The organism is Flavobacterium ginsengisoli (genome assembly GCF_029625315.1).
GTDB classification, from domain to species: domain Bacteria; phylum Bacteroidota; class Bacteroidia; order Flavobacteriales; family Flavobacteriaceae; genus Flavobacterium; species Flavobacterium ginsengisoli.
Genome location: NZ_CP121110.1, coordinates 1,143,528 through 1,604,900 on the forward strand (window position 1 = coordinate 1,143,528; position 461,373 = coordinate 1,604,900).

Below are 461,373 nucleotides of genomic sequence, written 5' to 3' on the forward strand. Positions count from 1 at the left end.
ATTTGTTCTTTGGTTTGAGATTCAGGATAAATTTCTGAAAAATAAGCTTGCTTATTTATTGAGTCAATTTGAATATTAAACGATAAACTGTCACCGTCAAGAAAACCGATAGAATGACAATCTAAATCTTCATTGCATTTTTTTAAAGTTTCAATTCCTGCGTTTTTTAAATCAAGCATTAGTTTTTTAACTAGTACATTATCAAAACTGGTTTTGTTTATAATTTCTTTCCTTTTTCTCAATACTTTTCTCGTAAGTTTAGTTTCTAAAAAGCCTTCTACAAATCCATTTTGGTATTCAATTAATTTTATAGTTTGTGGCTTACCACAAAACGAAATTTCATATGATCGCCTTATATCTAAATTTTGAGAAAAAGTCTGCTGAAATATTAAAAATAGTAATATCGATATTTTTTTCATAGTTTCTAATTTTTAATCCTCAAGTACAAAAAATACTTGAGGATTTTTATGTAAACTACTGCTTAGTAAGCATCAAACCGTCTTTAGGAAAAGTTAGTTCTGCGGTTTTAAACCCAGGGCAATCATCGTTTGAAATCATGATTTTATCAGGCTCATAACCAAATGACATTGATGTATTAACTGTGTTTTTTATACGAATGAACACTGTTCCCGCATTTCCACATATTGCATTTTTACCAGCAAAATCTAATGCGTATGTTGTTAAATCTTTACTGAAATAAGAGCCTTCAGTAATAAAGGGACTATTGTCTGGTATGCTTCTAGTATCATCTAATACAATGCCATTGCTAGAAGTGATCAAATACCGAATCAATAGCATGTCACGAGTAACTTGGTAAAATTTGGAAGTAGTTTTACTAATATATAAAGTGTAATTTTTCCCTCCATACGATCCTTTCCAAGTGCCCGTGTATTTTGCTAGCAGGTTATTCACATCTTTTAAATAAGTATTGTCTGGAATACCTCCAGCTCTTCTATAGTCAATTGCTTTTTCTACTGGTACAATAGTTTGTGCTTTGCAGGATATTATAGAAAATAGTATTAGTCCTAGTAAAAATATATTTTTCATCTTTATTTTAATTACAGTTAGTTGTTGTTACTTTTCCATTATTATTTAGTGATCTTTTTGAATTTCCAGAGGAATCTATTTTATACAGTTCAATTCCACTGATTCCTATCTGTTCATTTAAAAACTTTAAGAATCCCTCTTCTAAACTATTACTGTTTTTCATTATTTTTTTATAAGGAATATCTAAAATAGTCCAATTTATGTTGTTAGCCTTCATGCTCACATTATTTATGTTTCCTGTAAATCTTAGCTGATAAATTGCTGAACTTGAAACCATTGTTCCGTAAGTATCACTTATTGGAATGCCATATCTATTGGCATTTAGAATTAAAATTACAAACATTTTCACATCGTAAGGAGAAAATATTTTTATAGGTTCTACTGGCTCTATGTCTCCATTTGCTTTTACCTTATCGTAAGTGTCTAAATGATTGTGCAAGTAGCCTACTGTATTGGCATCAGGCTTAAAATCTATTTTGTCCGCACCATCTGTACTAGAAGCTCCAGTTAGTGCTGTAAAAGGGCCATTCTTACTTTGCATATACCCTGTTTCTACTTTTAAGTTTGTTTTTTTCTTAGTTCTTCTATTTTGGCCGTAATATTGGCTATTGCCATTTGTGCTTTTATTTTGGCACAAGGGTCTGTTACATTTGCACTTTGATCTTCTCCACCCTCCCCGCGCTGGCGCGAGCGTCTCGCTCGTGACACTAAAGCAATGCACGAGCGAGACGCTCGCACCAGCAAGGGGACTCTTACTGTCTATTTTGAGCTTTGTTTTAAATTACAATCAAGAATTACTTTTCGGCTTAAATCTCTAATCCAATATTTTTTCCCAAAAATATTTCTATTAGATAATTCTTCATTAACTATTTTTATTTCGGCTAAGTAAAATTTCTGTTCAGATATTTTTAAATCCCAAATATAATTTGAGTTAAATACACCATCACCAGGGTAATTTGCACAAACATCCATTGCATATATTTTATTACCAAATTTTTTAATATCAACTTCATTAAGAACTTCAAATTCTGTAATTACACCTACGTGTTTATTGGCTGTATCACACACTGCTTTATTAAAATTTGATTTTATTGGCTTTACTTTAATTATATAATCTTCAAGAACAAATGTTTTGTTCTGAGCGTAATTTATACTCGAAAACAAAATAGTAAATATTAAGAAACTGTTTTTCATGATCTATGTAGTTTTTTCAATTGATTGCATTCCCAAAAAGGCTCAAATTTTGATAAAAAACTACCTAAAAAAGACAACGCTGTTAGGTAGTTCTTTATTGAAAGTTTTATTTTTATTGCTTAATCATTGTATATGTGCCAGCCTTGATTACTGCAGGTTTCGGCATTGGGTCTCCCGCTTTGACAGCAATAGGACCTGTCCACCAAAAAACTACCAAAATAGCGGCTTTGCCATTTACTGTTGTTTTTCTAACGTCCATTTCTCCAAAATTAGGAGAAGATGTAATACCAAGACGCAGTCTTTTTTCATCTGGTTTGCAATCCTTACAGCCAAATTCTGTTCCTGTTAAAATTAGAGATCCACTTATGCTGTTATTATTGCTTGTTGAAGTTAGCTTACTTAATGTATTAACTTTTTCAACTCCATTTTCTATATATTGATATTCGCCCACTATAAGATCTTCGTAGTAAAAATTGTTCATGGAGGTCTTGATATTTTTCTGCGACTTTATCTTCAATGATGTATTACCACTGGTATAAAGATACGTACCGTCGTATCCGTTTAACACATTTTTTGTGTCTTTATAGTATGCTCCTTTTACACCAATAAAATTATCTTTTGGTGTATCAATGTCTAGGATAGGGTTTTGTGCTTTACAACTATTGTTTAGCAGGATAAAAAATAGTGCGCTATAAATATAATTTCTCATAATTTTATTGTTTTTAAATGCAAGGTGTTTGTATTGTTTTATTGGTTGTCGTGTTTAGTGTAAGTTTATTCCATTTTGACATGCTACTATCTGCCTTATACAACGAGATTCCGAAAGAACCAAATTGCTGTAAAAAACTTTCTTCTAAGGCTCCTTTACTATCACGATATTTGTAACCTTGATCTTTATGAATTATTTTAATTTTTTCATCATCTGTCTTACCTATAAATTTAGGATTATTCCATACTTGATTTACTTTATCATTTAATACACCAATATTGTCTACTTTTATAGCATAAGTATTAGTAATTCCTGCTTTATCTTTGGCAACCACCATAAAAATAACATCGTTTTTCCTGAGAGGACTAGCTTCGTTATACGCATTGCTTAAAAAACGGACATCAGCAAAAGAGAACATTGCATATCCATTTTCTGGATGCGAATGAGCACCACCAATATGATAATAATCTGTTGTTAATGCTACTGAAAATTCATTAGGAGATGAAACTTGGTTGTACTGATATGTAAAAGTTTGGTCTGCATTCATTGTCATTCTAATTTCTATTCCAAATTCTTTATTATTTACTGTTCCATTTACTATTGATTTTAACCAATTAATGCCAGCTATCATATTATTTGGGTCTGCAGAGTTGATTAGAACTTTCATTTGTTCGCAAGGAGTGGATGTATTTGAACTTTGATCTTCTCCACCCTCGCTACCACTGCCAGTACCCGTGCCATGATTGGTGTAAGAACCAGTATCTGTGTAGTTAGAATAACCGCTACCTGTGCCATTGTAAATAATATATCCGCCTGAACTGGGATTCTGGTAATTATTGTATACCACAACTTCTTTTAACTGAATTCCTGTATCTGTGGTTCCTCCACCATCAACATCGCATTCAATTCGGCAGGACACGCAACACCTGACGGTGCCTTACCGGTTGTGTTTGCATTTTTTAGAACCAGCTTAACGGTACCATTTTCTATAAGTCTACCATTTTCAAAGCTAGCAGTTTTTACAAATCCTTTCTTTAAATCCCAAGCTGCTATGTAGCCACTAAAAGTAGCACTATCTATTGATAAATCTTCTGGAGATCTACTCGTACCATTAGGAAATATTTCAAAGAGCAAAGCTTCATAATTGTTTTCGGATAGTTTATAAATATACAATTTTTGCTCCCAAAGTTCCGTAGCGTCTTTTTTCGCTTCATTAACAGGGACTATAATTGTTTTGGTTCCATCTTTTGAATTCCTAATTTCGGCATCATTCCAATTGTAGTTTAAATTTTGTAGTAATGCAAAATTATCGCCTTTTAATTCATAGGCTTTGAACCATTCTTTGGCAGACGAAAGAATTCTAGCATCTGTCTGCCCTACATCATTGTCATCTTTCTGGCACTTTGTAAAAGTGAAAGAAACTAATAAAATGACCATAAATCTTGTTGCATTGTTAATTTTTCTTCTCATATTTTGGCGTTTAAGTTAGTAATACCTAAAAACTTGTAAGAATTAGGCTATACAATTGTAATAATAAAAAATAAGAAAAAAACTATATTTTAAATATATTTTAAAATTTTAACATAATAATTTACTTACAAAAAAGCAAATGCTTAGATTTTACTGGGAGTTATATGTTTTTTTAAGTTTGCATAAAAAACAGATAATGAGGTATAAAATTTGGAATTGTACAATTTTTTTAAATATCCTCCGCTTGCACAAGTGAGGAGCAACTTACCCAAACAATTAATTAGAACTATTTTATCCCAATATGTTTTCCTTTTCAAAGTTTTGGTGTAAATTTACACCAACTTCAAAACTTATATTATTATGCCACGACAAAGTATATCATTAACAGCTCCTAATGACGAATGGTTAAAAAATCAGGTTAATACAGATGAATTTAGTAGTAAAAGTGAGGCTATTAACTATTTGATAAAGCAAGCACGTTCGAGAGAAGAATACTACGAGTTTGTAAGGGCAAAAATAGAAAAGGGAGAAAAAAGCGGTTTTGCAAAAAAACAAACCAGAGAAGAAATGTTAGCCGAATTTAAAAAAGATTTACCTCGTAATGTATAGCTATTATTTAAGTAGCGAAGCCAAAGAAGATTTAAAAAGAATTTATTATTATGGTGTTAGTAAGTTTGGCGTTAATCAAGCTGACAGCTATTTTAATATGTTTTATGATTGTTTTGAAAAAATAGAAGCAAATCCTTTTTTATTTCCATCTGCTGAACACATTAAAAAAGGATATCGTTATTGTGTTTGTGGTGTTGACACTATTTACTACCAAATTAACGGAGATAAACGGGTAGAGATTATTACCATTATCGGAAGGCAAGATTTTTAAAGCCGTTTCCCTTGCTGGCACGAACATCTCGCCCCGTGCACAGATAAAAGAGAAATGAGAATGAGCCCGATACAATATCGAGCTCATTATGATGAAATTTAATTATAAATTCAACTGCAGTTCATTTTCTAAATTTTAATCTATCATTTAATAATCAATTTTTTAGAAACATTAAATGTATTAGAGTTAATTGTCACAATATATATTCCAGCGGTTAAATGATGACTGATTTTTGAAGATGAACTGATTCTGTTTACCAAAACTTTTCTTCCGCTACTATCGGTAACTGTTACACTTGCTGTATCACCTGCTTCCAGTGGTGGCAAAACAATATTAAATTCATTATCAATTGCAGGATTTGGATAAATGCTAACTACAGTATTCTCAACCACAACTTCAACAGGATTCACTTTTTTCGATGTCGAAGTGTTTTGAAACTGCCATTGTGCACTTTCCCAACTATTTTGACCACCAAGATATTGTGCAGAACCATTTAGATTTTCAATATGAATCATCGCTGTTGTCTGCCATCTGTTTTTGATTCTTACCCAGGTTGCGTCTACATTTTCAGAAGACCATTGTGCACTCCACCAGCTAGACTGACCTGCTGTACATTGTACTGCACCAGTTAAATTCTCAATATGCATTACATCTCCTGTACCTACATTTTTAATCATATAGTAAGTACCATCAATGGCCACTTTTTCCCATTTATAAGTATTGTCTGCAACTGTTGGACCGTATCCTACATTATTTCCGGCATCATATAAGTAATTACCTGTCCATTTGTTTTTAATTGTAAAATAGCTTCCTGTTGCGGCATTTACAGTAATTGCCGCAGTACTCGTTTTATTTCCATCAACTGTTGTTACAGTAATTGTAGCGGTACCTGCTGAAACTGCAGTGACTAATCCTGATGAATTAACCGTTGCCACAGCTGTATTGCTTGAAGTATAATTAACCGATTTATTAGTTGCGTTTGAAGGCAAAACTGTTGGTGTTAGTTGCTGTGTTCCGCCTACCGCTAATGTAGCTGATGAAGGGCTCAAGCTCACACTTGTTACTGCTACATTTGATGAATTTACTGTTATTACAGAAGTAGCCGTTTTATTACCATCCTGAGTCGTTACGGTAATGGTAGCTGATCCCGAAGCAACTGCAGTTACTAAACCTGAACCACTTACTGTCGCAACACCTGTATTATTTGAACTATAACTTACTGTTTTATTGGTAGCATTTGCTGGAGAAACAGTAGGAGTTAATTGCTGTGTAGCACCAACACCTAGAGTTACTGCTCCTGGCGAAAGTGTTACACCTGAAACCGGAACATTTGTAGTTGAGCAGTTTGCACCCTGCGTCCATGAAAATGTACCAATTGCACTAATTTCTTCATTAGTTGTGGCATTTCCGCCTCTATTAGAATAATTCATATTACAATAGGTACCGTTTCCGCTTGGAGAACCTGCAATAAGCACAAAATAGCCTCTGCCCCAGTTTCTGTTCAATACATTGTTATTTGGATATTCTTTACCAGTTCCGTTAACGGTTATGTCTTTAAAAGAAAGATTATAAATCCCATCTCCTGATCTTTTACTAATAGAAATCGCATCGTTTCTTGAATCTATAATATCAATGCTGTAAAGCTGAACATTCTTAACCTGACTTCCGGCATTCGTAGCACTAAAAATATCAATTGCCGCCACGGGATTATTGTAGGTATCATTAAAAGTTCCGCAGGCTGTTACGGTAATATCATGAATTTCGTGCATACCATCGTTGTTAAATGGTGCTCCCGGAAAATTATTACTTACTCTGATTCCTGCTTCCAAATTGTCTTTGATAATTAAATTGTAGCCTTTGTTGTTTTTTCCTCCATAAATAGCAAGTCCACAAGCGCGCCAACAGTTTTCTGAAGTATTGTATCTAAATGTATTATTGATACATTCGAGTCCGTCAGCAGACCAAATCGCCTGATCGTCGTCTCCATTGTTTCTAAAATTACAATGTTCTACAATTGAATTCGCTGTTCCTTTACAAAGATTGATTCCATCGGCATAATTATTTCTAAAACGACAGTGCGATAATGTAAAGCCGTCAGCAATTGCCGGCCCACCAGAATTGTATTGCGCAATCCAGGCACCACATTCAAAATGTTCTGCCCAGATATTTTTTACTATAGAACCACTTGTAAAAACCCCATTTATTGCTTTATAAGAATTACTTCTCGAAGCTGAATTTGTTGTAAGATATAAATCTGTGAACGAAATGTTACTTGCATTGGCACGTAATCCGCCATTTAAACTACTAGTATTGGTAAAATTAATCTGTGTGTACCACATTCCAGCGCCAATTAGCGAAGTGTTTGCTGAACCAAAATATAATTCTCGGTTAACATTATAAACCCCACTCGGAAGAAATATTTTTTTTCCGCCATTTGCATCAATAAAAGTCTGAAGATCACTTCCGTTTCCTGAATAAGTTACGGCACCTGCAGGAGCTGTAACAGCTGTTGGCACTGGTTCCATTTCTGCAAAGTCAATATGAACATTACCAGATTCTCTCACCAATTTTAATGTTCCGTTTACAGCAATTTTAGCAGGAAGTTTATAACGAACTTCATCAAAACGCATTCTTGGGTTTTGATTCGTAATTCCGTTATTGTTCGGATTTCCGTTGCTCCACAAATATTCCCAAGACCAAGTTGAAGTCAAAGTAAGCGTTGTAAGCTTTGTGTTGCCATTATAAACCCCGATAGTTCCAGATTGCCCGTCAGGAACACTATAACGAATTACTAATCCATCGGCAGCTTCACTTAGCGTCCATTGAACGGTCGCGTTTGTGGCAGACATATTCACACACTGCTGATCTGAAGCTTCTGACTGAAGATCGGCCTGATTGTATGATTTTGCAGTAACTAAAGCACCATTAGACAGTTGGCCTAAATTTGCTTCGTACCTTTTATAAGGTGCATCATAATAACCGCGCTGGGCATAGGAACCTGAAGCAAAAAGAAGAAAAAAAGCCATAATGTAACATGGTAATATTGGACTCTTCTCAAAAAAATAAAATGTAATTTGTTTCTCATAAGTTTTGGTTTATTAAATAGTTAGTGCCTTACAAAAAGGCCATAACGAAACTATACTTAAAAAAGAAATTAAGGTAAAAATGGATAAAAAATCAAGATCTACAAAACGATTTTTTAATTATAAAAACTTAACAATCAACAAAATACATTTTTTACCAAAATAAAAAATCAAGAATCAATATAGATGCAAATTTGATAATTTAAGGTTCTGAAAATGAGAATATAAAAAAACAATGTTATTTTTTAATCGTATTTTCTCCTAAGAATTTACTTATATATATTTCTCGAGAATCGTCTAATTAAAAAACTTTATTTTTCTCAGTTTGCAAATTCAGCCAAATCTATTTATTACAAAAACAATACATTTTATCCATAAAAAAACCAGTGAATCAACTTCACTGGTTTTCTATTCTTTCGTAAATCATCATCTATTTTAAGATGACTTATAAAACTGAATTTATTTTGTAACGCCAAACATCATGACCAATCTATCATTAAGATAAAAATTAAGCGTTTGATCTGCTACATCAAAACGCAAGTCTTTATTGTTTAAATACGACAACATTTTTTGCTCTGTTTTATTTGCTTCTTCATCAATACATGCCATTCTTGTAGACGCTACTTTATCAAAAGAAATATGATCACCATTAGTTTCATAATTTCCAGAGAAGTTGTTGCAACCTGAATTTCCGCTTACTTTTTTTTCTGCTGGGTTAAACTTAATAGAAGCTTTTCCGTAATCTTGTCCAACATTTTCTAGTGCAATTAGTTTCCAATTGTTTTTTGCAATAAAACTCCAAAGTTGGTCTTGAGTTGGTATAGAAAATTCCATAACGACTTTGTTCTTAGTGTTTTTGAACTGTACTTTATTGTTTTTCTTTGCGATCTTGAACTTTTTGTTGGTGATCGCTGTGCTAAATTCTTTTTCTAATTTCATGCTTTCGTCATCACAAGCCATTAAAGTTCCCATAGGGGAATTGGTCTTAATTTGATTTTTTGAAGAAAGCTTCGTGTATTTTACGTTGAAATTATTGCATCCGTTTTTACCGCTTATTGTTCCCGTTTCATCATTAATGATAATAAATGCTTTTCCGCTGTTTACCTTTTTTCCATTTAACTGAGTTAAAATCATTTTGGTATTATAAATTCCGTTTTCCTTAGTTACAGGCGTTTTAGAAATTATGCTTTTCAGTTTATATTGGTATGCAGAAGCATCAGCCGGAATAGGTTCTGGTCTTTTGGTTTTCGTAACCAGTATTTCATATCGGTTTCCTTTTTCAAAATTAAAACCTTCAATATGATCATAAAATAATTGCCATTCTTTGTCATTATCATACTTTACCTGCAGACATTCCATTGGGCCAATGCCTGTACATGGCACTTTACTTTCTTTTACAAACATTTTTAAACTTTCCTGACCATATGTAAATGTTGATAATAACACTACTACAAAAACATACATACATTTAAATCTTTTCATTTATTTTAATTTTTTAGAACACCGATTAAGCGCTCTGATTATTCAATGATTTTTTTGCAGGCACGAATTGTGCCACTTTAGAATAAAGGATGTTTTTAACTTTTTTTATTATCCCTAAATTACGCTTTTTCTTTAACAATCTAACTACTACATACTAATAATCAGTTCATTGTTTTGTATAAGCAAAAAATCATCCTTCTGTTTTAGTTAAGGATGATTTAGTAGGATTTTTTAGTGTATTTAAATTTAATCTGTCAGATATTAATTCTATAATAGATTTAAGATCGAATTAATACAGCTGCTCTTCGAATGTTCAACTGAAAAACTTCTAGCTTTTAAAATAGCGACGAAAAACCTTTGGTATATTTTATAAACAAATCGATTGCAACCAGAATAATGATAATTAATATAAGAGCTATAAAATAGGTTTTTCTTTGAGCTCTTTTATCAAATTCAAAAGTTTTGGGATTAATAAAATTCTCTGCGTAAACTGCTGGAGAAATTTTTATATGAGGACAAAATAAAGCGGCACCTTGCAAAAAATGAGCAATTAACTGATTTCTATTTTTCGGAATATAAGATAGTCCATTTTCAGCTGTAGAAAAATGAAGAGGAACTTTTACACCATTTTTAAAACCGAAAATATATCCTGGTGAATATTTTGTTCCAATTTTTCGATCAATATCGCTTACATAAGCTTCTTTGCTACGTTCTAAGTCTTTATACAAAATACTTTGAACCGTGCCATTAAATTGGTGATGGTGCAAACCATCTTGATCTACAGCAATCAAAATGACTTTTTTATGCTTCTGACGTTCGTAATTTTTATAAAGTCCCCAAATACCCCAAAGCAGTAAAGGGAAATAGATAAGATCGAATATCATTTCTCTATTAGACAAACTGCTATTGTGCTCCAACTGAATACTTAAAGGAACTCCAACAAATAGAGAAAGCATGGCAAGGCATAAAAGTCCAAACAGTAAATATATTACTACTGTAGCGGTGTTATTGCGCTCTGAAGATATTCTCGGAAAGTTTTCTTTATTATGAATCATTAATTTTATAAACTCTTGAGGAAACAAGCTGGTATTTGTGGTTATTTCTTAGATTGCCAAAATCTGTCTTTCCCTTCTGCAATCCACTCTAGCGATTGTGTAATTCTTTTATTTCTAGTTTCATCTGTCTTGGCATCTGCAATCCAAATAATATAATTTTTACGGAATGACGGCGATTTGCTTTCAAAAATCTCGATCGCTTTGCTGTCCTTTTTTAATGCATCCATAAATTCTTTAGGAGCCACAACTTCTGCAGCAGATTTTTCTTTTACAGGTTTAGGTTTAGCGGTTCCGTTTTCATTTAAAATCATTGCCTCTTTGATATATGCGGTTAATATCTCTTTACTTGGCAACTCCGATAAGTTTTTGATCTTGTCTAAATAGCCAAATTTTTTGCCCGCTTTTACACTTGCTTGAATTTCCTTGTCTTTCATCAATTCAGCTTTATATAAGCTAAAAGAACAATGTTGTTTAAAACCTCCCATCATAACTAAATGATCACCTTTATAAGAATAATGTGGTGTTCCCCATTTAATATTTTCTTCTACATCGGGGCAGGTACTAAAAATTACATCTCGTAAATGGTTTAAAATAGGTTTTGCAAAGTCTGCCATTTTTGCAATGTAAGCTGTAACATCTTTGTTATAATTTCCCATTGATTGAACTATTTAATTTTGTGATAAATTTTCAAAATGTTTTATTATGCTCTAATACAAAATGTTTTACATTATTTTTTCGAGCTCATAACAAATCTACTTAATTGATTATTTAAAATATATCCTATTAAAAATATTTTATAAACATTATTTCATACAATCCTTTAAAATTTGGGATGCAAACTTTATAAAAAATTAAAATCCCATTTCTAATGAAATGGGATTTTAAAAAACTACTTATTTTTTTACTTTAAATATTTTATAAAATAGGAAAAGAATACCTAGCCAAATAGGAATCAATTCTACGGATATCTTCATATTTGTCATCCACATGATGGCTAAAATACCTAGTAAAAATGCAAAACAGATGTAATTGCTTACTGGGTAAAATATTGAAGCAAATTTTGTTTTTGTATTTTCCTCGTCTTTTGCTCGTCTAAATTGCAGATGCGTATACGAAATCATAACCCAGTTAATAACCAAGCAAGAAACTACTAAAGACATTAAAATGCTAAAAGCTTCTTCTGGCATTATTTTATTGATTAAAATACAGATTGCGACAAAACAGGAAGATATTAAAATAGCATTAACTGGCACTGAGTGTTTGTTTAACTTCTTTAAAAACTTTGGAGCACTGCCTTGATCTGCTAAACCAAATAGCATACGTGAGTTGCTGTATACACTACTGTTATATACAGATAAAGCCGCAGTTAATACAATTAGATTAAGAACATTAGCGATAAGCTTTGTAAAAAAGATTTTCTGGCCAAATAACGTAAATTCCATTCCGTTTAAATTTTGAAAAACCATTACAAACGGACTACTATCTGTGGTAATTTGTCTCCAAGGTGACAAAGCAAATAAAATTACTAATGCACCAACATAAAATATAAGAATTCTATAAATAACCTGATTGGTTGCTTTTGGAATGTTTTTTTCTGGATTTTCTGCTTCAGCAGCGGTTATTCCAATTAGTTCTAGTCCGCCAAAAGAAAACATAATCAGCGCCATTGCAGACAATAAACCTTGGAAATTTCCATTGGCCGTTTTTTCAAAGAAACCTTTTGGAAAAAAACCTCCATCGTTATACAAATTATGAATTGTAGCGTGTTCTCCTCCTGTTCCACTTATTAGCAAATAAGTTCCAAAAAGAATCATAGCAATAATGGCAACTACTTTTATAATTGAAAACCAAAATTCTGTTTCTCCGTACACTTTTACAGAGGCAAAATTTAAAGCGTTAATAACCAAGAAGAAAAATAAACTGGATGCCCAAAGCGGAATTTCGGGCCACCAAAACTGTACATAAACACCAATTGCTGTAAGTTCGGCCATACTAACCAGAATATATAAAATCCAATAATTCCAACCTGATGCAAAACCAGCAAATGAACCGCAATATTTATAGGCAAAATAGCTAAAACTTCCCGAAACAGGTTCTTCAACAACCATTTCTCCAAGTTGTCTCATTATAAAAAAAGCGATAATTCCGGCAATAGCATATCCTAAAATAACAGACGGTCCCGCTAAAACGGCTGCTGGCCCAATGCCAAGGAAAAGGCCTGTTCCTATAGATCCGCCTAAGGCGATTAACTGAATATGTCGATTAGTGAGTCCACGTTTAAGCTGAGTCTCTTCTGCAGCATCATGATTATTTTTCACAGATTAGATTTTAAAAGGATTTAAATGTTTTTGGAAATGTACAAAAAGCGAAGATAACTTAAAAAAGGAATCGTACAAAGAGTTTGTTAGAATACAAAAACACAAATAAAGAATAATAAAATACTAAAAATAATGTACCTCAAAATATATTTACCGTTATGAGCCTCGTATTTTTCTAATAGCTTCTCGTATCTATTATTAAAAAACAAAATAAAATAATTGGCTAAAAATGCTGGAATAACAAAATACATTAATGCTTCTCTTTTTATCGTTAAGCTTTTTTTTCATAAAAATCGCCCAATTCTAAAGGTAATATGCTTTTCAAAATTATAGCAATTGTCATAAAATTGATGCATAAAAAAGCGCTCATATACATTATGGTATTAAATTTCCAAAAACCATTATTTGCAATCTTAGATTGTACAACTGCATCTACACAAATCTTATCGTAAATTTTTATCATTCTTAAAAACTCATTTTAAATACATTTTAAGGTTGCTTCTCTATTGCAACAATTTATATATCAACAATAAACGATAAGTAGTTTTAGGATTTGAGTGGGCCTGATGGAAAATTAGAAACGCTAGAAATCAATGCCAAAGGCTCAACATAATTTGGATTTTTACTGATCTTTCCATCTTTGATAACGTAAGGATGCGTAAGCAATATATCTGTAAGTGTGCTTTGGCTAAAGCTATTGATATCATACATGCAGATTAAAGATACAGAGTGTTTTGGAGTAAGTAAATTTAGACTGGCCTCATATTCTAAGAGTTCGTCAGTTCCAGGCAAATTCTTGAGCGCCCATACCATATCACCGCAAGCTCTTGTACTTTCGTAACCAGCTCTTGAAGCCGATAATAAAGTTTGTTCTAGCATTTTATACATTTTTTCAGTCGCAAAAGTGCCATCCTTAATGTATGTATTTTCAGAAGCCAGAACTTCAAATTGACCACTCGAAAGTTTTTCGGTAATAGATACTCCATTATTGGTAAGGCAACGGCAATGTTCACTATGACGATTTCCTTCAAGAATGTTAATTACTTTTTCATTCTTTTCTAATCCTTCCAAAATGTACGGAATGATTACCTCATATTGCTGTTCTTTGGAATCGAAAAAACCGCAAATGTGCATTGGAGCCGACAAAGATTCTCCACAGACTGAAAAAGATGTTTGTTTATTCATACATCAAATATATATAATTAATTTTCGTCAGTGCAATTTTTCTCTTTTAACAAATCAACAAAAGTCTATATTCGCCATCATTTTCCTTTGGCGCTCTATGAATACAAGGCTGTACTTGCTGTTTTGGATGATCAACAGCCAAACGCCAAAGATGCATTTGCCCTAAATTAATGGGTTCTGCATCTTTCTGAAGCTGATAATGCAAATCAAAGTAGTTCTCTTTTAAAAAGTCTTCGAACTCTGCTTCTGCTCCATCATGCAATTCTTTTAGTTTTGTTCTAATTTCTGGAATTAGAATTTTCTGCTTTGCTTGATCATTAGCTACAATATCGCTTGCTGCTCCGTGATAGGTACACAAAAAAGTATCTGTTGCAATTGGAGAACGATCGACGTGAAATGAATATACATCAGTAGATATGAAATCAAACTCGTCGTCGCGTTCGTAGCACTTTAATAAATTGAGAGAAGGCGAAGCTCCAAAATCAGTTAACAATTGCAAATCGTTTAAGATAATTTCCCTTGCTATATTTCCTTTTTCTGATAATTGAAGCGCGATTAAGTCTTCTGGAAATACTTCTGTTATATTTTCTTTTAAAATCAATTGGTTTACAATCTCTTGAAAATCGCCATCCAAATTTCTGTACCAGCATAACGCATTCATTTCTCCTTTGAAATCGGTATTTATAAGCTCAGAGAAAGTAGAGACTACACCTATTTGGCTGTTGGAAGAAAATGCATTATTCATAATTTGGATATTAAGATCAATTACAAAAATATGCAATAGCAATTACTTTTAAAATCTTTACACTTCTAATTTCATGTATTCGATTGCCATAGCTTTTCAATCGTAAATAACCATGAAATCAGGTATTGCTTTCTGCTTTTGAGGTTGGTAAATTTGCTATGAACTCAAAAAAATATATGATGAAATGTAGTAATATCGATGATTTTAAAGCAATGAAATCATTTTCTTTTAAAAATAAAACAGTACATTTTGCAAAACAGCTTTTTTATGTTTCCATTCTTTCGATACTTTTCTCAGCTTGTTCGAGCAATGACAATGAATCGAATAACAATCAATCTGAATATTATTTTAAAGCCACTTTAGACGGCCGCAAAATAAATTATTATGATGCCAATTTTCAGTTCAGCGGTAATAATGGACGTTTTGAACACATTATAATTGGAGGATTTGAAACACCGCATCCTAAAACTCCTGGCCAGCTCGCGCCCAACTCATTAGATTTTGAAATATGGAGAACAGGAGGAAATATTGCTGAAGGAACTTATTCTACTCCTCTCGAACCAGAAATGATTGCTCGATATGCTGTTCAAACAAAAGAGGGAACTATTGTTTATAACACTTCAATTGCTGATGACGTTTTTACAGTAAAAATTGAATCTATTAGCGAAAAAGGCATTAAAGGTACATTTTCTGGAAAGCTAAGAAATATGGATTCAGGAGTAGTCGTAGAAGTTACGGAAGGATCTTTTTATCTTCCTGATTCAGTTTTAGTTAATCCATCATAAAATCTTCAAAAAAGAAAAGGTGTTTGAACTTCAAACACCTTTCTTTCGCTTTTACTATTTTATCTCTTTAAAGCTTAATATTTATTAATGTAAACTGTTTTCTTGTTTACAAATTCTTGAATGCCATCTTGCGAAAGTTCACGTCCGTAACCTGAATTTTTAGTTCCGCCAAAAGGCAATCTCTGATCACTTTTTACCAGTTCATTTACAAATACCGCCCCTTCGTCAAATTTTGGAATTAATCGGAATGCTTTTTCAAAATTTTCTGTAAAAATTGTGACGCCAAGTCCAAAAGCACTGCTGTTTGAAAGTGCAACAGCTTCTTTTTCTTCTTTGAAAGTCGTAATTCCAATCAACGGACCAAAAACTTCCTCTTTAAAAATCAACATATCTGTAGTAACCTTTCCAACAACAGTAGGCTCGAAATAAGCTTGATTTCTTTTACCGCCAAGCAAAACTTCTCCTCCTTTATTTAATGCATCTTGAAGTTGTTTTTCTAATTCTTCAGCAAGGTCAACACGCGCCATAGTGCCTATTGTTGTTTCTTCACTCAAAGGATCTCCCGAACGAAGTTTACTGACTTCTTCTATAAAAGCTTTTGTAAACTCTGTTGCAATAGAAGATTCTACAAGCAAACGTTTTCCAGCAATACAGCTTTGCCCTGCATTCTGAAAACGTGCTTGAACGCAAGTTTTAACAGTTTTCTGCAAGTTGCAATCTGCAAAAACGACCAAAGCATTACTTCCTCCTAGTTCTAAAACTGTTTTTTTAATTTCATTTCCAGCATTAGCTGCCACCGCTCTTCCTGCTGCTTCACTTCCTGTAAGTGTAACTGCTTTAACTTTAGGATTTTTAATGATTTCTTCTACCATTTTACTTCCAATCGGTAGATTCGTAAAACATCCCGCAGGAAAGCCGGCTCTTTCGAATATTTTTTCAATACTGATGGCGCTTTTCATGACATTGCTAGCATGTTTTAAAATCGCAACATTACCTGCCATTAACGCTGGAACTGCAAAACGCATAACTTGCCAGAACGGATAATTCCAGGGCATAATAGCCAAAACAATGCCTATTGGTTCGTAGCTTACATAACTCTTATATGCTTCGGTTTCTATTATTTTATCAGCAAGCATTTTGGGAGCGTTCTCTGCATAATAATCGCATAAGGCGGCACATTTTTCTACTTCTGCTATTGACTGAGTGATTGGTTTTCCCATTTCTTGAGTGATAACCTCGCCATACGCTCGGGAATTTTTTTAAGTTCCTGACCAACAGCTTTCATTAAAACTGCACGTTCAGAAAAGGGAATTTCTTTCCAAATCTTATATTGAGCGTCTGCTTTATCAATTGCATTTTCAACGTCTTTTTTATCAAATTCGGTAACCTCATGTACAATCTCTTGGTTATAAGGGTTTATAGACTTAATCATAATTGTATCTTTTTAAAAACGATATAAAAGGTACAATTTATTTTAATTTTTAGATTGCGTAAAGTCTATTATTTTATGAATAAATCTTTTTCCTAAAACACAAATAGCTTTACAATGATCCTGCTTTTACAAAAGTCTGCCAGCCGCGCATGGTTTCAATAAAACGTTCGCTCAACCCTCCTTGCCTCAAATAATCTGCCATTACAGGCAATTGCGGACTGTCGTACATTGGATTTGCTTGTACCTGAAGCGGAAAATCTCTCTGAAGAATCGCTGCACGGGCAATAAGTACAAAATCACAGCCTTCATCTAAAAGTTCTCCTGCACGCTGTGCACTCATAATTTTTCCGGCTGCACCTAGACGAACTCCTTTGCGGGGAATTTCAGTAAAAACACTCAACATGGTTTTTCCTTTAAAAGTTCCTTCACGAACTATTTGAGCTGAATCCCACAAAGCGAGATCTAAATAATCAATTAATTCACGATCAAAAATATCGGCCGTTACTTCTCGCAATTCTTCCAAAAGCAGTCCGTAACGTTCAATCGACAATCGCCAGCCAATCTGAAAGTCAGGTCCACAAGCTTTGCGAATTCCTTCGATTACTTCTATGGTAAAGCGGGCTCGGTTTTCTAAGCTTCCACCATACTTATCTGTACGATCGTTTAAATTTGGAGACATAAACTCAGAGAGAATCCATCCAAAAGCTCCATGAACTGAGATTCCGTCAAAACCTGCTATTTGCGCTCTTTTTGCCGCAGCGATAAAACTGTCACGAATCCGTTCTACTTCTTCGGTCGTTATTGCCTTAATTCCTTCTATCGTTTTGCTCGACGCTGGAGCTGGTATTCCGCCAATTGAAGGTTTTGCGCGATGTCCGGCATGATGCAATTGCACCGCCGACAATGCGCCACCATCACGAATCGCCGACGCCATTTTGGTCAATCCAGACAAATGATTATCGCTATGAATTCCTAATTGTCGCTCAAAAGCGATACCACCTGCCTCTACCGTAGAAGCACTGGTTTGAATTAATCCGTAACCACTTTGCGCAAGCTGTTCCATCCAATATTGATCGAACTCAGATGCAGTGCCATCATATTCACTTTGCTGGCTGGTTAAAGGGGCTAACATAAAACGGTTTCTCATTGCTGGGCCGTGCAGCAATGTAAGCGGTTTAAATAAATCAGAAACAGACATATTGTTTTTTTTTTAAGTTCTACTTATTATTATCGAATGCAAAGTTGTCGAGATAATCATTTGAGATAAATGGATGATTTTTACTTTATAATGGACATTTTGAATTGAGATATAACAAGATGAAAATTCTCCATCATAAAGTAAATTTCCTCCATTCTCTAGCGGATAATGCTGTCAGATCTTTGCCTTGTTCATAAAAACAATTCAAAATGAAAAAAACAGCTATTATTATTCTTTCTGATCCAAAAGCGGGTTCAGAAGAAGCTTTAGGACGTGTATTCAATGCTTTAGCATCGGCTTATGAATTCAAACACGAAGGTCAAGATGTAAAAATTATTTTTCAAGGTACTGGTATAAGATGGCCAGAACAACTTGAAAAACCTGAGCATCCCGTTAATGCTCTTTATAAAGAAGTAAAAAATCATGTTCACGGACTTTCTAAAGGATGCGTTGCAGTATTTGGCACTGAAGTGTCTGGCTATGAATTGCTAAACGACAATGAAGTTCCTGGAACTCCTGGTCTTCCTAGTTTTGTAAATCTTAAAAAAGAAGGTTACGAAATTTTGATTTTCTAAACTAAAAACTGCCCTCGAAAATAAAAAAGAGGGCAGTTTTTACATCATCTAAAAATTAGATGGAATACAAAAGAACGCTTAAAATTGTTCCTTTTTTTGAGTAATTTAGCGTAGTATGAATACTCCATAAAATCAACATTTAAGTCATAAAGTTATGCAAGAAGATTTTCAATATTACATGAATCAATGTTTGGATTTAGCCAAGAGTGCTTTAAAAGCTGGAAATCCGCCTGTTGGCGCGTTGATTGTATTGGATGGAAAAATAATTGGAACGGGCATAGAATCTGGAAAATCAACTGGAGATATAACCAATCATGCGGAAATATTAGCTGTTAGAGATGCTTTAAAAAACGGATATTCAGATAATCTCCATTTGGCTCGTATGTATACTACTCATGAACCCTGCATTATGTGTTCGTACATGATTCGCCATCATAAAATTGCTTGCAATAATTTATGGCACATCTGTTCCTTATGTCGGAGGATTTACTTCTCAGTTTAATATTCTTTCTACAGAAGATGTTCCAAAATGGGGAAATAAACCGCAAATAATTGGTGACGTGTGCATTGAAGAATGCAACAAACTCAATGCGCAATTTTTAGAGCTAATAAACAAACACTAAAAACATGCTATCTCAATCTGTATATACTCTAGTTAATCAGCAAAACGGAAACTTATCCTTCAAAGTGTTTGAGTTTGACAATAGCAGTTATTTTGATCATATTCAGCGAAATAATTATTTTACTATAATCATAATTACATCTGGAGAAGGATTAGCCAAAGTTGATCTTAGCGAATATTCGTTTCAAGAAAACACTTTATTTGCGTTTTATCCCTATCAGCCTTTTATGCTTGCTTCAGAAAAACCGCTGACTGGCATTTCTATTCAGTTTCATCATGATTTTTTCTGCATTTACAAACATCATAAAGAAATTGCATCAAACGGAATTTTATTTAATAATGTGTATCAGCGACCTTTTATCTTTTTGGATCAAAATAATAAACAAACGCTTCTTAATATTGTCAAAGAAATTGTTAACGAACTAAAAATGGAAGCTTTAAGAAAAGATGAAGTTTTGGTTTCTTATTTAAAAATATTTCTGGTTTTTGCTACTCGAATAAAACTAGAACAACAATCTATAAAAGAAGTAAACGTTACTGATAAACAGCTTTTTATTGTTCAGAATTTACGAAATGCGATTGAAGATGATTTTAGAACAAAACATTCTGCAAGCGAATATGCAGATATGTTGCATGTAACGCCAGTTGTATTAGCGCGTGCTTGCAAAAAATCATTTCAATATGACTCTTTCAGATTTAATAACCGAAAGGATTATTGTTGAAGCAAAAAGAGAACTGTATCTAACCAACAAAACTGTCAAAGAGATTGCCTACGAATTGGGCTATGATGATGAATATTATTTCAGCAGAGTATTTAAAGGCAAAACCGATATATCTCCACAATTATACAGAGATACTATTGGTTTTAACAGAGGGACATTATCATAAAATGTATAAAAAAACAAAGTTATTATTTCGACAAAATATACTATCACTAAATTTTGAATCAAAAATTCCCCAAAAAATAACAAGATTCTAAATTAGCAGTACTGTTTAATATCAATACCATATTTCCGCCAATTTATAGAATCCCGTCGTTGTTTTTATGGCATCGTTTGTTTAAATTTGTGACTCTTATGAAAAATTGGTGCACTAAATTTTTACTTTCAATTGTCATTCTCTTAAATGGATATGGCAATGTTTATGCACACAATAACATTGTTTTATATAAAAAGTTTTCGTTCTGTACACTTATAGATCATACTCAAAGTGAATCTAAATTAAATCGAGGACGTTCATTTGAATCTTTTAAAAGAAAAATATGTCTTTTCGATAATGAAGAAAACGAAGATAATTTTTCGGCTACTCAAAAACAGGTTGTAAAAAACAACTACTTTTTAATTTTTCACAGCAGTAATCATTTTGTCGTTTCTGCGACTGCTTTTACTCAAAAAGTAAATGACTGCAAAATTTTCAGTTTACTTGACAATAAAGTATATCTGTTATTTCAGGTTTTTAGAATTTGATTTTTAACGCTATTGCTTGTCAATAGCCAATTACTTTATAGTTTTATCCTCTGTATTCTTTAACTAGATAATAGACGGATATGAACTTCTATGGTCTATTCCCAAAGGCCTTTTTATCTAAAAATCAAAAATAAATTACGTTTTAATGCTGAAATAATTATGAAGAGAATTTTCATGATCATGACTTTATGCGCCTTAGTTTTTGCGGGCTGCAATTCTAAAAAAGAAGAAGAAAAAGAAGAAAAGACCAAATTTCTGGTTACAAATCCAATTGAAAAAGATACTACCATTACGAAAGATTATGTATCGCAAATACATTCTATTCAACATATTGAGATAAGAGCTCAAGAGCGCGGTTATCTTGAAAAAATATATGTAGACGAAGGACAAATGGTAAAAAAAGGTCAGCTCCTATTTAAAATCATGCCTGCTCTTTATGAAGCCGAATTAAAAAAATCAAAAGCTGAAGTAAGTTTCAGTTCAATTGAATATCAAAACGCTAAAAAATTAGCTGATGAAAAGGTAGTTTCTCCAAATGAACTGGCAATGGCAAAAGCTAAATTAGAAAAAGCAAATGCTGAAATGGCTTTAAGCAAAGTTCATCTTCAGTTTACAGAAATCAGAGCGCCTTTTGACGGAATCATTGACAAGTTTCACGTACGTCAGGGAAGTTTAGTTGATGAAGGAGAATTGCTTACAGAATTGGCAGATAACAGCTCAATGTGGGTATATTATAACGTTCCAGAATCTGAATATTTAGATTATCAGGAAAAGACAGGAAAAAGCGGTAAAATGAAAGTCAATCTTTTAATGGCTAACAACAAAAAATTCCAATATCCTGGAGTTGTAGAAACCATTGAAGCCGATTTTGACAATGAAACCGGAAACATTCCATTTAGAGCCACTTTTCCTAATCCAAAAAGATTATTAAGACATGGAGAAACAGGAAGCATTCAAATGCCTATCGAACTTAAAAATGCTATGCTAATACCTCAAAAAGCAACTTTTGAAGTTTTAGACAAAAAATATGTATATGTAATTGATAAAAACAATGCTGTAAAATCTAGAGAGATTGTTATTGTCGCCGAAATGCCTCACCTATTTGTAATAAAGGAAGGCTTGTCACTTCATGATAAAATACTTTTAGAAGGGCTTCGTCTTGTAAAAGAAAATCAAAAAATAGACTACGAAGTGGTAAAACCGCAATCGGTTATGTCCAATTTAGAGCTGTATGCAGAATAACCGAATCTAAAAAAGAAGAAATGTTTAATAAATTTATACATAGACCCGTTTTTGCAATTATAATTTCGATTATAATTGTCTTTATAGGTACGCTGTCCATCAAACAGCTTCCTATATCGCAATTTCCACAAATTGCGCCTACAACCGTAAATATCTTTATCGCTTATCCAGGTGCAAGTGCCGATGTATTGGTAAAATCTACCTTAATTACCTTAGAGAATTCGCTTAATGGTACACAAGGTGTTCGTTACATGGCTACAGATGCAACGAGTGCCGGAGAAGCAACACTTAGAATAATTTTTGAACCAGGAACCGATCCTAATGAAGCTGTAATTAGAGTTAAAACAAGGGTAGATCAGGTAATGCCATTATTACCTGAACTGGTTCAGCGTGAAGGAGTCGTTATTACTCCTATTCAACCGAGTATGTTGATGTATGTCAACCTTTACTCGAAGAGCAAAAGCATGGATGAGAAGTTTCTCTACAACTATGCCGATGTAAAAATGATTCCAGAAATTAGCCGTGTTAAAGGTGTTGCGAGAACTCAGATTCTTGGAAGCCGTAAATACGCCATGCGCGTTTGGTTGAATCCTGATAGAATGAGAGCTTATAAAATTTCTGTTGAAGAAGTTATGCAAGCACTTCAAGAACAAAGTATTATTGGTCGTCCTGGGCGATTAGGACAAAGTTCTGGTATTGTCGCACAATCTTTAGAATATGTATTGACGTATAAAGGAAGATACGATGAGCCTAAACAATATGAAAATGTAATTGTGCGTGCCAATTCTGAAGGTGAAAGCATTCGCTTAAAAGACATTGCAAAAGTTGAATTAGGAAGCGAATTCTTTGATATTTACTCGAATCTAGACGGTCATCCTTCTGCTGCAATTGTATTAAAACAAAACTACGGCAGTAACGCGAGTGACGTAATTAATGACGTTAAAGCAAAGCTGGAAGAAATGAAAGCAAGTTTTCCTCCAGGAATGGATTATAAAATTAGTTATGACGTTTCTCAATTCTTAGATGCTTCTATCGATCAAGTTGTTCATACTTTGAGAGATGCCTTCATTTTGGTTGCTTTGGTTGTATTTATATTTTTAGGAGATTGGCGTTCTACTTTAATTCCAATTATTGCCGTTCCAGTATCTTTAATTGGCGCTTTCTTTGTGATTCAGCTGTTTGGAATGTCAATCAACTTGGTTACTCTCTTTTCATTGGTATTAGCAATCGGAATTGTAGTCGATAACGCTATTGTCGTCGTCGAGGCCGTCCATGCCAAATTTGAAGAATTTCCGCATATTACACCTTATCATGCCGTTAAATTAGTATTGGGCGAAATTGGAGGTGCCATTATTGCTATTACAGCCGTTATGGTTTCTGTATTTATTCCTGTTTCGTTTATGTCTGGTCCCGTGGGAACTTTCTACAGACAATTTTCGGTTACGATGTCGAGCTCAATTATCATTTCTGCCATTGTAGCTTTGACCCTTACTCCTGTTCTCTGTGCCATTCTTTTGAAAAATAATCATGGAAAGCAGAAAAAAGGAAATGTCCTGACAAAATCTCTAGACGCTTTTAACAGATGGTTTGAAAGACTTACAGGCCGTTATGTTGTGGTTTTAAAAACAATTGTAAGCAGAAGAGTTTTAACTTTTGGAATTCTAATTGCTTTCTGTGCTTTTATTTTTATAGAAAATAAAGTACTTCCTTCTGGATTTATTCCGAGTGAAGATCAGGGAACCATTTACGGGATCATTCAAACGCCTCCTGGCGCTACTTTAGAAAGAACCAATCAGGTTGCTCAGAAATTGCAAAAAATCTGTGAAAAAGTCGAAGGCGTTGAATCTGTTTCTTCTTTGGCAGGTTATGAAATCATGACGGAAGGTCGTGGTTCTAATGCTGGAACCTGTTTAATTAACTTAAAATCATGGTCTGACAGAAAGCATTCTGTAACAGAAATCATGGAAGAATTAGAAAAGAAATCTAAAGATCTAGGTGCTGTCGTAGAGTTTTTTGAACCGCCCGCAATTCCAGGATTTGGTTCTTCTGGTGGTTTTTCTATGCGTTTACTAGACAAAACTACCAGCACCAATTATCAGGAATTTGATAAGATCAACAAGCAGTTTATGGCCGAACTAGGAAAACGTAAAGAGCTTTCTGGTTTGTTTACTTTCTTTGTCGCCAATTATCCGCAATACGAACTGGAGATCAATAATGATTTAGCAATGCAAAAAGGCGTCTCTATTGGTAAAGCAATGGAAAACTTAAATATTTTAATTGGAAGTACCTACGAACAAGGTTTTATCAAATTTGGACGTTTCTTTAAATTATATGTACAATCTGACCCAAAATTTAGAAGACTCCCATCAGATGTATTGAATCTCTTTGTAAAAAATGATCATGGAGAAATGGTGCCTTATTCTGCTTTTATGACTCTTAAAAAAACACAGGGACCTAATGAGATCACGCGTTACAACATGTATAATTCTGTCGCTATTCAGGGTCAGCCTGCAAAAGGATACACCACTGCAGATGCCATTAAAGCGGTACAGGAAACCGCTCTTAAAACACTTCCTAAAGGATATGATATTGCATGGGAAGGTCTTTCTTATGATGAAGCTGGAAGAGGCAACGAATCGCTTTATATCTTTTTAGTGGTATTGGCTTTCGTTTACTTCGTATTGGCCGCACAATATGAGAGTTTTATTATTCCGTTGTCTGTAATTTTATCTATTCCTGTTGGAATTTTAGGTTCGTTTGTCATTCTTCAAATGATGGGCTTGCAAAACGATATTTACGCTCAAATCGGATTGATTATGCTGGTCGGATTGCTTGGTAAAAATGCCGTACTGATCGTCGAATTTGCTGTATTAAAACATTCGCAAGGCGCGACAATTCTCGAAGCCGCAATTGAAGGTGCCAAAGTTCGTTTTAGACCTATCTTAATGACATCATTTGCCTTTATTGCTGGTTTGATACCGTTAATTTTTGCTTCTGGAGCGGGCGCAATTGGAAACAGAACTATTGGAGGATCTGCGCTTGGAGGAATGCTTTTCGGAACCATTTTCGGAGTAATCATAGTTCCTGGACTATATTACATTTTTGGTTCATTGGCACAAGGCCGAAAACTAATTAAAGGAGAAGAAGAAAGCTCTTTATCTGATGATTTCATGCATCATGTAGATGATTTTTCAACAAACAATCAAACGGAGGAAAATGAAGAATAACAGAAATATAAAATACGCAGGTCTTGCCTGCGTATTACTCTCTATAGCAGGATGTAAAACAACTTCTATTGTAGAAAAAACAGAAAATAAAACGGTACCCGAAAACTATACTGATAATGGTTTAGACACTCTAAATACTGGAAAAGTTAAATGGAGAAGCTATTTTACAGATCAAAATTTGGAGAATCTGATTGATATTGCATTGAAAAACAATCAGGAATTGAATATTACGCTTCAAGAAATTGAAATTGCTAAAAGCGAAGTAAAAGCACGAAAAGGAGAATACCTGCCATTTGTTGGTTTTAGCGCTGGTGCCGACTTAACCAAATCTGGAAGATACACCAGCACAGGTTCTGGCGAAGCAACAACAGATATTATGCCTGGCAAAGAAACACCTGATCCGCTTCCTAATTATCGTTTTGCACTGACTTCAAGTTGGGAAATAGATATTTGGAACAAACTTCATAATGCAAAGAAAGCCGCTTTAAACCGTTATTTAGGTTCTATTGAAGGAAAGAATTTTGTGATTACCAATTTGATTGCAGAAATAGCCGATTCGTATTATGAACTTTTAGCATTAGATAATCAACTAGAAATCACCAAACAAAACATTGACATTCAAACCAATGCTTTAAAAGTGGTTAAAATACAGAAAGAAGCCGCAAGAGTTAACGAACTGGCTGTACGTAGATTTGAAGCGCAGATTTTGAGTACGCAAAGTCTTCAGTTTGATATTCAGCAAGAAATTACCGAAACGGAGAATAAAATCAATTTCTTATTAGGGCGTTTTCCTCAAAAAATTGCTAGAAGCGACAATACTTTCAGCACTATTACTCCGGCAGATATTCACGCAGGAGTACCTTCACAGCTTTTAGAGAATCGTCCAGATATTAAAAAAGCAGAAATGGAACTAATTGTCGCAAAACTGGATATTAAAGTCGCTAAAGCGAAATTTTACCCTTCGCTAGGCATTTCAGCAGGGATTGGATATGAAGCTTTTAATACCAAATATTTACTGACTTCTCCAGAATCTCTGTTGTATTCTATAGCAGGCGATTTGGTTGCTCCTCTAATTAATAGAAATGCAATAAAAGCAGAATATCTTACCGCTGGAGCTAAGCAAATTCAGGCTGTATACAATTATGAAAGAACATTGGTAAATGCTTATATCGAAGTTGCCAACCAATTGTCTAAAATTCAAAATACGACAAAAAGCTACGGCTTGAAGTCACAGCAAGTTGATGCTTTAAACGAATCTGTTCAGATATCTAACAATTTGTTTAGTTCTGCCAGAGCAGATTATATGGAAGTTTTATTGACTCAAAAAGATGCTTTAGAATCAAAATTTGAACTTATCGAAACCAAAAAACAGCAGATGAACGCCTTTGTTAATGTTTACAGAGCATTAGGAGGTGGCTGGAATTAGTAGTTTTCATTTTTATTTTTTGAAAAGGAGATTGGCTGAAAAGCTAATCTCCTTTTTGTATTTAAAATGCTAAGCTCTTACTTAACTAAACTCAAACAGAGTTAATGTTTGTATTATTTACAAATCATCTACCTCTGATTGTATTTCAAGATAAGACAAATAAAAAAAGCTCATTTATTTGCTAAATGAGCTTTTTCTTTATCTTGTTATTTTGGCGTAAAACCATCTTTCACGAGCGTAACTTATTCCTTTATACAATACTAATCCGAAAATTACATAAAAAGAAACTTTAAAATAAATAGCAAGATACCAAGATCTAGTTTGAGAATTATAGTATTCTATTGGAGCATCTCTTAAGAAAAAATTTCCTGTCAATTTGCTTTTGTAAAGCGGTTGCTTATCAAAATTTTCCTTTAGATATTCGAGCTTCGTTATTCTTAATTCTATTTCTGATTGATTACCTAAAGTTATTCCTTTAACCAGATAGGATAATCCCGTTCCCTCACCTGTTCCAGCATCTTCAGAAATTTGTTTGATTAATAAAACATCATTTACAGTGTATTTATTTTTATTCCTAAAGCTTTTTAGATTTTCATATTCGTTCAAATAACTATCTGTAATGAGACTTCCTATTGTTATTACAGTAGATATAATCACATTACAAACAATAAGAAAAGCTAAAAATGCTATTCCTGCTCTTTTTATCACTTTAAATTATTTTATATAACATTCAGCTTACATTTCTTTTAAATTGGTTTCTATTTTCTCTCCATCTTTACTTATGGTTACACTTTTCTCAATATTCGCTTTGTCTATGTATGACGATCTTGCTGTTCCATAATTAGTTGTAGAACCTGCGTAGCCCCAATAGTTATAATAATTGGTATATCCTGAGACATAAGAATAGTTGTAAGAGTTAGAAAAATCAAAACTAGCCATAACGACATAAGTGCCTGGCATAAGATCTAAAAACTCAAAATGTCCTTCGTCATCATATACTTTGGCTTTTTTTACTGAATAACCAAAATCAGAATGTAGAGGAACTTCTGGCATTTTTTTCTGTTTTCGTATTTTTTTGTTGACTTCTACCCATTCTTCATAATAATCAGAACTTGGAAAAAGTGTAATCTCAGTTCCTTTTGGAGCATATTGCTTTTTAGCCGTATTTACTAAACCTCCTAATTTTTTACCAGAGTTTGCTCTTGCATAAGCTGTTCCAATAATAACACTATTGCCTTTTGAAATCTGCTGAACAACTTGCTCTTTGTTAAATTTACTTTTAATGGGCTGATAATCTAACTCTTCGTTAACTGTAATTTCCCACATACCTTTACCCATCGACATTTCGCGTTGCCAAAGTCGGTGGTCCTTTTTTATCAATTATATAATTATACACAGCACCTGTACTTTCTTCTGAAACAGTAACAAGCCATGTATCATGCTTACCTGTTCTTGGAGAGTAATAACTAAAACTTTTCACCTCCTTGACACTATAAGGCTCTGTAAGCACTTTTGATTCATCATTATAATAAAACTGAAAAAAACGGGCTTTATAACCTACATCTAATGGCAATGTACCAATCATGTGGTCAGTCCAATTGAAATCTATAAATGGTTCTGTCGGATTCAGTTTTAATTTTTTATCCTTTTTGGTTTTCTTAGAATAATAATTTCCTGTAATGGGATCAGTAAAATCTAAGTTTAATTTGGTTTCCTTTCTATCGCTAGTATAGCTAATGGGTTTTAACGTTTGAGCATCTGCTACAGAAATATGTGTGGTCGTTTTTCCATTGTCCTTTGGAGTATAGACATTGGACAACGTTAGCTGATTGTTGGCTAAAGTAATATCATATGCTAATGATCCCATCTTTGTCCAGCTTGTATCTTTAACATAATATACTGTGTAAAGAGACTTTTCCTGTTTAATGTATTTGGTATTGATATCCTTGCCTCCGGAGTTATTGTCTTCTGACAAAATACAGTAAATGGAAGCAGACTTACTGTTAAAAAAAGTGCATACAATTTCATAGTGGCTAATAATGATTAATGGGGCAAATGTTTTTGTTTGTAATTCAAATGTAGTAAAAATCTTTTTATTTCTTTTTTGCCAGAATTTATCCAAATTCAACTAATTATTAAAACATTAAAAATCAAAAAGTTACAATAAATCGTAATTTACAATCAATATTTAGCAGGTTTTTTACTTCCAAAAACATACTATTTGTATACTAAATACGTACACTGGATTTATGTGTACGTAAAAACGTACTTTATTACCCCTTACCTAAACTATTAATAATCAACTTTACACTTTCGGTTTCAAATACTACTATCTATTTTACTAACTATTAATTGTTTACTAACCTTAAAATTTAAAAAATGAAGAAAATCATAAAATTAACTTGTATGCTAGCCACTGCAGCATTGCTATTTTATTCTTGCGAAAAGGAACAAGATTTAGATGTGGCTAAAACTGCTAAGAAAGATGCCCCCGTATTGGCCAATAAAGACACTCTTTCTGTAAGTTCTGAACTTCAAGGTAGCGCAACTGCAAAAGGAACGGCTACTGCAAGAACCATAACTTTACAAACCAACACCTTATCTTGCCCTGGTGGATTGTGTACATCGTATGGTGTTTGGTCTACTGGCGTTTATACGGTTTGGTTTCAAATGAAATTTAACAACGGATTTTTCTGGAGCCGAGGTGGCAAATGCGGATATGGTATCTTAATTGGCGACCAAAATACAGGCGGTGATCCAGGTTGGGACGGAAATGGCGGTAGCGCAAGATTTATGTGGTATTGCCCAAACGGATCTAATTCTGCTAAAGGAAGTGGCGCTTATCTTCAGCCTTATGTGTATTATAGAGATCAGCCTGGACAATATGGCAATGATTTTGGAAAGAAATATTATATACAGGAAGGTGTTACTTATAATTGCCAGATATCTGTGAAACTAAATACAGGATCAAATACTGACGGATATGTTAAATATTACGTAAATGGCACAGAGATCTTAAACGAAAAAATTCGTTGGGTAACAAACGATTCTAAACGAAATGTGAATGCAGTAAGCTTACATACTTTCCGTGGCGGAAGTCAAGAATACTGGAAAGCTCCTGTAACTAGCTCTATTTACTATCCTAGTGCTTCTTGGGACGCTTTATAATATATAATACACTTTAAAGAAAATTTGAACCGAAAAAATAAACCCTACAACTTCGATGTTTTATCAATTAAAAAACATCGAAGTTGTTTTAGTTAAAAACCTTCTACAATTCTTTCTTAAAACAAATACTGGTTTCTATTCCAGCATATTGTCCATAATTTTCGATAACTGTATAAGTTCTAGTATATAATGCTACCGCTTCTACTTGCACATTACTTGTTTCCAAAACAGAAAATGTATAACCCAATTCTTTTGCCCAACTTTCAAGTTGGTTTAAAATATTATATGCTATTCCTCTTCCTCTATATTCTTCAGAAACAAACATACGTTTTACCTCAACAGATTCATTATCAAATTGTTTTATAGCTCCACAACCAACTGCAACGCCGTTGATGTAAGCAATAATAACATGCTTAATAGCATCTACCTTATTAAACTGATTGAAGTATTCCTGCATGTCTCCATTTCTGCTTGCTAAGTTCTCATCTAGTTTTACAATTAAATTTGCAAAATCGGTGTTTTGAGAAGTCGTTCTAACGAATTCTAGATCTTCAGTATATCCGTATATTTTCATATCTGTTAAGTCTTGTTCTCTTTTTCTATAATCTTTCTTTAAAAGCCCTTCATATACAAATCCAGAACGCTCCGCAACTTTAATGCTTGCTGTATTATCTACAGCAATTTTCATAAATAATCTATTAAACTTTTTCTTTGCAAAACACCAATTTTTAAATGCTGTTAATGCCTCAGCACCGTAATTATTGCCACTATATTTTTCGAAAATAAAATAAGCAAGTTCGCCTTTTGGTACTTTCCAGTCAATTTCTCTAACCGATATATGACCTATAAATTCATTATTTTCTTTTAAAAATATAGCGCAAGCAAAACCTTTATTTTCTTGCCAATCTATGGTTTTCTGCTCCATATATTTTTTTGTTGCTTCCAAACTGTCGTTAACCTTTAGCATATTAGTAAAGTAATCGTACAAGTATTCGCGATTATCGGTTATGCTTTTAAAAAAACATTCAGAATGTTCGGGACTGTAAGGTTTTATAAGAAGGTTTTTGGTTGTTATCATTTTATGGTAAATTGTAGTTGTGCTTTCTAAAGGTAAAACTATACAAAAACCTGATGCGTAAAAATGCTATTTTTCTATTAGTTAATGCGTTTTTTGCATTAGGTCGCTTTTTTGATAAGTAGTAATCGAAAAGAAGAAATGCTACAAATCAAAAAGCATTCTAAAACTAAATCAGCTTATTTTTAATCTCTTTATACTTAGAACGACCGATTGGCAACAAGTCGCCGTTTTTGAGTTGCATACTATACTTTCCTCCTGCTTCTACCGCAATTTTATCTGCTTGTTCCCAAGAGAGAATATACGATTTGTGTATTCTTTCGAAGGTGTCGGGAAGCAGTTTTTCTAAAGCTTCAAGCGATTTATCGTGTAATTCTATTTTATTATTTGCCAAATGCAACTCGGTATAAATTCCTGCGCCTTTTATGTATAAAATTTCATTAACAGGAACGAGTTTAAAGGTCTTTGATTTTCTTACTGCCAAAAAACGAACATCGGCGCCAGATTGTTTTCCTTGAGCGGTAAAGCGCGTAAAGGCTTGCGATAATCTGTTTTGATCGAAAGGCTTTGGTACAAAATCTAAAACACCATAATTAAAAGCTGTAATGGCTTTATCGGTGTAAGCTGATACAATAATGGTCTGAAACGGACCAGCAACAAAAGTCTGCAGGATTTCAAAGCCATCTTCTCCATTAAGATTCAAATCTAAAAGCGACAAATCAATTTCATTATTTTCAATAATCAAAAGTCCGTTTTCGAGAGAATCAGAAATCAGAATCTGAGCGTCTTTATCAAAGAAATCACGTGTCATTCTTTCTACTCTCTTGGCAATACGAGCTTCATCTTCAATTATGAGTATTTTCATTTTAATCAAAAATTTTAATGATAGTCTCCCAACCTTTTTCTACAGAATGAGAATCAAAAGACCAATTGGTGCCATAACTTTCTGTTAATCTAGCTTCAATGTATTTAAATCCAGTTCCTATTCGCTTCTCTTTTTTAGCTTTTCGATTTTTGGCAAAAGTCAGCAAAGTGTATTGTTTAAATTGCTTTTCTCTAGTAAATTTTAAACAGAAAACGATACAGCCTTGTTCTGGAGGAAGACTGTGCGTTATTCCGTTTTCTATTATGGTATGAAAAATAGCTGGCGGAATGGTTTCCTTTTCATCAATTTCTTCTTCTTGCCATTCATAACAAATTTCTTTCCGAAAAGACATTACTTCCAAATGTCTTCGGCACAAATCGATTTCTTGTCTGATCGTAATAAGTGTATCTTCAGCAATATCATTCATTATATCAAATTCTTCTGCAAGAGCGCGAATAAAAACAACTCCTTCTTTTGGCGATTCTTCTATCCAATCAATCAATGAAGTTAAAGTATTACGGAGAAAATGCGGCTGAATATTTTTCTTAATCAATTCTAATTGCAATCTAGAAGAAAGCGACAATGATGCATTATGTGCTTCTTCCATCGCTTTTGCTCGTATCGTATGCAAATAAAGCATACAGAGCACTAAAATGGTAAAAGCAATAAACAACCCAAAATCATAAAACATAAAATAATTGACAACAACGCCCGCCAATAAACCAGTCGCAACAATAAGTCCTCCTTTCGTTTTTCTAATTGCGGCATCAATTGCTATTATAATTGAAAAAAATCGAGCTGTAATGGTAAAATAAGTCGCAGAAATATCATAATGCCCATAATAACCAATATAAACTGCTAAAAGAGAAATAAATAAAAGAATCAAAAATAGTTTCTTTCTTTTAAATTCAAATTGAAGCATAAAATACCACGGCACCAGCATTGAAATAGCAAAGGTAAGCCAGCCTATAATCTTTAAACGAGTATAAAATTGATCGTAAGGAATCTCTAAATAATACTTTACATATTCTATGATTAACAGACAGAAGAAAAGCAGACAAATAATTCCGAAAAGCAAAACTGCTAATTCTTTTCGTGTGCTGTTTATATACAAAAAGAAATAATAAATACCTGCAATAAGAAAAGCGCCCGCCATAAGATTCATAAAAGATACTACAACAAGCGGTGAACGATGAAGCTGGAGATAGTTTTTAAGTTTCACATCTATACCGCGTTCTGCTTCTCTGTTATAAACTTGTGAACCGATTAAAATAACGGTATGTTTTCCAAGATTAGATAATTTTTTCGGAATTTGATAATACGACGTTTCTGTTCCAGGAACCTCAGCACGACTCGATTTTGCCATCTGACCGTTTCTTCCCACCAAAACGCCATCCCAATACACATCAAAAGCACCAAAAGCATTTATCTGAAGTCCGAGAGATTCAGAAGTATTGTTCCGTTTTTGGATTTCAACATCTGTTTGAAATTTAAAACTTGAACTATCTGGTTTTCCCCAGTCCATTTGCTGATGATCATAATCAACCTCATAGGTTACGTCGGTTGTAACGTACTCTTTGTAATAATTACACGAGGTAAATAGCGACAGAAGTAAAACGTTGAAAAAGTAAGATTTATACATAAGATAAAGATAAAACAAATATCCAATTGCCAAATGCATTTGGAAAGTTCGTAGAGCCGTTTGAATGTTTTCAGAAATACCAATTCATTTTATGAATTAATCTTGTACAACAAAATCAATCCAAATGAAAACCTTAATAATCAATACCTTAATTCTATTTATTCCTTTTTTAGGAATAGGACAACAAACCGTTATTTCTGGTAAAGTTCAAGACAATGCGACAAAAGAAGCATTGCCTTATGTAACAGTAACAGTACAAGATGATGCCTCAAAAACATTAGCTACGACTATAACTGACGATCAAGGCTTATTTAGTCTTGAAACAGCTTTAAGTGATAAAACAACTATTACGTTTAGTTATACAGGTTATCAAGATCATACACAATCTATAGTCGTTTCTGAAAAACAAAAAATTGAATTGGGAACAATTGATTTAATTACTGATGCCGTACAATTAAAAGCAGTAGAAATTAATGGCCAAAAATCGAATATCAGTTTAAAATTAGACAAAAAAGTTTTTGAAGTTGGTAAAGATGTGCTTTCGCAAAATGGTTCTGCTCATGATGTTTTAAATGGAGTTCCGTCAGTCGCGGTTGATCAAACGGGAACAATAAGTTTGAGAGGCAACAACAATGTCTTGGTATTAATTAACGGAAGACAATCTGGACTTACTCAAAATAATGCTCTTGACCAAATTGCAGCCGATCAAATTGAAAGAATTGAAGTTATTACTAATCCTTCTTCAAGATATGATGCTGCGGGTTCTGCGGGAATTATTAATATTATTTTGAAAAAGAACAAGAAGAGCGGTTTTAGCGGTCAGGTTCGATTAGTTGCTGGATCTCCAAATGACAGTCGACTTAATCCGAGCATCAATTATAAATCGAACAAAATCAATGTTTTTTCTAATTTCAGTATTCGTTCTAGCGATTACGTAGGTTTGTATACGACCAATCAAGTAACCAATAGTACTACTTCGCCAAATTATATGCATCGCGTACAAAATGAAGATCGTCACGATGATGGCAAATTGCTTTATATGGGCGCCGATTATTTTATTAATGAACATCAGACCATAACAGCTGCTTTCTTAAAGAATGCCACGCATGATAATGATAAAACCGATTTACGATATCTATACGATAGTGATCTTGAAAACACAACGCCTGACAGTCTTTTAACCAGACACGGAAAGTCTTTGGAAAAACGTGATTATAGTCAGCTTGAGTTTAATTATACCCGAACATTTAAACAAAAAACAAAAAAATGGACGATTGATGTGCAATACGATTGGTGGAATAGCGATAAAAAATGGGATCTTTCTACACAACGTTTAATTCCTGATACGATGATTTATCCTGGCATTAGAACCAGCTCGGTAGGAAACAGCAAAGATTTTTTGGCGAAAACAGATTTTATTCAGCCAATTGACAGCCTTTCTACTTTAGAATTTGGAATAAAAACTGAAATTAGAACGGTTTCGAGTAATTATTTGGCAGAAGAACAACAGGATAATAATTGGGTAATCTATCAGAATATTGATAATGATTTAAATTATGATGAAACCATTACTGGCGCCTATACACAATTTAGCGACAAAATCAATAAGTTTAGCTATATGCTGGGCTTGAGAGCTGAGTTTACAGATATTTCTATAAAAGATGTAGAAAATGCTTATAGCGATAAAAAAGACTACAACAAACTCTTTCCTACTGTCAATCTGAGCTATAAGTTTGATGATTCGGCTTTACAACTCAATTACAGCAAACGCATTAAACGTCCGTCATTATACGCTTTGTACCCATTTAATGAAGTTACCGATTTGAATGCGCAATACATTGGAAATCCTGATTTGAATCCTTCCTATACTGATGCGTTTGAAATGGCGTTTCTAAAAAACTGGAAAACATTTACTTTGAATCCTTCTGTTTACTATCAATACGAAAAAGGTTTTATTCAAGATTATACGTATCGTCAAGATGATATTTTCCTTACAACACCCATAAATATTGATTACGAAATAAGAAGCGGAATTGAATTATCTGCCTTATACAATCCTTTAAAATGGTTTCAGCTTAATGCCGAAATGAATTATTATCACTTCAAACAAAAAGGAAACTATATGGAACAAAATCTTGATTACAGCAGTCAGAACTTTACTGCAAGATTAAGTACTCAGATCAAACTTCCAGCTAAATTTAGTTTTCAAGGGCGTTATAACTTTCGTGGAGAAAAACGCAATGCACAAACTATCAATCAGGCCTTACAATCAATTGATTTCGGATTAAGTAAACTTCTGCTTAAAGATAAAGCGACTATTGTTTTTGATGTTACGAATGCTTTTAATCTTCGCCAATACAAAAGCGTTACAACTGGAACCGATTATGTTATTAAAGACAATAGCATTCCCAATGCAGCAAGATATCGTCTGAGTTTTGTCTATCGTTTTAACTTGACAGATTCAAAAGCAATTAGACAAGCAAATGACGCTAATAGAGATTAATTTTCACTAAAAAAAGCCCTCCATAAACAGAGGGCTTTTTTATTCTTTTTTTATCAAAACTATCGCCAACCCAATGCAGGTGCAACGTGTTCTAAAATAGACGATAAAATATGAATATTGTAATCGACTCCAATGGTATTCGGAATAGTTAACAACAAAGTATCAGCTTCTTGAATCGCTTCGTCTTGAGCCAATTCTTCAATCAGTTTATCAGGTTCTGCTGCATAGCTTTTACCAAAGATCGCTCTTTTATCTTGCTCAATATAACCAAAACTATCATTGCCTTTAGCTTGCCCGCCAAAGTAATATCTATCTTGCTCATTGACCAATGCAAAAATCGAACGGCTTACAGAAACTCTAGCTTCACGCTGATGTCCTGCTTTTTTCCAAGCTTCTTTGTATATTCTTATCTGCTCGGCTTGCTGAACGTGAAAAGGTTTTCCGTTTTCATCATATTTAAGCGTAGAACTCTGAAGATGCATTCCGTTTTCGGCAGCCCAAATAGCGGTAGCATTAGACGCTGCTCCCCACCAGATTCTTTCTCTTAAACCTTCAGAATGAGGTTCAATACGCAACAATCCAGGCGGATTTGGAAACATTGGATACGGATTTGGTTCTGCAAATCCTTCTCCTTTAAGCTTATCCAAAAATTCTAGCGCCTTTTTACGTCCCATATCGGCATCGGTTTCACCTTTATCAGGTTCGTAGCCAAAATAACTCCAACCGTCAATAACTTGTTCTGGAGATCCTCTGCTTATTCCCAATTGTAAGCGTCCTTCTGATATCAAGTCGGCAGATCCAGCATCTTCAACCATATATAATGGATTCTCATAGCGCATATCAATTACGCCCGTTCCGATCTCAATTTTACTAGTCTTAGCACCAATAGCTGAAAGCAAAGGAAAAGGCGATGCTAACTGCTGCGCAAAATGATGCACGCGAAAGTAAGCACCATCAATGCCAATTTCTTCAGCAGCTACAGCCAAATCAATAGACTGCAATAATGTATCTGCCGCTGTACGAGTTTTATATGATGGATGATTAGCCCAATGCCCAAATGATAAAAATCCTATTTTCTTCATAATGGCTTTATTTTTTTATTCTCTCAAATATACGCATCACAATTGAGTAATACTAGATTTTACTGCATAATTGCCTCGTAAATTAATTTAATTTTTTAAGAACTTTTCGTGCGATAAAAGAAAGTCGGACAACTGTCCGACTTTCTTTTTATTGTTTAGAATCAACACTCAAAGGAGGGAGACTAACTTTCTTTTCATTCATCATTTTTTTCACCTGTTCAATAGTTCTATAGCGTTCTATCTGCATCTCGCCTGTAAATGTTTCACTCTGCGGAGCTCTTGGCGGTATTTGCGCATACGTTTTCATCAAGTCGGCAATAGCCTGATTAAAAATTATGGCTGTCCAAGTTTTTTCTGTCCAGCTGTTCATAAACAAATCATAACGTTCCTGCGGATCCTGCCACAAATTGTAAATGGCTGGTACAGTAGCTACGTAAGTTTCGTCGCCTCTCCATCCTAACTGTTGTCCTGGTGCATCACTACCTGCAATAGCGCCATTATCTCCTCGAGTATTAAATACCGCTTTAAATTTACCAATACGAACCGCACCTGGAGAAAGTTCTGCTTCTGTAAAATAGAACCATCTGTCGCGAAGCGGCGTTCCTTTTTTAAACAATACATTAGACATATCGTAACTGTCAAATACCATATCAGCACCTGCTCTATCTTTTTTAGGAAGTTCAACTCCTGCAAGGCTGGCAAATGTTGCCATAAGGTCTAGTCCTCCTACAATATCGTGGCTTTGACTTCCTGCTTCAATTTGTCCTGGCCACCAAGCAATTGCAGGCACACGGCTACCGCCTTCTCTATCAGTTCCTTTGGTACCTCTAAACGGAGTATATCCAGAATCAGGATGTACATCTTGCCAAGCACCATTATCTACTGTATAAATAACGATAGTATTCTCGGCAATACCTAAAGAACGAATCTTATCCATAATACGGCCTACATTGTAATCCATCTCTACTACAGCATCAGAGTATTTACTTTTTCCTGGTGATTTTCCAACAAATTGTTTTGAAGGAAGGTTTGGCTGATGATTTTTAGCAAAATTAATACACATAAAGAACGGGTCTTTGCTTTTTCCATATTCATCAAGCTGTTTCAGATTGTTCTCGACCATCATCATATCTAGCTCAGCAATATTCTCTTCTGTAACTTTACTAACTTCACGAGCTTTGCCGCCTGCTTCACCTTCGAGTATTCCAGTCGTTACTTTTTTGAAAAGATCTAGCATCTCTGGAGACATCTCTGGATTCCAAGACTGAAAAGCATAAGTATAAGCATTCAAATGATACAGCACCACATTCTGCATTTTATCAAAACCGTGTGCTATGGGCATAGAATAATCTGCTTCTCCTAGATGCCATTTTCCAGAAAAATAGGTTTTATAATTGGCTTTTTTTAGCACAGAAGCCAATGTCCATTCTTCTTTCGGTAATCCGCCTCCTTGCCCCTGAAAAGCAACAGTAGTCATACCGCTACGATTCGGGATACGCCCTGTAAGCATAGCGACTCTTCCTGGAGTACAGCTTGGCTGTCCATAAAATGACCAAAATTGCATGCCTTCTTTTGCCATTCTATCAAGATTTGGTGTTGGCATACCGCGACCAACTCCTCCTCCATAAACTCCTAAATCTCCCCAACCCGTGTCGTCTGAGATTACCATTATGATATTGGGTTTCTTTTTAGTTTGAGCTTCTATATCAGAAAGTACCAATAAAGTTAAGCCTGTTAAAAGTACTGCTAGAGCATTTTTCTTCATAATTTCTAATTTTTAGTATGAGTATTGATACTAAAATTAATTTTTTGCCCTCTAACTCTACGGTATATTTATTTGTTTGATGTTCCATTTTATAACATGAAACCAAGTTGTTCAAATGAAACAGTAGTAATCAATTGAAACCAATCTAATCATAAGTAATTTAAATACAATCTTCCGTAATTAGCAAACCTATATGTCTTCAGTCTTTCTCGAAATTTGTATGCAACTAAAATTATAAAAGATGAAACAGATTAAATTAGGAAATCAAGGATTAGTTATTCCGCCAATTGGTTTGGGGTGTATGGGAATGACAGGTTTTGAAGAAGGAAATATGTACGGTCTTGCAGACGAAAAAGAAGCGATTCAAACGATTCATCGTTCGCTTGAATTGGGTGGTAATTTTTTGGATACAGCAGATTTGTATGGTCCTTTAAAAAACGAACAGCTTATAGCTAAAGCGATCGGAAAAGAACGTGATAAATATATAATAGCTACAAAATTTGGCTGGGAAATAGATGATAGCGGAAAAGTAACTTGGGCCATAAACGGAAGCAAAAAGTATATCAAAAAGGCAGTAGAACGTTCACTTAAAAATCTAAATACAGATTATATCGATTTGTATTACATGCATCGTTTAGACAAAAACACTCCTATAGAAGAAACTGTCGACACGATGAGTGATCTTGTTAAAGAAGGTAAGGTAAAATATATTGGACTATCTGAAGTATCTTCTGAAACCATTAAAAAAGCACATCAAGTTCATCCCATAACAGCTGTGCAAAGTGAGTATTCTTTATTTGAAAGAACCGTAGAAGAAAGAGGAATCTTAAAAACATTAGAAGAATTAGAAATAGGTTTTGTAGCTTATTCGCCTTTGGGGCGCGGGTTTTTATCTGGGCAGATTCGTTCTATTGATGATCTTCCTGAAAATGATTTCCGCAGAGCTATTCCTCGTTTTCAGGAAAACTATTTCCATAAAAATATTGAATTGGTAAAAGCGGTTGAAAAAATGGCTGAAGAAAAAAATGTCAATTCATCTCAACTGGCTTTAGCATGGATTATCAGTAAAGGAATTGTACCTATTCCTGGAACTAAACGCAGAAAGTATCTTGAACAAAATATTGGCTCTACTGCTATAGAATTGAGCCGAAACGATCTTTTAAAATTAGAAAGTATTGTACCTTTGGGAACAGATACTGGGGCTCCGTATGATGAGTTCAGTATGGGACTTCTTGACTAAACTAAAAAACCTTTGTTATGAATACTATAGTATCTGTATCTGCTTTTCACCGTTTACTTTCTCTTCCAGAACCTAAACATCCAATGGTTAGTGTTATCAATTTATCTCAAAGTGTTTTTCTTGATGATGAAATCTGGAAAGGATTTACGAATAAATTCTATTGTGTTGCTTTAAAAAGAAATGCAAAAGGAAAAATCAGATACGGGCAAGGACATTATGACTATGATAAAGGCGTATTAAGTTTTACGGCACCTAACCAAGTTCAGTATTTGGATTTTCATACAATGGAATGTGGAGAAGGCTCTCTTCTTATATTTCATGAAGATTTTATTTTAAAACATCCTTTAGCACAGAAAATATTTGATTTTGGATTTTTCTCGTATGCCGTCAATGAAGCACTGCATTTATCTGAACAAGAAGAAAATTATCTGATTGATATTTTAGATAGAATTGACAAAGAATGCCAACATATTGATCATCATACACAAGATATTATTCTGTCACAAATTGATTTGCTTTTAAACTATTCGAGCCGTTTTTACGAAAGACAGTTTATAACCCGAAAAAACAGCAGTCATGCTCTGCTTACAAAATTCGAAAGGTTTATTAATGAGTATTATAATGATGACTCAACGGAAAAAGGTCTTTTAAGCGTTGGTCTAATCGCCGAAGCACTCAGTCTTTCTCCAAACTATCTTAGCGATTTCTTGAAAATACATACAGGAAGAAATACAAAAGAGCATATTTATGAAAAGCTCGTTAATAAAGCTAAAGAGAAACTGTCTGTTAGTGAATTATCTGTCAGTGAAATTGCCTACAATCTCGGTTTCGAACATCCGCAGTCATTCAGTACGTTTTTTAAAAAACGAACACAAATGGCTCCTTTAGAATTTCGGGAAAAGATTCGAAACAATTAAAATTCTATAATAAAAAGAAAGAGCTGTCCAATAATTGACAGCTCTTTCTTAATCAAAATAAATTCTATAAAAGAAGTGTTTTTTTTGCTAAGTAGAAACAACACCTTCATAATAAACGTTGTAAATTTCTTTTAATTCGAGGTTTTTATTTCTTTTACTCTTGAACAACATTATGCAATATCTCATGTATTGTTTTTAAAGCTTCTGTTGAGGTTGCACGAATAGTAATTTTATTTTTCTTGTCTTTAAGCAATTTTGTAAACAAATTATCTTCTGTATTAATATCAACTATTGTTCCTCCGTATTTTAATGTTGTTTCTGCAATCGCCATTGGCAAATTAGTTGCTCCAGATGTACCAACAATAAAAAGAATTCCTGAGTTTTTTGCTACCTTTAAGGAACTAAATTTCTTATTTGTCTTTTCATCATAATATTCATCAAACCATAAAATATTGGGTCTCATCCAACTCCCACATTCTTTGCATTTCAGTAATTCAATATCTTTTTGGTTTAAATCTTCATCTATGTCTTTGCCCTCAATTTCTATTGGCAAATGGTGTATTTCTTTGCATCCATTCGAGCATTTAATTTCTCTGTTATTGCCATGTATTTCGAATATCCTTTCTACACCAGAACGTCTATGAAGATTATCTATATTTTGAGTAATCAAGTGAAACCTATCTTGTAAAAGTTTTTCAATTGCGGCTATTTTGTGATGGCTATTATTTGTCTGAGCACTTTCAAACATTTTCTTTCTAAACAATGAATATTGCCAAACCTCTTCTGGATTTTCTTTAAAATAGGCAAACGTTCCAAACTCTTCTGGTTTATGAAACTTTGTACCTTTTACCCAAATTCCATCTATACCTCTATAAGTCGGAATACCGCTTTCAGCAGAAATTCCTGCGCCAGTCAAAAATGTGAAAAGATTTCTATTCTTTTTGTTATAAACCTGTTTTATGATTTCGGTAAGCTGTTCTTTCATAATTTCTTCATACGTCAAACAAATGTAATTTTATTTAGACAATTGCTCTTTTTTTATTTCTTCAATTCCGTTTCTATAGCTTGTTACAACGAAATCTGGGAAACGTTTTCTAAATTTTGAATCATCAAAAACATTGGCGTGTTCGTATCTTGGAAGCAATTCCTGCAATTCTTTTGCTCTTTTACTAAAAAGCGCTCCTATTGAAAATACAAACTTCGGAATAACTTTATACTTTAATTCTTTGCCATAAATTTTAGAAGCCAACGCAATGAATTCTTTATAGTTAAGATGGCTTTCGTCTACAGGCAAATGCCAAGTCTCATTAAAAGCATCTGGAGTATTCCCTATTAAAGCTGTGGCACGACTTGCGTCTGGTGTCCAAATTAAACTTCGTTTTTTTGTATCGCTTAAAGGCACTTTTAGCTTTTTATTTTCCTTAATCGCATTAAAAATTAAAGTATTTGTAATGCTTTGTGTTTTTGCAGGACCATAAAATTCGGGAGCACGACAGATTACTGCTTCTAATTTACCCGATTTTATTTCGTTTAAAACCATTTCAGCCATTTCTTTTCTAATTTCACCTTTTCTTCCAATGGGTTCAAAAGCAGTTTCTTCTGTAAGTACCCTACTATCTTGCGGATACATATAAGTATTATCAAAAAATACCAATTTGGCTTTATTGATTTTACAGGCTTCAATAACATTTCTCATTATCAATAGAAATTGCTTTTCCCACAAATCAGTATCCATCGGAAGTCCTAAAGTAAAATAGGCTATTTCACTTCCTTTTACAGCTTCTATTGCTTTTTCTTTAATAGTCAAATCTGCCGAAAAAACCATATCTGTATCATTTACTTTTTTCGCTTTACGGCTTACAATTCGTATATCTGAAGTATAATTTCTTTTCAGTTCTCTTGCCAATTCTTCTCCAATCTGTCCATTGGCTCCTAATATTGTCTGCATATTGATTCGCTTTTTTAATTGCTTGAATTCCCTCTGATACTTATTTCTAAATTATAGAAATTTATAACAACATCTCTACAGCTTTAACTCATTTATATTGAATTTTATTGCTAATTTAGAACTTGCTAAGAATCAGTTAATTTACTTCCTAAATTACAACAAAAAACGATATGCAGATTTTACCGTCCGCCAGTTTAGCGCCGTTTATAAAGAACTATACTGTTGTTACAATTGAAAAAGATCTCGACAATGAAGTATTTTATCCAAGCGGATATGTCGATTTGATTATAAATATTTCTGGAGGATTTGCCGCAACCATTATCAACGGCAAACAGAAAGATACTCCTGCCATAGAATTATTGGGGCATCTAACGCTTCCAACGCGTCTTTCTGTAGCAAAAGGCACTTCGGTACTCATTGCAAGAATATATCCGCATGCCAGTGCATTATTTTTTTCTGATCCGCTATCAGAATTTACGAATTATGCCACCGATATGTACGATGTGGCTTTGGGAGAGAATAGAGATTTGTATGATAAGATTATGGAAACTGATGATCTTTTGTCTAAAATCAATGTTTTAGAAACGTATTTTCTTCAAAAATTAAAGAAAAATGAAACCCGATTAAAAAAGGTTTCCATAGTACAGCATTTGAGTCAAGGGTTATTTCGAAATCACCAGCAATTGGATTTACCTTTCCTTGCCCGAAATTCAGGATTATCAGAAAGGTATATCCAAAAACTTTATCTCGCTAATATTGGTATTAGTCCAGCTGCTTTTACATCAGTAATCCGATTTAATAAAAGCTTGGATTTGGTGCTCAATACGACAGAATCATTAACTACTATAGCCTACGATAATGGCTATTATGACCAAGCTCATTTTATAAAAGAATTTAGGAAGTTTACTGGCATTACGCCATCTGCATCCAGAAACTCGTCGCTTAAAAACGATACTGATTTACAGCAGGCTGTCAACATTGGTTTTTAACCTTGTTTTGCAGGATGATTGTCGCTAAACATATCGCGATGCATTTTCCAGCCTTCTTTGGTTTTCTTCCAGATTACAATTACTTTTCCGTCGTCTAGTTTTTTGCCATTCATATCGGTCATTTCATAAAAACTTTCTTCTGTAACAGCTGTTTTTGGATCTCCATAAAGATTCTGAATTGTGAATATAACATGCACTTGAGGTCCGCCTCTAAAAAAGGAGTCAATTTGCTTTGCTCCACATTTTGGTTCTCCATTTGGCGGAAACAAACAAGCATCATCTGTATATCTAGCAACAATAGAACCGTCATTCTTATTGGTAAAATCGGAGAACGTTTTGTTACTCGCTTCAATAATTTTTTGTACTTCTTTTAAAGCTGAATCTGTCGTTTGGGCATTACACCAAAAAGTAAGCATCAAGAGTGTGCTTAAAATAATTTTTGTTTTCATGGTTTATATATTTTTTTACAAAGGAAATTATTCAGATAAGGCAAAAATTGTAAAATAACGAACAACTTTTTCTAATTCGTTTTACCTTTGAATACAATTCAATCTAAATAATGAACCGAATCATATTGAAATACATCGAGATGAAATGAAAACTATTGGAATAGATGTTATTCCAATTGGTGCTTTTTCAGAGAAAGCACATGCGCCTCATCGTGATGATCATTATATGTTTATTGTACTGAGTCAAGGCATTTTTGAATTGGAACTAGATTTCAAACAAATTACAATGTCAAACTGTTCCGCTTATTACATAGCGCCAGGACAAGTTCATTCTTACCTCAATCAGGACAATTGTCAAGGATGGTATATTTTTATGGATTCGCTTTTAATTTCTGAGAAATATACTCAGATCTTAAATACGCATTTAAACAGCAAACAGGGAATTCATTTAACATCAGATAGTTTGATTTTTTCTATTATTCCGATACTTAAAAATCTTCTAAAACAAAAAAGCGAATTCTTTCAAGATCAAACCGAATATTCATTGACTGATGCTTTTTTAGGCTTTTTTATCGGAGCACTTATACAAGAAGATACAGCCAAAGAACTTATTGGCGGACAAAAGTACCAGACAGTTAATACATTTAAACAGCTTTTGCAAGAACGATATAAAGAACACAAACAGGTTAAAGATTATGCTAGTTTGTTAAACATTACACCTTTGTATCTAAACGAAATTGTTAAGCAAGTTACTGGTTTCACTTCAAGTTATTGGATACAGCAAACAATTGCTCTGGAAGCCAAGCGCTTATTATATTATACAGAATTGGATATAAAACAAATTGCTTTTGAATTAGGTTATGACGATCATGCCTATTTTTCGCGTTTTATGAAAAAGAATATCGGAATGACTGCATCTGAATTCAGATTAAAAAACCATGATTTGTCCAACAATGCCCCTGCTATAGACAACCATTAAAACTTAGCGCAGGCATAATTTTGCCTTTGTAAAATTATTAATATACAAAGTAAAATTATGACAGAAAGTACAACTACAAACAGTACTCCCAAATTAAACCCTGAATCGAATAGCAAACTTTTAATTCCTATTGTTATAACGGTTTTGGCGATTTATACCACAATTGGCATTTCTCTGGGTATACTTCCAAAATTCATAAAACAAGAATTAGGTTTTGACAATCTTGCCGTTGGTTTAGTTATTGGTATTCAAGCATTAGCAACACTCTTAACGCGTGCTTATGCAGGAAAAACAACTGATGTTTTGGGTTCAAAAAGCAGTACAACACGAGGCATTTTACTGGTTTTATTAGCTGGTGTTTTATATATGTTCGCGTGCTCTGCGGTTTCAGTTCCTTTATTATCGCTTTCTCTATTGCTATTGTCCAGAATCGTTCACGGAATAGCAGAAAGTTTTCTGGTTACAGGAATGCTCACTTGGGGAATTGGTCTTTTAGGGCAACAAAATTCTGGTAAAGTAATGACATGGAACGGAATTGCTATGTATGCCGGAATTGCAATTGGCGCGCCTTTTAGCCTATGGATTGTCCAATTTGGAACTTTATGGGCTTTCTCTTCAATTCTAGTTCTGGCTTTTATAAGTTGGACATTTTCCAAAACATTACCAATAGTTCCTGTACACAATGGACATTTAAGAACTCCTTTTTATAAAGTAATCGGAAAAGTATTTCCGCAAGGAATTGCATTAGCCTTCTCTTCTATTGCTTTTGCCTGTATTGCATCGTTTATCGCTTTATTATTCAGCCAAAAAAACTGGAATGGAGCTTCTCTTGGATTTCTGTTTTTTGGAGGTTCTTATATTTTAACCCGTGTCTTTTTCTCTTCTTATCCCGATCGTTTTGGCGGGTTTAAAGTTGCTATGATTTCTATTTTGATTGAGATGTCAGGTCAGTTATGCATAGGTTTATCTACTAACAGCTGGACGGCTATTTTAGGATGCACTCTCACCGGTATTGGGTTTTCGCTTGTTTTTCCTTCTTTAGGTGTATTGGCTATACAAAAAATAACACCGCAAATGAGAGGAACAGCTTTAGGAGCTTATGCCGCTTTTTTTGATCTTTCATTAGGAATTGCAGGACCAACCGCTGGTTTAATTGCAGGATGGCTCAGCTATCAGTCCATCTACTTTTTTGGAGCATTCAGCTGTGTTATTGCCATAGCAAGCCTTCTTCAATCGCAACGAAAAGAAATTCAAGCAATTGTTAACTAAAACATTAAATACTAATGGATAAACCTTTACGAAATATTGCGCGATCTATTTTTGTGGTAAAAGAAAAGGCGTTTCTTACTCCACATTACATCAGAGTAACTTTTAAAATGTCTGACAAACAAGTAGACCTATTTCAGAATATGCGTTCTGGAAGCAATAATAAAATTTACATTCCTTCTGAAAATCAGACGTACAACACTAATTATGATGAATCAATTTGGGACTCAGATTTTTTTGCAACTAGACGAACCTACACCACACGAAATATTGATTTGATTAATAAAACTCTAAAAATTGATTTTGTAGCGCATGGCGATAACGGTCCAGCTTCTAAATGGGCAGAAAATGCTAAATCGGGAGATTTTCTTGGAATTGCAATGAAAGAAAGCCAAAAACCGCTTGTTCCTTATGCTGAAAATTATTTTATGGTTGGAGATAGTACTGCAATTCCAGTTATTTCAGCTATTTTAGAAACTTTGCCTTCAACTTCAAATGTTGTGCTTTTGCTCGAAGTGAATTCTTATAGAGATACGTTTGTTCTGAATACCAAAGCCCATCTCAATGTAAAATGGATCTATAATTCTTCACCATTAAACGGAAGTGCACTTGCTGAAGAATTCATTGTTTTATTAGCTGAAGAAAAACCACATTATGTGTTTGCAGGCAGAATTTGAAACAATCAAGAAAATACGAAAACACATGAAAGAAGAGCTCCAGTTGGAACGTGATCGGTATAATGCAGTTTCATATTGGAAACGCGGAAGTTCTGAAGAAGAATCAAACCACGAAAGACAAAAACAGCGAATGGAATAATACAAAAAGCCCCGAATCAAATTTTGATACAGGGCTTTTTCATTTCGTAGGAATGTTTCTTCGGTAAAATTAAATCCGAATTATGAATTTACGTTTGATTAGACGTTAAGCCTATTGTTTCCTCAAAGCAGGCGTCTCTACGGGACATAATGCATAACGATTCTTTTTTTTCTACCAACCAGATATTCCTACGGAATATTATTTGCAAAATTTATTTCGCATCAAACCATAATTTGGTTGTCAATAAATCTTTTCCTTGATCTGCAACAGCTGCTTGATAACTTACTCCGTTAAGAGATTGTTCTGTTCCGGGATAAAAAAGACGCGAAGGTAATTTTCCGTCCAAAACAGTTGCAGGACCAGCTGTTAATACAGGGTAGTCTAGTCTTCTCCACTCTGTAAAAGCATCAAGACCTTGTCCGAAGAAAGCAATCCATTTTTGCGTCCCAATCGATTTTGCATAATTTGATGCATCGTATTTCACACTTGCCTGATCAAGATAAGTTGAAATAGTTGCCGCATTTGTAATTCCAAACTGATTCAAAGATGCTGTAATAGCATTTTTATAATACTGTTCTGCATCTCCAGAAATATACCCGCGGGCTGCAGCTTCTGCAAGATTAAATAATGTTTCTGAGTAAGAAGCAATTACAGCAGGAGAAGCCGATGTTAAGAAATAAGTTCCTGGTTTTGATGTTTTAGCAAAACCTTGACTATTAGCATCACTATTTGACAATCCGTTAGCACCGCCAACATATTTTCCAACGCTTGCATCAGAAGGCAATTGAGCAAAAACAGGCAAACGAGGATCTGATAATGCGTATAATTGATCTACCATAGTTTTTGAAATACGGAAATCATCTCTAGTTTCAAACCAAGCCGAAGCTGGATTTTGTCTGCGGTGAGCTTGTATAAACAAATTGAAATGTTTCAGAATTGTCGCTAATTAATCCGCCTGCATCGCTTGTCGCATCAATTGTCGCTTGTTTAGCTAAAACAGGTTCTTTGTCCGAAATTCTCAAAGCAATACGCAAACGAAGCGAGTTTACCAGTTTTTTCCATTTCAAAATATCACCTTTATAAGCCAAATCACCAGTAACCGAACCATTTGCTGGATTTAACAAAGATTGCGCTTGTTTTAAATCTTCAAGCAAACCAGTATATACTTCTTTTTGTGTATTGTATGCAGGTGTTACTTTCTGACCAGCTTCTTTGTACGGAATATTTCCGTAAGCATCTGTCAGCAATAAAAAGGTCCAAGAACGTAATGTTAATGCAATTCCTTTATAATTTGAATTTGCCTGAGCATCTGGAAATTTTAAAATCGTATTCAAATCTGTAATTAGAGTCGAATATCCCTTATCCCATAATGCTGTGAAAGAAGTATTTGAAACATCGTAACGATCTGGTTCTGTATATTGAATTTTAGCCCAATGCTTGCACAAACAGCAAAGTAGAGTTAAAATTGTTTGCATCTCCCCAATACAAATCGGCACCTTGTTTTAGTGTACCTGTCAAAAGATATGGAGCAAGCGGCGTTTCAGTTGCATTTGGATTTTTATTAATATCGTCCAAAGTATCACTGCAAGAGCTCAGTGTCAATGCAAACAGTATTGTATATGATAGTTTTTTTAGCATGATTCCGAGTTTTTAAAATTTAACGTTAAGATTTAAACTGAAATTTCTAGTTGTTGGCAAAGCTAAACTTTCCAATCCTTGTGCATTTCCAGTGTTGAAAGCTGTTTCAGGATCAATATTTGGCGCATCTTTGTAAATAAAGAATAAGTTACGTCCAGCAGCAGTAAGGCTTGCTCCTTCTAATCCAAGTTTTTTAACTAGCTTTTTATTAAAATTATAAGAAAGCTTTATCTCTCTCATTTTTACGAAAGTCGAACTGTAGATGTACGCCTCGCTAATGTTGTATGATGCCTTATAATATTCCTGAGCGCTAATCACTTTATTATTAGGTGTTCCGTCAGCAAATACACCTCCGAAAATCATTCCATCATCATAAACTGTTACACCACTTGGAGCGGCACCGCCCGTTACTAAAGTTTTCGGATTAGCAGTATTGTCTCCTGGATAATAATAGCTTAAACCACCGTTTTCAGCACCACGTCCTGGAAGAGTCTGCGCTAAAACTCCTGTATAGTTTCCTGTTCTATTAGTTCCAGAGAAAAGCTCACCACCAACACTTGCATCAATAAGGAATGAAAGTTCAAGATTTTTGTAAGTCAAAGTATTCGTAAGACCTGCTAAGTAATCTGGAGTATAATGTCCTAAAACTCTTTTTGTCGGATCTGCTTTTGGAAGACCATTTGCTCCTACTACAATATTTCCGCTTGCATCACGCTCGTAAGCTGTACCATAAAGTGCTCCGTAAGCTTGCCCTACAGATGCCAATACATCTACACCTCCAGAAGAACCAATTGTATAGTTTTTAATGTCTCCTGCATAATCTAAAATTTCAACTTTACTTTTGTTTTTAGAATAATTTAAAGCCACATTCCACTTAAAGTTTTCAGTTTGAATAGGATTTCCATCCAACTGTATTTCAATACCTTGGTTATTAATTTTTCCTGCATTGATTAACTGCGAAGTATAACCGCTAGCAGCTGTAGTTTTTATTTCTAAAATCTGATCAAAACTATTTGTGTTGTAATAAGCTACATCAAAATGAAGTCTGTTTTTCCAGAAAGAAGCTTCAAGACCTACTTCAGTAGAACGAGTTGTTTCAGGTTTCAAATTTTCATTTAGTTTTCTTTGAGACGACGTTTGAATCGGATTTCCGTCAAATGCGGTTTGGAAATTGTAAACCGTAGCCAATTGATACGGATCTGCATCGTTACCTACTTCAGACCATCCTCCGCGAAGCTTTAAGAAATCGAGTGTATTGCTTTTAATATTTAATGCATCTGTTAAAACCACACTTCCGTTAATAGACGGATAGAAATAAGAACGGTTGCTGCTTGGTAATGTAGATGACCAATCGTTACGTGCTGTAACGTTTAAGAAAGCATAGTTTCTAAAACCAAACTGAGCCGAAGCGTAAGCACTGTAAACTCTCAATTTAGATAATGAATTTGATGATGTTAACGGATCTCTAGAGTTTGTTAAAGTATACAAATCTGGAACTGCTAAACGTGGTGCTTTCTGATAGTTATTGGCATCGCTATGGTTACGAATGTTAAATCCAGCAAGTGCATCTACAGTAAAATCGTCGTTAAGCTGTTTTGTATATTGAAATATACCTTCAGTATTTTGCTCATTTACTGTGTAAGCATCTTCTGCATACGATCCGAAAGGAGTACCATTTGTACCGTATTTGATCGTGTATTTTCTGCGGTCGTTATAATAATCAACTCCCGTACGGAATCTGAAATTTAATCCTTCTGCCAATTTCGCGTCTAAATGGATATCTCCAATTAAACGATTACGTTGTTGGCTTGTTGTATTGTAATACGCATTCCAATACGGATTACTATAATAGCTATTATTCCAGTTTTGTGTCCAATCTTTATTCAATTCATTAATATCAACCTGACGCCCGAACCATAAAAATTGCAACATTACACCCGCAGCACGTCCTCCTGTAGGACCACCTGGCAATTGTGGGGCATCTGTTACGATATAATTTGCATTAACACCCACTTTTACGTTTTCAGAAATCTGATAATTGGTATTAACAGAAAAGTTTGTTTTGTTTATTTCAGTGTTCGGTACAGTTCCAAGTTGTTTTTGGTTATTTACACCTAAACGGAAATCTGATTTCTCGTTAGCTTTTGCAATAGAAACACTATTGTCATAAGTAAGTCCTGTATTAAAGAAATCTTTCACGTTATTTGGATGTGCAACAAAAGGAACAGCTTCTCCTTTAGAATAAAATTGCGGAATAAGACGTCCATCCAATCTTGGTCCCCAACTTTCGTCAACACCATCATTAACTCCTCCTCCTTTACCGTCAACGTAACTAAATTTTCCATTAGAACCCTGTCCGAAACTATTCTGAAAAGAAGGTAAAGTAGCTACTTGAGAAACTGTTATACCGGTATTAAAAGTAACTCCATAACCTCCTTTTTGTCCTTTACCAGATTTTGTTGTAATAAGCACAACACCATGTGCAGCACGTGATCCGTAAAGAGCAGCAGCGTTTGGCCCTTTCAAAACAGTCAACGTTTCAATATCCTGCGGATTCAAATCGGCAATTGCATTTCTGAAATCACGAGTAGCTCCACCAAAATTCAATTGCGAGTTATCTACAGGAACTCCATCTACCACAAAAAGCGGTTGGTTATTTCCTGCAATAGAAGTTTCTCCACGAATAATAATACGAGAAGATCCCATATCTCCTTGCGAGTTTGTAATACGTACACCAGCAACTTTACCAGAAAGTGCGTTCAAGAAGTTGGTTTCTTTTGTTGTTGCCAGTTCTTTTCCTTTTACTGCTTGAGTAGTATATCCTAATGATTTCTTTTCTTTCGAAATTCCAAGAGCAGTAACCACTACTTCAGATAAAGCATTTTGCTCTTCGGCTAAATCAATTGTAATATCGTTTTTGTTTACTACAACTTCTTGCTTTTTATATCCTAAATAACTAATTAAAAGCACATAAGGAAATTTTTGTCCAGTTTGAAAATAGAACTTTCCATCTGTATCTGTAATAACACCATGCGTAGTGCCTTGAATCGTTACCGAAGCTCCAATAATTGGCTCTTTTGTAACAGCATCTACTACTGTCCCTTCCAGTTTAGACTGGATTAGCGGCTTTGTCTCTTGAGCTGTAACCCCGATGGAAATCAACAAAATACATAGCCAAGTATATCTTTCTAATTTTTTTTTCATTACTTTGTTTTAGTTTAATAAATAAGGCGAGCAAAGACAGCTTTATGCTATTCTAGCTTTCCTTTTAGAGATGACAAATTTCTTTTAAGCTTCTACCATTTCTCTTTGCAACAGAAATGGTTTTTTCTTTTATCTGCAGACACATTCGTTTTTTCATTTTTACTTTTTTTGGATTACTATTATTTTAAATTGGCCTATAAAATTTTTAACCCCTATTTGGGATCATGTTTCTTAAAATTTATAATGAATTAAAAAAAGAGGAATTTTAACCTTAGAATGCATCAAGATAAAAACGGCCTAATGCGTTTGCTTTTTTCAGAATGAAATATTGTGGTTCTAATCTCTGGCTTTTAACTTATTTTTTAAACTCTACTAATTTGATAGAACAAAAGTATGTTAAAAATATTAGTTCCCAAATTTTAATTAAACTTTTTGCAAAAAAAATGTTAACTACTTTTAAAAACACAACATAAACACTTAATAACAAAATAGTTATTAAAAATAGCTATTTTTAAGATTTTATAAGAATTGTACTAAAAGCATAAAAATTTAAAAGCAGTTTTTACCTTTTTTAAGTCTAGCTTAGTAAAGTTTAAACCAAAAAAAACTCCAAGATCATAAGACCTTGGAGTTTCTATTTTTTATTTCTAATTTATTATAGCTCGTTGAACTCGTGTAGAGATTTCAATGTAGTTTCGTAGAATAAAATTGCGGCAATAAGATTTCCTTTATCAGAGTAAGGCATCATTTTTCTTTGAAACTCTACTGTAGTATCTAAGAAACTTGTTGTTCCTAACGCCTGTCCATCTAATATTTTTTTATTATCAGCTGTATCAGGAATACCTAAATCTGCCATTGTAACACCTGGTTTTGTAACCAAAGCAATGTAAGGAAGCGTTTTTACTAAAACTTTAATACGTTCAATGTACAATTCTAAAAGCTCTCCTTTTTGCATACCACTTAATTCTTTTTGATCATGGTATTTGCGAATTAAAGCTGTTGTACTAATGATACTTCTTGGTGCATTTTTTGCCTGTGCAGAGACAGCAGCAGTTGTCAAGAAGAAAAGTGCACATAATAAAATAATTTTACTCTTCATTTTCTTATAGATTTGGTTCTTGAATAAAAACAAAAATATATAAATTAACTTAAAATCCAACTTTTGGAGGTTGTTTTTGCCAAAATTATAATAATCTTTTAATCTGAATAAGTAAAATAGTACACCAAAACTATAGAATTAAAGGATTTTTAGTGCCAAAAATTCTTTCTATTTACGTCTTAATAATTCTAAAACGTCCGGATATTTTATCCAAATACTTTTTTTATTTCCGTAGTAATCCATAAAATCTTCGCAGACAAAAACAGCATGCGCTTTTGACCATGCAACAACACCGCAGTACTCGCTTCCAGATTGTCTTTTTAATTTCTGAATTTGCTTGCCTAATTTGAATCCTAAATATTTATAGATGGTTGGAGTATATACAGTACCTTCTTCTAATTCTTCTAAAGCTTTCTCAAAAGTAGGTTCTTTATCAATAATTTGCATGTATTTTGCCATTACAGCATATGTCAGAACAGCATAATCACGTATTTTTTCGCTATCGCAATTATCTTTAATATAAACAAAACCTGCCGATTTTCTAGCTTTTGTGACTTCAGCTGCTATCTAAATTAAAAGTTGCATTATTTTTTAATGTAATACGATAAGAATCATTGTTCAATTTTTCACTTTCAAAAAGATTATCTAAGCCGTATACATTTAAAGAAGCTTTAATAAATGCTATAGACGAACAATTTGTGCGTTCTCCTTGCTTAAAACTTTCAAATATTTTATCAGAACTCAATTGCGAGTAGGAACTTGAACAAACAAACATTAAAAGTAAAAAAACTGAAGTAAACGATTTCATGCCTTGTATTATATATTATTCTTCAATTATTATTGAAGAAACTGTATTAGATTTATACAAATCTATAAAAAACCAATCAATTTGTTTGTATCTTCACTTTTATCTATTAAAAAAATTCGCTGTAAAACAATAAAAAGCAAATAAAAAACGCCTCAAAATTAACTTGAGACGTTTTACTTTATTTTTTTCTTCGTTATTCAACTTATCATCCAGTTCAGGTTCTTGACCTTTAAACTTTTTAGTGTCGACATCATAATTTTCATCATTTGTCAAAACTTCGTCATGTTCTTTATATTGATGTTTTCTCGTGTCATTTCGATGATCTCCTCCACCCTGTTGTTTAGGATTCGGGTTTTTCTGGGTTTGATTATTCTTTTCCATAATTTTTCGTTTTTAAATGATTTTTAAAATTACCTCAAATACAATAGTTTGACTTATATAATCATTTTTAAAAATTATAAAATAAACCTTTTATTGTGGAGACAAATCCTTGCTTCTGGATAAAATATTTATTTTTACTTCTAATAACTCAAAACAAACAGTCCATGAACTTTCTGAATTTCTTCAAAAAACATAATAGCGAGAAACAACAAAATAAAAATTCAGAATCGACTGCCTCAAAATACTCTAATCTATTTTATACAACTCAAATAGATAATTTAACTGCAAACGATAAAGAATATCAAAATATTAGCATAAATAAGAATATATCTGATTTTTTTTTCGAAAATGAAATAGGCTATAATTATTCATTTTACGAAAATTTTATAGGCTCGCAATCAATTAAAGAAGATGAAAAAATTGATTTTATTGAAAAAGAACTTCAAAACGATGAACATTTAATTCCGTTTTTAAAACAATTTGATTTTTTATTTTTAGAAGAAGAATCAAAATTAAAGCGTTACATCAATCATTTGCAAAACACTCCCGAAAAATTCTCTTTTGATTTTTTTGAATTTACTTTAAAAAACAAACTTGAGAATTGTTACGAAGAAATTCAGAAGTACTTAAAAAACAGAAACAATGGCAAAAAATATTTCTATGAAACTTCAATCCCGATCGTTCTTTTTGATTTAGGTTTTAAAGAAGATTCTTTTATTCTACTAAAATTATTTGTAAACGAATATTTTGAGGGCAAAATTGAATCTATAAATGATGAATCATTTTTTGAAGAAACTAATCCGTTTGCTTATTTAGCATTAAATAATATGGCATTTCAAGCTGAAATAACAGAATTAGCATTTTCATACTTCGCGTCAAGTCATTTAGACAATCATTATTGTCTCAAAAAGTTTTTGTTCTATACTGACAAGAATAAGTTCTTTACTATTATGCTAAATCAATACCAACTTACTCCTGAAGATATTAGTAATGATCCTGGATTTATAAAGAATGACATTAACTGGAACAAACATCTTTATAGCCCATTTTTAAAATCATTATCAATCAGCAATTTTGATCAATATTTGGCTGAAACCACTTATAATGGTGAAATTTTAGTCAAAACTAAACTAAACACTTCCTTATTTGATACCTCAATTGCATCTTATCCTTTAAATTACGAACTTTTCTTTAATACTTATATTGCAAAATTATTGTTCAAAAAAAATATAAAAGGAAGATTCTATCAAAATGCTGAATTGTTTGGAGATCCAAGATATAGTCAGGGTTCTTATGGCTATACTTTAAATTTTGTTGTCGAAGAACAAGTTTTTTCTATTTATTTTGAAACCGAAACAAACTGGTTGGAAGTAAAACCTTTCATAAAATTATTAAATACGGCACTAAAAACGATACATTCAGAGTTTCGATTTTTCTTTTTAGTCGAAGATGTAGATTGTAATTTAATTCTAGAAAAACCAGATGATGTTGTTGATTTTATTAAAGATTTAAATTTTGAAACTACTGTACTTAGAAAATCAATTTAATTAACTCTTCTACGCCTCCATATTATCTTAAAATAGCTTCTGAAAAATAATGCTAATTTTGCTTCATTATAATTACAATAAAAATTATGTGGACGATATGTCAGGAATGCCGGGACAAGGCAAAATAAATCGCGGACTTAGTAAAAAAGCTCAAAGACGTTATAAAACAGAATTGGCTGCATTTGAAAGTTCGCAAACTAAAGTTGCTCCAATACGCCCTAAAGCACATCTGCATTTGTGCACAAATTGCTCAGGATCAGGATTAATTCAGTCCGAAAAATATCTAGAACCTGATTTGACAAAACCTCACGTTGCTATAATTGGTGCTGGCATTGGCGGTGTCGCTTTGGCCGTGGCATGTTTACATCGCGGAATTCCTTTTTCAATTTACGAAAGAGATACTCATTTTGATGCACGATCTCAAGGCTACGGACTTACATTACAACAAGCCAGTAAAGCCATGAAGGGTTTAGGGATTACTTCTTTAAACGGTATAATTTCTACAAAACATATTGTTCATAATACAGAAGGAAAAATATTGGGCGAATGGGGAACCAGAAAATGGATTGAAACTGAAATTAAACCGTCTGCTACACGTACCAATATGCATATTGCACGGCAATCGTTGCGCCAAGCTCTTTTAGAACAGCTTGGAGGAAATAATGCGGTGCAATGGGGACATCAATTGTTAGATTTTAAAGCTAATATTGATGGTGTAGAACTTAAATTTCAAGTAAACCGAGATGAAAAAAACGTAAAAGCTGATCTTGTCGTTGGTGCAGATGGCATTAGAAGCATTGTGAGAAAACTAACAATTGGCGAAGACATAACCCCGCTTCGTTATTTGGATTGCATTGTAATATTAGGAATTTGTCCTTTAAGTTCTCTCAAAGATATTTCGAGCCAATTATTAGATTCTGCAACCGTTTTTCAGACTGCAAATGGAAATGAACGAATTTATGTTATGCCTTACACGGGAGATTCTGTAATGTGGCAATTGAGTTTCCCGATGTCTGAAGAAGAAGCTAAAGAACTAAGCGCAAAAGGTCCGAAAGCACTTAAAGAAGAAGCTTGTCGCAGAACACAATGGCACACTCCTATTCCGCAAATTTTAGAAGCTACACAAGAAAGTTTAATTTCTGGATATCCTGTTTATGATCGCGAATTGCTTCGATCGGAATTATTAGAAAAGAATCAAAATATAACTTTAATTGGCGATGCAGCGCACCCAATGAGTCCGTTTAAAGGTCAAGGTGCAAACCAAGCTTTGTTGGATGCTTTAAAATTGGCTAGAAAAATATATAGAGGCTGTAATGCAAAATCTAATTGGAGAGAAACTGGTCTAAGAAAAAATATCTTAAACGATTTTGAAGCAGAAATGCTAGAACGCAGTGCTGCCAAAGTAAAAGGTTCTGCTGATGCTTGCACAGTTCTTGCATTCTGAAATTATACTCCGAGAAGGTGATGAACCTCGAGGAAGATATCCTAAAAAAAGGAAATAAAGAAGAAAGATTTTAGAAGAAAGAGTAAATAAAAAATGCTAAACAGGTTTGTTTAGCATTTTTTTGTAAAAAGTTATTTTTCAGTCATATAGATGCAAATTAAACAATAATTTAATATTATTTTATAACTAAGTTTGACTTGATCTTTTTAATTTTATAATCTCATTTACAAACAATTAAATAATCACGCCATGAAAAATACACAAATAAATTTCAGTCCAAACAATGAGACCTGTACAGACCGAACTTTGGTTTGTGATGGTGATAATAACGAATTAATATTTCGTAAAACTTATGTAGGAGATTGGGGAGATTGGGACGAGAAACCAGATGATATTTTAAAAGATCAACATCTTTATCTGGATCAAAATACAAGTTTTACAAATGCAATTTAAACTTATTATTGCTTTATGGGCATTACAACCTAGTATTCTATCTTAATTATGCTAGAACACTAATTGTATTGCTTAAATTTTCTTTGTTTATAAAATCTAGAATAAATTCTCTTACTTCTTTATTTGCCTCTGTTTTAGTAGCAAATGAATTAATATAGAATTCGTCGTCCTTGTCGCTAATATGAATAATTTCGGTGTAACCTTTGGTTATTAAACTACCTTTTAGCTTAATTATATTTACTTCTTGTTTTCCGTCAAGTTCTTTGCGAACCTGTAGTTTTATAGCTCTTTCCATATTCAAAAATTTTTAAATAATTAACTATCATTCAGTTATAAATTTAAAACATTTAATCTATCGAAATAAGATTTTAACACAGTCCGCAACGCATTATTTATCAACATATTATAAACATTTTTTCCTTTTCTTAAAAAGAAACTCGAAACACCAGTAAAATCAAGTCTTTTCACATTAATTTCCTGTAAATTCTCTGTCGCTCAAGGTTTTCATAAACGCAATAAGGTTCTCTTTTTCTACTTCTGTAAGCGGAATTCTATTGCCATTATTTTTAAAAATAGGATCCAAATTGGCTGCATTCAAAACTCCGTTATCAAAATAATCCAAAACCGATTTTAAGGTTGCAAACTGACCAAAACTTCCATAAGGTGCAGTATATTCTACATTTCGTAGAGACGGAACTCTGAAACTCATAAAATCAGTTGCAATTCCAGTAACTCTTCCTCTTCCTGCTTCATTAGAATCGGTGTTTAACGGAAATCCAATATTTCTAAAACTTTGGTCTGTAAACAATTCGGTGCTATGGCAACTTGCGCATTTTTGCTGAAATGTTGCATATCCCGCCGCTTCGTTTTCTGTAAACTGACTTTCTTTTCGTTTTACTTTATCATATTTGCTATTGGCAGAAATCAAAGTATACTCAAACTGAGCAATACTTTTGTAAATTCTGTCTGCTGTAATTTCCTGATCTCCAAATGTTTTTTTAAACATCTCTTTATAAGAAGCATCATCTTTAATTTTTCCGATAACTTCCAAAATCGAAGAATCCATTTCTTCATGGGTAATAATCGGAACCAAAGGCTGTGTTTCTAATTGCAGTCGGCTTCCATCCCAATTAAAGAACTTTAGAAACATTAAATTCTGAAGCGGTGGCGCATTTCTAAGCCCTACTCTTCCCTCAATTCCAATAGCTTGCGCATTATGATCGGCAAAGGCATTTGCTTGAATATGACAACTTGAGCAAGAAATTGTATTGTCCTTACTAAATCTTTTGTCAGAGAAAAGTTTTTCGCCCAACTCAGCACCATATTTTGTAGGTTTATTTAAACTCACATAGCTATTTACTTCTGGAAAATCTGTGGGAATATGCAATGAAAGTTCAGGATTATCAAAATAAGTCTCATCAGAATCACTACTGCTACAAGAAGTGAAAAAGATTACGATTATGATGAAGCCGATTATTTTTTTCATTTTAATGATTTTTAAAATAAAGCCGTCTTTTTAATTTCAGACGGCTCTGAATTTTTTTTAATCAATAGATTCGATTTAATCTGCCTAGATCTCCCTCAATCCTCTTTAAATCTGCGTGAAAAAATCTATACTTAAAAAGTATTTCACGCAGATTTTAAAAGATTTAAGCAGATTAAATAAGATTTCTACCAAAGAGTTAACTTAGTTTTCTACACTAGTTACAGAAAACATTCCTGAAATATCGTTTGTACCGTTTCCCCCTAGATTATCCACAAATTTTACCATTTGCGCTGCAGTATGAACATTTGGAGTAGCATTATCGCCCATTCCTGTCCCTGTAGATAAAGTAATGGTATTGATTTTTCCGCTCAATAATTTGTCGAAATCAGCCTTAATTTTGATTTTTGGAGCATTTTTACCTACAACTGCATTTACATTAAGACTTAGCGTAATATCTCTATAAGCATTTACACCTTGTGTATAAGCGCCTTCAGTTCCAGCAACAGTGCTTCCTGTGTGAATTGACATCGCTTTATTATCAGTATCATAAAAACCTTCTACTTTTGTAAAACGATATCCTGTTCCCCATTCCCACATCATTGCTGTATCATTGGCTCCAGCCGCCGCGTAAAATTTAGGGAATCTTGTTTGGTCTAGAGTATTTTGCTCTGTTTTAATACCCAAACCAAATTTAATCTGTTTGTATGAAGCAGATGGCACATTGCTCAAAACATAGCTTAATGAAGCCGTTTTTGCCTGATCTATAACTGTTGCACCTTTATCTAAATCATTTACGTTGTAAGGCACTTCGCTTCCGTCATCTTTTATTAGACGAATATTGCTAATCACATATTTCACTTCAGAAAAATGATGAACTTGTCCTGCCGCCGAAGTATTTGTTGTTGCTGACGCAGAAGTTGCATCTCCTAAAACAATTGTTTTGTCTTTAAACGTATTGTTGAATTCGAATGTTAAATTGTTTGCTTGCTGGTGCATCGTCATCATTTGAACATGAAACAAAAGCCAAAGCGGCTGCTGATAATAAAAGGTATTTTTTAAAATTTTGCATTTTTATGATTTTAATTTTTGTACTGTCTTTAAACCATTGAGTTACACTATTCCAACACATAGAAACATAGTTTTCTAAACTAAAAAAAGACGTTTTGCTAATTTAAATTCACATAGCAAACTATGCGTTAAAGTTCAATTTAACCAAATGGCTATTTTATTAATCAAAAGGAAGATTATAAAATAGGCGGCGGTACAAAAATTTCAAGGCAAGGTTCTAGCAGATCCAATTCTTTATAAATTGGCACTTTCTTGGATGTTATAATTTTTATTAGCGAAACCTGAAACTGTATATTTGTGTTTAAAGCAATATCAATCTTTTTGCTAATGCTTCTCAATTCCAAATCAGAATTTTTTTCCGTTTCCTGAAGCTCTTTCTTCAAATGGCATTTACCATGGCATTGCAATTCTGGCTTGGCTTTGTTAACACAAAATTCTTTTTCAATCGCATTTTGATTCAGTTTGAAGTGCACAACGATAAGCGCCTGCTGGAAAGAAACCAGCAGGAACAGAATTGTCATTGTGATACTAAAAACTTTTTTCATTTTTTCTTAGAAATTCAATTTTAAAGACGTGAAAAAATTGCGTCCCATTCTTGGAATATTACCCCAATCGGCATACGTACTGTAATATGCATTTAATAAATTCTCAGCTCCAACTTGTATTGTGCTTTGCACTTTGTTGATTTTAAAAGAATAATTAGCAGAAATATTCCAAATTGCATAAGCAGACCGTTAAATCTTCTCCATATTCTGGACTGTAATTAATTTGCTCAAAATCGCCATTAACAGAAGTCTGAATTCCGAAATTTTTATACATATAATTAAGCGAAGTCAAATAGCTTAACGGACGTATAAATGGTAAATTTCCTCCTTTATTATCCATTCCGCGAGCGTAAGTCAACGTTCCTTTCCAATGCAAATGTTCCAAAATATCGTAGCTCACATTAGCAGACATATTCAAAAGCGTTGCATAATCTAATGATGTATATCCTTTTACACCAACAGATTGATAATTCATCGGACTTCCCATGCTTAAGATTTTACCAATAATGTAGTTCTGAATATAGAAATAGTTTATTTTTCCTTGAATGCTCAATTTTTCTGTTTTAAAACCTGCGCTTGCATTTCCTTCATACGAAATTTCATTTTTCAAATTCGGATCTCCAATGTAATCGTAACGGTCAAAACTATTATAGATATAATAGCCATAACCCTCAGAAACAGAAGGCGCTCTATGACCGTAACCAGTTCCGACAGAAAAATTAAATTGATCAATATTTAAGTTGTAAGCGGCATTAAGACTTGGCAGAAATCTCGTTTTTTCCTGAGGAGCTCCAGGATGAAAAATCCAATTGAATTCTATGTATTTAGAATAATTGTAATTCACTCCTAAAGAACCACCTAAATGCACTTGACTTTTTTCTGAAATATCCCAAGAATTATTCATAGAAAGTCCAGCATAACGAGTCGTAACCCAAGGCCAGCTGTAAGCAAACATCGTTCTTTCGCTTCGATCTTGCGGATACATTCTCATTTCTGCAATAGACAAATTATCATAAGCATTCAGCTGAATTTCAGAAGAGTAATCATTCTTTTTTAAATTAGCTTTAGAAACCAATCCGTAAGTTGTGCTCCAACCTGGCATGTCCATATGAACTAAATTTTCTGGTCGAGTTGTATCGTCCATATAATGCTCAATTGCATTAAAATATACTTTTGTATCTACTACTCTAACCAAACCTTCTTCAAACAATTGTTTATAAGAAGCAGAGGTAATAAGAGCGCGAGAAAGCCACAAATCCATTGGCAAAGCAGGATAACCAACATTTTTTGCCACATCAAAAATCGCGTCTAATCTAACCGATGACAAATCGCTGGTTTTGTAAGCCAAACCTAACGAAGTATTGAATTTATTGTATTGTGAATGCTTTACTTCGTCATTGTTCCCGTCATGATAATTATCTGCTGTACGGTACGAAATGCTTCCATCTGCAACAAACTTAGTTCCCGAATAAGCGATATTCCCTAAATTAAAAAACTGCTTATTATTAAACTCAAATCCAGTTTGATACGCTCCGTTCCATTTCTTTTGAAGTCCAAACGGCGTACTTTTTCTTTTTAAATCGATGCTTCCGGCAACAGTTGCTCCGTGCAAACTTCCTTCTTGACCCGATTTAATATCTACTGCGGCAAGATTATTACTTTCTACATAAGACGTAATTGGATCCATTTTATCAGTGCAAGCGCCAAAAACGTGCATTCCGTCAATTGTAACTGTCGAACGTTCTGTACTCATATTATTCAATAAAGGTTCCCAAGCATAAGCTCCACGTTTTATGAAACTGATATTGTCTGATGAAGACAAAAATTCATCAACAGAAACCGCCATTTTCATTTCTGTTTCAATCTTCTTTTTCGTCGCATTTTTTACGGTTACTTCTTCTAAGTTTTTTATGCTATCGTGATGTGCATGCTGATTTTGAGCTGTAACTGAAAATCCCAAGAAAAGCGACATTATAATATATTTCATGTTTTTAGAATAAAGTATCAATATAAAGTTCACTTTTTACGCCTTCTACTCCTGGCGTATGATCAGTTGGAACAATGGTCCCTTTTACAATTAATCCGTTTTGGTTCATCATAATTAAGTTCAATGTCCAATTTCCAGTCATCGTATAATTGACAACACCGTGATACAAACCGTCGTCTCCTTGCGTCAAGTCTTTATTATTTGGCGAAGAGTGATTTCCCATAGAAGGTTCTGGCATTCTCGGATCTAATTTTAAAGTATATCCCACAACTTCAGAATAGGAAAACTGAGATGGATCTGGAAAAGTTCCTGCAGGAGTCGTTGGTTTATCGTATTTGTAAACACCAGCAATCAAAGCATTTTCTGAAACAGTTGGTTTTTGAGGCGAAATCAATGCAATTATATATTGTTCTCCATCACTTCCTGCAAAAGCAGTCATATTTAAGTTTTTATTGCTTTGTTTTTCTACAGTAACATCTTTATTGATTTCATATTTTTGACCATCTGCCGTAAAACTGATGTACAATTTCCAACTCGCTGTAGTAGAGCTTTCTCCTGTAAAAACAGAATACCCGCTGTAATACTTTTTAGCAGAATCATATGCAACATTATACTGATGCGGACACGAACTTTTGCTTCCGTCAGCATTACTCATAATTGGCAGAAAAGTTACGGCAGCTGTCGTTAACTCTTGGCTGTTTTGAGTATTGACAATTTTCAGATGAAGCTCATTATATCCTTTATAGAATGTTCCGTTTAAAGCTTCAATGCTAACCTTATAGCTTCCGCTTGTAAGCGAAGTTGCTTCTTTAAATTCCAAGTTTTCAGGAACTTCAGAACCTGTTTCAGCTTCGTAATCTGTTTTGTCAATTGTACAGGAAGTAACCGCAAATAATACTGCGATTATCCAAAAATTAAAAGATTTCATTTGATGAATGTTATAAAAAAATGTTTGAAATTTAGCATTAAGCTATAAATTTTTGAATATCAAAAAATCCAAAATGCTAGTGAAAAGCCAAGAAAATGGCGAAAGTAAATGAAGTTAGAATACAGTTATTCTCTTCAATTACAAAAGAAGATCAATATCGTTTTAAAAGAATAAACTATGCGATTTGTTACTCAAATTTGGATTTAAAATCCGCATAAGCGAGCAATAAGACATTCAAAATTTCAATTATAAAAAATTGGAATTCGAGAATATTGGAATTAAAAAAAAGATTGATCCCTAAACTCTATAGAGAGGAGGGTGAAAAGTAAGATTAGAAGCTCCGATTGGTTTCTTATCAAATAAAATTGAAGCGTTATCTTTAGATTCGATAACTGGAATTGTGCTAAAATTGATTTCAGCAGTATTTTGAACGTAAACAAGCTCCAATTTATCTTTTAAGCTGTCTTGCATTTTTCGTTCATTATCAGAATATTTTTTAATGCTTTTTTGAAGTTCGCATCGCCCATTACAACTGTTAAATGCTTGTTTACGCTGAACGCAAATAGTTTTAGCAATTTCTTTCTGGTTGATTTTAAAAGAAGCATAAACGAACAAGTCTGCCAAAAGATGGCGAGAGAATTAAAATAGAAAGTGCTATGATGATTAACCTTTTCAAGTGCTTGTTCAATAGTTTGCAGGCAAAAGTACATACTATTTTGTATTTATTTTAACGAAATGCAATTTTTATTTCATTTAAAGAAGAGGTTGTTTTATTTCTGAATCATTTCTTGTTTTCGTAAAAAAATTCTTTAACATAAACAGTCTTGATATTTTGCATATTTTATCTAAATTTGAGTATTGTCGTTTTTTTATGACATTTTAATTCTAAAATAGCTACTAAATAACCCCAATTTACAGCGAATGAAAAAAAACTTAGCCATTACCTTTTGGGTACTCTACATGCTCTTTTTTGCAATCCCTTTTCCAATGATTTTGTATTATGCAATCAATAGCGATTTAGATATCAACGATTTAAAAACCAAAGATCCTTATTGGGCTTTAGGAATCGTTTTATTGTCTGTAATTCTCTGGCTGATCCTTTTGATTGGTTATTTCCAAAAATGGATCTTTCAGGTTTTTGTCAATAAAAATAATCTGGAGAAAATAAAATTAAACGGATTACGTCGCGAAGCTGAAATAATTAGTTCGAAGAAAGCTTCTAAATTCAATTCTAAATTTGACAATTACGAACTCGAACTGTGTTTTAAAAATCTTGCGAATACCGAAATCATTCATAAAACCAATATTACAGACACCAAACCCAATGAAAAACGGTTCGAAGCTGGAAAACAGATCAGTTTATTACTAGACAAGTACATGAAAAAACCTCCTTATTTTGTAATTTCATCTGCTACTCCAACTTTAAGCATCAGGAATTTAACAATTAGAATTTTAGGTTGGCTATTTTTTACGTTTATCGTTGTAGCCTATTATTTGTTTTCCTATCAAACCGAAAGTCATGGTATGGGGTGGCGTTTTATGTCTTTTGGACATCCGTTATTAATAATTCCGTTAGTGCTTTTGTTCTATCGCGTTTTGGTTCAATTTATATTTAAAAAACTAACTGGCTTAGATCAAAATTCGGTTGCACTCAAATTTAAAGGAATAAAAACTCAGGCCAAATTAATCAATGTAAGCCAAACAGGAACATATATTAACGAACAACCAATGATGCGTTTTGAGTTAGAATATAAAGACACAAAAAATCTAGTGCATCAAAATAGTTTGAAAAAAGTTATTGGAATTTTAGATTTAGAAATGACCAAAAAACAATTCCTTGATATTTTTTATAATCCCGAAAATCCAAACCAAATTGCTTTTGCAAATGATTTAAACAAAATATAGCAAATGAAAAAGATAGTTATTTTGATGCTGTTTTGCACTTTATTTTTAAGTCGCGAAAAGATCTCAAAAAGTATAGATGAAACTTTAAAACCTAATGATACAATTGTAAATAAAAAATCCGAAAACGTTGCTTCACCGCCTTTGCAAAGCGAAAAAAAGGAAATTAATCTATTGACTAATATCGAAATATTAAAAAAAGCAGAAAAACAACTGAAAAATCTTCCTCAATACAATGGAAAAGAAATATTTATTTACTCGATCTTATACTTTTATAATGATGGAAGAATAAATGCGATGCTTGCAACATCCTGAAAATCCAAAATATGTAGACATTTATGAATTTAACGATGAAAAATGGTCAGGACCAAAACCTGTTCAGCTTTCTGTTCGTGATGATGTTAAAGGACGTTTGGTTTCTTTAAATAAAATCAGTTTTATAAATGCGGCAAAAGTGGCTCAGGTTTATAACGAAAAAACAAAGGAAGTTGAAGGCGCACAACCTACGACAAGTGTTTATATTTCTATTTGGAATAATAAACTAAGATGGTATCCGTCATCTATAAACGGAAGCCGAGAACGCTATTCGATAGAGTTTAATGATGATGGAAGTCTAAAATCATTCCAACAAGATTAACTGCCACAAATGCTAAACAATTACGTTTAGCATTTTTTTTATACTAAAATGAAATTCTTTCCTAATAAAGAAACCAAAAAACTTAACCTTATAAAAACTTAAAAATCAATAAATTACACTAAAAAATCATTAATTTAACATTGCTTATCAACTTAAAATTTTCAGTTCTTAATCTAGATTAATAGATGCAGATTTTATTCTGTAATACATTTGTACCATAATCAAACAAAATAAAACAAAAAACAAGTTGTAAGTTTAAATTTTAAACCAATAACGAATTTAAACTTAAAATTATAAAACAAATTAATCTTAAAATCAAAAAATTATGAGCACATTTACAGTAAAAGACGGAACACAGATTTATTACAAAGATTGGGGAAAAGGTCAACCAATTGTTTTTCACCACGGATGGCCTTTGTCAAGTGACGATTGGGATGCACAAATGATGTTTTTTCTTCAAAAAGGCTACAGAGTAATAGCACACGATCGACGCGGACATGGACGTTCTAGTCAGGCTTCTGAGGGAAACAACATGGAAACTTATGCATCTGACATCGCTGAATTGACTGAAGCTTTAGATTTAAAAGATGCCATTCACGTTGGGCATTCAACCGGAGGAGGCGAAGTAATTCGTTACGCCGCAAAATACGGAAAAGGTAGAATTTCAAAAGCGGTAATTATTAGCGCCGTTACTCCGATAATGATTCAAAACGAATCTAATCCAGAAGGCGTTCCATTGTCAGTTTTTGACGAAATTAGAAAAGGAACCGGATTTAATAGAGCACAATATTTCTACGACTTTCCGATTCCGTTCTACGGTTGGAACCGTAAAGGACAAACTGTTCAAGAAGGCATTAAACAAAATTGGTGGCGTCAAGGAATGATGGGTTCTGTTTTGTCTCATTACGAAGGAATTAAAGCGTTTTCTGAATCTGATTTTACAGAAGACTTAAAAAGTTTAGATATTCCAGTTTTGGTTTTACATGGAGAAGATGACCAAATTGTTCCTTACAATCAAGCTCCTAGAGCGACAAAATTGTTGAAAAACGGAAAATTGATTTCTTATCCTGGTTTCCCTCACGGTATGCCAACTACAGAAGCAGAAACAATCAACAATGATATTCTTGACTTTATAAAATAAATACAGAAAGATTTAATTAAACTGTCTGTAGAACTATTTTTATAGACAGTTTAATTTTCTTAAATTCAACTAAATAATTTTCTCTCAAAAAATTGAATCAAAAAATATATGGAAACAATAAAATTAGAATTGGACGAAAAAAAACATGGCGCTTTTAATCTTTATGTTGATGGTAAAAAACTAGGCGAAATGACAGTAAGCATTAAACCTGATTTACTGACAGTTTACCACACGGGAGTTGAGCCAGAGGGCGAAGGAAAAGGTTATGCTAAGAAGCTTTTAGAAGAAATGGTTTCTTATGTTCGCGCCAATAATTTGAAAGTTTTACCACTTTGTCCGTATGTTCATGCGCAATTTAAAAGACATCCAGACGAAAACGAAGATATTTGGAAGAAGTAAAAAAGATGAAAAAATAAAGACGAAAGACTCCAATCTCTAGACTAAAAAGTAAAGATTTAAATACTATGAATACAGAAATATTAACAGACGGTGTTCCTTTAAATGAAGCGAAAAAAGCTTTAATTATGATTCATGGACGTGGTGCAAGCGCACATGATATTCTTTCTATCGCAAAACATCTTAAGGTTGATGATTTTGCATTGATTGCGCCTGAAGCAGAAAACAGAACTTGGTATCCGTATTCGTTTTTAGCGCCGCTAAACGAAAATGAACCTTCGTTTTCAAAATCGTTGGAAGCAATACATCAAGTTGTGGTTGCTATTCAGCAAAACGGAATCGAAAAAGAAAATATTTATTTCTTAGGATTTTCACAAGGAGCATGTCTAGCTTTGGAATTTACAACAAGAAATGCTGCAAAATACGGTGGAATCGTTGCTTTTACTGGCGGATTAATTGGCGATAAAGTCTATGAAAACCATTATGCAGGAAATTTTGAAAACACGCCTGTTTTTATCGGAACAAGCGATCCTGATTTTCATGTTCCTGTAGAAAGAGTAAATGATACTGAAACGCTTATGGAGAAAATGGGTGCAGATGTTACAAAAAAAATCTATCCAAATATGGGACATACCATTAGTCAAGATGAGATAAATTGTGCCAATGCATTAGTTTTCAATAAAAAGTAATGATTACGATAACTCGCATTTATAGCGATGCAAACGGAGAGAGTCATTTTAAAGACTTTGATGTTCCGTTAAAAAACAACGGCGATATCGGATTTCTATCTGATGATGAACCCGTTAAATCTATCGTTTTTAGAGAAGTTAATCCTTCTTACGATTACGATTTTCATAATGCTCCAGACCGCCAATATATTGTTTTGCTAGATGGCGGTGTAGAAATAGAAACTTCATTAGGAGAAAAAAGAACTTTCAACACGGGTTCAATTCTATTGGTTGAAGACACTACAGGGAAAGGACATAAAACAAAAAATATTGAATTTAAGCTTAGAAAATCAATATTTATCAAAATATAAAATTCATCAATATTTCATATAATTTGCTGTGATCGGTTATTGGTCACAGCAAAAAACAACGTCTGAAAACAGGATATACTGTTTTTCAGAATGTATTTCTATACACTGCATTTACTTTCGTGTTATGCAATTAACAAAACATTGTCGTCGAAGGAAGAACTTAAAAAAATGACAAAATATCGTCCTCGCTTCTTTCTTAATCTAGGTTAATCGATAAACAGCGATAACGGACGTAAATTTGTAAAAGAAAAATCAAACAACTATTTAATATAAAAATACCATGGAAAATAAAATTTTAGGATTACATCATATTACTGCAATTGCAGGAGACGCTAAACGTAATTTTGACTTTTACTCAAAAGTTTTAGGATTAAGATTCATCAAAAAAACAGTGAATTTTGATGATCCAGGAACTTACCATTTTTACTTTGGTGATGAAGTTGGAAGCGCAGGGACTATTTTAACTTTCTTCCCGTGGGGAGAAGGAATCCAGCAAGGCAGAAAAGGTTCTGGAATGGCTACAGAAATTGGTTATTCTGTTCCAAAAGGAAGTTTGGATTTCTGGCAGAAACGTTTCGAGCAATACAACGTAATTTACAATAAACCAGCTGAAAAATTCGGAGAAAAATATTTGACTTTCTTAGATCCAGATGGTTTAAAATTAGAATTAATTGAATCTAAAACGGAAGATAACAGAAAAGCTTGGGAAACTGACGAAGTAAAAGCTGATGTGGCTACAAGAGGTTTTCATAACATTACTTTGACTTTAAATAACATTAAACCAACTGCTGCAGTTTTAACTGAAATATTTGGTTACAAATTGATCGATCAAGATGTAAACCGTTACCGTTATGCAACAGATGCTGTAGAAAATGCTGCAATTGTTGACTTGGTAGAATTACCAGAAGAAAAACGCGGTTTAAATGCAAATGGAACGGTTCATCACGTTGCTTTTCGTGTAAAAAATGACGAAATTTTAATGAAATTCAGAGAAAAAATAGAAGAATACGGGTTGCAGATTACACCACAAATTGACAGACAATATTTTCACTCTCTTTATTTTAGAGAACCAGGCGGAGTTTTGTTCGAAATTGCAACTGACAATCCTGGATTTATTGTAGACGAAAGCTTAGAAGAATTAGGTCAGAACTTAAAACTTCCTGCTCAATACGAACCTCAAAGAGCTGCCATTGAAGCTCATTTGGTTAAAATTAATTAATTTAAAAACTAAACCAGTTTGTTTGAAAACCACAACACAACTATTTGAAAAAGAGGCTTCTCAAAAAGAAAGCCTCTTTTTTTTGTATATTTCGGAAGAAGGAAGTATTTATGGCAAAGAGAATCCTTTCAAAATATGTTAATCCGCTTGGATATTTTTAATCTTCTGCAGCCATTAATTCAATCTTTGCCATAATTAATGCAAGATTATTTTCTAAAGAAATTTTTCCTTCACGCCATTCTTTTTTGTTTGATCCTCTTGAAATTCTAAAAATGAAATCACCAGTAAAAACATAACCAAAAGTTTCTCTTAAACCCGTTTTGGTTATTCTTTTTTGCGCTTCTCTTAAATCTATTTTTATTTCACTTTCGTTCTTAAAAACAATTGTATCCAAACCATCAAGACCTTTTTTAAATTCATGTCCGCGATAGTGAATGAGTTTGATCAAAGCATTCATAAACCGTAAAGCGCGATTTGCACTTTCTTTAGAAACATTCAAATTCAAAATCTCTAATTTTTCCAGATTGATATTATCGTTTAAGCCTCTGCTTTCCCAATAATCCTTTGTTGCTGTAATAATCTCCAACGAATTTTCGAGCTTGTCGCTAATGCTCAGCGGAGCATGAACATCATCTTTTATGCTTTGAGCCAAATCGAGTAAAGGCGTCGATTTTGAAGGAACTCGAAGTTGCATTTCGTATGTCTTTTTTAAAATCGAAATCTCATTATTTCCTTTAAAATCAATTGGTAACTGAGGAACATTCTTTCTTTTATATTCAGGTCCAATCCAATGTCGGCTTTTAGGGAGCGGAATATTCATTTTTTCGCAAGCATTTTTGATTCCCATACTAGAAACCTCATAATGTTTTGCAATCTGCGGTATTGGAAATTTCCAAACCAAGCTGTAAAGTTCTGATCGGGTAAAAATAATTTTGTCCATAAATCAGTAAAATCAATTCAAAAGAAAATTCACCACCTCCATAATTGCTTACAGAAATGGTGAATTAAGAAAATTAAGCACTACTCTACTCCACCGCCTAAAGCACGGTACAGGTTAATTGCTTGCATTCAGTTTTTCGAGTTTTATTGTTACTAAATCTAGTTCGTTCTGTAGCGAACTGTTTTGCGCTGCAATTACTTCAAGATAATTAGCCATTCCGCTTTTATAAAGCAAACCAGCATCTGAAGTTGCTTTTTCTAACGATTCTGCTTTCTCTTTTGCCAAAACAATACGTTCGTCAGCATATTTTAATCTTGACATAGCATCGTTTACTTCGCCAACTGCTGTTATAAAAGACTGTTTAAATTGCACAACCGCTTTTTCTTGTTCTAAAACAGCCACTTCATAAGCCGTTCTTAAAGCTTTTTTTCTAAAAATGGGTTGCGCTAAATTGGCTGCAATGGTTTTGGTGATTGAACCTGGAAAATCAAACCAATTTTCAAATTCAAAAGAATTTACTCCAATAGACGGATTCAAACTTAAAGTTGGATACATGGTTGCTTTTGCCAATCCTGTTTTTGCAGTGGCAGACATAACCGCGTATTCGCTAGATTTTACATCTGGTCTTCTGCTCAAAAGCGAAGCCGAATTCCTGTTGGAAAAATTACAGAAACTTCAGCAAGCATCAATGTTTCCAGCTCTTTCAATCTTATCTGGATATTCTCCGCATAAAATCTGTAAAGCGTTTTCTTGCACTGCGATATTTGCTTTCGCTAAAGGCACTAATAATTCAGCCGTTTTCTTCTGAGCTTCTGTTTGATTTACTGCCAAAGAACTAATCGATCCCGATTTGTATTGCAATTCCATCATACTCAAAGTATTGGAACTCAACTCGATGTTTTTCTCTGCAATTTTAAGCTGTTCATCTAAACCTAAAAGATTGTAATAAGCTTGCGCCACTTGAACAATAATTCGAGTTTTTAATGCTGAAAGATTCTCTTTTTGAGCAAAATAAGCGACTTTGGCATCTCTTTTTTGCATCGCTGCTTTTCCCCAAATATCTACTTCCCACGAAAGACGCAGATTGGCACTGTAATCATCCATATAATCCTTACCAATAAATTGCTGGCTCAAAGATCCGTTTAGGGAATTTTTTAGAAGGATAAGAACGGCTCGCTCCAGCATCGAAATCTAGTGTAGGTAATAACGATAATTTGGCTTGTTTATAACTGAGGTCGAGCTGTTCCATGCTTTTCATTGCAATGATCACTTCGTTGTTTTTTACTAACGCTTTTTCAATCAAAGCAACCAATAAAGGATCTTTATAATAGTTTTTCCACGGAAGCAAAACTGTGTCTCCAGTAACCGCGATTTCATCGCGGTATTTTTCTGGAGCTTGTAAATCTGTACGAGAATATTTTTTTCCTACCACACACGATGTCATGATCGCTCCAGTAAGTAAAACCATTCCGATTTTATATAATGTTTTCATTCTTATTCTTTTATCGTTTGAACTTGAGTTGCGATCTTTTTCCTTGATACTTTTTCTTGTAAATATTGGAATACAATGAAAAGCAACGGAATCACAAAAATTCCCAAAACAACACCGCTAAACATCCCTACTGCTGCACTGACACTGATCGATCTGTTTCCAACTGCAGTTCCTCCAGAGGCAAACATTAACGGAATCATACCTACAATAAAAGCTAACGAAGTCATGATAATTGGTCGTAACCTTGATCTTGAACCTTCAATTGCGGCTTCAATTATTGTTAATCCGGCAAGACGTCTCTGCAAAGCAAATTCCACAATCAAAATGGCGTTTTTAGCAAGAAGTCCGACCAACATGATTAATCCAACCTGAACGTAAATATTGTTGTCTAAACCAACTGCTTTAACTCCTGCAAAAGCTCCTAAGATTCCCGTCGGGATAGAAAGCAATACCGCAAGTGGCAATAAATAACTTTCGTATTGTGCTCGCCAATAAGAAAAATACAAACAAGAGACACAATCCGAAGATGGCAACAGTTTGACTTCCTCCTGCTTTTTCTTCCAAACTTAAACCAGTCCATTCGTAACTGTAATCAGACGGAAGTTTATCTAAAACTTGCTCTAGATTAGCCATAATTTGTCCGTTACTGTAGCCAGGCAAAGCCATTGCTGTAATATTTACCGAATTATAAAGGTTATAACGATTCACTGATTCTGGACCGTAAACTTTATGGAATTTCACAATCGATTTTACTGGAACCATTTGCATTTGAGCATTTCTCACAAAAATTTCATTAAATGCATCTTCATCCATTCTAAAAATACCATCAGCTTTTACATTTACTCTGTAAAACTTACCAAATCTTGAAAAGTCAGCTGATTGATCTCCTGCAAAATACGTCTGAATATTTCCTAAAAGTTCCTTGATATTTACGCCCATTTGACGCGCTTTATCTTCGTCAACTTCCAATTCCAATTGCGGATAATCGGCTCTAAAAGTGGTATATGCGTATTGAACTCCTGGCTGTTTCATAATCTCTGCAATCACTTTATCAGACATTGCTTTTAAAGTTTCTGGACTTCTTGCCATTCTGTCTTGCAATACAATCTCAGCACCACTCGTTACCCCAAATCCTTCAACAGGTGGCATTCTGAAAACCATAATCTGACCTTCTTTAATTTTAGCCAGTTTTCCGTTTACGATATTCATGATTTCCTCAATATCTTTTACCGCTCCTCTATCTTTCTTAGGTTTTAATTTGATAAATCCTAAACCATAAGCAGGACTGGCACTATTGCTCAAAATATTGAATCCTGTAATGCTTGTATTAACATCAATCGCTTCTATTGGAGCCAATTCTTTCTCTAATTTTTCAATTACAGCAGTAGTTCGATCAAGAGCTGTTCCTGGTGGCATAGACAAACTATAAACCATGAAACCATCATCTTCTAAAGGCACAAAACTTTTTGGAGTAGACATCATCATGTAAACCGCAATTGCCGTGATTCCTGTTACTAATCCTGCAGCAATCCATTTTCTTCCAATTAAGAAACGAACGCCTTTAATATATCTTCCCGTTAAATTATCGAAACTTGTATTAAATCCAACGAAAAAACGATCTTTAAAACTCGTTTTATGTTCATGATCACCATGTTTACCACCATGATTTTTTAGCAAAAGCGCACATAATGCAGGCGTAAGCGTCAAGGCATTTACAGCAGAAATGATAATCGCAATGGCCAATGTATAAGCAAATTGTTTATAGAAAATCCCAGAAGATCCCGTCATAAATCCGATCGGAATAAATACTGCCGACATCACCAAAGTAATCGAAATTACGGCTCCTGTAATTTCTGCCATCGCACCATGAGTTGCTTCTTTGGCTGAAATTTCTTCATCTTCTTCCATTTTACTGTGAACGGCTTCGACAACAACAATGGCATCATCGACTACAATTCCGATCGCTAATACCAAGGCAAAAAGCGTCAAGATATTAATCGTAAATCCGAAAACCAGCAGGAAGAAAAACGTTCCTACAATCGCAACCGGAACTGCAATAGCTGGAATAATCGTCGAGCGAATGTCCTGAAGGAAAATAAACACCACAATAAATACCAGAATGAAAGCTTCAAATAAAGTCGATTTTACCTGACCTGTTGCTTCGTCTAGTCTTTCTTTGGTACTCATTACGTTTACGTATTTAATACCCGGAGGAAAAGATTTCGATAATCGTTCTACTTCTTTATTGATTCCGATTTCGATGTCATTGGCGTTTGAACCCGAAGTTTGTAAAATCGCCATCGTAACGGCATTTTTACTATTCGATTTATTATCACCACTGTACGAAATAGAACCAAATTCAACTCTCGCTACATCTTTCAATCTTAAAACATTGTCGCCAACATTTTTAACCACAATATTTTCATATTGTTCTGGTTTGTTCTTTTTTCCTTTGTAACGAATTACATATTCTAAAGCCGCTGTAGATTCTTCTCCCAATTTACCTGGAGCCGATTCTAAACTTTGTTCTGCAATGGCCTGTGTTACATCTGAAGGCACTAAACCTGCATTTGCCATTTTACGCGGATCCAACCAAACACGCATCGAATAATCTTTCTGTCCAAAAATCTGAACTTGTCCAACACCCGGAACACGTTTCATTTGAGGAACTAAGTTTATATTGGCGTAATTCTGCAAGAACAACTCGTCGTATTTGCTATTATCATCTGTATATAAGTTGAAAATAACAATCATACTATTTTGCTGTTTCGAAGTTGTTAATCCCATTCGGATAACTTCTTGAGGCAGTTTTGGCGTTGCTTGCTGTACTCTATTCTGAACGTTTACCGCAGCTTGATCTGGATCTACTCCTTGTTTAAAAATTACGCTGATAGAGAAAGATCCGTCATTACTTGCAGTCGATTTAATGTACTGCATGTTCTCTACTCCGTTAATCTGCTCTTCTAAAGGTGTTACTACCGAACGAATAACGGTTTCACTGTTTCCTCCTGGATAAGAACCGCTTACCATAACTGTTGGCGGCGAAATATCTGGGAATCGCGTTACAGATAATCGGGTAAGACCTATGATCCCCAGTATAACCAGTACAATAGAGATAACTGTGGCCAATACTGGCCTGTCTATTATTTTCTTTAACATGGAAATGTTATTTTATTAAATGAAAAATTATTTACTGCTTGTGTTTTTAGCGACGATTTTTGGAACGACTTCCATTCTATCATAAAGTACATCGATATTATTCAGCGCTACTTTATCTCCAGATTTTAATCCGGATTTTACGAAATAATCTACTCCTGCACTTCCTGCAATTTCGATTGGAACCATAGCTACTTTATTGCCTTCCTTTAGAATAAAAACAAAGAATTTATCTTGAATATCTTTTACGCTCGCCATTGGAACTGTAATTACAGATGACAAACTTTTGTTCAAGACAATTCTCGCAGAACCTCCCGCACGTAATTCTTTTTTTGGATTTGGAAAAATAGCTTTTAAAGCAATTGTACCCGTTGCACGATCGACGTTTCCACTCGCTACTTCCAATTTTCCTTTTTGATCGTACTCGCTGTCATCGGCCATAATTAAACTTACAGTCTGATTACTTTTTGAATCTTTAGAAAAAGCTAAATAATCTGCTTCTGTTAGCGAAAAATAAACGAAGACGTTGTTAATTTCAGATAAAACAGTCAGCGGAACAGCATCTGTCGGTGTAACTAAATTTCCAATTCGGTTTGGAATACGGCTAATATAGCCGCTTACAGGAGCTTTAATCAAAGAGAAATCGGCATTTAACTGAGATGATCCTAAAGCGGCTTTAGCCTGTGCTACTTGTGCTGTCGCAGCTTCGTAATTGGCCTGTGCCGTTTTTAACTGCATGTCTGAGAAAACTTTTCCTTCTACTAAAGGTTTAATTTTTTCTACTTCCAGTTTCGCATTTGCTTGATTTGCCAAAGCGCTTTTGTAAGCCGCACGACTATTGTTTACTTGTTCGGCATAAACGTCACCTTTAATTTTAAAAAGAGATTGTCCTTTGGTTACATAATCTCCTTCTTTTACATAAATTGCTTCCAAATAACCTGATACTTGTGCTTTTATATCAACGTTTACAGAACCTTCAACTGTTCCTGGATATTTCTTTTCAACTTCTCCTGTTGCCGAATTGGTCTGAAGAAAGTCTACTTCTGGCTTTGGAGGAGCCATCTGCGCATCTCCGCTTTTCCCACATGATGCAAGAGAAATGGTTATCAATAAAATTGCAATTCTGCCAATTGCTTTATTATTTTTAAAAAACTGTTTTGTCATTTTACTTTTCATTTTTAAATGAATTACCTCAAATTTGGCAGACAAAATAACAGCGTAAAACCGCTTTTTTAAGGAAGAAATTTACCCAAACGACATTTTTTGATACTGAAACGGATGGGTTTTGTTGTGCCACGAAGGCGCTAGGGCACAAAGTTTTTTTTAAGAATAAATGAAAGGAAATTTCACAAAGACGGAGAGTCACAAAGTTTTTTTGCTACGAATTCACGAATTTTCTCTAATTAAATTGTTTTATGAAATACTGTGAATACAATTTCTCGAATTTTTATCAGCAAGAATGGCAAAACATATAGTTTGTCTTTTCGACAAAGGAGAAATGACAAAAAACGAGAGTAAAACATCGCAACTTCAAGAAATAAAATTAGCGGAAATTAGTGTAATTCGTGGCAAAACAGAAAACCTTAGAATCTCAGCATCTTAGAAACTTAGAAACTTTCTTATCTATCCATCCACTGCTTAAAGAAAGGAGTTTTTTCACGACTGATGATTACCTCGCGTTCGGGATCTAGTCTAAGTTGGATTTTTAATTTTGCGTTGAAATAGTTTGCAATAGATTTAATGCTTTCGGCACGAATGAAAAACTGGCGGTTAGCGCGGAAAAAGATATTCGGATCTAATTCTTGCTCCAGTTCTTCCATAGTTTGCGGAATTGAGATAATGACACCAGATTTAAGAAACAAATTACTGGTTTTAAACTCAGAATATATAAAGTCGATATCTGAAACGTCTACACTTTTATAGCCGTCACGATACGTTACCAAAAAACGCATTCTAAAAACTGGTTTTTCGATCAGTTCTTTTAGGATTCCTGCGATATTGGTTACGCTAGATTCGTTTTTATTTAAAGATTTGAATTTAGCTAGGGCAAACTCCAACTCCGTCTTTTCAATGGGTTTCATCAAATAATCGATGCTGTTTACCTTAAAAGCACGAATTGCATATTCGTCATAAGCTGTAGTAAAAATTACAGGACAAGTGATGTTGATTTCATCAAATATAGCAAAACTAAGTCCGTCTGCTAAACGAATGTCCATTGTAATTAAATCGGGTTTTGGGTTAGATTTGAGCCATGAAACAGTATCGACAACCGTGTCAATTATGTCTAAAATTTCACAATTGGGTTCTAGTTCTTCCAACAGTCTCTTTAACCTGCTGGCGTTAATGCTTTCATCTTCTACAATTAAAATTTTCATAATTCTTAAATTAATGGCAGATGCACTTCATAATAGCCATTTGATTCGCTAAAAGTTGGCATTCTTTCAGATAAAATTTTATAACGAAATTCAATGTTTTTATTTCCAATTCCTGTTGAAACCAGACTTTTTCCAGCTGTTTGCCGCAAGTTATTTCGAACAATAATATCTCCAGAATTAGAGAAAACAGTAATCGTAAGCGGATTGGCCAAAGTTGCCATATTATGTTTTACGGCGTTTTCTACCAATAATTGCAACGTTAAAGGCGGTAAATGAAGTGCAAGCGAAGCAGCGTCAACCTCAATTTTTAAATCTATTTTTTCGCCCAATCTTTTCTTCAGCAAATAAAAATACGCATTCAAGAATTCGATTTCCTCTTTTACTGTAATGGTATCTTTATTTGAGTTCGAAATCATATAACGATATACTCTCGTTATATTTTCTAAGAACGAAGTCGCTTCTTTCTGATCTTCATAAATCAGCTCTGTCAAAGTGCTGAAATTATTGAATACAAAATGCGGATCTAACTGCATTTTAAGAGATTCTAATTTTGAACGCGTTACCGCTTCTTGAAGTTCAGAGGCTTTAACCTTTAATTCTGTTGTTTCTATAGCATTTAAACGCCATCTGTTTAATAGAAATATTCCAGTATGAATGGCACTTATAAAAAGCGAAATAATTGCGGCCATAATTTTAGACTGCCATATTACAACCAAATCATTTTCTTCTAAAGCAGTACATGGATATAAATAATCCCAAAGGCAAGAGAAAAAATAGTTTAAAAGTATATTTCCGGCAATAAGACAAATAAACTGTGCTATTGCTCTAAAAGCCGGATTTTGTTCCCAACTGATGTAGTAATTTAATTTGCGCCCAACAAACAAAGTTAGTTCTGTAAGGATGGCGCAATACAATAAAATAATGAAGATATCGAAGGTCTGATCTAAATCGAGCAAACCTTCTTCTTCAAAATTTCGGTACGGATTTAGAAAATAATACGAAGAAAGATAGACCAAAAAAACGGCTGGAATTACTATAACCCTGTAGTATTTATAGAAAAAATTCTTGCCCGATTTTTTATTTTGGTTCTTTCTACCCATTAATTCCCTCAACTGTAAAATTGAAAAATCCTATCTTATTAGTGTTCAACAAGAACACCCTCTTCTTTTTTGTTTGCTTTTATGGTAGCAACTGGATTTTTCTCACGCATAACGCCCCATTTCAGACACGTTGCACCCCAAGAAAAACCTGCACCAAAAGTAGTAATCAATACATTTTGACCTTCTTTGAAATCAGCCGCAAAATCCCATAAACATAAAGGAACTGTTGCCGATGTTGTATTTCCGTAACGGTCAATATTTACTTTTACTTTATCAGAATCAATATTTAAACTTTCGCCTACAGCATTAATAATTCTCAAATTGGCTTGATGTGGCACAACCCAATCAATTTGAGTTGCTTCCAAATCATTCTTTGCCAAAGCATCTTGAGAAACTTGGCTCATTGCTCGCAACGGCTCTCTTAAATACAAAAGCTCCGTCTTGTTTTAAATAATGCGTTCTGTGCAAAAGACTCTGCATAGAAGTTGGGTTTCTAGAACCTCCAGCCGGTACAGCCAAAGAAGAAACTCCGCTTCCGTCAGTTTTTAAAATCGTTTTCATTAAACCGTACTCAGATTCTGTTTTTTCTAACAAAACCGCACCTGCTCCATCTCCGAAAAGAATACAAGTATTACGATCTTCATAATCTACGATAGAGCTCATTTTATCAGCCCCAACGATGATTAATTTCTTATAACGTCCGCTTTCGATCATATTTGCTCCCATTTCTAGCGCATATAGAAATCCGCTACAAGCTGCGTTCATGTCAATCCCAAAAGCATTTGTAAGTCCGCTTTTATCGCAAACAATACTTGCAGTTGGTGCTAAAATGTGATCGGGAGTTGCTGTTGCGACAAGCAAAGCTTCAATCTCGTTCCGATCTACGTTATAATTTTCGAAAAGATTTTCAATCGCTGCCGCAGCAAGATCAGATGTTGCTGTGTCGTCGTCTGCGATTCTACGTTCTTTAATTCCAGTTCTTTTAATGATCCATTCCTCCGATGTATCAACTGTTTCTGAAATCTTTTTATTGGTCAGAATTGATGATGGTACGAAACCACCTATTGCTGTAATTACTGCGCTCATTGTTTTTTATTTTTTTAAGCTTTGTACTCTTAGAACCCAATGCTTAATACTTTTCTCTTCTTTTTACAGTTTCTTTAGAACTGATGCAGGAAAGACAATTGCATTCCTAAAAAGCCGATTAAATCTGCTGACAATAACTTTTCTGAGAAATATTGTTTTAAAAACCTGAACAAACCAAAAAGATTATACAAAATCCAATTAAAATAAATTAAAAATATACACCAAGTGTTCTCTCGGTATTACTTGGTATATAATCTTTAATTTATCTTATTTTTAAAATCATATAATGCTGTTTCAGTTTGTAGATAACTCTCAATTGTAGCTGTTGCCATACTGATAAAAAACCTATTTGCATTTAAATTTTTAGAGTGCCACAAAATTAATTTAAAAAAATCTGAAACTAGCAGACAATTAAGAATAATTAACAAAACTGCCTCAAATGTTAAAATATAATTTTGAAATTCGGCAACAAACGCTAAAAATTATAGAATCCCTAAAATCAAAAAAAATCTGTTAAAATTTATTCTGATAAAATTTCTTCAAAAAAACCTTGTAATTTTTATATCATTATTTTTAAATCAAATCAATCTTTAATAATTCGGAAACGACAATAATGGAATATCAAGCCCTGTCGCCAAAATCCTAGTTTTACTTCTATGAACCAAAGAATCCCAAAAACCGTATTTTTGAGGTACCATAATCAGTAAATCGGCCTCGTAATTCTTAATTTCTTTTCTGATTTCGTTAATAACAGCGTTCGATCTTACCGTTTTATAAAGATATTTTACATCTTCAAATTCTTTTTCGATATTCGAATTCATTAAAACCCTGTGTTGTTCTTCTTTTAAATCGTCTAATTTTTCGTCTACACTAAAAAACTCAATTTCTGCACCAAAATCTCCCAAAGCATTTTTAATCCAGCTAAATTTCTTAATAGCCGAAAAACTCAAACTATCGCATGCATATAATACTTTTTTGATATTTAAGAAATGTGCATTTTCAGGAACTGCCAAAACGGGAATTTGAAGATTCTTAATTGCCGTTGTAGTTGAATTTCCTAATAATTCCTGTTCAAAAGAACGTTCGGCCATTCCCATTACAACTACATCTGCGTTTGTTTCTGCAATAATTTTCGGAAGTTCATCTTCCAAAAAAGAATACGTACAGATTGCTCGCTGTTTCGATTTTAAACGAATCGGCCATTTCTTTAGCTAAGTTTTCTAGTTTAGAAATCGCTCTTTCAATCTGCTTTTGCATTGCATCTGCAGTTATATGAGAGTTAGCACTGTGCACACTCAATGAAAATGAATTAAATAAAACCAATTTTGCGCCTGTGGCTTTGGCAAGTCCAGCGGCATAATTAACTGCATTAGTGGCGATGGCAGAAAAATTTGTTGCGGCGATTATAGTAAGAGGTGAATTCATAGAATATAATTAAACTTTCTCGCAAAAGTGCTCAAATAAAGGCTTCAATCTTTTTTTATATAACCGAATAATCATTTTTAACGACTCAACCGTAAAATTTCATTCCTGAAAAAACAGCCTTTCCTTTTTTGTTTCTTACTTTAAAAAACAATAAAAATTATTGAAGCGAACCGTTTTAATATTTAGTAATTTTACTATTCGTTAAAAAATTAGGTTCAAGCATGAAAACCAAAATAACAGAATTACTAGGCATTGAGCATCCCATTTTACAAGGCCCTATGGGAGGCGGTTTTTCTACAGCTTCACTTTTGGCAGCTGTAAGCAACGCAGGCGGATTGGGCAGTTACGGCGCTTATACGCTCACACCAGAAGAAATTCGACAAGCCGGAAAAGAAATCAAACTTGCCACTTCTAAACCTTATAACATCAATTTATGGGTTAATGATGTTGACGAAAGTCTTATAAATTATCCAAAAGAGAAATTAGAAAAGTTAAAACATAATTTTAAACCTTACTTTGATGAATTAGGAATTTCGCTTCCTGATTTATCTTCTGATATTCCTTCTAAATTTGAAAAACAAGTAGAAGTTTTATTCGAACTCAAACCTGCTGTTTTTAGTTTCATTTTCGGAATTCCGTCAAAAGAAATTCTTCAAGAAAGCAGAAAACTTGGAATAAAAACCGTTGGTGCTGCCACAACATTAGAAGAAGCACTTGCACTAGAAGATGCCGAAGTAGACGCAATTGTCGCCGCAGGATTTGAAGCTGGCGGACACAGGCCAACGTTCTTAAAACCTGCTCAAGATTCTTTTACAGGATTATTTAGTCTCATTCAACAATTAAAAGCAAAAACCAAAACGCCAATTATTGCTCGCTGGCGGAATTATAGATGCTAAAGGAATCGCCGCCGCTATGACTTTAGGTGCTGATGCTGTCCAATTGGGAACTGCTTTTATGGTTACCGACGAATCTGCTGCTGTACCTTTACATAAAGAAACATTGTTTGCAAACCCCAATATTCCGACAACAATTTCAAAATCGCTTACAGGGAGAATGGGCCGAATGGTTTGCAATAAAATATCTGACACTGTTCCTTTTGAATCTGAAGTGCTTCCTTTTCCGCTTCAAACTAGATTAATGGCTTCTTTAAAAACTGCCGCTTTAGCTCAAGAAAGAACCGATTTAGTAAATTTCTGGTCGGGACAAAACACAAGCAATTTAAAATACCATAAAGCCGGCGAGTTGATGCAGGCTTTAATTGCTGAAATGTCTGCTTAGTTTTTTTAACGCAAAGTGCGCAAAGGTTCTTTTTTATGTAAATGCTGTAGATTTTAAGTTAGCAAAGTTCTCACTAGACTTAAAGCTTTGTGCTCAGACTTTTTCAAATCTAGCAGAGTCACAAAGGAATTTTTTTAAGCCACATATTATTGTGATTAAAGGAATTTGTCTCTCGCAGATTTAGCAGATTTAACAGATTTTTTTCATATTTAAAAATATAATCTGCTCAATCTGCCAAATCTGCGAGAAATAAAAAGACTTTGCGACTCTGCGACTTTGCGAGATTAAAAAATATAATATTTCCACACAAAGCTTTGCGAACTTAAAACACTATCAAAATCAAAAGAAAACCTTAGCGCACTTTGCGTTAAAAAACACCACCCCACTCCCTGTCCAGTTCGCCTCAAAGTTTGTCCGTTTCACCAAAATTCTGATTTCGATTTTAAAGCTTTCAACGCACATTTGTACCGTTAAATAACTTTAAATATCAAAATCATGAACTCAAAAACAACAAAAATTATCTATTGGACAGGCGCAGTATTAACTTCTTTATGGTTTGGCGCAAGCGGTTTCTTCGAATTAACAAACAATCCATTGGTTTGGGGAATTACACAACAATTGGGTTATCCAGCACATTTCATTTATATCCTTGGCGTTTTTAAAGTAGCTGGTGTTATTACACTTTTAATTCCGAACAAATTATTACGATTAAAAGAATGGGTTTTCGCAGGCGTATTTTTCGATATCATCTTTGCTTTCTTTTCAAAAATTGCCGTTTTAGGTTTTGGCGCTGCAACAGATGCCATTATTGCCTTTGTAATGGTAAGCGTAACGTATGCTATGTACAGAAAACTGTATACAGCAACTTATACTCCATCAGCAATCAATTAAAACAAAACTACATTAAAATAAAAATGCCTAATAATTGATATTAGGCATTTTTATTATTTCTTACTCTAATACAAACTAAGATGAAAAAGATCATTCTAATTCTCTGTTTTATACTTTCAGCTTTGTTTTTTATAAGCTGTTTTATGTTTCCCGGATTATAAAATCAAACCAATTAGTTTATCTCAGAAAATGGTAAATTAATTGGTTCTATCGGTTTTCTAACCAGCTTAAAAATGCGGTTGCTTTTTCTTTTCCAACCAATATTTTTTCTTCTGTCGGAACACTTAATTTCACGATTATTTTACGCGAAAAATAATGTTCTGCTTCACGAATGGCCGAAAAATTAACCAAATATTGTCTGTTGATTCTAAAGAACTGTATTGGCGATAAAAGCTTATGAATTTCATCTAACGACTGTGTTAACGGATATTCGTTTTTATCTAAAGTCATAATCGTTGGCGTTTCGTTTTTGATAAAGAAAAACGCAATATTCTCCGTTAAAACGGTTTGATATTTGTTGTTTTTGAAAACTAAAAAACTGCTTTTACCTTTATTTTCACCAGTTCTAGTCAACAAATAATCAAAATCGGGCATGGCTTTTTTGTTTCTCTGAAAGAAGTTTTTCAGTTCTCCCGCTTTCTTTAAAGCCTGCGAAATACTATCTCTCGAAAAAGGTTTCAAAACATAATCAATTCCGTTTGATTTGAAAGCTTCGATCGCATAATCATCAAAAGCAGTACAGAAAATTACAGGCGACAAAACCTCAACATTCTTAAAGATCTCAAAACACTGACCGTCTGCCAGCTGAATATCCATAAAAATAAGATCTGGCTGATCGTTTTCTAAAAGATAATCTACTGCGCCGTCAATGCTTTGTATATATGACAAAATCTGAACATCGGGTCTGATGCTCAGAATTAATTGGCCAAGCGCTTTGGCTGTTTTTACTTCATCTTCAATTATTATGATAGTCATAATTTAGGGGTATTTTTACTTTAAAGGTAGTTTCGTCTTTGTCAATTTCGATTTCTTTATGAATCAGGTGCATAAAACGCTGGTTGATATTATCTAAACCAACACCTGTAGAAACGGCGCCTCTTTTGAGCTGAATTTTATTTTCAACTACCAAAAACTCGTTTTCTGTATAAAGTCTTATTTTTAAAGGTTTGTCTAAAGAAACTACATTGTGTTTGATGCAGTTTTCAATCAATAACTGCAAAGTAAAAGGCGGAATTGCCGAATCGTACTGTTTTGGATCAATTTCGTTTTCTAAGACAAATCCGTCTTCAAAACGTGCTTTTAGCAGATATACATACGAATCTAAAATTTGAAGTTCTTCGCGAAGCGGAATCAAATCCATTTTTCGGCTTTCTAGTGTAAAACGATAAAAATCAGATAATTTCAAGATAAAATCAGAACTCTGCGGATCTTGGATATCGACCATAGATTTTAGCGTATTCAAACTATTAAACAAAAAATGCGGATTTACCTGCTGTTTCAATAATTCGTATTGAGCACCGAGATTTACTGCTTTTGTACGTTCTAGCTCAACTCCCATTTGCTGCGTTTGATAGTTCTGAAAAAGCAAATGCAAAAACATATAGACAATAAGGTTAATCAAAACACCGCGAAGTTCAAACATGATTGGAGCATCCATTTTTGAAACCTGAAATAGTTCCTGATGCGCAATTACAAGAATTACCATTAAAACTATCCCCAGAATAACACTCAGTAAAAGTTTCCAGTTAAAGAGACTTTTATTGGCATGATTGGCAGAAAACTTTGGCAAACTGTAAATGTTGTAATACCATATAAAAAGGGAAAACAACAGCGTAATCGAAGAATTTATAATAAGGTCTCCAGGTGTAGAATCGGCATCAAATAATTTAGGTATCGAAGCCATAACTGCCAAGGCAATCGAACTTCCCCAAATGACTTTGAGCGAAACCTGAAAACGTTTTGTTTTTTCCATATTGTAATTGGTTTGTTATGATCAAAGATAAGTTTATTTGAAAAAGATTTCACGCAGATTTTTAATGATTTTAGGAGATAAGTGCAGATAAACTTTAATCTCGTAAAACTTTATTTTCTCATTTTTTGTCATCCCGAGGAACGAGGAATCCCCGCAAGTAGCTCTACAAAGATTGTCGATTTTGTTTGCGGAGTTTCTTGTGGAGATCCCTCGTTCCTCGGGATGACAAACTGTGTGGAAAAACTAGGAGTAAAAAACTTGGTTCTTTGAATCGGTGAATTTCTCTCGCAGATTTAGCAGATCTAGCAGATTTATTTTTATCTGCATAATCTCCAAAATCTGCGAGAGAATTAATCTAAGCCTTCTTAACTCCAAAAATAGTACCTGAATTCATATCTTGAACAAAACCAATGATTTCGAAATCCTGCGCATTATAATTTTTAGGAAGATGAATCACCGCTGTACCTTTTTTGGCTTTATTTAAATCTACAGATTGCAGATTACGAACAATTTGATAATGCGATAAAACTCGATTAGCATTCTCGCCTCTTTTTACATTACTTTTAGCTTCTTTCTGAACAACTGCAAGCAATAAACGGCTGTTTTTTGAAGTGCCTTCGACATTATAATTTACAGAAATTAAATTTTCATTTTGACTTGGCTCTAAACTTAAACTTGCTAAAGCTGGTTTAGAAAGTGCCGATTTAATTCCGTTTCGCAGGCTCGTTTCCTGAGAACCGATATAATCAGTTTTTCCGTTAATGATTACTTGAGGCGTGTAGATTGGTTCTTTTCCTAAAAATTGAGCATAATCGTATTGTCTTTTGGTAAAATCGGCATTACTGAAAATATCTTTCCAACCTTGTTTGTCCCAATAATCGACATGATACGCCAATACATAAACGTTTTTATCACGGTATTCATTCTGAATTCTTCCCAACAATTCATCTGCTGGCGGACAACTCGAACAGCCTTCTGAAGTGTATAATTCTAATAGTGCAAAACCTTTTGAATTATTTTGACTAAAAACGCTGTTTCCAATTAAAAAAAACAGCATAACAAAGCCACTTAAAATTTTTATCTTTTTCATAATTAAATTTATTAAACCTGACAGGTTTTAAAAACCTGTCAGGTTTGTTAAGAGTAGAGTTTTCGAATCAACTCATAACTCATAATTCATAACTTAAAACTATTATAGAATATTAATCTCAACATTTATATTTCCTCTCGTTGCTTTAGAATATGGGCAAGTCTGATGTGCTTGTGCCGCCAAAGCTTCTGCAGTTTGAATATCAATTCCAGGAAGGCTGATATTTAATCTTGCCTGAAGCGAATATTCTCCTTCCGTTACGCATAAATCTACTTCGGCGTCTACAGCGGTTTCGGCTGGAAGTCGAACCCCAAGTTTAGAAGCCGCAATTCCTAAAGCTCCAATAAAACAAGCCGACCATCCTGCAGCAAACAACTGCTCCGGATTTGTTCCGGGCGTGAAGATCCCGGCGCGCTTAATTTAATATTCAATTGTTCGTCTGAACTTTGAGAAGCTCCTTCTCTACCGCCTGTTGTGTGTGTTTTTCCTGTGTATAAAACTTTTGTGTCCATGTTATTAATTGTTAATTGTGAATTATTAATTGTAAATTTTTATATGCTTAATGTTATTGCTTTGTGGAATGTTAAAGTGAGTGAGAATAATTAACCATTCACCATTTACAATTCACCATTATTTAGATACGTCAATTATCGCTTGTGCAAACGCTTTTGGATCTTCTTGCGGAACGTTGTGTCCGATTCCTTTTAGAATTCTGTGTTCGTATTTTCCAGTGAATTTGTTTGCGTACGCTTTTCCATCCGCGAAAGCGCCATCAAAATCACTTCCTATTGTAATGGTTGGAACTTTAATCTCTGGTTTTGCGACAAGGCGTTTTTCTAGATTATCGTATTTCGCTTCACCTGCTTCTAGAGATTGTCTCCATCTGTAATTGTGAATCACAATTGCTACGTGATCTGGATTGTCAAAAGATTGAGCGGTTTGATCATAAGTTGCTTTGTCGAAATTCCATAACGGAGAAGCGATTTTCCAGATTAGTTTATTAAAATCGTAAGTGTTTTGTGTGTAACCTTGTCTTCCTCTTTCGGTTGCGAAATAATATTGGTACCACCATCCTAATTCAGCTGTTGGAGGAAGCGGTTTTAAGTTTGCTTCTAAGTTCACAACCAAATAACCACTTACCGAAACCAAACCTTTTACGCGTTCTGGCCAAAGTGCCGATACTACAACCGCTGTTCTAGCACCCCAGTCGAAACCACCAATTACTGCTTTGTCAATTTTAAGGGCATCCATAAAAGCGATAATATCACTTGCTAAAGCTGCTTGCTGACCGTTTCTGAAAGTGTCTTTAGAAAGGAAAGTCGTTGTTCCGAATCCGCGTAAATAAGGTGTGAAAACGTGGTATCCTTTTGCAACCAAAATCGGAACGACTTCATTGTAACTGTGAATATCATAAGGCCAGCCGTGAAGTAATATTACTGGAGTTCCGTTTGATAGACCTGCTTCGGTATAACCTACGTTTAATAATCCAGCGTTGATTTGTTTTAATGTTCCAAGTGAACTGCTTACTTCAATTGTTTGTTGTTTTGAAGTTTGTGCTTGAGTGAAAGATGCATTCATAAAAAGAATTGCGATTAAAATATTTGATAGTGTTTTCATAATTTTTATTATTTGATTAGTTGATTATCAGTTAATTTCTTTGTCAAAGGTATTTTGACAATGCTTGTTTTAAAAGGTAAAAAAAGGTGAAGTGGACAAAGTTGAGGGTGAAATGGACAGGCTTTAATTTGGGATAATTTTAACGCAAAGAGCACAAAGGATTCGCAGAGAACACAAAGATTTTTTTGAGTTGAAACTAAGTTTTTTTTAAGTTCACAAAGCTGTATAAATAAAACCTTGCGACTTCGCTACTTTGCAAGATTAAAAAGCCCAAGATTCACACAAAGCTTTGCGAACTTAATGTCTATTGACATTCTCCTTAAACAGAACTTAGCTTCCTTTGCGAAAATCCTTTGCGCTCTTTGCGTTAAAAAACTACCCGCATTTCAACTTGAAACTATTTTTTCATAGTCAAAATGGGTTTTCCTTTTTCTACGATATAAGTCGCCAGTTCTGATGCTTTAGCATTTGTATTATTTTTAGCCGAATGCACAACGCCCGCTGGAATAAAAAGCACTTCTCCTGCTTTTAGTGTCACTGGCTCTTCACCTTCGATCTGATATTCCAGCGAACCTTCAACCACATAAATAACCTCTTCGCCTGGATGAGAATGTTTGCCGAAAGCCGCATGTCCTTCAAAATCGATTCGTGCCTGAACCATTTCTTTTCCTAGAGTACTTAGATCATGTTTTTGCAAATCGATGCGTTTTACTCCTTGTGCCGCAATCTGATTCGGAACTAAAAAGGCAATAATTCCTAAAACAATAATTGCGATTATAACCCATGTTTTTTGTTTTTTCGTTTCCATAACTTCTGATTTAAATTATTTGTTTTCGTTAATTTCTTTGTCAAAAGTATTTAGATAACCCTTCTTACGAAATCAGAAAATAGGTGAAACGGACAAACTCTAAGGTGAACTGGACAGTGTGTGAGTTGTGATTTGTAAGATGTGAAATGTTTGAGGTTTAACCGCAAAGCACGCAAGTTTTTTTGCTTATAGGAATTTTATAAAAACGCAAAGAACGCAAAGCTTTGTTTTTATTTTTTTTTGCCACAGATTATTAGGATTATAAGGATTATCTAATCTGTGGTAATCTGTGAAATCTGTGGCTATAATAAAAATTCGCACAGCTTTGCGTGCTTTGCGTATCCCGATAGCTATCGGGATTGCGAACTTTGCGGTTAAATAAGCAGTTAGCAAAAAAAAATCAGGTATAGTATGTTATTACTATCCTGATTTATATAATTCTTCTATGGTTAATTCTAATTCTCTAGTTTCAAATAATTACCATCAAAACTAATTACGACCTTTTCAAATTGGCCGAGTACATCTTGACCAATATTCCCATAGTTTACTTCGCCATAAACGCCGTAATCCTTTGGGGCAATTTCCATCTTTGGAAGCTGAATTGTTTTATTACCGAGTGATATTGGCTGATCTTTTAAAACCAAAACTTCAGTCGAAACAACTTCTGCACCAGCGCTAGATGATTTTGTCGTTTCTAAAGTGCCTATAGAATCAAGATCGGTTTTGAATGTTTCGTAAAATGCTTTATTAAACAAACTTACTTTTGCGCCACTGTCAAAATTAAATGGTAGGATTTTGCTTTTATACTTCAGCATTACAATCGCTCTGAGTTCGTCTACAAACAAGTTTTTTTCGTTTGTACCTGATTCTGATTCTTTAGAAAACGTCAATTTATCTTTTTCAAAAGTAATTGTTCCTAACTCTTTTATTATCGGAAAACCAATAATTCCGTTAATCACATACGCTCCATCTGCAAAAGTAAAAGCCTTATCAGGATATACTAAAAACACCGCATTATGAATTTTCAATTCTCCTAAATTAATCTCCGACGCGACACCAATACGCACTTTATTTTTCTGCCCTGTAAAACTCTCCACCGAAATATTATTGTCTGGAAGAATTTTAACTCCCATTTTTTTAGCTATGCTTTCTGTAATACAGCTAATTCCTGCTCCAGTATCAAAAACAAAATGAGACACCGTGTCTTTTACTTTAACCTCTGTTGTAATCAAACCCGCTTTGTCTTTTACGGTGGCAACAGTAATTTTAGTAAACTTATCTATAGATTGTGGCCTAATACCTCTAAGCGTCTTCCAAATTTGCTGTGTATTTATTTCATCCTGAAGTTCTTCTTTGGTAAAACAGTTGCTGAAATTTCATCGTCAAAATTTTAGAAGCCATATAAGCCGAATTATAACTAAAGAGTTTGATGTAATTATCATCTTTTAGCTTTGTAAATTCATAACTATTTATAAGTTCGTTATTTTTCAGACTGTCCAAATACTGATTTGACAGCTTTGGTTTATTGCACACATTGGCATATAATCCTTTATAGAAATAATAATCTTTACCCTTTTCCTTGCTGTTAAGACTATCCATTTTAGCAAACTGATGCTGTTTACTCAGCTGTTTTAAAATAGAATCTGATTTCGTCTGCCCTAATACTATTTGTACCGCAAATAAAAGCCCCAATAAAAGTTTGTTAGAATTCATCTATCTGATTTTTTGAATGTTAAATATAAGGAAAATCGGAAAAAAATTGAAGTTCAAAATTCCGATTATTTGTTTTGGAATTTGAGTTTTCAAAAATTAAAATTTCAAAAAAAAATCAGGATTAGCATTATACCGCCGTCCTGATTTTCTGAATTAAAATTAACCTTCACTTTTATCTTCTTCCTCTAAAGCCGCCTCCGCCGCCTCTGAAACCACCGCCGCCGAAGCCGCCTCCATTAAAACCGCCGCCGCCTCTTTGGATGTTTTGGAAATTTCTAGTTTGCATTTCACCGCGATCTCTTGACATAGCCGAACGATCAAGATCGTTTGTAATGTCAGGACGTCCAGGTTCTCCAAGCGGTTTATTTGGCTGTCCGAGTGTTTGATTTGCTTTAGGGAAATTATCTTTCTGAATACCGTCTCCCATTCGGGTTTCGCCTCCTAGATTTTGACCCGCTTTTGGCAAATTATCGCGCTGAATTCTTTCGCCTGCACCATTTGCCCCAAGTCCTTCATTAGGTCTATCACGTTGAATCCTTTCTCCCGCTCCATTTGCACCAAGTCCTTGATTAGCTCTATTCTGAATCCCTTCACCCGCTTTTTTAGATGAACCCAAAGTTCCCGCTTGCGTCCAGCCACCGTTTCCGTTATTATAATGGCTCCAGTTTCCGTTGGCATCTCTTTTATAAACATGTCCATCGTGACCAGCATAGAGATTATTATTGGTATGAATCGTAGTTCCTCCGCCTCTTCTGTGTGTAATTACACCTTTATTTCCTCCCGAAGTTTCATAACCAATCGCCGTTCCGCGTCGTGTAGTGATATGTCCTGTCTGCGCCCACTGATTGCCGTTTGTCGCAGCCGAATGTCCCCATTGCGCATACGCATTATGTCCTTGATTGGTTCTCGCATAATTTCCCGTCCACGGATTATATGTGCTTGCAGCTGTACGCCCGCCATACCAACCTTGCACACTTGCAGAACGACCGTATCTTCCTGTTGCAGGATTATACCAAGCCGAAGTTCCAGCTGCACCATAAGGTCCGTAAACGCGTCTTCCTGCGGCATAACCTCCTGTCCACGGATTGTAAACCGCTCCACCTCCATACGCATAAGGCCACGGACGATAAATAGGATACAGTCCGCCGTAATACATATAAGGCGGATAATACCATCCCGTACCATACGTCAATATAGCGCCAAATGTTGCACCAATAATAAAAGCACCCAAATAACCCGCTGTTGCGCTACTTTCTACCGTTGTATCGGTTGTGGTTTGCGTTACATACGTAACATTATACACTGGCGAACTTGGCGGAATTGTATAAATTTCTTGCGGAACAGAATCGCAGGTTTTCCAAGGTCCGTTTGGACTAGTCGACATAAACCAAACCGCCTGAAAACACAAATAATACAAATCGCCTACTTTTATAATCTTCTCCTGCGTATTGCTTGCATATTGCATTTTCGTTCCATCAATAGGTTTAAATTGAGGCGTTCCGCCATCATACGATACTTTTACTTTTGCCTCAGCATCCGATTTCTTTAAAATAGCCGTTGTCGGAACTTGCGATAACATCACGGCATCATTGGCTTCCTGAGTTCCAGGCACAGACGACAATACATTGGCACGCGGAGAATCTTTCGGAATTTTAGCAAAATCAGCTGGAAGGCTATTACTGGCATAACTCCACGGTCCAGTTAATTCTTTAGACTTAAACCATCTTCCAGACAATAATACATAATACTGTCCTTTGTTTTCGTCGGCAAAAACATCATTTTCGGTGTTATCAATGTATAACAATTTCGTTCCTGGAATTTTAACGAATTTCGGACTTCCGTTTATCGCAATCAATTCTGCAGGTTTATTGCTGTAGAAAACTTCAGGAGCTGCACCAGAAGACGGAGGCGGAATCATTTTCTTAACATCATCAAAATTCTGACCCGAAGGCAGATTACTTAAACCCGAAGGCAATTGGGTTGTTTTGGTCCATTTGCCCGCGACATTTTTCGAAGTCAGCCAGATGTTTTCCACCAGTAAATAATAATCTTTTGTGGTTTTATCAAAAAACAAATCCCAATTGGTATTTACCACATATTGAATATCCGTTTTTTCTACAGGCACCAAAACCGGTTCGCCTTGCACAATAAGCAAAATCGACGGATTTGTGCTGTAAAAAATCGCAGGAGGATCGTTTTTAGCCACAATTCCCTTTGGCGGACTTTTGGTATGACTTAAATCTGCCAAAATACGATCTACCGAAATAGGATCTCCGCTCTGAGGCAACGTTTCTTTAAACAGCTTTTCCATTTCAGGAACTTTCTTTTTGTCAAGAGCAGGAAAACGCACATCGGTTACCTGAAGATTTTTTATAAAAGCGCTTCGGTTGTCTTTGTCCACCAAAGTTTCCGCTTTCAAAGAAGCCACACCCAGAACCTGTTTTCCGTCTTTTGGAGTCAGCGAAAAAGCCACTCGAGCAGTAATTTCTTTAAAATCTTTCCAGTCGTCTACCTGAGGCTGATAATAAACCAGTTTTGTTCCGTTATTTTCGGCTTCGCGAGGCCAGCCACGATCTGCAATTAATGTCGAGTCGGCAGTTTCAGACTTTCCAGTTTCAGAACTTGACTGCTCCGTATTTTTATCTTTTTTGCAGGAGAACAAAATTGCACTCAAACAAACTCCAAATATTAGAAAAGCATTTCTCATAAATTTAAAAGTTAGATTATTCATTGAAAATTTATTTTCTCGATCGTCGTATAAAATTCTTTCCTATAAAATTAAATTCACCGCATAAATAAAACTAAAAATCAGCCGTTTACTTTGTTTCACATTATAATTTGAAACCAAATAAGTACCTAAATGATCTTTCTTTTCTAGAACCAAGATTTTAATCTGAACCCATAAATTGAGCTAAAATGAAGCATTGATGTTAATTAGGAGCTATTTCCTGCTATCCGCTATATCTTTTGTGGCGAACCCCGCCACAAAAGGATGCCGCTACTATCAGGGCTAGGGCACTCATTTTCAAAAGGAAGTTTTGGAGAAATTATTATTTAAGAATTGTATTACTTTTTACAGTATTAAACCAACTTCTTTTTTGATATATTTGCAGTCCTAAAAGTAAAGTTATGATCTCAGAAAAAAAGTTTGCCCATGTGGTATGGTGGCGGTATTGGAAACAACCGCAACGCTCACTTTACAGCGTAGGACACCTAAGCCACGTGGGTTTTATATTTCCTTAAAGTAAAGTTATGAGTACCAAAACCCTTTCAAAAGAAGCCGAAATCGGTCTAATGAATTTCTTCAACGACAGAATTGACCCACTCGATATGGCGAGAGCCATAAGACAGGTAAATTTAACCCTCGCATTGGGCGTTCTAAACGATCAAGAAAACATTCAGTTAAACAGCTGCCAAACTTGGAGACAGCTTCTATTGGCTCAATGAACTAGCCGAAATTTTAGATCCTTATCTGGATTTGGAGTAAAGGTTTATTCTTTTTTGAAAAATTAAAACCCTTGGTCTTGTAGAAAGATTGAGGGTTTTGTTTTTTCCTTGGTTTTAAAAAAACTTTTGTAAATACATATTGTTGGAGTTTATTTTTTTTAATATTTATCAAAGTAGATTAAAGAATTATTACAGTTTTTTATTAAAAAAATGATACTTTAGCAATTGAAGAACCTTCCAAAATATTAATCGTTTTCTAATTAGGACTCTTACTTTTATAATATTCTACTTTTATAAATATTTAAAATATAGAATTTTGTAAAGTGATGTTCCAGATACTTTGCAAAAAGAATTACACATAATAAAAATAGTTATGGATAAGTACAATAAAATCATTAAAGAATTAATTCAATTTAGAAATGACAGAGACTGGGAACAATTTCATGACTCAAAAAATTTAGCTTTAGCTATTTCACTTGAAGCGACTGAATTAAATGAACTTTTTTTATGGAAAAAAGATAACGAAGTAGAAAACATAAATAAAGATCGCTTAAAAGAAGAAATAGCCGATATACTTTCATATACTTTTTTGCTTGCTGAAAAACACAATTTGGATGTCTTTGATATTGTTTCAGAGAAGATAGAAAAGAATGCTCAAAAATATCCTGTTGATAAAGCTAAAGGAACAGCAAAGAAATATAATGAACTATGAATTTATCATTTGAACTGTCCATTGAAATTTCTGAGCAATATGATTTTAATAAAAATTCTTTATCAAAAATAAGCCAAAATCCATGGGTAAAAAACCAATGGCCGCTAGTCTATTTCATTCAAAATCAAACATTACGTATTGCTTATGTAGGTGAATCAACCAATGCATACAATAGAATTCAAAATCATCTTAGTAATTCAAAAAAATCTAATGTTCTAAATAAAATTTCGATCATTGGAAGTGATAAATTCAATAAATCTGCAACTTTAGATATTGAATCAAATTTGATACAATATATTACTTCTGAAGGTACTTATCAACTTCAAAATGGAAATTACGGATTAATTAATCACAATTACTACCAGAAAGATTTATACAAAGATCTTTTCAAAGAAATATGGAATAAACTTATTGAAAAGAAAATTGTTAGTAAATCTCTTAGTGAAATTGAAAATTCTGAACTTTTTAAATATTCACCATACAAATCATTAAATGAAGATCAATACAATTCTGTTTTAGAAATTTTAAATGGTCTATGTTTAAAAGAGACCAATAGAATTTTTATTAAAGGCAGCGCAGGAACTGGTAAAACTATTCTTGCCACGTATCTAATAAAACTTTTGCATTCTGATGTTTCAGAAGATTTCGAAGAATATAACGATGATGAATTAAGAGAAATAAGCTATATAAGATCTTTTCAATCAAAATACCCGAACGCCAAAATCGGTTTAGTAATTGCAATGACTTCTTTAAGAGAGTCATTAAAAAATGTTTTTAGAAAAGTCCCTGGCTTAAAACCGTCGATGATTATTAATCCTTCGGAGACATTTAATCTAAATGAAAAATATGATTTGTTAATTGTAGATGAGGCACATCGATTGAGGCAATACAAGAATATTGGTTGGATGGGGGCTTTTAAAAAAAATAATCTAAAATTAGGATTAGATGATTCAGGAAATGAATTAGACTGGATATTAAATAACAGTAAAAATCAAGTTTTCTTTTACGATTCTGCTCAATCTGTAAAACCTTCTGATATTGATGAAAATCATTTTACTAAGCTTTTGAACGATGAAAAAACTCTAAATCTTACATTGACTTCACAAATGAGAGTTAAGGGAGGAAATAATTATATTTCTTTCGTTGACGAATTACTTCATAACAAAAGGAAAGAAACAGAATTCTTTCAAATTGAAAATTATGAATTAATACATTTCGATTCATTAAATGATTTGTATAATGAACTCAAAATAAAAGAGGAAAGTCATGGTTTATGTAGATTGGTAGCCGGATACGCATGGCCATGGCAATCAAAAATTGATAAAAATGCTATAGATATTGAAATAGATGGCTTACAATTTCAATGGAATCAAACTGAAAAAGATTGGGTAAACTCACAAAATGCTTTTCAGGAAGTTGGCTCTATACATACTGTTCAAGGGTATGACTTGAATTATACAGGAATTATCTTTGGAAGAGAGATAGATTATGATACAGATACAAGAGAAATAGTTGTTGATGCCAAAATGTATTTCGATAAATATGGTAAAAATGGAATAAATAATTTAGAAGATTTAAAGGTTTACATTATCAATATTTATAAAACGATAATGTATAGAGGAATTAAAGGAACCTTTGTTTATGCTTGTAATGAAAATCTACGTAATTATTTAAAAAACAACATTGAAACTTTTAAATATAAAATTCCTTTTAGAATACTACCTTTTTCAGAAGTGAAACCATATGTTAATTCTGTTCCTTTAGTTGATGTTACCGCTGCCGCAGGTAGTTTCAGTGATTTACAAATACATTCAGATTTCGAATGGGTTGAATTGCCTTTTAAAATTGCTTGCAAAGGAAGGTTATTTTGTATGTAAAATTGAAGGCGAATCTATGAATAAAAAAATTCCAAACCATTCATATTGTTTATTTAAAAGGGATTATGGTGGTTCACGAAATGGGAAAATAGTATTAGTAGAAAGTGCAAACATTCAAGATGCTGATTTTGGTGCTGGCTATACTGTAAAAGAATATCACAGTAAAAAAAATATTGAAAATAATCAATGGAGTCATCAAGAAATTATTTTAAAACCTCTTTCTTATCATCCTAACTATAAAGACATCCACTTAAGTAATGATGAATTAGTAAACTTAAAAGTTATCGGAATCTTTGAATGTATTCTGTAAATGAAATGCAACTTTATAGACTAGTTTCAGTATCTAAGCAAAAGCAATTTGTGAAATAAAGCCATCATTTAACATTGGATGCAGATACTTTTCTACCAGCATCTATTAAAATAATATTTGGCGATTTATTTAGTTTCAATTCTTTCAATATTGCTACAACTTTATTGTACTCTATTATATCAAAATATAATATAACTTTTATTGATTTATTTGTATTGTTAGCTTTCTCGTAAACTTCCACTTGGTTTTCAAGATTCTGTTTTAACTTAGAATTAGAAGCTAATTTAAACTCAATAAGGGTTTTATCCTTTGATCCTTTTGAAACAGCGTAGTCAACAGGACCACGACCATTATTAGTTTCTCTATTAACATCAAAATCAGAAGCAAACCATGTGAGTCTATAAATAATTTGTAAATCTTCTTCTCTTTTAATTGGAACTCCACCGATATAAAAAAGTCTATAACCATCATTGTCTTCAATAACTTTTTTTAAATATACTATCCTATCTAAAGCTTCAGCATAAGAGCTTTTTGCTGGAATTTTATAAAACTTCGTATTTGATAATAATTCTACAAAATTTTGAACTTGACTTATAAATAAGGTTTCTACTTCTTCTACCTTTGATTCTGAAATACTTTTAGCTCCTTCTTTATTCTCTTCCTTAATTTTAATATAATATTTTATAATTTCAGGAAATTGCTTGATTGTTTTATGAATCGCTGTCGAAATTTCTTTTTGAGAATTTTTTTATTCTCTTCAACTTTAGGTAAAACTTGAAAATAATAATTAAAAACTTCGTGTCTCAATTGTTCATTTGGTATCCCTGTAAGTATTCCTGTAAAATTTCCTCGTAAGTCTTTACTATTTATCCAGTTATCATCTTTTGTTAGTAAATCTCGTGGCGTTAGCATAACATAATCTCCATAAATATATGGTAAAGTATATTCTTTAGGCATCCATCTTTCAAACTTATAATCAAAAAACACTTTTTCAACATAAACTTTACGTAAAAATTTAGTTTCAATATTTTCCAATGAAAATTTTTCAGTGTATTCTAACAAAAATTGTTTAATTAAATTTGTTGTAAAATCACTAATATTATCTTTTCCAACTCCTATTTCAAACAATCCCGCTTTTTCAAGGTGAGAAGTCTGATTTACCACTTCTTTACCTAAATCATCAAAAACAATATGTATAGATGAAGAAAAAGCATCACCAAATTTTTTACCTAATCCACTTCCTTTATTGCCAACTTTACTATACCCAAACCAATTTTGTTTAACCTCAGGAAATAAATACCATGATTGCACTTGATGCTTTCTATTTCTTCCCGTTTCTGCTTTTCCTTTTAAAAAAGTTAAATACTTAATTATATCATCATGCAAATTTTGATATTCCTTTTTCTTATTTCCAAATAACAAAAATGGATCAATAAAAAGAGGCAAATCATTTATTAAAGAAATATTAAATGCACCATAGTTTTCTAATGTTTCTACTTCAACATTAAAAAAATCTGTAAAGTATATTTTCATAACCTTAAATTTTTACTGTTACTATTTAAAACAAAGATTATTTTTCCCCGTAAATTTAATTTATGGAAATCCGTAATGCATTAAATTATAATGCAATAGCAATTTTATAAAATAAAAACAAATAAGTTAACAAGTAGTTATACGTGTTTTTATCTTTTTTCAGCATTAGTCTTTTTTAAGGTATTTTTAATTTCAAAATATTAAAATCAATTAAAATAGAAAATGAACCTACATTTTCTGCAAGCTCATTTTTCATTTTAAATCAAACAACAATAATTCACCCCAAACTCATCCCACCATCCATAATAACATCAGCACCAGTCATAAACACCGCAGCCTCACTACTCAAATGCGAAACCATTTTAGCCACATCTTCTGCCCTTCCCATTTGTTTTAGCGGGACTTTTTCTACTACGACATCCATAATGCCTTTTACGGTGGTTTCGTCTAGACCTATTTTGTTCATGACTTCGGTTTGAGTTGGTCCTGGGCTAACCGAATTGACACGAATCTTTCTTGGCGCTAATTCTAAAGCAGCCGATCTCATAAACGAATTCAAAGCCGTTTTGCTCGCCGAATAAACCGAAGATCCTGGACCTGGCATACTCGCAGTATTCGAAGAAAGAAATACCACCGAAGCGCCATCTTTCAAAATCGGAATAAATTTGCTTAAAGTGAAAAAAGCACCTTTTAGATTTACATTCATAATATTGTCGTACAATTCTTCTGTAGTTTGTTCAATTGTTCCTAAACCCGCGATTCCTGCATTGATGAACAAAATATCAACCGAACCGAAATCGGCTTTTACCTGAGTAGCTAGTTTTTCAATATCAGAAATATTCGATTGGTCTGCTGTAATGGCTGTAACGCCTAGTTCTAAAGCTGCCGTTTCTATCGCCTCTTTTCTTCTTCCTGTAATAATTACTTCTGCCCCCTGATCTTTTAATAATTGCGCTGTAGCATATCCTATCCCACTATTTCCACCTGTTATGACTGCTACTTTATTTTTTAAATTGTCCATTTTAGATGTGTTTAAAATTAATGAGACAAAGGTAAACTCAAAACGGTATCACTTTGTAACCAGTATCACAGAGTATACCAGAAGTACATTTTAACATTAAAATAGTATTGAAAAATAAGTTTTAGCAAAAAGTCTCATTTTTATGTTAAATATTGAATTCGTATTCTTTACTTTTTTGGTTAAAATACTTCGATTTCTTTAGTTTTTTCAATCAATTTTCTTAATTTATTTTTAAAACTTCATTAAACGGCTGTTAAATCTTAATTAGAATTCATTGAAAATTCTGCAGAAAAAGGTATATTTGAGTAATACAGAAATTTATTATCGTGCAAGAAAAAACAAAATCACATAGTTTTATATTTCCAAAAACTCCTACTGGAGTTGACGGATTAGACGAGATTACAGAAGGAGGATTTCCGCAAGGACGACCAAACTTTAATCTGCGGTGGTGCGGGATGCGGTAAGACTTTATTGTCTATGCAGTTCCTTATAAAAGGAATTACAGAGCATAACGAACCAGGAGTTTTCATGTCTTTTGAAGAACCTTCAGACGACTTGACTCTAAATGTTAAATCATTAGGCTTTGACCTTGAACAGCTTAAAAAAGATAAAAAGCTTGTTGTAGATCATGTTCGCGTTGAAAGATCAGAAATTGAGGAAGCGGGCGAATACGATCTTGACGGCCTATTTATTCGTTTAGGACATGCTATCGATTCTATAAAAGCCACTCGTGTTGTATTGGACACCATCGAATCGCTGTTTTCTGGTCTGGACAATCAGGCCATTTTACGGGCAGAATTACGAAGATTATTCCATTGGCTTAAAACCAAAGGCGTAACTGCCGTTATTACGGGAGAACGCGGCGAGGCTACGCTAACCCGTCAAGGTCTGGAAGAATACGTTTCAGACTGCGTAATTGTTCTCGATCACCGTGTAATTGAACAGGTTTCGACTAGAAGACTTCGAATTGTAAAATACAGAGGTTCAACACATGGAACCAATGAATATCCGTTTTTAATTGACGAAGACGGAATTTCAGTTCTTCCCATTACTTCTCTAAAATTAGATAACGAAGTTTCCTCAGACATTATTTCTACAGGTGTTCCTGGACTAAATGAAATGTTTCATGGCGGCGGTTTCTACAGAGGAAGCAATATTTTGGTTTCGGGAACTGCAGGAACGGCTAAAACGACAGTTGCCTGTTATTTTGCTAATGAACAATGTGAAAAGAACGAAAGAACCATTTATTTCGCTTTTGAGGAATCACCGCATCAATTGGTGCGCAACATGAAATCAATCGGAATTGATCTGGAAAAACACATCAAAAAAGGCATTTTGCAAATACATTCTTCTCGTCCGTCATTAAATGGTTTAGAGCTGCATTTGCTTACGCTTAGAAAACTAATCAAAGAGTTTCAGCCTACTACCATTATTATTGACCCGATCAGCAATCTTATTTCGGTAGGAAGCGAACACGAAGTGCGCTCCATGCTCGTTCGATTGATTGATATGCTGAAAGCCAATAATATTACGGCTATGTTTACGTCGTTAAACAAACAGACCGATAATTTTAGACCTGATCTGGCAGAAGAATCGGTTTCTTCATTGGTAGATACCTGGATTACGGTTCGTGATATGGAAGGAATTGGCGAAAGAAACCGCGGTATTTTTATTATTAAAGCGCGCGGAATGGGACATTCTAACCAAGTAAGAGAATTTGTCATAACGAGTAATGGAATCGAATTGCTAGATGTTGAATTAGGTCCACAGGGAATTTTGACGGGAGCGGCAAGACAATCCTATCAATTCAAAAAAACCATGTCGGATATTAAGCTTCAAAACGAAATTAGCCGAAAAGACAGGGAAATTGAGCGTAAACGTAAAGTCCTTGAGGCGAATATTGAAGCATTGAGAACAGAATTTGAATCGGCTGAAGAAGAACTAAGCATCCTTAAAGCAACAGAAGAATTGCAGGAAAAACTATCTTCTAAGAAAAAATAAATAAAATGAAAAAAGAAGTAGCCGAATGGCAATTATTGCTTTATATAGCAGGGCAAACTCCAAAATCGATCAAGGCGCTTGAGAACATAAAAAAGTACGCAGAAGAGCATTTGAAAGGAAAATACAGCATCGAGATTATCGATTTGCTGAAGAATCCGCAATTGGCAGAAGGCGACCAGATTTTGGCCGTACCTACTTTGGTGCGTAAATTTCCCGAGCCTATTCGTAAAATTATAGGTGACCTTTCTAATGAAGAAAGAGTGCTTGTAGGACTTAACATCAAACCTATAAACTCTTAATCATGGAAGATTCATCTGATGGCACTAGTACAACCAAACATAAGTTTACACTTTTTGTTTCAGGTATGTCTGTTAAATCAGGACATGCAATCGAAAATATACGCAAAATCTGCGACACACATCTCACCAACAATTATGAATTAGAAATTGTTGATATCAGCCGTGATAAAGAACAGGCTGTGATTCATCAAATTGTAGCCATTCCTACCTTGATCAAAACACAGCCAGAACCTAAAAGAATCATTTTAGGAGATTTATCAGATAAAGAAAAAGTATTATACATACTTAATATAAGCGAATAGTTTGAAGGAAGATAAAAAAAATATAGCCGATTTATTAGCAGAAATTGAATCATTGAAGGAAGAGCTTTATGAATCAAACAGTATTGTTAATGCGATAAAACAGGGAGATGTAGATGCGCTTGTGGTAAGCAGTAATGGAGTTCCGGAACTATATTCTCTAGAAACTGCCGATTATACGTATCGTCTTCTTATAGAGAAATTTGGTCAGGGCGCGCTGAGTATTTCAAGAAATGGATTGATACTCTACTGCAATGAGCAATTTTCAAAATTAGTCGGTCTTCCATCAGAAAAAATAACAGGAACGTACATTTATGAGTATTTTACAAACCAAACACAGTTTGTTTCTCTTATAGAAGCACTGAGATATGGAATTACTAAACATGAAATACTTTTAAAATCGGAGAATGAAAAGACTTTTCCAGCTTATATTGCTTTAACCGATCTGGAACCCGCTGTAGAAGCCATTGGCGTTGTAATTACCGATTTGACCGAAAAGAAAAAGCATGAAGAAGCTTTAATTCGCCATCAGAAAGAATTAGAAGAAAAAATAAACGAACTGAATAAAATCAATCGTAATCTAGAGGAATTTATTCATGTGATCTCGCACGATTTAAAAGAACCGCTACGGAAAATCGTAATGAATACCAGCAGAATTGACGGAAGCTATTTTAAAGAAGCCGATACAAAAGCTGTAAATGTCATGAAATTATCGGCTCTAAGATTAAATTCGCTTGTAGATGATTTAGTGCAGTATTCTTCGCATACCGCACAGGAAGAACGAACAGAAATAGATTTAAGAACCATAATTTCGGAAGTTATTGAGGATTTTGAAATTATAATTTCTGATAAAAAAGCCGTTATCAAAACGGGAAAAGTTCCCATTATTAAGGCTTCTCGAGTGCAGATGAGACAGCTTTTTCTAACCTTATTTCAAACGCCATTAAATATAGCAAAACAGATATCGCTCCTGTAATAGAAATTTCGCAGGAAGAAAATTTAGATACTGAAATACCAAATCAAAATGCTAAATTTGTAAAGGTTCAGATAAAAGACAACGGTATTGGAATGGAAGAAAGCCATTTGCTTAAAATATTTGTCATTTTTCAGCGCCTGCATGCCAGAAACGAATATTCAGGAAACGGTATTGGCCTCGCGATCTGTAAAAAGATTATGGAAAACCATTCTGGAAATATTACCGTTGAAAGCACATTGAACAAAGGCACAACATTTAACCTTTACTTCCCAATCTTATAAAATGCCAGAAAAATATAATTTACATATCGTAATTGCTGAAGATGACATGGATGATGCAGATGTTATTACAGAAACTTTTACCAATAATCCAAATTTTAGCAAAGTCAGTCTGGTTGCCAATGGCGAGGAACTACTTAATTACCTAAAAAACGATCAGAACGAAAATCCCGACGTTATTCTTACCGATATCAATATGCCTATTATTGACGGTATTGAAGCTTTGCAAGAAATTCTTAGCAACGATGAATTAAAAAATATTCCGTGTTTTGTTTATTCCACAAGCATTAATCCTTCTTACAAAGAAAAATGCGACGATATGGGTGTAAAAGCCTACTTAATTAAACCCTATTCTTTTGAAGCTTTCGCTGAAATTCCGAAAACTATTTTAAGTATTATTGAAGCTTAAATTTCTCGTTTAATCTTAAACTTTTTCTTCATTATTTTAGATTTATGGTATAACTTTGTAACCAGTAAATTTTCTAAACTAATGCTGTTTTGTTATGGAAAGAAATCAGAAAGAAGAAGTACAAGCGCTTCAGGACACGTTGCATGTTTTGGGCGGAAAATGGCGTTTGCCGATCATCAATTCGATCTGCAACGGAAATCATCGTTTCAGAGAAATCGAACGCAGTATTCCAGGAATTACGACACGCATGCTTTCTAGAGAGCTCAAAGAAATGGAGATCAATATGCTGATCAAAAGAACCGAAGATCGCGATGCCGAAATTCAAGTCAAATACGAATCGACGCCGTATTGCAAATCTTTTGGTCCTGTAATCGAAGAAATGATCAAATGGGGAAAATCGCATCGAAAGGAGATTATTCGAAATTCTTAAAATATTCTCTCGCAGATTTTGCAGATTTCGTAAATTATACAAATTAAAAAAATCTGCTTTATCAGCTGAATCTGCGAGAGAAAAAATAGAGAAACGCTAAAATTATTTAAACACGAAGTCAACTTTGACAAAGTTTAGACAATCGCAACGAAAGGGGATTATTCGAAATTCTTAAAATATTCTCCCGCAGATTTTGCAGATTTTGCAGATTATACAAATTAAAAAAATCTGCTTTATCAGCTGAATTTGCGAGAGAAAAAATAGAGAAACGCTAAAATTATTTGAAACACGAAGTCAACTTTGACAAAGTTTAGACAATCGCATCGAAAGGAGATTATTCGAAATTCTTAAAATATTCTCTCGCAGATTTTGCAGATTATACAAATTAAAAAAATCTGCTTTATCAGTTGAATCTGCGAGAGAAAAAATAGAGAATCGCTAAAATTGTTTGAAACACGAAGTCAACTTTGACAAAGTTTAGACAATCGCATTGAAAGGAGATTATCCGAAATTCTTAAAATATTCTCTCGCAGATTTTGCAGATTTCACAGATTATACAAATTAAAAAAATCTGCTTTATCAGCTGAATCTGCGAGAGAAAAAATAGAGAAACGCTAAAATTGTTTAAACACGAAGCCAACTTTGTCAAAGTTCGAAACTTTGACAAAGTTTAGACAATTTAGAAAATCGCAACGAAAGAAATCATTCAAAATTCTTAAATAAAGCTGTAATTTTATTTAGTCAAAAATCTGTTTTTTGAGTCGAAATATGTTCAAATAAACTTAAAAAGTGCTTAAAACTGCCTTTTTTTATCATTTTTAGTTATAAAAGTTCTATCTTACAAAAAAGCAAATGCCTGCTCTTTTGTCCTATTATTCTAAAAACTATAAAAAATGAAACAATTATTACAGTGGACCATTATAATTCCGATTCTGTCATGGGCGCTCCTATTTAGCGGACTTATAGAAAACAGCACTATTTTTCAAATCGTTGCAAGTATTCTGCTTATTCTAAGTGTGATGTCGGCTGTACATCATTCAGAAATTATTGCCGAACGTGTTGGAGAGCCTTACGGAACTATTATTTTGGCTATTTCAATCACTGTAATTGAAGTTTCTATTATTGTTTCTTTAATGCTTTCAGAAGGTTCAGAAGCCGCTTCTTTGGCCAGAGATACGGTTTATGCTCGCAACTATGCTTATCTTAAATGGAATTATAGGTTTGTGTCTTCTTATTGGAAGCATCAAACATTACGAACAGAATTTCTCTCCTTCTTCGGTAACCATTGGTTTGGTTTCGCTAATTTCGATTATTGTATTTACTTTAGTGTTTCCAACATTTACAGAAAGTGTCCACGGTTCTTATTATTCAACCCCTCAACTCATTTTTGCTTCGATTGCCTGTCTGATTATTTACGGTTCTTTTTTGTTTGCACAAACCAAAGGATATCGCCAATATTTTCTAACCAATACTACAAACGAAGACGAATCTAAAACACATCCAATTGAAATTAATAATAAAACATTTTACACTAGCCTATTTTTTTTATTGGTGAGTTTAGGAATTGTTGTCTTACTAGCCAAAACCCTCTCACCTACTATTGAAACTATTATTATAAGTCACAATCTTCCAAAATCTTTGGTTGGGGTTATAATCGCCATCATCATTTTATTGCCAGAAGCGATCGCAGCGATAATTGTCGCCAAAAAGAACAGATTGCAAACGAGTTTAAACCTAGCTTTAGGTTCTGCACTTGCCAGTATTGGTTTAACTATTCCAACTGTTGCGCTCGTTTGTATCTTATTGGGAATTCCTATTGTTTTAGGGCTTGATATTAAATCTATTGTTCTTTTGGCACTGTCTGTTTTTACGGTAATGCTTTCTCTTAGCAAAGGAAAATCGAATATCGTTTACGGTGTTGTGCTTTTAGTAAATTTGTTTGCTTATATGTTTTTGATGATTTATCCTTAAGCTTTCTAATTAATTTTAGATGCTTAAATGTATACTCGGATTCGATTCCTGGCGACTCTAAACTGTAAAATTAATATTTACAGGCTTTTTTTATCATTTTTTAAAACAGTGTCAATCCAAAACTCCATCCAATCCATCCGAGAATGTCTTTGTTATTATTGTTGATTATAGTATAGCGTTTGGTACGATCCTGAACAAATGTAGAAGTGTTTGCATTACCGTATTTATCTTGTTTCTCAGACCAATAAAAATTTAAAGAAGGTCCTGCAGATATTGCTACACCTTTACACAATTGAAAAGAAAAAGAGGAATCAAATTTAGATAAGGAATTATAAATGTCCCAATTTCCTAAATATAGATACTGCGTGCTAAATTCGGGATTAAAAGTGAAGCGTTTCCCTAACGGAATGTTCTTTCCTAGTCCAATTCCGAAAGAAAACAGTTTTTCTTCATCGGTTCTATCGCTTCTTCCCGCCATTAAAATGGTATACATTTTATGATCTCCTGTTTTTACGGCAAGATTTATATCTGAAATTTCGTTGCTCGTTATGCTGATTTTTTTATAACCGCCTTTTTTAAAGTTTAATAAACCAAAACTATAACCAGAGGGTGAATCTGTAATGTTGACCAATCCAAATTGGACTCCATGTAATTCTTTGGCATAATTAAAAAGACCTGTAATTTGAGCACCTCGCACGGTATCTTTTCCAATATTGTAAATTCCCGAAAGCTGTAATCCGTTTTGCGAACCCTTTACTGTATTACCAATTCCTGCAATTTGAAGTCCTTTAGAATCTTTATATACATTGTTATAGATACCGCCCATTTGCAAACCGACTTGTGAACCTTTCACACTATTATGAATACCACTTACTTGCAATCCTCTTAAATTGCCAAAAACATTATTATAGATTCCCGCTAACTGAACTCCGTTTACAGATCCTCCAACGGTATTAAATATTCCGGCTATTTGAAGCGCATCCACATTCATACGATTAATGTTGTAAAGCCCTGCCATTTCAAGTCCGCGAACTCCAGCATTATAACCTCCTAATATATTTAGCGAAAAATTATTGACAATCTGCGTATTCAGCATTCCTCGAGTGCTGATACTCGGAATTAAAGAAGCCTGCAAAGGAACCTTAGAAATAAATCCTCCTAGATTGAGCGCTTGTATTTTTTGTTTGGAAGAAATAAAGAAACGGCCAATTCCTGATCTTTCAATTTCAGAGAAATCTCCATCAATATAATCTGTTTTATTTTTTTTGTCCCCCATCTGAATTTTAATTTCAGAAAGAAATACCATCGTTACCGTTTTATAATTCTCCTTAACCGCTGTAAGTTCTATAGCTTGAGGTGCATTTTTTAATCGAAGTTCAAAAAAACCATCTTTATTGGTTAAGGTAGACACTAGTGCATTCTTCTCTAATACACTCACATTTTGAATACGATTATTGGTTTGTGTATCTACAATATAACCAATTACAATTTGCTGTCCGTCACTCATAACAGTGTTTTTTTCTAACACAAGAGCAAGTTCTAAAGGCGCATAACGAACAATAACAAATCCTGGCGATTCTTTAAATTCATATTTAGCACCTAGTAACTGATCCAGAACTCCTTTTATAGTAGTATTATCAGCATCAATGCTAACGATACTATCTTTTACCGCCAGTTTGCCATAATAAGCAAATCTAAAACTTCCTTTTTCTTCCATTAAGTCCAAAACATTGCTTAATGGCTTCTTGTCTGCATGAACAGATATTTCGTTTTCTAATATTGACTGAGCATTTACCTTAAAAAAGACACTTGAAATGATCAAGAAAATGACTCTAAAAACAAGCTTTGTGTTACTTGGCATATAAAACGGGAACTAATAATTTATTGGATTAAATTTTGGATTCAATGATTGGGTTTTCAAAAATACCTTAATTCCTATATTTTCAATAAACATTTTTATAATTTTTTATTCCTTTTTTCTTACTAACATGAAGCTGCTTCTAATATAAAGTGTCTGCAAATGACATTACCAGTATTATAACGATTTAGTTGGAAAACAGGAATAATAAGCGTAATTTTTACACATAAAAAGTATCACAATAAAGACCAAAAGTGAACTATTTTACACCTCCTTTTTCAGCATTTTTGCCTAACTTAGCGGTCTGCATTTTGAATGTAAAAAAATTAAAATAACCATTGTTTTTCTGCAAAACATTGAACTAAAAAACATTACTGTGCTTTTTCGTGCTTTTTTCTGCAAAAAACAGCTTTCTAATAATTTAGTTAATTGAAAACTATGAACAAATTTGATTTTGGAATTGTAGGACTTGGTGTAATGGGCCGTAACCTACTTTTAAATATCGCTAGCCACAACTTCGCGGCTGCAGGTTTAGACTTAGATACCGAAAAAGTCAACTCACTTCAACAAGAAGCTGCTCCTGATCATACTATCGAAGCGACTACAGATGTAAAGCATTTTGTAGAACTTATTCAACAGCCAAGAGCGATTATGCTATTGGTTCCTGCGGGAAAACCAGTTGACAGCGCAATTGCTAGTTTACTTCCTCATTTAGATAAAGGAGATATCATAATCGATGGTGGAAACACTTATTTTACTGATACTGACAGAAGATTTATTGAATTGTCTGAAAAAGGAATCCACTTCTTTGGGATGGGAATTTCGGGCGGTGAAAAAGGTGCTCGTTTCGGTCCTGCAATGATGCCAGGAGGAGATCAGAAAGCTTATGAAAGATTACGTCCTATTTTTGAAGCAATTGCAGCAAAAGTAGATGGCGAACCTTGCGTGGAATATTTAGGAAATGGTTCTGCTGGAAACTACGTAAAAATGGTGCACAACGGAATCGAATACGGAATCATGCAGTTGATTTCTGAGATTTATGACTTAATGAAAAGAGGTTATAACTTGGACGACGAAACGATTCAGAAAACTTTTGCTGAATGGAATCAAACTGATGATTTAAGATCGTATTTGATTGAAATTACTGGAAATATCTTAAAACAAAAAGATGAAGACGGAACGCAATTAATCAACAAAATCTCGGATTGGGCAAGATCTAAAGGAACAGGGAAATGGACATCGCAAAATGCAATGGATTTACAAGTTCCAGTTCCGACAATTGACGCGGCAGTGAACATGCGCGATATGTCTAAAACCAAACCAGAAAGAATTGAAGCGGCTAAGAAATTAGTTTGGAACGCTGATGAAACAAATGTTTCTCAAAACGAAGCAATTGCTTCTTTAAAATCGGCTTTATTCTTTTCTATCGTTGTGACTTATGCGCAAGGTTTAGCTCAGCTTCACACAGCTTCTAAAGAATATAACTACGGATTAAATTTAGAAACAGTTGCTAAAATCTGGCGTGGCGGATGTATCATTCGTGCGACAATTTTAGAAGATTTCAGAAAAGCATATGTTGCCAAAACAGATTTGCCAAATTTACTTTTAGATAGCGGAATCGCTTCAAAATTAGTAGAAAACCAATCAGGAATGAGAGCGGTTATTCAATTTGCAGTTCAAAAAGGATTACCAGTTTCAGGATTAATGAATTCATTGGCTTATTTTGATGCTTACCGTTCTGCTAATCTTCCGACCAATTTAATTCAGGCACAACGTGATTATTTTGGAGCGCATACTTACGAGCGTATCGATAAAGAAGGCGTTTTCCATACTCAATGGGCTGAGTAAATAATTAAAGCAACACAACTACACCACACAATGACTAAAAATAAACTAAAGAATCCGACAATTATAGTAATTTTTGGAGGAACTGGAGATCTAGCGAAGAGAAAGCTATTCCCCGCTTTTCAAAATCTGTACCTTGACGGACGCATGTCTGAAAAGTTTCAGATTATTGCTCTTGGAAGAGCTGAAAAAACCAATGAAGATTTTCGCGCTTATGTAGCAGAAAATCTAAATCTATTCTCAAGAAGAAAAGGAATTGATGACCCAGAAACAGAAAAATTTCTTTCTCACATCACTTACCACAGTCTTGATATTGACAAAGAAGAATCGTATATCGGATTGAACGAAAAAATAAACAATTTTGACTTGGCTTTTGGCGAACGAGCTAATCGTCTTTTCTATCTTTCGATTACGCCTTCTTTCATTTCGACAATTTCGAGCAATATCAAGAAAATTGGTCTGGCGGCAAATCCAAAACAAGATCGTATTATAATTGAAAAACCTTTTGGTTACGATAAAGCTTCTGCAATTGAGTTGAATGAAATGCTTTCACAGACTTTCAAAGAAGAGCAGATTTACAGAATCGATCATTATTTAGGAAAAGAAACGGTTCAGAATATTTTAGCTTTCCGTTTTGGAAACTCAATGTTTGAGCCTTTATGGAGCCGTAATTTTATTGATTTCGTGCAAATTACCGTTGCAGAAGAAGTGGGCGTTGAAGAACGCGGCGGATTCTACGAAGGTGTTGGCGCACTTAAAGATATGATTCAAAACCACTTGCTTCAGATTTTATGTATGACAGCTATGGAAGCTCCTGCTTCTTTAAATGCTGATGACATTCGTAATCGTAAAGCAGATGTCTTAAAATCGATTCGCCGAATCAAACCAGACGAAGTTGATCATTATATTGTAAGAGGCCAATACGATGCTGGAGAAATAAAAGGTGTTCCAGTTCCAGGTTACCGTCAAGACAAAGGCATTGCGCCAGATTCTAATACAGAGACTTATGTAGCAATGAAAATTTATTTGGACAACTGGAGATGGCAAGGAATTCCGTTCTATTTACGTTCAGGAAAAAGAATGGAAGAAAAACAATCTTCGATCATCATTCAGTTTAAACCCGTTCCGCATTCTTCATTTTCTTATGGAAAAGAAGGCATGACACCAAATAGACTGATTATCAATATTCAACCTTCAATGGACATTAAACTGCAATTTATGACAAAAAAACCAGGTTTATCAATGTCTTTAAGACCTGCTGAAATGGTTTTCGATTATTTTGCTTGCTCAACAATGTCGCCAGAAGCATACGAAACGTTGATTGCAGATGCATTACTAGGAGATCCTACTCTATTTATGCGTTGGGATCAAGTGGAAGAAGCTTGGGACGCAATTGATACGATTCAGCAAGTTTGGAAAACAACTGCTCCAAAGAATTTCCCAAATTACAAAGCGGGAAGCTGGGGACCTGAAGAAGCTGATGAATTGTTGGCGCGCCAAGGCCACAAATGGATTCCGAATACACAAACAAAAGAAGAAGTTTTAAATGATACAGATTTATAATAACACAGAAGAAATTAATACTACAGCAGCAGATCTTTTTGTAGAATCGGCTCAAAAAGCAATTGCGGCAAAAGGCAAGTTTACAGCTGTACTTACAGGAGGTTCTTCTCCTGCTGGGATTTACAAATTATTAGCTTCTGATGCTTACAAAAACAAAATAGACTGGAGTAAAGTTTATATTTTTTGGGGTGACGAAAGATGGGTTCCGCTTAACGATGATTTGAGCAATGCTAAAATGTCTTACTCCACTTTATTGAGCCACGTTCCTATTCCGCAAGAAAACATTTTTGAAATGTACAAAGATGGCGTTACACCAGAAGAATATGCAGCTGAATACGAAAAATCTATCAGAACAGTTTTAGGCGAAGAAGGTAAATTTGACTTGATTCTCTTAGGAATGGGAGACGACGGACATACGGCTTCTCTTTTCCCTGGTGAAGCGGTTCTAGAAGAGCAAACTAAATGGGTTGATGCTTATTATTTAGCTCCACAAAAAATGTATAGAATTACGCTTACTGCTCCACTAATCAATAAAGCAGAAAAAATTGTGGTTGTGGCTTTTGGAGAAAAGAAAGTTCACGCTTTGAAAGAAGTTACAACTGGCGAATACAATCCAACATTATATCCAATGCAATTGATTAAACCAGTTTCTGGTGAATTATTGTTTTTGGTGGATAAAGTTGTTGCTGGAACAAACTAATAAAGTATTTATTTCCATAATAATTTAAGGTCTATGCTGAAAAGTGTAGACCTTATTTTTTGATTTTTTTCTCTCGCAGATCTTGCAGATTTGGCAGATATTATAATTAAAAAAATCTGCTGAATCTGCTAAATCTGCGGGAGAACTATATGCTCAAAGCAATTCAAAATTAATCACAAAGCACTGAAAAACAAATATTTACAAAAAACCTATTTCTTTTTTATTTAATTTTGCTTAATACTCTCCGTATCAAAACTATTATAATATAAGCATCATTTTTATTCTTTTGAGCTTTAACACTGATTATATAATTTCAAATCCATTTTGCAATGAAATATAATTACTTTCTAATTGCTGTTTTTTTCTTTTTATTTCCTGTAAAGAAAAAAACACCGAACCCAAATCAGTTAAAGTCAGCGCTTCGCAAGGATGTTATATTCCGAAGACGAACGATAAAGATTGGTACACTCAAAACCAAAAAGCGCCTAAGTTTAGAGGTCTTGATGGTGTGAATTTTAAAATTACAACCAATAATCCCGAAGCCCAGGAATACTTTAATCAGGGAATGATGTTGGCGTACGGATTCAATCATGCCGAAGCGAGCAAGATCATTTTATGAAGCTTCGCGTTTAGATCCGAATTGCGCCATGGCATATTGGGGATTTGCGTATGTTTTAGGTCCGAATTACAATGCGGGAATGGAAGAAGATAATTTTCAAAGGGCATATGATGCGGCTCAAAAGGCTAAACAACTCTCTTCCAACTGTACACCTCAAGAAATTGCCTTAATCGATGCACTAACTGTTAGATACGCCGCCAAACCTCCAACAGACAGAAAACCGCTTGATATTGTTTATGCTGAAGCTATGAAAAAAGTATATGCTAAATTCTCTTCTTATCCCGATATTGGCGCGCTTTACGCCGAATCTCAAATGAATCTCCATCCGTGGGATCTATATGAAAAAGGTACTGGAATACCTAAAAAATGGACTCCAGAAATACTCGCTGTTTTAAACGAATTGATCAAAAAAAATCCGAAGCATCCTGGCGCTCATCATTTTTTGGTTCATGCGGTTGAAGCTTCTGCACATCCAGAAAACGGACTTAAAAGTGCTAAATTACTAGAAACTTTAGTTCCAGGATCGGGACATTTAGTTCACATGCCATCTCATATTTACATTCGCACAGGAGATTATCATCAAGGCACACTTTCAAACATTGAAGCGGTTAAAATTGATAGTTTGTATACAACTGCCTGCCATGCACAAGGCGCTTATCCTCTCTCCTATTATCCACACAATTATCATTTTTTGGTGGCTACAGCGGCTTTAGAAGGAAATTCAAAATTGACTTGGGAATCGGCACAAATATTACAGCAGACTTATGTCTCCCAAAATCATGCGTGAAGCTGGCTGGGGAACTTTACAGCATTATTATAGCATTCCGTATTATATCGCTGTAAAATTTTCGATGTGGGATAAAATTATGGAGATTCCACAACCTGAAAAAGACCTTGTATATCCAAATGCGATTTGGCATTACGCAAGAGGAATGGCGTATCTCGGGAAAAATGATATTGCCAATGCCGAAAAACAGCTTGCTTCTCTGAACCAATTAGCCAAAGACAAAACCTTAAAAGAGGTTACCATTTGGAATATCAATACCACTTATGATCTTGTTCAGATTGCAACCAATGTGCTTTCAGCAGGAGTTGAAGCCAAAAAGAATAATTTGGATAAAGCAATTGTTCTTTTAAACCAAGCAATAACAATTGAAGACCAATTAAATTACAACGAACCACCAGATTGGTTTTTCTCCGTTAGACATTCTTTAGGAACAGTTTTACTGAAAGCTGGAAAATACGCCGAAGCTGAAAAAGTCTACAAACAAGATTTACAAACGCTTCCAAAAAACGGCTTCGCCTTAATCGGACTTTATAATGCTTTATCGTCACAGAAGAAAGAAAAAGAGGCTTTAAAAATCAAAACCTCTTTTGATGATGCTTGGCAATATGCTGATTTTGAGATTAAGGATTCTTCTAGTATTTTGGAATGATTTTTAATTTTAATGTTTTTATCATGAAAAATCAGGTCACTAGGTTTATCATTTATAAGGCAAAAAAATTGCATAAAGTCAGAGATATTTGCGTAGCTCTTTAATTCAAGTTTGGAAGTCTTTGCAGAGCACGGAAATAATTAATTCTCAATTAACTCAATATCCATCGTTTTAATCAATCCGTCTTGAAAAGTATAAATATGCTTTACAAATCCGTCAAACATCAAATTACCTTGAAGATCCTTTACAGTTTGGCGAACTTTTACTTCTAAACTTCCATTTTCTCTTTCATCAAAACCAACTGGCAAAACTTTCGGATTAATTTCTGTCCATTGTCTTGTCCAATATTCTCGAATTTCATCATGACCACTAATATAACACCTTCCCAAGCTTTTGACCATTGTACATCATCTTGCATTGTAGATAAACAATTAGCTATATTTCTTTCGTTAAAAGCATTGTAAGCCTTTTCTATTATTGGTTCAAATTGATTTGACATATTTAATTGTTTTTTAATTAGTTCTATAAAAGTAGCACAGAAACAATAACTTTTTAATACAAATCTCAATAAATATCAAAACTCTAAAAACCAAGTTCAAATATTATCAAATTTTTAATTTTCTCAGTTTTTAGAAAAAAATTAAGAAACCTTACTTTTCAAATTACTATATTTGGCGCACTTTAAACAAATATATTCCCTCCTTTTAAGGAACAAAATTATATAATCTGCTGTACTGTAAATGAAACCTGCAAAGTTCATATATGTCGTTTTACTATCGTTGCTTTCTTTTTTTAGAGGCACCGAAACGTATCAGCCGATTTTAAGCACTAGCAGTTGCATTACCTTAGACAGTGTTGCGGCAGACGACACGCAGATTTTTTCTTCTGACTTTTCTTCTTCTAAAAATCTAGAAGTTCATTATAAGCTCAAAAAGAAAATGAAATGCAGAGCGACTACTTTAGAACAAAGTACGATCAAAGCTCCTTATTTCAGTAATTTAGTCAACTTCAAGCTTTATAAAGAAAGCTTAATCTATGGTATCGCTTCAATATACCATATTGAAAGACATCCCCACTTACATTTGTACCAGTTATTCTAGACTGATGTATTTCGTTGTTTTTATATTCTAGTATTCTAGAAAAATACCTCATTTACATATGTGATTGAGCAGACTATTGCTATAAAAACACCTCTAAAAGGTACTTTTCCAACAGAGAAGCATCCGAATCCATTTTTATTTTCTGTTTCGATTTTTATCGAATACAAAATCCAAATTCAGACTCCCGATATTTTAATATCAAGGGAGCACATCTATTTATTCAAAAATTTAAACCTAATGATGAGCATTTATAAAAATCCATTTCTTTTATGCACCTTGGCTTTATTCGTTTTAGTCTCGTGCGGAGATAAATCTAAAAAAGATTCTAACAACATAAAAACGTTTCCTGTTTATAAGGTTACTTTAAAAGACACTATAGTTTCGAGCAAATTTGTTGCCGATGTACATGCTAAAAACAATGTAGAAATTCACGTTCGTATTCCAGGTTTATTAGACAAAGTTTACGTTAGCGAAGGACAAAAAGTAAAAAAAGGGCAAATTCTTTTTAAAATAAGCGATGTTGAACTTCAGATTCAACTTCTAAAAGCCGAAGCCGTTTACAAAAGCGCAAAAGCCGATTTAAGAATTGCAACTGTAGAACTGGAACAGGCGCAAACCCTTTTCAATAAAAAAGTAATTGCAGATAAAGAATTAGAATTATCTAAAGCAAAAAATGATGCCGCTTCTGCAAAATTGGCTCATGCTGCTGCAGAAAGAAAAGCAATCAACCAACAGATTAGCTTTACCACAATCCGCGCACCATTTGACGGAACAGTTGACCGTATTCCGTTTAAGGAAGGAAGTTTAGTAGAAAATGGTTCATTACTTACAACTGTTTCTCAATTAGACGATGTTTATGCTTACTTCTCAATTCCTGAGAATACCTATTTCCAAATGATGGAAGACAAAGCTTTAAACACGCAAGGCGATATTAGATTGGTGTTGCCAAACGGACAAGTTTACGATCAAAAAGGAGAATTAAGAACTGCTGATGGAGATATCGACAGACAAACAGGTTCTATTCAATACAAAGCAAAATTTCACAATCCGCAAGGATTTATCAAGCACGGAACTTCTGGCAAACTGATTATTTCGGAGCCAAAAACCAATGCAATTTTAATTCCGCAGAAAGCTGTTTTTTCTATTCAGGACAAACAATACGTTTTCCGCGTGAACAAAGATGGAGTAGTTAAAATGACGAATGTTACTATTGAAACGACTCTAGATGATGTGTATATCTTAAATGATGGTCTAAAAAGCGATGACCTGATTGTACAGGAAGGTACACAATCATTGAGAGACGGCGATAAAATCAACATGAAACAAATGTAGATTATCGATCTGTAAAACAGTTATTTAATTATTTATCTAAAACATTTAAAATGATAGAGTTATTTATCAGGAGGAAAATATTGTCATTAATCATCTCGGTTATGATAGTCCTTCTGGGATTGCTGGCGTTGTTTCAGCTTCCTATTACCCAATTTCCAGACATTGTACCACCGTCTGTAACCGTTACAGCAAAATATACAGGAGCAAACGCAGAGGTTTCGGCCAATGCAGTCGCCCTTCCGTTAGAAAGAGCCATCAATGGTGTGCCCGGAATGACGTATATGTCAACCGTAACTTCTAATGATGGTTTGACTTTAATTCAGGTTTTCTTTGAAGTAGGAACCGATCCCGATCTGGCTGCGGTAAACGTGCAGAACAGGGTTACCACAATTTTGGATGAACTTCCAGAAGAGGTAATTCGTGCCGGAGTTACAACCGAAAAAGAGGTAAACAGTATGTTGATGTACTTGAACATTACAAGTACCGACAAAACTCAAGATGAGCAGTTTATCTTCAACTTCACCGATATTAACATTCTTCAGGAATTAAAACGTATTGATGGTGTTGGACGTGCCGAAATCATGGGGCAGAAAGAATATTCGATGCGTGTCTGGCTAGATCCAGAAAAGATGCTTTCGTATAATATTTCGGCAAATGAAGTTATCAATTCACTTCAAAAACAAAACATTTCTGCCGCGCCAGGTAAAGTGGGTGAAGGTTCAGGACAAATGAACAATCAATTACAATACGTAATTAAATACGGAGGAAAATTCTTCGAGCCAAAACAATATGAAGAAATTCCGTTAAGAGCCAATTCAGACGGAACTATTTTAAGATTAAAAGACATTTCGAAAATCGAATTTGGTGCCATGAGTTACGGAATGGTTTCTAAAACCGATGGAAAACCTTCTGCATCAATCATGCTAAAACAGCGTCCGGGTTCTAATGCGTCTGAAGTTATTGCCAGCGTAAAAGAAAAAATGACCGAATTAAAAGGTTCTTCTTTTCCTCCTGGAATGGAATTCAACATTGCTTATGACGTATCTCGCTTCCTTGATGCTTCTATCCATGAGGTATTGAGAACTTTGGTTGAAGCCTTTCTTTTAGTGGCTTTTGTGGTTTTCCTTTTCCTTCAAGATTGGAGATCGACTTTAATTCCAGTATTGGCAGTTCCTGTTGCCCTTATTGGTTCGTTTACCTTTATGTCGATGATGGGATTCTCAATTAACTTATTAACGCTTTTCGCATTAGTACTTTCTATCGGAATCGTGGTCGATAATGCCATTGTCGTCGTCGAAGCCGTTCACGTAAAAATTTCCGAAGAACATATGTCGCCAATGGAAGCTACCATTAGCGCCATGAAAGAAATTACAGGTGCCGTTATTGCAATTACGATTGTAATGGCCGCCGTATTTATTCCCGTTGCATTCTTGAGCGGTCCAGTCGGGGTTTTCTACAGGCAGTTCTCATTGACAATGGCAATAAGTATCGTAATTTCTGGTATTAACGCACTTACCCTTACTCCTGCCCTTTGTGCTATTATGCTAAAAGCGCATGATCCTAACAAAGAGAAAAAATCGCTTTTAGATCGTTTCTTCCACAGATTCAACCATTGGTTTGATAATATTACTTCAAAATACATCAAAGTATTAGTAAAATTTGCTGATCGCAGCACTGTAACCATTGGACTATTAGTATTGTTTTGCATATTAACATGGGGAACAACCAAGTTTTTAGCGTCAGGATTTATCCCGACAGAAGATCAGGGAATGGTTTACGTAAGTGTTACAACGCCACAAGGAGCAACAGTAGAACGTACTGAAAAAGCTTTAGACGAAGTAACTAAAATTGCTCAAGGAATTAAAGGTGTCGACAACGTAACGACTCTTGCGGGATACAGTATTGTAACTGAAATTGCAGGAGCTTCATACGGAATGGGAATGATCAATTTGAAAGACTGGAGCGAACGTGATATTTCGGTTACCCAATTTATGGCGGAACTTACAGAAAAAACCAAAAACATTACCGACGCACAAATCGAAATTTTTGCACCGCCAACCGTTCCTGGTTTTGGTAACACGAGTGGTTTTGAGCTTCGTTTGCTGGATAAATCTGGAGGAAGTATTACCAATACGGATAAAGTAACCAAAGAATTTATTAAAGAACTAAATGCTTCGCCAGAAATTCAGAACTCTTTCTCGAGTTTTGATGCCACTTTTCCGCAGTATTTAATTCATATTGATTATGATCTTGTCGCCAAAAAAGGAATTTCTGTAGACAATGCTATGTCGACTTTGCAAACCATGTTAGGTTCATTTTATGCAACCAACTTTATCCGTTTCTCTCAAATGTATAAAGTAATGGTTCAGGCGAGTCCGCAGTTCCGTCAAAATCCAGAAAGTATTTTGGATATGTATTTGAAGAATGAAGCAGGCGAAATGGTTCCGTTTTCAACTTTCATCAAATTAGAAAGAGTTTACGGCCCTGAGGTCTTAACACGTTATAATATGTACATGTCAGCCATGATTAACGGTGAACCAGCGGAAGGTTACAGCTCTGGAGATGCCATTGCCGCTGTTGAAAAAATTGCGGCAGAAAAATTGCCAAGCCGTTTCGAATTGGAATGGTCTGGTATGACACGTGAAGAGATTTTATCAGGAAATCAAACCATATACATTTTTGCGCTTTGTATACTTTTTGTATACTTATTATTGGCCGCGCAATACGAAAGTTTATTGCTTCCGTTCCCAGTATTATTAAGTCTTCCCGTAGGAGTTTTCGGTTCTTACATCGCACTTGTAATGGTTGGACTGGACAATAACATCTATGCCCAAGTAGCACTCGTCATGCTGATTGGTCTGCTCGCCAAGAACGCCATTCTGATTGTAGAGTTTGCGATGGCACAAAATAAGCTCGGACGAGATATTGTCGAAGCGGCAATTGAAGGAGCTAGACTTCGTTTCCGTCCAATTTTGATGACCTCATTTGCTTTTATTTCAGGATTGATTCCGCTGTGTATCGCTTCTGGTGCGGGTGCAATTGGTAACCGTTCGATTGGTACAGCAGCTGCGGGAGGAATGTTAATCGGAACTGTATTTGGTCTTTTAATTATTCCGGGACTTTATATCCTGTTTGCGAAATTGGAAAAACGAATGAGTAAGTCAAACAATTAATTCGTTGAGCAAAATAGATTAAATAAATCTAATTTGATCTGCAACAATCTTTTAAAATCTGCGTGAAATATTTTTTACCCATAGTTTTTTTCACGCAGATTAATACAGATTAATACAGATTAAAGCAGATTTAAACAGATTAATCTAAGCTAATGAATACGATTAAAAAATGCTTGGCAGATTGAACAAATAAAATTAAACAATGAAAGAGATATTAAATCAATATAAAAATGCTGATGTGCAGTTTCTAAGGACAACCAAAAGTGCCGTTGTAATAACCGGAATTTTACTTTTGACAGCTTGCTCTGCGCCAAAAGTCAGCACTAAACTAGACGCTGCAAAGCTTCCAGAAAATTTTGATGCACAAAGAAAAGAAGCATCAAACGAGACTTTTATTCCATTAAAAACAGAAACCTTTTTTAAAGACCCGAAATTAGAAGCTTTATTAAAGAAAGCCATTGCCAAGAATCCTGATTATTTAATCATGCAGGAAAGAATCCTGATTGCCAATTCGCATTTAAAAGTGGCAAAACTGGCACTTCTTCCCTCTTTAGATTTTGTTGCCGATGCTTCTGGAACACATTACGGAAAATATACAATGGATGGAGTTGGTAACTTTGATACTAACTTTTCTCAGAATATTAGCGAAAAACAAAGAATCAACGAAGATGTAACTCCGAACCTATTTTTAGGTGCGAAAGTTTCCTGGGAAGCTGATATCTGGGGAAAACTTAGCAATCGTAAAAAAGCGAGACAACAGCGATTTTTTGCTTCTCAGCAAGGAATGCGATTGTTGCAAACACGCCTTTTAAGCGATGTTGCTGACTTATATTTTAAGCTGATTGCATTAGACAAACAAAAGTCGATTTATGATAACAACTTGAAAACACAGGAAAGAGCTCTTGATATTGTATCGGCACAAAGATCTGTCGGAAAAGCTACAGAATTGGCTGTACAGCAATTTAATGCGCAAAACAATAACATTCATGCAGAAGCTTCAGAATTGCATTTAAGCATTGATCAGACAGAGAAAGCTTTATTGACTCTTTTGGGGGAATATGGCGGAAAAATTGACCGAAGCAGTGACTTTCTAGCTGGTCATTTAGAAGTTTTAAACCAAAAAATAAGCGTAGATTCTATCATTCATAAAAGACCTGACGTATCTGAGGCTTACTTTGAATTGCTTGCTAGCAATGCTGATGCTAAATCGGCTCGCGCTGCCTTTTTCCCAACGGTAAATCTGGGCGGTTATGCAGGTTTCAACTCGTTTTCATTCAACACTCTTTTTGACGCTGGTTCTTTTGCTTGGCAGTTATTGGGAGGTTTGACAGCTCCCGTTTTCAATAAAGGACAGATCAAACAGGAATTTTATGTTTCGAACAGAAGACAGGAAATCTCATTCCTTCAATATCAAAACGCAGTGACGACAGCGTTCAATGAATTAAGTGCTTTGCTGCATCGAAACGAAGCTTATGAAGATGTTTTAAAATATAAATTGAACGAAATTGATCATCTCGAAATTGCCGTAAATGTCTCAAACGATTTGTATTTGAGCGGTTATGCCAATTATCTGGAAATCATAAACGCACAAAAAAATAAATTGCAGGCCGAATTGGATTTTGTAGATATCCAACTTCGAAATGCAAACTCACAAGTATTGCTGTACAAAGCTTTAGGCGGAGGAATAAATTAGTTTATATGTTGGTCAAAAATGGCTTCTGTTTATAATAGCTCATCGCAGAGGTTGTTTTTAAGTCCCGTTTCTATTTTGAAACGGGATTTTTTTTATAAAACCAACACTCATTTTACCGTTTACTTTTTACCTTTATTCCAAAATACTAAAATTCCGTTGATGGATATTTCCAAAATTCTCGATTACATACACGAACTTCCTGAGCAATCTAAGCTCGCTTTGCAAAACAATGTCACCGAAATTGCTTTTGCTAAAGGGCATATTTTGCTAAAAGCCAATAAAGTAGAATCTAATATTTATTTTATAAAGAAAGGATTGGTGCGAGCTTATGTAGAAAGAGATAATGAAGTCACTTTTTGGTTTGGAAAAGAAGGTGAAACCATTATTTCGATGAAAAGTTATGTGGAAGATCAGCCTGGTTATGAAACCATCGAACTTTTGGAAGACTGCGAATTGTACGAACTCAAAACAGAAAATCTAAGAAAACTCTTTAATGAAGATGTTCACATCGCCAATTGGGGACGAAAATTTGCAGAAAAAGAACTAATCAAAACCGAAGAACGTTTGATCTCTAAACAATTCAAAAATGCATCTGAACGTTATTTGGAATTAATGAAAGATCATCCCGAACTCTTGCAAAGGGTTCAACTAGGACATATTGCTTCCTATTTAGGAATTACACAAGTCAGTTTAAGCAGAATACGTGCAGAAATAAAATAACCTTTTAGGAGATTTTTTTTTAAACTCTCCATTTAAATCTGCTTTAATCTGTGTAAATCTGCGTGAAAAAATCATATGCAAAAAGTATTTCACGCAGATTACAAAAGATTTTAGCAGATCAAATTAGATTTTAATTGTTCAGCAAAACAGATTAAAATAACTTCATTTTTTATCATTTGTTAATTTTTTTCTGATTTCCATAAAAGAACTTTGCATCACAAAATTTTAACTATATGAACTGGATTATTTTAATCATCGCGGGTCTATTTGAAGTAGCCTTCGCATCATGTCTTGGAAAAGCAAAAGCAACTACTGGAACTGAAATGTATTATTGGTATATTGGTTTCTTTATTTCATTAACTGTAAGTATGCTTTTATTAATGAAAGCTACAGAAACCCTTCCGCTGGGAACCGCTTATGCTGTATGGACAGGAATTGGAGCTGTTGGAACGGTTCTAGTGGGTATCTTTGTTTTTAAAGAACCTGCGGCGTTCTGGAGATTGTTTTTCTTGGCTACTTTAGTTGGTTCTATTGTTGGTTTAAAGGCAGTTTCTCACTAAAAATATATTTTACAATTATACTCAACTTTGTCAAAGTTTCGAACTTTGACAAAGTTTTTTTGTTTTTAAACACATCGCATTTTCCACAATCTTGTCATTCTGAGGAACGAAGAATCACACGCGGGATTCGATAAAGATTGGAGAAATTCGGTACGGAGTTTCTAGTGTGATTCTTCGTTCCTCAGAATGACAAACTGTTGGCAGAACTTTGTCAAAGTTTAAAACTTTGACAAAGTTAATCCTTGAAACAACTAATGCAATTTCAGCATCACATGATAAAAAAATAGCATTTTTAATCATTATTCTCTCCTTTATCTTTGCCAAAAATTAAAGCCTAAAATAAAAAATGACATTCAGCCATTCCATTAAATCTTTTGACGAGTTAACCAATCACGAAATGTACAACATGCTTCGGTTAAGAAGTGACGTTTTTGTAGTCGAACAAAACTGCCCTTATCTCGATTTAGATAATAAAGACCAGAAAGGTTTTCATTTATTGTATTATGTCGATAACGAATTGGCAGGTGTGACGCGCTTACTTCCAAAAGGAATATCGTATGATGAAGTTTCAATTGGAAGAGTTGTAATTGCCAAATCGCATCGCGGATTAGGTTTAGGAGCAAAACTAATGGAAGCTTCGATTGCGGGTTGCGAAGAGAAATTCGGAAAAGGTCCAATTAGAATTAGTGCGCAATACCATTTATCCAAATTTTATCAATCTTTAGGATTTGCAGAACAAGGAGAAGTGTATGATGAAGACGGAATTCCGCATATCGGAATGCTAAGAGCTTAACGATTTACGGAATAATCAATTTCAAAACATTGGCCAGTACCGGATTATGATCTTCGGTTCTCCAATTGACATAAAGATCAGTTTCTAGAGGCAATTTTATAAATCGGATTCCAGGGATTTCATGAAAGACATACGAATCGGGTAAAATCGCGATTCCAAGGCCTTTTCGAACCAAAGCAATTATCGAAGAACCAAATTCAGACTGAAGATAGGCTTCTGGCGCGTTATCCAAAGAATTGAATAATCTCTGAATAAGGTCGCTATAACTGCTGCCTTCGTCATTGGTTGGCAAAATAAACTTTTGAGACGCAAGGGTTTCTTTAGTAAAATCCTCTGGCGTTTGATATGGATGATCTTCTGGAACAACAACTGCTAAGTGATCGGTGTAGATTTTTTGAGATTGAATATCTTTTGAATTATTAATATCTCTGGTAATCGCCAGATCTATTTTATAATTTCGCAGAAAATCCTGCTGATTCTCGTACAGCACCTGAACCAGTTTGATTTTTAGTTTTGGAAAAGCTTCTGAAATACGCGACAAAATTTCGGGCATAAGAGAAGCCGAAATAGAATCGGGATGAGAAATGGTAATCGTACCGCTCTCGCCTAGCTGAATCTGGCGGGCAGATTGATGAATAAACTCTAGTTTACTCAATTCAACCTCCCATTTTTCTTTTAAGAATTGGCCAGCAGCAGTAAGTTTAACGTTGCGTTTATTGCGCTCAAACAACTGAACGCCAAGTTGATTCTCAAGAGACTGAATTTGACGGCTAAGTGCCGATTGTGTAATATTCATCTTTCCGGCGGTGTTCCAGAAATGAAGTTCTCGCGAAAGAGCCAAAAAATATTTAATCTGCTGTAAATCCATTTATGCAATTTACGCATTTATCAGAAACAAAAAATAGCTTTTAACGCATTAAAGAAACAAAAATGAATACGCTAAAAATAACCAAAGCCACAGCTGAAGATGCTTTAAAATTGCAATCCATTGGCAGGCAAACCTTTTCTGAAACCTTCGCCGATGTCAACAGCGAAGAAAACATGAAAAAATATCTGGACGAAAGCTTCGCTACAGCAAAACTGACAGCAGAATTAAACAATCTTTCATCGTATTTCTATTTAGCTGTTTTAAATGAAAAAATAGTCGGTTACTTAAAATTGAATACAACTGATGCACAAACCGAAAAAGAAGATTTAAACGCCTTAGAAATAGAACGTATTTATGTAGCAAAGGAATTCCACGGCAAAAAAGTCGCGCAGGCACTATACGCTCAAGCAGAAGAAATTGCCCAAGAAATAAAAGCTACTTACATGTGGTTGGGTGTTTGGGAAAAGAATTTTAGAGCAGTAAGTTTCTACACTAAAAACGGTTTCGTACAATTTGACACCCATATTTTTAGATTAGGCAACGACGAGCAAACCGATTTAATGATGAAAAAAGTATTGATTTAAAATGGAAAGAAGACAGCTTTTATTGTTTTTATTAATTCTTGGCACTGCCTTTTGGGGAGTATCTTACTCTGTTACCAAAATGGCAATTGGCCACTATTCGCTAAACGTATTTTTATTCTATCGTTTCCTGCTGGCTGTTGTGGTATTGAGTATTATTTTTTGGAAATATGTCAAAGATATTAATCGAGAAGCTATTAAAACAGGTTTTTTGCTTGCTGTGCCGATGTTTTTAGGCATTCAGCTTCAAACTGTTGGACTTAAATATACAGATGCTTCTCAATGCTCTTTTATTGCTGGATTAACCGTTATTATTATTCCGTTATTAAAACTGGCAATTTATAAAACCAACGCTTCACTAAAAATCTGGATTGCCGCTTTGACGGCTTTAACTGGGTTATTTATTATTGCCATTCAGGATAAGTTCACCATAAACTTTGGAGACTTATTTACCATTGCGGGAGCCTTTGCTTTTGCAGTTTATTTAATTGCTGTTGAAAAACATTCGGCCACCAAAAATCTTTTGTATTCTATTGTGCCAATGTTTGCGTTTTGTGCGCTTTTTACTTTTTTTATAGCGATAACAGACAGTACATCAGAATGGTTGCCTCAAAATAATACGTTTTGGATGGGCGTAATTTACTGTGCTTTGTTTTCTACCGCTTTTATGTATACGGTTTCAAACATTTCTCAACGCTATTTATCGGCAGAACGTGTAGCAGTAATTTATTTGTTTGAGCCTGTTTTTGGTGCAATTGGAGCTTTTTTTATTTTGGGAGAAAACCTTTCATGGCGTTTACTTTTGGGCGGAACTTTGATTTTTTCTGCCACTATTATTTCTGAAGTCAATTTTAAAAGTGAAAGATTAAAGCTGTTGATTAGAAAAAACTAATATTCTTATTGGTTTTAACACAAACATAGCTTACTAGAGTTTCTAAATCTCTATGAACATTACACAAAGTAACCACAATCATTGTCATTTCGACGAAGGAGAAATCTCCACAAGTAACTCCGTACCGAAATTCCAATCTTTGTCGAGCTTCTCATGGAGATTTGCTTCGCCTGTTCGCTATCGCTCGGGTCTCCTTCGTCGAAATGACAAAAATGCGTAAACCAACTTTAGACTATATCTATCAATCCTCAATCAAAGAAATCTCAAAAGTCGTTTTTCCATTTTCGGTTTTATGCGAAATATAACCGCCGTGTGCTTCAATAATATTTTTAGATAAAGTCAATCCAATTCCCGCTCCTTCTGTTCGGGTGGTGAAAAACGGAAGGAATATTTTGTCCTCAATTTCTTTTTCGATTCCTTTTCCGGAGTCCGAAACTTTTATAAAAATGCGATTGTTTTTGGCTTCCGCCGAAATCGAAATTTGCTTTGGATTACTGTTTTCTAAAGCATTAATCGAATTGGTCAATAAATTAATCAATACTTGTTCTATCTGTTGCGAATCTATATTTATTAGATAATTTTGAGTAACGGAATTGGTAACTTCAATATTATTTTTCCTAAACAACGGATTCATAACCTGAATACAGTTTTCAGTTATGTGCTGCAGTGAAGTTTTTTCTTTTTTAGGCGAAGGAAGCATAGCCAATTTTCTGTACCCTTCAACAAATTTCTGCAAATGATCGCTTCGTCTCAGCATTGTATGAACGCTATGTTTGATATCTTCTAAGTCTTCTGTCGAAAGCGAATCTTGTTCTACTAAATCTTCTAAATTCTGGCAAATCGAACGAATTGGCGTGATGGAATTTAGCAATTCATGCGAAATCACTTTCATCAAATTAATCCACGCATCTTTTTCTTTCTTTTCTACTACATTCTGAATAGAATCTAATAGAACAATAAAGTAATCCTGCCCAAAAATTTCGGTTCGTGAAGCCTGCAAAACAAACGTCTGTTTACTTTGTTCGTTTATACTAAGTTCGATTGAAGTTTTAATTTCATGAAAATCATCTTCTTCGATAATTTCACACAAAGATGGCAACTGATTTTTAAGATATTTCCATTTTGAAACTTTCGGAACATTAAAGTGACTCGAAAAATAATCGTTCATCAAAAAAATACTCCAATCGCTTTCTTGTTTCTGTAAAATAATAACACCCGATTCTATATTGTTTAAAATCGAACGGTAAATAATATCTCTCGTAACTTGCTCATTTTGTTTACTTTTTAAAGTTTCATACAAGGTAAAAAGCTCGTTATAAGTACTATTGAATTTATGTTTAGAAAAATCGGAACTAAAATCATCCTGCAATATCGAAGAAATGGTTTTATTATAAATCAAAACCATATTTCTAACATAAAAATACATTTCCCTCCCAAGCAGAAAAACCATGCAGAGACCAAAAACTCCCGTAAAAAGCAAACCAATTCTAAAGAAATACAGCGACAATTCGATTCCGATCACGATAAAAATTAATCGCAGAAAAAGGAGTTTGTAAGTTTGTAAAGTCCTTAGCATAATTAGTCGATATTGATATTAAATTTCTCCAAACGTCTGTACAGCGCGCCTCTTGACAATCCCAATTCTTCGGCAGTTTTACTGATATTGTTGTTGTTTTTAAGCAGTGCTTTTTCAACCGCTGCTTTTTCAACCGAAGAAAGCTGAATATCATCTGAGTTTTCTTCATAAGGCGTAATCGTTTCTAAATCCAGATCAGAAACCATTATGGTGTTGTTTTCACAGAGAATAACCGCACGTTCAATCTTATTTTCCATTTCACGAATGTTTCCGTTCCATGCGTGCTTTTCAATTTGTTCCAAAACTTTTTTATCAAAAGTGATTTTGTCCCGGTTATATTTTTCAATCATTTTATCCAAAAGATACTCGGCAAGTGGAATCTTATCTTCGTGTCTTTCTCTTAATGGAGGCAAAACAATTTCCATCGTATTGATGCGATAATACAAATCTTCACGGAAATTTTTATCAGCAACTTCTAGTTTTAAATTCAAATTGGTTGCTGTAATAATTCTAACGTTTAAAGGTCTTGCTTTAGTTTCTCCCAATCTTGTTACGGTTTTGGTCTGAATAACTTGCAAAAGTTTTGATTGTAAATGAAGCGGTACATTTCCTATTTCGTCTAAGAAAATAGTTCCGTTCTGCGCCATTTCAAAACGTCCCGCTGTATCGGTTTTAGCATCTGTAAAAGCGCCTTTGGCATAACCAAACAATTCGCTTTCGAAAATATTTGAATTCAAAGAGCCCAAATCAACAGCAATAAACGGCTGATTTTTTCTTTCGGATTGTGTATGAATATGATGCGCGAGAACAAATTTCCCTGTTCCGTTTTCACCCAAAATCAAAACATTGGCATCAGTTTTTGCGACTTTATCTGCTAAAGAATATGCCTTTTTTATAATCTCAGAACTTCCAACAAAAAAGTCTTCTTTTATCTCAACATCTTTGCTTTTCTTCTGTTCTTTTCGAGCTTTATCGACTGCTTGTTTTACCGATTCTAAAAGCTTTTTATTTTCCCAAGGTTTCAGAATATAATCAAAAGCACCCGATTTTAATCCTTCAACAGCGGTTTCTACTTTTCCGAAAGCCGTCATTAGAATTACCACCGTTTTAGGCGAAAGCGTTTTTATTTCTTTCAATAAATACAAACCTTCTCTTCCATCTTCAAAACCTAATCTGTAATTCATGTCTAACAGTACAACATCAATGGCATTTTTTGCCAATAATTCGACAATGTTTTTCGGGTTATTGAGTGTATAAATGTTTTCAAAATACTTTTTCAGGTAGACTTTTGATGCAAAAAGAATGTCTTCCTGATCGTCGATGATTAAAATAGATGCGTTGGTCTTTTTCATTATTGTTCAGTTTTGGACGAAAGGTGTCCACTTATGGACAGTTTAAATTTATTCAGAAAAATAATCCCTTAAAAACAAGGTATTTACAAGGTTTAATTTACTGGCACGAAAATCACATTAGAACTTGTAAATCATTAATAATTAACCTCTTTCGGAAGTACAAATAACAAAATAAATAGCGATAAATTAAAAATAATTTATCTTAATTTTCAGACTTGTTTCTGTCATTTCCAAAGAGCATAAAAATTTTAAAAGAAAATCAATCAAAAATTAAAACAGTCAAATTATGATTACCATTACAAAACTTTCAAAAGTATTTAGAACTGAGGAATTAGAAACCAAAGCATTAAGTGAAATTTCGTTAACCATCAATCAAGGCGATTTTGTCTCTATTATGGGACCGTCTGGAAGCGGAAAATCGACTTTGTTGAATATCATTGGACTTTTGGATAGCGCTTCTAGCGGAAGTTACCAGCTTTTGGATCAGGAAATGGTTGGCTTAAAAGAAAAGTCTAGAGCGCAAGCCAGAAAAGAAAACATCGGATTCATCTTTCAGAACTTCAATTTAATTGATGAATTATCTGTTTTTGATAATATCGAATTGCCTTTAATTTACAATAACGTTCCTTCTGCCGAAAGAAAATCACGCGTAAACGAAATGGCAAAAATTTTGGGAATCGCTCATAGATTGAAGCATTTTCCGCAACAGCTTTCAGGCGGACAGCAGCAGCGTGTAGCCGTAGCAAGAGCTTTAATCAATAATCCGAAAATTATTTTGGCCGATGAGCCAACAGGAAACCTAGACAGCAGAAACGGAAATGAAGTAATGGAATTGTTGACCGATCTTCATGCCAGCGGATCGACAATCTTAATGGTAACACACTCAGATTACGATGCTTCTTTCTCGCAAAGAACAATTTTAATGAAAGATGGCGAAATCCTTTCTGAAAAAGTAAATCATAGAAATGTTGATGTTTTAGTAACTGCTAACAACTAGTTTATGCTTCAGAATTGGATTAATATATTTATTTATCAATTAAAGCATAACAAGCTTTTCACAGCTCTGAACATTCTAGGTCTGAGTATTGGAATTGCAGGTTTAATCTTTGCAACGCTGTATTGGAACGATGAATACTCGTATGATAAATGGAATCCTGAAAGGGATAAGACATTTATTGTTATGAATAATGTAGGAAAAGGAAATATTTTTGCGACAAACTCTGCTATTACCGCGCCATTATTGAAATCGTCTACTCCATATGTAGAAAATTATTGTTATTTCAATGACTATTACACTAAGGAAACCGTACAATATAATGGCAAAATAGAAATCGTTGATAAGATCTTTTCTGCACAAAAAAGTTTCTTTTCTTTTTTTCCGTATGAATTCAAATATGGTAATGCAAAAACGGCGCTTCAAGAACCACAAAGCATTGTTTTTTCAGAGGAAACTGCTTTTCAATTATTTAAAAATGAAAACCCAGTTGGTAAGCAAGTAAAATATGCAGACAAAATGTATGTTGTTCGAGGCGTTTACAAAATACCTGGAAAATCTGTTGTGATGCCAAGCGCGGTTACCAACAGTATTGAAGAAGATCTTGAAAAACACAAAGACCATTGGGGCTTTAATTTTGGTTTAATCTTAAAATTGAAAAATAAGAGTGATGCTGGATTTGTAGCCAAATCTTTAGATAAAATATTTATAGAAAAAAACTATAAAAGACAAGCAAGAAATGAAGGAATGACGCTTGAATTGTTTATAAAAACATACGGAGAACCTTTGAAAACCATAGTTGTTCCTTTTGAAAATTCTAGACTTCACAATGAAAGTTATCCGTTTCCAGAAGGAACAGGAAATCTTCAGTTTTTACGAATCTTGATGGGTTTATCAATTGTGATTTTATTGCTGTCAATTGTAAATTATATCAATTTAGCTACAGCCAATGCTATAAAACGAGCAAAAGAAGTTGGCGTGAGAAAAATAATTGGTGCCACAAAAGGACAGATTGTTCTTCAATTTATATTTGAAACTGCCCTAACCATGCTTTTTGCTTTATTATTGGCACTTGTTATTGTGGAAGTTTCTCTGCCTTTTTACAATCAGTTTTTAAACAAAGAATTAGTTCTTATCGGATCTCAATTTTATTTACAGCTTGTTGTAATCTTTATTCTTGTGGTAATTGTGAGTGGTGTTTTTCCTGCAATTTACATTTCAAATTTTGAAGTTTTGAATGTTTTAAAAGGAAATTTTTCGCACAGCAAAAACGGTTTGTGGCTTAGAAACACTATGCTTGTTTTACAATTTTCGATTGCTGTTTTCTTTATCATCGGTTCTATTGTTGTATACCAACAAGTTCAATTTATGGTAGAAAAAGATTTGGGTTTTAATGGATCTCAAATAATGAACATCACTTTTAGAGCACAAAAGGACAAAGAACAATTTAAGCGATATCAAACCATAAAGGAGGAAATAAAGAAATTTAAAGGTGTTGAAGCCGTTTCTGCTGGCGCTTTTGCTATTGGAGAAAATTGGTCTTCAAAAGGTGGATTACACTATAAAAGCATTCCAGAAGTTCTCGTTCAGCAATTGGGTTCTGATTTTGGAATGCTGGAAATGTTGGGTGTTAAACTAGTTAAAGGACGGTTTCTTACCGAAAAACTGGCTTCCGACACGATTTCTAATGTATTACTTAATGAAGTAGCAGTCAAAAAAATAAATGAAAAAAATCCTTTGGATAAAATTATCGACTGGCAAGGCCAAAAATACAAAGTTGTGGGAATCGTAAAAGACTTTCATTATTATGGTCTTGATTATGAAATTAGTCCAATGATTTTCTTTCATATCAATACTCAAAAATGGACACAAGGTAATATCGGATCGATTACAGTAAAAGTTTCACCAAAAGATATGCCTCAAACTATATCGGCACTTAAAACTTATTGGTCTAAAAAAGTAGATTCAGAATATCCTTTTGAGTATAATTTCTTAGATAAAAACTTTGCGAAAACTTTTAAAAAGTACGAAGATCAAAGAAACTTATTTGCTTTATTGAATGTTGTTGTGATTCTAATTGCCGTTTTCGGGCTGTTTGCCTTAGCTTCTTTTTCTATGGAAAGAAGACTCAAAGAAATTGCAATCAGAAAGACACTTGGCGCTGAAACCAATACTTTACTGAAAGAACTATCTAAACAATATGTAGTTTTCTGTATCATTGGTTTCTTTATCGGAATTGTTCCTGCTTATTTTTTATTGCAGAAATGGCTTAAAAATTTCCCATTCCGAATTGATATTACTCTTCTACCCTTTATTCTTGCTTTTGTGTCTTTGCTTTTCCTTACACTGACAATAGTATTGCTAAAAGCCTATCAAGTAACAAAAGTGGATGTTTTAAAATACTTAAAATACGAGTAAGATGCTTAAAAATTGGACAAACATATTTGTTTATCATATAAAGAACAACAAATTCTTTACAGCCCTTAATATATTGGGCTTGAGTATAGGAATTGCAGGTTTAATCTTTGCAATTCTATACTGGAACGACGAACATTCTTACGATCAATGGAATCCTGAGAAAGATAAAATTTTCATTGCAATGAATGATTTTGGAGGTGGAAATATCTGGACAACAAATTCTCCAATTCCAGGCAGAATGCTTAATGCAACTACTTCATATTTGGATAAATACTGTTATTTCAGAGTAAACTATACCACGGAAACTATTCAGTATAAGGGAAAAATCGAATTGGTTGACAAAATCTTTTCAGCCGAAAGGAGTTTCTTTTCTTTCTTCCCTTTTGAATTTATTCAAGGTAATGCTAAGACAGCTTTTAGCGACCGCAACAGCATGGTTCTTTCTAAAGAAACTGCTGCGCGCATTTTTAAGAATGAAAACCCAATGGGAAAACAGGTCAAATACGCAGATCGAATTTTTGTTGTTCGCGGTATATATAAAATGCCTGAAAAATCGTCAGTAATGCCTTCGGTAATTACTCCTGTTTTAGAAGAGGAATTAGAACAAAACAAAGATAACTGGGGTTTTAGTTACGGATTAATGCTAAAGCTCAAAAAGCCAAGCGACACCACAGCAGTTATTCAAAATTTAGACAAAATATTTCTTGAAGACAACTACAAAAAACAGGCAAAAGCTGAAGGCTTATCAATTGAACAATTTATTAAGCAATACGGCGAACCTATAAAAACAAGGCTTCTTCCGTTTACAAAAGCAAGGCTTCGTCAAGGAAATTATGCATTTCCTGAACAGAATGCCAATTTGCAATTTCTAAAAATTATAATGGGTTTATCTATCTTAATTTTAATACTTTCGATCGTAAACTACATTAATATGGCTACTGCAAATGCAGTAAAACGAGCCAAAGAAGTTGGAGTTCGCAAGATAGTCGGTGCTACTAAATCGCAAATTGTTACACAGTTTGTTTTTGAAACCACGCTTATTACTTTGTTTTCGGTTTTACTGGCAATGGTAATCGTAGAACTTTCGCTTCCTTTTTACAATGCTTTTTTAAACAAGAACTTAACATTAATTGGAACTCAATTTTACTTCCAACTTATTTTAATTTTCTTCTTTGTAATCCTTGTTTCGGGGGTTTTTCCTGCTGTTTACATTGCAAATTTTGAAACACTGAAAGTCTTAAAAGGCAATTTTTCGAGAAGTAAAAACGGTGTCTGGATTCGTAACGGAATGCTTGTTTTGCAGTTTTCTATTGCTACCCTTTTTATTATCGGGTCGTTTATTGTCTATAGACAGGTAAACTTTATGATGGCGAAAGATTTAGGTTTTAATGGATCTCAGGTTATGGATATTTCTTTTAAACCGCAAAAAGGAAAAAATCAATACGAAAGGTACAAAACCATTAAACAAGAACTAGAAAAAATTAAAGGTGTTGAAGGAGTTTCTGCAGGAATGTTTTCTATTGGAAGCAATGATAATTCTTGGCAAGAGCTTCATTATAAATCCAATAAAGCAGTCATAACACAGCAAATGCCAATGGACTTTGGACAATTAAATCTTTTAGGAATTCAGATTATCAAAGGAAAAGATTTGAATCCCGAATTGGCAACAGACAGCATTTCGAGTGCTTTATTGAATGAAACCGCCGCAAAAACGCTTCAAGTAAAGGATCCTGTAAATCAGGATATCACTTTTGGAGGGAAAAAATTTAAAGTTGTGGGTATTGTCAAAAATTTCCATTATGTCGGAATGGAATATAATATCGCTCCAATGATTTTCTTCCATATCAATGCTTTTGACTGGATGACAAATGATATGCACAATATTTCTGTTAAAATATCGCCAGATCAAATGCCAGAAACCATTGCCGCAATTAATAAATTATGGAAATCTAAAGTCGATCAGGAATATCCTTTTGAGTATGATTTTGTAGATAAAAACTTTGCCAGAACCTATAAAAAATATGAGGATCAAAGAAACTTGTTTGCTCTGCTGAATGTGGTCGTAATATTAATTGCTGTTTTCGGATTATTTGCTTTGGCTTCTTTTTCTATGGAAAGAAGATTGCGCGAAATCGCCATTAGAAAAACACTCGGTGCGGAAACCAATATTCTATTAAAGGAATTATCAAAACAGTATGTAATTTTCTGCGTACTTGGTTTCTTAATCGGAATTGTTCCTGCTTATTTATTGATGCAAAAATGGCTAGAAAACTTTGCTTCTCGAATCGATATTCCGTTTTTGCCATTCTTCGTTGCTTTTATATCACTGTTGTTTTTAACGCTGACGATTGTTTTAGCAAAAGCCTACCAAGTGACCAAAGTAAATGTTTTAAAATATTTAAAATACGAGTAATTAGTTTTAAGTTTTTTATTTCACGCAGATTTTACAGATTTAAGCTGATTAGGCAGATTTCTTTTAGATTTAAAATACATCTGCCAAAATCTGTAAAATCTGCATGAAACTAACCTCACAAAGTATAAGACATAACATAAACTTATGTTCTATATTATTTAAACCACCAACAAAATGCTAAAGAACTGGATCAATATATTTATCTATCAAATCAAACACAGTAAATTATTTACTGCCCTCAATATTCTCGGATTATCAATAGGAATTTCGGGTTTAATTTTCGCACTTCTTTATTGGAACGACGAACACAGCTACAATGCTTGGAATCCCGAAAAAGATAAAGTTTATCAGGTTTTAGCGCAATTGAGCGATATGCCTGTAACTGCAAATAATCCTGTACGTTTAAAACCTCATTTAGAAAATGATCCCAACGTAGAAGCTGTTGTTTATGCAGATGAATGGTATCAAAAAGACAAAGTGGTTTACAATGGGCAAAAGGAATTTGTAGATAAAATCGTAAATGCCGAAAAAGATTTCTTTTCTCTTTTTCCGTTTGAATTTATTTATGGAAATGCCAAATCAGCTATAAAAGACGAAAACAGTATTGCCATTTCAGAGAAACTTGCAGAACGCTTTTTTGGAAATAAAAATCCAATAGGCAAACAAATCAAATGTTTGGATGCTACGTTTACAATTTCAGGTGTTTATCGCATTCCAGGAAACTCATCGATCGCACCAAACATAGTGATAAACCACATGAAAGACTTGGCAGATCCAGACAAAAACCCTGGCCTTTTTGTTTTAAAAGTATTAGTAAAACTAAAAGATCCATCAAAGGTAGAATCGACCAGAAAAATGCTTGATAAAGTATTTTATGACGAGGTTATTGTAAGAACTGCCAAACAAGCGGGTTTTACACCTGCCGAAATGGTCAAGAAAATGGGAAGTTTCAAAGTTTTGATGGAACCGCTTTCATCTGCTAGATTACATTCTGTTACTGATGGATATCCTGAAGGAAGAGGAAATTATCAGTTTCTGGTAATTATGGCTTGCTTATCGGTTTTAATTCTTATTCTGTCTATTGTCAATTATATCAATTTGGCAACAGCAAATTCGATTAAAAGAGCTAAAGAAGTTGGAGTTCGTAAAGTATTGGGCGCTTCCAAAAAACAGATTGTTTGGCAATTCATTTTTGAAACCGTTTTGATGACTGCTTTTTCGGTTTTATTAGCGTTAATGATTGTAGAAATTGCACTTCCTTATTACAATTCTTTTTTAGAAAAAAATTAAGGATAATCGAAAGCCAATTTTATCTTCAGTTGATACTAGTTTTTCTCATAACCATTGTATTTGCAGGGATATTTCCAGCATTATATGTTGCTAATTTCGAGACTTTAAAAGTTTTAAGAGGCAATTACGCTCGAAGTAAAAGCGGCGTTTGGATTAGAAATGGAATGCTTATTTTTCAATTTGCCATTGCTTCCTTTTTTATTATTGGTTCTGTCGTTGTCTATCAGCAAATTAAATATCTAAACAATAAAGATCTTGGTTTTAAAGGCGATCAGGTTATGGCAATTTCGTTAAATCTTCCGTCTTCCTATTATCAGGGAGAAAATGTTGGAAAGAATATTTTTGAAAGATATAACACTATAAAACAGGAACTTTCAAAAATTAAAGGCGTTGAAAATGTTTCAACCGGTCTTCTTTCTTTTGACGGAGAAGATGATTCACAATGGCCAATTTGGTATCGAGATGTGCTTTTCAAACAAAAAGCAATCGGACTTGACTATGATATGCTAAATCTGTTAAATATAAAAGTAATAAAAGGCAGAAATCTTAGTCCAAACATAGCTTCAGACACTATAAATTCTGTTTTAGTCAATGAAAAATCATTGGCTTTAATGCAGATAAAAGATCCTATTGGTAAAGAGATCAAAATTGGAAATCAGAAAATGAGGATTATTGGCGTGGTAAAAGATTTTAATCTTTTAAGTCCAGAAGTCGATGTTCCGCCGATTACTTTTTATCACATAAAATCTCTAGATATGGCCAATGAAATGAATCGAATCTATGTAAAATTAAAAGCAGATCAGATTCAAAGTAGTATTGTTGCAATTGAAAAATTCTGGAAAACAAAAGTCGATACCGAATATCCATTTCAATATGATTTTGCCGATAAAGAATATGCGCGAACTTACGAGTCTTATGTAAAGCAGAAAAATTTGTTTTCTCTGCTCAATGTTATTGTAATTCTTATTGCCCTTTTCGGACTTTTTGCTCTCGCATCTTATTCCATTCAAAGAAGAATGAAAGAAATTGCGATTCGAAAAACTTTGGGCGCAGAGACCAATATTTTACTGAAAGAACTGTCTAAACAATATGTAGTTTATTGTGCAATAGGTTTCCTTATTGCTGTATTTCCTGCCTATGTTTTATTGCAGAAATGGCTGAATAATTTTGCCTTTAGAATCGAAATTCCGATGCTTGCCGTTTCTACTTTCCTTTTTGCTTTTATTGTTTTTAACGCTATGTATTGTTTTAGCAAAAGCGTATCAAGCAACAAAAGTCGATGTCCTGAAATATTTAAAATACGAATAAGTTAGTTTTGAGTTTTTGTAAAAAGCTGTGCAAGTCTGAGCCCTTGCGCGACTTTTTTTATTTTCTATTAAGCGTAAAATCGTTTTAAAATTTTCTTTGCGCTGTCTGAAGCTACGATCAATCCGCCACTCATCATGATAATGTCTTTGAGAACCAAACGGCCTCCAACAGAAAGATACGGAAAACCAAATTCTGGCGTTGGAAAATCTCCGCCCAGATTCGGCACATAAACTTCTGGTGTTGTGATTAAAAATGATAAGGTTACAAACGCCATTCCGAATGTCAGAAGTCCGCCCAAAAAGCCCATTTTAGGAAACCAGATTCCCAAAAGAACCAACAAACCAATTGTCACAATAACAGTTCCTAGTCCGTAAGAAAAAATATAAGTTCCGTTGGCTTCGTGCCATTTGATGTTTTTCTCAACAGTTTTACCTTCAACGTTTTTATAAAGTGTGTAGGCTTTTACCGTTTTACCTTCATCATTTACGACTTGTTTATTGGCGTCTTTATAGAAGAAGCTCATAAACGGACTATTCGCAACCAACGGAACAATTCCATCAGCTTCATATTTAAAGGCTTTTAATCCGCCAATCCACGCCATTACAACAAATATGGCAATTCTTAAAAAGTGAATAAAGTTGTTTTGTCCACCCGCAATAAATCGTATAAATTTTTCCATTTTGATTCTGTTTTAAATACAAATCAAAATTACTTTATGCTTATCTGGATAAAAATGGACGTAAAGGAGTTTTCATGGACTATTTTGCCACGATAGAAATGCCAACTTCTTTTCTGAATTCTTTCGGCGAAATGCCCACACTTTTCTTGAAATATCGGCTGAAATAAAATTCGTCTTCAAAATTAAGATCGTCTGCGATTTCTTTTATTGTTTTGGTTGTCAAATGCAGCTGTTTCTTAGCTTCCAAAACAATGCGATCTTGAATAAGCTGAGAAGGCGATTTCCCGAAATGTTTTTTGATTCTTTTACTGAAAGTATTGACGCTCAAATTGTATTTTGAGGCATAAAAAGCAACTTCTTTTGCTTCTGAAAAATGAGTGTCTAACAAATGCTGAAACTTCAAAATGTCCGCGTTTCCAATAGATTCCTGAATCTGTGGCGACATTTTGAGCTGTTTTTCTTTACTGCTCAAGGCTAGAATAACCTGCAGATAAGACTTTAGAATCGAATTATCATAATCCATTTCTGAATCTTCTACCCTTTTCATTCTTTCCATAATGCTCGTGATTTCCTCGTAAATAAAATCGGAAACCGTTACAAATGGTTCGCTATAAATATCATTGAATAAAATTCCGTTGCAAGCCACTTCTTTTTTATGGTATTCAATACAGTAAAAATCTCCGTGAAAACTAAGAATATTTAGGAAAGGTACTGTCGAATTTTTCCATTGCAATAACTGATACGGTGTTAAAAACAAAAGACATTTCCCTTTACATTCGTAATCAGTTAAATCAACAGAAAAAGTTACTTCTCCATCAAACATTAAAATGTTGTAATACGGTTCGTTGATTGCCTTTTCAAGAAAAAAAGATTGTTTCAGTTCGATTTTCATTTTACTAAATTACAGATTTGTTTTTGTTTCACGCAGATTCTGCAGATTTGAGCAGATTAAAACTTCAAAACTTTGCGTCTTTGCGACTTTGCGAGATTATATTTTAAGTATCTTTTTCCATTCCTTGAAAAATTGCTCGCAAAGTCTCAAAGACGCAAAGTTATTTATATTCATTCTTAAACCGATTTTGACATTCGTCAATGTTTTTTTGCTTGATTAACTTTACTTTTGATAATGATTAATTTTTGAGAAATGATGAGTGAACTTGAGGCTTTAATTCAGAGCAGATTACAATTAGAAAATGATGAACTTAACACCATTTTATCCTGCTTTAAATTAATACAAGTAAAGAAGAATGAGCAGTTGCTTAAAAGCGGAACCGTTGCTAATAAAATATTTTTTATAAAAAAAGGCTGTCTGCGATTGTATTACAGCACAGAAGATCATAATATAACTACACGTTTTATGGCTTTTGAAGGTACATTTCTAACTTCGATTGTCAGTTTTATTTCTAGAGAACCAAGCACCGAATACATTGAAGCGGTTGAGGCTTCAGAGCTTTTGGCTATTTCTTATGAAGATTTTTTTCATCTTCGCAACACCATTCCGCAATGGGATAAAATGTACATCTATATTCTCGAATATGGTCTTACGGTGATTACTTCTAAACTCAGCAGTTTATTGACACAAAATGCTGCCGAACGGTATCGAAATCTTCTTAAAAACAACCCCGAACTCATTCAGAGATTGTCCAATGCCAATCTTGCGGCATACCTTAATGTTTCGCCAGAAACATTAAGCAGAATAAAATCGCAGATTTAATTATAATCTGTTAACTATCAAAAAAACAAAAAACAACATTAAAAAACATTTTCTATCATGAGAAGTGATGAAGTAAAAAAAGGCGTTCAGCGAACTCCTCACAGATCCTTATTGCGAGCTACGGGCTTGAAAAATGAAGATTTTAGCAAACCATTTATTGGAGTGGCAAATTCGTTTATCGAAATCATTCCAGGACATTTTTTCTTAAACAAAGTATCTGAAATTATCAAAGAAGAAATTCGTGCCAATGGCTGTGTTCCTTTTGAATTTAATACAATCGGAATCGATGACGGAATTGCAATGGGACATGACGGAATGTTATACTCGCTTCCGAGCCGTGAAATTATCGCCAACTCTATAGAAAGTGTAATGAATGCGCATAAATTGGATGCGATGATTGCGATTCCGAACTGCGATAAAATTGTTCCAGGAATGATTATGGGTGCTTTACGTGTAGATGTTCCAACCATTTTTGTAAGCGGCGGACCAATGTCTAAAGGATATACCAAAAACGGAACGGCAATTGACTTAGCAACAGCTTTTGAAGCAGTTGGAAAACACGAAGCAGGAAAAATCTCTGACGAAGAATTATACGATATTGAATGTAATGCTTGTCCAAGCGGTGGAAGCTGTTCTGGAATGTTTACCGCAAATTCTATGAATACTTTGATGGAAGCAATGGGAATTGCGCTTCCTGGAAACGGAACAATTTTGGCTCAAACTCCAGAACGTGAACAATTGTATCGCCAAGCAGCGAGAAGAATCTGTGATATTGCAAAAGACCAACAAGCTATTGAAAAATTCAAATTAAAAAATATTTTGAACGAAAATGCCGTTCGCAACGCTTTTGCTGTCGATATGGCAATGGGCGGAAGTACGAATACTGTTCTTCATATGCTTGCAATTGCGAACGAAGCTAATGTTGATTTTAAATTAAAAGACATTAATACCATTTCTGGAAATGTGGCGCATATTGCTAAGATTTCGCCAAGTTTAAGCACGGTTCATATGGAAGATATCAACCGTGCTGGTGGTGTAAATGCAGTTATGAAGGAAATAAACAAAAGAGGTTCAGGCGTTTTAATTGATAATCTTACGATTAGTGGTGAAACTTTATTGGAAAAAATTGCTAATGCCGAAATTAAAGACACAACTATTATTCATACCATCGATAATCCGTACAGTAGAGTTGGCGGATTGGCCATTTTATACGGAAATCTTGCTGAACAAGGTGCGGTTATTAAAACTGCCGGATTAACTGGAGATCGCGTATTTACTGGTAGCGCAGTCTGTTTTGACGGTCAAGCCGAAGCGATTGCAGGAATTATGATGGGAAAAGTGAAAGCCGGAAATGTAGTGGTTATTCGTTATGAAGGACCAAAAGGCGGACCTGGAATGCAAGAAATGCTTTCTCCTACGAGTTTAATTATGGGAATGGGGCTTGGAAGTTCTGTAGCCTTAATTACTGACGGAAGATTTAGCGGTGCAACAAGAGGTGCATCAATCGGACACGTTTCTCCTGAAGCTGCTGAGGGCGGTATGATTGGTTTGGTTAAAGACGGTGACGAAATTCACATAGACGTAGATCAATATATTTTATCGGTTAATTTAAGTGATGAAGAAATCGCGACAAGAAAAGCCACTTTCAAACCATTAAAAAAACCATTAAACTCAAAATGGCTTTCACAATACAGAGCGTTAGTAACTAATGCAAGTACTGGAGCTGTTTTGAAAACAGATTTAGATTAAAAAATTAAAAAAATCCCAAAAAGAAATGTCCCAGAAAGTTAGCTTTTCTGGGAACATTTCAAGGGTTTGAACAATTCTAATTATTCAAAGCTGGTTTCGTAATATATTTTCTAATTCATGAAACAAGAATGCATTGGAAGTTGGTACAATTCTTCAAAATCGACCCCAGCAAGATTTAGACTTTTAAAAAATGTTTTAGCTTTATTTTTTGCCTGTTTATTCAATCCTGTATAAAATATTTCATTGCCATTTTGCTTTTGATTTATCATAGAAAGCACTTCTGGATTCACTATATTAAGTACCCTAACAACATGAGCTTCAGGCAAAAGTGATGCAATTATTTCAGATGATGCCTTTGCATTTGGCTCCAGACATTCTAAACTAAAAATTGGATTGCTAGAATGTATTAATACTTTCTCATTCATGTCTGGCAAGTCTGTCAAGAATAATCTAACATCTTCACGCGGAATAAATAATATCAAAATACTGGCTTTTGCTGCTTCGTATTTGCTTACCAATTTTACATTCTTCCCTGAGGTTTTAGCTATATCTTTAAACTGGCTATTTTCGCGAGTAGAACTCAATAATACTTGATGTCCTGCCTCGACCGCACGGCTCACAAAATCCATTGTAAAACTACATAAACCAATTACGCCTATCTTCATATTTCTAAACTTTGCCTTTAACCTTATAAGGCAAATATAGTCTTATCGACTATTAGATAGCTTATCTTGTCTGTCTCAATAAATCTACAACGTTGTAGATTTAAAACTACAAACCATGATTTCTGATTTATGTTTGCTAAGTTTGTGCTATAATTTAGTCAGATGTCCAAAATAACGGCTTCTTTTTCATTTCGTTATTGTTGTTTTTTGCTATTGCTTATTACAACTAAAATGGCCTGCCAAGAAAACTACACGGCTAGATGGTACACTGCGGATAATAATGAACTGCAACAGAACAGTATAAAAGCAATCGTTCAGGGCAAACACAATTTTATATGGATGACTACCGAAAATGGTATTGTTCGTTATGACGGCAATAATTTTCTTGTTTTTAATTCATCCAATACCTCTTTAGAGCATACTCGTTTTACCGATATTTTTGGAAGCATAGAAAAAGATAGTCTTACAAGTTACAACGAAAGCAAAAAAGAACTTGTCTTTATCAGAAATGCAAAAGTCCAAATTCTTAAAAAAAATGCTCCAAAATCTAGTTTGGTGCGAAACGGAAGACATTTCTTCTTTCATGACGGTCTTCCGTCCAACTATTCTATTAATCAGCACGAGCCTTATTATATCAGATTATCTAATGGAAATATATTCTTTATAGATAACCAAACCATTGAATTATGCGATTCTAAAATGAAAAGCATTTCTAAAACTCCTTTTAAAAATGATAATATTTTTAATTTTTTCGCACTTAATAATTCTCTTTTTTATCTAGAGGATAATGGTAATTATCATTGTTTTTCGGAAAAAGGAGAATCTTCAGGAAAACTGAATGCAATACCGACAAGAAATCGTAGGTTATTCTGGAACATCACAACAGGCCAGGTTTTTCTATCTGTAAAGAATAAAATTTATCAGTTAAAAAATCAAAATGACCAATTAACTGCTCAATTAATTGTCGAATACAAAGATTTTGAAACAAGCAATATAATCAGCTGCTTATTTTGATCAAAAAAATAATAAATTGTACTTAGGGAGCGGTACAAACGGATTGTGCATTATTTCTTTTCCTCTTTTTAAAACCGTCAAAAAAAGCAACGAAAGAGCCGAAGTTTACTATGCTTGCACAAGCTTTTAGCGATAGTACTGTAATCACTTCTGAAGGATTGATTATTAATAATAAAAGAGTTATTGATAGTATTCCTTTTCCTAAAAGCGTTCTTTTGGATGAACGTATAAATATTGCTCTCGACGATGAGAAAAATATATGGATAAGCCGAGCCATGAAAGTATTATGTTATCTAAAAAAATCAGGATACAAAAAATATATCACCTACCCTTTTAATCAAAATCCGAAAACAATATTTAAAGATAATAGCAATACCATTTGGGTTTCTCTGGGAATAGATGAGTTTCATAAACCTAAATTGTATGCTATAAAAAAAGGAGTTGTAACACTTAAGGCGGTTTTTAAAAACAACATCAATTATATCGTTCAGCAAAACAGCATTTTGTATTTGGCTGGAGATAACGGACTGTTTTTGTATGACTTAAAAACTAAAAAACTGCATTTTGCAAAAAACACTGAAAAGATAAACATTCGAAGCGTTTTTATAGACAGCAAGCAGAAAATATGGCTTACCACATACGAAAAAGGCTTTTTTCTTTACGAAAATCAGACTCTACATTCTTTTCCAACAGACGAAGAGCATTATCTTAATTCTGCTCATTGCATCATTGAAGACAAAAACGAGTTTTTCTGGATATCAACCAATAAAGGACTTTTTCAGGTTTCTAGAAAAGCGTTGCTGCAGACATTATAAAAATAAAAATACGGTTATATATTACCATCAGTACAATAAAGCAGACGGTTTTCTGATTAATGAATTTAACGGCGGCTGCCAACCTTGCGGGAATTTTCTAAAAAACAATGATATTGTTTTTCCGTCCATGAATGGTATCGTTTTTTTTAATCCGTATAAAATATCTCCTTTACTTCCGGGAAAAGATCTTTTTATTGACAGAGTTGTTCTAGATCAGAAAATAATTATTCCGAAAGATACTATTGTCTTAAAAAACAATTTTCAACGAGTAAGTTTTTTGGTTTCATATCCTTATTACGGTAATCCAAAAAATGTAGCCATCGAAGCAAAAATGGACAAAATTGGCAGTGATCGCTGGGAACGACTAAAAGCCGATAAATCAATTTCTTTTACAACATTGCCTCCAGGAACTTATACACTTACCTTTAGAAGTTTATCTGGTTTTAATGCCAATTATGCCTACAAAAAAGTAATTCTCGTTGTGCCTGCAAAATTTCATCAAACGATCTGGTTCACTATTCTCTGCTGTTTTCTTTTTGTTGGTTTTGTTATTTCAATCTGGTACATCAGATTATACTATCAAAAAATGAAAAGCTTACAGCTTCAAATTACAATTGCAAAAAAGACAAAAAAATTAGTCGCTACGGTTCAGAAACTTGAAATAACAGAAAACAACTTAAAACAGGAAATTAAACAGCACGAAATGCTTGTAAAGAGCATGAGCCATGATATCAAAAGTCCATTAAAATTCTTGTCTTCTTCTGTAAAACATCTTTTCGAAAACAGTACCATACAGCAAGATCCAAAGCTTAAACAGCAATTAGGCATGTTGCAAACATCAACATTACAATTGTATGAGTATGTCGAAAATCTTATCAAATACTCCTCTATTTTTATTGAAGGGAAAAAACTTGAAGGAGAAAGCTATTCTCTGAACAAATTAATAGAAGAAAGCATTCATATTTTTGAAAAAATTGCAGAAGCAGAAAATAATGCGATTATCAATAGTGTACCTAAGGATTTATTGGTAAAGACAAATAAAAAAGCGCTTTCTATTATTATTCATAATTTGATTGATAATGCCATAAAAAACACCAAAAACGGTAGAATTGAATTATTATGCACCACTCAAAGCAATATTCTAACTTTAAAAATTATTGATAATGGTAAAGGAATGAGTAAAGAACTTATTGATTACTATCACAATTTTTATAAAAATCCAATTTCGAAAAATTATCATTTGGGGCTTCATATGATTATTGAGCTTCTTATTCTTATTGAAGGAAACATCAATATTAAAAGCGGTATTGACAAAGGGACTACAATCGAAATAATGGTCGAATATAACTAGCCTTGAAAAGTTTTATACAAGTTAATGAGTTCTACCAGATTATTGACTTTTAGTTTTTCAAAAACCCTTGCTTTGTAAGTGCTCACAGTCGACATGTGAATATTGAGTTTGTTAGAAATTTCTAAATTGCCATTTCCTTGAATCAATAAATCGGTTATTTGAAGCTCTCTTTTAGATAAACCTTCAAAAGGATTTAAGGTCTTTTTACTAGTCTGGATGCTTACCAATTTACTTACCAATTCAGGAGAAACATAAGTTCCTGATTCAAAAATGGAAGTAATGGCAAACATGATTTTTTCTTCACTGCACAATTTATCGACATATCCATTGGCTCCGCTAGAAAGGTATTTCAAGGCGTATTGCTCTTCTTCGTGAGCCGAAAAAACCAGTATTTTTACTTCAGATTGAATAGCTCTAATGTCGGTTATCATATCGGTACTCTTTCCTCCAGGAATATTAATGTCTAGAACTACTAAGTCAAAAAGAAGATTTTTTAAAAGTGTAATAGCCTCAAAGAAATTTTCAGCATGCGAGATTGCAACATCCTCAAATTGTCTTTCAAGAATCATTGCAACTCCATTTCGCACTACCAAATGATCATCGACAATTAAAATTTTCTTTGTCATATTCACTATTTCTTAGTAAATCCTTTTCTAGTCATTTCGCCCCAACCTTTCGTTCCCATAACTTTTTCTTTGTAACCAATCAAAGCGGCATAAACAGTAAGCGGGTGGAAATAAAAAGGTTCAATAAAAGCGACCATTAAAAGCTTTAAAAAATCGGCTTGTTTTGGATATTTATGATAGGTTTTTTCTTCGCTATATAAAGCAATAACCGAAAATAAAACAGCAAACGAATATACAAAAAGAAGCAATAAGAAGAAAAAATGCCAGTTTAATAATCCCAATACAATAAACACGACTGTTATTACAAGTCCGATAAATTCAATTGCAGGAGCTAAAAATTCAAACAAAGTCCAATAAGGCACACTCAACATTCCCAAAAGCTTGTATTTTGGATTTAAGAACATTTTTTTGTGAAAACTCAATGTTTCTATAGTTCCGCGCATCCAACGCGAACGCTGTTTTTTGAATATTTTAAAATCTTCTGGTGCTTCGGTCCAACAAAGCGGGTCTGGAATATAACTTACTGAGTACGGCAATTTATTATCTAGCATATAACGTCGCATTCTTACAATCAGCTCCATGTCTTCTCCAACCGTTTTGGTGCTATAACCGCCAGAAAGTATGGCAATTTCTTTATCAAAAGCCCCAAAAGCTCCGCTAATAAGCAATAAGCCGTCTAGTTTTCCCCAAGCCATTCTTCCCAAAAGAAATGCTCTTAAGTATTCTAAAACCTGAATTCTCGGCAACATAACATCTGGAATATTCACTTCGACCAAACGTCCGTTCTTGATCACACATTGATTAGCAATTCGAACCACTCCTCCAGTTGCAATAATGCGTTTTCCGTATGCCTCTAAAAACGGTTTTGCCAGTTTTAAAAGCGAATCTTTATCCAAAATACAATCGACATCAATACAAACCACATATGGATTCTGAGCAATGTTAAGTCCAACGTTTAATGCATCGGCTTTACCTCCATTTTCTTTGTCTACGACAATTAGCTTTTTGAAAGCGGCATTTTTAGAAGTGTAAATTCCTTTTATTTTTTTTGTTTCAATTTGCGGATGAAAATCCAAATTAGTCAAAACCAAATCGTAGGTTTTAGTCAAGATTTCCATCGAATTGTCCTTGCTTCCATCATTTACTACAATAACTTGATAATTATTATAATTAAGCGAAAGCAATGATTTTACATTTTCTTCGATCGTAAGACCTTCATTATAAGCAGGCGCAATAAGCGAAAGTTTTGGTGCAAACTCAGTACTTAACAGCACATCATAATCAACAAAGCTGTTACGTTTGAGGTAATTTCTAAGCTCTTTTGTCGAAATATAGGCCAGCATTAAATAAGACGACATGATCAGTATGGCGTAACCAAGTATTAGGAGTATATATACATCCAAAAACCATGTTATTTCAGGATTAAAAAAAGTCATTTTCTTATACTATTATGCTGTTAATGTCTGCAAAATACTTTGCGCTTCGTATTTTATGATAGCATTTGTCGTTTGGGCAGCCAGTTGCGCTACTTGCGGAACTTTTTGCGATAATTTCAGTTCTTTTATAAGCTTTAAACCAAGCGTAATAACGGTTGTGTTTTGCGATTCAAGTAAATGCTCAATTCCTTCTGTATCGCCTATATCGTGTTTTTTAAAAGCGCCTATAATATTCAGTTGCATCCAATCGTCTATAGGATCAGAATGTTGCACCAAATACTGGATGCTTTGAGTTCCCTCAAGTTTTATGCAAGCATTTATGGCAACAATTTTTAATGTTTTATTTCTGGCTTTAGAACAAATAATAATTTGATCAAACGCTCCTTTAATATTAAATTCTGCCAATTCTGTAATTCCTTTACATTTTACTTCCCACCTTAAGCTTTTGAGCTTTTTAAACGAAGATTTTATCAATCCAGAATCCTCATAAAACCGTTCCAATTTCTCGGCATAAATACCTTCATAGTTTTTATGCAGATTGATTAGAGATTCTGTCAAAACTTCTCTAAAAAAAGACGTGTCAAAAAGCACTTGAAAATTCTTGTCTTCTTTAATTTTTGAAAAAGGAATATTGCCAAAAATAATATCCGACATTACTTTATCGATTATTGTGCTGTATTCTTTAGTGAGTCGTTCCTTTTTTATTTTATTGTTTCTGCTTGCTACAATAATAAGATATAAGATAAATGATGCCGTTACAAACAAGTAAATGGAAAACGTGAGAAAAGGTACTTCCCAACCTCCGCTTTTATATAAATCCCAGATCTCTTTCATCTTAAAAACGTTTCGTTACAATTAACTGCACATTAAACTTATTTCGATATTCTCCTTGTGTATATTCTTCATATTCGTAAAGGAAAATCGGACGCACAAAAAACGAATCGCCAAAACGGTGCTGATATTGAATTCCTACTCTATACGCTTTTAGAGGCTGTGTAAAATTATTGTAGAGATACAAATACGGTACGTTTCCGTATTGCAGTTCCAGTCTTACAAGACGCTCTTTTTCTTCGTTTACACGTTGAACGCTTAAAACATGAGAAAATAATTCATTCGAAATATCGTAGTAAGGCCTGTAAGCAAAAGTATAAATCCCTGCATTATAAGCAACTTGACCAGTAAGCAATGTAATATTGTCTGTCTCAAAATGCATATATCTTCCTCCAAGCGAAAAATCGAACTTTTTCTGTGGCTTAAAATAATATTCTAAACCTCCTTTGGCTACAGGAAATATGGTTTCTCCTGTAGAAACTCCTGCATTTGCATACAAATAACTTTTGTTTGAAAAGGTCTGATAAAAATCAGTTTCAAATAACATTTGCGTGTCGCCACTTATGTTTCCGATATTGGCTCTCCCAACAATTGCCGATTTGCTAAATTTATGCGAATACTCAACATATCCATAATGAAATGGTCTGCTGTCCCGGATCTGAAGTCGAAATATTTAGGTAAGAAGCCGAAACTGTATTTTTTGCTTTACGTCCAATAAGTGTGCGTATTCCGCTAAAGGCTTGAGTACTATTATCTATATAAGATGCTTTATCTATTAAATCTAATGCTTCCTGATCGCGATTTAGTTTTTCTAAACAAGTCGCTTTAATCTTCAATACCTCTACCGATTTTGGATCAATCGTTAAATACTTATCACAATACAAAATACATTTTTCATAATCTTCTGTCCAGAAATAAACATTTACAAGTGCTTGTAAAGCTTCAGGATTCGGATTATTTCTATCTGCCATTGGAGACAAAATCTTTATGGCAGTTTTATATTCTTTTTTCCAACTATAGATACGTCCTGTGTATGTCTGTATATCTTCATTTTCAGGATATTTGGCACGCAGAGGTTCAATAATCGATAAGGCTTTATCAAAATTTTCTTTTTCGACTTCGCGTTTAACATTTGCCAAAGTCTCATCTATATTGATTTCTTGTGCGAATGCAACAGAAGAAATAAAAACCAGGAAAATAGAATAATATATAAACTTCATTAGATTCGGGTTTTTAGTAATTTATTAATCCTCACTAAAAGTACAGCTGGACTTACAGGCTTTGCAATAAATTCATTTGCTCCAATGTCAAAAGAATCAAGCTCTGTCTGCTCCACACCTGAAGAGGTTAATATAATTACGGGAATATCAGATTTAAGGTTTTCTCGCACGTGTTGCGTAATTTCCATTCCGCTAACACCCGGCATGTTTATATCAGTCAATATTAAATCATAGTTTTCTTTTTCGATCGCTTCAAGCGCTTCTTTTCCATCAGAAAACTGGTCAATGCTAAATCCTTTGGACTCTAAGAAAAAAGATAACGATTTGCGTAGGATATCATTATCTTCGGCTACAATAATTCTCATTTTTTATTTTTTTTATCTTGGGGACAATTTAAATTATAACGTCTTATATAGTAAAGCTATTGTATATTTCCTTTATATCATAGCTCTTTTAAAATTTTAACGACTTCTTCAATTCCGCAGTGAAAAATATTTACTTTATCTAATGTTTCTGCTGTAAATTCGCCAGATGACGCTTCTTCTTCGATAATCGACAAACAATTGCTTAAATCTTGCGACGATAAAAATATCCATGCTTGATTTCATATTATGCGCCAATTTTTTTACGCTGTCGTAATCGGTATTTTTAAAGGCTTCTTCTAACTGTGCCGACTGACTTGGAATCTTTTCAATAAAAAGATCTATCATATCTTTCCTAAATTCGGCATCGCCTCCAGACATTTCATCCAAAAAAGACATATCGATAATTCTTTTATGATGTGCATCGCTATCTGGTGTCATTACCGTTTTTATGGCTTTTAAAAGTATAGACTGTTTAAATGGTTTTGGCACATAAGCATTCATTCCCACTTTGTAGCATCGCTCCTGCTCTCCTACCAAAGAATGTGCTGTCATGGCAATAATTGGTATGCTTGAATTCATTTCATTCCTGATATATTCTGTGGTTTGGTAGCCATCTTTTACAGGCATTTGCAAATCCATTAAAACCAGATCATATTCATTTTGAGATAAAAGTTCGATGCCTTCTTCACCGTTTTGCGCAATATCCAAATCGAAACCAAAATTATTAATTACGCTTTTTGCAAGCTTTTGGTTTAGAACATTGTCTTCGCAAAGCAATATTTTAAGATTTCCTAAATCATTTTTAGAAACCGTTTTTACCGTTGTTTCTTCAAAGTTTGATTTTTTGTACGAAAGGGTAAAGAAAAATTCAGAACCACGATTTAGAGTACTTTTTACGTGAACTTCTCCTTTTTGAAGTTCTACTAATTGTTTTACAATATTCAGTCCGAGTCCGGTACCGCCAAATGTTCTTGTTGTACTTTCTTCTCCTTGTGTAAAACGTTCAAAAATTGTTTCGAGTTTATCTTTTGGTATTCCGATTCCGGTATCTTTTATAGAAAACTTAAACGAATAACCGTCTTCCGTTTCTTCCATTTTCTTTACCGAAACGGTTACTTCTCCTTCATTTGTAAACTTAAGCGCGTTGCCGATAAGGTTTACCAAGATCTGATTTAATCTGCCTTGATCGCCAACAACCAAATCTGGCAATTCGGCATCAAGAAAAAGATTAAACTCAACGTCTTTTTGTACTTTAACTTTCAGTAAACTATAAACATGTTTAAGCGTTTTCTTCAAATTAAAAGGCTCAGATTCTATAGGTAAATTTCCAGATTCAATTTTTGAAAGATCTAGAATATCATTTACAATTAGAAGCAGATTTTCGCCTGCAATCTGTACACTTCCAATATAATCGCGCTGTGTATCATCGAGTTCCGTCTGCGCAAGCAAATCTGTAAAACCAATAATTGCGTTTAAAGGCGTTCTGATTTCGTGACTCATATTGGCCAAAAAACTATCTCTTGCCAAAACTGCACGTTCTGCAATTTTTCTCTGTGTGTATAATTGATGGTTTTTTGTACCTAATTCCAGCTGCGCCATTACGTGTTTTGCTACGATAGAAAGTGCATTGCGCTGATTTTCATTCAATTCCTTAACAACATGATCAACTGCGCACAAAGTTCCAATATTATAGCCATCTGGTGTGGTAAGTGGCACACCAGCATAAAAACGAACATTAAATCCGCCTGTTACATTTGGGTCGTCTTTGAATGTTTCATTAACATGAGTGTCGTTAATTTCTAGAATTTTTGTATCTAAAATAGTGTAATTGCAAAAAGTGATTTCACGAGGGACTTCTGAAACTCCTATTCCAATTTCAGATTTAAACCATTGCCTGTTTTCATCAATAAAAGAAATATGGGCAATTGGCACACCGCAAATGTAAGCAACAAGCTTTGTAGCATCGTCAAAAGCATCATCTGGGAGCGTGTCGAGTATATTATAACGTTTTAGGCGCACTAAACGTTGTAGTTCGTTATCTGGAATTGGATAATCTTTATTCATTTTTTCATAGAGGTAAAGGCATAAAGATAAAATAATTTAGACTAAAACCCCTGCCTTATCTCGACTTTCTTGTGAAAAATTGTTCGAGATGCCTAAATTTTTATCCGTCAAATCTTCCTTTTTTCATTTCATTACAAATTTTTTCTAGGTCATTACAAAATTGAATTGCGACTATTGGGCAGATGCTAATTTTGTTATAAAATTGCCCTGATTTTATCAACTAATCTCTTCAAAAAAGCCATTTTTCTATCTTTTTTACAAGAAAATCAAGTCATTGCGAAGAGCAAAAAATTAAAGTAAATGAAAAACTTAAGAAACAGTATTTTTTACGTTGGAGTTATCGGAGGATTTTCTCTTTTAATGTATTGGATTATTTTATTGGGAGTAAAACTAGAAACGGGCCGAAATCTTAAAATTCCAACCTCAGATAAAACGCAATGGAGCGAATTTCTTGATTCTCTTATAAAAAACTTACATCATCCGTTAGCGCTTTTACTAGCACAAATTGTTACGATTATCTTTGTTGCCCGTATTTTTGGATGGATTTGCATTAAAATAAAACAGCCAGCCGTTATTGGAGAAATGATTGCCGGAATTGTAATGGGACCTTCTTTAATCGGAATGTATTTTCCCGAATTTTCTGCGGCTTTATTTCCAGCAGAATCTCTTGGAAATCTTCAATTCTTAAGTCAAATTGGCTTAATCCTTTTCATGTATATCGTAGGAATGGAGATCGATATGAAGATTCTTAGAAACAAAGCCCATGATGCTGTAGTTATAAGCCACGCAAGTATTATTATTCCTTTTGTTTTAGGAATGGGTCTAGCGTATTTTATATATGACGAGTTTGCCCCCGCAGATGTACAATTTACATCTTTTGGTTTGTTTGCCGGAATCGCGATGAGTATCACTGCTTTTCCGGTGCTTGCCAGAATTGTGCAAGAACGTGGCATACATAAAACAAAATTAGGGACAATTGTAATTACTTGTGCAGCAGCCGATGATATTACAGCATGGTGTATTCTAGCAGTTGTAATTGCGATTGTAAAAGCAGGTTCTTTTGGAAGCGCTTTATATACAGTTGTTTTAGCTTTAGGTTATGTTTTTTTAATGATAAAAGTAGTTCGTCCGTTCCTTAAACGAATTGGAGATCTATACGCTACAAACGAAAAATTAAGCAAACCAATTGTAGCCATTTTCTTTTTGACGCTGGTGGTTTCTTCTTATTTAACAGAAGTTATAGGAATCCACGCTTTGTTTGGAGCTTTCATTGCAGGTGCTATTATGCCTGAAAACATTAGATTTAGAAATCTCTTTATTGAGAAAGTTGAAGACGTTGCGCTTGTACTTTTATTGCCTCTATTCTTTGTTTTTACAGGTTTAAGAACCCAAATTGGTTTGTTGAATGAGCCTTATTTATGGAAAATTGCGGGATTAATTTTTGCAGTAGCCGTTGTGGGTAAATTTGTTAGCAGTATGCTTGCTCGCCAAATTTGTGGGTCAAAGCTGGAAAGATAGTTTATCTATTGGAGCTCTAATGAATACAAGAGGTCTAACAGAATTGGTTGCCTTAAATATTGGTTACGATCTAGGAGTTTTAAGCCCAGAATTGTTTTCTATGTTTGTAATTATGGCGCTTGCCACAACATTTATGACAGGGCCGACATTAGATTTAATCAATTGGCTTTTTAAATCTAGTAAAGAAGAAAAAGAAGAAGATATTGCGCTAAAAAATAAGTACCGAATTTTATTGTCTTTTGACAGACCAGAATCTGGAAGAGCGTTACTTAAAGTGGCTGATGGATTAACTAACAAAAGAGCTGAAAGTTCTGAAATTACGGCAATGCACTTTCTTCCTACCGAAGAATTACATCATTACAACACTGATATTTATGAAGATGAAAAATTTAAAGACATTGTAGAAGAGTCTGTTGCTTTAAACAGAAATATTACAACTATGTTTAAAGCCTCTTCTGATATAGACAATGAAATTGTAAATGTTGCTAATAAAAGCAAACATGATTTATTATTGGTTGGAATTGGACAATCTATTTACCAAGGAAGTTTACTAGGACGAGTGCTTGGATTTACAACCCGAATTATTAATCCTGAAAAGATATTAAATACCGTAACTGGAAAGGAAAACATTTTAGAATCTGCACCTTTTGACGATGGAACAAGACAAATTATCGCAAAATCGCATATTCCTGTTGGCGTTTTAATTGACAAGGATTTAACTGATATCAATACGATTTTCATTCCGCTATTTAACTTAAAAGATTGGGATTCTATTCAGAACTATGTTCAGAAATTCATTCAGAATATCAATGCGAGAATTGAAATTCTGGATATTGAAGGCAAAATTATGGCTGATCTGGACACAAAAGAAAAAATTAGGATGATAGAACAAGCGGCTCCAAACCAAATAACTTTGAGAAAAGAACAATCTATTGAAAAAGATTTTCTAGAACACCAAGATCTTATGCTAATTTCTATTGATGGATGGAAAAATTTGGTAGAGAATAAAAGCCCTTGGCTGGCTAATATTCCTTCTACTTTAATTCTTTCTGAAGATAAAAAATAGTGTTTGTTTTTTTGAATTTTATAGTAAAAGAACGCCCTCTAAAACAGGCGTTCTTTTTTTGATTTAAAAAATATCTTATACTGTTATTTAAATGTCTTTTTGGGTAGCTAAGTAAAAAAATGGAAGGGCTAGTTTTAAAAATACTAACCTTAAAACCATTTATTATGAAAAAGTTTAAAAAAACCTAACTCCTTTTTTAGTTTTTATTATTGTTATATTAATTGCCAGCTGCGGCAATGAAGAAATTGATGCAGGTCAATTAACAAGCCAAAATGCTAAAATTATTCAGGCTAAAGATTGGTTTGAAAGCTACAAATCAAATTCAGCAACCAGTAAATTGGAGGATGACGAAGTTAATAAGGCTTTCAGAAATCTCGACTACTACTGGGAAAATGCCAAAGTAATCAAACTGGGTAACAATGCTAATGGTATCACTGTACCCGTTAAAGACAATCCTGAAGACTCTGATTACAAAGGACAGAAAATGTTATATTTGTATGAATCTGACTCAAAATTCCAAGCTCTGATACAAGAGATATTTCCAGAATCAAAAGAAGACATTGATGATGAGCAAAAAAAAGAGGGCTTTCAGGATTTAACTTTTTTCAGCGGTTATATCATTACTTGGGACTTGAAAAAAGGCTTTTTAAAAGGAGCCAAATTAAAAGACGGTCTTGTCATTGCTGATGTAACAAATGTGATAATGTTTCTTGATAAAGATGGCGCGACATCTAAGATGATAGAAATGTTTGATGATAGTTCTAATTATGGTTCAGAACGTGATGACACATTACAAAAAGGTGGAGCAATTCAATTAAATAATGTTATTGTAACACAAAAAACACCCGCTCCAACTCCTAAAGATTTTAGCATTGTAGGTGCATTTGGCGGAGATGTAGGTTCAAATGGAAATTATGGAACCCCTACGGGTGGAGGAAATGCTTATGCTGGAGAAAGTGGCAGTACAAATATCGCAACCGCTCCACCTAGTTGTGAGAGTTTTAATTTTATAAAAGTTACCGGACTTTGGCAAGTAGCGATGGTTAAGAATATTAATTTTAGGGTATTAGGAATAAGTCCAAAAGGTGTTGAAATACTACATGTTGTTAGTTATCCGCAAGCAATTTACTTTGGTACTCCTACAAATGTAAAGATTGGTAACACAAATATAACAGCAGGGATTGCGAGCAAATACCTCGGCACGAATTCTTCAAAAAACTATGCAAGAAGTTGTCGATAAATATGGTGGTACAGATGTCTCAGACTTGACACTTGATTTATATTTTAGAGAGAGATTAGAAAACAATTATCAACTCTCAATACCAGGAGCGAGAGTCAAATTTAATTCAACCGAAAACATACCTGCAACTAACTATAAAACAAACACATGGACTGCAGGAAACTGTAATTAAAATCGATTAATTATGATAGAAGAAGTTTTAAAAAATTTAGTATATCTTATTTATCCCAAAAATATATGTGCTTATACAGAAAAAGAAAAGTATTTCAGTTGTGAGGAATACAAAAGATTAAATAAAATCATAAGTGATTTTGAAATAGGTAATGGAAAGATTTTTAGAAAAGACATTCTCAAAGAATTTGAAGAGGACTATACCTTAAAAGCTTTTCAAGATCTTTCGTTATTAGACGGTGGCGATAGATGTATGACATTTAACATCACTATTATTGAAAATGGTGAGTTATATACAATTTCACTATTTATGAGCGTCATAATTCCTTATTATGTTGTCAAAGTGCAAAAGAACATAATTGAATTATGGTTTTCCAAAGAAAGAATTGCTGAATTAGAGGAAGAAAATATGGAAACAAGAAAATTGAAAGAACTAGTTTTCGAAATTGAAACCATAATCGAGAATAAGTTTCTATACAATAAATTTCCAGACAATTTTATAGATTTTGTTATTAGTGATATTAGTTTTGAGGATTCAATGTTTGGTCATTTTACTTTGTATAATGCCTTTTTTAATAATGTAACAATTAGAGCGAAAAATGAAAATTAATTTTTTAAGTTTTTTTACGATTGGTTCTTTACTCCTTATTTTCTTGTACTTTATGGACTACAATTTTAATTTTTGCATTGGTAATACATTTTATATTGTGAGTTATTTTATTCCTATATTTTTTCTCTTTTTAATAGGATGTCTTTTTTATTTGGTATTTTTCTTCAAAATGAAGAGCAAGGAATAATAATCTATAATGATTCTTTTAATAATGGAAATACTAAGTAGAAATTATTTATTTTTTACAATTGATTACAGAGAAAAACACTTTTTATAGTAAAGATAGCGTCTCTTTTAGAGGCGCTATTTTGTTTCTATTTCATTTGAAACTTACTGGTATTTTCAACCGCAGTGAACTTCGTTTAGAAACAGAACTTGAAAGCAACCCCGAGGTTTTCCTTTTGCTAAATGTAGAAAAAGAATATCGAGATTACATAACGGCTTACTTAGCAGAATACATAAAAAATACTTACGCTAAAGTTTACGAATTTGATTGAGCTCAAGTTTTGTATTTCCTGATGGAAGTGCTTTTGGAGCTTTTACTAATTTTTCTGCTAAAAATGCAGTGGTGATTGGTTTTAGGTTCTTGAAAAGTCCGATGGCGTTGAAGAATTTTATCACTTTTATTGAAATTTTTTCTCCTAAACGATCTGTATTTTCACGAATAAGCGGTCCTGGTCTAAAAATGATGTATTGTGAAAAATTTAGCTCTTGAAGATGATCTTCTAACTTTCCTTTCATCATCGAATAAAATACACTGCTTTTGGCTGAAGCTCCATACGAAGAAACCAAAACCAAAGATTGCACTTCATTTTTTCGTGCAGCAGAAGCGAAATCGGCTGGAATATCATAATCGATTTTCCATTGTTTTTCTTTTGATCCTGCATCTTTTAAAGTTGTTCCCAAACATGAAAAAAGAACATCACCCGTAATTAATTCCTGAAACGAATTTACATCTGAAAAATCAACTATATGTTCTGTCAACTTTGAATGTGATTTTCCTGTTGAACGTCTCACAAAAATTGAAACTTCTGAATAATCAGCACTTTCCAAAAGCAGTTTGACCAATTCTTTTCCCGTTGCGCCTGTTGCGCCAATTACCAATGCTTTCATAATAAAAGATTTTAAAAGTAAATATACTCATCTTTTTAATTGAAAAAACCTCTTTGCAACTAAGCAAAGAGGTTTTCTTTAAATATTTTTAAAACTTATTTTTTAATGAATTTATGGGTATAATTGGCTTTATCAGTTACAATATTGACGATGTAAAAACCTTTGGCAAAATTACTTACATCGATTTGGTTATTGTTTAATTTGGTATTGATAGTTCTTCCTGTTACATCATAAACAACAGCATCTACGATTTCATCTTCTGTACTGATATTTAGATAATCTGCAACTGGATTTGGATAAATAGACAATTGCACTTTCGTAAATTCGTCTCTTCCCAAAGTAGATGTATCAACCAAAATCGATTTTTCAATTACTTTTCCGTTAGAATTAAAACTAATCACAATCGTGGCAGTTCCTTTTTCCTTAGGAGTTAAAATCAATTCTTCATTAGCATTAATTTCTGCCGAAACAATATTTTCATCACTATTAGATTTTATTGCTTTTACAATTGCTACCGATAAGTTGTCTTCGTCTGAAACCACCGTTTTTAAATCGATAATAGTTGTACTAACCGTTGAAAGTTTTGAAGGTAAAATCGAATTTACAACTGGCTCTGCATTATCAGGAAATACAGCCATAGATGGAAACCAATAATAGTCGTTCAAAACTTTTGTGTCGATTAATTTTCCAGTATTATCAAAAGTGTGAATCCAGTTTTTCTGATAATGTGCTCCAAATCCGCTCTCTGTTGTATTTACAATTAAGTTGCCCGAAACTGGATCAATGCGTAATCCTGCACCATACACAATTTGCTTGTAAGTTCCTGTTTGCCCAGGAAGTGTCGCAAAATTTTCATTGAATGTTTTGGTGTCAATATCAAATCTTACAATTTGAGCTCCTGCAACAAAACTGCTTACATTATTATTCCAATACAACGCATTTTCTTTATTGCTATAAGTAAAACTTCCTGCGTTCCAAGCTCCCCAAGAACCTAAATATTTAGTCGTAGGAATGGCATATTCAGTCGTGTCAAAAGTCAGCGGATCAATACTTATCAATTTCTGATTCTGAATTCCCCAAACACTTCCGTCTTTAGCCTGTATAACTGAATGGAATACTCCAGAAATGGTCTTTATTATAGTATTGGTTTTAGGATCAATTACAAAAATTCCGGCATTTTGTTTTACAGCAAAAACATATTGCGAAGTACGAATCATGTTTCCTATTTGTCCAGCATACTGACTTCCTCCGCCAGTTCCATTGACCAAATTCCCTACTTTCATATTCACAATATCAAAAAGAAAAATACCATTAGAAGCACCTATGTAACCTGTTTTCTCATCAACACCAATAAAAGAGCGACCATCTCCTCCTCCAATATCGTTAAATGCTTGCAATTTTTTTCATCGTTAAAGCATCAGCAACAACCAACCTTCCGCCAGGCTTATATTGTGTATCTCCTGAATCTTGGGCCTGTTTAGAAACAAAATAAAACTTATCTCCGTAAATAGTTCCATATTGTGTAGTCGCCCCAAAAGTATTGTTATCATTCGCTTCGCTGTAAACGCGATAATTAATATTTCCGTTATTATCAATAAAATTTACAGATCCGTTTGTGTGTCCATACCAATCTTCATTTACCATAAAATAGCCTTTGGTAAAATCTATTGTTTTAGAATAAGGAGTAACTGGAGTAAAAGTTGCAACAATATCAAACATTTCCATATTGGGATTAAAATTCCAAACATCCCAAGAACCGTTTTGCAATTCGCGAGTAGAAGCTCCTACACCAGAATAGCCATAATCGCTTTCTGTCGAATCTTTAACCCAATACGACCAATATCCTGTATACCATCCTGACTGCCAATGATCATCTGGATCGATGCCTGTATAAGAATCAAAATCATATTCTGAAGTATTTACTATACCGTCAAAAGGATACAAAGGATAAGTTTTATTTCCATCCTTATAAAGTCCATTTGTTCCCGTTCCATTCAAATCGAAGCCAAATCCTGCAATTGCAGATCCGAATTGTGTTCCTTGATAAAGCAATGTAAAGAAACGGGGGTCAGCCTTTGCAATAGCTTTAATCATGTCTTCTCCAGTTGCAGTTCCATCCCATTTAAAACCCCAAACCAAAGCATCAGAAGTTTTGCCATCGTTCCATTGCACAACAAATGCCGCTTGATTAGCGCCTGTTCCTACCCAAAATTGGATATCGTCAAAAGTGGTGGCATTGGCGCTTTTTGCTGTTACTTTTTTTTGCGCAACTGTTTTTAATTTAGCATCATTTCTAGGAACGCCTTGTACTGTTATTTGCGCATTGGTTATAAATGCAAAAAATAACAAGATTATTATAAAGTAGTTTTTCTTCATAATTTATTGGTTTTAAAATATAGTGTTAGTTAAGATGTAAGTCGTAAGCTCCCGAAACTTCTGTAGAAACTTCTCCAAGCCAACCCGCTTCCTGATTAATTGCTGTATAGACTTTTACAAAATCAATTCCTGGAAGTTTGACATATTTTCCGTTTTTATCTACCGCCCAAGAAATATCAATATTAGATGCTTCGTCATTATTTGGTGCATTATCTGCATATCCAAATTCAAACGATTTGCCAACCCAATACGAGCCTTCACCACTCTGATCATAGAAATTGTCTGCTATTTTAGTTCCTTTTAAAGTATAAGAAGCATCTGCAATCCAAAGCGGATAATAACTTTGATCGTGAAATACATTTTGAACTTTATATCCAGATTTCCCTTCATTGTCTTGCCATTTAATGTATTCTGTATCAAATTGCCAAAACTCAGTTCCAGTAACTGGCGATTTAGCGAGCATCTGGCTTAAAATAAGTGATCTCGTAATTTTTTATTGTCGTATTTTTAAAGTACTCGCTTCCTGCAATTTCGTACCATTCATCATCATCTGGTTTTCCATTTTTATTTTTGTCATAAGCGACCATAATAATTCCAGGTTCGCAAGATCCCGAGCGTGCTTCGTTGGCTTCATTTCCCCAAAAAGCATTTCCTAAAATCTTGAAATCACGGCCATCCATATTCGGAATTGTATGATCGAAACCAAAAACTACATAACCACCAAAACCTCCCAGTGAAACCAATGAAGTATTCGAGCCTACAATTGCTTTTTTGGTCGCTGCAATCATATTGGCTTGAGTATTTCCTGCTGTGTATTCTGGAATTCCGTTTGTGAACTGGCCAACTGCGGGACGAAAATCAAGTACACTAAAAATATATTTACTGTAAGTTCCAGCTTCTTTTACCACATTAATAGAAGAAGTATAGACTTTTACTTCTCCGCTAATTTCTACTTTTAAAGTCAGCGGATAATTTTTCTGGAACGGACTAATAAAATCCAAATCTGTGTTTTCTGAAATAATCGAATCTTTAATACTCCAAGTCAGTTTTGCTCCGCTTGGAAGCGCTGTTGCAATATTTAACACTTTAAAACGATCAATTGTGTAGGATTCTTTGAGGACTTCGGCGGGAAGCAAATCTTCCTCTCGGTCGTCTTTATCGCAGGCCACAAATCCCAAAAAGAGAATTGAAAATAGAGCGATTTTAAAAGGTTTCTGTTCATTTTTTTATATTTATTTTTTAGTTATAAAAGCAATGTGAGCGGGAATATTTCCTGCAGTAGTTTTCCATTTTAATTTTCCATCGGGTGTAAAACAGTAGATATAACCGGTTACTACATAATTTTGAGCATCGGTAATGTAGATTTCTTTGGTTTCTGGATTTACCTGAAGCCCATACGGAATCATGATCTTTTTATCCGTTCCATCGGTAATAATCTGGTCTGTAATTACTTTTTTAGTTTTAGTATCTAAAATTCCGTAACTCACTTTGTTTGTTCCTGTTAAATAGCTCCAAGAAACGCTGTAGTAATACAACAAATCATCAACCAGACAAGTTCCAGAAACAGGAATATCTAGTCGCATTTTCTTTTCGTCTGTCTGTGTATCAATTACAAAAAGATTAGATGGTGTGTTGTAGTAATCGCCTCGTGAACTGACATAAATATCACCGCGGCTGTCAATTTGCATGCTGTATAAATTTATTCCAACATCTATTTTTTTAATTTCTGTAAACGTTTCCAAATCAATTACAGAAACCGTTCTATCATAATTTGGAACTCTGTAACCGCCAGAATTGGCAACATACAACTTTCCATTATGAACCACCATTTGCTCTGGCTGATAGCCAACGGTTACTTTTCTTTTTATTTCTAGCGAAGTCGTATCAATCTCGGCAACAAAACCAATTTCTGCATTCGGATTTATGGCTACAGGTCCAGAATACGAACTCACATAAGCTTTGTCTTTGTAAAAAGCTACATAACGGCAATTTGGAATATCTATTTTTTTGATGCGTTTTGCCGTCCATTTTTCTAAAACTTCAACTTTGTTAGAACAATTGATGACCGCATAAACCTTATTTCCATAGATTTTAATATCGTTTCCAACATCTCCCAATTCTTTTACAACTGACGGATTTCGTTCTGAATAAACATCTGTAGTATAGTTTCCTGTTCTGTAATTAAAGACATCCAAACTCGCTCGGTTCATTCCCATATTACCTTCGTTTAGAAGATAAAAGCCTTCAATGTTTCCATCACTTCTTGGTACAGCAACGCTAACATCTGAAGAAAGAAATATCGTTTCGTCTTCTCGACAGGAAATCAAAGAAACGGCGATGCTTAAACTGAATACTATTTTTAAAATGCTCTTTTTCATAACTCAAAACTGATTATAAATTTGAATGTTCTTCCTGGCATTGGGTAATTGTAAATCACTTCATATTGCTGATTGAATGCATTATTCATTTCAATTGCTCCATTCAATTTGTAATTTCTAAATGCGAAAGATTTCTGAACGGCCAAATCGTGCGTGTACCAAGGCTGAACTTCATTTACTTTAATATTATTGACATTTCCGTTATAGCGTTTTCCGACATAAATAAAGCTATAGTTGAAGTTCCAAGATTTATAGCCCGCATTCAAAATTCCAGATCCGCTGTGCCAAGGCGTGTACGGAATCTGGTCGCCATAAGAGGACATTTCTAAACCAACAAACTTTGTAAAATCCTGGCTTTGAGAATACGTATAAGTCAGGTTTGCGGTGAGATTTACTTTATCAATATGAGTCGACATATTTAAGACCGTTTCGATTCCTTTTCCTTTAACTTGCCCAATATTGGTCATCATCCAACGAAATAAATTTCCTGTTGGAGCCGCAATAATTTTATCTTTTGTATTGGTGTAATAAGCATCTGCCTGAAAAGAAAATGTATCGAAAAAGCCTTCCCTAACGGGGAAATTATACGTAAAACCAACATCATACTGATTCATATATTCTGGCCTCAAAGTGCTTGAACCAACCATTGTATAATACAAATCATTGAATGTTGGCATTCTGAAAATTCGTTTTGCAAAAGCTCTTAAATTGAAATCGTACTTCTTAAACGGTGTATAACCTATAAATATAGCAGGAGTAAATTCGGTTTTGTTGGGTGCTTTGGCATTGTATTTTACTTCTTCGATGACGCGGGTTGCAAGTACATTTCCTAAAACTTTAAAACCTTCATATCGATACGAAGTGGCAAGAGAAACTAAAGCGGTATAACGCTCGCGGAAAAGAAAACTGTGTCTGAATACCTCTTCTAGTTGCATTTAATTTATTGTATTGAAAATCGGTCGACAGCGAAACATCCCAAGTTGGTAAAATGCTGTACATATTAACAGCCGAAAAATAAGCTTCCTGCTGATAATAACTATCATCAGATTGTGCGCCTTCGGTTACGGTTTCTCCTAAAACATTGGTTGTGTCTCTAGCAATATAATGCGTGTAATCGTAAGCAAATTTTCCTTTTAGCTGAAACTTATATTTTTCAGAAACGTCTTTAACTAAGGAAGCCTGAGAGAAAAAATTCTTGTCAAATTGACGAAAACCATCTCGAAACTTATTTTCTACAATAGCTCCTGGAGCGCCTCTTTCAGAATCGTAATAATACACTTTCGCGTCCCAAGCTCCTTTATTTAGTTTCCCAAAAAGCCCAGATTCAAACCTAAAAGCTTCAATATCGCTATTCCATCGCGTTGCTGTAGTATCGTAGGCAGTGCTTCCGTCTTGATTTTTTCTTTTGTATCTAAATTTATATTGTCCATTCGACTTAATGTATTCAGAGCTTACACTCATACTGACTTTATCGCTCAGCTTTTGTTCCCATCTAAAAGAAGGATCGTGATAATTTATAGACATTGTTTTGTAACGAACCAATAGATTTGTTTTTTTATTGCCCGAAAAAGATGGGCGTTTGGTTCGTAAATAAATGGCAGAAGCAGAAGCAAAATCTTTAGCCGATTGAAAAATTTCACTTTTCTGGCCATTGTACATCGTCAACGATTCCATGTCGTCAAGCGAATACTTTCCTAAATCGGTTACACCGTTTTGAGCATTTCCAAGCTGAATTCCGTCATAAAAAACACCAACATGATGCGTGCCCATGTTTCGAACATCAACGGTTTTAAGTCCGCCGACTCCTCCATAATCTTTAATTTGAGTTCCGGCAAAATAACGAAGAGCATCTGCGACATTATGAGTCGCGAGATTTTCGAGCAGAACACCCGAAAGGCTTTGTACAGGAATTACTTCCTGATATGGTTTTCCTTTTAAAACAACTTCTTTTAAAACCCGCGAACTATCAGTCACCGCTTGAGAATGAAGCAAAAAAGGAACAAGTACTACAAAAACAGAAAATAAAGTTTTCTTCAAATTACACATCACGATTTTATTAAATAAACTTTGCGTGATGCAGTAATTACAAAAACATAGAAATAGGCCAACTATCCTAAATAGCAGGTCATTATCTTGTCATCAACTTCATACCACGAAAGTTTTAAACTATGTGATCGTGGCAGGTCTCCTGACTTATTCTATCTTTAAACGGCCTTCTCACCCCGCAAAGCGGTACAATGGCATTAGTAATGTTTAAAGACTTATATAGAACTTACAGTAGCGGGTCTGTTCAGGATTTACACCTGATTCCCTTTTAACTGCTTTTTCTGAATTGAAAAAACAGACCAAAATCAGTCGCAAAGATATAACTCAACTATGGCGTCTGCAAGTTAGAAGTCGGTTTTTTAGTTTTTAATCATGATTAACCATTTGTCTAAAAAGCATTAACGTTCCTTTTTCGTTTCTTTTCCAGACGTTTATACTTTTTCCTTTAACGTTTCCGTGGTTGGTTCCGTCACGCCAATCGACATTATAAAATCCAAATTCTACAATGGCCTTTTTTGTGACAATAACTCCCGAAGTCTGAATGGAGATTTGTTCAATTTTTAAAGTTCCAGGTTTTTCATGCTCTGTAAAATAAGCTGTAATATCTTTTTCTCCAGAAAGAATTGGCGTATAGTACGTTAAATACATCGCATCTGGCGTGAACATTTTTGCATGCTCTGCTCCCAGTCTATTCTGAACCAAATTTTTAATAGAACCGTTTCTTTCTATTACTTCATTAATCAATTTGTCTGACGAAGTGTACTCTTTTGTTAAAGGAACTGTTGTGTCATCAATTTCAGGAATAAATCTATCATCAAAATAACTATTAGCACCCCAAATTTCTGCTTGCGATAGTCATTTTATTTTTAGACGTTTTTTTCCATAAAACCATATATTTTCCTAAATAAGCGTACGGTTTTAAGTCTTTTAAGTGCAGGTTTTCAGTAAAATTTCCAATTTCTAGAATATAATTTCCAAAATCCTGCAATTCTAAAATAGTCTTTTGAAAAGAATTGACTTTTGCCTGATCTAACCATTGTTCATAAAACGCCGCAATCATTTTCTTTCCAACTCTTTGCCTATTATGTTCTGGCATTAACACAGATTGATCTGTATAGAATTTTAGCATCATGTCCTTATTGTTTTCAAATAAGGCACTACAAAAGCAAGCATTATAATCTTCAATTTGTTTTCTAACATCTGAGTCTGTTTTATTTTCTTGAGAAAAAACACTAACTACAAAAAAAAGAAAGGCTAAACTTAACTTAATCATATCTTATTACATTTGATTAAAACATAAAGATACAACATTGATAATCAAAATTTTAAAAACACAAAATTGCATTTAAAAACTGCTTCAGCAGAAACTTGTTTTTATAAAATATAAAGTTAATTTTTAGAAAAATTACATCTTATTGGGCAATAATTAGTTCTATAAAATGTTTATATAAAAGATTATGATGCATCTAATCTTTACATCAACCCTTCAAGATTAATATATACAAAAGATGAAAAAAATATTTTTTATAATTGCCTTTATTTCTTTTTCACTGCACAGTTTTGCACAGGAAATCGATAATAAATTCAAGCCTATTCCGGCAAAAGACGCCACAAAAAAAGAAGTTGTTCCTCCTAAAGAAGCAGCGCCAAAAGAAAACCCGCCTGCTCCTATTGAGAAACCTGCACCGTTACAAGTTAATCCAGACGAATTGTTTAAAGATCAAAATCTATACAAACCAGAGGCTAATGTTGAAGGCATTTTTTATAGAAGAAATCAATTTTTAGGCAATTTCAACACTACAGCGGTTACATCAACTATTATGTATCGCGATGCAGCTTTTGTAGACGGCGATAAAGTAAAAGTATATTTAAACGACAAAGTAATTGAACCCGAAGTATTTTTAACTGGCGACTTTAAAAGCGTAAAAATAAACTTGGTAAAAGGAATCAACAAAATTGATATTGAAGCATTAAACGAAGGTTTTGCCTCTCCAAATACAGCTGAATTTAAAGTTTATGACGATAAAGGTCAGGTTATTTCGTCAAGCGAATGGAATGTTGGAACGGGATACAAAGCAGTTATTGTCTTGGTTAAAGAGTAAAATCTTTCTAACAGAAATCGTTTGAAATCATAAAAAACATTTAAAACTGCTGATCTCAGCAGTTTTTTTGTTGTATATATGTAGTTAACTACGTAGTTTTGTACCTATATTTAATTTACAAGACAAATGCAAATCCAGCCTATACAAAATAAGTACGAAAATGAAATCGTAGATTTGATTTTAAACATTCAGCAAAAAGAATTTAATGTTCCTGTTACTCTAGAAGATCAGCCAGATTTATTGGATATTGAGAATTTCTATTATAAACCAGGCGGAATTTTTCTTGGCGCTTTTATAGAAGAAAAATTAGTAGGCACAATCGCTTTGGTAAAATTCAATTCTGAAGCTGGAGCCATCAGAAAAATGTTCGTAAAAAAAGAATACCGAGGAAAAGAATTTCAAATCGCTCAACAATTATTAGAACAACTAATTGCTTATAGCAAAGAAAAAGGAATTAAAGACTTATATTTAGGAACGGTTACACTGTTACAAGTCTGCTTTACGTTTTTATGAGAAAAATAATTTTGTTACGATACCAAAAGAAACGCTCCCAACAGATTTTCCGTTAATGAGGCCCGACAATGTATTTTGTCATTTAAAACTAAATCAATAGAAATGAACATAATTGACGAAATTGGAATATTAGCCATATCAACGCGATTGCAACGTCTGAGCGAGCAACTTCGCAAAGACGGTGCATTAGTCTATAAATCTTTCGACATTGATTTTGAACCGAAATGGTTTCCTGTAATTTACACGCTCCATATCAAAGAAATGCTGAGTGTTGTCGAAATTGCAAATGAAATTGGTTATAGCCATCCGTCAACTATAAGTTTATTGAAGGAATTAGAAAAGCAAAAAATTATTAGTTCTAAAAAAGACAAATTGGACGAACGCAAAAGATTGATTGTTCTTACTGCCAAAGGAAAAGAGCTGGTATTAAAAATGCGGCCGGTTTGGACAATAATGAAAAATGCTTTAAACGAAATTGCAGATAATCAGAACAATCTTTTGAAAGCTATTGAAGAAGCAGAGCAAAAGTTAGCAACGCAAGGTTTTTTTCAGAGAATTTCAGAACTTAAAAGCTAGATTATTCTTTGCCCGTAATCTTTTTTCTGTGATTGTGTCCCCATTTTGCAAGAGAATCGATTACTTCTTTTAATGTATGCCCATATTCTGTCAACTCATATTCAACAGTTATAGGTTGCGTATTTAAAACAGTTCTTGTAACTAACTGGTTTTCTTCTAGATTTTTCAATTCTCGGCTTAACATTTTTCCAGAAATTCCTTCAACCTCCTTTAATAAATCGGTAAATCTTAGCCTATTAAAGCAAAGTGATGCAATGATAGAGATTTTCCATCTTCCGTTTAAAATATACATTGCATCATGCACTGCCATAATATGCTGTGCGCATTTTTTCTGATCGTGTTCTGGTTCTTTCAGCATGTTGTATTGTTAAGTTACCTCAATGTTACAGTTACTTTTGGTAATTAGATGACAAAAATACACTTAAAGTGTTTACATTTGAATACAATTTTTAATTTATAAAGAAAAATGGCCTTAATAGATGCACTAAAGTGGCGTTATGCTACAAAAAAAATGAACGGACAAGCAGTTCCGCAAGAAAAAGTAGATTATATTCTTGAAGCGACAAAACTTGCACCTTCTTCTTCTGGATTGCAACCTTACAAGATTTTTGTTATCACAAACAAAGATTTAAAAGACAAAATTAGAGCGGTAAGTTTTGACCAAAGCCAAGTTACAGATGCTTCTCACGTTTTGGTTTGGGCTGCTTGGGATGGTTACAGCTTAGACAGAATCTCTGCTGTATTTGATAGAACAATTGCAGAAAGAGGAATTCCTGCTAATGCAATGGATGAGTACAAACAAAGACTTTGGGGAATGTACGAACCTCTTGGACAAGAATGGCATGCTAACCACGCTGCAAAACAAGCATACATTTCGTTTGGTGTAGCGATTGCTGCAGCTGCTGAACAAGAAGTAGATGCAACTCCAATGGAAGGTTTTATTCCTGCTGAAGTAGATAAACTTTTAGGATTAAATGAACTTGGTCTAAAAAGCGTTTTGGTTTTACCTCTAGGATATAGAGATCATGAAAATGACTGGTTGGTAAACATGAAAAAAGTTAGAACTCCGCAAGAAGATTTTATCACAGAAATTAAGTAAAAAATTAATTTTTGCTTAAAAAATGCTTTTGAAATGGCACCATAATAGTGCTTTTTCAGAAGCATTTTTGTTTTAAATATTTCATTTTCAAATTCAAACAAGATTCGAATAAACGAAATGAAAACTTGAATTTATTAAAGCTGTGTTATTTTTTTATTATTTGCAAAAAATAGGTACGCATTACGGATAATTAAATAATATTGTATAGCTAATTTTGCTTATATCCAAAACAATTCATTCTAATTAAATTCTAAGAACTATGTCTGATTTCTTAACGCAATTTGGGGAAGACCTAAAAAAAAACGTCCCAGGTTTCATCGCAGTATCTGTTGCTGAAATCGCTAGCGGCATGTCATACTATTCACAGTCTGCAGTTGCAGATTTTGATCCAGAATTGGCATCAGCTTACAACCTTGAAGTAGTTAAAGCAAAAATGAGCGCTATTAAAGCATTGAATTTAAATGGTCAGGTTATTGACAATATCATGATTACATTAAGTTCTCAAATTCACATTATTGATGTTTCTGATAATCAGGAATATTTTATTTACCTAGCGGTAGATTCTACAAAAGCTAATTTAGGTATGACAAAATCTATCCTTAATAGGTACAAAAAAGAAATTGTAGCTAAATTATAACACCATTTGCCCCCACGATAAAAAGGAATATTTCATGCTTGAAGTATTCCTTTTTATTTTTTATTGCAGTTTGTCCTTCGTTTCTTCAAAATATTCTATATTTCGAAAAACAAATGAGGAATTGTATAAATGGAATTACGCGCTTATTTTGAAAAATATTCTGATGAGGCAACCTGTATTGAAGAGCTCAAAAACAAACGTTTGGAGAATGGGCTTTTATGCAGAAAATGTGGGCATGATGAACACTCTTTCAGACAGAATGATTTAAAATTTCAATGCCGTAAATGCGGAAGCCGTACAAGTCTTCGATCTGGAACTGTAATGGAAAATTCTAATCTTCCAATTCGGTACTGGATGATCTGCATTGAATTAATGACTCTTTCGCATAGAAGAATGTCAATACTTAAAATTCAATATTTACTAGGACACAAAAGATATGAACCTATTTGGTTGATGGTGCAAAAAATTCGTTTGGTAATGAAAATTAGAGACGAAAAATACCGATTAAGAGCTTACTCTGAATTTGACCCCGAATTTCTTCAGAAAATAGATAAACTTGCCATGCAGAAAAAAAAGCAAAAACTGAATGATGGTGAAATGTGAAATGTGAGATGAAAAAACTTTTGAATAAAAAAGCCACAGATTACAAGATTAAAATGATTTTAAATCAGTGCTAATCCTGTAATCTGTGGCTTTATAATTTTATTGTTATAATTGCTTTGGAAAAATTCACAATTAACCATTCACAATTCACAATTCACAATTATTATTTCTTCTTATTCTTTTTTGCTTTAGATCTTTTCGCTTTGTTTTTAGCGATTTTTTTTGCTTTTGCTTTATCCTTAGCTTTTTTCGCTTTTGCTTTCTTTTTAGCTTTAGCTTTTAGTTTTGCTTTTTTAGCTTTCTCTTTCTTTTTGTCTTTTGCTTTTTTCTTAGCAACAGCTTTTTTCTTTTTCTCTTTTTTCTCTTTTTCCTTTTCTTTTTCTTTCATTTTTTTACTCTTTTTAGATTTTGGCTGATTTTCGTTTTCTTCAGATGTTTCTTCTTCAGCCTCAGATGAAATTTCTTCTATTTGTGTTGATTCTTGCACTGCTTCCTCTACCGTATTATCCTCTTTTTCTGCTACTTTTTTTGGAGCTCTTTTAGGTTTTGGTTTTACTTCTGGAGTTTCAGCAGATTCTAGAACTGGAGTCTCTTTTTGCTCGATTTCGTCATTTGAAATAACCGAAACAGCTTCTGCCTCCTGATTGATTTCATCAACAAGTATTTCTTTTGCCATTATTCTGTTAATTTTAAGAAATTGATTAAATTTATTTTGAATTAAACTAATTTTTAATGTTATTAAATCATTAAATTAACATCAAAAAATAATAAACAAAGATAGATTGAAAAAGACATTCGCCAATGTTAAGTTTTTCATTGCAAGAAAAAACGACATCTAACACACTAAAAAACAACAACTTACCCAATGTTAAGTTTTTTATCACACTTTTTATCGAATTACAAAGTCTCTTATAAGCTTTCTATGAGCGATACTTTTAATAGAAATAAAGCACATTTTGTTTAATTTCACTTTAAAATTTGATAAAATGCATCACGATTTATCCTATCAATACATCAAACCCAACAAAAACCTTTCAGATTTTGTGGATAGTTTTTGGTGTATGGAAAATAAATCGGATGAAAAGCTGGAAACAATTGGTCTTCCAGACGGACGAATTGATTTATCACTTATAAAAACAGCTGAAAATCCTTTTCAAATCAGACTTCTGGGTTTAGGAACGCAACAGTATGAAAAAGGAATAATTCGGCTAAAAGCTTAACGTTTGTTATTAGCTTTAAACTTCTTGTCGCTGAATATGTTTTTCACGAAAGTATTGCATCTCTTTTAAATTCAGGAAAAATACTCGAATCTGGCTTTTGGGATTTTGAAGAGCATGATTTGGAAAATTTTGAATTGTTCTGCGAAAAAGTCGCTTTAAAAATCAACTCCTTATTAATAAAGGAAGTCGATACTCGAAAGCAAAAACTATTCGGTCTTATTTATGAAACCCATGGTGCAATGACTGTAAAAGAATTATCAGAACAATCTAACTGGAGCAGCCGTCAGATTAATAGGTATTTCAATCAGTATTTTGGAATTTCATTAAAAGGATATTGTTCCATACTTCGTTTTCGTGCTTCATTGGAACATATTGCAAAAGGTAAACTTTTTCCAGAAGAGAATTTTTCCGATCAGACGCATTTTATTAAAGAGATCAAGAAAATTTCGGGTTCACTTCCAAAAGAATTATTTCAAAACAAAAACGACCGATTTATACTATTATCTGCTCTTTCATCACAATAATTTTGCAACATAGATTTTTAAATACAAAACTATGTTACTAGAAAATAAGTACGTTGCCATTGTTGGCGGCGGAATGGGCGGATTACTATTGGCCCGTCTTTTACAACTACAGAATATAAATGTAAAAGTATACGAAAGAGACCTCAACTCAAAAGTTCGCGTACAAGGTTCTCCATTAGATCTACATGACGATTCAGGTTTAATAGCTATGGAAAAAGGAGGTTTATTAGATGAATTCTATAAAAATATTCGTCCAAATGCCAGTAAAGCCCGCATTGTAAATCAAAATTTAGAATTGAAGTTTGACGAGCATTCTATTACTAAAACTTCTAATGAAGAAATTACAAACCCCAGCAAGAATTCGCTTCAGGATATTTCAAAACCTCGTCCAGAAATAGACCGCTCAGAGCTTCGAGCCATTTTATTGCATTCGCTTAGGACTGAAACTATGGTTTGGGATAGTCAATTTCTTTCTATGGAAAAAGAAAATAATGGCTGGAGACTGTTCTTTAAAAATGGAATAAACACTTATGCCGATTTGGTAATTGGTGCAGATGGAGCAAATTCTAAAATTCGTCCCTATGTAAGCGCACTTAAACCTATTTATTCTGGAATTACAATGATTGAAGGAACAATTTATAATGCCAAGAAAAATGCTCCTAATCTTTTTGAGTTTTCAAAAGGTGGAAAGGTTCTGGCTTTAGGAAACGAACAAACCATTATGTACGGAACAAAAGGAGACGGTTCTTTAATGTTTCTGCTCAGCAGTAAAATTCTTGAAAATTGGATTTCAGAAAATGATCTAGATTTTAAAGACAATCAGAAGATTTTTGAATGGTTTAAAGAAATTTATCAAGATTGGAGTTCAGATTGGCATGAACTTTTTATGAGTGACGAATTGTATTTTATACCTCGTCCGCAATATTATTTTTCTCAGAATCAGTCTTGGGAAACGCAAGAAAATGTAACTATTATAGGCGATGCAGCGCATAGAATGCCTCCTTTTGCAGGAAAAGGCGCTAATTTAGCCATGCTCGATGCTGTTGAATTGGCTGATTTCTTAACTAATAATCAGTTTTCTGATTTAAAAACGGCAATTTCTTATTTTGAAAAACGAATGCTCGAAAGAGCTGCAGAGGCTTTAGAAAATACTTTGAAAAACGGTGAAAAACTTCATGCCAAAGATGCTCTAGAAAAACTGGTTTCTATATTTAATCAAATAGCCAAATCTTAATTTCTTTTATTTCAATTACTTACATTTTTAATTAAATTTACAAGTACCTGAAAAGTGTTATTTACTTATTTATACATCTAATATAAGTTTCACTAAACAAATTTAGACCATGAGGCATTTTCTACTCCTACTCTTTTTTACTTGTTTTATTTCTTCTTCTTTCGGACAAAAAATAACCGATTCTGTTCCAAAAAAAGCAAAAGAGAAGAAAATCGAACTTAGAGTAATGCCTTATTTGAGCTACAATAGAAATCTTGATTTTATGTTTGGGGTTATTCCAATGGCGATGTATAAAGTTAATCATGCCGATACTATTTCTCCTAAATCATTATCTGGAATGTCGGCTATTTATACAACCAATAAATCTTATGTTTTGGCACTCTTTAATAAATGGTACTTGAATGAGGACAAATGGCGTTTGAAGTTTTTCTTTTTTACCGGAAATCAGAATTCCCAATTTTATGTTGATGATATAGAACAGCCTGATTTTTACGATTACGGAACCAAAACAACTATTTTTAGTTTGGGCGGCCAGCGCAAAATTGCCGGAAAGTTTTATGGTGGACTTTCTTATACTTATGCACATTACAATACAGTATATGAGGATAATGTTTCTCCTTCGTCGGTTTCACATAGTAATGCTTTGGTTGTAAACTTATTATTTGATACTAGAGATGCCGTTTATTATCCTACGATAGGATACAAAATTAAACTGGACTGGTCTACGTATCCAAAATTTTTAGATAACGAACTGGCATCAAATCGAATATCCTTTCAAGCCAATAGATATATTCCAAGTAGAGATAATAAAGATGTTATTGCGGCTCGTGTTTTTGGAAAATTCGGACTTGGGAATGTTGCATTTGAACAGCAAAGCACTATTGGAGGAACAGATATTCGCGGTTATTCTGAAGGAAAATACAGAGGAGCCGGATTAATGGATATTCAAGGCGAATACCGATACAACTTTGGAAAGAAAATGGGATTGGTTGGCTTTTTTGGTATCGCCACTATTTATGGTTCTGATACTCCAAGCTTTGATTGGAAAATGTATCCTGGAGGCGGTGTTGGTTATCGATACAATCCGTTCAAAAAATCAAAATTTAATGTTGGTTTAGATGGTGCAGTCGGAAAAGGAGATTGGGGAATTTATTTCAGAATCGGCGAAGCTTTCTAGTTTTAAAAAATTATTTAAAAGCCCTAAGTCTAAGATTTAGGGCTTTTTTATTGTTTCATCCTCTGTTTTCTTGTTTCATTTTATAATATGCAACATCGAAAAAAAATTTCAAGGCTATCTTTCTTTAAATTTGAGTATCCCCAGATATATTCAAAAATCTTAACTAATTAATGCTCAAAATCAATTTATTAATTTAAGGCGGTTAAACATTAATTTGCCTCCTTTCTATTCCTGATTGCTTATGGCACAATTTTATTTTTCTTGGAGAATCTGCACTTTATCAAAAAAACTAGCTTTTGCTTCGCATTGTTAATTTTTCTCACTTTTCAAACAAATGCACAAAACTGTACTGTAAACGCCGGAGTATTGAATATAACCATTTGCGCAACCGATGCAATGGTTTTAACTGGAAACAATCCGAGTCCTATTATTGGCACAGTCAAATGGACTCAAATCTCTGGTCCAGCAGTAACTATTAATTCACCAACAAGCCCAAGTACAACCGTTTCTGGCTACACAGGAGGAAATACCTATATTTTTAGATATAGCGCAACCTGTTCGGACGGAATTACAGCTTATCAGGATAAAGTTGTAAATGTTAAGCCTATTACTACCGCAATTGCAGGAAGCAACATAACAAGCTGTCCAAATAGTTCTGGAAATTTATCTATTACGGCAAATGCTCCTCAAAATACAGGAGAAACTGGCCGTTGGGAAATCGTCGGAGCTAACAATGCCGGGGTAGTAATTAATTTTCCAGATCTGCCAACCTCAACTATAACTTTGCCTTCTACGAGTTGCGGTGTTACAACACTTCAATGGGTTATAGAAGGTCCTGAATATGCTCCAGGCCAGCGCTGTAGAACTACTTCGCAAATAACTGTAACCAATTATGGCGGTGTTAAACCTGTTTCAGCAGGACCAGATCAAACGCTTAGCAATTGTTATACTACAACACAAAGCACCAATCTTAATGCAACTTATGGAGGTTGCGGCCTAAATGGACAAAATGGGCAATGGACTTTTGTAAGTGGTCCAAATACGCCAACAATTGCCAATCCTAGTGCTAATAATACAGGAGTTTCAAATCTTGTACAGGGAACTTATACTTTTAGATGGACTGTAACTGGTCCTTGTGCTTCTGGCAATGATACAGTTGTAATTAATGTTCCTGCCGCGACACAAGATGTTACGACTCTTCCTGGTGGCGATGAAAATATTTTCTTTTGCGACAACAATATTAATCAAGTAACTTTAGTAGCACAAACTCCTTTATATGCAGGTGAAACCGTTCAATGGACACAGATAGCTGGAGATACTGGCGCTGTAATTGTTTCGCCAACAAATCCAACTACATTAGTTACAAATATATCTGATGCTGGTGATCCATATACATTTAGATATACGCTTACCAATAACAATACGGGTTGTGTTTTTACTAAAGACTATCATGTAGAATATAACGGTGCAACAAGAAGTATTGTGGCCAATAATGGCGATGATATGGTTGGAAGCTGTAATGCAACTGTATTTACTATTCCGCTTACCGTAACAGGAACTGGAGTAAATCAATATCGAATTGTGACAGGACCAGACACTTCTCCGCTCGCCCCTTTCCCTACTGCATTACAAGATGCCGGAAATTCTTTGACTTTAACGCTTACTACACCAGGAGAATATACTGTCGAATTTATTAGAAGCCAAAACGGATCAATTCTTGCTGGCTGCGATTATGGCTTTGACACTCTAAATATTCTAGTTTCTGGTGATCCTACTCCATCTAATGCAGGATCTGATGTAAGTTTGCCTTGCGGTGATACCAGTACAATGCTTTCTGGAGTTGTAACTGGCGAAGGCATGCATTTCTGGAGTCAGCTTAGCGGACCAAATCAGGCAGTGATTGCAGATAATTTTGCCATAGATACTCAGGTCACCGGACTTATTCCTGGAAGTTATGTCTTTCAATATATAACCAAAGGGGGCGGCGCAACTTGTGGTTTTTCAGTTGCCACAGTAACTATTTATGTATCTGATACGACATTGGGTACTCCAAATGCAGGACCGGATCAGATTGTTTGTGCCAATTCTCAAGTACGTCTTGGAGCTGCACCAGTTGAAGCAGGCGAAATTGGCACATGGAGTCAGGTCTCTGGACCAACTACAATTTCGTTTTCCAATGTTAACGACCCAAATGCGATAGCCTCAGGTTTTACGACAAATGTATCGCAATACGAATTACAATGGACTGTTTCTTATCTTCATCCTGGTCCATCTTGTAGTGCATCTGCTTCTGACAATGTAATAATCGTAACGAATAATTCTACAGCAGCCTCAACCTCAGATGCAGGCCCAGATGCCTGTTATCCTTCTGGAACAACCTCTTTTAACCTCAGCGGTAATACTCCTGGCTTTTTAGAAATAGGACTTTGGTCTGTAACACCATCAGCTGGAGTTATTTTTGCCGATACCAGCGATCCAAACACCTTAGTTACCGTTCCTGGAAACGGAACCTATGTTTTCACGTGGTCTATAGAAACCATAACAAGACTTTGTGAACCAAATCAGAGCAACGTTTCTGTTACAATTGCCAATACTCCTCCTGCCGCAAATGCAGGTCCTGATCAAGAAATCTGTGGATCTACCATTACAATGGCCGCTACAACTAGCAGTGGAGCAATTGGAACTTGGACAAGAATTTCTGGTGTTGGAGACTATACCATAAGCGATATTCATGACCCAAACGCAGTTTTTACTTTTACCTATAGTGGTTATTATATTTTTAGATGGACAGTAGATGCTTCGGTCTGCGGTCAAGCATTCGACGACGTTAATTTAACAATTGGTATTCCGCCTCACCAAGCTGTTGCAGGACCAGACCAAAATGTCTGTGGCAATACTAGCGTTACAATGGCAGGAAGTACGTATGACAGTTTTTTTGAAACAGGACAATGGTCAGTTCTAACTGGTGCGCCAAATCAGCCCAATATTGTTGATCCGACTAATCCAAACACTGTCATTAATGGGCTTGTAGCCGGAACTTATACCTTTAGATGGACCATAACTGCAAAAAGCATTTTCTTGTGCCAAGGAACTTTTGATGATATGGTTGTAGTGGTTACCCCAGCGGCAAATGCAGGAGCTGATCAGACTTATTGTGATGTTACTAGCATTCAGCTTACAGGAAATAAAAATTCAACTGGAACCTGGACACTTACTAGCACGTCCGGAAATCCAGCAGATGTTCATATATCACAATCTCCGCCAAATAGTTATATTGCAAATGCTACAGTAGTTCCTGGAAATAGTTACGTTTTTACCTATACCACTTCTAGTGCTACTTTTCCTAATGGATCAACTTGTCCAGGATCGTCTGATTCTGTAAATGTTGAAATTTTTAGTGGAGCAAGTATTCCGCCTGATGCAGGTCCAGATCAAACATTATGTATTTCTGATGTTAACGGAACTGCAACTTTACAAGGAAATATGCCTCCGCCAGATGTTGCTACTTTCGAATGGCGTTTTGCTTCTCAGCCCGCTGGAAGTGTAGCTGTAATCACAACTCCTACTGCTCCACTGACAACAGTTACAGGCTTAACAGTGCCAGGTTTATATATTTTGGAATGGGTTTTTGAAAGCCCTTCTTGCAGAACATTGTCTGATATTGTGAGAATCGTTATGAATGCACCTCCAAGTGCTGCAAATGCTGGCCCTGATGACACAGTAGCTTGTCAGACTACTTACAAAACGGCAGCTGTACCACCTACGGTAGGTATTGGTACATGGACATTTGCCTCTCAGCCTCCGGGAGGAGCGGCAGTAATTGACAATCCAAACAGTCCGGTTACTACATTATCCAATATTAATGTTTTAGGTACTTATGTCTTAACTTGGACAGTTACAAACGGTCCTTTTCCTAATCCATCATTATGTCAGCCAACCTCAGACACAGTCAATATTACTTTTAACGATAATCCACCAACCGTAGCCAATGCAGGCCCTGATCAAGAAATGTGTAATGTTACTACAGCAACTATGGCTGCAAATACTCCACTTATTGGCACTGGACTTTGGACTCAAGTTTCTGGACCTAATACGGCTACAATATCAGCTCCAAATAATCCAAACTCGCTAATGTTAACTTTAATTCCTGGGACTTACATATTTAAATGGACAATAACAACAACCGGATGTATTTCTGAAGATACTGTTCAAGTTACAATTTATGCAAATCCATCAACTGCAGAAGCAGGTCCAAATCAAAGAGTTCCTCAATTTACAGCAGTAAATATGAATGCAACTCCTCCAACAGTTGGTACTGGAGAATGGACTCAGGTTTCTGGACCAAGTACGGTAGGTTTTATGGATCCAACCTCACCAACGACAGCCATTACAGGAACTGTTCCTGGAATATATACTTTGCAATGGACCGTAAGCAATGGTAATTGTGCCGTTTCATCAGACACTATGAACCTAACCATTTTGTCGATTGCCGATCTTGAATTAACTAAAACAGTAACGCCAACAACAGGAAGTATTGGCGATGTTGTTACTTTCAATATCAACGTTTTCAATAATAACGCACTAGGTGGGTCCGCTACCGCAACTAATGTTTCCATACGTGATTTCATTCCGTTCGGTTTTGCACTTGTTGCTGGAACGGTTACTTCGGGAGGAGTATACAATGTTGGAGACAATACCATTACTTGGAGCGGTATCACAATTCCTAGCGGAAGTATTTTAAATTTATCCTTTAAGGCTACAATTCTGGGCGGAGGATCTTATGTTAATACCGCAGAAGTTGTCGCATCAGATCAATTCGATCCTGATAGTACACCTAACAACCAAAATCCTGCAGAAGATGATCAGGATAGCGCAACAGTGGTGCTAGATGTAGCCGATTTATCATTACAGAAAACCGTTTCGCCCGCTACTGTAAGTATAAACGATAACGTCGTGTTTACAATTAGAGTTACCAACAGTGGCCCTAATAATGCTACTGGAATTACAGTTTCAGACAATCTGCCACCTGGATATACGTATGTAAGCGATAATGGAGGCGGAAAATACAATAATACCACTGGAATTTGGAATGTTGGCAATCTGAATAATGGAAATTCTCTTGCTTTGCAAATTACAGCCAAAGTAAACGTTGTTTCATCACCAAATAATTATATCAATACCGCCGAAATACAAACTGCGCATCAATTTGATCCAGACAGTACTCCAGGAAACGGATTACCTGAAGATGACATGGCTAGCGCTACAGTTTCTTTAAAACAAGCTGACTTAGAACTTACTAAAACGGTAACCCCAACTTCTGCCGCAGCTGGAGATCAGGTAACTTTTACAATTAATGTGCTTAACAGAGGACCTGGAAACGCGACTGGAGTTGCAGTAAAAGATGTTATTCCTGTGGGATACACGCTTATTCCAGGATCAGTATCTGCTGGTGGAACCTACCAGGTTGCAACGGCAACACTTGAATGGAAAAATCTGTTAATACCTGCAAACTCTAATGTCAATCTGACTTTTAACGCATTTGTTAATCCTTTAGGAAATTATCTAAATGTTGCACAAATTACAGCTAGTGATTTACCTGATCCCGATAGTGTACCAAATAACAATGTTCCATCTGAAGATGATCAAGATGATGCTGAAATAACTTTTATCGGGCCTTCTGCCGACTTATCTTTAACCAAAAATGTAGTTACAGGTAATACAAGTCCTGTAGTTGGAAGCCAAGTTTCATTTGAACTTAAAATAAAAAATGACGGTCCAAATAATGCAACTGGAGTGCAAGTAACAGATTTATTGCCTTCTGGCTTTCAATACGTAAATTATAGTTCGTCTGCCGGAACATACGACAGTACTACCGGAATATGGAATGTTGGTACAGTTGATACTGGTGTTACTGAATCACTTATTCTTGATGCAAAAGTATTGCCAACAGGAGATTACAAAAACATAACACAGGTTACTGCCAGTGATCTTCCTGATCCTGACAGTACGCCAAATAATGACGATGGAGATCAAAGCGAAGATGATGAAGATAATGTGTTATTAACTCCTATACCGCCATCTGCAGATCTTTCATTAACAAAAACAGTAAGCAATGCTACCCCGCTTGTTGGCTCTCTCGTAACGTTTACTATTATCACCACAAACAGTGGCCCGCAAGATGCAGCCCAAGTTCAAGTAACCGATTTACTGCCTTCTGGATATACTTTTGCTACTTTTAACGCCACAAGCGGAACTTATGATAGTACAACTGGCTTATGGACTCTGGACATATTAGAAAGCAGTGAGTCTGAAACCTTACAGATTAACGCAATAGTCAACGCAACAGGAGATTATACCAATATTGCAGAGGTTACCAATAGTGATACTCCAGATCCTGACTCAACACCAAATAATGGAGTGCCAACAGAAGACGATTACGGAACAGCTACAACTACTCCTATTCAGCAGTCTTCAGATTTATCTTTGGCTAAAACTGTTAATAATGCTACACCATTAGTGGGTTCTCTGGTTACTTTTGAAGTAGTAGTGACCAATAACGGCCCACAAGATAATTTTGGCATACAAGTTACAGATGTGCTTCCGTCTGGTTATACTTTTACAGGATTTACCGTTTCTACAGGAACTTATGACACCGCTACAGGAATATGGACTGTGGGTAATTTAGTAGCTGGTGATGCAGAAACACTGCAAATTGTGGCAAAAGTAAACCCAAGCGGCGATTATTTAAACAAAGCCGAAATAACTGCCGCTAGTCTTCCTGATCCTGATTCTACTCCAAATAACGGAGTTACAACAGAAGACGATTATGCAGAAGCTACAACAGTTCCTATTCCAACATCAGCAGATTTATCACTAACTAAAACTGTTAGTAATGCTACTCCGCCTGTTGGTTCACAAGTAACGTTTAGTATTCAAGTAACAAATTCTGGTCCGCAGGAAGCAAATGGAGTTACTGTTACCGATTTACTGCCTTCTGGATATACTTATGTATCGTATAGTGCAACGACAGGAAGCTATAATCCAGCAACAGGTCTTTGGACAGTTGGAAATATGCCTATTTCAGATTCTTATACTTTACAAATAACAGCTACAGTAAACGCTTCTGGAAATTATACCAATAGTGCAGAAATTACAGCAAGTAGTCAGCCAGATCCTGATTCAACTCCAAATAATGGTGTTACAACAGAGGATGACTATGCAGAAGCGACAACAGTTCCTGTACCAACATCAGCCGATTTATCATTAACTAAAACAGTAAATAACACTACTCCACTTGTAGGCTCTCAAGTAACTTTTAGCCTTCAAGTAAGCAATGCAGGGCCTCAAGCTGCAGATGGCGTTGCCGTTACTGATTTACTACCTTCTGGATATACTTATACATCTTATAGTGCAACTGCTGGAAGCTATAATTCGGCAATAGGTGTATGGACTGTTGGAAATGTCGCAATTGGTGTGACTCATACTTTACAAATAACAGCGGTAGTGAATGCCGCAGGAAATTACACAAATACTTCCGAAATTACAGCAAGTAATCAGCCAGATCCTGATTCAACTCCAAATAATGGAGTAACGACAGAAGATGATTATGCAGAAGTATCAACAACACCTGTAACGCAATCATCTGATTTATCAATAACCAAAACAGTAAACAATACTACGCCTCTAGCCGGCTCACCAGTGACTTTTGCGGTTGTTGTTACCAATAATGGACCACAGGATAATACGGGAGTTCAAATAACCGACTTGTTACCTTCAGGGTATACATATAGCGGTTTCACACTTTCTAGAGGAACCTATAATCCAACAACAGGTCTTTGGACAGTTGGTAATTTAGCCAATGGAGAATCTGAAACACTGCAAATTACAGCCATAGTAAATGATACTGGTGATTATCTTAATATTGCTGAAGTAACTGCAGCCGATCTTCCAGACCCTAATTCTACTCCAAATAATGGAGTTCCTACTGAAAATGATTATGCTACAGCAACTATTACTCCGACAGCACAATCTGCAGATTTATCATTGACCAAAACAGTAAGCAATAACACCCCATTAGTAGGTTCTTTGGTTACTTTTGAAGTCATTGTAACCAATAACGGGCCTCAAGATGCTTCGGGTGTAACGGTTACCGATTTACTTCCAGGCGGCTACACTTATTCTAATTTCACGATTTCTACAGGAACTTATAATCCAACGACTGGATTATGGACTGTTGGCAATTTAATCAACGGAAAATCAGAGACTTTACAAATTTCAGCTATAGTAAATCCGACAGGAAATTATGTAAATATTGCCGAAGTAACGGCAAGTGCGCTTCCTGACCCTGACTCAACGCCAAATAATGGAGTTGCCACAGAAGACGATTACGCAACGGCAACAGTGACGCCAAACGTACAGGCGGCAGATTTATCTTTAACTAAAACAGTTAATAATACCACTCCATTAGTAGGGTCGCCAGTTATTTTTGAAATAATTGCAACAAACAATGGTCCACAGAATACTTCTGGTGTTGAAATAACCGATCTGCTGCCTACTGGATACACTTTTGTTACTTATAGTGCCACAAAAGGAGTCTATAACGCTGTGACAGGAAAATGGACAATTGGCACATTTCTAAATGGAGATTCGCAAGTTTTAAGAATAACAGCTATTGTTAACCCAACAGGAAACTATGTAAATATTGCCGAGGTAACTGCAAGCAATCTGCCAGATCCTAATTCAACACCTGGAAACGGAGATCCAACTGAAAATGATTATGGAACGGCTACAACCTCACCGTTAGGACAATCCGCTGATTTATCTTTAACCAAAACAGTTAATAATCCTACTCCATTAATTGGATCATCGGTAACTTTTGAAATCATTGTTTCAAATAACGGCCCGCAGAATACTTCTGGAGTTGAAGTGACTGACTTATTGCCTACAGGATATACCTTTAGCGGTTTTACAGCAACAAAAGGAACATACAACAGTACCACAGGAAAATGGAATATTGGTTCTTTAGTTAATGGAGATTCTCAGACATTACAGTTAACCGCTATTGTAAATGCAACTGGCAATTATTTAAATACGGCCGAAGTTACTGCAAGTAGCCTTCCAGATCCAAATTCAACTCCAAACAACGGAATTACTACTGAAAATGATTATGCAGAAATTGCAACTGTTCCTGTTCCTCCAATGGCAGATTTATCTCTTGTAAAAGCTGTAATTGGCGGAAATTTAAGCCCAATATTTGGAGCAACAATTACATTCCAAGTAACCGTAACCAACAGCGGTCCACAAGATGCTACTGGGGTAAAAGTACTCGATATGCTGCCAAGCGGTTACGAATATGTGGTATACAGTTCTACATCTGGACAATATTATAATACAACTGGAATTTGGGATATTGGCACTATACCAAGTGGAGCTTCAGAGTCTTTACAAATAGGTGTCAAAGTCAATACAACCGGAGACTATCAAAACATTGCAGAGGTTTACGCTTCTAATGAATTGGATCCAGATTCAACTCCAAATAACGGAGTTACTTCAGAAGATGACATCAGTTCTGTGTTATTGAGTCCTGTTCCAGCAGTAGCCGATCTTTCAATAGAGAAAAAAGTAATCAATAATATACTTAATCCTGCCGTAGGATCGCAAATTTCATTCTCTATTACAGTAACCAACTCAGGCCCTAGCAATTCTACTGGTGTTACCATAAAAGATGTATTGCCTTCTGGATATGATTATATTTTCTATAATTCGACTTCGGGACCTTATAATCCTGTAACGGGCGAATGGACTCCGGGAATCATCCTTGCTGGAAATAGTCATACTTTAATTTTGAATGTTTTTGTAAAAAGTCCAACAGGTACTCCAGACGAATACTTAAATACTGCAGAAATTATGACTGCAGATCAGCATGATCCAGACAGTACACCAGGTAACGGAGTTACGACTGAAGATGATTATGATAGCATTGCGGTTACACCAGTAATTGTAATGGCAGATTTGTCTATTAAGAAAACAGCCCTTAATCAAGATGCCGTTCACGATGTAGGTTCAACGGTTATTTTCACTGTCACCGTAACCAATGATGGTCCTGCAGATGCCTCTGGTGTAAGAGTAAAAGACTTGCCGCCTCCTGGATTTACCTATCAGACCAGTAGTCCTACGAGCGGTTTATACAACTATGTGACAGGTATTTGGAATGTCGGAAATATTCCAACCGGAACCGATCAGTCATTGGATATTTATACAACAGTAAATAAGCCGTCAGGCATAGCAGGCGAATATACAAATATAACCGAGGTTATTGCCAGTAATCTGCCAGATCCAGATTCGACTCCAAATAATGGAATCACGACCGAAGATGACTATGACAGTTTGCAAATCAAAGTTGCCGTTGCCGATTTAAGTCTAGAAAAAACAGCCAGCAACAAAAACGCAAATGTAAACGAAGTTGTCACATTCACCTTACAGCTTAACAATGAAGGCCCAAGCACCGCTACTGGTGTCGCTGTTGAAGACTTGATACCGCTTGGATTCAAGAATATCTCGAATATCAATAATGGTGGTATTTTCAGTAAGAATACGATCAAATGGGTTGACTTAACTGTTCCTGTGGGCGGTATTACGTTAACCTATGAAGCAACTGTAGCCAACCCGCTTGGATTGGAAAGTGTTGATTATGTTAATATTGCTCAAGTAACTGCCAGCAATCAATTTGATCCAGATTCGACACCAAATAATGATAACGGAGACCAAAGCGAAGACGATGAAGATTCTGAATCTATCAACATTCCTTCTACCGACGTAGCCATCAATAAAGAAGTCGATAAAACAGATGTTCCGATGGATAGTCAAGTAACCTTTACCATAACAGCAGAAAATTTAGGCAATTTAACTGCAACAAATGTAGAAGTTCAAGATGCATTGCCTAAAGGATATTCATTAGTAAACTCAGCGGTAACTTCTGGAACTTACGATTCGAAAACAGGCATCTGGAGCATTCCAGCGATTAATAAAGGAACTCCCCAAACATTAACACTAACTGTTAAGGTGGTTGATTTTAATGATTATTTGAATAATGCCCATTTGGTTAAACTAGATCAGATAGACACCAATTCGGCAAACAATCAGGATAGCGCTACCGTTTCGCCAAACTGTCTGAAAATCTACAATGAATTTTCACCAAATGACGACGGCCAAAACGATTTCTTCTACATTGATTGTATTGAAAGATATCCGAATAATCAGCTCGAAATCTTCAACCGCTGGGGTAATTTGGTTTACTACCAAAAAGGTTATAAAAATACTTGGGATGGAAAAGCAGATGGTTCTGCTAAAACGCTTCCTGAAGGCACCTATTTCTATATCCTTGATTTAGGAGACGGATCTAAAAAAACCTCTGGATGGGTTTACCTAAAATAAAACCATCCAGAAAAAAGAAAATTTAAGAATAGGATTAACCAAAATAAAATTGGCTATGATTAAAAATATAAAAAAGGTTTTCGCGATAATAACTCTATTCTCGGTATATGGAGCCTTTGCACAGCAAGACCCGCAATACACGCAGTATATGTACAACACACTCACCGTAAACTCGGCTTATGCCGGTTCGCTGGGACATTTAGCTATAACAGGAATTTACAGAACACAATGGGTTGGTATTGAAGGTGCTCCAGACACTCAAAGTTTTTCTCTGGATACACCAGTCGGAAAAAATGTAGGTCTTGGAATTTCAGTCGTAAACGAAGAAATCGGACCTACAGACGAACAATATCTAGATGCCAATTTCTCCTACACCATTAAATCTGGAGAAACACACAAGCTTTCCTTTGGAATAAAAGGCGGCGGACGTGTGATTAATATCGATTGGTCTAAAGGAAGTTACAAAGATCCCGATGTACAGTTTCGTGAAAACATTACCAACAAATTCCTTCCTGTTATTGGAGCTGGATTGTATTGGCACGGAGAGAGAGATTATATCGGAGTTTCAATTCCGAATTTTATGACCCGAGAGCGCTACACTTACGATGATATCAGCGAAGATTTAGTCAATCAGAGAATACACGTTTATCTTATTGGAGGTTATGTTTTTGACCTTTCGGCACATACCAAATTCAAACCTGCTCTTTTCCTAAAATATGTGGCTGGCGCTCCAATGATTGCCGATATATCTGCCAATTTTATGTTCAACAATGCTCTAACGCTCGGTGTTTCCTATCGTACATCAGATTCTGTGAGCGGTCTCGTTGGAATACAAATCACGCCAATGATTATGGCTGGTTACGCTTACGATTACACTACAACCGCATTGCAGAATTACAATAGCGGAACGCACGAAATTATGCTTCGTTTTGAACTGGTTTCACGCAAAAAAGGACTAAAATCACCAAGATTCTTTTAATACGAATAGTCTATGAAAAGAACAATTACTATACTCGCATTATTGGTTTTACAGCTGATTCATTCGCAAACCAAAAACAAAACTGCCGATGCTCTTTTTGATAAGATGTATTATGTTGAAGCCGCAAAATCGTATGAACTTTCCATCAACAATGGAGATGCTTCCAAAGAAACACTTCAGCGACTTGGAGACGCTTATTATTTCAATACAAAAATGTCCAGTGCTTCAAAATGGTACGGAAAGCTAATTGCTGACTATCCGAATGAAGTTTCTGCGGAATATTTATTTCGTTACGCACAGTCGCTGCAAGGAATTCAGAATTATGAACTGGCAAAAAAATGGATGAAAAGTTTCGCCGAAAAGCAAAAATCCACAGATCCTAGGGCTAAGAATTTTTCTCTTAAAAATGTCACTTTAGAAGATATTGAAAATATAAAACCTTCTTTTCTGCTAGAAAATTTAGACATAAATACTGCTAATTCCGATTTTGGGCCAATGTATTACAAAGGCGACTTGGTTTATTCTACTACTGCTGATTCTTCCTATTGGAAAACAGATCGATACGGATGGAACGATCAGCCTTATCTGAATATGCAACTGGGAAAAATAAGCGAAACGCAATCTAATGTCACTTTTAAAGAACGCTTTGGAAAGGACATTACAACCAAGTATCACGAGGCTTGCATTGCCTTTTCTCCAGATGAAAAAACAATTTACTTTACACGAAATAATTATAACGGGAAATTAAAACGTGACAGTAAAGGCATTAACAATCTGAAAATCTACTCGGCAACGGCTGTAGAAAATCAAAATGGAACCACGCAATGGACCGACATTAAAGAATTGCCCTTCAATAGTGACAATTACTCAGTCGGACATCCATCTGTAAGCAAAGATGGTAAAAAGCTGTATTTCGTTTCGGATATGCCCGGAACAATTGGTTCTACCGATATTTTTGTGGTTGATATTTTGGGCAATAATCAATTCTCTGAACCCAAAAATTTAGGCGAAAAAATAAATACGACAGGACGCGAGATGTTCCCATACATTACCGATCAGGCGCTGTATTTTTCTTCTGACGGATTTTTAGGATTAGGAGGTTTAGACGTATTTGAAAGCAGATTAAACGATGGCGCTTTTGACACACCAGCCAATCTAGGAGCACCATTAAACAGCAATAGAGATGATTTTGGTTATATCGTTAACGAAGCCACTAACAAAGGTTTTGTGTGCTCAAACAGAAAAACAGGAAAAGGCGATGATGATATTTACTCTTTTGAAAGATCGTGCAACCAAGCCATAAGCGGTTATGTTTATGATGCTATTTCAAACAACAGAATTGCCGGTGCAATGGTAACGCTTAAAAATGCAAACGGAATAAAAGTGGCTGAAACCGTTTCTCAGCTCGACGGAAGATATGATTTTAACAACAACGTAAATTGCAATACTCCATATACAATCGAGGTTACAAAGGACAATTATAACGCCAATACGAAAGCCATTGTTACGGCAAACAGCTCTGGAAAAACAGAAGCTCTTGTAGGTTTGGATCCTGCTTTAATTGCTCGGGAAAATGGAGTTTTGAAAATAAAAATCGGAATTATTTTCTTTGATTTAGACAAATCAGATATACGTTATGATGCTGCAATAGAATTAAATAAAGTAGTTCTCTTAATGCATCAGTATAACTCAATTGTTATAAAAATTGAATCGCACACCGACTCTCGTGCCAATGATCAATATAATTTAGAATTGTCAGACAGAAGAGCAAAAGCCACAAGAGATTATTTAATTTCCCAACGAGTTGCTCCAGAACGAATAGAAAGTGCAATAGGCTATGGAGAAACCCAATTAATCAATAATTGCTCCAATGGCGTTCCGTGTACAGAAGCGCAACATCAAGTCAATCGCCGAAGCGAATTCATCATCACAAAAATGTAAAAAAAAACGCCTTAAGAATCCAATCTCAAGGCGTTTTTCTATAATCTTTCTTCTTGCTCCTATTGTCTATTGTCTCACTGAAGCTTCACACACATCCATTCTCCTTTCATAATCAACTTATCTTCATCAAAGGCTTCACCAGATTGTTTTATGATTTTTTCGCTTGTACGAATGTTTTTTACGACAAATTTAACGAGTTTATTGAATTCAACACCTCCAAAAAACTCCACTTTATCTAAGCTAACCAATCCAAAAACGCCATCTGCGATTCCTAAAAGCTTTATTCCTGCACCACCACATTGCGCCATAGCTTCGATCAAAATAGTTCCCGGAACAAAATTAAAATCGGGAAAACTGCCCTGAAGCCAGGCATCTTTATCTGTAAACGTCTTTAAACCAACGATTGTGTCTGTTGTATAAGAAATAATTTCATCTACAAAGAGAAATGGAGCACGATGCGGAATTAAGTCTTCTATTTTTTTAGTCATGTCTGTAATTTTTAACAATGTACGAATCTGAACTGAAATAGACAATATTAAAATGGCATCTGTGTTAAAAGCAGGTTAAAATGTTAAAAAAAGGCTGACTTAAAAACAAGTCAGCCCACGTTATCAACTCTAAAATCACAAGTTTTATTCTGTTAGCAAAACAAAACTTTTTGCATCTGCTTTGATTTTATTTCCTTCAAAATCAATATCGATTATTGCTCGCTTTTCTTGGAGAAACACCGCTATTGCTAAAATGTGTATGCGAGCACATACTTCATTTTTCCGTTTTTATCATAAAAAACATCACCGTGACCTACTCCATTTATGCCAACATCTTTTCTGCTAATTATCGGACTTTCAGTTGCTTTTTCCCAAGGTCCCATTGGACTTGAAGCTGTCGCATAACCCACTGCATAATCGGGATTTCTAAAATCGTTTGCAGAATAAATCATATAATACAGATTATTGTGTTTTAAAACTGTCGGACCTTCTGTAACTGGCCATGAAACATTCTGGGTATTTTCCCACGGCAGAACACCAGAAATACATTCTTTCAGCGTTTCTTCTTTTATTCCAGAGAAATCATTATTCAATTCAGCTACAAAAATTCGGTTTCCATTAGTCAAACGCACGTGATAAAGGTACTTTTTGCCGTCCTGATCAACAAAAAAGAAAGGATCAATCTGTTTGCCCGAATTAAACATTGAAGCCTTAGAATCGTTTTTAAATGGCCCAAGCGGACTATCACTACTTGCAATGGCAATATTCTCATCGGCAGTATAAATCATATAAAACTTATTGTTGCTTTTAAAAACTTGCGGTGCCCAAAAACCTTTCGTTCCATAAGCGTCTCCTTTTTTTAATGCCAGTCCATTTTGCGCTCCAATAGGACCTTTCCATTTTTTCAAATCGGAAGAAGTGTACACTTGAAAACCTTCTCCATTAGGAAAATCTCCCGTGGTTGTTCCGTACAAATAATAAACTCCATTTTCGTAAAAAATAGTTGGATCTGCCAACAAGATTGGTTGATCTTTTGAAGTCGTTTTTTTAACCGTTTCTTTATCTTGAGAACAACAAACAAAGACACAAAACAGACTTAAAAGCGTAAAATATTTTTTTATTTCCATTATTAAACTTTTTATTTAATTAAATCAATTTAAAAACTAAAAATCAATTAGTTAAAACAATACTATAGAAAACCTCTATGATACAAATTTTGTTAAAAACACGTCATTTCGCTTCAAAAAAGTCCTTTTTATTTTTCACAAAAAAGTCTTTCAAATAACGTTTTTCAACTCCTAATTTCCAGCTCAAAACTCCTTACTATTTAGCCGAAAATTGATACAAAGAAACCGTATGATACTTCTCTCCTGCCTTTAAAGTTATTTGAGGGAATTTTGGCTGATTTGGCGCATCTGGAAAGTGCTGTGTTTCTAAAGCGAAAGCAGTTCTAAAATCATCTTTAGCACCTGATTTAAAGGTGTTTTTACTTTGCATGAAGTTTCCGCTATAAAATTGTAATCCAGGCTCTTCTGTATAAATATCTAAAGTAATACCTGAAACATCACCTTTAATCGTTGCCGCATGAACAAATCCGTCTTTTTTAGCCCCATTAAGCACATAATTATGGTCATAACCTTTTCCGAATTTCAGCTGTTCGTCTTTGTTTTCTATTCTTTCGCCAATTTTATGTTTTGATGTAAAATCGAATGGTGTATTTTTTACCGATTTCAATTCTCCAGTCGGAATCAAACCTTCATCAACGGGTGTAAATTTATCTCCGTAAATCTGTAATTCGTGATTTAAAATTGTTCCGCTTCCTTCTCCATTCAAATTGAAAAAGGCATGATTGGTTAAATTAACAATCGTAGTTTTATCCGTTGTAGCTTCATATTCCATTTTTATTGCATGATCATCTGTAATAGAATAAGTTACTTTTACATTTAGATTTCCGGGAAAGCCTTGTTCTCCATCTGGCGAAGCATACGTAAAAACCAGCGTATTCTCATTTGTCTTTTCAGCATTCCAAACAACGTCTTGAAACCCTTTTATACCACCGTGCAGCGCATTTTTTCCGTTATTAAGCGGAATTTGATATTGCTTTCCTTCGAGCGTAAATTTGCCTAATGCAACTCTGTTGCCAACTCTTCCGATTGTAGCACCAAAGTAAGGTTCCGTGGAGTTTTTAAAGCCTTTTACGCTATTCATTCCGACTACGACATCGGTTGGTTTTCCATTTTTATCCTTAACCCATAAACCTACTAATCGCCCGCCATAGTTGGTAAAAGCAACTTTTATGTCTTTATTTTCGATCCAATACAAACTGACTTTTTTACCATCGATTATTGTGTCGAAGTTTTTAGTCTCTAAAACCGTTCTTATCGAATCTTGTTTGATTTCTGAGCTTTCTTTTGAAGTCGTATTTTCTTTTTTATTGTCTTTACAGTTAAATTGGAAAAGTACAAGCAACAAAACTGCAAGCAATTTGAATATTTTTCATTTTTATCTTTTTTGAAATGATTTTAATTTGACGGAATAGCCAATGGCATTCCTTCACTAACTGGCTCACCCAAAACTGGAAAACCGTTGGCGTCCCATTCTATTTTTTGCATTCTTGGCGATCTTTTGTTACCGCATCCCTCTCCTGGGTTTGAATTGGCATGATACAAAATCCAGTCTTCCTTTCCGTCAGGAGATTTAAAGAATGAATTATGTCCTGGCGCGTAAACTTTGTTTTTTTCTGATTGTTTGAAAATAGGCTCAGGAGATTTCTTCCAAGCATTTGCATCTAGCAAATTATCTGTGCCCGTAAAGGTTAACAGTCCTAAAGCATAGAAATCGGTCCAGCATCCACTTGCCGAAAACACAATGAAGATTTTTCCGTTTCTTTCTAAAAACTGTGGCCCTTCGTTCACATTTACCTGCGGCGGATTCACCTCATCGTGCAAAGCTCCGTGTGTTTCCCAATCGTTTGTTGGTGCAGAAATCATAACGCGATCGCCATCAATCTCTAACGGATTTTTCATTTTGGCAATGTAAATATTCTGCTGACCGTTTTTGTCTCCTTCCCAGCCTGCCCAAATCATGTACAGCTGTTTTTTATATTCAAAAACATTTCCGTCAATTGCCCATTTATCGGTTTTCGCGCCGATTTTGCCTTTAAATTCAAATTTCCCTTCAAACGGATCTGAAGATTTATTTTCTAAAACATACATTCTGTGATTGTTATTATCGCCATTATCTGCCGCGAAATAGCAATACCATTTTCCATTAATGATATGAAACTCAGGCGCCCAGATTTCTGCCGAATAATTGGTGTTTTTGGGCGGTGTCCAAATCACTTTGCTTTCTGCATTTTTAATATCCGAAAGATCTTTTGTTTTCCACAAAACCAATTTGTTTCCAAGTGTGTTGGTGTAGTAATAGTAGCCTTTGTAATACGTACTGTAAGGATCTGCTCCCGACGGAAGGATTGGGTTAGTGAATGTTTTTTGCTGTGCGAAACTTATCGTTGTGAACAGGAAAAGGATTAGATATTTTTTCATTTTTAGTTTTTTGTTAGTCTTTGAATTTTCTCTCGCAGATTTGGCAGATTATGCTGATAAAAAAAAATCTGCCAAATCTGCGAGAGAAATAAATTTAATTTTAATTCAAAGCATTGATAACCTCCGTATTAATTTTGTTCACAGCTTTAAAATCCATTTTATCTACTTTTCTATCGTAAGTCATAAAACCGTTTACTTCGCCTTCAACATCGGTTGTTTGAGTATAGACTGCAGCCGAGAATCCCGTTTTAACGTATTTTCGAAGCGTTTCCGCGTACTTTTTGTATTCGGCGGTAACTTCTGCCTCATTCTTAAATTTGATGTATCCCCAGTTGTCATTTGCTCTCCAAAGATGTCCTTCTAACGGAAGACCGATTCCGCCATACTCTCCCAAGACGGTAACTCTTCTAGCATCGTACAAATACATATCTGGACCAGGATAATTGTGTAAATCTAAAATATCGCCCGTTTGAAAGTGATTTCCTCCGCTTGCAGAATTAATCAGACGCGTTGAATCATGATTTTTGGTCCATTCTGTAATTTCAACAGTTTTAAATTGCCCCCAAGCTTCGTTAAACGGAACCCAAACCACAATACTTGGGTAGGAATACAGATGATCCATAATTTCACGCCACTCTTTTCTGTAGATTTCTTCTGATTTTGCCGAACGCTGTAATTCTGTTCCTTCAAAATACTTTCTATTTTGCCAAACTGGCTGATCGTCTCCACTTGGCATATCTTGCCAAACCAAAATTCCTAACTGATCGCAATGCGTATACCAGCGCTCCGGCTCGACTTTTACGTGTTTACGAATCATATTAAATCCTAGTTCTTTGGTTTTAACAATGTCGTATTTCAAAGCTTCATCAGTTGGCGCTGTATACAATCCGTCTGGCCACCAACCTTGGTCAAGAGGTCCGAATTGAAAATAATCTTTGTTGTTTAATTGCATTCTCACGATTCCGTTTTCATCGCGTTTAGAAGAGATTTTTCGCATCACAAAATAACTCTTTACCTCATCAACCACTTTGTTTTTGCTGATTAAGCGAATTTTTGTCTGATATAAAAACGGGCTTTCAGGCGACCACAGTTTCGGATTATTCAAAACAATATCGTTGCTTTCGCCTACAACCGCTTTTTCTTTAGCAATCTCTTTTCCGTTATCGAAAACAGAAATTTCAACTAAATCTCCTTTTTCTGCTCCATTTGCCTCCGCTTTTATTCTAATCGTATTTTGATCAATATTTGGCGTTGTTTTTAATGCTCGCAATGTTTTTAGCATTTACAGGCTCAATCCAAACCGTCTGCCAGATTCCGGTAACAGGCGTGTACCAAATTCCTTCTGGATTTTTGACTTGTTTTCCTCTTGGTTGAGGCCCATCGTTGGAAGGATCCCAAACTTTTACAACTAGCTTTTGATTTTTCCCTTTTTGGATGAATGGCGTAATGTCAAACGAAAATGGCGTATAACCTCCCGTATGCGAACCCACTTTTACATCATTCACAAAAACTTCTGTTTTCCAATCGACAGCACCAAAATGCAAAAGGATATTTTTTCCATTCCAGCCCGATTCAATCGAAAATTGAGTTTCGTACCAAAGTTCATTTTTAGCACCAACTTCTTTCATCACGCCAGACAAACTCGATTCGGTCGCAAACGGAACCAAAATCTGCCCGTCATATTTTGAAGGCGCTGCTTTTCCAAATTCTTGAATGCTATAATTCCACAAACCATTCAGATTTTTCCATTGGCCGCGCTCCATAATCGGACGGGGATATTCGGGTAAAGTTTTCTTCGGATCAACCTGCTCTGCCCATTTGGTCTTGATTTTATCACCTTGTGGTTTCCATTGCGCATTTACCGCAAACATGGATAACAAGGCTAAAAAAAGGATGCTTTTTCTTTTCATATTTTATATTTTTAGGCATTTAATGAATGCCATGATTTTCTTCTAAATCAAAATGAATTACCGGGCTCATCTCCACATAAGCCCGATAATTACTGAACTAAACTAACTTAACTAACCAATTTTTTGAGTTATGAGTTTTGAGTTAGAAGTTATGAGTTCTTGCTAATTGTTATTTTATTCCTCAATAAATAACCAGCTAGTCATCACAACAAAAACTCATAACTTCTAATTCATAACTTATAACTTCTTCGTAAGGCCGAATTTCTTCACCAAACTGTCGTATTCTTTTTTAGAGATTGTAATCATGCAGCCGTGGCGTACTTTTTCTGGAAGACTGTATTTGTCCCAATCTGAGAAAAAAGTGTAGCCTGAGGCTTGAAACCAAGGTCCGTTTAGGTTATCTGCAATCGATAATCCGTAGGAAACACCTGGATATTGTTCGTAATACATGTACCATATTTTGTCATCTGGAGAAGGAATTAGCATTGGCGCTTCTCTAAAGTTTGGACTGATAGATTGCTGGGGCAAAGAATAAGGTCCTAAAAGATTTTTTGATTTGGCAATTCGAATGGTTTTTCCGGTTGTCCAATACAAAGTTGGATACGTTTCGTCTTTAATCACGGCGTAGTAAGAATCGCCAACTTTACGAATAAAAACATCAATCGTTCCCATATCCCAATCGAATAAACGTTTTGGAGTTCCTTCGAAAGTTTTTAAATCTTTAGACAAAACATACAAAGTACGCTGACTTGCCCAATAACGTTCTCCGTCTTCTTTTGTTCCTTCTAAATGTGGCGTATGCCAAGTCATGATGAACTTTTGAGAAGGTTCATCATAATACAATTTTGGAGCACCAATTCGCTGTAAAGCGTTTGAATAATCTGGCGTACTTTTTAAATCGGGCGTATAATCAGCATGTTTTTTCCAAGTGATTAAATCATCCGAAACCCAAATATTAATACTTTTAGCATCGTCTCCTGTATTTCCAGCAATATAATATTTCCCGTCTGGACCTTTGCAGATATCGGGATGTCCCTTATAATCTTCAAAAACGCGTTTTCCATTGTTCAGATTTTCCCAATGAAGTCCATCCAAACTAACAGAATAATACAATCTGCCGTAATCGTTATGCGTCATGTGTGCAAAAAGATAGGCTTCGTTTTTTGGTTTTTCGCTTCCTTTTACCTGTCCTGGAGGATCTGGCTGTTGCGCTTTCGCAGAAAAACCGACCAGAATCATCATTAGAAAAAATAAGTTCTTTATTGTTTTCATAAGCTGTTTTTTTTAATGTGATAATTTGTCAATTAGATAATTAGATAATTTTTGAAATGTGTTAATAGGCTAATTTTCTAATTACCACATTTTCTAATTATCTAATTATCAAATTGACACATTATCTAATTCTTCTTATTCGCCTCAGCAGTCATTTTCTTAATCAAATCTGTTTCAGCTTGAATATATGGCGTTCCGTCTGTATGTAAAACATCATGAAACCAAAGTTTAGGCTCTGCTGTGTATGTTTTTGTCCAACTGTCCCAAGCGTATTTCGTTTGTGTTTTTCCGTCTACAAATCCCCAATTGATCATACCTACGTTGTATTTTCTAGCAATTGGAAGAAACCCTTCAAAAGTGCTTCCGTTTGGTCTTGCCATATATTCTGTACAGATTAATGGTTTTCCATAGCGCTGTAATTGTTTGATTACTTTTTCGAAATCCTGAGGCGTGTTGTAATTGTGGAAAGAAACAATATCTGACTGCTCGATCTGCATTTTGTGCATTGGTTTCATCTTCGCTTCGTCGCTCCAATCTCCTACCCAAACGCCAGAAGTCAATGGCTGAGAAGGATTGCTCTCTCTTGCCCACGCAAAAACATCTTTTAAAAGCGGTAAAATCAAATCGACTTTGTTTTTAATTTCTACTTTTTCGTAAGATGGTCCCGTCATGTTATCTGGTTCGTTCCAAACATCCCAACCTAAAATTCGTTTGTCATCTTTAAAATGAGAAACCGTTTCTTTTACATATTTCTCTAAACGCGGATATTGTGTTTTATCCTGAAGCGCCTTTTGTCCCGGAGCTTGCACCCAACCTGAATTATGCGTATGCGGTTTTGGAGCACGCTGTTTTCCTAAAGCTGGAAACGGATCCCAACAAGAATCAAACAAAACAAAAAGGGTTTTTATGTGATGTTTATCAGCAATTTCTAAAAATTGGTCCATGCGTTTGTAAAGTCCTTCTGCATCTTGCTGATGCAATAAATCATGCAAATACACGCGCATTACATTCATGCCAAGACCTTCGGCCCAGCCCAATTCCTGATCAATTCGTTTTGGATCAAAAGTATCTTCCTGCCACATCTCTAACTGATTTATAGCTGTGCTAGGAGAATAATTTGCCCCAACTAACCAAGGCTGTTCTGCGTACCATTTATTGGCCTGATCTTTTGTCCAGATTTCTCTTTTTTCTATTGAGGCGACTTCGCTTTCCTTTTCTTCAGGATTATTTTTTTTATTGTTGCGACTAAGCAATACGAGTCCTGCTAACATAAATGTCAGACACAATTTTACTTTCTTCATTTCAATTTTATTTTTTTGAACAATCGTTCTTTATGATAAGGGAACCAGACTTTTACATCTGATTCCCTCAAAAAATCAGTTTTAATATCCAGAGTTCTGCTCTAGATTTGGATTATTATCTACATCACTTTGCGGAATTGGCATTCTGTGATTTTTTCCAACTGTGAAGTTTTTAAAATCTGGATCACGAAGCGCAATTTTATCAACAGAAGCTTGAGAATTTAAATCTCCCCAACGTTTTAAATCTTCCCAACGCACGCTTTCGCCACACAATTCCAAAACTCTTTCCATTTTCAAACGCTCTAGGAATTTGTCGTGATCGTTTCCAATTTCAGGATGTGCTGTCGCCAATGCATTCATATTTGCACGAGCTCTAACTAAATCAACATACTGATACGCTTGAGCAGTATTTCCTAATTCGTTTAAAACTTCCGCGTAGCGCAATAAAATATCCGCATAACGAACCAATCTGTAGTTTACTTGGTTGTAGTAATCTTCGTTGTTTCTGTAATAATCGCGGCTTCCTTTTCTAAACCAAGCTTCATTATTGTTCCATTCCCAGTTTCTTCCGTATGTTTTGTCTCCAAAATCGGCTAATAACTGAGGGTAGAATAAAGTCCATCTTAACCTTTCATCCAATTTTCCGTCTTTATTGTTTTCTTGTTTAAAAGCATCCACTAACCAAATACGCGCTTGTCCGTCAGACCATCCAATTCCTCTTGGCGCGAAAAACTGAGAACGGTTGCTAGAAACTGCTTGCATTTTGCGCTTCATCAGTTCCTCCTTTTCTTTGGTCTCCAAACTGGATTTCAAAAACAGATTCGGCATTATTTTCATTTGTATCCGTAAAATTATCTCTGTAGTTAGATACCAAACTGTACTTCGCTCCTGCTCCAGAAATTAAAAACTCAAGAGCTCCTTTTGCTTCATTCCATTTGTGCTGTTGCATATATACTTTGGCAAGAAAGGCCTTTGCGGCACCTTTATCTGGTCTTCCTAATTGATCAGCTGACCAATCTCTTGGCAAATCTTCAAAAGCTTCATTCAAATCTTTTTCTACTTGAGCCCATATTTCGTCTACCTTTACTTGTTTTGGCAAATCTGCTGGCGTAGACGGATCTAAAACTAATGGCACATCTTCCCAAATTACACCTGCATAATAGTAGTGTAATGCTCTAAAGAATTTAGCCTGCGCGATAATTTTCTTTTTATCATCTTCGTTCTGAAAAGTGATATTCGGAACATTAGCCAAAACCTGATTACATCTAAAAATAGCTTTATAAGTATCTCTCCACGTTACGGCATTTCCTTCCCAAAAATTATAATTGATATAATTGAATCTAGTCCAATCTGCCAATTCTGTCCACGGACTCACGCTATAACCTTCATCAGAAGTTAAATCCAGACGGAAATAAATCCATCTCGCCCACAAACCGTCTTTATAAAACATGGCATAAATAGAGTTTACACCGGCTTGTGCATCACTTTCAGTTTTCCAATATTGGTCTACTGTAATATCATTTGGGCTATTCAAGTCCAATTCGTTTTCACAAGCGGTAAAAACAAGACCTAGAAAAGTCTGCTGTTATAATTATTATTTTTTTCATTACGCTGTTTTTTTTAATTAAAAGCTAAACTCTACACCCAAAGAATATGTTCTAAGATTTGGGAAAGCCCCATTATCTACACCTCTTTCAAAAATATTACTGTTTGTAAACTCAGGATCCAATCCTTTATACTTAGTAATCGTAATAATGTTCTGTGCAGATAATGTTAATCTTGCTCTCGAAATACCTGAATCTTTTAAGACACTTTGTGGAAAATTATATCCAAATCCGATGTATTTCAATCTGATAAAATCGCCATTTTCTAAGAAACGGTCTGTATCTCCTCTTGAATTTAAAGTTGATCCTTTTGTAATTCTAGGAAAATCGGTATTTGGATTTTCAGGTGTCCAAGGCTGAATGCCTCTTCTGTAGTTACTATTGTCATCAAAACGATCTACAACACTTCTAAATCCGTCATAAACAGTAGCTCCATGAGAAGCAATCCAGTTCATAGAAAAATCAAAGCCTTTATATTCAGCTCCAGCGTTTAAACCCATTTCAAATTCTGGCCACGGACTTCCAACGATTGTTTTATCTTCATTCGTAATTTGTCCGTCTCCATTGTTATCCTTAAAACGAATATCTCCAGGAACAGCATTTGGCATGATTACTTTTCCGTCAGCATTTTTGTAATTATTAATTTCTTGCTGATTTTGGAATAATCCATCTGTTTGCAATACATACCACATTCCTACTGGCAAACCAGCTCTTGTTACTGTATTTCCTGAGTAGTTTTCATTTTGTCCGTTACCCAATGAAACCAGTTTGTTGTTTATTTTGGTAAAGTTGACAGAAGCGTTAAATGAGAAATCATTGATTTTTTTGCTATAAGCCAATTCCAATTCAAAACCTTTATTTTCTACAGTTGCAGCGTTAGAAATTGGGTTTCCTCCGTCGTTTCCTGTAGTCAATAAAATTGGAAAACCAAATAATACGTCTTCAGTACGAGCAATAAAATAATCTGCTGTAAAACGTAAATCATTATTTAAAACTCCTAAATCCAATCCGAAGTTGGTTTGTTTTAGTTTTTCCCAACGCAATTCAGAATTTGATAATTTTACTTGAGTTGCAGAAGGATATAAAGTCTGGTCTTTTCCTAATACAATTTGTCCAAAATTATTTACGAAGCTTTTGTACTCGTAATTTCCAATATTTCCAGATCCTAATTCTCCATAACTTGCTCTTAATTTTAAATCTTTAATGAATTCTGATTTAAAGAAAGATTCGTTGCTTATTCTCCATCCTGCAGAAATAGAAGGGAAATTTCCCCATTTATTGCCATCACTGAATCTTGAAGATCCGTCACGTCTGATTACGGCATTGAATAAATAACGATTATCATAATTGTATTCTAATCTTCCTAAATACGACGTTAAAGCCGCTTCATTAATAAAACCTCCAACAACTGGCGAATCTCCTTGATTTAAAACTTCATAATATTCTCCAGTTCCAGAATTCATCGGAAGATTTCTTTTTGTTCCGTAAATCTGATTGTAATTGTCTTTTTGATACGTTTGACCAACTAAAACCGTGATATCATGCTTTCCAAATTCTTTCTTGAAAGTCAATGTGTTTTCGAACAATAAAGTTTCTGATCTTCCTTTGTTTTGGTCTGTCTGAGAAGGATCTTGAGGCTGGTTTAAAGTCCAGCTTCCTTTTTTCTCATGTATTTATAAGAATCAAAACTTGTTTCATAACCAAAATTGAAACGGTATTTCAACCAAGGAACAAATTTTAATTCTGACCAAATGTTACCTCTAATTCTAAAGTTTTCGTTTGTTGTGTTAGAAAAATCAGCTAATGCCAAAGGGTTTGTTCCAAAAGTATCGGCAACTCCTTGTTTTCCGTAACCGTATCCGCCTGGATTAGAAGCGTCATAAAGCGGAATTGTAGGTGTCATTCTGTATACATCAATAATTGGATTTCCAGACATTTCATCTGTTTTAGAATTACTAATGGCTAAATTTTCTCCAATGCTGAAAATTCCTTTTGTACCGCTTGAATTTACACGGAATGAAATTCTGTCAAAATCAGTTCCGATAACAGTACCTTGATTTCCAAAATAATTTCCAGACATAAAGAATGAAGAATTCTCACTTCCTCCAGAAAAACTAGCATTATAATCTTGCATCATTCCCGTTTTAAAAACAGCATCTTGCCAATCTGTATTTACAGCCATGTTTAAGTTTTGTCTCGGAAGTCCAGCATTGTCATACGCCATATTGTTGTATTTAGCAAACTCTTCGGTTCCCATTAAATCATAGCGAGGCATAGACGTAAAGTCTGCTTTTTGCTGATACTTCAACCTGAAGCGGTCCTTTTTTACCTTTTTTAGTCGTAATGATAATTACACCATTTGCCGCTCTAGAACCATAGATTGCTGCTGCAGAAGCATCTTTTAAAACCTGAATCGATTCGATATCATTCGGGTTAAAGTCTCTGTTTGCAGAAGTTACCAAACCATCAATTACGTATAATGGGTTTGTATTTTGAAGATTCTTAAGTCCGCGAATTTCAACATTGGCTTCTTGTCCTGGGCGTCCGCCACCTCGAACTTTAACTCCTGTAACCAAGCCTTGAAGTCCGTCTGCAACTGTTGTAACTTGTCTTTTCTGAATTTCGTCTGGTTTAACTAATGCAACAGCTCCTGTAAGGTCTTTTTTCTGTTGCGATCCATAACCTACAACAACTATCTCGTCCAATTTCATGGCATTTTCTTCCATAGTAACATTTACAGAAGTTTTGTTGTTGATTGCAATTTCGATTGTTTTGTAGCCTTGCGAACTAAAAACAAGTGTCTGATTTCCACTGGCGGTAATTTTATAGCTCCCGTCAAAGTCTGTAACGGCACCATTTTGGGATCCTTTTATTAAAACATTCGCAAAAGGAACCGATTCGCCAGTTGCGGTAGTAACTTTTCCCGTAACAGTAATCTGCTGGGCAAAAGCGGACTGCAGTAATAAACTAAAGAAAACCAAGAGGTGATATCTCTTCGTTAAAAAGTGAGTGAACTTTGTTTTCATTGATTTTTGCATTTTAGATAGTTTTATTTCTTTTTGTGGTTTGGTTTAATGAAATATTGCTCTTTTTTTAATCATCTGGAATGCGGACAAAAAAAGAACTAATATTCTTTACTTGTAATAAATTGTTCATTTTGTTTCAAAATTATTAATGGTTAGATTTTTCAAACTTTATTTTATTGATAGTATATTTTTAACCTTAAAATTTTATCAATATCATTTATTTGAAAATTCAAATTAGGGGCTTTTTATTCAAAATAAAATGCTTCATTTGTGTCAATATCTCTCTCAAATGATTCAAATTGTATTAAAAACAGTCCGTTTTCATTCAGATGCAACATTTTGTAGAATATTGAGACGATATGCAGAAATATTGATTTAAGCCTTATAAATAGACCTATGCGTAAATTCTTTCTTTTTTTATGTTTCAGCTTTTTTTCGATAAATTTTTCGAATGCGCAAGATTATTATTTTAAACATTTTCAGGTTGAAGAAGGACTTTCTAACAATACCGTTTTAACCTCCATTCAAGACAATGATGGTTTTATGTGGTTTGGAACCAAAGATGGTCTAAATCGTTTTGATGGCTATCGTTTTAAAACCTACAGAAGCAATGGAGATCCTATACATAGTTTAGGAAGCAATTATATACAATCGCTGCATGAACACAACGGCACGATTTGGGTTGGAACGGACAAAGGTTTGTATCATTACGATAAAAAGCTGGACAACTTTACGATTTTGAACGAAGCCATAAATGATCGTATCAATGACATCAATCACGATCAAAAAGACAACATTTGGTTTGTTTCGGGCAACATTTTGTATAAGTATTCTCCAAAAAAAGAAAGAAACGACCACTTTTAATCCGAACAAATATTTTATTACTACTTCGATAACAAAGGATTATAAAGGCGAAATCTGGGCTTCTTCTTTAAATAAAATCTATCATTATTCTGAAGAAAACCTTTCTTTTGAAAACATTGCTCTAAATCCGCCTGCTGATAAAGCCAATTTTAGAATCACGGTTATTTATGCTGTTGATCGCGAAAACATTGTAATTGGTACGCTCGATCACGGTGTACTCCTATATAATAGAAAAGATAAAACGACAAGCGAACTTAAATTTGGAATTAAAGAACCGGTTTTCGTTCGTCAATTCAGAAAAAAAGGAAACGACGAACTTTGGATTGCGAGCGAATCGGGTGTTTATGTGTATAATCTGAAAACCAAAACGGCTGTAAATCTGAAGAAAAATTACAACGATCCGTATGCGATTTCAGACAATGCGGCCTACTCTATTACTATCGATAAAGAAAACGGAATCTGGATTGGAACATATTTTGGCGGTGTCAATTACCATCAGAAACAGTATACGCAGTTTAAGAAATACTTTCCTCAGAACAATCAAAATTCTATTAGCGGAAGCGCAGTTAGAGAAATTCATAAAGACGATCATGGCGATTTATGGATCGGTACCGAAGATGCTGGCGTGAATCGTTTTAATCCGAAAACACAAAAATTTACATCTTATCCTGTTTCCTATTATAATATTCATGCTTTAATGCCTCGAAAAGACAAAATCTGGGTGGGAACTTTTGAACATGGTTTGGATGTTTTGGATAGAAATTCTGGTGCAGTTTTAAAACATTACAGCGCAAATGACGGGCGAAGCGGACTTCATAGCAATTTTATCTTTTCTTTCTACGAAATGAAAAACAAGGAACTGATTGTCGTAACAACATCGGGGCTTTACCGTTACAATGAACAAGCTGATAATTTTGAAATACTAAAGTTCTTTCCAGAAACGTATCATTATACAAATATGAAGGAAGACAGCGATGGCAATCTTTGGGCAGGAAGTTATCGTGACGGATTGTTATTTTATAATCCGAAAACCAAGAAAAAAGAGGTTTTTACCTATGATTATAAAAATCCGAATGGAATAAGCAATAATACCATCAACGCCATTTTTGAAGACAGTTTTAAGAATCTTTGGATCGCCACCGAAAACGGATTGAATCTCGTAAACAGACAGAATCACACTTTTACCAAATTCACAACCAAAAACGGAATGCCGAGCAATGTTTTCTATTCTATTTTGGAAGACGATTCTAAAAATCTCTGGCTGACAACTTCTAAAGGTTTGGTGAAATTTGGTCCAGATCATAAAACCATCAAGATTTTTACCACCGCAAACGGATTACTGAGCGATCAGTTCAATTACAATTCGGCTTTTAAAGATGCAAACGGCGATATGTATTTTGGAAACCTAAACGGAATGATCAGTTTTAATCCGAAGCACTTTAGCAAAAACAAATACACGCCTTTTATTTACATTACCAATCTACAAATTAATAATAAGGATATTGAGGTTAACAGCCCCGACTCTCCAATTTCGCAATCTATTTCTTTTGTGGACGAATTGGAGCTCAACAACAATCAGTCAACTTTTAATCTGGAATTTGCTTCTTTAAATTATACGGCGCCAGAATTAACAGAATATTGGTTTCAGCTTGAAAACGTCAATAATGATTGGGTTTATTTAGGAAGAAACAACAAAGTTTTCTTTACCGAACTGGCTCCAGGAGATTATGTTTTTAAAGTAAAATCATTGAATAGTTTTGGGGTTTGGAGTAAAGAAATAAAACTTAAAATTACCATTCTGCCTCCGTTTTACGCCAGCACTTATGCTTATATTCTGTACTTTATATTGTGCTGTGCTGGATTTTATTACATTATTCGATATTCTCAAAATCTGACTCAGATTAAGAATAACCGCAAAATAAAGCATCTAAACGACGAAAAAGAAAAAGAAATCTATCAGGCAAAAATTGACTTTTTTACCAATGTAGCACACGAAATCAGAACGCCTCTAACTTTAATAAAAGGCCCGCTAGAAAAGCTTTTGGGAATGAAATACGAATCGGAAGAGGTGCCTCAGCATCTTTCGATTATGAAGAAAAACACTTCGCGCTTATTGAAACTTGTAAATGAATTGCTTGATTTTAGAAAATCGGAAATTGGCGGTTTGAAATTGACTTTCGTTGAAGCGAATGTTTCTTCTATGGTTCGAAATTTTCATTTGAGATTCAGCCAATTAATTGAAGAACGCGGATTGGAATTTGACTTGGAATTGGGCGAAAAAGACATTCATGCTTTTGTAGATAAAGAAGCTTTTAAAAAGATTCTCAGCAATTTGATCAACAATGCGATTAAATATTCGAACAAAAAAGTCTCTATCTCATTGTTCAGAGATGAAAAGAAACTGCATTTGATTGTAAAAAATGACGGAAATATCATTCCGATTCATTTAAAAAACAAAATCTTCGAACCGTTTTTCAGAGTTGATGATAGCAGTACGGCTTCAGGAACTGGAATCGGACTTTCGTTAGCACATTCTCTAGCGCAATTGCACAACGGAAGTTTAGAACTAATTGAAGATGCTAATTACAATATCTTCGAACTGGTTGTTCCGCTGCATCAGGAAGAAGAATTTATGCTTTATGCCGATGCTGAGAAAGAACAGACAGAAAATGAAACGCCAAAAGAACCTATTGAAATCAAAAACGAAAAAGCGCAGGTTTTGGTAGTAGAAGATAATGAAGATCTTTTGAGTTTTATTACGACCGAATTGGCTGGAACATACACGATTCTAAAAGCAGAAAATGGCGAAGAAGCACTGAAAATCATTCATAACGAAAACATTCAACTTGTTATTTCAGATGTGACGATGCCTGTTATGGACGGAATTACGATGTGCAAAAAGATTAAAACGAATCTGGAAACGAGTCATATTCCAGTTATTTTATTGACTGCCAAAAATTCGCTAAAATCTCAAATCGACGGACTTGAAGTTGGTGCAGATGCTTATGTGGCAAAACCTTTTTCTATGGATTATCTGAAAGTTCAAGCCAATAATTTGATCGAAAACCGAAGACAAATCATGAATTATTATGCGAGTTCTCCTCTTTCGCATATTAAAAGCATTGCTCACAATAAAACCGACGAAAAGTTCTTGAAAAAACTCGACGACGAAATTCTTAAAAACATCACCGATCAGGATTTGAGTGTAGAATCGCTTGCCGAAATTATGAATATGAGCCGTTCTACTTTATACCGAAAAATTAAAGACATCACAAACTTGAGTCCGAACGAATTAATCAATATCGTACGATTAAAAAGAGCCGCGGAGCTATTATTAAACGAAAACTACAAAATGTACGAAATCGCAGAAATGGTAGGCTACAAATCGCAAACGAGCTTTGGACGAAATTTCCAGAAGCATTTTAATATGTCGCCAACGGATTATATTCAGAAAAATCGTTGATTATTTAACCGCAAAGTTCGCAAAGAGTTTACGCAAAGCTCACGAAGTTTTTTAAGCTAATATTAAGTCCACAAAGTTTTTCAAGTTCAGCCTTTGTGGACTTAAAATAAAATGCAATAACTAAACTTTGCGTTTCTTTGCGTAAACTCTTTGCGAACTTTGCGGTTAAAAAACTATTTAATTCCATGATGTCCACGCGGCATTTAATAAATTCCCCTACCACATATATTTCAAAATCAATCTTGCATTAAACGGTGTTCCCGCTGTAAAATGAATTTCTTCTACAGGATCGGTTTCATTTGCCAATCTTGATTCGGTTAAGAATTGAGTTTCTTTCCATTTGGTGTTGAAAATATTGTCGATGTTTACACCAATCGAAACTTTCTTAATCTGATAATTCACAGAAAAATCAGTTATGCAATACCCTTTTGCTACAACCGAATTGTCTTCGTTTGCTGGTCTGTCGCCTAAGAAACGAGTTCTTATACTTCCTGAAAAACCTTTTAAACCCTTTACCGAAAGTCCGCTCATCAAAGTGTTTTTTGGAGCAAGCGGTAAATAATCATTTCCTTTTGGTTCGTCAATTGCTCTTGCATGCGTATACGTATAATCTGCATTCCAGAATAACCAATTGGTCAATTGATATCTAATTCCAAAATCAAAACCTTTACGTTCTGTTTTTCCGCTTGGTTCCACAACAGCTTCGTCTCCTACGTACACAAATTCTTGAGCTAGATATAAATACCAAAAAGCCGAATTGACAATCATTCTTGGAAATGGCTTCCAGTTTAAACCTAAATCTGCACCGTATGTTTCTGGAAGAATTTTTTCGCCTTTTTGAGCCACTACCACTCGCGTGTCATTACTGTGAAATCCTTTTCCTAATTTCAAGAAATAATTCAATTTGTCATTCTGAGTATACAAAAAGTTTAGTTTCGGACTCACAATTGCTTTTGTTTGAGTCTGATTGGTATAAGTTGCCGCCAATTGATCTTCGTAACCAAATTTAAAATAATCTAAACGCAAACCTCCGTTTACCAACCATTTTCCAGATGTAAAATCAAGACTTGAATATGTAAATAAATTGGTCTGATTTACCGTTCCTAAACTCAAATACTCTAAAACTGTTTTTCTGTTTAAAGTATGCGATAATTCTACATCTTTATTGTTATCGTTTCGAAGTCCAGCGCCCAATTTAAAACGCCATTGATTGTTTAATTTCTGATCATATTCTGACTGAAAACCTACAATCGTTCTATTTTCTTTCTGTTTGATTTGATCGCCATTTACAGGATCATTTAAGAAAAAAGTAAAATTAGAATACAGTTCAAAATCATATTTGCTTAAATAAGCACTGCTTTTAATATGCGTATTTTCGTCAATTTTTGCATCATATTGCAAATTGAAATTAGTTCTATCGGTATTTCCTCCTTCATTTGAATCGATTGCTCCAAAATGCGAAATAGTTCCGTCGTTTACAGCGCGATCTGGAATCTGTCCGCTAGCATCCCATTGGCTTTTAAAATGCGAAACCGAGATAGCCAAACGATCTCCATTTTCCATTTTAGCATTGTATTTTCCAAATAAATTAATTCGGTTAAAGTTCTGCGGAGCATCGAAATAACCATCAGTCATCATGTATTCTCCCGCAAAATAAGCCGACTGGTTTTCTTTATTCAATAAATTAAACATGGCCACAGTACGAAAAGTATCAAACTGTCCGCCTTCAAAAGAAATAGAGCTATTTTGCAAAGCATTTTTTGTATTAAAGCCAACATATCCAGCAGTTGTAAAATCGCCTTTATCAGCAAAATAAGCACCTTTATCAAAATCAATATTATCAACCGTTTCCGGAATTACAAAATGCAAATCTGAATAACCTTGCCCATGCGCATGCGAAACCATATTTACTGGCATTCCGTCTACAGTAATATTGATATCAGTTCCGTGATCACAGTCAAAACCTCTTAAAAAAATCTGTTCTGCTTTTCCTCCACCAGCATGCTGACCTATGAAAAGTCCTGGAACTTTACGCAATAAATCCTGAGAATTTGAAATAGGCTGAATTTCAAAATCAATTTTAGAAATAGTATTCAGATATTTTAGATTATTGCCAATCTTAACTTCTTCTAGCAAAAACGGCTTTTCTTCTAAAGAAATCGTCAGAAAATCTAAAGAAGTCAGTTTTATTTTTTGAGTAGAGAATCCTTTTTTGGTAATAACCAAACTATCATTTACCTGAACGCCTTTTAAGGTAAACTTTCCGTTTGCATCGCTATGAGCGTGTGTTTTTGAATTTAGGTTTCGAATTAAAACCTCTGATGATGCTTTTCCGTCAGCGTCGTTTACAATACCATTTAAAGATTGAGCATTAATTGCAAAAGAAAAAATAAAGAGGATAAAGGAGAATAAGAACTTCATTGCTATTTTGATAATTATTGGGGTAGTATAAACACAAAAATAGCATAATTAAAAGAATAACCATAAAAAAAGCTCTAAATCAAAAATTTAGAGCTTTTTTATATAGTAAACCTTTTACTTTGAGAAAATTAATCCCATTTATTGGTTTTAGAAACGGCATATTTACCAGCTCCTGTAAAGAACAATGCTAGAGCACCAAACAGATAAAGCCCTAATAATTCTAAAGCATAACCTCCATGATCACTGATAGAGAAAATCTCCTGAGCATGTGCTGTTGCAACTGCTACGATACAAGTTATTGCCAAAAGAACTGCGGCAATTCTAGTTCTAAATCCTAATAAAATGGCAATTGGAGCTAAAACTTCGCCAATATAAACGGCATATCCAAATGCGCCCATGTTTTCTACGAGGAACGAAATTCCGTGAATCAGTTTAGAAACACCGTGAAAAAGCATTAATCCACCAGTACTTAAACGCAATAGCAATAATCCAAGGTCTGTGTTTTTTGAAATCATAAATAATTTTGTTTAGGTTAAAAATTTATATCAATTGGGTTTGTAAGCCGACTAAAATACAAAAATTTCCTATTTTAAAGCAATATTATTTAAAACAATTCCAAATAACCGTTTTTAGGCTATCACAAAGCTTATTTTGAGCTTTAAAACTTAATGGCAATCTTTCCAATTGTTCTTCCAGACTCCAAAAGTTCGTGCGCTTTCTTAAGATTTTCAGCTGAGAGTCCGTTTAAGGTTGTATTTAAAGTTGTTTTCAAAATACCATCATCCAACAAATCTGCCACGATATTTAAGATATTATGCTGTTCTACCATATCTTCTGTTTGGTACATAGATCGGGTGTACATTAATTCCCAAGAAAAAGATACGCTTTTGCTTTTTAGTTTGGTTAATGCAACTGGATCGCTACTTCCGGTAATAGAAGCAATATGTCCTTGCGGTTTTATCAATTCGACCATGGTATCCCAATAAGCATTGGTATCTACGAAATCTAAAATAAAGTCAACATACTCAAAACCAGCGTCTCGAACAGATGAAACCAAATCTTTATGATCTACTACAAAATCTGCTCCTTGCTGTTTGCACCAAGCAATTGTTTCTGGACGCGACGCTGTTGCAATAACAGTTAAACCCGCAATTTTCTTAGCCAATTGAATAGCAATCGAGCCTACTCCTCCTGCTCCACCAATAATTAAAATCGATTTTCCTTTGTCTTTATCTGCCGTAATTCTGATTCTGTCAAATAAAATTTCCCAAGCGGTTAAAGCGGTCAACGGAATTACCGCTGCTTCTTCAATGCTTAACGATTTAGGCTTTCTGCCCACAATTCTTTCGTCAATAATCTGATATTCGGCATTGCTTCCTTGTTTGGTAATATCTCCTGCATAATATACAGGATCTCCAACTTCAAACAAAGTAACATCTTGTCCGACTGCCTGAACGATTCCGACAGCATCCCAGCCAATGATTTTTGGAGTTTCAAGAACAGTATCTTTCGCGCTATTCTGGCGAATTTTAAAATCGACTGGATTTACTGAAATCGCATCAATTTTAACTAATAAATCGTGTGGCCCTGGAATTGGTTTTACGGCTTCAAATTCGATAAAACTTTCTGGGTTTTCTATGGGTAATGATGTTTTAAATCCTATTGCTTTCATTTCTTTTTAATATTTAAATTAAAACTATACTACAAATATAAGACGAGTTGAAATCTCTTAATTGGTATATATTGAGTGTATATTTGTATATTTTTTTCAAAGAGGCTAAGGTTCTAAGTTGCTAAGAGGCTAAGTTTTTTAAGCAGGTTTTATTGAATGCCTGCTAAGAAATTAAACATATAGTCCTAATATCTTCGCGACTATGTATTTAAATAAAGCCTTAAATTTGCTAAAAATACTACACTATGAATATACGAAAAGCCGAAAAATCAGACTCAAAATATATTGCTCCTATATTATTATTAGCAATGGAAGACATTATCTATAAATTTATTGCAAAGGAAGATTACGCTGTAGCGAAAGATTTTCTGCAACATTTTGTCGAAAGTGAAAACAATCAGTATTCTTATCAAAACTGTTTTGTGGCAGAAGAGAATAACGAAATCATTGGTGCAGTAAATATTTATAATGGTGGAGATATTGAGGAATTGCGCGCGCCGATAATCGAATACGTTCGCAAACACTACAATCCTGACTTTGATCCAGAATTGGAAACCCGTGCTGGAGAATATTATATTGATTCTTTAGGCGTGAATCCGAAATATCAGGGAAAAGGAATTGGTTCTCAATTATTGCAATTTTTGATTGATAAATACGTTCATAAAAATAAAGAGGTTTTAGGTCTCCTGGTTGAAGAGGACAATCCGAGTGCTAAAAAACTGTATTTAAAGCTTGGTTTTAAAGTAGTTGGAAACAAAACTTTGGTTAAGAAGAACCTAGAACATCTTCAAATCAAAAATTAATTATAGAATGAAAAACATCACAATATTAGAAGCTGGTTTAATTTTAAGAATAGTTTTAGGAATTACAATGCTTTCGGCCGTAGCAGACCGATTTGGAGTTTGGGGCGCACCGGGATCTAACGCAGTCGCCTGGGGAAATTGGGAAAACTTTGTTATCTACACACAAACCCTAAATTCTTTTGCCAACAGAGCCACAGCAGAAGTTCTTGCAGGAGTTGCCACTTTCTTTGAAGTTTTACTGAGTCTTCTACTATTATTTGGTTTCAAAACCAGACTTGCCGCTTTAGGAACTACCATTTTAATGTTCTTTTTTGCTTTTGCCATGTCGGTTTCCGTTTCTGTAAAAGCGCCTCTTGATTATTCTGTTTGGACAAGTTGTGCGGCAGCTTTACTATTGGCTAATATTGGAAAAACGTCTTACGCTGTTGACAATAGAATATAGCTTTTTGAGTTGATGGTTTTTGGTTGATAGTTGATGGGTTAAAAACTTTTCCTAACAACCAAAAACTATCAACTATCAACCAAAAAATCAATTCACATCTTTTTTCGGAAATAAATTCGTTTTGGAAATTGATCTTCTATGCTTTCCTCCAAATCAAATTCTTCGTAATTCAATAATCGTAATATGTCGATTAAAGCGGTATCTACGGCAAAAGCTTTCACCCAGATTAAATCATGTTTTCGCTGGTAAGCAATTTCTTCGGCACGTTTAATAAGCGCTTTTAAATCTTCTTCATCAAAATAAATAATCTCACTTAGATTAATTGCTTTTGACGCTCCTAGATTTTCGTTTAATATTCTCGACGAATCCAATTTTAAATAAGATTGTGGTGCTTCACCAAGATATGCCATTAGAATTTCGATCGAAAAATCATTCTGAATTCGAAACAATTCTTTTTGAGAAAGATGCTCGCTCTGCATATTTTTCTCCCAAATCTTTTTCCCTAAATAAATTGGTATAAAACTGAACGGCTTTGTCTTCCATCCAAGAGACATTATCATTAATAATGACAACAAATTTTGCAATTCTACTCATTTCTTTTCCTTTTAATAAAAGAGCAAAGTTGTACCGATTATAGGTCCGAAAAAAGAGCGATACGGCTTCAAAATTGTACAAAATGTCGGAAACCCTATTTTAATCGTTTTGTTTTTTCCGATATTCTAAAGGCGAAATTCCTTCGTAGTTTTTAAAGAATCTTCCAAAAGCAGATTGATCAGTAAAATGGAGCAAATCGCTTATCTGATTGATGGACATTTTTTTATGCCGCAATAAAACTTTAGCTTCCAGAATCACCATTTCGCTAATCCAGTCACTCGCAGTCTTTCCGCTGTGTTTTTTAATGACTTCAGACAAATATTTTCGGCTTACATTTAGTTTATCAGCATAATGTTGTACCGTTCTAAAATTCAAAAAATCCTTAAATAGCAGTTCTTTAAACTGTTCGAATAAAGGATTGTGCGTTTCTATAATGCTCTTTTGTTCCTGAATAGCATCAATTTCATAAATTAAAATATACAGATAACTTCTCAAAATAGAAGCTTGATTCTTGTATCTGTTTTCTGATGCTTCTTTAATTAAATTAAAAATGCGTTCAAATTTATTTTCATCTGTTTTTGCAAGTTGAGACAAATGACTATGATGGTTTTCAAAGAAATCATATTGGGCAAGAAAAAACACATTTGTCTGATTTTCGAGAAAAAAATGCGGCTTAAAAAATATAATATCAATTAAAATTTCGTCATCGTTTTTAGAAAAACTCCTAATTACAGATGGTCCCAAAGTAATAAGAGCTGGAGCATGAACGACTTTTTTTTCGAGTCCCGTCTGCATGATTATGCTTCCTTTTCTCAGAAATTCAATTGCATAACTTTCTGCACGATAAGGTTCGCTAATATATGGATGCTCGCTTGTCTGAATATAGAAATACTCTTTCTGATCTGCATTAGAAAACAAACTCTTATGATGCGTTAAGGAATAAGTGAGGATTTTATTCTTCAAGACTCTTTTTTTGGTAATCATTGTTTTTTCAAATATACCTTTTTTTAGTTTGCAGTCGCAGTTTTTAGTCTCAGTCGCAGTCTCAGTTTGCGGTCTTTGCAGTAAGAACAGGTGTCTTTGTAAAAGTTTGAAACTTTGACAAAGCTTCTCTACTCTAAAGCTAACTGAGACTGAAAACTAAAAAACTGAACACTGAGACTGAGACTGAAAACTAAAAAAATTTTTAAGGTATATTTAAGGTCATAAAGCTGTTTCTAACAAATTTGTATTCGTAAATTAGCAAATACAAAAACATATCTTAAATGACAATACTTACCTTTACGCTTATAATGATTCTAGGAGCTTTTTTAGCTGGTTTTATCGGTTCATTATCAGGCTTGGGCGGAGGAATTATCATCATTCCGCTTCTCACAATTATTCTCGGTGTCGATATTCATTATGCCATTGGAGCTGCTTTAGTCTCTGTTATCGCCACTTCTTCAGGTTCTGCTCGCAGCTTATGTAAAAGAAGGAATCACCAACATGCGAATGGGAATTTTTCTCGAAATCGCCACTACAATTGGAGCGGTTTGCGGAGCCTTGCTTTCGACTATTGCCCCTACTTCTTTTATAGCCGTTTTGTTTGGTTTAACGCTGATTTTCTCTGCTATTAATTCTCTTCGAAAAAAAGAAGAACATATCGTACTAGAATCTAGTCCGCTGGCTAAAAAGCTAAAATTAGAAGGAACTTATCCTACTCACGACGGCGAAGTTGTAAAATACGGAACCAAAAATGTTATTGGCGGTTTTAGTATGATGGGTGTTGCCGGAATGATGTCTGGATTGCTCGGAATTGGTTCTGGTGCTTTTAAAGTAATTGCAATGGACAATATTATGCGTGTTCCTTTTAAAGTTTCTACCACAACTAGTAATTTTATGATGGGTGTTACGGCAATGGCGAGTTCTGTAATTTATATTCAGAAAGGATATATTGAACCCGGAATCTGTATGCCAGTTGTAATTGGAGTTTTGTTTGGAGCTATGGCTGGAGCCAAAATATTGGTACGAACAAATCCGAAGAAATTGAGAATATTTTTTGCCTGCTTAATTTTTGTTTTGGCAATCAATATGATTTATAACGGACTAAATGGAAAAATCTAATATGGTACAGGAAGAAAAATTTGGAGAAAAAGATTTTCAGACAATTATAGGAAACTTGCTTCGTTACGGAGTTTGGATTTCGTTATCTGTAGCCTTCATTGGCGGAATCGTTTATTTGATTCATAACGGAAATCAGATTGAGGATTATTCTGTTTTTAAAGAAAATGATCGCAATATATTTGAAGTAATCGCCACAATTTACAATGGAGCAATTCAAGGAAACGGAGAATCATTAATATTTACAGGAATTATTTTCTTGTTTATGACACCTGTTTTACGTGTGCTCGCTTTCGTTATTTTCGTTTTTATTGGAAAAAGATTACTTATACGTTGGCATTACATTAATTGTAATACTGATTATCATTATCAGTATATCCTTTGGTTTCTCACATTAAAAAAATTGTAGAATTTAGATTTAAGATTGTAGAATTTGGAATTTAAATATTGAAATTTAAAAATATGGAAATAGGAATAGACAGTTTTGCTTCGGCAATGTATGGCGATAACAATACTCTGAGCAGTGTTGATGCTATGGAACAGCTACTACAGCGAATTGAATTTGCAGATCAGGCTGGTCTAGATGTCTTCGGAATTGGAGAACATCATAAAAAAGAGTTTTTAGATTCTGCTACGGTTGTTATTTTGAGTGCGGCGGCGGCAAGAACAAAAAATATTCGACTGGCAAGCGCTGTTTCTGTTTTAAGTGCTGCAGATCCTGTAAGAGTTTATCAGAGTTTTGCGACTTTAGATTTAATTTCAAAGGGAAGAGCCGAAATTGTAGTTGGTCGTGGTTCTTCTATTGAAGCTTATCCCCTTTTTGGATTTAATCTGAATGATTATGATAAGCTATTTAGCGAAAAACTAGACTTGCTTTTACAGATTCGGGACAACGAGTTTGTAAACTGGGAAGGGAAATTTCGTCCTGCCATAAATAATTTACCTGTTTATCCTAGAGCAATACAAGAGAAATTGCCTATCTGGCTTGGAGTTGGCGGTACTCCAGAATCTTTTATAAGAGCTGGATCACTTGGGCTTCCGTTAATGGTTGCTGTTATTGGCGGACAAACACATCGTTTTAAACCTTTAGTTGATTTATATCGTGAAGCAGGAAAAGCTGCGGGTTATAAACCAAATGAATTAAAAGTCGGTTTGCATTCGCCTGGCTATGTGGGCACTACAACAGAAAAAGCAATTGAAGAATACTATCCTGGTTATGCCGAATTATGGACTAAATTAGGATATGAAAGAGGCTGGCCACCTGTAACAAAAGGCAAATTTGATGGTTTAATTGATGATCTAGGCGTTTTAATTGCTGGAGGTCCAGAAAGAGTCGCAGAGAAAATCCTTCGTCATAGTGAGGCACTTGGAGGCGTAGATCGATTTACTTTCCAAATGGATAATGCTGGATTAACGCATAAACAATTAATGAATGCGATTGAATTGATTGGCACAAAATTGATTCCTTTGATTAAGAAGGGATAGTTTTTTTGCCACAGATTGCACAGATTAAAAGGATTTTTTCTTTTTATTCCTTATTTTATAGATTGCTATTGTTATTAAAATTTGTGAAATTTTCACGCAGATTTAAAATGATTTTGGTACATGAAGCAAATCATTATTTATGAATTAAAAAATCTGCACGATCTGCAAAATCTGCGAGAAAAGATGGTTTTACTAATAGAATTTTAAAATCTCTCCAATAATTAAGTAGCGTCCAGCTTCAGCTGGATGGAAAATATAGCAAAATCTAAAAGGCTTTAGCCAAACATCACTAGTTTGGCTAAAGCCTTTTTTTAAATCTTTATTTGTTGCCTCCAGTTAAAACTGGAGGCAATTCAAAGGAATTACACTTCTAAGAACCTTTGTACTTAGAAGCTTAGTATCTTAGCATCTTAAAAAAAAGCATCGCCAATTAAGACGATGCTTTTGTTATGATTTGCAATTTTTCAACGATAACAAACCAATTTAGAATTTATAAGTAAGACCAACTCTAAAGTTTCGTCCTGGTTCTGCCTGCCAATAGTAAGCTTGTAACCACTCATAATAAGAACCACTGTATAGATATTTGTCTAGGATATTAAATACATTTGCTGTTACTTTAATTTTTCCAATTTCGTAAGATAGTCCTCCATCTAACTTAAAGTAAGTAGGCAATCTTTCAAGACCTTCACCCCAAGTATCTGTTTGGCGTCCATCAAGGAATGTACCGCCTATAGAAGCTCCAAATCCTTTTAATTTACCATTTTGAATAGTATAATTTAGCCATGCATTCGCAGTATGTTTTGAATAACCAGGAACAATATCACCTTTTTCAATACCTTCCACATTAGATTTTGTTACAATAGATTCTGTAAAAGCATAATTTGCAATAAGATTAAGACCATCAAATATTTTTCCTCTTAAATCAAACTCAAACCCTTGCGCTCTTTTTTCTCCCAATACAATTTTTGTCGGATTCGACGGAGTACTTAAAGGATCACTAGTTAATTCATTCTTTTTCAAAATATTATAAACAGACAAAGTAGTATTCCAAGAACCGTCAAACCAATCTTTTTTGATACCAAATTCAACGTTATTACCTGTTAATGGCTTCAACTCACCATCTCTAACAACACCAGATTGCGGTGTAAAAGCTTGATCGTATAACCCGTAAACAGCAAAATCATTAGTGATAGAATAGCTTACTCCAAAACGTGGTGTAATATGACTATCTTCTTGTGGGTCGTCATAGTCGCTAGTCTGTTTAATCCATGTATATCTTGCTCGCAAGTGTTACTCTCAGCTTATTTTCAAAAAATCCAAGTTCATCCTGAATATATCCTGCCGCATATTTTGATCCATAAAGTCCTCCTGCTCTTTGGCTTAAAGGTGTATCGTGATCAAATTGCGGAAAACTATTCGAAGGAGTTCCATAATTAGGGTTATAAATGTTAAAAGGATTATCAACAGTATCAAGATCATGAGACTGTCCCCAATCTGCCATATAATCTTTGTCACCTAAATCTACACCTCCCAAAACTTTATGAGAAATGGCTCCTGTATTAAATTTTCCATTCACGAAAATTTGTCCCAAAAACATATTACTATCTGCATCCCAAATACCCACATTTCTAATAATATCTCCGTTACCAATGTCTCCATTTGCAGTTGTTGCTGGCCCTACAGCAGATGGCCAAGAACTATATCCTTGTTGAATATATTTGAAATAAGAAGTCTGAGCTGTCAATTTCCAGTTTTCGTCAAATTTATGTTCAAATTGCAAATAACCACTGTGATCTTGAATATTAGTATCTGGCAAACCTGGTGCCGTCATGGTAAAATCACGTGGCAAAGTAGCATAACCACCTGCTTTAGGTCCAAAAACATAGTAAGAACCAACTTCTGTCATGTTTGCATATTGAAAATTATACTCAAAAGTCAATTTTGTTTTATCATCAAATTGATATGAAATAACTGGCGCAATAACATAACGGTCATTGTGCTCAAACGGACGATGAGATCCTTTCTTTTGTGTCTGCTCCATTAAATCTATAAAGCAATTTTCCTTTTTTATCTAATTTTCCATCAAGATCGACACTCACTCTATAAAAATCGTAGCTTCCGCCAAGAACGCTTACCTCGCCTTTTGTAACTCCTGTCGGTTTTTTAGTTACCACATTATACAATCCGCTTGGATCTCCGCTTGAAAGCATGAATCCTGCTGGACCTTTTACAAACTCAATATGATCTACAAAACTCATATCTTCAGTTAATGGTCCCCAGAAAGAAGAAACTACATTAAATCCGTTTCTAAAAGCTTGAATTTGAGAACCTCTCATTGTAATATTGGTATACAAATCTCCCCAATGCTCCAAACGTACAGCACCACTCACATTTCGGATTACACCGTCGCTCATACTTGTAATTTGTTGGTCTTTTAAGGTTTGACCGCTTACAATTTGTATGTTTTGAGGAATTTCTAAAACTGGCGTTTGAAGACGTAATGACAATGAAGGCTTATCTTGCTTGTATTTATTCTTTTTAATCACCACTTCATCAAGATCTTCCTGGCTTTCTGAAAGAGAAAAATTCTTAGTTGTTACTTGTTTTGAATTAACTACGATTTTATCCTCAATAGGCTGAATTCCTACTCCATTTAATACGATAGTATAAGTTCCTGGTTTTACATTTTTAATTTCGTAATGTCCTGAAACAGTCGTAATATCTGAATATTTTGTTCCTTTTAAAGCTACAGCAATATTTTCTGCAGGTTTATTGCCACTCAAAGAAACTTTCCCGTTTACAGTTCCAAGCTGTTGCGCCATCATATTTAATGAGCTCAAAAGCAGTACGAAAAAGTAAACTTTTGGATTAAAAATTATTTTCATTTGGTTTTGATTTTAAATTGAGCGACAAAAGTATGTGCTAATCTCAACTTTTCCAAATTATTTTTATCCATTCTAAATAAATACAACAAAATAAAGTAGATCAGTAGAAATAATTCTATAAACTCTAATTCTCAGTTATTTCCTGATAATCTTAATCTGCATTAAGAAGGAAACCAAAATCTATTTCTATCTTTATATTTCGAAATTTCAAAACCAAAAACAAATAACTTCCTGATATGAAATCAAATACAATAAGAAAAGTTGCCATTGTAGGCTATAACAGAATTCCTTTTGCAAGAGCTAATACAGCCTATTCTAATGTGGGAAATAAAGAAATGATGACCGCTGCACTCAATGGTCTTATTGATAAATACAATCTAAAAGGAAAATTATTAGGCGAAGTTGCGGGAGGTGCAGTAATTAAACATACTTATGACAACAATTTGATTCGAGAATGCGTCATGCAAACCAGTCTAGATCCTGCAACACCTGCATGTGATTTGCAGCAGGCTTGCGATACCGGAATTGAAAGTGCTATTTATATTGCCAATAAAATTGCGCTTGGACAAATTGATTCTGGAATTGCTGGAGGTGTAGATTCCATCAGTGATATGCCGATTGCTGTAAGCGAAAAACTTAGAAAAATATTGTTAGAAGCCAGACAAGCAAAGTCTTTGGGTGAGAAAATCAAAACGTTTTTAAAACTTCGTCCAAAAGATCTTAGTCCATTGGTTCCTAAAAATGAGGAATCGCAAACTGGACTCTCTATGGGCGGACATACTGAGATTACAGCAAAATATTATAAAATTTCGCGTGAAGACCAAGATGAGTTTGCTTTAAGAAGTCATTTGAATATGGCAAAAGCTTATGATGAAGGCTTTTTTGATGATATGATTACACCTTTCAACGGATTGGATAAAGACAATAATCTTAGAAGAGACAGTACAATTGAAAAATTAGCGAAATTAAGACCAGCCTTTGATAAAATAAATGGTACTTTGACCGCCGGAAATTCAACACCTTTAACAGATGGAGCTTCTTGCATTCTTCTCGCTAACGAAGAATGGGCAAAAGAGCAAGGACTTCCTATTTTAGCTTACATAACTTTTGCAGAAATTGCGAGCAATTGAATACGTTAAAAATCAACAGAATCTACTATTGGCACCTTTATTTGCAGCTTCAAGAATGTTAGAAAAAGCGGAATTAAACCTGCAAGATTTTGATTATTACGAAATTCACGAAGCTTTTGTCGCTCAGACTTTAGCAACTTTAAAAATTTGGGAAAGTCCTGAATTAAGTGCCGAAATTGGCTTAAAGAAAACGTTAGGCGCAATAGATCAAAATAAATTGAACGTAAAAGGAAGCGACTTAGCAGCCGCTCACCCATTTGCCGCAACTGGCGGAAGAATTATTGGCGTAATGGCCAAATTATTGAACGAAAAAGGTTCAGGAAGAGGCTTAATTTCTATTTGTGCTGCAGGCGGTCAAGGAGTTACCATGATAATCGAAAAATAATTTTTTAAAAATATTTCAATTCAATTTTATAAATCTGCTGAATCTACTAAATCTGCAGGAGTAATTTTTGCTCACAGATTTAGCAGATTCAGCAGATTTTTTTATTAGAATCTGCAATAATCAGCTTAAATCTTTTTAATCTGCGTGAAAAATGTAAACATGTAACTGTACTTAAAATCCATTTTTTATTTAAATATATTCATACAAAAACAGCTAAATATCAATATTTTATACTAAATTTAGTTTTCTATTTAAGCTTTTGTATCAATTCATTTTAAACCACTAAAAATGATGGAATCAAAAATACCCGAAGGTCCTCTTGCTGATAAATGGAGTCTTTACAAGTCTAAAGCCAAATTAGTCAATCCCGCAAACCGAAAAAAACTAAATATTATAGTAGTCGGAACAGGTCTTGCGGGCGCTTCGTGCGCGGCTTCTCTTGCTGAACAAGGATATAATATTAAATCTTTCTGCTTTCAGGATTCTCCACGACGCGCGCATTCTGTTGCCGCTCAAGGCGGAGTAAATGCTGCCAAAAACTACAAAAATGATGGCGATAGCACTTATAGAATGTTTTATGATACTATAAAAGGTGGCGATTTTAGATCTCGTGAAGCCAATGTTTATCGTTTAGCCGAATGTTCTGCTCATCTTATTGACCATGCAGTTGCACAAGGGGTTCCTTTTGCAAGAGAATATGCGGGATATTTAAACAATAGATCTTTTGGAGGTGTTCAGGTTTCTCGAACTTTTTATGCCAGAGGCCAAACCGGACAACAGCTTTTATTGGGCGCTTATCAAGCCTTAGAACGTCAGGTATCTTTAGGAAAAGTTGATTTGTATACCCGTCATGAAATGCTTGAACTCGTTGTTATCGATGGCAAAGCCAAAGGAATAATCGCTCGAAATCTCGAAACTGGAATTTTAGAACGTCATGCCGCTGATGCCGTAGTTTTGGCTTCTGGAGGTTACGGAAAAGTATATTATTTGTCTACATTGGCAATGGGTTGCAATAGCTCTGCACTTTGGAGGGCGCATAAAAAAGGAGCTTTCATGGCTGGTGTAAGTTGGATTCAGTTTCACCCTACTTCACTTCCACAACATGGTGAAAACCAATCTAAATTGACTTTAATGTCGGAATCGCTTCGAAATGACGGACGTATCTGGGTTCCTAAAAAAGCCGCAGATCAACGAACTGCAAATGCCATTCCCGAAGAAGAACGCGATTATTACTTAGAACGCCGTTATCCTTCATTTGGAAATCTAGCGCCAAGAGATATTTCTTCAAGAGCGACAAAAGAAAGAATTGATGCTGGTCATGGTGTTGGACCTATGAAAAATGCGATTTATCTCGATTTCTCGGATGCCATTAAAGCGCAGGGAAAAGATAAAATCGAAGCCAAATACAGCAATCTTTTTGCGATGTACGAAAAGATCACAGGCATAAACGCTTATAAAGAACCAATGCTGATTTCACCATCGGCGCATTTTACTATGGGCGGACTTTGGGTTGATTATGAGCTTATGACTACAATTCCTGGTTTGTTCGCCTTAGGCGAAGCTAATTTTGCCGATCATGGCGCTAATCGTCTCGGTGCCAATTCGCTGCTTCAGGCTTGTGTAGACGGCTATTTTATTGCCCCATATACGATTCCGAATTATTTGGCTGGCGAATTGAATTTACCGAAATCTGATATTTCGCATCCTGCATTTGAAGAAGCGGAGAAAGTAGTGAGAAGACAATTGGATCGCTTTTTACATACAAACGGAACACTTTCAGCAGATTATTTCCATAAAAAAATCGGACGTCTTCTATACGAAAAATGTGGTCTTTCGCGAAGCAGAAAAAATTGGAAGAAGCCTTAATCGAAATTCGAGAACTGAAAGCTTCGTTTGAAAAAGATCTCAGAATCACTGGAGATAATACTTTAAACAGCGAACTAGAAAAAGCAGGTCGAATTGCCGATTATATAGAATTAGCCGAATTAATGTGTTACGATGCCTTACAGCGTGAAGAATCCTGCGGTGCGCACTTTAGAGAAGAATATCAAACTGCTGATGGTGAAGCTGTTCGTAATGACAAAGAATTCTGTTACGTATCGGCTTGGGAATGGAAAGGTTTAAATAACGAACCCGAACTCCACAAAGAACCTTTAACCTTTGAATCGGTAGAACTTGCAGTTAGAAGCTATAAATAAATGGTGAATATTAATTGTGAATTGTTAATTGTAAATTATTAATTCACAATACTCATTCATAATTAACAATTCATAATTAACAATTATATATGAAACTTTATCTAAAAATATGGCGCCAGTTTAATTCTTCAACTAAAGGAGAGATGACAGATTATGAAATTGATGGAGTATCTGAACATATGTCGTTTCTAGAAATGCTAGATCTTTTGAATGAATCGCTTATCCAGCAAGGTGAACGTGTTATTGAATTTGATCACGACTGCCGTGAAGGAATCTGTGGGCAATGCGGTGTAATGATAAACGGACGCGCTCATGGTCCTTTAAAAAATACTACAACCTGTCAGCTTCATATGAGAAGTTTTAACGATGGAGATACTATTTATATCGAACCATTTCGTGCAAAAGCATTCCCTGTTCTACGTGATTTAAAAATTGACCGAAAAGCATTTGATTCTATCATTGCTTCGGGAGGTTTTATTGGCGCTGCTACGGGTCAGGCGCCAGAAGCAAACAGTATTCCAATTTCATACGAAACTGCAGAAGCCGCTTTTGATGCTGCTGCCTGTATTGGGTGCGGAGCTTGTGTCGCTTCGTGCAAAAATGCGAGCGCCGCTTTGTTTGTTGGTGCTAAAATAACGCACTTAGCGCTTTTGCCCCAAGGAAAATTAGAAGCCCAAACACGTGCAGTTTCGATGGTAAAACAAATGGATGAAGAAGGTTTTGGAGCTTGTTCTGATACGAGAGCCTGCGAAATCGAATGTCCGCAGGGAATTTCGGTGCTTTCAATTGCTAAAATGAATTTAGAATATATGAAGGCTTTGACTTTTAGGAAATAAGTTTTTTTTGCCACAAAGACGCAAAGACGCAAAGTTTTTCTTTTTTAAGTTTTAAAACTTTGCGTCTTTGCGAGATTAAAAAATACTTTAAATACATTGCGCTTATCCTTCGACTTCGCTCAGGAAGACAAATAGCGATTCAACTATTTTCAATAAAAAACTTTGCGAGATTAAAAAAACCTAGTGCCTTTGTGTCTTAGCGGCAAAAAACAAACTTAAACCGTAAAATAAGGTGTCAAGATATCTTCAAAATTATAAAGCCCTTTTTCTTTTCCTTTTAGATTTTCAGCTACAAAAATGACTCCGTTTCCGAAGGCTTCTCTCGAAATCGATTCATGTATTAAACGTACGGTTTGAAAAGGAAAACCAAAAATAACCTCGTGTTTACCAACTATTCCTCCTGCCCTAACAACGTTTATATTTTCTTTATCGACATCAAGTGCTTCAGCAATTTTTACTGCTGTTCCAGATGTTCCTTCTTTGGCTTTAAAATGCTCTTCGTTTACTTCAATATCAACCCAGGAGCAATTTTCTTTAAAAATTTCAGCCGCAAACAATAAATAGTTAACTCCCAACGTAATATTTGGTGACCAAAATACTGTTGTTTTATCTGATAGTTTCTTGAGTAATTTTAGTTCTTTTTCCTTGTAATGGGAAATTGCCGAAATAATTTTTACTTTATATTTTGTTGCTGTTTCTCCATAAGTATAAATTCCTTCGTTAGAAGAAAAATCGATAATTACATCTACCGGATGTTTTTCTAATAATTCTTCAACAGAGGTATGAGAACTAGAATAGATTAATCCGGGTTCATCTGACTGGATTCCAAAAAACTCAGGAACCGATCTGTGTTCCAAAACATTGCTTTGTCTTAAAACCCATTCAAGGCTGAATTTTTTATTTTCTAATAGTATTGAAGCTACTGATTTTCCAGTTTTTCCGAATCCGATTAATCCTATTTTCATAAGCATTTATTTTTTTATGGGCGAAGCGTGCCCGGTTGAAAATATTGATATTGTAAAGTGGCCAATATCAATCCTAATTTTAATTTTTTAAGGCGGTTTTAGAACCGCCTGTTCATAAAAATAGGGAAATCATAACAGAATAACCAACAAAATCTTCATTTTATAACAATAAAAATAGTTATTAGTACGATTTCATTTGTTAATACAAGATCTAAGCGTCATATAATACTCTTAAACGTTCTTTTAAATTATTCTATTTAAAATGTTAAAAAATGACTTTAAAAAAAGATTTGATGATATACAAGTAAACATATTTTAACTAGATTTATGACCTGATATCCCCAAATTAATATCGTAAATAATGGCTTACAATAACAATGGATTACTTCGTTTTCTTGATGCTCAAAACAAATTGTATTTAACAGCTCTGGACGAAATCAAAAATGGCAAAAAAGAATCTCCTTGGATGTGGTTTATTTTTCCTCAGATAAAAGGAATGGGTTCGAGTGATACTTCTAAATTTTACGAAATCAAAAATGCTGATGAAGCAATTGCCTTTCTTGAGCATCCAATTCTAGGAAAACATCTTGTAGAAATTACCTCAGAACTTGTCAAAAAAGAAGAAAATGTTGCTGATATTTTCGAAAGTATTGATATAGAAAAACTTCAATCGTGTATGACTTTGTTTGCAAGTGTTCAAAACAGCGAACCAATTTTTCAGGAAGTCCTGCATAAATATTTCGATGGTTCATCTGATTTTCATACGCTGCGACTATTATATAGCAATCTTTAAAATTTTAGAAATATAGAATTGACAAATAAGATAAATAAGTCTGTAAAGACCTTTTTAACAAGGCTTTAGTGTCTTTCTTTTTGGATAAAACTCATTTTAAAAAACTTAACAAACTTTAATGTAAAATAAACTGCCATTTTACTATTTTTGGCCAAATTTTTAGAAAAATCTCAACAAAACAATATTTGCACAAATTAAAATTAATGAAAAAACTACTTTTTATAAGCATTTTATTAGTCCTTGCAATTTATGTATTCAGAGAAACGGTTTATAAACCTTATCTATGGAAAGAAGCTATGGAAACTCCAGAGCATAAACTAAAACTAGGAAGTTTTGTTTTTAGCAAACAAAGAGATGAAAATGGAAATAGTGGAACAGCAAAAAAATATTTTGTTTTTAAAGTCACCGAAATAAATGGCGATTATGTACGTTTTTCGATAGTTCGCAAATTATCTGAAAAAGGAACTAACAAATCTTCTGATTTTTCAATGCCAAGGGAGACTTATAGAAGTTTTAAACGCAATATCAAAAAAGTTACGGTAACAGGAATTTTACGTGAAGATTTAAATAAGGAAGGTGGACATACTGCAAACGATTATCTTTTAAAAAAATATCCTTCGTTAAAAAAATCGCTTTACTATTACGAGGAGATTCCTAAAACGGAAGAAAATATTAATGAACCTAAAGAATATTTTAATCTCGTTTATTCAAAAGAAAAAATCATCGAGAAGAGAAAACTCATTCCGTACATTGTCTCAGACAATAATATTCCTGAACTAGCAAGGCATTTATCTCAAAGAGTATGTGTAATTCTAAATTAAACTAAGAACTCCCAATCGTTATAATTGGGAGTTTTTTTTTTGAAAGTTTTCATCAAAAAGAATCTCTTTCTAAACCTATTCTGAATAATTTTTCTAGAAACGACTAATAATTTTATTTTATTTAGAATTAATATAAATAAACTTTTATATTTGCTGCTTTCTGAGCAAAATTGAGTAATTCTTTAAACTTACCCTCTATTGCTTTTTTCAAAGTAAATTTCATTTAATGAACAATAATGCCCGTTTCGAATTAGATCTTTTTCTTTCCTTTAAGGAAGGCGACGAAACTGCATTTAAGTTTTTTTACGACAAATATTTTAGAAGAATCCAGTCTTTCAGCATTCAGTTTATTTATGATCAAGACGAAGCTGAAAATCTTGCTCAGGAAGCCTTACTACATCTATGGCAAAATAAAGAAAACGTAGAATCTGTTAACGGAATTCAAGCTTTCTTATTTACTTATGCCAAATCAAAATGCTTGAATTTAATTCGTCATAATAAAGTGAAGGATAAATTCAAAAATGACCTCTTAAACCACAAAGAAAGAGAATTGGATATCGAAGTTTTAAATTCGATTCAGTTCGACACTTTAGAATTAACCGAATTAGAACGAATAATTCAGGAATCTATCAGCGAATTGCCTCCTAAAACTCGAGAAGTTTTCATCAAAAAACGTTTCGAGAATAAAAAAAATGCAGAAATCGCCGAAGAGTTGGGAGTTTCTTTAAAAGCTGTTGAAGCCCATATGACAAAGGCTTTAAAGATTTTAAAAACCAAATTATCTGATTATTTGTTCTTGATTTTTATCCTTATTTATAATAATTAAGAATAAAAGGTAGGGTATTTTAATTCTGAGGTGTACTTATAATGGCGAGAAGTTTTAAAAAGCATATATGACATCGGAAATAATAAATAAATACCTTTCTAACGAAGCTTCAGAACAAGAAGTTCAGGCACTTTTTGATTGGATTGAAGCATCTGAAGAAAACAAACAGCAATTTTTAAAGACTAAGAAAATTTGGGCATTAAGCACACTTTCTTCCAATTTAACAATTGAAACTATTCCGGTCATTCAAATGAAACCGAAAAACAAAATCAGACAGTATTTACAATATCTCGCAGTATTTTTAGTATTTCTAGGTTTGGGTACGACTATTTATTTATTTAATGGTCAGCCAGAAACTCCAAAAGAAATTGTTCTAGAATTGGGCGACGGCCGTCTGGAATATTTCTCAGGAAAAAACCAGACTACTCTTTTAAATGACAAAGGCGATTTGATTGCCAAAAAATTTCCGACCGAGATTGTTTACTTTGGCAAAGTTCAGGATCATAAAGTAATTTATAATACGCTTTCAATTCCGTACGGAAAACGTTTCAAACTTAAACTTTCAGATGGTACCGTTGTGAGTTTAAATTCTGGAACAACTTTACGCTATCCGGAGCAATTTGGCTTAAACGGAAATAGAAATGTTTACTTAACTGGTGAAGCATTTTTTGAAGTTGCCAAAGACAAAATGCATCCGTTCATTGTTCATGCAAATCAGGCAGACATCGAAGTTCTCGGGACAACATTTAATGTGAGCGCTTATCCTGAAAACCCTACAGTTAATAGTACATTAATTGAAGGAAGCATTCGAATGTCTGAAGCTGTTAATCCTTCTAATGCTATTTTGCTAGAGCCAAACCAAATGGCTACATGGCAAAATAATTCTAAAAAATTGGTCTTAAAAGAAGTCGATCCATCCTTTTACGCTGCCTGGACAAAAGGCGAACTTGCTTTTAAAGACACTCCATTTTCTACAATCGCTAAAATTATTCAGCGTACTTATGATGTTGAAATTATCAACGAAAATTCTGATTTGGCCAAACAGAATTTTACGGGTACGATTAAAATCAGCGAATCTAGTGTCGAGAACATTTTAGACCTGCTAAAACGTGACACGCCTTTTAATTATTCTATTCAACAAAAAACCATTACAATCACCAATCCGCGATAAATAAACAAACATGACATTTACGATACAACCCGTTTTAAGAAAAATTCTGTTTTTCTTAGCTATTCTCATATCTGGATTTAAAGGATTTTCTCAGAATAAACTCATCAATATTCACGTAAAAAACAAACCTATAAGCCTAATTATCAAATCTATTGAGGAACAAAGTGATTTTAGAATCATTTATAATGCAAAAAAAATAGACACCGAGCAGCTGGCTGATTTAGATGTTAATGATGCTACTTTGGAAGTTGCTTTAAAGAAACTACTTAAAGGCACAGATATCTCGTACTACATTCAGAAAAAGCAAGTTTTATTAACCAACGCTGCTCCTGTTGACAGATCTAAATCTGCTGTTCAGGAAACAGAACGCATTATTAAAGGAACGGTTTACAGCGCAAAAGACAGACAGCCTCTTCCTGGTGCCACTATTCGTGTAAACGGAACTGGAATGGGCGCAATAACTGATGCAAACGGAAAATTTGCTTATGAACTAAAAGGCGATAACATTAAAGAACAAATTCTTGAAGTTGCTTATTTAGGAATGGAATCGCAATCGCAAATTGCTGGCTACAAAAAAGAATTTGTCTTTTATCTTCAAGAAGTTACAGACGAATTGGAGCAAGTTATTATTACTTCTTCATACGGAACTACTAAATTAAAAGAAGAAATTGTTGGAAGCATTTCGACTTTGCAAGCCAAAGATATTGCGGTGGAGCAAGCTTCTGAAAGTTTTGACAAAATGATCACGGGACAAATCGCTGGAGTTATGGTAGAAAACACTTCTGGTATTGGCGGTCCTGTAAAAATTAATATTCGTGGTCAGGGTACATTATCTTCTTTAAGCGGAGCAATTTCTGGAACTTCATCGCAACCGCTTATTATTGTTGATGGTGTTGTAATGAGCGAAGAATATGCTATTGATAGCGACTTGTTTAACGGAAGCGGCGATTTTTCAGAAAACCTAGCTAATCCTTTAATGAAAATTGCTCCAGAAAATATCGAAACCATATCTGTTCTAAAAGATGCCGCTGCTGTAGGTATTTATGGTGCCGATGGAGCAAACGGAGTCATTTTAATTACAACTAAAAAGGGTAAAAAAGGAAAAACACAATTTGGCTTTTCAAATCAGCTTGGAGTTTCTTCTGCCGTTAATCAAATTAAATACTTAAACGGAGAACAATATACTGAACTGCGAAATGAATATATGAAAAATACCACTCCTGGTTATGTTCCTGTTTCTTATAACGGAATAAATACAGATTGGTTTAATATATTAAATAGATCAGGTATTTATAACAAATACAATTTTAATGTTTCGGGTTCGACATCTAAATTTTCATACCGCACTAATGTTAGTTATACAAAAATCGATGAACCGCAAATTGGAAACGAAACAAAACAATTAAACGCAGGAATTAATTTAGGTTACAGCTCTGGTAAATGGGATATTAATTTAATGCTTAATCCTAGTTTTGTACAAAAAGATGCACCAAATATCTTTTATAATTTCGCTTATCTTCCTACTCTCGCAGTTTATAATGCCGATGGTTCTTATGCTGATTTGGGTGTAAGCGGCGCAACCAGAGGAAATCCTCTAGCTGCTATTGAGCAAAATAAAAACGAAGCGCAAACTTTTGGTCTCTTAGGAAGCTTCAATGTATCTTATAAACTTAATGACAACATTAAATTTTCTACTCTTTTTGGTATGGATTATACTGATAAAGACCAAGATCGCTACTTTTCTGCGACAAATGAAAGTGGACAGTTTAACGGAACTTTTGTTTTGGATAAAATTACCTACCCAGCTTGGGGACGACGTGTTATAAATCAGCGAAATTCTACTAAATGGAACTGGCAAGGACAAGCTTTATTTAATAAAAAATTAAACGAAAGCAATGAAATTGATGGTGTAGTTGGTTTTGAACTTGCAGAAGATAAAGCTGATTTTAATTTCAAATCTGGAGTAGGTTTCTTAAATCCTGAACAGATTCATAATGTTACAGATGCCATAAGAGATGACAATCCAGATACACCAGCAGACGAATCTAAAGGCGGTCAAACTTACAAAAGCGAAATTAGCTATAACTCTAGAGTTTCTTTATTCTCTCAGATAAATTATAACTACAAAAAACGTTATTTTTTATTGGCCAATTACCGTCGCGACCAGAGTTCTGTCTTTGGAGATGATACTGATGTGGCTCATAATGGAGGTTTTGGTGCTGGATGGATTATTAGCAATGAAAATTTTCTAAAATCTAACTCTTGGATTGATTTTTTTAAATTAAAAGCCAGCTACGGTACAACCGGAAACTCTAAAATTGGTTCGTATAGATCTAAAGGTCTTTATAATATAAGCCAAAACGAATACAATGGTTCTATTGGAGCAACTACTGGAGCTTCGCCAAATGGCAAATTAAGCTGGGAAAAAAACACAAAATTCAATGCAGGATTTGATTTTAATGTTTTTAAAAGAGTAGAATTAACATTAGAATATTATTATGATGATAAAAGCAATTTAATTGTTGCGAGAGACATTCCTACAGAAAACGGTTATAATTCTATTCAATTAAATGCTCGCTAGTATGTACAATAAAGGTTTTGAACTTACTACAAGAATTAAATGGATAAAAAGCAACGCTTTTAGATGGACAACGGCATTTAATATTTCTACAATAAGTAATAAAGTAACTCATTTAAAAAGTTTAGGAAGCGATTATTCTCAGGCCAATATTGCAATGGCACAGAAGGTAGGTTACAGCACAACAACATTATGGGGAATTAAATGGGCCGGCGTAGATCCTGCAACAGGTAGAGATCTTGTCGAAAAAAACGGTAAAATTTACGATGCTAAAACCTACGGCGAACTATATACCGTTGCAGACTGGGAACCTATTGGAGACAAAACAGCAGATGCTTATGGAGGTTTTTATAACACTTTTACTTTCTATAACAATCTTACTTTATCTGTTAGAGGTGATTATCAAATTGGTGGTGATTTACTAGCTTCAAGCATTCTTATCGATCAATATAATGTAACAACAAACAGAAATCTTTCTGTAAATGCTTACGATTATTGGAGAAACCCTGGAGATAATGTTTCGCAGTCAGCTGTAACCCTTTCGCCTATTCTTCCCAATTTAAGCAAGTATGTTTATGATGCTACATATATCAGAATCAGCAATATTAATTTAAGTTATAATGTACCGCTAAAAAATACTTTTCTAGATGCTCTTTCTGTTTTTGCAGATGCTACAAATGTGGCGTATTGGTACAAAGAAAAGAGCCCAAAAGGAATGAACGGAGTACGTGAGTACAATTATATTTATCCGCAAGCTAGAACAATTTCGCTAGGAGTTAATGCTAAATTTTAAGAAAATGAAATATTCAAAATACCTCTCTATATTTTTTCTAATGCTTTCATTACAAAGCTGTAGTGACTTTTTAGAACAGGAACCAGGAACACAAACATCTATAGATGAACTTTTAAAAAACAAAACAGGAGTTTTACAGGCTCTTACAGGCCTTTACTCTGAAGTTGACGGTAATGTGCGTCCAGAAATATATTCTGTATATGCTGATTTGCAAGGTGGCAATATAAAATTTACGCCTATTGCAACAGGAAGTCTTAAGGGACAAATCACCACACCATCATTAATTGAACAAGCCTATTCTTTTAATGATGTGGCAATTAGTAGTAATTATAAATCATTTTATGATAGCAGTTACGATATAATAAATCAAGCTAATTTAATTTTAGAATATACTCCTGATTTAACAGATGCTACTATTGAAGAGAAAAATCAAATACAAGCGCAGGCGTTGGCAATAAGAGCTTACACACATTTTCTTTTATCTCTTGTTTATGGTCAGGATTACAAATATACTGCCGATGCATCGCATTTAGGGGTTGTTTATAGCACCGAATCTATTAAATCTGGCATACAATACCCGATAAGAAAAACTATGGCAGAAACTTACGATTTAATTATTGCCGATTTAAAAAATGCCATCGATAATTATTCAGGTACTACGGTGCTTGCTGGTCCAGAATATTCTTTTTTTAACCAAAAAAATACAAAAGCATTATTGGCAAGAGTTTATCTTCAAAAAGGAGATTGGGCAAATGCTTATGAAGTTGCAAATGATGTCATTACCAATTCTGGCGTTGTTTTAACCAGCAAAGAAAGCTTAATTTCAGAATGGGTAAAACCAGATCTTCCAATATCAGAAATTCTGCTTGAATTTACACCTAGAAAAGATGGCGAAGGAAATGTTTCATCATCTATGTCTCAAACTTTCGGTTATACTACAGATGTAAGCTTTCAAAAATACGGCGCTTCAAACGATTTGATTGATCTATACGAAAACACTGACTTAAGAAAACAATTGTTTCTTGTTAAACCGCTTTTTACTCTTGTAAATGGTGTACAAACTTATGTTGACTACAGTTTTACAAGAAAATATCAGGATAATGCCGGTTATGTGGCTTTCAGACTTAGCGAAATGTACTTAATTCGTGCCGAAGCCGCACTTGAAACCAACAGAGCCGATTTAGCAATGGCCGATATTAATATCATTCGTGCTCGTGCCAATGCATCATTACTAACCAATACAGCTAATCTTAAAGAAAACATCTTTTTAGAAAGAAGAAAAGAACTCTGTTTTGAAGGCTTTTTATTCTTTGATATTGCCAGAATGCATAAAGATGTTTCAAGAAATGACGGTTGTATGGCAACTGTTTGCAGTTTGACTTATCCGTCTTTAAAATTTGTATTGCCAATACCAACATTCAACACTAATCTTAACCCAAACTTGCGACAAAATGACTCGTATTAAGATATTCAGTATATTATTTACAGCCCTATTATACATTTCATGTTCTAAAGATGATTATAAAATAGGCTCTGAAATTGATCCTTACTTAAGATTTAATTTTTTAGTTAAAAGCGATAACACACCTCTGGAATACCCAGCTGTAAACGGAAATTTAGTTCCGCAATCAACTTATGAAAACAAAGCCATAAAAACCTTAAAAGTTCCTGTAGCCTTAACCACACGTGCCTTAAAAGGAACTGTTACTGCCAATTTTAGTGCCGAAACAAATGGTGCTAGTGACAGTTTTAGCTTAAAACCTGCTAATCAGCTTTCATTTCAGGGCAGTAAAATAACCGATACTATTTTTGTATCATTCGATAAGAGATGGACTAAAGACCAAAGTATTACGCTAAAATTGGAAACCGTTTCTGATCCTGATATTCACATTGGAAATCTGAATACAGAATATCCAAACAATACTTTCAAAATCGATTTAACAAGCGTTGCTACTAATTACACATTTCCTGTAACGCAATACAATATAAAAGGCGAAATAGGCGAAAAAATAGATTTTAAAGTAAATTATCCAAATGGATTTTTTCCTGAAGAAATTGAAAATGCCGAAATTTTTAAATTTCAAAATGGATTCGAATATTCCTTAACACATGACGATTACGGAGATAATAGAACTTCTGTAACCTATCATCTAACCCTTTTAGAGGATCTTCAAAATGATGATGTTCGATACGAGTCAAAATTAACTTTAATCAATATTCCCAATTATACCGCTACAGGAAACATCAACTTAACTATTGCAAAACCAATAAAATCAGAAAGAGAGGTTCAAGCATATCCAGCATCTAAATTTACAGATCCTACCAATGCCTTTTTTTTAACGTATGGAGAGCACTGGTTTAATAATAATGGAAACTGCGCATGGATGACTTTCAATGCTTTAACATTTCCGATTATAGTTACAAAAGACGATCCGAATGCAATATTATACAGCGATAGAGGAACTACAAATCCTAACGATGATATTTATCACGATGCTTTCAAAATTGGATTTAATGTCGCAAGCGGAACCAACACCGTAAATTCTTTTGGTTTAAAAAGATGGTTCTCTAATGAAAGTAATTCTGCAGCGATCTCTCCTGGATTTAATATCACTTCTGCCTTAGAATTTTTTCCAGCAAATGGAAATAGTAAAACTGAAGGAACTGTTTTGGTAATTCCGCAGGATATTACAATTGGATCTAGCGCCACAAATACTTATCAAATAGCTATTTCAGGAGAAGGAACGTACAAAGAAATTAGCAACGGTTTATATGAAATTTCATTTGAATTAAAACTTACCAACGACAAACTGTTTGGAGGGACAGTTTCGACACAATACAGAATGTACAACAGTAAAACATATCCAAAACCAACTGCTTTAAGTATTGATTGTCCTAAAGAAGTTACTTTATAATTGTGAATTATGAATTGTGAATGTTGTGCATAGTCAACTTTGTCAAAGTTTTCGGAAGTTAAGGCTGCCTGACTGTGACTCAAAACTTGCAACTTGAAACAAAATAAAAAAACAAAACAAAAGAGAATTGAAAAAACTCATCATCCCAATCTTATTCCTGCTAAGCTTAACGGCTTATAAAAGCTTGGAAAATCCTGATTACATCGATATTCAGGAATTAAGGAAACGCTATTCCAGCGGAGATGCTTCAAAATGGCCTGCTGCGGCACTACATGAAAATATCGATAAATCAAAATTTCAAGATATTGGTGTGCTTCCTGCAGTTCCTTATCCTGCTTATAATCCGTATTCAAAAGAAAAAGAAAGTTTGGGAAAGATTCTATTTTTTGATCCGAGATTATCTCGAAGCGGACAAATTGCCTGCGCTTCTTGTCACAATCCAGAATTGGGATGGACCGATAATCTCACGCGTTCTTTTGGCCATGACCGTCAAACGGGAAAACGTAACTCTATGACGATTTTAAATTCAGCATATGCCACTTCTTTATTTTGGGACGGAAGAGCTTCTAGTCTAGAAGATCAAGCGCAGTTTCCTGTTCAAGATCCTTTAGAAATGAATGAGAAACTGACAATTGCAGTTGACAAAATTGCCAAAATAAAAGGCTACAATTCGCTGTTTACAGAAGCTTTTGGCGATAAAAAAGTAACTCTAGAGCGAATTCAATATGCCATTGCCACTTTCGAAAGATCAATTAATAGTCCTAAAAGCAAATTTGATCAGTTTGTAAGCGGAAAATCAGATATTTATACCGATCAACAAGTAAAAGGAATGCATTTATTTAGAACCAAAGCACAATGCATAAATTGCCATAATACGCCTTATTTCAGCGATAATCAATTTCATAACGACGGCCAAACTTTATTCGGAACAAAAAATGAAGATTTCGGACGTTATAATGTTACTAAAGATGTAAAAGATATCGGCAAATTTAGAACTCCAACACTTCGTGAAGTCGCTAACACAAAACCATGGATGCATCATGGGCATTTCCCAACTTTATTAGATGTTGTAGAGTTATACAATTTAGGAAATCCTTCTCCAATTCAAAAGAAATATCTAGGAACTGCTAGAGATTCTCTCATTCCAAAAGTAGATCCAATGCTAAGAAAACTAGATTTGAGCAAAGAAGAGATTGGCGATTTATTAGCTTTTATCGAGACTTTAAGCACGCCAACGAGAAGAATCATTATTCCTGAAATGCCAAAATAAGTTAGTTGATGATTTGCATTTGCCCCAAAATTTGCAAATCTGTTAAGCCCATTTCTTTTTATGAAATGGGCTTTTTTTTGTTTCTAAAATTCATCTTTTCAATATATTTGTGATCAACCAAACTTACACGCCATGCAATTATTTATTATCTCAAAAACCACAAATTATGAAAAGAAGCTTCTTCTTGATCTTGCTTTCTGCAATTTCCTCTTTAGGCATTGCACAAAGTAAAAACCCTACTTCTAAACCCAACATCATTATCATCAACATGGATGATATGGGTTATGGCGACACCGAACCGTATGGAATGACGGGAGTTAACACTCCACATTTTAATCAGATCGCTGAAGAAGGAATGCGTTTGACTAACTTTAATGCTGGACAAGCCATTTGTACGGCGTCTAGAGCTGCTTTGCTAACGGGCTGCTATCCAAACCGAATCGGAATGTCGGGCGTATTGCTTCCTGGAGCCAAACATGCTTTAAATCCGAATGAGGAAACTATTGCGTCACTTTTAAAGAAAAACGGATATAAAACCGCCAATTATGGCAAATGGCATTTGGGTAACGAATTACCGTACTGGCCAACTAACTATGGCTTTGATGAGTTTTTCGGAATCCCTTATTCTCACGATGTTTGGCCAATTGATTACGACGGCTATTCGAAAGTTACAGACGCAAAAGATATGCGTTCAAGCTTCCCTCCGCTTCCATTAATAAATAATACAACGATTATTGATACAATTGAAAACATTAAAGATGCTTCAAAATTAACGACTCTTTTTACCGAAAAAGCAATTGGTTTCATCCAAAAAAACAAAAAAAATCCGTTCTTTTTATATCTCACTCATCCTTTACCTCACGCGCCTTTGGCAGTTTCAGACAAATTTAAGGGCAAAAGCGATTTAGGACTTTTTGGCGATGTAATTATGGAACTGGATTGGTCTATTGGCGAAATCATAAGCACTTTAGACAAAGAAGGACTTGCCAATAACACCGTTTTAATTGTAACCAGCGATAATGGACCTTGGCTTGTTTTTGGTGATAATGCCGGATCTTCGGGAGGTTTTAGAGAAGGAAAATCTACCACTTGGGAAGGCGGTACAAGGGTTCCGTTTTTAATTCGCTGGCCAGGAAAAATAAAAAATGGTACCGTAAACAGTTCTCTAATGACCAATATGGATTTATTGCCCACTATTGCTCGCAATTACTGGCGCATCGTTACCAAAAAACCAAATTGACGGTTTAAATTTTCTTCCTTTATTGACGGGAAAAACGACTAAAGGGCCAAGAGAAGTTTTCTATTATTATTTTGGAGTTGGAAGCAATAATCTAGAAGCTATTCGTTACAAACATTGGAAATTGGTTTTCCCTCATAAAGGCACAACTTATAATAAAAAACTGCAAGGAAAAGACGGTTATCGTGGCGAAGGCGCTTCTGCAGAATTCCCAATGGCACTTTACGATTTAGCACACGATCCAGGAGAAGTACGAGATGTACAACAATTATATCCTGAAATTGTAGCCGAAATTCAGAAAATTGCCGAGACAGCACGAGAAGATCTTGGCGACGATTTGAATCATAAGATTGGAAAAAATATTAGAAAACCTGCAACATACTAAAACACAAAAGCTCGATAGTAATCGAGCTTTTTTATTTAAATGCAAAGATTAAATATGAAAGATTTTTTAATAATCTCGTAACAAAAACAGTTTGTCCTTTTTGTAGCTTTAATATATGATTTTAAGTTACCTTTTAACGTCAATCAATACTTATTAATTATTCTTTCATTGATGCATAAAATAGCGCTGTAAGTCTAATATAATTGACGTTTCTTAAATTTGTTCGTCAATCAAAAAGAAGCTTTTTCTTTTATAAAAATATACTACGATGAGAATAGATCAAATACAAATCAAAACAAGCGATATTCAAAAAACGAAAGCATTTTATCAGAATATTTTTGGCCTTTTTATTCTGGAAAATGATCAAAAATCGATCACGTTTCAGGCTGGAACTTCCATTTTAAAATTTATTGAAGATCCTAGCTTTGATTCTATATATCATTTTGCTTTTAATATTCCTGAGAATCAGCTTGAAGAAGCCATTCAATGGTGCAAAGACAAAGTTGATTTAATTGTTTTGGAAGATAAAAGTGTCGTGACGAATTTTGAAAATTGGAATGCGCATTCTATTTATTTCTTCGATCACAATGGAAATTTACTGGAATTTATTGCTAGACATGATCTTAACAACGAACAAGTTGGCGACTTCAACGCTGCATCTATTTTAAGCATTAGCGAAATCGGAATTGTTACGGAAAGTCCATTACAATTAGGAAATCAATTAATTGAAGAACACGGATTGCATTTCTTTACTCAAAATACAAATACTGAAAAATTTGTCGCAATTGGCGATCATGAAGGTTTATTAATTCTCGTTCAGCCCACTAGAAATTGGTATCCAACTCAAATTCCTTCTGAAAGTAATCCTGTGAAAATTACTTTGGAGAATAATGAAAATATAATTGAATTGGATTTTTAGTAATTAAAAGTTCCGTAATTTTATTTAAAATTTAAATGAATTAAAATGCCTTTCGTTAGAATCAGTCTACCAAAAACGCTTTCCCTTAAAACCAAAAATAATATTTCAGAAGCGGTACATCAATCTTTGATTGAAGAATTTAATATTCCTGTAGATGATTATTTTCATGTTATTGAAGAATTAGAGTTTCATCAGATAAAATATCCTAAAAGTTATTTAGGGATTTCACATTCTGAAGAAATCGTTTATGTGCAAATAACTGCTGGACAAGGAAGAACCTTAGAACAAAAGAGAAAATTGTATCATCAAATAGCAACAAAAATTAGTACCTCAACAGAAATTACAATCAATAATGTAATAATCGTTTTGCTCGAAAATAATGGTCTGGAAAATTGGTCTTTTGGTAATGGAGAAATTCAAGAGCCAAAGCACTTAAAGAAATAATTCTAAATATAAAAAGCCCAATTCAAACAAATGAATTGGGCTTTTCTATATAACTCAAATAATTATTAAAACTTCATTCTCTGAATCCTAACCGCATTCAAAATTGCTAAAAGCGCCACGCCAACATCGGCAAAAACAGCTTCCCACATTGTTGCAAGTCCGCCAGCGCCAAGAATTAATACAAAAGCTTTTACTACAAAAGCCAATGTAATATTTTGCCAAACAATCTTTTTAGTTTGTTTTCCGATGTTAATAGCCATTGCAATTTTACTCGGTTTATCGTCCTGAATTACAATATCAGCAGTTTCGATTGTGGCATCACTTCCTAAACCACCCATTGCAATCCCGACTGTACTTAAAGCAATTACAGGCGCATCGTTAACACCATCGCCAACAAAGGCAATCGTTTCATTTTTAGCTTTAATTTCGTTGACTTTATTTACTTTATCTTCTGGAAGCAAATCGCCAAAAGCATTCTTAATACCGACTTTATCAGCTACAAACTGAACGACATTAGACTTATCGCCACTTAACATCGTCAATTTTACTCCTAAAGCTTTTAGTTTAGAAACCGTTTCTTTCGCATCTTCTTTAATTTCATCCGCAATAGTCAAATAACCTGCAAATTTACCTCCGTAAGCAATTGCAATTGTAGTGTAAACGATTGTTGAAGGATCGATATCATACGAAATGTTGAACTTATCCAATAATTTAAAATTCCCGACATGTAAATCTTTCTCCTTGTATGTAGCTTTTAATCCGTGTCCTGAAATTTCTTCAATATCTTTCAATTCTACCGAAGAATCAACGGTTCCAACATGATTATGAATTGCTGTTGCCACAGGATGAGAACTTTTATTTTCTAAAACATTAACCAGTTTTAAAATTTCGTCTTTATCAAATTCTGGTTTTATAATGACATCCTGAACTTTAAAAACACCTTCTGTCATCGTTCCCGTTTTGTCAACTACAACATTTTGAATCGTCGAAATACTGTCTAAGAAATTACTTCCTTTAAACAAAATTCCGTTTCTGCTTGCAGCGCCAATTCCTCCAAAATAACCAAGCGGAATACTGATAACTAAAGCACAAGGACAAGAAATAACTAAGAAAACTAATGCTCTATATAACCAATCGGTAAAAACATAATTAGACACAAAAAGCATTGGAACCAAACAAATTGCAATTGCCAAATACACTACAATTGGTGTATATATTTTTGCAAACTTTCTAATAAATAACTCCGCAGGCGCTTTTTTTGCAGTGGCATTTTGAACCAATTCCAGAATTTTAGACAACTTACTATCGCTGTAAGCTGTTGTTACTTTTACTTCGATAATAGTATTTCCGTTTATCATCCCTGCCAAAACAGTATCGCCTTTCTTTTTGGTAGCCGGCTTACTTTCTCCTGTTAAAGCAACTGTATTTACAAAAGCAGAATCGGATAACAATTCGCCATCCAAACCTAATTTTTCTCCAGCTTTAAGCTGAATAATAGCTCCAATCTGAACGTCTTTGGCTTTGACTTTTACGGCAACATTATTTTCTAAAATATGCACCTCATCAGGACGCTGATCTAGCAGTTTTTTAATGCTTGTTTTTGCTCTCTTAACTGCCATTCCTTGAAAAGTTTCTCCAATCGTATAAAACAGCATTACTGCAACGCCTTCGGGATATTCGCCTATTGCAAATGCGCCAATAGTAGCAATGCACATGAGAAAAAACTCCGAAAAAACGTCTCCTTTTAAAATGCTTTCGTAAGCTTCTCTCAAAACAGGAATTCCAACAGGAAGATATGCAATTGCATACCATACAATTCTAACATATCCCGCAAACCATTCTTGCTTAAAATAGTTGTCAAAAGCAATTCCTACAATCAGTAAAACAAAAGATATTATGGATGGCAGAAATAGTTTAAAAAGACCTCCATCTACATTGTGTTCGTGGTCGTGTCCTCCGTGATCATGTCCGTCATTTTCAGTGTGAACAGGTTCATCATGAGAACAGCAGCAGGAAGGTTTGGCTTTATTTTTTGTACTTTTTACTTCTTTATCTTGATGTATCATTTTTTGAATTTCAGGTTTAATCCCGATAGCTATCGGGACAAGTTTTATGTTCACAAAACTTTGTTTAAATTATGTCCTAAATTTAAGCATTTTGTATTAAAGTTTATTGCCGCAGAGGCACTAAGTTTTTATTTAACTATGGCGAATTAATTTCGCAAAGTCGCAAAGACGCATAGTTTTTTCTCATTTTATGTCATTTCGACGAAGGAGAAATCTCCGCGAGAAACTCCACAAAGATTGGATTTTAGGAACAGAGCTACTTACGGAGATTTCTCCTTCGTTGAAATGACAAATAATACGTTTATTCTCTATATAAAAAACTTTGCGTCTTTGCGCCTTTGCGAGCAAATTCCACTCCAACAAAAAAACTTAGTCCCTTAGTATCTTAGCATCTTTAAAAAAACTAGTGCGAATGCTCTCCTCCGCCCTTCATTGCCGAAAGTAGATAAAATGCACCTTTGGTCACAATCTTAGCGTTGGCCGGAATATCATTTACAAACTTAACTTCTGTAAAACCTAAATCCGTTGTTCCTGGAATAACCTCAACAGCTTTAAAATGCACTTCTTCTTCATGAGCTTCTTCTTTTTCCCCCTCTTTATGCTCGTGTTTTTCTGCGGCCTGAACATCTTCTTGAATAAAAACAAAGTATTTATCAGCATTTCTCACGACGGCATCTTTTGGTAATGCTGGAACTGTTGCATTTACAATATTAATATTTGCAGAAACGTACATTCCTGGAATCAATCCTTTCGCATCAGCGGGATCAATTTTGGCGTGTACGGCAACCGTTTTACTTTCGTTAGAAAAAGATTTATTGATTCCGAAAATCTTTCCTTTAATTGATTTATTGGATTGATTTGTTAACACAAAATCAATTACTTGACCAATCGAAATCGAACCTAAATCTTTCTCATAAACATTTAAATCCAAATGCATCTGACTGTTATCAACGACTTCAAAAAGCGAAACTCCTGTATTTGCAAAAGCGCCTTTCGCAATATTGATTTTTCCAACAAAACCGTTTATTGGCGAAAGAATTGGTACAACTGGTGTAGATCCTTTTATATTAACATGCAAAGCATCAAGTCTATTTTTTGTCGCCTGCGCGCGAGCTTTTTCGGCCGCTAATTTGGCTTTTACTTCCTGAAAAGTCTTTCTCGGATTCACATTTTCGTCACTCAACGTTTTCTGACGATTGTATTCTAACTGCAGATATTCGACATTCGCCACCGCCGATTGGTAATCTTCCTGCATTCCTATAACTTCCAGATTTTGAATGGTTGCCAAGACTTTTCCTTTGTTTACGAATGTTCCTTCCAAAACAAAAATGTCTTTTACAGTTCCGCCAATCAAAGTCGAAACCTCAGCAGAATTTTGCGGAGGAACAGTTGTATAACCATTCGCCTTGATGATTTTATTCAGATTTCTATCTTCTACAATTCCTGTTTCAATTCCTACTGTTTTGTATTGAGAAGCGGTTAAAGCAACTTCTGTAGTAGATTTTTCTTCTTCAGAAGTTTCTTCTACCTTTTTTTCATTGCATGCTGTTAAGGTAACCGCAAAGCACGCAAAGACAAAGCGCAAAGTACGCAAGGAAACTAAACTTTGTGCTCTTTGCATAATCTTAGCGTTCTTTGCGGTTAAATTCATAAGTATATTTTTCATGATTAATTGTTTTTGATAGTTGGAAATTGAAGTTCGATAGCACTTTGATTATAGCTGTGCGTTGCCTCTGCAAATTGTTTTTTAATATCAATTGCCTGATTTAAAAAACTGATATACGACCAATAACTCATGTCTCCATTGGCATAACTTTTTTGGGCAGTTTCAATAATTTGATTGGCATATTGCGACCCTTCATTTTGGAAATAGGCTAAATTCTTCTGCTGTTTTTCGAAGTTGTTTTTCAATTCTTCTCTTTGTAGATTCAGCATCATTTTGTTTTTGTCTAAAGCCAATTGTGACTGCGAAATACTGATTTCAGCCGCTTTTGCTTTGGTTGTATTAACTCCTCCAAACAACGGAATTTGCAACCCTGCTGTAAAACCTTGAAACAAAGATTCTGTATTTATTGTCTGAGCAAAATAGCCTAAACCTACTTTTGGCGTACGTAAAGCTTTAAATGTTCCAGCTTCTTTTTGATAGACTGATATTTGTTGCTGATAAAAATCGGTCATTAAAGCTTCGGCTGTTGTGTTTTGCTGGTTTTCTATGAAAGTGTATTGCAAAGCCGTATTCTTATCAGGGACAATATTTTCATCTGTCTGAATGAAAAATTGCAATTGCTTCTGATAAATTGCTAAATCATATTCTAATTGCGCTTTCTGAGTTTCAATTTCTTTTACTTTAGCTTTAGCACTAATGACTTCTATATTTCCACTTTCTCCAGTTTTAAATCGCAGTTCGGCATTTTTTAGAAATTTGGTATAAATATCATTCAATTCTGAATTGAGTTTCTGAATCGAAACGCCATACAAATATTGATAATATGCCAATGTCACTGCTTTTTCGATTTCATATGAAGACAAAGCTTTTCTTTTTTCGGCCAGTTTTGCCAGTTCTTCCTGTAATTGCCTATTGGCTTTTGTAATATTCCCTAACGGAAAAAACTGTTGCACAGAAACGTTATGATCGTAATCTGCACTATTGAACTGACCGCCTTGATACTGTACTTGAAGCGGATCTGGCTGAAAAGTCTGCTTTTTTAAGAACAGTTTGTTTTTCGATTTCTTTATCGGCAATTTTTAAATCGATGTTGTTTGATTTGGCGAGTTCTATTGCTTTTTCTAGACTTATAGGTTGCTGTGCAAATGTTGCTGTACTTGCCAATAGGAACGCGCTTAACCGCAAAGTTCGCAAAGGAAGCGCGAAGTTCGCAAAGGTTATTTTTCTTAAATTATATAGTAACTTTTTCATTTTTTTTAAAATTTTCTTAGCGTTCTTCGCGTAAATCTTTGCGCTCTTTGCGGTTAAATCTCTCCAACAATAAATACAAAATCGGTAAAACAATTAAGGTTAATAAAGTTGCTGAGATTAATCCGCCGATTACTACGGTTGCCAAAGGTTTTTGCACCTCTGCTCCGCCACTTGTTGATAATGCCATTGGCATGAATCCTAATGAAGCTACAGCTGCAGTCATTAAAACAGGACGCAAACGCGTTTTAGTTCCAATAATAATTCGTTGAAATGCATCCGAAATACCTTCAGATTTTAATTGATTGAAATAGGAAATCAGTACAATTCCGTTTAAAACTGCGATTCCAAATAAAGCAATAAAACCAATTCCTGCCGAAATACTAAACGGCATTCCTCTCAGTGAAAGCGCAAAAACACCTCCGATAGCTGATAATGGAATCGCTGTAAAAATTAATAATGCTTGTTTTACACTTTTAAAAGTGAAATAAAGCAAAACTAAAATTAGTCCCAAAGCAATGGGTAAAGCGACAGAAAGTCTTTTCGAAGCTTCAATTAGATTTTCAAACTGTCCACCGTAAGTCACATAATAACCCGCAGGAAGTTTGAAACTTTTATCTAGTTTCGCTTGAATTTCTTCCACAACACTTTTAATATCTCTTCCACGAACGTTTAATCCAACAGTAATTCTTCGTTTTCCGTCTTCGCGGATAACCTGTACAGGACCTTGCTCATATTCAACTGAAGCAACTTGTGATAAAGGAACTTGTTGTCCACTCGGAAGCGGAATAAACAAATTGCTCACATCGGTAATATCGCCACGATTGTTTTCATCCATTCTTACGACAACATCAAATCTTTTGCTTTCGTCATAAATCTTTCCTGCAACTTCTCCTGCAAAAGACGAACGAATGATTTGATTGATATCTGAAATATTCAATCCGTAAAGAGCGATTTTATCATAATCGTATTTAATTGTAATTTGTGGCAGTCCTGTAACTTTATCGGCTTTTAAATCTCCTATTCCTTCAATTCCTTTTATTTTCGCTATTAATTCTGTTGCCTTAGCGTCTAGAATTTCCAAATCATCACCAAAAATCTTGATTGCAATATCAGATCGGCTTCCTGTCATTAATTCGTTAAAACGCATCTGAATTGGCTGAGAGATTTCGATATTTGCTCCTGGAATAATTTCCATTTCCTTTTTCATGGCGTTTGCCAATTCTTCCCAATTGTGGTATTTACCTTTCCATTCTTTTTTGTCTTTTAGAACAATAATCAAATCGCCACTTTCAATTGGCATTGGATCAGTTGGGATCTCACCGCTTCCTATTTTGGTTACGATGGTTTTGATTTCTGGGAATTTGGCTTTTAGAATCTGTTCGTATTTAGTAGTCGTTTCAACCATTTGTGTGAGTGAACTTCCTGTCATAATTGTAGCATTGATTGCTAAATCGCCTTCTTCGATTGTTGGAATAAATTCACCTCCCATATTTTGAAAAATGATAAACGCTAAAGCAAATAATGCAACGGCAATAGAAAGCACCACTTTTTTAAATTCTAGAGCTTTTTTTAATAATGGCGTATAACGGTTTTCTAACCAAGCAATCATTCGGTCGCTGAAGTTTTCTTTGTGTTCTGTCTTTTTGGAAAGAAACAAAGCACTCATCATCGGAATATAAGTCAACGAAAGAATAAAAGCTCCAATAATCGCAAAACCAACCGTCATCGCCATTGGTTTAAACATTTTTCCTTCGGTTCCAATTAAAGCTAAGATTGGCAAATAAACTATAAGAATGATAATTTCACCAAAAGCGGCACTATTTCTAATTTTTGAAGCCGAATTATAGACTTCTTCGTCCATTTCTTCCTGTGTTAGTTCTTTTTTGTTTTTGAATTTCTGCAGATGGTGCATCGTGGCCTCGACGATAATGACGGCTCCGTCGACAATAATTCCGAAATCTATGGCACCAAGACTCATTAAATTTCCGCTTACGCCAAAGGCATTCATGAGAATCACAGCAAACAACATTGCTAACGGAATAACCGAAGCAACGATTAATCCTGCACGAAGATTTCCTAAGAATAAAATCAAAACAAAAATCACGATTAATGCTCCTTCTAATAAATTCTTAGCAACGGTTTTTATAGAATTATCTACGAGTTTTCCTCTATCAATAAAAGCTTCGGCAACAACTCCCTCGGGAAGACTTTTATTTATTTGCTCCATTTTTTCGTGAACACGATTTACAACAGCGCTAGAGTTTTCTCCTTTTAACATCAAAACCATTCCCGAAACGATTTCTCCTTTCCCGTCTTTTGTTGATGCTCCATAACGCAACGCAACGCCTTCACGAACTTGCGCAACATTTCGAACCAAAACTGGCGAACCATTTCGGTTTTTTACGACGACATTTTCAAGGTCTTTTACGCCTTTTGCCATTCCGACACCGCGAATAAAATAAGTGTATTGATCTTTTTCGATATAAGCGCCGCCTGTATTTTGATTGTTTTTTTCTAAAGCATCAAAAATTTCGGTAATTGTTACCCCCAAACTATTGAGCATATTGGGATTTACGGCTATTTCGAATTGTTTTAGTTTTCCGCCCCAAGTACTTACTTCGGCAACACCTTTAATTCCTTGCAATTGCGGAATAATAATCCAATCTTGAATGGTACGCAGTTCTACAGCGCTGTATTTGTTTTCGTAACCTTTTTTAGCGTAGACATCGTATTGATAAATCTCTCCTAAACCTGTAGAAATTGGTGCTAATTCGGGAGAATTTACATAATCTGGAATGTTTTCTTCGGCTTGTTTTAGACGCTGGAAAATTTGCTCGCGAGCCCAGTAAATATCGACATCGTCCTCAAAAACAACAGTTACAACCGATAATCCAAAACGGGAAATACTGCGAAGCTCTATCACATCTGGAACTGTTTTTACAGCTCTTTCTAATGGATATGTAATTAATTGTTCGACTTCCTGGCTTGCCAATGTTGGCGCCGTTGTAATAATCTGAACTTGATTATTGGTTACATCTGGCAATGCATCCAATGGTAATTTTTTAAGCGAATAGCTTCCCCAAGCAATTAGTGCAAGGGTAAATAATAGTATAACGAATTTGTTTCGTATACTAAACTGTATGATTTTATCTAACATTTGAATATATAATGACGTGAGAAATTAGACAATTAAATTGCCTGTAAACGTGTGGAAAATCCACAACTCTCTCGCCCGTTTCGATTTTCATCGAACAGGCATAATCATTATGCTATTTGAGGGGGTTGCCAAATACTTCCGTAGAAATTGGAAATAAAAACAGAATTATAACTTGGTAAAGCTATTGAAATTTGATTGTAAGTTTTAGGAAATTCAAAAGTTACAGCAGAATGGTAACTTAAAACCTGTGCACCGCAACAGTTACAGACGCAAAATGGAGAACATAAATCATTTGCTTTATCATGCGAATGATTATCTTCTGAAGTAAACTGAGCTGTTTTATGCATGGCGCTGTTTACTTCCATATCCGCACATGGCATATTAGATAATGCCATTAGGTAAATTGATAATATGATTGTTATCCATTTCACAGCTGTAAAAGTACAATTTATTTTTATTTTTTTTCAGTTAATTAAAATTGATGATAGTAAAAATAAAATGCTAGTTAATGACCTGACAATTATTTCAATAGATTTTTTATTTTCTTTAAAAACTTTGTTGGAGGTAAGAAAATTTCGTTAACTTTAACAATAATTAACAATTCTTTAAGTCCCTCATTTTAACCTTTAAAAACACTTTTTCTATACGCCAAAAAAAATAAGCAGAGATTTCTTTACACCCATTAGTACAATTTATTTTTCGCAGTTTAATTAATTTTTAATACTCTAATCAATGAAATGTAAGACACTAATATCAGCCTCTTTATTATTTTTCAGCATACAGATTTTTGGACAAGTTTACACCGACAAAATTGTTGGAAAAAAAAATGAAGATTTAAAAGACAGTCTTAAAGTAGAAAAATACCCCTACGCTCTTCCTATCTGGGGCGAAAAAGTAGCCCAAAAAGGCTATAAACTTCCTTACTCCGCTGGAGTATCTGTAAATTATTTTTGGCAAACCTCTGATATAATTATCAATAATTTAAATGTTGGTTTTAATAATGGGCCTCAGTATAATTTGGATGAGATCGTTCGTTTTGACAAATCTTATGTTGAAGCTGGAGCGCTTACTATTCGTCCTGATATATGGCTACTTCCTTTTTTAAATATCTATGGCATCTTTGGAAAAGCCAATACTTCAACAAACATCAATGCCGGAATTTACGTTCCGGATGCTGATAATAACTGGTCAGAAGTTGCTCATTTTACTACAAAAGCAAACTTTAATGCTACGACTTTCGGTATTGGTATGACTCCCACAATTGGTATTGGCGGAGGCTGGTTTGCACTTGATATGAATATGGCTTGGACCGACATAAGTTCGCTTGATAAACCCGCTTTCTCTTATATCTTCGGTCCACGATTTGGTAAGACTTTTAAATTCAATAAACCAGATACAAACATAGCAGTTTGGGTCGGAGGTTTTAGAGTACACATTTCTGGAGATACTAATGGAAATTTGCCATTGTCTAATTTTATTGATCTTACCGGTGCGCAGGCTAAAGTGGATAGCGGTCTTCAAAAAGTATCCGAAAACCAAACAAAAGTAGATAACTGGTGGGATGGCTTGACTCCAGCTGAACAAAAAAATCCAGTCAATATTGCCAAGCACAACACGGCAGACAGAGCTTTAGACAGAGCGGGGACAATTCTTGCAACTCTGGATGGAGCATTGAGTACGGCCGAAAGCTCGTCTGTTCAATATTCGCTTCAAAAAAGGCCTAAAGACATGTGGAACTTTATTGTTGGATCGCAGTATCAATTCAGCAGACATATTATGTTTCGTGCAGAATGCGGTTTCTTAGGCTCACGTACACAAGTTCTGGGCAGTCTTCAGTATCGTTTTGGACTTTAATTCGGAAATCATATGAAAAAAGGTTTTCTAATCTTTGTCACTTTTTTTTGTATTAGCACAGCACAATCCCAAGTCTTGATTTCCTTAATATTTGGAGATAAACTCAATTCGCAGTTTTTAGAGTTTGGTCTTGAAGGTGGCGCTAATTTTTCTACCATTTCAAACATGGGATCTTCCGCCTTAAATCCAGGTTTCAATCTTGGTTTTTATTTTGATTTAAGATCTAGAAAAAATCCAGCGTGGATGATCAATACAGGAGTAATTGTAAAATCGCCCATGGGAGCCAAAGATATTCCAGTTTATTCTTTAAACGATGAAAATTTGGACAATACTTTTGCAGGTGGACACGTTAATCGCGAGATACGTTATTTTAATGTTCCTATATTGATTAAATATCAATTTAAGAATAATATCTACCTTAAAGCGGGTCCGCAATTTGGATTATTAGCCAAAGCATTTGATGAGTTTAAAAATGAAATTAACAGCGACGATGTGGTCTACAAAAAGAACATTCGTGATCAAATTCATGTTATTGATGCTGGACTTGCATTTGGCGCCGGCTATCATTTGAATGTTGGACATGGCTTAAATCTAACAGTTCAATATTATTACGGACTTGTTACTGTAATGAAAGGAGATGGACCAAACAATCAATATAACAGATCTTTGTATGTTACAGCAGGACTACCTATCGGAAAAGGAAAAGCTGCACAAAAAAGAGCTGAAAAAGAAGCCGAACTTAACAAAGTGGTTCTGCCAGAAGATGAAAAATAATATCTTTTATTCTTCCTGATTGATTTCTTTTATAAATTCAAGAATCTCATCGGTACTTAAAACAAAATCAGGTACTGTATGCAAAATGGCATTATTGGGCATAAAAGGCATGTCTGCAGAAAGCGGATTCTGGACAACGCTTATTCCGCCAAATGCCTGAATAGCTCTCAATCCGATTGTTCCATCAGAATTGGAACCCGAAAGTAAAATTCCGATCAAATGATTGCCATATATTTCTGCAAGCAGACTCAAATGAGACGTCAATACTTGGTCTGCTGTAGTTTATTTTTTCTGAAGTGTCTAAAGACAGTGTTTCGTTTCTTTCAAATAATAAATGATAATTGGACGGCGCGATATAGATAAATCCTGGTTCTAGTTTTACCTTGTCTTCTACTTCTTTTACTATTATTTGCGATTTTAAGGCAATTAAATCTTCTAAGGTTTGTTCATCTGAATTTTTTCTGTGAACTACTATTACAATGGCAAAAGAAATAGGCTTTTCTATAAAAGGCAAAATTTGCAATAATGCCTGTAAGCTTCCTGCCGAACCTCCAATTATAATTACTTTACAATTTGTTATTCTCTTACTTTTCTCCATATTTTCTCTTTAGCAAATTGTTTATATTTGGTTTGAGATATAGAATATTTTATCGTTTCTTTTGTTCCGAGTGCCAAAAATCCTAGAACAGCCAAGCTATCGTCGAATAGATTCACAACTCTCTTCTGTAGATTATTATCAAAATAAATTAAAACATTACGGCACAAAATAAGGTCAAACTCATTAAACGAATTGTCTGAAACTAAGTTATGCTGTGAGAAAACCATTTTCTCAGAAAGATTCTCGTTAAACTTTGCAAAACCATAATTGGCAATGTAATAATCTGAAAAATCCTGTTGTCCGCCTGCATCGCGATAATTGTCTGCGTAATCTTTTATCATTCGTAACGGAAAAATACCGCTTTTGGCTGTTTCTAGCACAGATGCATTTATATCTGTAGCATATAATATTGATTTATGAAGCAAGCCTTCTTCTTTCAACATAATTGCCATAGAATATACTTCTTCTCCCGTAGAACAGCCTGCATGCCAAATACGAATAAAAGGCTTAGGCCCTAAAAGTGGTAGGACTTCTTTTCTTAATGTTAGATAAAATGATGGATCACGAAACATCTCGGTTACATTAACCGTGATTTCGTCTATCATTCTTTTGTAATATTCTGGATCTGTGCGGATTTTAGATAAAAACTCATGAAAATGTTTAAATCCATCTAAATAAAAAACCCGGCTTACTCGTCGTTTAAGTGAAGCTCTCGAATAACTTCCAAAATCAAAACCGTAATATTCGTAAACATCATTTATAAGAGTTTCTAATTCAATATCTTCAATCATAATTCATTTAGATTTCTTCCAAAATCTGAAGTAATTTATCAACATCTACTGGTTTAGAGATGTAGGCGTCTGCTCCAGCTTGTAAACATTTTTCTCTGTCTCCTGCCATTGCCTGTGCTGTAACGGCAATTACTAAGGTAGATTCTTGCGACGGAATTTCTTTTATAAGCGGAATTGCCTCATAACCATCCATTTCTGGCATCATCATATCGATTAAAACTGCATCTATAGATGAGTCTTCTTTTAGTATTTTTAGAGCCTCTTCGGCGCTTAAGCAAGATAAACAATCATACGATTTTGCTTTTAAAGTGTTTACTAAAGCAAAAATATTCCTCGAATCATCATCTACGATCAAAACACGTTTCTTTCCCATTTACAGCATTTTAAAGATTAGATTTTATCATAAAGCCACACTCGCAATAACGATAAAAGCTGGTCTACATCGACAGGTTTTGTAATATAATCTGAAGCTCCAGCTTTAATACATTTTTCTCTGTCTCCAGTCATTGCTTTTGCCGTTACAGCTATTACAGCTAAGTTAAGAAATTTCGGGTTACTTCTTATCTTTTCTGCTGTTTCGTAGCCATCCATATTGGGCATCATCATATCTAGTAACACCACATCTGTATCTGGGTTTTCATCTAAAATTTTAATAGCCTCTTTTCCATCAAAAGCTGTAATTACATTCATTTTAAAGGCTTCTAAAGCTTTTGAAAGCGAATATATATTTCGTACATCATCGTCTACAATTAATACTTTTTTCTCAAACAAAATATTATTTAGCGAATTCAACTTTTTGTGGTTTTCCTTTGCTGTACCTTCTTTCTTTTCTTCTACTAAGTGAAGGAAAAGCGAAACCTCATCTAGCATTCTTTGGTATGAATGAGCCGTTTTTACAATAATAGAATCGGCATATTTTCTAATTTTCAGTTCTTCCTTTATAGACAAACTTTTTCCTGTAAAGACAATTACAGGAAGGTTTTCTAATCCTGGACTTTTCTTAACTCCATCTAGAATTTCGTAGGCTTGTTTATCTGGGATTCCCATATCAAGAATTACGCAATCTACCTCTTCTTTTCCTAAAGCCGATAAACCTGCCGAAACTTCACTCTTAATTTCCGAATTGATATTATACGTTTCTAAGAAATAAGCCAAAGCTTTTGCGTGTTTCGGATTATCTTCAATAATTAAAACCTTCTGAGATTCTTTATTGATGATGTGCTCAATTCGCATAAAAACTTCCGGAATCTTGTCAAACGCAACAGGTTTATCTAAGAAATCTACAGCTCCTTTTAGCAAGCTTTCTTGCTTCAATTTATGCGATGACATAATGTGCACTGAAATATGTTTAGTGTGCGAATTATTCTTCAATTCTTCCAAAACTTCCCAACCGCTTTTAATTGGCAATTCGATATCTAATAAAATACCAATTGGTCTATAGATTAAGGCAAAATTTAAAGCATAATCTCCTCTTACAGCAACAACGCCTTTGTATCCTTTTTTCTGTGTAAAAGCTAATAATGATTTAGCAAAATTAATATCATCTTCTACAATCAAAATTACTTTGTCGCCTTCTACAATAGAATTTCTGTCGTCTTCAATTTCTGCTGGCACAACATCGCTAATGTATCTTGGTTTTTGTTCTTCATTTTCAGATTGAACTTCAATTTCTTCTGCTTCTGGAATTTTATTAACTGACACTTTATTGATTGCAAATCCTAATACAGGCAGACATAACGTAAACGTACTTCCTTCGTTTACTTTGCTGTGCAGGATGATTTCTCCTCTCAATAATTTAGCTAGTTCACGGCTAATTGACAATCCTAAACCTGTTCCTCCGTATTTGCGTTTTGTAGAACCATCAGCTTGCTGGAAAGCTTCAAAAATTAATGGCTGTTTTTCTAACGGAATTCCAATTCCTGTATCTTTTACAATAAAGCAGATTATTTTATCGTCGTCTGTATCAACCTTAATTTCAAGAGAAACAGTTCCTTTTTCTGTAAATTTAATCGCATTTGAAATCAAGTTTTTTAGAATTTGCTCCAAACGCATTTTATCTGTTTTGATAACAATTGGTGCTTCTTTCGCAATAATTTCAAAGTTGATATTTTTCTCTTTTGCTACCAGATAAAACAAATTATAAAGCGCGTCTGTAATCTCTTTTGTCGAAACATCTAAGAACTCTAGATCCATTTTACCAGCTTCAATTTTAGATAAATCCAGAATTTCATCGATTAATCCTAACAAACTATTTCCTGAACTCTGAATTACTTTTGCAAATTCAATTTCTTCATTGTTCATTGTTTTATTGTTGTTTTCAGAAAGCAAACGGCTCAATAGTAAAATCGAGTTCAAAGGCGTTCTCAACTCATGCGACATATTAGCTAAAAACTCTGATTTGTAGCGAGTTGTTAATTCTAAAGCCTCTGATTTCTTCTGAATTTCTGTATTTTTTTCTTCTAATAAAACACTTCTTTCTGATAGTTCTTCATTTGTTTGCTCCAATTCTTCCTGCTGTACGCGAAGTTCTTCTTCTGATGCTTGCAGTTTTTCAGTTTGTGCTTCCAATTCTGCATTTATAGCTTCCAATTCGCTGTGCTGAATTTGTAATTCTTCTGCTTGCGATTTGGTTTCTTCCAACAATTCTAAGACACGTTTACGGTTTTGAGTCGCTTTCAGGGCAATTCCAATATTATTGGCTACAATGTTTAAAAATTCCAATTGCAGTACAGAAAAACCATAAATACTTGCCAATTCTACTGCTCCTTCTACTTTGAAATCCATAAGCGGAAGCGCTACAATATGAGTTGGTTTTATTTCGCCTAAAGCGTAATTAATTTGAATATCATCTGGCGAAAGTGTTTTCAATTCCAGCATTTTACCAGAAACAATTGCCTGTCCGATTAAGCCTTCACCTTTCTTAATTCTTTCTCTATTTTTACTCGGAATATAACTGTATCCACCAGAAATTGTCATTTCTTCTCCGTCCAAAACATACAAAACTCCAGCGCTGCTGTTGGTATATTGGCACAAAAATTCGATTACATCTTTAGATAACTTCTGGATTGTTTTTTCGCCTAACATTTTATCATTTAAAGTCGCAACACCAGACTGAAGCCATTCTTTTTGAGATAATAAGTCGAACGAATTTTTTAGCGAATTTTTCATTTCATGAATAGAAGCTCCAAGCGCACCTAAAGTATCTGCTTTTCGATCATCGATTTGAACATCGTAATTTCCTTTAGAAATTTGTGTTGCAATACCGCCAATTACTTGCAATCTATCAGCTGTTTCCTTATCCTTTTTTATTAATTCTTGTTGCAATAAAGTTCTTTCATTGTAATCTTTCAGAATTCTAATCAGGAAAACTATAGAAATAAGAAAGGCGATAAAGAAAGCAATCGCAATTAAAGCCAAACTATATCTGCCATAACGCTCTGAATTTGAATTGCGTTCATCTAAAAGCTTTTGCTCTGTATTTTCGACCTTTTTGATGATTGCACGCATTTCGTTCATCATATTTCGGCCCTCATTCAAATCAAAGATCAGTATTTGCTTGCTTAATCTCTTTTTTACAATCTGATTGTTTAGATATTTAAAGAAAGCTGAACGTTTGTCACGCAATTCTTCTAGTAATTTAGTTTGCGAAGGATTATCAGCTGTTAAACCATCCAACTTTTCAAAATAAGCATTGGCTTTGGCTTCAGAATCATTAAAACGGCCAACAAATTGCTCGTCACCTGTAAGCAAGTATCCTCTCATGCTTGTTTGAGCTTCGGTAAGAATTGAGGAACCTTCATTTAGATTGTAAATTACATCCTGAGTATGATTGACCCAAAAATTGCTGTTTAAAAGACTTTTAATGCTTATAAACGAAGCAACCGAGCTAATGGTAAGTACAAGCAATGAAACTAGCGAACTAATTAATAAATTCCTTTTAAAATTACCGTTCATATATGTCTAATTATTTTAATTCGTATTTTAAAGGAAGCACAATAATAAAACTTGCTCCCTCGCCTAATTTGCTTTTGGCTGTGATTAATCCGTTGTGTTTTTCTATTATTTTTTTTGCAATCGCAAGTCCAATTCCTGTTCCTTCGTAACTTTGGCGGTCATTCAAGCTTTGAAAGATAATAAAAATACGGTCAAGATAAATTTCGTCAAAACCAATTCCGTTATCTTTTACCATAATTCTGCAGAATTTGCCATCTGGTGAAGTCGGGCTATCTATTGATTTTTCTAAAATGGTTTCAGAAGTGATCTCGATTACGGGTTTATATTCACTTCCAGAGAACTTCAAAGCATTTCCTATCAGATTTTGAAAAACTTGACGCATCTGACTCGGAATGCTATCTACTGTTGGAAGTTCGTTTGTTTTAATTGTAGCGTTTTTGCGTTCAATTAAATAATCAAAATCTCCCAATACCTCTTGTAAAACAACATTTAAATCGGTTCTTTCTGGTTTTACTTGAGCCGAAAGTCTAGAATAAGCTAACAAATCGGTAATTAAAGTCTGCATTCTTTCTGCCGATTTTATTGTCCTATCCACATAATCGATAGCTTTGTCGTCTGCTTTTAGATAAAGATCTTTTATTATTTTGATGAAGATTTGAATCTTTCTAATGGGTTCGTTTAAATCGTGCGATACTACCCAAGAAAACTGTTGCAATTCGTGATTTCGAAGCTCTAGTTCTTCATTTTTCTGAACCAATTCTTTTGTTCTTTCTGCAATTTTGATTTCGAGATTGTCCTGCGCTTCTTTTCTAATTTTGATTTCTTTAGAAAGCAGATCTTTCATCGCTTTAAGTTCGTTCTGCTGTTCGTAGATTTTAATGAAGGTTTTTACTTTCAGTATCAGTAAATCGCTATCTACTGGTTTGGTAATATATTCAACAGCACCAGTTTCATAACCTTTAAAAATGTATTTTTTCTCTGTGTTAAGTGCAGAAAGAAAAATAACAGGTATATCTTTTGTGCGTTTATTTCCAGAAAGAATTTTTACTACCTCAAAGCCATCAAGTCCAGGCATTTGAACATCCATAATAATAAGGCAGTAATCTGTTTTAAGGATTTTTTTGAGCGCTTCTTCACCAGATTCGGCACTATCAACATCGATATTATGCAGTTCTAATGTTTTCTTCAGGGCAATAATATTGGCCCTTATATCGTCTACAATTAATACCATGTCGGAAAGCTAAATCGGTTGTAAATCAAAATAATTGAATTTAAAATAAATATAAATATTTTCTTATTTTTTTAATGAATTGCAAAGTGCACCTCTTAAAAATGGTGCAGAAATTCTCAAATGTATAAAAAAAATAACGGGGAGGTTTTTTATTTAAACCGTAAATAGTTACAAAATTCCCATCTTTTCTAATCAGTTTGGAGATTCTATATGATTCTTAACTTATTAGAAATTTCTTATTCTTTAACATTTTCACGAAATGAATGTATTTTCATACAGGATTACCCTTTTATTTTGATTGGAGCAAACAAAATTTCTTTTAAGACAAGCAAAATTTTAGTTAAGAACTAATTTTAAAAAGCAAATAAAAGCTTAAAAAGAGAGAAATCATGAAAAAGAAACAGACATTTCCCGAACAAAAACAAACTCTTCCTGGCAATGAATACTTGATGACACCTGAGCCAGAAATTATAAGAGAGAATTATGTTGGAAGCGGAAAATTACTTGGAAAAACTGCTTTTATTACTGGAGGCGACAGCGGTATTGGCCGAAGTGTTGCGGTTCATTTTGCAAGAGAAGGCGCAAATGTCGCAATTGTCTACTTAAAAGAAGACAAAGATGCTCTAGAAACAAAAGCGATGGTTGAAAAAGAAGGCCGAGAGTGCCTCTTAATTAGTGGTGATTTGAAAGATGAAAAATTTTGTCGCACTGCCATAAAAAAATGCCACACGACTTTTAAAAATATTAATATTCTGGTAAATAACGCAACTGTACATTTTCCGCAAAATGAATTCGAAAAGATTACAAATGCTCAGCTTCACAAAACTTTTGAAACTAATATTTATCCTTTTTTTTATGTTACTAAAGCCGCTCTTGCTTTTTTAAAAGAAGGCGATGTTATTATCAATACGACCTCCGTGACTGCTTTTCGCGGAAGCGAACACTTAGCCGATTATGCCAGTACAAAAGGCGCAATTGTGAGTTTTACTCGTTCGCTTTCGAGTATGCTTGCTAAGAAAAAAATTCGCGTAAATGGTGTTGCTCCTGGCCCAATTTGGACTCCATTAATCGTAGCAAGTTTTGATAATTTATCTGATTTTGGAAAAAATAATCCGATGGAACGAGCCGGACAGCCATCTGAAGTTGCGCCTGCTTATGTTTTTCTGGCTTCTCAAGATAGCAGTTATATTACTGGGCAGTTCATTCATGTGAATGGTGGTGAATTGGTGGGATAGGAAAGTTTCTAAGATGCTAAGATTCTGAGTTTTTCTTTTTGTAATCTACGCAATGAGTCTGATGACAAAACCAACGAATATCTTAGAATCTTAGAAACTCAGAACCTTAAAAAATAAAAAAATGAATTATATAGACATCATCGGACTTTTTGCTGGAGCGTGCATTACATTATCTACGATTCCGCAAATTATAAAGATTTGGAAAACAAAGAAAGTAAAAGAAATTTCGCTTCGCATGTTCTGCATTTTAACGTTCGGAATTGCAATGTGGATTGTATATGGGATTCTAAAAAAAGATCTTCCCATTATTCTAACCAATAGTATTTCTTTTATTCTAAATCTTATTATGGTTTATTTCATTATCTACTATGAAAAAGAATAAGCAAAAAAAACAGCCTGATCAAAGCTGTTTTTTTGTAGATAAAGATATGGTATGCTTACTAGCTAGCTAATTTTTGGTCAAATGACTTTAATTCCAATTGGTATTTTCGAGGTTGTAAGTTTCGTTTTAAAAACTGCACTGGCGCTGTAATTGCGGTTAGTTTCATATGAGATAGTTTTTTAATCTCACTTATTTGTTTTACTGCAAAGTTCAAAATAGGCTCAAACGGAGTAAAATAATTATAACTATGTTGCGCTATCTCTAGTTCTAAAACTTCTCTGAGAATACTTTTCATTAATAAATAACGAATTGTTCCTCTATTTGGAATTCTTTTAAGTTCCTGAAATTTCTCTCCAATTTTATGATTTTCGTCGCCTATATAAATATAATTTCCAGAATTGCTCGTAAATATTTTTTTCACTTGAGAAACAAAATCAGTTTCTTTATTTTCGATTGTTGTTGGCATTCCAATTATTGAAAATTGAATCTGCTGATGGCTTTGAAAATACAATACACTATTAATCATAGAAGAATTACTCATAATACCCGATTGTTGCTTTTTAAGACAATTAGTAGCTCCATCGGCACCAAAACTATGCAAAACATTTCCTTTCTCGCAATAAGCAAAAAACACAGGCGAAAACGGATTAGATTCGATGCTTAAACTAATTTCTTGATTAAAAGTTAAATCAAAACTGAGATAAGTCATTTCTTTTTCAAAACGAACTCCAGAAATACTCCCTTTTGCCCATTTTGATTTAATTGTTAATCTATATTCATTAGCATTGACTTTTAAGCTTCCGCCAAAACTCTCTTTCAAATTATTAAAAACAGCATCAAAGCTTCCAGTATTTAAGTAAAGTTTTTTCATAATAGGGTTTTGATTTAGTAAAGTGGTTAGTAACTATTTACGTACAAAAACTAACCTTGGTTTTTAACTTAATTTCTATATTCCAAAGTTCGTTTATATTGCCAATCAATTCCTTATACAATTTTGGTGAGATATTTCATAATTATTATTTTAAGGTTCTAAGGTTCTCATGCTTCAAAAAATAAAGAGCAAAAAAACTTAGTAACTTAGAAACTTTAGAAAAAAAAGCAACCTAAAAAACTAAGCTTCTACCTTTCCCACTTTTCATAAACAGTAAAAAAAACTTAGCATCTTAGAGCCTCAGTAGCTTAGAAACTAAAAAAAAGCAAACTAAAAAACTAAGCTTCTATCTTTTTCATTTTTCATAAACAGTAAGAAAAAAACTTAGCATCTTAGAACCTCAGTAGCTTAGAAGCTTAAAAAAAAAGCATTGCCTCAAATAAATTTGAAACAACTGCTCATCAGCAAAATAAAAATACTAATCTATTTTTATTCTTTTTATGTTAATTCGTTTATGTCTGAATTTTTGGAATAATTGGCTTTCGGAATGTCTTTAAAAAATTCGGCTTCTTCCAAATCTGCCATTGGACCATATCCTAGCAAATGAGTTCCTTTTCCGCCATCTTTTGTTTCTATTACATATAAAATAGACATGTCATCGGGATCACTCATACCTTCATAACGATGATGCGCCACAATAAAAACATCTTCTGGTTTATAGGCAACTTTACTTTCTGAATCTATCAGACGATCACTTTCAAATAAATAATTTACCGTGTAACCTTCATCTTGATATCTCTTTATATTATCGGTTTCGTGTTTTGAATCTTCCCTTTTCATTGCTTTTTATTTTTAACTGTTATTCAAATTTCCGTATAGAAAAGAGATAAAATTAACTCTAACGATTTTAATCTTGCCTCATTCAAAAATCGCATTTCTGCGAATATTTATTTTCACTAATTTTAATAACGCTTAATTAAAAAAACAAAAAATACCACATTTTGTGCCAATGAAAATGAACTCATTGGCAAGACAATAAAAACAAATTTTTAATGAATAATAACAACTATGATTTTTTAGCAAATGGCGGAGAAATGGGTAAACTTACCCGTACTAAAGATTGGAGCAATACAGCTGTTGGACCAGTAGAATCATGGCCTCAAAGTCTTCGCACTACTTTAGGAATTCTTCTAAACTCTAAATTTCCCATGTTTTTGTTTTGGGGACCAGATCATATTTGCTTTTATAATGATGCTTATCGCCCAAGTTTAGGAAATAATGGCAAGCATCCTTCTATTCTTGGAGAAAAAGGCGCTGATTACTGGTCTGAAATCTGGGATTTTATAAAACCTTTAATCGATCAGGTACTACAAAAAGGTGAAGCCACTTGGCACGAAGACCAATTACTGCCAATTTATAGAAATGGCAAAATGGAAGATGTTTACTGGACCTTTAGCTATAGTCCTGTAAACGACGAAAACGGAAAAACAAATGGTGTTTTGGTTATTTGCAATGAAACGACTAAACAAGTTATTACTCGCAAAAAACTCGAAGAAAGCGAAAGACGTTTTAGAAATACTGTTAAACAATTGCCACTCGGAATTTGTATTTTAAAAGGAGCCGATCTAATTGTCGAAATGGCCAATGCAACGTATCTTCATATCATTGATAGAGAAGAAAACGCAATTTTAAATAAACCTATTTTTGATTCTGTTCCCGAAACCAGAGAAACAACATATCCTATTTTAAAAAATGTTTTCGAAACAGGAGAACCTTATTATGCAGATGAATTTGCTGTAACCTTAAATCGTTACAACAAACAAGAATTAGCTTATTTTAATCTTGTTTTTTATCCTGTAAAAGAAGACAACAACATTGCTGGAGTTACCGTTGTCGCTTATGAAGTTACCGAAGAAGTTAAAACTAGATATTTACTGGCCGAAAGAGAAAAAGCCTTTCGTGGCATTGTTATGGATTCGCCAATTGCAATGGCGATTTTTAGAGGCAACGATTTAACAATCGAAATGGCTAATAAAAGTATGATGCATAATATTTGGCAAAAAGAAGAAAAGGATTGTATTGGAATACCTTTATTGAAAGTTTTTCCGGAGTTAGAAAATCAAAAATATCCCGAATTATTGCATGATATTCTTGCAAGCGGAAAAACAATTCGCGAAAATGAAGCGATTGCCTATGTTGATATTAAAGGCAAACTGAAAAAATTCTACCTTGACTACGAGTATACACCGCTCTACGAAAAAAATGAAAAGGTTACGGGCATTATGTGTACTGTAAACGATGTTACTTCTAAAGTAAAATCAAGAAAAAAAGTTGAAACTGCAGAAGCAAGAGCACGTTTAGTCGCTGAAATTGCCGAAATTGCCATGTGGGATTTGAATCTTAAAACTAAGGAACTAATCTACAGCGATACCATTCTAGATATTTTTGGATTTGAAAAAGATAAAAAAATTGTACATCAAGACATTCGAAGCCGTATTCTTCCAGAAGATGAACATATTGTTTTAGACGCTTTTGCGGAAGCATTAAAAACGGGAATTTATAAATATGAAGCCCGAATTTTAAAACTAGACAATTCGATTGCATGGATTAAAGTACACGGAAAAATCTTTTTTGACGAAAATAAAGAACCATCTAAAATGCTGGGAACTGTAATGGATTTTACCGCCGAAAAAGAAAGCCAGCAGGTTTTGATGAAAAGCGAAAAAAAATTCAGACTCCTAGCCGACTCTATGCCGCAACTTATCTGGACAAGCGACACTTTGGGAAATCTAAATTATTTTAATCAAACAATATATAATTATTCTGGATTGTCTAAGGAAGAAATTGAAAAAAATGGCTGGCTTCAAATTGTACATCCAGAGGATCGCGAAGAGAATGTAAAACTCTGGATGGAGTCTGTAAAAACAGGAAATGATTTTCTATTTATTCACCGTTTTAAACGTTACGATGGCGAATACAGATGGCAACTCAGCCGTGCAATTGCACAACTAGACGAATTTGGAAAAGTGCAAATGTGGGTTGGAACTAGTACTGATATTGAAGAACAGAAAAACTTTACCAATCAGCTTGAAGATCAAATTATACAACGTACCACACAACTAGAACTCAAAAACAGAGATTTAGTTAATATGAATATCGAACTGCAGTCATTTGCTTATATTTCAAGCCATGATTTGCAGGAACCTTTGCGAAAAATTCAGACTTTTGCCAGTCGATTGACCGATTTGGACGAGCAGAATATGTCGGCAAGTGCCAAAACTTATTTAAGCAGAATTGAGTTTTCGGCAAAAAAAATGCAGAATCTCATTCAGGATTTATTAACCTATTCTCGCGCCAATTCTGCCGATCGTGTTTTTACATTAGTCAAAATAGACGAAATTGCGGAAGAAGTAATAAGTGATTTTTCTGATCGAATTGAAGAAAAAAATGCTATTGTAGAATATCATGATTTAGGAGAAGCTATTCTTATTCAGTTTCAGTTTAGACAGCTGTTGCATAATTTGGTAGAAAATGCTTTAAAGTTTTCTCTTCCTGGTGTAGCTCCAAAAGTAACAATTTCGGTTACAAAAGTTGATGGAAAATTATTTCCAAATGCTGAATTTAAAGACAAAATGTACCATCATCTTCAAGTGAAAGATAACGGAATTGGTTTTGAATTGATTTATAAAGAAAAAATATTTGAGGTTTTTCAGCGCTTAAATACTGAAAGCGAATATAAAGGAACCGGAATTGGTCTTGCCATCGTGAAAAAAATCGTCGAAAACCACAAAGGCTTCATCACAGTTTCTAGCGAAAAAGGTAAAGGCTCTACTTTTAATATTTACTTTCCAGATTTATCTGAAATTAATATTTAAACACAAAATTAGATTGCGTAGGAATAAATTTTTTCCAATCAATCTGCATTGCATGTTCTATAGATTTTATAATGTCGTTCATTAAAACTGGCTTTGTAATAAAGCAGTTTGCGCCAAGACTACGGCATTTTTCAATAATGCCAGGTTCACTTGAAGTAGAATAAATTACAACTGGAACATCTTTTTTACAATCTGACTTTCGAAGTTCTTCTAAAACATCAAATCCGTTTTTTCCAGGCATATTTAAATCCAAGAAGACTACGTATGGCGTAACTGGCAGATCAGAAATAGCGTTTAAGAAATGTTGACCTCCAGAGTACGTTTGAAGTTTAATATTCTGGGGGATAGACTCTACTGCATCAGCAAAAATACACAAATCATCTTCGTCGTCATCGGTATAGAATATAGTAAAATCTGTCATTGTGTCTTTTGGCTTAGAAATTTAAATCTCAAATATAATGTAATTTTATGTAACAAAGAGATCTTGAACTAATTTCTTACAAAACGCAAGCAAATTGAAATCTCATAATTTCTAAGTTTAATTATATAAGCTGTAAAAGGGTAAAAAGAACCAACTTTACTTTTAGCTTTTTCAAGTACAAGTAAAACTTTATTTGTCAAGCAATTAATTATAAAATATAACTTAAAAATATAATGTTATGGGCGATCATAAAGACCTTACAGATGAATTTGCAGTAGATAAAATAAAAGATCTTGTCGCGACATATAAAAACGTGCATGTTTTGCACATATAACGAATACAGAATTCAATCTCGACCAATGTCTGTTCAGAAAATTGACGACTTGGGACAGCTATGGTTCTTATCTGACAGAAATAGCGGTCAGAATGCCGAAATTACTTTAAATCCGATGGTCGAAATTTTCTTTGCAGAACCTCACGATAAGTTTTTAACGCTTCATGGAACAGCCAGTATTTCGTACGACCGAGAAACTATTGAGGAATTATGGAATCCTGCAGTAAAAATCTGGATGCCGGGCGGTGTAGACGATCCGAATTTGAGTGTTATAAAATTTGTTCCTGAAGATGGTTATTATTGGAACAACAAAAACGGAAAAATGGTTGCTATTGCTAAGATGACCGCTGCATTAGTAACGGGAAAAACAATGGATGACGGAATTGAAGGAAGTTTGAAATTGTAGTTTTCTCTTTAACCGCTAAGTACGCAAAGGTTTACGCAAAGTTCGCTAAGATTATTTTTCTTTTGCGTGCCTTGCGTAAACCTTTGCGTACTTTGCGGTTAAACAACATTTCTAGAATAAAATTAAACAGTCATTCTTTTCAATTCTAAAGCATTTAAAATACCTGCTTCGCTTGCTGTGTTATTAAAATAGACAAATCCTTTCTTAGATTGAATTTTATGGTTTATGTGCTGTAATTCTTTTGTAGAATAGCTAGAATGAAACAATCTCGGAATTCCATGAAAACGAATGTAAAGCATTGGAAAATCTTTAAAAATAGTCTGAGGAAGATTGGGATGGCTAACACTACAGAATGTAATATTATTTGCTTTAAATGCATTCCAAACCTCATCATTCCACCAGCTTTCATGACGAAATTCTACTACATTTTTAAAATCGTAGTTTAAAATTCCTAGTATTGCTCCTAGTTTTTCTTTGCTAAAGGCATAACTCGGCGGAAACTGAAATAAAATAGCTCCAAGTTTATCATTCATTCCTTCTTTACAAATATTATAAAAATCGTTTAAACGGCTTTCGCAGTCTATCAGTTTTTTAATATGAGTAATTTCTTTTGGCACTTTGACCGAAAAGATAAAAAAGTCGGGCGTTTTGTTGTGCCAATTTTGAAAAATGCGAACGGTCGGAAATTTATAAAAACTGCCATTAAATTCATAAGTGTCAAAATGTTGGCAATAAAATTCAAACCATTTTTTAGAGGGAAGATTTTGAGGATAAAAAACAGTTTTCCAAAAACTGTTGTAAAAGCTGGAACAACCTATTTTTACTTGATTTTTCATATATATAATTGTTGGCAGTTAGGGCAGAAAAAACTTCTGCGTTTTCGTTCTCCAGTCTGTTTTTTTTGAAATGGCAGATTACATCTTAAACAAACACTTTTAGTATAGGCTTCCCAATGTTTCTTGAGTTCAAACTTCTTCTTCCAATACAAAAATTCGAAGCTGTAAGTCGAACATTCGCCAATAATCTGACTTTTTACATGAGGAGGAATTTTTTCTACAATCGATTCGGGATGAACATAACAGCGATATAAAACTTCATTTTTTATGATGTTCCCCACTCCAGAAAAAATATCTTGATCCAGAATCACATCGCAAATCATTTTTTCGGGCATTTTCTCAATACTCAACTGTGCTTTCTTCGGATTCCAATTTTCATTCATTACATCAACACTCCAATCGTAATACGAATTAATGTCACCTTCTAGAATTTTAATCGAACAAGTATAAAAATTAAGTTCTCCATTATCAAATACTAAACTTAATCTGGGTTTAGATACCTTACGTTCGTTTATTCGGTAGGTTCCAAACATCAACAGATGAATTTTTACAGTAAAAGAATCAAAACAAATTAAAAAATGTTTTCCCCAGGTTTTAAAAGCAAGCACAGTTTTATTGTCTAGACGAGAAATATCTGCATGAGTATTCCCAGACACAGAAATCACTTTCTGTCCTGTAAACTGTTTCGCTTCTTCTTTTAAGATTACTATAGACGGACCTTCGGGCATATATATTATTTTTATTTAACTAAAAAATGCAGTTCGAAAACTGCACTTTCATTCATTTTTTGAAGCTTTATTCAATTTCGGCGGCTTCGAGATTTATAGCATTTACAGCAACTTGTGTAAGCATTTTATCTGCTCCTTTTTCTTCATCAAGCGTTTGCTCCAATAAAGTAGCGACTTCTGGCAGACCTAACGTTTCTGCAAATTGTCTTAAAGTACCGTAAGTGGCAATTTCATAATGCTCAATTTTCTGACTCGCTGCAATAATTGCGGCATCTCGCACTACTCCAATTTCGGTTTCTTCCAACATTCCTTTGGCTTCTTCAATCAAACCTTCCATCGCGTCGCATTTTTTGGCTGTTGCTTTTTTACCAACAATTTCAAATACTTTTTCCAAACGAGTAATTTGCTCTTCCGTTTCAGTTAAATGATTATCAAGTGCATCTTTTAATTCAACAGAAGAAGCATTTTTCACCATTGTCGGCAAGGCTTTTGTCAATGCTTTCTCTGCCCAATAAATGTCTTTTAGACCATCTTCAAACAATTCTGTAAGTCCCGATGCGGCGTTCGACTTGGGCTTTGTTACTCCTCTTGGAATCGTTTCTTTTGCAGTAGTCGCTGTTTTATTATCTGTAGTTTTCATGGTATTATTTTTAATGATTAATAGGATTATAAAATTACTGCCTGTGTTTTGAGGGAGGTTATAAAATTTTAAATTAAAATTCCATTCTAAACACCTGTTAATTATACAATTACACTTCATGATTCTATAATAGATTCGCATCTCTTCATGGTAGCTTTGTAATTACTAATTATAAAAACTAGATGTCATGAACACTATCAATAATAAAAACAGAATTAATCGAGATTTGAATGAGCATATCTCAAGCGATAGAAATTTGAGCGAAGATCTTAAAGCTGATATCAAAAAACCTGATAACGATAACCGCGAAATTGCAGAAAGAGGTTATACGGTACGAAATGGTCATAATCCGAATAAACCGAATCCTGATCAAGATGATTATATCAACGATGATGATTTGGACGATTTAAATGACGATTTTCATACTGACAGAGATCTTGAAGACAATAACGATGATATTTATGAAGTTGAATTGGAAGATGAAAATGACGAATTCGATAATCCTTCAGATTTAAAAGAAGATGAATTTGACTTCAACGAAACTGAAGATGTTTTGGAAGATATTGACGATGAAGATTTTGATGATGATGATGAAGACGATTATGTTGAAGAAGATATTGATGAACACGAAAATGATTATATTGAAGATGATGTTCAAGAAGACAAGGATGATGAAGAATATCCAGAAAATGATCCACGCAAATTCTAATATCTTATTCTACTAAAAAAGAAAAAACCGTCTCGTAAATAACGAGACGGTTTTTTTGAGCATAAAATTTAACTACTTAATCTCCAATAATCTTCAATACTGGAATATCGTCCATACGCGCCAAGCGTTCTGCTAATCCTGCTCTGGCTTCGTTAAGTTCTTGTTCGGCTTTGCCCAATTCTATATACCATTTTTCTTTTCCAACTGGCGATGTTTCTAATTTTCTAACAATTTCGTAGATTTCTCCCTCTGCTTCCATCACTTTCAGTCTTTTATAATAAGTCAAACTTTCCGTCATGTGTGCAAGTGCAATCATAGCAGTTAAAAAAGGATGATTATTGGTCACATTTACATCTTTTACTCTGCCGTGTTCCAATTCAACTTTTAAGGCAAAAGCAAATTCTTCCATATTAAAAGCTTCATGTTTACTTTTCGGATCCAAATAGGCTTTTATCGCATGCACATTATTCATTGTCGAAAGATCAACATCGGTATGTTTTTTATCATTTAAATCTTTAAAAACAACATTTGCAATAGCTCTTGCCTCTGCAATTGTCGGGTCATTTTTAGGATTTTCAAAATCACGAACCGACCAATCCCAATCTTTAGGATGAATCGGTTTTATGTATTTTTCACAAAAATCTACCACATCATTTTTTAGGCTTACCATTTGATCTTCTCTTTTAATGTAAACATCCTGATAAGCACCGCTTTTTGTTCCCATGACTTGCTTTTTTTAATGAAACCACAAACGACACATCTACTAAGTGAAATGTGCCGTTTTTGATTTGTTTGTATTTACTGATATTTCTTCTATACTCTTGTTGATCTTCCGCTGATTAAAGAAATAACGAAAAGAACTAAAAATATAAAGAATAAAATTTTAGCTATACTAGCAGCTCCAGCGGCAATTCCGCCGAAACCAAATATTCCCGCCACTATGGCTAGAATAATAAAAGTGACTGTCCAACGTAACATAATAATAGTTTTTTAGTTAATAAAGATTTTGTTTGCATTTCAAACTTTAAGCTTTTGGAGAGATGCAGTAACTCTTTTATGAACAAGGCGTTTCTAAATTGATCTCGTAATTCTGAATCAATTCAGAAAACGCTATTTCCGATTTTGTAAAATATTTTCGAGTGCTTCGGCTTTTCTTTGCCAAATCGAAATATTTCTGAATAGAACCGTCTTCGTAAGTGGAAATCAAAAGCGGGTGAACGTAATAATCTTTGCATACTTTTCTTGTATTTCCAAGAGCTTCAGCTGTTAAATCAAAAGCAGTTATGATATTCTGTTTGATTTCTTTTTCTTCTGAAGTGATTCCCATTTCCATTAAACTTTCAAAGAAAATAATTGATGCCGCCCAAGTTCTAAAGTCTTTCGCACTGAAATATTCTCCCGAAATATTGTGCAGATATTCGTTTACAGCATGGCTATCCAAAACTTTTCTTTCGCCATTTTTATCGTAATATTTAAAAACTTCGTAACCTGGAATTTCTTCGCAACGGCTTACCAATTTTACCAACTTTTTATTGCGGGTTGTAATGGTATGAAGTTTTCCTTTTTTACCAATAAATTCAAATCTGAGTGAATTTTTATTGATGTTAATATGTCGTTTTCTAAGAGTCGAAAGTCCGTAAGATTTGTTGTCTTTGGCATATTTCTCATTTCCGATTCGAATATGCGTCTCTTCCATTAATCGGATTACCAAAGCGATAACTTTTTCTTTAGACCATTCTTTCTTTTCCAAATCAGTATCGACTTGTTTTCTTATGGATGGTAGTTTAGCTCCAAATTCAGCTATTTTATAAAACTTTGTTTGGTTTCTAATCAGATTCCATTTTGGATGATAACGATATTGTTTCCTATTTTTTAGATCTGTTCCAACAGCTTGTAAATGACCATTTGTAACACCTGTGATGCGAACATTTTCCCATGCGGGCGGAAGAACCAAACTATTAATTCGTTTAATTTCGTTTTTGCTCTTCACCTCTTTTCCATTCTTTTTATAAACGAAATTCTCTCCTTCACGGCAGCGCACAATTGTCAATTGCTTATCATTAATGTATTCTAAATCCAGTTTTTCGATCACTAGATGTGGCGCTTTTATTAGCTGATTCATTAAATTTTCTTTTCTCGCCGCATTCATGATATTCAAATTTTTATCACAGAAACAATACTGTATTAAAGTTTAATTATTTCTTAAAGAATCAATTAGTTTCTCTTTATTCATATAAGATCTTCCTTTTATTCCCACTTTACTGGCTTGTTTCAAAAGTTCTTCTTTGGTCCATTCGTCATAAGGCTTTGCTTTTCCGCCTTTCTTTCCCGCATCTGGCGTGTTGGCAATACGTGCCGATTTCTCTTTGCTGTATCCTTTTTTTACCAATGCTTCATATTGCGCTTCATTCTTAATTCTTGGATTTGGCATGATTTCTATTTTTTTATTGGATTAAATTCTAAAAATCTGATAAATCAAAGTTCCTCAAAATGTTAAGCGAATCTGTTATAGAATTTTGGTCACAAATTTCATATTTGTAGGATGGGAATTGTGAAAGTGGAAATGTAAATTTTTGTTTTTTGTAAAATGTAAAATGGTAGGTGCAAAAAAAATCCCAACTCTTTTAGAGTTGGGATTTTTCAAGTTACATTTCATTAACCTAACAAACCATAGAAGTAAACTTCATAATTTGTTTTTCTAATTTTTATTATTTCAAATATCTTAAAATATAGATTTGTTATGTTGGAATTAATTACCAATTTCCCTTGCAAGATATTGACACTGTTTGAAAGAATAGAATGAATTTCAACTTCATTAAATTCTATATCACATTTTTCAGCATTTTCGATAATTCTTTTTTCCAATTCAAGAATATCAAAATCCTCGATTATTTCTACGTTTTCTTTTGCTAAAATGTAAAATTTGTTTGTATTAATATCCACACTCTTATCATGCTCTTGTATAAACTTCATAAGATAGATTACTGTTTCAAAATACAATTTTTTATTTTCCACATTTGAAACATAATCTGAAAAACTGGTTTTAATAATTCTCTCTGTTCGAATTTTATTACCTACAAGATCAACTTTAAAGTTATAGGTTCTCTTCACTCCAAACTCTTCATTTTGTATGTCGAAAGTAATATCTTCTGATTCAAATTTAATATCATTATCAGTAACTGGTTCTTCATATTCTACCTCTTCTACCTCTTCTACTTCGTCGTCGTCTTCATCCTGAATTATTACCCTTTTAATACCAACGAAAAACGTTTTAATTCCTACTGTAAATAAAAATCCTGACAACGCATATTTAAATAAAAGTTCAGAAGCTACAGACAAAGCATTATTATCGCCTGATTTACCAAACAATTTATAGGAATATATTCCTAATCCAGTAATAAATACCCCTAGTAAAGCCTGTGCTATTGGATTTTCTTTTTTATTTCCCATAAATTTGAATTGTAGGTTTACAGGAACAAATATTAAATTATATTCCGATTAATCCTTACGGGAAAGCGTATTATTCGATAGAATTTTGTCTAATTTTTAGGAAAATCTAATCGCATTTTATCTTCTTATAATCTTGTGTTTTATCATCATATTCCATGCAGGTCTTTTTTAATAAAACCATTTTATTATTTTCGACTTTATATTCAGTTCTTTCAATGCTCCTGCCAGCGCAACATTGATTATGCTCGTGGATTCTTTTGTTTTTGCTGTCAAATTCTAAAGAAGTTCCGCTAAAACCGCTCATAAAATATTTTCCTGTTTTTGGATTATACAAAAAGTATATTCTCGAAGTATTCGGTCCGGCATAACTAGATTCAAAAACAGAAAAATCTTCAAATCCGTCAAAATTATAATCACCAGTATCTATGTTATCCAATCCCCAAAGCTGGCATTCTACATCGACTTTCTGAATTAATTTATCGGTCTTTTTTTCTATGATTTTCACGCCCGAAACCTTTGAATAAAAACTGCCTTTTTCTTTAGAAATAACCAATTTAAAATATTTGTCTCTAAAAGAAACAGGTTGCAAAATTTCTATTTCTGTCCATTCTACATCATTTCCATGCTTAACATCAAACTCTTTGGTCAAACTAATTTTCAGTTCTTTTCCCGAATTTAAATCTCTCCAAACTCCATTTAGTCGCTCGTTTTCTTGGTCGTAATTTTCAAAAGTTAGTTTTGCTGTTTCTTTATCATTTTTATCTTTTTCAGTAAAAACTAAAGTTTTCCCGGTAAGCTTAGCGTTTAAAACTATTGGAGTATCATAATTGGAATATGCATAAATTGCAGATCCTTGTCCATCAGAAAAATAAACTTCAGACACAAACTCGATTGGATATTTACCAATGAAACCTTTGTAATTGATTTGGGCTGATAGAGAAGCTATCACTAAAAGAAATAGGAGTGTAATTTTTTGCTTCATGAATAAGATTAAGAAATAATTATAAATACCAATTTAGTTTTTCCTCATTGCTAGATATTTTTCCATCTGACTTAACTCTTCGCTCATAAAATGAGGATCATTACTAATTGTTCTAAATTGATTTATGGCATCAATATTTGCTAAAACTCCTTTAATAAACCAAGGAAATTCGTTTGCTAAGGAATTCAGTTTGGCAATAGCTCTAAGTGATTCACCTTGATTACTTAAAGAAACGGCATGCTCATATCTGAAATTTGGACACCAATAATACTCTTCAGCCAATTTGTCCCAAGTATCTAAATCGCAATTCCCCAGCGCCAGAAATACTGTTGCAAACACAGAAGAATCTATATAATTTTTAGAAAAAACAAAATAATTCAGTAATGGAATATTGCTTCTCTCGTCTCCCTTAATTTTGCTTTCAATAACTTCGTTCATTAAATCATGTGCTTTCTTTCTATCATCTTCATTATCCGATAAATGTAAAACTGTAGCATATTCAACTTTTACTATTTCTACGTCTGGCCTCGTTTCATAGGCTCCTTTTGCAAAATGTAATGCGCTTTTATGCGAATCCAGAACGCGATAAAGTTTAGACATCGAAACCGCTAACCTTATATTATCAAAATCTTCTTCTTTTACATTCTTTTCATAAAATTCAATAGCTCTAAGTCCATATCTATCTTTTGTGAATCTTTCAATTACTTGCCATTTTAGCAACTTGCCAAATTCTGTTTCATCCCACAAAGAAAACAATGCAGACCTTCTATCCCAAACCGATCTTATACTCTTCCAATCATTAAAAGTTCCCTCAAATGCTTCGTGTTCTTTGTAAGAAACACCATTATCATCTGTTAAATTTAATGACGGATTAAAATCTGGAGTTGAATAATATCTATTTAAAGAATCATACAACTCATTTTTAAACAATTCAGATGTATTTGTTGTCAAAGTACTTTTAGCTAAATATTCTTCTAAAGGATTATTAGTCTTTTGAATAGTTTCTGTTTGTTTATCATCTTCCGATGAGACATTTTTATCACTCTTTCCAAAAATTCTTTTGAATAAACTCATATTTACTATTTTGTGATTTTAAGATTTGTTTTACAAACATACATTTTAAAATGATACATAAGCATCCAAATCCTATAACAATCTCTAAAAATCCTGTAAGGTATTCCTTTAACTTCTCAATAATTTTACATTATAACATTAAACTATTAAAATCATGAAAAAGTTATTATTAGCCGGAAAAGCCATTTTAGGAGCAGGACTTATCATTATATTCCTTCAATCTTGTAAAAACGAAACCAAACAGGAAGATCCAAAAGAAGTTGCTGAAGATGCAAACGAAGCAAAATTTGATTCTATTGACAGCAAAGAAGATGACTCTGAATTTTTAGTAGATCAAGCCGAAATTAATTTAGCTGAAATAGAAATTGGTAAACTGGCTCAAACAAAAAGTACTAACGCCGAAGTGAAAAAATTTGGTAAAATGCTTGTCGATGAGCACACTAAATCGGCTTCTGAAGTGAGTGCTTTAGCAAAAACAAAAAACTTTACTCTGCCAACTTCCTTAACTGAAGAAGGTCAAGAAGAATACAATAAACTAAACGAAAAATCTGGTGTTGATTTTGATAAAAAATTTGCCGACATGATGATTGACGGTCACGAAAAAGCTATCAAAAAACTAGAAAAAGCCGCAAAAGACGCAAACGATCAAGAAGTAAGAACTTGGGCTTCTAACAATATTGCAGGTTTAACAGCGCATTTACAACACGCTAAAATGCTAAAACAAAACCTTGACAAAAAGTAAAATAATTAAGATGCTAAGATTCTAAGGTTCTGAGATTCTAAGTATAATGTATCTAAGAACCTCAAATCTTTGCTAAAAAACCCCTCAAGAGTTGAATTGCTTGAGGGGTTGTTTTTTTTTAGATGCTAAGATTCTAAGTTACTAAGATTCTGAGTTTTTCTTTGTGTTAAAATCTTAGTAACCAAGAATCTCAGAACCTTAGTATCTTATTTACCCGCTATCTTCTGTAGATGTTCTGGGTATCTTGAGCCTTCAATTTTAATTTTTGAAGCAAGATTTTCGATTTCTGATAAATCTTGTGCTGAAAGTTTTAGATCTACAGCGCCAAGATTTTCTTCTAAACGATGTAGTTTAGTAGTTCCAGGAATTGGTGCAATCCAAGGTTTTTGAGCCAAAATCCAAGCAAGAGCTACTTGTGCGTTTGTTGCTCCTTTATCTGCGGCAATTTTAGACAATAAATCAACCAACGCCTGATTTACTTTTCTTGCTTCTGGTGTAAAACGAGGCAAAGTGTTTCTAAAATCGGTGCTATCAAATTGCGTATTTTCGTCAATTTTAGCAGTTAAAAAACCTCTTCCCAACGGACTGAAAGGCACGAAACCAATTCCTAATTCTTCTAATACTGGAAAAATTTCTTCTTCTGGAGTTCTCCACCAAAGTGAGTATTCGCTCTGAAGCGCAGTGACAGGCTGAACTGCGTGCGCACGACGAATGCTTTCTACGCCCGCTTCTGAAAGTCCAAAATGTTTTACTTTTCCTTCTTGAATTAAATCTTTTATCGTTCCTGCAACGTCTTCCATAGGCACATTCGGGTCTACACGATGCTGATAATACAAATCGATTACATCTGTATTTAATCTTTTCAGTGAACCTTCGATGCTTTTTCTAATCCACTCTGGACGGCTGTCTAATCCTTTTTTAGAATCGCCTTCCAAAAATCCGAATTTTGTAGCAATTACAATTTTATCACGAAAAGGCGCTAAAGCCTCTCCCAATAATTCTTCGTTTAAAAATGGTCCGTAACATTCAGCTGTATCAAAAAAGGTAATTCCTTTTTCATAAGCCGAACGTAACAAACTTATCATTTCTTTTTTATCATGAGCTGGTCCATAACCAAAACTCATTCCCATGCAGCCAAGTCCTAATGCTGAGACTTCTAAGTCGCTATTTCCTAGTTTACGTGTATGCATGTTTTTAAAGTTTCTAAGTTACTGAGATACTAAGGTTCTAAGTTTTTTTACTTTGAGCTGAATCCCAGCGTCTTGGATTATTAATTTCTAAAATAGCCAAAATTATAGACACAAAAGAAAAACTTAGCATCTCTGAATCTTAGCAACTTAGCATCTTATTTAAGAGACGCCATATCAATAACAAAACGATATTTGATATCTCCTTTTAATAATCTTTCGTAAGCGTCATTTACATCATTTACGCCAATTACTTCTACGTCTGCCGTAATGTTATGTTCTGCACAGAAGTCAAGCATTTCTTGAGTTTCTGCAATTCCGCCAATTGCTGAACCTGCAAAACTTCTTCTTCCTAAAATCAGACTGAAAGAAGTTACAGGAAGAGGATCCATTGGTGCTCCAACAAGTGTCAATGTTCCGTCTACTTTCAGTAAATTTAAATACGAATCAATATTATGCTCTGCAGAAACACAGTCTAAAATAAAGTTCATACTTTTTGCATGTTTTGCCATTTGCTCTGGATCTGTAGACAAGATAACTTCATCTGCACCAAGGCGTTTCGCATCTTCGAATTTAGACATTGAAGTGGTTAAAACTACTACATGAGCTCCCATAGCTTTAGCCAATTTGATTCCCATATGTCCTAAACCACCAATTCCTACGATTCCAACTTTCTGTCCAGGACCAACTTTCCAGTGTTTTAACGGAGAATAGGTTGTAATTCCTGCACATAATAGTGGCGCAACAGCCGACAGTTCTAATTTATCTGAAATATGCAATACGAAGTTTTCATCAACAACAATACTTTGAGAATAACCTCCAAAAGTTTGTCCGCCTAAATGTTCGTCGGGAGAATTGAATGTTAAGATGCTTCCTGGATCACAATATTGCTCTAAACCTTCTTTACATTGCTCACATTCTCTACAAGAATCTACCATACAGCCTACTCCTGCTAATTGACCAACTTTGAAACCTTTTACATGTTCTCCAACTTTAGTAACACGGCCTACAATCTCATGTCCCGGAACAATCGGATAAATAGTGCCATGCCATTCATTTCTAGCCGAATGCAAATCAGAATGACAGATTCCACAATACAAAATTTCGATTTCTACGTCATGCGCCTGTACAGCTCTTCTTTTAATATCTAAGGTTTTTAATGGTGCTTCGGCAGCTTCTGTACCAAACGCTTTAATGCTTTTTGTTTCCATAATTTTTTTATTTGTTGTTATTGTTTTTTGTTTTAGGTCTAAAACTGTTGAGAAATCGCAATAGAAATCTGGCTGATTTATATTGATTTACAAATAGTTATATAAATTTCGATTATTTTAACCTAATCAAAAAATAAAATCTGTTATAAATCAGTAAAATCTGCGTAAAACTAAAAGTTCTTAAAATTTTAAAATCTCAGAAGCTTAGAATCTTAGTGTCTTAGCATCTTTCAAAAGAATAATATTCCTCATCAGTAACACTGTCCAGCCATGTTCCAGAACCTTTGTCTACCTCTGTAACAATGGTAATATGGGAATACTTTGTTTTTGGAGTTGCTCCGTACCAGTGTTCTACTCCAGGTAAAACTGTGATTACTTTTCCTTTTTCGATAAGATTAATTTGTCCGCCACGTTCTTGGTAATATCCCATTCCATCGGTTACAATGATTAATTGCAGACTTGCATTACTGTGCCAATTACTTCTTGCTCCGGGTTCAAAAGAAATATCTTTAATTACAGTATTTTCAGGATGAATTTCGCTTGTCTGCTTTTTATATGACACTTCGCCTGTCATATAAGTATTTGGAATTTTACCTTCTTCGATTACAGCAGTGAAATGTGTCGACATAATTTCGTTGTTTTTAGGTTAATAATTAATTTTAAATTCTTATAAGCTTATTTGAATGAAATAATCAGTACATCGAATCTCTTTTCAGAAAGAGATTTTAATTTTAATTAATACTTTAAAAAATTTATATTTTTCTATTATCAAAATTTAAAACTAAATGCAAAGCGGAGCATGCTTTTGTGAAGTGTTATTTAGTCATTAAAAAAACTGATACAAAGATTCGTTGTTTATTTCAGGGCAAATGTAGAACAATACTACAATGCTGAAATAACAATATTCAAACAAAAAATTAAGAAATTGAAACAATTTACATTCGAAGCGATTTCGGAACCGTTCCTGTAAGTCTTTTAAAATAATTATTGAAATAACTCGGATACTCAAATCCAAGCGAATACCCAATATCCGAAATACTCCAGTCTGTGTGCTTGCAGACAAAGCTTTTGCTTCATTGATAACTCTTTCGGTAATATGAGCTGTAGTCGGTTTTCCTGTAATTTCTTTTACAGAACGATTTAAATGATTTACATGCACAGAAAGGCTTTGTGCATAATCTTGAGGCGTTTTTAAAGCTAAAGGCTGGTTTTTAGTCTCAATTGGAAACTGTCTTTCCAGCAATTCTAAAAATAAAGAAGTAATTCTTGAAGAGGCGTTTTTATGTTTGAAAAAACTCTCTGAAGGCTGCATTTTCATTGATTCATGAATAATCAAATTGACATAACTGCGCATTAAATCGTCTTTGAAAGCATAATCGGTTTCGTATTCTTCGATCATTTTTTGAAATAACGAATCGATAAACACTTTTTGTTCAGGAGTTAAAGTAAAGATCGGTGTTCCTCCTATTTTAAATAGAGGCGATTCTTGAAGAGTTTCTGAACGGTCTTTTGTTTTAAAAAATTCCTCAGTAAAAACGCAGGCATAACCTTCAAATTTCTCAGAAACCGTTTCCCAAGAATATGGAATAATCGGATTGCCGAAAAACAGAATCGTCCCGTCTGTTTCTATTCCGCGGTCAGCATACTGTATAATGCTTTTACTAGTGTTGATACAGATTTTATAAAAGTCTCTTCGGCTATAAACGGGAACTTTACTGAAATCTCCATTTATAGGATACACTTTAAATCCCTTCATTTTTAAATCTGAAGTAAAATCGCAATTCTGAGTTTCTGTCTGATTATTCATTTTGCAAAGTTATGAAAATCAAACATTATTCTTTTGTTAATTTTTTGTTTCAGGTTTAAAGTTTTAGGTTTTCGGGTTTAACCGCAAAGAGCGCGAAGAATTACGCAATCCCGATAGCTATCGGGAGCTAAGTTTTTAGTTTTGAGAAAGAAATAGCTCGCAAAGTCGCTAAGACGCAAAATTCTTTTTGAATTGCCTCCAGCTTTAGCTGGAGGTTTAAAAGAGACAAGCATAGAAAAGGCTTTAGCCAAACCGAGAACTGTTTGGCTAAAGCCCTGATAACATTACAATCATTTCACATCCAGCTAAAGCTGGATGCAATTCATTTATAACTATTTTAAAAAGAGCCTTTGCGTCTTAGCAACTTTGCTAAATTTTATTTTTTAGCGTCCTTTGCGCAAATCTTAGCGTACCTTGCGGTTAAAAAAACTAATTATTTAAACTCGCTGATCGCAATCCTTTTCCAGAAGCAGATAAAACAACTTCCTTCACATTTTCATCTTTCTGAATTATGATTTGAGCATAACCATTAAAAAGCTTTCTTTTCCAAGATTCCGCTGGTGTTATTACTTGAATAATTCCTGGATCGGTATTCATAACATCCCAGTCTTTTACTTTCTGTAATGGTGTCGCTGCAATGTGAATCGTGTTTTTGCCTTCTTTTAAAATAGATGCATTTAGAATATATTTTTGCAAATCTTCTTTGTTTGATTCTACTTTATTTCCATTTACAAAAACTACCGTTTCTACTCCTATTTTTTTATAAAAGAAACATACCACATTTGAAACTGAATTATTTTTCAAATCAAATTCTCCTTTATAAATATAGGATGGTGCTTGTTTTTTATAATCTCGATCTTTAAAAGCTTCTGTCCATTCTTTCTCTAAATAACTTGGCAATTGCTGTGGCAAAGTTGCATTTGCTTCTTCTCTTTCCTTAAAATTATTTATAGCAACCAAACTAATGTCATCAATAAACTGATCGCTTTCTAATGAAGTTGGATCGCCATTTCCAACTCCTAAAATTTTTCCGCCTTTTATCGAAAATGTGATTTCGTCATTTGCAGTTGGAACATGCAAACCATTTTTATCAGTCGTTTCAACCGTTACAACAGAAACATTTCCTTTTAAAACATTTTCTTTATCTAATGACAATTTGATGTTTTCTGCTTTTCCCGTTGTTTTTTGAACTTCAGAAAGTACTTTTTTACCGTCTTTATATCCAACAGCTTCCAAAGTTCCGGGAGTATAATTTACTTTCCATTCTAAATGGCTATTTTGTTCCATTTTCTTTTTTCCTAAACTCTTTTTGTTTAGAAAAAGCTCTACTTCATCGCAATTCGAATACGCCCAAACATCGATTTCTTTGCCTTCCATTCCGCTCCAATTCCAATGCGGAAGCAAGTGCAGAACTGGTTCTTTTCCCCACCACGATTTTAAGTAAAAAACATTGTCTTTCGGGAAACCGCAAACATCCATCATCCCAAAATAAGAAGTTACAGATGGCCAACCATAAGGCGTTGGTTCTCCGCGATAATCAAAACCTGTCCAAATAAACATTCCTGCCAAATAAGGTCTTTCTGCATAGAATTTCCAACCTTCTTCTATACTGTAAAAAGTTGGTCTTGGTTTTTTATCATAAGCACTTTGATAATGTTTGGCATCATCTGTAAAGTAAATTCCTCGTGTTGCAAAAGTCGAACCTTCTTCGGTTCCCATTCCTGGCTGTTGCTTAAACTGACTTCTGTGTGCATCAATATCTCCGTTTCCTAAATAATTATACCCCATAATTTCAACCACAGAAGAAATTCCGCTTTTAAATCCGCTGCTGATTCCAACTGTGACAGGCCTTGTCGGATCAATGCTTTTGCTGAAATCCTGCATGATATTGGTAATTCTTTCACCAGTAATTCCTCCCTCGATCTGCCATTCTTCATTTCCAACCGACCAGCAAAAAATACTTGGATGATTGCGATCTCGTTCCATCATTCGTTGCAAATCATTTAAATGATAATCGTTTATTCCCATTAAACGGGTTTCATCAATAACTAGCATTCCAAGTTTATCGCAAGCATCTAATAATTCTGGCGTTGGCGGATGATGTGAACAACGATAGGCATTCGAGCCCATTGCTTTCAGTTTTGCGATTCGATAATACTGAATTTCATCAGGAAGTGCTGTTCCAATTCCTGCGTGATCCTGATGATTATTAGTCCCTTTCAGTTTTACATATCTTCCGTTAAGAAAAAAACCATTTTCTGGATCGAATTTTATGGTTCTGATTCCAAATGAAGTTCTATATTCATCAATTGCTTTTCCTTCGCTTTTTATTTCTGTAATTAACTGATATAAATTAGGTGAATCAATATCCCATAAAAGCGGATTTTTGACATTCAATTTTGATGAATATGTTTCTGATTTATAAAATTCTGGAGCCGAAACATTTTCAGAATTCGTTGCTACTTGCTTTCCTGAAGCATTTAAAATAGTTTGACTTATTTCTACATTTCCTTTATAATGGCCTTTATTTTCCAATTTAACTTCTGCATTAACTAAAGCATTATCATTTGAAATTTCTGAAGTTACATAGGTTCCATTTTGTGCCACGTGAAGCGGATTTGTTTTTTGCAAATAAACATGCCTGTAAATCCCTGCTCCTTCATAAAACCAGCCCTCTTCCATCGAAGCATCAACTCGAACAACAACTGTATTTTCTCCGCCATAATTAATGTAAGCCGTTACATCATATTCAAAACCATTATAACCGCTTTCTTCGGTTCCTAAATAAAATCCGTTAAAAAATACTTTTGAATTTCTAAAAACGCCATCAAATTTTAGAGAAATAATTTTCCCCAAATCTTCATTCGAAATGGTTATTTTCTTTCTATACCAACCAATGCTCTTTTCAGGATAGTTTTTTCCTGTCGCTTTAAATCCGTGACTAAAACTTGCGCTTTCGTTAAAAGGCTGTTCAACTGCCCAATCGTGTGGCAAATCCAGTTTTCTCCAAGCTCTATCATCAAAATCTTTTGCGGCAGGTCCGTCGGCAAATCCAGTTTTGGTCAAATACGAAAAATAACCTTCTGCGTGACCAAAATCTTTTTTTGTGTCATATAAATGACCGAGTGAAAAACGCCAATCTTTATCAATCAGAATAAGATCTCTGTCCGATTTGCGCTGTGCAAAAACAGGAATTGAAAATAGAATTAAGAAACAAAGAATAGTTCTCAAGAAAAAATTGGTTTTCATAGGTTTGGTTGTTAGTAAAATCAAATAGCGATAAAAATAAAGCTTTTAACAAAGAAAGATTAATAGTATTTTATCAAAACATGATAACTCATTCATAACAAATACTTATAAAGCGGTTTCTAAAATTTAGAATGAATCTAATGGCTTCAGATTCAAAAATGATTTTCTTTTGATGTAATTTTATATTAAAATCATAAAAAGCAATTATACGATGAGTACTATTATCAACGAAAATAGACTACAAAGTACTTTTAAAAGCCTTGATCATAAGATTAACAAACTTAATGATCAGAAGATTACCGCTTTTTTTGAATCTTTAGGATTGTTAGAAAGAAAAGACGTTCCGAAAGACTTTTTGAATTGGGAAAACATTCTAATCGTTGTTCCAAATCGACATGTTTCGCACGAACTGAAATACTATAAATATACGATTTCACGAATTTCATTTTTAACAAATCCTTACGCAGATCAAATTCATATTTTTGATCTCAAAGATTGGAAAAGCGCATCGGGAAACAAAACGCAGTTTCAGATTAGAGAAATGCTGAAAACTAGTTTTGGAGGTGTAAAGAAAGTAATTAAAGAGTCTTAGAGAAAATTAAAAATTTAGAATTAAAAGCCCAATCTATATTGGGCTTTTATGTTTTTAACTGCAATTGCAAAATTTTATTTCTCTCGCAGATTTGGCAGATTATGGAGATTTTTTCTTCTATTTATAAAAATTTAAATCTGCTCAATCTGCCAAATCTGCGAGAGAAAATCTTTTAGATGAAACACTTTGAGGTTAAGGAAAATCTATTGCACCTCTAAAAGCTCTTTAATTTTAGCTTCTAACGCCTGTCCGTGAATGTTTTTTGCTAAAATAATTCCGTTCTTATCAATTAAAAAGTTTAATGGAACAGATTGCAACATATAATCGCTAACAACTGGAGATTGCCAGTATTTTAAATCACTAACATTTGTCCAAGGCAACTTCCCTTTTGCAATTGCTCCAGTCCATAATGGCTTTTTCGTATCCATCGAAACTCCGTAAATCGATAATTTATCTGGATAAGCATTATTCAATTTTATTAATAATGGCTGTTCTTTAATGCAAGGCCCACACCAAGAAGCCCAAAAGTCAATTAAAACTAAAGTTCCTCTTAAAGAAGAAAGTGCAATTTTTTCTCCTTTTGTGTCCGGAAGATCAATTTCTGGTGCAATATTTCCAACATCTACGCCTACAACTTGAGCTTTAGAATTGGTGATTACACAGCATAAGAATGCTAAAATAAGTACAGTTTTTTTCATAATAGATTAAGTTTTGTTTGTTTGAGGATTATTTTAATCTCATAATCAACACAATAGTTTGTCATTTCGACGAAGGAGAAATCTTCGCAAGTAACTCCGCAACGAATGTCTAATTTTTGTCGAGCTTCTCGTGGAGATTTCTCCTTCGTCGAAATGACATAAAATGAGAATAAAACTCTGCGTTTTTCTTTGATTAAAACTAAAACAAATATAATTTTTCTTTAATAAAATCTCTTTGCGTAACAAAAAGTTTCTTCCTCCCTAATCATAAAATTATCCTAAATACTTTTCTTTAAATCCATATATCGGGAAAAGTCGATATATTTGCATCATGGAAACGATAGAAATATTTAAAGCATTATCCAACAAGTCCAGATTACAAATGCTGGAATGGCTAAAAGAGCCCGAAATTAACTTTCCGGGACAGCTAGAACATGCCGGATTTGAGCATGGTGTCTGCGTTGGGCAGATTCAAGCCAAAGCTGGTTTGACACAATCCACAGTATCCGAATACCTGTCTATTTTGCAGCGTGCTGGTTTTATTGAAGCCAAGCGTGTTGGTCAATGGACTTATTATAAACGTAACGAAGGTGCCTTTGAAGCACTTAGTAAATTAATTCAATCTAATTTGTAAAATTACTATGAGTACAAACAACCTCTTTTCTGAGTTTAACTTAAAGACGTTAAATCTGAAAAACCGAATCGTAATGGCGCCAATGACGCGCTCTTTTTCTCCTAACGGAGTTCCAACTGATGAAGTCGCGACTTATTACCAAAAAAGAGCTGAAGGTGAAGTTGGTTTAATTTTATCTGAAGGAACTGTTATTGACAGAAAATCTTCTTCTAATGATGCTAATGTTCCTCACTTTTATGGCGATTTGGCTTTAAACGGATGGAAAAAAGTTATTGATGAAGTTCATGCTGCGGGCGGAAAAATGGGACCGCAGATCTGGCATATGGGAATTATGGACAATCACCACTCGGGATGGGTTCCGCCGGTTCCTTTTGAAGGTCCGTCTGGATTAAACCGTCCTGATTTTAGAAATGGTGTTGCCATGTCTGAAAAAGATATTGAAGAAACTATTCTTGCTTTTGGTAAAGCAGCTGCTGATGCTAAAAGATTAGGTTTTGACACTGTTGAAATTCACGGTGCACATGGTTATTTAATTGACCAATTCTTTAGAGCTGAAACAAATTTACGTGAAGATATCTATGGAGGAAAAACACTTCCTGAACGTAATCGTTTTGCTATTGAAGTGATAAAAGAAGTGAGAAAGCAAGTTGGAAATGACTTTGCTGTAATTATGCGTTTTTCTCAATTCAAACCTTCTGATTACAACTATAAATTGGCTAAAAATCCGCAAGAATTAGAAGCTTGGCTTACTCCTCTTGTTGATGCTGGAGTTGATATTATTCATGCTTCACAACGTCGTTTCTGGGAACCAGAATTTGAAGATTCTGATTTGAATTTTGCAGGATGGGCTAAAAAAGTAACAGGAGCGCCAACTATAACAGTTGGTTCTGTGGGACTTTCTGGCGATTTCTTTGGAGCATTTGCTGGAGAAAGTTCACAACCAACTTCTTTAGACGAATTAAACAGACGTTTTGACAGGGGCGATTTTGATTTGGTTGCCGTGGGAAGACCTCTTTTATCTGATCCGAATTGGGTGGCAAAAATCAAAGCTGGAAAAACTGACGAATTAAAAGGTTTTACTAAAGAAGCTCTAGGTCAATTAGTTATAGAATAATTTTTTTGAGGTACTAAGTACTAAGCTACTAAGATTCTTAGGCACTAAGTTTTTTTTGAATACCGTAATTAAAAAATTTATCTTTGCATTCGATATGAAATTCTTGAACAGCATATTACGTCTTCCTTTTTTCAGCACTTATTATTATGCAATAATATCTGCTCGGATAGGCTATGCATATAATTCAACGTATTCACGACTGTAAATTAAATAGATAAATTATATAAACCTTAAAGCCCGGGCATTTCGTCCGGGCTTTTTTATTTTCAAAAAAATGGAAACAATTCAAAAATTAAAAGAAAATGCTTGCCATCTTTCTTCCCGAAAATGGCTTAGAAGAAAAATTAAACCTAGCTAAAAAAGAAAACAGAAAATTAATTATTAAACTGGGTTTTGATCCAACTGCTCCAGATTTGCATTTGGGGCATGCTGTTGTGCTTAAAAAACTGAAACAATTTCAAGATTTAGGACATCAAATTGTAATTGTTGTTGGAAGTTTTACGGCAAGAATCGGTGATCCGACTGGAAAAAACAAAAGCCGAAAACCTTTAAGTATTGAAGAAGTACAGCACAACGCAGAAACCTACATTTCGCAATTGTCTAAAATTATTGATGTTGAAAAGGCCAAAATTGTTTTCAACTCAGAATGGCTTGACGAACTTCCTTTTTCTGAAGTGATTCAGATTATGTCGAATGTGACGGTTGCACAATTGATGCATCGGAATGACTTTAATAAGCGTTTTAGCGAGAATACGCCAATTGCAATGCATGAATTGGTTTACCCAATTTTGCAAGGTTTTGATTCGGTTAAAATTAATGCTGATATCGAAATGGGCGGAACAGACCAATTATTTAACTGCACCATGGGAAGACAGTTACAGGAAAGTTTTAAACTTTCGGGACAAATTGTGATGTGTATGCCTTTACTTAAGGGATTGGATGGAAAGGAAAAGATGAGCAAATCGCTTCATAATACAATTGGTTTAATTGATGAACCAAATGAAATGTTTGGTAAAACGATGTCAATTCCTGACGCTCTTATTTTAGAATTTTTAGAATTGACAACCAATTTTTCATTCGAAGAAAAAGAAGAAATCAAGAAAAGATTAGAGAAAGAAAATCCGATGGATATTAAAAAACTAATTGCTAAAAATATTATCAGCCAATACCATAATCAAAATGAAGCAGAACAAGCAGAACAATTTTTCATTAATCAATTTCAAAGTAAAAATGCGAGCATCAAAATCATTTATTCCTGTTTCGATTTCTTCTTTAGAAAATCAAACCAATAAAATGACTTTGATTGATCTTTGTGCAATCATTAAAAATGATATAACAAAATCAGCTAATAGAAGATTAATTGAAAGTGGTGCAGTTCAAATCAATAATGAGAAAATTATAAATCCAAACGAATTGATTTTATTAGAAAAAGAAACAAAAATCAAAATTGGAAAGAGAAATTTTTATGAATTGCAATAATTGAATCATTATTGTTTGTAAAGAGCGAACCTCTGCAATTTAATTTTACATTTCTATATTCGGGTTTCAAAAATAAATAAGAAAGGGATAAACAATTAAGTTTATCCCTTTTTGAATATCTATAACTAACAAAATTTAGAAATTCATTATTTTTAAGTTCAGAGTTGTAAAGGGACAAAGTTTTTCAGCTCTGTACCTTATTTCTTTAAACCTTTGCCTCTTTTACTGTAAAGAAACTTTTCTTTTTTGAAATTTATTTACAAGCCATTTTCTAACTGGTTCATCGTATAATTTTAAGCATACGAAAGCTAATATTATGGTCACAATTAAAACTCCAATTCCTTCTAAATATCCATTTTCCATACTAACTTTATTATCTACAACCCAAGCTGTAAACCAATAAATTAGTGGATAATGTGTAATGTAAATTGGATACGAAATGTCTCCTAGAAGCTTACAGATTTTTAATGAAAATTCATTTTTAATCTCTCCTCCTGCTCCAATTGCGACAATAAGCGGAAAAATTAAAATAATACAGATTGATTCGTATAAACCATTTATCCAAAGACTATTTTCGTCTCCAAATCTTGGCAGTGCCAAAACAATCGTGATTAAAATACTGCAAATCCAAAAGGCGTTTTTTACATGAATAAGTTTTCCTAGACGGCAAAGTAATACTCCAGCAAAAAACGGATATAATAAACGGGTAAAACCGACATTCATTTGCTCCAAATTCAATGACCAACCGCCAATTACGTCTCCTTTTGATCCGAAAACTGTATAATTAATTAGCAATCCGGCAAATATTAATACAAAGACCGACATTACTTTATTCGAAAATTTACGAAAGATTAAGGCGTACAAGATGTTTGCAATATATTCGAAAAAAAGCGACCATGCCGGCCCATTTAAAGGATGCATTTCTCCCCAACCTCTAATTTCTAATGAAGGTGGAATTGGTAAAAGTGTAAAACCTATTACCATAGTTAAAATAACTTTCCAGACTTCCATTCCCGCAATCATTGGAAATAATGCGTCTGAAGCTTGAAAATAGTAAAATATAGCCCCAATGATCATTCCTAGAATTACCATTGGCTGTAAACGAATTAAACGGCGTTTGTAAAATTCCCATTGTCCCATTTTACCCCAACGATCGTCATATGCATAAGCGACAACAAATCCTGATAAAAGGAAAAAGAAATCTACCGCAAGATATCCGTGATTTATAATTTGTTTAAAACGGTTTCCGCCTGCAAAGGCTTCAAAAATATGGAAAGCAACAACTAAAATAGTCGCAACTCCACGCAGTCCGTCTAGAATTTCGTAATGTTTTTTTGGTTTAATATCAGATGAAATTGAACTCATTTGTTTTTGGTTTAAGGTTAAGTTAGATTGATAAAATTTTAGATTGATTGTGATCTAAAATTATTTTGAGTTTGGATTTTTAGATTGAAATTTAGCTTATTGATGATTTTTTAGCCATTCTGCTCTTCTCTGGTCTGGTAAATGTTTTACAGAGAAGTTTTCAAATTTTGCTTCAAAGCCTTTTCCGTCAGGAGAAGCGACCATTAAACCTACCATAACTGGTGCGTTATCCTGTAAAGGCGCATTTCTGGTCATGATATAGTTTTTATCATCAAAAGAATAGAATATTTCAACGGCATCTAATCGTCGTACGGCTTTAATCCAAATAAAAGGAGGCACTTTATCTAAAGTTGTTACGCTCCAATCGCTTTTGTCGTGTGTTACAACGGTACTGACATTAAATTTTCCGTCTACAAACTCCACTCCTGTTTTGATGTAATTTTTCTCGTCTATACGAATCATCAAACCCATCTGGTCAAAACGAGCGATGTAGTTTCCTGTCAGTTTTACTTTTGCTTCAAACTCTCCACCATAATTGGCGTAGTAAAAAGGCGCATCATCCACCGTGAATCCATAGTGCGAAATTCTCCAGTAATCGCTATTTGCGGTGACATTCATAATCAATGCATTATTTTTAATTTCCCATTTTTCAGGTTCATTAAACCATTGCATTTTGTTCAGACTCTGTGCTGAAAGGTTCTGGAACATGACAAAACCAAATGTAAATAGTAGTATTCGTTTCATTTTCAAAATTTGATTTTTATTATTAAAGCAAAACTTCTAATATTTTGTTTGTACATCTAAAATTTTAAGACAAAAGCAAAGCCGCAAATTTTTACACTTGCAGACTTTTACAAACCAACCAATTTTAGAAATAAAAAAATTATTTAAGTGAGAATTTCACTTTAGATTTTATATCTGTAGATGAAGCACCAATAATTGCTTCGAAATCACCAGGTTCTGCAACCCAGTCATGTTTTTTATCATCAAAGAAACTTAAAGCCGTCTTATCAATTGTAAACGTTACTGTTTTTTCTTCTCCAGCTTTAAGAGCAACTTTCTCAAAACCTTTTAATTCTTTTATCGGACGAGGCAATGAAGATTTCACGTCAGTAATGTACAATTGTACTACTTCAGATCCTTCTCTGCTTCCTGTATTTTTTACGTTAACTGAGAATGTTATTTTATCTCCTTCGTTAATTTGTTTTTTGTCAGCTGTTACTTTTCCATAAGCAAAAGTCGTGTAGCTCAAACCGTGTCCAAAAGAGAACAATGGTTTGATTTTGTTTTTGTCAATCCAACGGTATCCAACAAAAATTCCTTCGTTGTATTTTACCTCATCGCCACATGGAAATTCTCCTAAAGCATGAGCTCCGTTATCAGATAATTTTACTGGGAAAGTGAAAGATAATTTTCCAGAAGGATTTACATCTCCAACCAAAACATTTGCTAAAGCATTTCCTGCCTCAGTTCCTAAAAACCATCCCTGAACAATTCCTGGAACTTCTTTAATCCAAGGCATTGCAATTGCATTTCCAGAAATATTTACAAAAACAATGTTTTTATTTACTTTCGCTAATTCGCTAATTAATTTATCCTGACCATAAGATAAATTCAACTCTTTACGATCATGTCCTTCGTCATCTTGATTTTCGCTTTTGTTCAATCCTCCGATAAAAAGAACAATATCAGCATCTTTAGCTACTTTTAAAGCTTCTGCAGTCAATTCAGCTGGAGAACGTTTTTCTTCCAAACTTACTTTAGCAATAACTCCATTGTAATTACTTGTAGGATCTCCTACATAACCTCTTGCATAAACAATTTCAGCTTGGTTTCCGATTCTTTTCTTTAAACCTTCAAGTGGCGTGATTTCGTATCTTGCTTTAAGCGAAGAACTTCCTCCACCAACTGTCATCATTTTGATCGCATTTTCTCCAATTACAGCAATCTTTTTGGTTTTAGAAAGATTGATTGGAAGAATATTGTTGTTGTTTTGCAATAAAACGATTCCTTCTTCAGCAATTTTACGGCCAGCCAAAGCATGCTCTTCAGTTCCAAAAGATCCAAAAGGACGGTTTCTATCCATTGTAGTTAGGAAAGATAAACGTAGAATGCGACGTACTTTTTCGTCCAATTCTTTAGTTCCAACTTCTCCTTTTTTGATCATTTCTGCATATGGTTTTGCTAAATAGTAGTTATCATATGCATTACTTGTTCCCCAAGAAAGTCCATTTGTCCAAGAACCGAATTCCATATCCAAACCATTGTGAATAGCTTGTTTAGTATCACTAACTCCACCCCAATCTGAAACTACAACTCCTTTGAAGCCCCATTCTCCGCGAAGAATATCGTTTAATAAATATTCGTTGTGGCAACATTGCTGTCCTTTGTATTTGTTGTAAGCTCCCATAATTGACCAAACATCACCTTCTTGAACTGCGGCTTTAAAAGCAGGAAGATAAATTTCGTACAACGCACGGTCGTCAACGATTACGTTAACCGAGTTACGATTTGTTTCTTGATTATTTAAAGCGAAATGTTTTACGCAAGCTGCAACTCCATTTGCTTGAACACCTTTAATATAAGGAACAACCATTTTAGATGCCAAAAACGGATCTTCTCCCATATATTCGAAGTTACGACCGTTTAATGGACTTCTATAAATATTTACACCAGGTCCTAATAATACATTTTTGTTACGGTAACGAGCTTCTTCTCCAATAGATTTACCATATAAAGAAGCCAATTCTTTGTTCCATGTAGATGAAAGTGCCGTAAGCGCTGGAAAAGCAATACAAGAATCGTTTGTCCATCCAGCTTGATCCCATTCGTCCCATTTTACCTCTGTACGAATTCCGTGTGGTCCATCAGTCATCCAGTTTTCGGGAATTCCAAGACGTTTAACACCTGGAGAACTAAATTTAGACTGCGCATGAATCATGGCAATTTTCTCATCAGTTGTCATTCGTTTAAGCGCATCTTCTACGCGCTCTTCAATCGGTTTTTTATCATCTAGATAAACTGGAACTTTATTCTGAGCATTTGCTCCCAAAGAACTCAGTAAAAGTAAAACAACAATTGTTTTAACGTTTTTTAACATAACAGTAATAATTAAAGCATTAGTTAGATAATATTATAAAGTCTATATAAAAACTTTTCTATCATATTGTAAAACTAAAACGTTATCGTACAAGTTACATTTTTAGACAGAAAAAAGTAGTGGTTTAAAAAATTAATTATTTGATTTTTAAATATTTAAAATAAAAAATACCTTAAAAAAAGTAGTGATTTTGAAATAAACATTTACGCTTTCAAAGCCATTGAGCCAATTTTCATGACCATTTCTTCGAAATCATTTCGCGAAACTGCCGCCTTATTTCGAGCTCTTGTGCGATAGTTGTAAATTGTGCTTAAAGAATAACGCAAAAATGTCGCTATTTTAACACTGTCGGTAATTCCGAGTCTGATTAAAGCAAAAATTCGAAGTTCTGTATTTAGTAATTCATTTTGCTTTAAAACGATTTGTTCTTCTGGAATTAATAAAGCATTGAAATCTTTGACAAATGTTGGATATAAGTTTAAAAAGATAATATCGAAGTTTTTGTATAATTCTTCTAGCTCGTTATCAACCAAAGTAGTTGATTTTAATATTTTGTAAATTTCGTCGAATTGTTTTGCTGTTGCTTTCTTGTTTAAACTAATGCGATAATTCTCTAATTTGTTAATGTAAGTTGAGCAAAGACTGAAGAAATGTGCAATATATTCTTCTTTAACCAAATTAGATTCAGACAATTGCAGATTACTTTCTTGCAACTGCTTGTTTGTTTCAGTAATATCTTTATTTAACTCTGCTAGTTTCTGGCTGGTTTCATAAAGTTCGCTTCTAATTCTAGAAACCTTTTTCATTTGTTTGTAAACGTAAATAATTGCAACTAGTAAAAATAGAGAAAGCAAACTGATGCAAAGCAAATAAATCTGTAATTCACTTTTTCGTTGCGCTTCACGTTCCTGATAAACTGTATTAATAATCGAATATACTTCTGACATCAACAAAGTTCGAAACTGAACATTGCAATATAATGCATCTTCAATCGCAGATTGTGTGAGTTTATAAGCCATATCGACATCTCCAATTTCGTAAAAAACTAAAGCCAACTCTTGGAGTGAAGCATTGTCTTTATTGGCATTTTTAATATCTGAAGTGGCAGAAAGTGCATAGTATCTTTTTCTAGCTTCTAAGTCATGCGTAGCTTCACCTATTTTTCCTAACAAATAGGTAATCATTGCATATTCTGGACTTTCTTCTTTAGTTTTATTCAATAAAGCTAATAACTGCTTTTTAGGATCATTGTATTTTTTATCAATAAAAATATCTTGCTGAATTCTATTAATTTGATATTCTAAAGTATTTGGTTTTAGAATACTTAATAATGAATCACGATAACTCCCAATCTGTTTTCTGTACTCAGGACTATAACTATTAGCCGCATAATGTTCAAAAAATTCACGATACGAAATATAATAATTTGGAAGTAAAGAAGCAGGAAGACTTTTTTTATTAATGCTTTTTAAAATTGCTTCAGATTCACGATATTTTCCAGAAGAAGAATAAAGTGTTACCAGTTGCAATTGAGCTAAATCTAAAAGTTCTTTATTTTGAAGTTCTTCGGCAATTTTGATGTTCTTTTTTACGTATTGAATTGCAGAATCTGAGTTTAGTTTCTGATATTCAAAATAAAGTGTTTTGTTATAATTATACTCCTGCTCTTTCGTAAGATTATCCGATTTTATCTTCTTGAAATTCAGAATTCGCTCTTCTTTAATCTTTACGTAATGCTGTTTATTTTTAATCGCTTCGTTTAATTCTTTCAAAATAACATCTGTACTCTCCGATGCAAAAAGTGGAAGGTTTAAAATAAAAAACAGAAATAAGTAATATTTTTTCAAAGCGATTTTAATATAAAGGAATTACAAATATAGCAAAGCGAAAATATAAAAAATGAATTATTTTGAGAGTGGTTATAATTAACCAAAAATGATATTGCAGTATTTTCTACTATAAATAATACAATGACAAAGATATAATTACTATAAATAAATTTATTAAAACAAAAGCTTTGTGAAAGTTTTTAAAATTTCACAAAGCTTTGCTATACTATATAAAACTAAAGCGCAATAGGCGCCGCTAAACAACTTTCTGGAATATTGAAAGCATTTACGAGAGCCACAGCGTCTGGACGAATATCCCAACAAAGCTGATTTACCATTTTACGGACTGCTTTGGTTTTTACTGCTTCCATATAACCGTCTTCAAGATACCAACCTTTGTTTTTTTCTATCTGCGAAAGCGCATATAACTGATTCAATTTCGTCAAAATAACTTTCGAAGATTCGTCTTCAACTGCTTTTATTGCGATTTGAAATTGCTCTAAGACTATTCTTTCCAAATATGCTTCGGCCACATCAATCATTTGATGTTGCACAACGTTGAAAGCATCATAAGGTTCTAATCCTCCATCAATCAATTTTTTGATACGTCTAGTCTGCTGAAGCCAAAATTGTTTTTTCTCTATGAACAAATGCCTGAAGATGAAATTCTCCATCTAACAAATGTTCGTCTTCTGTTCTACGGGTTGCAATTGGGTTTTTCTCCGCAATTGCTGTTTTTGCATTTTCGTATACATAATTGATAATTCCCAGCGAACCCATTTCTCCAAATGACTTTCTGAATTCTGCTAATCTGTTTTTAGCTACTAATTGCATTAAAACGGTATTATCTCCTTCAAAAGTGGTGTAAATTTCAGTATCGTTTTTAAGCGCATCTATTCTATTTTCAGACAAATAGCCTTTTCCTCCGCAAGCTTCTCTACATTCTTGCAGAATATCTCTCGTACTCCAAGTAGAATAAGATTTCATTCCTGCTTGCCAATGCTTCGATTTCTTGCATTTCAGCTTCGGTTTTGTTTAAAAATCTACTCGTTAAATATTGAAGTGCAAAATGAACTGCATACGTTTTAGCTAAGGGTGGCAATAATCGACGCTGATGCATTCTGTAATTTAAAATAGGAACTTCAGAACCTCCTTCTGGACCAAATTGTCTTCTTTGATCGCTGTAGCGAATGGCAATTGTTAATCCTGATTTAGCTCGCAACTAAAGCCGAACGCGGAATTCCGATTCTTCCTCCAACCAAAGTCCCTAACATCGTGAAAAATCGTCTATTATCACTCGGAATCGGGCTTTCAAATTCGCCTTTATCATTTACTGAAGCAAAGCGATCCAGCATATTGTCTTTCGGAATCACTACATTATCAAAACTTATTGTTCCGTTATCTACGCCATTTAATCCCATTTTATGACCGCAATCGCCAATTGTTACTCTGTTTAATACATTTCCGTTTGGATCGCGTAACGGAACCACAAAAGCATTTACGCCATAATCATGATCGTCAATAATTAATTTAGCAAAAACAGTTGCCATTTGTCCATGAACAGCTGCGTTGCCAATATATTCTTTTTGAGCATTTTTATTTGGCGTATGAATGGTAAAAGTCTGATCGTTATGATTGTAAGTTGCTGTTGTTTCTAGACCTTTTACGTTCGATCCGTGATGTGTTTCGGTCATGGCAAAACAGCCTGGAAGTTTCAACGAGCCAATATCTTTTAAATATTTAGCATAATGTTTTTCAGTTCCTAACGATTGAACACTCATTCCCCAAAGTCCAAACTGAACACCAAATTTAATTACCAAACTTAAATCGTGATAACTCAGCGTTTCCATGATGGCGAAATAATCTTCAATATTTCCTCCTCCGCCATATTCTTTTGGATAAGCCATGCCTCCTAAATTTTCATCGGCTAGAATTTTGCACCATTTGTAAACGGTTTGTCTAAAAACATTAATATCAGTAGACGTTTCATATGCAAATTCAGGTCTCGAAATCACAGATTTAACTCTTTCAATTATTGCGCCTTCTTTTCCGTCTAAAAGTTGAGTGATTTTCTGAATGTCAAAACTAGCATCTGTATGAGAATTGGCTGTAAAAGAATCCGCTTTGGTTTTAAAGTTTTGAAGCGCCTCTTCGCCTAAAATCCCTAAATCATTTTCTAGTTTTTTGAAATCGGATTCGATTGGTGTTAAATCCAAATCGGTTCCCGAAAGTGCTCTTGCAATATCAAAAATCGACTTAACAGAAGATTTATCCTGAATGCTTTTTTCAATATCCAATTTCCATTGTGTGAGTTCATTTCGCGAAGGCGGATTTGAAATATCTACTTTAGAAAGCAAATATTCTTTTTCTTCTTGAGACAAAACATTTAGCGAATTTATAAACTCTTTTAAGGTTGTAAACTCTTTTTGTGTCAGTAAATCATCTGACCACACTAAATAAAATAACGGAGTAAAGGCTTGAAGTTTGGTATTTTTCATATCAACAGTATTCGGTTTGGAAATAGTTTTTTTTAGCCACAGATTTCACAGATTTAAACGATTTTTTTTCGCCACGAATTCCACTAATTTTCGCAAATTTTATTCCCTATTCTAAAAATAATTTAATTCGTGAAAATTAGTGGAATTCGTGGCGACACTTTTTTTGTACAAAGAATATAATCCTTTTAATCTGTACAATCTGTGGCTAAATATTTTTTTCAGTTTATCGCAAAAAAACAGGAATGAAAAATACTCATTCCTGTTTAAACATCCTGTTAAGGTTCTTATAATTTTCGATTTTAAACCAATAAAAAATATGAAAACTAAGAAATTAAGAACCCTTGGATATTGAGGTCATTTTTTGCTTTATGGCAAAAATATGATGCGAATTAAAAACTAACACTGCGGTAAAAATGATACCGTATGCTGTAATCTGCAAAGGCGTAATATTTTCTTTGAAAAAAAGGTCGCCAAACCAAATGCAATCATCGGATTAATGTTTAATAACATTCCAACTGTTGAAGAGTTGATTCCTGAAAGTGCATATAAATTGAGAAATAACGGAATTATAGTAAATACAATTGCAATGGTTTCAATGCAGAGATAAAACTTAAATTCCGTTGGAACCGGTCCCCCAAAAACCGGATAAAACGGTAATAAAAACAAGGCTGACAATGTGATGTGAAAAGTCAAAACAATAAACTTATCAAAACCTCTGTTAGCACGTTGGCTTACTAAATAAGCGAGATAAGTAAGCCCTATAATAATACTGAAAAACATATCCATTATATCGGTGTATGAGAGCAATATGCATCCCGAAATACTTAATCCGACAGAAAGCCATTGTGTTTTTAGCAGTTTTTCTTTCAGTATAAAATAAGCCAATAAAGTCGTTAAAATTGGACAAACCAAATATGCCAAAGAAGTCGCTTTTACACTCACATGATTAACCACATAAATAAAGGTGAACCAGTTTGCCATCAAAAAAACACTTCCGCCAATATTCAGCAGAACCGATTTTCTTTTTTCTGATTTTGATAAAGCTTTAAAAATCTCAATCGTTTCTTTTATTTGTTTTCTTTTAAACAAAAAAGCAATTAAAAGCATTAAACCAGCACAACTGAAAACACGAAAAAACAAAATATCTAACGAAGGATATTCATGAATTGGCTTTAAAACCAAACTAAAAAGTCCCCACGTAATAAAGGCTGAAATCGCCGCGATATAATACTTTGTTGTTTTCACAAAATTGCTTTTAAATTGTTTTCTTTTGATGACGCAAATTTCTTAAAAATAAAACAGCAATACAGATACAGTTTTTGTAAATTGCAGCATAACAGTTTTATTTTTTTATGAAAAATTCGAATTACTTATATCTTCAATTTGCTGACCTCATCGAAAAACAGATCAAATCAGGGCTTTTAAATGTAGGCGACAAATTGCCATCTATACGAGAAGTCTGTGCTGAAACAGGTTATAGCATGAGCACGGTAAGTAAAGCATATTACGAAGTTGAAAGCCGTTCTTTGATCGAATCAAGACCACAATCGGGTTATTATGTAAGCAATATTTCGGCTAGAACAATTCCAGAACCATCAGCAAGCAAACCGCTTTTAACACTTGAAAATATCGAACGTGAGGATTTGGTGGATTTGGTTTATGGCGATATGCGTAAAAAAGATATTACGATGCTTTCGCTTGGTTTTCCTTCAAATGAATTACTTCCGATTGCGAAACTGAATAAAGGAATGGTTCAAGCCATGCGTCAACTTCCAAACAGCGGAACAAGTTATGAGGAAATTGAAGGAAATAGTAATTTAAGAAAAGAAATTGCACGTTGGTCGTTTACTTGGGGAGGTTCCTTGACTGAAGATGATATTATAACGACTCCGGGCTGTATTTCGGCTATTTCAGATTGTTTATTAACGCTGACAAAACCAGGAGACACTATCATTACTGAAAGTCCTGTTTACTTTGGGATTCTGCAATTGGCAAGATCATTGGGTTTGTACGTAATGGAACTTCCAACCAATATGACAACAGGAATTGAAATTGAAGCAGTTAAAAAAACGCTTTCTACAAAGAAAGTAAAAGCCTGTGTTTTGATGAGTAATTTCAGTAATCCGTCGGGAAGCATGCTACCAAACGAACATAAAAAGGAAATCGTCCGTTTAATGGATTTTTATAATGTTCCGCTAATTGAAGATGATATTCACGGTGATTTGTATTTTGGAACAAGCCGTCCGACAAACTGTAAAACGTATGATGAAAGCGGTATCGTTTTGTGCTGCAGTTCGGTTTCTAAAAGTCTGGCACCAGGCTATCGCGTGGGTTGGGTTTCTCCAGGAAAGTTTAAAAAAGAAGTTCTGAGAACCAAATTGTACCATACGATCTCCAATTCTACCATTACACATGAAGTTGTTGGAGATTTCTTGAAAAATGGCCGTTACGAAAATCATCTGAGAAAAATTCGCCAAATTTTGAATCGAAACTGTACCAATTACATCAATACAGTTTTAGAGTCTTTTCCTGCGGGAACCAAAGTGAGCCAACCTCAAGGTGGATTTTTTCTTTGGGTCGAATTGGATAAAAAAATCGATACAGTCGCTTTTTACCATTTAGCGCTTAAACATAATATTAGCATCGCTCCGGGAAGGATTTTTTCCTTTCAAAATCAATTTTCAAATTGTATGCGATTGAGCTTTGGACTGCCTTGGTCTAATGAATTGAGAACTGCAATTCAGACCTTGGGAAGGCTGGCGAAGCAACTCTAGATTCTAAAAAATCAACGCAATATTATCATTTCGTCGTAAGGAGAAATCTTCGCGAGAAGCTCAGCAAAGATTGGAAAATTGTTACGGAGTTACTTGTGGAGATTTCTCCTTCGTCGAAATGACAAAACTATGTGTTTAAATAACAAAAAAAATTGGACAGCGCAACTACTCACTGTCCAATCAACAATTAACTCAAGACCAAAATTAAATAGTTATAAGACAAAATAAGCGTCCTTTTCGACTTTTTTAGGTTCGTCTTTTAAGTCAAATTCTTTAAGAATATCAAATTCACTTTGATATTCGTTTAACATTTGCTTGATATTTTTTTCAATTGTATTTGCAATTGCAGTAACTGGCGTATCTGTAGGTCTGTTTTCGAACGGATCTTGCAAATGAATCGCCATTCTTTCGATTAAAAAAGCGAGCACCAATCGCAGTAATCAGCGGAATTGCAAACCAGCTTAAAACACTCGTTAATCCGAAAGGCAATAGGAAAATAAACAAACACAAAGTCAATCTAATGTACATACTGTATGTTGTTGGGAAAATCGTGTTTTTAATACGCTCACATTTTCCCATTTCATCACACAATCTTGACAATGTATTATCAATTTCAACCTGTTGATACATGTTGATTTTCTTTTCGTTTTTAGCTGTTCTTAAATCTCTTGCATGCAGCATCAAAATTGCATTTGGAACGTTCTGATGATTTTTGATGTATCTGATTTCTTCTTCGCTAATTAAGCCTTCAATCGGCTTTATTGCATCTCTATTTCTAAGCGACTCTCCTAAACTATAACACCATGCAATTTGTCTTTTAGCAAAATTTTCTTTGAATTCACTTGCTTCAACAGAGAAATCTGGATCGTCGTAAAATGTTAAAACCTGACGAATCAAGGTTCTAGAATCGTTTACAACAGCACCCCAAACAATTCTGGCTTCCCACCATCTGTCATAAGCCTGATTGGACTTAAAGGCTAATAATAAGGAAATAATGGTTCCGATCATGGTCGGAATGGCAATCGGGATATCTACAGGCAAATTGATGAAATAATGATGAAAAATTTCAAATAGTATGGTATAAGCCAACACTAAAACAATTTCTACTTTAATTTTCCCGAGAACGTACTTCATTGGTATTCTTTTCTTTAATAACATATTTTCGGTTTTAAATTAATAATTTTTGAGAGGCTAAGATTCTAAGTTTCTAAGGTGCTAAGAATTAAAAAACTTAGAAACTTAGTGTCTTAGTAGCTTAGAATCTCAGACTCTTAAACCATCTCTTCGTACAATGAAAGAACAGGAAGTCCTAATTTTTCATTGACATTTTCTTTTTTTGATTTTTTAAATTTGATTTTCTCGCCTTTTCTCGTTTCTACCAACATATCAATATTATGTTTAGAAATGGCTTCTGATAAAAATGGAGCAACGTTTTCGTAGTCGTCTTCAAAACTGGCAGTTTGGCTTACGATTTCGAAAGAGAAATTGGCGCTTAAGAAATCCTGAACGTCTTTTACATGAATGTTCACGCTCGAATTTTCTACATAAAGTGCTTTATGGAAAACCTCTTTATTAGCTTCTGTACTTAAATGCAGAATCGGACATTTCTGATTTCCTGCCAATTGCACTAAATATTGATGAATTCTTTTTGTTTCTTGTTTATAAGAATGAGTAAGAATGACCAATTTTACTGAAAAGACATCTATCAGTCTTTTAAAAATTGGTGCTGAAAGTCCGTATTGATTATGGACTTTTAATTTTATGTTTGAAGTGTGTTCAACAATATATCGGCAGGTTTCTAGAACTTCTTCCTGACTTCTGGTAAGTCCAGATTTCATTTCTCTTAAAAAACCAGAAGAAGAAAACGTATCAGGCGCTTCTGAAACTAATACTAAAATAATTTCTGATTCAGTATTTTTAGACTGATTTACCGCAGATTTAACAGCCGAGATTGTATCATCTTTTAAAGTCGTAGGTATAAGAAAATTTTTCATAAGTATATCTTTTAGTTTATACTTACAAAATAACTATCCGGAAATTAGACCTTTATTAATCTAAAATTAGAATTTTCTAAAATTAAACATTAGATTTTTTAATGTTGAATTTTTTAAAGGTAATCGTAACGATAGTTCCTTTATTTTGCTCAGATTGCACTTGCAGTTCTCCATCATGCATTCTAATGATTTTAGAAGCTAACGGAAGTCCTAAACCGTAACCAATGTATTTGGCGGCGATTTTACCTCTAAAGAAAGGTTCATATAAATGCGGAATATCTTCAGGTGGAATACCGATTCCGATATCATTAATTGTAATTTTAATCATTTCTTTATTAGCAGAAAGATTCACAAACACTTCATTATTATCAGAATACTTTACTCCGTTTGTAATAATGTTATTGATTGCCAATTCTAAAAGCGGTTTATTGCATGGCAGCAACAATAAATTAGAATCTTCTGGAGCAAAATTAAGTTTAATGCTTACTCGATTGTCTGGATAAATCTTATCAAGATCAGATTTCACATCCAATAATAACTCGTCCATTCGCGCAATGTCAGACACTTGTTTTTGTCCGTCATAACCTGTTTGAGTCAATTTTAGCAAGCTTTCTGTTAAGTTTCCTAATCTTGAAGCCTGACTGTATATATTTTGTAGGGATTCTACATATTCATGCTGTTGTCTTTCTTTAAGCAACATAATTTCTGCTTCGGCAATAATTGTTGTTATTGGCGTTTTTAATTCGTGAGAAGCATTATTAATAAAGTTCGCTTGAATCTCAAAAGAGGTTTCCAAACGATCCAGCATATTATTGAAAGTATTGGTCAAATCTGAAATTTCATCAGAATTTTTCACCTCTGGAAGACGATTATGAAGATTAGAAGCACTAATTCTTTTTACTTCTTTTGTAATTCTTGCTACAGGATCGATAACTCGTTTTGCTAAAAATCGCCCTAAAAGAAACGCTAGAATCACAAAACCGATTCCGCCAAAAAGCATGATTTTGACAATATAAACGGTCGTGTCTTTCCCTTTACGATCTCTCGCGCTAACAATTACAATATACTTTTGATTGTTTTCTTGAAAAATCTGTCCTAAATAATATTTATTATCTCTTTCAAAAGAATCTTTTCCTGTTTTTAAAATATTGGTGTAAAACGTATTCGGAAGATTCAGATTTGTATTATAATCAAAACTATTATGGCTATTTATTTTTAATACATATTCTTCTTCTTCAATTAATTCCTCAAGACCATTTTTTTGAAGATTTTTATAATATTTAATTTTCTCTGGGTCTTTTTGAAAATGAATTGAAGCGACAATTTTTGCTCTATCATCTAATCGCTTTAAAAAGTGATATCGATTGTTTTCCCTAAAAAGAAAAAACACGATAATACACAATAGCGAAGTACTAAAGGTAGAAAGGGCAACATAATTGAAAGTGATTTTTTTCTAATATCCATATTATGGCTTAATTACATAACCTAAACCCTTCATGGTATGAATCAGTTTGGTTGAAAAAGGCTTATCTATCTTTCTTCTTAAGTACGTAATATAAACATCTACGACGTTGGTATTCATGTCAAAATTAATATCCCAAACATTATCCAAAATCTGATCGCGCGAAACGATTCTGCCAGTATTTTTAGCCAAATAATATAATAGTTTGAATTCTTTGGCAGTTAAAACAATGTTTTCTCCATCTCTTTTAACCGTTTTGGCACGTCCGTTTATTTCTAAATCGGCAATTGTGATAGTATCTATTTTTTCTGTTTCCTGTTGCGATCTTCTGTAGAGCGCATTTATTCTGGCATCTAATTCGCCAAATTTAAACGGCTTTACCAAATAATCATCAGCTCCAGCGTTTAATCCCGTTACAATGTTTTCTGAAGTTCCTAAAGCTGTTAATAGCAAAATAGGTACAAAGTTTTTTGCAAGACGAAGTCTTCTGCAAATTTCAATTCCGTTGACATCAGGAAGCATTACATCCAAAATTACTACATCGAAGGTATAATTATGAATCATTTCCATAGCCGTTTTACCGTCCATTGCAACGCTTACTTCATTATTATTTTCTGCAAACCCTTTACGTAATATCGATAATAGATTTGGTTCGTCTTCAACTATCAGTAATTTCATCTTAAGAAGTGTGTATATACAACAAAAATAGGAATACAATTTAACATAATTTGACACAACATTACAAATTATGATTTAATTATGAAGAATAAAAAAAGCAACCCTTACAGCCTGCTTTTTCATATTTTTTTAGGGTTAAAGCTTATTAATCTTAATTTTTGAAATAAAAGAGAAGTGTTGCGTTTAAACTAAATTGTAGTTTTTATTACATTTAAAAAGTCTCTCCAGCATTCAAATAGAATCCTTTAGAATTATTTCCCCACGCATAATCTGCAATAAGATTGGTTCTAGTTGCTTTATCAATTAAAATACGGAGTCCGAAACCGAAAGCTGGTTGAACATATTGAAAAAGTTTTGTATTAGTTTCTGGATTACTTGTTGTTACGAAGTTTGTAAAAACCGTTCCGCTGAACATTTGATCGCAACTAAGCGGAAACCTAAATTCTGTTGCTAGATAAATTAAATTTGTTCCTCTAAATAATCCCTGTGTATATCCCTCACCGCTTCGACTACGCTGATCCCAACCAATTGCTGGCAAATTCAAGTATGGAACTTTTCCTTTGGTTACAAATTGTCCATAAGTCCAAAGCGCTAGAATGTATCGTTTATCTTTTTGCGAAACCGGAATAAAATTTCGATATTCGGCATACAAAACATTACTTACTTCTTGATTGTCAAATATCTCTGGATTAAAACGGTAATTTATATTAGCAAACCAGCCGTGCGTTGCATTCACCTGATTATCTCTTGAATCGTAAACCAAATTTAGACTCACACCGTTTAAAAAATATTCTGATTCATCAAATCCATATTTCTGATTATAATTATAATGGTAAGTAAATTTTCCATTTGCAACATCAAGGTCTTTATCAACAATACTCGAGTACCAATCAATATTGACACCGCCGCCGACGTAAAAATTTGGATGAACTTGAAAGGAAACTGATTGATGAAATTTAAAATAATTATAATCCATTGGTTCAGCAATAGAATCAATGCTGAAACCAGAGCTCCTGATTGCGACGAGGCGGAATAATATTTGTTCCTAAACCGTAATTAGGTTGCGAAAATATATACAAACGATAATCACCACTCAAAAATATTCTATTATTTTTCAATAGAATATTATTCTTAACGTTTACAAGCCATTGCTTTTTTGTGGTGTATGTTATTCCGACATTGGCTATTGAATATTTATCGGCTTTTTCTTTTCCTTTAAAAGTATATTGAGCTACAGCGCCATAAAAGAAACCTGTGGCAGGTTGAGAGCCGATTGCTGGAATAATTAAGAAGAAGCTGTTTTTTATTGGTTTTACAACATAAATAGAATCCTTTTTTTTGAAGATTTCTAATATTGTTCTGGGAGGACAAATTTTAGAACTGTCAATCTCGGTTTGGGCATTCAAATTAAGTTGAATAAAAAAAAGCAACCATAAGATTTTAAATTTATTCTGAAAATAATTATTTTTTAAAAATTTTACCATGCGAAAGTTTTAATTTTTTATAACAATAATCAATTCATATGTAAATATATAGCTTATTTTCAACATATTAGACTTACAATCCAATAAAATTAAAATAAAAAAAGCCGTCAGATAAATGACGGCTTGTTATTATATTTTTTATGGGAATCCTTATTTTGTGATAAATTTTGGATGAATTAAATTCTCTAGAGAATAAATTTCGTCCCATTTTTCTTGTGTAATCAGCTTTCTTTCCAAAACTGCAATTTGATGCACACTTTTACCCGTTTTTAAAGCTTCTCCAGCAATACTCGCACTTTCTTCGTAACCCAAAATTGGGTTTAATTGCGTTACAATTCCAATGCTGTTCATTACCATATTATAGCAATGATCTACGTTTGCTGTAATTCCGTTAATACATTTATCAATTAAAGTCTGAATCGCATTTGAAAGATAATCCAACGAAGTAAACATAGCAAAAGCAATTACAGGTTCCATTACATTTAATTGCAATTGTCCTGCTTCTGCCGCCATTGTCACCGTTAAATCCTGACCAATTACATAAAAACAAGTCTGATTTACTACTTCTGGAATTACCGGATTTACTTTTCCTGGCATAATTGAAGATCCAGGCTGACGCGCTGGAAGATTAATTTCATTAAAACCTGTTCTTGGCCCCGAACTTAATAAACGTAAATCGTTGCAGATTTTAGAAATCTTAACTGCAGAACGTTTTAAAGTTCCCATAATCTGTACATAAGCTCCTGTATCGACCGTTGCTTCAATTAAATCTGGTGAAAGTGTCAGCGGAATTCCCACCTCATCTGCCAGATATTTTACGCAGATTTCTGGATAACCTTCTGGAGCATTTACTTTTGTTCCAATGGCTGTTGCTCCCATATTGATTTCTAACAACAATTCCTGAGCATTTTTTAAACGCTGAATATCTTCTCCGATTGTTGTAGCGTAAGCTTTAAATTCCTGTCCTAAAGTCATCGGAACTGCATCTTGCAATTGCGTTCTTCCCATTTTTAGGACTTCTTTAAACTCCTCTCCTTTTTTAGCAAATGCAACTTCTAAACCAGCAAAAGTTTTAATAAAGCTTTCCATTTTCAAATACAAAGCAATTCTAAAAGCCGATGGATAAGCATCATTTGTAGATTGAGAACAGTTTACATGATTGTTTGGATGAAGAAAATTGTACTCTCCTTTTTTATGACCTAAATATTCTAGTCCAATATTGGCAATTACTTCATTGGCGTTCATGTTTACAGAAGTTCCTGCTCCGCCCTGAATTAAATCGCTTACAAATTCCTGATCAAATTTGCCAGCAATAACCTGATCGCTTCCGTAACAGATTGCTTCGGCAATTTTAGAATCAATTGTGCCACAGTCTTTATTGGCTAAAGCATGACCTTTTTTACATATCCTAAAGCTTTGATGAATAAAGGCTCTTTTGAAATCGGAATTCCTGTAATGTTGAAATTCTCTACAGCTCTAAAAGTTTGGATTCCGTAGTATAAATGATTTGGAATTTCTAATTCTCCTAGAAAATCATGCTCTTTTCTTGTTGATTCCATATAATAAAATTGATCTGTTTTAACTTAAAAAATAAGTGTAAAGCTACATTAATTTTTTATTCTAAAGTCGTTAATAATTTCAAAATGATTCCGATTTTCATCGAAAATTCTATAGCAAATTATTAACTTTTCAACCTCAAATAATTATTGAAAAAGAATTGAAAAAAGAAAGCGAATATTTTCTTGATAAAGAATACAATACGATTGTTTACGCCAAAGACGATTTGAATTTTAAAGACTTTGAATCTTGCGTTTTTAACAATTGTAACTTTTCTGCATGCACGTTTTTAGCCGTTACTTTCATTGATTGCGTTTTTAATGACTGTATTTTCAGCGAAGCAAAAATCAATTATGTGGCATTGAGAACTGTTACTTTTAATCGATGCAAAATTAAAGAAGTGAATTTCGCTATGTGTGATAAACTAATTTTTGAAGTTCATTTTAATGATTGTGTTCTCGATTTTTCTAAGTTTTATACTTTAAAATTGAAAGGAACTCCGTTTACCAATTGCAGTTTAATTGCAGTAGATTTTATGGCGGCAGATTTAACTAGCGTAATTTTCGATAATTGTGACTTATATCGTTCTGAATTCAACAAAGCCATTGCTAATAAAGCCGATTTTAAAACCAGTTATAATTATACTATTGATCCTTCTAAAACTAAATTAAAAAAAGCTATTTTTTCTTTGAAGGAAGTGAAGGGATTATTGTTTGCGCATGATGTGATTGTGAGTTAGTAATAATCGTTTTTTTACTATTCTTTTTCTGTTTTTGCGGGAAGAACAGAATTGGGCAACAGAAATAAAATAAGCAATACACTTGTTAAGCAAAGCAAATGAATTAATGTGCCATAGAAAAAAGCATTATAAAAATCTGTATAATCTGTTTTTCCTTTTGCAAAATAGTAAAATACACCTCCTGTTAAGGTAATGCCCAATGCACCAAACAATTGCTCGCAATGTAGAATAAACTCCTGATGCATTTCCAATCCTGTTTTGGGGTAAATCTTTCAGCGCAATATTAGCAAATGAAGGCAGAACCAAGGCTACACCAATACCGTGCAAAAACATGACAAAATATCCCTTGTAATCGATTGATTGATAATAAAAAAGGACCAGCTGAAAAACAAGAGAAAACATAAGAAGCAACACTCCAAAAATCAATACATTTTTACCATACTGAAGCACCAATCTAGTCGCAAAAAATGATGCTAAAATAAAACCGCATCCTTGAAATACAATAAAATATCCTGCTTGCATAGGAGAAAGTCTAATACCGTCTTGCAGAAAAATTGCTAATACAAAAAAATAAGCATCGAGCATTAGCATAAAAAGAGCAGAAGCCGAAACCGCAATGTTGAAATTCTTGTGTGTAAAAAGCTCCATATTCAATAATGGCTCTTTTTTCTTTAATTTTCTTTTGATCTGTCTAAATATAAAACCTATCAGAAATACTATAGAAATCGTCAGCGTAATTGCAACCAAATCTTTTTGTTCTAATCCCACAGCCATCGAAAAAACTAGTAAAGCAAGCCCTATGCATAATATAACTGCACTCCAATAATCCATTTGTAAAGAAGAATTGTCTCTGGATTGATTGAGATAACGAATGGCTAGAAAAATCGTTATTATACAAATAGGAATATTGATAAGGAATATATACCTCCACGATTTATCGATTAAAAACGGTTGGAGTTCTACAAGAAAACCTCCTAAAAACTGCCCCAGCATTGTACCAATTCCAATTGCAATTCCGTACCAGCCCATTGCATAAGTGCGTTCCTTATGACTGACAAAGAGAATTTGAATATAAGATAGAACTTGTGGAGCCATTAAGCTTGCACTTATACCTTGAAAAAACCTCAAAGCAATAAGCTGATTTGTAGTGGTAGCAAACCCGCATCCTGCAGAAGTGACCATAAACAAAAACAGTCCTAGAATAAAGATTTTTTTCTTCCAAAATAATCTCCCATTTTTCCGCCAATTATCAAAAAAGAAGCAAATCCAACCATATACATAGCTACAACTAATTGGATTTTTCCATTACTTGAACCAAGCCCACGCTGAATTGACGGAATAGCAACGTTTACAATAAATATATCCAAAATAGTAAGCAAATGTGCAAGCGACAATATAAGGAGCGAAATGTATTTTTTATTTTTCATAATATATAGAACAGTCTATCTATTTTTGGTTAAAAAAAATCAGAAAAACTGATTTATACTTTTTTTTACGGTTTTTAGATCATTCGTATTTCCGCTTATACCTGCCGAAACTACAGCTCCTTCAATCATCAAAAAAATACTGTTTTGTAGTGCTTTTTTTTCTATTAAAAGCGTTTTTACTGTACTAATTTCATCAACTAATCCATTAATATACTCACGCTGGCGCTCTTTATGTGCTTGAACAAACTGTTCTATTTTTTTATCTTCTCTACCTATTTCAGCATTTATTTTTATGAAATGGCATCCGGAAAAATTTGATTCTTCCTGAAGTTTAATACGGTAATCTATTAATTTTAGAAGTTTTTTTAAGGAAGGTTTCTCGTCTTTTAAATAGTCATTGAGATTGGCAAAATATTCTGTTTCCTGCTGTTCAAGATAATGATACAACAAATCACTTTTAGACTCATAGTGTTTGTAAAGCGAACCAATTGCAATATCTGCCTCAGCAATAATCTGATTAATTCCTGTGCTATTAAATCCCTGATGATAAAACAGACGGGATGCTGTATCGAGTATTCGTTCTTTTACACTGCTTTTCTGTTTCATTTTTTCTTTTTGCCAAAGATAAAACAAAAATAGATAGAGTTATCTATTTATTTCAAAATAAAAAAAATCACAAAAGCTGTGATTTTAAAATTCGTTAATATAAATTAACTACAAACCTTTTCCCATTACATAATCTTCCATTAAATATCCATTTCCTATTTCGATATCAACGGTTTCTTTAATTTCGAAACCAAGTTTTTTATAGAAATTCAACGCCGTATTAAAACGGTTTACGTTCAATAAAAGTTCGTTTGAGTTACTTTCCAAAGCCATTTTTCCAATTTCTTCAAAAACTTTTTTGCCATAACCTTTTCCTTGTGTTTCTGGCAGAAGATAAATTTTATGGATTTTAGTAATAGCTTCTCCTTTATAATTGTGTTCAATTCCGATAAAACCAATAACCGATTCTGAATCTGAAATTAAATAAAACAACTGTTCTTTATTCTGAATTTGCTTTGATAATGCTTCATTAGAATAAATTAGATTTAACATGTATTCTAATTGTTCCGCAGTTAAAATTTCGCCATAAGTAATAGGCCATGTTATATGTGCGATTTCTTGAATTTTAGCAATATCTTCAACAAATGCTTCTGTAATTTTAATCATATTTATTTAGTAAAAACTTGATTTTCTTGTTCGCTTACGCGGATGAAAGTCGTTCGTTTAGTCAATTCTTTTAATCTTGAAGCGCCAACATAAGTACATGTGCTTCTTATTCCGCCTAAAATATCTAAAACAGTATTAATAACATCTCCTTTAAACGGAACCTGAACTGTTTTTCCTTCACTTGCTCTGTATTCTGCAACTCCGCCGGAATGCTTGTCCATTGCAGTTTTCGAGCTCATTCCGTAAAACTGTTTGAATTTTTCGCCTTTTATTTCGATTAATTCACCGCCGCTTTCTGTGTGTCCCGCGAGCATTCCTCCCAACATTACAAAATCGGCTCCTGCACCAAAAGCTTTAGCAACATCGCCTGGAGTAGAACAGCCACCATCACTGATAATATGACCACCTAAACCATGAGCTGCATCGGCACATTCAATAATAGCCGATAACTGCGGATAACCAACACCTGTTTTAACACGAGTTGTACAAACAGAACCTGGTCCAATTCCGACTTTTACAATGTCTGCTCCAGCTAAAAGCAACTCTTCTGTCATTTCTCCAGTAACCACATTTCCTGCTATAATGATTTTATCGGGATACTGTTTGCGAGTTTGTTTTAAAAACTGAACAAAATGTTCTGAATAGCCGTTAGCAACATCAATACAAATAAATTTCAGTAACAGATTTTCTGCAATTATTTTTTCAATCTTCTCAAAATCTTCTTTTCCCGTTCCAGTGCTTACAGCAATATAATCGTAGAAATCTGGAGTTACATTTTTTAAGAAATTATTCCACTCTTCTAAAGTGTAATGTTTATGGATTGCTGTAAAAAGCTTTTCTTTTGCCAAAACCTTTGCAATTTCAAAAGTTCCCACAGTATCCATATTGGCTGCCATAATCGGAATTCCTGTCCAATTTGAAGTACTGTGTAAAAACTTGAAATTTTGTTCCAGGAAACTTCAGATCTGCTTTTCAGTGTTGATCTTTTAGGTCTAAACATTACATCTTTAAAACCCAGTTTTAGGTCCATTTCTATTCTCATAATTCGAGATTTTGGTTACTCTCAAATGTAAGGAATTTTAGATTGTAGACTTTAGATTTTAGATTAACAAAAACTCGAACTTTTGAACAATTCAGAAATTGATTCGCTTTAGCTAAAACGCTGATTAAACGTTTTTTTGAAACTGAAATCTACTTTGCGTGGCTTCGACTTCGCTCAGCCTGACAAAACCTGAAACCTGAAACTTGAAACAAAAAAACTATCCGTGAATTGTTTCTCCTTTTCCGTAATTGGTAATAATTGACTCTTCAAAAGCTAGCCATTCTCTCCAACGTTTTTCAACGTCTATTCCTGTACCATATTTACGAGCGTAAGTAATAAAAGTGGTGTAATGCCCTGCTTCGCTTTCCATTAATTCTCTATAAAAAAGCGCCAATTCTTCGTCTTTAATGTTTTCAGAAAGTACTTTAAAACGTTCACAGCTTCTAGCCTCGATCATTGCAGAAAATAGTAATCGTTCTACAAGACCAGAAACACGGCTTCCGTCACCGCTTTTTTTCATGTATTGATACAGTTCGTTTACGTAATCATCTTTACGCTCACGACCTAATTTTAATCCTCTTTTGATAATAATGTTGTGAACTTGCTCAAAATGATCGATTTCTTCTTTAGCTAAAGCTAATAGGTCTTTTACTAAATCTTGATGCTCAGAGTTATTCGTAATAATTGTAATCGCGTTTGTTGTCGCTTTCTGCTCACACCAAGCGTGATCTGTTAAGATTTCTTCAATGTTCTTCTCAACAATATTTACCCATCTTGGGTCGGTTGGCAATTGTAATCTTAATACGCCCATTTTTTTTAAGTCTTAAAGTTTGAAAGTTGAAAGTCATAAAGTCTTTGGAAAACTTTAAAAGAAAAATCGAAGATCAAAAACTAAATATAGAAATTTACTTCCATTTTTAGACTTTCGACCTTCGACTTTATGACTTTTGACTAATTTTTAATATGCAAAAATTGGTCTTTCGCTCATTAATTCGTTTACTTCTTCAGCAACTTCTTCGATAACATCCTCATTTGTATGATTAGTTAATACTTTATCGATAAGCGCTACAATAGTTTCCATATCTTTTTCAACTAAACCACGAGTTGTGATTGCAGCTGTTCCAACACGAATTCCAGAAGTGATAAATGGTGATTTATCGTCAAAAGGAACCATGTTTTTGTTTACTGTAATTTCAGCTTTTACTAATGCATTTTCAGCTTCTTTTCCAGAAATACCTTTGTTTCTTAAGTCAATAAGCATCATGTGGTTGTCTGTTCCGCCAGAGATAATGTTGTAACCTCTTTTTACGAAAGCATCAGCCATTGCATTTGCATTCTTTTTTAATTGCATTGCATAAGTAAAGAAATCATCTTTTAATGCTTCACCAAAAGCAACTGCTTTAGCAACGATAATGTGCATTAAAGGTCCACCTTGATTTCCAGGGAAAACAGCTAAATCTAATAAAGAAGACATCATTCTGATTTCTCCTTTTGGAGTTGTTAATCCTTGTGGATTTGGGAAATCTTTACCCATTAAAATAAGACCTCCACGTGGTCCTCTTAATGTTTTGTGAGTTGTTGTAGAAACAATATGGCAATGTGGAATTGGATCATTCATTAGTCCTTTTGCAATAAGACCTGCTGGGTGAGAAATATCAGCAAATAAAATTGCTCCTACGCTGTCAGCAATTTGTCTAAAACGAGCAAAATCCATATCACGAGAATAAGCCGAAGCTCCAGCGATGATTAATTTTGGCTGTTCTTTAGTTGCAATTTCTTGAATTTTATCATAATCTAAACGACCAGTTTCAGCATCTACACCGTAGAAAACTGGACGGTATAAACGTCCTGAGAAGTTTACAGGAGAACCGTGAGTTAAGTGACCTCCGTGAGATAAATCGAAACCTAAAATCGTGTCACCAGGATTTAAACAAGCGTGGTAAACAGATGTATTTGCCTGAGAACCCGAGTGAGGCTGTACGTTTGCATATTCAGCGCCAAATAATTCTTTAGCTCTGTCAATTGCAATTTGCTCAATAACGTCAACTACTTCGCAACCGCCGTAGTATCTTTTACCAGGATAACCCTCTGCATATTTATTCGTTAAAACAGACCCTGCTGCTTGCCATTACTTCATCACTTACAAAATTCTCAGAAGCAATAAGCTCTAATCCGTGAATTTGTCTTTCTTTCTCCTCTTGGATAAGATCAAAAATTTGTTCGTCGCGTTGCATTTTTTTGTTTTTCGTTAATTTCACGCAAAAATACAAAAAAACGTTTGTCAAACTGCTAGATTATGATATATTTGACATGTAATTTTTCAACAAATAATTAACATTAAAACATGCCAATAACCGCCAACGATACCAGTAGAAAATCATGGTTAGAAGTACCAGAAAATAGCGACTTCCCTATTCAGAATATTCCTTTTGGTGTATTTCTTACGAAAGAAAATGTCGTTACTGTAGGAACTAGAATTGGCGATTACGCCATAGATTTAGGGGCTTTACAGCAATTAAACTATTTTGAGGGAATAGAATTAACTGATGATATGTTTATGCAGGATACGCTAAATGATTTTATTTCTGACGGAAAAAAAACATGGCGTTTAGTTAGAAATCGTATCGCAGAGATATTCGACGAAACTAATCCTCAGCTAAGAGATTCAACAAAACACCGCGATATTGTTATATTTAAGATCGAAGATGTAGAGATGCAATTACCAGTTTTAATTGGTGATTATACTGACTTTTATTCAAGTAGAGAACATGCTACAAATGTAGGTAAAATGTTCCGTGACCCAGAAAATGCATTACTGCCAAACTGGCTTCATATTCCAGTTGGATATCATGGAAGAAGCTCTACAATTGTACCATCTGGAATTCCGGTTCACAGACCAATGGGACAAACTTTACCAGCTGGTCATGACACACCTGTTTTTGGTGCTTCGCGTTTAGTAGATTTTGAATTGGAAACGGCTTTCATTACAACAGACGTTAATGTAATGGGAGAAAATATTTCAACTTACGAAGCTGAAGATTATATTTTCGGAATGGTTTTACTAAATGACTGGAGTGCGCGCGATATGCAAAAATGGGAATATGTGCCTCTTGGACCATTCTTAGCAAAAAACTTTGCTACTTCAATTTCACCTTGGATTGTAACTATGGATGCTTTGGAACCTTTTAGAACTAAGGGACCAAAACAAGATCCTTCACCACTTCCTTATTTACAGACAAAAGGAAAAAAGGCTTTTGATATTCATTTAGAAGTTTCTTTACAACCAGAAGATCAGGAAGAAACTGTGATTTCAACATCTAATTTCAAATATATGTATTGGTCTATGGCTCAGCAATTGACACACCATACATCAAACGGATGTCGCGTGAATTCTGGTGACATGATGGGTTCTGGAACAATTTCTGGTCCAACTCCAGATAGTTTTGGTTCTATGCTAGAATTAACTTGGGGTGGAAAAAATCCGCTTAAATTAAAAGACGGAAGCGAACGCAAATTTATTGAGGATAATGATACTGTAATTATTCGTGGTTTCTGTGAAAATAAAGAAGTAAGAATTGGATTTGGAGAAGTTTCTAGCCAATTGTTACCTCCTTTTACAAGACAATGAAGAGCAGATCAATCTGAAGAGATATAAAAAATAAAAAACCTTGGTCATAGCCAAGGTTTTTTTATGCTTTTATTAAATGAAAGAAAAAGTTACTTATTCTAAAATTACTTTTACCCAAACCAAACGATGATCAGAGCTTGACTCTCGTTTTTCGACTAATTCTGACATTGGCTCACCCTTTGCAGGCCAGAACACACCACTGTTAACAATCTTAAAACCAAGTCTCGATGGCAATACATAATCTGCACGCATTCTCCAAAAAGCCGTATGATTAACTCCAAAAGGATTTTTAGGACTAAATTCAGCACCACCTTTACTAGCGGGTGTAAAGTCGCTATTAATTTTCGGACTCTCTACTAAAGACTTTATGCCTTCTCTAATAGCATCTCCCTCAACTGGTGAAGCGTTTTGATCACCCATTATGACAAATCGAGAATTTGGAGGCAATCCGCCTTTTAAACCTTTATCATCATAAATATACGAAGCCGAATTGTCTGAAATATAATCTCTCCAGAATCTGATTTCATCGTGATTTCTTTTCCCATTGCGGTCTTCAGCACCATCAAAAGTGGGAGGAGTTGGATGACTAACTAAAACATGAACTGTTTTATTACCAATTTCTACAGGAACATCCCAGTGAGATTTTGAAGATAATGGAAATTCTTTCCATGCTTTCTTGCTATACCAATCCGATCCATCTGCTTTTTTGGTAATTAATGCTTCTGGCATATCTTTCCATTTAAAATGTTGAAAAGTACGAATTGCATTAACATCAATAGGATATTTAGACAAAAGCATCATCCCATATTGCCCAGGATACATACCAAATGCCCATGCATCATTTCCTGAATTACTCAACTTTCCGTCATTGTTCAAATCATAAGGGCTTGGCTGGCCAGTATTCACTGTCGAATAATAGTAGTAAGGATAATCGATGGCTGCTGCTCCGCCTTGGCTCACATTCAAATAATTTTTTATAAATGCCTTTACGCCAAGTTCAGGATCTTTAATATAATCAAACTCGTTTAGCAAAATTACATCTGGCTTAACGGTCTGAATAATCTGGGCAATATTTCTGATTTGAGCATTATGCCCTGAACTAAGTTGATTAATTAACATCTGCTCCGATTTTCCCATTGCACCTTTGGGAGAATAATTATCAGATTCCATACTTACATTGTAGGTAGCAAAGGTAAGTTCATTTTTGTCTTGTGAATCGGACTGTGAAAAAAGAGCTCCGGAAGAAAGCACGGAAAGGATAAAAAATATTTTCTTCATATAAAATTAAATCTGCATTTCTGCATTATTGAACATACGAATATAAGAAGGATGTTTTGACAGACGGCAAATCTGTCTGTTAAATATACGACAAAAAAAGCCGCCACTTTTGGTGGCGACTTAAAATACAGAAGAAAGTCTCTGTATATCTGATAATTTTATCACAGATTAAAAAAATCAAAACGATTATTTTATAATCTGCGACTACTATTTTTATGCAGGAATCTGCTGACTTAAACAATGTAAAGTTCCAAATCCCCAAATGAAATCAATACAGCTAATACCGATTACTTCACGATCTGGGAAACATTCTGCCAAGATATTCAAAGCAACTCGATCATTACTATCGTTAAATGTTGGCACTAAAACGCAATTATTCAAGATTAAGAAATTAGCATAGCTTGCTGGCAATCTTAAATCTTCAAAATCAACACGTTTTGGCATTGGCAATGCTACAATTACTGGAGATTTTCCGTTTTCTAGTTTTGCATTTTGCAGACGTTTCAAATTATCCTGTAATGGCTTATAGTTTGAATCGTTTTTATCTGTTTCTACAATCGTTACGATTGTATCTTCATTTACAAATCGGCATAAATCGTCGATATGTCCGTGCGTATCATCTCCTTCTATCCCGTCTCCCAGCCAAATTACGTTTGTAACTCCAAGATACTCTTTAAAAACAGCTTCGTAATCTTCTTTTGTAAAACCAGGATTTCTTACTTGAATTGTTGGGTGCATCAAACACTCTTCAGAAGTCAATAAAGTTCCTTTTCCGTTTACATCAATCGCTCCACCTTCTACAATTACTGGTTTTCCTTTGTACATTACTTGAGTTAAAGGAACATCAATAAAATCTGCCACTTTACCCGGAACGAATTTGTCTAATTGGTAGTTTTTATATTTTGCCCATCCATTAAAGTTGAAGTTTAACGCTTCTCTTTTTGAACCATTTTTTACAATAATTGGTCCTGAATCGCGCATCCAGCTTCTGTTTGTTTTATGAACAATATAAGAAACGTTTTCAGTATTAACGCGAGCTCTTTCAAGCATATCAGCAACTTTTTCTTTTAGTTTTTCATCGGCAACCACCAAAAAAACAGTTTCAAAAGTCGCTACTTTTTTAATAAACTCTACAAAAGCCCATTGAACAGCTTCATATTTTCCTGGCCAATCGTTACCATTATGCGGAAAACACAATACAATTCCTTGCTGTTTTTCCCATTCTGCTGGAAATCTTCTATTATTTGTTGACATAAATACGTTCTAATTTAGAAAGTGCAAAGATAAGCATTCGTTAGGATTTTAAAACAACTGAGCAAAAATCATCTCTAATTTCACAAAAAATATCTTGCAAAAATTAAGTTAAAGATTAAATAATACCTACTTAATATTTAACAGAAGGCTCAGAATTACTTTTGCCAAAACTAAAAACTAACACATGAAAAATTTATCAATCTCATTATTAGTCAGCCCTTTTTATATTGGCAAGCTGTAACAATGACGAAAATTCAAACAGCACTCCCGAAGTTGGTGCAAATGAAAATCCTGGAACTTTTAAAGAAATTGGTTCTATTACAATTGGCGGAGAAGCCGCTGCAGAAATCTCGGCTTACTGCGAAAAAACAAAAAGACTTTTTACTGTAAATAACAGCGGTGTAAATCAAATTGATGTTATCGACATCTCTGATCCGACAAAACCTCTTAAAATAGGACAAATTAATTTGGCTACATATGAAGGCGCTGCAAACAGTGTTTCTGTTTTTGACGGAAAACTTGCTGTAGCTTTAGAATCTACAGTAAACAAACAAGGAAACGGTAAAGTAGTTATTTTCAACACTTCAGATTATAGCTTAATTAAGCAAGTTACAGTTGGTGCATTGCCCGATATGATTACTTTTTCTCCTGATGGAAAATACATCATGACCGCTAACGAAGGTGAGCCAAATACTGATTATTCGCAAGATCCAAACGGAACAATTTCGATCATTGAAACTAGTACTTATAATGTAACAACTTTAGATTTTAGTTCGTTTGCAGGTCAGGCAGAAGCACTGAAAAAAGACGGATTTAGAATTTCAAAATTTGCTAAAACTAGTTTCGCTCAAGATATCGAGCCAGAATACATCACCATTTCTGACGATTCTAAAACGGCTTGGGTAACTTTACAAGAAAATAATGGTGTTGCAAAGGTCGATTTAACTTCTAAAACTATTACAGCAATTTACCCTTTAGGTTTAAAAGATTACAATACTGCTGAAAATGCAATTGATGTTAGCGATAGCGACAATAAAATTGCATTCAATCCATGGAAAGTAAAAGGTCTTTATATGCCAGACGCCATCAGCCATTATACTGTAAACAATGTTCCTTATTTTGTAACCGCTAATGAAGGTGATGCAAGAGAATATACTGCTTACACTGATGTAAAGCGTATGAAAAACATGACACTTGATGCAACGGCTTTTCCAGATGCTTGCTACTTTAAAATTAGATGCTAACATGGGAAGATTAAACCTTGTTGCTGATATGGGAGATACTGACGGAGATGGAGATTTGGACGAAATGGTAAGTTTTGGAGGTAGATCATTTTCTATTTGGAATGGAAACACTGGAAAAATCGTTTTTGACAGTAAAAATGATGTTGACAAAAAAACAAATGAAATTGGCACATACGATGACAAAAGAAGCGATGACAAAGGTTCTGAGCCAGAAGCTGTGGTTGTAGCTAAAATGGGAAATCAAAATATTTTATTTGTTGGTTTAGAAAGATCTGATGCTTTTATGGTTTATGATGCAACAAACCCAACTTCTCCACAATATTTACAAACAGTAAAAACAGGAGATGCTCCAGAAGGTTTATTATTTATTCCAGCTTCAAAAAGCCCAACAAAAAGAAGCTTATTAGTAGTAAGCGACGAAGGTGATGGAACTGTTAAAATTTATCAGCCAGATTTGAAATAATTAATATTTTTTCAGGATAGCAAAAGGACAAAATGTGAATTTTGTCCTTTTTTTTCGCTTTCTATTAGACTAATTTTAACGGATTTACATAATTAAAAGCCAAAAGATGGGAATTATGTAAGAGTATATACAACACATTCTAAGATTCGACTTCTAATTTTGTTCATGAGTTTAAAATAAAAACAATTTAATTTTTGATATCATGAAAAAGAAATTAGTATCAGCCTCTCTATTATTACTATCTTTTGCGGCAGGCGCACAAAATATGGCTACGACTTCTACAAAACCTAATGTAGAGCAAGAATACAACAAATGGTCAATTGAACTTAATGGTGGTGTTAACAAACCAACAAGAGCTATGACTCCAGGTTATACTACTGAATCATTAAACTTTTTTCACGGTGATCTAGGAGTAAGATATATGTTTAATCCAAAATTTGGTTTGAAATTAGATGTTGGTTACGACCAATTTAAAGAGAAAAAAGATACTCCAGATTTTGAAAGCCGCTATGTTAGAGCAAGTTTACAAGGGGTTATCAATGTTGGACGTGCATTAAATTTTGAAACTTGGACAAACACAATTGGTCTTTTAGCACATGGAGGTTTTGGAGTTTCTCAAATTAGCACTGAAACAGGATTTGGAGGTCAAGATTACATGGCTCACGGAATTGCCGGTTTAACTGGACAAATCAGATTAAGTGACCGAGTAGCTTTAACAGGAGATCTTACTGGAATTATAAACGGAAGACAAAACTGGAACTTTGACGGAATGGGAAACACAACAACTGGTTCTTTTGACGGTATTTTACTGAATGCTTCTGTTGGTTTAACGTTCTACTTAGGAAAAAACCAGAAACATGCTGACTGGGTTGGTGAAGAAGATAGAATTGGCGAATTGGAAAAAAGAGTGGACTTAATCGAAACTGGTCTTATCGATTCAGACAAAGATGGAGTTGCTGATTTATACGATTTAGAACCAAACTCTATTGCCGGAGTTGCTGTTAATACAAAAGGGCAATCTATTGATAATAATCAAAATGGTGTGCCAGATGAGCTAGAAAGCTATTTGGATAAAACTTACGAGAAAAAAGGTGCTGGAACAGCTACAAACAATACTGTTGAAGAATTAATCAACGGTGGTTATGTAAATGTTTATTTCGATTTCAACTCGTCTAAACCTACAAACGCTTCTTTATCTGGTGTAGATTTCTTAGTGAAATATTTGAAAAACAATCCTGGAAAATCAGCAGATATTATTGGATATGCTGACGAAATTGGAAACTCAAACTACAATGTTGAGCTATCAAGAAAAAGAGCTGAAGCTGTTAAAAAAGTGGCTGTAAATGCAGGTATTGATGCTTCAAGATTGAATGTAATTGCTAACGGAGAAGATACTTCTGTTAACAAAAATTCTAAAGAGGCACGTCAGATCGTGAGAAGAGTTACTTTCCAAGTGAAGTAATTTATATATAAAGCTAAAAAGCAGAAAAGGAGCTATTTCGTATTGAAATAGCTCCTTTTTATTATAAAACAGTATTTTAAAAATAGATTTTGAATACTTATTTGAAGCTTCGGAGAAGCGAAATATTTATAGCAAACAATATGCGTTTACGATATAAAGCTCCAGTGGAACAAAATGTTCTTTTACAATCTAATACATGTCGCTCCACTGGAGCTTTTTCATTTTGTTTTATTGAGGTGCTATAAATATTTCGCTTCTCCGAAGCTTACAAAAAAAGGACAAAATGTATATTTTGTCCTTTTTTATATTTTAGATAAATCAAATTATTTATCAATTGCTCTTTTTGTAATGTCTCCAAAAGCATCAATTCTTCTATCTCTGAAGAATGGCCAGTTTTGACGAACATTTTCTTGTAAATCTAAATCAACCTCAGCAATTAAGATTTCTTCTTTATCGTGAGAAGCTTGAGCCAAAATTTCTCCTTGCGGTCCAGCAATGAAAGAAGCTCCCCAGAACTGAATTCCTTCTGTTCCTTCAAGATATTTTTCTAACCCAATTCGATTAGCTGCCGCTACGAAAACGCCATTAGCAACTGCATGACCTTTCATAACATTCATCCAAGCGCCATATTGGTTTTCTCCGTACTGTTCTTTTTCTTTAGGATGCCATCCGATTGCTGTTGGGTAAAATAAAACCTCAGCACCTTTAAGAGCTGTAATACGAGCAGCTTCTGGATACCATTGATCCCAGCAAATTAAAGTTCCAACTGTTCCTTTTTTAGTTTCAATAGCTTGGAAACCTAAATCTCCTGGTGTGAAATAGAATTTCTCATAGAAATGTGGATCGTCTGGAATATGCATTTTACGATATAAACCAGCTTCAGTTCCGTCAGTATCAATAATGTAAGCACTATTATGATAGATTCCAGCCATTCTTTTCTCGAAGAAAGGAACAATAATTACTACTCCTAATTCTTTTGCCAATTCGCTGAATGCAATAAATGAAGTGCTGTACAATGGCTCTGCTAATGCAAAATTATCTACATCTTCACTTTGACAAAAATAATGACTGCTATATAATTCAGGCATTAAGATAACTTCTGCACCTTGACTTGCAAGCATCTCTTACCCAACTGATACATTTTTTAAGATTATTTTCGGCAACATCATTCAGATTTAACTGAATAACCGATATTTTATACTTTCTTTTCGCCATGACATAAAATTTAGAGTGCAAAAGTAGTAAATTTTAAAGGAATGTCAAAGTTTGCAAATCGGTCTAATATTAAATTAAAGATCATTTCACGTTAGCGAATTCTTCTAACTGTAAACTAACATTCTCATTCTATTTGTTCTTCTGCAACTTCATTTTTATAAAATCGAAAAAGCCACTTTTCATCGATTTAAAATCTATGAAAAATGGCTTAATTTAAGATTATATTGTTTAAAACCGTTACTGGATAACTAATGTTTTAACCAAGAATTCTGTTTCTGATTTTTTGAATTTAATTTCGAAAGTTCCTTTTGACTGCGGTGAAAATGTATAAACAGTATGCAGTGCAGTTGGCGTTTGATTAGCACAAGTTTCCTTCGGATATTTAACCTCTATTTGAAATCCGCTCTCTTTACCAATAGATATATCACTAATTCTATCAAACTGCCCACAAGCGTTCTCGGCTATAAAAGAAATTTCAAAATTAATATCAACCCCTACTTTTCCTGTAGATGGACCTGAAATAGCAGTAACATCTGCAGCTTTTGAAATAGTTTGCGGTGTTTCTTTCTTATCATCATCGCTACTGCAAGCAACCAAAGAAACAGCTAAAAATAGCACTGCCAAAACTGATTGTAATCTAAAAATTCTCATATAAGTAAATTAATTGTTTTATTATGTAGATGGTGCTAAATTACAAAGGTTGCTTGAAATAATGCAAAATAATTTTAGTTTGTCAAAAAAAAGCCATTTTGCATTGATTAAAAGTAATCTTAGCAAAATGGCTTTCAACCTAAAAAAATATCAACTAAGCTTGTTGTTAGTCTATAACTACTTTTTGAGTAAGGAATTCTGTTTCCGATTTTTTAAATTTAATTTCAAAAGTTCCTTTTGCGAGAGACTTAAATTTGTATACAGTCTTTTTTGGTTCTGGCACTTGTTGCGTGCAAACTTGTGAAGGGTATTTTGCAATTACTTGTAAACCTTTTACAGACCCAATTGTTACTTCTGAGATTTTATCAAATTCTGCGCAAGCGTTGTCTACTACATACGTCACATCGTAGCTTAATTCATCATTTACTTTACCTGTTGCTGGACCTTTAATTTCGGTTACTAAAGCAGCTTTTGATGTAGGAGCTGGTGTTTTGTTGTCATCGTCATTACTGCATGAAACAAATGCAATTGATAAAAATAATACTACTAAAACTGATTTTAATCTAAAACTTTTCATATAAAATAATAATTAATTGTTAATTACTATGAAGACGGAACAAGGTTGCAATGGTTGCTTTAAGAAAAATGTTAAAAATTTCACCAAAACACTAAACAACTATAAATCAACATCTTATTCATGTAAAAAAAAGTCAAGATTTACCGATATTTCTTATATAAAATAAATATTTCTGGTTTACTTCTTATAGAAACAGCATCATTTTTTGAACGTCTCAAAAGCTATCGGGACTCAACTTGATCTGAAAATATTACCTTCTGCCACAAAAAAAAACATCAGCCTTTCGACTGATGTTTTTTATTAATTGGAAGCAATTTTTAAACCGCTGATTCTTTCTTTTTAAAGATTTTTTTGAAAAGATTTACTATCGCCAATACAATAAACCCTATGATAAGGCCAATTGCAAATTCTTTTATAATAGAAGGAAAATTTGGTAGAAGGTGATGAAAAAATTCAATATTATGAACGAATAATCCGCCTGAAACCATAATCAAAGCAATTGTACCTATTATGGTTAAAGCTTTAATCACTTTTGGAAGGGCTTGAACTAATACATTTCCAATACTTTTTAAAAGGCTTTTTTCTTTTTTACTACTCTGAATCATTTTAAAACCTACTTCATCCATACGAACAATAATCGCTACGATTCCGTAAACTCCAATTGTTGCTATAACAGCGATGATGGAAACGGTTATAATTTGTGATACTAATGGTTTCCCGATTACAGTTCCAAGAGCAATGATCACAATTTCTACAGAAAGGATAAAATCAGTTACGATTGCCGATTTTACTTTTTCTTTTTCAACTAGCAAAATTTGTTCTTCGGTAAGTACTTCATCAGTTATTCCTTCAGATTCTTCGTGTCCGTGAGGAACTATAAATTCGTAGATTTTTTCTGCTCCTTCATATGCTAAGAACAATCCCCCTAATACTAAAATTACCATAATCGCAATTGGAAAAAACGCGCTTAACAAAAACGCAATTGGAAGAATAATAATTTTATTTAATAAAGAACCTTTACTAATTGCCCATAAAACTGGAAGCTCTCTAGATGAAGCAAACCCTGAAGCTTTTTCGGCATTTACTGCTAAATCGTCGCCTAGAATTCCGGCTGTTTTTTTTGCGACAACTTTACTCATTACTGCCACATCATCCATAATTGCGGCGATATCATCTAATAGAGCGAAAAAACCTGAACCCATTTTTTTAAATTTATTTTTAGTGATGCGAATCTAGACATTTTGACTTAATTTGCCCAATAATATCGTATCAAAGTTTGAGTTTTTATTCGTAATTTTCTGTAATGTGCCTTTAATTGCACTGTCCTAAAAGAACCCATAAAATAATAAAAACTATGATTGTCCCGAAGCAGCCTCCGCCTAGTTTTTTAGCGCCATATCCTGCAAGTAATCCTCTAAATATATTGTTCATGATTTTTAATTTTAGTTAATAAATTGCTGATTTTTATTAATTTAAAATTGGTTCTTTTTTTCAAATTTCTTGTTATATCAATTGTCTAAAAAGTTTCAGAATTTTGGGCAAAAAAAAAGCATCAGTAAAAAACTGATGCTTTTCTAAGATTAACATGAAAAAAAATTAATTAGCTGTTTGGTTTCTAAAAACTAACTTGCCATCGAAAGCATCCAATAAAATGATGCTATCTGTTGTTATGTTTCCTGCCAAAATTTCTTTTGACAATTGATTTAAAACTTCTCTCTGAACAACTCGTTTTACTGGTCTTGCACCAAACTGAGGATCATAACCTTTGTCTGACAAGTATGCAATAGCTTCTGGAGTTGCATCCATTGTAATGCCTTGCAGAGCCAACATTTTGGTAACGCTCTTCAATTGCAAGCTCACGATTCTTGAGATGTTATCTGCCGTAAGCGGCGTAAACATTACGATTTCGTCAATACGATTTATAAATTCTGGACGAACCGTTTGTTTCAACAATCCTAAAACTTCGTTTTTAGCCACTTCTGTTGCTGCTTCAACACCGCCCTTTAGATTTTCGAATTTCTCCTGAATAATTTGGCTTCCCATATTAGAAGTCATAATGATAATCGTGTTTTTGAAATCGGCCAAACGTCCTTTGTTATCTGTTAAACGACCTTCATCAAGAACTTGCAATAAAATATTGAAGGTATCTGGATGCGCTTTTTCGATCTCGTCTAACAAAATCACAGAATATGGTTTTCTACGAACAGCTTCTGTCAATTGTCCACCTTCATCATAACCTACGTATCCTGGAGGTGCACCCACTAAACGACTCACGCTGTGACGTTCTTGATACTCACTCATATCGATACGAGTCATTGCATTTTCATCATCAAAAAGATATTCGGCTAATGCTTTTGCCAATTCGGTTTTACCCACTCCAGTTGTTCCTAAGAATAAGAATGTTCCAACAGGTTTTTTCATATCCTGTAAACCGGCGCGACTTCTACGTACTGCATCACTCACTGCTTCTATCGCTTCTTCCTGACCTACTACACGTTTGTGCAATTCATCTTCCAAATGCAATAGTTTTTCTCTTTCTGTTTGAAGCATTTTTGTAACAGGAATTCCTGTCCATTTTGCCACAACTTCTGCAATGTCTTCTCTAGTTACTTCTTCTTTAATTAAAGAGTTTCCAGATTGAAACTCTTGCAATTGTTTTTGCAATGTTTCCTGACGTTCTTGCGCTTCTTTTATTTTTCCGTAACGAATTTCGGCTACTTTTCCATAATCACCATCACGTTCAGCACGTTCAGCTTCATATTTGAAGTCTTCTATTTCGTGTTTTACAGCCTGAATTCCATCAACGATATCTTTTTCTTGTTTCCATTTTGCATAGATTTCGTTTCGCTCTTCTTTCAAGTTGGCCAATTCCATACCTAAAATCTTAAGCTTGCTTTCTTCTTTTTCACGCTTAATGGCTTCAATTTCAATTTCTAACTGCATGATTTTACGATCCAAAACGTCTAATTCTTCTGGTTTTGAATTGATTTCCATACGCAGTTTAGAAGCTGCTTCATCCATTAAGTCAATCGCTTTATCTGGCAAGAAACGATTCGTAATATATCTTTGCGAAAGTTCAACTGCTTGCAATAATTGCTTCGTCCTTAATTTGAACTTTATGGTGTGTTTCATATTTCTCTTTAATTCCTCGAAGAATTGAAACCGCACTTTCTGTATCTGGTTCGTCGATTAACACTTTTTGGAAACGTCTTTCAAGCGCTTTATCTTTTTCAAAATATTTTTGATATTCATCTAAAGTTGTAGCACCTATTGCTCTCAACTCTCCACGAGCCAAAGCTGGTTTCAAAATGTTTGTCGCATCCATTGCGCCTTCACCTCCACCCGCTCCTACAAGCGTATGGATCTCGTCAATAAACAGAACGATATCTCCTTCTGCTGATGTAACTTCTTTTACAACCGATTTTAAACGCTCCTCAAATTCTCCTTTATACTTCGCTCCGGCAATCAAAGCTCCCATATCTAGTGAGAAAACGATCTTTTCTTTTAAGTTTTCTGGAACATCTCCATCCACAATTCTATGTGCTAAACCTTCTGCAATAGCTGTTTTACCAACACCTGGCTCACCAATAAGCATTGGGTTGTTTTTGGTTCTACGAGTTAAAATTTGCAACACACGACGAATTTCTTCGTCACGGCCAATAACTGGATCTAGTTTTCCTGTGCGTGCTAATTCGTTTAGATTTTTTGCATATTTATTTAACGAATTATATGTCTCTTCAGCAGAAGCCGAAGTTACTCTTTCGCCTTTACGTAATTCTTCTATTGCTTTGCTTTTAGACCTTTTCCTGTTACCCCTTGATCTTTTAAGATCTGAGAAACTTTACTTTTTGAATCAAAAATGGCTAAAATTAAATGTTCGATCGAAACATATTCGTCGTTCATTTTTTGTGCAATGATTTCTGCTTCATTCAAGGCTTTGTTTGCATCTCTCGAAAGCATAACATCACCTCCTGAAACTTTTGGAAAACTCTGAATTGTAGCATCTAAAAGCTGTAAAAATAGCGGCACATTTACATTTAATTTTTTCAGAATAAATGGTGCAACGTTTTCATCAACTTCAAAAATAGCTTTGAAAATGTGTTCATTTTCAATTTGCTTGCTGGCCATTTCGCTGCGCTAATTGCTGCGACAACTGAATGGCTTCCTGCGATTTAATAGTAAACTTATTTATATTCATATTTTTTCGATTTGATTGATTTAACTGTTTGAAAATTATAGGATTAAAGTTACGATTTATTGAGCTAAGTTTTTAACTCAAAATAATTTAACTTTGCATTGAAATAGACAAATTATATTCCACAGTAAAAAAACAGACAAAATGACATTTAAAATCAAGTTTTTCTTGTTTTATCATGTCAAAAAGTCATAAACAACGCCAAATATGAGTTTTTTAAATTCAATCTTCGGAAGTTCAGAGAACTCAGAAGCATCAAAAAGTAAAGTAAACTGGACAGAATTAACAGATATGCTTCAATTAATGGAAATAGAAGCTATTTCTAATGAAAAACCAGTTGTAATTTTTAAACATAGTACAAGATGCGGCATTAGCCGAATGGCTTTAAAACAATTTGAAAGAGAATATGACCTTGAAAATGTTGTAGACGCGTACTTTTTAGACTTAATTGCACACAGAGATATTTCAAACGAAATTGCAAGCAGATTTGGAGTTTATCACGAATCTCCTCAGTTGATATTAATCAAAAACGGTAAAGCGGTTTACGATGTTTCACACAGTGATATTGATGCTGAAGCATTGAAAAGCAAAGTGTAAATTTACTTTTATGAAATGTAAAATGTGAGAAGTAAGATATTTAAATACAAATTATTACTTCTCACATTTTACTTTTTACATTTCACCATATTAAAAACTTCCTCCAGAACCTCCTCCACTAAAACCTCCGTCTCCAAATTCCATTGGAGAAGCTTGCGGTTTTACCTCTGGTTTTATTCCGAATGTAGAAGCCACAACTAAGGCTTCAGCATTTAAAAGAGTATCTGAATGATTGATCCTATCTGGCTTAAAAGTCAAACCGCTTTCTTTTTCTTTTAATTTTTTAATTGAAAAATAAGCTATTGCAAATAAAACCAATCCGCCAAGTGTAAGCGCAACTTCTACAGGCAAAACTGAATGATAAAATCGAATGGTATAAATTGAAAATGCAATGGCCAAAAAACTAATCCAAAGCATTATTCTATCTTTTGTTTTTAAAGCCTTAATCAGATAAAACACTGGAACTACAAAAGTGAAAGCATAAAAGAAAAATGCAAACGGAATATCGGTTCCTGGCTTTACCTCTTCTCCTAAAAGCTCTGCAGAAAGTTCTCTAACAACCAAATAATTACAAGAAAGATAAAAGAGAACTAAACAAAAACTATTTGCTAATAATAATCCATTGTAATAGTGACTTTCAGCTAAACGGTCAATTATTTTTTTAGTTATAAAATAAAAAATACCAGCAAAAATCATTGCTGCAAATGGCAAAATAGCTTTCCCAATATCTCCAAATTCAAACATTCCGAAAAACAAAAAAGCACTTACAGCAAAACAAAAAACAAGCATTGACAATACATGCAAATATCTTAAGAACATAAATAATGAAGCTGCAGAAACAAAAAGTGCTATAATAATTTCGTAGCCTTCTGTTGTAATTGCAATTGCAGCTCCAACGTTTAAAAGTGCCCCCAATATAAAAGCATCATCGAGTCCATGATTGTGATAATCTTGCTTGGCCAATAATTCGATGCCAACAAATCCGATTACGGCAAAAATATAACAGCATATTTCAAAAAACACACGTTCACTGCTTAAACCGACTAAAGTAATTACCCCACAAATTGAAAGATATAAAAAGCAACCAAGCAAAAAGAATCCAATTCTAACCAAAATATTGCTTTGGCTTTTTAAATCTGGTAATTCTTTCTCTATAAACTTTTTTTGGTCTTTACTAATAAAACCACCTTTATACAATGTATCTGCTTGATCAATTAAAGCTCCATTGTCTATTTTTCTCTTATCGTAAGCTATCATTCTGAAATTTCTTTGTGGAAGTTTTTAATTAGTTTAATAAAAAGAACAATTGAACCAATGAAGTAGGCTGGCAAAAGAAAAACAAACAATTCCCAAATATCAGAGAAATCAATGTTTTCAAAAATCCTAAACAAAAATATATTGGCTCCGATATAAGCATAAACAATCATAAATACATACAATGACATTGCCTTATAATCGTAACTTGTTCTATAAAAATAATATGTTGAGCCTGCTAAAATTAAAGTAAACAACATCCAAGCAATTGTATCATAACTGGTCATGTTAGCTATAGAAGCAATGCTGGCAATATGCAATGCAAATGTTAGAAAAATTAAACCAAAATGTGTTTTTAAAGAAATTCTACGACTATAAACGACCCATAAAATTAATAGCACACTTAGAGCGATAGCTGAATAACTAAGATTTTGGCTTGCATAAAAATCATTGCTTTTTAATAAATCTTGTGGCGTTACCGAAAGACCGATATAAGCTTGCTAAACCAGTAATTGCGATCGTTAAAACACTTCTATTGTCGAAATAATAAGCACAAAAGAAACTCACTATTGTTGGAACCAAAGTAGCCAATCCGTAATGTTCTCCAAAAGGTTTATATTGAAACTGAAGATATCCTATAAAAATGCAAGTCAGAATATTTCCTGCTAAAACCAGATATTCTAAAACAGGATGCTCAAAAGTTGTTTCTTCTTTCTGAAAACCTTTAGAATGTTTGAAACAATAAAAAAAGCAAACTGCAATAACAATTAAGAGCAATGATAAAATAGCGATGTGTCCTATTGAATCTATATTTTCGTAAATCAAAATTCCAATACCAGAAGTAAAAAGTATTACCGATAAATAAAGAAAAAGCTTTAATTCAGCATTCAAAGAAAAAATAGAAAGATCACGATATTCTTTTATTTCCCGAAACTGATTTTCAGTAATTAGATTTTTCTCAAAGAGACTTTGAGTTGCCTGTTCATCAAATTGCTTCATATCTTAAATTTAAATAACCTTTTTTCAAATTTATGTAAATTAGGTCGAATTTTCTTAAATTTGAAAACAATATTTTGAAAACAAAAAAACCGACTCACATCTGTAAATCGGTTTTAGTATTCTAAAAATTGTTTCTTTATAAAACTGCTTTCATTTTATCTTTTATCGCATCTAAACATAAATTGTTGATACTTCCTTCGTGCGTATGTTTGGTTTCTTTAGGAGATTTGTATGTTCCTGCTTCCAATTGTTCTGCAACAGCTTTGTAAGCATCTCTAAACGGCATTCCTTCCACAACCATTTCGTTTAAAGTATCCACTGTAAACAGGTAATCGTATTTTTTATCTTCCAAAATATGATCTTTAACTGTAATATCTTTTATTGAAAAAATAGCAATATCCAAACAAGATTTTAAAGTTTGAATTGCTGGAAACAAACCTTCTTTTAAAAGCTGTAAATCTCTGTGATAACCACTTGGAAGATTATTTGTAATTAAAGTGATTTCGTATGGAAGTGCCTGAATCTTGTTGCATTTTCCTCTGATTAATTCGAAAACGTCAGGATTCTTTTTATGAGGCATAATGCTTGAACCTGTTGTAAGATGTGCTGGAAGACCAATAAAATTAAAGTTTTGGCTCATATACAAACAAACGTCCATTGCAAATTTTGATAAAGTTCCTGCAACGCTTGTCATAGCAAAAGCAACGGTTTTCTCTGCTTTTCCACGGCTCATTTGCGCCGCAACGGCATTGTATTTTAAGGTTTCAAAACCTAATTCTTTGGTTGTAAAGGTTCTGTTGATTGGAAACGAACTTCCGTAACCTGCAGCAGAACCTAATGGATTCTGATCTACAATTTTAGAAGCTGCGTTCAACATAGTTACATCATCAATTAAGCTTTCAGCATAAGCAGAAAACCACATTCCGAATGACGATGGCATCGCGATTTGTAAATGTGTATATCCTGGCAATAATACGTTTTGATGTTTTTCTGCCGATTCCATCAACAAATCAAAAAGCGTTTTTACTTGATCTTTTATTGCTTTTAATTCGTCTTTTAAATACAAATGAACATCTACTAAAACCTGATCATTACGAGAACGTGCCGTGTGGATTTTCTTTCCTGCATCGCCTAGTTTTACTGTTAAAAGATATTCGATTTTAGAATGTACATCTTCGAAACTATCTTCGATTTCGAAATTTCCAACTACGATATCAGCGATGATTTCGTTTAATGCATCAACTAAAGATGTTGTTTCTTCTTGAGTCAATAAACCGATCTGTCCCAACATTTTAGCATGTGCAATTGAACCTAAAGCATCGTATTTTGCTAAAACTAAATCAAGTTCACGGTCGTTTCCTACTGTAAATTGTTCGATTTGTTTATCTGTTGGTATTCCTTTTTCCCAAAGTTTCATAGGTGCTATTTTTTTCGCCACTAATTCACGAATTAATTTTTTTAAATCTTTGCGATTATTTTTTTCGAATTAATTCGTGAATTCGTGGCGGTTTTTCTTTTCTCTTATAATTTAAAGAAATCGGTTAGTATTTTAATATATAAATCGACTCCTTCTTCAATTTCATTTACAAAAATAAATTCGTCTGCTGAGTGCGAACGCAATGTTTCTCCTGGTCCTAATTTTAAAGACTGACAGCTTAAAACCGATTGATCTGAAAGCGTTGGCGAACCATACGTTGTTCTTCCTAAAGCAATTCCTGCCTGAACCAAACCATGAGCAACTGGAATAGACGAAGCATTTAAGTGCATTGATCTTGGCGTTACTTCGGCGTTTACATTTGCTTTCACCACTTCTAATATTTCAGCATTTGTATAACGATCTGTTACGCGAATATCTACAACCAAATCACATTCTGATGGCACAACATTATGCTGTTTTCCAGCGTTAATCTGCGTTACGGTCATTTTTACAGGACCTAAAACATCTGAGATTTTGTCGAATTTATAGTTTTTAAACCATTCCATTACCGGAATTGATTTGTATAATGCATTATCGTCGTTTTGATGTGCGGCGTGGCTTGCAGTTCCTTTTACTTTTACGTCAAGAACTAATAACCCTTTTTCTGCAACTGCCAATTGCATTAAAGTTGGTTCTCCAACAATCGCGCAATCTAGTTCTGGTAAGCTTTTTAAAACGCTGTTCAAACCGTTTTTTCCACTGCTTTCTTCTTCTGCAGAAGCCACAATTACAATATTATGAGAAAGGTTTTGATTTTCGTAGAAATGAACAAATGTTGCTAGCAATGAAACTAAACATCCTCCTGCGTCATTACTTCCTAAACCGAATAGTTTTCCATCTTTTTCAATCGCTTTAAACGGATCGTTGGTGTAAGCTTGATTTGGGCGTACAGTATCGTGATGTGAGTTTAGTAAAAGTGTTGGTTTGTTCTCGTCGAAATATTTGTTGAAAGCCCACACATTGTTATTTTCTCTCTTAAAAGGAATTTCATTCTGATTGAACCAATTTTCTATTAAAAGAGCCGTTTGATCTTCTTCGCTTGAAAATGAAGGGGTTTCGATTAGGCTTTTTAATAAACTAATTGCTTCCTGGGTAAGCGTATCTATATTTTTCATTTTTGTTAGGTTCTGAGGTGCTAAGATTCTGAGATTCTAAGTTTTTTAAGCATGACTTTACCAATCTTAGCCAGAAAATTAATTTGCGCAAATTTCTTAAATTAATATTTAAAAGCACTGCGCAGTCCTGTTTTTTTTGCAACTAATTGCACGAATTTTCACAAATTATCTTTTTGTAACAGATTTAAAATCAAAATAAACTTTTTCATATGCACCAAAAATTATTTTCTCTTTTAACAGAGAAAATTAGAGTCAATTCGTGGCAACATTTTTTATAATGTAATCGTTGTATGTGGAATATCTGAATTCTGGAGCATTTTATGATGCCCAATTTTGATTTTCTGCACGCCACGCGATAAACTATTGAAGCAGTTATCCAATTTTGGAATCATTCCAGAATGGATTACTTTTTCTTCTTTTAGTTTATTGTATAATGGCTCGTTGATTTCTGTTATTACAGATGAATCGTCTTCTGAATCTTGTAAAACGCCTTGTTTTTCAAAACAATATGTTAGCGTCACATCAAAAACTTCAGATAAAGCAATTGATAATTCACTTGCAATAGTATCGGCATTAGTGTTTAATAATTGTCCGTTTTTGTCGTGTGTAATCGCACAGAAAACGGGAACAACTCCAGCTTCCAATAAAGTTGCCAGTAATTTGGTGTTGACTTGTTTTACATCGCCTACAAATCCGTAATCAATTGTTGGGTGATTCCTTTTTGTTGACTGAATTAAATTTCCGTCAGCTCCAGAAAAACCAATTGCGTTATTGTCTTTTGCCTGCAATTGCGCCACAATATGTTTATTGATTTGTCCAGCGTAGATCATCACTACAACATCAAGCATTGGAGCATCTGTAATTCGGCGTCCGTCAATCATTTGCGGAACTAAACCAATACTCTGTGCCATTTTTGTAGCCGATTTTCCTCCGCCGTGAACTAAAACTTTATAGCCTTCAATTTTAGAAAAATCGGTTAAAAATTGTTCTAATTCTGTTGGATTATCGATGATGTTTCCACCTATTTTTATTACGGTAACTTTCTTCATAAGATTCTAAGGTTCTGAGATTCTAAGATACTAAGTTTTTTTCTGCGCAAAGTTTCTTAGCATCTTAGTAGCTTAGAATCTTAGCAACTTCGAAAAATTATATTTTTTTAAGAATCTTTTGTAAAACTAATTGTGCTGAATACGTTCTGTTATTCGCTTGTTCGATTACGATTGAATTTTCTCCATCTAAAACTTCATCGCTTACAATAACGTTACGACGAACCGGAAGACAGTGCATGAATTTTCCGTTATTGGTTAAAGCCATTTTTTCAGCGGTAACTGTCCAATTGGGATCGCTGTCAGTTACTTTTCCGTAATCGTTGAAGTTGCTCCAGTTTTTTACGTAAACGAAATCGGCATTTTCGAAAGCTTTGTTTTGATCGTATTCAATTGTGCAATCTTTTGTGATTTCTGGGCTTAACTCGTAACCTTTTGGATGTGTGATTACAAAATCCATATCTTTTTGCATCTGCATCATTTCTACAAATGAATTAGCAACTGCCTGCGGCAAAGCTTTTGGATGCGGCGCCCAAGAAAGAACCACCTTTGGTTTATCTTTGTGTCTAGGTTTGAATTCTTCCATTGTAATCGCATCTGCCAACGACTGTAATGGGTGACGGATAGCGCTTTCCATATTTACGATTGGCACTGTAGCATATTTCAAGAATCCTGAAATTACAGTTTCCTGATAATCTTTTTCCTTGTCAACCAAACCTGCGAAAGCACGAATAGCGATAATATCACAATATTGAGAAACTACTTCTGCGAGCTTCTTTAATATGTTCTGATGCACCAGAATTCATAACGGCTCCGTCTTCAAATTCTAATGTCCATCCTTCGTTGGTAAAGTTCATTACCATAACGTTCATTCCTAAGTTCATTGCCGCTTTTTGAGTACTCAAACGCGTTCTTAAACTTGGATTGAAGAATAACATTCCCAGAGTTTTATTCTTTCCTAAACTTTGATTTTTAAGCGGATTCTTTTTGATTTTAATCGCTTGTTTTACCCATTTTGATAATGAGTTGATGTCTTTTATTGAGATATAGTTCATGTCTTTTTGTTTAATCGGTTAATCGTTGATTTGTTTAATCGTCTTGCGAGTTAAACAAATATAACTTTCGTCCATTTTGTATTTTATATATTTAGTTTCTAATCGATTAACCGAATTAACAATTAAACGATTTTCGTAAAAGGAATTTCGTCTTTTAATGCCTTTAAAATAAAATTATCATTTAAACCATTTACAATCCAGGTTTCAATATTGGTCGCTTTTGCGATTCCTGCTTGCTTCTATTTTAGATTGCATTCCTCCTGTTCCGTGTGATGATTTTGATTCGCCGATTTCTTTTTCCAGCGATTTTAAATCATTTACCAATTTAATTGTTTGAGGAACTTCATCATTAATGGATTCTTTTGTATAAATTCCATTTGTATTGGTCGCAATAATCAGAATATCAACATTTAAAAGAACTGCTGTCAACGCGACTAATTTATCATTATCTCCAAACCGAATCTCATCTGTAGCAACGGTATCATTTTCATTAATAATCGGAATGTAATTATTTTTGACTAATACATTAATGGTATTTACGATGTTCTTTTTGGTCTGCTCTTTTTCAAAATCAGAATAAGAAAGTAAACATTGTGAAGTATTCAATCCTAAATCCTTAAAATTCTCATTGTAAATCCGCATTAAATGTGGCTGTCCGATTGAAGCTAAAGCCTGTTTTACAAAAACATCTTTATCCTGATTATCCAGCTTCACAAACTGTTTCTTCTTTGCAATTGCTCCTGAACTTACGATGATAAATTCATATTCATCATTTAAAGCCGCAATCTGTATTCCAAGATCTTCAATCTTTCCCCGCGAAATATGATTGGTTTCTTTGGTTAAAGTATTACTTCCTATTTTTAATAAAATCCGTTTTTTTGTCATTTTATTTAAAGATACTAAGGTTCTAAGATGCTGAGATTCTAAGTTTTTTTTAGAATTATCTAATTATCTAATTGCCTCAATTTTCATATTATCCAATTACCTAATCTGTCCTTCTCCGTAAACGTACCATTTGTTTGTTACGAGATGTTGAAGACCGATTGGACCGCGTTGATGCAATTTATCTGTACTTATTGCTAATTCTCCACCAAGACCAAATTGTCCGCCGTCTGTAAAACGGGTTGAAGCATTTTGGTAAACTGCTTCGCTGCGTCTATTGATTCCATAAACTGCTGTGCGAGCTTCATTATCTCTCGTAATAATTCGTTGCAGAATGTCCTCCGCAGTACTTATTAATCATATTAATGGCGTGTTCCTGAGAATCGATGGTTCCAATTACGATTTTATAATCTAGAAACTCTTCATACCAAATATCTTCGTTTTCGATCGTCTTGGTATTTTCGAAATACTCTAAAGATTTATCTACAATAACTTCTACTTTTGATTCAATTAAAGCTTCAACTAACATTGCTGTGAAACCTTCAAAATTGGGAAGTTTTGAATCAATTAAAACTTTATCTAAAGCATTACAAGCTGAAATTTTAGCTGTTTTAGCATTTAAAATTACTTTTAATGCTAAATCAGTGTCTGCTTTTTCATGAACGTAAACGAAATTATTTCCGCGTCCGCTTACTATTACTGGGCAAGTTGCGTGCGCTTTTACGAATTCAATTAGTTTTTCTCCGCCTCTTGGAACTATTAAATCTACTTTTTGAGTTGGTTTTTCTAAAAAAGCCTGAGTTTCTGTTCGGTTGTAATTGAGATATTCCACCCAATCTTTTGAAACTCCGTTTTCTTCTAAAGCTTTATGCCAAAGACTTACAATTTTAAGATTTGATTTTAAAGACTCTTTTCCTCCTTTTAATAAAATCTTATTTCCAGATTTAAAAGCAATTCCGCCCGCTTCAATGGTAACATCTGGACGGGATTCATAAATAATTAAAATTGTTCCAAAAGCGGCGGTTTTGTTGACCACTTTTATTCCATTATCATGCGTAAAATGAAAACGCTCAACGCCAACGGGGTCTTCCTGAGAAGCCAATTGGTTTAATGACAAAATCATCTCGTCGACTTTTTTATCATCTACTTTCAGGCGTTCTTCCATCGCTAAATCTGAGCCGTCGTAATCGGCAAGATCTTCCTGATTAGTCAAGATTATCTCATTCCGCTCCTGCTCGACCAGCTTTGCCATAGTCCGCAAAACCGCATTACGTGTTTCAATTGATAATGGTTTCATTTTTTTGGTTTAATTGGTTAATCGTTAATTCGTTTAATCGATTAACCAGTTAAACGATTAAACGAATTAACAGTTATAGGCAAACTTAGTTTTTAAGTTCTTCTAAACTTTCTTTTAAAGCTTTTACAAACGTATCGATATCTGCTTTTTTGACAGTTAAAGGCGGTAAAATTCTTAATAGATTTTTATTGTTCGCGCTACCTGTAAAAATGTGTTTTTCGATGATTAATTTCTTTCTTAAAGTTGCAACATCAAAATCAAACTCAACTCCAAGCATTAATCCTTTTCCTTTTACTTGTTTGATACCTTCAACTTCTTTGATTTTTTCTAAGAAATATGTATAAACTTCGTTTACATTTTTCTGTAAATCCAATTTTTCAATCACATCTAAAACCGCAATTCCTGCTGCACAAGATAAATGGCTTCCACCAAAAGTCGTTCCTAATAATCCGAAACTTGCTTCGAATTTTGGAGAAATTAAAATAGCTCCAACTGGAAATCCGTTCCCCATTCCTTTTGCAACTGAAATAATATCAGCGTTAATTCCGTGGTGTTGGAAAGCGAAGAATTTTCCGCTTCTTCCGTATCCAGATTGCACTTCGTCTAAAATCAAAACAACATCGTGTTTTTTACATGCTTTTTCTAAAGCTTGGAAAAATTCAGTTGTTCCTTGATCTAAACCTCCAACTCCTTGAATTCCTTCGATAATTACTGCTGTAACATCGCCTTTAGCCAATTCAGCTTCAACTAATTTGATTTGGTTTAAAGGTAAAAAAGTAACTACTTGCTGTGCATTAATTGGAGCAACAATTTTTTTGTTATCCGTAACCGCAACAGCTGCAGAAGTTCTTCCGTGGAAAGAATTATCAAAAGCTACAACTCTTGATTTTCCGTTATGGAAAGAAGCTAATTTCAAAGCATTTTCATTTGCTTCAGCTCCAGAACTGCATAAAAACAATTCGTAATCTTCAAGACCAGAAAGTTTTCCTAATTTCTGAGCCAATTCCACCTGCAAAGGATTCTGAATGGCATTCGAATAAAATCCTAAATTATCGATCTGATTTTTAAGTTTAGCTACATAATCCTGTTGCGTGTGTCCGATAGAAATCACACCATGTCCGCTATATAAATCTAAATATTCTACTCCTTTGTCGTCAATAATTGTACAATCTACTGCTTTTACTGGAGTTATGTCGTATAATGGGTAAACGTTGAATAAGTTCATTTTTTTGAAAAGTTAAATGTTATTTGTAAAATGTTAGAAGTTTTAGTGTAGACGTTTAACATCTAACTTCTAACATTTTACTTTTATTAAAATCCGCTTGGTTTCAAATGTAAACCTGTGGTTTCTTCTAAACCGAACATTAAATTCATGTTTTGAATCGCTTGTCCTGAAGCACCTTTGGTTAAGTTATCGATAATTGATGTTATGAGAACCCGGTTTCCTTTTTTCAATAAACTAATAATACATTTATTCGTTTGCACCACTTGTTTCATGTTGATGTTTGTTGTGGTAATAGTTACGAAAGGTTCATCTTTGTAGAAATCTTCGTATTTAGCAACCAATTGTTCCAAACTATCATCACATAATGTATAAAGCGTTGCAAAAATTCCTCTTGGAAAATCTCCTCTATTCGGAATAAAAAGCAATTCGCTGTCAAAATCATCCTGCAGCTGAACTAAACTTTCTCCGATTTCTCCCAAATGTTGATGCTCAAAAGCTTTATAATGTGACATATTGTTATTTCTCCAACTGAAATGAGAAGTTTCTGAAAGACTTACTCCTGCTCCTGTGCTTCCAGTTGTTGCATTAATATGAACATCATTATTTAGCAAATTATGCTCGGCTAAAGGCAATAATGCCAACTGAATAGCCGTTGCAAAACAACCTGGATTTGCAATATAATTTGTCTTTTTGATTTCGGCTTTATTGATTTCAGGCAATCCGTAAACAAAATCTTTTCCTTCGAAATGGGCATCTTTATTCAGCCTGAAATCATTTCCTAAATCGATGATTTTAGTATGACTCGCAAACTGATTTTCTTTCAAAAATGAAATTGATTTTCCGTGACCTAAACACAAGAAAACAACATTCACATTTGGATTTATTTCATCCGTGAAATTCATTTCGATATCACCCATCAAATCGTGGTGTGCTACAGAAAGTGGTTTTCCAGCATTTGTTGTACTGTAAACAAAATCGATGTTTACTTTGGGATGATACATTAAAATTCTGATGAGTTCTCCGGCCGTGTAGCCCGAACCACCAATAATTCCGACATTAATCATAATTTTATTTTTTTAAGATTCTGTAAAAAATCTTGATTTTTATAAATCTGCAAGAACGAATTCAGCGGATAAAAATTTTATTGATTTAATAGTTCCTAATGTTGGATTTAATGCAGTTTCAACATCATAACTAGCAGTATAAAAGGAATTTGCTCCAATTTTTTCATAAGGGTCGTCGTTGGGTACTCTTCTGATAGGAGTTAAAATAAGTCCATCAGCGTTATATGTTATCTTATAATTTCCTTTTACAGCAACATTATTAGGATTAGTAAACTTTATCTCATAGCGCAGCCTAGATGTATTGTTACCAGTATCAGGTGTATATTCAAATAGTAAGACTTCATACGTAATTGCCTTTAAAGTTTCTTTTTCCTGCTTCGCATCATTATCACTTGAGCATGCAAAAAACATTAAGAGAAATGGGAGTAAAAAAAATATCTTTGTTTTCAAATTAGTTTTATTTGCGAATAATTCATTACAATTAATCATGATCTAATTTGTTTACAGATGAGAATATGTTTTGTGCATTTCCTAAAATCTTAATAAATCCTTTTGCATCGTCAGATGTCCAAGCATTATTCATTTCTCCATATTGACCGAAACCTGTATTCATTAAATCATTTTCAGATTCGATTCCGTCAAGTGAGAAATGATATGGTTTTAATGAAACTGTTACCGTTCCATTTACTGTTTTTTGTGTGTCTTGCAAGAAAGTTTCAATGTTTCTCATAACTGGATCTAAGAATTGACCTTCATGGAATAACATTCCGTACCAGTTTCCTAATTGTTCTTTCCAGTATTGTTGCCATTTTCCTAGCGTATGTTTCTCTAATAAATGGTGCGCTTTGATAATAATTAACGGAGCAGCGAGCTTCAAAACCAACTCTTCCTTTAATTCCAATAATAGTATCTCCAACGTGAATATCTCTACCAATCGCATAAGCACTTGCCAATTTTTCAAGAGCCACAATATTATTTGAAGGTTTATCAGTTTTTCCGTTTAAACCAACTAATTCTCCTTTTTCAAAATGAAGGGTTACTTTTTCTTCGCCTTCTTTTTGCAATTGCGAAGGATACGCTTCACTTGGCAATGGCTGACTTGAAGTTAAAGTTTCTTTTCCTCCAACACTTGTTCCCCAAAGTCCTTTATTGATAGAATATTGTGCTTTTTCCCAAGAATAGTGAACTCCGTTTTGAGCTAAATAATCTACTTCTTCTTGTCTTGAAAGTTTTAAATCTCTAATTGGAGTAATAATTTCGATTTCTGGAGCAATAGTTTGGAAAATCAAATCGAAACGAATTTGGTCGTTTCCTGCCCCAGTACTTCCGTGAGCGATTGCAGTAGCTCCTACTTTTTTCGCATATTTTATAGCTTCAATTGCTTGAAAAACACGTTCAGCACTTACTGATAATGGATATGTATTGTTTTTTAATACGTTTCCGAAAATCAAGTATTTGATAGCTTTATCGTAATATTTATCTAAAATTGTTAAGTTGGCGTGTTGTGCACTTCCTAACTCGTAAGCTCTTTTTTCAATAGCTGTTAATTCTTCAGCAGAAAATCCTCCTGTGTCAACAAGAACAGTATGAACTTCGTATCCTTTTTCATTTTTTAAATATTTCAAACAATACGAGGTATCTAATCCTCCGCTATAAGCTAATACTACTTTTTTCATTTTTTATAATTTTGGCTAATACTTTCGTATTTAGCAGTTTGAGATTTTTTCTAGTTAATTTGACTTAGACAAATAATGACAAGATTTTGTTTAAGAATAATGCCTGTTTAATTTTTTTAAGTCTGCTTAAAACAGCCTCGTTAAAAGGATGTCTTGGTGGCGTTTTTTGTTTTTCTTTTGGGTCGTATAACATTCCTGTACAAAGGCACATTTTGTTTTCTTTGCTTTGTAAAATCGGGAAATTAGTACAGGTTTTACAACCCGCCCAAAAACTTGGATCGGTTGTTAATTCTGAGAACGGAACTGGTTTATAACCTAATTCAGAGTTAATTTTCATAACTGCCAAACCAGTTGTAATACCAAAGATTTTAGCATCTGGAAATCTCTTTAAAGAATAATCAAAAACTTTCGATTTTATCTTTTTTGCCAAACCATGACTTCTATAATCAGGATGTACAATTAATCCAGAATGAGCAACAAATTTTCCGTGCTGCCAGCTTTCTATATAGCAAAAACCTGCAAATTTTCCGTCAGCCAAAGCAATCATTGCATCACCATTTGCCATTTTTTTCTGAATGTACTCAGGAGTTCTTTTAGCAATCCCCGTACCTCTTAATAAGGCAGATGATTCTATCGTATCGCAGATTTCCTGCGCATACTTAAAATGTTCTTCTTGAGTTACAACAATAGAGATCTTCATTTCAATTATTGAAGTTAGAGTTAAAAATTAAAGCATATTGATTCGCTTGAAATCCAGAATTGAGTCCAATAAAATTAAGCATAAAAGAAGTAACATTCTCAAAATCAAAACATTGATTAAGAAAATTTACAAAATAATAAATACTTTTAGGATGTGTTTGCCCAATGGACAAATTATGTGATTTCAAAATGAAAAATGGATATGAATAAATATACGGCTATAAAACTCAGTGAACACTATAGAGATAGTGTCCGTACTTCGGGAGAAGTAATCGGTGAGTTTGTCCGTGACAAAGAAGTTATATGTAAACTTATTTTATTCATCGGTGCAAAAGTACATTATTTTTTTATTTCCAAAACAAAAAATTTAAATTCTAACATTTTTTTTACGTTTTGTGAATATACAGAAAAACAAAACCCGATAATTATTTCTAATTATCGGGTTTTGAATATTTTACAAAAATAAAATTACTTTTTCGTAAACTGCATAACTTGACCGTTTCCTAAGATCGTCATGTCGAAACCAGTTTTAGCTTCGTTAAATTTAAATTTTAATCCAGCTCTAGGCGATTCAAAAGTATCTTTTTCATTTGGAACAGGATCTAAAGAAAAATTCGGATAATTTGGAAGTTCAGCTGTTAAAACACTATTTCTGTCAACCAAATTAATCGTTAAAGGAGATTTAGCCGTAACATAATTACCTAAATAACCATCTATGATAATCGCTTTTTCTACTTTACCCGTGCCTGCAGTCCAAACATTATTAGATTCATTATTATCAGGGAAAGCATGATCAGGATCCAAAATAATACTTTCAATTTCTTCTGTAGAATTATGTTTAAATGACCAGCTGTTATTACGTTGCCAGATTTCTACTGGTAGATTAACTCTCGTCACTTTTCCGCTTTTTGTTTTCACATCTAAAACAATTGGCATTGGCATTTTATCAAAATTCTCAACTGTAATAATCACTCCTTTTGAAGGGTCATTTTTTACATATTTAATTGAATTGATTCCTTGATCGAATCTCCAATTATTTACATACCAGCTTCTCCAGAACCAGCTTAAATCTTCACCAGCAACATTTTCCATCGTTCTAAAGAAATCATCAGGTTGAGGATGTTTATAAGCCCAACGCTCAATATAAGTTCTAAAAGCAGTATCGAAACGTTCTTTTCCTAAAACCTGCTCTCTTAAAAGAACAAGACCAGCACTTGGCTTAAAATAACACAACATGCCAATATTCTTTTCTTTCATGTTATCAGGAGAACTCATGATAGTCTCTAAATCTGGACGCGTGAAAGATTCTGCTTCTTGGTGTAAATCTGTTGGCTGTTCTTTGTACTCACCGTTATTAAATGCAGCAGTACTTAATGAATTAATAAATGTGTTGAATCCTTCGTCCATCCAAGCAAATAATCTTTCGTTTGAACCCACAATCATTGGAAACCAGATATGTCCAAATTCGTGATCTGTAACTCCCCAAAGATCTTGTCCTTTAGATTTCCATCCGCAGAAAACAATTCCAGGATATTCCATTCCTCCTTCATTTCCAGCTACGTTTGTAGGCTGCTGGATAAGGATATTCAAACCATTGTTTAGAATAGTGCTCAATTGAAGCTTTTACATATTCTGTAGAACGGCCATAAGCACCTTGCCCATCGCTTTCAACAGGATAAGCAGATAATGCTAAAGATTTTTTACCGCTTGGAAGGTTAATTTTTGCACCATCCAAAATGAACGCAGGAGATGATGCCCAAGAAAAATCACGTGCATTTTTAATTTTATAATGCCATGTTTTTTCACTTCCTGAATTATTGTTTGCTGTTGCGTTAACCTCATCAGCAGTACGAATCATGACTGTTTTATCGCTATTGGTTGCATCTTTATATCTTTTTAATTGTTCGGCAGAAAACACTTCCTGACCGTTCAACAATTCTCCAGAAGCTACAACATAGTGATTTGCTGGTACAGTAAGTTTCACATCAAAATCACCGTATTCTAAATAAAACTCAGAAGCGCCTAAATACGGAGCAGTATTCCAACCTCTCACATCATCGTACACACACATACGCGGGTACCATTGTGCAATTGTGAAGATTTTTCCGTTTTTAGTTTCTAAAACCCCCATTCTATCAGATCCTTCGAAAGGCGCGATGAAAGAGAATTCGATCTTAATTTTTACAGAACCTCCTTTTGCCGCTAATTCCTGAGGAAGAAAAACCTGCATTCTTGTATCTGTAACTATGTATTTAGCAATTGTCTCTGTTTTAGTTTTTCCTCCAGAAATCACTTTTACAGATTTAATTTTGTTTCCGCCATCAAAAACTTGTCCTTGCGCTCCGTTACGGCTTCCTGTCAAAGGCACAACAGCGTTTCCTCTAGAATCGTCTTTAAATAAGTTTTGATCTAAATTCAGCCAAAGAAACCCCAGTTTTTCGGGACTATTATTCGTATAAGTAATTTCATCTGTACCTACAATCTCGTTTGTAGTTGCATTTAATTTTGCCGTAATCTGATAATCGGCTCTGTTTTGCCAATATTCTGCTCCCGGTTGACCGCTAGCAGTACGAGTTGTCGTACCATTTTTTGTATAAAAATGAGGACCAAAGGCATCATGATAATTGTAATTGTTTACCGGATTTGTTGTTGTCGCCTGCGTAGTTTGCTGCGCCCAAACTGAAGAAATCCCAAAAAATAAAGCCGCGGTTAAAATGGCTTTTGCAGATTGCTTTTTCATATTTTTTAGCTGTTTATGTAGCAAATTAATGAAAAAAAAGCTATTTACAGAGAAATTTTAAAACATAAATTTAATTTTAGCAAAATTTTATCAATAAAATAATTTAAGCCTTTTTCTTAAAAAACTAGATTTTATAAAATATATTTACATCTCTAGAAAAATCATTCATTTTATATTCAACATTGTGACTACAACTATTTCAAATTCAATATTAAAAGCTTCGATCAATCATGCTGGAGCCGAATTATTCTCTATAAAAGACAAACAAGACAATGAATATATCTGGGAAGGCAATCCAGATTTTTGGGGCAAACACTCCCCTGTTCTTTTTCCAATTGTGGGAACTTTAAAAAACAATACTTATAAAATCAACGGAAAAGAATATCATTTGCCTCGTCATGGCTTTGCAAGAGATATGGAATTTTCTTTAACTGAAAAAACTGAAAACAAGGCAATTTTCTCTCTTAGATCTTCTGAAGAAACATTAGAAAAATATCCTTTTGAATTTGAATTACAGCTTATATACACACTTAAGGAAAGCGCATTAGAACTAGAATACAAAGTAATCAATTACGGCAAAGAAAAAATGCCTTTTTCGATTGGTGCACATCCTGCAATTGCACTTCCAAACAATTTTGAAGATTATGCTTTTCAATTCGAAAAAGAAGAAAACTTAAAATACTATCTTCTTGAAAACGATTTGATTTCATCTAAAACTAAAGTTTTAGAAACAAAAAACAATTTAGTTGCTTTAAATTATGAACTGTTTAAAAATGATGCTTTGATATTTAAAACTTTAGAATCAAAATCGCTAACTATTTTGAATAATTCAAAACCTTATATAAAAGTTGATTATAAAGATTTTCCAAGCTTAGGAATCTGGACAAAAGAAAATGCACCGTTTATCTGTATTGAACCTTGGTTAGGCTATTCTGATACCGAGGAAAATACAGGCGCTTTATACGAAAAAGAAGGAATTTTGACATTGAATACAAATAAAGATTTCAGTGCAAAATTTAGTATTACCATATTATAATAAACAAAATGTTAGATTTTAACTTTACGCCATTTCCAATAATAGAAACTGAGCGTATAATTCTAGATAGAATTACCGACAAAGATGTAAAAGAAGTTTTTGAACTGCGTTCTAATCCTGAAACCATGAAATATATTCCGAGACCTTTAGTAAAAAACCACGAAGATGCCTTGGAACATATCCAAATGATTAATGAAAAAATTGAAAGTAATATTGGAATAAATTGGGGTATCAGACTTAAAGATGATCCTAAATTATTAGGAATTATTGGTTATTACAGAATACAACCCGAAAATTACCGAGCTGAAATAGGTTATATGCTTTCACCAGATCATCATGGAAAAGGAATTATACCAGAAGCCGTCAATCGACTTATAAAATATGGATTTGAAAATCTAAAACTCCACTCAATAGAAGCTGTTATTGATCCAGAAAATTATGCGTCTGAAAAGGTCTTACAAAAATGTGGCTTTGTTAAAGAAGCTCATTTAAAAGAGTCAGAATTTTGGGAAGGAAAATTTCTTGACAAGGTAATTTACTCATTACTAGAAAAGTAAAATTTTATTCTTGTTAAAATAATCTTACGCACAATAGTTATAAAGCATTATACGTTATATTTGCGCTCGAAATTAGCTACAATAGCTATTTTGAATTCCAAAAACTTTATGAAAAAAATACCTGCCCTACTTCTTCTTTTAATCAGCATTCAATTACAAAGTCAGACATTTGTAAAATTTAACGGAGTAACTGCATTACTTGCAATTCCAAATATTGGCATAGAAACCAGCATTGGAGAAAAAACCACTTTTAGCGCCGATGTAATGGCTTCTTTCTGGGAATCATTCAACGGAAATAACCCAATGAAATTTGTTACTATTACCCCAGAAATCCGTTATCATTTTAAAGAAAAATATAATGGTTTTTATGCTGGAGCACATGTTGGAGCTGATAAATACGAATTACAAAAATGGAATTATTGGGATACTAATAAGTACGAAGATGGTTTCGGTTATAGAATTGGAGCTACAGTTGGTTACAATTTAAAACTAAGTGATAAATTTTTACTTGACTTTTTTGTTGGCGGTGGATGGCACCAAGGATTTTATAAAGGATACTATAACGACGGAACTCCTGGAAGATACGAAAAAGCACCGAATTACAACAAAAGTGGAGAATGGCTTCCATACCGCGGAGGCGTAATGATTTCTTACAAATTATAAAACTCAGCTTAATTTAGGAAGTGTTTTAATATAAAGTTCTTCTACTTTTTTACGAGCCCAATCTGTTTTTCTTAAAAAAGTAAGACTTGATTTCACACTCGGATTTGAGGTAAAACATTTAACAGGAATTAATTCTCCTAAAGTATCAAAACCATAATAATCTACTAGAGTTTCGACAATTTTTTGAAGTGTAATTCCGTGTAATGGATCTTTAGATTGGTTTTGCATTTTTATACTTTTTTTAAAATAATATCAAAAGACCGTACTTTTCAGTACGGTCTTCTTTTTTTGCAAAATTACTAAAATAGAATTTTACGTTAATCAAATAAAGAATAAATTAGAATATGAATTTAAATCCTACAGAAATTGGAGATGTCAAGTTTGGATTACTTCCACCTAATGCTGTATTGTAGTAAGAGTCAACATTAGCTACATGAGCTAATCCCAAATTTGTGACAGTTGTTTTCTCTCCATTCTCTGGTTTTAAAGTTGTAGAAGTAAAATTTGCTAAATCATAAGAAAACTCAACAGAGAAATTCTTAGTAACAAAATAATCAAAACCTCCTGATACAGATACACCAATTTGATTTACCTTTAAGTCACTTTCCTTTTCTTTACCAGTAATAACCGGTATTGCTGCCTGTCCGAAGAAATACAATGAACCAGCTACATTCCAATATTTTCTAACTAAAGGCTGAAAAACAAATAAATCTGTTTTGGCAAGTGTTTTAACATCTGGACTGCCATTTTGATATCCATCAGATTTAATGTTGATATAACCAATTCCTGCTCCAACTGCAACAGATGGGGTAACAAATGTTCCAACTATTGGTAATACAGATATACTTGTCCCTTTAACATCTCCACTTTTAGTTTGCTGGTAACCAAACTGAGAAGTAGCAAACCAAGCCCCTTTTAACCCTTGAGACGAATCTTGAGCTTTAGCAGTTAAACCAATTAACACCATACTCACTAATGTTACAATTTTTTTCATTTTATTTCGTTTTTTTTTAATTACAGGACAAACTTATGGGTAAGCTTTTTGCTCAAGACTGATTTAAATCATAGATTAAAAAAAAACTTTAATTATATTTAACTGCCACATTTTTTTCAATTTTGTCTTACATTTGCAATCATGATAAAGTCAGTCAATATACTTAACAAAAGAGCCCGATTCGATTACGAAATAATCGATATTTATACTGCTGGAATTGTTTTGGCAGGAACAGAAATTAAATCTATACGTCTAGGAAAAGCAAATATTACCGAAAGCTTCTGCGAATTCAGCGGGATGGAACTTTTTGCTATTAATACATATATTGAAGAATATTCTTTTGGAAATCAATTCAATCATAAATCGAGAAGCGAAAGAAAATTACTTTTAAATAAAAAAGAATTAAAAACACTTCATAAAAGCGTACAAGCAAAAGGACTAACTATTATTCCTTTGAAACTATTTACAAATGAAAAAGGGTTAGCCAAATTGCAGATTGGCCTTTGCAAAGGAAAGAAGAACTACGACAAGCGTGAATCTCTAAAAGAGCAAGATACTAAGCGAGACTTAGACCGTATTAAAAAAGCTTATAATTAAAAGAAATTTAATTTCCTTATAATGACCTTTTTATAATATTTTATCGTTATTTTTATTACAAAATAATTTAACTGTAAAATATGAAAAAGTACTTCGTTTTGTTTTTCGCTATTTTGGCATTTTCAAGTTGTGGCAGTAATACTTCTATTGTAAACAGCTGGAGAGATCCTGATGTAACCATCACTCAGGAACATTTCAAGAAAGTTTTGGTTGTAGCTTTGGTCAAGGACGAAGCTTCGAGACGAATTACAGAAAATAGAATTGCGACAAGCAATCCAATATTTAAGACCTCTTACCAATACTTAGATGCAACTTCACAATTATCACAAGAACAGAAACTAAAGGTTTTACAAGATGAAGGTTTTGATGGCGTAATCAGTATGCGATTAGTCAGCAAAGAAAAAGAAGTTAATTATGTTCCTGGCACTTACACTGGAATGTATTATGGCGGATTTGATGGAATGTACACAGGAATGTATGGTTATGGATTTGGGAATTGGTACGGAATGTATTCGCCTAATTTCTACGATCCTGGATATTATCAAGAAACTACATCTTATATGGTAGAAACCAATGTATTTTCATTAAAACAAAACAAGCTAATCTGGACAGGAACAACAGAATCTCAATATGTTACCGATTTAGGACAAACCGTTGACGCCATAATGCAAGTGGTTGTAAAAGAAATGCGAAAAGACGGCTCACTTCCTCCAAAATAAAACATCAAAAAAGCAGTATTTCTAAAATACTGCTTTTCTTTTATTTAAAAAATTGACTATTTTTGTCAAGACTAAATTTTTCATTAAATGAAATCGCTTTTAAAAAATGCTAGAGAACAAAAAGGTTTAAAAACTCGCGAGTTAGCTCAGCTTGCTGGTATTGACCAGGCTTTAATAAGCAAATTTGAATCTGGAACTAGAAAACCAACTAAAGATCAGATAATCAAACTTTCCCAGCTACTAGAAATTGATTACGAAACTTTAATGATTGCGTGGCTTAAAGAAAAGATTCTTTATGAAATTGGTGATGATGATCTTGCTTTGAAAGCATTAAAAGTCGCAGAAGATGAAATCAAATACAATAAAACGGTTTCGAATCTTAAATTATCTACTTCGTTAGAGAAAATCCTAAAAGAAATTGATTTTTTAAAAGAAAAACTAGACTCTTTTCGCCAATTTGACAGTTTTAAAATTAAACAAGCTCTCGAATTAGAATATACTTTTGAAAGTAATAGAATTGAAGGAAATACAATGACTCTTCGTGAAACCGATATGGTTATCAATGAAGGTTTGACAATTTCTGGAAAAAGTATGCGGGAACATTTGGAAGCCATTAATCATCAAGAAGCTATTGGTTTTATAAAAGAATTAATGAGTAAAAGCAATTCGTTAAATGAGCGTGATCTTTTGTCTATTCATAATTTAATACTTCGAGGAATTATCCCAGAAGACGCTGGACGTTACAGAAAAGTTCAGGTCATGATACAAGGAAGTACTCATATGCCTCCCCAAGCGTTAATGGTTCCTCAAGAAATGGAGGAATACTTTATTTGGTACGAAATCAATAAAAATAAATTGCATCCTGTTATCCTTGCTTGCCGAAATGCATGAACGTTTAATTACTATCCATCCTTTTATTGATGGAAATGGCCGAACTTCGAGATTAATAATGAATTTAATTCTAATGCAAAAAGGTTATCCGATAGCCAACATTAAAGGAGATTATGAAAATCGAATGCAGTATTATCAAGCCTTAGAAATAGCGCAAACTAAAAAAGACAAGGAAGACTTCTTTCTCTTTATTGCTCAAAGAGAAAAAGAAAGCCTAGAAAGATACATTTCAATTCTTACTCAATAGAAAAAGCCCGTTTAAAAACGGGCTTCTTATTAATTTTTATCTTCTAATAAAGGAACAAATCTAAATTCTCCAAATTCATGTTTTTCGAATTGAGTTTCATTTTTCCTGATTAATAAGGTCATAATCTGAACATCTTCTCCAAGTGGAATAACAAGTCTTCCTCCTATTTTTAATTGAGCCATTAACGGCTGAGGAATAAATGGTGCACCCGCCGTAACTATAATACTGTCAAACGGAGCAAAATTTGGAAGCCCTTTATATCCATCTCCAAAAGTAACGTGCTTTGGACGAATATTTAATTTTGGAAAAAGATTCGATGTGGTCTTAAATAATTCGCTTTGCCTTTCAACTGTATAAACTTTAGCGCCAAGCATAAACAAAACAGCCGTTTGGTAACCAGAACCAGTCCCAATTTCTAAAACTTTGTGATCTCTTTTTACTTCTAATAGCTGTGATTGAAAAGCAACCGTATACGGCTGCGAGATAGTTTGACCCGCTCCAATAGGAAAAGCCTTATCTTGATAAGCATAATCTTCAAAACTTGAATTCAAAAAAGGTGTCTCGGGATTTTTTTATCGCATCAAGCACTGCTTTATCAGTAATTCCTTTTTGCTCTAAAGTAGTTACTAATTGATTACGAAGTCCTTGATGTTTGGCAGTATCTTTCAAAATGAGTAGGTTTTATTTTCGCAAAAATAAGAAAACAAATTATCAAAAGTCAACTACTTTTTTATGATTTAATTTCTATTTTTGATTTATGCACTAACCTAAAATGAAATCTAATCTTTTATGAAAAAAGCTTTACTCGTTTTATCTTTCTTTTTTTCCCTAATTGGAATTTTATCTACTTTTTTTCTTGTGTTTTTTAAAATCGAATACCTTAATGACTTTACAGGAATTATTTTGAGCTTAAAACCTCATTATTTTTCCGGACTTAATACTTATTTGGAAACAGAACGTCGAAGCGATAATTCAACAAGCGGAATAATTTTACCGCTTTTAAACCTATTTTTTTACCTCACTCTTCTTTCAGGTTCCATAATATATTATATTTCAAAATATAAAGAAACAAGGTTATTGAGTTTTAATTATAGTATAGCAATCATTAATGGGCTTGTAGGTTTATCGTTTTTTGCTTTAGTAGATACGAATAAAACTTCTCCATATTTACTTTATAAAGTAGTCGGCATAGTAATTACCATTATAATAATTTTTATATCCTATTATATTATTAAAAAACCTCTAAATGAAACTATTAGCGCCACCGAAATTACAGATGATATTACTTTAGAAAATTCGTCAAATTACAAACGTTTCCTAAATTTAATCATTGATACAATATTAATACTTAGCATTACTTATGGTTATTTTGAATTTTCAGAAAGAAGTACTACCCTAACAACCTTTTACGAAAAATTACATACCGCTTTTGGAACAGAGTTCTCTATTTTACTATATATATACATAATCAAATTTATATACTACCTAGTTTATGAATCTCTGTTTAAATCAACGCCTGCAAAATTTTTAACTGGATGTTATATTACAGATGAAAATGGAAATCAGCCAGATTTTTCAATGATTTTAAAAAGGACACTATGTCGATTTATTCCTTTCGAAAGTTTTTCTTTTCTAATGGGTAAAAACCTACATGATGATTACTCAGACACTTATGTTGTAAACAAAAAAACAGACGCACATATTGAAAAACGCTATTTATTAGTTTTAGGAATCAGCTTCTGCATCATGTTAATATACTATTATTTTAATAGATATTAATACTTTTTTTGTCTTTAGCAAATCTAAATTAAAACTCAAAATATTGACTTTAAATTGAGATCTCGCTAAATCTTTACTACATACATTTTCACGTTCAACAAATAAATTATATTTTTGTTTAAAATACATTCTCATGTTAAAAGTAGGAGTTTTAGGTGCTGGTCATCTTGGTAAAATACATTTACGCTTATTACAACAATCTGACAAATACGAATTAGTTGGATTTTACGACGAAAATCAAGAAAATGCCGAAAGAATCTCAAAAGAGTTTGGCTATAAAAACTTCAGCACAATTGCAAAACTTATTCACGCTGTCGACGTGATTGATATTGTTACTCCAACACTTTCGCATTACAAATGTGCAAAGGTTGCGATCAAATCTGGAAAACATATCTTTATTGAAAAACCAATTGCCAATACTGTAGAAGAAGCTGAAGAAATTATTGCTTTAGCAAAAGAATACAATGTAAAAGGACAAGTTGGTCACGTAGAGCGCTTTAATCCCGCTTTTATTGCTACAAAAAACATGATCGAAAATCCGATGTTTATAGAAACGCATCGTTTGGCCGAATTTAACCCACGTGGTACAGATGTTCCTGTTGTTTTAGATTTAATGATTCATGATATAGATGCAATTTTAAGTGTAGTCAATTCAAAAGTAAAAGACATTCATGCAAGTGGAGTTTCTGTAATTAGCGATACTCCAGATATTGCCAACGCTAGAATCGAATTCGAAAATGGATGCGTTGCAAATTTAACTGCCAGTAGAATTTCATTAAAAAACATGCGCAAATCACGTTTCTTTCAAAAAGATGCTTACATTTCTGTTGACTTTTTAGAAAAGAAATGCGAAGTAGTTCGTATGAAAGATGCGCCAGAAGTTCCTGGAGATTTTGATATGATTCTTCAAAATGCTGAAGGCGTTAAAAAACAAATTTATTTCACTAATCCAGATGTAGAACAAAACAATGCAATTCTGGACGAATTAGAATCTTTTGCAAATGCAATCAATACAGATACTACACCAGTTGTAACATTGGAGCAAGCGACAGATGCATTGCGAGTGGCGTATCAAATTATTGACTGTTTCGACAAATAATTTAAAGAATTTTAAAAATAAAATTAGCCACGAAATTCACGATAACATTGTGAATTCGTGGCTAAATCGTAAAATATAATATCAAAAGTAATATGAAAACAATAGCTGTAATTGGAGCAGGTACAATGGGTAACGGAATTGCGCATACTTTTGCGCAAAGCGGATTTACTGTAAAATTAATCGATGTTTCTGAAAAATCATTAGATAAAGGAATGGCAACTATTGTCGCTAACTTAGATCGTATGCTTTCTAAAGGAACAATTACGCAAGAAGATGTTGCTAAAACAATCACCAATATTATTACTTATACAGATATAAAAGACGGTGTTGTTGGTGTTGATTTAGTAGTTGAAGCCGCAACTGAAAATGTTGAATTAAAACTAAACATCTTCAAACAATTAAACGAATATTGCTCACACAATACAATCTTAGCTACCAATACTTCTTCAATTTCAATTACACAAATTGGAGCTGTTGTAGCGCATCCAGAACGTGTCATCGGAATGCATTTCATGAATCCGGTGCCGATTATGAAATTGGTTGAAATCATCCGCGGATATAATACAAGCGATGAAGTAACTAAAATCATCATGACTTTATCTGAAAAATTAGGTAAAGTTCCTGTTGAAGTTAATGATTATCCAGGTTTTGTAGCAAACAGAATTTTAATGCCTATGCTAAACGAAGCAATCGAAACGTTATACAATAAAGTGGCTGGAGTTTATGAAATCGATACGGTAATGAAATTAGGAATGGGACACCCTATGGGGCCACTTCAGTTAGCTGATTTTATTGGTCTTGACGTTTGTCTCGCAATTTTAAATGTAATGTACGATGGATTTAAAAACCCAAAATATGCTCCTTGCCCACTTTTAGTAAATATGGTAAGAGCTGGTAAACTTGGAGTTAAATCTGGAGAAGGTTTTTACGATTATAGCGAAAGTAAAAAAGCAGAGAAAATCTCTAAGCAGTTTATTCTTTCATAAAAAAGAAATATCATGTCGATTCAATCGAATTTAAATACAATTAAAGCAACATTACCTGATCACGTAACTCTAGTTGCCGTTTCAAAAACAAAACCTGTTTCTGACTTGATGCAGGCTTACGAAGCTGGACAACGCATATTTGGAGAAAACAAAATTCAGGAAATGACTGAAAAATGGGAACAAATGCCAAAAGATATTCAATGGCATATGATAGGTCATGTTCAGTCAAATAAAGTCAAGTTTATGGCACCGTATGTCACTTTAATTCATGGTGTTGACAGTTTGAAATTATTACAAGAAATAAATAAACAAGCTTTAAAAAACAATAGAATTATAGATTGTCTTCTTCAAATTTATATTGCAGAAGAAGAATCTAAGTTTGGCTTGGACGAAAATGAATTAAATGAACTTTTAACTTCTTCAGAGTTCAAAGAGTTGAAAAATATTCGTATCTTAGGTTTAATGGGAATGGCCACTTTCACCGAAGACCAAAACCAAATAAAAAAAGAATTCACACATTTAAAATCTATTTTTGATTCCATCCAAAAACTGCAGATTGTTGATTTAAAAACAATTTCAATGGGGATGTCTGGAGATTATCAATTAGCCATAGAATGCGGAAGCACAATGGTAAGAATTGGAAGCGACATTTTTGGCGGACGCTAAACATAAATCATAGATTTTAACTGATTACTAAAACTGAGACTGAGCAATTAATTTGTACGCAATACTTGACATAGAGACCACTGGAGGACAATTTAATGAAGAGGGAATTACTGAAATCGCCATCTATAAATTTGATGGACATGAAGTAGTAGACCAATTCATCAGTCTTGTTAATCCCGAAATTCCGATTCAGCCGTTTGTAGTAAAACTGACTGGAATTAATAACGCTATGTTACAGTCGGCGCCAAAGTTCTATGAAGTTGCCAAACGTATTATTGAAATTACTTCAGATTGCGTAATTGTGGCTCACAATGCTTCTTTTGACTACAGAATCCTTCGTACTGAATTCCGTCGTTTAGGCTACGATTTCGAGGCTAAAACACTTTGCACAGTAGAATTAGCTAAAAAACTAATTCCAGAACAGCCTTCTTACAGTTTAGGCAAATTGGTGCGTGCTCTTGGAATTCCAATGGCAGATAGACATCGTGCGAGCGGAGATGCTATGGCAACAACAAAGCTGTTCAAAATGCTTTTAGAAAAAGACACAGAGAAAACAATCGTAAAAGATTTTATAAAACTCGAAGTCGAAAAAGGGATTTCTCCTAAATTTTTAGACATATTAAATCAGATGCCAACCAAAACTGGGGTTTATTATATTTATAATGAAAGTGGTACTTTGATTTATATCGGCAAAAGCCAAAATATCAAAAAGAGAGTCAATCAGCACTTTACAGGAGTTACAACTAAAAGCAAAAAAATTCAGGCAGAAGTCTTCACCATAACTTATGACGAAACCGGAAGCGAGCTAGTTGCGCTTTTAAAAGAAAGCCAGGAAGTAAAAATAAATCGTCCGAAATACAATCGTTCGCAAAAGAAAACTGTTTTTCCTTTCGCCTTATATGCAGAAAAAGATGCAAACGGATATATAAACCTAAAACTTGAAAAAGCAGACGGACGTAAAAAAGAAATTACATCTTTTGCCTCTTTGCAAGAAGGTAAAAATGCCCTTTTTAAATTTACGGCAAAATATCATTTATGCCAGAAATTGACAGGTTTATACCAAACCAAAAAAGAGTGTTTTCAATATAAAATAAAAGAGTGTGACGGGGCTTGTATTGGCGAAGTGACGCCCGAAGTCTACAATTTAAGAGTACAGCAGTTTATTTCAGAAAACAGTTTCGAAAATAAAAGCATGATCATAATCGACAGGGGGCGAAATGTAAACGAAAGAAGTGCTATTTTGATAGAAAATGGAATATATCAAGGTTATGCTTATTACGATTTGAACTATCAAATCACAAATATTGATATTCTTAAAAACATTCTAATCCCAATGCAGCATAATCGTGACGTAAAAAACATTATTCAGAGCTACATTCGCAAAAGCAAGTCATTAAAAATCATGCATTTTTAAGACGATAAACTTTACGTATCTTAGTGATATGACAAAATACAAATCAAAATACGAGATTTTTAGAGAAAAAATCAAAATCATTCTCTACGGAACAAATACCATTTTGGGCAGAATGTTCGATTTGGTTCTCTTGGGACTCATATTATTAAGCGTATTATTGGTAATGCTCGATACGGTAGAAGGCATTAATCATAAATACCATCATCAACTCCTTATCTGCGAATGGATTATTACCGTTTTCTTTACCATAGAGTATATTTTAAGGATTATTGCTATACAAAAACCTATAAAATATGTTTTTAGCTTTTACGGAATTATAGATTTGATGGCGATTCTACCAATGTATTTGTCAATCTTTTTTCCTGCAACAAATGTTTTGACAATTGTCCGTATACTGCGTTTTTTCAGATTATTCAAAATTCTGCATATTCCGCAAATTTCGCATCAATCTTACCAGTTAAAAGAAGCATTACAAGCCAGCAAAGAAAAAATACTCGTTTTTATATATTTCGTAATCATCAGCGCCATTATTATAGGTGCATTAATGTACGTTGTCGAAGGCAAAGAAAGTGGTTTTACCAGTATTCCAGTTAGCATTTATTGGTCAATTGTAACACTTACTACAGTAGGTTATGGAGATATTTCTCCAATAACACCGCTTGGGCAATTTCTCGCATCACTTGTTATGATTATGGGTTACGGAATTATAGCGGTTCCTACAGGTATTGTAACAGCAGAATTTGCCAAAGCTAGTTTCCGAAACAACTCCGTAAACGGCAAAAGAACCTGCTCACAATGCAATGCCCAACTGCATTTTGATAATGCAAAATATTGTTATCAATGCGGAAAAACATTGCCTAGTAATTAATTTATGAAGCTAATCTAGCTGTACATTACAACTCCTCCTTATCTTTGTTGTTTTTTAAAGTCATAAAAATAGCTTCCGTTGGTCGCTCTTTTATCCCCTAAAAACTAACAAATATAAGTCTGAGGTTTCCATTACCATCTGGGCTAAAAAATATGAAATACCTAATAACAATCGTCGGACCAACAGCTATCGGGAAAACAGCCCTAAGCATCGCCTTGGCACAACATTTTAAATGCGAAATTGTTTCGTGTGACAGCCGTCAGTTTTTTAAAGAAATGACGATCGGAACTGCCGTTCCAAATCAGGAAGAATTAAAGACTGCCAAGCATCATTTCATTCAAAACAAATCGATTTTCGAAAATTACACCGTTGGCGATTACGAAAAAGAGGCACTTTTAAAACTAGAAGAATTATATCAAAATAATGATTTTGCAATTTTAATTGGCGGATCAGGTTTATATGTAGATGCCGTTTTAAAAGGTTTTGACAAATTTCCAGAAATCGATCCAGAAGTACGCGCAGAAGTAAATTCAAACTACGAAAAACTCGGAATTGAATATCTTCAGGAACAATTACAAAATCTCGATCCAGATTACTATCAGAAAATAACAATCGAAAATCCGCAGACCTTACAAAATCCACAGAGGATGATGCGTTTTGTGGAAGTTTGCATTGGATCACAAAAACCATATTCTTCATTTTTAAATTTGAAGAAAAACAATCGAAGCTTCACTCCTATTTTAATTGGTTTAGATGCAGATAGAGAAGTAATTTACAGTAGAATTAACCAGCGTGTTGACATCATGATGAATGAAGGTTTGCTTAAAGAAGCAGAAACACTTTATCCTAACAAAGAGTTAAATGCTTTACAAACGGTCGGTTATAGAGAATTATTTAGTTATTTTGATGGAGAATTCACTCTGCCATTCGCAATTGAAGAAATAAAAAAGAACACCCGCAGATTTTCGAAAAGACAATTAACGTGGTTTAAACGAAATGAAAATACTAAATGGTTTGATTATTCGACCGATAGAAATGAGATTATTCATTACATCGAAGAAAATCTAAAATCATCAATCTAAAATCTAAAATTAGCAATGCCAATATCTCCAAATTTCACATCAGTTTTAAGTAAAGACTGGGAAATTAATTTTACACAATGTACGCCAAACGGCTACTTAAAATATACTGATTTATGCAATCTTTTACAGCTTACCGCCGCTGCTCATTCAGAAGTAGGCGGAATCAGTTTTACAGATATGCAGGAATTTGATCAGGCGTGGGTTTTGAGTCGCATGCGTGTAGAAATAACCGCTTTACCAAAATGGCAAGATATTGTCACTGTAAAAACTTGGATTAATAGCCTTGAAAATTCACGTTCTGTTCGTGCACTTGAGATGTATGTAAACGGAAAAAAAATTGTTGGAAGCGAAACCTATTGGGCTGTTTTCAACACCAAAGCACGTCGTCCAGAAGCTTTGGCTTTACCTTTTGAACATTTCGAACTTTACCCAGATAACAGAGCTACTGTTGAAGGATTTTCGCGAATCAACATTAATCCCGAAAAAGAATCGGTTTTCGAAAAAACAGTTTATTTATCTGATTTAGATATTGTAAATCATGCTAATAATGTAAAATATTTAGAATGGTGCCTAGATCATGTTGATGCCAAAAGAATTCTAAAACAAGAAGTTAAAAGCTTCGAAATGAATTTCCTAAAAGAACTTTCTTTAAACGATCAAGTTATTATTCATGAAAATGACAATGAAGATCATTCAGCAACAACATTCAGCATTACAAAAGGCGATAAAAATTGTTTTGCATTAGAATTACACTGGAAATAAAATTCTCTTCTATCTATTCCCACAATCTTGTCATTTCGACGAAGGAGAAATCTCCACGAGTAGCTCCGCATCGAGAATCCAATCTTTATGGAGTTACTTGCGAAGATTTCTCCTTCGTCGAAATGACAAACTTTGTGTATTTATCACTTGAAAACAAAAAACGATGCAAAATTGCATCGTTTTTTGTTTAAAATCATTTCGATTTCTTTTTAGATTTTTTCTTCTTTTCTTTAGGTTTCTTCTTTTCCAACAAATCAATTTTATCTTTAATTCGTTTTTCTACTTCACTAATTCCAGAATCATAATCGTGTTGAATAGAATATAATTTTGCCTGCTTAATTTCTTTTAAAGCATCTTTGAATTTATGCTTGCACTTCCAACAAAACAGCTTTCTTTACAAAAATCATCGCTTTATTTATTCCCTTAATTGTCAAAGCAAAGTCAATTAATTTTTGAGCTTCTTCATAATCTCCATTCACAATCAAAGTTTGCAAATAATACGGATAAACTTCAAGCGCATGAATATTAATAGCTAAAGCTTCCTGAAAATAAGATTTTGCTTCCTCGTAATTCATAAGTTGCTCTGCCTGAATTCTTCCGTATAAACACAAAACCATTGTGTTTTTTGAATCATAAGAAAAAGCATAATCTAAAGATTCTATGGTTTCTTCAAGCGAATAAGGATAATTATCCAAAGCTTGAAATAGGTATTTATCAATTGTTTTCATTTCGTAAATCGTTTTTTAGTTTCTGACGAGTTCCTTTGTAACTTTTCTCTACTTTATTCTTTTTAAAATCACTTCCAGTAAAAACCCTAACAGGATTTCCACGTTGTACATTCAGCTGGTTTTCCCATTGTTTTCCTACGTGATTTTTTAGTTGGAGCCATTTCTCGTCTTCTAATTTTTTAATTAATCGTTCTGTTGCCAATTTTTTATTCTGATGTTGCGATCGGCTGTCCATTGACACGACGGCAATTCCTGTTGGAATATGAGTCGCTCTAATTGCAGAACTCACTTTATTTACATGCTGTCCTCCTGCTCCAGAACTTCTCATGGCTTGATACTGAATATCATTTTCAGAAAACAAATTATTTTTCTGTTGTTCAATTTCAAAAATGCCGATAAACCAGTTTTTGCGTTTATGCATTTTCCTAAACTGACTTTGGCCAATCCATTGAATTGTTCCTATCCAGGAATTCATAAACTGATCTGCATTTTTTCCTCTTACGGCAATCGATGCCGTTTCTACAGTTCCATTTTCACTGCCCGCCTCTCGCTGAAGCAAAACAGTTTCTAAATTTTGATCCTGCGCTTCTTCTAAAACTTTTTTAAGCACTTGGGCCACAACCCAAGTGCATTCTGCAGGTCCGCGACCCGCTGTTATTTGAATTATTCTTTCCATTTCTTTAAAATTTTAAGCAACTTTTCTCTGTTTTTTGTCTGCCTTAACAAATTGCGGCAAACGAGCCACTAAACTTGAAGTGTAATTTGCTTCTGAATTACGTTCTCTTAAACCAGCTTGAATATATCTTTCCAGATAATTAATATGATCAAGATTGTATGCCCAAAAAACATTGTCATCAACTTCTTTTTGAAACCAAAGCTGTAAATTATGCCAAGGCTCCCTTACTAAACCATCTTTTTGCGACTCTCTTCTAATTCTCAAAGTTGCTGGTTCTATTACTTCGTAAAAACTGCAATACGGGCATTTAACCTTATATTTTTCAGGTATTTCTTTGAAAACCCGAGATTCATAATCAAATTTTTGAAAACATTTACCACAATAATGCTTTCCTAATGCTTTGTATTGATAAACTGGTTCGTATATCGTACAAAAGCAGGATTTACATACAAAAGTCATTGTAGTGCATTTACCGCATTCACAATTTTTAGGAACTTTTTTCACAATTCCTTTAGATTCACATTTTGGACATTTCACAAAAATCTCATTTGCAAAATGTCCTAGCCATTTATTTTCATCTTGAAACCTCTCCATGATCTTTACTTTTTTTTTAGCGATCCATTCTAACAATTCTAGGCGTAAATGTTCCTAAAACTTCAACTAAATCTGTTTGGTTTGCCATTACTTTTTCGATGTCTTTGTAAGCCATTGGAGCTTCGTCAATATTACCACCAATCAAAGTCACAGCATATTTCTTCAACTCTTTATTAATCTGACTTTGCGTAAAACTGCTTTTGCATTTTGCTCTCGAAAACAAACGTCCAGCACCATGTGAAGCTGAGTTTAAACTTTCTGCATTTCCTTTGCCTTTTACAATAAAACCTGGCGCTGTCATTGAACCCGGAATAATTCCCAATTGTCCTTCACCCGCAGGTGTTGCTCCTTTTCTATGCACAATGCACTCCTGACCGTTTACAATCTCTTTCCATGCAAAATTGTGATGGTTTTCAATAGTTACCACTACTCTTTTTCCAATCGCTTTGGCAATTCTTCTATGAATATCATCATGACAAGCTTTTGCATATTCTCCAGCTAAATTCATTGCCAACCAATATTCCTGACCATCGTGCGTATTCAAATCTAACCAAGCTAAATGCTGCACATTCTTTGGCAACGGACATTGTTTTGTTGCTAAATATGTATAATGTTTTGCAATGTTAGCACCCAAGCCGCGAGAACCACTGTGTGACAACACAGCAAAATATTCTCCTTTTTCAAGCCTCCATTCGTTTTCTGGATTATCAATTTTTGCAATTCCGAATTCTACAAAATGATTTCCTCCACCCGAACTTCCCAATTGCTTGTAAGCTTTTGGCAAAAGATTCTTTAACAAAGGAATATCTTGAAATTCGCTTTTATAAAAAACCTCATGATCGACTCTTGAAGCATGCGTTTCATACATTCCGAATTTTGTATTGTCTTTTAGAATAGCTTCTAATTGATGCTCTCTGCCTTTGAAATGAGACGCTGGTAAATCAAAAATTGAAAGGCTCATTCTACATCCAATATCAACTCCAACTCCATATGGAATAATTGCATTATTAGTTGCTAATACGCCACCAATTGGCAGTCCATAACCAGAATGTGCATCTGGCATTAAAGCTCCTGCAACCGAAACTGGTAATTTCAATGAATCGTATAATTGAAATTTTGCTTGCTGATCGATTTCATTCTCTCCAAAAATGGTAAAAGGCGATCTCGTTGTTTTAAGCTGATGCATTCTTACTTGAACAGGTTTTATCAAACCTTCGGCAACTTTGCCCCATGTTCCGTTTCCTTCATATTTTTCAGGATTTAACAATACATCTTTCGCTTCCGTTAGAATAGATTCTTTTTTCTCTTTTTCTATATCTGTTTATCTGCCCTAAGGCAATGTTTATTGAATTGTTCTTTGGAAAACCTAATTTAATCAGGTCTTTTCCAGATAATTTATTTCCCATGATTTTCTATCATATCATCTGCATATTTCTGATACAATGCATGCAGACTTTTATTTTTAATTGGACTTATCTCTTTTGGATTTTCTTTTTCATAGTAACTCCATTTACGAGAACTGCCGTGTATTAATCTGTTTATTTTATCTCTCAGATTGTGGTTAGCAATATAATTATCAATAAGCTGAATTTGGCTTTCTAAATCTGAATCGACCATTTTTGTATGCGTTATCATATAAGGGCTAACGCGAAGAACATATCGCCAAGGTTCATTAAATACATAATGAATTTTGTATCTTTTGCAATTGCTGCACCACCTTTCCCTTTTATAAAAATGAGCTTTTTCTTTTTCGGTCAATTCTAATTTTGAACTTTTCCATTCCCATTCCGAAAATTCTTTTACTGTTTGGAATTTTTCAACATAAACATTTCTTCTTTTTCTTTTTTCTTTCGTTTAAAAGATTTTTCGGGAGAAAACTGCCATGTATTTATTTTTTCCAATAATTCTCTGTAAAATGAAGCATCACTCGATCTGGCAATATCATCTCTTAATTTAAAATTACGTTGCCAGCCTTTTTGATAAGGAATTTCTAAAGGAACCAATGGTAAGTCTTTTTGCTTTTTCCAAAGTTCAATTTCAAGCTTTCTTAATTGAATTAATTGTTTTTCAAAATCTTCTTTTACTAATCTTTTCTTTTTTCTTTTGCTTTTAAAACGGGCGCATAAAGCATACTCGTCTACCGCATAATTTTCCATAAAAAATTATCGTACATTAAATTAACAGCCAAAAAGGCTAAACCATTTATCCTGATGGATAAATTCTAAAAATCGATTTTCGGGAAAATTTTGAAGAGTCTAGAATAAAAAAAAGCCCGAAACTTATTGTCTTCGGGCTTTTTTATATATCTAAAATTGTATTTCTAAGATTGAAATAAGCCACGAAGAACTGCTTCACCAAATCTGTTTGGTGTAAAGCTTTGAGATGTCAATGTAAGTACAAACATTTTTTCTTCGTTTTTAAAGGGTTATTAAGTTTTTCGTGTGCAAATATTCATAATAGTTTTTTGATTTTCCAAATTTATTTAAAGAAAATTCTTCAAAATAAATTCTACAACTATTTTTAGAGCCTAAAAAACATTTTCTACAACTCTAAAAATCAAACAATTAAAACAAAACTCAAATCACAGAAATAAATCCAAAATATTTTAATTTAATGCACAAAAAAAGCCCCGATTTCTCAGGGCTTTATATTTTGTTGATGAATTTAATTATTCAGAAACTTTGCTTTTTATCACTAATCTGAAACCTTCTCCGTGAATGTTTAAGATTTCAACATCTTCATCTGCTTTTAGATATTTTCTTAATTTAGCGATGTAAACGTCCATACTTCTTGATGTAAAGTAGTTGTCGTCTCTCCAGATTTTTGTTAAAGCTAATTCTCTCGGCATTAAATCATTTTCATGAAGAATAAGCATTTTAAGCAATTCATTTTCTTTTGGAGATAACTTAATTGGTTCTTCATCTTGGAAAGTCAAGAATCTTAATTTCGAATTTAAGTGGAATTTACCAATATTAAATTCAAACTGAACTTGTTCCGCTTTTGTATCAGCCGATTTTCTTTGAATGATTGCTTTAATTTTCATTAAAAGAACTTCAGAATCAAAAGGTTTATTTAAATAGTCATCTGCACCAGCTTTATAACCTTTTAACACATCTTCTTTCATAGATTTTGCTGTTAAAAAGATAATTGGCACTTCACTGTTCTTCTCTCTAATTTCTTTGGCCAAAGTGTAACCATCTTTATAAGGCATCATTACATCAAGAATACACAAATCATACACATCCTTCTTGAATTTTTCGAAACCTTCCATACCGTTTTTAGCTAAAGTAACTTCAAAGTCATTTAACATTAGATAATCTTTAAGAACTGCCCCAAAATTTAGGTCATCTTCTACTAAAAGTATTCTTTTGTTAGTATTTTCCATATTTTAATTTATTAATGGTATTTTTATTATAAAGGTGCTACCCTTTCCTTTTTCACTTTCTACATATACTTGACCATTGTGATCCTCTACTATTCTTTTTACGTAAGCAAGCCCTAATCCGTGTCCTTTTACATTATGAAGATCACCTGTGTGCTCTCTGTAAAATTTCTCAAACACTCGTTTTTGAGCTATCTTACTCATTCCCAACCCATGATCTCTCACTTTTATCAAAATCATATCTTTAATATTTTCAGTAAAGATTTCAATCTCTGGTTCATCTGGAGAATATTTTATGGCATTTTCCAAAATATTAACCAGCACGTTTGTAAAGTGAACTTCGTTTATCAAACAGGTTGTTCTTGCTTGCATTATAATGCTTTACTACAGTACCTTTTCTATCTTCTAGAATAAGATTTACGTGCTCAATAGCATCGTCAATTATATCTGTCACAACAGTAGGTTCTTTGGTTATGTCTAGTTCTCTTTTTTCTAATTTTGAAATACGAAGAACGTTCTCAACCTGCGCATGCATTCTTTTATTTTCGTCTCGAATCATTTGAAGATAACGATAAACCTTTTCTTTATCTTCAATAACTTTCGGACTTCTTATAGCATCTAATGCTAGATTTATAGTTGCAATTGGAGTTTTAAACTCATGTGTCATATTATTTATAAAATCGGTCTTGATTTCAGAAATATGCTTCTGACGCAATAATTGATTTAACGCACTTGTGTATGCAACTATTATAATTAATGTAAAAACTATCGATAAAATAGTAATACTTAATAATTCAGATAATAAGAATTTCTTTTTATGCGGGAAAGTAACTGATAATTCGTATCTGCTATTTCCTTCATTATCTGTATAAATTGGAATATTATATGTAGATTCTTTATCAAAATGAAATCCGTCGGACTTAATCTTTGTTGGAACTCCACTGCTGTATATTCCGAATTCAAATTTGGTTTTCACACCATATTCTTCTAGTTCTTTTTTCAATAATTTAAAGAGCTTGTCTTTTGTAATTCTCCCTTCAATAGGAGTTAATGAAGCAATATCTTTATATTGAATTTGCTGTTGAACTTTATTTAAAATATCTAAACTTCCTGACTTTTCTATTTTAAGATCAGGAATAATACTCTGCCCTAAACTATTATTGTCAATTCCACTATTATTATTGTAAACTTCTGTTACTCTCTTAGAACTAAAATTCTTAAAACGTTCACTACTGAATTTTTTGTTAAAAACAGAACCATTGATATCATAATCTTCAGATGTCAATGTATTTGAATAAACAATTGTTTTATTCGTTTTCGTGTTTCTCTGTACGTAAAGTACTTCTAGTAAATCTTCTTTTTTTGGAATTTTACCCGTACTATCTTTTATACGGTTGTATTTGTCGTAGAAACTGTACTCTTCTTGTTGTTCCAGTTTATCTGCAACATTTCCAATTACTTGAGTAACGTGGTATTTAAATTGTTCTTCATTATTTTTGAACGAAGAATTGAACCAAAATACTTGTACCAGAATAATCCCTATTAAGGACAAACTCATCAGTAAAACAAGTATTCTAAAAAATAATTTATTCATCGAAACAAAATTAATATTTTAACAATATACTAAATAATACATTAACCAAATATTAACATTTAAGACTGTTTTTGTTTTATATTTAAAATTTTAAGAATTTTAACAACTTCTTCTTTAGCATTTTTAAGATTATTGTTATTAATCACGAAATTGCTCTTAGAAATTCGTTTTTCGTCATTCCATTGCATTTTCATTCTACTTAAAACTTGTTCTCGGGTAGTTTTATCTCGTTTTATAACTCGTTCAATTCTCACTTCTTCAGGAGCTGTTACTGTTATAATTACGTCACAATCTTTATATCGTCCACTTTCAAATAGAATAGCGGCTTCATACATTACATAATCATAATTTTTGTGTTGTTTTACCCATTGTTCAAAATCTAATTTCACTGCCGGATGGACAATTCCATTTAATTTTACCAACTGATTCTTATCGTTAAAAACAACTTGCGCTAATTTGGCACGATTTAAAACTTCATCATCAAAAATACTGCCACCAAAAGCAGATTTAACCTCTGCGAGAATATTTTTTGACTGCATTACTCTTTTCGCACCGTCATCAGCAATATAAACAGGAACTCCCATTTCTTGAAAATAGTTTGCAACAGTAGTTTTCCCACTGCCTATTCCTCCTGTAAGACCAATAACTTTTGTCATTCTTATAATTTAAAAAACATACGCGGAAAAGCCTCTTGTGGTTTTTTCTTTAGTAAAATTACTTTCACATATGATTTTAAAAATCCTGTTCCATAACCATAAAACTGTTTCCACACTGCTATTACAGATAGATATCCAATTTTAATACTTTTATTTTGAACACTAGCTGTAAGAAAAATTATAACGAAATATACAAAATATAATTGTAATAAAATATCGATATTGAAAATTAACAATAAAAAAGCTAATAATAAACCAAGAATAAAAAACGTCGGAAAGAAAAAAGTTAGCTTATTATGTTCTGGATACCAACTATTTAAAATTGGTCTAGCTATTCCAAATTTGTTTACTTGAATAGAGAATTTTTCCCAATCAATTCTTCTTTTATGGTACACATAAGCTTCTTTAAACAGTCTGGTTTCAAAGCCTAAATTCCACAAACGAATTGATAAGTCAGGATCTTCACCTGGATGTATATTTCCAAAACCTTTTGAAGCTTCAAAAGCTTTTTTAGAAATACCCATATTAAAACTACGTGGCTGAAACTTGTTTATCTTCTCAGAACCGCCTCTAATCCCTCCTGTAGTCAAGAAAGAAGTCATGGCAAAGTTGATCGCTTTTTGAATATCCGAAAAGCTATCTAACGCTTTGTCTGGACCTCCAAAACAGTCTACATACTTTTCATCTAGTTCTTTGCGAACTTCAGTTAAATATTGCGAAGGAATGATACAATCTGAATCAAAAATGATAAAATAGTCTCCTCTAGCCCTCTGCATTCCGAAATTTCTAGAATCTCCTGGCCCTGAATTTTCTTTAAAATAATATGATATATTTAATTTTCCTTGATAATTCATTACCACATCTCGACATGGAATGGATGATCCATCTTCGACAAGAACAATTTCAAAAGCTTCATTATAATCAGATTTTGAGAGACTTTCCAAAAGCTCATCAACTTCATCTGGACGATTATACACGGGTATAATTAAAGAAAAAATCATAGCAGAATGCGCGTTATTAAAGGGTAAATTTTTATTGTTTTAAAATTTTAACAAAGATATGGTATATTCACAAAAAAACCATCAACTTTTGGTTGATGGTTTTTGGTTTTACTTAGTAAAAATGTATTATTTGATGCTTTCTATATTAACAACTTCGTTAGTATCTGCATTGTAATCAACACCAGCCACTTCGAATCCGAATAAATTCAAGAAATCACTTCTATATCCAGCTAAATCACCAATTTCTGGCAATGTTTCAGTTGTAGCTTCTAACCAAAGTTTTGCTACTTTTTCCTGAACATCTTCACGCATTTCCCAGTCATCAATTCTGATTCTTCCTTTTTCATCAACAGGAACTTCAGAACCAGTGTATAATCTGTCTTGGAATAAACGCTGAATTTGCTCAATACAACCTTCATGAATTCCTTCTTCTTTCATGATTTTGTACAAAAGAGAAATGTATAATGGAATTACTGGAATTGCAGAACTTGCTTGTGTAACTAATGCTTTATTTACAGAAACATACGCTTTTCCTCCTATAGACTCTAAAGAATCTGAAATAGTAAACGCCGTAGCCTCTAAGTGATCTTTTGCACGACCAATAGTTCCTTTTCTGTAAACTGCTTCAGTTAATGATGGCCCAATATAAGAATAAGCAACAGTTGTAGCACCTTCAGCTAATAAATTTTCAGCTTTTAAGGCGTCAATCCACATTGCCCAATCTTCTCCGCCCATAACGGCAACAGTGTTTTCAATATCTTCCTCGTTTGCAGGAGCAATAGAAACATCTGAAACTTTTCCTGTATGGAAATCAACTGTTTTATTTGTAAATGTTTGTCCAATTGGTTTTAAAACTGAACGATGTGTAACTCCTGTATTTGGATTTGTACGTACTGGAGAAGCTAAACTATAAATTACAAGATCTACTTGTCCTAAATCTGCTTTAATTAAATCTAGAGTTTCTCTTTTGATTTCGTTTGAGAACGCATCACCGTTGATACTTTTTGCATATAAACCTGCTTTATGAGCTTCTTTTTCGAATGTCTGCAGAATTATACCATCCTGGAGAAGCTGTTTTTCCTTCAACTGGCGGTTTTTCGAAAAACACTCCAATTGTTGATGCACCAGAACCAAAAGCACTAGTAATTCTTGAAGCTAATCCGAAACCTGTAGAAGCACCAATAACTAAAACTTTTTTAGCACCAGCGATTTCGCCTTTAGATTTTACGTATTCGATTTGATTTTTTACATTTTGTTCAGCTCCCGTTGGATGGGCGGTCAAACAAATAAATCCTCTCATTCTAGGTTCTATAATCATCTTGCAATTATTTTTTTTGTATTATTTCAATTTCAGTTTTAATTTTTCAAAAATAGACATTTTATCCTTAACCCTTTTCATATTAGCCTTCATATTGTCAATAAAATTTGGGTTTAATGCATTTTTCTTAGCCTCTTTATAATAGCAATAAGCAGCCGTATATTGATTTTCGTATTCCGCCATCCTTCCTAATTCACTGTTATATGACGAGTTATCTGCGGTTTCTAAATTTGCTATTGTAAATGCAATATGCTCTTTTGCTTCAGCATAACGGCCAATATCAATGAGTAAATAAGTGTAATTTAAGTATGGAGCTGAATATTTAGAATCAAATTTAATAGCTAATTTATAGTGAAAAATTCCTTTTTCGTAATCACTTAGTTTATTATAATAAATCCATCCCAAATGATTGTGTGCTTTACCAAAATCAGGATATTGCGATAAAATTTCTTCTAGTAATTCTTTTGCTTCTGCTGAATTTCCTTCAGAAATTAACGAATCTGCTTTTATAAACTGATTTTCGTAAAAACTCAAACTCTCCATTTCTATATCTTAATTCAATAATTCTTTGGCGTGGTTTAAAGCCGAATCAGAAATATTTGCTCCTGATAGCATTTGAGCAATTTCTATAATTCGATTTTCTTGCGATAAAAGCTTCAATTCAGATAATGTATCATCACCAACTGTAGATTTAGAAACTTTAAAATGAGAATCTCCTTTTGCCGCAATTTGCGGTAAATGTGTAATTGCAAATATTTGCATTGTCGAACTCATTTCTTTCATGATCTCTCCCATTCTAATGGCAATTTCTCCAGAAACTCCTGTATCAATTTCGTCAAAAATCAATGTTGGCAATTTTGAATATTTTGCCAAAATCGCTTTCACCGCCAACATAATACGAGACATCTCTCCTCCTGAAGCCACTTTCTTTAACAAACCAAAATCGGTTCCTTTATTGGCAGAAAATAAAAATTGCAATTCATCTTTTCCGTTTTGGAAATAAGTTTCAGACGACTGCAATTCCATATTAAAACGAGCATTCGGCATTCCTAATGTTTCTAAAATCGACACTAACTGCGCTGATAATTTCGGAATCGCATTTACTCTATTTTCGTGTATTTTTGAAGCGTGAATATCTAATTCTGTTGCTTTTTCTTCAATACTTTTAGTCAATAAAGCTATTTCTTCATCCATATTATCCAGTTCCAGCAAAGAATTTCCTAAATCTGATTGAATTTGAAGCAACTCATCGACAGAACTTACCTGATGTTTTTTCTGCAAATTATAAATCGACTGCAGTTTTTGATTGATTAATTCTAATTGTGCTGGATCATTCAATAATTTCTCCGAACAATTTTCTAATTCTTTAGAAACATCATCAAACTCAATAGTTAAGCTTGTTATTCTTTCAAACAATTTTTGATATTCTACAGAGAAAGGCGCGACTTTCTGCAATGCATTTTTAATTTCATTTAAATTATGAAAAACACCAAATTGCTCTTCATTTGCGATTGCCAAAGATTTATCTAGAGATTCTTTAATAATTTCAACATTATTCAGCTTTTCATAATCTGCTTCTAATTCTTCCTGTTCACCAGATTTTAACTGAGTCGCAACCAATTCATTCAACAAAAATGTATGATATTCTTGCTCTTTTCCTGCATCACTTTGCTTTTTAAGCAAAGCATTTAATTTTGATCTATCTGATTTATATGATTTCAGCAGTTTTTGATATTCAGCAATTACTTCAGCATTGTTTGCAATGGCATCAATAATTTTAAACTGAACATTTTCATCTGATAATTCTTGAGTTTGCTGTTGTGAATGAATATCAATCAAATACAAACTCAAATCTTGCAGTTCCTGAAGATTTACGGGACTGTCATTTATAAAAGCGCGAGATTTACCAGAAGGCAAAATTTCTCTTCTAATAATCGTATCATCTTCGTAATCTAAATCATTAGCTTCAAAAAATTCTCTTAAATTGTATTTTCCAATTTCGAATTGTGCCTCAATAACACATTTTTCTTCTTTATTTTTTAATGAAGTAAGATCTGCTCTTTTACCCAAAACAAGACCAATAGCTCCTAAAATAATAGATTTTCCTGCACCTGTCTCACCTGTAATTATAGAAAAACCTTTAGAGAAATCTATGGCTAGTTTTTCGATAAGAGCATAATTTTTAATTGACAGTGATGTAATCATAGGGCAGTTTTTGTAAAATGTAAAAAAGTTAACTAAGATAGAAAAATGAAAAACGAGATTAATATTTAATCTGCGACCATTTTGTGGAGTTTAACGGAGAAACTTTATTTAAGACATCGGTTAAATCTGTAATTGTGATACTTGGCCCTCCAGAAAAAATCGAAACAATTTCATCTGATTTTGCATCAAAGAAAACTCGAGTTATAAAAGCATTTGGTTTAACCGAGTTTAATTTACCAATAAGCATTAATGCATTTTTGATTTTTTCTTTAGCCGCTTTAGTATCCAATGTCATTGCATCCAATCCTGTGTGATAGGCATAAGTAACCTGACGCAAATCACTATAAGTCGGCGCAATCATATCGTTGATTAAGTAGTAGCGATTCTGAAGTCCGTCAGATTGATTCCATCCTTTAAAACCTCCTTGTTGTGCAACATTGGCAATATTCTGTGCAGTTTGAAGATAAGGATTTCCTGCGCCCATTTGAAAAGTATCGGCATCCATTCCTAAAATCACGTAACAGTAAAAAGATATAACAGAAACCAAATTTGAATCGTAAGTACTTGGATTAAAAAGCAATGGTTCGTATTCTGTATATCTGAAATTAAAATCTTTATCGTTGTAATTTAAAACTGGCGAAGAATATGTAGAATTAAAAATCAATCTCGAAGATTGGACTTGAATTGTTCCAGTAAATTGATCTGAACTATTAGATGATAATGTAATATACATCGAACAGTTTATTCTCTCGTTTTGTTTTAAAACAGAACCTGTCCAGTCTGTTTTATTAACAAACTCAGCCAAAGAAGTCTGAAGTGTTTTAAAAACCTGATTATTTGGATTTGTTAGACGTTCTGTATTAATAGTTACTGTACAATTTAGCTGTTGAGCTTGTACAAAACCAAAGCTTAAAAAAACTAATAGCATAACTATCTTATTCATAATCGTCTAGATATTTAATTTTACAAAACATAAAATGGCTTCCAAATTATGCTTTCGGCGTATATTTTAAATTTATGATTTTGAAAAATGCAAAATAACTTTATTCAAAATATCAGCCGCAACAGATTCTTTTGACTTTAATTCCATTGGTTCAATTTCAAAATTTTTATCAATAAAAGTTACTTTATTGGTTTCTTTTTTAAAACCTGCGCCTTTATCTTGTAAGGAATTTAAAACAATCAAATCTAAGTTTTTTTTCTGAATTTTCAGCTTAGCATTTTCAATTTCATTTTCAGTTTCTAATGCAAATCCAATCAAAAACTGATTTTTTTTGATAGCTCCTAAAGAAGATAGTATATCTTTTGTTTTCTCGAGTTCTATCGAAAATTCTACAGTGTTTTTCTTAATCTTCTGATCTGCAACAAATTTAGGCCTGTAATCTGCAACAGCAGCTGCTGCGATTGCCGCATCAACTTCATTGAAATACACATGGCAGGCATCGTACATTTCTTGAGCCGAAATCACATCTACCACTTTTATAAGACTGTTTTTAGCTTTCAAATGAGTTGGTCCAGCAATTAAGAATACTTCTGCTCCTAAGCTTGCCGCTTCATTCGCAATATCAAATCCCATTTTTCCTGACGAATGATTTCCAATAAAACGCACAGGGTCTATTGCTTCGTATGTCGGTCCTGCTGTAACAAGTATTTTTTTTCCTTTTAAAGGTAGTTTACTTTCCAAATCAGCTTCTAGAAATGCAACAATATTCTCAGGTTCAGCCATTCGACCTTCACCAGACAAACCACTTGCCAATTCTCCGCTTTCAGCAGGAATCATAATGTTTCCGTACTGTTTTAATGCAGTAAAGCTCGATAAAGTCGATGGGTGTTTGTACATATCCAAATCCATTGCAGGTGCAAAATAGACTGGACATTTTGCCGATAAATATGCCGCAATTAAAAGATTATCACAGTTTCCTGTCGCCATTTTAGACAACGTATTTGCAGTAGCAGGCGCAATCAGCATTAAATCGGCCCAAAGCCCTAATTCAACGTGATTGTTCCAAACTTCATCTTCGTCATCTTGATTAAAGAAACTTGAATGTACAGGATTTTTTGATAAGGTTGATAATGTAAGTGGGGTTACAAAATCCTTAGAAGCAGGTGTCATTATCACTTGGACATGTGCACCTGCTTTTATAAAAAGTCGTACTAAAGTGGCTGTTTTATACGCTGCGATTCCACCAGAAACACCCAGTAAAATCTTTTTCCCGTTTAAAACTGACATTGTACTATTATTTGTTTGAACTTCTGTGGTAAGTTTTACCGTCTAACCATTCTTGAACAGCTAAAGCGTGTGGTTTTGGTAATTTTTCGTAAAATTTAGAAACTTCAATTTGTTCTTTATTTTCAAAAACTTCTTCTAGACTATCATTGTAAGTCGCAAACTCTTCTAATTTTTCAGTCAATTCTTTTTTAATCTCTGAATTAATTTGATTTGCTCTTTTAGCCATAATGGTAATTGCCTCATACACATTTCCTGTTGGCTCTTCAATAACTGTTTTATTATAAGTTATTGTGTTTACAGGAGCATTCGTCTTTTTTAAATCCATGACTTTATTTTATTTAGTAAATTTTTGTAAATCTGTTTCAACTCTGGCATTCATTTCGTCTGCCTCTTTCTTATATTTTGTATCGCTTTTAAACTTCATCAAATTAGCATAAGCTGTTTGTGCAACATGCAAACGTTCTTCCATTTTTGCAGGAATACTGTTAATTGCCAATTTGTATGCTGAATCGTATTTATAAAACAATGCATCTTCTTTAAAAGGCGTTCCAGGAAAATCAGCAATAAAGTTATCAAAAGCGATCAAAGCCGATTTATAATCTGAAATTGTATTGTATCCTTTAGCATTTTCGTATGCTTTTTTCTCTAATTTACCATTTAACTTCTGAACAGCCTCATTTGCTTGAGGAATATATTCAGAGTTTGGATAATTATCAATAAACGTTTGCAATTTTTCTAATGCTTTTACAGTATCAGATTGGTCTAAACTGTAAACTGGCGATAATTTAGAATAGCTATATGCTCCCAAAAAAGCGACTTCTTGAACTTTTTCACTTCGTGGATATCCTGAAACAAAAGCTTCAAACTGATAACCAGCTAAATAATATTGCTTTGTTTTATAATATGACTGCGAAAACATATAAAACAGTTTTTCTGCCTGAGGTTTACCTCTATATGAAGTTGCTAATTGCTCAAAAAGACGAATCGCTTTTGTGTATTTACCTGCATCATACATTTTTGTTGCCATTTCAAATTTTGTCGCAACATCTTCATTTTTCAACGCTTTTTGATATTCTCCACAAGAATAAAAAAGAGTTACAACAATTAAAAGCAATAGTGTTTTTTTCATTTTCTTACTGTTATTACAATCTCTCAGACAATTTTATGCCAAAGTGAAATTGCACCGAAGTTTCGGTGGCAAATTTAGTTATTAATTTAGCTACTGCAAAATAATTTTTTAGTATCTTAAAATACTAGCACTTTAACAATTATTTAATGCTGTTTTTTACAAAGTCATTTAGTCTTGTTGCTAACGAATCATCAACAGAAACTAATGGAAGACGAACTGTATTCTCAGCAATTCCAAGGGCTTGAAAGATTTGTTTGATTCCGGCTGGATTTCCCTGCTCAAAAATCATATCGATACTGTCTGATAAAAAATAATGTGTTTTAAACGCGTCAAATGCTTTTTTATTTAATCCTAAACGAATCATTTCCGAAAATTCTTTCGGAAAACCTTGTCCAATTACAGAAATAACTCCTGCTCCACCTGCCAAAACGATCGGCAATGCCAACATATCATCTCCAGAAATTACCAAGAAATCTTTTGGTGCATTTTTAATAATTTGCATTGCCTGAGCCATATCTCCAGCAGCTTCTTTAATGGCTACAACATTTTTAAAATCGTTAGCCAATCGCACTACTGTAGAAGGAAGCATGTTGCTTGAAGTTCTTCCTGGAACATTATATAGAATTACAGGAACCGGAGAAGCCTCAGCGATTGCTTTAAAATGCTGATAAATTCCTTCCTGAGTTGGTTTGTTATAATATGGAGAAACAGATAATATCGCTTCAAAAGCAGAAAAATCTCTTGTTTTTAATTCCTCAACAATCTGCATAGTATTATTACCTCCAACTCCTAAAACTAGAGGCAATCTTCCTTTGTTTACATCGATTACAGTCTTTATAACCAACTCTTTCTCATCTGCTGTAAGGGTCGCATTTTCTGCTGTTGTTCCCATCACAACAAGATATTCCACTCCACCATCTATAGAGAAGTTTACGATTCGCTGTAAAGCTTCAATATCAACTGAAAAATCTTTTTTAAATGGCGTCACAAGTGCAACACCAGTTCCTATCAATGATTGCATATTATTAATTAATTTATTTTATATTTTTTAAATACCTAAACAATTCTGAAACGAAAAGTTTATAGTTTCCTAATTCTGTACTAATCATCAAGCGGTTTAATCTTTGATCTACAGCAGAAAATCCAATTTTGAATTTAGCTTTTGACTTGCTCGTAATTAACATCAAAATATTGTTTTCGACATTGTAATAACTCAGCAAAAGATCAAATTTTGAATTCACAAACTCATTTAAAAAAGCTTCCGTTATTTCTCCTTTCCAATTGATATGTTTTTTACCAAAAGTTGGGAAAGAATAGGTCTCTTTTTCCTTAAATTTTCCTTTGTACGCAACAACTTTTATATTCTCTGAAGCGATTCCCTGAAGCGTTAACTCCTTTATTAGTGCTTCTGAATATTCAAAATTGCTCTCATCTATCAATAAACCAATCGTTTGAACGTTTTTAATAAATACTTCGCTTTTTTCATTATTTAAATTAACATTTAATGATTTTTTTACAAAAAACTCCTTTATATAATTCAAAAACATAGTACTTTTACCAGATTACAAAATTAATTATTTAAGTTGCATTTAAAATGGTAAAACTAAAAAAGTATAACGGATTTTTAAAACTTTTTGTTATATTCTTAACACTTTTTTTAATCTCTTCATGTAGTAAGAATAACTACAATTTAACAAAAATTGAAGGGAAACAGGTTCCAGTTACTGAAAACGCTGGAGAAACTTCTGAAATTGAAAACTTCATTAAACCTTATCGCGATCATATCAATCAGGATTTGGATAATGTTTTGGCTTATTGCCCAGAAACACTTGACAAAAGCACAGGGAAATGGCAAACTGGCATTGGGAGCTTGATGGCAGATGTTTGTGTACAAAGAGGAAACATTGTTTTTAATGCTAGAGAAAAGAAAGATATTGACCTATGTCTTTTAAATCATGGTGGTATTCGCGCTATTCTTCCAAAAGGAAATGTTACAACAAGATCGGCTTTCGAAATTATGCCTTTTGAGAACAGCTTGGTTGTTATGGCTTTAAAAGGTGAACAAATATTAGAAATCGCGGCTTATATTATTAAGGAGAAAAAACCTCAACCATTGTCTGGAATGACTTTTACAATTACAAAAGACAACAAGGCAAAAAACATCATGATACAAGGTAAACCATTAGACCTAAACAAGACGTATTATGTTGCTACAAATGACTATTTGGCAAATGGAGGAGACAGCATGACTTTCTTTGCAAAAAGCACTCAAAAGTTTGACTTAAATTACAAACTTAGAGATGTACTAATTGATTATTTTAAAGAAGTAGACACGGTTGTTGCTCCAAAAAATATCAGAATTACAGAAGAATAAAAAGGGTTCGCCACGAATTACACAAATTCGCACAAATTAAAAAAATCCTTAAAAAATAATTTGTGTTAATTAGCGAAATTAGTGGCTAAAAAAAATAAACTACATAGCCTCTGGCAAAAAATATATAAAATGAAAAGAAGAGAGTTTATCGAAAAAACAGCGACAAGTACTGCCCTATTGAGTTTAGGATTGTCTTTGAGCAGTTTTGAAAGTAACGATATTAAACATTTAACAATTCTACATACTAATGATGTGCATAGTCACATTGACCCTTTTCCTGCTGATGATCCGCGTAATCCTAACAAAGGCGGGGTGTCTCGTCGTGCGGCATTGATTGAAACGATTCGAAGAGAAAATCCGAATGTACTCTTATTGGATGCTGGAGATATTTTTCAGGGAACTCCATATTTTAATTATTATGGAGGTGAGTTGGAGTTCAAATTAATGAGTATGATGAAATATGATGCTTCTACAATTGGAAACCACGATTTTGATAATGGTCTTGACGGATTATATGCTCAGCTTCCGCATGCAACGTTCGACTTTATCAACTCTAACTACGATTTTAAAAATACGGTTATGGACGGACATGTAAAACCGTACAAAATCTTTAACAAAAACGGAATTAAAATTGGTGTTTTTGGTGTTGGAATCGAATTGCAAGGTTTAGTAGACAAAAAGTTATACTTGGAAACAGTTTACAACAACCCAGTAGAAGTTGCTCAAGATATGACAAAGCTTTTGAAAAAGGAGCAAAAATGTGATTTGGTAATTTGTCTTTCGCATTTAGGTTATAAATACAAAGATGATCCAACAAAAATTAGTGATTTGACATTTGCTGAACAAACACAAGATATTGACTTAATTATTGGAGGACATACTCATACTTTCTTAGAGAAACCTACAATTGTAAAAAATAAGGATGGAAAAGATGTTTTGGTAAATCAAGTTGGATGCTACGGAATTAATTTAGGTCGTATCGATTTCTATTTTGACAAAAACAAAGCACATACCAACCAAAGTGCAACTATTGTTGTATAGTCTTTCTTTGAATTCTAGCTTTTTCTAAAAAGTATTCTACCATAAAGAAATAAGCTAGAATTTGAGTTGTATCTCGTATTAAAACTAAGACAACCGAATACGAGAAATATTCATTAAAAATATAAAAGATATCGGAAAAAATGTAGCTTATTGCCATAAGGGACATTAGCAATGCTATGTGTGTTCCTTTGGTAATATAACTAACAAAGCAGAAATAGCTTAGTAAACTCAGAACGATTCCGTATACGGTGTATATCATTATAAATTTTCTCATGCTGTCGAGCTGCAGGCTCAAAACAGAGATTAATAAATAAACGATAAAAACAACTACAATAGAAATGGGTAGAATATCTCTTCTGGTTAACTTTATTCGTTCGTGTTCCCGAATAAATATTACGACGATTAAAATGTAAACAATTAAAAAGCTGAGAACACCTCCAATTTCGGAACTTTCAACATCCATTAAATCATAAACTTGTCCAACAAAACAAAAGAAGAAAATTAAACTTTCTATTTTTCCGATTTTGAACTCACTGCTAATTAAATAATAGATAAAAATAGCAGGGAGAACAATCGCTTTTGCATATGTTGCAAAAAAGTCTTGTTCTGTCCAATCAAAAATGATTGTACACAACAAGCCAAAAAAGAACAAAATTAATGACGGTTTATTAGGCTTCATTTAATTTGTTTATAAAATCTTCTTCTGATAATATGGTAATGTTCAACTTTGTTGCTTTCTCCAATTTTGCTGGTCCCATATTATCTCCCGCCACTACAAAATCTGTTTTTGCAGAAATTGAGCTTCCTACTTTTCCTCCGTTATCTTCAATAGTTTTCTTTAATTCGTCTCTAGAAAATTGACTAAAGACACCAGAAACTACAAAAGTTTTTCCAACAAATTTATCAGTAGCATTTGGGTTTATTTTTTCTTCAATTTCAAATTGAATTCCATAACTTTTTAAACGTTCAATAATTTTTCTATTCTCCTCGTTTTCAAAAAATTCAATAACACTTTTAGCAATTCTTTCTCCAATCTCATCAACCAAAATTAAATCCATTAAAGAAGCTTGAGCCAAAGCATCTATATTTTTATAATGTTTTGCCAGTTTTTTGGCAACTGTTTCTCCAACAAAACGAATTCCTAATGCAAATAATACGCTTTCGAACGGAATTTCTTTTGATTTCTGAACTCCATTTACCAGGTTCTCAGCTGATTTTTGAGCCATTCTTTCTAAATGCAGAATATCTTCTACTTTTAATTCATACAAATCGGCATAATTATGAACTAAATTATTTTTGAAAAGCAGCGCCACTGTTTCTCCTCCAAGTCCTTCAATATCCATTGCTTTTCTTGAAATATAATGTTGAATTCTTCCAATAATCTGAGGGGGACAACCATAAAAATTAGGACAATAATGATTCGCTTCTCCTTCGTTTCTAACCAATTCGGTTTGACATTCTGGGCAATGTGTAATATAATGTGTCTTTTCTGAATCTTCTGGTCGTTTCTCTAAATCTACTGCAATGATTTTTGGAATAATTTCTCCTCCTTTTTCAACAAAAACGGTGTCATTTATTCTAATGTCTAATTTTTCAATTTGATCGGCATTATGAAGAGAAGCTCTTTTTACAATTGTTCCAGCTAACTGAACAGGTTCTAAATTGGCAACAGGCGTTATTGCTCCGGTTCTTCCAACTTGGTATGAAATTGATTTTAATTTGGTTGAAACTTGTTCTGATTTAAATTTGTATGCAATTGCCCAACGTGGCGATTTTGCTGTATAACCTAATTCTTCCTGATGCTGAATACTGTTAACTTTTACAACAACGCCATCAGTTTCATAAGGCAAATTATGACGGTGCACATCCCAATAATCAATAAAATCAAAAACTTCGTGCATGCTGTTGACTAATTTTGCTTCTTTAGGAACTTTGAATCCCCAGCTTCTAGCAGATTCTAATCCTTCATATTGAGTTTTGAATGGAAGATTGTTTCCTATTACAAAATAAAGCAAGCATTCTAGCGGACGTTTGGCAACCTCAGCGCTATCTTGCAACTTTAAACTTCCCGAAGCTGTATTTCTTGGATTTGAATATGGAGTTTCTCCAATTTCTATTAATTCTTGGTTCATTTTCTCAAAACCAGCAAATGGAAGAATAATTTCTCCACGAATATCAAATTTATCAGGATAGTTTCCTTTTAAATGCAACGGAACTGATTTTATAGTTTTGATATTACTTGTTACTTCATCACCTTGAAAACCGTCCCCGCGTGTTAGGGCTTGAACTAGTTTTCCGTTTTCGTACGTAATGCTTATTGAGGCTCCATCGTATTTTAATTCGCAAGTGTATTGCAAGTTTACGTTTCCTAAAACTTTTTGAATGCGGTTTTCCCAATCTAAAAGATCTTCTTTAGAATAAGAATTATCCAAAGAATACATTCTGTATTGGTGAGTGATTGTTTTGAAATTTTTAGTAACGGTTCCTCCCACTCTTTGTGTTGGTGAATTTTCGTCAAAAAACTCTGGATGTTTATTCTCTAAATCTTGAAGTTCTTTCAATTTAATGTCAAAATCATAATCTGAAATTGTAGCATTGTCTAACACATAATAATTATAGTTGTGCTGATTAAGTTCATTTCGTAATGTTTGAATGGTCTCTTGAATGCTCATAAATAGTAAAATATTGCAGATTATAATAATGAAAAACTGAATATCAAAATTAGAATTTATTTTTGTTCAAATGCAGAAAAAATAAAAGTTTTAAAAAATCAAAAATCAGACTGCAAATTCATGCAGTCTGATTCTCTCCTTGTCCATTATTCTTAAAAAGAATTTAAAAAACCAACTTCCAAATGGTTTCGACGTTTTATATTTTAAACTGAAAATCAATACTTTACAGCGAAAATATAAAATTATTTTTGAATAATGATAAAATCTGAACGTCTATTTTGCACATGCTCTTCTTCAGAACATTTTACACCATTTTTACATCTATTGACTAATCGAGTTTCTCCATACCCAATTGCGCTTTCGATTCTAGAGGCATCTATACCTTGCGAAAGAATATAATCACGAGTTGATTTTGCTCTATTGTCTGAAAGTTTTAAATTATACGCATCTTTTCCGCGTGAATCTGTATGAGATTCAATTTTGATTCTAATGTTTGGAAATTTCTGCATGACAAAGACAACTTTAGACAATTCTTCAACTGCTTTTGGAGTGATATTGTACTTGTTATAATCAAAATAAATTGGATTTACATCGACTTTTTCAACTCCTTGTTTTTTAACAACCAAATCATCATAATTGCTCAATTCAAAATTTACATCTTTTATTTCGCCACCATTTTCTGAAGTGGTTTCTACAGTTTTATCGTCACTGCTGTAATTTGGTTTTGCCGCAATCATTTTGACAACTTTGTTGCAAGGCACTTCGATAGCATATTTTCCGTCAAAATTTGTTTTGGTTTCACCTAAAATTTCGCTAAAAGAATTGTAAGCCATTATTGTAACATCTGTTAAAGGCTTTTTCGTTTTGTGATCTATAGCCATTCCAGAAATACTTTGATTGCAAACAGGTTTTCCTTTTACAAAAGAATAAATGTCATCATCACCTTTTCCTCCCTCTCTATTTGAAGAAAAATAGCCGTAAGAATCTGTCTTATCAATTATAAAAGAAAAGTCGTCTTTATTACTATTTATAGGTGCTCCAAGGTTTTTTGGTGTAGAAAAAGTTCCATCTGGCAGAAGTTTACTTTCGTAAACATCCAAATCTCCCCATCCATAATGTCCATCAGAAGAAAAATATAAGACTCCGTTTTGGAAGAATGGAAAAACCTCATTACCAATGGTGTTAATATTTGCTCCTAGATTCTGAGGCGAGCTCATTGTACCATCTGCTTGCGATTTTTACCATATAAAGATCGGTTTCGCCTTGTCCTCCTGGCATATCTGAAGCAAAGAAGAGAAATTGTCCATCTTCGCTTAATGCAGGATGTCCAACAGAGTAATCGTTGCTGTCAAAAAATACTTTCTGCGGATTTTCTAGTTTATTGTTAACAATTGATCCTTTGATAATTTGAAAATTATTGACTTTTGCTTCATCAACGACTAGTTTATTTTTCTTAACAATATTGGTTGAATAATACATTGTTTTTCCTTCGCTATCAAAACTGGCTGTTGCCTCATGGTATTTAGTCATGACGTTTGGAATAAAAACTGTTTCGTTAAATAAACTTCCATCTGCTGGATTTCTCTCAGCAACATACAAATTAAGAAAAGGCTGATTGTTCCAAGTATACAATTTTTCGCTGAACTTTGTCGTGTCTCTGGCAGATGTAAATACTATATTGTCTTTAAAAAATGTGGCTCCAAAATCTGATTTGCTAGTATTAATATCAAGATTTTTAATCGTATAAAGAGGTTTTGCTTTTGCAATGCTGTCCATGTATTTTTTTTGGGCAACGTATCTATTAATCTCTGCTTTATCACCTTTTTTATCTAAATATTCTTTTGTGATTTTATCGGCTTCGTCATAATCCATAACGGCTTTCATAGATTGAATATAGCGTAGGTAATAAATATCAGTCAGATTATTTCCTTGAACTTCATACAATTTTCTATACCATTTAAGGGCGTTTCTAGAATCAGAAATAAAATAATAGGAATCTGCCGCATTCTTCAAAGTCTGTGCTGATGGATCTTTTATATTTTGCAAACATTCTTCGTAAGCTTTTGAGGCATCTAAGTACGAGAAGTTTCTAAACAAAGCATCAGCTTTCTTCAAATTAGTTTTTTGAGCGAAACTAAATGTAACGCTCAAAATTAAACATAGGATATATAGTTTTCTCATAAGTTTTGTTTTTAGAAGAATCGAGGAGATTTAATTTTGCTTTGGTTTTTCACAAATTGATAACGCAAGATGAATTCATGCGAACCATCATTGTATTTGTTCAATTGGCTTACAGTATAATCAAAAGCATATCCAAGATAGAAACTTGGTGATATTTGAAAACCTGCCAATATGCTTATCGAATCATCTGTTCGATATGCTCCTCCTATAACAAACTTTTCCTGAATCATGAAATTTGCTGATATATCTGCGGTAAGTGGTGCTCCGCTGACTGCTTTAACTAAAAATGCTGGTTTAAATTTCAAATTTGGATTCAAATCAAAAACATAACCTCCCATTAAATAGTAGTGCAAACGATCATAATCTATAGATTCTTTTACATCGTCATAGTAATCATTCTGAATAAAACTTGGAATAGAGAATCCAACATACCATTTTTGTGTGTAATAGTAAACACCTGCCCCTACTGCTAATTTCATCTGATTGTTAATGTTCTGATTTAACAAAACGTCGTCATCATCATAGTATCTTCCTTTGGACCAATCGATGTTTAACACTCTCGTACCGGCTTTTATACCAAAAGCCAATCTTTTTTCATACCCAAGAGGGATTGAATAAGAGAAATTTCCATCAAGATACAATTCGTTGGAAGGTCCAATTTTATCATTAACAACACTCAAACCTAATCCTAATTTTTCATTTCTAAGAGGAGAATGAATCGAGAAAGATTGTGTTTCTGGCGCACCTGGCATTCCTACCCATTGAGAACGATATAAAAGAGTCGCTTCTATGGTTCCGGTAGACCCAGCATAAGCTGGGTTTACCGCCATAGTATTATACATATACTGGGTATATTCGGGATCTTGTTGTGCCGAAGCACAAACCGTGATAAAAGAACATATTAAAATTAAATACGTTTCTAATGATTTTATATATAGTTTCATAACGATACTTATTTAGTTTAATTAATTAGATGATTAATAGAAGTGGATTATCTCATAATAGATAACCAGCCTTTTTTAACCGTTCCATCTCCAATGGTTATCACATAAAAATAAGTACCTGTTGGCAACATATCTCCTCTATTAACAACTCCGGATACATTTGCTGTACCATCCCAATCATTCTCATAGTGTGTTTTACTATACACTAACGCTCCATATCTATTAAACACTTTAAGTTCGTTGTTTGGATGAGACTCGATACAATCAATTCTGAACAAATCATTTTTACCATCATTATTCGGAGTAAACTCATTGTAAACTGTCAAACAAATTGGCACTAATGTTACTGAAGCTGAGTTGTTTGTTGTATCAACATCTAAAGGAGTCGAAATTTCGATGGTTGCGACACTTGTGTAGTTTCCGCTTGGTAACACTTCTGCAACCACTGTTAGTACTACACTTTGTCCAGCATTTAATGATGGAATTGTCCAAACCTGTGTTGCTGGATCGTATGTTCCTGCTGTTGCAGATGAACTTACTAATTGCAGACCACTTGGAAGTAAATCACTAACGATCGTATTTATAAAATCGCCTTCGCCCACATTATTTACCGTTATTGTAAATGTTACCTGATCTCCAAAATTCGGAGTTGGATTATCTACAGTGTGAGTAATTGTTAAATCTGAACAACTAGCAACAGTAACATTTAAAGTCTTAATTGTTCTTTCGTCACAATTATTAACATAAGCTACCGTTACTGTTCCAGGACCAATATCTGACCAAGAAACTGTTACAGATCCGTCGTTTGTACCTCCGCCTGAAACAATTGTACCACCGTTAATCGTCCATACGTAATTAGACTTACCATTTGCAATTGAATAAGTTACACCTTTGAAAACACATGGAGTATCATCTGTAGATGTGATCTGAACTGCAGCATCGTTTTCGAATGCAATTGTAACACCTAATCTCGGTCCGTTATCACAGCCATTAAACGTGTTAGCTAATGCTCCCGCATAATAAGTTGTCGCAGTAAGCTGAGTAGTATTTGCTAATGGTGTTCCTCCTGTCGCAGACGCATACCAAACTACATTTGCTTCATTTACAAAAATATTCGCTAAAGTTGGTATAGCAGATAAACAGAAGGTTTGCGTTGTTCTTGGTGTTGTTATTACACTTGGAGAATTCACATTTACAATTACTGCTAATCTTACAGGATTCTCACAACCATTAGCGCTTGAAACTGCACCATAGTAAGTACCTGTTGCTAAAGCTGTTGTTGGTGGAATTGCTGTTCCGTCTGTCGCTGTACTATACCACACAACATTTGCTTCGTTAACTTGGATATTTGCAACTGTTGGCGAATTTAATGTACAGAAGTTTTGAGTTGTATCATTTGTAGTTGGCGTTGAACTAGGATTATTTACAGTAACCGTTACTTGTAAACGAGTTGAGCTTTCACAACCAGACGGATCAACAATATTTCCGTAATAAATTCCAGAAGCAAGTAATGTGCCTGCTGGTATTGCCGTTCCTCCTGTTGCAGCAGTAAACCATGTTACATTGCTTTCGTTAACTTGTATACTTTCAACAGTTGGCCCATTTACAGAACAGAAAGTTTGTGCTGTATTATTTGTTGTTGGATTTAATGTATTACCAACTGTTATAGCTACTTGTAATCTTACACTGCTTTCACATCCTGTTGTTGGATCTTTTATTGCTCCAAAATAAGTTCTTGTAGTTAATGCATCTGTTGAAGCAAAAGCCGTTCCTCCAGTTTGTGTAGCATACCAAACTACATTGCTTTCATTCACTTGAATATTGGCAACTGTTGGATTTGTTCCTGTACAGAAAGTCTGCGCTACAGCATTTGTCGTTGGCGTTGCAGGATCGGTAACATTGACTGCAACTGGAAGTCTTGTAGCACTTTCGCAGTTTGTAGCCGCGTCTTTAATTGCCGCATAATATGTTCCGCTGGTTAAAGCTGTTGTCGGAGCTATTAGTGTTCCACCTGTTGCAGCTGTATACCATACAATATTAGCTTCATTAAACAGAACGCTTGCAAAAGTTGGCGCGTTAACTGTACAGAAGTTTTGTGTTCCCGCAGTCACTAATGTTGGAGTTCCAGGATCGCTTACATTTACATTAACAGTTAATCTTGCAGCGCTTTCGCAGCCTGTTGTAGGATCTGAAATCGCAACGAAAATACTGGCCTGTCGTTAAAACTGCTGTCGGAGCAATTGCTGTTCCGCCTGTTAGAGCTGTATACCAGACAATATTTGTTTGATTAGTCTGAATGCTTGCAAATGTTGGCAGGTCTTCCTTACAGAAGTTTTGCGTTCCCGCTGTAACTAAAGTAGGAGTTCCCGGATCATTTACAATTACTGTAACTGCCAATCTTACCGAACTTTCGCATCCTGTAACAGGATCTTTTACTGCTCCATAGTAGATTCTGCTTACCAATGCATCTGTTGATGCAAAAAGGTTTCCTGCCGTAGCCGCATCGTACCAAACCACGTTGCTTTCATTCACTTGGATATTGGCAACTGTTGGTGCAGCAGACAGACAGAAATTCTGAGTGCTTTGTGTAGTTGTTGGAGTTGCAGGATCTGTAACATTGACTGCAACTGGAAGTCTTGTAGCGCTTTCGCAATTTGTAGTCGCGTCTTTAATAGCCGCATAATATGTTCCGCTTGTTAAAGCCGTTGCAGATGGAATCAATGTTCCGCCCGTTAAAGCAGTATACCATACAATATTAGCCTCATTAAACAGAACGCTTGCAAAAGTTGGCGCGTTAACTGTACAGAAGTTTTGTGTTCCCGCAGTCACTAATGTTGGAGTTCCAGGATCGCTTACATTTACATTAACAGTTAATCTTGCGGCGCTTTCGCAGCCTGTTGTAGGATCTGAAATCGCGACGAAAATACTGGCCTGTCGTTAAAACTGCTGTCGGAGCAATTGCTGTTCCGCCTGTTAGAGCTGTATACCAGACAATATTTGTTTGATTAGTCTGAATGCTTGCAAATGTTGGCAGGTCTTCCTTACAGAAGTTTTGCGTTCCCGCTGTAACTAAAGTAGGAGTTCCCGGATCATTTACAATTACTGTAACTGCCAATCTTACCGAACTTTCGCATCCTGTAACAGGATCTTTTACTGCTCCATAGTAGATTCTGCTTACCAATGCATCTGTTGATGCAAAAAGGTTTCCTGCCGTAGCCGCATCGTACCAAACCACGTTGCTTTCATTCACTTGGATATTGGCAACTGTTGGTGCAGCAGACAGACAGAAATTCTGAGTGCTTTGTGTAGTTGTTGGAGTTGCAGGATCTGTAACATTGACTGCAACTGGAAGTCTTGTAGCGCTTTCGCAATTTGTTATAAGATCTTTAATTGCAAGCATAATATGTACCGCTGGTTAAAGCCGTAGCAGATGGAATCAATGTTCCGCCTGTTAAAGCAGTGTACCAAACAATATTCGCCTCATTAAACTGAACGCTTGCAAATGTTGGCGCATTTACTGTACAGAAATTTTGTGTTCCCGCAGTTACTAATGTTGGAGTTCCCGGATCGTTTACATTTACTGTAACTGCCAATCTTACTGAACTTTCGCAGTCTGTAACCGGATCTTTAATTGCTCCATAATAGATTCTGCCTGTTAATAGATCTGTTGAAGCAAATGCTGTTCCTCCTGTAGCTGCATCATACCAAACTACATTGCTTTCATTCACTTGGATATTGGCAACTGCAGCAGCAGCAGACAGACAGAAATTCTGAGTACTCTGTGTAGTTGTTGGCGTTGCTGGATCTGTTACAATAATATCAACTGGAAGTCTTGTCGCACTTTCGCAGTTTGTTGTAAGATCTTTAATTGCCGCATAATATGTACCGCTGGTTAAAGCCGTAGCAGAAGAAATCAATGTTCCGCCTGTTAGAGCTGTATACCATACAATATTCGATTCATTAAACTGAACACTTGCAAAAGTAGGTCCATTAACCTTACAGAAGTTTTGTGTTCCAGTTGTAACTAAAGTCGGCGTTCCTGGATCGTTTAAGTTTACTGTCACTGCCAATCTCACTAGACTCTCACAGTCTGTAACCGGATCTTTAATTGCACCATAGTAGATTCTGCCTGTTAATAGATCTGTTGTAGCAAATGCTGTTCCTCCTGTAGCCGCGTCATACCAAACCACATTGCTTTCATTCACTTGGATATTGGCAACTGTTGCAGCAAGCAGACAGACAGAAATCCTGAGTAGTATCTGTCGTTGTTGGCGTTGCAGGATCAGTCACAATTACATCAACTGGAAGTCTTGTAGCGCTTTCGCAGTTTGTTGTAAGATCATTAATTGCCGCATAATATGTACCGCTGGTTAAAGCTGTTGTCGGAGCTATTAATGTTCCGCCTGTTGCAGCTGTATACCATACAATATTCGATTCATTAAACTGAATGCTTGCAAAAGTTGGCGCGTTAACTGTACAGAAGTTTTGTGTTCCTGCAGTCACTAATGTTGGAGTTCCAGGATCGTTTACAATTACTGTAACTTCTAATCTCACTGAACTCTCGCAGTCTGTAATTGGATCTTTAATTGCTCCATAGTAGATTCTGCTTACCAATGCATCTGTTGATGCAAAAAGGTTTCCTCCTGTATCCGCATCGTACCAAACCACATTGCTTTCATTCACTTGGATATTGGCAACTGTTGAAGCAGAAGACAGACAGAAATTCTGAGTGCTTTGTGTAGTTGTTGGAGTTGCCGGATCGGTAACATTGACTGCAACTGGAAGTCTTGTATTGCTTTCGCAGTTTGTAGTCGCGTCCTTAATAGCCGCATAATATGTACCGGTGGTTAAAGCCGTTGCAGATGGGATCAATGTTCCGCCTGTTAAAGCCGTGTACCAAACAATATTCGATTCATTAAACTGAACGCTAGCAAATGTTGGCGCATTAACTGTACAGAAATTTTGCGTTCCCGCTGTCACTAATGTTGGAGTTCCCGGATCGTTTACATTTACTGTAACTGCCAATCTTACTGAACTTTCGCAACTTGTTAGCGCATCTGTAGCGGCTCCATAGTAGATTCTGCTTGTTAATAGATCTGTTGATGCAAATGCATTTCCTCCTGTAGCTGCATCATACCAAATTACATTACTTTCATTCACTTGAATGTTAGCAACCGTCGATGCACTAGACAAACAGAAATTCTGAGTCATATTTGTCGTTGTTGGTGTATTTGGGTCACTAACTATAATTGCCGCATGTTGCAATGTTCCTGCTAAATTTTCGCAAGTATTAGTGCTTGACACAGCAACATAATATGTTATTGGACTTACTGCTTTTGTCAAACCTGCGGCAGTCAAAATACCTGCAGCATTTATTGTATAAGTAACTCCCGCTATAACAGCTCCATTTGTAATAGGCTGTGTTTTATTTGCATCTAAATACCAAGTAAATAAAGGGCTTGATAATGTAGGTGCTGTTGGAGTTAATGATGCTGATAAGCCTGGGCAAACCGTTACATCATCTACTAAAATATCGTTTACTGTTGATGGAGGTAAAATTGTAAATGTGATTTGTTTTCTATCTGCAGCTGCAGTTTCACACAATTCATCTGAACTCACTCCAACAAAATAAGTATAAGTTCCTGGAATTAATCCATTAACTATCAACTGAGCAGTTGTTTCACCTGTAACTAAGTCAGTTGTTGAACCATTTAATTTATACCAATGATAAACAGGATTCGTTAAAGCAGGTGTTCCTGTTAAACCCGTTGCTAAAGTTACAGATCCTGAAGCTGAACAAATTGAAGTTGCAGTTCCTCCATTTAATGTAATATTAGCCAAAGCATTTACTGGAGCAGTACCTTTTACTTCAACAGTAACTTCTCCTCTTGCATAACTTTCACAGCCATAACGTACTGGCTGCACGTAATATCTGTAAATACCTGCAGTTAAATTATCCGGCACTGTGAAAGTTGGCCCGCTTGCAACTAAGTTTCCACCTGTCTGTGCATCGTACCATCGATAAGTAGAACAATCCACTTCAGGTATCTGGAGCGTAATATCGGTTCCTGGACAGACCGTAATCTTATTTTGAGGATCTGCTCCAATGACAGTTGTATTGGCTGTTCTTTCTACAGTATGAACTCTTAAGAAATCTAACACTCCTACGACACCACCTAAACGAATTCTAACTCTATCGTAAATTTCTGTTGGAGAAGATACCAATACCATTGCCAAAGAATTTCCTGGCAATAGCTTTATACTTAATAATTGACTCGTATTTTGGATTGGAGCACCAACCGCTACATTTCCTAAATAACGTTGAACTGAGAATCCTGTAAGTAGATTAACCGTTAAAAGAGCACCAGGTTTAGAAACTACAATTCGTAATGTATCACTAAGAACAGAAGGTGTTTTAAATTGCACCGTCAAATCTGCAGCTGCCGCAACCCCAACTCCACTATACATTGTAGCAAAAGTTGTTACGTCATTATCAGCAACATTCCAAGCATCACTTACTCCTATTAAAGCAGTTGCTGCGCCCACAGGAAGGTTTATATCTGTTGCACCGTAAAAAATATCCTGAATATCTCCTGGAGTACAAGTTACAGAGGTAACTGGTTTATTATAATGAGCATCAAAGACTTTTGTACTTTGAGCAACACTTAAAACTGAAGAAGATACAATACGAATACCATCATAATCTTGTGGACCAGATGCATCTGAAGGAACAAATGTAAACTCATAAGTATTATCTCCTGAGATTAAGTTTAATAATGATCCTGATACTGGCTGCATTGCCCCAATAAGATTGCCATTTTTTGTCCCCACTACTGATAAATTCTGACCAACAGCCAATAAACTATATTCAGAACCTAATTTAACTGTAACTGGAGTACCTTTAGCTATAGTAGAAGGCCAAGTTAGATTTTGCCATGTTGTCCCAACACCTAAAAGCCCTAAACCTGTCGTAATTGTTGAAAATGTCTGAGGGTTTCCATCGACTGCATTTGGTCCATTTGTAACATCCCCTGTAATTATAGAACCTTTAGTTTGTGCTGTAGCATAAACTCGTTCTGTTAAATTTTGACAGCTTGTAAGATCAATCACATTGATTATCTTAGTTGCAGTTGTAGTACAAGTTCCAATAGTCGCAACAGCAGTATAAGTATAAACTCCTGGAACGTTCAACGGGCCAGTTGTAAACGGAGGACCTGTAAGGGCAACTCCTTGTGGATTAAACCATGTAACAGTTCCTGTAGAAGTAGCATTTAAGGCAACATCAGTTCCAACATTTACAGATTCTTGCGGATTGGTCACCACTAAAGTTGGCACTTGATTAATTGTTACCGTAACAGACTGTTTCGCTGACGGACAAGTGCTTGTAGTACTCTGTGCTTGTATAGAATAAGTACCACTTACTGTTACATTTGCAGCAGCGTCGGCTGTCATTACATTATTTGAAGGATCATAAAAAGTATAAGTAACAGTTGAATCAAAATTAGTAATTGCATTAGCCAAATTAGCACTACCACAAGCTTGCAGTGGCGTAGGAATAACAGTCAAAGGTGTGACTGAAGGCAAGTTAACAGTCACTAACTTCAAATCTCCAGTACCATTTTCACACGTACCGCCATTTACTGCAGAGATATAATAATTGTGCGTAGTACCAGTTAAACCTGAAATCGTAAGTACTCCATTAGCATCTTTAGCAAAAGTTGCGGTTCCAATTGTAGTTCCATTTACAATTTCTTGAGCTTTAGTCTGATCTGTATAATATTTAAATGTAGCTCCAGCAATTGTTGTTGTAGGAGCTATTACTGCCGCTCCTGCACAAGTTGCTTCAATAGGAGTAGCAATATTAATGTTTGCACCTGTTGGAATTGGCAATACATTAACAGTAACTGCTTGACGTAAACTGTTTACACAAGTTCCTCCACGTGTAGCTTCTAAATAGTATGTCGTTGTTGTTGTTAATGGAGCTGTTGGAGCTACACTTACAATATTGCCTCCTGTAGAAGCGTCATACCAAACAAAAGTTTCTCCCCCTGTTGACGAAGCTGACAACGAAGCTGTCTGTCCTGCACAGATTGGCGTTGCTGCTCCTGTAATGGTAGCATTTGCAAATCTGTAAGAAGCATCATATATATCTAAAGAAGAAAGTGCAGTTAATAGTCCTGTTAAGCGAACCTGAACACTTGTAAATGCTCCAGCCGCAACAAGACTTGCTCTAAAACGATTACCTCCTAAAAGCTGTACATTTAATAATGAGCTAATATTAGTCTGATCACCATTTGGATTCCCTCCATTAAAACTTTCTAAGCTAATATTAGAAAGTGCGCTAATATCAAGTAATCCTGTAGGAATACCTAATTCCACATCAATAATATCACCTGCTTGTCCTGAAGAAGTAAAAGTCAATGTCTGTTGAATATAATCAACTACGCCTAAAGGCACTGAAAGCGTAGCTGCTGTAGTGTTGTCACTATCAATAGAATTTCCGTCATTCACCGAACCACATGATAAACAGCCCGTTAAACCGCCTTTTGTTACCACTTGAGAATTGGCTCTAAGACAGTTGCTTATTGCATTGATTACAGTAACATTTATAATTCCTCTAACTGGGTTTGCGCAATCTGTTAACACATTCGAAGCTTCAACATAATAAGTTTTGTTAGCAATTAAAGCTGGACTCGGAGTAAAGCTAGTTGTATTAAAAGCTACAGAAGCACCTCCTGTTGCTGCATCATACCAATTGTATCGAACACCTCCAACTGGATTTTGAACCTGCAAGGTAACTGTTTGCCCTGACTGAATAAGAACATCTGAAGATGCAAAAGTAGGTGTTGCTGGCAAAGGATTAACTGTCAGTGGCACAGCAGTACGCGTTGTAGTCGAACAACTGCCAATAACTGCTTCAACATGGTATGTAACATCTGCAGTTAAAGCTGGTGTTGTAAACGTAGTTCCTGTAAATACTAAATTGCCGCCTGTTGGAGCATCGTACCAATTATAATCAGTACCTGCAACTGGAGCATCTACGGATAATGTTGTGGATTGCCCACTGCAAATAGTTGAAGGCGATGCTGTAATAGTAGGTAAAACAGGGTTATCAATTAATACTTGAACCGAAGATCTTACGCTATTTACACAACCGTTTCTTGTAACCTCAAGATAATAAGTCGTTGGTGCAGTTAAAGCTGGTGTTGTAAATGCAGCTGTAGAGGCTAAAGAAGTACCACCTGTAGCAACATTATACCACTTAACTGTTTCACCCACTGCAAGTGCTGCAGTTAATGTTGTTGTTGTTCCGCTACAAATAGCCGTATTTCCTGTAACAACTGGTGCTTTGTAACGATATGTTGCCTGATAAATATTTAATGTAGACAAAACTGTTGCCACAGCTCCCAATCGAATCTCTACGCGATCAAAATTAGCTCCTGCAGTTACACTTGCTCTAAAGCGATTTCCTGACAATAATTGTAAATTAATTAAAGGATTTGTTATGGCTACTCTATCATTATTATATATTGTACCATTATAAGTTGCCAAGCTCACAGCTCCTAATAAAGAGAGATCAGCGAGACCTCCAGGTAATTCCAAATCGACATCAACAATATCGCCCGCTTTCCCTGGATTAGTAAATTGTAATGTTTGCTGAATTGATGCGACAACTCCAACTGGAACACTTAAACTTGCTTTGCAGTTCCAGGATTACCATCTACAGAATTACTCAAATTAGTTGCACTACACAATAAACATATCCCAACTTGACTAGTTACTTGACTGCTAGCTTCAAGACATCCTCCTAATGCTGCAGGCTGAACCGTAACTGTAACAGGAACTCTCGTTGCGCTAACACAATTTCCGTTAGCACTTTGCGCTTCAACATAGTAGGTTTTGGTAGCCGTTAAAATTGGTGTAGTAAAAGTTGATGTATTCGTTGCAACAGCTGTTCCGCCAGTTGCTGTTTCGTACCAATTTAATTGTGTTCCCACATCTCCTGTGGCGCTTAAAGTTGCATTTTGGCCAGATTGTATCGTTACACTTTGTGTAAGAATTGTAGGTGTAGCAGGTATCGCTGTAGAAGTGACACTAACCGAAGTACGTGAACTAACACAACTGCCAATAGCAGCCTCCACAAAGAATTGAGTCGTTCCTAAAGGTACTGTTGGAGAGTAAGTAGTTCCGCTAGCTAAAGCAGGACCACCAGTTGCTGAAGAGTACCAGTTGTAAGTTGTTCCAGGGGCAGCATTTACAACCGATAAAGTCGTTTGCTGAGTTGCACCTGTTGAACAAACCGTTGTTCCAACATTACTAACTGCTGGAATGATTGGATTAGAAACATTCAAAACCACAGGCACACGAACATTTCCTTCGCAACCTGCAGCTCTAGTTATTCCTATATAATATGTCGTATTTGCCGTTAAGGCAGGAGTCGTATAAGTATTTCCTACTGCCAAAGCAGTTGTTGAAAATTCGGAACTATACCAAGCTAGCGTAGTACCTACAGCTGGTGTTGCCGTAAGAGTTGTTGGAACTCCTGCACAAACTGTTTGTGTCAAACCACCAGATACAGTTGGTTGCGCAAATTCAAGCCTAACATCGTAAACTCTCAAGGTTGCTAAAAGAGCTACCAAACCACCTCCAACTTGAATTTGAATCTGGTTGGTATCACCTGTAATAGGAAATTTGGCAACCGCAACAGTATTACCGCTTAATAAGTTTAAATTTAAAAGCGGACTGTTTAAAGCTACACTTGAACCTACATTAGCTCCAGAATTTTTAGCTTGAACCGTTGCATTTGATAACAAAGTTAAATCAAGCAATCCGTTCCCGGTACCAAAGTATATTGCAACTTGATCACCGGCTCGGGCCGTTTGGTTTAAAGTCATTGTTTCTTCTGCAAAACACCCAGCCACTGCAACACCATTTGATAAGGTTGCATAAGTGGATAAGCCAGCGCTATCAAAAGCATTGGCGGGACTATTAACATCTACTCCTATACACAAAAGTCCTCCTCCCGTACTATTTGTTTGAGACACTGGTCTACAAATAGTCTGAGAGAATGCATTAGTGCATACTAAGAATAAAGTTAAAAGTCCTAATAATCTCATTTGAGGATTGAGACTACAAAAAGTAAATTTTTTTTTCATAATTTGGAAGATTAGAAAATGGACAATAAAACACCTCTCGCAGTAAGTGCAAGCACCTACGCAATTAAACAATCAATTAAAAATGAAACAGTTAAAACAAAAAATAGTCAGCCCTATAATGAGCTTAAAAACTTTGTTTTATTAAAAAAAATTATGTTGAATTCGGTATACCAAAATATACCAGAGAACAAATTCTATCTCCGAGAGACAAAATAAGTTCCGTTTTTTGTAGGAAAAAATGATTATAATCAATTTTCCCTGAGGAGTGATTTGTTGCAGGTCTAATTTTCATAATGAAAATTTTTAGTTGAAGTAGAACTGGGGATTCTCTCTATATATAGTCAATTCATTTATTTAAGAAAGTTGATTAGTCCGTCCTTAAAATTATCGTACTAAAAAAGTCGATTTTGAATCTGGTTATATTCAATAAAATTTTTGCTCCTTATAAACAACCCTTCGAATAGGAAAATAATAAGACAGCAAACTAAAATGTAAACCTTTAAAAAAGAAATTAAATATTGAGTAACGATTAAATTTATCGTTGAAATGTAATAAGCTTAATAAAATAAAAAATAAAGCTAGAATAAAGTAAACAACTAAGGTAAATTTGATAAAGAAAGTAATTGTCAATTCCATACGCAGATTTATTAGGTTATTTTATAATTTTTCAATTTTCAATCTTAACAACATGGCAAATAAATTTATAACCAATATGTCTTGAAAACCAGAAGAAAAACTTTGTTTAACTTTTGTTACCTAAAATTAGGAAAAACAAAAACATAAAACAAGCATAAAATTCTTATAATTTATTCTTAAAACGTCCATTTCAAAATTATAGACCCTACAAAACATCAGAAAAAACGCTACTTTTAACATAAATACGTATCGATTTTCTAATTAAGCAAAACATTAAACAAAATATGTTAAATTGATTTAAAATAAGTTTAATCTTACATTTAAAATAAAAAAATCGATAAAATTATCCGTAATTAAGACCAAATGCAGAAAAATTATTTCACAGAATGTAAGATTTAGGAAATTTTAGAAAATTCTAAAAAAACAAGTAGAAGTACGGGGTTGAAATTCTTAAAAAAATTAAACAAAAGTTAAAAAAAAGCATAAAGCGGGCAATTATAGAATAATTGCCCGCTTTATTACAAACTTAAAAACTTACTTTAAGATTCTATAATTGTATTAATTTGATTAAATAACTGTCCATCGCTTAAAAAAGCACCTTGTTTAATCAATTCAAAAATCGAGGAATTTCGTTCATCTGTAAATACCTTTTTCCCTACTTTCATTTCGATATTTTCTGTAAACATATTATCGCTTAACCATTGGAGCCCATCTTTTGTCAAAAAGTCAACCTCTGGAGAAAATGTTTTCAAAACAATTGACTTAATGTAAGTGTCGAAACAATGAAACAGAAAAATATGGTTCTTAGAAAAATGTTCTAAATATTCGGCTCTCGACAAAACACCTTCCCAAATCAAATCTGAAAAAACATCAAGTTCCTGTTCTGCAACTTCTGGTTTATTGATCTTAAGTTCTTCCCACTCTTTTCTATCTATTGCTTGTGTTGCCAAAAAACTTGCAAATTCTGCATGTAATTCGTCAAACTGCTCTTTTGTTAATCTTGCGTACTTCATTTTTAATTGATGCTTTATACATTACTATTATGAGCTTTAAACAAACTTTTGAGCTCAATAATATTGCTTCTATATTTATTAAACAAAAAAATCCCGATTTTCATCGGGATTTTTGTATAGATTTAAAAACTATTACTTTTCAGCAACAATTTCGTAAGCTAATTCAACGATTACATCTCTGTGTAAACGAACTGTAGCATTGTATTTACCTAAACGTTTTACAACACCGCTAGTGATGAATTTTCTATCGATAGCGTTACCAGATTTCTCTAAAGCTTCAGCGATATCGATGTTAGTGATAGAACCAAAAAGTTTCTCTCCACCAGCTTTTGCAGATAATTTAATCTCAAGAGCTTTTAATGTTTCAGCTAATGCTTTAGCATCAGCAACAATTTTAGCTTCTTTATGTGCTCTTTGTTTTAGGTTTTCAGCTAAAACTTTTTTAGCAGAAGGAGTAGCTAAAGTAGCGAATCCTTGAGGAATTAAAAAGTTACGTCCGTAACCAGGTTTTACAGATACTACATCATCTTTAAATCCTAAGTTCTGTACGTCTTGTTTTAAAATAATTTCCATGTTGTTGTCCTTAAATTTTAGAAGTTAGGTTCTGCATAACAGAAACCAGCGACTAGAGTTTTTATACTATTTTAATAAATCGGCCACGTATGGCATTAAAGCTAAGTGACGAGCTCTTTTTACAGCTACAGAAACTTTTCTTTGGTATTTTAATGAAGTTCCAGTTAAACGACGAGGAAGAATTTTTCCTTGCTCATTAACGAATTTCAATAAGAAATCAGCATCTTTATAATCGATGTATTTGATTCCTGATTTTTTGAAACGGCAATACTTTTTAGTTTTGTTAGTTTCAATGTTTAAAGGCGTTAAATATCTGATATCTCCGTCTTTTTTTCCTTTTGCAGATTGTTCGATTGTAGACATAATAATTACGCTTTAGTAGATTTTAATTTTGCTCTTCTTCTCTCAGCCCATGAAATAGCATGTTTATCTAAACTTACAGTTAAGAAACGCATAACTCTTTCATCACGTCTGAATTCAGTTTCAAAAGCTAAAAGAACTTCTCCAGCTACTTTGAATTCGAATAAATGGTAAAAACCACTTTTTTTGTTTTGGATTTCGTAAGCCATTTTTTTAAGACCCCAATCCTCTTTCGATACCATTTCAGCTCCTCTACTAGTAAGAAATTCTTCAAATTTCGTTACTGTTTCCTTCACCTGAACCTCAGATAAAACGGGATTTAAAATGAAAACAGTTTCATAATGATTCATAAATAAAAAATTTATTTGTTAAAATTGGGTGCAAAAGTAAGCATTAAATTCATATATCCAACATTTTTTTCTTTTATTCGTCATAATGCAAAAAAGATGCCTCAACCTTAGTTTTTTTTACAAAAAAATAATACATTTACTACTGCTATCCTGAATTTATTCTAAATTTAAATGTTATGAAACTAAACTGTGTTGTTGTAGATGATAGTTCTATACAAAGGACAATTATTGCCAAATTGGTAAATAATCACCCAGGCTTGCATTTAATCGGGGATTTTTCTAATGCAATTGAAGCAAAAAGTTGTATCTCATTAAATAACATCGACTTAATTTTTCTTGATATAGAAATGCCAGTTATTAACGGATTTGATTTTCTTGACGGATTAAAATCAAAACCGCAAATTATATTTATTACTTCTAAAGCCGAATATGCCCTTAAAGCTTTCGACTACGACGCTACCGACTATCTTCAAAAACCAATTGCTGTTGACCGTTTTAACGCCTCTGTAAAAAGGGCAATCGATATGCATTTGCTAAAAAAGGATATCAAAGAAGAAGAAGGCGAACATATTTTCATCAAAAGTAATCTAAAAAAACTAAAAATCTTCACTTCAAAAATAAAATGGATTGAAGCTTTTGGAGATTACGTAAGAGTAGTAACCGAAGACGACAGCAATCTGGTTCTATCTACTATGAAATCTTTCGAAAATGATTTATCGAAAGACAAATTTATCCGTGTTCATAAATCGTACATCATCAATATAGATAAGGTAGAACGCTTTAACAGCAAATTTGCCGAAATTGGAATCACAAAAATACCTTTAAGCCGTAATAAAAAAGAAGATCTTGTAAAAGCACTTTCAACCTCTTCTTAAATTACTGTTTTAATAAAAATCTACATTAATCACAACTTTTATAGCTCTGTATTGAGCCACAGCTTCAAAACTATTCAGCATTTTCTGAATAGTTTTTTTTGTGTTTCCTAAATGATGTTCTTGCGGAATTTTAACTAAAATAGTTCTAATGTATTCGTTTCGAATTCTACTTATTGCAGGCTCTTCTGGACCTAAAACTGGCATCCCTAAGTTTTGACTTAAAACCTGATACAGCCACATAGCTCCTTCTTTCAATTTATCAAAATCTTTGTGCTTTAGCGTAAGCTTAATAATCCTAAAATAAGGCGGATATCTATAGATTTGCCTATCATACAATTGTTCTTTATACATACCCATATAATTATGATTTGTAACTTGTTGAATTGTATTATGATTCGGATTATATGTTTGAATTACAACCTTTCCTTGTTTTTCCGATCTTCCTGCTCTTCCTGCAACTTGTGTCATCATTTGAAAACTGCGCTCAAAAGCTCTAAAATCTGGATGGTGAAGCATGTTATCGGCATTCATAATTCCCACCAAACCTACATTATCAAAATCAAGTCCTTTGGCTAACATTTGTGTGCCTACCAAAATATCGATTTCACGATTTTTAAACGTATCAATTATCTTTTCAAAACCAAATTTACCTCTAGTAGTATCTTGATCCATTCTAGAAGTTTTTGCTTTTGGAAAAAGAGAAGCCAACTCCTGCTCTATTTGCTCGGTTCCAAATCCTTTTGTCGTTAAATCTATACTAGAGCAACTATGGCAATTTGTAGGCTTTGCAATTGAGTAGCCGCAATAATGACATCGCAACTGATTTTTATGCTTATGATAAGTCAAACTTACATCGCACTGCTGGCAATGCGGAACATGACCGCAAGTCATACACTCTATTATGGGCGAATATCCTCTTCTATTTTGAAATAAAATAACCTGCTCGCCCAATGACAAAGATTCTGCAATTTCTTCAATTAAAAGATCGCTAAAATGCCCTGTCATTTTTTTTCTGAAATGCTTGTCTTTTAAATCGACTAAAAGCACTTCAGGCAAACGTACATTTTTATAACGTTCAGAAAGCGTTACCAATCCGTATTTATCGTTTTGCGTATTAAAATAGGTTTCAATACTTGGAGTCGCAGAACCTAACAACACTTTAGCTTTATGGAAATTAGCTAAAACAATTGCAGACGTCTCTAGCATGGTATCTTGGCGCAGGATCAGTTTGTTTAAAAGTCTGTTCATGCTCTTCGTCAACAATCAGTAATCCTAATTCATTAAAAGGTAAAAACAAAGCAGATCTTGCACCTATCACAATTTGCGCTTTTGGCGAATTCTCGAGCGTTTGCCTCCAAACCTCTACTCTTTCATTATTGCTATATTTAGAATGAAAAACAGCTACTTTATCTCCAAAATGAAGACGCAATCTAGAAACCAACTGAGTAGTAAGTGCAATTTCTGGAAGCAGATATAAAACCTGTTTATCAGTATGCAAATACTCTTCTATCAGCTTAATATAAATCTCTGTTTTTCCACTTGAAGTCACACCATGAAGCAAACAGACTTCTTTCTCTAAAAAACTATCTTTTATAGCCAAAAAAGCATTCTCTTGAGCTTTGCTCAACTGCAATTCTTTATCCGATATTTCTCCACTAAATGTAACGCGATCATGCTGTAAATAATATTCTTCGAATATTTCTTTTTCAATTAGAGCCTTTACAACTGCAGCTGTTACATTTGAAACTTCTGTAAGTTTTTTGACCGTAATTGGCTTTCTCTCTGAAGCATTCAACTGAAAATAAGTCAAAACAATTTCTTTCTGCTTATTAGCACTTTTCAATACTTCGAGCAATTCAGCCAAACCATTATCTGATTCGTATTTTGAATGCAATTTTACATATCGCACCAACTTTGGTTTATATGTTTCTTTTATTTCTTCATCCAAAAAAATAATATCCCTAGCAATCAGCTTTTGAAGCACCGAAGTATATTTTTTTTATTTAAAATCGAAGCAATTTCTTGAACCTTTAATGAACTCTGATGTTGCAAAGCCTCATAAATCAAAAATTCATCATCAGAAAGTTCGCTGTCGTTTACTACCACATCAGGTTTATGCGAAATAATAGTTTCACTCTCTAACAATAATCCGCTTGGAAATGCACCTCGATATACGTCTCCAATACCACACATATAATAATTAGCTACCCAAAGCCAGTGTTTAATCTGAATTTCGGTTGCAATTGGTTTTTCATCCAAAATCTGATGAATTTCTTTCGCTTCATACAATGTTGGAGCATTTTCATGAACATCCAAAACAAGTGCTGTATAAATTTTACTTTTGCCAAATGGCACAGCAACTCGCATTCCTTTTTTAATGAAATGAAACTCGGCTTCAGAAACTCGGTATGTAAATGTCTTAGCTAAAGAAAGCGGTAAAATGACTTCGATGAAATGCATGGATTATTTTTATATGTCAGCAAATTATTTCTGACCTGATTTAGGAGAAGTATTATTTGAAAGATTATAATCCTGAATCAGCTTTAAAGTATGATTGATAGATTTATTGCTTGTTCCGCCATCATGTCCCGGAATAACATAATGAGGATTCTTAAATTTTGACTGAACTTTTTTAATGGATCTTTGCCATTCTTTAACATCTGCATCGCCTAAATATCCAAGATCTTTAGCTTCAACACTTTTTATAAAACACCCGCCATAAAGAATTTTCTCTTTTCCGAACCATACTACAATATTATCTGGCGCATGGCCTTTACCAGGATAATACACTTCAAATTTGTATTGTCCAACTGTAAAAATTGTGTCATTCGGAGTTATAAATTCAGATCTGGATTCGTTGTTCTTTTTCAAAATATCATCTGTCAGCTTAATAGAGTACGTTTTGATTCCTTTTTTTTATAAAAATCAAATCCACCCGCACGATCTTCATGTGAGTGCGTTCCAAAAAGCATAACAACTTCTTTATTATGTTTTGATTTTATACTATCCAATAAAGGCTGAAACTGTGTTTTATCCCAAGGCGCATCAAAAAGAACAACTCCTTTATCTGTAACAACATACATGGCATTGGCAGAAATCTTTGTCCCTTTATAATCGCTAAAAGTCTTATAAACATAAAAGTCACCTGTAAGATGACTTATTTGTAATGGCGAATTCTTAGATTGTCCAAAGCTGTTTGAAACTATAACTAAGAATAAAATTATCGAAGCTAATTTTCGCATTAGATTTTAATTAATTTTTTACCCTTGTCCAATATTGCGTTCTACCCATTAAAGATATACCAACATACCCTCGAAGTTTTAGTTTATCGGCAGATTCTAATGAGATATAACATTTGTATTTTTTACCGCTTGTAGGGTCTAAAATAGTACCTCCATTATATTCATCACCATCTTTTTTTAAACCATTTATAATTACCATTCCTAAAATTGGCTTGTTTTTTTCAGCTCCTTCACATTTTACGCAGACATCTTTTTTATGGCTATCGCGAAGTATATCTACTACTTTACCATACAATTTCCCTGATTTTTCGTAAATCTCTACGATCGATTTTGCTTCACCTGTTTCATCATCAATTGTTTTCCATTTCCCAATTACACTTTGGCTTTGCATGGTTAGCGCAAAGAAAAAAACACCGATTGTTAACATCCAATTTTTCATACTAGTAAGTTTTTTTTGTTTTAATTTTCTGATAGAAGCGTTTAGTTCGAACCCTAAAAGCAGTATCATACAGTTTATCCAAATATAAAACATTAGAATTAATAATGTCCCAATTGAACCATAAAGTTCGTTATATTTTGAAAATTTTATAACCCAAATCCCAAAAAAGAACGAAGATATAACAATTAGGATCGTTGTAAAAACAGAACCAATGCTTATAAAAGACACTTTATTATACTGTTTTGTACCATAACGCAATAATATTGAAGATGTTATCAAAATCATTAAAATAACAAACAAGTATCTTCCTAAGATGATCAACGGAATTCGATCACTCAATACATCCTGAATGATTGTTTTCTGAATAAAAACCTCAAAAACGACAATTGTTGCCACTGTTACAAACAAAATAACTGTCATAACAAGAGAAATTGCCAACGCAACAAGATACTGTTTAAAAAATCCGCGTTTATCAAAAACATGTTTAGAAGATTCAAAACCGCTCAAAATGCCATTTATACCATTTGCCATTAAGAAAATAGAAAGCAGGAAACCTGACGATAATAAACCCGAGTGACTATTATTTAAAATATCACTAATGATTTTACTAATCGCATCAAAAGTGTTTGGCGGAACGCTTTGCTGAACGAACTGCAAGAAATCTTCCTGAAAATTATCTATAGGAATAAATGGAATTAAGTTTAAGATAAACAGTGCAAAAGGAAATAAAGCCATGAAAAAGCTAAAAGAAACCGCACTGGCATGATATGAAAATGCACCTTCAATAATTCCTAAGGTATACATTTCTAGCAAATCATACAGCGAAAAACCTTCTAGCCAAGGCAGTTTTATTCTTTTAAAAAGTCGGGCTACATTGCGTATAACAGGCAATTTCTCAATCCGATCTTCTATCTCCTGCGACATATTTTTAGATTTTAGATTTCTGAGTTTAGTCCAACTATCGGGATAGATTTACAAAACTCATAACTTATAACTCAAAATTTATAACTTCGTTAAAAAGCTTTCAAACTCAAATCCATATTATAAACAGAATGCGTTAAAGCACCAGACGAAATATAATCTACACCGCATAAAGCATATTCACGAACTGTTTTTTCACTGATATTTCCTGAAGATTCAGTTTGGCATTTTGTACCAATTAATTCAACGGCCGTTTTAGTATCTTCATAATTAAAGTTATCAATCAGAATTCTATGAACTCCATCGCTCAATAAAATCTCTCTAATTTCATCTAGATTGCGAGCTTCAACAATAATTTTTAAATCCAAATTATTTTCCTCTAAATATTCTTTTGTTTTAGAAATCGCACGAGTAATTCCGCCTGCAAAATCAATATGATTGTCTTTTAACATAATCATATCATATAAAGCATAACGGTGATTCTCGCCACCTCCAATTTTTACAGCCCATTTTTCTGCCGCTCTAAAATTTGGAGTCGTTTTACGTGTATCTAAAATCTTTGTATTTGTTCCTTCCAAAAGATCCATTAAATGACTTGTTTTTGTAGCAATTGCAGACATTCTCTGCATGGTATTCAAAACAACTCTTTCAGCTTTTAAAATAGATTGTGAGCTTCCAGAAACTTCAAAAACAACTTCTCCGTATTCTACATGCGTTCCATCTTCAATAAAAGTTTTCACTTTCAGTTTTGGATCCACATGTGCAAATATCATTTTTGCCAATTCTACACCAGCAATTATTCCTTGATCTTTTACCAACAATTTAGCTTGACCGTGAGCTGTATCTGGTATACAAGCCAGCGAACTATAATCGCCTGGTCCAACATCTTCTCTTATGGCGTTACTAATCAAAAGTTGTAATTCTGCTTGAAATTGTGCTTCGCTTATCATTTTTCTATTTTTAATAATATGCTAAATTAGGATATATTTTATGGATTTGAAAGTTACTGCACCATGAAAAATTACATAAAACATTAAATATCTCTTTTTTAACTATTAAGATATTCAGAAAAATAAAGTTACAATTCTTAACAAAACTTAATCTCTTAATAAGAGCTCAATTAAATATCTTTGAAGTTTATTCAAGCAAAAATCATGGGATTAATTAAAGATATTTACTCGGTTTCTTTTTACGAAAAATTTGGTCAGGCTGTCGCCGAAGTACATCCTTCATTCAACAAACAAAAATTCATTGAAGCGATTTACGAAGGCGATTTTGTACAGAAAGAATGGAAAGACCGCATGAAACATACTACAGTTGTACTTCACCAATTTATGCCTCAGAATTTTGTAGAAGCCACTGCTTTAATTGATGAAATCATTGAAAACTTAAAGAAAAATAGTTTTACTGATGGCAATCTGGCTTTCATTTTCTTTGCCGATTATATCGAAATGTACGGTTTAGACGATTTTGAAACTTCCGTAAAGGCCTTTGTTTCTATAACACAATTTATAAGTCGCGAGTTTGCCGTTCGTCCCTTTCTTTTAAAATATAAAGAAAGAATGATCAACGAAATGATTAAATGGTCTTTGCACAAAAATCATCATGTACGAAGATTAGCTAGCGAAGGTTCAAGACCCAGATTGCCTTGGGCAATGGCGATTCCGTTTCTAAAAAAAGACCCAACTTCTATTCTTCTGATTTTAGAAAATTTAAAAAATGATCCTTCAGAATATGTTCGCAGAAGTGTTGCCAATAATTTGAATGATATTGTAAAAGATAATCCTGAGATTGTACTCGAAATCGCTTCAAGATGGAAAGGCCACAGCAAAGAAACAGACGGAATTATAAAACACGGTTGCCGAACTTTATTAAAACAAGGACATCCTGAAATTTTAAGTCATTATGGTTTAGAAAGCACCAATATCGAGCTTTCATCTTTCGAAATCAAAACTCCAACTGTAAAAATTGGAGATTATCTGCAGTTTCATTTTCATTTAAATAATAAAAACGAAGAACCCAAAACAGTTCGTTTAGAATATGCCGTTCATTACAAAAAAGCAAAAGGGCATTTGGCAAAAAAAGTCTTTAAAATCAGTGAGAAAATTTATCATCCAAATCAATTAACTAAGATTGAAAGAAATCAGTCTTTTAAATTGATTACGACCAGAGTTTTTCACACAGGAAAACATCAATTGTCGATTATTATTAATGGAACTGAAAGTGAAGTTTTGGAGTTTGAGTTGATTGATTAACTGTACTGAATTCACAAATTATCAAGGTTTAAACATCCTGAACTTAGAAACATCAAAATCAACAATTTGAATAATTACACATTTTCACTACTTTTATAGATAATACAAAAAACAACTTTTCTTAATCTAAATTAAGTTACAGATTTCTATCACCACTGTAATTTTGTTTTCAAATAAAATAATACCACATGTCAAACATCAGTTTAATCATCGAAGAACGTGCAGCCAATATTGGCAATTTTATGGTAGGAAGATTATTGCCTTTCCGTGAAAAAAGAGCCGTTGGACCATTTGTATTTATCGATCATATGGGGCCTGCGCATTTAAGTGACCATGAAAATATGGATGTTCCTCCGCACCCGCATATCGGACTTTCAACACTTACTTTTTTATTTGAAGGAAGCATTATGCACCGCGATAGTTTAGGAACCGAATTAGAAATAAAGCCAGGCGCTGTAAACTGGATGACAGCCGGAAAAGGAATTGTTCACTCAGAAAGAACTCCAGAATATTTAAGACATTCAGATAAAATGCTTCACGGTTTGCAGATTTGGGTTGCTCTTCCTAAAGAATTAGAGCAAATGGAACCTAATTTTACACACGTTGAAGCAGATAATATTCCTGCTTGGGAAGAAAATGGAGTTTCGTTCAAATTGATTGCTGGTGAAGCTTTTGGAAAAAAATCTCCAGTTCCTGTTTATAGTCCATTATACTTTATTGAAATTAAAAGCAAAGAGGCTCAAAAAATTAATATCGGAAAAGATTTGTTTGGCGAAAGCGGTTTATATATTTTGGAAGGAAGCATCAAAAATGGCGAACATACATACGATCCAAGACAAATTTTAATTACAACTGAAGCCTCTCTTTGCGAGTTCGAAATTGTCGCAAACTCTACAGTTTATATTTTTGGAGGAGAGCCATTTCCTGAAGAACATTTCATCTTTTGGAACTTTGTTTCTTCTGATAAAAACCTCATCGAAAAAGCAAAAATTGACTGGACAAACCAGACTTTTCCAAAAGTTCCTGGAGAAACCGAATTTGTACCATTGCCTGAACCAAGAATTAGATAATTATGAATACAATAGCAGCAAAAATAGATACGCGTTTGTATCGCACCGAAATAACATCTTCCAGTGGAAATGTAGTAATTGCAGATGAACCACAGGAAATGGGTGGGAAAAATTTAGGATTCAGTCCGTCAGAACTTTTAGCTTCGTCATTAGCCTCTTGCACACTGATTACATTAAGAATGTACATCAATAGAAAGCAATGGAATGTTGAAGAAATCAATATAAAAGTCGATTTTGAAAGAGATTCAGAACAAAACGTATCTCTTTTTACCCGAAAAATAGAAATCGTTGGCGAAGTTGACGAAAAACAAAGGCAGCGCCTAGAAACGATTGCAAATAGCTGTCCGATTCATAAAACATTAACACATTCAATCGAAATCAAAACCACATTATTTTAATCATCATGGAAATTCAACAAATAAACGATACAAGAAGAGGCTATTTTGAAGCTGTAGAAGACGGAAAAGAAGCTGGAAAAATGACTTATACTTGGGCAGGAGACTCTAAATTTATTATTGACCATACAGAAGTAAGTCCAGATTTTAATGGAAAAGGTGTTGGCAAAAAATTAGTTATGGCAGCCGTAGATTATGCCAGAGCAAATAATGTAAAAATTATTCCTCTTTGTCCTTTCGCAAAAAGCGTTTTTGATAAGGTTCCTGAAATACATGATGTACTTTTTTCTTAAAAGGTTCTAAGTTTTTTTAACCGCAAAGCGCGCAAAGAATAACGCAAAGTTCGCAAAGTTTTTAGACAAAGCTTTGCGAACTTTGCGTTTATACTAAGTCAAGTAAATAACAAAACCTTGCGCTCTTTGCGGTAAAAATTCAAGATAACGAAATTCGATTTTCAAATTTCTCCGAAAACTCGTATATTTGCGCGTAATTTAATCTTAGAGTATGACAAGAATAATTACGCTTTTCTGTATTTTTATAGCACAAATCGGCTTTTCTCAATCGGCTGAGAGTTATTTAGAAAAAATCAGAAATAATGAAGCTCTCTTAACAGCTTTTTTTCAACAAATGCCTAAAGGAGGCGATTTACATCATCATTTTTCAGGATCAATTTATGCAGAACCGCTTTTAGAAAGAGCTATTGCTGAAGACTTTTATTTGAATCTAGAAACCATGGCAGTTTCTAAAACCAAACCTGAAAAAGGAAATTGGGAAAACTTTTCATCTCTTAAAAGCAAAGGAAAATTAGATTACTATCAGCAACAAGTTATGCAAACTTGGTCTATTAAAGATTACAATGGCTCCGTTCCTTCTGATGATCAATTCTTTGATTCTTTTATGAAATTTGAACCAACGATTGCAGGTCATTTTGCAGAAGGAATGCTTGAATTAAAAAAGCGTGCGATTGCAGAAAATGTGCTTTATATTGAAACACAATTATCGACAATTCCGTGCGATATGAATGTTTCAGATCTAACCGGTTTCAATTCAAAATTACGCCAAGCCGCAGAACAGAAAGATGAAAAAGCTGTTATGAAACTTTTAGATGAATTGTATAAATCATTTCAGAAAAAAGATGCTAAAAAATATGCTTTAGATTTCAATAATAATTTCATTGCAAAACTGCATAAAGACTTAAAAATAGATGACGATAAATTTACGATGCGTTATCAAAACTTTGTGCTTCGTTTTATGGATCCTGTTGATTTATTTAAAAACCTGACAATAGCTTTTATCTCTGCAAACGAAAGTAAATTGGTTGCTGGCGTAAACATTGTTTCTCCAGAGCATGGAGAAAATTCTATGAAAGATTACTGGCTTCATATGGTAATGTTTAAATATTGCCACTCTAAATTTTCAGACGTAAAATATACGCTTCATGCAGGTGAATTGACTTTAGGTTTAGTCCAGCCGGAAGAATTGACTTGGCATATTAATGACGCGATCTATGTTGCGGGAGCAAACAGAATTGGTCACGGAGTTGATATTGCGTATGAGGCAAATTCATATGATTTATTAAAATATATGTCGAAAAACAACATTCCGATTGAGATCAATTTAGCAAGCAACGAATTCATTTTGAAAGTAAAAGAAAACAGACATCCGTTTACGCTTTACAAAGAATTTAATGTGCCAATTGTGATCAGTACAGACGACGCCGAATTCTAAGAAGCAGTATGACAGAACAGTATGTTTTACTGGCAAAAAGATATCCCGACGTAAATTATGAAACGATTAAAAAATACGTTTACAATAGCATCAATTACAGTTTCATTCAAGATCCTTCAGTAAAAAAACAATTACTGAAAGATTTAGATACTCGTTTTAAAACTTTTGAGGCGAATTTTTCTAAAAACTAATCTTAAATCTATGTAAAAATTTCACGCAGATTTTAAACCGATTTAGGTTGATTTAATAAAGTTTTTTTTTAAAACAAAATACTAAAAATAAAATCCGTTTAATCTGCAAAATCTGCGAGAGTATAATTTTTCCCGCAGATTTGGCAGATCCAGCAGATAAAATTTATTTAAATTATGATTCTAGAAGCGAGCATTTCTATACGTAAAACCAAACTTAGCAAATCAATTTGAAGCTGATTTTACTAAAGCAAGCCAATACATTTCATCAATCGATGGTTATTTAGGACATAGATTAGAGAAATGTCTCGAAGTCGAAAATAAATATCTTTTACTGGTCGATTGGAATACATTAGAAGATCACACAGTAGGTTTTAGAACTTCTGAAGCGTATCAGGAATGGAAAAAGATTTTACATCATTATTACGAACCTTTTCCAATTGTAGAACATTTTGAAACGGTTTTTGAAAACAAAAAATAAAGTTTTCATTTTGCCACAGATTAAAAGGATTAAAAAGATTTGTTTAAATTTAAAATAATCTAATCTGTGTTAATCCTTTTAATCTGTGGCAAAAAAAATAAATTCGTGCGAATTAGTGTAATTCGTTGCAAAAAACTTAACCAATGAATATCAAACTTATAGCAATAGGCAAAACAGATAATAAATCGCTTCAGACTTTGATAGACGATTACACCAAACGCTTGTCATTTTACATCAAATTTGATCTGGAAATAATTCCCGATATCAAAAACGTCAAAAACTTATCTGAAAGCCAGCAGAAAGAAAAAGAAGGCGAATTAATTCTGTCTAAACTTTCAGCAACAGATCAATTGATTTTGTTGGATGAAAACGGAAAAACATTCTCAAGTGTTGGTTTTTCTGAAGAATTACAGAAGAAAATGAATTCTGGAGTTAAAACTTTAGTTTTTGTAATTGGTGGTCCTTACGGATTTTCTGAAACCGTTTATAAAAAAGCACAAGGAAAAGTTTCTCTTTCGCTAATGACTTTTTCGCATCAAATGGTTCGTTTATTTTTCATAGAACAATTATATCGCGGATTTACGATTTTACGCAATGAACCTTATCATCATCAATAGATTCTTTAAAGGGGCAAAGATTCAAAGAAACAAAGGTTCAAAGTTTTTTAAGTTTTAAAAAATGTACTCTACTGGGAGTTTATCAAGGTTATATGTCACCTCTTTTTGCAGTAGAATTTTATACTGGATATACTCTTCGTAACTCATATTCTTGTCGAATAAAAACACTAAATCTGGTACTCTTTCAAACTTTATACTGTAAAATTGCTTTAGTATTTCTGAGATTTTTATTTCCTGATTAGCCATAAAAACCTGTTGTTTCCCTTTTTTAAAGTAAACTACAAAACTTCCTTGAGCAGGTCTTTCCATTTTATAAAACACTTTCGTGAAAGGAAGAAAAGCTAAATTCTTCCCTATAGAATCTGCATAAGAATAATAGTTTTCAGATTCTTCGTTTTGATGCATTTTCTCATTACGCTTTTTTTCCTGCATTTTAATTACTTCTGGGATTACCTTTTTTAATGGCAAGCGTTTGTCAATATTGAAAATCCAATTGGTTGAAATTATGGCACTTTTTCTATTCAAATCGGCTATTGTATCTTTTCCCTCAACTTTAAAAAAGAGGTAAATTGGCGAATGATCTTGTACGTCTTTTACAATTGAAACATTTGATTTTGGTAATAAAACGTCTTCTTTTTTTCCGCAGGAGAAAAGTAGGAAAGCTATAATTAGGGTAAAGTATTTCATATTTTTAAAATTCATTTTACACAAAGTTTGTCATTTCGACGAAGGAGAAATCTTCGCAAGTAACTCCCCAATGAGAATCCATTCTTTGTCGATCTAGCAACGAAGATTTCTCCTTCGTCGAAATGACAAAACTGTCAATTTATAAACTCATTTTACCAAACAAAGTAACACATTCCATCGCTTCTTTCACATCATGAACTCTCAAAATTTTTGCTCCTTTTGTCAAAGCAATCGTATTCAAGAAAGTAGTTCCGTTTAAAGCTTCTTGGGGTGTAATGTCAAGTGTTTTATAAATCATTGATTTTCTAGAAATTCCAGCTAAAACGGGTAATTCCAAAAGCTTAAAAAGTTCCATTTTCTGCATTACTTCATAATTCTGATCGGTTGTTTTAGCAAAACCGAAACCAGGATCTAAAATCAAATCGTTGATTCCTAAACTTCTTGCTTTTTTCACTTTTTCAGAAAAATAAAAAAGCATTTCTTTTATAATATCATCGTACTGCGTCAAACTTTGCATCGTCTGCGGATTGCCTCGCATGTGCATCATAATGTACGGAACATTATAATGCGCAATTACATCAAACATTTTTTCGTCTAGTTCTCCAGCCGCAATATCGTTTATAATTGCCGCGCCACTTTCTATGCTCGCTTTAGCAATCTCAGCTCTAAAAGTATCGATTGACAATAAAGTTTCTGGAAAGTGTTTTAAAATCAATTCTATGGCTGGCACAATTCGGTCAATTTCTTCTTGTTCGGTTACAAACTCAGCACTTGGTTTACTAGAATATGCTCCAATGTCAATAAAAGTGGCTCCTTCTGAAAGCATTTTATCAACTCTCGAAATAATTTCGTCTTCGTTTTTATATTTTCCGCCATCAAAGAAAGAATTTGGAGTAACATTTAAAATTCCCATTACTTTTGGAATTTCCAAATCAATCAAACGGCCTTTACAATTAATTGTCATTTGTTCTGTTATTTTTTATTTCAGGTTTCAAGTCCTAGAACTTACACAATCCAAGTCAACTTTAAACCTGAAACTTGAAACATTATATTTTAGTTTCAACTTCGTAGCATTAACACTTTGTTAAGAAAAAACTTGGAACAAAGAAAACCTTAAACTTGAAACTCTTAAAAAATTATGCTTATTTTTGAAGAAATTTTAGCAAATATACAGCATATAAATGAAGAATACTTCCCAAGAGTTTGATAATGTTATCGCGGTTTGCCGAACATTGTACATCAATAAAATGAAAGATTACGGTAGTGCGTGGAGAATTTTAAGATTGCCATCGCTAACTGACCAGATTTTCATAAAAGCACAACGAATTAGAAGTTTGCAAGAGAACGATGTTCGCAAAGTTGACGAAGACGAAAAAGGAGAATTTATCGGAATAATCAATTATTCGATCATGGCTTTGATTCAGTTAGAACTTGGCGTCGCAGATCAACCTGATCTTGACGTTGAAAAAGCAACTGAATTATACGATGCTAAAGTAAAATTGACTAAAGATTTAATGGAAGCTAAAAATCATGATTACGGCGAAGCTTGGCGCGATATGCGTGTAAGTTCTTTAACTGACCTAATTTTGCAAAAAATTCTTCGCGTTAAACAAATTGAAGATAATAAAGGAAAAACTTTGGTATCTGAAGGTATCGATGCCAATTATCAGGATATGATTAATTATTCTGTCTTTGCTTTAATTCTAAACCCTATAAACAAATAAAATTTCAAAAAATAAAATCCCAAATTCCAACTTTAAAATTGGAGTTTAGGATTTAGAAATTTGGAATTTAAACCCTAAATATTTGCCATGAAAAACATCATTACCCAATTCTCCCGATTATTTGTCGGCGTCTTATTTATTATTTCTGGATTAATAAAACTGAACGATCCTGTTGGTTTCTCTTATAAACTGGCAGAATACTTTAGTGAACCTGTTTTTAATATGCCTTTTTTAGAGCCGTTAGCTTTAGGATTAGCAATTTTCTTAGTTATTCTAGAAGTAGTTTTGGGTGTAATGCTTTTGGTTGGCTACAAATCAAAACTAACAATTTGGGCTTTATTATTATTAATCGTTTTCTTTACATTCCTTACTTTCTATTCTGCTTATTTTGATGTAGTAAAAGATTGTGGATGCTTTGGAGATGCTTTACACTTAACACCTTGGCAGTCATTTACAAAAGATGTTGTTTTACTTTTCTTTATCTTGATTTTATTCATTAATAAAAAACTGGTAAAACCTTTATTTTCAAAATTGGTTACCAATATTATTACTTTAATCAGCATTATTTTATGCGTATTTATGGCTGTTTGGGTTTTAAATCATAATCCTATCAAAGATTTCCGTCCTTACAAAGTGGGAACAAACATCGAGAAAGGAATGGAAATTCCTGAAGGTGCTCCAAAATCGGTTGTAGAAATGATTTTTATCTACAAAGTAAATGGTGTCGATAAAGAATTTACAGAGAAAGATTTAATGAATATTCCAGAAGGAGCGGTATTTGTTGATCGTAAAGACAAAGTAATTACCGAAGGCTACATTCCTCCTATTCATGATTTCACCATGACTAAAGATGATTCTGATTATAAAGAAGAATTATTAAAAGAGCCAAAATTATTGATCTATGTAACTTATGATTTGAATTTATCGAATCCTGACGGAATGAAAAAGTTAGCAAAAGTTACTGCAGATGCAAAAGCAAAAGGTTATAAAGTAATCGGAATGACTGCTTCTGGAGCTGATGAAATAGCTAAAGCTAAAAAAGATTATGCTTTAGATATTGATTTTTATTTCTGCGATGGAACAGCTCTAAAAACTGTTGAAAGAGCAAATCCAAGTATTGTAGTTTTACATAAAGGAACTATCGTTCAAAAAGTACACTACAACGACGTTGATGATTTAAAATTATCTGATGTAGCTTACGGTATTTAAAATACCAACTAAAATAATTTATTAAACGCCAATTTCCTTTTCAAGGTTTTGGCGTTTTTTTTCATTTATAAAATCCTTTCAGTAGAATGTTTAAAAATCATATTGACATAAAGTTAAAGCACAAAAAATTCATTAAAGAAGTATGCGAAACAGAAATTGTATTCGCATTAAAAAGCAAAAACGGATTCGCTACTTCTTACTCTAATGAATTTGAAGACGAAGATGGAGAACCAATAGGAATCATTTGCTTTTGGTCAAAAGAAATTATGGCAAAAATATGTGCAAAAAACGAATGGGACGATTATCATCCTGCAAAGCAATTAATCTATCTGATTTTCTTGAGAATTGGTGTATTGGCATGCATAACGATGGATTGCTGGTTGGAACAAACTTTGATCAACACCTTTTTGGCTATGAAAGTGAGGGCTATAATTTGATTCTAGAAATAATAACAGAATTAAAAAAGACAAAAAAAGAATTAGATCTTAAAAAATTCGAAAATATAGAAGATTTTGAAAATCAAACGAAGAAAACAATTAGATAGAAGGATATAAATAATTTTAAAAAATAATCCTACATTTGGTCAAACCAAAAACTATTTTTAATCATGAAAAAACTTCTAAAGATTTCAGTTTTACTAGTCCTAATTTTTACTACAGGATGCGATTCACCTCAAATAAATTGTGAAACTGGACCTGTAATTTATACTTTCGAATTTGTTGATAAAGATTCTGGAGCAAATTTGTTTGACAATGGTACTTTTCCTCCACAAACGCCTGTGACAGTAACCGATTTAAATCAAAATAAGATAATTCAAACCACTTATCTGAAAAGTAACAATTCAGATCGTGCTTTGTTAGTATTAGGATTTGTAGAAGGGACATTTAAGTATGCGGTAAATATTGGAGACAAACCTGCCTTTGAATTATCTGTTGTTACAGAAAGAGTAAAAGGAAGCCAATGCAGTAATATCGTAAAAAAGGCAACTGAAATTAAAAATGCTGAATATCAAGAAGAAAAAACAACTGGAATTTATAAAATTCTCATGAATACAAAAAACTAAAATCCATTTTACATTCTACATATTCTATTCATGAAAAAACTCATTAAAACACTTGCTTTCTCGTTCTCCATTTTATTTTACATTGCAGGTTACAGCCAAATAAAAAATGAAAATCAACGCTACATTTTCTTTTTTCACAACAAATTCGTAGAAGAAAACGATCTAAATGTAGCTCATCCAGAATATGGTAAAGCAGAATACAATGAGATTTTAGAATCTTATAGAAAAGATAACTTTATTGTCTTTAGTGAAAAAGAAAGAAAAATACAAATGCTGTCGATTATGCACAAAAAATTGCAAAACAGATTAAAGCATTGATGAAAAAAGGTATTCCGCCAAACCATATCACTGTAATCGGAACTTCAAAAGGTGGCTATATTGCACAATTCGTTTCGACTTTTGTGGCTAACCCTGACATGAATTTTGTTTTCATAGGTTGTTTTATGGACACAGATATAGATCAAATTCCCGATCTTAATTGGTGTGGAAATATTTTGACTATTTATGAAAAATCAGATATTTACGGAGTTTCTGCTATTAAAAGAAAAGAAACTTCTAAATGCAAAATAGATCATTTTAAAGAAATTGAACTTAATACAGGCCTAAAACATGGCTTTTTGTACAAAGTCGCAGACAATTGGATTGCTCCAAGCAAAAAATGGGCAAATGGAAATTATGAGCTGAATTAAAGATTCAAAAACATAAAAAGAAGTCTTCAATAATTTTAATTTTATTGAAGACTTTTTTTGTTGAAACCTGACGTTTTTTTGATTAAAATCTTCTTCTTGAAATAAAATTTTTATCATTTTTTTTCTTCTAAAATAGCTTCATAAAAAAGAAACGTCATTTTCAGCCTCTACTATTACGATTTCAAAACGTTTTTTTCAACCAAAAAACAGCGTTTTGTTACAAAATGAACGACTCTTCAAATTTTGTTAATGTACAATTGGCATTCCATTTGTTTGTTTAACTTTGTGAATTCAGTACCATAATAAAAAACAATTTTAATAAAATATGAAACAATTAGTCCTTGTCGTAATTGCATTTATTTCTTTTTCTTGCTCACAAGCTCAAAAAACAGCTTTTTCAAAAGAAGCTTTATCTGAGAAATTACTAGCTCTTGACGGAAGTCAGGTTACTTTCAAAAACATTTTAAAAAAATATAAAGGAAAAACTTTGGTTATCGAAGTTTGGGCTTCTTGGTGTGGTGATTGCGTAAAAGCAATGCCAAAACTAAAAGAATTACAAGCTGGTAATCCTGAAGTATCATACTTATTCTTATCTGCTGACAAAACAGCTGATAAATGGAAGGCAGGAATCGAAAAACACGAATTAAAAGGCGACCATTTCATGATGAACGACGGAATGAAAGGTGTTTTCGGAAAAGCTATTGATTTAGATTGGATTCCGAGATATATCGTAATTGACAAAACAGGTAAAATTGTTTTATACCGTGCTATCGAAACGGACTTCGAAAAAATCAATTCTACTTTACAATCATTGAAATAATTTTTCAATAACAACATTTCAAACAAAAAACAAAAAAATAATATAAAACTACCAAAATGAGAAAATCGATTGTTGCAGGAAACTGGAAAATGCATAAAAATGTCGCACAAACTGAAGAATTATTAAACGAGTTAATTGCTAAAATTCCAGCAAAAACAAATGCACAAGTAATTGTAGCGCCAACTTTTGTTAACTTACAAGCTGCAGCCAGAAATTAAAAAATACTACTATTGGAGTTTCTGCTCAAAACGTTCACCAAGCTGAAGGTGGTGCTTTTACAGGAGAAATTTCTGCTGATATGTTAACAAGCATTGGTGTTAATACCGTAATCTTAGGTCACTCTGAGCGTAGAGCTATTTTTCACGAAACAGACGCTTTAATCGCAGACAAAGTTAATACAGCTTTAAAACATGATATGACAGTAATCTTCTGTTTTGGAGAAGAGTTAAAAGACCGTCAGTCTGGAAATCACTTTAACATTGTTGAGAATCAATTACGTGATGGTGTTTTCCAAATCGCAAAAGAATCTTGGTCTAAAATTGTTTTAGCTTACGAACCAGTTTGGGCTATTGGAACTGGAGAAACTGCTTCACCAGAACAAGCACAAGAAATGCACGAATTTATTAGAGAAACTATTCGTAAAGCTTTTGGAGCTGATATCGCTGACGAAGTTTCTATTTTATACGGTGGTTCTGTAAAACCAGAAAACGCTAAAGAAATCTTCTCTAAACCAGACGTAGACGGTGGTTTAATTGGAGGTGCTGCTTTAAAAGCTGACGATTTCTTAGCTATTGTTACTGCTATCTAAAAATTATTTTGCCACAGATTAAAATGATTTCCACAGATTTTATCTTAAATTTTGAATAAATCCTTTTAATCCTTTAATCTGTAGCTTAAAAAACAAAAGCGATACTTAAAAGTATCGCTTTTTTATTTCTATATAATTTGAACCTCATCAAGCATTAACAATTTTACTAATTTATAAATGATGATAGTAACGGACAATTATACTTTTTAAACGTTGGTGTTGTTTTATAAATTGAATAAAAATTAACCAGTTCCTTCCCTGCTTTAAACGGATTTTTAGCTTCTTCTTCAGCTGTAATCAACTCAGCATAGTGATTGTAATAATTACATTCAAAAATCATCAAGCTAGCCATTGCCTTTTCGTTACTGTTTTTAGACATTTTTAGAGCCTTTTCGTAATACATTTTGGCCATTTTCAAATTGTAATAATTACCGTTTTGATATTTCTTTTCGTTTTCAGTATTATCTCCGTAAACATAATCTGTATATGACCCGCCTGAACTCCAATCGTAGGCCGTCATCATCCAGGAATTACCTAAATACGAAACATTGAAATAAGCATGCGCCAATTGCAGATTGTCGCTTGCTGTATTTTGTTTTTTAAGCTGAATTAATTTCGCAATAAAATCGGTTTTATTGAAACGATAATCGAATTTACGCTCTTTGTCGTTTTGAAGAATTTTAGGCGTAAAAGGGTTTTCGTTTAAATAATTCTTATACTCGTAATTCTTTTCCCAAAAATCCTGAGGCATACTTGCGAAAGTCTCGTAAGCCAATTCGAGATTATTATTTCTAAAAGCAATTGTTCCTTTTAAATCTTTATAATAATTGACATTTGGCGCAATTGTTCCAGAACAAATATATTTTTCAAAAGGTGTTTTATTGGACTTCTCCTGTAAAGCTATCAAAAGATCCATATCTTTTACAGATGCATTGCGGTCAAAATATCCTATATAACTAAAAAAATATGGATTATTGTAAGCCGAATATTCTCCTTCATTTTTAATATCCGATTTCATCGAAAGCAAACCAGCAACAACAATATCTCCTTTTTTATGAAAATCATCACTTGCAATTCGATACAAACTATATAAATTTTTAAATAATCCGTGATCGGTTTCTACCAAATTTTCAACTGAATCAAAGTATTTATAAAGCTGATTCTGAACATTTTCATTCTTTAAATCATCTTGTTTTAATGAAACCAAAGCCAATTGGATGTTCTTTTGCATTTGTATTGAAGCATTAGCTTTATCAGAAATCAAATCAGTATATTTTTTTCCTTCGTCAATCTGATCGTCAATAAAACATAATTGAGCAATTGCTGTTGTAATATAGTCTTTCTGCTCGCCAGAAGTCTGTTCACGAATCGAAATCAGATAATACTCTAATTCTCTCAGGTATAAAATATCTTTATTGAAATTTTCTTCTTTTGCTGTGGCATAATTTTCATACCAATCTGTACTGCTAAAAACAACAGATGGTGTTCCGTCATTGGTGTACTGAGGTGTAAAAATCCAATCTTCAAGTTTATTTACTTCTCGTCCTATCAAAAAGCTTAAAAACAAACTATTTGGACTTAACTCATAAATTTCTTTAATCGCTTTTAAATCTGGTGCTGGATTTCTAAGACTTTCAATAGATAAAATAACGCTTCGTTCTTCATCGTTTTGAGCTAACGCTAAAGTCTCTGCTGTCAATTTCCAATTATAATGTCGCAAAACGGCAAACGATTTTTCTTCGCAAGTATTAAAAACTTTACTCAATAGGTAGTTTTGTAAAGGCTTATTATCAATACATAAAGCATTATAATACAATGCCCACGGTTTAAGTATTGTATTCGATTCAGAAGCAAAATAAGTATTATATAATTCTATAACATTTTGCTTTTGCTGGGCGTAAAAATAATATCGCAACGCTAAAAAAGCATAACGCTGTTTTAGAAATGAATCTTTAGTCGATCTTATTTTCTTTTCAAAATCAAAAGTATCTACTAAATCATCATTCTTATAATTACTGTCAACTTGATCCCAAGACTCCCATTTTGTATATTCTACATTACCATATTCTAGTTTTTTAGCCAGCAGAATATAATTTAAAAAGGCTTTGTTTTTAGACAATAATAAAGCTTCTACAAAAGTATTTTTAGGGAATGCATTTTTCAAAGTTTTGTTTTCGAATGCCGTTTGAAATTGTTCAGAATCTGTTTCATACAAAATCACATGAACATCGTTTGGATTAATACTGTTTCCTAACTTCTTTTTTCCACTCTAAACAATTCTTTTCCTGATCGACACTAGAAATAGTATTGGTCGCATAGTAATTATCTGCCGAATAATAAAACGGCGTAAGCTTAAAGAATCCTTCACGTTGCGCCTTAAACAAAGCTAAACGGCTGGTTTCTGGAGAAACACTCCATCCGCAGGCAAATGAAAACTGAACGCTTAAAAGTAAAAGTAAACTGTTAAAAGCACGCATAAAAATTGGAGATATTTTCGGTTCCATAATCGTTTATGTATTTTTTATCAAAAGAGAAAAAAGTCACTTTTGTATCATTATCAATTTGAATTTTGTTTTTAACAATCGAAATCATTTTATCCAATTCATTGTCTGAAATTTTTTCGATTCTAATTTCGTCCCCGTTTCTCAAATAAGTCTGACCTATTAAAACATCATCTTGCAAAACATATTTTGAATCTGAAGTTTTCTTTACTTTAATCGTATCTTTTATCAATTGATCGTATTCGGACAAAATGCCTTTAAATTGATTTCCTCTAAAAGCAACTGCCCAACTGTATAATGGCAATGCAATATCTAATTTGAGTTTATAATCGCTATGAGTTATGTATTGCGCCAATTCTTCGCTAGTTCCAATTGAGTTTTTAGTCTGAAAATCATCTGGTTTTGTAATGTTGTAGCACATTAGCAATCCTCTGTCTACAGGCGGAATTCCAGCTTTTGTAGCATATTTATATTGCCAAAGCCTTATAGTTGCCACAAGTTTTGACGACGGAAATTGTTTTTTAATTTGTTTTAATAAATAGAAATAATTCTTCTGTGATTTTTCGGTCCAATCGCAATCAATCAGAATTTCTTTAAAATCAACTTTTAATTTGGCCGATTCTGCTTTTTTTACAGAATCGTAATCTAAGGCTTTGAAGTCTTTCTGCTTGTAATAATCTTTTGGATAAACGATATTATAAGCATTGCTTTCTGCTTTTCTGTCATTCATCCTTTTTCCAATCTGACCAATTCGGCGTGCCATTCTAGCGAGCAAGACTATCCAACTGTTTTGTATCCGATTTTAAAACCACCTCATTAGTAATAAAAATACTTGGCGTAATCTCAATATTACTTTTATTGAGTGAAATATTCGAAATAGTTGCAACAGGCAGCGGTTCTTTGGAATACGGATTATAGTCGACATCAAAAAAACGGACATACATATGCTGGAGATCCATTTTCTTTACTAAAGAATCTTCTGCTTCTTGAAAATACATATCGGTCTTCCAATAACAAAAAGATCTCACAACATCGTGTTCGTTTTCGCAGCTTGCGGCGCTTAAAACAACCAATAAAAGCACTAAAACAACATTTTTGACCATAATAAAAAACTTACAAAATTTAATTCAAAATTAGCATTAAAATTTATAAGAATATGATTTATTTATGAATAAATTTTACTTTGGATTCTTACCTTTGCAAAAATTTTTATTTATGTCGAATATATATTTAGGATATCATTTTACAATTGAGCCAAAAGAGTTAGGTTCTGAAATTTTAGTGGCTGAATTGGGCGAAAAAGCGTTTGAAAGTTTTACAGAAACAGAAAACGGAATTTCTGCTTTTGTGAAGAAAGATTTATGGGATGAGAATATTCTAGATGATATTTACATTTTACAATCTGAAGAGTTTAAAATTGAATATACAATTGAAGAAATCGATCAGGTAAACTGGAATGAAGAATGGGAAAAGAATTTTGAACCAATTGACGTTGATGGAAAATGCCATGTTCGTGCTCCTTTTCATGAAAAAACAGATGCTGAATTTGATATTGTAATTGAGCCAAAAATGAGTTTTGGAACTGGACATCATGAAACTACTCACATGATGATTCAGCATTTACTTGAAATGGATGTGAAAGGCTTAAAAACCCTTGATATGGGATGCGGAACTGCGATTCTAGCGATTTTAGCCGAAATGAAAGGCGCTGAACCAATTGATGCCATTGATATTGACAATTGGTGCTATTTAAACTCAATTGAAAATGCGGAACGCAATAATTGCAAACACATCAGCGTTTATGAAGGCGATGCGGCATTATTAGCAGGCAAAAAATACGATTTGATTATTGCTAACATCAACAGAAATATTTTGCTAAATGATATGCAGGCATATGTTGATGCTTTGAACCCAAAAGGTATTATTCTTTTTAGTGGTTTTTATGAAGAAGACATTCCATTTATCGATGCATCATGCGTTGAAAAGGGTTTAACTTATGTTAAAAAGCTTCAAAGAAACAACTGGGTATCTTTAAAATACGTAAATTAGATACTGATAATCAATTCAGTACAAAAACCATAAAATATGAGTACTAAAGAAAAAGTCAGAGAAAGAGTTCGCGAAAAAGAAGCGGTTGCTTTTAATAACGAGATCATTGTGTATAATGATGATGTAAACACTTTTGATCACGTAATTGATACTCTTATGCGCGTGTGCAGCCACACAGCCGAACAAGCAGAGCAATGCTCATTGATTGTACATTATAACGGAAAATGCACTGTAAAAACAGGTCCGATAGAAAAACTAAAACCTCAATGTACACAACTTTTGGAAGCTGGGCTTAGCGCCGAAATTGTTTAATTGACCCATAATTTAAAAAGCATTCTATTTTATTCTATATTTGGATAAAATAGAATGCTTTTTTTATGGAAGAATATGGCAAAATATTAATTATCGCAATGCCGATTTTTTTAGTTTTAATTGTAATCGAAAAACTATACGGCATTTACAAAAAGAACGATACTGCTCCATTAATAGACAGCGTATCGAGCATAAGTTCTGGCATTACCAATTCGGTTAAAGATGTTTTGGGGCTTAGTATAACTTTTCTTTCCTACGAATGGCTAGTTTCTAAAATTGCATTACAGCATTTAGAAGCAAATGTTCTCTCCTACTGCATAGCTTTTTTTGTAATTGATTTTTATGGTTATTGGAGTCATCGCCTGGCGCACCAGATTAATTTTCTTTGGAACAAACATGCTATTCATCACAGTAGCGAAGAATTTAATCTTGCTTGTGCACTTCGTCAGCCCATTGCAAGTTTAGTCAATTTGTTTACTTTTTTGCTTATTCCCGCCGCTTTACTTGGCGTTCCCGCTTCTGTTATTGCTATCACGCTTCCAATTCATTTATTTTTACAATTTTGGTATCATACAAAGCACATCAAGAAAATGGGTTTTATTGAGCATATTTTGGTAACGCCATCACATCATCGGGTGCATCATGCGATTAATCCAGAATATCTAGACAAAAACCATTCACAGATTTTTATTTTTTGGGACAAGATTTTTGGAACTTTCCAAGAAGAATTAGACGATGTACCTCCTGTTTTTGGAATTACAAGGCCTGCCAATACATGGAATCCGATTAAAATAAATTTCCAGCATTTGAGTTTATTAATAAAAGATGCTTGGCGCGCTCCAAAATGGAAAGATAAATTAACCATTTGGTTTAAACCAACAGGCTGGCGTCCTGAAAATTTTGAAGAAAAATATCCTGTAAACAAAATTGAAAATGTTTTTGATTTTGCAAAATATGGCACCCAGAATTCTCAAAAATTAATATACTGGTCTGTTGCACAAGTTTTAATAACCTTGCTATTTGTGAGTTATTTATTTGACAATATTGCCAAAATTGGCCTACCAAATATTTTTATCTATGGCTTCTTTATTTTTGTAACCATTTATAGTTACACAGAGTTAATGGATAAAAATCGGTTTGCACTTTTGTGGGAAGCAATCCGATTAGGAATTGTAATCTGTATTATTGGTTATTATGGTGATTGGTTTGGTTTAAATCGTGTAATTCCGATTAGTAATTATATTATTTTTGCCTACTTGTTTTTATCATTTTTAATGACACTTTATTTTGTCAATTTTGATTTTAAAACCAACCAAAACCAATATATCAATTCATAACCCCTATTATGAGAAATTCTTCTTTTTTTAAAATTTATTTAGCCTTTAGTATAGTTTATCTAATTATACTACTTTCAGGCTACGAGCGTTTTGATCTCTTTCTCAAACCCATTTTAATACCAATTATAGGATTTGGAGCTTATTTTTATAGAAAATTTCCAACTCAGAATATTTTATTGGCTGCGCTTGTACTTTCTTGGCTTGGAGACGTCATTTTGCTTTTTACAGATTTGGGCGAGATTTACTTTATCTTAGGTCTAGTATGTTTTCTAACAGCACACATTGTTTATTGTGTTCTATTTAATAAACAGAAAAGAATTAGAAAAAGGCAAAACAAACCACTTTTTATATTCGGAAGCGTCTTAATAGCATTTTATTTAATTGGAATGGTTTCTGTTCTAATGCCACATTTAGGAGATCTTGAAATTCCAGTTTCTATTTATGCTTCTATAATTTCAATTATGCTATTATTTGCTTTTAATGGATTTTTGGTTTGGGAAAAACCAGGCAATCAACTTGTTTTTTTAGGTGCTATTTTCTTTATCATTTCAGATAGTATTTTGGCCGTAAATAAATTTTATGCTCCAATTCCTAAAAGCTCATTTTTTATTATGTTGACTTATCTTCTGGCACAATATCTGATTGTAGTTGGTACTTTAAAACTAAACCCAAAAACAGTAGAGCAAACAGTTTAACCATACGTAACCTCAACCATGAAAAAAATAGCTTTTTTAATTATTTTATTAATCAGCGCTTCTTCTTGCGTGAGCACAAAATCGACTTTAAAGAATGTCGATGATAATGCTCCTGATTTAATTTTGAAAAAGGATAATACTTTTTCTATAACACAATTTGCTAAAGACAAAAAATACGGATATGATCCTGATTATCCAATTAATATCTTTTTTCAGAATACAAACAACGAGGCTTTAAACGAAGTTCGTTTCTTAAATGCTTTAGCTGGTCCAAATGGAGAAAAAATAACATTTCACAGATTAGAGACCTGCTGCCCATTTCCTACTAAGAGAAGCAATATGGGTGCTGGATTTTTAAATGTTTACGAATTGAAATGGGAAGGACAGAAAAAACCTGTAAAGCTCTATTTAAATATTTATGAAAAAGGAATTTTGATGGTTCCTATGGGGTTGAGATTGAAGCAGAATTAAAGATTACATTCCACTTCTTTAAACAAAGATCGTTTAGAATCGGCAACAGTACTATTATTTGGATTTTGCTGAACAATTTTTACATTTGTAATACATTTCTTTCTTTAATTTCTTTCTTAAGTATTCATCTATGATTATAAAATGCTAAATATATTACCTTTAATACTTATTATTTTACCAATATTATCCCAAATAATATTAGGAACATTTTCAATCTATAAGCCCACTTCTTTTAAATTCAGCATCATTTCTTGGATTAATTTTGTTCTGCAAATTATACTCTCTTTTGTAGCTTTTAATATTGCCGATTATAATCTTGCGAAACTATATGAACCAAATCCTGTCAGATGCGGAATGCCGCTTGTCGGAATGGCAATGGCTTGTTTCTTTTTTCTTTTTATTCTGATTTTGATTATCGCAATACAATTTTTAATTAAAAGATGGAGAGAAAATAAATTAAAAAGACGTGTTAATGAAAACTAAAAAACAATATTAAACTGTAAAACTTCAGAACATGACAAATGTCATCTATCAGTTTATTTTCATGCTTTAATATTGCCTCGGAAAAAGCATTTAATCATTTTAAAGAAATTTTAGCAATTCATTAATTCTACTAAGCTCGTAGCCAGTTATTCGACTTCTTAAAATAATCTTAAATCTTCATCTGCTATTCATAAATCATAACTACCTTTGCATTGCAAAAAAATAATTTTATGAACTTACAACATATTCCACAAATTAAGCATACTGATAGCGGGAATTTCTTTTTATTGGCGGGACCTTGCGCTATTGAAGGAGAAGAAATGGCTCTTAGAATTGCTGAAAAACTAGTTGGTATTACCGACAATCTACAGATTCCTTATGTATTTAAAGGATCTTTTAAAAAAGCAAACCGTTCTAGAATTGACAGTTTTTCTGGAATTGGAGACGAAAAAGCCTTAAAAATCTTAAGAAAAGTTTCAGAAACTTTTCATGTTCCAACTGTAACAGATATTCATACTAACGAAGATGCTGATATGGTCGCTCAATACGTAGATGTGTTACAGATTCCAGCATTCTTAGTTCGTCAGACAGATCTTGTTGTTGCCGCTGCAAATACTGGAAAAGTAGTAAACTTGAAAAAAGGACAATTTATGAGTCCAGAAAGCATGAAACACGCTGTTCAAAAAGTTTTAGACTGTAATAATGAAAATGTTATGGTTACTGACCGCGGTACAATGTTTGGCTACCAAGACATGATTGTAGATTTTAGAGGTATTCCTACTATGCGACAATATGCTTCTACAGTTCTAGACGTAACACATTCTTTACAACAGCCAAATCAGACAGCTGGAGTTACAGGCGGAAGACCTGACATGATCGAAACAGTAGCAAAAGCAGGTATTGCAGTTGGTGTTGATGGTATTTTTATAGAAACACACTTTGACCCTGCCAACGCAAAAAGTGATGGTGCTAATATGCTTCATTTAGACTATTTTGAAGGCCTAATGAATAAGTTAGTTGCCATCAGAAAAACAGTTAACGCATTTTAAATTATAATACTTAAGTTCTTTGAAAACAAAAATTTTATTTTTCTTACTGATCTGTGTTTCTTTAAACACATTTGCTCAGGAAGAAATACCAGTACAAAAATATCTCTGCTCACAACAAAGGAAAATTCTTTGTTATGTGGGGTGGTAATAGAGAAAGTTACTCAAAATCTGATGTAAACTTTAGGGGCAAGGATTACAACTTTACAGTTGAAAATATGGCAGCTCATGACAAACCAAAAGGATGGCATGTTGATTATATTAATCCTGCTAATATGACAATTCCTCAGACAAATTTGAGATTGGGTTACTTTTTAGCGATCATTACAGTGTTACAATTGGTGTTGACCACATGAAATATGTAATGGCACAAAATCAAATTGCAAATGTTACTGGAAACATCAATTTACCTGCAGATGATCCTGCATCAATTTACAATGGCACTTACAATAACACACCTGTAGATATGTCTCAAGGTGGAGCTAAAGAAGGTGGTTATGGCAAAGGTGAAATAAATGTAAACGGTCCAGCTTTTTTAATGTACGAACATACAGATGGTTTAAACTACATTAATACGGAAGTTGCAAGATTTGATGATATCTCGGAATGGTTTGGTTTGCCAAATATTGATAAAGTTCAGATTAACTTAACTGAAGGTATTGGCGCCGGGGTTTTATATCCAAAAACCAACACTACTATTTTAGGTAAAGAACGTCATGATGATTTTCATGTTTCTGGTTATGGGGTTTCTGCAAAAGCAGGTCTTAACATTACTTTTTTCAAACATTTTTATGTTCAAGGAGAGTTAAAAGGAGGTTATATCAACATGCCGGATATCAAAACTACAACAAGTAATGAAGATAAAGCGTCTCAACATTTTACTTATTTTCAACGAATTATTGCTGTTGGAGGTATATTTAGAATCTAATATTTCGTAAAATATATTTAGAAAATAGCTGTCATTTTATTTGGCGACTATTTTTTTTATTACTTACTTTGCAACTCAAAGTACTTTAAACTACACTTTATGAAAAACAAAAAATATCTATTTCCCATTATTACTTTTTTCTTGAGCTTTGGTTGTGCCTTATTTGTAGCAATAAAAGTTTTTCCTAATAATCCGTTTACGGGAAATAAAGAAGAAAAAACAATAACAAGCAAGTTTAAAGATGGAGATCTTATTTTTCAGACTTCAGAATCTCAACAATGTGAAGCAGTTCGTATTGCTACAAACTCAAAATTTTCTCACTGCGGAATTATTTACGACATTAATGGAAAATGGTTTGTTTTTGAAGCTGTTCAGCCTGTAAAACTTACTCCGCTAGAAGATTGGATTAAACATGGAAAGGATAGTAAATATGTTGTTAAACGACTAAAAGATGATAGCATTTTAAAACCTGAAGTTTTGCAAAAAATGAAAGATTACAGCCAGCAATTTGACGGTAAAGAATATGATGCTTATTTTGAATGGACTGACAACAGAATATATTGCTCTGAATTGATTTGGAAGATTTATAAAAATGCTGCCGGAATTGAATTGTCTAAACTTAGAGAGTTGAAAGATTTTAATTTGCAAGATCCGAGAGTTCAAAAAATACTAAAAGAGCGTTATGGCAATGATATTCCATTAGAAGAAAAAGTCGTTGCTCCTTCTGACCTTGCAGATTCTAATATATTAAAAACAATAATTGACACTTATTAATATTGTAAAAAGCTAGATTGCTTTATCGTCTCTAGCTTTTTTATTTAGCTATTTACTTTGAAATTCAAAGAACTTTTAAACCTACACTATGAGAGATTATTTAATTGAAAAACTATATGAATGTTCTAAAAAACCATATCAAAAATACTTTAAGAAAAATGATCCTTGGAATATTGATAAAAACACTCTAATGGATTATCCCGAAGAAAGTCTAGGATTTGGCTTGGGAAGTTTTCTCTACAAAAACCATTTTGATATTCAGGAAAAACTCGAAGATCACGACATTATCCATGTTTTGACTAATACTGGCGTTTCGGTTTATGAAGAAATTGGCATGCAGTATTATCTGCTTGGTAACGGAAAAAAAGCTTGTATCTGTTTATGGTAATAGCAACTGGAACTATTTTTTATCCGAAACGTATCAACTATTTTATTCATCAATTTAAAAGAGGAAGAAAAGCAAATGCATTTCATTATCTCGATTTTTCAAAAATGCTTTTTATGCCTGTTCAAACTATTCAGCAAACTTTTAAAATTTAAAAACACATGAAAACAATTCACACCCCTTTTGAAGAAAAACAATCTATTGAATTGGCTGTTGGTACATTTATAATCAGCACAATTCTGTTTATTCTTTATATTGTTTCAAATGCAAACTCTATAGTTTTGGTTATTGCATGGCCATTTGCTTTAGTCGCTATTGTAGTTAATATTATAATGTTTTTTCATTTGATGGAAAAGTTTATCCATTTACCTCATCAGCGAAAAGATATCGGAATCAAAATTTTAATCTTGCTTTCTAATATTCCTATCCTCTTTTTATTTTATTTGATTGTAATGAAACTTTAATCTCAATCGATACTAATTATCAAAAAAAAACAGCAATCAATACTTGATTGTCGCTTTTTTTTGATAGACACATGCTATTTTATCTTATGTCAAAATTCTCATACATGTATTGAAAAACGGGCATATATGACAAGTAATCTTCACTTTTACTACAAAAAGTAAGTATGTATAAATCTCTATCTTTAATAAAAAAATATTGCAAAATAGTACCGAAAACACCATTACTCATTAATTGCTTGTAAACAATTTCTTGTCCCTGCAAACCGTTTTTTACAACCTTACGATTAGAAATAATTTCGCCGCTTACTCCGAATCTTTTATCAATTATCTTTTTTACTGTTTTTGCTTTAACTCCTGAATATCCAAGATCAGAAATCCGTAAACTTACATTTTCAATAAAATTATCATTTGCCGAACTTTTTTCGCTTAAAAGCATAAACTTCTTTTGCAAAGAATCTGATTGTTGAAGATGCCAGTTATAAGGAAATAATACAGAATATTTTTTTTCGCTTATATATAATTTCCCAGAGGCATCTTCAGATTTATGCTGTCCAAATACGAATGTTACAAATAATATAGTGATAAAATTTAAAAACAGCTTCAAAATAAATCTTAGTTAGCTTTTTTAGTCTCGATTCCGTTTTGGTCTAATAAATACATTAATGTAGTCATTGTCGCTGCTCCAAGCTCAAGCTCTCTTTTATTGATTGCATCAAATTTATCGTTTGCCGCGTGATGATAATCGAAATAACGCTGAGAATCTGGCTTTAAACCTGCTTTTACAATTGCTTGAGAAGTCAAATGGCTAATATCTGAACCTGCGTGACCAATTGTAAAACTGTGCACTAAATAAGGTTCAAAAAGATCTTTATAACCTTGAATTTTTTTCAAATTAGCATCATCAGCTTCAATTGAAAACCCTCTTGGTGAAAATCCTCCTGAATCACTTTCTAAAGCAAAAATGTGGTTTTCTTTATTTTGTTTTGAAACTTCTTCGTATTTAGCACCACCTTTTCCGCCGTTTTCTTCGTTCATAAACAATACAACACGAATTGTATTTTTAGGTTTATAGTTTAAGTTTTTCAAAATACGAATCACTTCCATACTTTGTACTACTCCTGCTCCATCATCGTGAGAACCATCTGCTAAATCCCAAGAATCTAAATGTCCTCCAACAACCATAATATTTTCTGGACTTACAGTTCCTGTTAATTCTCCAATTACGTTATAAGATAATACGTCTGGTAAAGTTTCACAAGATTGTTTGAAATAAAATTTCAAAGCTGGATTTCTTTTTAAAGTTTTACTTAATAATTCTGCACCGTTTGTACTAATAGCCGCTGTTGGAATATATTGCTCTTTTGGCAAATCTCCATAACTTTGAGTTCCTGTATGAGGAAAATCATCCAAACGCAAGTTCATTGAACGAACAATACTTCCTACCGCTCCTAATTTTGCGACTTCTTTTGCTCCTGCATATCTTTGGTCAACGCAAGCTCCATAAGAAGTAAAAGTTTCAATATTTTCAGGATTCATTGGTCTGTTAAAGAACACAATTTTTCCTTTCACTTTATCTGCACCAAGTTCGTTTAATTCTTTAATTCCTTGAACCTCGATTATTTCTGCAGTAAGACCTGTTTTTGCTGTTGCAACAGAACCACCCAATGCACAAATTGGCACATTAGTTTTTACTTTTCCATCAAGAATATAAGCTGTTTCTTTTTCTCCTCTAACCCAATGAGGAACCATAACTTCTTGTAAATAAACTTTGTCAAGCCCTAAACTTTCTAATTGTCTTTTAGTGTACTCAACTGCTTGTTCTGCTCCTTTAGATCCAGACAAACGAGCGCCAATATCGTTAGATAAATATTCTAACCATGTGTAGCATTTTGACTCGGTTAAAGCTTTTTTGTAAAATAATTTGATGTTTTTTTCATCATTTGTCTGTGCAAAAGATGTCAATCCGCTTAAAACTAATGCAGTTAAAAGAATTGTTTTTTTCATAGTTTTGATAGTAATTTTGGAGTTTATAGTGCTTTTGGCACATTCACAAAGGAACAAAATTATTGACAGTTGAACGCTTTTCTTTAATCTTTTAACAAAAAAAGCTGTTATTACAGATTATTCAATCTGTAATAACAGCTTTTACATATTTTGCAAATAAAGATTATTTTATTTCAATAATCTTATTTTTTGTTCCGATTCCGTTTTCATTAAAAGGCTCAATTGTAAAATAATATTTTGTGCCTTTATCCAAACCTCTAAAATCATACGTATTGTCACCATAAACCATAATGCTGTTATACAATTTATCTGGTTCGATTCCATAATAAATATTATAACCAATTGCATCTGCTTGTTTTTTCCATGAAATCATAGCGTTTCTAGAATCTGCTTTGTTTCTATCTACTTTGAAAGAAGCCACCGATTTTGGTTTTGTCGCCAATCCGTTTCCAAAAACTCTGAAATCAGAGATTGCAAATAAACCAGATGCATTGTGAATATTTTCCATTTTGATATAACGCGCTTTGATCGGTTTTGTAAGTTCTACATAATCGTGAGGTGCATCTTTATCGTTTTTAGATTTATCTACTACCAAAGTCCAATTTTTAGCATTGTCAGACATAAAGATTTTATATTGATAATAAATATCCATTGCTTTATTAAACTGTGTCGCTTTATGATCTGCGTAATTAATCTGCAAAGCATTTATTTCCATTTGACGACCTAAATCCATTTGAAGCCATTCTCCCAGATTATTAGTTTTTGCCGACCAATAGGTTTGAATGTTTTCATCTGTTAGATTTTCTGGTCCGTAACAGAACTTCTCATATACTTTTTTCCCTCCATTATCCATTCTATGGGTTTCCACTTCCATACATTCCTCAGAAGAAGAAACAGTTACTGGCTTTTTATACGAAAGTAACATCCATCCTGAAGCAGCACCTTTAGTTTGATCACGCTGGCTTGTTGGCAATACAATTGGAAAATCTCCATAAGCTGTAATAGAATACATTACATCATCTTTATCAAATCCTGCTGGAAACATATCTATACGACGTTCGAAACGATCTTTAATAGAAATTTTGCATGTTCCAGTATTCCAGTAGTTTCCATAATTATCGGCAAAAGTGTTTCCATGTCCAGCTCCAATTACAAATCCGCCTGGTTTATATGACATCGGATTGTGTTTCTGATATGTAAACGGCCCTAATGGATTATCTCCCACATGAACTCCATTTGCATAACCTTTAAACTCTGTTGCAGGAGCTCCGTATTGCATATAATATTTTCCGTTATGTTTGGTCATCCAAGCTCCTTCAATAAAATTTCCCCAAGGTGCAGGTTCCATATCATTATTTGGCCCAAAACGTTCCCATCCGTGAGCTGAAGGATCTAAAATGGCAACTTCTTTAATTTGTCCGTAAGGTTTTTGAATATCCTCTACTTCTGTCGCTTTATACAAAGTTGCATAATCAGCCTGATTTCCTTTTGGAAGCCAAGTATTATAATCAACTTCTACTCCAACAAGTGGTAATTTTCCGCTTGAACCGTAGTACATGTATACTTTTTTATCATCATCCTGAAAAATTGCAGGATCCCAAGTTGGAAGCATTGCTTTATCTACATGACGTGTCCATCTTCCTGATTTTGGATCAGCTGTTTTCCAAATTGGATGGTCTCTTTTCCAAGTTGAACCAACATAAAATAATGTATCGTTTACAACCCAAGCTGCAGGAGCACATTGGTCGTCGTCGCCTGGCTGTCTTTGAAAACTTCCGTAAACAAAATTCCAGTCTGACATATCTTTACTCCAAAAGAAACCTGCCTGATTGGTAGCAAATAAATAATATTCGCCTTTATAAGTAATAATTACAGGATCGGCGCTTGAACGGCGTGATTCTGGAATTCCGTTGTGATTATGAGTCGTAAAATTGTATCCAATATTTATCGGATTACAATAGGTTGTTGCGGGTCTGCTAGGGTCAAACCATTCTGTTTTACCAGAATTTTGAGCCAAAAGAGTGCTTCCGAAAAGCATCGAAAACAAAATCGGCGTAAGTTGTTTATATATCTTTTTCATGGTTAGATTTCTTTAATAAAGTTTAAGAAGATTAGTTTTTGACTTCCTTTCTTTCCTTTAAAAGTTCAGGTTCATTTGTGGTGATGTAATTGAATTTATGAGCTATAATCCAATCCATATCTTTTGCGTCATTAACAGTCCAAGCATTTAAGATAATCTTATTGTCTTTAGCTTCCCGTATCCATTCCGGTGTTTTTGAAAAACAGAATAGTGATAGTCAACCCCATTAATTTTATCTGCTTTTACTTCTTTTGGAGATTTATTTCCTTCTAAATATTGAAGAGAGGTTTTAGAATCTATTTCTCTAATTTTCTTTAGAATATCATAATCAAAACTGATGTAGCAGGTATTTTTATTGGCTTTTAGTTTTTTAATGGTTTCGACAGCTGCTACAGCAGTTTTTTGTCCTCTTTCTTTACTAATTTCCGAAGGTTTAATTTCGCACACTAAAAGAGTGTGTTTATTATTACGCATTCCTTCTGAAATATATTCGTGAAGGGTTGGAAGTTTTTCTCCGTTAGAAAGTTTAAATTTTATCAAATCTACATAATTCGTTTCTTCAATAAGCAGTTTGTTGTAATGTGCGTCGTGATTAATAACAAGCGAATCGTCTGCAGTTCTCCATACATCAAATTCTGAACCTGGCAATTTTAAATCAATCGCATGTCTTAAAGATGCAATTGAGTTTTCGGGAAGATTGTTTTTTTTCCATGCACCTCGATGCGCTACAATTGCATTCTTTTGTGCATTACAAAATGAAAAAGCAATAAGACACACTGCACTAAATATTTTAATTTTATTCATAATAATCGTAGTTAAAAAATTACAAAAAAGGTTATTCATTTTAGAAAAAAAGCCCTCCAAACGAAGGGCTTTTAACTAATCAAATAAACCAACTATTTAGTTAACTCAAAACTAACTTTCTTATCAGCGTTTGAATTTCCTCCAACGAAAATATCAAACTGCCCAGGCTCGGCTACGAATTGTAAATCAGAGTTATAAAATTTTAAATCTTCAACAGTAATATCAAAACTTACTATTTGTTTTTCACCTTTTTTAAGTGCTATTTTTTGGAAACCTTTCAATTCTCTAACTGGTCTAGTTACTGAACCAACTAAATCTCTAATGTATAATTGAACTGTTTCTTTTCCGTCAAAATTTCCAGTGTTTGTTACATCAACAGTTACTTTCAATTTTCCGTTAGAATCCATCTTATCAGAAGAAATTTTCAAGTTTGAATAATCGAAATTGGTATAGCTCAAACCAAATCCGAATGGGAATAATGGCTCGTTTCTTTCGTCAATATAATTTGATCTGAATTTTTCAAATTTTCCTTCTGTGTTAGAAAGTGGTCTTCCTGTATTTTTGTGTGCGTAGTAAATTGGTAATTGTCCCACGCTTCTTGGGAAAGTTGAAGTCAATTTTCCTGAAGGATTTACATCTCCAAATAAAACATCAGCAATAGCGTAACCAGCTTCTGTACCAGCAAACCAAGCATTTAAAATTGCAGGTACTGTTTTTTCTTCGTCAGTAATTACTAACGGACGTCCGTCAAATAAAACCAAAACAACTGGTTTTCCTGTTTTTAATAAAGCGTTTAATAAATCTTTTTGCGCTTGTGGAATTTCTAAGTTTGTACGGCTGCTAGATTCACCGCTCATTTCTGCAGATTCTCCTAAAGCGAGCAACAATTACATCAGATTGTTCAGCAACTTTTAAAGCTTCTGCTAATAATTCTTCTTTTGTACGAGCATCACGGTGTAATGTTTTACCGAACATTGTGGCGTTAGTTTCAAAAGTTTCATCGTAATCTAAATTGCTTCCTTTAGCGTATAAAACTTTAGTTCCTGTTCCAGCTACTTCTTTGATACCTCTCAATAATGAAACAGCATTTTCCATTTTTGTAGCCACACTCCAAGTTCCTGGCATGTTTTCTTTAGCATCTGCCAATGGCCCGATTAAACCAATTGTTCCAGATTTTTTAAGAGGCAACAACTGATTTTGGTTTTTTAATAAAACTAAAGATTGAGTCGCAATATCACGTGCTTCTTTTCTGCTATCTGTTGTAAAGATTTCAGTTTTAGCTCTTTTTTCATCACAATATTTGTATGGATCTTGGAATAAACCTAAATCATATTTTGCTTCTAAAATAAGTTTTACAGCGTTATCGATTGTTTCGATTTTTACTTTTCCTTCATCTAAAGATTTTTTCAAAGTTCCTAAGAAACCTTCTCCAACCATATCCATTTCAACTCCAGCGTTTAATGCTAAAGCAGAAACTTGCTGTAAATCACCCATTCCGTGAGGAATCATTTCAGGAATTCCTGTAAAATCGGTTACTACAAATCCTTTGAAGCCCCATTGTTTTCTTAAAACATCTGTCATTAACCATTTGTTACCTGTTGCTGGAATTCCGTCAACTTCGTTGAAAGAAGCCATAACCGAACCTACACCTGCATCAACTGCAGCTTTGTAAGGAGGAAAATAATCATTAAACATTCTGATGTGGCTCATATCAACTGTATTATAATCACGTCCACCTTCTGGAGCACCATATAATGCGAAGTGTTTAACACAAGCTAAGATTGAGTTATTTTTAGTAAGATCGTGCTGTTGGTAACCATTAACCATTGCTTTTGCAATTTGGCTTCCTAAATATGGATCTTCTCCTGAACCTTCAGAAACTCTTCCCCATCTTGGGTCACGAGAAATGTCAACCATCGGAGAGAATGTCCAGTTGATACCGTCTGCGCTTGCTTCTTTTGCGGCGATTTGAGCACTTCTTTCAATTAAGCCCATATCCCAAGTACAAGATAATCCTAACGGAATTGGGAATGTTGTTTCGTAACCATGAATAACGTCCATACCAAAAAGCAACGGAATTTTTAAACGGCTTTTTTCAACCGCAATTTTCTGTACTTCTTTAATTTTTTGAACTGATTTAATGTTGAACAAACCGCCCACTTTTCCTTCAGCAATATTTTTTGCCACATTTGAGCTGTTTGCCTGCCCAGTGGTAATATCACCAGATGTTGGCAAGTTTAACTGACCCAATTTCTCGTCTAAAGTCATTTTTGACATTAATTCCGCCACAAATTCAGACTTTGGTTTAATTTTCACTGTATTTTTAGCTGGCTTTTTTTGAGCATAACCCAAAACAGCGCATCCTAAAAAAAGTAAGACTAATTTGTTTTTCATTCTATTCTATTTATTTGTTTGTATTCGTTTTTCTTTGCTGAAACATCCAGTCGTAGATCTCTTTGTTATCATAAACTCTTGTCCAGCTGTCATGATTTGCATCATCAAAAATGGTCAGCTTTACATCTTTTGCATTACATTTTTTCAATTCATTATAAATTGTGATTGCATAATTCACATTTACCACATTATCCTGTAATCCGTGGAAAATTCTGGTTGGAATATTGGCTATTTCACATGCTTTTTCTAACTGAATTAAATCTACAAAGCCAGCGACAGGTACGTTTGCGGCAAATAGATCAGGATGTGCAAAAGCCAAATTCCATGAAGCCCAACCTCCTGAGCTTAAACCAGTAACATATATTCTTTCTGAATCAATTTTATTTTCTTTCTGAATTTTCACAATCAGCTGGTAAATTGATTCTATATCCCAATTTTCGTCTTCTTTGCATTGTGGAGCCAAAACATAAGCATCTAATTGGTTCGTTTTTAAATATTTTAAAGGCCCATTAATTTTTACCTTTTCTAAATCGGTTCCTTTTTCTCCATCACCCGAAATAAAAACAATTAATGGCTTCTTCTCCTTAACATTCGCTGGACGATGCAAAACATAACCCAGTTCGTATTTAGACATTATAACCGTATTGATTTTCCCAGTTGTTTCACTCTGCCCAAAAACAACTACAGAAAACAACAGAAATATAAATGCTAATGTATTTTTCATAGAGACTTAAATTCCGTATTTTCCAGATTTAAATCCAAGTTTTGTTAAACCTTGTTTTACTTCTGGCGCGTTCATAAACAATTTCCATAATAGGCCTGTTCTGTAATTTTCAATCATTACAACTTCAGGACCTTGATCAATTGCTAAATAACGTTTTGCAACCCATTTATTTCCTAAACTCAAAGCATCATAAAAACCAGCATCTCCCCAAGTTTCGTCTTTATGATTTTCGTATAAATTTCTGATTACGGCCATCGATTCTTTTGGCGTGTAAACAATTGAGCTGATTGCTGCCGTTGGCGAAATTACACCTTGATCATTGCTTGGCATATGTGCGTTGTATCCAATTGATCCATCAGGGTTTCTAGAATAAGAAGCTGTTAAACCCCAATATTCTGGACCATAACCTGCATTTTTATTTGGATTTTGAACACAATACTCATAATTGATTTTAGTCTGATTTACATTTAAATCCCAATAATTAGCATATTTATCTGTTAACTGATTCGGATCTAAACCTACATAAGAATAATGAGCCCAAAATAATGGACCGCCAAATTCTTCTGCACCGTTGTGCTTTAAAATAAGTGGGATATTGTATTTTGTTTTTGAAGAAACTATGCCACCGCTTCTCGCCCATCCTTCGTGATATGCTTTCGCATCGATTGTATGAGTTGGCGAAGATGCTGCCATTACATAAGTAATAAGGCATTCGTTATATCCTTGTAGTGGGAAATTCATCTCCCAAGCATAGCTCGGAGACCAGTGCCAATATAAGACATTTTTTTGATTTGTGTACCATTGCCAATCAACACCTTTCCAAAGTGCATCATATTTTGCTCGCAACAGCTTTCTCTTTTTCATTACCTGTCTTTAGATATTCTCGAACAGTAATAAATCCTGATACTAAAAATGATGTTTCAACTAAATCTCCTCCATTATCTTTAGTCCCAAAAGGTTTTACCTTTCCAGTATTTCCGTCAATCCAGTGTGACCACGCTCCATGAAAGCGATCTGCTTTTGCAAGGAAATCTGCAATTTTGTCTAATCTTTTTACTCCTTCTTCTTTAGACACATATCCTCTATCTATTCCTGCAACTAAAGCCATTAATCCGAAACCTGAGCCACCTGTTGTTACAATATTTGAATCGTTTTCAGGATAAACTCCGTCTGGATGATAACGTTCTCTGGCTAATCCAGAATTTGGTTCTGCATAATCCCAGAAGTATTTAAAAGTTTGTTTTTGAACAGCATCTAAAAGCTGCTCATCTGTTAATGCAGTAACGCCAGAAGTATTTTCCTGTACATTTTCTTTTGACTTATCTTCCTTTGATCCACAACTAAAAAAAGCAAAAGCTAAAAATAAAACTGAAATTCTAACCATTATAAAAATTTAAGATTTTTGATAAATAATCACTTCCCTCAGGAAATCTGAAGGAAGTGATTCTTAAGATTTTGATTAATAACCAGGGTTTTGCTGTGAAAGTGTTCCTGCTTCTCTCATAAATGTAGTTGGAAGAGGCCATAATTCATGTTTTCCAACTATAAAAGTTTTACCATCTGCTGCCATAGCCGCTTCTGCTTGTCCTGTTCTAACGATATCAAACCATCTGTCGTGCTCAAAAGCAAATTCTAATCTTCTTTCTTTATAAATTGCTTTTCTAATATCAGTTTGAGAAGTAAAAGGAGTATCTCCTAAACCTGCTCTATGACGAATTTGATTTACTAAAGGAATTGCTGCTGCTGTTTCTCCTAATTCGTTTAATGCTTCAGCTTTCATTAGTATAACCTCAGCATATCTTAAATATCTAAGATTTGTATCTGTAAATTCTTGGTTATAAAAAGATGATGAATATGCTTTATAATTATATCTTGCATTCGCTACCGTAGATGGAACTTCTCTACCATCATACAAAACTGAACCTCTGAAAATAATTGTAGTGACTCTTCTAACGTCTCCTGCCTCGTAAGCGTCTGCTAAGCCTTTAGTTGGTGTATTGAATCCCCAACCCCATCCTCCGGCACCACGTGGCGCTTGAGAAACAGTGTAATTTCCAATTCCAAATCCAGGGCTAGAAGTTCCTCCAATCCCATCAATCTCAAAAATAGATTCTGGACCAAATTCTCCTTCTTTTTTATATTGCAAAGAATAATCAGAAACTAAAGAATAACCAGTTACTTTATCGCAATTGTCAATTACTTTTTGCCAATTTTTTTGATATAGATTAACTTTTGCTAATAAAGCATATGCTGCTCCTTTAGAAGCTCTTACGACATCTTTACCAGTGTATGCCGATTTTTCTGGTAAATTCGCAATAGCATCTGTTAGGTCTTTTTCTATAAAAGCATAAACTTCTGCAGGAGTTTTACGGGTTAATTGCATAATTCTGTCTGAGTCATTTCCAGGAATTGGCAAATGATCTACAATAGGAACTCCGCCGTATCCTTTAACTAAAGTAAAGTACATAAACGCTCTCATAAATTTAGCTTCTCCTTCTAACCTAACTTTTAAACTAGGCGTTACCTGATCTAACTTAGGAAATATAGCCAAAGCCTGATTACATCTATTAATTCCAGCATAATTTGCATTCCACGTAGACTGAAATGACGGAGTTGAAGCATTATATGTTAAAGCATCCATAATATCTTTATCTCCACCAGCATCTCCGGGATCAGAGCCTTTATCAGCATCATCGCTAATGATACTTGTAACTGCATTCCAACCAAAAGAAGACATATCCCAGCCTAAAAATTGATTGTAAATTGCTGTTACAAAACTTGAAGCTCCAGCATCACTATTTACCAAAGTTGGGTCAGCAGGAATAGACTCTGTTGGCTCTACATCCAAAAAATCATTTGAACATCCAGATAAGAATAATCCAGAAAGTACAAACATTGATATATATATTCTTTTCATGATATTAAAATTTTAAATTTGCACCTACAACAAATGATCTCAATGATGGGTATGCATCTAGCTCAACACCCTGAGTACCTTCAACTAATTTACCATCAGACACTACATCTGGAGAGAATCCAGAGAATTTTTGTGTAATAAATGGGTTAATTGCGTTTACATATAATCTGCAATAGCTAATAAAGTTGTTCTCTTTTATTGGAAGTTTATATCCTAAAGTGATGTTATTTATTCTAAAGAAATCAGCAGACTCTAAGTAATACGTTGAAGCGTAAGGAGTCAAGTTTGAAGGCGCTGGAATTGAAGATGTAGTATTTGTAGGTGTCCAAAAACCATTAGCCATAGAAGCTTCTACATTTTCTCCTCCAAATCTTTGTGCTTTTTTTCCATTATATACTTTTGCTCCTCCTGTTCCGTAACCATCAACAGAAAAGTCAATGTTTTTGTATGTCAATCCTAAAGTAACTCCATAAGTAGAAGTTGGTAAAAGAGAACCTACATATTTTTTATCTTTAAGTTCATCTAAGCCAGTCTGAGGAACTTTAGAACCATCAGCTTTGTAATACAGCATTTGACCATTTGTTGGATCAACTCCTGCGTACTCATACATATAAAAGCTACCTAATGGTTGACCTACTGATGTATTATCCAAAATTTTGGTATTTTGACCATTCCCTAAACTTCCTCCAATAATTGGATTTAGCTGAACATTTTTAAGACTCGTAAGTTCATTTTTATTATGAGAGAAATTCCCACCAACCCAATAGCTTAAATTATCATTGATTTTATCATCCCAACGCAATGCAATTTCATAACCTTTGTTAGACACTTCACCAACATGTGCAGGAGTAGCTAATGTAATTCCTGAAGTTGAATATGGTTTAACATTCAAAATTGTGTTTGTTGTATTTTTATCATACAAATCAAAAGATCCTTTTAATCTGCTATTAAACATTTCAAAATCAAAACCTCCTGAAAGTTCTTCCACAATCTCCCATGATAAATTAGGATCAACCTGAGAATTAATTGTAGTACCTGAACCAAGATCTGGATAATCTACCCCTGAAGTGAATACTTGAGTATTAAGAGGTACATTTTGATTCCCTAATCTACCCCAAGATCCTCTAAGTTTTAATAAATTAATTGGCTCTACATTACTTAAGAAGCTTTCTTTTGAAATAATCCATCCTAAACCAACAGAAGGAAATGTTCCCCAACGATTGTCTTCACTAAATTGTGATGAACCGTCACGTCTCACTGTACCAGTAAGCAAATATTTATCCATTAATTTATATTGAAAACGAGCAAAATAAGATGCCAATCTTCTTTGATTAAGTGCTTCATCTTTATAACCTGTTACATCAGCTACATTGTTAACATCTTTCAAAGACCAATAATTAGAATTTGGATTTACATTTTTTCTGTCAATCGTTAACTTTTCTCTTGTACCTTGAACATTCGCCTCAATACCTGCTGTAACTTCTACATCATGAATTTCTGCAAAAACCTTATTATAAGTTAAATAGTTTGATAAATTCCAATTAAAATACTCATCTCTGCTTCTGGTCAAAGTATTTTTATTTAAATCTAAAGGATATTTTTCTACTGTACGAGTAGGATCTGCCGATAACCAAAGAGCCACATTATCTACATAATTATACTGTTTGTAAGTATAATACTCTCCATTAAATTGTGATGTGAATTTTAAAGATTTAAGAATATCCCAATCTAATTTTAATCCTCCTTGCAAAGTAACCGATTTTTGCTGTTCATTTGTATAATCTAATTGAGCCACTGGATTTCCAACATTATTAAAAGATGTACCCGTTTCAGATACTACTCCGTTTGAAATAAATGGTACTCCATACTTACCATCCGCATAACGAACAGGAACTAATGGTGATTGTCTGTAAGCATTTGTAAATGCGCTCAAAGGCATTGGCGTATTTTTAATATTACTTACACTAAAATTTTGAGTTAATTTAACTTTTTCTGAAAGCTTGAACTCATTGTTATTTCTAAAAGTAGTACGTCCATAATCAGATCCGTTTAAAATTCCTTTTTCTTCATAATTTCCAAGACTGAAAAAGTATTTTACATTTTCTGAAGAACCTGAAACAGAAATATTGTTCTGAGTGTAAGACCCTGTTCTTGTAATTGCGTCTAACCAATTTGTGTTATACGGTTGATTAGCAGAGAATCTACCTTGTGGAAAATCGTTACTATAAGCGGCGTTACTGTAACGAACATACTCATCAGCATTTGCCATTTTTACAGTTTTTAACGGAGATCTAACTCCTGCAAAACTTTCGACATCTACAGTAAGTTTTCCTTTTCCTGCTTTGGTTGTAATCATAATTACACCATTTGCACCTCTAGTACCATAAATAGCTAATGAAGAAGCATCTTTTAATACTTCGTAAGATGTAATATCATTAGTATTAATGTTATTGATGTTATCAGTTGGCATACCATCTACTACATATAAAGGATTTCTTCCTCCTAATGCAGTACCTGCTCCCCTGATCACAACTGATGGAGTACTTCCTGGCGCATCTGAGGTAGATACCTGAACCCCAGCAGCTTTTCCTTGAATAGCTTGAGAAGCATTCATTACTTTCATTTTGGTAATTTCTTCGGACTTAATTGAGCTAACCGCCGAAGTATTATCAATTTTCTTTCTAGTACCGTACCCAATTACAACTACTTCTTTTAAGGCAGTATCTCCTGCTTCTTTTAAAGTAATAGTCATTGTTGCGGCAGTAGCTGGTACAGAAACTGAATCAAAACCCAACATAGAGACTTTTAGAATATCTCCAGGTTTTGCATTAATTGTAAAGTTTCCGTCGAAATCTGCGTCTGCAGTTGCCCTAGCGTCAGCTGAAGCAATTATTGCTCCTGGAACTCCCATTCCATTACTGTCAACTACTTTTCCTTTGATTGCTTGCGTTTGCCCCATCATATATGTAGGCAATAGCAAGAGAGCTAAAAAGCTAAAAATAAAATTTTTCATACAGTACGTAATCGTTTAAGTTAGTAGAGCCAAATTAAGCAATTACAACGTTGTAGTACATCAAATAACACTACAGCATAGCTACATCACTGTGTTAAATTTTAACTTTACCTTAATGATTATCAGCACTATAAATGTTAACAAAAATTCTTTAACATATCGTTATGATGTAGTAATGATGTATCGCAATTATATAAAAAATGATATTGAAAAATATAAAATCTGTAAAAAACAAAACCAAATCTTACAGACTTAATAAAAACTTTGACAGATTTTCGTCCTGTGTGAGGTTTAGCTTCTTTCTAAGGCGATATCTATGCAATTCTACGCCTCTAAAAGAGATATTCATCATTGGAGCAATTTCCTTAGAGGAAAGATTCATTTTAAGATAAACACACAGTTTTATATCCTTAGGAGTTAATTGAGGATATTTTTTAGAAAGATTAATAATAAATTCATTGTGAATTTGGTTCAAATTGGTTTCAAAAGTTTCCCATTCATGTTTATTCACTTCATTAATCTTAATTGCTTTTCTAATTTCGTTTTTAAGTTTGCCAAAATCTTTTTCCGTTTCCAAAATGCCTTGAATTTTATCAATCATTTCCGTTTGCTTGGCGATCGACAATGATTTGCCCGCTACTTCTGAAGATTTTGCTTGCAATTCTAATTCTAAGATGTGTTTCTCATATTCTTGAATGTTGAGTTCATTTTCTTTCTTTAACTCCATTTCAAGAATTTCTCTCTGATGTTTTAATTCTTCAGCCTGCAATTTTAATTTTTGCATATAACGAAGTTTATTCCACTTATAATAGAAAAACAAAACAGTTCCGATAATAAGAAGGTACAGTAGAATCATCCAAAAAGAAAAATACCAAGGTTCGGCAACTTTAAATTTGTAAAATGAAACTTTGTCATAAGTTGCTCCATCATGTTTGAATATTTCTACTGTATGATAACCGCTGTTTAAATTATTTAAAACAATCAATCCGTCAGAAATTGGGAGAAAATCTTTTTCTTTATCTAGCTTATAAAATAAATTTGGTTTACTAGCTCCATAAATTCCAGAAATGACATTAATCTTTAATTCTGTATTGAATTTTATTTTCTCATCAATTGGAACTAAAACGTCATTACTAAATGCTTCAATTTTTACTTCTGAGTTTTGTCTATTTTCATATTGAAGTTTAAGAGAAACAAATCCGTCATCTAGATTAAACAAATAATAATTGCCTTTCTTGAAAATTCTTAGATTCTCATTAATCAATTTCCCTTTGTAATATTTCTCTTGAATGATATTCCAAACAAACTTGTTGCCTTGCGCATAAATATGATACAAGATTCCATTTTGCAAAACCATAAAATGATCGTCGTCTATAGAAACGACATCGGTCACATTTTTAAAATTTGTATTAAACAATTCGTTTTCTTCCAATTTAGCAGATAAAGAATTGTAGGTATACCAAGAATTATTAATAAGAAAGAGTATTTCTTTTCTAAACTCAAAAATCTTTATACCAAAATCATTTTGCATCTTACTCTGCTGCGTGACATTTTCAACTTTTAGAGTATTATAGTTGTCATCTAACGAAACGCGATATAAACCACGGTAATTATCGGCTGCCCAAATTTCATTTTTTTTGTTTTGAGCAACATATTTTATTGGTTTGGCAAGATCTTTTATGATTTTATAATGAGACATATTAGAAGGATCATCGTAAACCAAAATTCCGCTATAGGTAGACTGAAAATAAGTATCATTAATACTGCTTTTAGACATATTCCATCCTCCGCTAACTCCGTTTATTTTGGTCAAAGTATTATTTTCATACGAAAAAGTACCGTCGTTATGACCAATAATATATTTTCCGTCAATTTGAGAAATATTCCAGCCTTGCCCTTGCGTATTGGGCATCATATTAAATTTTCCAGCACTGTATTCAAAAATACCGTGATTTGAAGCAATTAAATAGCCTTTATTAATAGATGCCACCGCATAGACCGATCCTAAAATACCCGAATTATCGTAAAAGAAAGAAATAGGAGAATTAACCTCAACGTGCGCAATACCATTATCTAAACCAACCCACAAATCATTTTCTTTATCCAATCCTAAACTTAAGACTGAATTATTCATTAGAACATTGTCGCGCTCAATATTTTTAAAGGAATTATTTTTTAGATCTAAAATGAAAATTCCGCGATTTCCGGTTCCAATAATTAACTTTTCGTTCTTAACAAACTTAGCCACATTAATTGTAGCCGATTTTAAAGTTTCGTTTATCGGACGATCCCAACTTTTTAATCCATTCTTTTCTACAATAAAAACTCCCTTTTTCTGTGTAAAGATGTAAGTCTCATTTTTATATTTTTCTATAGCATGAACAACTGTATTTTTTAAAACATTCCATCCCTTTGGATTTGCAATATGTTTGCCATTCATTTTATAAATTCCGTCTTTAACAGAAGCAACATATAAATTGTTATCTACACCAAAACAATAGGAAATAAGAAACGGAAATTTAATTTTCTTAATTGTTTTTCCATCATAAATAAAAACATCATTAAAAGACTGAAAATAAAGAGAACCTTTGAATCTGAATATTTTCCAGATTTCTTCGTTGTCTTTTTCATCAAATAATCTGAGGTTTTTGGTAATAGAAACATAATGCATTGTTCCATCTTTTCGATACCAATAGCCAAATTCTTTATAAGAACCAGAATAGATTTTATCTCCTTCAATAAGAATAGATCTAATAATGGTTTTGTTTGGCAGTGTATATTTTTCCCATTTTACTCCGTCGTAACGAAGCAAATAGTGATTATTTGCAAAGTACATCGCATTATCATTTCCTTGAGCCACATTCCAGATTTGATTATCTCCCTGATAATCTGATTTGCTGTAATTTTCGACAAATGGAAGTAATTCTTGAGCCTGAAGTTGTAAAGCGATGAAAAAGAAGAAAACTGATTTAAAAAGTATCGATTTCAAGATATTCGTTTTTAAACCCAAAGATACTCAATATTCATTTTTAGGACAAAAAAAACTCCTCAAGCTTGAGGAGTTTCTTTTGATGGTATTTTTATTCTAATTTTCAAGTAGCTGATAAACCTGATTTGCAATTTCGTATTCTTCGTCAGTTGGAACGACCAAAACTTTCACGGTCGATTTATCTGAATTGATTTCTCTTAATTCTTTAGAACGAATTTGATTTTTTGTTGTATCAATTTCAATTCCGAAATAATCCATGTCGGTACAAATTAGATTACGCATAAATGACGAATTTTCGCCAATTCCTGCCGTGAAAACAATTGCATCCAATCCGTTCAAAGCTGCTGCGTATGCACCAATAGTCTTTTTAATTCTATAAGCATTCATTTTTAATGCCAGCTGGCAGTCTTTATTTCCTTTTTCTGCTTCTGCTTCAATATCTCGCAAATCACTGTAACCAGTAAGTCCAAGCATTCCACTTTGTTTCAGCAAAACAGCATTTACTTCATCTGGAGTATATCCTAAATTTTTAATCATATAAAAAATAACAGATTGATCAATATCTCCAGCACGCGTTCCCATAATTAAACCGTTTGATGGCGAGAATCCCATTGAAGTATCAATACATTTTCCGTCTTTAATAGCGGCCATGCTGCAACCATTTCCTAAGTGAATGGTAATTATTTTAGAATTATCTTTTAAATAATTAATTGCTTTTTCAGACACATATTTATGGCTCGTTCCATGAAAACCATAAACACGTACTTTATTTTCTGTTAAAAGATAATTCGGAATTGCATATTTATATGCTACTTCTGGCATAGTCTGATGAAAAGCGGTGTCAAAAACAGCAATTTGTTCTGCAGAACTGAAAATTTCTTCTGCGACATTAATTCCTTCTAAATTGGCAGGATTGTGCAAAGGTGCCAATTCAAAAAGCTGTTTGATTTTTTCTTTTACTTTGTCATTGATTTTTACTGTTGCGCTAAAATCACTTCCGCCATGTACAACACGATGCCCAACAGCCGAAATTTCCGAAGTCGATTTAATTACTCCTTTTTCAGGATCCAAAAGCATATTAGCTACTTTCTGTAAACCTACTTTATGATTCGAAATTGGAAGTGTTTCTTCAATTGAAGCTGTTGCTGTTTTAAAAGTTATATTCGAAGTTTCTAAGCCAATTCTATCAATCATTCCAGAACAAATTACTTCGTTTTCTGGCATTATCATTAATTGGTATTTAATTGAAGAACTTCCTGAGTTTATAATTAGTATTTTCATTTTTTTTAAAGATTCTAAGATGCTAAGTTTCTAAGGTGCTGAGTTTTTTTAAAGACTCAAAACTTTTTATTTTATATTTTTAATGTCATGAATTAAAATTGAAATAAAGGCAATTTTTAAAGCAAATTATAATTCATAATTTACCATTAGCAATTCACAATTATTTACATTCCTTGTGCTTGAATCGCGGTAATTACCACTGTATTGATAATATCATCAACTGTACAGCCACGGCTTAAATCGTTTACAGGTTTGTTCAAACCTTGTAGCATTGGCCCAATTGCCAAAGCTCCAGTTTCTCTTTGAACAGCTTTGTAGGTGTTATTTCCTGTATTCAAATCTGGGAAAATTAATACGCTGGCTTGCCCTGCAACCTCAGAATCTGGCATTTTGCTCTTTCCTACGCTTAAATCAACTGCTGCATCGTACTGAATTGGTCCTTCAATTTTTAAATCAGGTCTTTTTTCTTTTACAATTGCTGTAGCCGTTCTTACTTTATCAACCTCATCTCCTTTTCCTGAAGATCCAGAAGAATAAGAAAGCATTGCTATTTTTGGTTCAATTCCGAAAGCTAAACTTGATTCTGCAGAAGAGATCGCAATTTCTGCCAATTGCTCTGCTGTTGGGTTTGGATTAATGGCACAGTCTCCAAAAACAGAAACTCGGTCTTCTAAACACATAAAAAATACAGAAGAAACTACAGAAGAATTGGGTTTTGTTTTGATGAATTGCAAGGCTGGTAATATAGTATGTTGCGTTGTATGCGCTGCACCAGAAACCATTCCGTCTGCGTGACCTTTGTATACCATCATGGTTCCAAAATATGATACATCTTCCATTAAATCTCTTGCCATTGTAATACTTACGTTTTTAGCTTTTCTAAGCTCATAATACGTATTAGCATAATCCTCATACATTTCAGATTCTATCGGATTGATGATATTTACTTTAGAAAAATCAAATGTAATTCCGAGTTCTGCAACTTTACTTTCGATTTGTTTTTTGTCTCCAATAATAGAAATATCAACCACATCCATGTCTAACAATCTTGATGCTTGCAGTAATAATTCTATCATCATTTCCTTCTGGCAATACGATATGTTTTCTATGCTGTTTGGCTCTTTTAACCATGTTGTACTGAAACATTTTTGGAGTCATACCTTCTGGCTGAAAAGTAATTACTCTTTGCGATAAAGCTTCAATTTCAACATACTTTTCAAAAGTATTAATTGATGTTTCAATTTTGTGTGTATTGTTAGCGTAAATCTCCGATTTAATCGAACCAATTTTATTGGTAATATGGTAAGTTCCCCCATCAACAGCAATAATTGGCACAATAGGAGAAAGTCCATCAATAAGCTTTAAAATACTTTCTTCTGGAACAATATTTCCTGTTAGAATAATTCCTGAAATCGTCGGGTAATTTGCCGATTCATTTGCTTGTAAAGCTCCTAAAATAATATCTGAACGATCTCCTGGAGTAATAACTAAAGCATTGTCATGCAAATGCACTAAATAATTGTGCAATTGCATCGCTCCAACACTGTAATGCCCAATTTCGTTATTGAGATAATTTTCTCCAAATAAAACTTTAGCATTCAATTCGTGTACAATCTCCTGCATTGTTGGGTTATTAAGGCTCGATATCAACGGAATTGTATTAACCAGCACATTTGATGGTAAACTTTTTTGCAAACTACTGGTAACCAACTCTATATTTTCTGGTTGCACTTTATTAGCAAAAACCGATAAAACCTCAACTTCTTTTACTTTAAAAGAATCATAAACCAAATACAAACTGTCTAAAAGCTCTTCTAAGGTTTTACCAACTCCAGAACCTACAATTATAGTTGGAATTCCAAGGTTTTTTGCAATTAAAACATTTAAATCTAATTCGATTGAAGTTCCTTCACCCGTAAAGCTAGTTCCTTCAACCAAAACAAAATCGAAACGTTCTTCGAGTTTTTTGTATTTCTCGATAATGGTGTCTAAAACTTCTCCTATTTTTCCTTTATTCTTTTTCTTAATCAATCTGCTTTTGGTAATGGCATAAGCATCATCAAACTCAATATCTAGGTTAAAATAGGATAAAACTGTTTCGATATGATTATCTACTTCTCCATCAACAAAATCTTCTATTATAGGTCTAAAATACCCTACTTTGGCCGTTTTACCAATCAGAATACTCATTAATCCGAGTGTAATAATTGATTTACCACTATTATGGTCGCTAGTGGCTATATATATTGCTTTACTCATAATTTATATTTTTGAAACTATATGTATTTTAAATGTAAAATTCTAAAACCAGCGTCTTTTCTTGAAATAGATTATCAATCCTATTACAAGCAAAAGCATAATCCCCATGACTACAAAATAGCCATTTTGGGTTTTGAGTTCCGGCATGTTTTCAAAGTTCATTCCGTACACTCCAACAATAAAAGTAAGCGGAATAAATATGGCCGAAATTATGGTCAGCGTTTTCATGATTTCATTCATTTTTCGGCTTTGCTCCGAGAAATAAAAGTTTGAGGCACTTTCTAATGCACTCATATCCGATTCTATCTGTTCTAAAAGTTCCAGACTTTTTTGATGCAGTCTAATAAAGAAATTAAATGTTTCTTTCTGAATTAAGCCGTTTGATTCGTCATCATCTTTAATTGTTTTTAAATAATATAAGGAATCTCTAAGTGGCACAATGGAACGTTTTAAAAAATTAAAATTATCACGATGGTTTTCAATTTTTTCAAGAATAACAGGATGTGCTCCTTTTTTAGCCTGATTAATTAATTCTTCGATTTTATCTTCTTCATCTTCAATCGTAATGTAGAAGTTTTCCATTACAGCATCAAGCAATAAATAAAGGAGATAATCTACTTTTTTAGTTCTAACAATTCCTGCGTGTGTGCGAAGACGCTCTCTGATATGCGTAAAAAAATCGCTTCGTTTTTCTTGAAAAGAGATTAGAAGTCCATCTTTCAAAATAAAACTGATTTGTTCGACACTAAGATTGTCCGAATACTCAGAAGGTAAAAGTGATTTTATATTGAAGAATAAAACGTTTTGCTGTTCTTCTAGCTTGGTTCTTTTGGTGGTATTTAATATATCGGCTAAAAGAAAATCATCAAGTTTAAAATGAGCACCAATCGTTTTAATAAGATTAATGTCATTTAAGCCATGAATATTTAACCAATTGTTTTTAGTATAATCAAAACAAGAATTTAGAGCCAAGACGGTAAACTTATCGTATTCAATAACATCGGCATCATCGTATACAAAAAGTCGCATTTCGGTCTCATGCTCTTTATGTGAGCCTGTATACTCTAAAGTAATGTGTTGCAGCTTGCGTCCTTTCTTGTATTTGATCTTTCTCATTCATGAAAATTTACAATAGTAATATTACGAAAAAGATTCCGAACAGGAAATGACAATTATCAGTTTGTGAAAAACCTATATTTAAACGAACTGTGGTGCATTTCTACATAATTGATACAAACAAAAAAACCGAGCCATTTCTGACTCGGTTTTCATATTCAATTGTAAAGACGCAATACGTCTTTACGGAGTAATTTATTTTACCTCTTCGAATTCAACGTCTTCAACGTTATCTCCAGAAGACTGCTCTTGTTGTGGAGCAGCTTGTTGACCTTCACCACCTTGAGCGTACATTGCTTCTGTAGCTGTTTTCCAAGCTGCATTAACATTGTCTAATCCTTTTTGGATTGCATCAAGATCTTGAGATTGGTGAGCCATTCTCAATTCAGTTAAAGCATATTCGATAGCTGTTTTTTGCTCATCTGTCAATTTATCTCCCAATTCTTTCAATTGACTTTCAGTTTGGAAAATAGTACTGTCAGCTTCGTTCAATTTCTCAGCTCTTTCTTTTGCAATTCTGTCAGCATCAGCATTAGCTTCAGCGTCTTTTTTCATTTTTTCGATTTCTTCAGCTGTTAATCCAGAAGAAGCTTCGATACGGATATCGTGAGATTTTCCAGTTCCTTTATCAGTTGCTGAAACTTTGATGATACCATTAGCATCGATATCGAAAGTTACTTCGATTTGAGGAACTCCTCTTGGTGCTGGTGGAATACCGTCTAAGTGGAAACGACCGATAGTTTTGTTATCAGCAGCCATAGCTCTTTCTCCTTGTAATACGTGGATTTCAACAGATGGTTGAGAATCAGCGACAGTAGAGAATACTTGAGATTTTTTAGTTGGGATAGTTGTGTTAGACTCGATTAATTTAGTCAATACACCACCCATAGTTTCGATACCTAAAGAAAGAGGTGTTACGTCAAGTAACAATACATCTTTTACATCTCCAGATAAAACTCCACCTTGAATAGCAGCTCCAATAGCAACAACCTCATCAGGGTTAACACCTTTAGATGCTTTTTTACCGAAGAATTTTTCAACTTCGTCAGCAATTCTTGGCATACGAGTAGAACCTCCTACAAGGATTACTTCGTCGATATCAGATGTAGATAAACCTGCATCTTTTAATGCTTTAGCAACTGGCTCCATAGAACGTTTTACTAAAGAATCAGATAATTGCTCAAATTTAGCTCTTGTTAATTTTTTAACTAAGTGTTTTGGTCCAGAAGCAGTAGCAGTTACGTATGGTAAGTTGATTTCTGTTTCAGCAGAAGATGATAATTCAATCTTAGCTTTCTCAGCGACTTCTTTCAAACGCTGTAATGACATTGGATCTAAACGTAAATCAATACCTTCTTCAGTTTTGAATTCGTCAGCTAACCAGTCAATAATAACTTGGTCAAAGTCATCACCACCTAAGTGAGTATCACCATTTGTAGATAATACTTCAAATACACCGTCTCCTAATTCAAGAACAGAGATATCAAAAGTACCTCCACCTAAATCGTAAACAGCAATTTTTTGATCATTTCCTTTTTTATCTAATCCGTAAGCAAGTGCAGCAGCAGTTGGCTCGTTGATGATACGCATAACTTTAAGACCAGCAATCTCTCCAGCTTCTTTTGTAGCTTGACGTTGCGCATCGTTAAAGTATGCAGGAACTGTAATAACTGCCTCAGTTACTGTTTGACCTAAATAGTCTTCAGCAGTTTTTTTCATTTTTTGAAGTGTCATTGCAGACAATTCTTGAGCAGTGTATAAACGACCGTCAATATCCACACGTGGAGTATTGTTGTCACCTTTTACTACTTTGTAAGGAACTCTTTTTGCTTCATTTTCAGTTTCAGCAAAAGTGTGTCCCATAAAACGTTTAATAGAAGCAATCGTTTTTGTAGGATTCGTTACTGCTTGTCTTTTTGCAGGATCACCTACTTTAATTTCTCCACCTTCAACAAAAGCGATGATAGATGGTGTAGTTCTTTTTCCTTCTGCGTTAGGGATAACAACTGCTTCGTTACCTTCCATTACAGAAACACAAGAGTTCGTCGTACCTAAGTCAATTCCGATTATTTTACCCATTTTTTATATATTTAATTTTGATTTTATTTTAATAACTCAGGTGGCATAAGTCAATCTTTGTGCCAATATAAAAAACTAAATAAAATTGTCAGTTTTAGCGTCAGCGCCCTAAAATCTATCTGACAACATGACATTTTCGTCGCCTGACATGTATGGCATATCGTTGTTTTACATGTCATTATTTACTTATTAACCAAATTATACTTCTTAATTTCTTTCAAAAAATATATATTTGAGACATTTTAAAAATTCTTATATTGAAAAAATGAAATGGTTCCCTTTAGTCTTATTTCTTCTGTTTTCTGGATTGGCCATTTGCCAGACAAAAAACAGCATTCAAATCACAGGAAAAATCACAGGAAAAATTCCAGACATAATTGAATATACCTTACCAATTCACGGAATCGATTATTTCGGATTTACAGATTCAGCCCAAATCGATCCAAATGGCAATTTTCAAATTATTATCCCATTAGATAAAACTTCTTTTATTGATTTATCCAACAGTTACAAATCTTACGGAACTCTAATTGCAGAGCCAGGTATGGTTTATAAAGTCACCATTAATACTGAGAATTCTGAAAACAAATTTGCAGTAGAATCTCCAAACCAAAAAGGTCAGGTGCTTTACAATCAAATTCCAAATCGAAGCATGATTGTAGGCGGACATTTTGAACTCGAAACAAAAAAATATCTGCAAGACAGTATTCCTTCAGAAATAGAACAAAAAATAGAGCAAAGCAAAGAAGCTGAAATGGCAGGATTTAAAAAGCTTCTTAAAGAAAAAGTAATTTCAAAAGATTTTTATCATCTCGTAGAAATAGACCGAGATTATTTTCATAAGGGAATACAAGGAAGTCTCGCTTTTATTAACTATTTGTTTGTGGCAGAAAACAAAAACAAACTTTCCAACGAACAATTTACTAAAATGTGGAAAGAAATTTTCCAATCAAATCCTGTTACAAATCCTGAGCTTTTAAGTTCACCATGGTTTTATTTTTATGTCGAAAATTTTCTTCGTTACAACGAATTAATTCTTGAAAAAACAGATCCTAAAATATTAGCTGAATTTCATAAAAAAGGCCAGATTCATACACATAACATAGACAATGCAAAAAAATATTTGTCAGGACTTCAGTTAGAATATTACTTTGCCGCCTACATTTATTATGAAGCGATAAACAATAATTACGAAAAAGAATTAATTACTCTTTTCGATCTATTCAAAAAAGAATATCCTTCAAGTTCGTATACGCCCTTTTTGGAACCCGTTATTATACCAATTATTGCCTTTCAAAATAAACAGGCGGAACCATTAAATGAAAAAGTTAAATTCGTAAACAATGCTTCACACCTTAACTCTGTAAATGATGTTATAAAAAGTCTAAACGGAAAACAATATTACATTGATATTTGGGCGACATGGTGTGGTCCTTGTAAAGCCGAATTTAAAGACAATGCGAAACTTTACCAATTGTTAAAATCAAAGAATATAACGATGGTTTATATCTCTATCGATAAAGAAAGTAGAGAAAAACAATGGAAAGAAATGATTCATTTTTATAATTTAGAAGGATATCACATTAGGGCAAATGAAAAATTAGACGCCAATTTAAGAAGCCTATATGGTAATCAGTCTATGGGAATTCCATGGCATTTTTTGACAAACGAAACCGGAGATATTATAAAGAAAAATATTAGCGGCCCATCTGAAATAGAAAATTTAGAAAAACAGCTAAACAACAATTAAATACCAGAATGGAAAACTACACCATCATCATTTTCATATTAGCCATTGTAATTGGTCTTTCTGCGTTTGCAGAAAAATCAAAACTTCCCTACCCGATTCTTCTTGTTATTGTCGGAGTTGGAATTGGTTTTATTCCAACAATGAATGAAATCGAAATTAATCCAGAAATTATTTTCTTGATTTTTCTTCCTCCATTGCTTTATGATGCTTCTTTTAATATTTCTCCTAAACATTTTAAAACAAATTTAAGCACAATCAGCACTTTAGCGATTCCGTTAGTATTTCTTACTACATTCTGGATTGCGGTTGTTTCTCATTACATGATTCCAGGCATGACATGGCCTTTGTCTTTTGTACTTGGAGCTATTCTTTCTGCCACAGATGCTGTTGCGGCTGTAAATATTACAAAAGGTCTTGGCATACCCGAAAAAACACTTACAATATTAGAAGGCGAAAGTCTTATTAATGATGCTTCTGCTCTTGTTGCTTATCGCTTTGCAGTTGCAACCGCAATGGGTTCAGCATTCATTATCTGGAAAGCCGCTTTTCAGTTTGTTTTCTTGCTCGGAGGCGGTTTTTTGGTAGGTGTAGTAATGGGAAAAATATTAGGAATCATACTTAGAACAGTTAGAAACAACATTAATGTCGTTGTGAGTTTTATGCTTTTAATGCCTTTTCTCACCTATCTTGTTGCCGAGCATTTACACGTTTCTGGGGTTATAGCAGTTGTTTTCTTAGGTTTGGCAATGGCGCGTTTAAGCAGTAAAGCTTTTCCTGACCACTTAAAAAACAGCTCCAAAAGTCTTTGGGATGTTATTATCTTTTTACTCAACGGATTAATTTTCATCTTAATCGGACTCAATTTTAGATATGTTCTAGAAGATATAGAGAATGATATGATTTTGCCTTACATTGGTTACGCTGTAGTTATTACAATCGTTGCACTATTAACCAGAATGACAAGGGTCTTTTTTCAGAAGAAAAATCTGCAGAAAGCCTTTCAAAGCAATAAAAAGGGAAAACGAAAAATTAGTGAGCATGCCCTACTCGATTTTGGCAACAGCCTAATTATAAGCTGGTCAGGAATGCGAGGCATTGTTTCTTTGGCAATTGCTATGGGACTTCCAAAATTTTTAGAAGATGGAACTCCGTTTCCACATCGCAATGCCATCATTTTTATTTCTATAGCAACGGTATTATTGACTCTGATTGGGCAAGGATTAACACTGCCATGGATTGTTAAAAAAATAAAACAAATAGAAGAGAAAAAACAACTAAACCAACAGACTCCCAAAACAAATATTGACTAACTAACCTCAAAAAACGATGGAACAGGAATTAAAAGGCCAATTTGACGAATTTGAAAAACCAGAAATAATAAGACGTAAATTGCTCCCTTGGTGGATCAAAATCTTTTGCTGGATTTTTATGCTTATGAGTGTAGGTGCAATAGCTTCGCTTATTACAAATCTCTTTGTTCCAAATGTAAATTTATCTCTTTACGGATTTTCTACCAATACAGCTTATTCAGGAATTGGACTTTTTATTATCGCAGTTATGCTTTTAAAAGGATTTGCTCGCCTACTCGCTTTGGTTTGAAAAATCAAATGCCATTACGATTGCCAAAATAGATGCAATAGTTGGTATTGCAATATGTATTGCTTCACTATTCATTCTCCCTTTTAGCACTGCTGACGGTCATTTTTCTTTACGTTTAGAAATTTTGCTTCTAATTCCGTATTACTGGAAAATTAATAAAATAGAATATGAATGGGATAATCTTGAAACCATTTAAATCTTGAAAAAGTTGAATTATCATTTGATAAAATAAATGTAACTTTACTTATTTCACTGATATTCAATCAAAATCAAAAGAGATGACTTCAGATATTCTAACAACAACACAAAATTCAGAAATCGTAACCACACGAATTTTGAATTTTCCGCAAGAACTTGTTTTTAAAGCATGGAGCAATCCAGAACATTTGAAAAATTGGTGGGGACCAAAAGGTTTTACCAATACGTTTCATGAATTTGATTTTCACGAAGGCGGAATATGGAAATTTACCATGCACGGCCCTGAAAGAGGAAATTTTGAAAATGAATGCGAATTCATAAAAATAGACAAACCTAATCTTATTGCTTGGAAACGCCATTCGAAACCGCTTTTTCAGATTTTAACCACTTTTGAAACTCTTGCTGAAAATGAGACCAAAGTAGTTTTTAAAATGCTTTTTGAAACTGAGGCAGAATGCCAGAAACTAAAGCCTTATGTTGTAGATAAAAACGAAGAAAACTTTGACAAACTTGAAATTGAATTGTCTAAAATGAATTTATGAAAACATAATTCATTACATTTACCATAATCATCAATCATTAAACAATCAAAATCAATCACATGAAAAAAACTATTTTCCTTGCGATACTATTCGCAACGCAACTTTTTTACGCTCAAAACAAAGTTGCTAAAAAACCTGAAACCGTTATTATCATCAACAACGAAATTGCTACAATGGATCAAGTGATCAAATATGGCAATGAAGGTTATGTAAAATCAATGAATAAAGGTGTTAGTGAAGAACAACGAAATGCTCTAGCAAAAAAGTTTGGCGATAAAATTGGTGATAGAGAATTTATAGTGGTCGTAGAAGTTTTTACCGAACAAGAAAAAATCGAAAACGATAAAAAAAATCAAACCGCCGCTGCCGAGCAAAAACCTCAAGTCAAACAAGAACAATTTATCTTAAACGTAAACGATCAAGCCAAAGACTTCACTCTAAAACTTGTAGACGGAAAAGAAGTAAAACTTTCTGATTTGAAAGGAAAAGTGGTACTAGTAAATTTTTGGGCAACCTGGTGCGCACCGTGCTTACAAGAGTTTTATGATATTCCATCAAAAATTCTTGAACCATTTAAAAACGATAATTTTGTGTTTTTAGCAATCTCAAGTGGTGAAGCTGAAACTGCGGTGGCTAAAAAAGTAGTAAAGCTAAAGAATGACGGTCTAGACTTTAATTTCGGCGTCGATCCAAAAGAAGTGATTTGGAATCAATATGCAATGAATGCAATTCCTAAAAACTTCTTAATCGATCAAAACGGAATTATAAAATATGTGGCCGTAGGAAATGCAGAAGGAAACTTAGACAAGATAGCAAGCGAAATCAAAAAACTGCTTTCTAAATAGATTATTCCACTAGAATATTTGTAATCTCAAAAACAAAAAAAAATTATGCATGCATAGTAATTTTATGTAATTCGTCTATTTTTTATTCGTAATTTCGAGGTTTTAATAAAATACAATATTCAAAATGGCTTCATTTATAAAAGAAATATCTTTTCGTTGGTCAGATCTTGATCCAAATTTTCACGTTCGACACAGCGCTTATTACGATTTTGGTGCCCAGCATCGTATCGAAATTCTAGAAGAATTGGGTTTAACTTTAAAAGTAATGCAAACACAGGGTTTTGGTCCTGTTTTATTTAGAGAAGAATGCATTTTTAGAAAAGAACTAAAACTTTCTGATAAAATATTCATTCATACTAAAACTTCAAAAATGAAAGCCGATGCTTCTCGCTGGTCAATTGTTCATGAATTTAGAAGAGAAGACGATACACTTTGCGCAACGATTACCGTAGATGGCGCTTGGATGGACACAAAGCTAAGAAAACTAGCTTCTCCAACGCCAGAAATCGCAATTCAAGCTTTGAGTATCTTTCCAAAAAGTGATGATTTTGTCGGACTATAAACGAGAATATTCAATCTTATAAAAAAATCCCAGAAACAATTTTAGATCTTGTTTCTGGGATTTTTTTTCAGCTAAAACTTTTCTGATTATTCAAACTTTAGCCCAAAGTTTACTCTTTCAAAAGTTGTACTGCAAGAAACTGCAAATCGACCGATATTTAAAGTTCCAAAAATGCCTCCTACCGAATGTCCGGAATAAAATCCTCCAGCAGAAAATCGGCGAACCTGATATTTTAAAGCAATATCATTTACTCTTGAACTCAGTTGTCCAAAAGCAATTACATTTGGAATAATTTCGTAGCTTCCAAAAACTTTAGGAACCAGTTTTTTGTAATAATCAAAACTTTCGTCAGTATCATAATCAATAATCGACGAATGCAAGTTTTCTAGATTTCCGCCAATATAAGTGTTTTCAGAAAAATGCCACGAAATACTAAAACCTGTAAAAGTTCCTTCGTAACCGCTTCTAGAATCTACATATCCAATACCTATTGTAGCTCTAAATTTATCGCAAATTTTTCCGATGTAACCAACATATGTACGGTCGATTTCTGACTTGTCAATTCCTGCGCCAAAAATGATATCATCTTCACACATCGTAAGAGCATACTGAAAATAAGCTGAATATTGATCTTGATTTGCGGCAACGACACTCCGGCCTTTATCTAGATCTATATTTGGAGAAATTAAGGTTGAGTTTATAACAGCGAAATCAAAAGTATTGAGTTCTTGGGCAAATGTGGGGACTGTGAGCAGGAGCAAAAGTAGTGTCTTCTTCATAATACTATTTTTTAAGGCTTACAACATTCTGATACTAAATTACATACATTTTTCCTGTTAATAAAAGAACTCCCGTGAAGTGCGACATTACTCGTCTAAATACATTATTTTCATAATCGGCTTCATTTAATCGATAAAAAATCAAAAAAATATCGATTATTAACACTAAAAACAATGAAATCATTTTGAATGCCTTTTTTCTGATAACTTTAAGATTTTAAGCTTTGTTTTAAAAATGCTTCGGTTTAATTTTATAATTCCTAATAACAAACGCTACTGAAATGAAAATCTTGAAACTATTATTTATACTAATTCCTTTCTTAAGTTTTGGCCAGCAGGGAAATATAAAAGCCTTGGACATTAATTTAAGTAATTATGAATATCCATTTCCTGTTCATTTTATCGAATTGAGCAATCAGCGCCAGTACATGAAAATGAGTTATATGGACATTATTCCAGAAAATTACAATCAGAAAAATATTGTTTTACTGCACGGAAAAAATTTTAATGGCGCTTACTGGGAAACTACTATTAAAGCTTTAGCAAAAGAAGGTTTTCGAGTAATTGTTCCCGATCAGATTGGATTTGGAAAGTCGACAAAACCAGACAGTTTTCAATACACTTTTCAGCAATTAGCCGAAAATACCAAAAAACTTTTAGACCATTTAGGAATTCAAAAAACAACGATTTTAGGACATTCTATGGGCGGAATGCTAGCCACTCGTTTTGCGTTAATGTATCCAGAAACAACAGAAAAATTAGTTTTAGAAAATCCGATTGGTTTAGAAGACTGGAAATTAGTCGTTCCTTATAAACCTGTTGATTGGTGGTATGAGTCGGAATTAAAACAGAATTACGAAAACATTAAGCAATACCAAATGGCAAATTATTATGACGGAAAATGGAATGCCAATTATCAAAAATGGGCAGAACTTGGCGCAGGATGGACAACTGCTCCAGATTATAACATCGTTGCCTGGAATTCTGCTCTTTTGTACGATATGATTTTCACACAACCTGTTTTATATGAATTTAAAAACATCAAATGTCCAACATTATTAATTATCGGAACAAGAGATAAAACAGCTTTAGGAAAGCCATTAGTTTCTGAAGAAGTGAGAAAAACGATGGGAAACTATGCTGAATTAGGCAAAAAGACACAGAAAGCAATTCCGAATTCAAAACTCGTAGAAATTCCAAATACAGGACATTTGCCACATATCGAATCTTTTGATTCGTTTATAAAATCATTAATCGTATTTTTGAAATAATATTTTTTTCTGCCACGAATTTCGCGAATTGACACTAATTAATTTTCCGAAATTTTTAAATAAAAAATTCGTGTAAATTGGTGCAATTCGTGGCAAAACCTAACTTAAAAATCATATAAATATGTTTACAATAGAACAAATAAAAGAAGCGCATTCAAAAGTAAAATCAGGTGAAGATTTTCCAAATTATATTCAGGATCTAATCATATTAGGTGTAAAAGGATATGATACTTATGTACATGACGGAAGCACAGTTTACTACGGCTTAAATAATTATACCGCAGTTGCTGAAGAAAAATACGCCGAAATTAAAGTGGCAGATTTTCCTAATAAAGAACTTTTTATCGAAAATCTGGTAAAGCATCAGCATGGCGAAACCGATTATATGACTTTCTGCAATCATTGTGCACAAGCTGGAATTGCAAAATGGCGTGTTGATATTGTGGAGATGACTTGCACTTATTTTGATAAATCGGAGAATGAAATTTTAATCGAAAAAATTCCTGTTTAATCACCAAACTGAATGACTGTTTTCAACCAAAACCTTTTCAAAAGAAGCATTTTACTTTTAGTTTTAGTTCTTTCTTTCTCTAGCTTTTCGCAAAAGAAAAAAGAAAATCCAAAATTTAAAGTCATTGCTTTTTATACTGCCAAAAATGATCAAGCGCATATCAGTTTTGTACACGAAGCCAATAAATACTTTCCGAAATTAGCTGTAGAAAATCATTTTCAATATGATTCTACAAGCAATTGGGACAATTTAAACGCAAAGTTTTTGGCAAAATATCAGGTCGTTTTATTTTTAGACACAAGACCAGAGAAAAAAGAACAGCGTGAAGCTTTCCAAAAATACATGGAAAATGGAGGCGGATTTATTGGATTTCATTTTTCGGCATTTGCTTTAAACGATTCGAGCTATAATCAAGATTGGAACTGGTACCACAATACTTTTTTAGGTTCTGGCGAATACGGAAGCAATACTTGGAAACCGACTTCGGCAGTTTTAAGAGTAGAAAATCAGCATCCTGTAACTAAAAATTTACCTAAAACTTTTGCTTCTGCACCAAACGAATGGTACAGATGGTCGAACGATTTAACCAAAAATCCAGATATCGAAATTTTATTGGCTATTGACGAATCTAGTTTTCCTTTAGGAACAGGTCCAAAAGCACATGAAATTTGGCATAGCGGTTATTATCCAGTTGTTTGGACCAATAAAAAATACAAAATGCTGTATGTAAATATGGGACATAATGATATTGATTATGAAGGCGGAACAAACAAAACCCTATCCTACACTTTTGAAAACAAAACACAAAGCCAATTGATATTGAATGCGTTGCTTTGGCTTGGAAATTCGAAGAAAAAATAAATTACAGAAATAATAAAAAACTAAACCTTTATAAAACTAAAAAATATTCCATTTTTATGAAAATTAAAATTGCTTTCGTTCTTCTTTCACTAGCTTTATTTTCATGCAACTCCAAACAGCAAGAAAAAACTAATACTAAAAAAGAAATCGCGCAAGAAAGCATCAAAACAAATAAACCTAAAGATACTGAAACAACTCAATATCAAATTTCTGTCTATGACAATCCTGAATTTACAGACAGAATTTTAGAAAATAGAAAAAGTTTAAAACAACTTTCTGAAAAACAGCTTTTTTCTAAAATCAATGCTAAGATGACAGAACAGCTAAATGAAAAGCAAAATCATTTTTTCAAAACAAACCCTGATTATGAATTGCTTTCTTTTGCGAAAGGCAACTTGTTTCAAACAAATAGCGAAGATTATGTTTTTGTAGTTTATGATATAAAAAACAACAAGCTAAAATTTTTGCTATTTAATGGTGCAACTAATACATATGCTGAACTCTTTAAAGACATAAAAGTTGAAAACGGTTTAGATAATTGTGGCAATTATTCTTTCGGAACGCTTGATTATCAATTTGCCCAAGAGAATTTAATTATGAATGAAGAAGCTATTGAAATAAATCCTGGATACTACCTAGAGGCATCTCCTCTGAAAATTACTGATATTTCAAAAGATGAGAACTTTTTATTGAAAGATGGATGTTTTTCAAAAAAAGCTTCCAAAGCAAATTTAGAAAATACCCTTTGTATTTCGACAAGTCCTGTTTACAACAATTGGGATTGTCTGAAGTATAATAAAACAAATAATACTTTTCTAATTTTTTACAGCCAAGCATTTGCTGATTAACACTGAAAATAAATCATAAAAAAGATTCTATTATGTCTGTTGCATTTTCATCTATTATAAACGTTGAAGAACTATTAAAGATTCAAGATTCAATTATCTTAATTGATGCTCGAGCGGGCGCCAATGCTTTTGAAAACTATCAAAAAGAACATTTAAAAGGCGCTCGTTTTGTTGACTTAAATCATGATTTGGCATCCATTCCAGAAAACCCTGCAAATGGAGGAAGACATCCTTTACCTTCTCCTGAAGAATTCGCAAAAACACTTTCTGCTTTAGGAATTTCACCTACAGATTTTATTGTCGTTTACGATGATAAAAACGGTTCTAATTTCTTTGCTCGTTTCTGGTGGATGATGCGCGCCATTGGACATGAACAAATTCAGGTTCTAAATGGTGGTTATCAAGCGACAATTCAAGCGGGTTTTCCAACCAATTCTGGCATCGAAACTTTTGACCAAACAACATATCCTTCTCAAGAATGGAAATTGCTTTTAGCTGATATCGATGAAGTCGAAAAGGCTCGAAAAAACGATCAAAATATAGTAATCGATGTTCGTGATAAAAACAGATATGATGGTTTAACAGAACCGCTAGATTTAATTGCTGGACATATTCCTGGAGCTATCAATGTTCCGTTAACTGAAAATTTAGACGAAAACGGATTATTTAAATCAGCTAATGAATTAGGCGCAAAATACAAAGCTGTAATTGGGGATAAAAAATCAGAAAATGTGATTGTTCATTGCGGGTCGGGCGTTACAGCTTGCCATACATTATTAGCAATGGATTACGCCGGGCTTCCAATTCCGAAATTATATGTGGGTTCGTGGAGCGAATGGTCAAGAAATGACCGCGAAATGGCAACCCAAAAAACAGAATAAAATATTTTTTTGCCACAGATTAAAAAGATTCTAATGATTAATCTTTTTTAATCCTTTAATCTGTGGCTCAAAAAACAATACAACCAACAAATTTAAAAATACACAATGCAACACTGGGATATACTCTTGTCAAATCAAGTAAACAAAAAAGCTTTTATAGACGCTTTACTTGAAGGCAAAGCAAAAGGAGATTTAGTCGCTTTTAATAACCAAAAAGGAATTCTTTTCTCTGATATTGCAATCGAGAAATTCATCGAAAAGGAATTTCAATACGATAGCGTTGAAGCTTCCACAACTTCAAATAGACAATTAAGAACTTTTTCTTCTGGAGAACGCAAAAAAGAGTTTTTACGCTACTGTATTAACCAAAAACCCGATTTTATCATTTTTGATAATCCGTTTGATCATTTAGATCAAGCTTCTCGAGTTGTTTTAGCTGAATCGGCTGCAGAAATTAACCGATTCTATTGCGATTATTCAGTTATTGAATCGTACTGTCGATATATTAGATTTTGTTCCAAATAAAGCTTTAATTAAAGACAATACATTCGAATTGCATCCATTTGTAAAAATCGAAAATCATTTTAAAACATTAAATACCGCTACAATTCCTAAAGCGACAGAAACACATTCTTTTCAAGATAATGTATTAATAAAACTAGAAGATGTTTCTGTAAGCTACGAAGAAAGAAAAATCATAAACAAGATTTCTTGGACAGTTAAGCAAGGCGAATTCTGGCAATTAATTGGCCCGAATGGCTCAGGAAAAAGTACTATCTTATCCTTAATTACAGGTGATAATCCGAAAGGTTTTGGACAGGATTTATTTTTGTTTGGAAGAAAAAAAGGAACAGGAGAAAGTGTTTGGGAAATCAAAAAACAAATCGGAATTTTTACTACTTCTATGACCGATTTATTTCAAAAAGGCCACACATTAGAACAAATGATTTTATCAGGATTTTTCGATTCTATCGGATTGTACACCGAACCTACAACGCATCAAAAACAAATTGTAAATCAATGGCTTGAAGTGATAGAAATGACACATTTAAGAAAAAAACGCTTTATTGATCTTTCTATTGGACAGCAGCGTGTAGCTTTAATTGTTCGTGCCGTTTTAAAACATCCGCCGTTATTAATTTTAGACGAACCAGTTGAAGGTTTGGATGATGAAAATGTAGATTTGGTTATCCAATTAATCAACACCATCAAACAAGAAACAAATGTGAGTATAATTTATGTTTCTCACCGAATTGAACAAGGCCTTGCCCCTACTTCTGTTTTCGAACTTTTGCCTTCAGAAACAGGTTCAATCGGAAAAATAAAATACCATTCAGAATTAAATTAAATGAAAATAAAATTTGCAGTCTTTCTGATTTTACAACTAATCTTGATTTCGTGTTCCAGCACGATTTCAACAGTAAAAAAAGAATATACTTTAAACAATTCTAGAGAACTAAAATCAAATTGGACGATTAATTCTAAAGAGTGGATTCTAAAAAATGATACTCTTATAGGAAACGGTTCTCTTTCGCCTTGGGGAGTTTTAGTTTCAAAAAAACAGCTCCCAAAAAATTATGCTATTGATTTTAAAGTCAACATGACAAATGCATCTTTATTCGAAATTATGCTGAATTTGGATAAAGGAAAATACATTAGAACATACTTGTATCAGATTGATCAAAACATAGTAATTGGCGACGGAATGTATGATAAAAAAGATGATTCGTATGGCAAACGAGGTGGAAAAACGTTGTTTAGAAAGCCAATGCAATTAGAAAACAATAAATGGTATTCAGTAAAAATTAAAGTTTTAAATAATCAATTATCGTTTTCTGTTGACGATAAAACAACTTTAGAATATTCTCTTGAAAAAAGCAATCTAAACCAAAAAGGAAAATTAGGCTTTATAACCAACGGAGAAGTCAAAATAATGGATTTAAAAATCAAGTCTCTTTAGAAATAGGCATAACGAATGGAAAAATACGAGATCTTGCAAAAT

General features: G+C 33.8%; 407 protein-coding genes, 37 pseudogenes and 1 riboswitch (1 of these 445 cut by a window edge). Of the genes and pseudogenes, 194 read left to right on the plus strand and 250 right to left on the minus strand.

Annotated features, from left to right (window positions below; all coding sequences use genetic code 11):
- From P5P87_RS05170 to P5P87_RS05200, 7 genes are all read right to left on the minus strand, one after another.
- On the minus strand, positions 1–419 hold the 5' portion of the coding sequence (locus tag P5P87_RS05170; RefSeq protein ID WP_278021792.1) for a hypothetical protein. Its footprint begins 166 nt before the window's first position; only the first 419 of its 585 coding nucleotides appear in the window; it begins with the start codon at positions 417–419; its stop codon lies off the left edge, out of view.
- Positions 420–474: 55 nt separating this feature from the next.
- Positions 475–1,047, minus strand: a complete 573-nt coding sequence (locus tag P5P87_RS05175; protein WP_278021793.1) for a DUF6705 family protein — start codon at positions 1,045–1,047, stop codon at positions 475–477.
- Between the two features lie 7 nt (positions 1,048–1,054).
- Entirely contained in the window at positions 1,055–1,588 is a 534-nt protein-coding gene (locus P5P87_RS05180) for a hypothetical protein (protein ID WP_278021794.1), read from the minus strand.
- Positions 1,589–1,806: 218 nt separating this feature from the next.
- Complete coding sequence (locus P5P87_RS05185; protein ID WP_278021795.1) at positions 1,807–2,241, minus strand: hypothetical protein; 435 nt, start codon at positions 2,239–2,241, stop codon at positions 1,807–1,809.
- Between the two features lie 112 nt (positions 2,242–2,353).
- Complete coding sequence (locus tag P5P87_RS05190) at positions 2,354–2,950, minus strand: DUF6705 family protein (RefSeq protein ID WP_278021796.1); 597 nt, start codon at positions 2,948–2,950, stop codon at positions 2,354–2,356.
- 13 nt (positions 2,951–2,963) lie between these two features.
- Positions 2,964–3,869: a hypothetical protein gene (locus tag P5P87_RS05195; RefSeq protein WP_278021797.1), complete on the minus strand. Its 906-nt coding sequence runs from the start codon at positions 3,867–3,869 to the stop codon at positions 2,964–2,966.
- Positions 3,806–4,420, minus strand: coding sequence for a hypothetical protein (locus tag P5P87_RS05200; protein ID WP_278021798.1), 615 nt, complete (start codon positions 4,418–4,420; stop codon positions 3,806–3,808). The genes P5P87_RS05195 and P5P87_RS05200 overlap by 64 nt, the downstream gene beginning before the upstream one ends.
- 360 nt (positions 4,421–4,780) lie before the next feature.
- Here P5P87_RS05200 and P5P87_RS05205 point away from each other — a divergent pair, with 360 nt between their 5' ends.
- Together P5P87_RS05205 and P5P87_RS05210 are read left to right on the plus strand one after the other, a co-directional pair.
- Positions 4,781–5,029: a ribbon-helix-helix domain-containing protein gene (locus tag P5P87_RS05205; protein WP_278021799.1), complete on the plus strand. Its 249-nt coding sequence runs from the start codon at positions 4,781–4,783 to the stop codon at positions 5,027–5,029.
- Positions 5,022–5,300, plus strand: coding sequence for a type II toxin-antitoxin system RelE/ParE family toxin (locus P5P87_RS05210; protein ID WP_278021800.1), 279 nt, complete (start codon positions 5,022–5,024; stop codon positions 5,298–5,300). The genes P5P87_RS05205 and P5P87_RS05210 overlap by 8 nt, the downstream gene beginning before the upstream one ends.
- A 143-nt stretch (positions 5,301–5,443) precedes the next feature.
- Here the strand turns inward: P5P87_RS05210 and P5P87_RS05215 are convergent, their stop codons facing one another.
- The 8 genes from P5P87_RS05215 to P5P87_RS05250 form a co-directional block, all read right to left on the minus strand.
- Entirely contained in the window at positions 5,444–8,326 is a 2,883-nt protein-coding gene (locus tag P5P87_RS05215; protein WP_278021801.1) for an Ig-like domain-containing protein, read from the minus strand.
- A 516-nt stretch (positions 8,327–8,842) separates the two neighbouring features.
- On the minus strand, positions 8,843–9,865 hold the full coding sequence (locus P5P87_RS05220; protein WP_278021802.1) for an META domain-containing protein: 1,023 nt from the start codon (positions 9,863–9,865) through the stop codon (positions 8,843–8,845).
- Positions 9,866–10,200: 335 nt separating this feature from the next.
- On the minus strand, positions 10,201–10,920 hold the full coding sequence (locus P5P87_RS05225) for a hypothetical protein (RefSeq protein ID WP_278021803.1): 720 nt from the start codon (positions 10,918–10,920) through the stop codon (positions 10,201–10,203).
- Between the two features lie 41 nt (positions 10,921–10,961).
- Positions 10,962–11,576, minus strand: coding sequence for a YdeI/OmpD-associated family protein (locus P5P87_RS05230; protein ID WP_198855821.1), 615 nt, complete (start codon positions 11,574–11,576; stop codon positions 10,962–10,964).
- A 237-nt stretch (positions 11,577–11,813) separates the two neighbouring features.
- A complete protein-coding gene (locus P5P87_RS05235; protein WP_278021804.1) occupies positions 11,814–13,238 on the minus strand; it encodes an amino acid permease in 1,425 nt (474 codons plus the stop codon).
- A 271-nt stretch (positions 13,239–13,509) separates the two neighbouring features.
- A complete protein-coding gene (locus P5P87_RS05240) occupies positions 13,510–13,701 on the minus strand; it encodes a hypothetical protein (protein ID WP_278021805.1) in 192 nt (63 codons plus the stop codon).
- An 83-nt stretch (positions 13,702–13,784) separates the two neighbouring features.
- Positions 13,785–14,423 carry an MEDS domain-containing protein gene (locus tag P5P87_RS05245; protein ID WP_278021806.1) on the minus strand — a complete coding sequence of 213 codons (639 nt, stop codon included), beginning with the start codon at positions 14,421–14,423 and terminating at the stop codon, positions 13,785–13,787.
- Between the two features lie 46 nt (positions 14,424–14,469).
- Entirely contained in the window at positions 14,470–15,168 is a 699-nt protein-coding gene (locus P5P87_RS05250; protein ID WP_278021807.1) for a DUF1826 domain-containing protein, read from the minus strand.
- 176 nt (positions 15,169–15,344) lie between these two features.
- On the opposite strand from P5P87_RS05250, the gene P5P87_RS05255 reads away from it, so the two are divergent.
- Positions 15,345–15,953 carry a hypothetical protein gene (locus tag P5P87_RS05255; RefSeq protein ID WP_278021808.1) on the plus strand — a complete coding sequence of 203 codons (609 nt, stop codon included), beginning with the start codon at positions 15,345–15,347 and terminating at the stop codon, positions 15,951–15,953.
- A gap of 74 nt (positions 15,954–16,027) precedes the next feature.
- On the opposite strand, the pseudogene P5P87_RS05260 reads toward P5P87_RS05255, so the two are convergent.
- Together P5P87_RS05260 and P5P87_RS05265 are read right to left on the minus strand one after the other, a co-directional pair.
- Positions 16,028–17,385: pseudogene (locus tag P5P87_RS05260) on the minus strand (NAD-dependent succinate-semialdehyde dehydrogenase).
- 109 nt (positions 17,386–17,494) lie between these two features.
- A complete protein-coding gene (locus tag P5P87_RS05265) occupies positions 17,495–18,583 on the minus strand; it encodes an NADH:flavin oxidoreductase (protein ID WP_278021809.1) in 1,089 nt (362 codons plus the stop codon).
- Positions 18,584–18,792: 209 nt separating this feature from the next.
- On the opposite strand from P5P87_RS05265, the gene P5P87_RS05270 reads away from it, so the two are divergent.
- The 8 genes from P5P87_RS05270 (at position 18,793) to P5P87_RS05305 (ending at position 27,141) form a co-directional block, all read left to right on the plus strand.
- On the plus strand, positions 18,793–19,158 hold the full coding sequence (locus P5P87_RS05270; protein ID WP_278021810.1) for a DsrE family protein: 366 nt from the start codon (positions 18,793–18,795) through the stop codon (positions 19,156–19,158).
- A gap of 154 nt (positions 19,159–19,312) precedes the next feature.
- The gene (locus tag P5P87_RS05275) at positions 19,313–19,660 is read left to right on the plus strand and encodes a nucleoside deaminase (RefSeq protein ID WP_278021811.1); all 348 of its coding nucleotides are present in this window, start codon (positions 19,313–19,315) and stop codon (positions 19,658–19,660) included.
- A gap of 125 nt (positions 19,661–19,785) precedes the next feature.
- Entirely contained in the window at positions 19,786–20,502 is a 717-nt protein-coding gene (locus P5P87_RS05280) for an AraC family transcriptional regulator (RefSeq protein ID WP_278021812.1), read from the plus strand.
- Positions 20,462–20,668, plus strand: a complete 207-nt coding sequence (locus P5P87_RS05285; RefSeq protein WP_278021813.1) for a helix-turn-helix domain-containing protein — start codon at positions 20,462–20,464, stop codon at positions 20,666–20,668. The genes P5P87_RS05280 and P5P87_RS05285 overlap by 41 nt, the downstream gene beginning before the upstream one ends.
- A 188-nt stretch (positions 20,669–20,856) precedes the next feature.
- On the plus strand, positions 20,857–21,246 hold the full coding sequence (locus P5P87_RS05290; protein WP_198855832.1) for a hypothetical protein: 390 nt from the start codon (positions 20,857–20,859) through the stop codon (positions 21,244–21,246).
- Between the two features lie 159 nt (positions 21,247–21,405).
- Positions 21,406–22,488 (plus strand): efflux RND transporter periplasmic adaptor subunit, encoded by a 1,083-nt coding sequence (locus P5P87_RS05295; RefSeq protein ID WP_278021814.1) that lies wholly within the window; start codon positions 21,406–21,408, stop codon positions 22,486–22,488.
- Positions 22,489–22,508: 20 nt separating this feature from the next.
- Complete coding sequence (locus P5P87_RS05300) at positions 22,509–25,715, plus strand: efflux RND transporter permease subunit (RefSeq protein ID WP_278021815.1); 3,207 nt, start codon at positions 22,509–22,511, stop codon at positions 25,713–25,715.
- On the plus strand, positions 25,705–27,141 hold the full coding sequence (locus P5P87_RS05305) for a TolC family protein (protein ID WP_278021816.1): 1,437 nt from the start codon (positions 25,705–25,707) through the stop codon (positions 27,139–27,141). The genes P5P87_RS05300 and P5P87_RS05305 overlap by 11 nt, the downstream gene beginning before the upstream one ends.
- A 198-nt stretch (positions 27,142–27,339) precedes the next feature.
- On the opposite strand, the gene P5P87_RS05310 is transcribed toward P5P87_RS05305, so the two are convergent.
- Genes P5P87_RS05310 through P5P87_RS05320 form a run of 3 tightly spaced genes read right to left on the minus strand, consistent with a single transcriptional unit; the run spans position 27,340 to position 29,008 of the window.
- Positions 27,340–27,849, minus strand: a complete 510-nt coding sequence (locus P5P87_RS05310; protein ID WP_198855841.1) for a hypothetical protein — start codon at positions 27,847–27,849, stop codon at positions 27,340–27,342.
- Positions 27,850–27,876: 27 nt separating this feature from the next.
- Entirely contained in the window at positions 27,877–28,479 is a 603-nt protein-coding gene (locus P5P87_RS05315; RefSeq protein ID WP_278021817.1) for a hypothetical protein, read from the minus strand.
- Positions 28,472–29,008, minus strand: coding sequence for a DUF3108 domain-containing protein (locus P5P87_RS05320; RefSeq protein WP_278021818.1), 537 nt, complete (start codon positions 29,006–29,008; stop codon positions 28,472–28,474). Before P5P87_RS05320 ends, P5P87_RS05315 begins: the two co-directional genes overlap by 8 nt.
- Positions 29,009–29,520: 512 nt before the next feature.
- On the opposite strand from P5P87_RS05320, the gene P5P87_RS05325 reads away from it, so the two are divergent.
- Positions 29,521–30,309, plus strand: coding sequence for a polysaccharide lyase (locus P5P87_RS05325; protein WP_278021819.1), 789 nt, complete (start codon positions 29,521–29,523; stop codon positions 30,307–30,309).
- Positions 30,310–30,412: 103 nt separating this feature from the next.
- Here the strand turns inward: P5P87_RS05325 and P5P87_RS25825 are convergent, their stop codons facing one another.
- The 3 genes from P5P87_RS25825 to P5P87_RS05345 form a co-directional block, all read right to left on the minus strand.
- A complete protein-coding gene (locus P5P87_RS25825) occupies positions 30,413–31,387 on the minus strand; it encodes a GNAT family N-acetyltransferase (protein ID WP_340696653.1) in 975 nt (324 codons plus the stop codon).
- Between the two features lie 166 nt (positions 31,388–31,553).
- On the minus strand, positions 31,554–32,249 hold the full coding sequence (locus P5P87_RS05340) for a LytR/AlgR family response regulator transcription factor (RefSeq protein ID WP_278021820.1): 696 nt from the start codon (positions 32,247–32,249) through the stop codon (positions 31,554–31,556).
- A 1-nt stretch (position 32,250) separates the two neighbouring features.
- Positions 32,251–33,891: a histidine kinase gene (locus tag P5P87_RS05345; RefSeq protein WP_278021821.1), complete on the minus strand. Its 1,641-nt coding sequence runs from the start codon at positions 33,889–33,891 to the stop codon at positions 32,251–32,253.
- 124 nt (positions 33,892–34,015) lie between these two features.
- On the opposite strand from P5P87_RS05345, the gene P5P87_RS05350 reads away from it, so the two are divergent.
- Positions 34,016–36,394 (plus strand): TonB-dependent receptor, encoded by a 2,379-nt coding sequence (locus tag P5P87_RS05350; RefSeq protein ID WP_278021822.1) that lies wholly within the window; start codon positions 34,016–34,018, stop codon positions 36,392–36,394.
- Positions 36,395–36,453: 59 nt separating this feature from the next.
- Here P5P87_RS05350 and P5P87_RS05355 read toward each other — a convergent pair whose 3' ends face one another.
- Entirely contained in the window at positions 36,454–37,476 is a 1,023-nt protein-coding gene (locus tag P5P87_RS05355) for an LLM class flavin-dependent oxidoreductase (RefSeq protein ID WP_198855848.1), read from the minus strand.
- Between the two features lie 148 nt (positions 37,477–37,624).
- On the minus strand, positions 37,625–39,241 hold the full coding sequence (locus tag P5P87_RS05360) for an arylsulfatase (RefSeq protein WP_278021823.1): 1,617 nt from the start codon (positions 39,239–39,241) through the stop codon (positions 37,625–37,627).
- Positions 39,242–39,482: 241 nt separating this feature from the next.
- On the opposite strand from P5P87_RS05360, the gene P5P87_RS05365 reads away from it, so the two are divergent.
- Positions 39,483–40,481: an aldo/keto reductase gene (locus tag P5P87_RS05365; protein WP_198855849.1), complete on the plus strand. Its 999-nt coding sequence runs from the start codon at positions 39,483–39,485 to the stop codon at positions 40,479–40,481.
- A gap of 17 nt (positions 40,482–40,498) precedes the next feature.
- Positions 40,499–41,398: a helix-turn-helix domain-containing protein gene (locus P5P87_RS05370; RefSeq protein ID WP_198855850.1), complete on the plus strand. Its 900-nt coding sequence runs from the start codon at positions 40,499–40,501 to the stop codon at positions 41,396–41,398.
- A 154-nt stretch (positions 41,399–41,552) separates the two neighbouring features.
- Here the strand turns inward: P5P87_RS05370 and P5P87_RS05375 are convergent, their stop codons facing one another.
- Both P5P87_RS05375 and P5P87_RS05380 read right to left on the minus strand, forming a co-directional pair.
- Positions 41,553–42,383, minus strand: a complete 831-nt coding sequence (locus P5P87_RS05375; protein WP_198856192.1) for an SIR2 family NAD-dependent protein deacylase — start codon at positions 42,381–42,383, stop codon at positions 41,553–41,555.
- Between the two features lie 30 nt (positions 42,384–42,413).
- On the minus strand, positions 42,414–43,346 hold the full coding sequence (locus P5P87_RS05380; RefSeq protein WP_198855851.1) for an NAD-dependent epimerase/dehydratase family protein: 933 nt from the start codon (positions 43,344–43,346) through the stop codon (positions 42,414–42,416).
- Positions 43,347–43,516: 170 nt separating this feature from the next.
- On the opposite strand from P5P87_RS05380, the gene P5P87_RS05385 reads away from it, so the two are divergent.
- A complete protein-coding gene (locus P5P87_RS05385) occupies positions 43,517–44,335 on the plus strand; it encodes a helix-turn-helix transcriptional regulator (RefSeq protein ID WP_278021824.1) in 819 nt (272 codons plus the stop codon).
- Here P5P87_RS05385 and P5P87_RS05390 read toward each other — a convergent pair.
- Positions 44,332–44,784 (minus strand): YybH family protein, encoded by a 453-nt coding sequence (locus P5P87_RS05390; protein WP_278021825.1) that lies wholly within the window; start codon positions 44,782–44,784, stop codon positions 44,332–44,334. The genes P5P87_RS05385 and P5P87_RS05390 overlap by 4 nt on opposite strands.
- 145 nt (positions 44,785–44,929) lie before the next feature.
- Here P5P87_RS05390 and P5P87_RS05395 point away from each other — a divergent pair, with 145 nt between their 5' ends.
- The 3 genes and pseudogenes from P5P87_RS05395 to P5P87_RS05405 all read left to right on the plus strand — a co-directional run bounded on the left by P5P87_RS05395 (position 44,930) and on the right by P5P87_RS05405 (position 47,845).
- Complete coding sequence (locus P5P87_RS05395) at positions 44,930–45,763, plus strand: helix-turn-helix domain-containing protein (RefSeq protein WP_278021826.1); 834 nt, start codon at positions 44,930–44,932, stop codon at positions 45,761–45,763.
- Between the two features lie 57 nt (positions 45,764–45,820).
- Positions 45,821–47,032, plus strand: a complete 1,212-nt coding sequence (locus P5P87_RS05400; RefSeq protein ID WP_278021827.1) for an MFS transporter — start codon at positions 45,821–45,823, stop codon at positions 47,030–47,032.
- A gap of 107 nt (positions 47,033–47,139) precedes the next feature.
- Positions 47,140–47,845: pseudogene (locus tag P5P87_RS05405) on the plus strand (siderophore-interacting protein).
- 211 nt (positions 47,846–48,056) lie between these two features.
- Here the strand turns inward: P5P87_RS05405 and P5P87_RS05410 are convergent.
- The 7 genes from P5P87_RS05410 to P5P87_RS05440 all read right to left on the minus strand — a co-directional run bounded on the left by P5P87_RS05410 (position 48,057) and on the right by P5P87_RS05440 (position 54,975).
- Positions 48,057–48,764, minus strand: a complete 708-nt coding sequence (locus tag P5P87_RS05410) for a SusD/RagB family nutrient-binding outer membrane lipoprotein (protein ID WP_278021828.1) — start codon at positions 48,762–48,764, stop codon at positions 48,057–48,059.
- Positions 48,715–49,290: a SusD/RagB family nutrient-binding outer membrane lipoprotein gene (locus P5P87_RS05415; protein WP_278021829.1), complete on the minus strand. Its 576-nt coding sequence runs from the start codon at positions 49,288–49,290 to the stop codon at positions 48,715–48,717. The genes P5P87_RS05410 and P5P87_RS05415 overlap by 50 nt, the downstream gene beginning before the upstream one ends.
- Positions 49,271–49,483, minus strand: coding sequence for a hypothetical protein (locus tag P5P87_RS05420; protein ID WP_278021830.1), 213 nt, complete (start codon positions 49,481–49,483; stop codon positions 49,271–49,273). Before P5P87_RS05420 ends, P5P87_RS05415 begins: the two co-directional genes overlap by 20 nt.
- A 12-nt stretch (positions 49,484–49,495) precedes the next feature.
- On the minus strand, positions 49,496–52,687 hold the full coding sequence (locus P5P87_RS05425) for a SusC/RagA family TonB-linked outer membrane protein (protein WP_278021831.1): 3,192 nt from the start codon (positions 52,685–52,687) through the stop codon (positions 49,496–49,498).
- 655 nt (positions 52,688–53,342) lie between these two features.
- Complete coding sequence (locus tag P5P87_RS05430) at positions 53,343–53,786, minus strand: hypothetical protein (RefSeq protein ID WP_095929165.1); 444 nt, start codon at positions 53,784–53,786, stop codon at positions 53,343–53,345.
- A gap of 168 nt (positions 53,787–53,954) precedes the next feature.
- Positions 53,955–54,245 carry a hypothetical protein gene (locus P5P87_RS05435; RefSeq protein ID WP_278021832.1) on the minus strand — a complete coding sequence of 97 codons (291 nt, stop codon included), beginning with the start codon at positions 54,243–54,245 and terminating at the stop codon, positions 53,955–53,957.
- Between the two features lie 448 nt (positions 54,246–54,693).
- Positions 54,694–54,975: a hypothetical protein gene (locus P5P87_RS05440; RefSeq protein WP_278021833.1), complete on the minus strand. Its 282-nt coding sequence runs from the start codon at positions 54,973–54,975 to the stop codon at positions 54,694–54,696.
- A 164-nt stretch (positions 54,976–55,139) separates the two neighbouring features.
- On the opposite strand from P5P87_RS05440, the gene P5P87_RS05445 reads away from it, so the two are divergent.
- From P5P87_RS05445 to P5P87_RS05455, 3 genes and pseudogenes are all read left to right on the plus strand, one after another.
- On the plus strand, positions 55,140–56,522 hold the full coding sequence (locus P5P87_RS05445; protein WP_278021834.1) for a hypothetical protein: 1,383 nt from the start codon (positions 55,140–55,142) through the stop codon (positions 56,520–56,522).
- 86 nt (positions 56,523–56,608) lie between these two features.
- Positions 56,609–58,024, plus strand: a pseudogene (locus P5P87_RS05450) (FAD-dependent oxidoreductase).
- Positions 58,025–58,215: 191 nt separating this feature from the next.
- Positions 58,216–58,419, plus strand: coding sequence for a hypothetical protein (locus P5P87_RS05455; protein ID WP_278021835.1), 204 nt, complete (start codon positions 58,216–58,218; stop codon positions 58,417–58,419).
- A gap of 46 nt (positions 58,420–58,465) precedes the next feature.
- Here P5P87_RS05455 and P5P87_RS05460 read toward each other — a convergent pair whose 3' ends face one another.
- The 7 genes and pseudogenes from P5P87_RS05460 to P5P87_RS05490 form a co-directional block, all read right to left on the minus strand.
- Positions 58,466–58,714, minus strand: a complete 249-nt coding sequence (locus tag P5P87_RS05460) for a hypothetical protein (RefSeq protein WP_198855863.1) — start codon at positions 58,712–58,714, stop codon at positions 58,466–58,468.
- Between the two features lie 174 nt (positions 58,715–58,888).
- On the minus strand, positions 58,889–59,905 hold the full coding sequence (locus P5P87_RS05465; protein WP_198855864.1) for a cytochrome-c peroxidase: 1,017 nt from the start codon (positions 59,903–59,905) through the stop codon (positions 58,889–58,891).
- Between the two features lie 201 nt (positions 59,906–60,106).
- Positions 60,107–60,901 (minus strand): MbnP family protein, encoded by a 795-nt coding sequence (locus P5P87_RS05470; RefSeq protein WP_278021836.1) that lies wholly within the window; start codon positions 60,899–60,901, stop codon positions 60,107–60,109.
- Between the two features lie 248 nt (positions 60,902–61,149).
- Positions 61,150–61,518, minus strand: a complete 369-nt coding sequence (locus tag P5P87_RS05475) for a hypothetical protein (RefSeq protein WP_198855866.1) — start codon at positions 61,516–61,518, stop codon at positions 61,150–61,152.
- A gap of 6 nt (positions 61,519–61,524) precedes the next feature.
- Positions 61,525–63,505 (minus strand): annotated as a pseudogene (locus tag P5P87_RS05480) (TonB-dependent receptor plug domain-containing protein).
- Positions 63,506–63,509: 4 nt separating this feature from the next.
- Positions 63,510–64,433, minus strand: a complete 924-nt coding sequence (locus P5P87_RS05485) for a hypothetical protein (RefSeq protein WP_198855868.1) — start codon at positions 64,431–64,433, stop codon at positions 63,510–63,512.
- 297 nt (positions 64,434–64,730) lie between these two features.
- Positions 64,731–65,057: a hypothetical protein gene (locus tag P5P87_RS05490; protein ID WP_278021837.1), complete on the minus strand. Its 327-nt coding sequence runs from the start codon at positions 65,055–65,057 to the stop codon at positions 64,731–64,733.
- 297 nt (positions 65,058–65,354) lie between these two features.
- Here P5P87_RS05490 and P5P87_RS05495 point away from each other — a divergent pair, with 297 nt between their 5' ends.
- The 8 genes from P5P87_RS05495 (at position 65,355) to P5P87_RS05530 (ending at position 70,767) form a co-directional block, all read left to right on the plus strand.
- Positions 65,355–66,338 (plus strand): DUF502 domain-containing protein, encoded by a 984-nt coding sequence (locus tag P5P87_RS05495; protein WP_198855870.1) that lies wholly within the window; start codon positions 65,355–65,357, stop codon positions 66,336–66,338.
- 3 nt (positions 66,339–66,341) lie between these two features.
- Positions 66,342–66,650 (plus strand): hypothetical protein, encoded by a 309-nt coding sequence (locus tag P5P87_RS05500; RefSeq protein ID WP_278021838.1) that lies wholly within the window; start codon positions 66,342–66,344, stop codon positions 66,648–66,650.
- Positions 66,637–66,972, plus strand: a complete 336-nt coding sequence (locus P5P87_RS05505; protein WP_278021839.1) for a hypothetical protein — start codon at positions 66,637–66,639, stop codon at positions 66,970–66,972. The genes P5P87_RS05500 and P5P87_RS05505 overlap by 14 nt, the downstream gene beginning before the upstream one ends.
- Before the next feature lie 325 nt (positions 66,973–67,297).
- Positions 67,298–68,113: an alpha/beta fold hydrolase gene (locus tag P5P87_RS05510; protein WP_278021840.1), complete on the plus strand. Its 816-nt coding sequence runs from the start codon at positions 67,298–67,300 to the stop codon at positions 68,111–68,113.
- Positions 68,114–68,221: 108 nt separating this feature from the next.
- Positions 68,222–68,512 carry a GNAT family N-acetyltransferase gene (locus P5P87_RS05515; RefSeq protein WP_278021841.1) on the plus strand — a complete coding sequence of 97 codons (291 nt, stop codon included), beginning with the start codon at positions 68,222–68,224 and terminating at the stop codon, positions 68,510–68,512.
- Positions 68,513–68,577: 65 nt separating this feature from the next.
- A complete protein-coding gene (locus P5P87_RS05520; protein WP_198855874.1) occupies positions 68,578–69,198 on the plus strand; it encodes an alpha/beta hydrolase in 621 nt (206 codons plus the stop codon).
- On the plus strand, positions 69,198–69,548 hold the full coding sequence (locus P5P87_RS05525; protein ID WP_278021842.1) for a cupin domain-containing protein: 351 nt from the start codon (positions 69,198–69,200) through the stop codon (positions 69,546–69,548). The genes P5P87_RS05520 and P5P87_RS05525 overlap by 1 nt, the downstream gene beginning before the upstream one ends.
- A 280-nt stretch (positions 69,549–69,828) precedes the next feature.
- Complete coding sequence (locus P5P87_RS05530) at positions 69,829–70,767, plus strand: ring-cleaving dioxygenase (RefSeq protein ID WP_278021843.1); 939 nt, start codon at positions 69,829–69,831, stop codon at positions 70,765–70,767.
- Between the two features lie 157 nt (positions 70,768–70,924).
- Here the strand turns inward: P5P87_RS05530 and P5P87_RS05535 are convergent, their stop codons facing one another.
- The 12 genes and pseudogenes from P5P87_RS05535 to P5P87_RS05585 all read right to left on the minus strand — a co-directional run bounded on the left by P5P87_RS05535 (position 70,925) and on the right by P5P87_RS05585 (position 82,341).
- Complete coding sequence (locus P5P87_RS05535) at positions 70,925–71,707, minus strand: hypothetical protein (protein ID WP_278021844.1); 783 nt, start codon at positions 71,705–71,707, stop codon at positions 70,925–70,927.
- Between the two features lie 114 nt (positions 71,708–71,821).
- Positions 71,822–72,301, minus strand: a complete 480-nt coding sequence (locus P5P87_RS05540; protein WP_278021845.1) for a TolC family protein — start codon at positions 72,299–72,301, stop codon at positions 71,822–71,824.
- A gap of 81 nt (positions 72,302–72,382) precedes the next feature.
- The gene (locus P5P87_RS05545; protein WP_278021846.1) at positions 72,383–72,841 is read right to left on the minus strand and encodes a TolC family protein; all 459 of its coding nucleotides are present in this window, start codon (positions 72,839–72,841) and stop codon (positions 72,383–72,385) included.
- A complete protein-coding gene (locus tag P5P87_RS05550) occupies positions 72,819–73,199 on the minus strand; it encodes an outer membrane factor lipoprotein domain-containing protein (RefSeq protein ID WP_278021847.1) in 381 nt (126 codons plus the stop codon). The genes P5P87_RS05545 and P5P87_RS05550 overlap by 23 nt, the downstream gene beginning before the upstream one ends.
- A 2-nt stretch (positions 73,200–73,201) precedes the next feature.
- Positions 73,202–76,358, minus strand: a pseudogene (locus P5P87_RS05555) (efflux RND transporter permease subunit).
- A 27-nt stretch (positions 76,359–76,385) separates the two neighbouring features.
- Positions 76,386–77,531, minus strand: a complete 1,146-nt coding sequence (locus P5P87_RS05560) for an efflux RND transporter periplasmic adaptor subunit (protein WP_278021848.1) — start codon at positions 77,529–77,531, stop codon at positions 76,386–76,388.
- A gap of 443 nt (positions 77,532–77,974) precedes the next feature.
- Positions 77,975–78,730 carry a LytR/AlgR family response regulator transcription factor gene (locus tag P5P87_RS05565; protein WP_198855880.1) on the minus strand — a complete coding sequence of 252 codons (756 nt, stop codon included), beginning with the start codon at positions 78,728–78,730 and terminating at the stop codon, positions 77,975–77,977.
- 5 nt (positions 78,731–78,735) lie between these two features.
- Positions 78,736–79,830 (minus strand): sensor histidine kinase, encoded by a 1,095-nt coding sequence (locus P5P87_RS05570; RefSeq protein ID WP_278021849.1) that lies wholly within the window; start codon positions 79,828–79,830, stop codon positions 78,736–78,738.
- A 38-nt stretch (positions 79,831–79,868) separates the two neighbouring features.
- Positions 79,869–80,234: a 3-oxoacyl-[acyl-carrier-protein] synthase III C-terminal domain-containing protein gene (locus tag P5P87_RS25830; protein ID WP_340696654.1), complete on the minus strand. Its 366-nt coding sequence runs from the start codon at positions 80,232–80,234 to the stop codon at positions 79,869–79,871.
- The gene (locus P5P87_RS05575; protein ID WP_340696655.1) at positions 80,197–80,916 is read right to left on the minus strand and encodes a 3-oxoacyl-ACP synthase III family protein; all 720 of its coding nucleotides are present in this window, start codon (positions 80,914–80,916) and stop codon (positions 80,197–80,199) included. The genes P5P87_RS25830 and P5P87_RS05575 overlap by 38 nt, the downstream gene beginning before the upstream one ends.
- Before the next feature lie 590 nt (positions 80,917–81,506).
- Complete coding sequence (locus P5P87_RS05580; RefSeq protein WP_278021850.1) at positions 81,507–82,067, minus strand: universal stress protein; 561 nt, start codon at positions 82,065–82,067, stop codon at positions 81,507–81,509.
- The gene (locus P5P87_RS05585; RefSeq protein ID WP_278021851.1) at positions 82,057–82,341 is read right to left on the minus strand and encodes a universal stress protein; all 285 of its coding nucleotides are present in this window, start codon (positions 82,339–82,341) and stop codon (positions 82,057–82,059) included. The genes P5P87_RS05580 and P5P87_RS05585 overlap by 11 nt, the downstream gene beginning before the upstream one ends.
- 221 nt (positions 82,342–82,562) lie before the next feature.
- Between P5P87_RS05585 and P5P87_RS05590 the strand changes: the two genes are divergently transcribed.
- The 3 genes from P5P87_RS05590 to P5P87_RS05600 all read left to right on the plus strand — a co-directional run bounded on the left by P5P87_RS05590 (position 82,563) and on the right by P5P87_RS05600 (position 84,510).
- Positions 82,563–83,237, plus strand: coding sequence for an NAD(P)H-dependent flavin oxidoreductase (locus P5P87_RS05590; protein WP_278021852.1), 675 nt, complete (start codon positions 82,563–82,565; stop codon positions 83,235–83,237).
- Entirely contained in the window at positions 83,209–83,619 is a 411-nt protein-coding gene (locus P5P87_RS05595) for an NAD(P)H-dependent flavin oxidoreductase (protein ID WP_278021853.1), read from the plus strand. Before P5P87_RS05590 ends, P5P87_RS05595 begins: the two co-directional genes overlap by 29 nt.
- A 495-nt stretch (positions 83,620–84,114) precedes the next feature.
- A complete protein-coding gene (locus P5P87_RS05600) occupies positions 84,115–84,510 on the plus strand; it encodes a DoxX family protein (protein ID WP_198855885.1) in 396 nt (131 codons plus the stop codon).
- Between the two features lie 207 nt (positions 84,511–84,717).
- On the opposite strand, the gene P5P87_RS05605 is transcribed toward P5P87_RS05600, so the two are convergent.
- The 9 genes from P5P87_RS05605 to P5P87_RS05645 all read right to left on the minus strand — a co-directional run bounded on the left by P5P87_RS05605 (position 84,718) and on the right by P5P87_RS05645 (position 94,417).
- Positions 84,718–85,485 (minus strand): LytR/AlgR family response regulator transcription factor, encoded by a 768-nt coding sequence (locus P5P87_RS05605; RefSeq protein WP_278021854.1) that lies wholly within the window; start codon positions 85,483–85,485, stop codon positions 84,718–84,720.
- Positions 85,466–86,482, minus strand: coding sequence for a sensor histidine kinase (locus P5P87_RS05610; protein ID WP_278021855.1), 1,017 nt, complete (start codon positions 86,480–86,482; stop codon positions 85,466–85,468). Before P5P87_RS05610 ends, P5P87_RS05605 begins: the two co-directional genes overlap by 20 nt.
- A 355-nt stretch (positions 86,483–86,837) precedes the next feature.
- On the minus strand, positions 86,838–87,572 hold the full coding sequence (locus P5P87_RS05615) for a DUF1223 domain-containing protein (protein WP_278021856.1): 735 nt from the start codon (positions 87,570–87,572) through the stop codon (positions 86,838–86,840).
- Positions 87,573–87,674: 102 nt separating this feature from the next.
- Complete coding sequence (locus tag P5P87_RS05620; RefSeq protein ID WP_340696656.1) at positions 87,675–87,947, minus strand: Ohr family peroxiredoxin; 273 nt, start codon at positions 87,945–87,947, stop codon at positions 87,675–87,677.
- Positions 87,948–88,202: 255 nt separating this feature from the next.
- Positions 88,203–89,189 (minus strand): alpha/beta fold hydrolase, encoded by a 987-nt coding sequence (locus P5P87_RS05625; RefSeq protein ID WP_278021857.1) that lies wholly within the window; start codon positions 89,187–89,189, stop codon positions 88,203–88,205.
- A 397-nt stretch (positions 89,190–89,586) separates the two neighbouring features.
- Entirely contained in the window at positions 89,587–89,997 is a 411-nt protein-coding gene (locus P5P87_RS05630; RefSeq protein ID WP_278021858.1) for a cupin domain-containing protein, read from the minus strand.
- Between the two features lie 455 nt (positions 89,998–90,452).
- Positions 90,453–91,229, minus strand: a complete 777-nt coding sequence (locus P5P87_RS05635; protein ID WP_278021859.1) for a retropepsin-like aspartic protease — start codon at positions 91,227–91,229, stop codon at positions 90,453–90,455.
- Between the two features lie 103 nt (positions 91,230–91,332).
- Entirely contained in the window at positions 91,333–91,710 is a 378-nt protein-coding gene (locus tag P5P87_RS05640) for a hypothetical protein (RefSeq protein ID WP_278021860.1), read from the minus strand.
- A 172-nt stretch (positions 91,711–91,882) separates the two neighbouring features.
- Positions 91,883–94,417 (minus strand): dermokine domain-containing protein, encoded by a 2,535-nt coding sequence (locus tag P5P87_RS05645; RefSeq protein WP_278021861.1) that lies wholly within the window; start codon positions 94,415–94,417, stop codon positions 91,883–91,885.
- A gap of 545 nt (positions 94,418–94,962) precedes the next feature.
- On the opposite strand from P5P87_RS05645, the pseudogene P5P87_RS05650 reads away from it, so the two are divergent.
- The 4 genes and pseudogenes from P5P87_RS05650 (at position 94,963) to P5P87_RS05665 (ending at position 98,056) form a co-directional block, all read left to right on the plus strand.
- Positions 94,963–95,197 (plus strand): annotated as a pseudogene (locus tag P5P87_RS05650) (hypothetical protein).
- Between the two features lie 300 nt (positions 95,198–95,497).
- A complete protein-coding gene (locus P5P87_RS05655) occupies positions 95,498–95,869 on the plus strand; it encodes a nucleotide pyrophosphohydrolase (protein WP_278021862.1) in 372 nt (123 codons plus the stop codon).
- Positions 95,866–97,746, plus strand: a complete 1,881-nt coding sequence (locus P5P87_RS05660) for a DUF2075 domain-containing protein (RefSeq protein WP_278021863.1) — start codon at positions 95,866–95,868, stop codon at positions 97,744–97,746. Before P5P87_RS05655 ends, P5P87_RS05660 begins: the two co-directional genes overlap by 4 nt.
- The gene (locus P5P87_RS05665) at positions 97,715–98,056 is read left to right on the plus strand and encodes a S24 family peptidase (RefSeq protein ID WP_278021864.1); all 342 of its coding nucleotides are present in this window, start codon (positions 97,715–97,717) and stop codon (positions 98,054–98,056) included. The genes P5P87_RS05660 and P5P87_RS05665 overlap by 32 nt, the downstream gene beginning before the upstream one ends.
- Positions 98,057–98,737: 681 nt before the next feature.
- Here the strand turns inward: P5P87_RS05665 and P5P87_RS05670 are convergent.
- Positions 98,738–99,589 carry a hypothetical protein gene (locus P5P87_RS05670; RefSeq protein ID WP_278021865.1) on the minus strand — a complete coding sequence of 284 codons (852 nt, stop codon included), beginning with the start codon at positions 99,587–99,589 and terminating at the stop codon, positions 98,738–98,740.
- A gap of 277 nt (positions 99,590–99,866) precedes the next feature.
- The gene (locus tag P5P87_RS05675; protein WP_278021866.1) at positions 99,867–100,610 is read right to left on the minus strand and encodes an SDR family oxidoreductase; all 744 of its coding nucleotides are present in this window, start codon (positions 100,608–100,610) and stop codon (positions 99,867–99,869) included.
- Between the two features lie 326 nt (positions 100,611–100,936).
- Here P5P87_RS05675 and P5P87_RS05680 point away from each other — a divergent pair, with 326 nt between their 5' ends.
- From P5P87_RS05680 to P5P87_RS05720, 9 genes are all read left to right on the plus strand, one after another.
- Positions 100,937–101,074, plus strand: a complete 138-nt coding sequence (locus P5P87_RS05680; RefSeq protein WP_278021867.1) for a hypothetical protein — start codon at positions 100,937–100,939, stop codon at positions 101,072–101,074.
- Between the two features lie 7 nt (positions 101,075–101,081).
- Positions 101,082–102,611, plus strand: a complete 1,530-nt coding sequence (kaiC, locus tag P5P87_RS05685) for a circadian clock protein KaiC (protein WP_278021868.1) — start codon at positions 101,082–101,084, stop codon at positions 102,609–102,611.
- 5 nt (positions 102,612–102,616) lie between these two features.
- The gene (locus P5P87_RS05690; RefSeq protein ID WP_095927489.1) at positions 102,617–102,910 is read left to right on the plus strand and encodes a circadian clock KaiB family protein; all 294 of its coding nucleotides are present in this window, start codon (positions 102,617–102,619) and stop codon (positions 102,908–102,910) included.
- 2 nt (positions 102,911–102,912) lie between these two features.
- Positions 102,913–103,212: a circadian clock KaiB family protein gene (locus P5P87_RS05695; RefSeq protein ID WP_278021869.1), complete on the plus strand. Its 300-nt coding sequence runs from the start codon at positions 102,913–102,915 to the stop codon at positions 103,210–103,212.
- Position 103,213: 1 nt separating this feature from the next.
- Positions 103,214–104,185 carry a sensor histidine kinase gene (locus P5P87_RS05700; RefSeq protein WP_278021870.1) on the plus strand — a complete coding sequence of 324 codons (972 nt, stop codon included), beginning with the start codon at positions 103,214–103,216 and terminating at the stop codon, positions 104,183–104,185.
- Complete coding sequence (locus tag P5P87_RS05705) at positions 104,173–104,466, plus strand: sensor histidine kinase (RefSeq protein ID WP_340696687.1); 294 nt, start codon at positions 104,173–104,175, stop codon at positions 104,464–104,466. The genes P5P87_RS05700 and P5P87_RS05705 overlap by 13 nt, the downstream gene beginning before the upstream one ends.
- Before the next feature lies 1 nt (position 104,467).
- Complete coding sequence (locus P5P87_RS05710) at positions 104,468–104,872, plus strand: response regulator (protein WP_278021871.1); 405 nt, start codon at positions 104,468–104,470, stop codon at positions 104,870–104,872.
- Positions 104,873–104,966: 94 nt separating this feature from the next.
- Positions 104,967–105,302, plus strand: a complete 336-nt coding sequence (locus tag P5P87_RS05715; protein WP_248726574.1) for a winged helix-turn-helix transcriptional regulator — start codon at positions 104,967–104,969, stop codon at positions 105,300–105,302.
- Between the two features lie 1,182 nt (positions 105,303–106,484).
- Positions 106,485–107,273, plus strand: a complete 789-nt coding sequence (locus tag P5P87_RS05720; RefSeq protein WP_340696658.1) for a calcium:cation antiporter — start codon at positions 106,485–106,487, stop codon at positions 107,271–107,273.
- Positions 107,274–107,373: 100 nt separating this feature from the next.
- On the opposite strand, the gene P5P87_RS05725 is transcribed toward P5P87_RS05720, so the two are convergent.
- The gene (locus tag P5P87_RS05725) at positions 107,374–109,134 is read right to left on the minus strand and encodes a hypothetical protein (protein ID WP_278021872.1); all 1,761 of its coding nucleotides are present in this window, start codon (positions 109,132–109,134) and stop codon (positions 107,374–107,376) included.
- Positions 109,135–109,569: 435 nt separating this feature from the next.
- Between P5P87_RS05725 and gndA the strand changes: the two genes are divergently transcribed.
- From gndA to P5P87_RS05750, 5 genes are all read left to right on the plus strand, one after another.
- A complete protein-coding gene (gene gndA / locus P5P87_RS05730; protein ID WP_278021873.1) occupies positions 109,570–110,979 on the plus strand; it encodes an NADP-dependent phosphogluconate dehydrogenase in 1,410 nt (469 codons plus the stop codon).
- Positions 110,980–111,009: 30 nt separating this feature from the next.
- Positions 111,010–112,539, plus strand: a complete 1,530-nt coding sequence (gene zwf / locus P5P87_RS05735) for a glucose-6-phosphate dehydrogenase (RefSeq protein WP_278021874.1) — start codon at positions 111,010–111,012, stop codon at positions 112,537–112,539.
- Positions 112,523–113,239 carry a 6-phosphogluconolactonase gene (gene pgl / locus P5P87_RS05740; protein WP_278021875.1) on the plus strand — a complete coding sequence of 239 codons (717 nt, stop codon included), beginning with the start codon at positions 112,523–112,525 and terminating at the stop codon, positions 113,237–113,239. Before zwf ends, pgl begins: the two co-directional genes overlap by 17 nt.
- A 590-nt stretch (positions 113,240–113,829) precedes the next feature.
- Positions 113,830–114,645, plus strand: coding sequence for a hypothetical protein (locus tag P5P87_RS05745; RefSeq protein ID WP_278021876.1), 816 nt, complete (start codon positions 113,830–113,832; stop codon positions 114,643–114,645).
- Positions 114,638–115,294, plus strand: a complete 657-nt coding sequence (locus tag P5P87_RS05750; protein ID WP_278021877.1) for a tetratricopeptide repeat protein — start codon at positions 114,638–114,640, stop codon at positions 115,292–115,294. Before P5P87_RS05745 ends, P5P87_RS05750 begins: the two co-directional genes overlap by 8 nt.
- 140 nt (positions 115,295–115,434) lie before the next feature.
- Here P5P87_RS05750 and P5P87_RS05755 read toward each other — a convergent pair whose 3' ends face one another.
- Positions 115,435–115,695, minus strand: coding sequence for a hypothetical protein (locus tag P5P87_RS05755; protein WP_278021878.1), 261 nt, complete (start codon positions 115,693–115,695; stop codon positions 115,435–115,437).
- 339 nt (positions 115,696–116,034) lie between these two features.
- On the opposite strand from P5P87_RS05755, the gene P5P87_RS05760 reads away from it, so the two are divergent.
- The 7 genes from P5P87_RS05760 (at position 116,035) to P5P87_RS05790 (ending at position 124,665) form a co-directional block, all read left to right on the plus strand.
- Complete coding sequence (locus P5P87_RS05760; protein ID WP_198855911.1) at positions 116,035–116,394, plus strand: hypothetical protein; 360 nt, start codon at positions 116,035–116,037, stop codon at positions 116,392–116,394.
- A gap of 60 nt (positions 116,395–116,454) precedes the next feature.
- Positions 116,455–117,726, plus strand: coding sequence for an efflux RND transporter periplasmic adaptor subunit (locus tag P5P87_RS05765; protein WP_278021879.1), 1,272 nt, complete (start codon positions 116,455–116,457; stop codon positions 117,724–117,726).
- A gap of 50 nt (positions 117,727–117,776) precedes the next feature.
- The gene (locus tag P5P87_RS05770; RefSeq protein ID WP_278021880.1) at positions 117,777–120,899 is read left to right on the plus strand and encodes an efflux RND transporter permease subunit; all 3,123 of its coding nucleotides are present in this window, start codon (positions 117,777–117,779) and stop codon (positions 120,897–120,899) included.
- Between the two features lie 202 nt (positions 120,900–121,101).
- Complete coding sequence (locus P5P87_RS05775; RefSeq protein ID WP_278021881.1) at positions 121,102–122,592, plus strand: TolC family protein; 1,491 nt, start codon at positions 121,102–121,104, stop codon at positions 122,590–122,592.
- A gap of 159 nt (positions 122,593–122,751) precedes the next feature.
- Complete coding sequence (locus P5P87_RS05780) at positions 122,752–123,312, plus strand: Crp/Fnr family transcriptional regulator (protein ID WP_177209820.1); 561 nt, start codon at positions 122,752–122,754, stop codon at positions 123,310–123,312.
- Positions 123,313–123,545: 233 nt separating this feature from the next.
- The gene (locus tag P5P87_RS05785; RefSeq protein WP_026728926.1) at positions 123,546–123,872 is read left to right on the plus strand and encodes a DMT family transporter; all 327 of its coding nucleotides are present in this window, start codon (positions 123,546–123,548) and stop codon (positions 123,870–123,872) included.
- 346 nt (positions 123,873–124,218) lie between these two features.
- Positions 124,219–124,665 carry a GNAT family N-acetyltransferase gene (locus P5P87_RS05790; RefSeq protein ID WP_278021882.1) on the plus strand — a complete coding sequence of 149 codons (447 nt, stop codon included), beginning with the start codon at positions 124,219–124,221 and terminating at the stop codon, positions 124,663–124,665.
- A gap of 4 nt (positions 124,666–124,669) precedes the next feature.
- Here P5P87_RS05790 and P5P87_RS05795 read toward each other — a convergent pair whose 3' ends face one another.
- Positions 124,670–125,533 carry a LysR family transcriptional regulator gene (locus tag P5P87_RS05795; RefSeq protein ID WP_278021883.1) on the minus strand — a complete coding sequence of 288 codons (864 nt, stop codon included), beginning with the start codon at positions 125,531–125,533 and terminating at the stop codon, positions 124,670–124,672.
- A gap of 62 nt (positions 125,534–125,595) precedes the next feature.
- Here P5P87_RS05795 and P5P87_RS05800 point away from each other — a divergent pair, with 62 nt between their 5' ends.
- Positions 125,596–126,117: a GNAT family N-acetyltransferase gene (locus P5P87_RS05800; protein WP_278021884.1), complete on the plus strand. Its 522-nt coding sequence runs from the start codon at positions 125,596–125,598 to the stop codon at positions 126,115–126,117.
- Position 126,118: 1 nt separating this feature from the next.
- Positions 126,119–127,006 (plus strand): DMT family transporter, encoded by an 888-nt coding sequence (locus P5P87_RS05805; RefSeq protein ID WP_278021885.1) that lies wholly within the window; start codon positions 126,119–126,121, stop codon positions 127,004–127,006.
- Positions 127,007–127,247: 241 nt separating this feature from the next.
- Here the strand turns inward: P5P87_RS05805 and P5P87_RS05810 are convergent, their stop codons facing one another.
- Positions 127,248–128,582 carry a sensor histidine kinase gene (locus P5P87_RS05810; RefSeq protein ID WP_278021886.1) on the minus strand — a complete coding sequence of 445 codons (1,335 nt, stop codon included), beginning with the start codon at positions 128,580–128,582 and terminating at the stop codon, positions 127,248–127,250.
- A gap of 2 nt (positions 128,583–128,584) precedes the next feature.
- Complete coding sequence (locus P5P87_RS05815) at positions 128,585–129,934, minus strand: sigma-54-dependent transcriptional regulator (RefSeq protein WP_278021887.1); 1,350 nt, start codon at positions 129,932–129,934, stop codon at positions 128,585–128,587.
- Positions 129,935–130,220: 286 nt separating this feature from the next.
- Here P5P87_RS05815 and P5P87_RS05820 point away from each other — a divergent pair, with 286 nt between their 5' ends.
- The 5 genes from P5P87_RS05820 to P5P87_RS25840 all read left to right on the plus strand — a co-directional run bounded on the left by P5P87_RS05820 (position 130,221) and on the right by P5P87_RS25840 (position 138,362).
- Complete coding sequence (locus P5P87_RS05820; protein ID WP_278021888.1) at positions 130,221–130,931, plus strand: ABC transporter ATP-binding protein; 711 nt, start codon at positions 130,221–130,223, stop codon at positions 130,929–130,931.
- 3 nt (positions 130,932–130,934) lie between these two features.
- Positions 130,935–133,346 carry an ABC transporter permease gene (locus P5P87_RS05825; RefSeq protein WP_278021889.1) on the plus strand — a complete coding sequence of 804 codons (2,412 nt, stop codon included), beginning with the start codon at positions 130,935–130,937 and terminating at the stop codon, positions 133,344–133,346.
- 1 nt (position 133,347) lies between these two features.
- Positions 133,348–135,759: an ABC transporter permease gene (locus tag P5P87_RS05830; RefSeq protein WP_278021890.1), complete on the plus strand. Its 2,412-nt coding sequence runs from the start codon at positions 133,348–133,350 to the stop codon at positions 135,757–135,759.
- A 174-nt stretch (positions 135,760–135,933) separates the two neighbouring features.
- The gene (locus P5P87_RS25835) at positions 135,934–137,049 is read left to right on the plus strand and encodes an ABC transporter permease (protein WP_340696659.1); all 1,116 of its coding nucleotides are present in this window, start codon (positions 135,934–135,936) and stop codon (positions 137,047–137,049) included.
- A 29-nt stretch (positions 137,050–137,078) separates the two neighbouring features.
- Positions 137,079–138,362 carry an ABC transporter permease gene (locus P5P87_RS25840; RefSeq protein ID WP_340696660.1) on the plus strand — a complete coding sequence of 428 codons (1,284 nt, stop codon included), beginning with the start codon at positions 137,079–137,081 and terminating at the stop codon, positions 138,360–138,362.
- Positions 138,363–138,424: 62 nt separating this feature from the next.
- Here the strand turns inward: P5P87_RS25840 and P5P87_RS05840 are convergent, their stop codons facing one another.
- Positions 138,425–139,036 carry a DUF417 family protein gene (locus P5P87_RS05840; RefSeq protein ID WP_278021891.1) on the minus strand — a complete coding sequence of 204 codons (612 nt, stop codon included), beginning with the start codon at positions 139,034–139,036 and terminating at the stop codon, positions 138,425–138,427.
- Between the two features lie 79 nt (positions 139,037–139,115).
- On the minus strand, positions 139,116–139,928 hold the full coding sequence (locus P5P87_RS05845) for a helix-turn-helix domain-containing protein (RefSeq protein WP_278021892.1): 813 nt from the start codon (positions 139,926–139,928) through the stop codon (positions 139,116–139,118).
- 252 nt (positions 139,929–140,180) lie between these two features.
- Here P5P87_RS05845 and P5P87_RS05850 point away from each other — a divergent pair, with 252 nt between their 5' ends.
- Positions 140,181–140,750, plus strand: coding sequence for a Crp/Fnr family transcriptional regulator (locus tag P5P87_RS05850; RefSeq protein WP_278021893.1), 570 nt, complete (start codon positions 140,181–140,183; stop codon positions 140,748–140,750).
- A gap of 57 nt (positions 140,751–140,807) precedes the next feature.
- Positions 140,808–142,499 carry a dihydroxy-acid dehydratase gene (ilvD, locus tag P5P87_RS05855; protein WP_278021894.1) on the plus strand — a complete coding sequence of 564 codons (1,692 nt, stop codon included), beginning with the start codon at positions 140,808–140,810 and terminating at the stop codon, positions 142,497–142,499.
- A 110-nt stretch (positions 142,500–142,609) separates the two neighbouring features.
- Here the strand turns inward: ilvD and P5P87_RS05860 are convergent, their stop codons facing one another.
- Entirely contained in the window at positions 142,610–143,164 is a 555-nt protein-coding gene (locus P5P87_RS05860) for an NAD(P)-binding domain-containing protein (RefSeq protein WP_278021895.1), read from the minus strand.
- Positions 143,165–143,395: 231 nt separating this feature from the next.
- Here P5P87_RS05860 and P5P87_RS05865 point away from each other — a divergent pair, with 231 nt between their 5' ends.
- The 3 genes from P5P87_RS05865 to P5P87_RS05875 all read left to right on the plus strand — a co-directional run bounded on the left by P5P87_RS05865 (position 143,396) and on the right by P5P87_RS05875 (position 146,344).
- A complete protein-coding gene (locus P5P87_RS05865; protein WP_278021896.1) occupies positions 143,396–144,178 on the plus strand; it encodes a hypothetical protein in 783 nt (260 codons plus the stop codon).
- 110 nt (positions 144,179–144,288) lie between these two features.
- On the plus strand, positions 144,289–144,993 hold the full coding sequence (locus P5P87_RS05870) for a ligand-binding sensor domain-containing protein (RefSeq protein WP_278021897.1): 705 nt from the start codon (positions 144,289–144,291) through the stop codon (positions 144,991–144,993).
- A 127-nt stretch (positions 144,994–145,120) separates the two neighbouring features.
- A complete protein-coding gene (locus tag P5P87_RS05875; protein ID WP_278021898.1) occupies positions 145,121–146,344 on the plus strand; it encodes an ATP-binding protein in 1,224 nt (407 codons plus the stop codon).
- On the opposite strand, the gene P5P87_RS05880 is transcribed toward P5P87_RS05875, so the two are convergent.
- The 7 genes from P5P87_RS05880 to P5P87_RS05910 form a co-directional block, all read right to left on the minus strand.
- Entirely contained in the window at positions 146,341–146,970 is a 630-nt protein-coding gene (locus P5P87_RS05880; protein ID WP_278021899.1) for a response regulator, read from the minus strand. The two genes, P5P87_RS05875 and P5P87_RS05880, sit on opposite strands and share 4 nt — an antisense overlap.
- Positions 146,971–146,975: 5 nt before the next feature.
- Positions 146,976–148,406, minus strand: coding sequence for a glycosyltransferase family 2 protein (locus P5P87_RS05885; protein WP_278021900.1), 1,431 nt, complete (start codon positions 148,404–148,406; stop codon positions 146,976–146,978).
- 12 nt (positions 148,407–148,418) lie between these two features.
- Entirely contained in the window at positions 148,419–149,240 is an 822-nt protein-coding gene (locus tag P5P87_RS05890; protein ID WP_278021901.1) for a hypothetical protein, read from the minus strand.
- Position 149,241: 1 nt separating this feature from the next.
- Entirely contained in the window at positions 149,242–149,910 is a 669-nt protein-coding gene (locus P5P87_RS05895) for a YaiO family outer membrane beta-barrel protein (protein WP_340696688.1), read from the minus strand.
- The gene (locus P5P87_RS05900) at positions 149,858–150,457 is read right to left on the minus strand and encodes a tetratricopeptide repeat protein (protein ID WP_278021902.1); all 600 of its coding nucleotides are present in this window, start codon (positions 150,455–150,457) and stop codon (positions 149,858–149,860) included. Before P5P87_RS05900 ends, P5P87_RS05895 begins: the two co-directional genes overlap by 53 nt.
- Entirely contained in the window at positions 150,457–150,822 is a 366-nt protein-coding gene (locus P5P87_RS05905; protein ID WP_111423610.1) for a response regulator transcription factor, read from the minus strand. Before P5P87_RS05905 ends, P5P87_RS05900 begins: the two co-directional genes overlap by 1 nt.
- A 135-nt stretch (positions 150,823–150,957) precedes the next feature.
- Positions 150,958–152,886 (minus strand): GAF domain-containing hybrid sensor histidine kinase/response regulator, encoded by a 1,929-nt coding sequence (locus P5P87_RS05910; protein ID WP_278021903.1) that lies wholly within the window; start codon positions 152,884–152,886, stop codon positions 150,958–150,960.
- A 300-nt stretch (positions 152,887–153,186) separates the two neighbouring features.
- Here P5P87_RS05910 and P5P87_RS05915 point away from each other — a divergent pair.
- From P5P87_RS05915 to P5P87_RS05935, 5 genes and pseudogenes are all read left to right on the plus strand, one after another.
- Positions 153,187–155,470, plus strand: a pseudogene (locus P5P87_RS05915) (cation:proton antiporter domain-containing protein).
- A 337-nt stretch (positions 155,471–155,807) separates the two neighbouring features.
- Positions 155,808–156,710: a hypothetical protein gene (locus tag P5P87_RS05920; RefSeq protein ID WP_278021904.1), complete on the plus strand. Its 903-nt coding sequence runs from the start codon at positions 155,808–155,810 to the stop codon at positions 156,708–156,710.
- The gene (locus tag P5P87_RS05925) at positions 156,691–156,882 is read left to right on the plus strand and encodes a hypothetical protein (protein WP_278021905.1); all 192 of its coding nucleotides are present in this window, start codon (positions 156,691–156,693) and stop codon (positions 156,880–156,882) included. The genes P5P87_RS05920 and P5P87_RS05925 overlap by 20 nt, the downstream gene beginning before the upstream one ends.
- 12 nt (positions 156,883–156,894) lie before the next feature.
- On the plus strand, positions 156,895–157,491 hold the full coding sequence (locus tag P5P87_RS05930) for a hypothetical protein (RefSeq protein ID WP_198855935.1): 597 nt from the start codon (positions 156,895–156,897) through the stop codon (positions 157,489–157,491).
- Positions 157,492–157,739: 248 nt separating this feature from the next.
- The gene (locus P5P87_RS05935) at positions 157,740–157,988 is read left to right on the plus strand and encodes a hypothetical protein (RefSeq protein ID WP_278021906.1); all 249 of its coding nucleotides are present in this window, start codon (positions 157,740–157,742) and stop codon (positions 157,986–157,988) included.
- On the opposite strand, the gene P5P87_RS05940 is transcribed toward P5P87_RS05935, so the two are convergent.
- The 9 genes and pseudogenes from P5P87_RS05940 to P5P87_RS05980 all read right to left on the minus strand — a co-directional run bounded on the left by P5P87_RS05940 (position 157,966) and on the right by P5P87_RS05980 (position 166,677).
- Positions 157,966–158,604 (minus strand): NAD(P)H-binding protein, encoded by a 639-nt coding sequence (locus tag P5P87_RS05940; protein WP_278021907.1) that lies wholly within the window; start codon positions 158,602–158,604, stop codon positions 157,966–157,968. The genes P5P87_RS05935 and P5P87_RS05940 overlap by 23 nt on opposite strands.
- A gap of 95 nt (positions 158,605–158,699) precedes the next feature.
- The gene (locus P5P87_RS05945) at positions 158,700–160,001 is read right to left on the minus strand and encodes a DUF5074 domain-containing protein (RefSeq protein WP_278021908.1); all 1,302 of its coding nucleotides are present in this window, start codon (positions 159,999–160,001) and stop codon (positions 158,700–158,702) included.
- Positions 159,988–160,980: a DUF5074 domain-containing protein gene (locus tag P5P87_RS05950; protein ID WP_278021909.1), complete on the minus strand. Its 993-nt coding sequence runs from the start codon at positions 160,978–160,980 to the stop codon at positions 159,988–159,990. The genes P5P87_RS05945 and P5P87_RS05950 overlap by 14 nt, the downstream gene beginning before the upstream one ends.
- Positions 160,981–161,005: 25 nt before the next feature.
- A pseudogene (locus P5P87_RS05955) lies at positions 161,006–162,182 on the minus strand (cell surface protein).
- Between the two features lie 30 nt (positions 162,183–162,212).
- Complete coding sequence (locus P5P87_RS05960) at positions 162,213–163,358, minus strand: beta-propeller fold lactonase family protein (RefSeq protein WP_278021910.1); 1,146 nt, start codon at positions 163,356–163,358, stop codon at positions 162,213–162,215.
- Positions 163,355–164,293, minus strand: a complete 939-nt coding sequence (locus P5P87_RS05965) for a TonB-dependent receptor domain-containing protein (RefSeq protein WP_278021911.1) — start codon at positions 164,291–164,293, stop codon at positions 163,355–163,357. The genes P5P87_RS05960 and P5P87_RS05965 overlap by 4 nt, the downstream gene beginning before the upstream one ends.
- Positions 164,205–165,395: a TonB-dependent receptor gene (locus P5P87_RS05970; protein ID WP_278021912.1), complete on the minus strand. Its 1,191-nt coding sequence runs from the start codon at positions 165,393–165,395 to the stop codon at positions 164,205–164,207. Before P5P87_RS05970 ends, P5P87_RS05965 begins: the two co-directional genes overlap by 89 nt.
- Before the next feature lie 124 nt (positions 165,396–165,519).
- Positions 165,520–165,723: riboswitch (cobalamin riboswitch) on the minus strand.
- A 47-nt stretch (positions 165,724–165,770) separates the two neighbouring features.
- Positions 165,771–166,148: a DUF4440 domain-containing protein gene (locus P5P87_RS05975; RefSeq protein ID WP_278021913.1), complete on the minus strand. Its 378-nt coding sequence runs from the start codon at positions 166,146–166,148 to the stop codon at positions 165,771–165,773.
- 82 nt (positions 166,149–166,230) lie between these two features.
- Positions 166,231–166,677, minus strand: coding sequence for a YybH family protein (locus tag P5P87_RS05980; RefSeq protein WP_278021914.1), 447 nt, complete (start codon positions 166,675–166,677; stop codon positions 166,231–166,233).
- Between the two features lie 235 nt (positions 166,678–166,912).
- Between P5P87_RS05980 and P5P87_RS05985 the strand changes: the two genes are divergently transcribed.
- The 3 genes from P5P87_RS05985 (at position 166,913) to P5P87_RS05995 (ending at position 168,595) form a co-directional block, all read left to right on the plus strand.
- Positions 166,913–167,506, plus strand: a complete 594-nt coding sequence (locus tag P5P87_RS05985; protein ID WP_198855943.1) for a hypothetical protein — start codon at positions 166,913–166,915, stop codon at positions 167,504–167,506.
- Positions 167,507–167,632: 126 nt separating this feature from the next.
- Positions 167,633–168,019: a GNAT family N-acetyltransferase gene (locus P5P87_RS05990; protein WP_278021915.1), complete on the plus strand. Its 387-nt coding sequence runs from the start codon at positions 167,633–167,635 to the stop codon at positions 168,017–168,019.
- Positions 168,020–168,121: 102 nt separating this feature from the next.
- Positions 168,122–168,595, plus strand: coding sequence for a MarR family winged helix-turn-helix transcriptional regulator (locus tag P5P87_RS05995; RefSeq protein WP_278021916.1), 474 nt, complete (start codon positions 168,122–168,124; stop codon positions 168,593–168,595).
- 1 nt (position 168,596) lies between these two features.
- Here P5P87_RS05995 and P5P87_RS06000 read toward each other — a convergent pair whose 3' ends face one another.
- Entirely contained in the window at positions 168,597–168,953 is a 357-nt protein-coding gene (locus P5P87_RS06000) for a winged helix-turn-helix transcriptional regulator (RefSeq protein ID WP_198855946.1), read from the minus strand.
- A 108-nt stretch (positions 168,954–169,061) separates the two neighbouring features.
- On the opposite strand from P5P87_RS06000, the gene P5P87_RS06005 reads away from it, so the two are divergent.
- The 3 genes and pseudogenes from P5P87_RS06005 to P5P87_RS06015 all read left to right on the plus strand — a co-directional run.
- A complete protein-coding gene (locus P5P87_RS06005) occupies positions 169,062–169,694 on the plus strand; it encodes a nitroreductase family protein (RefSeq protein ID WP_278021917.1) in 633 nt (210 codons plus the stop codon).
- A gap of 259 nt (positions 169,695–169,953) precedes the next feature.
- The gene (locus P5P87_RS06010; protein ID WP_278021918.1) at positions 169,954–170,331 is read left to right on the plus strand and encodes a hypothetical protein; all 378 of its coding nucleotides are present in this window, start codon (positions 169,954–169,956) and stop codon (positions 170,329–170,331) included.
- Between the two features lie 129 nt (positions 170,332–170,460).
- A pseudogene (locus tag P5P87_RS06015) lies at positions 170,461–170,919 on the plus strand (transposase); the annotation flags it as partial.
- A gap of 178 nt (positions 170,920–171,097) precedes the next feature.
- On the opposite strand, the gene P5P87_RS06020 reads toward P5P87_RS06015, so the two are convergent.
- Complete coding sequence (locus tag P5P87_RS06020) at positions 171,098–171,610, minus strand: hypothetical protein (protein WP_278021919.1); 513 nt, start codon at positions 171,608–171,610, stop codon at positions 171,098–171,100.
- A 310-nt stretch (positions 171,611–171,920) separates the two neighbouring features.
- On the opposite strand from P5P87_RS06020, the gene P5P87_RS06025 reads away from it, so the two are divergent.
- The 7 genes from P5P87_RS06025 to P5P87_RS06055 all read left to right on the plus strand — a co-directional run bounded on the left by P5P87_RS06025 (position 171,921) and on the right by P5P87_RS06055 (position 189,442).
- Positions 171,921–172,154, plus strand: coding sequence for a hypothetical protein (locus tag P5P87_RS06025; RefSeq protein WP_278021920.1), 234 nt, complete (start codon positions 171,921–171,923; stop codon positions 172,152–172,154).
- A 119-nt stretch (positions 172,155–172,273) separates the two neighbouring features.
- The gene (locus P5P87_RS06030; RefSeq protein ID WP_278021921.1) at positions 172,274–172,678 is read left to right on the plus strand and encodes a helix-turn-helix domain-containing protein; all 405 of its coding nucleotides are present in this window, start codon (positions 172,274–172,276) and stop codon (positions 172,676–172,678) included.
- Positions 172,679–172,709: 31 nt separating this feature from the next.
- On the plus strand, positions 172,710–173,912 hold the full coding sequence (locus P5P87_RS06035) for an FAD-dependent oxidoreductase (protein WP_278021922.1): 1,203 nt from the start codon (positions 172,710–172,712) through the stop codon (positions 173,910–173,912).
- Between the two features lie 109 nt (positions 173,913–174,021).
- Positions 174,022–175,089, plus strand: a complete 1,068-nt coding sequence (locus tag P5P87_RS06040; protein WP_278021923.1) for a BamA/TamA family outer membrane protein — start codon at positions 174,022–174,024, stop codon at positions 175,087–175,089.
- Between the two features lie 366 nt (positions 175,090–175,455).
- Positions 175,456–186,522, plus strand: coding sequence for a PKD domain-containing protein (locus P5P87_RS06045; RefSeq protein ID WP_278021924.1), 11,067 nt, complete (start codon positions 175,456–175,458; stop codon positions 186,520–186,522).
- Positions 186,523–186,577: 55 nt separating this feature from the next.
- Positions 186,578–187,501 (plus strand): PorP/SprF family type IX secretion system membrane protein, encoded by a 924-nt coding sequence (locus P5P87_RS06050; protein WP_278021925.1) that lies wholly within the window; start codon positions 186,578–186,580, stop codon positions 187,499–187,501.
- Between the two features lie 12 nt (positions 187,502–187,513).
- On the plus strand, positions 187,514–189,442 hold the full coding sequence (locus P5P87_RS06055) for an OmpA family protein (protein WP_278021926.1): 1,929 nt from the start codon (positions 187,514–187,516) through the stop codon (positions 189,440–189,442).
- Between the two features lie 74 nt (positions 189,443–189,516).
- Here P5P87_RS06055 and P5P87_RS06060 read toward each other — a convergent pair whose 3' ends face one another.
- The 13 genes from P5P87_RS06060 to P5P87_RS06120 all read right to left on the minus strand — a co-directional run bounded on the left by P5P87_RS06060 (position 189,517) and on the right by P5P87_RS06120 (position 202,588).
- The gene (locus tag P5P87_RS06060) at positions 189,517–189,930 is read right to left on the minus strand and encodes a 3-hydroxyacyl-ACP dehydratase FabZ family protein (RefSeq protein WP_198855957.1); all 414 of its coding nucleotides are present in this window, start codon (positions 189,928–189,930) and stop codon (positions 189,517–189,519) included.
- A gap of 248 nt (positions 189,931–190,178) precedes the next feature.
- Complete coding sequence (locus tag P5P87_RS06065; protein ID WP_340696661.1) at positions 190,179–191,057, minus strand: glycoside hydrolase family 43 protein; 879 nt, start codon at positions 191,055–191,057, stop codon at positions 190,179–190,181.
- A 196-nt stretch (positions 191,058–191,253) separates the two neighbouring features.
- A complete protein-coding gene (locus P5P87_RS06070) occupies positions 191,254–192,414 on the minus strand; it encodes an aldose epimerase family protein (RefSeq protein WP_278021927.1) in 1,161 nt (386 codons plus the stop codon).
- Positions 192,415–192,452: 38 nt separating this feature from the next.
- Positions 192,453–193,475 carry a glycoside hydrolase family 43 protein gene (locus P5P87_RS06075; RefSeq protein WP_278021928.1) on the minus strand — a complete coding sequence of 341 codons (1,023 nt, stop codon included), beginning with the start codon at positions 193,473–193,475 and terminating at the stop codon, positions 192,453–192,455.
- A gap of 100 nt (positions 193,476–193,575) precedes the next feature.
- Positions 193,576–194,745: a glycoside hydrolase family 2 protein gene (locus P5P87_RS06080; protein WP_278021929.1), complete on the minus strand. Its 1,170-nt coding sequence runs from the start codon at positions 194,743–194,745 to the stop codon at positions 193,576–193,578.
- Positions 194,714–195,385, minus strand: coding sequence for a sugar-binding domain-containing protein (locus P5P87_RS06085; RefSeq protein WP_278021930.1), 672 nt, complete (start codon positions 195,383–195,385; stop codon positions 194,714–194,716). Before P5P87_RS06085 ends, P5P87_RS06080 begins: the two co-directional genes overlap by 32 nt.
- A 237-nt stretch (positions 195,386–195,622) precedes the next feature.
- Entirely contained in the window at positions 195,623–196,657 is a 1,035-nt protein-coding gene (locus tag P5P87_RS06090; RefSeq protein WP_278021931.1) for a glycoside hydrolase family 43 protein, read from the minus strand.
- A 125-nt stretch (positions 196,658–196,782) separates the two neighbouring features.
- Positions 196,783–197,958 carry a cellulase family glycosylhydrolase gene (locus P5P87_RS06095; RefSeq protein ID WP_278021932.1) on the minus strand — a complete coding sequence of 392 codons (1,176 nt, stop codon included), beginning with the start codon at positions 197,956–197,958 and terminating at the stop codon, positions 196,783–196,785.
- An 81-nt stretch (positions 197,959–198,039) separates the two neighbouring features.
- Positions 198,040–198,732, minus strand: a complete 693-nt coding sequence (locus P5P87_RS06100; RefSeq protein ID WP_278021933.1) for a RagB/SusD family nutrient uptake outer membrane protein — start codon at positions 198,730–198,732, stop codon at positions 198,040–198,042.
- Positions 198,704–199,498 carry a RagB/SusD family nutrient uptake outer membrane protein gene (locus P5P87_RS06105; RefSeq protein ID WP_278021934.1) on the minus strand — a complete coding sequence of 265 codons (795 nt, stop codon included), beginning with the start codon at positions 199,496–199,498 and terminating at the stop codon, positions 198,704–198,706. Before P5P87_RS06105 ends, P5P87_RS06100 begins: the two co-directional genes overlap by 29 nt.
- An 84-nt stretch (positions 199,499–199,582) precedes the next feature.
- Entirely contained in the window at positions 199,583–201,148 is a 1,566-nt protein-coding gene (locus P5P87_RS06110; protein ID WP_278021935.1) for a SusC/RagA family TonB-linked outer membrane protein, read from the minus strand.
- A gap of 56 nt (positions 201,149–201,204) precedes the next feature.
- On the minus strand, positions 201,205–201,870 hold the full coding sequence (locus P5P87_RS06115) for a SusC/RagA family TonB-linked outer membrane protein (protein WP_278021936.1): 666 nt from the start codon (positions 201,868–201,870) through the stop codon (positions 201,205–201,207).
- Complete coding sequence (locus P5P87_RS06120) at positions 201,824–202,588, minus strand: TonB-dependent receptor plug domain-containing protein (RefSeq protein WP_278021937.1); 765 nt, start codon at positions 202,586–202,588, stop codon at positions 201,824–201,826. The genes P5P87_RS06115 and P5P87_RS06120 overlap by 47 nt, the downstream gene beginning before the upstream one ends.
- Positions 202,589–202,984: 396 nt before the next feature.
- Here P5P87_RS06120 and P5P87_RS06125 point away from each other — a divergent pair, with 396 nt between their 5' ends.
- Together P5P87_RS06125 and P5P87_RS06130 are read left to right on the plus strand one after the other, a co-directional pair.
- Positions 202,985–203,452, plus strand: coding sequence for a ligand-binding sensor domain-containing protein (locus P5P87_RS06125; RefSeq protein ID WP_278021938.1), 468 nt, complete (start codon positions 202,985–202,987; stop codon positions 203,450–203,452).
- A complete protein-coding gene (locus P5P87_RS06130; protein WP_278021939.1) occupies positions 203,355–206,915 on the plus strand; it encodes a hybrid sensor histidine kinase/response regulator transcription factor in 3,561 nt (1,186 codons plus the stop codon). Before P5P87_RS06125 ends, P5P87_RS06130 begins: the two co-directional genes overlap by 98 nt.
- A gap of 216 nt (positions 206,916–207,131) precedes the next feature.
- On the opposite strand, the gene P5P87_RS06135 is transcribed toward P5P87_RS06130, so the two are convergent.
- From P5P87_RS06135 to P5P87_RS06145, 3 genes are all read right to left on the minus strand, one after another.
- On the minus strand, positions 207,132–209,336 hold the full coding sequence (locus tag P5P87_RS06135) for a TonB-dependent receptor (protein ID WP_278021940.1): 2,205 nt from the start codon (positions 209,334–209,336) through the stop codon (positions 207,132–207,134).
- Between the two features lie 128 nt (positions 209,337–209,464).
- On the minus strand, positions 209,465–209,851 hold the full coding sequence (locus tag P5P87_RS06140) for a DoxX family protein (RefSeq protein WP_278021941.1): 387 nt from the start codon (positions 209,849–209,851) through the stop codon (positions 209,465–209,467).
- A gap of 143 nt (positions 209,852–209,994) precedes the next feature.
- Complete coding sequence (locus tag P5P87_RS06145) at positions 209,995–211,008, minus strand: zinc-binding alcohol dehydrogenase family protein (protein WP_278021942.1); 1,014 nt, start codon at positions 211,006–211,008, stop codon at positions 209,995–209,997.
- 245 nt (positions 211,009–211,253) lie between these two features.
- On the opposite strand from P5P87_RS06145, the gene P5P87_RS06150 reads away from it, so the two are divergent.
- Together P5P87_RS06150 and P5P87_RS06155 are read left to right on the plus strand one after the other, a co-directional pair.
- Positions 211,254–211,811, plus strand: coding sequence for a GNAT family N-acetyltransferase (locus P5P87_RS06150; protein ID WP_278021943.1), 558 nt, complete (start codon positions 211,254–211,256; stop codon positions 211,809–211,811).
- Between the two features lie 7 nt (positions 211,812–211,818).
- Positions 211,819–212,253, plus strand: a complete 435-nt coding sequence (locus P5P87_RS06155) for a DoxX family membrane protein (RefSeq protein WP_198855971.1) — start codon at positions 211,819–211,821, stop codon at positions 212,251–212,253.
- Positions 212,254–212,345: 92 nt separating this feature from the next.
- Here P5P87_RS06155 and P5P87_RS06160 read toward each other — a convergent pair whose 3' ends face one another.
- The 3 genes from P5P87_RS06160 to P5P87_RS06170 all read right to left on the minus strand — a co-directional run bounded on the left by P5P87_RS06160 (position 212,346) and on the right by P5P87_RS06170 (position 213,810).
- Positions 212,346–212,732 carry a hypothetical protein gene (locus P5P87_RS06160; protein ID WP_278021944.1) on the minus strand — a complete coding sequence of 129 codons (387 nt, stop codon included), beginning with the start codon at positions 212,730–212,732 and terminating at the stop codon, positions 212,346–212,348.
- Positions 212,683–212,847, minus strand: a complete 165-nt coding sequence (locus P5P87_RS06165) for a hypothetical protein (protein WP_278021945.1) — start codon at positions 212,845–212,847, stop codon at positions 212,683–212,685. The genes P5P87_RS06160 and P5P87_RS06165 overlap by 50 nt, the downstream gene beginning before the upstream one ends.
- 99 nt (positions 212,848–212,946) lie before the next feature.
- Positions 212,947–213,810 carry a helix-turn-helix domain-containing protein gene (locus P5P87_RS06170; RefSeq protein ID WP_278021946.1) on the minus strand — a complete coding sequence of 288 codons (864 nt, stop codon included), beginning with the start codon at positions 213,808–213,810 and terminating at the stop codon, positions 212,947–212,949.
- A gap of 302 nt (positions 213,811–214,112) precedes the next feature.
- On the opposite strand from P5P87_RS06170, the pseudogene P5P87_RS06175 reads away from it, so the two are divergent.
- From P5P87_RS06175 to P5P87_RS06190, 3 genes and pseudogenes are all read left to right on the plus strand, one after another.
- Positions 214,113–214,950, plus strand: a pseudogene (locus P5P87_RS06175) (sulfite exporter TauE/SafE family protein).
- The gene (locus P5P87_RS26090) at positions 214,937–215,356 is read left to right on the plus strand and encodes a DUF1634 domain-containing protein (protein WP_422854088.1); all 420 of its coding nucleotides are present in this window, start codon (positions 214,937–214,939) and stop codon (positions 215,354–215,356) included. Before P5P87_RS06175 ends, P5P87_RS26090 begins: the two are co-directional and overlap by 14 nt.
- 53 nt (positions 215,357–215,409) lie before the next feature.
- Complete coding sequence (locus P5P87_RS06190; protein WP_278021947.1) at positions 215,410–216,432, plus strand: LLM class flavin-dependent oxidoreductase; 1,023 nt, start codon at positions 215,410–215,412, stop codon at positions 216,430–216,432.
- 483 nt (positions 216,433–216,915) lie between these two features.
- On the opposite strand, the gene P5P87_RS06195 is transcribed toward P5P87_RS06190, so the two are convergent.
- From P5P87_RS06195 to P5P87_RS06205, 3 genes are read right to left on the minus strand one after another with little or no spacing between them, the layout of a single operon-like run.
- Positions 216,916–217,719 carry a TonB-dependent siderophore receptor gene (locus P5P87_RS06195; protein ID WP_278021948.1) on the minus strand — a complete coding sequence of 268 codons (804 nt, stop codon included), beginning with the start codon at positions 217,717–217,719 and terminating at the stop codon, positions 216,916–216,918.
- Positions 217,694–218,473, minus strand: coding sequence for a TonB-dependent siderophore receptor (locus tag P5P87_RS06200; protein WP_278021949.1), 780 nt, complete (start codon positions 218,471–218,473; stop codon positions 217,694–217,696). Before P5P87_RS06200 ends, P5P87_RS06195 begins: the two co-directional genes overlap by 26 nt.
- Complete coding sequence (locus P5P87_RS06205) at positions 218,433–219,317, minus strand: carboxypeptidase-like regulatory domain-containing protein (protein ID WP_278021950.1); 885 nt, start codon at positions 219,315–219,317, stop codon at positions 218,433–218,435. Before P5P87_RS06205 ends, P5P87_RS06200 begins: the two co-directional genes overlap by 41 nt.
- A gap of 236 nt (positions 219,318–219,553) precedes the next feature.
- On the opposite strand from P5P87_RS06205, the pseudogene P5P87_RS06210 reads away from it, so the two are divergent.
- From P5P87_RS06210 to P5P87_RS06220, 3 genes and pseudogenes are all read left to right on the plus strand, one after another.
- Positions 219,554–220,832: pseudogene (locus P5P87_RS06210) on the plus strand (acetyl-CoA C-acetyltransferase).
- Positions 220,833–221,120: 288 nt separating this feature from the next.
- Positions 221,121–223,030: pseudogene (locus tag P5P87_RS06215) on the plus strand (fumarate reductase/succinate dehydrogenase flavoprotein subunit).
- Between the two features lie 89 nt (positions 223,031–223,119).
- Positions 223,120–223,866, plus strand: coding sequence for a succinate dehydrogenase/fumarate reductase iron-sulfur subunit (locus P5P87_RS06220; RefSeq protein ID WP_278021951.1), 747 nt, complete (start codon positions 223,120–223,122; stop codon positions 223,864–223,866).
- A 215-nt stretch (positions 223,867–224,081) separates the two neighbouring features.
- Here P5P87_RS06220 and P5P87_RS06225 read toward each other — a convergent pair whose 3' ends face one another.
- Complete coding sequence (locus P5P87_RS06225) at positions 224,082–224,831, minus strand: dihydrodipicolinate reductase C-terminal domain-containing protein (RefSeq protein WP_278021952.1); 750 nt, start codon at positions 224,829–224,831, stop codon at positions 224,082–224,084.
- Positions 224,832–225,192: 361 nt separating this feature from the next.
- Between P5P87_RS06225 and P5P87_RS06230 the strand changes: the two genes are divergently transcribed.
- From P5P87_RS06230 to P5P87_RS06290, 13 genes are all read left to right on the plus strand, one after another.
- Positions 225,193–225,624: a DUF1810 domain-containing protein gene (locus P5P87_RS06230; protein ID WP_278021953.1), complete on the plus strand. Its 432-nt coding sequence runs from the start codon at positions 225,193–225,195 to the stop codon at positions 225,622–225,624.
- Between the two features lie 203 nt (positions 225,625–225,827).
- Positions 225,828–226,445 (plus strand): hypothetical protein, encoded by a 618-nt coding sequence (locus P5P87_RS06235; RefSeq protein WP_198855983.1) that lies wholly within the window; start codon positions 225,828–225,830, stop codon positions 226,443–226,445.
- Positions 226,446–226,671: 226 nt separating this feature from the next.
- Positions 226,672–227,271, plus strand: a complete 600-nt coding sequence (locus tag P5P87_RS06240) for an RNA polymerase sigma-70 factor (protein WP_278021954.1) — start codon at positions 226,672–226,674, stop codon at positions 227,269–227,271.
- Between the two features lie 67 nt (positions 227,272–227,338).
- Complete coding sequence (locus P5P87_RS06245; RefSeq protein ID WP_278021955.1) at positions 227,339–228,442, plus strand: FecR family protein; 1,104 nt, start codon at positions 227,339–227,341, stop codon at positions 228,440–228,442.
- A gap of 10 nt (positions 228,443–228,452) precedes the next feature.
- Positions 228,453–231,023, plus strand: a complete 2,571-nt coding sequence (locus tag P5P87_RS06250; protein ID WP_278021956.1) for a SusC/RagA family TonB-linked outer membrane protein — start codon at positions 228,453–228,455, stop codon at positions 231,021–231,023.
- On the plus strand, positions 231,013–231,813 hold the full coding sequence (locus P5P87_RS06255) for a SusC/RagA family TonB-linked outer membrane protein (protein ID WP_278021957.1): 801 nt from the start codon (positions 231,013–231,015) through the stop codon (positions 231,811–231,813). The genes P5P87_RS06250 and P5P87_RS06255 overlap by 11 nt, the downstream gene beginning before the upstream one ends.
- Positions 231,814–231,853: 40 nt before the next feature.
- On the plus strand, positions 231,854–233,278 hold the full coding sequence (locus P5P87_RS06260; protein ID WP_278021958.1) for a RagB/SusD family nutrient uptake outer membrane protein: 1,425 nt from the start codon (positions 231,854–231,856) through the stop codon (positions 233,276–233,278).
- Positions 233,265–234,728, plus strand: a complete 1,464-nt coding sequence (locus P5P87_RS06265) for a hypothetical protein (protein ID WP_278021959.1) — start codon at positions 233,265–233,267, stop codon at positions 234,726–234,728. The genes P5P87_RS06260 and P5P87_RS06265 overlap by 14 nt, the downstream gene beginning before the upstream one ends.
- Positions 234,729–234,855: 127 nt before the next feature.
- A complete protein-coding gene (locus tag P5P87_RS06270; protein WP_278021960.1) occupies positions 234,856–235,998 on the plus strand; it encodes a cytochrome-c peroxidase in 1,143 nt (380 codons plus the stop codon).
- A gap of 166 nt (positions 235,999–236,164) precedes the next feature.
- Positions 236,165–237,238 (plus strand): sulfatase-like hydrolase/transferase, encoded by a 1,074-nt coding sequence (locus tag P5P87_RS06275; RefSeq protein ID WP_278021961.1) that lies wholly within the window; start codon positions 236,165–236,167, stop codon positions 237,236–237,238.
- Complete coding sequence (locus P5P87_RS06280; RefSeq protein WP_278021962.1) at positions 237,195–237,620, plus strand: alkaline phosphatase family protein; 426 nt, start codon at positions 237,195–237,197, stop codon at positions 237,618–237,620. Before P5P87_RS06275 ends, P5P87_RS06280 begins: the two co-directional genes overlap by 44 nt.
- Positions 237,621–237,888: 268 nt before the next feature.
- On the plus strand, positions 237,889–238,539 hold the full coding sequence (locus P5P87_RS06285; RefSeq protein WP_278021963.1) for a VOC family protein: 651 nt from the start codon (positions 237,889–237,891) through the stop codon (positions 238,537–238,539).
- Positions 238,540–238,584: 45 nt separating this feature from the next.
- The gene (locus P5P87_RS06290; RefSeq protein ID WP_278021964.1) at positions 238,585–238,983 is read left to right on the plus strand and encodes a tautomerase family protein; all 399 of its coding nucleotides are present in this window, start codon (positions 238,585–238,587) and stop codon (positions 238,981–238,983) included.
- A 65-nt stretch (positions 238,984–239,048) separates the two neighbouring features.
- On the opposite strand, the gene P5P87_RS06295 is transcribed toward P5P87_RS06290, so the two are convergent.
- From P5P87_RS06295 to P5P87_RS06315, 5 genes are all read right to left on the minus strand, one after another.
- Positions 239,049–241,049 (minus strand): heavy metal translocating P-type ATPase, encoded by a 2,001-nt coding sequence (locus P5P87_RS06295; protein WP_278021965.1) that lies wholly within the window; start codon positions 241,047–241,049, stop codon positions 239,049–239,051.
- A 403-nt stretch (positions 241,050–241,452) separates the two neighbouring features.
- On the minus strand, positions 241,453–242,715 hold the full coding sequence (locus tag P5P87_RS06300) for an efflux RND transporter periplasmic adaptor subunit (protein ID WP_278021966.1): 1,263 nt from the start codon (positions 242,713–242,715) through the stop codon (positions 241,453–241,455).
- A 2-nt stretch (positions 242,716–242,717) separates the two neighbouring features.
- Complete coding sequence (locus P5P87_RS06305; protein WP_278021967.1) at positions 242,718–243,791, minus strand: TolC family protein; 1,074 nt, start codon at positions 243,789–243,791, stop codon at positions 242,718–242,720.
- Positions 243,792–243,982: 191 nt separating this feature from the next.
- Positions 243,983–247,123, minus strand: coding sequence for an efflux RND transporter permease subunit (locus P5P87_RS06310; protein WP_278021968.1), 3,141 nt, complete (start codon positions 247,121–247,123; stop codon positions 243,983–243,985).
- Positions 247,124–247,230: 107 nt separating this feature from the next.
- Positions 247,231–247,518 carry a hypothetical protein gene (locus tag P5P87_RS06315; protein WP_233074081.1) on the minus strand — a complete coding sequence of 96 codons (288 nt, stop codon included), beginning with the start codon at positions 247,516–247,518 and terminating at the stop codon, positions 247,231–247,233.
- Positions 247,519–247,855: 337 nt separating this feature from the next.
- On the opposite strand from P5P87_RS06315, the gene P5P87_RS06320 reads away from it, so the two are divergent.
- The gene (locus P5P87_RS06320; protein WP_278021969.1) at positions 247,856–248,977 is read left to right on the plus strand and encodes a hypothetical protein; all 1,122 of its coding nucleotides are present in this window, start codon (positions 247,856–247,858) and stop codon (positions 248,975–248,977) included.
- A gap of 75 nt (positions 248,978–249,052) precedes the next feature.
- Positions 249,053–249,751 carry a porin family protein gene (locus P5P87_RS06325; RefSeq protein ID WP_278021970.1) on the plus strand — a complete coding sequence of 233 codons (699 nt, stop codon included), beginning with the start codon at positions 249,053–249,055 and terminating at the stop codon, positions 249,749–249,751.
- Between the two features lie 6 nt (positions 249,752–249,757).
- On the opposite strand, the gene P5P87_RS06330 is transcribed toward P5P87_RS06325, so the two are convergent.
- The 6 genes from P5P87_RS06330 to P5P87_RS06355 are packed head-to-tail and all read right to left on the minus strand — an operon-like array spanning position 249,758 to position 256,325.
- Positions 249,758–249,970 carry a chemotaxis protein CheB gene (locus P5P87_RS06330; RefSeq protein ID WP_278021971.1) on the minus strand — a complete coding sequence of 71 codons (213 nt, stop codon included), beginning with the start codon at positions 249,968–249,970 and terminating at the stop codon, positions 249,758–249,760.
- Positions 249,936–250,349 carry a chemotaxis protein CheB gene (locus P5P87_RS06335; RefSeq protein ID WP_278021972.1) on the minus strand — a complete coding sequence of 138 codons (414 nt, stop codon included), beginning with the start codon at positions 250,347–250,349 and terminating at the stop codon, positions 249,936–249,938. Before P5P87_RS06335 ends, P5P87_RS06330 begins: the two co-directional genes overlap by 35 nt.
- Complete coding sequence (locus tag P5P87_RS06340) at positions 250,328–251,140, minus strand: CheR family methyltransferase (protein ID WP_278021973.1); 813 nt, start codon at positions 251,138–251,140, stop codon at positions 250,328–250,330. Before P5P87_RS06340 ends, P5P87_RS06335 begins: the two co-directional genes overlap by 22 nt.
- A gap of 7 nt (positions 251,141–251,147) precedes the next feature.
- Positions 251,148–251,513, minus strand: coding sequence for a response regulator (locus P5P87_RS06345; protein ID WP_278021974.1), 366 nt, complete (start codon positions 251,511–251,513; stop codon positions 251,148–251,150).
- A gap of 17 nt (positions 251,514–251,530) precedes the next feature.
- Entirely contained in the window at positions 251,531–255,094 is a 3,564-nt protein-coding gene (locus P5P87_RS06350; RefSeq protein WP_278021975.1) for a response regulator, read from the minus strand.
- Positions 255,095–255,104: 10 nt separating this feature from the next.
- Entirely contained in the window at positions 255,105–256,325 is a 1,221-nt protein-coding gene (locus P5P87_RS06355) for a hybrid sensor histidine kinase/response regulator (protein ID WP_198856003.1), read from the minus strand.
- Between the two features lie 389 nt (positions 256,326–256,714).
- On the opposite strand from P5P87_RS06355, the gene P5P87_RS06360 reads away from it, so the two are divergent.
- Positions 256,715–257,560, plus strand: coding sequence for an SDR family oxidoreductase (locus P5P87_RS06360; RefSeq protein ID WP_278021976.1), 846 nt, complete (start codon positions 256,715–256,717; stop codon positions 257,558–257,560).
- Between the two features lie 121 nt (positions 257,561–257,681).
- Complete coding sequence (locus P5P87_RS06365; RefSeq protein ID WP_278021977.1) at positions 257,682–257,942, plus strand: SemiSWEET family sugar transporter; 261 nt, start codon at positions 257,682–257,684, stop codon at positions 257,940–257,942.
- A 58-nt stretch (positions 257,943–258,000) separates the two neighbouring features.
- On the opposite strand, the gene P5P87_RS06370 is transcribed toward P5P87_RS06365, so the two are convergent.
- Both P5P87_RS06370 and P5P87_RS06375 read right to left on the minus strand, forming a co-directional pair.
- Positions 258,001–258,813 (minus strand): hypothetical protein, encoded by an 813-nt coding sequence (locus tag P5P87_RS06370; RefSeq protein ID WP_278021978.1) that lies wholly within the window; start codon positions 258,811–258,813, stop codon positions 258,001–258,003.
- 498 nt (positions 258,814–259,311) lie between these two features.
- A complete protein-coding gene (locus tag P5P87_RS06375; RefSeq protein ID WP_198856007.1) occupies positions 259,312–259,653 on the minus strand; it encodes a hypothetical protein in 342 nt (113 codons plus the stop codon).
- Between the two features lie 212 nt (positions 259,654–259,865).
- Here P5P87_RS06375 and P5P87_RS06380 point away from each other — a divergent pair, with 212 nt between their 5' ends.
- On the plus strand, positions 259,866–262,688 hold the full coding sequence (locus P5P87_RS06380; protein ID WP_278021979.1) for a PAS domain-containing sensor histidine kinase: 2,823 nt from the start codon (positions 259,866–259,868) through the stop codon (positions 262,686–262,688).
- On the opposite strand, the gene P5P87_RS06385 is transcribed toward P5P87_RS06380, so the two are convergent.
- Positions 262,678–263,109: a response regulator gene (locus P5P87_RS06385; protein ID WP_198856009.1), complete on the minus strand. Its 432-nt coding sequence runs from the start codon at positions 263,107–263,109 to the stop codon at positions 262,678–262,680. The genes P5P87_RS06380 and P5P87_RS06385 overlap by 11 nt on opposite strands.
- A gap of 317 nt (positions 263,110–263,426) precedes the next feature.
- On the opposite strand from P5P87_RS06385, the gene P5P87_RS06390 reads away from it, so the two are divergent.
- On the plus strand, positions 263,427–263,849 hold the full coding sequence (locus tag P5P87_RS06390; RefSeq protein WP_278021980.1) for a pyridoxamine 5'-phosphate oxidase family protein: 423 nt from the start codon (positions 263,427–263,429) through the stop codon (positions 263,847–263,849).
- Positions 263,850–263,971: 122 nt separating this feature from the next.
- Here P5P87_RS06390 and P5P87_RS06395 read toward each other — a convergent pair whose 3' ends face one another.
- From P5P87_RS06395 to P5P87_RS06405, 3 genes are all read right to left on the minus strand, one after another.
- The gene (locus P5P87_RS06395; RefSeq protein WP_278021981.1) at positions 263,972–264,685 is read right to left on the minus strand and encodes a DUF72 domain-containing protein; all 714 of its coding nucleotides are present in this window, start codon (positions 264,683–264,685) and stop codon (positions 263,972–263,974) included.
- The gene (locus P5P87_RS06400) at positions 264,682–265,413 is read right to left on the minus strand and encodes a DNA-formamidopyrimidine glycosylase family protein (protein ID WP_278021982.1); all 732 of its coding nucleotides are present in this window, start codon (positions 265,411–265,413) and stop codon (positions 264,682–264,684) included. The genes P5P87_RS06395 and P5P87_RS06400 overlap by 4 nt, the downstream gene beginning before the upstream one ends.
- 67 nt (positions 265,414–265,480) lie before the next feature.
- A complete protein-coding gene (locus tag P5P87_RS06405; protein ID WP_278021983.1) occupies positions 265,481–266,053 on the minus strand; it encodes a YciE/YciF ferroxidase family protein in 573 nt (190 codons plus the stop codon).
- Between the two features lie 187 nt (positions 266,054–266,240).
- Between P5P87_RS06405 and P5P87_RS06410 the strand changes: the two genes are divergently transcribed.
- Complete coding sequence (locus P5P87_RS06410; protein WP_198856014.1) at positions 266,241–266,762, plus strand: hypothetical protein; 522 nt, start codon at positions 266,241–266,243, stop codon at positions 266,760–266,762.
- A 76-nt stretch (positions 266,763–266,838) separates the two neighbouring features.
- Here P5P87_RS06410 and P5P87_RS06415 read toward each other — a convergent pair whose 3' ends face one another.
- The 7 genes from P5P87_RS06415 to P5P87_RS06445 form a co-directional block, all read right to left on the minus strand.
- Positions 266,839–267,486, minus strand: a complete 648-nt coding sequence (locus tag P5P87_RS06415) for a DUF5661 family protein (protein WP_198856015.1) — start codon at positions 267,484–267,486, stop codon at positions 266,839–266,841.
- An 89-nt stretch (positions 267,487–267,575) separates the two neighbouring features.
- A complete protein-coding gene (locus tag P5P87_RS06420; protein ID WP_008463190.1) occupies positions 267,576–267,740 on the minus strand; it encodes a DUF1328 domain-containing protein in 165 nt (54 codons plus the stop codon).
- Between the two features lie 76 nt (positions 267,741–267,816).
- On the minus strand, positions 267,817–268,911 hold the full coding sequence (locus tag P5P87_RS06425) for a DNA topoisomerase IB (RefSeq protein ID WP_198856016.1): 1,095 nt from the start codon (positions 268,909–268,911) through the stop codon (positions 267,817–267,819).
- Between the two features lie 42 nt (positions 268,912–268,953).
- Entirely contained in the window at positions 268,954–269,193 is a 240-nt protein-coding gene (locus P5P87_RS06430; protein ID WP_198856017.1) for a DUF7218 family protein, read from the minus strand.
- A 224-nt stretch (positions 269,194–269,417) separates the two neighbouring features.
- A complete protein-coding gene (locus P5P87_RS06435) occupies positions 269,418–270,212 on the minus strand; it encodes a hypothetical protein (protein ID WP_278021984.1) in 795 nt (264 codons plus the stop codon).
- Positions 270,213–270,318: 106 nt separating this feature from the next.
- Positions 270,319–271,194, minus strand: coding sequence for an XAC2610-related protein (locus tag P5P87_RS06440; RefSeq protein WP_278021985.1), 876 nt, complete (start codon positions 271,192–271,194; stop codon positions 270,319–270,321).
- 33 nt (positions 271,195–271,227) lie between these two features.
- Complete coding sequence (locus P5P87_RS06445) at positions 271,228–272,268, minus strand: hypothetical protein (protein WP_278021986.1); 1,041 nt, start codon at positions 272,266–272,268, stop codon at positions 271,228–271,230.
- Positions 272,269–272,422: 154 nt separating this feature from the next.
- Here P5P87_RS06445 and P5P87_RS06450 point away from each other — a divergent pair, with 154 nt between their 5' ends.
- Positions 272,423–273,010 (plus strand): DUF4142 domain-containing protein, encoded by a 588-nt coding sequence (locus P5P87_RS06450; RefSeq protein ID WP_278021987.1) that lies wholly within the window; start codon positions 272,423–272,425, stop codon positions 273,008–273,010.
- Between the two features lie 206 nt (positions 273,011–273,216).
- Here the strand turns inward: P5P87_RS06450 and P5P87_RS06455 are convergent, their stop codons facing one another.
- From P5P87_RS06455 to galA, 5 genes and pseudogenes are all read right to left on the minus strand, one after another.
- The gene (locus P5P87_RS06455) at positions 273,217–274,200 is read right to left on the minus strand and encodes an aldo/keto reductase (RefSeq protein ID WP_278021988.1); all 984 of its coding nucleotides are present in this window, start codon (positions 274,198–274,200) and stop codon (positions 273,217–273,219) included.
- Between the two features lie 155 nt (positions 274,201–274,355).
- Positions 274,356–275,408, minus strand: coding sequence for an NAD(P)-dependent alcohol dehydrogenase (locus P5P87_RS06460; RefSeq protein WP_198856024.1), 1,053 nt, complete (start codon positions 275,406–275,408; stop codon positions 274,356–274,358).
- A 220-nt stretch (positions 275,409–275,628) separates the two neighbouring features.
- Positions 275,629–276,036 (minus strand): cupin domain-containing protein, encoded by a 408-nt coding sequence (locus tag P5P87_RS06465; RefSeq protein WP_278021989.1) that lies wholly within the window; start codon positions 276,034–276,036, stop codon positions 275,629–275,631.
- 307 nt (positions 276,037–276,343) lie between these two features.
- A pseudogene (locus tag P5P87_RS06470) lies at positions 276,344–277,215 on the minus strand (helix-turn-helix domain-containing protein).
- Between the two features lie 429 nt (positions 277,216–277,644).
- A complete protein-coding gene (galA, locus tag P5P87_RS06475) occupies positions 277,645–280,464 on the minus strand; it encodes a beta-galactosidase GalA (protein ID WP_278021990.1) in 2,820 nt (939 codons plus the stop codon).
- Positions 280,465–280,675: 211 nt separating this feature from the next.
- Here galA and P5P87_RS06480 point away from each other — a divergent pair, with 211 nt between their 5' ends.
- Positions 280,676–281,056, plus strand: a complete 381-nt coding sequence (locus P5P87_RS06480) for a hypothetical protein (RefSeq protein WP_198856028.1) — start codon at positions 280,676–280,678, stop codon at positions 281,054–281,056.
- A gap of 203 nt (positions 281,057–281,259) precedes the next feature.
- Here the strand turns inward: P5P87_RS06480 and P5P87_RS06485 are convergent, their stop codons facing one another.
- On the minus strand, positions 281,260–281,754 hold the full coding sequence (locus P5P87_RS06485) for a TlpA family protein disulfide reductase (protein ID WP_198856029.1): 495 nt from the start codon (positions 281,752–281,754) through the stop codon (positions 281,260–281,262).
- 331 nt (positions 281,755–282,085) lie between these two features.
- Between P5P87_RS06485 and P5P87_RS06490 the strand changes: the two genes are divergently transcribed.
- The 4 genes from P5P87_RS06490 (at position 282,086) to P5P87_RS06505 (ending at position 284,981) form a co-directional block, all read left to right on the plus strand.
- Positions 282,086–282,388: an ArsR/SmtB family transcription factor gene (locus tag P5P87_RS06490; protein ID WP_091496855.1), complete on the plus strand. Its 303-nt coding sequence runs from the start codon at positions 282,086–282,088 to the stop codon at positions 282,386–282,388.
- Between the two features lie 7 nt (positions 282,389–282,395).
- A complete protein-coding gene (locus P5P87_RS06495) occupies positions 282,396–283,502 on the plus strand; it encodes an NADH:flavin oxidoreductase (RefSeq protein ID WP_278021991.1) in 1,107 nt (368 codons plus the stop codon).
- Positions 283,503–283,804: 302 nt separating this feature from the next.
- Positions 283,805–284,794 (plus strand): tyrosine--tRNA ligase, encoded by a 990-nt coding sequence (tyrS, locus tag P5P87_RS06500; protein WP_278021992.1) that lies wholly within the window; start codon positions 283,805–283,807, stop codon positions 284,792–284,794.
- A 1-nt stretch (position 284,795) separates the two neighbouring features.
- Positions 284,796–284,981, plus strand: coding sequence for a hypothetical protein (locus P5P87_RS06505; protein WP_278021993.1), 186 nt, complete (start codon positions 284,796–284,798; stop codon positions 284,979–284,981).
- Between the two features lie 222 nt (positions 284,982–285,203).
- Here the strand turns inward: P5P87_RS06505 and P5P87_RS06510 are convergent, their stop codons facing one another.
- From P5P87_RS06510 to P5P87_RS06550, 8 genes and pseudogenes are all read right to left on the minus strand, one after another.
- The gene (locus P5P87_RS06510) at positions 285,204–286,346 is read right to left on the minus strand and encodes an acyltransferase family protein (protein ID WP_278021994.1); all 1,143 of its coding nucleotides are present in this window, start codon (positions 286,344–286,346) and stop codon (positions 285,204–285,206) included.
- 96 nt (positions 286,347–286,442) lie between these two features.
- Positions 286,443–287,090 carry a DUF1349 domain-containing protein gene (locus P5P87_RS06515; RefSeq protein WP_278021995.1) on the minus strand — a complete coding sequence of 216 codons (648 nt, stop codon included), beginning with the start codon at positions 287,088–287,090 and terminating at the stop codon, positions 286,443–286,445.
- A 139-nt stretch (positions 287,091–287,229) separates the two neighbouring features.
- Entirely contained in the window at positions 287,230–289,446 is a 2,217-nt protein-coding gene (locus P5P87_RS06520) for a glycoside hydrolase family 3 C-terminal domain-containing protein (RefSeq protein WP_278021996.1), read from the minus strand.
- A gap of 203 nt (positions 289,447–289,649) precedes the next feature.
- Positions 289,650–291,293 carry a DUF6377 domain-containing protein gene (locus tag P5P87_RS06525; RefSeq protein WP_278021997.1) on the minus strand — a complete coding sequence of 548 codons (1,644 nt, stop codon included), beginning with the start codon at positions 291,291–291,293 and terminating at the stop codon, positions 289,650–289,652.
- 218 nt (positions 291,294–291,511) lie between these two features.
- Complete coding sequence (locus P5P87_RS06530) at positions 291,512–291,871, minus strand: acyl-CoA dehydrogenase (protein WP_278021998.1); 360 nt, start codon at positions 291,869–291,871, stop codon at positions 291,512–291,514.
- 13 nt (positions 291,872–291,884) lie between these two features.
- A pseudogene (locus tag P5P87_RS26095) lies at positions 291,885–292,497 on the minus strand (acyl-CoA dehydrogenase family protein).
- The gene (locus P5P87_RS06545; RefSeq protein ID WP_278022001.1) at positions 292,487–293,773 is read right to left on the minus strand and encodes an acyl-CoA dehydrogenase family protein; all 1,287 of its coding nucleotides are present in this window, start codon (positions 293,771–293,773) and stop codon (positions 292,487–292,489) included. Before P5P87_RS06545 ends, P5P87_RS26095 begins: the two are co-directional and overlap by 11 nt.
- A gap of 396 nt (positions 293,774–294,169) precedes the next feature.
- Positions 294,170–295,018 (minus strand): EamA family transporter, encoded by an 849-nt coding sequence (locus P5P87_RS06550; RefSeq protein ID WP_278022002.1) that lies wholly within the window; start codon positions 295,016–295,018, stop codon positions 294,170–294,172.
- Between the two features lie 107 nt (positions 295,019–295,125).
- On the opposite strand from P5P87_RS06550, the gene P5P87_RS06555 reads away from it, so the two are divergent.
- Positions 295,126–296,547, plus strand: coding sequence for an aminotransferase-like domain-containing protein (locus P5P87_RS06555; RefSeq protein WP_111423661.1), 1,422 nt, complete (start codon positions 295,126–295,128; stop codon positions 296,545–296,547).
- Between the two features lie 327 nt (positions 296,548–296,874).
- Here P5P87_RS06555 and P5P87_RS06560 read toward each other — a convergent pair whose 3' ends face one another.
- From P5P87_RS06560 to aspA, 7 genes and pseudogenes are all read right to left on the minus strand, one after another.
- The gene (locus tag P5P87_RS06560; RefSeq protein ID WP_278022003.1) at positions 296,875–297,681 is read right to left on the minus strand and encodes a bestrophin family protein; all 807 of its coding nucleotides are present in this window, start codon (positions 297,679–297,681) and stop codon (positions 296,875–296,877) included.
- Positions 297,682–297,818: 137 nt separating this feature from the next.
- The gene (locus P5P87_RS06565; protein ID WP_198856040.1) at positions 297,819–298,541 is read right to left on the minus strand and encodes a hypothetical protein; all 723 of its coding nucleotides are present in this window, start codon (positions 298,539–298,541) and stop codon (positions 297,819–297,821) included.
- An 82-nt stretch (positions 298,542–298,623) separates the two neighbouring features.
- Complete coding sequence (locus P5P87_RS06570; protein ID WP_278022004.1) at positions 298,624–299,931, minus strand: HAMP domain-containing sensor histidine kinase; 1,308 nt, start codon at positions 299,929–299,931, stop codon at positions 298,624–298,626.
- Positions 299,932–300,006: 75 nt separating this feature from the next.
- The gene (locus tag P5P87_RS06575) at positions 300,007–300,681 is read right to left on the minus strand and encodes a response regulator transcription factor (RefSeq protein ID WP_278022005.1); all 675 of its coding nucleotides are present in this window, start codon (positions 300,679–300,681) and stop codon (positions 300,007–300,009) included.
- Positions 300,682–300,892: 211 nt separating this feature from the next.
- A complete protein-coding gene (locus P5P87_RS06580; RefSeq protein ID WP_278022006.1) occupies positions 300,893–301,657 on the minus strand; it encodes a BamA/TamA family outer membrane protein in 765 nt (254 codons plus the stop codon).
- A 16-nt stretch (positions 301,658–301,673) separates the two neighbouring features.
- A complete protein-coding gene (locus P5P87_RS06585; RefSeq protein ID WP_278022007.1) occupies positions 301,674–302,111 on the minus strand; it encodes an RNA-dependent RNA polymerase family protein in 438 nt (145 codons plus the stop codon).
- Positions 302,112–302,315: 204 nt separating this feature from the next.
- Positions 302,316–303,724, minus strand: a pseudogene (gene aspA / locus P5P87_RS06590) (aspartate ammonia-lyase).
- 158 nt (positions 303,725–303,882) lie between these two features.
- On the opposite strand from aspA, the gene P5P87_RS06595 reads away from it, so the two are divergent.
- Positions 303,883–304,461: a pentapeptide repeat-containing protein gene (locus P5P87_RS06595; protein WP_278022008.1), complete on the plus strand. Its 579-nt coding sequence runs from the start codon at positions 303,883–303,885 to the stop codon at positions 304,459–304,461.
- Positions 304,462–304,587: 126 nt separating this feature from the next.
- Here P5P87_RS06595 and P5P87_RS06600 read toward each other — a convergent pair.
- From P5P87_RS06600 to glyA, 6 genes and pseudogenes are all read right to left on the minus strand, one after another.
- Positions 304,588–305,888, minus strand: a pseudogene (locus P5P87_RS06600) (MFS transporter).
- A gap of 39 nt (positions 305,889–305,927) precedes the next feature.
- Positions 305,928–306,494 carry a TetR/AcrR family transcriptional regulator gene (locus tag P5P87_RS06610; protein ID WP_278022011.1) on the minus strand — a complete coding sequence of 189 codons (567 nt, stop codon included), beginning with the start codon at positions 306,492–306,494 and terminating at the stop codon, positions 305,928–305,930.
- Between the two features lie 108 nt (positions 306,495–306,602).
- Positions 306,603–307,100 (minus strand): GNAT family N-acetyltransferase, encoded by a 498-nt coding sequence (locus P5P87_RS06615; protein ID WP_278022012.1) that lies wholly within the window; start codon positions 307,098–307,100, stop codon positions 306,603–306,605.
- Positions 307,101–307,102: 2 nt separating this feature from the next.
- Positions 307,103–308,142: pseudogene (locus P5P87_RS06620) on the minus strand (GMP reductase).
- A 217-nt stretch (positions 308,143–308,359) separates the two neighbouring features.
- Positions 308,360–308,953 (minus strand): MiaE family protein, encoded by a 594-nt coding sequence (locus P5P87_RS06625; RefSeq protein ID WP_278022013.1) that lies wholly within the window; start codon positions 308,951–308,953, stop codon positions 308,360–308,362.
- 147 nt (positions 308,954–309,100) lie between these two features.
- A pseudogene (gene glyA / locus P5P87_RS06630) lies at positions 309,101–310,376 on the minus strand (serine hydroxymethyltransferase).
- Between the two features lie 110 nt (positions 310,377–310,486).
- On the opposite strand from glyA, the gene fahA reads away from it, so the two are divergent.
- Entirely contained in the window at positions 310,487–311,770 is a 1,284-nt protein-coding gene (fahA, locus tag P5P87_RS06635; RefSeq protein WP_198856051.1) for a fumarylacetoacetase, read from the plus strand.
- Between the two features lie 93 nt (positions 311,771–311,863).
- On the opposite strand, the gene P5P87_RS06640 is transcribed toward fahA, so the two are convergent.
- Together P5P87_RS06640 and P5P87_RS06645 are read right to left on the minus strand one after the other, a co-directional pair.
- On the minus strand, positions 311,864–313,048 hold the full coding sequence (locus P5P87_RS06640) for an endonuclease/exonuclease/phosphatase family protein (RefSeq protein ID WP_278022014.1): 1,185 nt from the start codon (positions 313,046–313,048) through the stop codon (positions 311,864–311,866).
- A gap of 213 nt (positions 313,049–313,261) precedes the next feature.
- Positions 313,262–314,302 (minus strand): agmatine deiminase family protein, encoded by a 1,041-nt coding sequence (locus P5P87_RS06645; protein ID WP_198856053.1) that lies wholly within the window; start codon positions 314,300–314,302, stop codon positions 313,262–313,264.
- 227 nt (positions 314,303–314,529) lie between these two features.
- Between P5P87_RS06645 and P5P87_RS06650 the strand changes: the two genes are divergently transcribed.
- From P5P87_RS06650 to P5P87_RS06660, 3 genes are all read left to right on the plus strand, one after another.
- Positions 314,530–315,546, plus strand: coding sequence for a choice-of-anchor I family protein (locus P5P87_RS06650; RefSeq protein ID WP_278022015.1), 1,017 nt, complete (start codon positions 314,530–314,532; stop codon positions 315,544–315,546).
- Positions 315,518–316,009 carry a choice-of-anchor I domain-containing protein gene (locus P5P87_RS06655; RefSeq protein ID WP_278022016.1) on the plus strand — a complete coding sequence of 164 codons (492 nt, stop codon included), beginning with the start codon at positions 315,518–315,520 and terminating at the stop codon, positions 316,007–316,009. Before P5P87_RS06650 ends, P5P87_RS06655 begins: the two co-directional genes overlap by 29 nt.
- 202 nt (positions 316,010–316,211) lie before the next feature.
- Positions 316,212–317,471 carry an OmpA family protein gene (locus P5P87_RS06660; protein ID WP_198856055.1) on the plus strand — a complete coding sequence of 420 codons (1,260 nt, stop codon included), beginning with the start codon at positions 316,212–316,214 and terminating at the stop codon, positions 317,469–317,471.
- 323 nt (positions 317,472–317,794) lie between these two features.
- Here the strand turns inward: P5P87_RS06660 and P5P87_RS06665 are convergent.
- The 5 genes and pseudogenes from P5P87_RS06665 to clpB form a co-directional block, all read right to left on the minus strand.
- A pseudogene (locus P5P87_RS06665) lies at positions 317,795–318,686 on the minus strand (carbon-nitrogen hydrolase).
- Positions 318,687–318,923: 237 nt separating this feature from the next.
- Complete coding sequence (locus tag P5P87_RS06670) at positions 318,924–319,337, minus strand: hypothetical protein (protein ID WP_198856056.1); 414 nt, start codon at positions 319,335–319,337, stop codon at positions 318,924–318,926.
- Positions 319,338–319,503: 166 nt separating this feature from the next.
- The gene (locus P5P87_RS06675) at positions 319,504–319,914 is read right to left on the minus strand and encodes a hypothetical protein (RefSeq protein WP_278022017.1); all 411 of its coding nucleotides are present in this window, start codon (positions 319,912–319,914) and stop codon (positions 319,504–319,506) included.
- A 317-nt stretch (positions 319,915–320,231) separates the two neighbouring features.
- Complete coding sequence (locus tag P5P87_RS06680) at positions 320,232–321,116, minus strand: DUF808 domain-containing protein (RefSeq protein WP_278022018.1); 885 nt, start codon at positions 321,114–321,116, stop codon at positions 320,232–320,234.
- A gap of 394 nt (positions 321,117–321,510) precedes the next feature.
- Positions 321,511–324,112: pseudogene (gene clpB, locus P5P87_RS26100) on the minus strand (ATP-dependent chaperone ClpB).
- A gap of 204 nt (positions 324,113–324,316) precedes the next feature.
- On the opposite strand from clpB, the gene ytxJ reads away from it, so the two are divergent.
- Positions 324,317–324,706, plus strand: a complete 390-nt coding sequence (gene ytxJ, locus P5P87_RS06700; protein ID WP_278022022.1) for a bacillithiol system redox-active protein YtxJ — start codon at positions 324,317–324,319, stop codon at positions 324,704–324,706.
- Positions 324,707–324,796: 90 nt separating this feature from the next.
- On the opposite strand, the gene P5P87_RS06705 is transcribed toward ytxJ, so the two are convergent.
- The 14 genes and pseudogenes from P5P87_RS06705 to P5P87_RS06770 form a co-directional block, all read right to left on the minus strand.
- Positions 324,797–325,963 carry a hypothetical protein gene (locus P5P87_RS06705; protein ID WP_278022023.1) on the minus strand — a complete coding sequence of 389 codons (1,167 nt, stop codon included), beginning with the start codon at positions 325,961–325,963 and terminating at the stop codon, positions 324,797–324,799.
- Positions 325,960–326,280, minus strand: coding sequence for a hypothetical protein (locus P5P87_RS06710; protein ID WP_278022024.1), 321 nt, complete (start codon positions 326,278–326,280; stop codon positions 325,960–325,962). Before P5P87_RS06710 ends, P5P87_RS06705 begins: the two co-directional genes overlap by 4 nt.
- Before the next feature lie 127 nt (positions 326,281–326,407).
- Positions 326,408–326,959, minus strand: coding sequence for a DUF2157 domain-containing protein (locus P5P87_RS06715; RefSeq protein WP_278022025.1), 552 nt, complete (start codon positions 326,957–326,959; stop codon positions 326,408–326,410).
- Positions 326,960–327,095: 136 nt separating this feature from the next.
- Positions 327,096–328,376 carry an argininosuccinate lyase gene (argH, locus tag P5P87_RS06720; protein WP_278022026.1) on the minus strand — a complete coding sequence of 427 codons (1,281 nt, stop codon included), beginning with the start codon at positions 328,374–328,376 and terminating at the stop codon, positions 327,096–327,098.
- Between the two features lie 104 nt (positions 328,377–328,480).
- Entirely contained in the window at positions 328,481–329,551 is a 1,071-nt protein-coding gene (locus tag P5P87_RS06725; RefSeq protein WP_035644856.1) for a M20 family metallo-hydrolase, read from the minus strand.
- 272 nt (positions 329,552–329,823) lie between these two features.
- Positions 329,824–330,600 (minus strand): acetylglutamate kinase, encoded by a 777-nt coding sequence (gene argB, locus P5P87_RS06730; protein WP_198856065.1) that lies wholly within the window; start codon positions 330,598–330,600, stop codon positions 329,824–329,826.
- Between the two features lie 97 nt (positions 330,601–330,697).
- Positions 330,698–331,652, minus strand: a pseudogene (locus P5P87_RS06735) (N-acetylornithine carbamoyltransferase).
- Positions 331,653–331,774: 122 nt separating this feature from the next.
- Positions 331,775–332,537, minus strand: a pseudogene (gene proB, locus P5P87_RS06740) (glutamate 5-kinase).
- 304 nt (positions 332,538–332,841) lie between these two features.
- Positions 332,842–333,831, minus strand: a complete 990-nt coding sequence (locus P5P87_RS06745) for an aldehyde dehydrogenase family protein (RefSeq protein ID WP_340696662.1) — start codon at positions 333,829–333,831, stop codon at positions 332,842–332,844.
- Between the two features lie 85 nt (positions 333,832–333,916).
- On the minus strand, positions 333,917–335,056 hold the full coding sequence (locus P5P87_RS06750; RefSeq protein ID WP_278022027.1) for an aspartate aminotransferase family protein: 1,140 nt from the start codon (positions 335,054–335,056) through the stop codon (positions 333,917–333,919).
- Between the two features lie 86 nt (positions 335,057–335,142).
- Positions 335,143–336,120, minus strand: a complete 978-nt coding sequence (gene argC, locus P5P87_RS06755; protein WP_278022028.1) for an N-acetyl-gamma-glutamyl-phosphate reductase — start codon at positions 336,118–336,120, stop codon at positions 335,143–335,145.
- 39 nt (positions 336,121–336,159) lie between these two features.
- Entirely contained in the window at positions 336,160–336,570 is a 411-nt protein-coding gene (locus P5P87_RS06760; protein ID WP_278022029.1) for a hypothetical protein, read from the minus strand.
- 31 nt (positions 336,571–336,601) lie between these two features.
- Positions 336,602–337,796 (minus strand): annotated as a pseudogene (locus tag P5P87_RS06765) (argininosuccinate synthase).
- A gap of 64 nt (positions 337,797–337,860) precedes the next feature.
- Positions 337,861–338,496: a GNAT family N-acetyltransferase gene (locus P5P87_RS06770; RefSeq protein WP_008463114.1), complete on the minus strand. Its 636-nt coding sequence runs from the start codon at positions 338,494–338,496 to the stop codon at positions 337,861–337,863.
- 201 nt (positions 338,497–338,697) lie between these two features.
- Here P5P87_RS06770 and P5P87_RS06775 point away from each other — a divergent pair, with 201 nt between their 5' ends.
- Complete coding sequence (locus P5P87_RS06775) at positions 338,698–338,961, plus strand: hypothetical protein (protein ID WP_278022030.1); 264 nt, start codon at positions 338,698–338,700, stop codon at positions 338,959–338,961.
- A 2-nt stretch (positions 338,962–338,963) separates the two neighbouring features.
- On the opposite strand, the pseudogene P5P87_RS06780 reads toward P5P87_RS06775, so the two are convergent.
- A pseudogene (locus tag P5P87_RS06780) lies at positions 338,964–341,235 on the minus strand (M1 family metallopeptidase).
- A 184-nt stretch (positions 341,236–341,419) separates the two neighbouring features.
- On the opposite strand from P5P87_RS06780, the gene P5P87_RS06785 reads away from it, so the two are divergent.
- The 3 genes from P5P87_RS06785 to P5P87_RS06795 all read left to right on the plus strand — a co-directional run bounded on the left by P5P87_RS06785 (position 341,420) and on the right by P5P87_RS06795 (position 343,491).
- Positions 341,420–342,271: an aldose 1-epimerase family protein gene (locus P5P87_RS06785; protein WP_278022031.1), complete on the plus strand. Its 852-nt coding sequence runs from the start codon at positions 341,420–341,422 to the stop codon at positions 342,269–342,271.
- A gap of 8 nt (positions 342,272–342,279) precedes the next feature.
- Positions 342,280–342,828, plus strand: coding sequence for a GNAT family N-acetyltransferase (locus tag P5P87_RS06790; protein ID WP_278022032.1), 549 nt, complete (start codon positions 342,280–342,282; stop codon positions 342,826–342,828).
- 108 nt (positions 342,829–342,936) lie between these two features.
- Positions 342,937–343,491 carry a DUF3575 domain-containing protein gene (locus P5P87_RS06795; RefSeq protein ID WP_278022033.1) on the plus strand — a complete coding sequence of 185 codons (555 nt, stop codon included), beginning with the start codon at positions 342,937–342,939 and terminating at the stop codon, positions 343,489–343,491.
- A 3-nt stretch (positions 343,492–343,494) separates the two neighbouring features.
- Here the strand turns inward: P5P87_RS06795 and P5P87_RS06800 are convergent, their stop codons facing one another.
- Both P5P87_RS06800 and P5P87_RS06805 read right to left on the minus strand, forming a co-directional pair.
- A complete protein-coding gene (locus P5P87_RS06800; protein WP_278022034.1) occupies positions 343,495–343,719 on the minus strand; it encodes a VF530 family protein in 225 nt (74 codons plus the stop codon).
- 109 nt (positions 343,720–343,828) lie between these two features.
- Positions 343,829–344,485, minus strand: coding sequence for a hypothetical protein (locus P5P87_RS06805; RefSeq protein ID WP_278022035.1), 657 nt, complete (start codon positions 344,483–344,485; stop codon positions 343,829–343,831).
- A gap of 141 nt (positions 344,486–344,626) precedes the next feature.
- Between P5P87_RS06805 and smpB the strand changes: the two genes are divergently transcribed.
- From smpB to P5P87_RS25845, 4 genes are all read left to right on the plus strand, one after another.
- Complete coding sequence (gene smpB, locus P5P87_RS06810) at positions 344,627–345,082, plus strand: SsrA-binding protein SmpB (RefSeq protein ID WP_278022036.1); 456 nt, start codon at positions 344,627–344,629, stop codon at positions 345,080–345,082.
- 80 nt (positions 345,083–345,162) lie between these two features.
- Entirely contained in the window at positions 345,163–345,801 is a 639-nt protein-coding gene (locus tag P5P87_RS06815; protein ID WP_278022037.1) for a hypothetical protein, read from the plus strand.
- A gap of 87 nt (positions 345,802–345,888) precedes the next feature.
- Positions 345,889–346,692, plus strand: a complete 804-nt coding sequence (locus tag P5P87_RS06820) for a helix-turn-helix domain-containing protein (RefSeq protein ID WP_340696663.1) — start codon at positions 345,889–345,891, stop codon at positions 346,690–346,692.
- Positions 346,673–346,939, plus strand: a complete 267-nt coding sequence (locus P5P87_RS25845; RefSeq protein WP_340696664.1) for a Fic family protein — start codon at positions 346,673–346,675, stop codon at positions 346,937–346,939. Before P5P87_RS06820 ends, P5P87_RS25845 begins: the two co-directional genes overlap by 20 nt.
- Before the next feature lie 29 nt (positions 346,940–346,968).
- Here the strand turns inward: P5P87_RS25845 and P5P87_RS06825 are convergent.
- Positions 346,969–347,608, minus strand: a pseudogene (locus P5P87_RS06825) (protein-L-isoaspartate(D-aspartate) O-methyltransferase).
- A gap of 120 nt (positions 347,609–347,728) precedes the next feature.
- Here P5P87_RS06825 and P5P87_RS06830 point away from each other — a divergent pair.
- From P5P87_RS06830 to P5P87_RS06865, 8 genes are all read left to right on the plus strand, one after another.
- Complete coding sequence (locus tag P5P87_RS06830) at positions 347,729–348,718, plus strand: RDD family protein (protein WP_198856079.1); 990 nt, start codon at positions 347,729–347,731, stop codon at positions 348,716–348,718.
- A 133-nt stretch (positions 348,719–348,851) separates the two neighbouring features.
- Entirely contained in the window at positions 348,852–349,817 is a 966-nt protein-coding gene (locus tag P5P87_RS06835; protein ID WP_095927680.1) for a Gfo/Idh/MocA family protein, read from the plus strand.
- Positions 349,818–349,909: 92 nt separating this feature from the next.
- Positions 349,910–350,803, plus strand: coding sequence for a 3-hydroxyacyl-CoA dehydrogenase family protein (locus P5P87_RS06840; protein ID WP_278022038.1), 894 nt, complete (start codon positions 349,910–349,912; stop codon positions 350,801–350,803).
- Between the two features lie 12 nt (positions 350,804–350,815).
- On the plus strand, positions 350,816–351,469 hold the full coding sequence (locus P5P87_RS06845; protein ID WP_278022039.1) for a YggS family pyridoxal phosphate-dependent enzyme: 654 nt from the start codon (positions 350,816–350,818) through the stop codon (positions 351,467–351,469).
- A 52-nt stretch (positions 351,470–351,521) separates the two neighbouring features.
- Positions 351,522–352,883: an exonuclease domain-containing protein gene (locus P5P87_RS06850; protein ID WP_278022040.1), complete on the plus strand. Its 1,362-nt coding sequence runs from the start codon at positions 351,522–351,524 to the stop codon at positions 352,881–352,883.
- 28 nt (positions 352,884–352,911) lie between these two features.
- The gene (locus P5P87_RS06855) at positions 352,912–353,751 is read left to right on the plus strand and encodes an ion transporter (RefSeq protein WP_198856083.1); all 840 of its coding nucleotides are present in this window, start codon (positions 352,912–352,914) and stop codon (positions 353,749–353,751) included.
- A 152-nt stretch (positions 353,752–353,903) separates the two neighbouring features.
- Positions 353,904–354,833, plus strand: coding sequence for a tRNA (adenosine(37)-N6)-dimethylallyltransferase MiaA (gene miaA, locus P5P87_RS06860; RefSeq protein ID WP_278022041.1), 930 nt, complete (start codon positions 353,904–353,906; stop codon positions 354,831–354,833).
- Between the two features lie 15 nt (positions 354,834–354,848).
- On the plus strand, positions 354,849–355,595 hold the full coding sequence (locus P5P87_RS06865; RefSeq protein ID WP_198856085.1) for an acyl-[acyl-carrier-protein] thioesterase: 747 nt from the start codon (positions 354,849–354,851) through the stop codon (positions 355,593–355,595).
- 362 nt (positions 355,596–355,957) lie between these two features.
- On the opposite strand, the gene P5P87_RS06870 is transcribed toward P5P87_RS06865, so the two are convergent.
- The 19 genes and pseudogenes from P5P87_RS06870 to P5P87_RS06960 form a co-directional block, all read right to left on the minus strand.
- The gene (locus P5P87_RS06870) at positions 355,958–356,323 is read right to left on the minus strand and encodes a hypothetical protein (RefSeq protein WP_278022042.1); all 366 of its coding nucleotides are present in this window, start codon (positions 356,321–356,323) and stop codon (positions 355,958–355,960) included.
- Positions 356,310–356,999, minus strand: coding sequence for a peptide chain release factor H (gene prfH / locus P5P87_RS06875; RefSeq protein ID WP_278022043.1), 690 nt, complete (start codon positions 356,997–356,999; stop codon positions 356,310–356,312). The genes P5P87_RS06870 and prfH overlap by 14 nt, the downstream gene beginning before the upstream one ends.
- A 12-nt stretch (positions 357,000–357,011) precedes the next feature.
- Entirely contained in the window at positions 357,012–357,593 is a 582-nt protein-coding gene (locus P5P87_RS06880) for a hypothetical protein (protein WP_278022044.1), read from the minus strand.
- 16 nt (positions 357,594–357,609) lie between these two features.
- A pseudogene (locus P5P87_RS06885) lies at positions 357,610–358,999 on the minus strand (RtcB family protein).
- Positions 358,989–359,210, minus strand: coding sequence for a hypothetical protein (locus tag P5P87_RS06890; protein ID WP_278022045.1), 222 nt, complete (start codon positions 359,208–359,210; stop codon positions 358,989–358,991). The pseudogene P5P87_RS06885 and the gene P5P87_RS06890 overlap by 11 nt, the downstream one beginning before the upstream one ends.
- A 182-nt stretch (positions 359,211–359,392) precedes the next feature.
- Positions 359,393–359,749, minus strand: a complete 357-nt coding sequence (locus P5P87_RS06895; RefSeq protein WP_278022046.1) for a hypothetical protein — start codon at positions 359,747–359,749, stop codon at positions 359,393–359,395.
- 512 nt (positions 359,750–360,261) lie between these two features.
- Positions 360,262–360,978 carry a response regulator transcription factor gene (locus tag P5P87_RS06900; RefSeq protein WP_095927693.1) on the minus strand — a complete coding sequence of 239 codons (717 nt, stop codon included), beginning with the start codon at positions 360,976–360,978 and terminating at the stop codon, positions 360,262–360,264.
- Between the two features lie 3 nt (positions 360,979–360,981).
- Positions 360,982–362,569, minus strand: a pseudogene (locus P5P87_RS06905) (sensor histidine kinase).
- Between the two features lie 59 nt (positions 362,570–362,628).
- Positions 362,629–363,225, minus strand: a complete 597-nt coding sequence (gene coaE / locus P5P87_RS06910) for a dephospho-CoA kinase (protein ID WP_278022047.1) — start codon at positions 363,223–363,225, stop codon at positions 362,629–362,631.
- A 2-nt stretch (positions 363,226–363,227) separates the two neighbouring features.
- Positions 363,228–364,226 carry a glycosyltransferase family 2 protein gene (locus P5P87_RS06915; protein WP_198856093.1) on the minus strand — a complete coding sequence of 333 codons (999 nt, stop codon included), beginning with the start codon at positions 364,224–364,226 and terminating at the stop codon, positions 363,228–363,230.
- Between the two features lie 126 nt (positions 364,227–364,352).
- Positions 364,353–365,544: pseudogene (fabV, locus tag P5P87_RS06920) on the minus strand (enoyl-ACP reductase FabV).
- A gap of 21 nt (positions 365,545–365,565) precedes the next feature.
- Positions 365,566–366,087 (minus strand): tetratricopeptide repeat protein, encoded by a 522-nt coding sequence (locus P5P87_RS06925; protein WP_278022048.1) that lies wholly within the window; start codon positions 366,085–366,087, stop codon positions 365,566–365,568.
- A gap of 9 nt (positions 366,088–366,096) precedes the next feature.
- Complete coding sequence (gene recN, locus P5P87_RS06930) at positions 366,097–367,749, minus strand: DNA repair protein RecN (RefSeq protein ID WP_278022049.1); 1,653 nt, start codon at positions 367,747–367,749, stop codon at positions 366,097–366,099.
- Positions 367,750–367,807: 58 nt separating this feature from the next.
- On the minus strand, positions 367,808–368,692 hold the full coding sequence (porD, locus tag P5P87_RS06935) for a type IX secretion system protein PorD (protein WP_278022050.1): 885 nt from the start codon (positions 368,690–368,692) through the stop codon (positions 367,808–367,810).
- Positions 368,693–368,764: 72 nt separating this feature from the next.
- Positions 368,765–369,979, minus strand: a complete 1,215-nt coding sequence (gene coaBC / locus P5P87_RS06940) for a bifunctional phosphopantothenoylcysteine decarboxylase/phosphopantothenate--cysteine ligase CoaBC (RefSeq protein WP_278022051.1) — start codon at positions 369,977–369,979, stop codon at positions 368,765–368,767.
- Positions 369,980–369,986: 7 nt separating this feature from the next.
- Positions 369,987–370,304: a DNA-directed RNA polymerase subunit omega gene (locus P5P87_RS06945; protein ID WP_008463064.1), complete on the minus strand. Its 318-nt coding sequence runs from the start codon at positions 370,302–370,304 to the stop codon at positions 369,987–369,989.
- A 9-nt stretch (positions 370,305–370,313) separates the two neighbouring features.
- Positions 370,314–371,108, minus strand: a complete 795-nt coding sequence (locus tag P5P87_RS06950) for an outer membrane protein assembly factor BamD (RefSeq protein ID WP_278022052.1) — start codon at positions 371,106–371,108, stop codon at positions 370,314–370,316.
- 139 nt (positions 371,109–371,247) lie between these two features.
- Positions 371,248–372,129, minus strand: a complete 882-nt coding sequence (dapA, locus tag P5P87_RS06955; protein WP_198856100.1) for a 4-hydroxy-tetrahydrodipicolinate synthase — start codon at positions 372,127–372,129, stop codon at positions 371,248–371,250.
- A gap of 13 nt (positions 372,130–372,142) precedes the next feature.
- Positions 372,143–372,655, minus strand: a complete 513-nt coding sequence (locus P5P87_RS06960) for a DUF6913 domain-containing protein (protein WP_278022053.1) — start codon at positions 372,653–372,655, stop codon at positions 372,143–372,145.
- A 47-nt stretch (positions 372,656–372,702) separates the two neighbouring features.
- On the opposite strand from P5P87_RS06960, the gene P5P87_RS06965 reads away from it, so the two are divergent.
- Together P5P87_RS06965 and P5P87_RS06970 are read left to right on the plus strand one after the other, a co-directional pair.
- The gene (locus P5P87_RS06965; protein WP_198856102.1) at positions 372,703–373,482 is read left to right on the plus strand and encodes a 5'-nucleotidase C-terminal domain-containing protein; all 780 of its coding nucleotides are present in this window, start codon (positions 372,703–372,705) and stop codon (positions 373,480–373,482) included.
- A gap of 129 nt (positions 373,483–373,611) precedes the next feature.
- Positions 373,612–374,523 (plus strand): bifunctional metallophosphatase/5'-nucleotidase, encoded by a 912-nt coding sequence (locus P5P87_RS06970; protein ID WP_278022054.1) that lies wholly within the window; start codon positions 373,612–373,614, stop codon positions 374,521–374,523.
- On the opposite strand, the gene P5P87_RS06975 is transcribed toward P5P87_RS06970, so the two are convergent.
- From P5P87_RS06975 to rpsF, 15 genes are all read right to left on the minus strand, one after another.
- Complete coding sequence (locus tag P5P87_RS06975; protein WP_198856104.1) at positions 374,510–375,202, minus strand: lysoplasmalogenase family protein; 693 nt, start codon at positions 375,200–375,202, stop codon at positions 374,510–374,512. The two genes, P5P87_RS06970 and P5P87_RS06975, sit on opposite strands and share 14 nt — an antisense overlap.
- Positions 375,192–377,195, minus strand: a complete 2,004-nt coding sequence (gene ligA / locus P5P87_RS06980) for an NAD-dependent DNA ligase LigA (protein WP_278022055.1) — start codon at positions 377,193–377,195, stop codon at positions 375,192–375,194. The genes P5P87_RS06975 and ligA overlap by 11 nt, the downstream gene beginning before the upstream one ends.
- Before the next feature lie 242 nt (positions 377,196–377,437).
- Complete coding sequence (locus P5P87_RS06985) at positions 377,438–378,412, minus strand: OmpA family protein (RefSeq protein WP_278022056.1); 975 nt, start codon at positions 378,410–378,412, stop codon at positions 377,438–377,440.
- A complete protein-coding gene (locus tag P5P87_RS06990; protein ID WP_278022057.1) occupies positions 378,378–379,376 on the minus strand; it encodes a hypothetical protein in 999 nt (332 codons plus the stop codon). Before P5P87_RS06990 ends, P5P87_RS06985 begins: the two co-directional genes overlap by 35 nt.
- An 11-nt stretch (positions 379,377–379,387) precedes the next feature.
- Entirely contained in the window at positions 379,388–380,320 is a 933-nt protein-coding gene (locus tag P5P87_RS06995; RefSeq protein ID WP_278022058.1) for a PorP/SprF family type IX secretion system membrane protein, read from the minus strand.
- 47 nt (positions 380,321–380,367) lie between these two features.
- Positions 380,368–382,431 carry an Ig-like domain-containing protein gene (locus tag P5P87_RS07000; RefSeq protein WP_278022059.1) on the minus strand — a complete coding sequence of 688 codons (2,064 nt, stop codon included), beginning with the start codon at positions 382,429–382,431 and terminating at the stop codon, positions 380,368–380,370.
- A 34-nt stretch (positions 382,432–382,465) separates the two neighbouring features.
- On the minus strand, positions 382,466–383,149 hold the full coding sequence (locus P5P87_RS07005) for an Ig-like domain-containing protein (protein WP_278022060.1): 684 nt from the start codon (positions 383,147–383,149) through the stop codon (positions 382,466–382,468).
- 34 nt (positions 383,150–383,183) lie between these two features.
- The gene (locus P5P87_RS07010; RefSeq protein ID WP_278022061.1) at positions 383,184–383,720 is read right to left on the minus strand and encodes an immunoglobulin domain-containing protein; all 537 of its coding nucleotides are present in this window, start codon (positions 383,718–383,720) and stop codon (positions 383,184–383,186) included.
- The gene (locus tag P5P87_RS07015; protein WP_278022062.1) at positions 383,707–384,525 is read right to left on the minus strand and encodes an Ig-like domain-containing protein; all 819 of its coding nucleotides are present in this window, start codon (positions 384,523–384,525) and stop codon (positions 383,707–383,709) included. The genes P5P87_RS07010 and P5P87_RS07015 overlap by 14 nt, the downstream gene beginning before the upstream one ends.
- Positions 384,518–389,923: an Ig-like domain-containing protein gene (locus P5P87_RS07020; protein ID WP_278022063.1), complete on the minus strand. Its 5,406-nt coding sequence runs from the start codon at positions 389,921–389,923 to the stop codon at positions 384,518–384,520. The genes P5P87_RS07015 and P5P87_RS07020 overlap by 8 nt, the downstream gene beginning before the upstream one ends.
- 86 nt (positions 389,924–390,009) lie before the next feature.
- Positions 390,010–391,476 carry an immunoglobulin domain-containing protein gene (locus P5P87_RS07025; RefSeq protein WP_278022064.1) on the minus strand — a complete coding sequence of 489 codons (1,467 nt, stop codon included), beginning with the start codon at positions 391,474–391,476 and terminating at the stop codon, positions 390,010–390,012.
- Positions 391,477–392,651: 1,175 nt separating this feature from the next.
- Positions 392,652–393,125, minus strand: a complete 474-nt coding sequence (locus P5P87_RS07030; protein ID WP_198856109.1) for a DUF6495 family protein — start codon at positions 393,123–393,125, stop codon at positions 392,652–392,654.
- Between the two features lie 132 nt (positions 393,126–393,257).
- The gene (gene rplI, locus P5P87_RS07035; RefSeq protein WP_198856110.1) at positions 393,258–393,698 is read right to left on the minus strand and encodes a 50S ribosomal protein L9; all 441 of its coding nucleotides are present in this window, start codon (positions 393,696–393,698) and stop codon (positions 393,258–393,260) included.
- A 66-nt stretch (positions 393,699–393,764) separates the two neighbouring features.
- Complete coding sequence (gene rpsR / locus P5P87_RS07040) at positions 393,765–394,061, minus strand: 30S ribosomal protein S18 (RefSeq protein ID WP_002987043.1); 297 nt, start codon at positions 394,059–394,061, stop codon at positions 393,765–393,767.
- A gap of 5 nt (positions 394,062–394,066) precedes the next feature.
- A complete protein-coding gene (gene rpsF, locus P5P87_RS07045) occupies positions 394,067–394,408 on the minus strand; it encodes a 30S ribosomal protein S6 (RefSeq protein WP_068842999.1) in 342 nt (113 codons plus the stop codon).
- 176 nt (positions 394,409–394,584) lie between these two features.
- On the opposite strand from rpsF, the gene P5P87_RS07050 reads away from it, so the two are divergent.
- The gene (locus P5P87_RS07050; RefSeq protein WP_008463025.1) at positions 394,585–395,283 is read left to right on the plus strand and encodes a LytR/AlgR family response regulator transcription factor; all 699 of its coding nucleotides are present in this window, start codon (positions 394,585–394,587) and stop codon (positions 395,281–395,283) included.
- A gap of 9 nt (positions 395,284–395,292) precedes the next feature.
- On the opposite strand, the pseudogene priA reads toward P5P87_RS07050, so the two are convergent.
- From priA to nadC, 5 genes and pseudogenes are all read right to left on the minus strand, one after another.
- A pseudogene (gene priA, locus P5P87_RS07055) lies at positions 395,293–397,743 on the minus strand (replication restart helicase PriA).
- Positions 397,744–397,767: 24 nt separating this feature from the next.
- Positions 397,768–398,525 (minus strand): annotated as a pseudogene (bla-B1-FLAV, locus tag P5P87_RS07060) (subclass B1 metallo-beta-lactamase).
- Positions 398,526–398,535: 10 nt separating this feature from the next.
- The gene (locus P5P87_RS07065; RefSeq protein WP_198856113.1) at positions 398,536–398,964 is read right to left on the minus strand and encodes a DUF2147 domain-containing protein; all 429 of its coding nucleotides are present in this window, start codon (positions 398,962–398,964) and stop codon (positions 398,536–398,538) included.
- Between the two features lie 9 nt (positions 398,965–398,973).
- Positions 398,974–399,888, minus strand: a pseudogene (locus P5P87_RS07070) (YihY/virulence factor BrkB family protein); the annotation flags it as partial.
- 89 nt (positions 399,889–399,977) lie between these two features.
- Entirely contained in the window at positions 399,978–400,835 is an 858-nt protein-coding gene (nadC, locus tag P5P87_RS07075; RefSeq protein ID WP_198856115.1) for a carboxylating nicotinate-nucleotide diphosphorylase, read from the minus strand.
- 204 nt (positions 400,836–401,039) lie between these two features.
- Here nadC and P5P87_RS07080 point away from each other — a divergent pair, with 204 nt between their 5' ends.
- The 8 genes and pseudogenes from P5P87_RS07080 (at position 401,040) to rlmH (ending at position 406,619) form a co-directional block, all read left to right on the plus strand.
- A complete protein-coding gene (locus P5P87_RS07080) occupies positions 401,040–402,140 on the plus strand; it encodes a DNA alkylation repair protein (protein ID WP_278022065.1) in 1,101 nt (366 codons plus the stop codon).
- Between the two features lie 188 nt (positions 402,141–402,328).
- Complete coding sequence (locus P5P87_RS07085) at positions 402,329–403,210, plus strand: pirin family protein (protein WP_278022066.1); 882 nt, start codon at positions 402,329–402,331, stop codon at positions 403,208–403,210.
- 2 nt (positions 403,211–403,212) lie between these two features.
- Positions 403,213–403,608, plus strand: coding sequence for an OsmC family protein (locus tag P5P87_RS07090; RefSeq protein WP_278022067.1), 396 nt, complete (start codon positions 403,213–403,215; stop codon positions 403,606–403,608).
- Positions 403,609–403,613: 5 nt separating this feature from the next.
- A complete protein-coding gene (locus tag P5P87_RS07095) occupies positions 403,614–403,898 on the plus strand; it encodes a GNAT family N-acetyltransferase (protein WP_278022068.1) in 285 nt (94 codons plus the stop codon).
- 211 nt (positions 403,899–404,109) lie between these two features.
- Positions 404,110–405,333, plus strand: coding sequence for an amidohydrolase family protein (locus P5P87_RS07100; RefSeq protein WP_278022069.1), 1,224 nt, complete (start codon positions 404,110–404,112; stop codon positions 405,331–405,333).
- 8 nt (positions 405,334–405,341) lie between these two features.
- A complete protein-coding gene (locus P5P87_RS07105; protein ID WP_278022070.1) occupies positions 405,342–405,524 on the plus strand; it encodes a hypothetical protein in 183 nt (60 codons plus the stop codon).
- Positions 405,525–405,774: 250 nt separating this feature from the next.
- Positions 405,775–406,002 (plus strand): annotated as a pseudogene (locus P5P87_RS07110) (antibiotic biosynthesis monooxygenase family protein); the annotation flags it as partial.
- Between the two features lie 143 nt (positions 406,003–406,145).
- A complete protein-coding gene (rlmH, locus tag P5P87_RS07115) occupies positions 406,146–406,619 on the plus strand; it encodes a 23S rRNA (pseudouridine(1915)-N(3))-methyltransferase RlmH (protein ID WP_035648259.1) in 474 nt (157 codons plus the stop codon).
- Between the two features lie 54 nt (positions 406,620–406,673).
- On the opposite strand, the gene P5P87_RS07120 is transcribed toward rlmH, so the two are convergent.
- On the minus strand, positions 406,674–407,306 hold the full coding sequence (locus P5P87_RS07120; protein ID WP_198856122.1) for a hypothetical protein: 633 nt from the start codon (positions 407,304–407,306) through the stop codon (positions 406,674–406,676).
- A gap of 139 nt (positions 407,307–407,445) precedes the next feature.
- Positions 407,446–408,270 carry a dihydropteroate synthase gene (gene folP / locus P5P87_RS07125; protein WP_278022071.1) on the minus strand — a complete coding sequence of 275 codons (825 nt, stop codon included), beginning with the start codon at positions 408,268–408,270 and terminating at the stop codon, positions 407,446–407,448.
- 217 nt (positions 408,271–408,487) lie between these two features.
- Between folP and P5P87_RS07130 the strand changes: the two genes are divergently transcribed.
- From P5P87_RS07130 to tpiA, 9 genes and pseudogenes are all read left to right on the plus strand, one after another.
- Positions 408,488–409,030: a DUF1599 domain-containing protein gene (locus P5P87_RS07130; RefSeq protein WP_198856124.1), complete on the plus strand. Its 543-nt coding sequence runs from the start codon at positions 408,488–408,490 to the stop codon at positions 409,028–409,030.
- Between the two features lie 87 nt (positions 409,031–409,117).
- Positions 409,118–410,239, plus strand: coding sequence for a BT_3928 family protein (locus tag P5P87_RS07135; protein WP_278022072.1), 1,122 nt, complete (start codon positions 409,118–409,120; stop codon positions 410,237–410,239).
- Between the two features lie 86 nt (positions 410,240–410,325).
- Entirely contained in the window at positions 410,326–410,676 is a 351-nt protein-coding gene (locus P5P87_RS07140; protein ID WP_278022073.1) for a DUF2750 domain-containing protein, read from the plus strand.
- Positions 410,598–410,783 (plus strand): hypothetical protein, encoded by a 186-nt coding sequence (locus tag P5P87_RS07145; protein ID WP_278022074.1) that lies wholly within the window; start codon positions 410,598–410,600, stop codon positions 410,781–410,783. The genes P5P87_RS07140 and P5P87_RS07145 overlap by 79 nt, the downstream gene beginning before the upstream one ends.
- A gap of 63 nt (positions 410,784–410,846) precedes the next feature.
- Complete coding sequence (locus tag P5P87_RS07150; protein WP_198856127.1) at positions 410,847–411,302, plus strand: hypothetical protein; 456 nt, start codon at positions 410,847–410,849, stop codon at positions 411,300–411,302.
- A 30-nt stretch (positions 411,303–411,332) separates the two neighbouring features.
- Positions 411,333–411,620, plus strand: coding sequence for a hypothetical protein (locus tag P5P87_RS07155; RefSeq protein WP_278022075.1), 288 nt, complete (start codon positions 411,333–411,335; stop codon positions 411,618–411,620).
- On the plus strand, positions 411,620–411,991 hold the full coding sequence (locus tag P5P87_RS07160) for a hypothetical protein (RefSeq protein ID WP_278022076.1): 372 nt from the start codon (positions 411,620–411,622) through the stop codon (positions 411,989–411,991). Before P5P87_RS07155 ends, P5P87_RS07160 begins: the two co-directional genes overlap by 1 nt.
- A gap of 325 nt (positions 411,992–412,316) precedes the next feature.
- Positions 412,317–412,811 (plus strand): TlpA family protein disulfide reductase, encoded by a 495-nt coding sequence (locus P5P87_RS07165; RefSeq protein WP_198856129.1) that lies wholly within the window; start codon positions 412,317–412,319, stop codon positions 412,809–412,811.
- A 56-nt stretch (positions 412,812–412,867) separates the two neighbouring features.
- Positions 412,868–413,619, plus strand: a pseudogene (gene tpiA, locus P5P87_RS07170) (triose-phosphate isomerase).
- A gap of 166 nt (positions 413,620–413,785) precedes the next feature.
- On the opposite strand, the gene P5P87_RS07175 reads toward tpiA, so the two are convergent.
- From P5P87_RS07175 to P5P87_RS07190, 4 genes are read right to left on the minus strand one after another with little or no spacing between them, the layout of a single operon-like run.
- Positions 413,786–415,840: a hypothetical protein gene (locus P5P87_RS07175; RefSeq protein ID WP_278022077.1), complete on the minus strand. Its 2,055-nt coding sequence runs from the start codon at positions 415,838–415,840 to the stop codon at positions 413,786–413,788.
- Positions 415,841–415,856: 16 nt separating this feature from the next.
- A complete protein-coding gene (locus P5P87_RS07180; protein WP_278022078.1) occupies positions 415,857–416,123 on the minus strand; it encodes a hypothetical protein in 267 nt (88 codons plus the stop codon).
- Entirely contained in the window at positions 416,083–416,895 is an 813-nt protein-coding gene (locus P5P87_RS07185) for a hypothetical protein (RefSeq protein WP_278022079.1), read from the minus strand. The genes P5P87_RS07180 and P5P87_RS07185 overlap by 41 nt, the downstream gene beginning before the upstream one ends.
- Positions 416,885–417,223 carry a hypothetical protein gene (locus P5P87_RS07190; RefSeq protein WP_278022080.1) on the minus strand — a complete coding sequence of 113 codons (339 nt, stop codon included), beginning with the start codon at positions 417,221–417,223 and terminating at the stop codon, positions 416,885–416,887. The genes P5P87_RS07185 and P5P87_RS07190 overlap by 11 nt, the downstream gene beginning before the upstream one ends.
- Positions 417,224–417,335: 112 nt before the next feature.
- On the opposite strand from P5P87_RS07190, the gene prmA reads away from it, so the two are divergent.
- The 12 genes and pseudogenes from prmA to P5P87_RS07250 all read left to right on the plus strand — a co-directional run bounded on the left by prmA (position 417,336) and on the right by P5P87_RS07250 (position 425,064).
- Complete coding sequence (gene prmA, locus P5P87_RS07195) at positions 417,336–418,169, plus strand: 50S ribosomal protein L11 methyltransferase (RefSeq protein WP_008462980.1); 834 nt, start codon at positions 417,336–417,338, stop codon at positions 418,167–418,169.
- Between the two features lie 36 nt (positions 418,170–418,205).
- Entirely contained in the window at positions 418,206–418,481 is a 276-nt protein-coding gene (locus P5P87_RS07200) for an ATP-dependent Clp protease adaptor ClpS (protein ID WP_198856133.1), read from the plus strand.
- A 65-nt stretch (positions 418,482–418,546) separates the two neighbouring features.
- Positions 418,547–419,818, plus strand: coding sequence for a sterol desaturase family protein (locus tag P5P87_RS07205; protein WP_198856134.1), 1,272 nt, complete (start codon positions 418,547–418,549; stop codon positions 419,816–419,818).
- An 8-nt stretch (positions 419,819–419,826) separates the two neighbouring features.
- Positions 419,827–420,513, plus strand: a complete 687-nt coding sequence (locus P5P87_RS07210) for a lysoplasmalogenase (protein ID WP_198856135.1) — start codon at positions 419,827–419,829, stop codon at positions 420,511–420,513.
- 18 nt (positions 420,514–420,531) lie between these two features.
- On the plus strand, positions 420,532–420,984 hold the full coding sequence (locus P5P87_RS07215; protein ID WP_198856136.1) for a 2-dehydro-3-deoxyphosphooctonate aldolase: 453 nt from the start codon (positions 420,532–420,534) through the stop codon (positions 420,982–420,984).
- A gap of 141 nt (positions 420,985–421,125) precedes the next feature.
- A complete protein-coding gene (locus tag P5P87_RS07220) occupies positions 421,126–421,467 on the plus strand; it encodes a hypothetical protein (protein WP_198856137.1) in 342 nt (113 codons plus the stop codon).
- 230 nt (positions 421,468–421,697) lie between these two features.
- Positions 421,698–422,516 (plus strand): 3-deoxy-8-phosphooctulonate synthase, encoded by an 819-nt coding sequence (kdsA, locus tag P5P87_RS07225; protein ID WP_278022081.1) that lies wholly within the window; start codon positions 421,698–421,700, stop codon positions 422,514–422,516.
- 19 nt (positions 422,517–422,535) lie between these two features.
- Positions 422,536–423,441: pseudogene (locus P5P87_RS07230) on the plus strand (hypothetical protein).
- 99 nt (positions 423,442–423,540) lie between these two features.
- Complete coding sequence (locus P5P87_RS07235; protein ID WP_198856139.1) at positions 423,541–424,215, plus strand: YiiX family permuted papain-like enzyme; 675 nt, start codon at positions 423,541–423,543, stop codon at positions 424,213–424,215.
- 88 nt (positions 424,216–424,303) lie between these two features.
- Positions 424,304–424,603 (plus strand): hypothetical protein, encoded by a 300-nt coding sequence (locus tag P5P87_RS07240; protein ID WP_278022082.1) that lies wholly within the window; start codon positions 424,304–424,306, stop codon positions 424,601–424,603.
- On the plus strand, positions 424,597–424,755 hold the full coding sequence (locus P5P87_RS07245; RefSeq protein WP_278022083.1) for a hypothetical protein: 159 nt from the start codon (positions 424,597–424,599) through the stop codon (positions 424,753–424,755). The genes P5P87_RS07240 and P5P87_RS07245 overlap by 7 nt, the downstream gene beginning before the upstream one ends.
- Before the next feature lie 6 nt (positions 424,756–424,761).
- The gene (locus tag P5P87_RS07250) at positions 424,762–425,064 is read left to right on the plus strand and encodes a hypothetical protein (protein WP_278022084.1); all 303 of its coding nucleotides are present in this window, start codon (positions 424,762–424,764) and stop codon (positions 425,062–425,064) included.
- A gap of 79 nt (positions 425,065–425,143) precedes the next feature.
- Here the strand turns inward: P5P87_RS07250 and P5P87_RS07255 are convergent, their stop codons facing one another.
- The 14 genes and pseudogenes from P5P87_RS07255 to dnaK form a co-directional block, all read right to left on the minus strand.
- On the minus strand, positions 425,144–425,668 hold the full coding sequence (locus P5P87_RS07255; protein ID WP_278022085.1) for a PsbP-related protein: 525 nt from the start codon (positions 425,666–425,668) through the stop codon (positions 425,144–425,146).
- Positions 425,669–425,676: 8 nt separating this feature from the next.
- Entirely contained in the window at positions 425,677–427,068 is a 1,392-nt protein-coding gene (locus tag P5P87_RS07260; RefSeq protein ID WP_278022086.1) for a M20/M25/M40 family metallo-hydrolase, read from the minus strand.
- Between the two features lie 163 nt (positions 427,069–427,231).
- The gene (locus P5P87_RS07265; RefSeq protein WP_278022087.1) at positions 427,232–429,148 is read right to left on the minus strand and encodes a discoidin domain-containing protein; all 1,917 of its coding nucleotides are present in this window, start codon (positions 429,146–429,148) and stop codon (positions 427,232–427,234) included.
- Between the two features lie 147 nt (positions 429,149–429,295).
- Positions 429,296–429,952, minus strand: coding sequence for a glycerophosphodiester phosphodiesterase family protein (locus P5P87_RS07270; RefSeq protein ID WP_278022088.1), 657 nt, complete (start codon positions 429,950–429,952; stop codon positions 429,296–429,298).
- 92 nt (positions 429,953–430,044) lie between these two features.
- Positions 430,045–432,346 (minus strand): annotated as a pseudogene (bglX, locus tag P5P87_RS07275) (beta-glucosidase BglX).
- Positions 432,347–432,356: 10 nt separating this feature from the next.
- Positions 432,357–433,070 (minus strand): carboxylesterase family protein, encoded by a 714-nt coding sequence (locus tag P5P87_RS07280; protein ID WP_278022089.1) that lies wholly within the window; start codon positions 433,068–433,070, stop codon positions 432,357–432,359.
- A 6-nt stretch (positions 433,071–433,076) separates the two neighbouring features.
- Positions 433,077–434,454: pseudogene (locus tag P5P87_RS07285) on the minus strand (glucoamylase family protein).
- Positions 434,455–434,529: 75 nt separating this feature from the next.
- Positions 434,530–435,987 carry a RagB/SusD family nutrient uptake outer membrane protein gene (locus P5P87_RS07290; protein ID WP_278022090.1) on the minus strand — a complete coding sequence of 486 codons (1,458 nt, stop codon included), beginning with the start codon at positions 435,985–435,987 and terminating at the stop codon, positions 434,530–434,532.
- A 4-nt stretch (positions 435,988–435,991) separates the two neighbouring features.
- A complete protein-coding gene (locus P5P87_RS07295) occupies positions 435,992–439,000 on the minus strand; it encodes a SusC/RagA family TonB-linked outer membrane protein (protein ID WP_278022091.1) in 3,009 nt (1,002 codons plus the stop codon).
- A gap of 244 nt (positions 439,001–439,244) precedes the next feature.
- A complete protein-coding gene (locus tag P5P87_RS07300) occupies positions 439,245–441,989 on the minus strand; it encodes a helix-turn-helix and ligand-binding sensor domain-containing protein (protein WP_278022092.1) in 2,745 nt (914 codons plus the stop codon).
- A 96-nt stretch (positions 441,990–442,085) separates the two neighbouring features.
- A complete protein-coding gene (locus P5P87_RS07305) occupies positions 442,086–443,270 on the minus strand; it encodes an acetate/propionate family kinase (RefSeq protein ID WP_278022093.1) in 1,185 nt (394 codons plus the stop codon).
- 164 nt (positions 443,271–443,434) lie between these two features.
- Positions 443,435–445,529, minus strand: a pseudogene (gene pta, locus P5P87_RS07310) (phosphate acetyltransferase).
- A gap of 42 nt (positions 445,530–445,571) precedes the next feature.
- Positions 445,572–446,645: a magnesium/cobalt transporter CorA gene (gene corA / locus P5P87_RS07315; RefSeq protein WP_278022094.1), complete on the minus strand. Its 1,074-nt coding sequence runs from the start codon at positions 446,643–446,645 to the stop codon at positions 445,572–445,574.
- A 195-nt stretch (positions 446,646–446,840) separates the two neighbouring features.
- Positions 446,841–448,724, minus strand: coding sequence for a molecular chaperone DnaK (dnaK, locus tag P5P87_RS07320; RefSeq protein WP_278022095.1), 1,884 nt, complete (start codon positions 448,722–448,724; stop codon positions 446,841–446,843).
- Between the two features lie 232 nt (positions 448,725–448,956).
- On the opposite strand from dnaK, the gene P5P87_RS07325 reads away from it, so the two are divergent.
- The 7 genes from P5P87_RS07325 to P5P87_RS07355 all read left to right on the plus strand — a co-directional run bounded on the left by P5P87_RS07325 (position 448,957) and on the right by P5P87_RS07355 (position 454,220).
- Positions 448,957–450,474 carry a TlpA family protein disulfide reductase gene (locus P5P87_RS07325; protein ID WP_278022096.1) on the plus strand — a complete coding sequence of 506 codons (1,518 nt, stop codon included), beginning with the start codon at positions 448,957–448,959 and terminating at the stop codon, positions 450,472–450,474.
- A gap of 8 nt (positions 450,475–450,482) precedes the next feature.
- Entirely contained in the window at positions 450,483–451,784 is a 1,302-nt protein-coding gene (locus tag P5P87_RS07330) for a Na+/H+ antiporter (RefSeq protein WP_278022097.1), read from the plus strand.
- Positions 451,785–451,800: 16 nt separating this feature from the next.
- Entirely contained in the window at positions 451,801–452,073 is a 273-nt protein-coding gene (locus tag P5P87_RS07335) for a hypothetical protein (protein ID WP_278022098.1), read from the plus strand.
- The gene (locus P5P87_RS07340; RefSeq protein ID WP_278022099.1) at positions 452,048–452,269 is read left to right on the plus strand and encodes a hypothetical protein; all 222 of its coding nucleotides are present in this window, start codon (positions 452,048–452,050) and stop codon (positions 452,267–452,269) included. The genes P5P87_RS07335 and P5P87_RS07340 overlap by 26 nt, the downstream gene beginning before the upstream one ends.
- An 82-nt stretch (positions 452,270–452,351) precedes the next feature.
- Positions 452,352–452,813: an SRPBCC family protein gene (locus P5P87_RS07345; protein WP_278022100.1), complete on the plus strand. Its 462-nt coding sequence runs from the start codon at positions 452,352–452,354 to the stop codon at positions 452,811–452,813.
- A gap of 59 nt (positions 452,814–452,872) precedes the next feature.
- Positions 452,873–453,658 (plus strand): TlpA family protein disulfide reductase, encoded by a 786-nt coding sequence (locus P5P87_RS07350; RefSeq protein WP_278022101.1) that lies wholly within the window; start codon positions 452,873–452,875, stop codon positions 453,656–453,658.
- Positions 453,659–453,782: 124 nt separating this feature from the next.
- A complete protein-coding gene (locus P5P87_RS07355; RefSeq protein WP_198856162.1) occupies positions 453,783–454,220 on the plus strand; it encodes an acyl-CoA thioesterase in 438 nt (145 codons plus the stop codon).
- A gap of 86 nt (positions 454,221–454,306) precedes the next feature.
- On the opposite strand, the gene P5P87_RS07360 is transcribed toward P5P87_RS07355, so the two are convergent.
- A complete protein-coding gene (locus tag P5P87_RS07360) occupies positions 454,307–454,999 on the minus strand; it encodes a hypothetical protein (RefSeq protein ID WP_278022102.1) in 693 nt (230 codons plus the stop codon).
- Between the two features lie 281 nt (positions 455,000–455,280).
- Here P5P87_RS07360 and P5P87_RS07365 point away from each other — a divergent pair, with 281 nt between their 5' ends.
- The 8 genes from P5P87_RS07365 (at position 455,281) to P5P87_RS07400 (ending at position 461,331) form a co-directional block, all read left to right on the plus strand.
- Positions 455,281–456,270 (plus strand): alpha/beta fold hydrolase, encoded by a 990-nt coding sequence (locus P5P87_RS07365; protein WP_278022103.1) that lies wholly within the window; start codon positions 455,281–455,283, stop codon positions 456,268–456,270.
- Between the two features lie 121 nt (positions 456,271–456,391).
- Positions 456,392–456,781 (plus strand): DUF1398 domain-containing protein, encoded by a 390-nt coding sequence (locus P5P87_RS07370; RefSeq protein ID WP_278022104.1) that lies wholly within the window; start codon positions 456,392–456,394, stop codon positions 456,779–456,781.
- Between the two features lie 12 nt (positions 456,782–456,793).
- Positions 456,794–457,642, plus strand: a complete 849-nt coding sequence (locus P5P87_RS07375) for a ThuA domain-containing protein (protein WP_278022105.1) — start codon at positions 456,794–456,796, stop codon at positions 457,640–457,642.
- 56 nt (positions 457,643–457,698) lie between these two features.
- The gene (locus tag P5P87_RS07380; RefSeq protein ID WP_278022106.1) at positions 457,699–458,490 is read left to right on the plus strand and encodes a hypothetical protein; all 792 of its coding nucleotides are present in this window, start codon (positions 457,699–457,701) and stop codon (positions 458,488–458,490) included.
- Positions 458,491–458,522: 32 nt separating this feature from the next.
- Entirely contained in the window at positions 458,523–459,371 is an 849-nt protein-coding gene (locus tag P5P87_RS07385; protein ID WP_278022107.1) for a sulfurtransferase, read from the plus strand.
- A 105-nt stretch (positions 459,372–459,476) separates the two neighbouring features.
- Entirely contained in the window at positions 459,477–459,896 is a 420-nt protein-coding gene (locus tag P5P87_RS07390) for a P-loop NTPase family protein (RefSeq protein ID WP_278022108.1), read from the plus strand.
- On the plus strand, positions 459,856–460,719 hold the full coding sequence (locus P5P87_RS07395) for an ABC transporter ATP-binding protein (RefSeq protein ID WP_278022109.1): 864 nt from the start codon (positions 459,856–459,858) through the stop codon (positions 460,717–460,719). Before P5P87_RS07390 ends, P5P87_RS07395 begins: the two co-directional genes overlap by 41 nt.
- Positions 460,720–461,331, plus strand: coding sequence for a 3-keto-alpha-glucoside-1,2-lyase-like domain-containing protein (locus P5P87_RS07400; RefSeq protein ID WP_278022110.1), 612 nt, complete (start codon positions 460,720–460,722; stop codon positions 461,329–461,331).
- Positions 461,332–461,373: the final 42 nt, after the last annotated feature.

Coding starts and splice junctions, on each gene's coding strand:
- P5P87_RS05175 (WP_278021793.1), bottom strand. CDS start 1,047: ATGAAAAATATATTTTTACTAGGACTAATACTATTTTCTATAATATCC.
- P5P87_RS05180 (WP_278021794.1), bottom strand. CDS start 1,588: ATGCAAAGTAAGAATGGCCCTTTTACAGCACTAACTGGAGCTTCTAGT.
- P5P87_RS05185 (WP_278021795.1), bottom strand. CDS start 2,241: ATGAAAAACAGTTTCTTAATATTTACTATTTTGTTTTCGAGTATAAAT.
- P5P87_RS05190 (WP_278021796.1), bottom strand. CDS start 2,950: ATGAGAAATTATATTTATAGCGCACTATTTTTTATCCTGCTAAACAAT.
- P5P87_RS05200 (WP_278021798.1), bottom strand. CDS start 4,420: ATGAGAAGAAAAATTAACAATGCAACAAGATTTATGGTCATTTTATTA.
- P5P87_RS05205 (WP_278021799.1), top strand. CDS start 4,781: ATGCCACGACAAAGTATATCATTAACAGCTCCTAATGACGAATGGTTA.
- P5P87_RS05210 (WP_278021800.1), top strand. CDS start 5,022: ATGTATAGCTATTATTTAAGTAGCGAAGCCAAAGAAGATTTAAAAAGA.
- P5P87_RS05215 (WP_278021801.1), bottom strand. CDS start 8,326: ATGGCTTTTTTTCTTCTTTTTGCTTCAGGTTCCTATGCCCAGCGCGGT.
- P5P87_RS05220 (WP_278021802.1), bottom strand. CDS start 9,865: ATGAAAAGATTTAAATGTATGTATGTTTTTGTAGTAGTGTTATTATCA.
- P5P87_RS05225 (WP_278021803.1), bottom strand. CDS start 10,920: ATGATTCATAATAAAGAAAACTTTCCGAGAATATCTTCAGAGCGCAAT.
- P5P87_RS05230 (WP_198855821.1), bottom strand. CDS start 11,576: ATGGGAAATTATAACAAAGATGTTACAGCTTACATTGCAAAAATGGCA.
- P5P87_RS05240 (WP_278021805.1), bottom strand. CDS start 13,701: ATGATAAAAATTTACGATAAGATTTGTGTAGATGCAGTTGTACAATCT.
- P5P87_RS05245 (WP_278021806.1), bottom strand. CDS start 14,423: ATGAATAAACAAACATCTTTTTCAGTCTGTGGAGAATCTTTGTCGGCT.
- P5P87_RS05250 (WP_278021807.1), bottom strand. CDS start 15,168: ATGAATAATGCATTTTCTTCCAACAGCCAAATAGGTGTAGTCTCTACT.
- P5P87_RS05255 (WP_278021808.1), top strand. CDS start 15,345: ATGATGAAATGTAGTAATATCGATGATTTTAAAGCAATGAAATCATTT.
- P5P87_RS05265 (WP_278021809.1), bottom strand. CDS start 18,583: ATGTCTGTTTCTGATTTATTTAAACCGCTTACATTGCTGCACGGCCCA.
- P5P87_RS05270 (WP_278021810.1), top strand. CDS start 18,793: ATGAAAAAAACAGCTATTATTATTCTTTCTGATCCAAAAGCGGGTTCA.
- P5P87_RS05275 (WP_278021811.1), top strand. CDS start 19,313: ATGCAAGAAGATTTTCAATATTACATGAATCAATGTTTGGATTTAGCC.
- P5P87_RS05280 (WP_278021812.1), top strand. CDS start 19,786: ATGCTATCTCAATCTGTATATACTCTAGTTAATCAGCAAAACGGAAAC.
- P5P87_RS05285 (WP_278021813.1), top strand. CDS start 20,462: ATGACTCTTTCAGATTTAATAACCGAAAGGATTATTGTTGAAGCAAAA.
- P5P87_RS05290 (WP_198855832.1), top strand. CDS start 20,857: ATGAAAAATTGGTGCACTAAATTTTTACTTTCAATTGTCATTCTCTTA.
- P5P87_RS05295 (WP_278021814.1), top strand. CDS start 21,406: ATGAAGAGAATTTTCATGATCATGACTTTATGCGCCTTAGTTTTTGCG.
- P5P87_RS05300 (WP_278021815.1), top strand. CDS start 22,509: ATGTTTAATAAATTTATACATAGACCCGTTTTTGCAATTATAATTTCG.
- P5P87_RS05305 (WP_278021816.1), top strand. CDS start 25,705: ATGAAGAATAACAGAAATATAAAATACGCAGGTCTTGCCTGCGTATTA.
- P5P87_RS05315 (WP_278021817.1), bottom strand. CDS start 28,479: ATGGGTAAAGGTATGTGGGAAATTACAGTTAACGAAGAGTTAGATTAT.
- P5P87_RS05320 (WP_278021818.1), bottom strand. CDS start 29,008: ATGGGATCATTAGCATATGATATTACTTTAGCCAACAATCAGCTAACG.
- P5P87_RS05325 (WP_278021819.1), top strand. CDS start 29,521: ATGAAGAAAATCATAAAATTAACTTGTATGCTAGCCACTGCAGCATTG.
- P5P87_RS25825 (WP_340696653.1), bottom strand. CDS start 31,387: ATGATAACAACCAAAAACCTTCTTATAAAACCTTACAGTCCCGAACAT.
- P5P87_RS05340 (WP_278021820.1), bottom strand. CDS start 32,249: ATGAAAATACTCATAATTGAAGATGAAGCTCGTATTGCCAAGAGAGTA.
- P5P87_RS05345 (WP_278021821.1), bottom strand. CDS start 33,891: ATGTATAAATCTTACTTTTTCAACGTTTTACTTCTGTCGCTATTTACC.
- P5P87_RS05350 (WP_278021822.1), top strand. CDS start 34,016: ATGAAAACCTTAATAATCAATACCTTAATTCTATTTATTCCTTTTTTA.
- P5P87_RS05355 (WP_198855848.1), bottom strand. CDS start 37,476: ATGAAGAAAATAGGATTTTTATCATTTGGGCATTGGGCTAATCATCCA.
- P5P87_RS05360 (WP_278021823.1), bottom strand. CDS start 39,241: ATGAAGAAAAATGCTCTAGCAGTACTTTTAACAGGCTTAACTTTATTG.
- P5P87_RS05365 (WP_198855849.1), top strand. CDS start 39,483: ATGAAACAGATTAAATTAGGAAATCAAGGATTAGTTATTCCGCCAATT.
- P5P87_RS05370 (WP_198855850.1), top strand. CDS start 40,499: ATGAATACTATAGTATCTGTATCTGCTTTTCACCGTTTACTTTCTCTT.
- P5P87_RS05375 (WP_198856192.1), bottom strand. CDS start 42,383: ATGAAAGAACAGCTTACCGAAATCATAAAACAGGTTTATAACAAAAAG.
- P5P87_RS05380 (WP_198855851.1), bottom strand. CDS start 43,346: ATGCAGACAATATTAGGAGCCAATGGACAGATTGGAGAAGAATTGGCA.
- P5P87_RS05385 (WP_278021824.1), top strand. CDS start 43,517: ATGCAGATTTTACCGTCCGCCAGTTTAGCGCCGTTTATAAAGAACTAT.
- P5P87_RS05390 (WP_278021825.1), bottom strand. CDS start 44,784: ATGAAAACAAAAATTATTTTAAGCACACTCTTGATGCTTACTTTTTGG.
- P5P87_RS05395 (WP_278021826.1), top strand. CDS start 44,930: ATGAAAACTATTGGAATAGATGTTATTCCAATTGGTGCTTTTTCAGAG.
- P5P87_RS05400 (WP_278021827.1), top strand. CDS start 45,821: ATGACAGAAAGTACAACTACAAACAGTACTCCCAAATTAAACCCTGAA.
- P5P87_RS05420 (WP_278021830.1), bottom strand. CDS start 49,483: ATGCTAAAAAAACTATCATATACAATACTGTTTGCATTGACACTGAGC.
- P5P87_RS05425 (WP_278021831.1), bottom strand. CDS start 52,687: ATGAAAAAAAAATTAGAAAGATATACTTGGCTATGTATTTTGTTGATT.
- P5P87_RS05430 (WP_095929165.1), bottom strand. CDS start 53,786: ATGAAGAGTAAAATTATTTTATTATGTGCACTTTTCTTCTTGACAACT.
- P5P87_RS05435 (WP_278021832.1), bottom strand. CDS start 54,245: ATGGCAAAATACATGCAAATTATTGATAAAGAACCTACTTTTGAGAAA.
- P5P87_RS05440 (WP_278021833.1), bottom strand. CDS start 54,975: ATGGAAAAGAATAATCAAACCCAGAAAAACCCGAATCCTAAACAACAG.
- P5P87_RS05445 (WP_278021834.1), top strand. CDS start 55,140: ATGAACTTTCTGAATTTCTTCAAAAAACATAATAGCGAGAAACAACAA.
- P5P87_RS05455 (WP_278021835.1), top strand. CDS start 58,216: ATGAAAAATACACAAATAAATTTCAGTCCAAACAATGAGACCTGTACA.
- P5P87_RS05460 (WP_198855863.1), bottom strand. CDS start 58,714: ATGGAAAGAGCTATAAAACTACAGGTTCGCAAAGAACTTGACGGAAAA.
- P5P87_RS05465 (WP_198855864.1), bottom strand. CDS start 59,905: ATGAAAAAAATAATCGGCTTCATCATAATCGTAATCTTTTTCACTTCT.
- P5P87_RS05470 (WP_278021836.1), bottom strand. CDS start 60,901: ATGCACCAGCAAGCAAACAATTTAACATTCGAATTCAACAATACGTTT.
- P5P87_RS05475 (WP_198855866.1), bottom strand. CDS start 61,518: ATGAAAAAAGTTTTTAGTATCACAATGACAATTCTGTTCCTGCTGGTT.
- P5P87_RS05485 (WP_198855868.1), bottom strand. CDS start 64,433: ATGAAATCTTTTAATTTTTGGATAATCGCAGTATTATTTGCGGTTACT.
- P5P87_RS05495 (WP_198855870.1), top strand. CDS start 65,355: ATGAAAAAAAACTTAGCCATTACCTTTTGGGTACTCTACATGCTCTTT.
- P5P87_RS05500 (WP_278021838.1), top strand. CDS start 66,342: ATGAAAAAGATAGTTATTTTGATGCTGTTTTGCACTTTATTTTTAAGT.
- P5P87_RS05510 (WP_278021840.1), top strand. CDS start 67,298: ATGAGCACATTTACAGTAAAAGACGGAACACAGATTTATTACAAAGAT.
- P5P87_RS05515 (WP_278021841.1), top strand. CDS start 68,222: ATGGAAACAATAAAATTAGAATTGGACGAAAAAAAACATGGCGCTTTT.
- P5P87_RS05520 (WP_198855874.1), top strand. CDS start 68,578: ATGAATACAGAAATATTAACAGACGGTGTTCCTTTAAATGAAGCGAAA.
- P5P87_RS05525 (WP_278021842.1), top strand. CDS start 69,198: ATGATTACGATAACTCGCATTTATAGCGATGCAAACGGAGAGAGTCAT.
- P5P87_RS05530 (WP_278021843.1), top strand. CDS start 69,829: ATGGAAAATAAAATTTTAGGATTACATCATATTACTGCAATTGCAGGA.
- P5P87_RS05535 (WP_278021844.1), bottom strand. CDS start 71,707: ATGGACAAAATTATTTTTACCCGATCAGAACTTTACAGCTTGGTTTGG.
- P5P87_RS05540 (WP_278021845.1), bottom strand. CDS start 72,301: ATGTCTGCCACTGCAAAAACAGGATTGGCAAAAGCAACCATGTATCCA.
- P5P87_RS05550 (WP_278021847.1), bottom strand. CDS start 73,199: ATGAAAACATTATATAAAATCGGAATGGTTTTACTTACTGGAGCGATC.
- P5P87_RS05560 (WP_278021848.1), bottom strand. CDS start 77,531: ATGAAAAGTAAAATGACAAAACAGTTTTTTAAAAATAATAAAGCAATT.
- P5P87_RS05565 (WP_198855880.1), bottom strand. CDS start 78,730: ATGAAAATTTTAATTGTAGAAGATGAAAGCATTAACGCCAGCAGGTTA.
- P5P87_RS05570 (WP_278021849.1), bottom strand. CDS start 79,830: ATGGGTAGAAAGAACCAAAATAAAAAATCGGGCAAGAATTTTTTCTAT.
- P5P87_RS25830 (WP_340696654.1), bottom strand. CDS start 80,234: ATGAGCCAAGTTTCTCAAGATGCTTTGGCAAAGAATGATTTGGAAGCA.
- P5P87_RS05575 (WP_340696655.1), bottom strand. CDS start 80,916: ATGAGCGCAGTAATTACAGCAATAGGTGGTTTCGTACCATCATCAATT.
- P5P87_RS05585 (WP_278021851.1), bottom strand. CDS start 82,341: ATGAATTCACCTCTTACTATAATCGCCGCAACAAATTTTTCTGCCATC.
- P5P87_RS05590 (WP_278021852.1), top strand. CDS start 82,563: ATGAAAACCAAAATAACAGAATTACTAGGCATTGAGCATCCCATTTTA.
- P5P87_RS05600 (WP_198855885.1), top strand. CDS start 84,115: ATGAACTCAAAAACAACAAAAATTATCTATTGGACAGGCGCAGTATTA.
- P5P87_RS05605 (WP_278021854.1), bottom strand. CDS start 85,485: ATGACTATCATAATAATTGAAGATGAAGTAAAAACAGCCAAAGCGCTT.
- P5P87_RS05610 (WP_278021855.1), bottom strand. CDS start 86,482: ATGGAAAAAACAAAACGTTTTCAGGTTTCGCTCAAAGTCATTTGGGGA.
- P5P87_RS05615 (WP_278021856.1), bottom strand. CDS start 87,572: ATGAAAAAGATAAAAATTTTAAGTGGCTTTGTTATGCTGTTTTTTTTA.
- P5P87_RS05625 (WP_278021857.1), bottom strand. CDS start 89,189: ATGAAAACACTATCAAATATTTTAATCGCAATTCTTTTTATGAATGCA.
- P5P87_RS05630 (WP_278021858.1), bottom strand. CDS start 89,997: ATGGAAACGAAAAAACAAAAAACATGGGTTATAATCGCAATTATTGTT.
- P5P87_RS05640 (WP_278021860.1), bottom strand. CDS start 91,710: ATGAATTCTAACAAACTTTTATTGGGGCTTTTATTTGCGGTACAAATA.
- P5P87_RS05645 (WP_278021861.1), bottom strand. CDS start 94,417: ATGAGAAATGCTTTTCTAATATTTGGAGTTTGTTTGAGTGCAATTTTG.
- P5P87_RS05660 (WP_278021863.1), top strand. CDS start 95,866: ATGAATTTATCATTTGAACTGTCCATTGAAATTTCTGAGCAATATGAT.
- P5P87_RS05670 (WP_278021865.1), bottom strand. CDS start 99,589: ATGAAAATATACTTTACAGATTTTTTTAATGTTGAAGTAGAAACATTA.
- P5P87_RS05675 (WP_278021866.1), bottom strand. CDS start 100,610: ATGGACAATTTAAAAAATAAAGTAGCAGTCATAACAGGTGGAAATAGT.
- P5P87_RS05690 (WP_095927489.1), top strand. CDS start 102,617: ATGAAAAAAGAAGTAGCCGAATGGCAATTATTGCTTTATATAGCAGGG.
- P5P87_RS05695 (WP_278021869.1), top strand. CDS start 102,913: ATGGAAGATTCATCTGATGGCACTAGTACAACCAAACATAAGTTTACA.
- P5P87_RS05710 (WP_278021871.1), top strand. CDS start 104,468: ATGCCAGAAAAATATAATTTACATATCGTAATTGCTGAAGATGACATG.
- P5P87_RS05715 (WP_248726574.1), top strand. CDS start 104,967: ATGGAAAGAAATCAGAAAGAAGAAGTACAAGCGCTTCAGGACACGTTG.
- P5P87_RS05720 (WP_340696658.1), top strand. CDS start 106,485: ATGCTCGCAACTATGCTTATCTTAAATGGAATTATAGGTTTGTGTCTT.
- P5P87_RS05725 (WP_278021872.1), bottom strand. CDS start 109,134: ATGCCAAGTAACACAAAGCTTGTTTTTAGAGTCATTTTCTTGATCATT.
- gndA (WP_278021873.1), top strand. CDS start 109,570: ATGAACAAATTTGATTTTGGAATTGTAGGACTTGGTGTAATGGGCCGT.
- zwf (WP_278021874.1), top strand. CDS start 111,010: ATGACTAAAAATAAACTAAAGAATCCGACAATTATAGTAATTTTTGGA.
- pgl (WP_278021875.1), top strand. CDS start 112,523: ATGATACAGATTTATAATAACACAGAAGAAATTAATACTACAGCAGCA.
- P5P87_RS05745 (WP_278021876.1), top strand. CDS start 113,830: ATGCCGAAGCGAGCAAGATCATTTTATGAAGCTTCGCGTTTAGATCCG.
- P5P87_RS05750 (WP_278021877.1), top strand. CDS start 114,638: ATGCGTGAAGCTGGCTGGGGAACTTTACAGCATTATTATAGCATTCCG.
- P5P87_RS05755 (WP_278021878.1), bottom strand. CDS start 115,695: ATGGTCAAAAGCTTGGGAAGGTGTTATATTAGTGGTCATGATGAAATT.
- P5P87_RS05760 (WP_198855911.1), top strand. CDS start 116,035: ATGAAACCTGCAAAGTTCATATATGTCGTTTTACTATCGTTGCTTTCT.
- P5P87_RS05770 (WP_278021880.1), top strand. CDS start 117,777: ATGATAGAGTTATTTATCAGGAGGAAAATATTGTCATTAATCATCTCG.
- P5P87_RS05775 (WP_278021881.1), top strand. CDS start 121,102: ATGAAAGAGATATTAAATCAATATAAAAATGCTGATGTGCAGTTTCTA.
- P5P87_RS05780 (WP_177209820.1), top strand. CDS start 122,752: ATGGATATTTCCAAAATTCTCGATTACATACACGAACTTCCTGAGCAA.
- P5P87_RS05785 (WP_026728926.1), top strand. CDS start 123,546: ATGAACTGGATTATTTTAATCATCGCGGGTCTATTTGAAGTAGCCTTC.
- P5P87_RS05790 (WP_278021882.1), top strand. CDS start 124,219: ATGACATTCAGCCATTCCATTAAATCTTTTGACGAGTTAACCAATCAC.
- P5P87_RS05795 (WP_278021883.1), bottom strand. CDS start 125,533: ATGGATTTACAGCAGATTAAATATTTTTTGGCTCTTTCGCGAGAACTT.
- P5P87_RS05800 (WP_278021884.1), top strand. CDS start 125,596: ATGAATACGCTAAAAATAACCAAAGCCACAGCTGAAGATGCTTTAAAA.
- P5P87_RS05805 (WP_278021885.1), top strand. CDS start 126,119: ATGGAAAGAAGACAGCTTTTATTGTTTTTATTAATTCTTGGCACTGCC.
- P5P87_RS05810 (WP_278021886.1), bottom strand. CDS start 128,582: ATGCTAAGGACTTTACAAACTTACAAACTCCTTTTTCTGCGATTAATT.
- P5P87_RS05815 (WP_278021887.1), bottom strand. CDS start 129,934: ATGAAAAAGACCAACGCATCTATTTTAATCATCGACGATCAGGAAGAC.
- P5P87_RS05820 (WP_278021888.1), top strand. CDS start 130,221: ATGATTACCATTACAAAACTTTCAAAAGTATTTAGAACTGAGGAATTA.
- P5P87_RS05825 (WP_278021889.1), top strand. CDS start 130,935: ATGCTTCAGAATTGGATTAATATATTTATTTATCAATTAAAGCATAAC.
- P5P87_RS05830 (WP_278021890.1), top strand. CDS start 133,348: ATGCTTAAAAATTGGACAAACATATTTGTTTATCATATAAAGAACAAC.
- P5P87_RS25835 (WP_340696659.1), top strand. CDS start 135,934: ATGCTAAAGAACTGGATCAATATATTTATCTATCAAATCAAACACAGT.
- P5P87_RS05840 (WP_278021891.1), bottom strand. CDS start 139,036: ATGGAAAAATTTATACGATTTATTGCGGGTGGACAAAACAACTTTATT.
- P5P87_RS05845 (WP_278021892.1), bottom strand. CDS start 139,928: ATGAAAATCGAACTGAAACAATCTTTTTTTCTTGAAAAGGCAATCAAC.
- P5P87_RS05850 (WP_278021893.1), top strand. CDS start 140,181: ATGATGAGTGAACTTGAGGCTTTAATTCAGAGCAGATTACAATTAGAA.
- ilvD (WP_278021894.1), top strand. CDS start 140,808: ATGAGAAGTGATGAAGTAAAAAAAGGCGTTCAGCGAACTCCTCACAGA.
- P5P87_RS05860 (WP_278021895.1), bottom strand. CDS start 143,164: ATGAAGATAGGCGTAATTGGTTTATGTAGTTTTACAATGGATTTTGTG.
- P5P87_RS05865 (WP_278021896.1), top strand. CDS start 143,396: ATGGCCTGCCAAGAAAACTACACGGCTAGATGGTACACTGCGGATAAT.
- P5P87_RS05870 (WP_278021897.1), top strand. CDS start 144,289: ATGCTTGCACAAGCTTTTAGCGATAGTACTGTAATCACTTCTGAAGGA.
- P5P87_RS05875 (WP_278021898.1), top strand. CDS start 145,121: ATGAATGGTATCGTTTTTTTTAATCCGTATAAAATATCTCCTTTACTT.
- P5P87_RS05880 (WP_278021899.1), bottom strand. CDS start 146,970: ATGACAAAGAAAATTTTAATTGTCGATGATCATTTGGTAGTGCGAAAT.
- P5P87_RS05885 (WP_278021900.1), bottom strand. CDS start 148,406: ATGACTTTTTTTAATCCTGAAATAACATGGTTTTTGGATGTATATATA.
- P5P87_RS05890 (WP_278021901.1), bottom strand. CDS start 149,240: ATGAAAGAGATCTGGGATTTATATAAAAGCGGAGGTTGGGAAGTACCT.
- P5P87_RS05900 (WP_278021902.1), bottom strand. CDS start 150,457: ATGAAGTTTATATATTATTCTATTTTCCTGGTTTTTATTTCTTCTGTT.
- P5P87_RS05905 (WP_111423610.1), bottom strand. CDS start 150,822: ATGAGAATTATTGTAGCCGAAGATAATGATATCCTACGCAAATCGTTA.
- P5P87_RS05910 (WP_278021903.1), bottom strand. CDS start 152,886: ATGAATAAAGATTATCCAATTCCAGATAACGAACTACAACGTTTAGTG.
- P5P87_RS05925 (WP_278021905.1), top strand. CDS start 156,691: ATGCAAGAAGTTGTCGATAAATATGGTGGTACAGATGTCTCAGACTTG.
- P5P87_RS05930 (WP_198855935.1), top strand. CDS start 156,895: ATGATAGAAGAAGTTTTAAAAAATTTAGTATATCTTATTTATCCCAAA.
- P5P87_RS05940 (WP_278021907.1), bottom strand. CDS start 158,604: ATGAAAGCATTGGTAATTGGCGCAACAGGCGCAACGGGAAAAGAATTG.
- P5P87_RS05950 (WP_278021909.1), bottom strand. CDS start 160,980: ATGAAGAAAAACTACTTTATAATAATCTTGTTATTTTTTGCATTTATA.
- P5P87_RS05960 (WP_278021910.1), bottom strand. CDS start 163,358: ATGAAAAAGAGCATTTTAAAAATAGTATTCAGTTTAAGCATCGCCGTT.
- P5P87_RS05965 (WP_278021911.1), bottom strand. CDS start 164,293: ATGCAACTAGAAGAGGTATTCAGACACAGTTTTCTTTTCCGCGAGCGT.
- P5P87_RS05980 (WP_278021914.1), bottom strand. CDS start 166,677: ATGATTAAGTTAAGTTTAGCCTTTCTTTTTTTTGTAGTTAGTGTTTTT.
- P5P87_RS05985 (WP_198855943.1), top strand. CDS start 166,913: ATGAAAAAAATATTTTTTATAATTGCCTTTATTTCTTTTTCACTGCAC.
- P5P87_RS05990 (WP_278021915.1), top strand. CDS start 167,633: ATGCAAATCCAGCCTATACAAAATAAGTACGAAAATGAAATCGTAGAT.
- P5P87_RS05995 (WP_278021916.1), top strand. CDS start 168,122: ATGAACATAATTGACGAAATTGGAATATTAGCCATATCAACGCGATTG.
- P5P87_RS06000 (WP_198855946.1), bottom strand. CDS start 168,953: ATGCTGAAAGAACCAGAACACGATCAGAAAAAATGCGCACAGCATATT.
- P5P87_RS06005 (WP_278021917.1), top strand. CDS start 169,062: ATGGCCTTAATAGATGCACTAAAGTGGCGTTATGCTACAAAAAAAATG.
- P5P87_RS06010 (WP_278021918.1), top strand. CDS start 169,954: ATGTCTGATTTCTTAACGCAATTTGGGGAAGACCTAAAAAAAAACGTC.
- P5P87_RS06020 (WP_278021919.1), bottom strand. CDS start 171,610: ATGGCAAAAGAAATACTTGTTGATGAAATCAATCAGGAGGCAGAAGCT.
- P5P87_RS06025 (WP_278021920.1), top strand. CDS start 171,921: ATGCATCACGATTTATCCTATCAATACATCAAACCCAACAAAAACCTT.
- P5P87_RS06035 (WP_278021922.1), top strand. CDS start 172,710: ATGTTACTAGAAAATAAGTACGTTGCCATTGTTGGCGGCGGAATGGGC.
- P5P87_RS06040 (WP_278021923.1), top strand. CDS start 174,022: ATGAGGCATTTTCTACTCCTACTCTTTTTTACTTGTTTTATTTCTTCT.
- P5P87_RS06050 (WP_278021925.1), top strand. CDS start 186,578: ATGATTAAAAATATAAAAAAGGTTTTCGCGATAATAACTCTATTCTCG.
- P5P87_RS06055 (WP_278021926.1), top strand. CDS start 187,514: ATGAAAAGAACAATTACTATACTCGCATTATTGGTTTTACAGCTGATT.
- P5P87_RS06060 (WP_198855957.1), bottom strand. CDS start 189,930: ATGACTAAAAAAATAGAAGACTTAATTCCGCATCGTGCTCCATTTCTC.
- P5P87_RS06065 (WP_340696661.1), bottom strand. CDS start 191,057: ATGGAAATAAAAAAATATTTTACGCTTTTAAGTCTGTTTTGTGTCTTT.
- P5P87_RS06075 (WP_278021928.1), bottom strand. CDS start 193,475: ATGAAAAAATATCTAATCCTTTTCCTGTTCACAACGATAAGTTTCGCA.
- P5P87_RS06085 (WP_278021930.1), bottom strand. CDS start 195,385: ATGAAAAGAAAAAGCATCCTTTTTTTAGCCTTGTTATCCATGTTTGCG.
- P5P87_RS06090 (WP_278021931.1), bottom strand. CDS start 196,657: ATGAAAACAATAAAGAACTTATTTTTTCTAATGATGATTCTGGTCGGT.
- P5P87_RS06095 (WP_278021932.1), bottom strand. CDS start 197,958: ATGAAGAAAGTAAAATTGTGTCTGACATTTATGTTAGCAGGACTCGTA.
- P5P87_RS06100 (WP_278021933.1), bottom strand. CDS start 198,732: ATGAAGCGCAAAATGCAAGCAGTTTCTAGCAACCGTTCTCAGTTTTTC.
- P5P87_RS06120 (WP_278021937.1), bottom strand. CDS start 202,588: ATGAAAACAAAGTTCACTCACTTTTTAACGAAGAGATATCACCTCTTG.
- P5P87_RS06125 (WP_278021938.1), top strand. CDS start 202,985: ATGCGTAAATTCTTTCTTTTTTTATGTTTCAGCTTTTTTTCGATAAAT.
- P5P87_RS06130 (WP_278021939.1), top strand. CDS start 203,355: ATGACATCAATCACGATCAAAAAGACAACATTTGGTTTGTTTCGGGCA.
- P5P87_RS06135 (WP_278021940.1), bottom strand. CDS start 209,336: ATGAAGTTCTTATTCTCCTTTATCCTCTTTATTTTTTCTTTTGCAATT.
- P5P87_RS06140 (WP_278021941.1), bottom strand. CDS start 209,851: ATGATTTCAAAAAACACAGACCTTGGATTATTGCTATTGCGTTTAAGT.
- P5P87_RS06145 (WP_278021942.1), bottom strand. CDS start 211,008: ATGAAAGCAATAGGATTTAAAACATCATTACCCATAGAAAACCCAGAA.
- P5P87_RS06150 (WP_278021943.1), top strand. CDS start 211,254: ATGAATATACGAAAAGCCGAAAAATCAGACTCAAAATATATTGCTCCT.
- P5P87_RS06155 (WP_198855971.1), top strand. CDS start 211,819: ATGAAAAACATCACAATATTAGAAGCTGGTTTAATTTTAAGAATAGTT.
- P5P87_RS06160 (WP_278021944.1), bottom strand. CDS start 212,732: ATGCAGAGCGAGCATCTTTCTCAAAAAGAATTGTTTCGAATTCAGAAT.
- P5P87_RS06165 (WP_278021945.1), bottom strand. CDS start 212,847: ATGAGTAGAATTGCAAAATTTGTTGTCATTATTAATGATAATGTCTCT.
- P5P87_RS26090 (WP_422854088.1), top strand. CDS start 214,937: ATGGAAAAATCTAATATGGTACAGGAAGAAAAATTTGGAGAAAAAGAT.
- P5P87_RS06190 (WP_278021947.1), top strand. CDS start 215,410: ATGGAAATAGGAATAGACAGTTTTGCTTCGGCAATGTATGGCGATAAC.
- P5P87_RS06200 (WP_278021949.1), bottom strand. CDS start 218,473: ATGGAGCAGACACAAAAGAAAGGATCTCATCGTCCGTTTGAGCACAAT.
- P5P87_RS06205 (WP_278021950.1), bottom strand. CDS start 219,317: ATGAAAATAATTTTTAATCCAAAAGTTTACTTTTTCGTACTGCTTTTG.
- P5P87_RS06220 (WP_278021951.1), top strand. CDS start 223,120: ATGAAACTTTATCTAAAAATATGGCGCCAGTTTAATTCTTCAACTAAA.
- P5P87_RS06225 (WP_278021952.1), bottom strand. CDS start 224,831: ATGAAAATAGGATTAATCGGATTCGGAAAAACTGGAAAATCAGTAGCT.
- P5P87_RS06230 (WP_278021953.1), top strand. CDS start 225,193: ATGGCTTACAATAACAATGGATTACTTCGTTTTCTTGATGCTCAAAAC.
- P5P87_RS06235 (WP_198855983.1), top strand. CDS start 225,828: ATGAAAAAACTACTTTTTATAAGCATTTTATTAGTCCTTGCAATTTAT.
- P5P87_RS06240 (WP_278021954.1), top strand. CDS start 226,672: ATGAACAATAATGCCCGTTTCGAATTAGATCTTTTTCTTTCCTTTAAG.
- P5P87_RS06245 (WP_278021955.1), top strand. CDS start 227,339: ATGACATCGGAAATAATAAATAAATACCTTTCTAACGAAGCTTCAGAA.
- P5P87_RS06250 (WP_278021956.1), top strand. CDS start 228,453: ATGACATTTACGATACAACCCGTTTTAAGAAAAATTCTGTTTTTCTTA.
- P5P87_RS06255 (WP_278021957.1), top strand. CDS start 231,013: ATGCTCGCTAGTATGTACAATAAAGGTTTTGAACTTACTACAAGAATT.
- P5P87_RS06260 (WP_278021958.1), top strand. CDS start 231,854: ATGCTTTCATTACAAAGCTGTAGTGACTTTTTAGAACAGGAACCAGGA.
- P5P87_RS06265 (WP_278021959.1), top strand. CDS start 233,265: ATGACTCGTATTAAGATATTCAGTATATTATTTACAGCCCTATTATAC.
- P5P87_RS06275 (WP_278021961.1), top strand. CDS start 236,165: ATGAAAAGAAGCTTCTTCTTGATCTTGCTTTCTGCAATTTCCTCTTTA.
- P5P87_RS06285 (WP_278021963.1), top strand. CDS start 237,889: ATGAGAATAGATCAAATACAAATCAAAACAAGCGATATTCAAAAAACG.
- P5P87_RS06290 (WP_278021964.1), top strand. CDS start 238,585: ATGCCTTTCGTTAGAATCAGTCTACCAAAAACGCTTTCCCTTAAAACC.
- P5P87_RS06295 (WP_278021965.1), bottom strand. CDS start 241,049: ATGATACATCAAGATAAAGAAGTAAAAAGTACAAAAAATAAAGCCAAA.
- P5P87_RS06300 (WP_278021966.1), bottom strand. CDS start 242,715: ATGAAAAATATACTTATGAATTTAACCGCAAAGAACGCTAAGATTATG.
- P5P87_RS06310 (WP_278021968.1), bottom strand. CDS start 247,123: ATGTTAGATAAAATCATACAGTTTAGTATACGAAACAAATTCGTTATA.
- P5P87_RS06315 (WP_233074081.1), bottom strand. CDS start 247,518: ATGGCATTATCTAATATGCCATGTGCGGATATGGAAGTAAACAGCGCC.
- P5P87_RS06320 (WP_278021969.1), top strand. CDS start 247,856: ATGAAATGTAAGACACTAATATCAGCCTCTTTATTATTTTTCAGCATA.
- P5P87_RS06335 (WP_278021972.1), bottom strand. CDS start 250,349: ATGGAGAAAAGTAAGAGAATAACAAATTGTAAAGTAATTATAATTGGA.
- P5P87_RS06340 (WP_278021973.1), bottom strand. CDS start 251,140: ATGATTGAAGATATTGAATTAGAAACTCTTATAAATGATGTTTACGAA.
- P5P87_RS06345 (WP_278021974.1), bottom strand. CDS start 251,513: ATGGGAAAGAAACGTGTTTTGATCGTAGATGATGATTCGAGGAATATT.
- P5P87_RS06350 (WP_278021975.1), bottom strand. CDS start 255,094: ATGAACGGTAATTTTAAAAGGAATTTATTAATTAGTTCGCTAGTTTCA.
- P5P87_RS06355 (WP_198856003.1), bottom strand. CDS start 256,325: ATGGTATTAATTGTAGACGATATAAGGGCCAATATTATTGCCCTGAAG.
- P5P87_RS06360 (WP_278021976.1), top strand. CDS start 256,715: ATGAAAAAGAAACAGACATTTCCCGAACAAAAACAAACTCTTCCTGGC.
- P5P87_RS06365 (WP_278021977.1), top strand. CDS start 257,682: ATGAATTATATAGACATCATCGGACTTTTTGCTGGAGCGTGCATTACA.
- P5P87_RS06370 (WP_278021978.1), bottom strand. CDS start 258,813: ATGAAAAAACTTTACTTAAATACTGGAAGCTTTGATGCTGTTTTTAAT.
- P5P87_RS06375 (WP_198856007.1), bottom strand. CDS start 259,653: ATGAAAAGGGAAGATTCAAAACACGAAACCGATAATATAAAGAGATAT.
- P5P87_RS06380 (WP_278021979.1), top strand. CDS start 259,866: ATGAATAATAACAACTATGATTTTTTAGCAAATGGCGGAGAAATGGGT.
- P5P87_RS06385 (WP_198856009.1), bottom strand. CDS start 263,109: ATGACAGATTTTACTATATTCTATACCGATGACGACGAAGATGATTTG.
- P5P87_RS06390 (WP_278021980.1), top strand. CDS start 263,427: ATGTTTTGCACATATAACGAATACAGAATTCAATCTCGACCAATGTCT.
- P5P87_RS06395 (WP_278021981.1), bottom strand. CDS start 264,685: ATGAAAAATCAAGTAAAAATAGGTTGTTCCAGCTTTTACAACAGTTTT.
- P5P87_RS06400 (WP_278021982.1), bottom strand. CDS start 265,413: ATGCCCGAAGGTCCGTCTATAGTAATCTTAAAAGAAGAAGCGAAACAG.
- P5P87_RS06405 (WP_278021983.1), bottom strand. CDS start 266,053: ATGAAAACTACAGATAATAAAACAGCGACTACTGCAAAAGAAACGATT.
- P5P87_RS06410 (WP_198856014.1), top strand. CDS start 266,241: ATGAACACTATCAATAATAAAAACAGAATTAATCGAGATTTGAATGAG.
- P5P87_RS06415 (WP_198856015.1), bottom strand. CDS start 267,486: ATGGGAACAAAAAGCGGTGCTTATCAGGATGTTTACATTAAAAGAGAA.
- P5P87_RS06420 (WP_008463190.1), bottom strand. CDS start 267,740: ATGTTACGTTGGACAGTCACTTTTATTATTCTAGCCATAGTGGCGGGA.
- P5P87_RS06425 (WP_198856016.1), bottom strand. CDS start 268,911: ATGAATGCGGCGAGAAAAGAAAATTTAATGAATCAGCTAATAAAAGCG.
- P5P87_RS06430 (WP_198856017.1), bottom strand. CDS start 269,193: ATGCCAAATCCAAGAATTAAGAATGAAGCGCAATATGAAGCATTGGTA.
- P5P87_RS06435 (WP_278021984.1), bottom strand. CDS start 270,212: ATGGGAAATAAAAAAGAAAATCCAATAGCACAGGCTTTACTAGGGGTA.
- P5P87_RS06440 (WP_278021985.1), bottom strand. CDS start 271,194: ATGAAGCAAAAAATTACACTCCTATTTCTTTTAGTGATAGCTTCTCTA.
- P5P87_RS06445 (WP_278021986.1), bottom strand. CDS start 272,268: ATGAGTTTATTCAAAAGAATTTTTGGAAAGAGTGATAAAAATGTCTCA.
- P5P87_RS06450 (WP_278021987.1), top strand. CDS start 272,423: ATGAAAAAGTTATTATTAGCCGGAAAAGCCATTTTAGGAGCAGGACTT.
- P5P87_RS06455 (WP_278021988.1), bottom strand. CDS start 274,200: ATGCATACACGTAAACTAGGAAATAGCGACTTAGAAGTCTCAGCATTA.
- P5P87_RS06460 (WP_198856024.1), bottom strand. CDS start 275,408: ATGGAAACAAAAAGCATTAAAGCGTTTGGTACAGAAGCTGCCGAAGCA.
- P5P87_RS06465 (WP_278021989.1), bottom strand. CDS start 276,036: ATGTCGACACATTTCACTGCTGTAATCGAAGAAGGTAAAATTCCAAAT.
- galA (WP_278021990.1), bottom strand. CDS start 280,464: ATGAAAACCAATTTTTTCTTGAGAACTATTCTTTGTTTCTTAATTCTA.
- P5P87_RS06480 (WP_198856028.1), top strand. CDS start 280,676: ATGAGTACTATTATCAACGAAAATAGACTACAAAGTACTTTTAAAAGC.
- P5P87_RS06485 (WP_198856029.1), bottom strand. CDS start 281,754: ATGAAAAAAACTGTACTTATTTTAGCATTCTTATGCTGTGTAATCACC.
- P5P87_RS06490 (WP_091496855.1), top strand. CDS start 282,086: ATGGAAACGATAGAAATATTTAAAGCATTATCCAACAAGTCCAGATTA.
- P5P87_RS06495 (WP_278021991.1), top strand. CDS start 282,396: ATGAGTACAAACAACCTCTTTTCTGAGTTTAACTTAAAGACGTTAAAT.
- tyrS (WP_278021992.1), top strand. CDS start 283,805: ATGCTTGCCATCTTTCTTCCCGAAAATGGCTTAGAAGAAAAATTAAAC.
- P5P87_RS06505 (WP_278021993.1), top strand. CDS start 284,796: ATGACTTTGATTGATCTTTGTGCAATCATTAAAAATGATATAACAAAA.
- P5P87_RS06510 (WP_278021994.1), bottom strand. CDS start 286,346: ATGAGTTCAATTTCATCTGATATTAAACCAAAAAAACATTACGAAATT.
- P5P87_RS06515 (WP_278021995.1), bottom strand. CDS start 287,090: ATGAAACGAATACTACTATTTACATTTGGTTTTGTCATGTTCCAGAAC.
- P5P87_RS06520 (WP_278021996.1), bottom strand. CDS start 289,446: ATGTTAAAAAACGTTAAAACAATTGTTGTTTTACTTTTACTGAGTTCT.
- P5P87_RS06545 (WP_278022001.1), bottom strand. CDS start 293,773: ATGAAAAATACCAAACTTCAAGCCTTTACTCCGTTATTTTATTTAGTG.
- P5P87_RS06555 (WP_111423661.1), top strand. CDS start 295,126: ATGAAAAATTCGAATTACTTATATCTTCAATTTGCTGACCTCATCGAA.
- P5P87_RS06560 (WP_278022003.1), bottom strand. CDS start 297,681: ATGAAGTACGTTCTCGGGAAAATTAAAGTAGAAATTGTTTTAGTGTTG.
- P5P87_RS06565 (WP_198856040.1), bottom strand. CDS start 298,541: ATGAAAAATTTTCTTATACCTACGACTTTAAAAGATGATACAATCTCG.
- P5P87_RS06575 (WP_278022005.1), bottom strand. CDS start 300,681: ATGAAATTACTGATAGTTGAAGACGAACCAAATCTATTATCGATATTA.
- P5P87_RS06580 (WP_278022006.1), bottom strand. CDS start 301,657: ATGGATTATAATTATTTTAAATTTCATCAATCAGTTTCCTTTCAAGTT.
- P5P87_RS06610 (WP_278022011.1), bottom strand. CDS start 306,494: ATGAAACAGAAAAGCAGTGTAAAAGAACGAATACTCGATACAGCATCC.
- P5P87_RS06615 (WP_278022012.1), bottom strand. CDS start 307,100: ATGATTAAAATTACAGAAGCATTTGTTGAAGATATTGCTAAAATTCAA.
- P5P87_RS06625 (WP_278022013.1), bottom strand. CDS start 308,953: ATGGGCGTATTAAGATTACAATTGCCAACCGACCCAAGATGGGTAAAT.
- fahA (WP_198856051.1), top strand. CDS start 310,487: ATGCCAATAACCGCCAACGATACCAGTAGAAAATCATGGTTAGAAGTA.
- P5P87_RS06640 (WP_278022014.1), bottom strand. CDS start 313,048: ATGAAGAAAATATTTTTTATCCTTTCCGTGCTTTCTTCCGGAGCTCTT.
- P5P87_RS06645 (WP_198856053.1), bottom strand. CDS start 314,302: ATGTCAACAAATAATAGAAGATTTCCAGCAGAATGGGAAAAACAGCAA.
- P5P87_RS06655 (WP_278022016.1), top strand. CDS start 315,518: ATGCTTGCTACTTTAAAATTAGATGCTAACATGGGAAGATTAAACCTT.
- P5P87_RS06660 (WP_198856055.1), top strand. CDS start 316,212: ATGAAAAAGAAATTAGTATCAGCCTCTCTATTATTACTATCTTTTGCG.
- P5P87_RS06670 (WP_198856056.1), bottom strand. CDS start 319,337: ATGAGAATTTTTAGATTACAATCAGTTTTGGCAGTGCTATTTTTAGCT.
- P5P87_RS06675 (WP_278022017.1), bottom strand. CDS start 319,914: ATGAAAAGTTTTAGATTAAAATCAGTTTTAGTAGTATTATTTTTATCA.
- P5P87_RS06680 (WP_278022018.1), bottom strand. CDS start 321,116: ATGGGTTCAGGTTTTTTCGCTCTATTAGATGATATCGCCGCAATTATG.
- ytxJ (WP_278022022.1), top strand. CDS start 324,317: ATGAGTTTTTTAAATTCAATCTTCGGAAGTTCAGAGAACTCAGAAGCA.
- P5P87_RS06705 (WP_278022023.1), bottom strand. CDS start 325,963: ATGATAGCTTACGATAAGAGAAAAATAGACAATGGAGCTTTAATTGAT.
- P5P87_RS06715 (WP_278022025.1), bottom strand. CDS start 326,959: ATGAAGCAATTTGATGAACAGGCAACTCAAAGTCTCTTTGAGAAAAAT.
- argH (WP_278022026.1), bottom strand. CDS start 328,376: ATGAAACTTTGGGAAAAAGGAATACCAACAGATAAACAAATCGAACAA.
- P5P87_RS06725 (WP_035644856.1), bottom strand. CDS start 329,551: ATGAAAAATATAGATACGCTTACCCAGGAAGCAATTAGTTTATTAAAA.
- argB (WP_198856065.1), bottom strand. CDS start 330,600: ATGAAGAAAGTTACCGTAATAAAAATAGGTGGAAACATCATCGATAAT.
- P5P87_RS06745 (WP_340696662.1), bottom strand. CDS start 333,831: ATGAAACCATTATCAATTGAAACACGTAATGCGGTTTTGCGGACTATG.
- P5P87_RS06750 (WP_278022027.1), bottom strand. CDS start 335,056: ATGAACTTATTCAACGTTTACCCATTATACGACATAACTCCAGTAAAA.
- argC (WP_278022028.1), bottom strand. CDS start 336,120: ATGATTAATGTCGGAATTATTGGTGGTTCGGGCTACACGGCCGGAGAA.
- P5P87_RS06770 (WP_008463114.1), bottom strand. CDS start 338,496: ATGAAGATCTCTATTGTTGTAACTCAAGAAGAACATTTTAAGTATGCG.
- P5P87_RS06775 (WP_278022030.1), top strand. CDS start 338,698: ATGAATAAATATACGGCTATAAAACTCAGTGAACACTATAGAGATAGT.
- P5P87_RS06790 (WP_278022032.1), top strand. CDS start 342,280: ATGTTAGATTTTAACTTTACGCCATTTCCAATAATAGAAACTGAGCGT.
- P5P87_RS06795 (WP_278022033.1), top strand. CDS start 342,937: ATGAAAAAAATACCTGCCCTACTTCTTCTTTTAATCAGCATTCAATTA.
- P5P87_RS06800 (WP_278022034.1), bottom strand. CDS start 343,719: ATGCAAAACCAATCTAAAGATCCATTACACGGAATTACACTTCAAAAA.
- P5P87_RS06805 (WP_278022035.1), bottom strand. CDS start 344,485: ATGAAAAAAATTGTAACATTAGTGAGTATGGTGTTAATTGGTTTAACT.
- smpB (WP_278022036.1), top strand. CDS start 344,627: ATGATAAAGTCAGTCAATATACTTAACAAAAGAGCCCGATTCGATTAC.
- P5P87_RS06815 (WP_278022037.1), top strand. CDS start 345,163: ATGAAAAAGTACTTCGTTTTGTTTTTCGCTATTTTGGCATTTTCAAGT.
- P5P87_RS06820 (WP_340696663.1), top strand. CDS start 345,889: ATGAAATCGCTTTTAAAAAATGCTAGAGAACAAAAAGGTTTAAAAACT.
- P5P87_RS06830 (WP_198856079.1), top strand. CDS start 347,729: ATGAAAAAAGCTTTACTCGTTTTATCTTTCTTTTTTTCCCTAATTGGA.
- P5P87_RS06835 (WP_095927680.1), top strand. CDS start 348,852: ATGTTAAAAGTAGGAGTTTTAGGTGCTGGTCATCTTGGTAAAATACAT.
- P5P87_RS06840 (WP_278022038.1), top strand. CDS start 349,910: ATGAAAACAATAGCTGTAATTGGAGCAGGTACAATGGGTAACGGAATT.
- P5P87_RS06845 (WP_278022039.1), top strand. CDS start 350,816: ATGTCGATTCAATCGAATTTAAATACAATTAAAGCAACATTACCTGAT.
- P5P87_RS06855 (WP_198856083.1), top strand. CDS start 352,912: ATGACAAAATACAAATCAAAATACGAGATTTTTAGAGAAAAAATCAAA.
- miaA (WP_278022041.1), top strand. CDS start 353,904: ATGAAATACCTAATAACAATCGTCGGACCAACAGCTATCGGGAAAACA.
- P5P87_RS06865 (WP_198856085.1), top strand. CDS start 354,849: ATGCCAATATCTCCAAATTTCACATCAGTTTTAAGTAAAGACTGGGAA.
- P5P87_RS06870 (WP_278022042.1), bottom strand. CDS start 356,323: ATGAAAACAATTGATAAATACCTATTTCAAGCTTTGGATAATTATCCT.
- prfH (WP_278022043.1), bottom strand. CDS start 356,999: ATGGAAAGAATAATTCAAATAACAGCGGGTCGCGGACCTGCAGAATGC.
- P5P87_RS06880 (WP_278022044.1), bottom strand. CDS start 357,593: ATGGAGAGGTTTCAAGATGAAAATAAATGGCTAGGACATTTTGCAAAT.
- P5P87_RS06890 (WP_278022045.1), bottom strand. CDS start 359,210: ATGGTCGATTCAGATTTAGAAAGCCAAATTCAGCTTATTGATAATTAT.
- P5P87_RS06895 (WP_278022046.1), bottom strand. CDS start 359,749: ATGGAAAATTATGCGGTAGACGAGTATGCTTTATGCGCCCGTTTTAAA.
- P5P87_RS06900 (WP_095927693.1), bottom strand. CDS start 360,978: ATGGAAAATACTAACAAAAGAATACTTTTAGTAGAAGATGACCTAAAT.
- coaE (WP_278022047.1), bottom strand. CDS start 363,225: ATGACAAAAGTTATTGGTCTTACAGGAGGAATAGGCAGTGGGAAAACT.
- P5P87_RS06915 (WP_198856093.1), bottom strand. CDS start 364,226: ATGATTTTTTCTTTAATTATACCCGTGTATAATCGTCCAGATGAAGTT.
- P5P87_RS06925 (WP_278022048.1), bottom strand. CDS start 366,087: ATGGAGAGTTTGAGTTTTTACGAAAATCAGTTTATAAAAGCAGATTCG.
- recN (WP_278022049.1), bottom strand. CDS start 367,749: ATGATTACATCACTGTCAATTAAAAATTATGCTCTTATCGAAAAACTA.
- porD (WP_278022050.1), bottom strand. CDS start 368,692: ATGAATAAGATAGTTATGCTATTAGTTTTTTTAAGCTTTGGTTTTGTA.
- coaBC (WP_278022051.1), bottom strand. CDS start 369,979: ATGTCAGTTTTAAACGGGAAAAAGATTTTACTGGGTGTTTCTGGTGGA.
- P5P87_RS06945 (WP_008463064.1), bottom strand. CDS start 370,304: ATGGATTTAAAAAAGACGAATGCTCCTGTAAACACAATAACTTATAAT.
- P5P87_RS06950 (WP_278022052.1), bottom strand. CDS start 371,108: ATGAAAAAAACACTATTGCTTTTAATTGTTGTAACTCTTTTTTATTCT.
- dapA (WP_198856100.1), bottom strand. CDS start 372,129: ATGCAATCATTGATAGGAACTGGTGTTGCACTTGTGACGCCATTTAAA.
- P5P87_RS06960 (WP_278022053.1), bottom strand. CDS start 372,655: ATGTTTTTGAATTATATAAAGGAGTTTTTTGTAAAAAAATCATTAAAT.
- P5P87_RS06965 (WP_198856102.1), top strand. CDS start 372,703: ATGGTAAAACTAAAAAAGTATAACGGATTTTTAAAACTTTTTGTTATA.
- P5P87_RS06970 (WP_278022054.1), top strand. CDS start 373,612: ATGAAAAGAAGAGAGTTTATCGAAAAAACAGCGACAAGTACTGCCCTA.
- P5P87_RS06975 (WP_198856104.1), bottom strand. CDS start 375,202: ATGAAGCCTAATAAACCGTCATTAATTTTGTTCTTTTTTGGCTTGTTG.
- ligA (WP_278022055.1), bottom strand. CDS start 377,195: ATGAGCATTCAAGAGACCATTCAAACATTACGAAATGAACTTAATCAG.
- P5P87_RS06985 (WP_278022056.1), bottom strand. CDS start 378,412: ATGAGCTCGCCTCAGAATCTAGGAGCAAATATTAACACCATTGGTAAT.
- P5P87_RS06990 (WP_278022057.1), bottom strand. CDS start 379,376: ATGAGAAAACTATATATCCTATGTTTAATTTTGAGCGTTACATTTAGT.
- P5P87_RS06995 (WP_278022058.1), bottom strand. CDS start 380,320: ATGAAACTATATATAAAATCATTAGAAACGTATTTAATTTTAATATGT.
- P5P87_RS07010 (WP_278022061.1), bottom strand. CDS start 383,720: ATGCTTGCAATTAAAGATCTTATAACAAATTGCGAAAGCGCTACAAGA.
- P5P87_RS07025 (WP_278022064.1), bottom strand. CDS start 391,476: ATGAAAAAAAAATTTACTTTTTGTAGTCTCAATCCTCAAATGAGATTA.
- P5P87_RS07030 (WP_198856109.1), bottom strand. CDS start 393,125: ATGAAGTACGCAAGATTAACAAAAGAGCAGTTTGACGAATTACATGCA.
- rplI (WP_198856110.1), bottom strand. CDS start 393,698: ATGGAAATTATTTTAAAACAAGACGTACAGAACTTAGGATTTAAAGAT.
- rpsR (WP_002987043.1), bottom strand. CDS start 394,061: ATGTCTACAATCGAACAATCTGCAAAAGGAAAAAAAGACGGAGATATC.
- rpsF (WP_068842999.1), bottom strand. CDS start 394,408: ATGAATCATTATGAAACTGTTTTCATTTTAAATCCCGTTTTATCTGAG.
- P5P87_RS07050 (WP_008463025.1), top strand. CDS start 394,585: ATGAAACTAAACTGTGTTGTTGTAGATGATAGTTCTATACAAAGGACA.
- P5P87_RS07065 (WP_198856113.1), bottom strand. CDS start 398,964: ATGAAAAATTGGATGTTAACAATCGGTGTTTTTTTCTTTGCGCTAACC.
- nadC (WP_198856115.1), bottom strand. CDS start 400,835: ATGATAAGCGAAGCACAATTTCAAGCAGAATTACAACTTTTGATTAGT.
- P5P87_RS07080 (WP_278022065.1), top strand. CDS start 401,040: ATGGGATTAATTAAAGATATTTACTCGGTTTCTTTTTACGAAAAATTT.
- P5P87_RS07085 (WP_278022066.1), top strand. CDS start 402,329: ATGTCAAACATCAGTTTAATCATCGAAGAACGTGCAGCCAATATTGGC.
- P5P87_RS07090 (WP_278022067.1), top strand. CDS start 403,213: ATGAATACAATAGCAGCAAAAATAGATACGCGTTTGTATCGCACCGAA.
- P5P87_RS07095 (WP_278022068.1), top strand. CDS start 403,614: ATGGAAATTCAACAAATAAACGATACAAGAAGAGGCTATTTTGAAGCT.
- P5P87_RS07100 (WP_278022069.1), top strand. CDS start 404,110: ATGACAAGAATAATTACGCTTTTCTGTATTTTTATAGCACAAATCGGC.
- P5P87_RS07105 (WP_278022070.1), top strand. CDS start 405,342: ATGACAGAACAGTATGTTTTACTGGCAAAAAGATATCCCGACGTAAAT.
- rlmH (WP_035648259.1), top strand. CDS start 406,146: ATGAATATCAAACTTATAGCAATAGGCAAAACAGATAATAAATCGCTT.
- P5P87_RS07120 (WP_198856122.1), bottom strand. CDS start 407,306: ATGAAATACTTTACCCTAATTATAGCTTTCCTACTTTTCTCCTGCGGA.
- folP (WP_278022071.1), bottom strand. CDS start 408,270: ATGACAATTAATTGTAAAGGCCGTTTGATTGATTTGGAAATTCCAAAA.
- P5P87_RS07130 (WP_198856124.1), top strand. CDS start 408,488: ATGAAGAATACTTCCCAAGAGTTTGATAATGTTATCGCGGTTTGCCGA.
- P5P87_RS07135 (WP_278022072.1), top strand. CDS start 409,118: ATGAAAAACATCATTACCCAATTCTCCCGATTATTTGTCGGCGTCTTA.
- P5P87_RS07140 (WP_278022073.1), top strand. CDS start 410,326: ATGTTTAAAAATCATATTGACATAAAGTTAAAGCACAAAAAATTCATT.
- P5P87_RS07145 (WP_278022074.1), top strand. CDS start 410,598: ATGCATAACGATGGATTGCTGGTTGGAACAAACTTTGATCAACACCTT.
- P5P87_RS07150 (WP_198856127.1), top strand. CDS start 410,847: ATGAAAAAACTTCTAAAGATTTCAGTTTTACTAGTCCTAATTTTTACT.
- P5P87_RS07155 (WP_278022075.1), top strand. CDS start 411,333: ATGAAAAAACTCATTAAAACACTTGCTTTCTCGTTCTCCATTTTATTT.
- P5P87_RS07160 (WP_278022076.1), top strand. CDS start 411,620: ATGAAAAAAGGTATTCCGCCAAACCATATCACTGTAATCGGAACTTCA.
- P5P87_RS07165 (WP_198856129.1), top strand. CDS start 412,317: ATGAAACAATTAGTCCTTGTCGTAATTGCATTTATTTCTTTTTCTTGC.
- P5P87_RS07180 (WP_278022078.1), bottom strand. CDS start 416,123: ATGGAACCGAAAATATCTCCAATTTTTATGCGTGCTTTTAACAGTTTA.
- P5P87_RS07190 (WP_278022080.1), bottom strand. CDS start 417,223: ATGGTCAAAAATGTTGTTTTAGTGCTTTTATTGGTTGTTTTAAGCGCC.
- prmA (WP_008462980.1), top strand. CDS start 417,336: ATGTCGAATATATATTTAGGATATCATTTTACAATTGAGCCAAAAGAG.
- P5P87_RS07200 (WP_198856133.1), top strand. CDS start 418,206: ATGAGTACTAAAGAAAAAGTCAGAGAAAGAGTTCGCGAAAAAGAAGCG.
- P5P87_RS07205 (WP_198856134.1), top strand. CDS start 418,547: ATGGAAGAATATGGCAAAATATTAATTATCGCAATGCCGATTTTTTTA.
- P5P87_RS07210 (WP_198856135.1), top strand. CDS start 419,827: ATGAGAAATTCTTCTTTTTTTAAAATTTATTTAGCCTTTAGTATAGTT.
- P5P87_RS07215 (WP_198856136.1), top strand. CDS start 420,532: ATGAAAAAAATAGCTTTTTTAATTATTTTATTAATCAGCGCTTCTTCT.
- P5P87_RS07220 (WP_198856137.1), top strand. CDS start 421,126: ATGCTAAATATATTACCTTTAATACTTATTATTTTACCAATATTATCC.
- kdsA (WP_278022081.1), top strand. CDS start 421,698: ATGAACTTACAACATATTCCACAAATTAAGCATACTGATAGCGGGAAT.
- P5P87_RS07235 (WP_198856139.1), top strand. CDS start 423,541: ATGAAAAACAAAAAATATCTATTTCCCATTATTACTTTTTTCTTGAGC.
- P5P87_RS07240 (WP_278022082.1), top strand. CDS start 424,304: ATGAGAGATTATTTAATTGAAAAACTATATGAATGTTCTAAAAAACCA.
- P5P87_RS07245 (WP_278022083.1), top strand. CDS start 424,597: ATGGTAATAGCAACTGGAACTATTTTTTATCCGAAACGTATCAACTAT.
- P5P87_RS07250 (WP_278022084.1), top strand. CDS start 424,762: ATGAAAACAATTCACACCCCTTTTGAAGAAAAACAATCTATTGAATTG.
- P5P87_RS07260 (WP_278022086.1), bottom strand. CDS start 427,068: ATGAAAAAAACAATTCTTTTAACTGCATTAGTTTTAAGCGGATTGACA.
- P5P87_RS07265 (WP_278022087.1), bottom strand. CDS start 429,148: ATGAAAAAGATATATAAACAACTTACGCCGATTTTGTTTTCGATGCTT.
- P5P87_RS07270 (WP_278022088.1), bottom strand. CDS start 429,952: ATGAATAAAATTAAAATATTTAGTGCAGTGTGTCTTATTGCTTTTTCA.
- P5P87_RS07280 (WP_278022089.1), bottom strand. CDS start 433,070: ATGAAAAATACATTAGCATTTATATTTCTGTTGTTTTCTGTAGTTGTT.
- P5P87_RS07290 (WP_278022090.1), bottom strand. CDS start 435,987: ATGAAAAGAATATATATATCAATGTTTGTACTTTCTGGATTATTCTTA.
- P5P87_RS07295 (WP_278022091.1), bottom strand. CDS start 439,000: ATGAAAAATTTTATTTTTAGCTTTTTAGCTCTCTTGCTATTGCCTACA.
- P5P87_RS07305 (WP_278022093.1), bottom strand. CDS start 443,270: ATGAAAATACTAATTATAAACTCAGGAAGTTCTTCAATTAAATACCAA.
- corA (WP_278022094.1), bottom strand. CDS start 446,645: ATGAGAAAGATCAAATACAAGAAAGGACGCAAGCTGCAACACATTACT.
- dnaK (WP_278022095.1), bottom strand. CDS start 448,724: ATGGGTAAAATAATCGGAATTGACTTAGGTACGACGAACTCTTGTGTT.
- P5P87_RS07330 (WP_278022097.1), top strand. CDS start 450,483: ATGGAAAACTACACCATCATCATTTTCATATTAGCCATTGTAATTGGT.
- P5P87_RS07335 (WP_278022098.1), top strand. CDS start 451,801: ATGGAACAGGAATTAAAAGGCCAATTTGACGAATTTGAAAAACCAGAA.
- P5P87_RS07345 (WP_278022100.1), top strand. CDS start 452,352: ATGACTTCAGATATTCTAACAACAACACAAAATTCAGAAATCGTAACC.
- P5P87_RS07350 (WP_278022101.1), top strand. CDS start 452,873: ATGAAAAAAACTATTTTCCTTGCGATACTATTCGCAACGCAACTTTTT.
- P5P87_RS07355 (WP_198856162.1), top strand. CDS start 453,783: ATGGCTTCATTTATAAAAGAAATATCTTTTCGTTGGTCAGATCTTGAT.
- P5P87_RS07360 (WP_278022102.1), bottom strand. CDS start 454,999: ATGAAGAAGACACTACTTTTGCTCCTGCTCACAGTCCCCACATTTGCC.
- P5P87_RS07365 (WP_278022103.1), top strand. CDS start 455,281: ATGAAAATCTTGAAACTATTATTTATACTAATTCCTTTCTTAAGTTTT.
- P5P87_RS07370 (WP_278022104.1), top strand. CDS start 456,392: ATGTTTACAATAGAACAAATAAAAGAAGCGCATTCAAAAGTAAAATCA.
- P5P87_RS07375 (WP_278022105.1), top strand. CDS start 456,794: ATGACTGTTTTCAACCAAAACCTTTTCAAAAGAAGCATTTTACTTTTA.
- P5P87_RS07380 (WP_278022106.1), top strand. CDS start 457,699: ATGAAAATTAAAATTGCTTTCGTTCTTCTTTCACTAGCTTTATTTTCA.
- P5P87_RS07385 (WP_278022107.1), top strand. CDS start 458,523: ATGTCTGTTGCATTTTCATCTATTATAAACGTTGAAGAACTATTAAAG.
- P5P87_RS07390 (WP_278022108.1), top strand. CDS start 459,477: ATGCAACACTGGGATATACTCTTGTCAAATCAAGTAAACAAAAAAGCT.
- P5P87_RS07400 (WP_278022110.1), top strand. CDS start 460,720: ATGAAAATAAAATTTGCAGTCTTTCTGATTTTACAACTAATCTTGATT.